Origin of the sequence: Pontibacter korlensis (genome assembly GCF_000973725.1) — a bacterium.
Lineage (GTDB): Bacteria > Bacteroidota > Bacteroidia > Cytophagales > Hymenobacteraceae > Pontibacter > Pontibacter korlensis.
The window spans coordinates 3,580,344-4,041,716 of sequence record NZ_CP009621.1; the positions used below are offsets into that span (position 1 = coordinate 3,580,344).

At 46.9% G+C, this 461,373-nt stretch carries 403 protein-coding genes, 2 tRNA genes, 1 other RNA gene, 6 pseudogenes and 1 riboswitch (2 of these 413 running past the window's edge); of the genes and pseudogenes, 185 read left to right on the forward strand and 227 right to left on the reverse strand.

All coding sequences use genetic code 11. The features are described 5' to 3' along the window. From PKOR_RS15325 to PKOR_RS15340, 4 genes are all read left to right on the forward strand, one after another. Positions 1 to 47, forward strand: the final stretch of a protein-coding gene (locus PKOR_RS15325; RefSeq protein ID WP_046311871.1) for a molybdopterin molybdotransferase MoeA. Its footprint begins 1,159 nt before the window's first position; 47 of the gene's 1,206 nt are visible here — the last part of the coding sequence; its start codon lies off the left edge, out of view; it ends in the stop codon at positions 45 to 47. A gap of 84 nt (positions 48 to 131) precedes the next feature. Next, on the forward strand, positions 132 to 608 hold the full coding sequence (gene moaC, locus PKOR_RS15330; protein ID WP_046311873.1) for a cyclic pyranopterin monophosphate synthase MoaC: 477 nt from the start codon (positions 132 to 134) through the stop codon (positions 606 to 608). Further along, positions 589 to 1,761, forward strand: coding sequence for an NTP transferase domain-containing protein (locus PKOR_RS15335; protein ID WP_200897376.1), 1,173 nt, complete (start codon positions 589 to 591; stop codon positions 1,759 to 1,761). The genes moaC and PKOR_RS15335 overlap by 20 nt, the downstream gene beginning before the upstream one ends. Continuing rightward, complete coding sequence (locus PKOR_RS15340; RefSeq protein ID WP_046311875.1) at positions 1,761 to 2,813, forward strand: HesA/MoeB/ThiF family protein; 1,053 nt, start codon at positions 1,761 to 1,763, stop codon at positions 2,811 to 2,813. Before PKOR_RS15335 ends, PKOR_RS15340 begins: the two co-directional genes overlap by 1 nt. A 5-nt stretch (positions 2,814 to 2,818) precedes the next feature. On the opposite strand, the gene PKOR_RS15345 is transcribed toward PKOR_RS15340, so the two are convergent. The 4 genes from PKOR_RS15345 to PKOR_RS15360 all read right to left on the reverse strand — a co-directional run bounded on the left by PKOR_RS15345 (position 2,819) and on the right by PKOR_RS15360 (position 4,738). Then, entirely contained in the window at positions 2,819 to 3,235 is a 417-nt protein-coding gene (locus tag PKOR_RS15345; protein WP_046311878.1) for a molybdenum cofactor biosynthesis protein MoaE, read from the reverse strand. A gap of 10 nt (positions 3,236 to 3,245) precedes the next feature. Then, positions 3,246 to 3,488 (reverse strand): molybdopterin converting factor subunit 1, encoded by a 243-nt coding sequence (gene moaD, locus PKOR_RS15350; RefSeq protein WP_046311879.1) that lies wholly within the window; start codon positions 3,486 to 3,488, stop codon positions 3,246 to 3,248. Between the two features lie 6 nt (positions 3,489 to 3,494). Further along, positions 3,495 to 4,259, reverse strand: a complete 765-nt coding sequence (locus PKOR_RS15355) for a sulfite exporter TauE/SafE family protein (protein ID WP_046311881.1) — start codon at positions 4,257 to 4,259, stop codon at positions 3,495 to 3,497. 62 nt (positions 4,260 to 4,321) lie between these two features. Then, positions 4,322 to 4,738, reverse strand: a complete 417-nt coding sequence (locus PKOR_RS15360) for a c-type cytochrome (protein ID WP_046311882.1) — start codon at positions 4,736 to 4,738, stop codon at positions 4,322 to 4,324. A gap of 299 nt (positions 4,739 to 5,037) precedes the next feature. Here PKOR_RS15360 and PKOR_RS15365 point away from each other — a divergent pair, with 299 nt between their 5' ends. Beyond that, positions 5,038 to 7,611 (forward strand): phosphoenolpyruvate carboxylase, encoded by a 2,574-nt coding sequence (locus PKOR_RS15365; RefSeq protein WP_046314552.1) that lies wholly within the window; start codon positions 5,038 to 5,040, stop codon positions 7,609 to 7,611. 3 nt (positions 7,612 to 7,614) lie between these two features. Here PKOR_RS15365 and PKOR_RS15370 read toward each other — a convergent pair whose 3' ends face one another. After that, the gene (locus PKOR_RS15370; RefSeq protein WP_046311883.1) at positions 7,615 to 9,018 is read right to left on the reverse strand and encodes a carboxypeptidase-like regulatory domain-containing protein; all 1,404 of its coding nucleotides are present in this window, start codon (positions 9,016 to 9,018) and stop codon (positions 7,615 to 7,617) included. Continuing rightward, the gene (locus PKOR_RS15375; RefSeq protein ID WP_200897377.1) at positions 9,005 to 9,604 is read right to left on the reverse strand and encodes an RNA polymerase sigma factor; all 600 of its coding nucleotides are present in this window, start codon (positions 9,602 to 9,604) and stop codon (positions 9,005 to 9,007) included. Before PKOR_RS15375 ends, PKOR_RS15370 begins: the two co-directional genes overlap by 14 nt. Positions 9,605 to 9,717: 113 nt before the next feature. Here PKOR_RS15375 and PKOR_RS15380 point away from each other — a divergent pair, with 113 nt between their 5' ends. Continuing rightward, positions 9,718 to 11,604: a vWA domain-containing protein gene (locus PKOR_RS15380; RefSeq protein WP_046314554.1), complete on the forward strand. Its 1,887-nt coding sequence runs from the start codon at positions 9,718 to 9,720 to the stop codon at positions 11,602 to 11,604. Between the two features lie 106 nt (positions 11,605 to 11,710). Here PKOR_RS15380 and PKOR_RS15385 read toward each other — a convergent pair whose 3' ends face one another. The 3 genes from PKOR_RS15385 to PKOR_RS15395 form a co-directional block, all read right to left on the reverse strand. Next, positions 11,711 to 13,021: an MFS transporter gene (locus PKOR_RS15385; protein ID WP_235336542.1), complete on the reverse strand. Its 1,311-nt coding sequence runs from the start codon at positions 13,019 to 13,021 to the stop codon at positions 11,711 to 11,713. A gap of 149 nt (positions 13,022 to 13,170) precedes the next feature. After that, entirely contained in the window at positions 13,171 to 13,791 is a 621-nt protein-coding gene (locus PKOR_RS23585) for a phosphatase PAP2 family protein (protein WP_052738886.1), read from the reverse strand. Positions 13,792 to 13,974: 183 nt separating this feature from the next. Further along, positions 13,975 to 14,280, reverse strand: a complete 306-nt coding sequence (locus PKOR_RS15395; RefSeq protein ID WP_052738887.1) for a LytR/AlgR family response regulator transcription factor — start codon at positions 14,278 to 14,280, stop codon at positions 13,975 to 13,977. A gap of 276 nt (positions 14,281 to 14,556) precedes the next feature. On the opposite strand from PKOR_RS15395, the gene PKOR_RS15400 reads away from it, so the two are divergent. Further along, entirely contained in the window at positions 14,557 to 15,000 is a 444-nt protein-coding gene (locus PKOR_RS15400) for a GNAT family N-acetyltransferase (RefSeq protein ID WP_262501873.1), read from the forward strand. A gap of 176 nt (positions 15,001 to 15,176) precedes the next feature. Here the strand turns inward: PKOR_RS15400 and PKOR_RS15405 are convergent, their stop codons facing one another. From PKOR_RS15405 to PKOR_RS15415, 4 genes are all read right to left on the reverse strand, one after another. Beyond that, positions 15,177 to 16,637 carry an aldehyde dehydrogenase family protein gene (locus PKOR_RS15405; protein WP_046311885.1) on the reverse strand — a complete coding sequence of 487 codons (1,461 nt, stop codon included), beginning with the start codon at positions 16,635 to 16,637 and terminating at the stop codon, positions 15,177 to 15,179. A gap of 75 nt (positions 16,638 to 16,712) precedes the next feature. Continuing rightward, entirely contained in the window at positions 16,713 to 17,252 is a 540-nt protein-coding gene (locus PKOR_RS15410) for a serine acetyltransferase (RefSeq protein WP_046311887.1), read from the reverse strand. A gap of 257 nt (positions 17,253 to 17,509) precedes the next feature. After that, positions 17,510 to 17,689, reverse strand: a complete 180-nt coding sequence (locus PKOR_RS24790; RefSeq protein WP_148561706.1) for a hypothetical protein — start codon at positions 17,687 to 17,689, stop codon at positions 17,510 to 17,512. A gap of 397 nt (positions 17,690 to 18,086) precedes the next feature. Further along, the gene (locus PKOR_RS15415; RefSeq protein ID WP_046311890.1) at positions 18,087 to 18,884 is read right to left on the reverse strand and encodes a hypothetical protein; all 798 of its coding nucleotides are present in this window, start codon (positions 18,882 to 18,884) and stop codon (positions 18,087 to 18,089) included. 278 nt (positions 18,885 to 19,162) lie between these two features. Between PKOR_RS15415 and PKOR_RS15420 the strand changes: the two are divergent. Then, positions 19,163 to 20,688: pseudogene (locus tag PKOR_RS15420) on the forward strand (IS1182 family transposase); the annotation flags it as partial. A gap of 231 nt (positions 20,689 to 20,919) precedes the next feature. On the opposite strand, the gene PKOR_RS15425 reads toward PKOR_RS15420, so the two are convergent. From PKOR_RS15425 to PKOR_RS15435, 3 genes are all read right to left on the reverse strand, one after another. Next, positions 20,920 to 21,444, reverse strand: coding sequence for a GAF domain-containing protein (locus PKOR_RS15425; RefSeq protein ID WP_046311892.1), 525 nt, complete (start codon positions 21,442 to 21,444; stop codon positions 20,920 to 20,922). 120 nt (positions 21,445 to 21,564) lie between these two features. Then, positions 21,565 to 24,855 carry a PAS domain-containing sensor histidine kinase gene (locus tag PKOR_RS15430; protein ID WP_046311894.1) on the reverse strand — a complete coding sequence of 1,097 codons (3,291 nt, stop codon included), beginning with the start codon at positions 24,853 to 24,855 and terminating at the stop codon, positions 21,565 to 21,567. 353 nt (positions 24,856 to 25,208) lie between these two features. Further along, on the reverse strand, positions 25,209 to 26,816 hold the full coding sequence (locus PKOR_RS15435) for a mechanosensitive ion channel family protein (protein ID WP_235336544.1): 1,608 nt from the start codon (positions 26,814 to 26,816) through the stop codon (positions 25,209 to 25,211). A gap of 580 nt (positions 26,817 to 27,396) precedes the next feature. Between PKOR_RS15435 and PKOR_RS15440 the strand changes: the two genes are divergently transcribed. The 15 genes from PKOR_RS15440 (at position 27,397) to PKOR_RS15510 (ending at position 41,101) form a co-directional block, all read left to right on the forward strand. Beyond that, on the forward strand, positions 27,397 to 27,987 hold the full coding sequence (locus PKOR_RS15440) for a TetR/AcrR family transcriptional regulator (protein ID WP_046311895.1): 591 nt from the start codon (positions 27,397 to 27,399) through the stop codon (positions 27,985 to 27,987). 296 nt (positions 27,988 to 28,283) lie between these two features. Beyond that, the gene (spt, locus tag PKOR_RS15445; protein ID WP_046311897.1) at positions 28,284 to 29,516 is read left to right on the forward strand and encodes a serine palmitoyltransferase; all 1,233 of its coding nucleotides are present in this window, start codon (positions 28,284 to 28,286) and stop codon (positions 29,514 to 29,516) included. Next, complete coding sequence (locus PKOR_RS15450; RefSeq protein WP_046311899.1) at positions 29,494 to 30,615, forward strand: GNAT family N-acetyltransferase; 1,122 nt, start codon at positions 29,494 to 29,496, stop codon at positions 30,613 to 30,615. Before spt ends, PKOR_RS15450 begins: the two co-directional genes overlap by 23 nt. Then, complete coding sequence (locus tag PKOR_RS15455; RefSeq protein WP_046311900.1) at positions 30,612 to 31,604, forward strand: NAD-dependent epimerase/dehydratase family protein; 993 nt, start codon at positions 30,612 to 30,614, stop codon at positions 31,602 to 31,604. The genes PKOR_RS15450 and PKOR_RS15455 overlap by 4 nt, the downstream gene beginning before the upstream one ends. Before the next feature lie 36 nt (positions 31,605 to 31,640). After that, positions 31,641 to 32,969, forward strand: a complete 1,329-nt coding sequence (locus PKOR_RS15460; RefSeq protein ID WP_200897378.1) for an inositol-3-phosphate synthase — start codon at positions 31,641 to 31,643, stop codon at positions 32,967 to 32,969. An 8-nt stretch (positions 32,970 to 32,977) separates the two neighbouring features. Beyond that, the gene (locus tag PKOR_RS15465) at positions 32,978 to 33,439 is read left to right on the forward strand and encodes a phosphatidylglycerophosphatase A family protein (RefSeq protein ID WP_046311902.1); all 462 of its coding nucleotides are present in this window, start codon (positions 32,978 to 32,980) and stop codon (positions 33,437 to 33,439) included. Then, the gene (locus PKOR_RS15470) at positions 33,439 to 33,810 is read left to right on the forward strand and encodes a GtrA family protein (protein WP_046311903.1); all 372 of its coding nucleotides are present in this window, start codon (positions 33,439 to 33,441) and stop codon (positions 33,808 to 33,810) included. The genes PKOR_RS15465 and PKOR_RS15470 overlap by 1 nt, the downstream gene beginning before the upstream one ends. A gap of 193 nt (positions 33,811 to 34,003) precedes the next feature. Further along, entirely contained in the window at positions 34,004 to 34,723 is a 720-nt protein-coding gene (locus PKOR_RS15475) for a CDP-alcohol phosphatidyltransferase family protein (protein ID WP_046311905.1), read from the forward strand. 16 nt (positions 34,724 to 34,739) lie between these two features. After that, on the forward strand, positions 34,740 to 35,294 hold the full coding sequence (locus tag PKOR_RS15480) for a DUF4833 domain-containing protein (protein WP_052738890.1): 555 nt from the start codon (positions 34,740 to 34,742) through the stop codon (positions 35,292 to 35,294). Between the two features lie 7 nt (positions 35,295 to 35,301). Continuing rightward, the gene (locus PKOR_RS15485; RefSeq protein WP_046311907.1) at positions 35,302 to 35,922 is read left to right on the forward strand and encodes a sterol desaturase family protein; all 621 of its coding nucleotides are present in this window, start codon (positions 35,302 to 35,304) and stop codon (positions 35,920 to 35,922) included. 1 nt (position 35,923) lies between these two features. Beyond that, positions 35,924 to 36,874 carry a phosphatase PAP2 family protein gene (locus PKOR_RS15490; RefSeq protein WP_046311908.1) on the forward strand — a complete coding sequence of 317 codons (951 nt, stop codon included), beginning with the start codon at positions 35,924 to 35,926 and terminating at the stop codon, positions 36,872 to 36,874. A 133-nt stretch (positions 36,875 to 37,007) separates the two neighbouring features. Next, a complete protein-coding gene (locus PKOR_RS15495) occupies positions 37,008 to 37,817 on the forward strand; it encodes a metallophosphoesterase family protein (RefSeq protein ID WP_046311909.1) in 810 nt (269 codons plus the stop codon). A 1-nt stretch (position 37,818) separates the two neighbouring features. Then, entirely contained in the window at positions 37,819 to 38,403 is a 585-nt protein-coding gene (locus PKOR_RS15500) for a hypothetical protein (RefSeq protein ID WP_046311911.1), read from the forward strand. A gap of 14 nt (positions 38,404 to 38,417) precedes the next feature. Then, complete coding sequence (locus tag PKOR_RS15505) at positions 38,418 to 39,050, forward strand: HAD family hydrolase (protein ID WP_046311913.1); 633 nt, start codon at positions 38,418 to 38,420, stop codon at positions 39,048 to 39,050. Positions 39,051 to 39,457: 407 nt separating this feature from the next. Further along, positions 39,458 to 41,101, forward strand: coding sequence for an ABC-F family ATP-binding cassette domain-containing protein (locus tag PKOR_RS15510; RefSeq protein ID WP_046311914.1), 1,644 nt, complete (start codon positions 39,458 to 39,460; stop codon positions 41,099 to 41,101). Between the two features lie 430 nt (positions 41,102 to 41,531). Here the strand turns inward: PKOR_RS15510 and PKOR_RS15515 are convergent, their stop codons facing one another. Further along, positions 41,532 to 41,927 carry a group III truncated hemoglobin gene (locus tag PKOR_RS15515; protein WP_046311916.1) on the reverse strand — a complete coding sequence of 132 codons (396 nt, stop codon included), beginning with the start codon at positions 41,925 to 41,927 and terminating at the stop codon, positions 41,532 to 41,534. A 473-nt stretch (positions 41,928 to 42,400) separates the two neighbouring features. On the opposite strand from PKOR_RS15515, the gene PKOR_RS23595 reads away from it, so the two are divergent. The 7 genes from PKOR_RS23595 (at position 42,401) to PKOR_RS15550 (ending at position 49,377) form a co-directional block, all read left to right on the forward strand. After that, on the forward strand, positions 42,401 to 43,324 hold the full coding sequence (locus PKOR_RS23595; RefSeq protein WP_052738891.1) for a class I SAM-dependent methyltransferase: 924 nt from the start codon (positions 42,401 to 42,403) through the stop codon (positions 43,322 to 43,324). Between the two features lie 40 nt (positions 43,325 to 43,364). After that, complete coding sequence (locus tag PKOR_RS15525; protein ID WP_046311917.1) at positions 43,365 to 44,372, forward strand: alpha/beta hydrolase family protein; 1,008 nt, start codon at positions 43,365 to 43,367, stop codon at positions 44,370 to 44,372. 512 nt (positions 44,373 to 44,884) lie between these two features. Further along, a complete protein-coding gene (locus PKOR_RS15530; protein ID WP_046311919.1) occupies positions 44,885 to 45,457 on the forward strand; it encodes a heme NO-binding domain-containing protein in 573 nt (190 codons plus the stop codon). Between the two features lie 433 nt (positions 45,458 to 45,890). After that, positions 45,891 to 47,018, forward strand: coding sequence for a fatty acid desaturase family protein (locus PKOR_RS15535; RefSeq protein WP_046311921.1), 1,128 nt, complete (start codon positions 45,891 to 45,893; stop codon positions 47,016 to 47,018). 119 nt (positions 47,019 to 47,137) lie between these two features. After that, positions 47,138 to 47,329 carry a cold-shock protein gene (locus PKOR_RS15540; protein WP_046311922.1) on the forward strand — a complete coding sequence of 64 codons (192 nt, stop codon included), beginning with the start codon at positions 47,138 to 47,140 and terminating at the stop codon, positions 47,327 to 47,329. 181 nt (positions 47,330 to 47,510) lie between these two features. Continuing rightward, positions 47,511 to 48,497: an aldo/keto reductase gene (locus tag PKOR_RS15545; RefSeq protein ID WP_046311924.1), complete on the forward strand. Its 987-nt coding sequence runs from the start codon at positions 47,511 to 47,513 to the stop codon at positions 48,495 to 48,497. 679 nt (positions 48,498 to 49,176) lie between these two features. Continuing rightward, a complete protein-coding gene (locus PKOR_RS15550; protein ID WP_046311926.1) occupies positions 49,177 to 49,377 on the forward strand; it encodes a hypothetical protein in 201 nt (66 codons plus the stop codon). A gap of 10 nt (positions 49,378 to 49,387) precedes the next feature. On the opposite strand, the gene PKOR_RS15555 is transcribed toward PKOR_RS15550, so the two are convergent. Together PKOR_RS15555 and PKOR_RS15560 are read right to left on the reverse strand one after the other, a co-directional pair. Further along, positions 49,388 to 49,669: a hypothetical protein gene (locus tag PKOR_RS15555; protein WP_148561707.1), complete on the reverse strand. Its 282-nt coding sequence runs from the start codon at positions 49,667 to 49,669 to the stop codon at positions 49,388 to 49,390. Positions 49,670 to 49,751: 82 nt separating this feature from the next. Then, on the reverse strand, positions 49,752 to 50,243 hold the full coding sequence (locus PKOR_RS15560) for a hypothetical protein (RefSeq protein WP_046311931.1): 492 nt from the start codon (positions 50,241 to 50,243) through the stop codon (positions 49,752 to 49,754). Between the two features lie 260 nt (positions 50,244 to 50,503). Between PKOR_RS15560 and PKOR_RS15565 the strand changes: the two genes are divergently transcribed. The 4 genes from PKOR_RS15565 (at position 50,504) to PKOR_RS15575 (ending at position 53,285) form a co-directional block, all read left to right on the forward strand. Then, a complete protein-coding gene (locus PKOR_RS15565; RefSeq protein ID WP_046311933.1) occupies positions 50,504 to 50,863 on the forward strand; it encodes a hypothetical protein in 360 nt (119 codons plus the stop codon). Between the two features lie 36 nt (positions 50,864 to 50,899). Then, positions 50,900 to 51,058 carry a hypothetical protein gene (locus PKOR_RS25315; RefSeq protein ID WP_200897379.1) on the forward strand — a complete coding sequence of 53 codons (159 nt, stop codon included), beginning with the start codon at positions 50,900 to 50,902 and terminating at the stop codon, positions 51,056 to 51,058. Positions 51,059 to 51,278: 220 nt separating this feature from the next. Beyond that, positions 51,279 to 51,518: a hypothetical protein gene (locus PKOR_RS24795; protein ID WP_148561708.1), complete on the forward strand. Its 240-nt coding sequence runs from the start codon at positions 51,279 to 51,281 to the stop codon at positions 51,516 to 51,518. A gap of 216 nt (positions 51,519 to 51,734) precedes the next feature. Then, complete coding sequence (locus tag PKOR_RS15575) at positions 51,735 to 53,285, forward strand: B12-binding domain-containing radical SAM protein (RefSeq protein WP_046311936.1); 1,551 nt, start codon at positions 51,735 to 51,737, stop codon at positions 53,283 to 53,285. A gap of 30 nt (positions 53,286 to 53,315) precedes the next feature. Here PKOR_RS15575 and PKOR_RS15580 read toward each other — a convergent pair whose 3' ends face one another. From PKOR_RS15580 to thiS, 14 genes are all read right to left on the reverse strand, one after another. Continuing rightward, positions 53,316 to 53,552: a hypothetical protein gene (locus PKOR_RS15580; RefSeq protein WP_046311938.1), complete on the reverse strand. Its 237-nt coding sequence runs from the start codon at positions 53,550 to 53,552 to the stop codon at positions 53,316 to 53,318. A gap of 736 nt (positions 53,553 to 54,288) precedes the next feature. Beyond that, positions 54,289 to 54,480 carry a cold-shock protein gene (locus tag PKOR_RS15585; RefSeq protein WP_046311939.1) on the reverse strand — a complete coding sequence of 64 codons (192 nt, stop codon included), beginning with the start codon at positions 54,478 to 54,480 and terminating at the stop codon, positions 54,289 to 54,291. A gap of 362 nt (positions 54,481 to 54,842) precedes the next feature. Then, on the reverse strand, positions 54,843 to 55,118 hold the full coding sequence (locus PKOR_RS15590) for a circadian clock KaiB family protein (protein WP_046311941.1): 276 nt from the start codon (positions 55,116 to 55,118) through the stop codon (positions 54,843 to 54,845). A gap of 62 nt (positions 55,119 to 55,180) precedes the next feature. Beyond that, positions 55,181 to 56,650, reverse strand: coding sequence for a circadian clock protein KaiC (gene kaiC / locus PKOR_RS15595; protein WP_046311948.1), 1,470 nt, complete (start codon positions 56,648 to 56,650; stop codon positions 55,181 to 55,183). A 291-nt stretch (positions 56,651 to 56,941) separates the two neighbouring features. Next, positions 56,942 to 57,508 (reverse strand): helix-turn-helix domain-containing protein, encoded by a 567-nt coding sequence (locus tag PKOR_RS15600; protein ID WP_046311949.1) that lies wholly within the window; start codon positions 57,506 to 57,508, stop codon positions 56,942 to 56,944. 338 nt (positions 57,509 to 57,846) lie between these two features. Further along, positions 57,847 to 58,407 (reverse strand): helix-turn-helix domain-containing protein, encoded by a 561-nt coding sequence (locus PKOR_RS15605; protein ID WP_046311950.1) that lies wholly within the window; start codon positions 58,405 to 58,407, stop codon positions 57,847 to 57,849. Positions 58,408 to 58,851: 444 nt separating this feature from the next. Further along, entirely contained in the window at positions 58,852 to 59,922 is a 1,071-nt protein-coding gene (gene moeB / locus PKOR_RS15610) for a HesA/MoeB/ThiF family protein (protein ID WP_046311951.1), read from the reverse strand. Between the two features lie 13 nt (positions 59,923 to 59,935). Beyond that, a complete protein-coding gene (gene thiH / locus PKOR_RS15615) occupies positions 59,936 to 61,045 on the reverse strand; it encodes a 2-iminoacetate synthase ThiH (protein WP_046311956.1) in 1,110 nt (369 codons plus the stop codon). Continuing rightward, the gene (locus tag PKOR_RS15620; RefSeq protein ID WP_046311958.1) at positions 61,038 to 61,802 is read right to left on the reverse strand and encodes a thiazole synthase; all 765 of its coding nucleotides are present in this window, start codon (positions 61,800 to 61,802) and stop codon (positions 61,038 to 61,040) included. Before PKOR_RS15620 ends, thiH begins: the two co-directional genes overlap by 8 nt. A gap of 1 nt (position 61,803) precedes the next feature. Then, positions 61,804 to 62,445, reverse strand: coding sequence for a thiamine phosphate synthase (locus PKOR_RS15625; protein ID WP_046311960.1), 642 nt, complete (start codon positions 62,443 to 62,445; stop codon positions 61,804 to 61,806). Next, positions 62,435 to 63,193 carry a hydroxymethylpyrimidine/phosphomethylpyrimidine kinase gene (locus PKOR_RS15630; protein WP_046311961.1) on the reverse strand — a complete coding sequence of 253 codons (759 nt, stop codon included), beginning with the start codon at positions 63,191 to 63,193 and terminating at the stop codon, positions 62,435 to 62,437. The genes PKOR_RS15625 and PKOR_RS15630 overlap by 11 nt, the downstream gene beginning before the upstream one ends. Beyond that, positions 63,166 to 63,783 carry a thiamine phosphate synthase gene (locus PKOR_RS15635; protein ID WP_046311963.1) on the reverse strand — a complete coding sequence of 206 codons (618 nt, stop codon included), beginning with the start codon at positions 63,781 to 63,783 and terminating at the stop codon, positions 63,166 to 63,168. The genes PKOR_RS15630 and PKOR_RS15635 overlap by 28 nt, the downstream gene beginning before the upstream one ends. Continuing rightward, positions 63,784 to 65,655 carry a phosphomethylpyrimidine synthase ThiC gene (gene thiC, locus PKOR_RS15640; protein WP_046311965.1) on the reverse strand — a complete coding sequence of 624 codons (1,872 nt, stop codon included), beginning with the start codon at positions 65,653 to 65,655 and terminating at the stop codon, positions 63,784 to 63,786. Between the two features lie 32 nt (positions 65,656 to 65,687). Further along, complete coding sequence (gene thiS / locus PKOR_RS15645; protein ID WP_046311966.1) at positions 65,688 to 65,891, reverse strand: sulfur carrier protein ThiS; 204 nt, start codon at positions 65,889 to 65,891, stop codon at positions 65,688 to 65,690. Positions 65,892 to 65,951: 60 nt separating this feature from the next. Next, positions 65,952 to 66,052, reverse strand: a riboswitch (TPP riboswitch). 506 nt (positions 66,053 to 66,558) lie between these two features. On the opposite strand from thiS, the gene PKOR_RS15650 reads away from it, so the two are divergent. Next, positions 66,559 to 66,738, forward strand: a complete 180-nt coding sequence (locus PKOR_RS15650; RefSeq protein WP_148561709.1) for a hypothetical protein — start codon at positions 66,559 to 66,561, stop codon at positions 66,736 to 66,738. Positions 66,739 to 67,261: 523 nt separating this feature from the next. On the opposite strand, the gene PKOR_RS15655 is transcribed toward PKOR_RS15650, so the two are convergent. Next, positions 67,262 to 67,852 carry a helix-turn-helix domain-containing protein gene (locus PKOR_RS15655; protein ID WP_200897381.1) on the reverse strand — a complete coding sequence of 197 codons (591 nt, stop codon included), beginning with the start codon at positions 67,850 to 67,852 and terminating at the stop codon, positions 67,262 to 67,264. A 213-nt stretch (positions 67,853 to 68,065) separates the two neighbouring features. On the opposite strand from PKOR_RS15655, the gene PKOR_RS15660 reads away from it, so the two are divergent. From PKOR_RS15660 to PKOR_RS15690, 7 genes are all read left to right on the forward strand, one after another. Beyond that, positions 68,066 to 68,458, forward strand: a complete 393-nt coding sequence (locus tag PKOR_RS15660; protein ID WP_235336546.1) for a cupin domain-containing protein — start codon at positions 68,066 to 68,068, stop codon at positions 68,456 to 68,458. A gap of 74 nt (positions 68,459 to 68,532) precedes the next feature. Beyond that, the gene (locus PKOR_RS15665; protein ID WP_200897382.1) at positions 68,533 to 69,657 is read left to right on the forward strand and encodes an NAD(P)-dependent alcohol dehydrogenase; all 1,125 of its coding nucleotides are present in this window, start codon (positions 68,533 to 68,535) and stop codon (positions 69,655 to 69,657) included. A 27-nt stretch (positions 69,658 to 69,684) separates the two neighbouring features. Further along, on the forward strand, positions 69,685 to 70,419 hold the full coding sequence (locus PKOR_RS15670) for an SDR family NAD(P)-dependent oxidoreductase (protein ID WP_046311972.1): 735 nt from the start codon (positions 69,685 to 69,687) through the stop codon (positions 70,417 to 70,419). Positions 70,420 to 70,492: 73 nt separating this feature from the next. Next, positions 70,493 to 70,681, forward strand: a complete 189-nt coding sequence (locus PKOR_RS24800; protein ID WP_148561710.1) for a cupin domain-containing protein — start codon at positions 70,493 to 70,495, stop codon at positions 70,679 to 70,681. A 318-nt stretch (positions 70,682 to 70,999) separates the two neighbouring features. Beyond that, positions 71,000 to 71,839 carry an SDR family oxidoreductase gene (locus tag PKOR_RS15680; RefSeq protein ID WP_046311974.1) on the forward strand — a complete coding sequence of 280 codons (840 nt, stop codon included), beginning with the start codon at positions 71,000 to 71,002 and terminating at the stop codon, positions 71,837 to 71,839. A gap of 9 nt (positions 71,840 to 71,848) precedes the next feature. Beyond that, positions 71,849 to 72,127, forward strand: a complete 279-nt coding sequence (locus tag PKOR_RS15685) for an Atu4866 domain-containing protein (protein ID WP_046311976.1) — start codon at positions 71,849 to 71,851, stop codon at positions 72,125 to 72,127. Next, positions 72,124 to 73,038 (forward strand): helix-turn-helix domain-containing protein, encoded by a 915-nt coding sequence (locus PKOR_RS15690; RefSeq protein WP_046311977.1) that lies wholly within the window; start codon positions 72,124 to 72,126, stop codon positions 73,036 to 73,038. Before PKOR_RS15685 ends, PKOR_RS15690 begins: the two co-directional genes overlap by 4 nt. Before the next feature lie 95 nt (positions 73,039 to 73,133). Here PKOR_RS15690 and PKOR_RS15695 read toward each other — a convergent pair whose 3' ends face one another. The 3 genes from PKOR_RS15695 to PKOR_RS15705 all read right to left on the reverse strand — a co-directional run bounded on the left by PKOR_RS15695 (position 73,134) and on the right by PKOR_RS15705 (position 75,474). Continuing rightward, positions 73,134 to 73,556 carry a hypothetical protein gene (locus PKOR_RS15695; RefSeq protein ID WP_046311979.1) on the reverse strand — a complete coding sequence of 141 codons (423 nt, stop codon included), beginning with the start codon at positions 73,554 to 73,556 and terminating at the stop codon, positions 73,134 to 73,136. A gap of 562 nt (positions 73,557 to 74,118) precedes the next feature. Next, positions 74,119 to 74,601, reverse strand: coding sequence for a quercetin 2,3-dioxygenase (locus tag PKOR_RS15700; protein ID WP_046311981.1), 483 nt, complete (start codon positions 74,599 to 74,601; stop codon positions 74,119 to 74,121). Between the two features lie 576 nt (positions 74,602 to 75,177). Then, positions 75,178 to 75,474 (reverse strand): hypothetical protein, encoded by a 297-nt coding sequence (locus PKOR_RS15705; RefSeq protein WP_046311983.1) that lies wholly within the window; start codon positions 75,472 to 75,474, stop codon positions 75,178 to 75,180. Between the two features lie 129 nt (positions 75,475 to 75,603). Between PKOR_RS15705 and PKOR_RS15710 the strand changes: the two genes are divergently transcribed. Beyond that, entirely contained in the window at positions 75,604 to 76,617 is a 1,014-nt protein-coding gene (locus tag PKOR_RS15710) for a DUF1259 domain-containing protein (RefSeq protein WP_046311984.1), read from the forward strand. 602 nt (positions 76,618 to 77,219) lie between these two features. Here PKOR_RS15710 and PKOR_RS24495 read toward each other — a convergent pair. Next, positions 77,220 to 77,468, reverse strand: coding sequence for a hypothetical protein (locus PKOR_RS24495; RefSeq protein ID WP_052738894.1), 249 nt, complete (start codon positions 77,466 to 77,468; stop codon positions 77,220 to 77,222). Positions 77,469 to 77,994: 526 nt separating this feature from the next. Here PKOR_RS24495 and PKOR_RS15720 point away from each other — a divergent pair. Next, a complete protein-coding gene (locus PKOR_RS15720; RefSeq protein WP_046311988.1) occupies positions 77,995 to 78,240 on the forward strand; it encodes a hypothetical protein in 246 nt (81 codons plus the stop codon). 391 nt (positions 78,241 to 78,631) lie between these two features. Here PKOR_RS15720 and PKOR_RS15725 read toward each other — a convergent pair whose 3' ends face one another. The 3 genes from PKOR_RS15725 to PKOR_RS26110 all read right to left on the reverse strand — a co-directional run bounded on the left by PKOR_RS15725 (position 78,632) and on the right by PKOR_RS26110 (position 83,811). Then, complete coding sequence (locus PKOR_RS15725; protein WP_052738895.1) at positions 78,632 to 81,835, reverse strand: carboxypeptidase-like regulatory domain-containing protein; 3,204 nt, start codon at positions 81,833 to 81,835, stop codon at positions 78,632 to 78,634. 169 nt (positions 81,836 to 82,004) lie between these two features. After that, on the reverse strand, positions 82,005 to 83,126 hold the full coding sequence (locus PKOR_RS15730; RefSeq protein WP_046311990.1) for a helix-turn-helix domain-containing protein: 1,122 nt from the start codon (positions 83,124 to 83,126) through the stop codon (positions 82,005 to 82,007). A 427-nt stretch (positions 83,127 to 83,553) separates the two neighbouring features. After that, positions 83,554 to 83,811 carry a transposase gene (locus PKOR_RS26110; protein ID WP_071843159.1) on the reverse strand — a complete coding sequence of 86 codons (258 nt, stop codon included), beginning with the start codon at positions 83,809 to 83,811 and terminating at the stop codon, positions 83,554 to 83,556. A gap of 405 nt (positions 83,812 to 84,216) precedes the next feature. Here PKOR_RS26110 and PKOR_RS15740 point away from each other — a divergent pair, with 405 nt between their 5' ends. From PKOR_RS15740 to PKOR_RS15780, 9 genes and pseudogenes are all read left to right on the forward strand, one after another. Continuing rightward, on the forward strand, positions 84,217 to 84,798 hold the full coding sequence (locus PKOR_RS15740; RefSeq protein WP_148561711.1) for a YdeI/OmpD-associated family protein: 582 nt from the start codon (positions 84,217 to 84,219) through the stop codon (positions 84,796 to 84,798). Between the two features lie 193 nt (positions 84,799 to 84,991). Then, a pseudogene (gene map, locus PKOR_RS15745) lies at positions 84,992 to 85,760 on the forward strand (type I methionyl aminopeptidase). Between the two features lie 246 nt (positions 85,761 to 86,006). Further along, on the forward strand, positions 86,007 to 86,372 hold the full coding sequence (locus PKOR_RS15750) for a hypothetical protein (RefSeq protein ID WP_148561712.1): 366 nt from the start codon (positions 86,007 to 86,009) through the stop codon (positions 86,370 to 86,372). 177 nt (positions 86,373 to 86,549) lie between these two features. Then, entirely contained in the window at positions 86,550 to 90,293 is a 3,744-nt protein-coding gene (locus PKOR_RS15755) for an ATP-binding protein (protein ID WP_148561713.1), read from the forward strand. A gap of 11 nt (positions 90,294 to 90,304) precedes the next feature. After that, positions 90,305 to 90,940 (forward strand): response regulator transcription factor, encoded by a 636-nt coding sequence (locus tag PKOR_RS15760; RefSeq protein WP_046311995.1) that lies wholly within the window; start codon positions 90,305 to 90,307, stop codon positions 90,938 to 90,940. A gap of 322 nt (positions 90,941 to 91,262) precedes the next feature. After that, a complete protein-coding gene (locus PKOR_RS15765; RefSeq protein WP_046311997.1) occupies positions 91,263 to 92,654 on the forward strand; it encodes a sensor histidine kinase in 1,392 nt (463 codons plus the stop codon). A gap of 6 nt (positions 92,655 to 92,660) precedes the next feature. After that, entirely contained in the window at positions 92,661 to 93,062 is a 402-nt protein-coding gene (locus PKOR_RS15770; RefSeq protein WP_046311998.1) for a response regulator, read from the forward strand. A 444-nt stretch (positions 93,063 to 93,506) separates the two neighbouring features. Beyond that, a complete protein-coding gene (locus tag PKOR_RS26115) occupies positions 93,507 to 93,608 on the forward strand; it encodes a type II toxin-antitoxin system RelE/ParE family toxin (protein ID WP_235336596.1) in 102 nt (33 codons plus the stop codon). 17 nt (positions 93,609 to 93,625) lie between these two features. Continuing rightward, a complete protein-coding gene (locus tag PKOR_RS15780) occupies positions 93,626 to 93,922 on the forward strand; it encodes a helix-turn-helix domain-containing protein (RefSeq protein WP_046312000.1) in 297 nt (98 codons plus the stop codon). Between the two features lie 333 nt (positions 93,923 to 94,255). On the opposite strand, the gene PKOR_RS15785 is transcribed toward PKOR_RS15780, so the two are convergent. The 5 genes from PKOR_RS15785 to PKOR_RS24805 all read right to left on the reverse strand — a co-directional run bounded on the left by PKOR_RS15785 (position 94,256) and on the right by PKOR_RS24805 (position 98,051). Continuing rightward, positions 94,256 to 95,035, reverse strand: coding sequence for a hypothetical protein (locus tag PKOR_RS15785; RefSeq protein WP_046312002.1), 780 nt, complete (start codon positions 95,033 to 95,035; stop codon positions 94,256 to 94,258). Positions 95,036 to 95,137: 102 nt separating this feature from the next. After that, positions 95,138 to 95,764, reverse strand: a complete 627-nt coding sequence (locus PKOR_RS26120; protein ID WP_071843160.1) for a DUF4138 domain-containing protein — start codon at positions 95,762 to 95,764, stop codon at positions 95,138 to 95,140. A 231-nt stretch (positions 95,765 to 95,995) separates the two neighbouring features. Beyond that, positions 95,996 to 96,496: a hypothetical protein gene (locus tag PKOR_RS15800; RefSeq protein WP_046312007.1), complete on the reverse strand. Its 501-nt coding sequence runs from the start codon at positions 96,494 to 96,496 to the stop codon at positions 95,996 to 95,998. Between the two features lie 226 nt (positions 96,497 to 96,722). Then, positions 96,723 to 97,571, reverse strand: a complete 849-nt coding sequence (locus tag PKOR_RS15805) for an RteC domain-containing protein (protein WP_046312009.1) — start codon at positions 97,569 to 97,571, stop codon at positions 96,723 to 96,725. Positions 97,572 to 97,793: 222 nt separating this feature from the next. Continuing rightward, positions 97,794 to 98,051 (reverse strand): hypothetical protein, encoded by a 258-nt coding sequence (locus PKOR_RS24805; RefSeq protein WP_148561714.1) that lies wholly within the window; start codon positions 98,049 to 98,051, stop codon positions 97,794 to 97,796. A gap of 476 nt (positions 98,052 to 98,527) precedes the next feature. Between PKOR_RS24805 and PKOR_RS15810 the strand changes: the two genes are divergently transcribed. The 9 genes from PKOR_RS15810 to PKOR_RS15850 all read left to right on the forward strand — a co-directional run bounded on the left by PKOR_RS15810 (position 98,528) and on the right by PKOR_RS15850 (position 111,006). Continuing rightward, positions 98,528 to 98,710, forward strand: coding sequence for a hypothetical protein (locus PKOR_RS15810; RefSeq protein WP_046312010.1), 183 nt, complete (start codon positions 98,528 to 98,530; stop codon positions 98,708 to 98,710). 468 nt (positions 98,711 to 99,178) lie between these two features. Then, entirely contained in the window at positions 99,179 to 101,542 is a 2,364-nt protein-coding gene (locus PKOR_RS15815) for an outer membrane beta-barrel family protein (RefSeq protein ID WP_158453783.1), read from the forward strand. A 72-nt stretch (positions 101,543 to 101,614) separates the two neighbouring features. Further along, positions 101,615 to 101,806, forward strand: coding sequence for a hypothetical protein (locus PKOR_RS15820; RefSeq protein ID WP_046312013.1), 192 nt, complete (start codon positions 101,615 to 101,617; stop codon positions 101,804 to 101,806). A 76-nt stretch (positions 101,807 to 101,882) separates the two neighbouring features. Then, on the forward strand, positions 101,883 to 102,074 hold the full coding sequence (locus PKOR_RS15825; protein ID WP_046312015.1) for a hypothetical protein: 192 nt from the start codon (positions 101,883 to 101,885) through the stop codon (positions 102,072 to 102,074). A gap of 168 nt (positions 102,075 to 102,242) precedes the next feature. Then, positions 102,243 to 103,610, forward strand: a complete 1,368-nt coding sequence (locus PKOR_RS15830) for a radical SAM/SPASM domain-containing protein (RefSeq protein WP_046312016.1) — start codon at positions 102,243 to 102,245, stop codon at positions 103,608 to 103,610. Between the two features lie 47 nt (positions 103,611 to 103,657). Then, the gene (locus PKOR_RS15835; RefSeq protein WP_046312018.1) at positions 103,658 to 104,653 is read left to right on the forward strand and encodes a hypothetical protein; all 996 of its coding nucleotides are present in this window, start codon (positions 103,658 to 103,660) and stop codon (positions 104,651 to 104,653) included. Between the two features lie 15 nt (positions 104,654 to 104,668). Beyond that, positions 104,669 to 106,864, forward strand: a complete 2,196-nt coding sequence (locus PKOR_RS15840) for a peptidase domain-containing ABC transporter (protein ID WP_046312020.1) — start codon at positions 104,669 to 104,671, stop codon at positions 106,862 to 106,864. A gap of 17 nt (positions 106,865 to 106,881) precedes the next feature. Next, the gene (locus PKOR_RS15845; RefSeq protein ID WP_046312021.1) at positions 106,882 to 107,286 is read left to right on the forward strand and encodes a hypothetical protein; all 405 of its coding nucleotides are present in this window, start codon (positions 106,882 to 106,884) and stop codon (positions 107,284 to 107,286) included. Positions 107,287 to 107,928: 642 nt separating this feature from the next. After that, the gene (locus tag PKOR_RS15850; RefSeq protein ID WP_158453784.1) at positions 107,929 to 111,006 is read left to right on the forward strand and encodes a lantibiotic dehydratase; all 3,078 of its coding nucleotides are present in this window, start codon (positions 107,929 to 107,931) and stop codon (positions 111,004 to 111,006) included. Between the two features lie 408 nt (positions 111,007 to 111,414). Here PKOR_RS15850 and PKOR_RS25080 read toward each other — a convergent pair whose 3' ends face one another. The 3 genes from PKOR_RS25080 to PKOR_RS15860 all read right to left on the reverse strand — a co-directional run bounded on the left by PKOR_RS25080 (position 111,415) and on the right by PKOR_RS15860 (position 113,583). Next, positions 111,415 to 111,552, reverse strand: a complete 138-nt coding sequence (locus PKOR_RS25080; protein WP_158453785.1) for a hypothetical protein — start codon at positions 111,550 to 111,552, stop codon at positions 111,415 to 111,417. A 244-nt stretch (positions 111,553 to 111,796) separates the two neighbouring features. Continuing rightward, positions 111,797 to 112,522, reverse strand: coding sequence for a LytR/AlgR family response regulator transcription factor (locus tag PKOR_RS15855; RefSeq protein WP_046312024.1), 726 nt, complete (start codon positions 112,520 to 112,522; stop codon positions 111,797 to 111,799). Then, positions 112,519 to 113,583 carry a sensor histidine kinase gene (locus PKOR_RS15860; RefSeq protein ID WP_046312025.1) on the reverse strand — a complete coding sequence of 355 codons (1,065 nt, stop codon included), beginning with the start codon at positions 113,581 to 113,583 and terminating at the stop codon, positions 112,519 to 112,521. Before PKOR_RS15860 ends, PKOR_RS15855 begins: the two co-directional genes overlap by 4 nt. A 144-nt stretch (positions 113,584 to 113,727) precedes the next feature. Here PKOR_RS15860 and PKOR_RS25085 point away from each other — a divergent pair, with 144 nt between their 5' ends. From PKOR_RS25085 to PKOR_RS15875, 4 genes are all read left to right on the forward strand, one after another. Then, a complete protein-coding gene (locus tag PKOR_RS25085; RefSeq protein WP_158453786.1) occupies positions 113,728 to 113,883 on the forward strand; it encodes a hypothetical protein in 156 nt (51 codons plus the stop codon). Positions 113,884 to 113,925: 42 nt separating this feature from the next. Then, positions 113,926 to 114,528, forward strand: coding sequence for a Crp/Fnr family transcriptional regulator (locus tag PKOR_RS15865; RefSeq protein ID WP_148561715.1), 603 nt, complete (start codon positions 113,926 to 113,928; stop codon positions 114,526 to 114,528). Between the two features lie 194 nt (positions 114,529 to 114,722). Then, positions 114,723 to 115,202: a MauE/DoxX family redox-associated membrane protein gene (locus PKOR_RS15870; protein ID WP_052738899.1), complete on the forward strand. Its 480-nt coding sequence runs from the start codon at positions 114,723 to 114,725 to the stop codon at positions 115,200 to 115,202. A 44-nt stretch (positions 115,203 to 115,246) separates the two neighbouring features. Next, positions 115,247 to 115,516 (forward strand): hypothetical protein, encoded by a 270-nt coding sequence (locus PKOR_RS15875; RefSeq protein WP_148561716.1) that lies wholly within the window; start codon positions 115,247 to 115,249, stop codon positions 115,514 to 115,516. Between the two features lie 249 nt (positions 115,517 to 115,765). On the opposite strand, the gene PKOR_RS15885 is transcribed toward PKOR_RS15875, so the two are convergent. From PKOR_RS15885 to PKOR_RS15910, 7 genes and pseudogenes are all read right to left on the reverse strand, one after another. Next, positions 115,766 to 117,817 carry a protein-disulfide reductase DsbD family protein gene (locus tag PKOR_RS15885; RefSeq protein ID WP_052738900.1) on the reverse strand — a complete coding sequence of 684 codons (2,052 nt, stop codon included), beginning with the start codon at positions 117,815 to 117,817 and terminating at the stop codon, positions 115,766 to 115,768. A 4-nt stretch (positions 117,818 to 117,821) separates the two neighbouring features. Beyond that, the gene (locus PKOR_RS15890; RefSeq protein ID WP_046312032.1) at positions 117,822 to 118,283 is read right to left on the reverse strand and encodes a protein-disulfide reductase DsbD domain-containing protein; all 462 of its coding nucleotides are present in this window, start codon (positions 118,281 to 118,283) and stop codon (positions 117,822 to 117,824) included. Between the two features lie 17 nt (positions 118,284 to 118,300). Beyond that, positions 118,301 to 119,680 (reverse strand): RagB/SusD family nutrient uptake outer membrane protein, encoded by a 1,380-nt coding sequence (locus tag PKOR_RS15895; protein ID WP_046312034.1) that lies wholly within the window; start codon positions 119,678 to 119,680, stop codon positions 118,301 to 118,303. 10 nt (positions 119,681 to 119,690) lie between these two features. Next, positions 119,691 to 122,903: a SusC/RagA family TonB-linked outer membrane protein gene (locus tag PKOR_RS15900; RefSeq protein ID WP_046312036.1), complete on the reverse strand. Its 3,213-nt coding sequence runs from the start codon at positions 122,901 to 122,903 to the stop codon at positions 119,691 to 119,693. Between the two features lie 78 nt (positions 122,904 to 122,981). Then, positions 122,982 to 123,896: a DUF3738 domain-containing protein gene (locus PKOR_RS23605; RefSeq protein WP_235336608.1), complete on the reverse strand. Its 915-nt coding sequence runs from the start codon at positions 123,894 to 123,896 to the stop codon at positions 122,982 to 122,984. A 108-nt stretch (positions 123,897 to 124,004) separates the two neighbouring features. After that, positions 124,005 to 124,346: pseudogene (locus tag PKOR_RS26125) on the reverse strand (TlpA family protein disulfide reductase); the annotation flags it as partial. Positions 124,347 to 124,409: 63 nt separating this feature from the next. Next, the gene (locus tag PKOR_RS15910) at positions 124,410 to 124,730 is read right to left on the reverse strand and encodes a hypothetical protein (RefSeq protein ID WP_148561717.1); all 321 of its coding nucleotides are present in this window, start codon (positions 124,728 to 124,730) and stop codon (positions 124,410 to 124,412) included. 774 nt (positions 124,731 to 125,504) lie between these two features. Here PKOR_RS15910 and PKOR_RS15915 point away from each other — a divergent pair. Then, the gene (locus PKOR_RS15915) at positions 125,505 to 125,903 is read left to right on the forward strand and encodes a helix-turn-helix domain-containing protein (RefSeq protein WP_046312039.1); all 399 of its coding nucleotides are present in this window, start codon (positions 125,505 to 125,507) and stop codon (positions 125,901 to 125,903) included. 956 nt (positions 125,904 to 126,859) lie between these two features. Here PKOR_RS15915 and PKOR_RS15925 read toward each other — a convergent pair. Next, positions 126,860 to 128,008: a sensor histidine kinase gene (locus tag PKOR_RS15925; RefSeq protein ID WP_158453787.1), complete on the reverse strand. Its 1,149-nt coding sequence runs from the start codon at positions 128,006 to 128,008 to the stop codon at positions 126,860 to 126,862. Between the two features lie 88 nt (positions 128,009 to 128,096). Between PKOR_RS15925 and PKOR_RS25090 the strand changes: the two genes are divergently transcribed. Beyond that, positions 128,097 to 128,252 (forward strand): hypothetical protein, encoded by a 156-nt coding sequence (locus PKOR_RS25090; RefSeq protein WP_158453788.1) that lies wholly within the window; start codon positions 128,097 to 128,099, stop codon positions 128,250 to 128,252. A gap of 28 nt (positions 128,253 to 128,280) precedes the next feature. Here the strand turns inward: PKOR_RS25090 and PKOR_RS15930 are convergent, their stop codons facing one another. Further along, complete coding sequence (locus PKOR_RS15930) at positions 128,281 to 129,027, reverse strand: LytR/AlgR family response regulator transcription factor (protein WP_046312043.1); 747 nt, start codon at positions 129,025 to 129,027, stop codon at positions 128,281 to 128,283. A 1,283-nt stretch (positions 129,028 to 130,310) separates the two neighbouring features. On the opposite strand from PKOR_RS15930, the gene PKOR_RS15940 reads away from it, so the two are divergent. The 3 genes from PKOR_RS15940 (at position 130,311) to PKOR_RS15950 (ending at position 131,663) form a co-directional block, all read left to right on the forward strand. Beyond that, positions 130,311 to 130,538 carry a hypothetical protein gene (locus PKOR_RS15940; protein ID WP_046312046.1) on the forward strand — a complete coding sequence of 76 codons (228 nt, stop codon included), beginning with the start codon at positions 130,311 to 130,313 and terminating at the stop codon, positions 130,536 to 130,538. Positions 130,539 to 130,605: 67 nt separating this feature from the next. Next, positions 130,606 to 130,821: a hypothetical protein gene (locus PKOR_RS15945; RefSeq protein ID WP_046312047.1), complete on the forward strand. Its 216-nt coding sequence runs from the start codon at positions 130,606 to 130,608 to the stop codon at positions 130,819 to 130,821. Further along, a complete protein-coding gene (locus tag PKOR_RS15950; protein WP_052738902.1) occupies positions 130,818 to 131,663 on the forward strand; it encodes an agmatine deiminase family protein in 846 nt (281 codons plus the stop codon). Before PKOR_RS15945 ends, PKOR_RS15950 begins: the two co-directional genes overlap by 4 nt. Positions 131,664 to 131,725: 62 nt before the next feature. Here PKOR_RS15950 and PKOR_RS23610 read toward each other — a convergent pair whose 3' ends face one another. Further along, positions 131,726 to 133,561 (reverse strand): metallophosphoesterase, encoded by a 1,836-nt coding sequence (locus PKOR_RS23610; protein ID WP_052738903.1) that lies wholly within the window; start codon positions 133,559 to 133,561, stop codon positions 131,726 to 131,728. Positions 133,562 to 133,681: 120 nt separating this feature from the next. Here PKOR_RS23610 and PKOR_RS15975 point away from each other — a divergent pair, with 120 nt between their 5' ends. Next, on the forward strand, positions 133,682 to 133,930 hold the full coding sequence (locus PKOR_RS15975; RefSeq protein WP_148561718.1) for an SOS response-associated peptidase: 249 nt from the start codon (positions 133,682 to 133,684) through the stop codon (positions 133,928 to 133,930). Between the two features lie 15 nt (positions 133,931 to 133,945). Here the strand turns inward: PKOR_RS15975 and PKOR_RS15980 are convergent, their stop codons facing one another. Next, a complete protein-coding gene (locus PKOR_RS15980; protein ID WP_071843161.1) occupies positions 133,946 to 134,653 on the reverse strand; it encodes an outer membrane beta-barrel protein in 708 nt (235 codons plus the stop codon). A gap of 591 nt (positions 134,654 to 135,244) precedes the next feature. On the opposite strand from PKOR_RS15980, the gene PKOR_RS23615 reads away from it, so the two are divergent. From PKOR_RS23615 to PKOR_RS16020, 8 genes are all read left to right on the forward strand, one after another. Beyond that, a complete protein-coding gene (locus PKOR_RS23615) occupies positions 135,245 to 136,270 on the forward strand; it encodes a tyrosine-type recombinase/integrase (RefSeq protein WP_052738905.1) in 1,026 nt (341 codons plus the stop codon). Between the two features lie 41 nt (positions 136,271 to 136,311). Further along, a complete protein-coding gene (locus tag PKOR_RS25095; protein WP_420806315.1) occupies positions 136,312 to 136,569 on the forward strand; it encodes a tyrosine-type recombinase/integrase in 258 nt (85 codons plus the stop codon). Between the two features lie 141 nt (positions 136,570 to 136,710). Then, positions 136,711 to 137,439, forward strand: coding sequence for a hypothetical protein (locus PKOR_RS15995; RefSeq protein WP_046312060.1), 729 nt, complete (start codon positions 136,711 to 136,713; stop codon positions 137,437 to 137,439). Positions 137,440 to 137,537: 98 nt separating this feature from the next. After that, on the forward strand, positions 137,538 to 137,876 hold the full coding sequence (locus PKOR_RS16000; RefSeq protein WP_046312062.1) for a helix-turn-helix domain-containing protein: 339 nt from the start codon (positions 137,538 to 137,540) through the stop codon (positions 137,874 to 137,876). Beyond that, positions 137,846 to 138,346 carry a hypothetical protein gene (locus PKOR_RS16005; RefSeq protein ID WP_046312063.1) on the forward strand — a complete coding sequence of 167 codons (501 nt, stop codon included), beginning with the start codon at positions 137,846 to 137,848 and terminating at the stop codon, positions 138,344 to 138,346. The genes PKOR_RS16000 and PKOR_RS16005 overlap by 31 nt, the downstream gene beginning before the upstream one ends. Continuing rightward, positions 138,343 to 139,404 carry an AAA family ATPase gene (locus PKOR_RS16010; RefSeq protein ID WP_046312064.1) on the forward strand — a complete coding sequence of 354 codons (1,062 nt, stop codon included), beginning with the start codon at positions 138,343 to 138,345 and terminating at the stop codon, positions 139,402 to 139,404. Before PKOR_RS16005 ends, PKOR_RS16010 begins: the two co-directional genes overlap by 4 nt. A gap of 145 nt (positions 139,405 to 139,549) precedes the next feature. Beyond that, positions 139,550 to 139,840 (forward strand): hypothetical protein, encoded by a 291-nt coding sequence (locus tag PKOR_RS16015; RefSeq protein WP_046312066.1) that lies wholly within the window; start codon positions 139,550 to 139,552, stop codon positions 139,838 to 139,840. A 41-nt stretch (positions 139,841 to 139,881) separates the two neighbouring features. Further along, positions 139,882 to 140,226, forward strand: coding sequence for a hypothetical protein (locus PKOR_RS16020; protein ID WP_046312067.1), 345 nt, complete (start codon positions 139,882 to 139,884; stop codon positions 140,224 to 140,226). 290 nt (positions 140,227 to 140,516) lie between these two features. On the opposite strand, the gene PKOR_RS16025 is transcribed toward PKOR_RS16020, so the two are convergent. Continuing rightward, positions 140,517 to 140,903 carry a DUF302 domain-containing protein gene (locus PKOR_RS16025; protein ID WP_046312069.1) on the reverse strand — a complete coding sequence of 129 codons (387 nt, stop codon included), beginning with the start codon at positions 140,901 to 140,903 and terminating at the stop codon, positions 140,517 to 140,519. Positions 140,904 to 141,337: 434 nt separating this feature from the next. Between PKOR_RS16025 and PKOR_RS16030 the strand changes: the two genes are divergently transcribed. The 10 genes from PKOR_RS16030 (at position 141,338) to PKOR_RS16075 (ending at position 151,944) form a co-directional block, all read left to right on the forward strand. Beyond that, positions 141,338 to 141,988: a Crp/Fnr family transcriptional regulator gene (locus PKOR_RS16030; RefSeq protein WP_046312070.1), complete on the forward strand. Its 651-nt coding sequence runs from the start codon at positions 141,338 to 141,340 to the stop codon at positions 141,986 to 141,988. A gap of 228 nt (positions 141,989 to 142,216) precedes the next feature. Next, positions 142,217 to 143,557, forward strand: coding sequence for an MBL fold metallo-hydrolase (locus tag PKOR_RS16035; protein ID WP_046312072.1), 1,341 nt, complete (start codon positions 142,217 to 142,219; stop codon positions 143,555 to 143,557). A 256-nt stretch (positions 143,558 to 143,813) separates the two neighbouring features. Further along, positions 143,814 to 144,389, forward strand: a complete 576-nt coding sequence (locus PKOR_RS16040) for a YeeE/YedE family protein (RefSeq protein ID WP_046312073.1) — start codon at positions 143,814 to 143,816, stop codon at positions 144,387 to 144,389. A gap of 13 nt (positions 144,390 to 144,402) precedes the next feature. Further along, entirely contained in the window at positions 144,403 to 144,816 is a 414-nt protein-coding gene (locus tag PKOR_RS16045) for a YeeE/YedE family protein (RefSeq protein ID WP_046312075.1), read from the forward strand. A 284-nt stretch (positions 144,817 to 145,100) separates the two neighbouring features. Beyond that, the gene (locus PKOR_RS16050) at positions 145,101 to 145,946 is read left to right on the forward strand and encodes a sulfite exporter TauE/SafE family protein (protein WP_046312076.1); all 846 of its coding nucleotides are present in this window, start codon (positions 145,101 to 145,103) and stop codon (positions 145,944 to 145,946) included. Positions 145,947 to 146,021: 75 nt separating this feature from the next. Further along, positions 146,022 to 146,381: a rhodanese-like domain-containing protein gene (locus PKOR_RS16055; RefSeq protein ID WP_338047491.1), complete on the forward strand. Its 360-nt coding sequence runs from the start codon at positions 146,022 to 146,024 to the stop codon at positions 146,379 to 146,381. Positions 146,382 to 146,571: 190 nt separating this feature from the next. Next, the gene (locus tag PKOR_RS16060) at positions 146,572 to 147,819 is read left to right on the forward strand and encodes an MFS transporter (protein ID WP_046312080.1); all 1,248 of its coding nucleotides are present in this window, start codon (positions 146,572 to 146,574) and stop codon (positions 147,817 to 147,819) included. 250 nt (positions 147,820 to 148,069) lie between these two features. Continuing rightward, a complete protein-coding gene (locus PKOR_RS16065; protein ID WP_046312081.1) occupies positions 148,070 to 148,702 on the forward strand; it encodes a DUF2911 domain-containing protein in 633 nt (210 codons plus the stop codon). A gap of 295 nt (positions 148,703 to 148,997) precedes the next feature. Beyond that, positions 148,998 to 150,584 (forward strand): vitamin K epoxide reductase family protein, encoded by a 1,587-nt coding sequence (locus tag PKOR_RS16070; protein ID WP_046312083.1) that lies wholly within the window; start codon positions 148,998 to 149,000, stop codon positions 150,582 to 150,584. Then, a complete protein-coding gene (locus tag PKOR_RS16075) occupies positions 150,568 to 151,944 on the forward strand; it encodes an amylo-alpha-1,6-glucosidase (protein WP_235336622.1) in 1,377 nt (458 codons plus the stop codon). The genes PKOR_RS16070 and PKOR_RS16075 overlap by 17 nt, the downstream gene beginning before the upstream one ends. A gap of 124 nt (positions 151,945 to 152,068) precedes the next feature. Here PKOR_RS16075 and PKOR_RS16080 read toward each other — a convergent pair whose 3' ends face one another. The 4 genes from PKOR_RS16080 to PKOR_RS16095 form a co-directional block, all read right to left on the reverse strand. After that, the gene (locus PKOR_RS16080) at positions 152,069 to 153,445 is read right to left on the reverse strand and encodes a TonB-dependent receptor (protein ID WP_046312084.1); all 1,377 of its coding nucleotides are present in this window, start codon (positions 153,443 to 153,445) and stop codon (positions 152,069 to 152,071) included. A 68-nt stretch (positions 153,446 to 153,513) separates the two neighbouring features. Beyond that, positions 153,514 to 153,969: a hypothetical protein gene (locus PKOR_RS16085; protein WP_046312085.1), complete on the reverse strand. Its 456-nt coding sequence runs from the start codon at positions 153,967 to 153,969 to the stop codon at positions 153,514 to 153,516. A gap of 70 nt (positions 153,970 to 154,039) precedes the next feature. Further along, the gene (locus tag PKOR_RS16090; RefSeq protein WP_235336632.1) at positions 154,040 to 155,773 is read right to left on the reverse strand and encodes a copper-translocating P-type ATPase; all 1,734 of its coding nucleotides are present in this window, start codon (positions 155,771 to 155,773) and stop codon (positions 154,040 to 154,042) included. A 544-nt stretch (positions 155,774 to 156,317) separates the two neighbouring features. Next, positions 156,318 to 157,328, reverse strand: a complete 1,011-nt coding sequence (locus tag PKOR_RS16095; RefSeq protein ID WP_046312089.1) for an ion channel — start codon at positions 157,326 to 157,328, stop codon at positions 156,318 to 156,320. 219 nt (positions 157,329 to 157,547) lie between these two features. Between PKOR_RS16095 and PKOR_RS16100 the strand changes: the two genes are divergently transcribed. The 8 genes from PKOR_RS16100 to PKOR_RS16120 all read left to right on the forward strand — a co-directional run bounded on the left by PKOR_RS16100 (position 157,548) and on the right by PKOR_RS16120 (position 164,206). Further along, the gene (locus tag PKOR_RS16100) at positions 157,548 to 157,868 is read left to right on the forward strand and encodes a four-helix bundle copper-binding protein (RefSeq protein ID WP_046312091.1); all 321 of its coding nucleotides are present in this window, start codon (positions 157,548 to 157,550) and stop codon (positions 157,866 to 157,868) included. 282 nt (positions 157,869 to 158,150) lie between these two features. After that, positions 158,151 to 158,792 carry a DUF2911 domain-containing protein gene (locus tag PKOR_RS16105; protein ID WP_046312092.1) on the forward strand — a complete coding sequence of 214 codons (642 nt, stop codon included), beginning with the start codon at positions 158,151 to 158,153 and terminating at the stop codon, positions 158,790 to 158,792. A 202-nt stretch (positions 158,793 to 158,994) separates the two neighbouring features. After that, a complete protein-coding gene (locus PKOR_RS25660) occupies positions 158,995 to 159,291 on the forward strand; it encodes a transposase (protein WP_235336634.1) in 297 nt (98 codons plus the stop codon). 31 nt (positions 159,292 to 159,322) lie between these two features. After that, positions 159,323 to 159,667, forward strand: coding sequence for a hypothetical protein (locus tag PKOR_RS25665; RefSeq protein ID WP_235336637.1), 345 nt, complete (start codon positions 159,323 to 159,325; stop codon positions 159,665 to 159,667). Then, on the forward strand, positions 159,594 to 160,460 hold the full coding sequence (locus tag PKOR_RS25670) for a transposase (protein ID WP_235336652.1): 867 nt from the start codon (positions 159,594 to 159,596) through the stop codon (positions 160,458 to 160,460). The genes PKOR_RS25665 and PKOR_RS25670 overlap by 74 nt, the downstream gene beginning before the upstream one ends. Before the next feature lie 789 nt (positions 160,461 to 161,249). Further along, positions 161,250 to 162,251 carry an endonuclease/exonuclease/phosphatase family protein gene (locus PKOR_RS16115; protein ID WP_046312094.1) on the forward strand — a complete coding sequence of 334 codons (1,002 nt, stop codon included), beginning with the start codon at positions 161,250 to 161,252 and terminating at the stop codon, positions 162,249 to 162,251. 337 nt (positions 162,252 to 162,588) lie between these two features. Continuing rightward, complete coding sequence (locus tag PKOR_RS25320) at positions 162,589 to 162,765, forward strand: hypothetical protein (protein ID WP_200897383.1); 177 nt, start codon at positions 162,589 to 162,591, stop codon at positions 162,763 to 162,765. Positions 162,766 to 162,922: 157 nt separating this feature from the next. Then, positions 162,923 to 164,206 (forward strand): hemolysin family protein, encoded by a 1,284-nt coding sequence (locus PKOR_RS16120; protein ID WP_046312097.1) that lies wholly within the window; start codon positions 162,923 to 162,925, stop codon positions 164,204 to 164,206. A gap of 211 nt (positions 164,207 to 164,417) precedes the next feature. Here PKOR_RS16120 and PKOR_RS24810 read toward each other — a convergent pair whose 3' ends face one another. The 3 genes from PKOR_RS24810 to PKOR_RS16130 all read right to left on the reverse strand — a co-directional run bounded on the left by PKOR_RS24810 (position 164,418) and on the right by PKOR_RS16130 (position 165,857). Next, positions 164,418 to 164,630 (reverse strand): hypothetical protein, encoded by a 213-nt coding sequence (locus tag PKOR_RS24810; RefSeq protein ID WP_148561720.1) that lies wholly within the window; start codon positions 164,628 to 164,630, stop codon positions 164,418 to 164,420. 65 nt (positions 164,631 to 164,695) lie between these two features. Next, positions 164,696 to 165,115: a hypothetical protein gene (locus PKOR_RS16125; protein WP_046312099.1), complete on the reverse strand. Its 420-nt coding sequence runs from the start codon at positions 165,113 to 165,115 to the stop codon at positions 164,696 to 164,698. Between the two features lie 52 nt (positions 165,116 to 165,167). Beyond that, positions 165,168 to 165,857: a hypothetical protein gene (locus tag PKOR_RS16130; protein ID WP_046312100.1), complete on the reverse strand. Its 690-nt coding sequence runs from the start codon at positions 165,855 to 165,857 to the stop codon at positions 165,168 to 165,170. A 290-nt stretch (positions 165,858 to 166,147) separates the two neighbouring features. On the opposite strand from PKOR_RS16130, the pseudogene PKOR_RS16135 reads away from it, so the two are divergent. Further along, positions 166,148 to 167,671: pseudogene (locus PKOR_RS16135) on the forward strand (IS1182 family transposase); the annotation flags it as partial. Between the two features lie 924 nt (positions 167,672 to 168,595). Here the strand turns inward: PKOR_RS16135 and PKOR_RS16140 are convergent. From PKOR_RS16140 to PKOR_RS16165, 6 genes are all read right to left on the reverse strand, one after another. Beyond that, on the reverse strand, positions 168,596 to 169,009 hold the full coding sequence (locus PKOR_RS16140) for a JAB domain-containing protein (protein WP_046314572.1): 414 nt from the start codon (positions 169,007 to 169,009) through the stop codon (positions 168,596 to 168,598). Positions 169,010 to 169,811: 802 nt separating this feature from the next. After that, positions 169,812 to 170,879: a LacI family DNA-binding transcriptional regulator gene (locus tag PKOR_RS16145; protein WP_046312101.1), complete on the reverse strand. Its 1,068-nt coding sequence runs from the start codon at positions 170,877 to 170,879 to the stop codon at positions 169,812 to 169,814. 301 nt (positions 170,880 to 171,180) lie between these two features. Then, on the reverse strand, positions 171,181 to 172,632 hold the full coding sequence (locus PKOR_RS16150) for a Gfo/Idh/MocA family oxidoreductase (RefSeq protein ID WP_046312103.1): 1,452 nt from the start codon (positions 172,630 to 172,632) through the stop codon (positions 171,181 to 171,183). 19 nt (positions 172,633 to 172,651) lie between these two features. Beyond that, the gene (locus PKOR_RS16155) at positions 172,652 to 173,332 is read right to left on the reverse strand and encodes a carbohydrate-binding family 9-like protein (RefSeq protein WP_052738908.1); all 681 of its coding nucleotides are present in this window, start codon (positions 173,330 to 173,332) and stop codon (positions 172,652 to 172,654) included. Beyond that, positions 173,329 to 175,413, reverse strand: coding sequence for a phosphotransferase (locus tag PKOR_RS25325; protein WP_262501788.1), 2,085 nt, complete (start codon positions 175,411 to 175,413; stop codon positions 173,329 to 173,331). Before PKOR_RS25325 ends, PKOR_RS16155 begins: the two co-directional genes overlap by 4 nt. Before the next feature lie 493 nt (positions 175,414 to 175,906). Next, a complete protein-coding gene (locus tag PKOR_RS16165) occupies positions 175,907 to 176,926 on the reverse strand; it encodes a LacI family DNA-binding transcriptional regulator (protein ID WP_046312105.1) in 1,020 nt (339 codons plus the stop codon). A gap of 893 nt (positions 176,927 to 177,819) precedes the next feature. Between PKOR_RS16165 and PKOR_RS16170 the strand changes: the two genes are divergently transcribed. From PKOR_RS16170 to PKOR_RS23625, 14 genes are all read left to right on the forward strand, one after another. Then, complete coding sequence (locus PKOR_RS16170; RefSeq protein WP_052738909.1) at positions 177,820 to 180,945, forward strand: SusC/RagA family TonB-linked outer membrane protein; 3,126 nt, start codon at positions 177,820 to 177,822, stop codon at positions 180,943 to 180,945. A 17-nt stretch (positions 180,946 to 180,962) separates the two neighbouring features. Further along, positions 180,963 to 182,456, forward strand: a complete 1,494-nt coding sequence (locus tag PKOR_RS16175) for a RagB/SusD family nutrient uptake outer membrane protein (RefSeq protein WP_052738910.1) — start codon at positions 180,963 to 180,965, stop codon at positions 182,454 to 182,456. A 100-nt stretch (positions 182,457 to 182,556) separates the two neighbouring features. Further along, positions 182,557 to 183,906: a DUF3472 domain-containing protein gene (locus tag PKOR_RS16180; RefSeq protein WP_148561721.1), complete on the forward strand. Its 1,350-nt coding sequence runs from the start codon at positions 182,557 to 182,559 to the stop codon at positions 183,904 to 183,906. A 606-nt stretch (positions 183,907 to 184,512) separates the two neighbouring features. After that, a complete protein-coding gene (locus PKOR_RS16185) occupies positions 184,513 to 184,911 on the forward strand; it encodes a nuclease A inhibitor family protein (RefSeq protein WP_046312108.1) in 399 nt (132 codons plus the stop codon). A 163-nt stretch (positions 184,912 to 185,074) separates the two neighbouring features. Beyond that, on the forward strand, positions 185,075 to 186,409 hold the full coding sequence (locus PKOR_RS16190; RefSeq protein ID WP_046312110.1) for a DNA/RNA non-specific endonuclease: 1,335 nt from the start codon (positions 185,075 to 185,077) through the stop codon (positions 186,407 to 186,409). Positions 186,410 to 186,442: 33 nt separating this feature from the next. Continuing rightward, positions 186,443 to 189,319: a T9SS type A sorting domain-containing protein gene (locus tag PKOR_RS16195; protein WP_046312111.1), complete on the forward strand. Its 2,877-nt coding sequence runs from the start codon at positions 186,443 to 186,445 to the stop codon at positions 189,317 to 189,319. Between the two features lie 1,228 nt (positions 189,320 to 190,547). Beyond that, entirely contained in the window at positions 190,548 to 191,900 is a 1,353-nt protein-coding gene (locus PKOR_RS16205; protein ID WP_046312115.1) for a hypothetical protein, read from the forward strand. Between the two features lie 5 nt (positions 191,901 to 191,905). Beyond that, the gene (locus PKOR_RS16210) at positions 191,906 to 192,319 is read left to right on the forward strand and encodes a hypothetical protein (RefSeq protein ID WP_052738911.1); all 414 of its coding nucleotides are present in this window, start codon (positions 191,906 to 191,908) and stop codon (positions 192,317 to 192,319) included. Between the two features lie 2 nt (positions 192,320 to 192,321). After that, on the forward strand, positions 192,322 to 193,773 hold the full coding sequence (locus tag PKOR_RS16215; RefSeq protein WP_046312116.1) for a hypothetical protein: 1,452 nt from the start codon (positions 192,322 to 192,324) through the stop codon (positions 193,771 to 193,773). A gap of 116 nt (positions 193,774 to 193,889) precedes the next feature. After that, the gene (locus tag PKOR_RS16220; RefSeq protein WP_052738912.1) at positions 193,890 to 197,354 is read left to right on the forward strand and encodes an acetate and sugar kinases/Hsc70/actin family protein; all 3,465 of its coding nucleotides are present in this window, start codon (positions 193,890 to 193,892) and stop codon (positions 197,352 to 197,354) included. Between the two features lie 164 nt (positions 197,355 to 197,518). Further along, the gene (locus PKOR_RS16225; RefSeq protein WP_046312118.1) at positions 197,519 to 198,373 is read left to right on the forward strand and encodes a hypothetical protein; all 855 of its coding nucleotides are present in this window, start codon (positions 197,519 to 197,521) and stop codon (positions 198,371 to 198,373) included. Positions 198,374 to 198,381: 8 nt separating this feature from the next. Beyond that, positions 198,382 to 200,142 carry a hypothetical protein gene (locus PKOR_RS16230; protein WP_046312119.1) on the forward strand — a complete coding sequence of 587 codons (1,761 nt, stop codon included), beginning with the start codon at positions 198,382 to 198,384 and terminating at the stop codon, positions 200,140 to 200,142. Positions 200,143 to 200,152: 10 nt separating this feature from the next. Further along, a complete protein-coding gene (locus PKOR_RS16235) occupies positions 200,153 to 200,809 on the forward strand; it encodes an OmpA family protein (protein WP_046312121.1) in 657 nt (218 codons plus the stop codon). A 589-nt stretch (positions 200,810 to 201,398) separates the two neighbouring features. Beyond that, positions 201,399 to 201,629 (forward strand): hypothetical protein, encoded by a 231-nt coding sequence (locus PKOR_RS23625; protein ID WP_052738913.1) that lies wholly within the window; start codon positions 201,399 to 201,401, stop codon positions 201,627 to 201,629. A gap of 942 nt (positions 201,630 to 202,571) precedes the next feature. Here the strand turns inward: PKOR_RS23625 and PKOR_RS16245 are convergent. Continuing rightward, on the reverse strand, positions 202,572 to 203,078 hold the full coding sequence (locus tag PKOR_RS16245; RefSeq protein WP_046314580.1) for a hypothetical protein: 507 nt from the start codon (positions 203,076 to 203,078) through the stop codon (positions 202,572 to 202,574). 144 nt (positions 203,079 to 203,222) lie between these two features. Here PKOR_RS16245 and PKOR_RS24815 point away from each other — a divergent pair, with 144 nt between their 5' ends. Continuing rightward, on the forward strand, positions 203,223 to 203,660 hold the full coding sequence (locus tag PKOR_RS24815; protein WP_148561723.1) for a hypothetical protein: 438 nt from the start codon (positions 203,223 to 203,225) through the stop codon (positions 203,658 to 203,660). A gap of 1,022 nt (positions 203,661 to 204,682) precedes the next feature. Here the strand turns inward: PKOR_RS24815 and PKOR_RS16255 are convergent. The 19 genes from PKOR_RS16255 to PKOR_RS16365 all read right to left on the reverse strand — a co-directional run bounded on the left by PKOR_RS16255 (position 204,683) and on the right by PKOR_RS16365 (position 226,658). Further along, positions 204,683 to 205,303 (reverse strand): flavodoxin family protein, encoded by a 621-nt coding sequence (locus PKOR_RS16255; RefSeq protein ID WP_200897386.1) that lies wholly within the window; start codon positions 205,301 to 205,303, stop codon positions 204,683 to 204,685. A gap of 87 nt (positions 205,304 to 205,390) precedes the next feature. Then, entirely contained in the window at positions 205,391 to 206,971 is a 1,581-nt protein-coding gene (locus PKOR_RS16260; RefSeq protein ID WP_052738914.1) for a PQQ-dependent sugar dehydrogenase, read from the reverse strand. Between the two features lie 162 nt (positions 206,972 to 207,133). Continuing rightward, a complete protein-coding gene (locus PKOR_RS16265; protein WP_046312125.1) occupies positions 207,134 to 207,439 on the reverse strand; it encodes an LmrA/YxaF family transcription factor in 306 nt (101 codons plus the stop codon). A 739-nt stretch (positions 207,440 to 208,178) separates the two neighbouring features. Next, a complete protein-coding gene (locus PKOR_RS16270; protein WP_158453789.1) occupies positions 208,179 to 210,545 on the reverse strand; it encodes a TonB-dependent receptor in 2,367 nt (788 codons plus the stop codon). Positions 210,546 to 210,593: 48 nt separating this feature from the next. Next, positions 210,594 to 211,967, reverse strand: coding sequence for an HTTM domain-containing protein (locus PKOR_RS16275; RefSeq protein ID WP_046312128.1), 1,374 nt, complete (start codon positions 211,965 to 211,967; stop codon positions 210,594 to 210,596). Positions 211,968 to 212,136: 169 nt separating this feature from the next. Continuing rightward, positions 212,137 to 213,252, reverse strand: a complete 1,116-nt coding sequence (locus PKOR_RS16280; protein WP_052738915.1) for an imelysin family protein — start codon at positions 213,250 to 213,252, stop codon at positions 212,137 to 212,139. 93 nt (positions 213,253 to 213,345) lie between these two features. Beyond that, positions 213,346 to 214,455: a DUF4856 domain-containing protein gene (locus PKOR_RS16285; protein ID WP_046312129.1), complete on the reverse strand. Its 1,110-nt coding sequence runs from the start codon at positions 214,453 to 214,455 to the stop codon at positions 213,346 to 213,348. 473 nt (positions 214,456 to 214,928) lie between these two features. Next, positions 214,929 to 215,399, reverse strand: a complete 471-nt coding sequence (locus PKOR_RS16295; RefSeq protein WP_046314583.1) for a JAB domain-containing protein — start codon at positions 215,397 to 215,399, stop codon at positions 214,929 to 214,931. A gap of 544 nt (positions 215,400 to 215,943) precedes the next feature. Then, positions 215,944 to 216,285 (reverse strand): helix-turn-helix domain-containing protein, encoded by a 342-nt coding sequence (locus PKOR_RS16300; RefSeq protein WP_046312132.1) that lies wholly within the window; start codon positions 216,283 to 216,285, stop codon positions 215,944 to 215,946. 82 nt (positions 216,286 to 216,367) lie between these two features. Then, complete coding sequence (locus tag PKOR_RS16305) at positions 216,368 to 217,519, reverse strand: site-specific integrase (RefSeq protein WP_046312134.1); 1,152 nt, start codon at positions 217,517 to 217,519, stop codon at positions 216,368 to 216,370. A gap of 517 nt (positions 217,520 to 218,036) precedes the next feature. Next, on the reverse strand, positions 218,037 to 218,333 hold the full coding sequence (locus PKOR_RS25675) for a helix-turn-helix domain-containing protein (RefSeq protein WP_235336657.1): 297 nt from the start codon (positions 218,331 to 218,333) through the stop codon (positions 218,037 to 218,039). 1,145 nt (positions 218,334 to 219,478) lie between these two features. Beyond that, the gene (locus PKOR_RS16325) at positions 219,479 to 220,357 is read right to left on the reverse strand and encodes a YDG/SRA domain-containing protein (RefSeq protein ID WP_046312140.1); all 879 of its coding nucleotides are present in this window, start codon (positions 220,355 to 220,357) and stop codon (positions 219,479 to 219,481) included. A 62-nt stretch (positions 220,358 to 220,419) separates the two neighbouring features. Then, a complete protein-coding gene (locus PKOR_RS16330) occupies positions 220,420 to 221,124 on the reverse strand; it encodes a hypothetical protein (RefSeq protein WP_046312142.1) in 705 nt (234 codons plus the stop codon). Between the two features lie 191 nt (positions 221,125 to 221,315). Beyond that, complete coding sequence (locus PKOR_RS16335) at positions 221,316 to 221,972, reverse strand: hypothetical protein (RefSeq protein ID WP_046312143.1); 657 nt, start codon at positions 221,970 to 221,972, stop codon at positions 221,316 to 221,318. 9 nt (positions 221,973 to 221,981) lie between these two features. Then, a complete protein-coding gene (locus PKOR_RS16340; protein WP_046312145.1) occupies positions 221,982 to 222,614 on the reverse strand; it encodes a 7-cyano-7-deazaguanine synthase in 633 nt (210 codons plus the stop codon). Then, positions 222,604 to 223,950: a nucleoside 2-deoxyribosyltransferase gene (locus tag PKOR_RS16345; protein WP_046312147.1), complete on the reverse strand. Its 1,347-nt coding sequence runs from the start codon at positions 223,948 to 223,950 to the stop codon at positions 222,604 to 222,606. Before PKOR_RS16345 ends, PKOR_RS16340 begins: the two co-directional genes overlap by 11 nt. Positions 223,951 to 224,456: 506 nt before the next feature. Further along, positions 224,457 to 224,849, reverse strand: coding sequence for a hypothetical protein (locus PKOR_RS16355; protein ID WP_148561724.1), 393 nt, complete (start codon positions 224,847 to 224,849; stop codon positions 224,457 to 224,459). A gap of 49 nt (positions 224,850 to 224,898) precedes the next feature. Then, positions 224,899 to 225,267: an NINE protein gene (locus tag PKOR_RS16360; RefSeq protein ID WP_046312149.1), complete on the reverse strand. Its 369-nt coding sequence runs from the start codon at positions 225,265 to 225,267 to the stop codon at positions 224,899 to 224,901. Positions 225,268 to 225,290: 23 nt separating this feature from the next. Then, positions 225,291 to 226,658 (reverse strand): SNIPE associated domain-containing protein, encoded by a 1,368-nt coding sequence (locus tag PKOR_RS16365; RefSeq protein WP_046312151.1) that lies wholly within the window; start codon positions 226,656 to 226,658, stop codon positions 225,291 to 225,293. A gap of 517 nt (positions 226,659 to 227,175) precedes the next feature. Between PKOR_RS16365 and PKOR_RS16370 the strand changes: the two genes are divergently transcribed. Continuing rightward, a complete protein-coding gene (locus PKOR_RS16370) occupies positions 227,176 to 228,648 on the forward strand; it encodes a competence protein CoiA family protein (RefSeq protein WP_046312153.1) in 1,473 nt (490 codons plus the stop codon). 351 nt (positions 228,649 to 228,999) lie between these two features. Here PKOR_RS16370 and PKOR_RS16375 read toward each other — a convergent pair whose 3' ends face one another. From PKOR_RS16375 to PKOR_RS26130, 3 genes are all read right to left on the reverse strand, one after another. Next, positions 229,000 to 230,223: an IS256 family transposase gene (locus PKOR_RS16375; protein WP_046312155.1), complete on the reverse strand. Its 1,224-nt coding sequence runs from the start codon at positions 230,221 to 230,223 to the stop codon at positions 229,000 to 229,002. A gap of 202 nt (positions 230,224 to 230,425) precedes the next feature. Next, a complete protein-coding gene (locus tag PKOR_RS16380) occupies positions 230,426 to 231,853 on the reverse strand; it encodes a hypothetical protein (protein ID WP_046312156.1) in 1,428 nt (475 codons plus the stop codon). Positions 231,854 to 231,943: 90 nt separating this feature from the next. Further along, on the reverse strand, positions 231,944 to 232,036 hold the full coding sequence (locus tag PKOR_RS26130; protein ID WP_071843225.1) for a helix-turn-helix domain-containing protein: 93 nt from the start codon (positions 232,034 to 232,036) through the stop codon (positions 231,944 to 231,946). A 288-nt stretch (positions 232,037 to 232,324) separates the two neighbouring features. Here PKOR_RS26130 and PKOR_RS16385 point away from each other — a divergent pair, with 288 nt between their 5' ends. After that, positions 232,325 to 235,852 (forward strand): DEAD/DEAH box helicase, encoded by a 3,528-nt coding sequence (locus PKOR_RS16385; protein WP_046312157.1) that lies wholly within the window; start codon positions 232,325 to 232,327, stop codon positions 235,850 to 235,852. Positions 235,853 to 236,393: 541 nt separating this feature from the next. Further along, positions 236,394 to 237,014, forward strand: a complete 621-nt coding sequence (locus tag PKOR_RS16390) for a recombinase family protein (RefSeq protein ID WP_046312159.1) — start codon at positions 236,394 to 236,396, stop codon at positions 237,012 to 237,014. 103 nt (positions 237,015 to 237,117) lie between these two features. Here PKOR_RS16390 and PKOR_RS16395 read toward each other — a convergent pair whose 3' ends face one another. The 15 genes from PKOR_RS16395 to PKOR_RS16465 form a co-directional block, all read right to left on the reverse strand. Next, entirely contained in the window at positions 237,118 to 239,001 is a 1,884-nt protein-coding gene (locus PKOR_RS16395) for a DUF2075 domain-containing protein (RefSeq protein WP_046312161.1), read from the reverse strand. Then, positions 238,998 to 239,327 carry a nucleotide pyrophosphohydrolase gene (locus PKOR_RS16400; protein WP_046312163.1) on the reverse strand — a complete coding sequence of 110 codons (330 nt, stop codon included), beginning with the start codon at positions 239,325 to 239,327 and terminating at the stop codon, positions 238,998 to 239,000. Before PKOR_RS16400 ends, PKOR_RS16395 begins: the two co-directional genes overlap by 4 nt. Before the next feature lies 1 nt (position 239,328). After that, positions 239,329 to 241,302 carry a tetratricopeptide repeat protein gene (locus PKOR_RS24515; protein ID WP_148561725.1) on the reverse strand — a complete coding sequence of 658 codons (1,974 nt, stop codon included), beginning with the start codon at positions 241,300 to 241,302 and terminating at the stop codon, positions 239,329 to 239,331. A gap of 396 nt (positions 241,303 to 241,698) precedes the next feature. Continuing rightward, entirely contained in the window at positions 241,699 to 242,088 is a 390-nt protein-coding gene (locus PKOR_RS23630) for a Rha family transcriptional regulator (protein ID WP_158453790.1), read from the reverse strand. Positions 242,089 to 242,230: 142 nt separating this feature from the next. Then, the gene (locus tag PKOR_RS16415; RefSeq protein WP_148561727.1) at positions 242,231 to 242,956 is read right to left on the reverse strand and encodes a hypothetical protein; all 726 of its coding nucleotides are present in this window, start codon (positions 242,954 to 242,956) and stop codon (positions 242,231 to 242,233) included. Between the two features lie 83 nt (positions 242,957 to 243,039). Next, positions 243,040 to 243,330 (reverse strand): helix-turn-helix domain-containing protein, encoded by a 291-nt coding sequence (locus PKOR_RS16420; protein ID WP_046312166.1) that lies wholly within the window; start codon positions 243,328 to 243,330, stop codon positions 243,040 to 243,042. Positions 243,331 to 243,398: 68 nt separating this feature from the next. Further along, positions 243,399 to 244,361, reverse strand: a complete 963-nt coding sequence (locus PKOR_RS16425) for a hypothetical protein (RefSeq protein ID WP_046312168.1) — start codon at positions 244,359 to 244,361, stop codon at positions 243,399 to 243,401. Beyond that, positions 244,358 to 245,485: a site-specific integrase gene (locus tag PKOR_RS16430; RefSeq protein ID WP_046312170.1), complete on the reverse strand. Its 1,128-nt coding sequence runs from the start codon at positions 245,483 to 245,485 to the stop codon at positions 244,358 to 244,360. The genes PKOR_RS16425 and PKOR_RS16430 overlap by 4 nt, the downstream gene beginning before the upstream one ends. Then, a complete protein-coding gene (locus PKOR_RS16435; protein ID WP_046312171.1) occupies positions 245,485 to 245,835 on the reverse strand; it encodes a helix-turn-helix domain-containing protein in 351 nt (116 codons plus the stop codon). The genes PKOR_RS16430 and PKOR_RS16435 overlap by 1 nt, the downstream gene beginning before the upstream one ends. A 198-nt stretch (positions 245,836 to 246,033) precedes the next feature. Next, positions 246,034 to 247,413, reverse strand: coding sequence for a tRNA uridine-5-carboxymethylaminomethyl(34) synthesis GTPase MnmE (gene mnmE, locus PKOR_RS16440; protein WP_046312172.1), 1,380 nt, complete (start codon positions 247,411 to 247,413; stop codon positions 246,034 to 246,036). A 101-nt stretch (positions 247,414 to 247,514) separates the two neighbouring features. Further along, the gene (locus tag PKOR_RS16445) at positions 247,515 to 248,126 is read right to left on the reverse strand and encodes a thioredoxin family protein (RefSeq protein ID WP_084694822.1); all 612 of its coding nucleotides are present in this window, start codon (positions 248,124 to 248,126) and stop codon (positions 247,515 to 247,517) included. Positions 248,127 to 248,180: 54 nt separating this feature from the next. Then, the gene (locus PKOR_RS16450; RefSeq protein ID WP_046312173.1) at positions 248,181 to 250,064 is read right to left on the reverse strand and encodes an Nramp family divalent metal transporter; all 1,884 of its coding nucleotides are present in this window, start codon (positions 250,062 to 250,064) and stop codon (positions 248,181 to 248,183) included. 41 nt (positions 250,065 to 250,105) lie between these two features. Continuing rightward, positions 250,106 to 250,762: a metal-dependent transcriptional regulator gene (locus PKOR_RS16455; RefSeq protein ID WP_046312175.1), complete on the reverse strand. Its 657-nt coding sequence runs from the start codon at positions 250,760 to 250,762 to the stop codon at positions 250,106 to 250,108. 131 nt (positions 250,763 to 250,893) lie between these two features. Then, a complete protein-coding gene (locus tag PKOR_RS16460; protein ID WP_046312176.1) occupies positions 250,894 to 251,892 on the reverse strand; it encodes a 3-oxoacyl-ACP synthase III family protein in 999 nt (332 codons plus the stop codon). A 77-nt stretch (positions 251,893 to 251,969) separates the two neighbouring features. Next, positions 251,970 to 253,106 carry a glycosyltransferase gene (locus PKOR_RS16465; protein WP_046312177.1) on the reverse strand — a complete coding sequence of 379 codons (1,137 nt, stop codon included), beginning with the start codon at positions 253,104 to 253,106 and terminating at the stop codon, positions 251,970 to 251,972. Positions 253,107 to 253,159: 53 nt separating this feature from the next. Here PKOR_RS16465 and PKOR_RS16470 point away from each other — a divergent pair, with 53 nt between their 5' ends. Further along, complete coding sequence (locus tag PKOR_RS16470) at positions 253,160 to 253,972, forward strand: 2,3,4,5-tetrahydropyridine-2,6-dicarboxylate N-succinyltransferase (protein ID WP_046312179.1); 813 nt, start codon at positions 253,160 to 253,162, stop codon at positions 253,970 to 253,972. Positions 253,973 to 254,054: 82 nt separating this feature from the next. Here the strand turns inward: PKOR_RS16470 and PKOR_RS16475 are convergent, their stop codons facing one another. The 4 genes and pseudogenes from PKOR_RS16475 to PKOR_RS16495 all read right to left on the reverse strand — a co-directional run bounded on the left by PKOR_RS16475 (position 254,055) and on the right by PKOR_RS16495 (position 260,713). Then, entirely contained in the window at positions 254,055 to 255,476 is a 1,422-nt protein-coding gene (locus PKOR_RS16475; RefSeq protein ID WP_046314588.1) for a T9SS type A sorting domain-containing protein, read from the reverse strand. A gap of 673 nt (positions 255,477 to 256,149) precedes the next feature. Further along, positions 256,150 to 256,833, reverse strand: a pseudogene (locus tag PKOR_RS16485) (glycosyltransferase family 2 protein); the annotation flags it as partial. Between the two features lie 343 nt (positions 256,834 to 257,176). Continuing rightward, positions 257,177 to 259,675 carry an InlB B-repeat-containing protein gene (locus PKOR_RS23635; RefSeq protein WP_052738920.1) on the reverse strand — a complete coding sequence of 833 codons (2,499 nt, stop codon included), beginning with the start codon at positions 259,673 to 259,675 and terminating at the stop codon, positions 257,177 to 257,179. 495 nt (positions 259,676 to 260,170) lie between these two features. Then, positions 260,171 to 260,713: a glycosyltransferase family protein gene (locus PKOR_RS16495; protein ID WP_148561728.1), complete on the reverse strand. Its 543-nt coding sequence runs from the start codon at positions 260,711 to 260,713 to the stop codon at positions 260,171 to 260,173. A 1,248-nt stretch (positions 260,714 to 261,961) separates the two neighbouring features. On the opposite strand from PKOR_RS16495, the gene PKOR_RS16505 reads away from it, so the two are divergent. The 7 genes from PKOR_RS16505 to PKOR_RS16535 all read left to right on the forward strand — a co-directional run bounded on the left by PKOR_RS16505 (position 261,962) and on the right by PKOR_RS16535 (position 273,132). Then, positions 261,962 to 263,677, forward strand: coding sequence for a polysaccharide lyase family 20 protein (locus PKOR_RS16505; protein ID WP_046312188.1), 1,716 nt, complete (start codon positions 261,962 to 261,964; stop codon positions 263,675 to 263,677). 345 nt (positions 263,678 to 264,022) lie between these two features. Further along, entirely contained in the window at positions 264,023 to 264,733 is a 711-nt protein-coding gene (locus PKOR_RS16510; RefSeq protein WP_046314591.1) for a polysaccharide lyase family 20 protein, read from the forward strand. A gap of 454 nt (positions 264,734 to 265,187) precedes the next feature. Further along, the gene (locus PKOR_RS16515) at positions 265,188 to 266,156 is read left to right on the forward strand and encodes a polysaccharide deacetylase family protein (protein WP_052738922.1); all 969 of its coding nucleotides are present in this window, start codon (positions 265,188 to 265,190) and stop codon (positions 266,154 to 266,156) included. A 114-nt stretch (positions 266,157 to 266,270) separates the two neighbouring features. Next, positions 266,271 to 267,434, forward strand: a complete 1,164-nt coding sequence (locus PKOR_RS16520) for an aminotransferase class V-fold PLP-dependent enzyme (protein WP_046312189.1) — start codon at positions 266,271 to 266,273, stop codon at positions 267,432 to 267,434. A 51-nt stretch (positions 267,435 to 267,485) separates the two neighbouring features. After that, positions 267,486 to 269,174: a GNAT family N-acetyltransferase gene (locus PKOR_RS16525; RefSeq protein ID WP_046312190.1), complete on the forward strand. Its 1,689-nt coding sequence runs from the start codon at positions 267,486 to 267,488 to the stop codon at positions 269,172 to 269,174. A 43-nt stretch (positions 269,175 to 269,217) separates the two neighbouring features. Next, positions 269,218 to 270,885 (forward strand): GNAT family N-acetyltransferase, encoded by a 1,668-nt coding sequence (locus PKOR_RS16530; RefSeq protein ID WP_046312192.1) that lies wholly within the window; start codon positions 269,218 to 269,220, stop codon positions 270,883 to 270,885. An 867-nt stretch (positions 270,886 to 271,752) separates the two neighbouring features. After that, a complete protein-coding gene (locus tag PKOR_RS16535) occupies positions 271,753 to 273,132 on the forward strand; it encodes an exopolysaccharide biosynthesis polyprenyl glycosylphosphotransferase (protein ID WP_046312194.1) in 1,380 nt (459 codons plus the stop codon). A gap of 323 nt (positions 273,133 to 273,455) precedes the next feature. On the opposite strand, the gene PKOR_RS24820 is transcribed toward PKOR_RS16535, so the two are convergent. The 18 genes from PKOR_RS24820 to PKOR_RS16620 form a co-directional block, all read right to left on the reverse strand. Beyond that, entirely contained in the window at positions 273,456 to 273,635 is a 180-nt protein-coding gene (locus PKOR_RS24820) for a hypothetical protein (RefSeq protein WP_148561729.1), read from the reverse strand. A 291-nt stretch (positions 273,636 to 273,926) separates the two neighbouring features. Continuing rightward, positions 273,927 to 274,784: a ParB N-terminal domain-containing protein gene (locus PKOR_RS16540; RefSeq protein WP_148561730.1), complete on the reverse strand. Its 858-nt coding sequence runs from the start codon at positions 274,782 to 274,784 to the stop codon at positions 273,927 to 273,929. Between the two features lie 78 nt (positions 274,785 to 274,862). After that, the gene (locus PKOR_RS16545; protein WP_046312198.1) at positions 274,863 to 276,170 is read right to left on the reverse strand and encodes a UDP-glucose dehydrogenase family protein; all 1,308 of its coding nucleotides are present in this window, start codon (positions 276,168 to 276,170) and stop codon (positions 274,863 to 274,865) included. A 4-nt stretch (positions 276,171 to 276,174) separates the two neighbouring features. Then, a complete protein-coding gene (locus tag PKOR_RS16550; RefSeq protein ID WP_046312200.1) occupies positions 276,175 to 277,194 on the reverse strand; it encodes a DUF354 domain-containing protein in 1,020 nt (339 codons plus the stop codon). A 40-nt stretch (positions 277,195 to 277,234) separates the two neighbouring features. Next, on the reverse strand, positions 277,235 to 278,170 hold the full coding sequence (locus tag PKOR_RS16555) for a glycosyltransferase family 4 protein (protein ID WP_046312201.1): 936 nt from the start codon (positions 278,168 to 278,170) through the stop codon (positions 277,235 to 277,237). Between the two features lie 18 nt (positions 278,171 to 278,188). Further along, positions 278,189 to 279,367: a glycosyltransferase gene (locus tag PKOR_RS16560; RefSeq protein WP_071843163.1), complete on the reverse strand. Its 1,179-nt coding sequence runs from the start codon at positions 279,365 to 279,367 to the stop codon at positions 278,189 to 278,191. 16 nt (positions 279,368 to 279,383) lie between these two features. Next, positions 279,384 to 280,163, reverse strand: coding sequence for a hypothetical protein (locus PKOR_RS16565; RefSeq protein WP_046312202.1), 780 nt, complete (start codon positions 280,161 to 280,163; stop codon positions 279,384 to 279,386). A gap of 48 nt (positions 280,164 to 280,211) precedes the next feature. Beyond that, positions 280,212 to 281,279: a glycosyltransferase family 4 protein gene (locus PKOR_RS16570; RefSeq protein ID WP_235336660.1), complete on the reverse strand. Its 1,068-nt coding sequence runs from the start codon at positions 281,277 to 281,279 to the stop codon at positions 280,212 to 280,214. Positions 281,280 to 282,208: 929 nt separating this feature from the next. Continuing rightward, positions 282,209 to 282,370 (reverse strand): glycosyltransferase, encoded by a 162-nt coding sequence (locus PKOR_RS26135; RefSeq protein ID WP_084694823.1) that lies wholly within the window; start codon positions 282,368 to 282,370, stop codon positions 282,209 to 282,211. A 22-nt stretch (positions 282,371 to 282,392) separates the two neighbouring features. Further along, positions 282,393 to 283,148 (reverse strand): hypothetical protein, encoded by a 756-nt coding sequence (locus PKOR_RS16580; RefSeq protein WP_046312208.1) that lies wholly within the window; start codon positions 283,146 to 283,148, stop codon positions 282,393 to 282,395. A gap of 95 nt (positions 283,149 to 283,243) precedes the next feature. Then, positions 283,244 to 284,671, reverse strand: coding sequence for a hypothetical protein (locus tag PKOR_RS16585; RefSeq protein WP_046312210.1), 1,428 nt, complete (start codon positions 284,669 to 284,671; stop codon positions 283,244 to 283,246). Positions 284,672 to 284,689: 18 nt separating this feature from the next. Continuing rightward, a complete protein-coding gene (locus PKOR_RS16590) occupies positions 284,690 to 285,607 on the reverse strand; it encodes an O-antigen ligase family protein (RefSeq protein ID WP_148561731.1) in 918 nt (305 codons plus the stop codon). 440 nt (positions 285,608 to 286,047) lie between these two features. Next, positions 286,048 to 287,604 carry a lipopolysaccharide biosynthesis protein gene (locus PKOR_RS16595; RefSeq protein ID WP_046314594.1) on the reverse strand — a complete coding sequence of 519 codons (1,557 nt, stop codon included), beginning with the start codon at positions 287,602 to 287,604 and terminating at the stop codon, positions 286,048 to 286,050. A gap of 86 nt (positions 287,605 to 287,690) precedes the next feature. After that, entirely contained in the window at positions 287,691 to 288,770 is a 1,080-nt protein-coding gene (locus PKOR_RS16600) for an NAD-dependent epimerase (protein ID WP_046312214.1), read from the reverse strand. A 36-nt stretch (positions 288,771 to 288,806) separates the two neighbouring features. Continuing rightward, complete coding sequence (locus PKOR_RS16605) at positions 288,807 to 289,310, reverse strand: UpxY family transcription antiterminator (RefSeq protein WP_046314595.1); 504 nt, start codon at positions 289,308 to 289,310, stop codon at positions 288,807 to 288,809. A 187-nt stretch (positions 289,311 to 289,497) separates the two neighbouring features. Continuing rightward, positions 289,498 to 291,822, reverse strand: coding sequence for a GumC family protein (locus PKOR_RS16610; RefSeq protein ID WP_046312216.1), 2,325 nt, complete (start codon positions 291,820 to 291,822; stop codon positions 289,498 to 289,500). A 13-nt stretch (positions 291,823 to 291,835) separates the two neighbouring features. Then, entirely contained in the window at positions 291,836 to 292,624 is a 789-nt protein-coding gene (locus PKOR_RS16615) for a polysaccharide biosynthesis/export family protein (RefSeq protein WP_046312217.1), read from the reverse strand. 459 nt (positions 292,625 to 293,083) lie between these two features. After that, a complete protein-coding gene (locus PKOR_RS16620) occupies positions 293,084 to 293,974 on the reverse strand; it encodes a 3-hydroxyacyl-CoA dehydrogenase family protein (RefSeq protein ID WP_046312218.1) in 891 nt (296 codons plus the stop codon). 396 nt (positions 293,975 to 294,370) lie between these two features. Here PKOR_RS16620 and PKOR_RS24825 point away from each other — a divergent pair, with 396 nt between their 5' ends. Together PKOR_RS24825 and PKOR_RS24830 are read left to right on the forward strand one after the other, a co-directional pair. Continuing rightward, positions 294,371 to 294,523, forward strand: coding sequence for a lmo0937 family membrane protein (locus PKOR_RS24825; RefSeq protein ID WP_148561732.1), 153 nt, complete (start codon positions 294,371 to 294,373; stop codon positions 294,521 to 294,523). A gap of 64 nt (positions 294,524 to 294,587) precedes the next feature. Next, complete coding sequence (locus PKOR_RS24830) at positions 294,588 to 294,737, forward strand: lmo0937 family membrane protein (RefSeq protein ID WP_115566706.1); 150 nt, start codon at positions 294,588 to 294,590, stop codon at positions 294,735 to 294,737. 74 nt (positions 294,738 to 294,811) lie between these two features. On the opposite strand, the gene PKOR_RS16625 is transcribed toward PKOR_RS24830, so the two are convergent. Beyond that, positions 294,812 to 295,537 carry a hypothetical protein gene (locus PKOR_RS16625; RefSeq protein WP_235336662.1) on the reverse strand — a complete coding sequence of 242 codons (726 nt, stop codon included), beginning with the start codon at positions 295,535 to 295,537 and terminating at the stop codon, positions 294,812 to 294,814. 10 nt (positions 295,538 to 295,547) lie between these two features. Next, on the reverse strand, positions 295,548 to 297,173 hold the full coding sequence (locus tag PKOR_RS16630) for an ABC-F family ATP-binding cassette domain-containing protein (RefSeq protein ID WP_046312220.1): 1,626 nt from the start codon (positions 297,171 to 297,173) through the stop codon (positions 295,548 to 295,550). A gap of 340 nt (positions 297,174 to 297,513) precedes the next feature. Between PKOR_RS16630 and PKOR_RS16635 the strand changes: the two genes are divergently transcribed. Continuing rightward, positions 297,514 to 297,978, forward strand: a complete 465-nt coding sequence (locus tag PKOR_RS16635; protein ID WP_046312221.1) for a DUF4199 family protein — start codon at positions 297,514 to 297,516, stop codon at positions 297,976 to 297,978. Positions 297,979 to 298,037: 59 nt separating this feature from the next. Further along, on the forward strand, positions 298,038 to 298,496 hold the full coding sequence (locus tag PKOR_RS16640; RefSeq protein ID WP_046312223.1) for a DUF4199 domain-containing protein: 459 nt from the start codon (positions 298,038 to 298,040) through the stop codon (positions 298,494 to 298,496). An 85-nt stretch (positions 298,497 to 298,581) separates the two neighbouring features. Here the strand turns inward: PKOR_RS16640 and PKOR_RS16645 are convergent, their stop codons facing one another. After that, positions 298,582 to 298,815, reverse strand: coding sequence for a hypothetical protein (locus PKOR_RS16645; protein WP_046312225.1), 234 nt, complete (start codon positions 298,813 to 298,815; stop codon positions 298,582 to 298,584). 315 nt (positions 298,816 to 299,130) lie between these two features. On the opposite strand from PKOR_RS16645, the gene PKOR_RS16650 reads away from it, so the two are divergent. After that, positions 299,131 to 299,526, forward strand: coding sequence for a hypothetical protein (locus tag PKOR_RS16650; protein WP_046312226.1), 396 nt, complete (start codon positions 299,131 to 299,133; stop codon positions 299,524 to 299,526). Positions 299,527 to 299,559: 33 nt separating this feature from the next. Here PKOR_RS16650 and PKOR_RS16655 read toward each other — a convergent pair whose 3' ends face one another. Beyond that, entirely contained in the window at positions 299,560 to 299,970 is a 411-nt protein-coding gene (locus PKOR_RS16655) for a hypothetical protein (protein ID WP_046312228.1), read from the reverse strand. A gap of 256 nt (positions 299,971 to 300,226) precedes the next feature. Between PKOR_RS16655 and PKOR_RS16660 the strand changes: the two genes are divergently transcribed. Then, complete coding sequence (locus PKOR_RS16660) at positions 300,227 to 301,036, forward strand: murein L,D-transpeptidase catalytic domain family protein (protein WP_046312229.1); 810 nt, start codon at positions 300,227 to 300,229, stop codon at positions 301,034 to 301,036. A gap of 78 nt (positions 301,037 to 301,114) precedes the next feature. Here the strand turns inward: PKOR_RS16660 and PKOR_RS16665 are convergent, their stop codons facing one another. Next, positions 301,115 to 301,312 (reverse strand): hypothetical protein, encoded by a 198-nt coding sequence (locus PKOR_RS16665; protein ID WP_046312231.1) that lies wholly within the window; start codon positions 301,310 to 301,312, stop codon positions 301,115 to 301,117. Positions 301,313 to 301,532: 220 nt separating this feature from the next. Between PKOR_RS16665 and PKOR_RS16670 the strand changes: the two genes are divergently transcribed. Both PKOR_RS16670 and PKOR_RS16675 read left to right on the forward strand, forming a co-directional pair. Then, positions 301,533 to 302,345 (forward strand): M48 family metallopeptidase, encoded by an 813-nt coding sequence (locus tag PKOR_RS16670; protein WP_046312233.1) that lies wholly within the window; start codon positions 301,533 to 301,535, stop codon positions 302,343 to 302,345. Between the two features lie 143 nt (positions 302,346 to 302,488). After that, positions 302,489 to 303,394, forward strand: coding sequence for a diacylglycerol/lipid kinase family protein (locus PKOR_RS16675; RefSeq protein ID WP_046312235.1), 906 nt, complete (start codon positions 302,489 to 302,491; stop codon positions 303,392 to 303,394). 10 nt (positions 303,395 to 303,404) lie between these two features. Here the strand turns inward: PKOR_RS16675 and PKOR_RS16680 are convergent, their stop codons facing one another. Together PKOR_RS16680 and PKOR_RS16685 are read right to left on the reverse strand one after the other, a co-directional pair. Further along, positions 303,405 to 304,634: a metallophosphoesterase gene (locus PKOR_RS16680; protein WP_046312237.1), complete on the reverse strand. Its 1,230-nt coding sequence runs from the start codon at positions 304,632 to 304,634 to the stop codon at positions 303,405 to 303,407. 21 nt (positions 304,635 to 304,655) lie between these two features. Further along, positions 304,656 to 305,291 carry an LON peptidase substrate-binding domain-containing protein gene (locus PKOR_RS16685; protein ID WP_046312240.1) on the reverse strand — a complete coding sequence of 212 codons (636 nt, stop codon included), beginning with the start codon at positions 305,289 to 305,291 and terminating at the stop codon, positions 304,656 to 304,658. A gap of 235 nt (positions 305,292 to 305,526) precedes the next feature. On the opposite strand from PKOR_RS16685, the gene mtgA reads away from it, so the two are divergent. Together mtgA and PKOR_RS16695 are read left to right on the forward strand one after the other, a co-directional pair. Next, on the forward strand, positions 305,527 to 306,261 hold the full coding sequence (gene mtgA / locus PKOR_RS16690; protein WP_046314597.1) for a monofunctional biosynthetic peptidoglycan transglycosylase: 735 nt from the start codon (positions 305,527 to 305,529) through the stop codon (positions 306,259 to 306,261). After that, positions 306,251 to 306,709 carry a YybH family protein gene (locus PKOR_RS16695; protein ID WP_046312241.1) on the forward strand — a complete coding sequence of 153 codons (459 nt, stop codon included), beginning with the start codon at positions 306,251 to 306,253 and terminating at the stop codon, positions 306,707 to 306,709. The genes mtgA and PKOR_RS16695 overlap by 11 nt, the downstream gene beginning before the upstream one ends. A gap of 24 nt (positions 306,710 to 306,733) precedes the next feature. Here PKOR_RS16695 and PKOR_RS16700 read toward each other — a convergent pair whose 3' ends face one another. From PKOR_RS16700 to PKOR_RS16725, 6 genes are all read right to left on the reverse strand, one after another. Then, the gene (locus PKOR_RS16700) at positions 306,734 to 307,258 is read right to left on the reverse strand and encodes a GreA/GreB family elongation factor (protein ID WP_046312244.1); all 525 of its coding nucleotides are present in this window, start codon (positions 307,256 to 307,258) and stop codon (positions 306,734 to 306,736) included. A 46-nt stretch (positions 307,259 to 307,304) separates the two neighbouring features. Continuing rightward, on the reverse strand, positions 307,305 to 308,954 hold the full coding sequence (locus PKOR_RS16705; RefSeq protein ID WP_046312245.1) for an alpha-amylase family protein: 1,650 nt from the start codon (positions 308,952 to 308,954) through the stop codon (positions 307,305 to 307,307). A gap of 206 nt (positions 308,955 to 309,160) precedes the next feature. Next, positions 309,161 to 310,306 carry an App1 family protein gene (locus PKOR_RS16710; RefSeq protein ID WP_046312247.1) on the reverse strand — a complete coding sequence of 382 codons (1,146 nt, stop codon included), beginning with the start codon at positions 310,304 to 310,306 and terminating at the stop codon, positions 309,161 to 309,163. A gap of 54 nt (positions 310,307 to 310,360) precedes the next feature. Beyond that, a complete protein-coding gene (locus PKOR_RS16715) occupies positions 310,361 to 311,194 on the reverse strand; it encodes a M48 family metalloprotease (protein WP_046314598.1) in 834 nt (277 codons plus the stop codon). A 212-nt stretch (positions 311,195 to 311,406) separates the two neighbouring features. Continuing rightward, entirely contained in the window at positions 311,407 to 314,256 is a 2,850-nt protein-coding gene (locus tag PKOR_RS16720) for a M16 family metallopeptidase (RefSeq protein WP_046312249.1), read from the reverse strand. Between the two features lie 82 nt (positions 314,257 to 314,338). Then, a complete protein-coding gene (locus PKOR_RS16725; RefSeq protein ID WP_046312251.1) occupies positions 314,339 to 314,743 on the reverse strand; it encodes a hypothetical protein in 405 nt (134 codons plus the stop codon). Positions 314,744 to 315,015: 272 nt separating this feature from the next. Between PKOR_RS16725 and PKOR_RS16730 the strand changes: the two genes are divergently transcribed. Beyond that, positions 315,016 to 316,104, forward strand: a complete 1,089-nt coding sequence (locus PKOR_RS16730) for a DNA topoisomerase IB (RefSeq protein ID WP_046312253.1) — start codon at positions 315,016 to 315,018, stop codon at positions 316,102 to 316,104. Positions 316,105 to 316,166: 62 nt separating this feature from the next. Here the strand turns inward: PKOR_RS16730 and PKOR_RS16735 are convergent, their stop codons facing one another. Beyond that, positions 316,167 to 316,790, reverse strand: a complete 624-nt coding sequence (locus PKOR_RS16735) for a DNA-3-methyladenine glycosylase family protein (RefSeq protein ID WP_084694824.1) — start codon at positions 316,788 to 316,790, stop codon at positions 316,167 to 316,169. A 122-nt stretch (positions 316,791 to 316,912) separates the two neighbouring features. After that, complete coding sequence (locus PKOR_RS16740; RefSeq protein WP_046312254.1) at positions 316,913 to 317,959, reverse strand: threonine aldolase family protein; 1,047 nt, start codon at positions 317,957 to 317,959, stop codon at positions 316,913 to 316,915. Between the two features lie 76 nt (positions 317,960 to 318,035). On the opposite strand from PKOR_RS16740, the gene PKOR_RS16745 reads away from it, so the two are divergent. Then, entirely contained in the window at positions 318,036 to 318,215 is a 180-nt protein-coding gene (locus tag PKOR_RS16745) for a hypothetical protein (RefSeq protein WP_046312256.1), read from the forward strand. Positions 318,216 to 318,326: 111 nt separating this feature from the next. On the opposite strand, the gene PKOR_RS16750 is transcribed toward PKOR_RS16745, so the two are convergent. Beyond that, on the reverse strand, positions 318,327 to 318,827 hold the full coding sequence (locus PKOR_RS16750) for a metallophosphoesterase family protein (RefSeq protein ID WP_046314600.1): 501 nt from the start codon (positions 318,825 to 318,827) through the stop codon (positions 318,327 to 318,329). Positions 318,828 to 319,028: 201 nt separating this feature from the next. Between PKOR_RS16750 and PKOR_RS16755 the strand changes: the two genes are divergently transcribed. Further along, positions 319,029 to 319,325 carry a hypothetical protein gene (locus PKOR_RS16755; protein ID WP_046312258.1) on the forward strand — a complete coding sequence of 99 codons (297 nt, stop codon included), beginning with the start codon at positions 319,029 to 319,031 and terminating at the stop codon, positions 319,323 to 319,325. 195 nt (positions 319,326 to 319,520) lie between these two features. On the opposite strand, the gene PKOR_RS16760 is transcribed toward PKOR_RS16755, so the two are convergent. Together PKOR_RS16760 and PKOR_RS16765 are read right to left on the reverse strand one after the other, a co-directional pair. Continuing rightward, the gene (locus tag PKOR_RS16760) at positions 319,521 to 319,757 is read right to left on the reverse strand and encodes a hypothetical protein (RefSeq protein WP_046312261.1); all 237 of its coding nucleotides are present in this window, start codon (positions 319,755 to 319,757) and stop codon (positions 319,521 to 319,523) included. A gap of 253 nt (positions 319,758 to 320,010) precedes the next feature. Next, a complete protein-coding gene (locus PKOR_RS16765) occupies positions 320,011 to 320,487 on the reverse strand; it encodes a DinB family protein (RefSeq protein ID WP_046312263.1) in 477 nt (158 codons plus the stop codon). A gap of 143 nt (positions 320,488 to 320,630) precedes the next feature. Here PKOR_RS16765 and PKOR_RS16770 point away from each other — a divergent pair, with 143 nt between their 5' ends. Further along, entirely contained in the window at positions 320,631 to 321,395 is a 765-nt protein-coding gene (locus tag PKOR_RS16770; RefSeq protein ID WP_046312264.1) for a creatininase family protein, read from the forward strand. Between the two features lie 231 nt (positions 321,396 to 321,626). Next, a complete protein-coding gene (dapA, locus tag PKOR_RS16775) occupies positions 321,627 to 322,496 on the forward strand; it encodes a 4-hydroxy-tetrahydrodipicolinate synthase (RefSeq protein ID WP_046312266.1) in 870 nt (289 codons plus the stop codon). A gap of 117 nt (positions 322,497 to 322,613) precedes the next feature. Here dapA and PKOR_RS16780 read toward each other — a convergent pair whose 3' ends face one another. Then, a complete protein-coding gene (locus PKOR_RS16780; protein ID WP_046312268.1) occupies positions 322,614 to 323,438 on the reverse strand; it encodes a hypothetical protein in 825 nt (274 codons plus the stop codon). A 239-nt stretch (positions 323,439 to 323,677) separates the two neighbouring features. Between PKOR_RS16780 and PKOR_RS16785 the strand changes: the two genes are divergently transcribed. After that, entirely contained in the window at positions 323,678 to 323,869 is a 192-nt protein-coding gene (locus PKOR_RS16785) for a cold-shock protein (protein WP_046312270.1), read from the forward strand. Positions 323,870 to 323,959: 90 nt separating this feature from the next. Here PKOR_RS16785 and PKOR_RS16790 read toward each other — a convergent pair whose 3' ends face one another. Together PKOR_RS16790 and PKOR_RS16795 are read right to left on the reverse strand one after the other, a co-directional pair. Further along, a complete protein-coding gene (locus PKOR_RS16790; protein WP_046312272.1) occupies positions 323,960 to 324,694 on the reverse strand; it encodes a LytR/AlgR family response regulator transcription factor in 735 nt (244 codons plus the stop codon). A 4-nt stretch (positions 324,695 to 324,698) separates the two neighbouring features. Continuing rightward, positions 324,699 to 325,718, reverse strand: coding sequence for a sensor histidine kinase (locus PKOR_RS16795; RefSeq protein WP_046312273.1), 1,020 nt, complete (start codon positions 325,716 to 325,718; stop codon positions 324,699 to 324,701). 333 nt (positions 325,719 to 326,051) lie between these two features. Between PKOR_RS16795 and PKOR_RS16800 the strand changes: the two genes are divergently transcribed. After that, positions 326,052 to 326,987 (forward strand): ABC transporter ATP-binding protein, encoded by a 936-nt coding sequence (locus PKOR_RS16800; protein WP_046312275.1) that lies wholly within the window; start codon positions 326,052 to 326,054, stop codon positions 326,985 to 326,987. An 18-nt stretch (positions 326,988 to 327,005) separates the two neighbouring features. Next, complete coding sequence (locus tag PKOR_RS16805) at positions 327,006 to 327,785, forward strand: ABC transporter permease (protein ID WP_158453791.1); 780 nt, start codon at positions 327,006 to 327,008, stop codon at positions 327,783 to 327,785. 435 nt (positions 327,786 to 328,220) lie between these two features. Here the strand turns inward: PKOR_RS16805 and ligA are convergent, their stop codons facing one another. From ligA to PKOR_RS16830, 6 genes are all read right to left on the reverse strand, one after another. Then, positions 328,221 to 330,230 (reverse strand): NAD-dependent DNA ligase LigA, encoded by a 2,010-nt coding sequence (gene ligA, locus PKOR_RS16810; RefSeq protein ID WP_046312280.1) that lies wholly within the window; start codon positions 330,228 to 330,230, stop codon positions 328,221 to 328,223. 282 nt (positions 330,231 to 330,512) lie between these two features. Beyond that, positions 330,513 to 330,903, reverse strand: an RNA gene (gene rnpB / locus PKOR_RS23910) — RNase P RNA component class A. 136 nt (positions 330,904 to 331,039) lie between these two features. Further along, positions 331,040 to 331,990 carry a Smr/MutS family protein gene (locus PKOR_RS16815; RefSeq protein WP_046312284.1) on the reverse strand — a complete coding sequence of 317 codons (951 nt, stop codon included), beginning with the start codon at positions 331,988 to 331,990 and terminating at the stop codon, positions 331,040 to 331,042. A 98-nt stretch (positions 331,991 to 332,088) separates the two neighbouring features. Continuing rightward, positions 332,089 to 332,925, reverse strand: coding sequence for a DUF2279 domain-containing protein (locus PKOR_RS16820; protein WP_052739146.1), 837 nt, complete (start codon positions 332,923 to 332,925; stop codon positions 332,089 to 332,091). A gap of 661 nt (positions 332,926 to 333,586) precedes the next feature. After that, entirely contained in the window at positions 333,587 to 334,570 is a 984-nt protein-coding gene (locus PKOR_RS16825) for a pyruvate dehydrogenase complex E1 component subunit beta (RefSeq protein WP_046312290.1), read from the reverse strand. 86 nt (positions 334,571 to 334,656) lie between these two features. Next, positions 334,657 to 336,438 carry a tetratricopeptide repeat protein gene (locus PKOR_RS16830; RefSeq protein ID WP_046312292.1) on the reverse strand — a complete coding sequence of 594 codons (1,782 nt, stop codon included), beginning with the start codon at positions 336,436 to 336,438 and terminating at the stop codon, positions 334,657 to 334,659. A 142-nt stretch (positions 336,439 to 336,580) separates the two neighbouring features. Between PKOR_RS16830 and PKOR_RS16835 the strand changes: the two genes are divergently transcribed. Next, on the forward strand, positions 336,581 to 336,799 hold the full coding sequence (locus PKOR_RS16835; protein WP_046312294.1) for a PspC domain-containing protein: 219 nt from the start codon (positions 336,581 to 336,583) through the stop codon (positions 336,797 to 336,799). Here PKOR_RS16835 and PKOR_RS16840 read toward each other — a convergent pair. The 19 genes from PKOR_RS16840 to PKOR_RS16930 all read right to left on the reverse strand — a co-directional run bounded on the left by PKOR_RS16840 (position 336,794) and on the right by PKOR_RS16930 (position 358,343). Beyond that, entirely contained in the window at positions 336,794 to 337,816 is a 1,023-nt protein-coding gene (locus PKOR_RS16840; RefSeq protein ID WP_046312296.1) for a glycosyltransferase family 2 protein, read from the reverse strand. The genes PKOR_RS16835 and PKOR_RS16840 overlap by 6 nt on opposite strands. Continuing rightward, positions 337,806 to 338,141, reverse strand: coding sequence for a YbaB/EbfC family nucleoid-associated protein (locus PKOR_RS16845; RefSeq protein ID WP_046312297.1), 336 nt, complete (start codon positions 338,139 to 338,141; stop codon positions 337,806 to 337,808). The genes PKOR_RS16840 and PKOR_RS16845 overlap by 11 nt, the downstream gene beginning before the upstream one ends. A gap of 122 nt (positions 338,142 to 338,263) precedes the next feature. Beyond that, entirely contained in the window at positions 338,264 to 340,213 is a 1,950-nt protein-coding gene (locus PKOR_RS16850; RefSeq protein WP_084694825.1) for a T9SS type B sorting domain-containing protein, read from the reverse strand. Positions 340,214 to 340,332: 119 nt separating this feature from the next. Continuing rightward, positions 340,333 to 341,823: a histidine ammonia-lyase gene (gene hutH / locus PKOR_RS16855; RefSeq protein WP_046312302.1), complete on the reverse strand. Its 1,491-nt coding sequence runs from the start codon at positions 341,821 to 341,823 to the stop codon at positions 340,333 to 340,335. A 6-nt stretch (positions 341,824 to 341,829) separates the two neighbouring features. Further along, the gene (gene hisS, locus PKOR_RS16860) at positions 341,830 to 343,224 is read right to left on the reverse strand and encodes a histidine--tRNA ligase (protein ID WP_046312304.1); all 1,395 of its coding nucleotides are present in this window, start codon (positions 343,222 to 343,224) and stop codon (positions 341,830 to 341,832) included. 101 nt (positions 343,225 to 343,325) lie between these two features. Next, a complete protein-coding gene (locus PKOR_RS16865) occupies positions 343,326 to 344,699 on the reverse strand; it encodes an undecaprenyl-phosphate glucose phosphotransferase (RefSeq protein WP_046312305.1) in 1,374 nt (457 codons plus the stop codon). 36 nt (positions 344,700 to 344,735) lie between these two features. After that, positions 344,736 to 346,031: an O-antigen ligase family protein gene (locus PKOR_RS16870; protein ID WP_046312307.1), complete on the reverse strand. Its 1,296-nt coding sequence runs from the start codon at positions 346,029 to 346,031 to the stop codon at positions 344,736 to 344,738. Next, the gene (locus PKOR_RS16875; protein WP_046312309.1) at positions 346,028 to 346,828 is read right to left on the reverse strand and encodes a glycosyltransferase; all 801 of its coding nucleotides are present in this window, start codon (positions 346,826 to 346,828) and stop codon (positions 346,028 to 346,030) included. The genes PKOR_RS16870 and PKOR_RS16875 overlap by 4 nt, the downstream gene beginning before the upstream one ends. After that, positions 346,818 to 347,918 (reverse strand): O-antigen ligase family protein, encoded by a 1,101-nt coding sequence (locus PKOR_RS16880; protein ID WP_158453792.1) that lies wholly within the window; start codon positions 347,916 to 347,918, stop codon positions 346,818 to 346,820. The genes PKOR_RS16875 and PKOR_RS16880 overlap by 11 nt, the downstream gene beginning before the upstream one ends. Before the next feature lie 161 nt (positions 347,919 to 348,079). Continuing rightward, positions 348,080 to 348,961 carry a glycosyltransferase family 2 protein gene (locus tag PKOR_RS16885; protein ID WP_148561733.1) on the reverse strand — a complete coding sequence of 294 codons (882 nt, stop codon included), beginning with the start codon at positions 348,959 to 348,961 and terminating at the stop codon, positions 348,080 to 348,082. Between the two features lie 23 nt (positions 348,962 to 348,984). Beyond that, positions 348,985 to 350,082: a glycosyltransferase gene (locus PKOR_RS16890; protein ID WP_046312312.1), complete on the reverse strand. Its 1,098-nt coding sequence runs from the start codon at positions 350,080 to 350,082 to the stop codon at positions 348,985 to 348,987. 110 nt (positions 350,083 to 350,192) lie between these two features. Next, positions 350,193 to 351,290, reverse strand: a complete 1,098-nt coding sequence (locus PKOR_RS16895; protein ID WP_046312314.1) for a DegT/DnrJ/EryC1/StrS family aminotransferase — start codon at positions 351,288 to 351,290, stop codon at positions 350,193 to 350,195. Continuing rightward, on the reverse strand, positions 351,291 to 351,653 hold the full coding sequence (locus tag PKOR_RS16900) for a sugar 3,4-ketoisomerase (RefSeq protein WP_046312315.1): 363 nt from the start codon (positions 351,651 to 351,653) through the stop codon (positions 351,291 to 351,293). Then, positions 351,641 to 352,492, reverse strand: coding sequence for a glycosyl transferase (locus tag PKOR_RS16905; RefSeq protein ID WP_148561734.1), 852 nt, complete (start codon positions 352,490 to 352,492; stop codon positions 351,641 to 351,643). The genes PKOR_RS16900 and PKOR_RS16905 overlap by 13 nt, the downstream gene beginning before the upstream one ends. A gap of 140 nt (positions 352,493 to 352,632) precedes the next feature. Continuing rightward, positions 352,633 to 353,451 carry a TIGR04325 family methyltransferase gene (locus PKOR_RS16910; protein ID WP_046312317.1) on the reverse strand — a complete coding sequence of 273 codons (819 nt, stop codon included), beginning with the start codon at positions 353,449 to 353,451 and terminating at the stop codon, positions 352,633 to 352,635. After that, positions 353,448 to 354,344, reverse strand: coding sequence for a glycosyltransferase family protein (locus tag PKOR_RS16915; protein ID WP_046312319.1), 897 nt, complete (start codon positions 354,342 to 354,344; stop codon positions 353,448 to 353,450). The genes PKOR_RS16910 and PKOR_RS16915 overlap by 4 nt, the downstream gene beginning before the upstream one ends. Next, on the reverse strand, positions 354,341 to 355,474 hold the full coding sequence (locus PKOR_RS16920; RefSeq protein ID WP_046312321.1) for a CapA family protein: 1,134 nt from the start codon (positions 355,472 to 355,474) through the stop codon (positions 354,341 to 354,343). The genes PKOR_RS16915 and PKOR_RS16920 overlap by 4 nt, the downstream gene beginning before the upstream one ends. Continuing rightward, the gene (locus tag PKOR_RS16925) at positions 355,467 to 356,816 is read right to left on the reverse strand and encodes an asparagine synthetase B family protein (protein ID WP_046312322.1); all 1,350 of its coding nucleotides are present in this window, start codon (positions 356,814 to 356,816) and stop codon (positions 355,467 to 355,469) included. The genes PKOR_RS16920 and PKOR_RS16925 overlap by 8 nt, the downstream gene beginning before the upstream one ends. A 201-nt stretch (positions 356,817 to 357,017) precedes the next feature. Continuing rightward, entirely contained in the window at positions 357,018 to 358,343 is a 1,326-nt protein-coding gene (locus tag PKOR_RS16930) for a flippase (RefSeq protein WP_046314602.1), read from the reverse strand. Positions 358,344 to 358,943: 600 nt separating this feature from the next. On the opposite strand from PKOR_RS16930, the gene PKOR_RS16935 reads away from it, so the two are divergent. Then, a complete protein-coding gene (locus PKOR_RS16935; protein ID WP_235336664.1) occupies positions 358,944 to 359,609 on the forward strand; it encodes a chain length determinant protein in 666 nt (221 codons plus the stop codon). Between the two features lie 81 nt (positions 359,610 to 359,690). On the opposite strand, the gene PKOR_RS16940 is transcribed toward PKOR_RS16935, so the two are convergent. The 10 genes from PKOR_RS16940 to PKOR_RS16985 form a co-directional block, all read right to left on the reverse strand. Beyond that, complete coding sequence (locus PKOR_RS16940; RefSeq protein WP_046312326.1) at positions 359,691 to 361,241, reverse strand: bifunctional GNAT family N-acetyltransferase/carbon-nitrogen hydrolase family protein; 1,551 nt, start codon at positions 361,239 to 361,241, stop codon at positions 359,691 to 359,693. A gap of 167 nt (positions 361,242 to 361,408) precedes the next feature. Further along, positions 361,409 to 362,065, reverse strand: a complete 657-nt coding sequence (locus PKOR_RS16945) for a 3-oxoacid CoA-transferase subunit B (RefSeq protein ID WP_046312328.1) — start codon at positions 362,063 to 362,065, stop codon at positions 361,409 to 361,411. 11 nt (positions 362,066 to 362,076) lie between these two features. Then, complete coding sequence (locus PKOR_RS16950; protein ID WP_046312329.1) at positions 362,077 to 362,775, reverse strand: CoA transferase subunit A; 699 nt, start codon at positions 362,773 to 362,775, stop codon at positions 362,077 to 362,079. Between the two features lie 126 nt (positions 362,776 to 362,901). Then, entirely contained in the window at positions 362,902 to 364,779 is a 1,878-nt protein-coding gene (locus PKOR_RS16955; RefSeq protein ID WP_046312330.1) for a DUF389 domain-containing protein, read from the reverse strand. Between the two features lie 221 nt (positions 364,780 to 365,000). Next, complete coding sequence (locus tag PKOR_RS16960; RefSeq protein WP_046312331.1) at positions 365,001 to 365,930, reverse strand: bifunctional riboflavin kinase/FAD synthetase; 930 nt, start codon at positions 365,928 to 365,930, stop codon at positions 365,001 to 365,003. Beyond that, a complete protein-coding gene (truB, locus tag PKOR_RS16965) occupies positions 365,914 to 366,612 on the reverse strand; it encodes a tRNA pseudouridine(55) synthase TruB (RefSeq protein WP_046312332.1) in 699 nt (232 codons plus the stop codon). Before truB ends, PKOR_RS16960 begins: the two co-directional genes overlap by 17 nt. A gap of 2 nt (positions 366,613 to 366,614) precedes the next feature. Then, a complete protein-coding gene (locus tag PKOR_RS16970; protein WP_046312333.1) occupies positions 366,615 to 367,448 on the reverse strand; it encodes an undecaprenyl-diphosphate phosphatase in 834 nt (277 codons plus the stop codon). After that, on the reverse strand, positions 367,449 to 367,667 hold the full coding sequence (locus PKOR_RS16975; protein ID WP_046314603.1) for a DUF3098 domain-containing protein: 219 nt from the start codon (positions 367,665 to 367,667) through the stop codon (positions 367,449 to 367,451). It abuts the gene before it with no gap. Between the two features lie 4 nt (positions 367,668 to 367,671). Further along, a complete protein-coding gene (locus tag PKOR_RS16980; protein ID WP_046314604.1) occupies positions 367,672 to 368,568 on the reverse strand; it encodes a cell division protein FtsX in 897 nt (298 codons plus the stop codon). 89 nt (positions 368,569 to 368,657) lie between these two features. Beyond that, a complete protein-coding gene (locus PKOR_RS16985) occupies positions 368,658 to 373,202 on the reverse strand; it encodes a translocation/assembly module TamB domain-containing protein (protein WP_046312334.1) in 4,545 nt (1,514 codons plus the stop codon). 2 nt (positions 373,203 to 373,204) lie between these two features. Between PKOR_RS16985 and tsaD the strand changes: the two genes are divergently transcribed. The 8 genes from tsaD to cphA all read left to right on the forward strand — a co-directional run bounded on the left by tsaD (position 373,205) and on the right by cphA (position 384,819). Further along, on the forward strand, positions 373,205 to 374,212 hold the full coding sequence (gene tsaD / locus PKOR_RS16990) for a tRNA (adenosine(37)-N6)-threonylcarbamoyltransferase complex transferase subunit TsaD (RefSeq protein ID WP_046312335.1): 1,008 nt from the start codon (positions 373,205 to 373,207) through the stop codon (positions 374,210 to 374,212). A gap of 573 nt (positions 374,213 to 374,785) precedes the next feature. Then, positions 374,786 to 375,253 (forward strand): SsrA-binding protein SmpB, encoded by a 468-nt coding sequence (smpB, locus tag PKOR_RS16995; RefSeq protein WP_046312336.1) that lies wholly within the window; start codon positions 374,786 to 374,788, stop codon positions 375,251 to 375,253. A gap of 142 nt (positions 375,254 to 375,395) precedes the next feature. After that, positions 375,396 to 376,172: a C40 family peptidase gene (locus PKOR_RS17000; RefSeq protein ID WP_235336666.1), complete on the forward strand. Its 777-nt coding sequence runs from the start codon at positions 375,396 to 375,398 to the stop codon at positions 376,170 to 376,172. Positions 376,173 to 376,254: 82 nt separating this feature from the next. Next, a complete protein-coding gene (locus PKOR_RS17005) occupies positions 376,255 to 376,758 on the forward strand; it encodes an HNH endonuclease (RefSeq protein WP_046312337.1) in 504 nt (167 codons plus the stop codon). Positions 376,759 to 377,384: 626 nt separating this feature from the next. Then, entirely contained in the window at positions 377,385 to 379,277 is a 1,893-nt protein-coding gene (gene rpsA, locus PKOR_RS17010) for a 30S ribosomal protein S1 (protein WP_046312338.1), read from the forward strand. A gap of 480 nt (positions 379,278 to 379,757) precedes the next feature. Beyond that, positions 379,758 to 381,452 carry an asparagine synthase B gene (gene asnB, locus PKOR_RS17015; protein WP_046312339.1) on the forward strand — a complete coding sequence of 565 codons (1,695 nt, stop codon included), beginning with the start codon at positions 379,758 to 379,760 and terminating at the stop codon, positions 381,450 to 381,452. A 302-nt stretch (positions 381,453 to 381,754) separates the two neighbouring features. Beyond that, positions 381,755 to 381,825 (forward strand) — tRNA-Cys (locus PKOR_RS17020). Between the two features lie 366 nt (positions 381,826 to 382,191). Beyond that, positions 382,192 to 384,819 (forward strand): cyanophycin synthetase, encoded by a 2,628-nt coding sequence (gene cphA / locus PKOR_RS17025; protein ID WP_046312340.1) that lies wholly within the window; start codon positions 382,192 to 382,194, stop codon positions 384,817 to 384,819. Between the two features lie 303 nt (positions 384,820 to 385,122). Here cphA and PKOR_RS17030 read toward each other — a convergent pair whose 3' ends face one another. Further along, entirely contained in the window at positions 385,123 to 386,064 is a 942-nt protein-coding gene (locus PKOR_RS17030; protein ID WP_046312341.1) for a hypothetical protein, read from the reverse strand. 119 nt (positions 386,065 to 386,183) lie between these two features. Between PKOR_RS17030 and PKOR_RS17035 the strand changes: the two genes are divergently transcribed. Both PKOR_RS17035 and kdsA read left to right on the forward strand, forming a co-directional pair. Beyond that, positions 386,184 to 386,795, forward strand: coding sequence for a methyltransferase domain-containing protein (locus PKOR_RS17035; RefSeq protein WP_046312342.1), 612 nt, complete (start codon positions 386,184 to 386,186; stop codon positions 386,793 to 386,795). Positions 386,796 to 386,870: 75 nt separating this feature from the next. Beyond that, on the forward strand, positions 386,871 to 387,680 hold the full coding sequence (kdsA, locus tag PKOR_RS17040; RefSeq protein ID WP_046312343.1) for a 3-deoxy-8-phosphooctulonate synthase: 810 nt from the start codon (positions 386,871 to 386,873) through the stop codon (positions 387,678 to 387,680). An 82-nt stretch (positions 387,681 to 387,762) separates the two neighbouring features. On the opposite strand, the gene PKOR_RS17045 is transcribed toward kdsA, so the two are convergent. After that, positions 387,763 to 388,548 carry an O-methyltransferase gene (locus PKOR_RS17045; RefSeq protein WP_046312344.1) on the reverse strand — a complete coding sequence of 262 codons (786 nt, stop codon included), beginning with the start codon at positions 388,546 to 388,548 and terminating at the stop codon, positions 387,763 to 387,765. Between the two features lie 88 nt (positions 388,549 to 388,636). Further along, positions 388,637 to 389,023, reverse strand: a complete 387-nt coding sequence (apaG, locus tag PKOR_RS17050) for a Co2+/Mg2+ efflux protein ApaG (protein WP_046312345.1) — start codon at positions 389,021 to 389,023, stop codon at positions 388,637 to 388,639. Between the two features lie 100 nt (positions 389,024 to 389,123). On the opposite strand from apaG, the gene ung reads away from it, so the two are divergent. Further along, positions 389,124 to 389,786 (forward strand): uracil-DNA glycosylase, encoded by a 663-nt coding sequence (gene ung / locus PKOR_RS17055; RefSeq protein WP_046312346.1) that lies wholly within the window; start codon positions 389,124 to 389,126, stop codon positions 389,784 to 389,786. Between the two features lie 124 nt (positions 389,787 to 389,910). Here the strand turns inward: ung and PKOR_RS17060 are convergent, their stop codons facing one another. After that, on the reverse strand, positions 389,911 to 391,455 hold the full coding sequence (locus PKOR_RS17060) for a hypothetical protein (RefSeq protein ID WP_046312347.1): 1,545 nt from the start codon (positions 391,453 to 391,455) through the stop codon (positions 389,911 to 389,913). Positions 391,456 to 391,621: 166 nt separating this feature from the next. On the opposite strand from PKOR_RS17060, the gene PKOR_RS17065 reads away from it, so the two are divergent. The 4 genes from PKOR_RS17065 to leuB are packed head-to-tail and all read left to right on the forward strand — an operon-like array spanning position 391,622 to position 395,886. Then, positions 391,622 to 392,788 carry a 2-isopropylmalate synthase gene (locus PKOR_RS17065; protein ID WP_052738927.1) on the forward strand — a complete coding sequence of 389 codons (1,167 nt, stop codon included), beginning with the start codon at positions 391,622 to 391,624 and terminating at the stop codon, positions 392,786 to 392,788. A gap of 1 nt (position 392,789) precedes the next feature. Beyond that, on the forward strand, positions 392,790 to 394,184 hold the full coding sequence (gene leuC, locus PKOR_RS17070) for a 3-isopropylmalate dehydratase large subunit (RefSeq protein ID WP_046312348.1): 1,395 nt from the start codon (positions 392,790 to 392,792) through the stop codon (positions 394,182 to 394,184). After that, the gene (leuD, locus tag PKOR_RS17075; RefSeq protein WP_046312349.1) at positions 394,184 to 394,780 is read left to right on the forward strand and encodes a 3-isopropylmalate dehydratase small subunit; all 597 of its coding nucleotides are present in this window, start codon (positions 394,184 to 394,186) and stop codon (positions 394,778 to 394,780) included. The genes leuC and leuD overlap by 1 nt, the downstream gene beginning before the upstream one ends. Further along, positions 394,768 to 395,886 (forward strand): 3-isopropylmalate dehydrogenase, encoded by a 1,119-nt coding sequence (leuB, locus tag PKOR_RS17080; RefSeq protein WP_046312350.1) that lies wholly within the window; start codon positions 394,768 to 394,770, stop codon positions 395,884 to 395,886. Before leuD ends, leuB begins: the two co-directional genes overlap by 13 nt. 147 nt (positions 395,887 to 396,033) lie before the next feature. Here leuB and PKOR_RS17085 read toward each other — a convergent pair whose 3' ends face one another. Then, a complete protein-coding gene (locus tag PKOR_RS17085; RefSeq protein WP_046312351.1) occupies positions 396,034 to 396,804 on the reverse strand; it encodes a LolA-like protein in 771 nt (256 codons plus the stop codon). A 122-nt stretch (positions 396,805 to 396,926) separates the two neighbouring features. Between PKOR_RS17085 and arsC the strand changes: the two genes are divergently transcribed. Next, the gene (gene arsC, locus PKOR_RS17090; protein WP_046314607.1) at positions 396,927 to 397,268 is read left to right on the forward strand and encodes an arsenate reductase (glutaredoxin); all 342 of its coding nucleotides are present in this window, start codon (positions 396,927 to 396,929) and stop codon (positions 397,266 to 397,268) included. Positions 397,269 to 397,368: 100 nt separating this feature from the next. Here arsC and murA read toward each other — a convergent pair whose 3' ends face one another. The 3 genes from murA to PKOR_RS17105 form a co-directional block, all read right to left on the reverse strand. Beyond that, positions 397,369 to 398,673 carry a UDP-N-acetylglucosamine 1-carboxyvinyltransferase gene (gene murA / locus PKOR_RS17095; RefSeq protein ID WP_046312352.1) on the reverse strand — a complete coding sequence of 435 codons (1,305 nt, stop codon included), beginning with the start codon at positions 398,671 to 398,673 and terminating at the stop codon, positions 397,369 to 397,371. 3 nt (positions 398,674 to 398,676) lie between these two features. Then, entirely contained in the window at positions 398,677 to 399,327 is a 651-nt protein-coding gene (locus PKOR_RS17100; protein ID WP_046312353.1) for a DUF4290 domain-containing protein, read from the reverse strand. Positions 399,328 to 399,522: 195 nt separating this feature from the next. After that, complete coding sequence (locus tag PKOR_RS17105; RefSeq protein WP_046312354.1) at positions 399,523 to 401,775, reverse strand: ATP-dependent helicase; 2,253 nt, start codon at positions 401,773 to 401,775, stop codon at positions 399,523 to 399,525. Positions 401,776 to 402,096: 321 nt separating this feature from the next. Here PKOR_RS17105 and PKOR_RS17110 point away from each other — a divergent pair, with 321 nt between their 5' ends. The 5 genes from PKOR_RS17110 (at position 402,097) to PKOR_RS17135 (ending at position 406,940) form a co-directional block, all read left to right on the forward strand. After that, positions 402,097 to 403,749, forward strand: a complete 1,653-nt coding sequence (locus PKOR_RS17110) for an ankyrin repeat domain-containing protein (RefSeq protein WP_046312355.1) — start codon at positions 402,097 to 402,099, stop codon at positions 403,747 to 403,749. Between the two features lie 201 nt (positions 403,750 to 403,950). Continuing rightward, a complete protein-coding gene (locus PKOR_RS17120) occupies positions 403,951 to 404,535 on the forward strand; it encodes a DUF3109 family protein (protein ID WP_046312357.1) in 585 nt (194 codons plus the stop codon). 75 nt (positions 404,536 to 404,610) lie between these two features. Continuing rightward, a complete protein-coding gene (locus tag PKOR_RS17125; RefSeq protein WP_046312358.1) occupies positions 404,611 to 405,018 on the forward strand; it encodes a hypothetical protein in 408 nt (135 codons plus the stop codon). A 124-nt stretch (positions 405,019 to 405,142) separates the two neighbouring features. Further along, a complete protein-coding gene (locus tag PKOR_RS17130; RefSeq protein WP_046312359.1) occupies positions 405,143 to 405,508 on the forward strand; it encodes a BlaI/MecI/CopY family transcriptional regulator in 366 nt (121 codons plus the stop codon). 1 nt (position 405,509) lies between these two features. Next, on the forward strand, positions 405,510 to 406,940 hold the full coding sequence (locus PKOR_RS17135) for a M56 family metallopeptidase (RefSeq protein ID WP_046312360.1): 1,431 nt from the start codon (positions 405,510 to 405,512) through the stop codon (positions 406,938 to 406,940). A gap of 125 nt (positions 406,941 to 407,065) precedes the next feature. On the opposite strand, the gene PKOR_RS17140 is transcribed toward PKOR_RS17135, so the two are convergent. From PKOR_RS17140 to PKOR_RS17160, 5 genes are all read right to left on the reverse strand, one after another. Further along, entirely contained in the window at positions 407,066 to 407,992 is a 927-nt protein-coding gene (locus tag PKOR_RS17140; protein WP_046312361.1) for a DUF6340 family protein, read from the reverse strand. Between the two features lie 101 nt (positions 407,993 to 408,093). Then, entirely contained in the window at positions 408,094 to 409,440 is a 1,347-nt protein-coding gene (gene accC / locus PKOR_RS17145; protein WP_046312362.1) for an acetyl-CoA carboxylase biotin carboxylase subunit, read from the reverse strand. Between the two features lie 128 nt (positions 409,441 to 409,568). Further along, positions 409,569 to 410,045: an acetyl-CoA carboxylase biotin carboxyl carrier protein gene (gene accB, locus PKOR_RS17150; RefSeq protein ID WP_046312363.1), complete on the reverse strand. Its 477-nt coding sequence runs from the start codon at positions 410,043 to 410,045 to the stop codon at positions 409,569 to 409,571. A 3-nt stretch (positions 410,046 to 410,048) separates the two neighbouring features. Continuing rightward, positions 410,049 to 410,612, reverse strand: coding sequence for an elongation factor P (gene efp / locus PKOR_RS17155; RefSeq protein ID WP_046312364.1), 564 nt, complete (start codon positions 410,610 to 410,612; stop codon positions 410,049 to 410,051). Positions 410,613 to 410,764: 152 nt separating this feature from the next. Further along, positions 410,765 to 412,006, reverse strand: coding sequence for a glycosyltransferase family 87 protein (locus PKOR_RS17160; protein WP_046312365.1), 1,242 nt, complete (start codon positions 412,004 to 412,006; stop codon positions 410,765 to 410,767). Positions 412,007 to 412,263: 257 nt separating this feature from the next. Between PKOR_RS17160 and PKOR_RS17165 the strand changes: the two genes are divergently transcribed. From PKOR_RS17165 to PKOR_RS17180, 4 genes are all read left to right on the forward strand, one after another. After that, entirely contained in the window at positions 412,264 to 413,043 is a 780-nt protein-coding gene (locus PKOR_RS17165; protein ID WP_046312366.1) for a TIGR02757 family protein, read from the forward strand. A 364-nt stretch (positions 413,044 to 413,407) separates the two neighbouring features. Beyond that, entirely contained in the window at positions 413,408 to 414,235 is an 828-nt protein-coding gene (gene proC, locus PKOR_RS17170) for a pyrroline-5-carboxylate reductase (protein ID WP_046312367.1), read from the forward strand. Positions 414,236 to 414,588: 353 nt separating this feature from the next. Then, positions 414,589 to 415,680, forward strand: coding sequence for a glutamate 5-kinase (gene proB, locus PKOR_RS17175; protein WP_046312368.1), 1,092 nt, complete (start codon positions 414,589 to 414,591; stop codon positions 415,678 to 415,680). 3 nt (positions 415,681 to 415,683) lie between these two features. Beyond that, positions 415,684 to 416,931: a glutamate-5-semialdehyde dehydrogenase gene (locus PKOR_RS17180; RefSeq protein ID WP_046312369.1), complete on the forward strand. Its 1,248-nt coding sequence runs from the start codon at positions 415,684 to 415,686 to the stop codon at positions 416,929 to 416,931. Between the two features lie 118 nt (positions 416,932 to 417,049). Here PKOR_RS17180 and PKOR_RS17185 read toward each other — a convergent pair whose 3' ends face one another. From PKOR_RS17185 to PKOR_RS17210, 6 genes are all read right to left on the reverse strand, one after another. Next, on the reverse strand, positions 417,050 to 417,433 hold the full coding sequence (locus PKOR_RS17185; protein WP_046312370.1) for a DUF3037 domain-containing protein: 384 nt from the start codon (positions 417,431 to 417,433) through the stop codon (positions 417,050 to 417,052). Further along, a complete protein-coding gene (locus PKOR_RS17190) occupies positions 417,411 to 418,211 on the reverse strand; it encodes a HipA family kinase (protein WP_046312371.1) in 801 nt (266 codons plus the stop codon). Before PKOR_RS17190 ends, PKOR_RS17185 begins: the two co-directional genes overlap by 23 nt. Before the next feature lie 15 nt (positions 418,212 to 418,226). Then, positions 418,227 to 418,676 carry a GNAT family N-acetyltransferase gene (locus tag PKOR_RS17195; RefSeq protein ID WP_046312372.1) on the reverse strand — a complete coding sequence of 150 codons (450 nt, stop codon included), beginning with the start codon at positions 418,674 to 418,676 and terminating at the stop codon, positions 418,227 to 418,229. Positions 418,677 to 418,784: 108 nt separating this feature from the next. Next, positions 418,785 to 420,179, reverse strand: a complete 1,395-nt coding sequence (locus tag PKOR_RS17200) for an MATE family efflux transporter (protein WP_046312373.1) — start codon at positions 420,177 to 420,179, stop codon at positions 418,785 to 418,787. Between the two features lie 40 nt (positions 420,180 to 420,219). After that, positions 420,220 to 421,260 (reverse strand): hypothetical protein, encoded by a 1,041-nt coding sequence (locus PKOR_RS17205; protein ID WP_046312374.1) that lies wholly within the window; start codon positions 421,258 to 421,260, stop codon positions 420,220 to 420,222. 133 nt (positions 421,261 to 421,393) lie between these two features. Beyond that, positions 421,394 to 421,843 carry a NanQ anomerase/TabA/YiaL family protein gene (locus PKOR_RS17210; RefSeq protein ID WP_046312375.1) on the reverse strand — a complete coding sequence of 150 codons (450 nt, stop codon included), beginning with the start codon at positions 421,841 to 421,843 and terminating at the stop codon, positions 421,394 to 421,396. A gap of 166 nt (positions 421,844 to 422,009) precedes the next feature. On the opposite strand from PKOR_RS17210, the gene PKOR_RS17215 reads away from it, so the two are divergent. Beyond that, positions 422,010 to 424,409, forward strand: a complete 2,400-nt coding sequence (locus PKOR_RS17215; RefSeq protein ID WP_046312376.1) for an endonuclease MutS2 — start codon at positions 422,010 to 422,012, stop codon at positions 424,407 to 424,409. A 57-nt stretch (positions 424,410 to 424,466) separates the two neighbouring features. Here PKOR_RS17215 and PKOR_RS17220 read toward each other — a convergent pair whose 3' ends face one another. The 11 genes from PKOR_RS17220 to PKOR_RS17270 form a co-directional block, all read right to left on the reverse strand. Next, positions 424,467 to 424,883 (reverse strand): hypothetical protein, encoded by a 417-nt coding sequence (locus PKOR_RS17220; RefSeq protein ID WP_148561736.1) that lies wholly within the window; start codon positions 424,881 to 424,883, stop codon positions 424,467 to 424,469. Between the two features lie 177 nt (positions 424,884 to 425,060). Continuing rightward, positions 425,061 to 426,167 carry a signal peptidase I gene (lepB, locus tag PKOR_RS17225; protein WP_046312378.1) on the reverse strand — a complete coding sequence of 369 codons (1,107 nt, stop codon included), beginning with the start codon at positions 426,165 to 426,167 and terminating at the stop codon, positions 425,061 to 425,063. A 14-nt stretch (positions 426,168 to 426,181) separates the two neighbouring features. Next, positions 426,182 to 426,898 carry a 4-hydroxy-tetrahydrodipicolinate reductase gene (dapB, locus tag PKOR_RS17230; RefSeq protein WP_046312379.1) on the reverse strand — a complete coding sequence of 239 codons (717 nt, stop codon included), beginning with the start codon at positions 426,896 to 426,898 and terminating at the stop codon, positions 426,182 to 426,184. Then, entirely contained in the window at positions 426,895 to 427,545 is a 651-nt protein-coding gene (locus PKOR_RS17235; protein WP_046312380.1) for a DUF5683 domain-containing protein, read from the reverse strand. Before PKOR_RS17235 ends, dapB begins: the two co-directional genes overlap by 4 nt. 5 nt (positions 427,546 to 427,550) lie before the next feature. Then, positions 427,551 to 428,465, reverse strand: coding sequence for a ParB/RepB/Spo0J family partition protein (locus PKOR_RS17240; RefSeq protein ID WP_046312381.1), 915 nt, complete (start codon positions 428,463 to 428,465; stop codon positions 427,551 to 427,553). A 12-nt stretch (positions 428,466 to 428,477) separates the two neighbouring features. Further along, positions 428,478 to 429,260 (reverse strand): ParA family protein, encoded by a 783-nt coding sequence (locus PKOR_RS17245; RefSeq protein ID WP_046312382.1) that lies wholly within the window; start codon positions 429,258 to 429,260, stop codon positions 428,478 to 428,480. Positions 429,261 to 429,267: 7 nt separating this feature from the next. Beyond that, a complete protein-coding gene (locus PKOR_RS17250) occupies positions 429,268 to 429,948 on the reverse strand; it encodes a metal-dependent hydrolase (protein WP_046312383.1) in 681 nt (226 codons plus the stop codon). A gap of 686 nt (positions 429,949 to 430,634) precedes the next feature. After that, positions 430,635 to 431,111 carry a DUF6438 domain-containing protein gene (locus PKOR_RS17255; protein WP_046312384.1) on the reverse strand — a complete coding sequence of 159 codons (477 nt, stop codon included), beginning with the start codon at positions 431,109 to 431,111 and terminating at the stop codon, positions 430,635 to 430,637. A gap of 8 nt (positions 431,112 to 431,119) precedes the next feature. Beyond that, on the reverse strand, positions 431,120 to 431,716 hold the full coding sequence (locus PKOR_RS23640; RefSeq protein ID WP_052738928.1) for a hypothetical protein: 597 nt from the start codon (positions 431,714 to 431,716) through the stop codon (positions 431,120 to 431,122). A 91-nt stretch (positions 431,717 to 431,807) separates the two neighbouring features. Further along, the gene (gene yidC / locus PKOR_RS17265) at positions 431,808 to 433,637 is read right to left on the reverse strand and encodes a membrane protein insertase YidC (RefSeq protein ID WP_046312385.1); all 1,830 of its coding nucleotides are present in this window, start codon (positions 433,635 to 433,637) and stop codon (positions 431,808 to 431,810) included. Positions 433,638 to 433,666: 29 nt separating this feature from the next. Then, a complete protein-coding gene (locus tag PKOR_RS17270; protein ID WP_046312386.1) occupies positions 433,667 to 435,280 on the reverse strand; it encodes a CTP synthase in 1,614 nt (537 codons plus the stop codon). A gap of 297 nt (positions 435,281 to 435,577) precedes the next feature. On the opposite strand from PKOR_RS17270, the gene hslV reads away from it, so the two are divergent. Continuing rightward, positions 435,578 to 436,120 (forward strand): ATP-dependent protease subunit HslV, encoded by a 543-nt coding sequence (gene hslV / locus PKOR_RS17275; protein ID WP_046312387.1) that lies wholly within the window; start codon positions 435,578 to 435,580, stop codon positions 436,118 to 436,120. 238 nt (positions 436,121 to 436,358) lie between these two features. After that, positions 436,359 to 437,330 carry a deoxyhypusine synthase family protein gene (locus PKOR_RS17280; protein WP_046312388.1) on the forward strand — a complete coding sequence of 324 codons (972 nt, stop codon included), beginning with the start codon at positions 436,359 to 436,361 and terminating at the stop codon, positions 437,328 to 437,330. A gap of 74 nt (positions 437,331 to 437,404) precedes the next feature. Here the strand turns inward: PKOR_RS17280 and PKOR_RS17285 are convergent, their stop codons facing one another. Next, positions 437,405 to 439,615, reverse strand: a complete 2,211-nt coding sequence (locus PKOR_RS17285; protein ID WP_046312389.1) for a catalase — start codon at positions 439,613 to 439,615, stop codon at positions 437,405 to 437,407. A 448-nt stretch (positions 439,616 to 440,063) separates the two neighbouring features. Then, the gene (locus tag PKOR_RS17290) at positions 440,064 to 440,615 is read right to left on the reverse strand and encodes a 2'-5' RNA ligase family protein (protein ID WP_046312390.1); all 552 of its coding nucleotides are present in this window, start codon (positions 440,613 to 440,615) and stop codon (positions 440,064 to 440,066) included. A 358-nt stretch (positions 440,616 to 440,973) separates the two neighbouring features. Between PKOR_RS17290 and PKOR_RS17295 the strand changes: the two genes are divergently transcribed. Then, positions 440,974 to 442,899, forward strand: coding sequence for an ABC-F family ATP-binding cassette domain-containing protein (locus PKOR_RS17295; protein ID WP_046312391.1), 1,926 nt, complete (start codon positions 440,974 to 440,976; stop codon positions 442,897 to 442,899). Positions 442,900 to 443,065: 166 nt separating this feature from the next. On the opposite strand, the pseudogene PKOR_RS17300 reads toward PKOR_RS17295, so the two are convergent. The 5 genes and pseudogenes from PKOR_RS17300 to PKOR_RS17320 all read right to left on the reverse strand — a co-directional run bounded on the left by PKOR_RS17300 (position 443,066) and on the right by PKOR_RS17320 (position 449,476). Next, positions 443,066 to 444,221: pseudogene (locus tag PKOR_RS17300) on the reverse strand (IS256 family transposase). 192 nt (positions 444,222 to 444,413) lie between these two features. After that, positions 444,414 to 446,246 (reverse strand): malto-oligosyltrehalose trehalohydrolase, encoded by a 1,833-nt coding sequence (gene treZ, locus PKOR_RS17305; protein ID WP_046312392.1) that lies wholly within the window; start codon positions 446,244 to 446,246, stop codon positions 444,414 to 444,416. Between the two features lie 37 nt (positions 446,247 to 446,283). Next, positions 446,284 to 447,885 carry an alpha-amylase family glycosyl hydrolase gene (locus PKOR_RS17310; RefSeq protein WP_046312393.1) on the reverse strand — a complete coding sequence of 534 codons (1,602 nt, stop codon included), beginning with the start codon at positions 447,883 to 447,885 and terminating at the stop codon, positions 446,284 to 446,286. 809 nt (positions 447,886 to 448,694) lie between these two features. After that, on the reverse strand, positions 448,695 to 449,087 hold the full coding sequence (locus PKOR_RS17315) for a hypothetical protein (RefSeq protein ID WP_046312394.1): 393 nt from the start codon (positions 449,085 to 449,087) through the stop codon (positions 448,695 to 448,697). 315 nt (positions 449,088 to 449,402) lie between these two features. Then, positions 449,403 to 449,476: transfer RNA gene (locus tag PKOR_RS17320), tRNA-Met, on the reverse strand. Positions 449,477 to 449,610: 134 nt separating this feature from the next. Between PKOR_RS17320 and PKOR_RS17325 the strand changes: the two genes are divergently transcribed. From PKOR_RS17325 to PKOR_RS17375, 11 genes are all read left to right on the forward strand, one after another. Continuing rightward, positions 449,611 to 450,015: an START-like domain-containing protein gene (locus PKOR_RS17325; RefSeq protein ID WP_046312395.1), complete on the forward strand. Its 405-nt coding sequence runs from the start codon at positions 449,611 to 449,613 to the stop codon at positions 450,013 to 450,015. 100 nt (positions 450,016 to 450,115) lie between these two features. Continuing rightward, positions 450,116 to 451,528 (forward strand): LptF/LptG family permease, encoded by a 1,413-nt coding sequence (locus PKOR_RS17330; protein WP_046312396.1) that lies wholly within the window; start codon positions 450,116 to 450,118, stop codon positions 451,526 to 451,528. A gap of 110 nt (positions 451,529 to 451,638) precedes the next feature. Further along, positions 451,639 to 451,914: a 30S ribosomal protein S15 gene (gene rpsO / locus PKOR_RS17335; RefSeq protein ID WP_046312397.1), complete on the forward strand. Its 276-nt coding sequence runs from the start codon at positions 451,639 to 451,641 to the stop codon at positions 451,912 to 451,914. A 139-nt stretch (positions 451,915 to 452,053) separates the two neighbouring features. Further along, positions 452,054 to 454,192, forward strand: coding sequence for a polyribonucleotide nucleotidyltransferase (pnp, locus tag PKOR_RS17340; protein ID WP_046312398.1), 2,139 nt, complete (start codon positions 452,054 to 452,056; stop codon positions 454,190 to 454,192). 191 nt (positions 454,193 to 454,383) lie between these two features. Next, a complete protein-coding gene (locus PKOR_RS17345; protein ID WP_025605096.1) occupies positions 454,384 to 455,247 on the forward strand; it encodes a sigma-70 family RNA polymerase sigma factor in 864 nt (287 codons plus the stop codon). A gap of 153 nt (positions 455,248 to 455,400) precedes the next feature. Further along, positions 455,401 to 456,339 (forward strand): thioredoxin-disulfide reductase, encoded by a 939-nt coding sequence (gene trxB, locus PKOR_RS17350; RefSeq protein ID WP_046312399.1) that lies wholly within the window; start codon positions 455,401 to 455,403, stop codon positions 456,337 to 456,339. Between the two features lie 143 nt (positions 456,340 to 456,482). Then, the gene (locus PKOR_RS17355) at positions 456,483 to 457,532 is read left to right on the forward strand and encodes a M23 family metallopeptidase (protein WP_071843228.1); all 1,050 of its coding nucleotides are present in this window, start codon (positions 456,483 to 456,485) and stop codon (positions 457,530 to 457,532) included. Positions 457,533 to 457,545: 13 nt separating this feature from the next. Next, positions 457,546 to 458,265, forward strand: a complete 720-nt coding sequence (gene bshB1 / locus PKOR_RS17360; protein WP_046312400.1) for a bacillithiol biosynthesis deacetylase BshB1 — start codon at positions 457,546 to 457,548, stop codon at positions 458,263 to 458,265. 220 nt (positions 458,266 to 458,485) lie between these two features. After that, the gene (locus PKOR_RS17365) at positions 458,486 to 459,499 is read left to right on the forward strand and encodes an NADP-dependent oxidoreductase (RefSeq protein ID WP_046312401.1); all 1,014 of its coding nucleotides are present in this window, start codon (positions 458,486 to 458,488) and stop codon (positions 459,497 to 459,499) included. Between the two features lie 102 nt (positions 459,500 to 459,601). Next, positions 459,602 to 460,759, forward strand: coding sequence for an iron-containing alcohol dehydrogenase (locus PKOR_RS17370; RefSeq protein ID WP_046312402.1), 1,158 nt, complete (start codon positions 459,602 to 459,604; stop codon positions 460,757 to 460,759). Between the two features lie 469 nt (positions 460,760 to 461,228). Further along, on the forward strand, positions 461,229 to 461,373 hold the 5' end (the start) of the coding sequence (locus tag PKOR_RS17375) for a DUF4142 domain-containing protein (RefSeq protein ID WP_046312403.1). Its footprint extends 398 nt past the window's final position; only the first 145 of its 543 coding nucleotides appear in the window; the start codon lies at positions 461,229 to 461,231; the stop codon falls past the right edge of the window.

Consider the following 461,373-nt stretch of genomic DNA (forward strand, 5'->3'; position numbering starts at 1 on the left):
AGGCAGGGGAGGTATACCGTATATGGCCGTTTAAACCACTGTTTTAGTATAAATTATTTTATGGAGGTGCACAAAGCGCCTACATTGATGGAGATGAATAAAGGTACAGCTAGTACCAATTTTTAAAACATATGAGTGATTTTTCACACCTGAACGATAAAGGGCAGGCCACCATGGTAGATGTGGGAGGGAAGCAGGCAACCCACCGTACTGCCACTGCCAGAAGCATTGTGTCCTTGCCATCCGAGGTTTTGGAGAAGCTATCGGAAGGAGACATACAAACCAAGAAAGGATCCGTCTTCCAAACAGCTATTATTGCCGGCATCATGGCGGCTAAAAAGACAGGCGACCTGATCCCTTTATGCCATCCGATCGGTATGGATAACTGCAACATCAACATCCAATTGAATGAGCAACAGGAGGTAGTGATAGACTGCACGGCCAGCATCACAGCCAAAACAGGTATAGAAATGGAGGCACTGGTGGGTGCATCGGTTGCGGCCCTGACGGTATATGATATGTGCAAGGCACTGAGCCATGACATTGTAATTAAGGAAACGAAGCTGATAGAAAAGACAGGAGGAAAGCGTGACTTTAAAAGATCATAAGAAACATAGCATCATTACCCGGCCAGCATACGGTAACTTTGCCAGAAACGAATGGGCCATTGTAGGTACTCCCTGTGGCGCAATCAAATCGTTGGCTGATGCCGTAATTGAGGCTTTATCGCCTGCTTACAAGTGTGCTTATGTTGATGCCTCACATGCTCATTCAGATGCTGCGGAAACATTACCCGGACGCTTAGCAGCTGGTGCTGTGACAGCGTACACCGATCAAATTCAATACCATCAGTTTGACCTTAACAAAGAGCTGAACCACTTCCAGTTCCGCCAGTTTTTCTCTGATATGGACCTGGTGCTGGTAAACGGAAACCATGAGCAGGCCAAGGCGCAGGTGGTGGTGATAGATCCTGCCAAGGAGTCATCCCTGCAGAAAAGGCTCTCGCAGCTCACTAACGTGCAGTTATTCTTACTGGCTGATACGGCCACTGAAGTTTTTGACTTCGTTAAGGAAGCAATTCCTGACTGGCAGCGCATTTCTATACTCGGTCTTAGCGAAACGGATAAGATTATTAACTTCTTTCAAGGGCAGTTATCTCAAGCTAGACCAAAGCTCAATGGCCTTGTTTTAGCAGGCGGGCAGAGCTTACGTATGGGCCAGGACAAGGGCGCCATGCAGTGGCACGGAAAAGAGCAGCGGTATTTTATGGCTGACCTGTTACAGGAGTTTACCGAAGAAGTTTTCATCTCCTGCCGTGCAGAGCAGCAGGCAGAGCTTGATACAAACTATAAAGCTTTGCCTGATACCTTTACTGGTTTAGGGCCATACGGAGCTATACTTTCAGCCTTCCGGGAACAGCCTGATGCTGCCTGGCTGGTAATGGCCTGTGACCTGCCTTTGCTAAATAAGGCTACACTTCAGCAACTGGTAAACCGCAGAGACAGCTCTTCCATTGCCACTACTTTCGAAAGTCCGCACGATGGTTTCCCGGAGCCCCTGATCACCATTTGGGAACCCAAGAGTTATCCCGTGCTGCTGTCGTTCCTGTCGCAAGGCTATACTTGCCCTAGAAAGGTGCTGCGCAACAGCGACATTAGCATGATCAAGGCATTTGAGCCGGAGGCGCTGGCAAACGTGAATACGCCTGAAGAGCTGGAGCGAGTGGAGCAGATTTTACAAGAGAAAAAGACCTTATCCTGATGCAGCCTGACTTGTTACGGTACAGTTGCCAGATGGCTCTGCCTGGCTTTGATGAAGGAACCCAGGATCTGCTTCAAAATGCTCGTGTGCTGATTGTGGGCACAGGAGGCTTGGGATGCCCGGCTGCGCAGTACCTTGCTGCGGCAGGCGTGGGTACCTTGGGTATAGCTGATTTCGATACGGTTTCTGTAGGCAATCTGCACCGCCAGGTACTCTTTACGCCTGAAGAGATAGGGCAGATGAAGGCTTTAGTTGCCTGCGAAAAGCTGCAAAGGCAAAACCCGGGCATAAAGTTGGTGCCACATGTACTTAAAGTAACCTCTGCCAACGTGATGGAGCTTTTGCAGGAGTACGACCTGGTGCTGGATGGCACCGATAATTTTGATGCCAAATACCTGCTGAACGATGCCTGTGTATTGGCAGGCAAGCCTTTGGTGTACGGAGCCATTTACCAGTTTGAGGGGCAGGTAGCAGTGTGGAACGTAAAGCAGCAGGGGAGTTTCTCCCCGAACTACAGGGATGTGTACCCGGAAGTAGATGCCTCACAGGTGCCTAACTGTACGGAGGGTGGCGTGATTCCTACCTTAGCCGGTATGATAGGCTGTATGCAGGCCAACGAGGTGATCAAGTATATTACGAAAACAGGAGACGTGCTGGCTGGCAAAATGCTGTTGGTGGATGCCCAGACCATGCTAAGCCGCATCATCAAAATCGGTGCAGTAACAAAAACAAGTATAACTAGCCTGTCTCAAACAGAGGAAGTACCTACTGTCTCCCCTGAAGAGTTACAGCAGGGGCTGGAGGCGGAGCTTTACGAGTTGGTAGATGTTAGAAGCCTTGCGGAGCGGGAAGCCTTTGATATAGGAGGGGAGCATATTCCTCTTGCTGAGCTTGATGAGGAGTTTCATCTAACTACAGAAAAACCAGTGGTATTTTACTGTGCCTCCGGAAAACGAAGTGCAGAGGCTGTTAAACGCCTGCAGAAGCGCTATCCCAACCGGCAGATGATATCCTTAGACGGTGGCCTGAAAGCCTGGCTGGAGCAGCTGTAGTATACTTAAGGGTGGGCAGCCACCCAAACTTCTCCATCTTCGAAAATCTCTCTCTTCCAGATGGGTACAGTTTGTTTTAAGGTATCGATAATGTAGCGGCAGGCATCAAAAGCCGCATCTCTGTGTGCAGCTGCTACAGCAATTACAACGGGTACTTCACCTACTTCCAGCACGCCTGTCCTGTGATGTAGAAGCACTTTCTGCACCGGCCATTTTTCCATCGCCTGGTCTGTAATTTTCTGCATCTCGTTCAGTGCCATTTGTCTGTAGGCTTCAAACTCCAGGTGCAGCACTCTCTTGCCTTTGGTGGCATTACGTACTGTACCGATAAAAACATCAATGCCGCCACAGTCTGGTGCCATTACCCAGTTGATAGAGGCAGGTATGTCGAGTTGCTCTTCCGTTAATTTGATATCTATCATCGCCAGATACTTAACCGCCGCTTACCGGTGGAATAATAGCCACTTCATCGCGCTGCTGCAGCACGGCATCAGCAGTGGCATATTCGTTGTTAACAGCAACCATATACGAGGCCAGCTGTTTTAGCCGTGGGTATTGCGCCTCAAGCGAAGTGCGTAGTTCGGTAACGGTGGCCTTTTCTGCTAGCTCTACATCTGTTGCAGCCCCACCAAAAATGTCCTTAGCGATACCGAATGCCAATACGTTTATCTTCATGGTAATCTAATTAATCCAGGGCAGGTGTTTGTAAAGCACTTCAACTCCTGCCACAAAAATGAGTGCTGCCGTGATTCGACGGATCAGCAGCGGGTTAAATTTTACAATAGCTACGCGGGAGCCTAACTGCCCTCCGGCCAACACGGCCATGCCCAGTAGCAAAATGCGGGTGTAGTCTATAGCGGGCAGGAGTTGAGAAAGTTGCCCTGCAATGCCAGCCAATGAGTTTACAAGTATAAAAATACTTGCTGTGGCAGCAATCCTTTTAGCTGTGTCCCACTTTGTCAGGTTTAAGATAGGGGAGAGAAAGATGCCGCCCCCAATTCCCAACATGCCAGATAAAAAGCCTATAATCCCACCTAAAAGTCCGTCTCTGGTATAGCTTTTCTGCTCCTCACCAGGTGCTATACTTTCGTAATTGGCCCTCTTCTTTGCCCACATCAATACGGCTGCTGCAATCAGGCTGCACCCTAATAGCACATAGAAAGTATGCTGTTCAATCCTGACCCTCGCACCCAGAAAGGCCATTGGAATACTTACCAGCACCAGGGGAATAACCTTTTTCCAGTTTATATGGTTGTTCCGGATGAAAAGGATAGTTCCTCCGGTTACCACGATGATATTGCAAATCAGCGCAATTAACCTGATCTCCTTAAAGGGCAGCGTGTATAAGGCCAGAATTGCAAGATAGCTGGAGCCACCACCAAAGCCTACAGAAGCATACACAAAAGCTATTACAAAAAAGAAAAACAGTAGCTCCCAGTGCTGCATGATCAAGTGTTTCAGCAGACGCTCACTAACTGTGCACGCCTGCTGTGGTTTGTAGGTCTAAATTATTGCTGTTTGCGTGCTGCTTTTACCTGGGCAGGAGTTACCGCTTTGGCTTTATTGCCCCAGTTATTCTGGATGTAATTTACTACGTCAGCAACTTCCTCATCAGACAGGTGGCTTTGGGCCGGCATATCCATGTTATACTTCTGCCCATTTACTGTAATCTCACCAGATACCCCATGTACCACAGCATTGATGGCCCTCTTTGGGTCTTTCATCAGGTTCTCTGATTTAGCAAGTGGCGGGAATACACCAGGTACACCTTCTCCTGTCTCCATATGGCAACTCTGGCAGTTCGCTGCGTATACTTGCTTGCCCCTTTTCAAGCTTTCAGCCAGGGAGTCAGGTTGTGTAGTAGGAGCAGTGGTGAATAAATAGCCCGTTGTAACGGTTAGAGATATTATTAAGCCTTTTAGCATGTTCAATCGTTTTTAGGCAATAAATATAAGTAAAATATATTTTCCGGGTGAAGTAACAAGCGCTGATAGCCTCCGTGATTGTCTGCATATAGCACTGGAGACGCTACAGCGACCAGGCTTGCGTAAGTGTACACCCCGGAAGTGAGAGTATGATTTAGAGGTGCTTTCAGGGATCAATGTTGCAACGCTCACTGCGAGTTTTAGAGTAAATGTCTGGTAACCTTGCATTGTCTGCAACATTTTGCCTATATTAAAATGAATATATCAATTTACGAGAGCCTATGACCATTCCTACTACTATGCGAACCGATACCACACTGGAAGCATTCCGCAACCTGGTTGGTACGCGGTATGAGATGTACAACAGTTTATTTTCTTCTCTTCCTTTCCACCGGGTGGAGAAAACCGGCGTTATGCTCTCGCTGCTTGTGTTGCATTGTGAAGAAGGATTTCAGCGGCAGTTGAGCCCAAGTGAGATAATACGTAGCTTCTTTGAACAGTATACTAACTATCGTACAGAGCAGGAGCAGCATGACCTGTTATTCCGTTTTGTACAATATGCAGAACGCCAGGTAGTACTGTTTGATGCCTTAGAAGAAGCTGCTTTCCGCGATACCCATGACATGCATGGAGTGGGGACCATAAAGCAGCTGAGCGCTTCGGTTATTCAGGAGAAAGCGCAGGAGCAGTTAGCCGATAAGTTGAAAGACTTTGCCGTACGGATGGTGCTGACAGCGCATCCTACTCAGTTTTATCCGAGCAATGTATTGGGTATCATCAACGATCTTTCTGAAGCTTTGGAGGTAGATAATACCTCTCTGGTACACTCTTACCTGAGGCAGTTAGGTAAAACGCCTTTCTTCAAAAAGGAGAAGCCCACCCCATACGAAGAGGCGGTCAGCCTTATCTGGTTCCTGGAGAATGTCTTTTACCGTGCCGCTGGCAATGTTATTTCTTACCTGGCTGGTCAGTTCCCGGATGCCGTTCGCGTGGCCTCTAAGATGATCAGGATGGGTTTCTGGCCTGGAGGGGACAGAGATGGCAATCCTTTTGTGAAGGCAGACACCACACTACAGGTGGCTGATGCCTTAAGGGGAGCGATTCTGAAAGCCTATTACGAAGATGTGCGCCGGTTAAAGCGCCGTCTTACTTTCAAGGGCGTTGAAGGTATTGTAAGGGATTTGGAAAGCAGACTGTATAACCATTTGTTTGTGCCTGAGCACACCCTGGACCTGAAGCAGGAAGATATTCTTGATGTGCTAAATGAGATCAAGCGCCTCCTGATCGAGGAGCATAATAGCTTATTCCTGGGCCAAGTCGAGGCATTGATTACGAAGGTTGAGCTTTTCGGCTTGTTCTTCGCTTCGCTGGACATACGACAGGACTCTTCGGTGCACATGCATCTTTATGAGGAGCTGGCCCTGTTGACAGACCTGCTGCCGAGTGATTACAGTCAATTATCAGATGGGCAAAAGATAAGCGCTCTGGCAGAAGTACAGCAAAGTATAGAGCCTGAGATATTTGAAAACGATGAGCTGCTGCAGGATACAATGCGCACTGTTGCCGCTATCAAAACCATACAGGAGCTTAACGGTGAAGAAGGTTGCCATCGCTACATCATCAGCCACTGCACAAGTGCCCTGAATGTGCAGGAAGTATACACCCTTTTTAGGCTGGGTGGCTGGCAAGCGGAAGAGGTAAGTGTTGACATCGTACCGCTCTTCGAAACGATTACTGACCTGCGCAATGCAGCAGACGTAATGCGCGAACTGTATGAGAACAAGGCATACAGAGAACACTTAAGCCGCCGTGATAATACGCAGACGATCATGTTAGGCTTCTCTGATGGCACTAAAGATGGTGGGTACCTAATGGCAAACTGGAGTATCTATAAAGCAAAAGAAGCACTAACCCAGGTAAGCCGGGAGTATGGGGTAGAAGTAATTTTCTTTGATGGCAGGGGAGGCCCACCGGCACGCGGAGGAGGTAAAACGCAACAGTTCTATGCCTCTATGGGCAGCAATATTGCGAACAAGGAAATTCAGCTAACGATACAAGGGCAGACGGTAAGCTCTAATTTCGGCTCTGTTGACGCGGCTCAGTTTAACCTGGAGCAGATGATGTTCGCGGGCATCAGTAACACTTTGTTCAACCGTAAAAAGTCAACCATAACCGAAGAAGAAGACCTACTGGTCCAGGAACTGGCAGAGGTAAGCTTTGAGGCTTACACGGAGCTGAAGAACCACCCGGATTTCCTGGAGTATCTTAATTATGTAAGCCCGCTGCGGTACTATGGCGAAGCCAACATTGGTAGCCGTCCGTCTAAACGTAAGGCCGGAAAACTGAACCTGGATGATCTGCGCGCTGTGCCATATGTAGGCTCCTGGAGCCAACTAAAGCAGAACTTGCCAGGCTACTATGGTGTGGGCAAAGCGTTGGAGGCTCTGTATGAAAAAGGTGACTGGCCAAAGCTGCAGCAGCTTTACAAGAGCTCACTTTTCTTCAAAACCCTGCTGGATAATTGCGAGATGGCTATGAAGAAGTGCTTCTTCCCGGTAACTGCCTACCTGGCGGATCACCCGAAGTATGGCCAATTGTGGAAATTGATTTACGAAGAATTTGAGCGCACCAGGAAGTATGTGCTGATGCTGGCCGATGCCGACAGGCTAATGGCAGACAAGCCGCTGGACGAGCTGTCTATCAACATGCGTCAGCGTATTGAATTACCACTGATAACAATACAGCAGTATGCATTAGCCAATATCCGGAACATCGAAGAGCAGGAACAGGATGCGCAGGCCAAGCAGGTGTACGAAAAGCTGGTAGTGCGTTGTTCGTTCGGTATCATCAACGCTGAGCGCAACTCTGCCTAAAGCCTATCTTCGAAACCGCACCGAGACCTTCACCTGCTGCTCTACAGGCAAGCCTCCCTGCGTAGCAGGTGTCCAGGCTGGTCCTTCTGTTACCAATCTTATGGCCTCTGTGTCGCAAGCGGCGCAGAGGCTTTTTAGTACGCGCACCTGGCTAATGCCGCCAGAGGCTTTAACCGTGAAGCCAACCTTTACTGTACCTTTTTTGAATTCACTGTTAGCTGGCACACGTAGGTTTTCTCGCAGATACTTATTGTAAGATTTCCAGCCCATAGCAGGTTTAGCAGATACTACAGTTGGAGCTTTGCCTGATTTTGATACACCATATCCAGTTACTACTACCTCGCTAAGTGCTTTGTTATCGGGAGTCATGGTTACTTCAACAGGGACATTGTATGCGGCAATACCTTTTTCTGCTGTTTCGTATCCGATAAAGCTGAAGAGGAGTGTTGGTTTTCCTCCTGTTAGAGGCAAAGTATAAGTGCCATTCCCGTCAGTTACTGTGCCTGTATTAGTGCCTTTTATCCGCACGGCTACTCCTGGCAGTGGCTGCCCATCTTCTGACAATACCCGGCCTTGTACTACATTGGCATTGGCCCCTTTTTTCAAGGTGCTCATACCCCTGATAGTAATTCCCGCTGCTTTGCCTTGCAGGGCCATGGATACATTCGTGCTCTCCGGCGCTGTTTCAGCAAGGCTATTTAACCTCACAGGAGCTGCCTCTGTCACGAAAGGATCGGATACGGCAGTAGGAGTTGAACGTGATGGAGATGGTGCATCAATACCTGCAAGTATTTCCTGAGTCTGTTTATGAATTTCTTCTTCATCCTCGAAAACCAGGTCTTCTGCCGGTAAATCACATACTATTGCTGTTTCATCCGCTGAATCATGTACAACCACAGGTACAGCGCGCTTCAGCTTCTTTTCGGAAGGCATTGCAATCGCTATACTTAGCGTGTCAGGTAGTTTAACCGAGTCTACTGCTCCTATACTTGGGGCTGAAGGAGGCTGTGGAGACACCATAGCCTTATTTATTTCCTGACCTGTGGAAACTATGTTTTGTTCCTGCTGTAGATTTCTGTAGTTGTAGAAAAGTACGACAGAAGCAGTACAAATCATTAGCAGTACTGCAGCAGCTATTTGCCAAGCTGGAACACCGCTGCGCTTTTTTTCCTGGTTTAGCTTTGCATCCAGGCGAACATGAATATCCGCTACGGCAGCCTTCGTGCTTTCTGCCTCAGACATGGCCATACCCTCTAAGATATCGCTGCACAGGTCGCAGTGCAGCAGGTGCTTCTCGACCTGATGGCTTTGAGAGTGTGCCAATGCATCTTCATGGTACTGCCGCAACAGTTCCAGCGAAGGGTGACCACCTTCCTCAGTCAATATGTTTAGCTTATCTAGCGGCATGGTTTTTCTCCATGTAAATCTTCAGGTTTCTCTTTCCGTTCTGTATATAGCTCTTCACTTTGCTAAGCTCGCAGCCAGTAAGAGTGGCAATTTCTTTATAACTCTTTTCTTGCAGGTAAAATAACTCCAGGCACTGCCGCTGCTCGGGAGGCAAGGTTTTCAAGCCTTCGGTTACAGCTAATTCGTCCTGTTCATGAGTCTCTGCCTCTATAAGATGAAGCAGAGAGGTATTTTCCATAAGAGGCAGGTCTAATTCTTCCAGCTTAACTTTTTCCTGCTCCTTGTTAGCCCGCAGCTGCATCAGACAGTAATTCTTTGCAGTAACGTGTAGCCAGCTTTTAAAATTGGAGATCTCGTGCTTTAGGAGGGTAGTTGCCAGCTGCTCAAACAGCTGCATGGTAGTGTCTTTGCTTTCCTCCTCATCCCTTAGGTATTTCAGGCATACCAGGTACACCATCTCCGTATGCCGCTGAAAGAGCTCTCCTAAGTGTGCCATGTCTCCCGTTTGCCTGTAACGGCGCACCAGCTCCAGGTCATCCGGGGGTGGCTTTGGGTTAGAAAACAGCTTTAGGAAAATGGGGAACATGGTGAAACATCTGTTTCTTAAAGAAAGGAAAAAATAAGCATAAAAAAATCGGATTCTTTTTATGGAATAAGTGGATGCGCTGCATCATAAAGGAAACGGATAAACATAAAGCCATGAAAAGAATAATTTACACATTGCTGTTGGTCCTCCTGTTTGCGGGGCTGCGTGCCGAGGCACAGGAAAGAGTCATTACCGGAACTGTTCGTGATGCAGGCTCGGATAAGGTGCTGCCAGGGGTATCGGTAGTGCTAAAAGGAACAAATAAAGGAGCAGCTACAGATCAGTACGGGAAGTATAGTATAAGCATACCGAATGAAAAGGCTATACTTATCTTCTCGTTTATAGGCTATGAGCGGGAAGAGATTAAAGTAGGGAAACAGCAGGTAATAGATGTGCTTTTAAAGCCAGATACCAAAGCGCTGGAGGAGGTTGTTGTTACAGGCTATGGACAGCAACGGAAAATAAGTATCCGTGGCAACTCCGCTTTGGAAGGAAAGGTGACAGGGGTACAGGTGCAAAAGCATACGGCAGCTGTTTTGTATAACGAGGTAATGTTGCCACATAATACTGAAAACTATAATTACATTCAGGAAAGTACCTTCCAGAGTGCGAAGAAGAACCCGCTTTCTACCTTCTCAATCGACGTTGATAAAGCTTCCTACAGCAACGTGCGTCGCTACCTGAGCAATGGGCAGCTTCCGCCAGTGGATGCAGTCCGCATAGAGGAAATGGTCAACTACTTCAGTTATGATTATCTGCAGCCGACAGGTGATGCGCCTTTTTCTGTTACAACAGAGCTCTCTGTTTGTCCCTGGAACAGGGAAAACCAACTGCTGCACATCGGGTTGCAGGGTAAGGATATTCCTACTGATAATCTGCCGCCCTCTAACCTAGTATTCCTGATTGATGTGTCTGGCTCCATGAGCATGCCTGAAAAGCTTCCCCTTGTGAAGGCTGGCTTCAAACTGCTTGTAGACCAGCTGCGGCCGCAGGATAAAGTAGCCATTGTAGTATATGCAGGCGCAGCAGGACTGGTATTACCACCCACCACAGGAAACAGCAAAGACAAAATAATGGAAGCCATCGAGATGCTGGAGGCTGGTGGCTCTACGGCAGGAGGTGCAGGTATAAACCTGGCCTACAAAGTGGCGCAGGAGCAGTATATGGATGGAGGTAACAACAGGGTTATACTTGCCACAGACGGGGATTTTAATGTGGGTGTAAGCAGCGACAGTGAGTTGGAACGCCTGATCGAGAAAAAACGCGAGACAGGTATTGCCCTGACCGTGCTGGGATTTGGCACTGGCAATCTAAAGGACTCACGCATGGAACAACTAGCGGACAAGGGCAACGGAAATTATGCCTATGTAGATAATATACTGGAGGCAAAGAAAGTGTTTGTAAATGAGTTTGGCGGCACACTTTTTACCATTGCCAAAGACGTAAAACTGCAGCTGGAATTTAATCCAGTACATGTAAAAGCCTATCGCTTGATCGGTTATGAAAACCGCACGCTGCAGGCAGAGGACTTTAACGACGATAAAAAAGATGCTGGTGAGCTGGGCTCGGGGCATACAGTAACCGCACTATACGAGATTGTGCCTGCCAGTGCCAAAGGCACTACAACGGCTGTCGGTACAGTAGATGACTTGAAATACCAGGATGTAGAGCTGAATAAAAACGCCGCTGCCTCTGATGAGCTTCTGACACTAAAGCTGCGCTATAAATCACCAGAAGGAGGGGCCAGTAAACTTATTACTTCTACAGTGTCGAGTAAGCCGATAGTAGAGAGCGCAAGCTCTGATAATTTTAGATTCTCTGCTGCAGTAGCTGCCTTTGGTATGCTGCTTCGAAATTCTGAGTTCAAGGGTATTGCTACCTATGCACAGGTGCTCGAACTAGCTCAAGGAGCACAGGGGGCAGATAAAGAAAGGTATAGAGCAGAATTTATCAGGATGGTGAAGTCCCGCAGCCTTTTGAGCGAGAATAAAAGACATTGAAGTCACCCTGAAAGTATAGGAGTTAAGAATAATTCAGCAGCTACTTGATTTATACTTATGTAGCTGCTGACTAATACGCTTTACAAATTACAGGATCGAATTCCGGCTAAACATCTGCTTCAGCGGCTGCGGCAGTAGCAAGCCTTTCCTTTTGTTTCACAGCTTTGTCTATAATGTACATCATGCCGATGGTGATAACGGTGGCTAGCACAACTACATAACCAAGTATATCATAATGCTCCAGCTTACCGCTGCTGGTTTGTACTACAATCACCCCAGCCAAAGCAGAAGCAAGTCCACCTGAAATTTGTTGTACTGAAGACTGTATGCTCATGTAAGCACCACGGTCTGCTGGCTCCGGTATGGCTGTCATAAGAGCAGAGCCAGCTACCATGCGAGAAGTAACGCCTATAAACATGAAGACATTGATTACTAATACCAGCCAAAGCGGAGTAATACCCAGGTTACAGTATATGGCAATTACTACTATCGACAGCACTGAGCCCCACACAAACAGTTTATACTTCCCAAACTGATCGCTCAGCTTGCCAGCCACAGGACCGGCTACCATGGCGCATACACCGGTTACCATGTAGATCATAGGCAGATCATCCAAGCTTATACCGAGGTTGTAGACGGTAAACGCACTGGCAAAAGGCATCAGCATAAAGCCTCCTGTAGCAAGTAAGGTAATAGCGGCAAAGCCTTTCAGGTAATGAGGTGTAGACACTACACCTGCCAAATGGCTAAAGGCACTACGGTTCGACTGCAGCTGCAGGTGTGCTTTTATAGGCTTCATCACAACAGCTATCGCCACGCCTACTAGTACACTTATACCCACTATCAGTAGAAAAGGGGAGTGCCAGCCCCAGGCGCTGGCAAGGTAAAGGCTCAGCGGAATTCCCAGCACCTGGCTCACAGCAAAAGCCATCTGCACAAAGCCCATCACACGACCGCGCATGTGCATCGGAAAAAGATCTGTGATGATTGCGAAAGAGATGGAGCCAATTACGCCACCGAACAATCCGGTTACAATACGGGCGATCAAAAGGTATTCATAGTCGGGGGCGAGCCCACAGAACAAGGTGCCAAGTGTGAAGCCAGCATAGAAGAAAAGCAGCAACTTCTTTCGGTCAAATTTGTCGGCAAACCCAGCGGCCAACAAGCCTGATGCACCTGCACTGAAAGCATAAGCAGACACCACCCAACCGAACTGTCGTGGGGTAACCGATAGCTCCTGAATCAGCTGCGCCCCGAGCGGGGACAGCACCATAAAGTCCAGGATGATGGTGAACTGGAGGATAGCTAGTACAGCGATAACAAAGGCCTGGTACTTGGTAAATGCCTCCCGCGCTGCAGGCGGCGTAGTATGTTTTTTCTCAGGCTCCATAAGGGTAGCCGAATTCGTATTCTTCATTTTAAGTGATGCTGAAGTGTTGAAGAGCTTTATCCTTAGCCAGCAGGATATTTCTCAAAGCCTGGTAATTACCTTATGTCTTCAGAACATTTGAGTAACATTTGAGTAACATTTGAAAAGGCCTGCTCTGCACAGGTAATGTAAGGATATTATGTGTTTCTTTTTGAGATAAGTAGAGGATATAGTTGATTCTGGTACTGCAGAAAGATATAGTTTGCAGCGGCTGCACTGGTTGTAGCTATTACAACAGAGGCCAATACATCGCTTGGGTAGTGCACTCCCAAAGCTAACCTGGAGTATCCTACCACTAATGCCCAGGTCAAAACAAGCCCTCTCAGCAATGCGTTCTTAAACATAAGTATAATGGCTGTTGCAGTGGCAAAAGTTAGCGCTGTGTGCCCTGAGGGAAAAGATGGACTGCCTGCACTGGCGATCTGCTCTACCATGTCGCTGGAAATGAAAGGCCTGGTACGGTCGATGCTATACTTTAGTGCGGCAACTAATACGGTAGTAAGGCCGAGAGTAAACATGCACTGGCAGGCTTTCAGTTTTAGTCTGATTTCCTTTCTTAGATAGCCAATCAGGTACAGGAAAACGGGAGCCAGGGCACAGATAAAGTAGGCCGTTGCAGTAATGCCATACAGCATTATGTCCAGTGTGGTAAGCCTGTTGTTGTTGATCAGCTGCAGTGTTTCCAAATCTACACTTTCCAGTGTGCCGATGAGGGTGGTATTCAGGAGTAATAGAAGTATAAAAAACGTAGAAAGCATTGTGGGTAAAGAACTTGTTTATTATGGGCTACAAAGTTAGGGCAGTGCTTATCACCCTGAAAGCACTACCAAGCTTGTAGCTTTTGTTATTTGACGTACTGCAGCGTTTTATGGACGAAGTGCAGCAGGTTTTATACCGACTTCAAGGATGAAAGTTGCTACACCACTTCATAATATACTTGCTCAGGAAAGCAGTTTACTGCCGATGTGCTCCATAAGTGCCTGGCGCTGACTGCGGCCAACAGGTAAGTATGTGCCCCCAACAATAACTTTTTTACAACTCAGTGCCTGTACATGGTTCAGGTTGATGATGTAAGATTTGTGGCAGCGGATATATTGCTGTGCCGGCAAACTTTGCTCCAGGCTTTTGAAGGTCAGGTGCACAATTAATTTACGGGTGGTCGTATATAACTGCACGTAGTTCTGCATCCCTTCCATGTACTGAATGTCCGAAAGCTGTACTTTTTCCAGTATCTTATTGTGTCTCACAAATAAGTAAACTTTTATTTACTTCACCATCATCAGGTTTTTTAATTCTTTTTCTTGTAATCAGAGCGGAGCGTTGCCCATGCGGTTTCCGCTTTTTATTTTTGGCCCCTTCTGTTTAGCCTTTGGGCTAAACAGAAGCTTAACGCCGCGCTTACTAAACAAGGCCACACGACCAGTTCTTCTGTGGCCTTTCATATTTAATCAATGGAATTCAATTTTAGGTAAGCCACTCTATCAGAGCAATCACAAATTTGAGAAATTCTGCAGCAAGCCATAATTCGCAGAAAAGAGGATGGCAGTAACCAGTGGCAAGACGGCTATCCTAACCCGGAAGCAGTCAGAAAAGACATTGAAGATGGAGTTGGCTTTGTCTTAACCGAAGGAGACACAATTATTGGCTATAGCGCAGTAATGATAAATGACGAACCTGAGTATGCCAGGATAGAAGGGAAGTGGTTAACGAATGATGACTTTGTAGTAGTTCATCGAGTAGCTATTTCAGAAAAGCACCTGGGGAAAGGTTTGGCCAAAAAAATCTTCGGGTTTATAGAAGACTTTGCCCGCAGCAACAACATCTACAGCATCAAAGCAGATACTAACTTTGATAATATGGCCATGATAAATACTTTTGAAAAGTTGGGCTATGTCTATTGCGGAGAGGTATACTTTAGGGGAAGCCCAAGACGAGCATACGAGAAAGTACTAGCTAAAGCTGATTAGTAAGGTCTGGGCGAAAGCTTTCCCGTTGATGATAAGTTGGAGAGGCTTTATTTTATGTTAGCTGCAACGGTTGCTTCGTAATTTTTCTAAAGAACAAAGTATATTATTATTAACATAATAATGTAACTGAATACAAAAAGACCTGCCTCAAACCGAGGCAGGTCTCTTTGTATGATCTAAGCGGTAGGGTAGTCTCTAGGTTTTGCCTGTACACTAACCCACTGCACAGTTGTCATTTCATCTATTATAAAGTCGTCGCCGAAGCGACCAACACCGGATGATTTTTCGCCACCAAATGGCGTTTGTGGCTCATCGTTCACACTCTGGTCATTAATATGTATCATACCTGTTTCTACATTTCGAGCTACCTGCAGCCCCCTGAGCAGATCCTGAGTATGTAGTGCGCCGCTGAGTCCAAACTCTGTTGCATTAGCCAGCTCAATAGCTTCCTCATCGTTCTTGAAGGTGATGATGCCCACTGCGGGCCCAAATACCTCCTCTTTAAAAATAGGCATGTCTTTGGTCACGCCAGTTAAAACGGTTGGCTCTACTACATTTCCGTCAGCTTTTCCACCAGTTTCAAGTTTGGCTCCGGCATCAATCGTACGCTGTACCAGGTCTACCACGCGCTTCGCTGCTTTATTATCGATTAGAGGACCTACAATAGTATCCTTGTTGCGCGGGTCACCGGTTTTAAGCTGTTTAGCTTTAGCCACAAACTTCTGTGTAAACTCCTCAGCCAGGCTTTCATGTGTCAGAATCCTGTTGGTGGACATACAGATCTGGGCCTGGTGCATAAATCTGCCAAATATGGCAGCATCCACTGCACGGTCTACATCGGCATCGTCGAGTATGATGAAGGCATTATTACCACCCAGCTCCAGCGCCAATTTCTTTAAGCCTTCACCAGCAATGCGGCCTATACCTTTTCCTACAGGAGTAGAACCGGTAAATGATATTAGCTTAGAGGCGGGATGACCTGTAAAATAGTCGCCGATTACGCTGGATTTACCAACCACGACGTTAAACACGCCGGCAGGTAAGCCCGCCTCTTCGAAGAGCTTTGCCAGTAAAGTACCACCTGTTACCGGAGATTGTGAAGCGGGCTTTACAACGATACAGTTACCCAAAGCAATGGCAGGCGCTACAGAGCGCATCGACAAGTATAACGGGAAGTTCCAGGGACTGATTATTCCCACAACCCCAAGGGGCTTTCTGAAAACATAGTTTTCTTTCCCGGGCACTGTAGAAGGTGTAATCATACCTCGCATGCGGGTAGGGAAGGAAGCTGCTTCTACCAGCATATCATAGGTCTGGTCTATTTCAACAGTAGCCTTCAACTGAGTGCTGCCAACTTCTTTTACAAGCCAATCTGTTACTTCCATTTGTCTTTCCCGCAGCAGGTTTGCGGCTTTAAGCAGGATGCCGCGCTTTACGTTTGGGTTTTCGTCGGCCCAGGCTTTGCTTTTATCCTTAGCTACCTGAAATGCCCGGTCCACATCTTGTTGGCTGGCACCCTTAAATTTATTCAGCAGTGATTCATCGTAGGGGTTCAGGTTCTCAATAAAATTGTCCTCGCTACCGTCTATCCATTCGCCGTTGATGTATTGTTTGTTTAGCTCGTTGTATTGTTCCATAGCTTCTGTGATGCAATTGTGGTAAATAATTACTACAGTTGTACCACATTGCTATGGCTTTGGTTGTTCAGCAGCTTAGAGTAGCACCTCCGGCTCAGGTTGCAACACTTGGTCAACAGGTCTTAGGGTTTTGATCACACGGGCAGGGTTTCCCACAGCAATAGAGTCGTCCGGAATATCTTTTACCACAACAGATCCTGCACCGATCCTTACATTGTTTCCAACTCGTACTTCGCCAATGATACACACATTAGAGCCTATCTCTACATTGTCACCGATAATGGGTGAACCTGAATAGCTGCCGTCTTCTTTGCGGATATTGCCAATGGTGGTGGAGTGCCTGATAAAGCAATTGTTTCCTATAACAGAGCAGCCATTTACTACCAAGGCATGGCCATGGCCCAGGTAGAAGTTCTTGCCTACTGTGGTCCAGTGGGGCAGCTCAATGCATAAAAACCATTCTACAAACAGCTTGTAAAAAGCTAGGTACGGAAGCCATATTATCCTAAGTAATTTACTTTTAGAAGCGGGACGGGCAAGGCGAAACAGCACCATCACCAGGCGACCTTTCAAATTACCTTTGTTTGCCTCCCAGTCCTGAAAAACATAATTCATGTTGTTTTATTCTTAAGGGTGTAAGGATATGCTTTCGGGTGTTGCTTTACGATGTTTTTAGCAAAATGATTAGCCTTTCACTCGGAAAGCGCTGCAGATAGTTTTCCGAAGGGGAGGCTGTGTGGAACTTTGGTGCATGTACAGCTAATTGACATTCCCACCGCTAAAGCAGGTTGGATTCTTGGGCTACCTGGCTACTGCGACCGTATATCTCCCAAGCTGAAACGGTCTGCCCGACCGCCTTATTTCTTATATTACTAGCTGCGTTCACATCCCGGTGCAGGGCATGTTTGCTGCAGCAAAGGTAACAGCCGGCAAGTGCAGGCGGTAGAACATAGGGTAAGATCAAACCCAACAAAAGTGAAGGGATGTCGCACCACATCCAGGGCGTCTTTGCCCACATCGGCGCCCAGGTTCTGACAGAGTAAATTCTTCATAGCTGAAAGGGGCTTAAGTGGAAAAAAAACATTCATCTTCCGGGCCTACACTCACTCATGCCTGCGGATGGGGCAGCCGCTAGGTACTGTCCAGGCTTTTAAGATGAAGAGAAAGGGAAGGGCTTTCTCCCTCCCTTTCTGTTAGCTTACGTTTAAGAGCCTGATAAAATTGCACATACGCTTATACTGCCAAAGATATGAGTGCCAGGGCTTTCTTTGGCATTTAATCGTAATTGGCTTTGCTTTATGTCGGTACAATGGTTGTAATCGAAACCAGCAGAAACAACAAAGCCTGCTCACCAAAAGTAAACAGGCTTTGTTTAAGTGATGTATGCTTTGTTATTAAGCCTCTTTTCTATGCCTAAAGCTGATGGGGGAGTGTAGCGATAAACAAATCTTACTGTACTTTAGTCCAAGTGGAAGTAGTTCTGGCTCCTGTCTGAATATTGGCATACTCGGTAATTAGCTTATTTCCGTTATCCGTACAGGTAAAGGTTATGGAGTGCGTGCCTGTTGGAACAGCAGGTTTAGAGGTGCTGCCATAGCAGGTAACATTATCGGTGCTTGTAAAATTGTACGTGATCTTGTTGCCACTTACAGTATACTTAAAACGGAAAATCATAGAGGTACAAATCCCATTGCAATCTGGGTTTTCGGAGTAGCCTTCGCCATTAGCTCCGAAATAGTAAATAAGGCTCTTGTTACCATTACAAGTAGGGGTGGCCCACTTACCAACAGGACATGCGCTTGTTCCTGTGCCTCCCCCAGGAAATCCACCCGGAGTACCGCCACCTGTTGGAGACGTAACTACATTCCAGATTATGTCCCAGCTGTTAGGTGCAGAAACATCAATGCCGCTTTCATCTACCTCAATGTCAGTATCTACATAAGTTATAGATTGGAGTACATTGTTTAGCTCTGAATTGCTCCACCTTGTTGTGCTTTTTACCACTTTGCCCTGGTACTTGTTCTTACCAACTTTAACCAGATCCTTAAAATAAGAGTCGCCCAGTTTAAATACAGAAGGGTTTGTGCCTAGCTCATTTTTGCCAAAGTCCACTACTACTCCCTTGCTACCAGAGATGGTCACGATCATATCGTAGTGGGTTTTAAAGCTACGCTCTATGCTATACTCCGGGTCCTCCTCTTCAGGTGCAGGGGTATCTTCAGCGTCTGAGTCTCCACATCCTGCCATTATAAGGGTTGAACATAAAATTAAGAAGAGGTAAAAAATGTGTTTCATGTATAGTATTTTAAAAATTAACTTCCAAAAGTACCATCTTAACATATGCTGTGCAATATGTGGTATGGATTTGCCCACAACTATTTAGTGAACGGAACAGGAGGTGATAAGCAGTTGTAGTGGAGTGGTGACCAAGGGGCTCATATTGTGCTGAGATGTAAAATAAAAGGGGGCTGTCCAAAAAGGGCGGCCCCTTTTTCATTTTCTCCTCTTTTGCTATTTTAGGGAGTATGAAAAGGCGCAACGTTGTTTTCAAGGAGCAGCCGGGCCACCAGGTGGTCCTCTTCCCCCAGCGCATCGGAGACCGCATCCCGGAAGACCACCCGGTGCGGCTCGTGGACCGGGTGGTGGACGAGCTCAACATCGACCGCATTATGGCCACCTACAAGGGCGGGGGCACCAGCAGCTACCACCCCCGCATGCTGCTCAAGGTGCTCTTCTACGCCTACCTCAATAACATCTACTCCTGCCGCCGCATCGCCCGGGCATTGGAGGAGAACATCCACTTCATATGGCTCTCGGGCGGCAGCACCCCCGACTTCCGCACCATCAACGACTTCCGCTCCCGCCGCCTCAAGAACCAGATCCAGGACTTGTTTGCCGAGCTGGTGCGCCTCTTAAACCGCCTGGGCTACGTGAGCCTGGAGACCCAGTACGTGGACGGCACCAAGCTGGAGGCAGCCGCCAATCGCTATACTTTCGTGTGGCGGGGCTCAGTGGAGAAGAACAAGCAAAAGCTGGAGACAAAGATCAAGGCCGTGCTCTCGGACATCAAGCAGGCCATCAAAGAAGACAGGAAAGCGCCTCAGGAGCAGCCGCCCGAGAAGGTGGACGCCCAGCGCCTGAAAGAGGAGATCCGCCAGCTCAACGAGCGCGTGGCTGAGCTGGACAAGCAGGCCCGCAAGCAGGTGGAGAAACTGGAGAAAGAGCACCTGCCGCGACTACAAAAATACGAGGAGCAGCTAGAGAAGCTCGGTGAGAGGAACAGCTATAGCAAAACAGACGAGGATGCCACTTTCATGCGGATGAAAGAAGACCACATGAAGAACGGGCAGCTGAAGCCCGCCTACAACGTGCAGATCAGCTCCGAGGGCCAGCTGATCACCAATTTCTCTTTGCACCAGCGCCCGGGCGACACGGCCACGCTGATCCCGCACCTGGAGCAGTTCCAGGCCCATTACCAGCGGCAGTCAAAAGAAGTGGTGGCCGACGCCGGCTACGGCTCGGAGCAGAACTACGCCTGGCTCGAAGAGCACCAGGTAGAGGCCTACGTCAAGTACAGCTACTTCCATCAAGAGCAGAAGCGCAAGTTCAAGAACGACATCTTCCATCCGCCCAGCACCTGTACTACAATGAGCAGCAGGACTTCTTTGTCTGCCCCATGGGCCAGCGCCTGGAGCGGGTGGGCCAGTACACCCGTACTTCTGAGTTAGGTCATGTCTCCTCTGTCACCCGCTATGCTGCCCGCCGGTGTGAGGGCTGCCCGCTGCGGGGGCAGTGCTTCAAGGGCAGGGGCAACCGCATGATCGAGGTCAACCACCGCCTGCGCCAGTTAAAGGCCCGGGCACGGGAGCGGCTCTTGAGTGAGGAGGGAATCCGCCACCGCAAGCGAAGGGCCATTGAGCCCGAGGCTGTGTTCGGGCAGGTGAAGAGCAACAACCGCTTCACCCGCTTTAGATTGAGAACACTTGCCAAAGCCGAGGTGGACTTTGGCCTGGCGGCCATGGCCCACAACCTGCGCAAAATAGCCCGCAAGGGAGTGAAAGCCTTCCGGCAGGCCCTGGAGAGGGGCACCTCCGGCCTTTCCCAGCAGCTAAAACAGCCAACTGCGGCTCATACCGGCCTGCTGGACCAGCTGACTACCATTTTCAGCCCGAGAAGAGCCGTTTTCCAGCTGGCCGCCTAAAAAACAAAATCAACCGGATAAACCAAAAGAGGCTGCCCTTTCCGGACAGCCTCCTGCTGATGACAGTTGTTAAGGTACAGTTTAGCCTACCTCAGTTCTGCGCTTGTTCTCTTCGAGTTCATTAACAATGATGGCTGCCAAACCTTCCAGCACATCTTCATCTTCGGTGGTAAAATCTCTTGGCTTGGTATCGCCGATGCCAAGTACACCGATACAGTAACCCTCCAGTGTGCGTATTGGGGCCCCTGCATAAAAGCGCAACCCAAAATCTCCATGAACAAAGGGGTTGTTAGAAAGACAAGGCTCTTCCTTGGCATTTCTAAAAACAGTTACTTCTTCCCGAAGTATAGCCTGAGAGCAAAGCGTTACATCCCGGTCAACAATATCATAACCGTCCAAGCCTATACTCGAATCAATAAGTGCATGTTCCTTATCCTGGAAATTGATCAGGGCTATTGGCACATTAAATATGTGAGCTGCCATACCTACAACATGCTGAAAAGTGCCTGACTTTACATACTCTTTTGTTATGTTATAACCATACAGCTTAGCAATTCTTTCTTCTTCTTTAGCTGAGTCTTGTAGCGAAGTCAGTGTGTTATCCATTAAGGGTTTCATTCTAAAATTAGGCGATAGACTAATTGTTACTGCTGTAGCTGTTTCTTCAGCTTAAGCAGTAAATTAGCTGGTGTCATAGCAAGTCTACTTATTGAATTATACTTAGTACTAAGCCTTTGGTAAGTATATCAAAAATCTGGTTCCTTTGTTAACTTGGCTGGCTACTTCCACATGGCCACCCATTGCTTCCAAGTGTGTTTTAACCAGGTACAGTCCGATGCCTTTGCCCTTCTTATCCGCGTGAAAGCGCTTGTAGAGCTTAAAAACATTGTCATTGGCCTGCTTCAAATCAAATCCTGAGCCGTTATCAGAAACAGAGATAAGTATACCTTTCTCAAAATTTCCGAAGCTTCTGATCTGGACCTCAAGTGGGCGCTGATCAGATCTGTACTTGATGGCGTTAGACAGGAGGTTATAGAAGATGCTGTAAATGTAGGCTTTATTTGCTCTTACATTCAAGCCTTCGCTTATGCTATCAATAACTGTCCCTCCACAGCTTTTAAGAGGCTCTTCCAAAGAAGATAGTGCCTGCTGAATTACAGTTTTTACATCTATCAGCTCTTTTTCTAAAGTGCCTTTGCTGTCTCTGATGCTTAAGATCATACTCACATCGCGCAGAACACCATCTAGCTGTACTACACTTTGATTCAGGTTATCAAGGGCTTTGTCGAAGAGAGGGGAGTCTTTGGGAACCCGAGACAACAGTCCAGTAAGACCCAAAGCATTCGCAACCGGTGAGCGTAAGTTATGGGACACAATGTAGGTGAACTGCAGCAGATCACTGTTTTGCTTATAGAGATCCTGCGTAAGTTTCACTAAGTTGGCCTCAGCCTCTTTCATCATAGTGGCGTCCTGCTGAATGGCAATAAATTGCGTTACCTTTCCATCTTCACCAAATATTGGTGTGATATCCATTGATACCCAGAATTTCTCTCCTGATTTTCTGTAGTTGATGAGCGTAGCATTTGTGTGGAGGCCCTGCTGAATTCTCTCGCTCATCATCTTGACAGTACTCTCCTCCGTTTCCTGGCCTTGTAGTAAGGCTCCAGGTTTCTTGCCCATAATCTCAGGAAGGGTATAGCCTGTTATTTTTGTAAAGCCTTCGTTTACCCATTCTGTTAACCCTTCTGCATCTGTAATGATAACGCCATTATCCGTTTTGCTGGCCACCAGCGAAAGCTTCTCCAGCTCTTTTCTGGCTTTAACCTTATCTGTGATATCTGTCTGCAGGTTAACAAACCTTAAAAGATTGCCGCTTTCATCATAGATTGGATTGACTTGCACCGATACCCAAATGTCTTCTCCTGTCTTCTTTCGGTAGAGGATTTCTACTTCAGCAGGCAAGCCAGTAATCATTTTTTCCCGCAACACCTTATAGGGTTTAACATCGGCATCCTTGCTGTGCAGCAATTCAAATGGCACCTTGCCAATCGCCTCCTCAAAGCAATAACCTGTTAGTCGGCTAAAGCCGTCGTTAACCCATTCTATCTTTAACTCTTTGTCTAAGATAAGAACACTACTGTTTACCTTGCTAGCCACTAACGACAGCTTCTCCAGCTCCTGTTCCGCTTTCTTTTTATCAGAGATATCGGTTTGAATGGTGATGAACTTAGAAAGTTCATTGCTTTCGTTAAACACAGGATTTATCTGAACAGACAGCCAGGTTAACTCCCCATTCTTTTTGACATTCTGTATGTCGAACGAGACAGGCTTGCCGCGGAGCATGTCTTCTTTGACAAGATCAAAACTTTGTGTGTCAATCAGTTCTCTATGTAATAGATCTGACGGCCTTTTGCCTATGGCTTCCTCCAGAGTATAGCCAGTAAGCTTTGTGAAACTTTCATTTACCCATTCAATTCTGCGAGATGAATCAGTGATGATAACACCATTAGTAGTGTTATTGGCTACTAGTGACAGTTTCTGGAGCTCTTTCTGCGCTTTTACTTTCTCTGTAATATCGCTGAAGTAGATGGACAGGCCATCCTCAGACGGATAGGCTTTTACGTTAAGCCACAAACCAAGTTGGTCTGAGTAGGCATCGAAATGAATTGTATTCCCCGTTTCCATGGCATGCCGGTACTTATCGTAGAAAACGGTGTCTGTGCCTTCAGGATATATATCAAAAAAGCTTCTGCCTATAAAGTTTTCTTTCTTAAGCTTTGTCTGCCGTTCGAACTCACTGTTTACATAAGTATATGTCCAGTTTCTGTCGATAGTACAGAAGGCGTCAGTTATACTTTCAAAGATGTTTGTAAGTTTTCTGGCATGTTCCTTTAAAGTATCCTGGTAATTAGTGATGTCCGTGATGTTCTTCAGGATAGAGTGAACGGCTATCACCTTACCATTAACATTTACAGGAATCTTAGTGATATCAAGCACTTTATAGCCATAGCCATCAAAGTCAGCTTTTAAAACAAACTTAACAATCTTGCCACTAAAAGCTTCCTTTAGATGATGCATACATACTTCCACTGCATCAGGTGGGATGAAGTTGGTAATGTGACGATGTATGATTTCTGATTTAGGTAGACCAATATGAGCCTCTGCTGCATGGTTAGCATCTAACACAAAGCCGTCCTTGTCCTCTATAAGAACAGTATCAGGGTTTTCCTCAAACATGGCTTTGAAGCGCTGCTCACTTTCCAGAAGCCGCTGCTCGTTTGCGAATCGCTCAGTTACATCCCGCGAACTTGTAACCAGTGCTCTTACGGCAGAATTATGTAGCTGATTACTGATGGTTGTTTCAAGACGCCTCCACTCTCCACTAGCATGCTTAAACCTGAAGTCCGACATGGTGGTGTGTCCCTCTGTAGCCAGTACCTGCTCTAGCTTCTGCTGTACAAAGTCTAGATCATCGGGGTGAATAAGCTCTAAAGCGCTTACCCCAATCAGCTGCCCATGAGTATAGCCCAAAATGCGTTCTGTGGAACCACTGCTATAGGTAAACACTACATTTTCATCGAACAGGGCCAGCATATCGGAACCATGCTCTACCAATACTCTATGGCGTTCTTCCTTTTCATAAAGCTTTTGCTGGCCTACCTTCTGCTCGGTCACGTCTCGGCCAACAAAGCAAATAAGGTCAACGTCTTCTGACCATGCACCAGCCCACTCAATATGTACAACACGACCGTCTTTATGTATATAGCGGTTGCTTAGTGTAATCTTCGCTTTGCTTTTGAGTAGTTTCTGTGTGGCTTTGCTACTTGCTTGGACATCATCTGGGTGTATAAAGTCGTAAAAATGCCTGCCTAGCATTTCTCTACTTTCATATCCTAAGATTACTTTGAAAGCATTGTTCACATATTGGATGTAGCCGTGCTGATCTGTACTCCCAAAGAGGTCCAGGGAGGTGTTGATCATTTTCTCGAATACACCAAGGCGCTTGTCAGGCTTCATCAATTTTGGCTAAAAGTTGAATTGTACGTTGGGTCTTGGTAAATTTATATTGATAGCTGCAGTACTATAGCTGTTATCAGTAAATTAAGCTGCAAACAAGTTAATAAAATAAAAAATTCCGCTCTAGTGATTGTTCTAGATTTTTTTCGGTGTTAGATAAGTATAATTTTAGGCTCAGAGCGAAAGTTATATTAGCTCCTATAAAGGTGTAATGAGCTGGTGCTTAGATTTCTATAGTTGTAAAAAATACAGGGGGCCATACATTCACAGTATGGCCCCCTGTATACGAAAGAATATCTTGTGTTATATATATCAGGTACGTGTACTTACCTTCTGATAAGTATGTGCTCGTACTAAGAGGTTTTGCTTCGCATAATTGATCCTTCAGGTGGATATGGTATTGTATTGCTGAGCTTGCTGATATGCTCAGGAGTAAAATTAGGAATCTGCATATTGCCTGTTTTCCGCCACTTGCGAACCTGCTCTTCGGCTTCTGTCGTTTTGTCTTTCGACACTCCCTGGTCCTTTGCTATGTACAGTGTCTGCGAAGGGAAGGCGAAACCGGTGCCGCTTTCTTCAATCACATCCATCATGCGCAGGTATAAGTCCTCCTGTATCTCCAGAAACTGGTTAAAGTCGATGGCATTTACATAGGCAAAAATCTCTAAATTCAGGGAGTCAGCTCCAATCTCAGTAAAGCGTATTCTGGCCGGATCAGGGTCCACTTTTGGGTGGGCATACAATATTTTACGAAGCTCTACCAGTAGGTACCGCATCTGATCTGGGCTTGTCTCGAAGCGCAGGCCGAACTTTGGATGAAACCAGAAGCGATCGCGATGCGCATAGTTCTCAATCTTGAGAGATGAAAACTCACCGTTCGGAATGGTAACGATAGTACGCTCGAGTGTACGAATGCGTGTAGAGCGCATACCTATCTGCTCTACTGTGCCTACTGTGTCGCCTACTTTACAGAAATCCCCAACACGTACGGGTTGATCCGCTATAAGTGTAACACTGCCAACAAAGTTCTCTACTGTCTTTTGTGCACCCAAGGCTAGGGCGATACCACCAATACCCAGTGCGGCTATACCTGTTGTAACGTCAAATCCGAAGGAATCCAGCAAGATGATACAACCTATGACCATAAGAGCTAGTTTAAAGGCGCGGCGTACAAAAAGCACAGCAGATACTCCTGCCATGTTGTTCCGGTGTGCAAGCCTTCTCCCCGTAAATTGAGTTGTAGCATCAATTAGGCGCCAAAGAAGCAGTAGCACTGCAGCCATAAACACGATGAAGGTAACTTCGCTGAACCGCTGGCGAACGATAATAGATAAGCCTACCTGCTGGCTGGCTGCAACAAAAACCCAGACGGTAAGGCAAATCCTGAGCGGTAAGGTGAAAGCCTTTACGATGCCGGCTGTGGGCTCAGTCCGTGCTCTATGCCAAAATATAGGTGTGACAACAAGAACTAACCTTGTGATACCCCAGGCTATAAAATAAGCTACTATCAGGAGAATCAGTATAGCCAGCCAATGACTTACTGGCACGCCTCCCCACTTATTTTCTTCTAAGACGTATGGTGAAAGTTTATTTACTAAGGGAGTACTTATCTCTTCTCCGGCCTTAAGCGGTATTCTGCTAACTGTTTGAGAAGAAAACTGCCAGACAGGAGCACCAGTTGAGTCCTCTACTTTTTCCAGCATCAAATCGAAGCTCTCCCCATTAACGGTGGCTGTGCCCACACGCTCCAGGTTTGGCCCTAGGTTGTCTTCTTGATTCCCTTCCGTGTCATTACTTATGAGAGAGTATGGAAATATTGTTCCGCTTTGATCCAGTAAGCGCTGTAAAGCCTGTGCCAGTTTTGTCTCATCCTGGTTTTCTTGTAGCGATGGGTCTACCCTTAAGAAGTTGGCGGCCTTAGCATAGTCTTCTCTTGCTACAGCTTTTATGAATCCTGACACAGTGCCGCGAGGTGTGCGCCTGCCAAGAGAGTCTTCTGGCCATGCGGGTGCTGAAGCCTGCTCTGTACTGTCGGCAGCAGGTGGAGGCAACAACTGGGCATGAGATGGGGTGGTGGCTAAAGCAAGAAACGTTATACTGCAGGCAACTAAAAATCGTAAAAAATTATGGGTGGTAGTTTGTCTTGTTGAATTGGGCATTGATTTTAAATACTGTTTTCTGAGCGTATGTATACGGATGATGCGCTTATCGTTACTGAAGAAGAACATCAGTTGCCATAACTCACCAGCAGCATCAGCTGCATCTTAATTAATGGAGATAAGCCTCGATAGGCATGGCACTCAAGGTGGAGTAGGAGCCACAGGTCTTGTTAGACTAGTTGTTTTTTTATGGATAACAGGTTCGTCCAAAGTATGTTGAAGTATGTTAGGTGTGGGTTCCTGTGTCGGTATTTTATCTGCGAACCAGGGAAGGGGTGTCTTATGAGCAGTGTCTCGTAAATTTTAGGAAGTAGAAAGTTTTTGTGGATTAGACAATCCTTATTGTACCTTTGGACCGAAAAACGGTTTTAGTCTATAAGATATGAGTGATAAAGACGAAAGTATAAAGGCAGAGATTCTGGAACAGGCTCAGAAGCTTTTCAGGCACTATGGCTTGGCTAAAACCACTATGGAGGATATTGCCAAAGCGGCAGGAAAGGGAAAAAGTACGCTATACTATTACTATAAAAGCAAAGATGAAATCTTTGACGAAGTAGTAACAAAAGAGATGAACGAGGTTTTCCGTATCCTGCAAGAGGAAGTAGGAAAGGTGCAGACCGCTGAAGAGAAGTTGTTTACTTTTAGCCTTACCAAGTTTAAGATATTAAAAGAAAGAGCTAATCTGTTTAAGGTGATTCGAGGTGATATCGAGGCTAATATGCAGCGGTTGCTAGAACTTAACAGAAGGTTTGAGGCAAGGGAGATTAGTTTAGTACGGGGAGTATTAAGGTATGGGCTGGAGAGTGGAGAGTTTGCGCAATATGCTGCTGAGGATATCGATACCTTGGCATTTGCTATGGTGTGCTCGTTTAGAGGTATCGAGGTAGGCTTGTTGGTAGAGGATAAGTTTGCAGACTTTGAGGGTAGAATGGAGGTTCTTCATAATATCACAATGCGAGGTTTAAAAGCCTAAAATTTTTTTGCCATACTTTAGACCGAAATACGAATTTGGTCTAACAGGTTTGACTTTTTTTCCTTGATGCTTTTGTTAGATATCACACGATTAGGGACAATCACAATAAAGGCTATTACTATAATGTGGTGTAGGACAAGCAGTGTTGGAACAAACATTATAGGAGGCTGGAAATAACAAAGTTAGCTTCTGTTACGTCATTGCTTTATAATAATTTAATAATTATTAATATTCTGCTATTTTATGGAATAATAAATTATTAATTTAGGTATAAAATCAATTTATTTATAAGACAGATGGGCAAAATACTACAATATAAAATTCTGGCCCGCGAAAAAAGTGCTGCATATCACGCAGCCGAAAGAGCACAGGCACAGGGAGCGTACCCTTACTTCAGGTCTATCGAGTCTGCGCAGGACACGGAAGTAATTATCGGGGGAAAGAAGGTGCTGATGTTCGGGTCGAATGCCTATCTGGGACTTACGAATCATCCCAAAGTCAAGGAGGCTGCCATGAAGGCCATCGAGCTGTACGGTACGGGCTGCGCCGGATCCCGCTTTCTGAACGGCACCCTGGACATACACCTGGAGCTGGAAAGCAGGCTCGCTGAGTTTGTGGGCAAGGACGCGGCCATCGTGTTCAGCACTGGCTATCAGGTAAATCTGGGGGTTATCTCAAGCCTCACGGGCCGTAACGATTATATTATCCTGGACGAGTACAACCATGCCTCTATCATAGACGGGAGCCGCCTTTCCTTCTCCAAGGTGCTTAAGTACCGGCACAACGACATGCAGGACCTGGAGCAGAAGCTCAGCAAACTTCCTGCAGATGCCATCAAGCTGATCGTGGTGGATGGCGTGTTCAGCATGGAGGGGGATATTGTGAGGCTGCCCGAGTTGGTAGCGCTGGCAGAGCGCTATGGTGGCAGCATCATGGTGGATGACGCACACGGGCTTGGGGTAATAGGAGACAGGGGAGCGGGTACCGCCTCCCACTTCGGCCTTACCGACCAGGTGGACCTGATCATGGGCACGTTCAGCAAGTCATTGGCCTCGTTGGGAGGTTTTATCGCCAGTGACCATGACACCATTCAGTACCTGAAGCACCACGCCCGGTCGCTGATCTTTAGCGCCAGTATGTCGCCTGCATCTGTCGCCAGCACCCTGGCTGCCCTTGAGGTGATTCAGAGCGAACCGGAGCGGATAGCGCAGCTTTGGGCAAACACGAATTATGCGCTGGAGCTCCTGGAGGCAGCTGGTCTGGAGCTGGGGCCGACCGAGACTCCGATCATACCTATCTACGTGCGAGACAATGACCGTACCTTCCAGGTGACAAAGGTGCTGCAGGACAGGGGAATTTTTGTAAACCCGGTTGTGGCTCCTGCCGTGCCTGCAGACTCCACCCTTATCAGGCTCTCTATCATGGCCACCCATACTTTCAGCCAGATAGAGGAGGCAGTTGGCAAAATATCGGATGCATTCAGATTGATCGGAGTTAACCCTAGCTATGAAGCAAGTCCTGCCAGTTAATACTAAGCAGCGGCTAAAAGCCTTCATTGACTTTCCGCATGAGCTGTATAGGAATGATCCATACTATGTGCCGGAGCTTTACATAGCCCAGGAAGACCTGTTAACCCCAGGCAAGCACCCTTTCCACGAGCATTCTGAGCTGCAGCTGTTTCTGGCGTACCAGGATCAAAGAGTAGTGGGCAGAATTGCCGCTATCCTCAACAACAACCACAATGCCTTTAACAATTGCCAGGATGGCTTCTTTGGTTTTTTTGACTGCGTAGAAGATGGTGAGGTGGCGGGGATGCTGTTCAAGGAGGTGCAGCAGTGGTTGCTGACCAAGGGTGCCAAGAGTATCATAGGGCCTGCGAATTTCTCTACCAACGAGACCTGCGGCTTGTTGGTGGAAGGCTTCGACAGCTCACCGATGGCCATGATGCCCTACAACTTTGCCTATTACATACAGCTGCTTGAGGCGCTCGGCTTCCGGAAAAAAGTGGATCTGCTGGCCTACCAGTTTTTGGGTAAAAACTACAACGAAAGGCCTTACAGGCTGTCTGAGGTAATCAGAAAGAGGCTTGAGAAGAAAGATATCGTCATACGCCCGATCAACCTGAAAAAGTATAAGGAAGAGGCAGAAAAGCTTCGGGAGGTATACAATGCGGCTTGGGACAAGAACTCAGGCTTCGTACCCATGACCCCGAAAGAGTTTGAGCACATGGCTAAAGACCTGAAGCTGATCCTGGACCCTGACTTTTGCCTGGTGGCCGAGCATAGAGGAAAGATAGTTGGTTTCTCGCTGGCCATACCGGACGTTAACCAGATTCTGAAAAAAATTAAAAGGGGCCGCCTATTGCCGACAGGCATATTCAAGTTACTGCTGCAGCGCAAGAAGATCAACGCTGTCAGGATTATTGCCCTGGGCGTGATAGAAGGCTACCGGAAATTGGGCATAGAAGCGGTTTTCTACGGCGCGGCAATGCAAAAGCACCAGGAGAAGAACATGCAGATGGCCGAGGCCTCTTGGGTGCTTGAAAGTAACGTGCTGATGAACCAGGGGCTGCTGAACATGGAGGCAAAACCTTACAAGAGGTACAGAATTTACGAAAAGGCACTATGAAAGAACGAGTACTGATTACCGGGGCAAGTGGCTTTGTAGGCTACCATCTGATTGAGGCGGCGCTTCAGTCTGGCCTGGAGGTACATGCTGCCGTGCGGCCATCCAGTGAGGTGGCACACCTAAAGCCTTTTGATATTCAGTACACCTCGCTCGATTATACAGATGCCGAGGCTTTGGTAGAGGAACTGGAGGAGAAGCAGTATCACTACATCATCCATGCGGCAGGTACTACCAAGGCAAAAAATGCATTGGCTTACACAAGAATAAATGCTGGCTACACTAAGGCCCTGGGCCAAGCGGCAGCCGGAGCAAAAATCCCGCTCAAAAAATTTGTCTTCCTCAGCAGCCTGGCAGCGCTTGGGCCGATTACCTACCAGGACATGAAGCCTATCGATGAGCAAAGTATGGCTAAGCCTGTGACAGACTACGGCAGGAGCAAGCTTCTGGCAGAGAAACATCTTTCAGAGATAGAACGCCTGCCCCTGGTGGTATTAAGACCTACGGCAGTATACGGGCCTCGTGAGAAAGACATTTTCATACTCTTCAAAACGCTCAACAGTGGCCTAGACCCCTACATCAGCAAGCAGGCGCAGCGGCTTAGCTTTATCTATGTAAAGGACCTGGCAAAGGCAGTTATACAGGCTTTGGGGTTGAAGGAACACCATGTAACCTACAACCTGTCTGATGGGAATTGCTACGACCGCTATGCGCTGGCTAATATTACGAAGCGGGTGCTGGGTAAGAAGGCTGTCCGCTTTCATTTGCCGATGATAGTGGTGAGGGTAGTTGCCCAGGTGCTGGAAGCAGCATTTGCGAGTCGAAGTAAAGTACCTGCCCTAAACAAGGAAAAGCTAAACGAGCTTACCGCCGAGAACTGGAACTGCAGCATCGAAAAGATCAGCAAAGAGATGGGCTATGTGCCAGAGTATGACTTAGAAAAAGGGCTGGTACAGACGCTGCAGTGGTATAAGGAAAACAGTTGGTTATAAAGTATAGAAACAAAGTAGTTTTTGATATAAGTAAATATGATGGAATATCAAATTAAGAAACCCGAGGGGCGCCTGGGTATCCTGATTCCTGGACTAGGAGCAGTGGCCACCACTTTTATAGCCGGTGTAGAGGCTATTCGTAAAGGTATCTCACAGCCAATAGGCTCCCTTACCCAGATGGGGCACATACGCCTGGGCAAGCGGACAGAGAATCGCAATCCGCTGATTAAGGACTTTGTGCCACTAGCTAACCTGAACGAGATCGTGTTCGGAGGCTGGGATGTGTACGAGGACAACGTGTATGAGGCGGCCGTAAACGCGAAAGTGCTGGAGCCAGGGCTGCTGCATGCGCTGAAGCCAGAGCTGGAGGCAATCCAGCCGATGAAGGCTGTGTTCGATAAAGCCTACGCCAGGAACCTGGACGGCACTAACGTTAAAGAGGCCGCCACCAAGTATGAGTTGGCCGAGGCGCTGATGGAGGACATGCTGAATTTCAAAGAAGCGAACGAGTGCGACCGCCTGGTAATTGTGTGGTGCGGTTCTACGGAAGTATACACAGAAGTAAGTGATGTACATCAAACAGTGGAGGCTTTCGAGGAAGGTCTGCGCAACAACGATCCACGCATCTCGCCAAGTATGATCTACGCCTATGCCGCCGTGAAAATAGGCGTTCCTTTTGCTAACGGGGCTCCTAACCTTACAGTAGATATTCCTGCCCTTGTGGGGCTATCTAAAGAGAACGGAGTGGCCATCTCTGGTAAGGATTTTAAGACAGGACAAACGCTGATGAAAACTATACTCGCGCCAGGCCTGCAGGCAAGAGCACTGGGCATCAGAGGCTGGTTCTCTTCCAATATTCTGGGTAACCGCGATGGCCTTGTACTGGATGACCCGGAAAACTTCAAGACAAAAGAAGTATCGAAGCTAGGTGTGCTGGAGGATATCCTGCGCCCTGACGACAACCCGGAACTGTACGGGGACATCTACCACAAAGTACGCATCAACTACTATCCTCCTCATGGTGATAACAAGGAGAGTTGGGACAACATCGACATCTTCGGCTGGCTGGGTTACCAGATGCAGATCAAGATCAACTTCCTGTGCCGCGACTCTATCCTGGCAGCGCCTATCGTGCTGGACCTGGCCCTGTTCACAGACCTGGCGCAGCGCGCGGGCATGAGCGGTATCCAGGAGTGGATGTCTTTCTATTACAAGTCGCCTCAGACAGCTGAAGGCCTGCGCCCGGAGCACGACATCTTTAAGCAGCTGACAAAACTGCAGAACACACTGCGCCACATGATGGGCGAGGACCTGATCACGCACCTGGGCCTGGATTATTATCAGGATCTGGTAGAGTCGCTTTAGAAAGTAAGATGATAACAGTACACAAACTTGTTTCCACCAGCCTGGGCATTGGTTATATAGGCAGAGGAGGAGGTACAGTAGCCGCTGTGATGGCCTGCCTTTGCCTGTACCTAATGCATATGGCTGGTGGGAGCCAGCTTGTTTGGTGGCTGCCTGCAGTTACTGTATTACTAACAGCCTTGGGTGTATGGTCTGCAGATGAGGTGGAGCCGCACTGGGGCAAAGACGATAAAAAAGTGGTGATAGACGAGGTGGCGGGCATGTACATCAGCTTATTGCTTATACCTGTCACACCCGGCTCTCTCATTGCTGGTTTAGTTTTATTTCGGTTTTTCGATATCGTAAAGCCGCTTTACATCAGAAGACTGGAGAAAGTAGGTGGAGGCTTAGGCGTAATGCTGGACGACGTAGTAGCGGGCGTTTACGCAAACATTGTTTTACAAACACTTCTTTATTTCAAGATACTCTAATGCTCACCTTCGTCAAGGCGCAGGCTGCTTCTATAGCTGCTTCTGCTGTCGATTTTCTGGTGACGATCATCGCTGTGGAGCTGTTCGGCCTCTGGTATGTAGCCGGTACAGTCATGGGCACAGTTTCAGGTGGAATAACGCATTTTATGTTGGGTAGGACCTGGGTGTTTAGAGCCGCAGACAAAAGCATTCCGAGGCAGGCAATAAAGTATTTTTTGGTTTGGAAAGGAAGCTTACTGCTCAATGCCACAGGCGTTTACCTGATTACCCACTATGGAGGGATAAACTACATATACTCTAAGATCTTTATGTCTCTGCTAGTCGGGTTTTTCTATAACTACATCATACAAAAGAAGTATGTTTTCCGATAAACACATACATAATCAGTATTTTAGGTGGTTTATGTGCTTTTTGGTTGTCTACCTTACGCGGACAAGGCTAAACATCTTCAACTTCTTCAGGATAGATGTAGTGAGACGCCTCACATACCTGAATCATCCGAATGTTTCGGATATAGGTATAAGGGGTAGGTTTAAGTTTGACTTCTAAACTAAGGACAGGTATATGAACAAGCAGGCACTACGCAACTCGCTGCAGCAGGGGATATACACCGTTATCAACCCTTTCGTAAGGCTTTTGATTAAGATCGGGTTCACCCCGAACGCTGTTACCACCACAGGCCTGATCCTGAACATCGGAGTGGCGGCTGTCTTTATCTGGGGGGGCGAAACAAGCAACAGGGGAGAGCTGGAGTATGTCGGCTGGGCGGGTGCCTTGGTGCTTTTCGCCGGTGTGTTCGACATGCTGGACGGGCAGGTGGCCAGGCTGGGCAACATGAAGTCAACCTTCGGGGCCATGTACGACTCGGTGTTGGACCGCTACAGCGAGATGATCATGTTCATGGGCATCTGCTATTACCTGATCGCGCACCATTACCTACTCAGCTCCCTGTTTGCCTTTATTGCCTTGATAGGCTCCATGATGGTGAGCTACACCAGGGCGCGTGGCGAAGGGCTGGGCGTCGAGTGCAAGGGCGGCCTGATGCAGCGTCCGGAGCGGGTGGTGCTGATCGGAGTGTCTGCCATTGCCTGCGGTGTTACTTACTCTTTTGTGGGCCACGATTACAAGGTTTATGTGCCAGGCATTCCGTTCCACATTTTTGAGACCATGTCGGTTTTTACGCTGCCTCTTACGCTGATGGCGGTGCTGACCAATATCACTGCAGTGAACAGGCTGATGGATGCGAAAAGAGCCATGCAGCAGAAAGAGATGGTGACCTTATGATTTTACTAATTACCAAGTGAGAAAAATATATTGTTTGGTGCTGCTGCTGCTCATGTGCGGCAGCCTGTACAGCACAAACGCCTTTGCCAAAGTCAGCAAAACCGAAGCAAAGCAAGACTCCTTGCCTGTACCCAAAGGCATGATGTTTTACGTTCAGCGCGACCCGAATGCAAACACCGTAATTTATGAACTGAACAAGACAGCCCAGGGCTCGCTCGATGAAAATGAGCCCATCCATCCGTTCTGGATCAGGTATGCCGAAGGAGGAGAGCATAAAGAGCTGAACTACATACAGCGTAAGTTTGCCTATGGCCTGAATACAAAGAAGCTGGGGAAAGACAGCTATGAGCTGAAGTTTGTGTGCTACTCCAAACTGGCCCTGTACCTGCGCAAAGGTAATGACGGTGCCTACCATGTGCTTTGTAAGATCAATAATCGGGAGGCTGTGCTGGACCGCATCTTTGTGCGCATTGAGGGCGGTACCTTCTGGGTGCCCAATGTGCTGTATGTGGAGCTGAAAGGCAGGGATGCCGCTACCGGCAAAATGGTGACAGAACGCTTTAAACCCTGATTGTAGCATGAAGAAGAACTTTGTTTCTAACTCGCAGGAGTCGGTGCGGATGTTTAAGTCTGACTGGATGGAAGCACTCTCCAAGGTGCACTACACGGTGCCGCTTTACATCTATGTGCCGGTCATACTGCTGTTGGGCTGGAGCGCCCTGTTTGTGGAGTGCTTATCCATCCCCGCGTTTTTTGGCTATGCTGCACTGGGGCTGTTTGTCTGGACCCTCACAGAGTATGTGCTGCACCGCTTCGTGTTTCACTTTGTGCCAAAGGCCAAGTGGGCACTGCGCCTGCACTTCATCTTCCACGGGGTGCACCACGACTACCCGAACGATGCGAAGCGGCTCGTGATGCCCCCTTCGGCCAGTATACCGATGGCCTTGACTTTATACCTGCTCTTCTCGCTGTTGCTCTCAGGAGGGGCGCTGCATGCCTTCTTTGCGGCTTTCCTGGTGGGATACCTGTTCTACGACATTTCCCACTATGCGCTGCACCACTTCAACTTTAAGAGCGAGTTCTGGAAAAAATTGAAAAAGCACCACATGCTGCACCACTACTCCGACCACACAAAAGGATACGGTGTCAGTTCTGCCCTATGGGACAAGATATTTGGATCTGATTTTGACAAAAGATAGGATGCGTGTTACTACTGCGCCGGCAGGGGAGAGGAAAGGTGTATCGCGCAGAAGCGTGCTGGCTCTGGCGGCACTGTCGGTTGGCTACCTGCTGCTCTCATACGTGCTGGTGGGGTTCAAAACCGACCAACTGGTGCTGGTGGGGCTGGCCAACCTTTTATACTTTCTCTCGCCCGTCACCCGAAAATTCATCACGGGCTTCTCCACTTTCATCTTTTTTTGGATCCTGTATGATTACATGAAGGCTTTCCCGAACTACTGGTTCAATCCGGTACATATCCAGGACCTGTACAATGCGGAAAAAGCAGTTTTCGGCATTCAAAAAGGAGATGATGTGCTTACGCCAAATGAGTTCTGGCTGCAGCACGGCCACCCTTTCCTGGACGTGATGAGCGGTGCCTTCTACCTGACATGGATCCCGGTGCCCCTTGCGTTTGCTGCCTTCCTTTTCTTCTGGGACAGGAGGCAGTTTGTATACTTCTCGCTTACCTTTTTGCTCGTGAACCTGCTGGGCTTTGTCGTGTACTACCTTTACCCTGCGGCTCCGCCCTGGTATGTGCAGCTGCACGGTTTCGACTTTATCGCAGGTACACCCGGGAACACGGCAGGCTTGGTACGCTTCGACGAGTTCTTCGATATAACCGTCTTCAGCTCGCTGTATGCCAAGGGGTCTAATGTGTTTGCTGCCATGCCCTCGCTGCACTCAGCCTACCCGCTCATCGTTTTCTACTACGCGCTCAGAAACAACTTAGGAGCAGTGTCGAAGGTCCTGTTCGGCATCATCACAGCAGGTGTCTGGTTTGCTGCAGTTTATACCTCCCATCACTATGTGCTGGATGTGCTGGCAGGTATCGCGTGCGCCTCTTGCGGCATCCTGCTCTTCAATTGGCCTCTTGCCAGAAAAGGAGGATTCAGTAAGGCTGTAGACAAACTGGTTTTAGCGATCAAGTAGTTGATTATTTTATACTTAATAGTGCCCGTAGCTTTGAAGGGGCTGCGGGTTTTATTGGTATGAACTTAGACTTGAAAACAATTCTGGTCTAGAAGTATTATTTAAACCTGACATACACTTATATACTGGAGAAATGAAAAAGCATTCCTTTCTTTTACTAGTCCTCACTCTATTCCTGACAGCTTGTGAGGAAGTTTTTGAGTACCACCCTAATCAAATCAGGCTTAACGACAGTGAGCTTGGTTTAACGGCACGCAACGTGGAGAAGATTCGGCAGCAGAACCCGGATGATACCGTTCGGATAGTTGTGATGGGGGATACGCAGCGTTTTTATGACAGTGCAGAGAAGTTCGTGAAAGCAGCCAACAAACTCAAGAACATAGACTTTGTGATGCACCAGGGGGATATCTCGGACTTCGGAATGACGCAGGAGTTCAGGTGGGTGCATGACATCATGAAGAACCTGCGGTTCCCCTACCTGACGGTTATAGGCAACCATGATCTGCTGGCAAATGGCAAGAAAGTATACCAGCAGATGTACGGCGACCTGAATTATAGTTTCGTTTATGGGCAAGTCAAATTCATTTTCCTGGATACCAATGGCAGGGAATACGACTTCAACGGGATAGTGCCCGACATTACGTGGCTACAGGCTCAGCTTGCCCATACTCCGGAGTCGGACTGGCAGCAGGCCGTCATTGTTTCCCACATGTCCCCATTCGGCGGTGACTATGACAGCAGGCTGAGCATACCCTTTCAGCAGACGCTGGAGCAGAGTGGCCGTGTTCATCTTAGCCTGCATGGCCACGAGCATAACTGGCAGACTATAGAGCAAGAGGCAAGCGACATCACTTATCACATTACAACTTCCACCAACAACAGGGGCTTTTCTTATGTAGAGATCTGGAATGGTGGGTTCCGCATCAAAAGAATTCATTACTAATATGAGAACTTGGAAGTATAAATTTCTCCTGGCTGCGCTGCTCTCCTTCCTGACCGAAAGTGTGTACAGCCAACACACCGACTCCTCTGCCTTCCACATCAAAGCACAGTTTGCCGGTGAGCTTGGTTTGGTGTCGCTGGGGGTGGGGAAGGAGTTTCTGCAGGATAAACTAGATGCGGATGTTTTTGTGGGTTACCTGCCGGAAGGTTTTGGCGGCGAGCAGCTGGTAACTGCGGCTTTGAAACTGGCTTATGTGTCTTTCGAGGCTGTGCAACTCGAGGCTTTAGATTGGCACCCGCTCAGAACAGGCCTGCAGTTAGGCTATACCTTCGGAGATGATTACTTTGCCTTCGAGCCTCGTGATAAGTACCCGAAAGGCTACTACGGCTTTTCCACTGCTTTTCATCTCTACTACTTCCTGGGAGGTGAGGTCGAGTTTGCAAGGGTAAAGCACCTGGAAAAGTTCGGGCTGTACTATGAAACAGGTGCTCTGGGGAAATACCTTGTCTCGTACATAAAAAACCCAAAGTACTTAAGCCCGGGAAAGGTGTTCCACCTGGCATTGGGCATCAAATTATCTTTATAACAGAATTCGCTAACATGAACAAAAAGATAGATACATCTGCATTGAATGCAAGAGCTCTGCACAAACTTACGCAGCTCAGTCAGGACGACTACCAGGCATTCCTGTACGACTGCGATGGCACTTTAGCCGACAACATGCAGGCGCATAAAGACACCTATGTAAAGGTAGCTGCCGACAAGGGAGTGAAAATTGATCCTGCCATTGTAGATGAGTTTGCCGGCCTGCCCATCCCAGCCGTTGTAGAACAGATAAATAAAAGGTATGGCAGCGAGTTTGACCCGATAGCGTTCGAGAAGCTAAAGTCAGACCTCTTCTATAATGAGTTTATAGCGCATACAATACCGGTTCAGTTTGTTGTGGACCACTTGGTGGCGCATGCCGGTAGTATGAAAATAGGTGTGGTATCTGGAGGTTCCAGAAAGATGATTCAGAAGACACTGGAAGTTTTGGGCATTTCAAACTTAGTGGAGGTGCTGGTTTGTGCTGGCGATACGCCTCATGGTAAACCTCACCCCGATCCCTTCCTGGCAGCGGCAGAGCAACTTGGCGTTGCCCCGGAAAAATGCCTTGTCTTTGAGGACGGTGAGCCAGGCGTACAGGCAGCCGAGGCAGCAGGAATGAAATGGATCAGGGTAGATAAAATATAGTAAGCTCTTGCAAGGTTTTGTGATGGCGATAAACTAGTGCTGATAACAGAATAAAGATGGTCTGAATAATATATGGGTTTACTAAAAAAGAAGACTATCTACAAGGGAAGTGATTTGGTGGTTGAGTATACAAACTGGATGTAAATTCTTACAGGCTTATGCCCAGTCCCTGTTTAAGATAAAACTCAAGCAAAAGTCCCATCAAGGTGATGTTATTTAAGTATAAATGTGCAGCAGCCTGTCAGGTCAGATCCAGAAATGGCTAGCTTCATGCATAGGATTTATCGGGATAAAGTAGATCCCCCAACTTCAGAAAAATTTTAGTAACGTTCAAAACTACAACCTGCCAAAACTTCTCAAGATTTCACCGAAATATCCCATATCTTTGCGGCTTTAATTTAAAGCATATGATTTCAGTAGACGCAGTTGCGGTAGAATTTAATGGAGCAGCGCTCTTTAGCAATGTTACCTTCAACATTAACGAAAATGACCGGATTGCCTTGATGGGTAAGAATGGAGCGGGAAAGTCTACCTTGTTAAAAGTTATTGCCGGTGTAAATAAGCCTACCAGAGGGAAAGTTTCAGCTCCAAAAGAAGCCGTTATTGCTTATCTGCCGCAGCACCTGCTTACTGACGACGACTGTACTGTGTTTGAGGAGGCTTCCAAAGCTTTTTCCAAGATTTTGGATATGAAAAAGCAAATGGACTACCTCAATAGTGAGCTGGAGACACGCACAGATTATGAGTCTGACGAGTACTATGCCATTATAGAGCAGGTATCAGAACTGAGCGAGAAATATTATTCCGTAGAGGAAATAAACTATGATGCTGAGGTTGAAAAGACATTAAAAGGCCTCGGTTTCTCCAGAGAGGATTTCCACCGTCCAACAACAGAGTTTAGCGGTGGCTGGCGCATGCGCATTGAACTCGCCAAAATACTGTTGCAACAGCCTGACCTGATTCTTCTGGATGAGCCTACCAATCACCTGGACATCGAATCGATTCAGTGGCTGGAGGACTTCCTTGTGAACAATGCGAAGGCGGTTATGGTGATCTCGCACGACAAAGCTTTTGTCGATAACATTACCAACCGTACCATTGAGGTTACCATGGGTCGTATTTACGATTACAAGGTGAACTATAGCCAATACCTGCAGCTGCGCCAGGAGCGTCGTGAGCAACAGCAAAAGCAGTATGAAGACCAGCAAAAAGAGATAGCAGAAATCACTGCCTTTATAGAGCGGTTCAAGGGTACCTACTCGAAAACGCTGCAGGTTCAGTCACGGGTGAAAATGCTGGAGAAAATGGAAATCATTGAGGTGGATGAGGTGGATACCTCTGCGCTTAACCTTAAGTTTCCACCGGCTCCTCGCTCGGGTAATTATCCTGTAATTGTGGAGAGACTTACCAAGAAGTATGGAGACCATACAGTATTTCAGGACGTTTCATTAACTATCAACCGTGGTGAGAAGGTAGCTTTTGTAGGTAAAAACGGGGAGGGTAAGTCTACGCTGATCAAGGCCATTATGGGGGAGATTGACTATGGCGGAAATCTTCAGCTGGGACACAACAGCATGATTGGGTACTTTGCTCAGAACCAAGCCTCTCTACTTGATGAGAGCCTGACGGTGTTCCAGACGATCGACGAGATAGCAGTTGGTGACGTTCGCACAAAGGTTAAGGACCTGTTAGGTGCTTTCATGTTCAGTGGCGAAACGGTTGAGAAGAAAGTGAAGGTGCTTTCTGGTGGTGAGAAAACTCGCCTGGCCATGATTAAACTTCTGCTGCAGCCTGTTAATCTCTTGATTCTGGATGAGCCTACAAACCACCTGGACATTAAAACAAAGGGAATTCTGAAAGATGCCCTGAAGGCTTTTGATGGAACAATCATTCTTGTGTCTCACGACAGGGACTTCCTGGATGGCTTAGCTTCCAAAGTGTTCGAGTTTGGTAACAAGCGTATTCGGGAGCACTTTGAGGATATTAACGGCTTCCTGCGCAACAAGAAGCTGGAGAACCTGCGCGAAATAGAGCGAACTGCTGTAAAGTAGTCAACAAAGGGAAGGGGATTGTCATGTTGGACTGGCTCTTAAGGCCACAAAACCTAATTAATCTTATTCCTTCCTTTCTTCTCTTTTAACTCAAGTTAGAATATAAACTCAAACATAGGATAACCTAAGGTCTTGTACCATGGCACGTCCTTCCAGAAAAGGAAGGGAGGACGTGCATACAGTTGATGTTATCTAGTACTTATATGCCGCCGCCACAAACCACACTAGCGAGGGTTGCCCTAAGAGGGGGTAGATGGTCTGGTGCAGTCCTTGCCGTAGCTGTACATCCTTTTTTCTTCCAGTAAGCTACATTTTTATATACCCCGAGTATACTTTGCTGCGCAGCTGAGGCATAAACTTTATGATATTAGGAAGCCTTCAGCAGTTATTTAATTAGACACTGAGGGAGCGGTATATCCCCCCTAAGTCTTTATAGAATACCCCTGCCATTGTTTTTCTGGTAAAAAGCTATCTTTGAGACGAACATATCGGCCATTTTCTCTGCCCGCCACTTTGCCTCTGTCGCTTTCTCTCCGGAAAAAAGCTCATCTATAGTGGTAAAGAAGAGCACGAGCCACCGCTCAAAGTGCTCAACGCCCACTGGTAAGGTAATGTGCTTAGCACCGGGTCTGCCTTGGTAAGTATACTGCTCCAACAGCACAGTTTGCCAAAAGCGGTACATTGTATCCAGGTGCTTTGGCCACCTGTCTTCAATTCTTTCTTCAAAAACAGGCCCGAGCATTTTATCAGCTCTTACACGGGTGTAGAAAGTATCTACCAGTAGCTTGATGTCATCGAGGGTGAGAATGTCCTGTGTTTGTGCCATGTTTTAAAGTATAAATCTTGTCTGAATCAGGATTTACAGGATGTGTTAGAGTGACAAGGCTTGCTGGATGATCTCTTTATCAGCACAGGCCTTTTCGACTAGTTTCTTGTAAACCTTAAGTGGCTGCGTCGGTACATTTATATAAACAGGCAAAACCCATTTCTGTTCATTCCCTTCACCATTGAAATCATGATCTAAATAGGCAAGCTACTGAATTTAAAAGACCCGCAAGTTAAAACTGCCGGTATGGGCATCAAGTTAATAGTGCTATAAGCGGGATAGTAATCTCCCATATACCCTTGATAATTCCTCCAATTCAATGGCTGCAACTCTTTCATTTACAAGTTTCTGCAGATGTGTATTGTTGGCCTAACGGAAACCTCTCAAATGCTAAAGTCTGAAGACACTGCTTGTTAAAATTTACTATTTACAAAAGCCATTTGTATCTTAGTATAAGTATAAGCTATGAAACTATGGAAGAGTTAAAGAGACACCTTAATCAGCAGTTTCTTTACAATAAATTGAAGAACGTCTTCTGCAATGAAAGCCTCAGCGACTTTGGCTTTTCTCCGGCTATCAAAGACTACTTGAAGAGCAACCTGCAGTCACTGAAGCAAATGAGCGTAAAGGATGAGGAGACGTTAGGTGATTATTTGGCTGATAAAGCAATTGCCTCATTCAGTCAGGCCAACCAGTTCTACCACTTTGATAGCTTTGACAGGGAAAGGTTGAGACGATTGTACAAAGGCTTACTTAGCAGGCTCAGAGGGATACCTGTACCTGTTGAGGATGAAGCGCTAGAGGCAATAGCAAAACAGCACTACCGTAGCTTGCAGAGCTGGCTTAAACAATCAAACCCTTTCGCTAAGCTATTGTATAAAAATTCTGAACCATATCTGGACCAGGAGGTGGTTTGTGCAGAATATACGGCACAAGCTCAACTGGAGCTCCTGAACATTAATCTTGCTGTGTTGCAAGAGCCTGTTCTCGATTTAGGCTGTGGTTCTCAGGCTTTCCTGGTAAAACTGTTGAGATCTATGGGCGTGGAGGCATATGGCATTGATCGCAATGTTACGCCCACTGAATATCTTCTTCAGTCTGACTGGTTTGAGTTTGATCTGGTACCGGAGAGGTGGGGGACCATTATTAGCAACCTGGGTTTCTCGAACCACTTCCAGCACCATCACCTCAGAGCAGGTGGGGATTACACACGCTATGCACGGCGCTTCATGGAAATACTGCAGAGTATGAAAGTAGGAGGGACATTTTATTATGCGCCTGACCTTCCTTTCATCGAGCAATACCTGGATGCGTCTACCTTTGATGTGCAAAAAATAGCTGTGCAGGATACGCCTTACTTTGCTTCTAAAATATTGAAGCTTCAGAAGACCTTTTGAAGATAACTATATGCAATCTGTTCAAGGAAGTATAACCTTTATGATCAAGTACAAATTCTTTTTCCTGATTTGCCTGGCGTTTGTTCAGGCTAGCCTCCAAAATGTTGTTGCCTCAACGGCTTGTATAAGTAATGTGGAGCAGTTCACGGACAGCTCAGTGCTTTACAGCCGCAGGCCTGTTTCTTTCAAAAGCGGTGGGCACACCTTGAAGGGGCAACTTGTAGTGCCCAAGCAGGTGAAATCCAAAGTGCCGGCTATTGTTTTCTGCGTAGGCTCCAGCAGTTCCTCTACAATGGCTCATTATGCGTCCTTTACGGCGGCGCTGCTGGAGCAAAGTCTTCCTATGGACAGCATCGCAATTTTATACTTTGACAAAAGGGGGGTAGGGGAGTCAGAGGGGAGATGGTATACCACAGATTTTGAGGGCAGGGCAGCAGATGCCAAGGCTGCAGCCGATTATTTACTGACTTTACCTTTTATAGACAGCGATAGGATTGCCATAGTTGGTCATAGCCAGGGAGGCTGGATTACACAGGTTTGCCTTTCCAATTATCCAGACACTTTTGTAGGAGGGATTTCGCTGGCAGGACCTACCTTCAATGTGCGGGAGCAGGTACAAAATGACTATGCCAGCATGCTTATGTGCCAGGAGCAACTTGCGGAGGATGCAGCGCGACAAAAAGCGCTGAAGATGGTAAACCGTGATTTTTTCCTGGCCTCACTATTGCCTGTTAAGGAAAACTGGAAGCAGCTAAAAGTTATAAAGGACTTTACGCCAACCTCATATTTGAGGTCTGTAAACCGCCCGCTTTTACTGGTTTTCGGTGAGCATGATGCATTAGTATCTCCCAAACATGCAGTAGCGGCCTTACATGATCTTTTCCCGCAGGGGGTTCCGTCCAACATTCAGCATGTAACCATACAAGGAGCCAACCATTCCTTTAAAATGTCTGATTTCTGCCATAAGGGAACGACAAAAACACTGCCCTATGCAGAGGCTTGCAGAAGCGCCATCCGACATTGGATTCGCTTGCACCTATTTAACTAGGATTGTGACCTTTTATACTAGTGTTAGGTATGAATGTATCGTTCCTTAGAGGTTGGCTTCCGCTTAGCTTATTCTTTGCAAATCTAAATTTGAGTCATGCTGCCTTTGACATAAAAATATAGCCAGCCTATGACTGATAAGCAGGCTGATTGTTTTCAGATGGTTCCAGAATGCTCAGTTCTGTCACCTGTGTAGGAAACTGGTGATTATATGCTTTTATTCAATTTAGCTCCTCTAGCAGTATTTAAATAATCCAACATCTGCCAGCGGTAAAGTTGTAAGGTAAATGCGCAGTCAATATCTTTGCCTCCTTCCAGTATAGGCAGCCACCGCGAAGACCGATGCACACAAAAAAGTAAAAGGAATTAGCCACAAACCCATCCCCATTGAAGGCATAGGTGTTATTCTTTTGTCAGAAGTGGCCTTTGGGTAACAAAGCCTGCAAACAAAGGTCCCGCAATGCAGGTTTGGGAACTAATAGCTGGAGAGATTGAGTCTTTTTGATATTTCTGATGAAGGGAACATACCCCAATGAAGATCGCATGCACGGATCTATCTTCGTGCTGCTTAAACGTTTTGTGGAAAGCACATACGGCCACAGCACTTGGGTAGAGTTGCTGCAGGAGTCTAATGTGGAGCATACAGCATACTTGGTACAGGAGATGTACCCAACGCATGAGATTTTTGCGATCATCAGCAAATTGGGGGAAAAGACGGAACAATCAGTTTTCGAGTTGCTGGAAGGGTATGGGGAGTTTATTGTACCTGACCTGATGATGCTTTACAATAAATATTTGCAACCTGAGTGGCGCACCTACGACATGTTACTAAACACAGAAGAAGCTATGCATGGCGCAGTAAGGCGGGAAGACAGCAGGGCTAATCCTCCTAAACTGCTGGTCATCAAAAAGGGCAGCAGGCAACTTATCATAGAATATTACTCTAAGCGTAGAATGGCTGGAGTAGCCATTGGTATTATAAAAGGAATAGCTAAATATTTCAACGAAAGTGACGTTGTGGATGTGATGCAGCTTACTCCTTCAGATAATGAAAGAGTACAGATAAAAGTAGATTTCCTCGAGTAGGGTAGCTGTTTGTGGCATCCCTGACATCTGCTGATATTTTGACCTGCTTTAACACGATGTTCCCGCGTTTAGCTGCTTCTCATTGGCCTTGGGACACGACCTAATGCAATCTTGGTACTCATGAGTAGCATTAACGGCGGCGCCTGTTTGTAAAGGTTAAGCGGATGGGTGATCAAGAAATAATTGGGGCTGAATTTAGATAATGTTCTGGCACGCTTTTAGCATCTCTAGGGGGGAATATTATAGTTATTAATTTTCTCTAGCTTTGCATGTGCATAGCTTGTATAAAGCAGCTGTTTCTGTAGCAGCGTGACAGCCCCGCAGGGCCAGGTCATCTTCATTTCTGATTCGTGTTGTTGCAGTTGCTGGGGCTCTGGAATTTCAAATCATAAATTTCAGTCCTTTTTGTTTTTTCCCAGCCTTTAAAATTTACATGTCTCAAAAGATAAAATTCATCAACACAAATAAGTCGGAGTTCTTTGCCACTGTACGTAAGCGGGTGGATGCCTACTTCAAGGAAAGTGGGATTTCCAAAAACGGTAACCTACTGATGTGGACCAAGGCTATTTTCTTCTTGGTTGGCTTTTTCAGCCTTTATGCTTTGATCCTTACAGGATGGCTTAACTCTTATGCTATGGTTATTGCGGCTGCAGCTTTAGGTGCTTTCGCTGCGTTTATAGGTTTCAACATTTGCCATGATGCCATACATGGCTCCTTTTCTGGCAGTAGTAAAGCAAACAAGGGGCTTAGCTACTTCTTCTACCTTATTGGTGCAAATCCATACCTGTGGAATATATCACATAATGTTGTACATCATACCTATACCAACATACCGGGACATGATGAGGACATTGAGGTGGCTCCCGGGCTTATCCGCCTGGATGAAAGCGAAAAAGTGAACAGAATCCAACGCTATCAGCACTTGTACGCGTTCTGGCTTTATGGTCTTGCCTCCCTTTCATGGGTGCTACGCAAAGACTATGTTAAGTTCTTCCAGAAGAAGATAGGTCAGCACAGTGCAAAACATCCAAGGAGGGAGTATTTCAACCTTTTCTTCTACAAGATTCTGCATTACTTCGTGTTCATTGGGGTTCCCATGCTGGTCCTAAACCTGGCCTGGTGGCAGGCAGCCATAGGCTTTCTGGTGATGCACCTGGCAGAGGGCATCGTAATGGGTCTAGTGTTTCAACTGGCCCATGTAGTGGAGGGTACCGATTTTCCAGTGCCAACTGAAAAAGGCAACGTGGAAGAGGCCTGGGCTGTCCACCAAATGCGTACAACTGCCAATTTTGCCCCTAAAAGTGCTCTTGCAAGCTTTTTTCTAGGCGGGTTGAACAGGCAGATCGAACACCACCTTTTTCCCAAGGTTTGCCACATTCATTATCCGGCTATTTCTTCTATTGTAAGGCAGACGGCCCTTGAATTTGGTTTGCCGTATCTGGAAAACCCCACTTTCAATTCTGCCCTTAAGTCTCATTACCGGATGCTCCGGACATTAGGAAAAGAGGCATATGCAGTGCAGGAGAGTTCAAGGGGTAAGGTATACCCGGTAGCTGCCTAACGAGAAAGGCTAATGATGCCGTGATCAATAGAGGTTTTGTAACTAGTTTATTGGAAATCGTAAATAATAATGAACGTATATACCTGCAGATATGTAGTAGGTATATAATAACAAACAACATGAATAACGGAACAGTAAAATTCTTTAATGACCTGAAAGGGTTCGGGTTTATCAAAGAAACAAATTCAGATCAGGAGTACTTTGTACACGTATCTGGCCTGGTGCATGAGATACAGGAAAATGACACGGTAACTTTTGACCTGCAAGAAGGAAGAAAAGGACTAAACGCAGTTAACGTAAAACGCGTTTAGTTTTAACATATAAGTCATTAATTGAAAGCCTTACACTATGTAAGGCTTTTTTGTTTTCTACTTAGGCTGACTGCCTCGCATATTGTATCCCTGGGATTGTTTAACAAACTCAATAGATTTGATGTAAACAGTTTATTTGTTTACTGATTTATATATTAGTGATCGCACAATTAAAAATAATATGAACTACAGAAAACTAGGAAAGACAGGATTCAATATTTCAGAAATTTCATTGGGCACCTGGCAGGTAGGAGGCCGCTGGGGGGAACCTTTTGATGAGGCAAACGCAGAGCGTATCATCAATAAAGCCATAGACCAAGGCGTCAATTTTATTGATACAGCTGATGTTTACAGCGATGGAGAAAGCGAGGCAGCTGTAGCGAAAGTGGTAAAAAGCCGAAGCGAAGAAATTTACATCGCTACCAAGTGCGGCAGGCAAATTCAGCCGCATACAAGTGAGGGTTATACACCAGAAAAGCTGATAAGCTATGTAGAAGCCAGTCTTAAAAACATGAAGCTGGAAACGCTGGACCTGGTTCAACTACATTGCCCGCCGACGGAAGTATACAAAAGACCTGAAATCTTTGAAGCCTTTGATAGGCTGAAGGAGCAAGGTAAGATACGTCATCTTGGCGTAAGCGTGGAAATGGTGAACGAAGCGCTGATGGCCATGCAGTATCCGAACGTGACAACGGTGCAGATCATTTACAACATGTTCCGCCTGAAACCAAGCGAGAAGTTTTTTGCCGCTGCGAAAGAAAATGACTGCGGTATTATTGTGCGTGTGCCATTAGCCAGCGGTTTACTCACAGGCAAAATGAGTAAAAGCACCCAGTTTGGTGTAGACGATCACCGCCACTTTAACCGCAACGGCGAAGCCTTTGATAAAGGAGAGACTTTCTCTGGAGTGGATTTTGATTTAGGACTGGAAGCGGTAGAGGAACTGAAGCAGCTGTTTCCTGGCCAAGAGCCTTTGGCGGCATGGGCGCTACGCTGGGTGCTGATGTTCCCAGAAGTAAGTACTGTTATTCCTGGTGCCTCTAGGCCTGAACAGGTTGACTCTAACATCAAAGCTTCGGGGCTGCCTGCACTCTCAGAGGAGCAGATGCAGGGTGTGCAGCAAGTGTATGATAAATACATCAAACCATCGGTGCACCAGCTTTGGTAGAAACAGTTAATTTATTATTTGTCAAAGCCGAATAACTGTGATGATAGAACAGTTGTTCGGCTTTTTCTTCTATCCCACTTGAAGGTATTAGCGGGCCTTATCTGAGAGATAAGCGTGTCGTACAGGCACGAACATTACCCATACAACAATCCATCAACTACGGGTTTTCTTCGCTACTGGATAGGACGGCATTCATTTATAAAGTCCACTGGCAGTGAAATCCAAAGCAGCACAAGATCTAAACTCTACAGTGTTCTCTTCAGAAAGCTGCTAAACATGAAAAAAAGCCCTTGTTACATTTGTATAGAAGCACTCATCAATTATTTTGTATGTAATACTTTGAGTGCCTTACTTTCAGGTGCAACGAAGTTATCAGGTGCTGGTGTTGTTGCCCTACTAAGATGTGTCCCGGTAGGCTAAGGGTTGAGCTTTATGGACCCGAAGAACTTTTCCATGTCCGACACACTTTCCTGGACACTCCCTTCTCGGTACCAGCAATGGAAGGAGTAGAGACTTCTGCCAATTACCAGCATTCTGACGTGGTTTACCGTGGCCTACGACGGAAAGCACTTTGAGTTGTTTCACTTCCGAATTAGCCACATTGTCTGATAATACCTGAAACAGTTACATAATTAACTCAGGGAAACGTACATTCTATTTTATACAAACATACAAGGCAATGAGCGAGGACAAACTACAAGAGCTGGAGCGCAAGGCTTTAGCAGCCGCTCACGAATACTGGGAAGAGTACAAGCACCAAAACGGAAAGCAAGACAACATGCTCAGGTGGGTACGGAACGACGACTCCGGGGAAATGCTGTGCCTCACCAGGGGAGGCTACACCAGCCAGCTTTCATACTTTATCAACAAGCTTGGTTGAGCACTAGCACCTAAGAGCCTTTATTTATGTATATTCGATCGGTCTCCACTAGCACGTAGAGCGGGGGGTGACCTGGCAGTGTTGCCTCAATACGGGTGCCATATGCGGACACGGGAACAAAAGCCCTTAGTTTCGCCTCCTGGGCAGCCAGCTCTTTTAGCAGTGCGTGCGAGGAGGCAGTGTTCCTGTCTGCCTGCTCCTTGTTGTCTGCAAAGCGCCTTAGTGAGTCGAAGTCCAGCTGCTTCTCCTCAGCCAGGGCGGACTCTGTTACTTGAGCTCTTCGACGTACCATGCATGTCTCTTCAATTTCCTCCCTAAGCCCCAATATCCTTTCCAGGCAATAGTAAAACTGGTCCTGTGTCATTATTCATCAGTTAAGTAAGGTTATACATGATGGGGCTGTGTTGTAGCACCAGGTCCTCGATGGTGATCAACCGCACCATCTGCACCAGCGTGGTTCTTACCCCACCCACCACAGCGGACTCCACGGAGGCGTCCAGCATCAGGTAGTGTTCCTCCACTGTGCCCTGTCCCTCAAGCATAATATTGTAGAGCCTGGGCGCTTCCTCCTGGCTGTGCAGCTGTATCGAGCCGCCCAGAAGCATGCCGTCAGTCAACAGCTGCACCGAGGTGTCGTTTACGAAGTAAACACAGTACGCATCGTTCGCGGGCGACCGCCTGTTTATCAGCAGCAGGTCCTGGTTTCCTTTAAAGTTGATCAGTTCAGCCCGACTTGCCTTCCTTCCCAAGGTTCGGGCAAGGTACAGTGCATGGTTACGATAGTTCCTGTCTTTTCTCATGGTCGGAGTTTGAGCAGCGGGACGAATAAAAGCAGGGCAGCCAACCGGCTGATCGGTTCTGGCCATCTGGCCGGTGAGTAGTTCACCTGTATATCAGGTACGTGGTCGGTAATAGTTGGGTAATCAGTTGCTTTGTTTTTTTTCCAAATCAGTAACTGCCCTCTCCTCATCCTTGAGAATAATCAATTAAGCCCCTAAATGTGCCAGGAGAACGCCTGGTATACCTTTACTGAATATAAATGCTTTATTATCAGCTAATTCCAGTTAAGCAGATCGTCTATCCGTATAACTAAGTAGGATAATAGAACATACCTTTTCCTGCCAATATGAAAAACAAGCCCCTATTACTTGTGCTGTTTACCGGAGTGCTGACTTTAGCCTCCACCTATACTTTCGCTCAAACTTCGCAAGAAAGCATGGAGAAAAAGAGCGAGCGGCAGGAAGCACAAGCTGACAAGCAACGCTTGGAAGATGCCTCTGACCTGAGAAAGGACACAAAAGCTGATGCACGGAAAGCCAAGGCGGACGCAAAGGAGGCTAAACGCATCGACAAGGAGGCTGCCTATGCGGCCAAGCATGCCAAGCGCGCTGCCCGCATGGAGGCAAAGGCGCAACGGAACCGAACCGACGCTGATAAGCAAGCCAAAAAGGCTGCGAAGGCATCAGCGAAGTCAAACAGCAATTAATTTCCTTACATACTCTGCCCCCTAACACACTCAGCCATGGAAAATAAATATCCGGAAGGATCTATTGTGTACGCCAAAGTAAACCCCAGCCTGAAGCTGAAGGTAAGGCGATACGTGAAGCGCATCTACTACTGCACCAACCAAGAGCATCCTCAAGAAAAAGAACTTGTATACTTTGAACGGGAGCTCATGTGAAATGAGAAGCTGGTAGTCTGATAGGCTGCAGCAGAGCCAGGTGCATGTAATTCAAAGTGCCATTAGCCTGGCTCTTTTCTATTTGTCTCTCCATGACGAGCCGGTGTGTAACCGATCTGAGCAGGAAGCTGTGCCGCTCAACACCGGGTGCGTCCTTCTGAAAGAGGTCTCACTTCATCAATGCCTTTTAGAATTCATTTACCATTTAAGCATATACGCCATGAATACACTAAACAGAACCATCGTTTTGAACGCATTGATCAAGCATGAGACACTCACCATGAACGACTTTGCCAAGGAAAGCAACCTCGGTGCATCGCCCGGCGGCAAGCACTTGCAACTTCTGGTGGATGAACAGGTCCAAAGCGGACACATTCAGATTCTAAATGGGGTCTCTCCCTGTACCTACTCCATTACGGATGAGGGAATAAAAGAGGGAGCCCGGCTGGCAAAAGCATAGTACAAGAACCTGTTTCCTCAGAGCAGAGTGCTGTAGAGCAAGGCTGTTTGATCCGATATAATACGGGCGCACCCTTTCTCAGAGGAGTCGCAGCCACTGATTCTATCAATGCAACCATTTGCTTCTAAATTAAGTAATTGCAATATAATCATATGTGTAGTACGAATGCTAGCTAATGGCGTGCATGCGCTTGGCCTGCAACCTATTTCCTAATACATGGCAAGATTAAGAATTGGGGTAGTTGACCTGGTGAGCAAAGGTCCGGCCGATACCCTTTGGGCCAGGGCAATGCATGCAAACCTTGCCAGCATCATGCCACAGGTGGTAGCAACTTGGTGTGAGCAGGAAGGACATGAGGTGGTACTGGTCTGTTATACCGGCCAGGAAAACCTGCAAAGGGAGCTGCCGAGGGGACTTGACGTGGTCTTTATCTGCTCCTTTACCCAGGCGGCTTTACTGGCATACGCCCTCAGCAATTACTTTCGCAGCCAAGGCGCCGTGACGGTGCTGGGTGGCCCCCATGCCCGCTGCTACCCGGATGACGCGGTTAAGTACTTCGACTACGTGCTCGGATTCACTCATAAGTCTACCATCGAAGAGGTTCTCCGGGACCGCAGTCCGCAGAAGCCTGTAGGAAAACACCTTTCCGCTGCCCGGCAGCCCGCGCATCTGCCTGGGGTAAAGGAGCGGTGGAAGTTTATTGAGCCAACGCTGAAGAAAGCCCCTTTCCTTAAGTTGGTGCCTATGATCGGGAGCGTTGGCTGCCCTTATACCTGCTCTTTCTGCATTGACGCGACGGTGGACTATCAGCCCATGAACTTTGATGTGGTAAGGGAAGACCTGCAGTTCCTGCTGACCAAGTTCAGGAAGCCTACCGTTGGCTGGCATGATCCAAATTTTGGCGTACGCTTTGATGCCAACATGGAGGCCATCGCCTCTGCGGCCCCCGCAGGGAGCTTTCGCTTCTTTGCCGAGAGCAGCCTTTCCATCCTGACCGAGGAGCACCTGAGGGTGTTGCAGCGTAACGGGTTTGATGCCTTGCTGCCTGGGATAGAATCGTGGTACGAGTTGGGAAACAAATCAAGAACTTCCCGCAAAGTAGGGGAAGAGAAGGTCGCCCGCATCTCTGAGCATGTGAACATGATGTTCCGCTATGTGCCTTATGTACAGACAAACTTTGTGCTGGGGTTGGACAGTGACGAGGGAGACGCGCCCTTCGAACTAACCAAGCGCTTTGTAGACCTGTCTCCTGCGGCTTTCCCAGGCTATTCCCTGCTGAGCGCCTTTGGCGAGGCTGCCCCGCTTAACCTGGAGTACCAGCGCGCGGGCAGGGTGCTGCCTTTCCCTTTTCACTTCCTCAACAACCACCTGGCCATGAATGTAAAACCGAAGAACTACGGCTGGGTGGAGTTCTATGACAGGGTAATAGACCTTACAGCCTACACCTTCTCCAAGAAAGCGATTTACCGCCGTTTCATGGCCACGCCCAGCCGCCCTGCCAAGTGGATGAACCTTATGCGGGCCGTTTCTTCGGAAGGGTATGGCAGACTGCGTTTTTACCGGCAGGTGCGCAAGAACCTAGTAGAGGATACTGCTTTTAGAAAATACTTCGAGGGAGAATCACAGCAACTGCCCCCATTCTACAGGAACATCATTCAGAAGGATTTAGGAGACTGGTGGCAGTGGCTTCCCGAAGGGGCCATAGAGCATGATCCCAATGCGTACCTGCGTAAGCACCACTTCATACAGCTCAACACAAAGGCATAAGGATGACCGGCATGCTGGGGCAGCAAACCCTTACTGCTCCAAAGTATGTACAAACTGTGCCAGGGCACCAGCATGCTTGCCTTTCATGATGCTTAGAACAGAGCCCATCAGCACTTCATCTTTGAGCATACTTGAGTTCAGGTCCATGAGAACACCAAAGCTCCTGGCGTCCTCTTCCCGGATATATGCCCTGAGCTGGTAGTAAAAAGCTAGTGCCTCCTTCTTGTCCACTCTTATGTTCAAATTGCTGTATACTGCTGCTTCCATCTCTTCCTTCCTTTTCACTATCCCTAACCTGTGGCAGTCGCTCTATGACCCGTACCTATACGACAAAGCCACTAAACAATAAGTTCTTGTGTTAAAGTAATCCACTGAATAGTTATACTAAAGGTCTGCCACTGGCATCAGACACTTACATGGATGCACGTTGTTCACCTGTACGGTGGCTGAGCGTTCCGGAGAATCATATTAGTGGAATGCTTCATTGTTTGTAGAATAAATGTGTGGCAGGTAATTTCCGGCTTGTATTCGTGCCCCTGGTATACATCTTTTGCACCTTGTTTCCTGCGTCATCAATAGGTGCTACAAGACCCATGGACCTTTCTTGAGCCTTACCTATAGCACTTGCCTAATGGCACTGTGCCAGTGCGCTTGATGAGTTTCAAAATTATTGAAGAGCAGTTGTATGCAAATTGCATGTACATAAAAAAGCCACTTAGCGATTTTGTTTGTAAGACGCTGATATTAACTATATTGCAAAGAGTCCGGCTTGCGCATCTGCGAAGTCTCCTGTTTATGTAATCTCCATTTGGAAACGGTCCTGTCCCTTTTTGAGAGCAATGCATAAGTACTCATGGGTTATGGTATAAACTAAACGTTTTCTACTCATCTTTAGAATCAAGGCCTATAGTAATCAATGTGCTGCTAAGGCATAAATAGCAGTGGCTGCAATAAAAAAAGCCTTACCGGGGGGTAAGGCTTTTTTGTAATTTATAGCTTGAGACTAAGCGCGTTTTACGTTAACTGCGTTTAGCCCTTTTCGTCCATCCTGCAGGTCAAAAGTTACCGTGTCATTTTCCTGTATCTCATGCACCAGGCCAGATACGTGTACAAAGTACTCCTGATCTGAATTTGTTTCTTTGATAAACCCGAACCCTTTCAGGTCATTAAAGAATTTTACTGTTCCGTTATTCATATTGTGTTTGTTATTATATACCTACTACATATCTGCAGGTATATACGTTCATTATTTTGTTCAATATACGGTAAATTAATTACAAATCACAAATTAAAAGCTTTTCTGACTATAATTCTTAAACTTAGTATTATCTGCCCCTGCCTTAAAGCTGTCTTATCATAAGAGTGTACGGTCATTCTTATCTGGCTTCAAAAGAAAAAGCTACCCAAAAACAGGCAGCTTTTAACTCATGAAGAAACAGGTTGTTCTATTTTTCAGGGATTGCAATCATTTATAACGGTTCTGTTGTAAATGCGCTTTTCCCTGAATTTGTTGTTGGATGGTTTCAGGTTCTTAGCTTCGCTTCAGAGACCGATACTTTATTTGTGCATACTGGGAATTCCCAACCCGGCTAACACGCGGCTTCGTACATTTAAAGCTCCTATAATTCGGTTAACTGGTGTGGGTGCAATTCTGATCAGGGTTGGTATAGCTATTATGCCAGCTTCTTCTGCTTTATCAGGTTCTTTCTGTATATCAATGATGTCAAGCTGATAATTACCGTTTAAATTTTCCCTGCAGATTTTGAGAAGGGTGTCCACAGCCTCAATTGAATTAGGGCTGTGTCCGTTAATATAGAGCTGAAATACATGCATGCTCGTTTTTCTTAATTTTGCTAAAAAGTGCCGGAAATTACTGTGCAGTGGTATACTGGGAACTAATCTCTTCCCGAACTTATGATCATAGGATTACCTGTCAGTATCCCGCTGATGCCATCGAAGTGTCGTCCGATTTTGGCACCATCATCAGTGATAGAAAACCTGCGGATAGATGAATCATGCTTGGAACCACGCATTTTAAGTACAGCTATACTTCGTTGCATTTCACCAGACATTTCTACATAGCGTAGCAGAATAATAGAATCTGTGATGGGAGAAATGTTGCCTTCTGTATCGGATGTGCCGCCTGCCAGCAGAGGAGTATTAGACGTAAACATGCCTGTTATTTCCTGGTGCTTCAGGTAAGATGTAAAGGCGATGATAAACTCCCGGAAGCCTTTGTCAGAGGATGTTCGTGATAAAGCAGACAAGCTGTCAATGGCAATCCTGTCTGGCTTAAAGGCTTTTACAGCTTCCTGTATATTGATAAAATGGTCTTCCAGGGAAGATATCTCCGGGTACAGGCAAATGACTTTTAAAAGTCCTTCTTCTTCCAGTTGCTTAAAATCAATCCCCCAGCTGGCTGCATTACGGTATAGTTGAACACTGCTTTCTTCAAAAGCCATGAGCAGGCAGCGCTCTTTTTTCTCCCGAATGCCATTGATAAAATTGGCCACCAGCAATGTTTTGCCGGCACCAATTGCGCCTGAGATCAGGTTGATAGACCCTTTATAGAATCCGCCGTCTAACATATCATCCAGTTCAGGTATACCCGATGTTACCCGCTCACTAGAAGAGATATGCTTCAGGTTCATGGCCGACAACGGTATGATGACAATGGCATTCTCCTGGTTTATAGTAAACGGATTTTCACCTTTCTCATGATCGCTTCCCCTGAATTTCAGAATCTCGATAGTTCTTCGGCGCTTCTCGTTATATAGCACATTCCGAAGTATGATCACATTATCTGTCAGGAATTCTTCTACCCCAAAGCGCGTGATTTTACCGTATTCTTCTAAACGTTCAGCCGTGATAATAGACGTTGCCCCTAAACGGGACAGCGTAAGGGCAACCTGTATCAATTCCCGACGAATGGTATGCGTTTCTTCGTGAAACTGGGTGAAAATGCTGCCTATAGAATCAATTACTACCCGTTGTGCTTTACATTTCTTTACAGCTCTCTCTAGCCTGATCCTGAAGGCGCTCAAGTCAAAATCGCCGACGGCTACTATAACTTCTTCTTTAGGGGCAGCATCCACAAATATCCACTTCCCTTCTTTTTCCCAGCTATCAATATCCCAGTTAAAGCTCTTCAGGTTTTTGCGGATGTCATCTATTTGCTCTTCAAAGGTGACAAAAACGCCGGGCTGATCGAACAACTGTATACCTAATGCCAGAAATTGCGCGGCAAAAAGTGTTTTTGCGCTTCCAGAGCTGCCTGCTACAAGGGTAGTTCGTCCGAGCGGCAATCCGCCATGAGATATATGATCGAAGGAAGCGTTTCCGGTTTCTAATTTTTCAAGCTGCATAGGTAAACGTAAATGGTTTTGGAAATAGAGATATTGTTCTGGACTTTCAGGTCGAGGAGTCACCATGACAGGAAGTTTAAAATGAGCTTTATGATACATTCAAGAAGACCCAAGGGATTGTATTCAATCCCGTAAATCAAATCACCCAAATCAGGATGATAGTTGTTGGCCTGAAAAAGTCTATCCTAGGTATAGAATCCACTGTCTGAAGTATACTAACCAAGGGACGTACAAAGGTGGGAGCATTGAGGAAAAAAAGCTTTACAAATTTCCTCAAGTCTGTTTCAAATTTTACAGGTTTCCGAGCACATCCTCCCGTTTCTCCTTTATTTGCTTGTATAAAGAAGGAGAGAGGCCTGTTATTTTTTTAAACTGGCTGGATAAATGGGCTGCACTGCTGTAATGTAGGCGGTGTGCAATTTCTGTTAATGTGAGTTCATCATAAAACAGCAGTTCTTTTGCTTTCTCTATTTTATGAATGATGATAAATTGCTGTATGGTGATGCCTTTAACTTCGGAGAATATGTTTGCCAGGTAGTTATAGTTATAACCAAGTTTCTCACTGATGTAAATAGAGTAATTAACTTTCGGCTGTTCTTCCGAAGAGTTGATCATGTCTGTTATCAGCTTCTTTATCTTTTCTATCAGTTTGTTTTTACTGTCATCAAGCAATTCCAGGCCTGCAATATCAAGTTTCACTTTTAGCTCTTCTACTTGAATGTCAGTAATATCTTTGTGCAGATCCACCGTGCCCAGATCAATTACTACATACTCTGATTGTAAGCCAAGACTCGTGAGTTCTTCCTGCACCATTGTTTTGCAACGGTTACTAACCATGTATTTGATAAGTAATTTCATTTGTTTTCGTAAAGTGCATACTCAAATCCGGGAGTATGGTACGGCGCTGCTGCTGGTAAAGTGATTAGAACCTGGTGCGAAGTGATGAGCAATGAGATCAGGGTTTTACAAGGAAATGTAAAACAGGTTCTATGGTATATACTTAAGACATTTGCTCTCTATTTTTAATTCATTAACCTGTAAGTATAAAAATTATAATAGGAGCCATAAAGTGATGGGTGTCGTATCCGTTACTGGCGGAAGCTGGGCTGTTTGTAGTTCAGCTGTTTTTGATGGTACAAAGGTGGTGTTATTCCCACTGCCTTATGTTACACAGTAAAAAAAGAATGTTATATAAATCACATGTTCTCAAGGTTGGCCCTGCGCTTATGCTTCAGCTGCTTGTAAAACGAAGGGGAGAGGCCGGTAACTTTCTTAAACTGGTTTGATAAGTGGGCCACACTGCTGTAATGTAACCGATGAGCGATCTCAGTCAGGTTAAGCTCTCCATACAGGAGTAACTCTTTTACCCTTTCAATTTTATGGAAGATGATGAATTGCTGTATCGTAATACCTTTTACTTCAGAGAAGATATTAGCCAAATACGTATAATCGTGGTTAAGTTTCTCACTGATAAAGTCCGAGTAATTTGCCTTGGGAAACTCATCTGAATGATGGATCATCTCAACGATAACATTTTTTATTTTTTCGATCAGGATGCTTTTCTTATCATCAAGCAGCTCTAATCCCGATAGCAGAAGGTTGTCTTTGAGTTGCGTAAGCTGTTCCTGAGAAATGGCCTCCTGTATCTCCACAGTGCCCAGGTCAACTACCACAAACTGTAGCCCCAACTTGTTCAGTTCTTCCTTTACCATCATTTTGCAGCGCAGGCTGACCATATATTTAATATACAATTTCATAGTGATCTTATAAATGGTCTTTGATCCGGACTCAGTAGCCAGTCCCTATGCCTTCCAAACTACATTTGATAACCATCATGTAAATGTACATAATCCCTGGTGGGCAAAGTACAAGATTAGCAAGTAGAAAATGAATTGTTAAAGTAAACGATGATTGTTTTAGAATTTACAATAGGAAGAGGCGTGCTATCAATGCACTAAACTCTAGCGCCTAAACCTTGGTTTCTCTAAAAAGAGGATGGCTATAAAAAGGATGTTGGAGTTGTTTTACAAAAGGAACCGTTTTACTGAAGGGGATAGGGCATTGAAAAACAAAAGCCGCTCCAGTTTTACTTGAAGAGGCTTTTATTGTAGACCAAGGAAAGGAATTATCGACTCTCTTCCACAAGGATTGAGCGGCTATATAGGAATATCTGCAGCGATGAGAGAAGTGGTAGATGATCTTTAATCAGATGATTTAACACCACCTTTTAGATTGTAAATTCTTCCCTTGAATGGAGAATTTGCCAAAAGCCTAGCCGCATACTGGCTTCTTTTCCCTGACAGGCAGCAAAAAATGATGCTTTCGCTTTCTGGTAAAGTATGCAACTGCTCCGGTAAAGAACTTAGAGGAATGTTAACTCCGCCTATATTAAACATGTCATACTCGTGCTTTTCCCGCACGTCTACCAGGCACACAGTATCTTTTGCTGCTAACCACTGTCTTAGCTCTGCCAGAGAGACTTCCTCAACTGCGGATGCTGATGCGCAAGAGAAGGAGGGGGTGGGTTCTTCCTTAGGCGCCGCAAAATCTGCAGCCCGGTTAAAAGAATAGAAGTCTATAGAGTTCTCCAGCGTGTTCAGTACCAAGAGTTTCCCAGATAGCACGCTTCCAATCCTGCAGATGACTTTGATGGCTTCGCTTGCCATATAGGAACCAATCAGGCTGGGCAACACTCCCAGCACACCGATCTCTGAACAGCTGGGCACCTCTTCTGGTGCAGGTGGCGTAGGGTAGATGCAGCGGTAGGTAGGACCGCCATTGTAGTTGAAGACCGACACTTGCCCTTCAAACTTAAAGATAGAGCCGAATACCAGCGGTTTGTTTAAAGTCACGCATATATCATTCACCAGGTAACGGGTCTGGAAATTGTCAGAACCATCTACTACCAAATCATAGGTGGCGATTATCTCTTCTGCATTTTCGGCAGTAAGGCGTTCTGTGTAAATGCGAAAATTGACAAAAGGATTCTGTTTGCCCAGTTTCTCGGCCGCCACTGTGGCTTTTTTGCGTCCTACATCCTCCACCCAGTAAAGTATCTGGCGCTGCAGGTTACTCTCGTCCACCACGTCATTATCTACAATCCCGATGGTGCCCACGCCGGCGGCGGTAAGGTACTGCAGCACGGGGCACCCCAAGCCACCTGCACCTAGCATCAGCACCTTGGCCTGTTTCAGGCGTGCCTGTCCTTCGTGACCTATCTCAGGTAAGATTATCTGGCGGCTGTAGCGTTTTATTTCTTCTGCTTGTAGCATGGCTATACATTAATTAAAAAGCTCTGTCCCAATCCTTCCACACCGCTTCGTAGCCCTGCGACTTTAGCATAGCGGCTATCTCTTCCGGGCTCCGCTCATCTGATATTTCGAACTGTTCCAGCGAAGCCGGCTCTACGACATATCCCCCCGGGTTTGTTTTGGAGCCTGCGCTCATGGATGTCACGCCGAGCCTGATCACGTTATTGCGGAACTTCTCCGATTCGCGGGTGGAAAGGGAAAGCTCCACTTCTTCGTTGCAGATGCGGTAGGCGCAGATCAGCTGCACCAGTTCCCGGTCCGTCATCTCGACCTTGGGAGCGAGGCCTCCGCAAAACGGGCGCAGCCTCGGGAAAGAGAGGCTGTACCTGGTTTGCCAGTAGGTTTTCTCCAGGTAGTTCAGGTGCAGTGCGGTAAAGAAAGAATCCGTGCGCCAGTCTTCCAGGCCAATCAGCACTCCCAGTCCTATTTTGTGAATGCCTGCTTTTCCCAGGCGATCGGGGGTATCTAGGCGGTAATAGAAGTTGGATTTCTTGCCCTTCAGGTGATGCTTTCTGTAATCGTCCTTGTGGTAGGTTTCCTGGTATACCAGCACGGTGTTCAGGCCATAGGGTATAAGCTCCTCATACTCGTCCTGGTCTAGGGGCTGCACCTCCATGGAAATGTGTGAGAAGTGCGGCCGTATAACCTCCAGCGCCCGCTTAAAGTAATCTATGTGCACTGTATTATTCGCTTCACCGGTGACAAGCAGCACATGGTCGTAGCCCAGTTTTTTGATGGCCTCTACCTCCTTCAGGATCTCCTCCTCTGTAAGCGTTTTGCGGCGCATTTTGTTATCATAGCTGAAACCGCAGTAGGTACAGATGTTCTGGCACTCGTTGGACAGGTAGAGCGGCACATACATCTGTATCGTATGGCCGAAGCGCTTGCGGGTAATCTGCTGGCTTAGCTGCGCCATCTGCTCCAGGTATGTGGCGGCAGCAGGGGAGATAAGGGCCTTGAAGTCTTCCAGCGTTCTCTTCTGGCTACTTAAGGCACTCTCTATATCAGCAGCGGTTTTTGCGTAGATGCTTTCCTTTACCTGCTCCCAGTCATGGCTGTCAAAAGCTTCTCTGAAGTTACTCATCTAAAAAGGATGTTAAAGGGCTGCTTGCTGCCGCATGTTGCACGGGTTTGGCCAGTTTGGCTTCGTAGGCCATTCGTCCGGCTTCCACGGCCAGTTTAAAGGCTTTGGCCATCTGCACCGGGTTTTCTGATACGGCAATTGCCGTGTTTACCAGCACCGCATCAGCGCCAAGTTCCATTGCTTTTGCGGCATCCGATGGACTCCCGATGCCTGCATCGATTACCACCGGTACTTTGCTCTGCTCTATGATGATCTCCAGAAAATCGATTGTTTTCAGGCCCTTGTTGCTGCCGATAGGAGAGCCCAAAGGCATAAGGGCAGCTGTTCCCGCCTCTTCCAGGCGCTTGCACAGCACCGGATCTGCATGGAGGTAGGGTAGCACCGCGAAACCCAGCTTTACCAACTCTTGCGTTGCCTTCAGAGTCTCTATTGGGTCAGGCAACAAGTACTTCGGGTCCGGGTGGATTTCCAGTTTTACCCAGTTCGTTTCTAGTGCTTCCCGTGCCAGCTGGGCGGCAAAAACAGCTTCCTTTGCGTTGCGCACACCGGAAGTATTGGGCAGCAGGTTAATGTGCGGGTGCTTCAGGTGATACAGGATGTCATCTTCTTCGGCATGTATGTCCACGCGTTTTAAAGCAACGGTGACTAGCTCAGAACCCGATGCCAGTAAGGCCTCTTCCATTAAGCCGGAGGAGCTGAACTTACCTGTGCCGGTAAACAGGCGTGACTGAAATGTTTTATCTGCTATCTGTAACATATTACACTGCTAAAGTTGAACTTGCTATGAATTGTTGAACGGAGCGTATAACGTCTGCTGGATCAGCAGCATGAGTGATCGCACCTGACATGGCAATGCCATGTACTCCTGCATGCAGTAGTGCAGCCACATCGTCTGCCACTAATCCACCTATGGCGATGATGGGAATGGTGACACCTTCTTCAGCTAGTTTACTTAGAATGTTCACGTATCCCTTCAATCCAAGCACAGGGCTTAGTTTCTCCTTAGTCGTGGTAAAACGGAAAGGCCCCAGGCCCACGTAGCCGGCACCTTCTGCCACGCGTAGCTTGATGTGCTCCAGGGTATTGGCAGTGCCACCAATGATCATTTTTTCACCTACTATGCTTCTGGCTTCCCGGATAGGCATGTCCTGCAGGCCCAAGTGCAAGCCATCTGCTTCTACGGCTTTGGCTATGTGCGGGTAATCGTTGATGATCAGCTTGGCCCTATACGCTGAGCAAAGCTTTTTAGCCTCTTCGGCATGACGGGCCACAACAGTTTCAGGAGAGTTCTTAACCCGCAGCTGCACCCAATCGCAGCCGGCATCCAAGGCTTTATGTATGGCCGCAACATGCGTTAGTGCCTCTGTCTGTTGCGATATATACTGTAGTTTAGCTATCATAATTGTGGTAACCGAATAAAGTATTGTTACTGCTTAGAAATAATTCGGTGTAGCGCTTGCCACGGCGGCAGGCTTCCGGTAAAGTATGGCCCAATGCCAGGTTGGCCGCAACGGATGCCGACAACACACAACCCGAACCATGCTTGGGAGAAACGTTAGATAAAGTTGGCTTTAAGGTGATACAGGAGTCTGAGGCAAAGAAATAGTCTGTTCCCGGTGCTTCCGGATTATGGCCACCTTTCAGAAGTACAGCGCAATGCTTTGCCAGTGCTTTGGCTGCTTCCTTTGGAGACAGGTCACCGTTTAGCTGCTGTATCTCATTGTAGTTAGGCGTTAGCAGGGTTATCTCCCGTAGCACTGCCGTCAGCTTTTCATCCTCCAGTATTCCGTGAAATGCAAAGCCCGCACTGGCTTTTAGTACAGGGTCCAGTATGATCTGAAGATGTGGCTGCCGGCTCTTTAGGTATAGCATCACGTCAAGCAGCACATCCAGCTCCTGCACAATCCCGATCTTACAGGAGCTGATCTTGAATTTAGTTACCAACGGCTCCAGTTGCTTTATGATCTCACGAGCACCTAACCATTGTACCTGCAGGAAGTCCGTATCATTTTGCACCGTTAAGGCAGAACATACACCAAAACCATAGACCCTATGCTGTTCAAATGTTTTGATGTCGGCAAATATGCCAGCTCCGCCACTAGGGTCGATTCCGGCGATGCTTAGTACGTATGGGCGAGTATCTGGCATTTCTCCTTGGTTCTGATGAAGTTACTAACTGCCTGTTCCGGCTGATTCCAGATGCTGCCAAGCACGGCTGCTCCGTCAAAGTGCATTTTCGGGACCAGTGAAATGTTTCCGGCATCAATTCCACCCAGGGCAATAACAGGCACCGCTTTCTCTGCAGCTGTTAAACAAAAATTAGCTGGAATGTCTGCTGTATAACCAGGCTTAGAGATACTGTTAAACACGGGGCCGAAGAAGGTATAGCTGAAGCAGGAGGGAAGCTGCTGCAGTGCTTCAGTGGAGTGCACAGAGGTACTTAACTGGTACCCATCTGATTTTAATGTTGTGAACTTTGCTAATGGTGTTATACTTCTGCTTTGCTCCGTGAAGTGCAGCCTGTTTAACCCAAACTCACCTGCCAGCACGTGGTGCTGGTGCAAAGCTATTTTAGGAGAATGCACAGCATCTATCTGTGAAAGCAGCTTCCTGAGTTGTTCCTTCGGGTAGTCTGGTTTACGCACATGAAAGTGTTCCAGCCCTGCCTCAAATAACTGGTTGATGCGCTGCGGCTCCCCGGCTACCGGAGCAGGACTGGAAATAACGATCAGTTTCATTTACAGGTATAGCTCACTGCCTTTCTGAGTGAACTCTTTTGATTTCTCCTCCATACCTTTTCGTAAAGCTTCCGCTTCTTGCACGCCCTGCTGATCAGCATACTCCCGCACTTCCTGCGTGATTTTCATAGAGCAAAAGTTTGGTCCGCACATGGAGCAGAAGTGGGCAATTTTGGCGCCCTCTGCCGGCAGTGTTTCATCGTGGAATTCACGCGCTGTATCCGGGTCAAGTGACAGGTTGAACTGGTCTTGCCAGCGGAACTCAAAGCGGGCCTTGCTCAACGCGTTATCGCGGTACTGTGCGCCCGGGTGTCCCTTTGCCAAATCGGCCGCATGCGCTGCAATCTTGTAGGTGATCACCCCATCCTTAACATCCTTTTTGTTTGGAAGCCCCAGGTGCTCTTTCGGGGTTACGTAGCAAAGCATGGCCGTTCCAAACCAACCGATCATCGCCGCTCCGATAGCTGAAGTGATATGGTCATAGCCCGGTGCGATATCGGTTGTGAGTGGTCCAAGGGTATAGAAGGGCGCTTCGTGACACTCCTTTAGCTGCTTGTCCATATTCTCCTTGATCAGGTGCATCGGCACGTGGCCCGGACCTTCAATGATCGTCTGCACATCATGCTTCCAGGCAATTTTGGTCAGTTCTCCCAATGTCTCCAGCTCTGCAAACTGAGCCGCATCGTTGGCATCAGCCAAGCAGCCGGGGCGCAGTCCGTCACCCAGAGAGAAGGACACGTCATAGGCTTTCATGATCTGGCAAATCTCTTCGAAGTGCGTGTACAGGAAGTTCTCCTTATGATGCGCCAGGCACCACTTCGCCATAATAGAACCACCTCGGGAAACAATACCGGTTAGGCGTTTAGCCGTCAACGGCACGTAACGCAGTAATACGCCGGCATGTATCGTGAAGTAATCCACTCCCTGCTCTGCCTGCTCAATCAGCGTATCGCGGAAGATCTCCCAGGTCAGGGCTTCTGCCTTGCCACCGACTTTCTCCAGCGCCTGGTAGATTGGCACCGTACCAATTGGAACAGGGGAGTTGCGGATAACCCATTCACGGGTTTCATGTATGTTCTTGCCCGTAGAGAGGTCCATGATGGTGTCGGCTCCCCAACGGCAGGCCCATACGGCTTTCTCTACTTCTTCCTCGATGCTCGACGTAACAGCAGAGTTACCGATATTGGCGTTGATTTTCACCAGGAAATTACGCCCGATGATCATCGGCTCAGTCTCGGGGTGGTTGATGTTGGCCGGAATAACAGCGCGGCCTGCAGCTACCTCCTGCCTTACAAACTCCGGCGTGATGTGGCTTTTAGGGGTATTGGCACCAAAACTGTGGCCGGCATGCTGATGTGCAAGGGTTGGGTTCTGCTCGTTCAGCACATCAATGCGCTGGTTCTCACGGATGGCGATGTACTCCATCTCCGGCGTAATAATGCCCTTCTTGGCATAATGCAGCTGCGTTACATTCAGGCTGTCTTTAGCACGAAGAGGTTTGCTGATGTACTGGAAGCGAAGATGATCAAGGCTACTGTTGGCAAGGCGCTGTTTGCCATACCGGGAAGTTGCGCCCTCCAGCTGCTCCACGTCGCCTCTCTTCAGGATCCAGTCCCTACGCAGGGCAGGCAGGCCTTTCTTTACATCAACCTCCACTTCAGGATCTGTGTAAGGACCACTGGTATCGTATACGGTAACCGAGGCGTTCTTCTCAACCTGTCCTTCAGAGCCAAATATTTTGGTATTGGTCAGGCTAATTTCGCGCATGGCTACGGAAATGTCGTGCAATTGCCCCTTTACATACACCTTCTTTGATGCCGGGAAAGGTGTGCGGGTAATGGTCTGTTGCTGTGGTATTTTTTCTTTTTTCATAAAGCTATGGTTACAGATGAAAAGGCGAAAGCTTAACCGCCCTGCGTTGCTCTGATGATGGTGACAGAATCGTTGGGATGTAAAAGGTGCTCTGCCCAGCTGGGCTTTGGGACGATAGCGTTGTTGACCGCAATAGCAATACCGTTCTGATTTTGTGGCAAAAGGATTTGGAGCAATTGCTGTAAAGAGCAATTGTCGGCCACTGTTTGAGCTTGTTGATTGACAGATATATCCATTCCTGTAGAGTTTGGTGCAATAGACCTTAGGAATGGACCTGGGAAGAATAGAAAATACCCCGGCTTATCTTCACTTTTCCCTACGGCAGTATGAACTGCATCAGGTTCAAAGGGTAAATCTCAGCCCTATAAAGTTTTACAGGACACCCCTAAAGTCTGCTCAAAGCTAACAGCAAAAAGATGGAAACCAAAAGAGAAAGGAGAATTCTTTTTTCTACTTTCTTTTTAAGAGATGACTTCAGGGCAGTAGCGCAGAGATCGTAGAGGCAGGCTGCGCCAGGTTGTAAAATGTAGACAATGAATGCTTAGACTCTTTCTGACAGACACATCATAAGCAAAAAGTTGAGGATAAAGCGCAACGGAATCGGCTTTAGCGTCCGAAGTGCATAAAAAGCCTTTATCATAAACTAAAGGGCTTTGGAGTAGGCTAATGGATCAAGTTATCGAACCATATCTACAAAGATTTAGTGTCTGTGAGTAAACACCTAGGAAGAGGAGCGGTAAAGCCCTACTCAACGGTACTGTTGAGTAGGGCTTTATCATAACATTGGTGAGGCGAACACCACCTCAGGGGCAGGATACAAGGGTGCCCGTCTTGGGTGCTTTACCAGGGTAAAGAATCAGTTCTTCCCCCCAGGTGCTTTGCATTCCTTGAGATAGGCTTTTGGTGAAGTACTTCGGAGGTTTAACGGAAGCCAACCTTATGCAGACGCCGCAGGAGTATGATGGGGTAGCTTCCCGGATAGAAGACTTGCTGGATGCCTTGCCAGGGTCAGCGAAGGCAATGGAGCTAAGACGGCTGACGAAACTAGTAGTAGAGTTCGCATCCACAGGCCTGCCTCTTTAGGCGCGATCAAAACTGTCAGTGTCGGGGCAACTGTTTATACTAGAGGATAGGCAAGTCTGGTCCCTACTTATCATAAAGGAGCACATGGGCTATAAAAAAGAAAAGGCCCTCGGGATGAGGAGCCTTTCTTTTATGATCAGTTTTTAAGAAAACTTTTCAACTTTTAGCCGTGCTTTTATACGCAGGCACCTACAGTTGGGTTATGATAAGCCGGATAGATAGTGTAGTTTTTTTGAAGTCCCGATAACGGCAGGTTTGTTCAACAGGATCCGTCTGTGCCTGCACGTTGCGAATCGTTACTCTGGCATTATTAGCGTTCGCTGCCGGTATCAAAGGTGCGGTTGATGCACTTATCACTGCGCTTTCCCATTTCCGGAGTTGGAGAAGTAACCTGTTCCCTGTTTCTGCAGATTTACCTTGATTTCTTTACCGGGTTTTCTGCCTCCAACAGGGGCAGTTTTAGGAGTCTCTGCGCCTAATCAGGTGGAGGGAAGATGCATATTGCTTTTTTATAGTTTCTCATCTAGCCCAATCTGCTCCGGTACTCACTTGGTGTAACACCCAATATCTTTTTCACATAGCGGGAAAAAAACGAACGGCTGCTAAATTCCATCTCATCGGCAATCTCGGAAATAGTGAGGTTTCTGTTTTGCAGATGGATGATGATGCGCTCCTTGGCGAAACGCTGAACCCATCCGGAAGCTGTGATACCGGATGTCTTTTTACAAATATGGTTAAGGTATTTTGGAGTGATGTTCAATTGGTTGCTGTAAAACTGTACCTCACGCTCCGTCAAGCAATGCTCCTGTGCCAGTTGCATGAACCGCTCGTACAAGGTTCCGGTTTGCAGGGTGTGTTTCCGCCTTTCATACTCGTTGGCAAAGAGGTGCCACATGTCGAGAATAAACAGTTTCATCTGCAAGCTGAGGGCCTCGTTGTAAAAGCGATGGTCGGTTTCCAAAGCGCGATCACTCAGCCACTTAAAGTTCGAAAGGATTCTTTGCCTGTCATTTTTTCCATGCAGCTTTTTGACCGGATAAGCCCTGGAATGCAGCAGGGCATTGATACTCCAGCCCTGGTCAGGCAAGTTGTTGTTCAAAAAATCTTTTTCCACCAGCAATGCTGTTGCTTTGAAGCCTTTTCAAAGCTGCAAACCTGAAAGCCTGCTCTCGGCAAACCAAAATAGAAACTGCCCTCTTTTGCATTCCATCTGCTGGTCATTGAACATAAACCTGATGCTTCCACGATGACAGCCCTTGTTCTCTGCAGCCTGCTAATCACAGGTTGTCAAGAACAAGCGGACCGGCAGGCAACTGCAGCAGCAGATATGCAAACCATCTTTCCAAAAGGGGAAAAAGGATCCTCGGAGTATTTCACGGGCAATGCTTATAACCACGGCCTGGTTCCTGCGGACTCCACCTATGCTACGCTGGTAGGAAACGTATACTTCGAGCCCGGCGCCAGTAGCAACTGGCACAGGCATCCGGCCGGACAGATCCTCATCATCACAGACGGCATGGGGTACCACCAGATAAAAGGGCAGGCCCGGCAAACGATGAGAAAGGGAGATGTCATTCAGTGCCCGCCCAACACGGTTCATTGGCACGGGGCAAGCCCGGACACAGGCTTACAGCAGCTGTACATCATTCCCAATACAGAGAAGGGTATTGTAGAATGGATGGAGCCTGTAGCAGATGAAGCATACCATGGTGCGGGATAACTTGCTGGCGGGATAACAGTATTGTATACAAAGCAGATGGCTATCTCTTTTAAAACTAAAACACAGAATTAATTATGGAAAAGGTAAAAGCAACAGCAGAGGGAGCAGTTCCTGTGAAAGCGAAAGAAGTGAAAGCGTTCGGTACGGAAGCAGCCGATGCAGCCCTAGAGCAACTGAACATCCAGAGAAGAAACCCCACGCCACACGATGTAGAGATCGAGATATTGTATTGCGGCGTTTGCCACTCCGACCTCCACACAGCCAGAAACGAGTGGCACAGCACGGTCTATCCATGCGTACCCGGTCACGAGATTGTGGGCAGGGTGACAAGGGTCGGCAGCCATGTCACTAAATTCAAGGAAGGAGATTTGGCAGCGGTAGGCTGTATGGTGGATAGTTGCCATGAATGTGACTATTGCAACGAGGGCCTGGAGCAGTATTGTGCAGAAGGCAATACCGGCACCTATAACTCGCCTGATACACACCTGGGCACGCACACCTTTGGCGGCTACTCCGAGAGCATTGTGGTGAATGAAGGCTTTGTGCTGCGGGTACCCGACAACCTGGACCTGGCAGCTACTGCGCCGCTCCTATGTGCCGGCATCACCACGTATTCGCCGCTGAAGAAATGGAACGTTGGCCCCGGCCAGAAAGTAGGGGTTGTTGGTTTGGGTGGTTTGGGGCACATGGCGGTGAAGATTGCCAAGGCCATGGGAGCAGATGTGATCGTGTTTACCACCTCCCCGTCCAAGGTGGAGGATGCCAAGCGCCTCGGTGCCGATGATGTGGTGCTGTCGAAAGACGCAGACCAAATGGCAAGGTATGCCGGCAAGCTGCACTTTGTGCTGGACGCTGTTTCGGCTCAGCACGACATCAATGCCTACCTGAACCTGCTGCGGGTAGACGGATCCTTGGTGCTGGTAGGCGCTCCGGAGCAACCGCTTCCGGTGGCGGCATTTAGCCTCATTCCTTTCCGTAGAAGCTTTGCCGGTTCCATGATCGGCGGCATAGCCGAAACCCAGGAGATGCTTGACTTCTGCGGCAAGCACAACATCGTATCAGACATCGAGATGATCGACATGCAGCAGATCAACGAAGCCTACGAGCGTTTACTGAAAGGGGATGTCAAGTACAGGTTTGTGATTGACATGGCCTCGCTGAAAAATAAAGACGCCAGACCGTCACATCAGGAAAGCTGATTGAGAAACGCTAACAGGTAAGGTGAAATGGCAAGGATATTTATCACAGGATCGGCCGATGGCTTGGGGCAGCTGGCTGCGAAAGAGCTGCTTGTGCAGGGGCACAGGGTGGTGTTGCATGCACGCAATGCCGCGCGCGGGCGTGATGCGATAAACCAGAATCCGGGAGCGGAAGCCGTTGTAACAGGCGATTTGTCAGGCATGGAAGAAACCAAGCATTTAGCTTCTGAGGTGAATGGCTTGGGTGCCTTTGATGCCGTGGTGCATAACGCAGGCGTTTACCAGGCCCCGGCAAAGCGAATCTTAGCGGTCAACACCTTAGCACCCTATATCCTTACCTGCCTAATTCAAAAGCCAAAGCGTCTGATCTACCTGAGCTCGGACATGCATTTAAACGGGCAGTTGAAGCTTGAAAACTTTACAGGTGATCGTAGTCGCATTACCTACTCCGATTCGAAGCTGCATCTGCAGGCCCTTTGCATGGCCGTAGCACGGAAATGGCCGGAGGTGTATGCGAATGCGGTTGATCCGGGCTGGGTTCCTACAAAGATGGGCGGGAGCGGAGCGCCGGGCGATCTGCAAAAAGGGTATGAAACGCAGGTGTGGCTTGCTGCCAGCAACGACGAAAAGGCAAATGTAAGCGGGCGTTACTTCTTTCACCAGAAAGAGGGACACCATAGCCCTGATGCAGATGATGTGGGCCTGCAGGAGCGATTATTGAATATGTGCAAAGAACTGACGGGTGTTTCTTTTCCTCAATAGCCCCTACCTTTGAGCCGGGAGCATGAGGCATCCAATCTGGCAGAACCTAGTCATCACAAGCGGTTGTGGCAAGGTGCAGAGAAAGGGCGAGCCTATTGAGGAAGTCTACCCGGATGACGTAGTCTGTTTGAAACCGATTGAAAAACACCGGCACGGTGCTGTCCCGACAGACGGTATGACGCATATCGCCATACAGGAAAACCTGAACTGCAAAGTAGTGGATTGGAGGGAGAAAGTAACGGGTGATCGATATCAGGAGTAGCCCATCCTAGTTTGAGTCTATACTTTTGAGTGGATGGACGAGGAGAGTTATGCTGCAAGAAATCAACCTAAGCGATAAATTGTCGAACCCCAAAAGCCGCTCCATTTGATGTGGAGCGGCTTTTTTGCTGTAGTAGACCGAAGGCTTGAATTATCGAACCATATCCACAAAGACGTAATGGCTGTGAACAAGTATCTGCAGGTGGGAGAGGCAATAAACACCCCTTAAATTAGATTTGGCAATGAGTTCCGAAGATTTGGAAAAAGATATGAAAATGCAGCGGCCCATCTTTGCAGTGCAAACTTTAATATCAGAAACATGGAAACTAAAAAAGTCTGGTTGGTAACCGGAGCATCAAAAGGTTTAGGCCTGACGCTTGTTCTAAAATTACTCGCAAACAATTATCAGGTAGCCGCCACTTCCAGAACAGTGAATGCCTTAAAAGAGAAAGTCCCAGACCATCTGGAAAACTTTTTTCCGCTGGAAATGGATGTCACCAACAGCGACAATGTGAAAAATGCCATTGACTCCGTCATAGCCCGCTTCGGTAAGATAGATATAGTGGTAAATAATGCCGGGTTCAGCCAGATTGGAACACTGGAGGAACTGACAGACGAAGAAGTAAAGAACAACTTCAGTGTGAATGTGTTCGGCACCTTGAATGTTATTAGAAATGTGGCAAAGTACCTTCGCCAACAAAGGTCCGGTCACATCTTCAATATTGCCTCGATCGGGGGGTACATCGGCAGTTTTCCGGGATTCGGTGTTTATTGTTCTACCAAATTTGCCGTTGCGGGCTTCACCGAAGCCTTGTCCGAAGAAATGAGGGCATTCAACGTCAATACCACTTTGGTATACCCCGGCTATTTTAGAACTGGTTTTTTATCTCAGGGCTCTGTGAAAACCCCTGCTACACCTATTGCCGATTATGTAGCCGCAAGGCAAATGGAAAAGGCCCATCTAAATGAGATTAACGGAAATCAACCCAATGATCCAGAGAAAGCAGCAGAAGTTTTGATTACTTTGAGCAAACATGATAATCCGCCGGTGCACTTCTTCATGGGGGAGGATGCCTACCAGTATGCAAACCTGAAGATTGCAGCTATCCAGGAAAACATGGAGAAGGACAAGGCATTGGCGACTTCAACAGGATTCTAGAGCAAAGCCATGAAAGCTACAATAACGGCCGAAACAGAAAAATACATCGGCATGTGGGTAACCGAAGACGGCTACATCCGCCACGAGCTTTTACCTGACAACCGCTATGACGAAGCCAGAGGCAGCCGGCAAAGCGCTTACCAGGGCAGTTACAAAGTTACAGGGAACCGTATCGACTATAAGGACGATACTGGCTTTACGGCCGACGGGGAGTTTAGGGAAGGGGTACTGTACCACGCCGGAATGGTTCTGCACAAAGAGGCCCAGCCAAAAAATGCACAGGAATGAGAGATGTTTTTAGATTTGGCACCATCAGTGAGTTCCATAGGTTTGCCAACCTGCCCAAGCCGGAGCACCCGCTTGTGAGTATGATTGATTATAACCTGGTGCGTTATCCGGCAGACTGCAAGGAAATCCGGTGGGTACAGAGTTTTTACTCCATTGGGCTGAAGCGTAACGTAAGCCAAAGGTTTAACTACGGACAGCAGGAATATGATTTTGATGAAGGTGTTCTGGCTTTTGTGTCACCACAGCAAATACTTAGCATAGAGATAAACCAACAGGCAGTTGCTGATCCCTCGGGTTGGCTACTGCTTGTTCACCCTGATTTTCTGTGGAAAACGTCCCTTGCAAAAACTATCAGGAAATATGAGTTCTTCGGCTATTCAGTCAACGAGGCGCTTTTCCTTTCGGAAAAGGAGCAGGAGGTGATGGTTGAGATTCTAACGAATATACAGCGGGAATACCTGTCTAAGATAGATAAGTTTAGCCAAAGCATCATTGTCACTCAAATCGAGTTATTGCTCAATTACGCGGAACGCTACTACGAACGCCAGTTTATCACCAGAAGAAAGCCAAACCACCAACTCCTAAACCGGTTGGAAGCCGTTCTTGACAGCTATTTTGATGATGAGGTTATAGTTGAAAAAGGATTACCCTCAGTGGAATACATTGCCGGCAGCTTAAACCTTTCAGCAAATTACCTAAGCAGTATGCTCAAAGTGCTGACCGGGCAAAGCACGCAGCAGCATGTCCAGAATAAACTAATAGAGAAAGCTAAGGAGAGACTGTCTGCATCGGAACTTTCAATAAGCGAAATCGCCTTTGGGCTGGGTTTTGAGCATTCGTCTTCCTTCAGTAAACTGTTCAAGAGTAAGACCAGCCTTTCTCCTTTGGAATTCAGAAAGTCATTTAATTGATGATACGCTGACTCCAGGCTGCACACCTGCGCTTCGTCCTATGCCGTGGTCGGGTCGGTCATCCACCAGCGTCGGGTCTGTGGCGCAGGTGGTCATCATCGCCCCCCGCCGGGCTTGCCCAATGCACGGGCGTAGACTGAGTAGGAGGTGATGCCGTCGTTGACCAGGTCTGGGCTCGGCAGCTGGAACAAAGCTCCGTTGCCGTCCGTGCCATTGGCGTCCAACACCCGGAAGGTGCCGTCGGTCAGGTCGGCGTTCTGCAGGTTGAGCTTGGTGTTGCCCTCTAGGGTGACTAAGATGCGGTGGCCGCTGTTGCCGTCCATAGGCGCGGTCTTTCCTTTTGGCACACCAATGATGTTGAGGGTGTAGTGGGCGCCGCTAGGGGCACCGTTGCCGGTGGCCAAGGCCTTGGAAGAGGTTTTCATCGAGGCGGTCGGGGCTAGGTCCTGATCCTCCGAACAGCTCATGGCAAACAAAGCTGGAATGGCCAGCAGGCTGAACAGTGTTACTTTTTTCATCTCTGATTAGATGTTTAAGGTTTTACAATGTCACCTTCTACTTTGATGGTATTCAAAAATATTAATAGGATATTTAAATACTATAAATTAATTGTGCCGTATATAGCTCACTTAAATTGTATGCTAAACGGCTAGAAGCCAAATAGAAAGGTTGCTGTGCTGCGTCTGTCATCGTTTGAGCGCAAGGGAGGGAACAAAGAGGTAGCCTGCAGCCAATGCCTTGGAATTGGACTGGAATTCCTGTGAAAAAAATAGTATTCTACTACTCCCCAAGCCTTGTGCGGCTGTGGACATCAGCCTGCTTACGTATTGGTTTATCTCCTGATACGAGTGAAAAGGTATAGGTAGAGGTAAGCCTGCCTCTAAGCCTTATAAGGATTGGCCAATCATGATCAAGGGAGAGAAAACGAGAGGAGAGTAAAGGCAGAGTTCGGCAGAGAGTAAAACAAAGAGAGCGGATACTTTCCGTTTCAGCTAAGAACGCATCTAAAGCTACCGTCGAGTTCTAAGCGTGCATCACACCGGGCGCTGGCACTCCTTTTTCCCTGACCTGCTCACACCTCTACTCCCTTTTATAGGATATCACATCGAACTGATATTGTTCGGCTAACTGCATGATTCTGTCCATCACTGTGAGGTCATGGGCAGGCGGGTTAGACAAGTCTACAGCGGGTGTGCCTATGGTATAAAAAAACTCCTCCAGCCCTGCTGGCGTGATGGTAACGAGCAGCTTTCCTGGCTGCTCGTCTATATTCTTGAAAGTATGGGCAGTACCCTTTGGTACATAGACAAAAGAACCCGTTTGGCACAGACGCTCCTCATCACCGCATACGAAAGAGAACCTCCCCTCCAGTACATAAAAGGCTTCATCTTCCCGATGATGGACATGAATGGGTGGTCCATTCTGGGGCTGAATGGTTTCCTCAACCACAGTGTAGGCGCCGTTCGTTTGTTTTCCTGTTGCCTTGAAGGTGTACAAATCGCCCAGCACCCAGTAAGATTCACCTTCTCCTTTATGGCAAATGATTCCTTTGTTTCCGCTCATATAGTGGTATTAAAAACAGACTGAGACCAAACCTTCATTCAAAATCAAGAAAAGGAAATGCCCCTGTTCTTGCACCTTACGCCTCCCTTTACTTCGCCTATTTTCAAGCTTGCACTGCGAGAACCCATCCCGTTCTGGTTTTGGAGGTGCTCGCAGATGTCCAGTACAGTATCCACTGCTTTAACTGTCATTTGAGAGTCTTCTAGTTCTTGGCAGTGACAAAAGACATGAGCAACGCAGGACCTCTGTGTCCGTAGCCTTTAGCGCTTTCCGTGGCCATCGTTATAAAAAGAGGCGTAGAGTTTTACAATAAGCCATTCTTATACCACGTAATTGTGCGTTTTTTGTTTATGTGTCCGCCGTTTAAAAACAGCAGGTAAACTTTCACTAGACAGGAGTAAGGTGTGCCAGGTAACAGCAGGAGAACAAGGCACAGGAGGTGTTGCGTCGCTTAGGTTCGGGCGTGTTTAAATGTAGAAAGGCCAAACCACACTAACTAATTATCTTATTGTCAAATAGGACCCTTACTTTGATATGCCCCCGGTTGCTCTGTTCCCAGTTTTGTGGCTACAGGAGCTATCCTAAGTCAAAAGTGGCTGTTGCATGCTTTCCGTTGCCTGAGACGAAGAAAAGCGGTAGGCGGTTTAACTTTTGTTTGCCCATCGGGCAGTAGCAAGCAACTAAGGCTGTTGCTTTAATAATGTACTCCGCTTTGAACCCACTCTGCTCAATATAAAAGCAGTTATGGGAGCAATAGCCCTCAGCCGCTCCAATTGAGGCGTTGACTTTTGGCGCGCTGCGGAGAGAGAGGAAGATAATTCCATCTGTTACGGCGCTATCCTTCTTATTACTGCCATCAAGAACAACATCCAACCTTATTGCCTCACTTACGCTTAACTACTAGAGAAGCTTCTGGTAGCAAAACTTTGATAAATATGCTTTGTTACTTCTTGGCTTCTTACCTTAGAATAATATTTGTTCAACCTTATAAAATAATCTGATATGAACCGGCGAAAGGCACTGCACGCGACGGCATTGATCGGAGCGGCATCAGTTCTGGGTGTTCCAAAGTTGAAAGCGGCACCGATAAAGGGCAGTACGCCCCCTCTGACCACCGAGGAGATCGCTGCCATTGAGGCTGCCATGGGAAAGAAAGGCACATACAAGGAAGCAGAGGCGCTTCACACGACGTCCCTGCCCAGAAATGACCTGAAGATTAAGGTCAAGGGCGAGGCAGTGCCTGTTCCCTTTGGCTTTGGGGGGTGGGCCTCCATCAAGAAGACTGTAGACGGAAAGTCTGCCATGCTGATGAGCGACACTGTTTTGCTTCAGGAGGAGGTGAACCCTTTGATATCTGCGGCTCATGCCAACGGGCTGGAGGTGAGCGCCATCCACAATCACTTCTTTTACGAGGAGCCGCGAATTTTCTACATGCACCTGCATGGGATGGGCGCTCCGGCCGAATTGGCCAAGAAGTTTGCTGCTACCATACGCCAAAGTAAACTATCGCCGGCAAATCAGCCTAAGGCTGCTGCCACTGCCCCCTCGGCCCAGAGCGGTAATACTGCCGCTGCGTCCGCTTCTCCCCCCACCGCCAAGAAGGCCTTTGATATACCGGCCCTGGATGCCATTATAAAGCACACTGGCACGGAGAACGGGCCTACCTACAAGTACACCGTGGGACGTGAGGACCTGACTGTGATGGCGATGGGGGTCGAGCTGACACAGTCCATCGGGCTGAATTCCTGGGCCTCGTTTGCCGGCACCAAGGAAAAGGCCCACATAGCGGGTGATGTCGCCATGCTGGAACCTGAGGTAAACCCTGTCATAGCGGCCCTCCGCCGCCACAGCCTGGAAGTCGTGGCGCTGCATAACCACATGCTCGGAGATGATCCCCGGATGGTATTCCTGCATTACTACGGCCAGGGTGAAGCCTCTGCGCTGGCCCGCGGTTTTCGGGCGGCACTTGATGAGCTGGGCAAGCACGGGAAAGCTCTGAACCACTCCAAGCATTGATAACTGAAGACCCGCAGGGGGCTGGCCGCTGTGAATGACAATCGATCCTGTTGCTGCAGCAGCCAGCTCTCGTGATGAAAGGCACCCCTGTTTAATACCAAGCAGCTTCCAAGCTGCAAGGATAGTTGAATGAGCAGATGCCCGAGGTATGGTATTGTTTTTCTGCGCTCGGCAGACATGGCGTTATCTAACAGCTGCTCAAGCAGGGGAGGAGCGCAAACAGGTAGTGATATAAACTCTTGCTGAAATCCCTTCTGCAGACACATAGGAAGGGGTTGTAAGTGCAGGAACTGTAGTGTTTGAACTTCATTAAAAAGCCTATAAACGTTTGTTTAAGGGTTTTTTAATGAAGTTTAATACAAAATGGTTTGAGGGGATTACTTCCGATGCAGAAAGCACCCTTTTTATATAACTTATTTATAAACAGATAGATAGTTGTAGCCTGTGCCTGGTTAGGTACAAATGGGGACAGTAAAAGTTTGCTCTTAACTAACCTGTATCAAGTCAAAAAACAAAGCTAATAGTCTTTCTCTTTTTATTATCTAGCTCCAACAAGCCGTCAAATAGGCCTGTGTAATTCAAGTATGAGATAAAACTTTTCCTTACTTCTCCATGTAGGGCTGCCAGTTGACGATGAGTACCTTTTCGTCTGGCAGCAGGAAGTAGCCATAGTCGTAGCAAAAGTAACAGGTGTTGCCCTGGCCCTGTCGAGTGCGATATAGGTGGGTGAAGTGGCGGAAGTCGAAGCCGGAAAGCTGGAGCACCTCGCGCCTGAGTGTGGTTTTGCCCTCGGGACTGAAGCGCTGCAGCAGGAAGCGGTTGTGGCGCAGCTTGTTATTGATCTCCTTCATCAGGCGTTCGCCCGCGTCTTCGCCTCGCCTTTGATTACTGGCGGCGGCGCGACACTGATTAGAGCAGTACTTTATGCCTGCCCTTCCAACTAAAGTTTGACTGCAATTAGCGCATGTTCTCTTCCCGCTATCCATTGGCTTGTTTATTTCCGCTTATAAGTTAATTTTAAGTGTACTTGCCGCTGTAATCATGAACAGCGCTATGAATCAGGCCATTTCACACCATGAAGTCTTTCTCAACTCTCTTGAGCACGAGGGTACAAAGTTTATCCGGCTTTGGTATAAGCCAAACCCTTTTATTACAAAGATGCTGCGTGAGGCTGCCTGAATTAAGTACAGCAAGACCTATAAGTGCTTCGTTATGCGACACAGTCCGCAGGACATTGATCTCACTTATGCAAATTTTCAGGGCTTAGCTAAGGTTAACACCTGTTACCTGTACCGCCCCAAAAGACTGAAACACAGTAAGCTATAACCGGTATTGGCTGGAGGGAAGTAAGGAGAACCGCTTCAAAAACTGCCTGATATGCCGGTGGTGAAGCTGCAGCCGATGCTGGTGGAGGAAAACAAAATGGTGATAAGCGTTACATTCCGCTATAGCCAGCAGGTATGCGAGATCCTGCGGCACAGCAGGCTGACCACCTGGCAGCGGGAACAGAAGTGCTTTGCCATACCCGAGGGCGGGCATCACATACAACAGCTGGCTGAGGAGCTGGAGGGCGTGGGCTGGCTTTGGCTGAGCCGGGAGCTATGCACAAGACCGTTGACCTGAAACTAAATTACCCTCCGCTATTTCGTCTCCTAACACAAGTAGATCCTTGTAAGCAAACAACTTACAAGGATCTACTTGTTTCTGTACCTTGGACTGAGCTTAATTAGATCTTAAACAACTGTTTATGATTTTAAACTTATGAATACTGTCTTTAAATGCACAGTTAATAATTTGCTAACTAGTTTTTATTTAGAAAACGTTCTTTTCTATTATTTAGAGATCCAATTTTTAAACCCTATTCCTCATATTTAAGCTATAATCTAAAAATTTATTTCTTGTTTCTATGCATCAGTTTTGTTTCTTTTCTCATAGGGGAACAAGTATTGAGATAGTGTAAGGGGTCTAACCTTTGAAACTAAATAAAGATGCTCTTTAGTAAAATCATACGTTTTTAAAATTCAATTTTATAGCTGATGTTAGGAATGAGCAACCTGTTAAATTTTGCCTCAACCGTATTTGTTTTTAGGTTATAAAAATCTCCTGAATATTCTTTGGTACCTGTAACATTTAGTACTTGCAGCGACCATAAAGATGAGAATTTAGCCCTGTTCACCCTATATGAAAGTGTCAGCGAAAGTACCGGTAAATCTTCATGTTTTTTCTCAAAGGCCACATTTTCTTCGGTTTCGCCATATATTACCTCTTGTCGGTGCATGGAAGCATCCAAGTCAATAGGTTCTACACGATTACCTCCTAAATAATTTAACCGGATGTTGGTACTGAAAATATTATTTTTGCGAACCTGCCATTCATTCCCGGCCAAAAGGTTAAAAATATAATTTTTGTTAAATAGTGTATTTCTTGTAAGACCATCAGCCCCTGTATATTTGGAATCGAAAACAGCTGCTGTTAACATATAATAGTAGCCTTCGCTCAGGTATTTTTCCAGCGTAAGATCAATACCAATATTTCTTCCCCTGCCTTTGCTTACAAGCGCTTTATTGAAAAAAATGTTATTTCTATTATTCAACGTTGAGATATACCCACTTGAAGCTACCGGCACATGATGTAGGTGCTGATAATAGGGCTCGATGCTCAGGTGCAGGTCATCGGTAATTTTTGCTTGATATGAAAACACATGATGCGATGATTTGGCTAAGTCAAGCCCGGTGTTGGGTGTTCCTCCATTCACAGTTGCATAATACACAGATAATTGTTCCATTCTGCTGTGCATGCCATATGCATAACCAAGGCTCTGTTTATCATTGAGGAGGTACTTTATTCCTGCCCGAGGCTCAATAGAAAGGGCTTTGTTTAGCATGAGGTATTGCGCATTAATTCCTGCATTGAGTTCCAGGCGTGGTGTTAAATTGATTTTCGATTGCGAAAATATTTGCATAAACCCAGTATTTCCTGTTTGATTGGTGACTTGAATAGGGCTTGTACCATTTGCAGGTGACTGCTCCACGTCCAGGGCAAAAAAATTGTGGGTATATCGAATCCCTGTTTTATTCGTGTGTTTATCGTTAAAACTGGTGCTAACTTCACTTTGAAAAGTAACACTACTGGTATTGTTTACTGCTTTCGATTGCGGATGTGCTTTCAAGGTGTAGTCCAGTCGCTCTTCAGAAAAATTCAATCCGCTACCGGTAAGAGACAAGCTGGTTTTCAGGAATGCATCGCCAGGCAAGAGGATTCCATGGGACAGTGCCGTGGCATACATGTACATGGCCGTTTTTGAATTGTCCCGCTGGAAATCCGATTCCCAGTTAGTACTGTCTTCCGCATAATTATCCACACCATCGATAGTGCCAATCCCCCAAAGGGTAAACTTTCCGTACTTCTTTGTAGGGAAAGTAGATTTGAAAGTTATATCCTGATATTTTAAAATACCCGCATCTTTAGGCAGGATTGGGGCGAGTACTGCCATTGTTGAATTCCGGTAATTTACAATGTAAGTGGCAGCTGTGTTTTTGTGAAGTGGTCCCTGGGCCAATGCTTCAATGCCTAATACACCGGCTTTAAATGAGTATTGGCGTTTGTAGCGATTCCCCTCGCGCAAATTTATATCAAACACGCCTGAAAAAGCATTGCCATATTCGGCAGGAAATGCTCCCGTATAAAAATCGCTATTGCTCATCACCTGGCTGCTGATGGCCGACAACAGGCCCCCTCCGGCAACGGAAAGGTTGGCAAAGTGGTTGGGGCTTGGCACCTCTACACCTTCAATCCGCCATAAGAGCCCGTCAGGATTATTGCCGCGAACTGAAATACCATTGTTACTAAAGGACGGATTAGCCACACCTGCAAAAGATGTTGCCAATCGTGCCGGGTCGTCCATCCCCCCTGCATACCGCTGTGTTTCTTCTACAGTAAACTGACGGCTGCTTAAAGTTGCCATGCTGTTCAAAGGAGTGGACTTACTTACGCGGACCACTACTTCATCAAGTTCTTTATTGCTTGGTTGTAGCCCTACATTCAAAGATAGAACCGAACCTGAACTTACCAGAAACTCTTTGATCTCATAGGTGTCGTACCCAATCATTGAGGTTGAAATGGTGTGACGTCCAACTTTTACATCTTCCAGGACAAAATGACCATTTACATCTGATGTCGTTACGGTAGGCGGATCAGTACTTTTTAAAACAATGGTGGCAAATGGCAAGGGCTCTTGGCTTATCTCATCATACACTTTTCCAGTGATATTTCGCTTGATGTCCTGAGCTAGCAATTTCGTTGTAGCTCCCAGCGAAAGCATGCTAAAAACAAAAAAAGCAACACAAACCCGAATATTTATAAGTCTAGGAAAAGCACTGTTTTTTTGCCTAAACACTTTTGGCTCTTTAGCAAAAAAGAAATCTTTATCATTAATGACTATATAGCAGGTATAAAGTACAAGGAGACAGGTTTGAGTGACTTTGCTCATTGGGTGCGTGTCAAATATTTCATTGAAAAATCTGGCAGCTATATGAAATACAATAGGAAGGATAATATTGCTGTTGGTCTTATAATAGATCCAGTTCATGATCATTATAAAAGGGAAAAGGCTCACCCAGAAATTAAGAGAATATATCCATCCCTCTTCAGCCAGATTACTGTTGTAGTAATCATTGATGTATAAATATGGGATGTGCCATATCCCCCAAAATAGCGCAAACAATAGGGAGGTTGTAAAAAGATTGTACCGTCTACGGAGGGAATCTGTACCGTATGTATGCCAGGCCAGTTCTTCCAGGATTGGTGCTATAATAAACATAAACCAAACCGGGAAAACTCCCGAGCTAAAAGAAAAAGACCCTGCCAGCTGAAACTGCCCGATACTATAGCCAAATAAGAGTGAAACGGCCTGCGCCAACAAAATGCTGAGCGGCATTAGGAGAAAGGCCAGTATAATATGAGAATACGACGCACCCTTAAAATTAAAAAAGCGGCCTTTTATATCCCGAACTGCTTCTTTATCGCCTCTTGTGAGAAAAAGAGTAGTAAGCGCGGGTGATAATAAACCCATAAAAGCAATAATACTAATCCAGTAGGTGGATACTGTACCGGCAGGCAGCACCCAACTGGTGTAGCTTGCTATAATCCAAAAAACCCATGAAATAAGAGTTGATAGTCCAAAGAATAGACCGGTTCGCCTATAACTGTTGATGTTCATGATTTCTGTTTTAAATTGTTTAGGATGCAAATATTTCACAGAAATCAATGCACTTCGCCCTTGCGTGAAGGACGAAGCCTTTTAGGAGTGTAGTCCTATAGGATAGGATGTGTTAGTGGTTGATTATCAGTAAATAGCAGATGTGTGTTGGGCAACAGATTTTTATCCGTTAACTATTCAGTTTAGCCAGGTATTGGGAAGGGGTTTCTGATTTAAGCTTCTTAAAAACGGAATTAAAGGCAGATTTTGAGTTGAAACCAGCGTCAAAGGCATGGGCAAGAAGGCTGAAGTTAGTATTGGACTGCGCTCTTCGTATAAACTCTTCCACCCGATAGCTATTAATAAAGTCATAAAAATTAACCTGCTCGTATTGATTGATTAATTGTGACATATTATTTGGCGACATCTCCAGGCGGAGCGAAAGTTCACTTAAAGTAAGCTTCGGGTTCAGATAAGGCTTTTCATTCTCCATTACCCACAGCAGTTCCTGATGCTTGAGCACGGCAGTATCTTCTTTTAGCCCTGATTTTTTATACCCACTTTCAGCATCCACCAGTACTTCTACACTTTTAGGAGCATTAGAAAACAAATCTTGCTGGCGGATGCCTGAGTACCCAATATAAACCACAAACCCAACAATGATGGAATAAAACAAAATGTCAGCATTAAATGGAAAAGCAAACCCAAAGCCTTCACGAAGAATAGAAACAAATGCTACGGTAACAAAGACAAAGCCTGTTGCTAAAATAGAATACTGGAGCCAGCTGAGGCTAATGCGCTTTTCATATGAAAAATTATCCAGCACCAGATTCTTCCGCTTAAGCAGTTTACTGTAAGAGGTAACAGCGTATGTTAAGCCGGAAACAATAAAGCCAATAAGCAAAATAGTCGAAAAAACACTATAATCTTCAACAAGCCCTTTGTCCACCGCTGCCTTTTCTTCGGCTGAATAGGAAAAATAAAACGGCATCATATACAAATAAGATAGGGCTGCGGGCGCAAAATGCAGGTAATCGAGTGGTTTTAAATGGTTGCCGTTCCGGATGGAATAAACAAGATATAGGTATAAAAATGGGCCATGCAGGAAGGGCAGTGGAGTTGTAATACCAATCAGATGGGGATAGTGTTCCCAATAGCCCTTGTAATACAAAAAGTATCCCGTCAGATGAATACCGATAGTAAATAACCAAATTGATAAGATATTGTCGGAAAGTGCTTTATTCTTTTTGGAGAACAAAAGGATACTTAGAAAAAAAGATAATACAATCCCAATATTAAGAATGGTTGTCATTGCTACTTATGGATATAATAGTAGGTCTCTATTGGCTCCTGCTTTAATAATTTAGTCACTAAGTTATAGTGCAATTAAAACCATTTTATCATTGAAGCAAATGTATCAAACGAAACAAAGTGAAAAAAACATGACAACATCATAAACCCGCAGGAAAGCAAGCCTTTGTTCCATTCCATTTTGTTTCACCTGACCGTTGTGTACTGTACGCCTGCAGTGCCTTCCCAAGAAAATAGAGACACCATGTAATAAAGTGTAGCAGTAGGGCTTGCTCACGCTAGGACATTCTGCTACACCAGTACGAAATCCATGATAATAACTAGCGCTAAGCTCTAAGTAATGTTCAATCTCACCTCATAGGGAGTCCCTCTCTTTAAGGCGGTCACCGCCTGGTGTAGCAACTTATTTCTTACGGCATTCAGGATGCTCATATTGCTCTTGCCTTCACTGACCTTGCGCTCGAAGTAGGTCTCATCTCCCTGTTGTTGCGGGTACTGCTCAGTGCCGCCATGCACAGCACCTGCTTTGATTCTTTGTTGGCAAACCAGGACACGCCCGTCCTACCCATTACCCTTCGTGCCGCTTCGGTACTCGAAGGGTGCCACCCGCAGTAGCAGGCCAGCTTGCGCCCGTCCTCCATTCGGGCAAAGCCTTGGGTGTAAACCAAGAGCGAGATGGCCAGCACCTTGCCCCCCTCTTATTGTTAATATTCTGGTGAAGCATTCTCCCATTGCTGCACTTTAGTAGGCACACATCAAGGCTGTCTTTCGAAACATCCACACCCAGAATGAAGGCAGGGGCTTGTGGTTGCATAGTCTATTTCATATCTTTTGACTGGATTATGCAAGCGGCGGGTCGAAAACTTATACTGAGCCCTTCAAGTCCCGAAAATCTATATGTCCCTTGCCTGCGGGTTTAACTTAATAGCAGCCAGACTGAATCGTCTCTTAGACCCTGTCCGCTTTGCTAGCGGGTAGTATGAAGGTAAAAATAGGAGCAATACTGCTCTGCCTGCTAAAAGTATACTATGCGTATTGGAAAAATATCATTGACCTAATTTAAAAGATGGTAGTACTATAAAATAGTAAACATGAATCCTAAAACAGATTGGTTCTTCGACAAAGAAACAAAGTGGCAACAAGAATATGGAAAGCTGAGAAAGCTTGTTCTTGATTGCGGATTGATAGAAGAGTTAAAATGGGGCGTTCCTTGTTATACTTTTCAAGAGAGTAACATAGTTTTAATTCACGGGTTTAAGGACTATTGTGCTCTCTTATTTCATAAAGGCTCTTTATTGAATGATACCAATGGTATTCTAATCCAACAGACTGAAAATGTGCAGGCGGCACGACAAATTCGTTTTACAAATGTTAAGGAAATTGAGGAATTAGGACCCATCATCAAAGCTTACATTTATGAAGCCATTAAAGTAGAAGAACTAGGTTTGAAAGTAGATTTTAAAAAGGCCAAAGAATTCAATGTTCCTGAAGAATTTCAAAATAAATTAAAGGAAAGACCTGATTTGAAGGCTGCTTTTGAGAATTTGACACCTGGGCGACAAAAAGGATACCTGCTGTATTTTTCACAAGCCAAACAATCCAAGACCCTTGAATCAAGAATAGAGAGGTGTATTCCGAAAATCCTTGAGGGAAAGGGCCTGAATGACAGGTAAATGAACAAAAGTTAAAAGTACTACCGCTAAGAATGTATTCAGCTTTTGGCAGGTAAACCAGTAAATCAAAGGTGTTTGACGCTTGGTTAAGTCTGTTTTGTGCAAACTGGAAGGGAGGGCTTCGAAATATGCCACAAGCCTCATGCGAGTCCATTAGCGAAGGCTAATAAAGACCAATGAAAACCAAGGTGATTTGTCAATAACAAAAGAAACTGAGTTAGTAGGGATGCAAAGGGTAAGCGAAACTGTTTCACATGCCCTAAACAAAATGATGCAATACGCTCAACCCGGAATGAGTACAAAGGAACTGGATGAGTATGGCGCATAGATTCTTTCCGAATTTGGCGCACAGTCAGCACCCCATCTTACTTATGGCTTCCCGGGCTGGACTTGTATAAGTGTTGATGAAGAGTTTTGCCACGGCGTTCCGTCAAATAAGCAGATATTGAGAGAAGGTGATTTAATGAATGTTGATGTTTCTGCCGAGCTTGACGGTTTTTGGGCCGACAATGGAAGTTCTTTTGTTATTGGTAATGATATTCACCATCATCAAAAATTGGTTGACGCATCAAAAGAAGTATTACCATAAGCCATCAGTAATATCAAAGGAGGTGTGAGAATATCAGAAATTGGTTATTTGACAGAAACAGAAGCCAAGAAGAGGGGGTACAGGGTCATCAAGAATCTTGGCGGTCACGGAGTAGGCAGAAGACTTCACAAACAACCTGATGAACTGCTCAACTTCAGGAACAGGTTTGACCAAAGAAGATTCAAGAAAAACTCAGTAGTCGCTATCGAAACGTTTATTTCAACCACATCAACTTATACTAAAGAACTAAGCGATGGATGGACACTGGTTGGAAATAAAGGAGGATAGATATATGGCTCAATATGAACATAGGATTGTAGTAACCGACGGTGAGCCGCCTGTATTGACAGAAAGTAACAGAATTTTTGAATAAGCACAAAATTGAGGAAGTAGGCTTGGACCGCTGACATCATGTAAAAGGCATCTTCGGCCGACTGCCTCCGCCGCCGCTTACACGCGAACGCTGGCAGTACTATACTCCAGTTGAGATTTTGAAACACCGATTTTACCAGAAGTCTATAAAAGAGCAGAACCGTGTTCAGATCATTATCGGTCTTGGCGCATTAGCTTTCAACCTGTGCATGTTGCTTCTCTCAGTTTCAACCGGGATTTACATGCTGTGCATACTTTCAGTCAGTATCACACTATCAGTTATTGCTCCTTTTTTGACACTCCCTCGCTCAAAGAAAATAATAAGCTTACCTACTACTCTCCGCTTTTCCTGGCAGATAAGGAGAAAAACGGAGTTATCACCATCCAGGGAGGCACCTTGTTTAATTACCTCTATGTGCTTGATATGCAGCGCGAACAGCAGAGAACAAGCTACATCATCCAAAGTTATCTGGAGGGGATACTTGCGCTAATCGAAGAGTGTGGGGCCTTAGATACTTGCTCCAGCAAAGTGAAAGCAACCAGTTATATCCTGAACAAGAGAACGGCTGAGAGGTTAGGATTTACTGAGGTTAAGACAGAATTTAGTAATTAAGTAGTATAGGTTAAACAATAAACTCTCAGTGACCTCTATTCGTGCTAAACCTTATTTATTAAGCATACTTATAAAAGTCTTGCAATAAAGAAGGATAAAACAAATGAGGTGTTTTTTAAGGATACACAAAGGTTTAAGCTTCCGAATAACATAAGTGCAGAAGAAACAGTAGTTGAAATGAATAATACAGACTTAAAAGAGTTAGAAAGAGTGTTTAGTGGGTCCAGTAATATGGCCAAGGTAATGCGGGAGTTTGATTGGAATAGCCCCTGTTTAGGCCCTGTTGAGGATTGGTCTGCTTCACTTAAAACGTCCCTTAGTATTATTTTGACTGCTGCTTATCCGATGGCACTCTTATGGGGAGAAGAAATGATCACATTTTATAATGATGGTTACATACCCGTATTAGGTGCAAAACATCCTAAATCATTAGGCAAGCCCGCTAAAGTAAACTGGTCAGATATATGGGATGTAGTAGGGGCTCCGCTTGAAAATGTAATTCAAAAGGGAGAAACGGCTTTTGAAGAAAAGAACCTGCTTTACATGGAGCGGAAAGAGTTTAAGGAAGAGACTTATTATACTTACTCCTATAGTCCGGTATTTGAAAGCAATGGCACAGTTGGTGGAGTTCTCTGTGTCTGCTTTGAGGAAACATCGCAGGTTCTGAATGAACGTAGACTTAAAACTATAAGTAAAATATCCAGCATTCGTACAGATACCTCAATAAGCGTAGCCCGAAATGAGGTAATGGGAGTGCTTGCTGAAAATACAAACGATCTACCATTCGCTATACTTTATGATGTAGATAATGGCAACCCTACTCTTTATGACTATACAAAACCTGCCTTCACGGAAAATTTAGAAGATCTGCCAGATTTACAGAGCCTTACGCAGCTGCTTACAAAGGGGGATCATGCATCAGGTATAAGAACTGTAACCATTCCTGCAGCACTTAAAAACGTCTTAAAAGCACCTTGTAATGGGAAGTTGCCTGATCAGGCAGCTATTGTGCCTGTTAAAGAAATAAGTGAGAACATCACCAGGGGATACCTTGTGATGGGCATCAGTGCAGTCCTGTCTTTTGATGAGGCTTATTCTAAATTTCTGAACCTGCTGTCATCACAAATAAATACCCTCGTAACAACTGTAAGATCATTTGAGCAGGAACGTCTTCTATCAGAAAAGCTAATAGAGCTCGACAAGGCAAAAACGAACTTCTTCCACAACGTTAGTCATGAGTTCCGTACGCCCTTAACACTTATTCTGGGGCCGCTTGAGTTGCTTCTGAGTAAATCTGAAAGTCTTTCAAATGAAGATCGGGAAAGTCTGCAGCTTATGCAGCGCAATGCAATGAGACTGCTGAAACAGGTAAATAATCTGCTCAACTTTTCTTACGTTGAGTCTGGCCGTTATAATGTTAGCTATGTGCCTGCAGATCTTTCTAAGTTAACGCGAGAACTTGGCAGCACTTTTAACACATTGATGGAGCAGGTTGGTATAAGTTACACGATAAAGGTTGATGCCGTTACGAAGCCTGTTTTTGTTGATACAACGATGTGGGAAATGATCGTGCTGAACCTGTTGTCGAATGCCTACAAATTTACGGCTGCTGGTACTGTTGAATTAGCTTTAAAAGATAAAGAAAAGGCGATTGAGCTACATGTGAAAGACACAGGTATAGGCATAGCTCAACAGGAAATTCCTAGGATATTTGAAAAGTTTCATCGGGTAGAACAACAGGGCGGGCGCTCGATTGAAGGATCTGGCATTGGTCTGGCCTTGGTGGCTGAGCTGGTAAAACTGCATGGTGGCAGCATTGATGTAGTAAGTGAAGCAGGTCGAGGAAGTGAGTTCATAGTTCGTATACCTAAAGGTTCCACTCATCTTCCGGAAGACAAAATACAGGTTGATGCGAGCATCAGAAGTGAGATTTCGATAGAAAAGGTCCAGTCTCAACTGGAGGCAGAAGCTTGGTTAGACAACAGGTTGGAACTTTTCCATGCCGAAGAAGAAACAGCGTCAGAGATAAGCTTACAGCATCAGGATCGCCCGCTTGTGCTGCTGGTTGATGACAATGCAGATATGCTGGATTATGTTAAAAGGATTTTGAAGCAAGACTATGCATTGCTTACAGCCAGTAACGGCCAGAAAGCGCTTGAAATCTTAGAGCACCAAAGGCCTGATCTTATACTTTCTGATGTTATGATGCCTGTAATGGATGGTGTCGAACTGCTTAAAATGCTCAGAACTGTACCTGCCTATATCACAATACCTGTTATACTGTTATCAGCAAGAGCTGGAGAAGAAGATAAAATGTATGGCTTAGGCACAGGAGCAGATGATTATTTGATAAAGCCTTTTAGTGCAAAGGAGCTGCTTACGCGGGTTAAAGCCAATATTAGAAATTCCAGGCTACGCAATGAACTGAAAGAAAGAGAGCACCTGCTGCTTAAAGAATCGGAGGAACGGAAAGAGCTGCTTGAATCTATACTTAGCAGTATAAGCGATGGATTTTATCACGTATCCCATGATCTGGAATTTATCTATGTGAACAACCGTGCTCTCGAATTATCGAATAGAACGAAAGATGGTCATATCGGTAAAAAAATACTGGATGTTTATCCTTACCTGAAGGATACTGCCCTGTATCAAACGGTGCTTCATGTTAGGGAGACTTTGCAACCGGCAGGCATCGTATACTATGATACTGAATTAAATAAGTGGTTTGATGCCAGGCTTTACCCGTCGGAAAAAGGTATCACAGGCTATTTTGCTGATGTAACAGATAAGAAAGTAGATGAGCAGGCCCGTTTAGAGACAGAAAAGCGGTTTATTGAAATGGCCAATGCGGCACCTGTTCTGATTTGGATGTCTGGCACTGATATGCTCTGCGACTTCTTTAATGACAAATGGCTCGAGTTTAGGGGACGTACGCAGGAAGAAGAGTATGGCTATGGCTGGGCCGAAGGCGTACATCCAGATGATCTGGACGCCTGTATCAAGACCTATACAAATGCCTTTAAAGCGGGGGAGGAGTTCAGCATGGAATACCGCCTGCTAAACAAGCATGGGCAGTATCGCTGGTTGTTGGATAATGGCGTTCCAAGAGTTACCGATGAAGGAGAAATGCTTGGTTACATTGGTGCCTGCACTGATATTACGGAGCTAAAATGGGCCGAAGAGTTAATGAGTAAGTATAACGTTGCGTTGGAAGAACGGGTGGTAGAACGCACTGCCGAACTGCGGAAAGTTAACGAGCAGTTGCATTTGCTTACGTCACATTTGCAGGACCTGCGTGAAAACGAACGCAAGCTGATAGCAAGTGAAATACATGATGAACTTGGACAGGCTCTCACTGCGCTTAAGATCGAAATATCCCTGCTATACGACCGTATGAATGGAAGCAGAAGCAAATTAAAGGGTGAAATGGTAGAGAGCCTTGGCAGCATGGAGAAGGCGCTGGATGCTTCCTTATTAGCTTTACGCAAAATTATTTCTCACCTGAGGCCTTCCCTTTCCGATGACCTGGAGCTGGTTTACGAGATACAGCGGCTTGTTGCCGACTTGGGTAAACGCATAGGTACACAAATAGTGGTGAAGTCTAATGTAGAACATGTTGAGTTACCACCGACCATAGCCATAGAAGTTTACCGGGTGGTACAGGAGTCTGTAACAAACATTATGAAACATGCACAGGCTGCAACTGCTTTTATTGAAATCATAAAAGAAGATGATAAATTTAAATTTAGGATTGTAGATGATGGTGTTGGCTTCGATGACCAGGTATTGTTAGGTAAACAGTCTTTTGGGTTACTTGGTATCAAGGAGCGTGCGCAGCGTATAGGGGCAGACTTAATACTGGACTCCTGCAGGGGAAGGGGAACCACAGTGGAGTTAACACTTGATGCAGCTCTTAATTAAAAGATTAAAGCATGATTAATATACTTATTGCTGACGATTATGTCCTGATACGGGAAGGGTTGAAAAAAGTAATAATGCGCGACCCGGACATGCAGGTGATAGCAGAAGCTACAAACGGAGCTGAGGTGCTACGACTACTTCAGAAGCACGAAGTTGATGTTGTTGTGCTTGATATAACAATGCCTGTCAGAGATGGTATTGATGTGCTAAAGGACATAAGTAAATATTATCCCAACATATCAGTGCTTATTCTTACGATGCACTCTGAAAAGAAATATGCTGTGCGTGCACTTATGGCCGGCGCTGCCGGATACATGACGAAGGAAAGCGCTGCCCGTGAACTGATAAATGCTATACGTAAGGTATATGAAGGAGGAAAGTATGTTTCTCCTGAACTAGCCGAACATCTAGTGGAAACCTTAAGAGCTGGAGGTAAGCAGGTACAGCAACACAGTCTGCTCTCTGATAAAGAGTTCCAGATAATGTGTAAACTGGCAACAGGTGATAGTGTTAAAAGTATAGCAGCATCCCTTCATATTACCACTAGCACGGTGCATACTTACAAAAACAGGGTCTATAAGAAGATGGGACTCAGTACAATCCCAGAACTGACCAAGTATTGTCTTAACAATAATCTATTAGATTAACCATAATTGTTTCTTCGTGCTCTTGTGTTACAAAGTATAGCCATTCACCTCTTTTGATACTTTGTTTATTGTAAGTCTTATGTAGCTAAAGTTATATGTTGTCATATAAAGTGCTACAGTTTTTTGTAGCATATGCTACATTATTTGCCCATTGGTTTGATAGCTGTAACCCTTCGGAGAAGCGTACTTTGTATAGTAAATCAAGTATGTAAAGCACGCAGTTTTATTTCGTGTACAACGAGTAAAAGCGGTAAAGTATTATTCTACTAGCGACTAGCCTGCACACACTTTGCACAACAGCGATCCGAAATAATTACAATAAATGGTTGAAGGGACAAAAAGGATCATAACAGATCTTGTGCTGGTCGTTTCTGGCACAGGGCATTATCAGGAGTTTGAGACAGGTTCGATTTCTGATCTTTATATGCAACATGATAGCCTGCCGCATTTAAGCCTTATTCTTCCAGAGAGTATTGTTGCTGAGCTATTAGATGCCGTCAGAGCTGCGACTGAGAAAGGTGCTATACATATGGTGCGTTACTCGTTAGGCCTTGGATCGAACGAAGAGTACTTTGAGGCCAAAGCTATACCCTTAAATGCTAGCTATGTTCTCCTGCTGATACAAAATGTCACAACGCATGAAATGAATAAAAAGGCACTGTATCAGCGAAACGCCCTGTTGCAGGTTGTAATAGATACGGTTCCTCCGGAGATCACTGCTTTTGATAACCAGGGGAATATCATGATCATCAACAGAGCTGCTCTGAAAAATGGAATTGCTGAGGGCATAGATCTTGAAAATGAAACTCTTAACCTTAAACCTGACGGCAAAACAGCATATGCCGAAGATGAGCTGCCACTGGTAAGAGCCTTCAAAGGAGAGGTGGTTCATGACCAATTAGTTATTAAAAAAAGGGAAAACTATTACCCCAGAACATATTTGGTTAATGCTGTGCCACTTAAAGATGATGCAGGGCATAGCAATGGCGTTTTGCTGGCAGAGCGGGACGTTACTGATATTCAAAATGTACAGCACCAGCTAAAATCTAAAATCAAGGACTTCGATATGTTCATGTACAGAGCATCGCATGACCTGAAGTCGCCGCTTTCTGCCATGCAGGGTGTAATAGACTTTGCTATAGATAAAACCACTGATAAAGAGTTCTTAGACTACCTGCGGCTGATAAAGAAATCTCATGCGATGCTTTCAACAACTGTTAACGATCTAATCGGTCTCACACGCATTTCGCAGAAGGAAATAGTACTGAACAAAATCATCTTGAAAGAATTTGTAAGTGATATAGTAGATATACTGCGGCAAGTGCCTCAGGCAAAGAGCCTGAATATAAAGGCCCTGGTGCAGGACGGTGCTGAATTAACTGCTGATGAAGGATTGCTTAGAGCTGTTTTACAAAATCTTATTTGTAATGCCATCATACACCACCGCCCTGAAGGTGAGGACCGCTTTGTGCTGGTAACAGTTATCAGTCAACCCAAAAGTGTATTTATAGAAGTAATTGATAATGGGCTAGGGATGCCTAAGCCTGTTCAGGAAAAAGTTTACGATATTTTTTACAGGGCAAATCTCAGTGTGGCAGGTTCTGGTCTTGGCCTTTTTATAGTTAAACAGGCCATAGAAAAGATGGGAGCCTCCATCAAACTTTTAAGTGAGGTAGGTGTAGGTACAACATTTAGTATTACGATTCCAAGATAATTTTACATGAAATATTTAAATAAAGTGTTGATCATAGATGATGATGAAGTAAATAATGTCTTCTGTAAGATTGTGATCGAACATTTAGGTATAACAGAAAACGTAGACTATTTTATGAGCGGACCTGAGGCACTTGATTACCTGTCATCGTGCTTCAGCAATGGAGAGGCTGTTCCAGATCTGATTTTTCTGGATATCAATATGCCTTTGATGAATGGTTTTGATTTTCTGAATGCCTATCATGAAATGGGCCTTCAAAAGCGCCTTCCGACTAAAATATCCATGTTATCATCATCAGATATAGAAGCTGACATAAAAGCTTCTTTGAAATACGAGTGTGTTATAGACTATGTAACTAAACCACTCTCGGAATCAGCGCTGCACAGAATTCTGTCTAAGTTAAATTAATTAAATTTAGATGAAAAAGTGTGGTGCTCGAGGCAAAATCAAAAAGCTCTTCAGAATTAACTGAAGCGCCTTTTAGTAGCCCGTAGGGGTGAAAATTACCTACACTGATTGGAGAGTATCTGCAGACGGAAAGTACGTAAACAGGACCCGGTTCTGTCCCTTTTTAAGAGCAATGCATAAGTACTCATGGGTTATGGTGCCTACTCTCCGAAAATGACGCTGTCTCCTAAAGAGACATACCAGAGAAAGAGTGGGAAAAGGGATCGTCAACTTGCGCTATGATTTTTCCTGTGATTCAGCCCATGCCGATATTAAGTGAAGTTACACCACTTGACGATTCTACTTTCGGGACTATAAGTTAAGCAGCGAAATCTGGAAGTTCAGGGCTCTTTATCATGGGCTCCAGTACAAGCTCTTGTCTTCTGGGACAAAACAGAAACACTTGTGCTCGCCACCCATGGTTTCGTCAAGAAAACCAGCAAAGTAGATAAAAAGGAAATTGGTAAGGCCGAGCGTATTCAGGAAATCTATTTTAAAGAGACATAAACATGTAAAGATATTCCTTGAGCGAAGCCGAAGACAGGCTTATAGGAGTGAAAGGAACGCCGGAGCGTGATAAATACGAGTTCGAACTTAAGCTAGAACTGATTGGAGACATGATTCGGGCAGCAAGAAAAGAAAGAAACCTTACGCAGGAGCAACTTGGGCAGCTTATGGGTGTGAAAAAGGCTCAAATATCTCGCCTTGAAAATAATGCTACTAACGTGACGATAGACACCATTCTAAAAGTCTTTAATGCTCTGGAGGCAAAGGTTAACTTTAAAGTAGAATTGCTCAATAGACAAGTGAAAGTTGCCTAAAAGAACTACAGTGGGTAACCCTGCACAGCCCTAACCCTTGCTCCGCTACGGGCTACGGTTGCACCAACACGATAGGGTGTATTCCCCCATATTAGCTATTGACTTCTTCCGCTAACGTTGCTGCGTATTTCTATTGTATCCCTTGCACGACCGGATTTCAATTGACGCTCTAAAGCGCGTGGGGCATTCTGGTTGGAATGCAGAGCCCTTCTACAACTCTAGAAGAGCTCTGCAGAGATCATGCAAAGAAGGAGGCGGATATTGAGCACCGATACGCTGCAAAAAAGCGTCCTTTCCGCAGCGTATCGGTGCTCGTCCACGACATGAAAGCTATCAAACAGAGAGCCCCTTCCGGCGGGACTGCCGTTTTTCTGCCTCCTCTTTCAGAGTGTTCTCAGCCTTATTAACCTGCTGCTGTTTTTCCGGCTCCTGCTTTTGCTCTTGCCGCTGTATCGTCTCCCGCATCACCTGGCGGCGCTGCTCACTGTAGACGTTGAGGGTTTTGAACTGGGGGTTTGCCTCAATAAATCGCTTCACTTCAGACCCTTCCTCCATCGCTGTGACCAGGTACTGGTTGCCTTTCCTTAGGGAGTAGAGCAGCAGCTCCTTTTGCTGCGGGTCCTGCAGATCCTTGATATGAAAACGCTGCAGGGCCTTCTCCAGGTCGTAGCCGTAGTTGTCGTGGTACTGCTTGACTTTGTAATTGCCAGAAGGTTCCCGCGTCTTCAGATCCAGCTGTACCCAGGCTTTATAGAGCTGCTCCTCCGCCTTGAGCAGTTCCTTGTACACGGAGCGCCCTTGCAGGAGGTTGTAGGCCTCTTTGGTGGTGATGCTGCCGTTGCGGTTGATGTAGAAGGTATGGCTTCTTTCCTGCTCCAGGTCAGGGGACCGCAGGGTTGCTTCATACTTGTTGAAAAAATACCTGTCGGTCTGGTCTGAGCGCCGAAAGTGCAGGGTGTGGTCCACCGTGCTGTTGTGGTAGGAGAGCTGCAGGTGGAGCTGAAACTGAGGGGCCTGCAGCTTGAGCTGCTGCTCCAGGTCGCTGTGAAGTTTCTCACCAAAGCCGGTGTACTTGAGCTCTTCTTTCAGGTAATCGAGGTTTTTGGTGTTCATGGATGTATCAGGTTAGCATTTAAGGAATAGTTTAAAGTCACATCAGTTATTCAAACAGCAGGGGGCAAGCCTGGGCCAGGTGTCTGTCACGAGACCGCAGGGTCAGGTGCCTGACCCCGTAGCGCTCGAGGAGCTCGATGACTCGCTCTCTCCCCGGTCCAAGGGGAAGCGCTCCAGGGCAAATAGCAAAACCTTCGCTTCCCCCGGTGCCACCACGGCGTCCCGCGTGCCCCAGGCATAGCAGGGATGCAGCTGGACTTCCTGCGTGGCTGTACGCCTGGCCTGCTGCCTGTCGCGTGTGGCAAAGCGCACCGCCTCCAGTTCAAAAGGCAGGGTGGAGGCATTACGGAGCACCAGCCGGTAGAAGAGGGTGTTTCCTTTTGTATAGAGACCTTCCAGCGCCACCTTGATGCCGCCGCTCTTGTCTTGAATGCCGCGGTAAAACCGCACTTCATGAATGAGTTGGCGGGTGATGCTTTCCAACTGGCCCGCATGCAACCGATTTTCCGGCAGCAGTACGGAAGCTGTGACCGCAGGAAGCGTCTCGAGGGTGAGCAGGGGCTCAGACTGAGCGGAGGCATAGCGTGCGGGGAAGCTGTAGAGCTTGCCATCTGTGGTGATCACTGTCAGGTTCGTGCCGGGGAAGTTCTCCCGCGCTCCCTTGACCTGGAGCACGTTGGCTGTCTGCTCGGGAACCTGTGCCTGGACATCGCCACTCCCCCTGTCCACACTCAGAATGGGGTAGGGGAAGATGAGGCTGGTGGTCTGGCGGGTGCTCAGCTCCAGCAGGGGCAGTGCAGTAGGTTGGGCATAGGCCTGAAACTGTAGCAGGAGCAGGCACAGGAAGATAAGAAAGCTGATTTTTTTTCATGGTATGGTCTGTTTGTAGGTGGAAAAAAGACGTGTAGGGTGATTAGCGGTTTTGCAGGAGCAGGCAGTGACCGGCCTTCACCGTCACTTTCACCTGCCGTGTCTGGCGGTTGAGCATGTCCCTGCGGCGGTGAGGGGAAAGGAGAGCTTGGAGGGGCTGTGTTCGAGCAGGTAACGCTGCACCGCCTGCCTTTCCTCAGAAGTAGGCATGTGGCGCTCGTCTAGCAGGTGCAGGAGCGAGAGGAACTCTTTTTTGCCCATGCGTGCCTCGACGGCACTCTCCAGCAGGGCACCTACCGCTTCCAGGATGGCCGCGGCCTCCGAAGGGAAGGGCTGTTCTGGCCGGGCAGGTGCTACCTGCAGGTCGTTAGCCGCAGAGAGGGGAGGTGCCGCCTCCGGTAAGGCGGCACCCAGGATGGACTCCTGCGAGGGGGATGGCCGATGGGCCGGCAGGCCTGCCCGAACAAAGAGGCGCCCGAGTTGGCGCTTGATGTCGTGTCTGTAAAAGAGCAGCAGTGTGGCCAGGTAGTAGAGTGCCAGGGCCGCGCCGGTAGCCTGGAAGAAGTGGGACCAGGAAATGTTGTCAAGCATGGCTTTTTAGGTTTTAGCCCAACGCCCCGTGCGGCGGGCTTGGTGAGACAAAAGTGGACAGCGCCGCAGCCCCTTCTTCACAAGGCCTCCCTGACTTGGGAAATTTTTTTAGAAAATAAATGCCAAACCCTCCTTCCATATAACCACCACTACCAAGGGGTGGGTAAGAGGGAAAGTCCACCGGACCTTTTCCATATATGCACGCCCTTTGCCGCGGGTGGTGGCCTCAGGCCCCGTCCAGCGTATCCATGCGGTGCAGCAGGCGCTCGCGCATCAGGTCCAGGAACTTGGTGCGGCTGTCTTTCTTGCGCTGGCGCACCTCCTGGAAGGTGCGGTAGACATTGCCCAGCTTCACACCGAAGAACTTCTCCAGTTGCTCGGTGATCTGGCACAGGTCTGCCGTGCCGTTGTTGATTTGGCCTGACTCATAGAGGCCGTAGGCCAACTCAATGAGGTACACCTTCGAGCCGGTCCAGGTCATAGCTGGCTCGCTTTGCGGGACGTTCAGGTCAAGCTGCCCCTGCTCCAGCCGTTGCAGGGCCTGGATCAGGTATTCTCCCAGGCGGCGGTTGGCTTCCAGGCGGGCCACAATGTAATCGTAGTGGGTGCTGAAGCGGGTGTCGGTATCCACGGCGGAGGTGCAGTACTGGTAGGGCAGGTCTGTTTTGCCCCGCACAAAAAGGCGGCTGTCCAGGTAGGAGGCCCCGGAGAGCAGGTACTGGTAGAGCTGCACATGGTGGTCGTAGAAGATGCGGATGAGCAGCAACTCGTTCTCATAATGCCGGCGCAGGTCCTGCAGGCTGCCCAGGGGTTTCTTCAGCTCGATCAGGGCCAGGCGGGCATGGAAGATGAGCAGACTGGTGAACTTGGGCTTGACTTCCTTGAAGAACAGGATCTCCTCGGCCTCCTCGGCGAAGGTATGGGCGATCACCTGCCGCTTGAGTACATCGATGGCCTTACGGATGTGCTGCAGGAGACGCTCCTGGCGCAGGGCCGGAGAGGGGAAACGAAGCACCTCTGTTTCCCGGAGCTGCTGCGTGAGCTCGGCATAGAGTTGGTTGGCTTGCTGTATCATATAATTTTACTGTGTTGGTGTAGCATGGACAGGTGGCTCCAGCCGCAAATACGCAGGCACTGGCAAACCCGGGATCCTGCCGCCAGGCTGCCCGGAGCCGTTTAAAAAGAGGTAAGGAAGCCGCGCCGGGATGTTGGCATATTTTGATGAACCAAGCCAGTAGAGAGGGTGTAGTAGATCATAAGTTATTGGTATGCAATAATTTATGGTTATTAGTAAAGGTTAAGGATGTGATGAACCTTGGGTAAGGATGGAGGCGATGAGGTGCTGTACCTCCTGCTTTACCTGCCGGTACTGCCGCTGCACGGTTTCCGGATCCACCTGCCGGATACCGGGGATGGGGCGGTAGGCCTTTTCCTCACGGACATGGGCCTGGTGGTCGTTTAGGATAGAGGCGTGAAAAGCCTTGAGGCTGATGGGGCACGATGTCTCATCGGCCACGGTGCCGACAAACTCGTCCGAGGAAAGGGAGGAGCTCACCTAACTCGAGATTTTAGTTGACAATAGTCCTAGAAGGGGGAAAGTCTTATTAGCTTCTTTTGCTTTTTGAGTAAAGGTCCAATTCTGGAGTGTTACAGCCGTAGCCTCCCGAAAGTAGCTTTATGAAAGAAAGTATCTTTATGATAGTCTTGATGCAAGGTATGCCTCATGGAAAAATATGATGCAAGCAGACTATAGCAAGACTAACCTGCCTTATAAGCAAATTAAATGGGGAAGTGACTAAGCCCCATAAGTCAGGTCAGCGGCCTTTGGCCTAAACGATATAATTTAAACTGAGCTAAAGCAAGTGGCCTCCCGTCCAGGTGGCAGTGTGGTGACAAAACATAGTAGAACGTCAGGAGGTGTAGGACCTATCTAATTTCTCGATCTTAACAGATAAGCTCGATTTACTTTGCTACAACTTCAGTCACAGCTCTTTTTGCAAAAGGCATCTTATCCCTCCTGCTACATAGCAGATGCGGCCTCTTTATAGTAACAGGTATAACGTGCTTGGTGAAATCCTGCTCAGCCGCTACGACCTGTTCGCCTCCTCCGGCCTGAAATCATATTTAGCCACCAAACTGACCAGCATGGAGATAGAGCACGTGTATAGCTTGCGAGGGCGATCACGCAGGCGGGAGATGTTCTTAACCTGGTAATTTTTCCAAGTCTTGCGGAAGACTTACTAAGGTAAGCCTGTGAGCCTCTTATCCTATATTACCCTTCTAAAGAAAATAAAGAACAGGTAGGCTCGGCTACAGGTCCTGCTCCCTAGCAAGTAAAGTGTATTGCTATTGACTGACTATGACTTCTTGTCTGGCAGCAGGACTCTGCTACCCGCAAGGGTGCATGAGAACTGGTACTGCTGACGCTGGTTACTTTTTGTCTAGGAGAAGGAGGCGTTGGTGTAACAGTTTTGATTACAAAGGCACATATAAGATATATTTAGATATATCAAAAATGGTAGAGTCATATAAACCGATAACAGATTCGGCGTGAACGCTGACCCGGTAGTGTGGGGGCTCTTGTCTGAAGCGGGAGGTAGCTCTCAGAAACATGCCATAGGAAGGGGTTATGGATAAATCAAATATAGAGGCCAAATGGGAAGAGTTCTGCTTATAGTTTTTATGTTTTTGATAATGCGGGTTGCTGCTGCCCAAGTAGTAGTAAGTGGTAAGGTCGTGACTGAGAGTCAGGAACCGGCTGTCGCCACAATGGTGCATCTATTCTCAGCACCGCAAGATTCCCTGGTTCGGTACGCGATGGTAGATGAGGCTGGAAAATATGCGTTCATCGCCGTCCCAGTAGGAGAATATCTCATCCGGCTGCAGCGCATCGGCATGCAGCCAGAAGAAAGGAGGTTTGCTGTCGGGCCCGGAAGCAATGAGGTGGTATTAGCGGACTTTATATTAAAGTACACGAGCAATAGCTTGACAGAAGTTGCGGTAACAGTAGATAAACGGGTGCTGGAGTATAGGAGTGACAAGACAGTCGTGCATGTAGAGGGAACTCCCTTAAGCCAGGAAGAGAACGTGGTCAAGGCATTAGAGGGCCTTCCGGGAATGGAAGTAGCATCGGGAACCAACCATATTTCAGTGCTAGGGAAGAGCAATGTGGCTATTTACGTAAATGGGCGCCCCTCAAAGATGTCCTTGGCAAGCCTGCCGGCTAGCGCGGTTTCTACAATAGAGATAATCACGAATGCTGATGCCCGGTTTGACGCCAAAAGCGATGCCATCATCAATGTAAACTTGAACAAGTGGGACCAACAGGGAGTCTCCGGAGAGGTGAAGACCACCTACACAAAAGGCCGGTATGATTACAAGTATGTCAGTAGCTCACTGGCATACAACAAAGGGTGTTTTAGCTCGAACAGTCAGTTTTACATTGCCAATAACAAGTTTTTCTTGGACCGTGATACTCGGGATACATTTTTTGGCTGGGATCCCGTGCTAATTAAGCAATCTCAGGAGCGCCGGGTGATTAGGCAAAAATACTACTACCTCTACAGTGATATTAACTACACAATAGACAGCTTATCGCTGGTGGGCCTGAATGTAGAATACGGAAAATCATGGGACCCTTACCGAAATGTCTTTCAAGACGATTATTTTTCAGTTGCCAGTGAACGTCCCGTGCCTGCTGATTCCGTGTATGAGAACACGGCCCAATTAGTTCATGGTTTACAGGAACTAACCCTTGGGTCTTTCTACACGCATGACCTGAAAGAGAAAAAAGGCAGTTTTAGGTTAGAATCCAATTATTATTACAACGCGCTCACATCCACCTATGACTACAGCTTCAGCGCCGGAAAAACCAAGGGACAACCAAGTGACATCTTCCTGTTGAACAAAGCGGATGAAAACAATGCCGTCATCTGGTCTTCCCTTTTAGATTTCAACTACGCATTACCTGGGAGGCAGACGCTGCAAGCAGGGTTTAAGCACAGTTATCTGTTGACTAACTTTTCTTCGGATTTCGCGGGTGCTGAACGTTTTGTTGACTTACATACCATTGACTACCGGTCTCGAGAAAATATATACGCTGGCTATGCGCAGTACAAGAAAACAGGGGAGAGGCTCTCTTTTGACGCTGGCCTCCGGTATGAATACACCAGCGGAGGGGGGAGGTACCTGGCCGAAGAAAAGAGGACAGCTGCGACCTATCGGTATGGGGACTTTTTCCCTTCCGCCAGCGTAAATTATCGGCATGGAGAGGATCACTTTCTAAAGCTTTCCTACTCGAGGAGAATCAACAGGCCTACCTTTTATGACAGAAGCCCTTTTAGCTATTACATTAGTCCCTTCACAAGGTACGAAGGTAATGTGGCCCTGAGGCGGCAGTACAGCCATGCCCACAATCTAGAATATATTTTAAAGGAAAAGTATGCTTTAGTGCTGTTCGCTAACAAGGTGCAAGACAACATCGCTACCCTTACTTTTCTGGAGGGACCCGTCTCTGTCATACGTCCGGTTAACTATGATATGCGCTCCTATGGTGGTTCCACTAGTGTGCCCGTTCGGTTCAACTCTTGGTGGAGAGGTCGCCACAAAGTCACCTTGAGCAGCTACAAGACGAGCGGCACTTTTCAGGGGCAGGCATTCTCCACTGATATTCTGCGGTTTCAGGCTTATGCCAAGCATTACATGAACATAAAAAACCTGTTTGAGCTTAGTCTCACAGGGTGGTATTCCACTCCCTATAATATCGGTGTAGCTAAAGTAGAAATGGCTCCATCAATGGATGCCGCTTTGAGCAAGTCCTTGTGGAATGATAAGATCGACCTGAGTCTAATTTTTACAGATGTCTTCAATTCGGAGCAGAAAACAGTGACAACTAACTTCCATGAGCAGACATCTTTGTCTGTCCGTAACGATGATACGCACCGACTAGCGGTCAGCATCACCTACAACTTTATCCGGGGCAGGAAGAACGAAAACAAAACCTCCAACATCATCAACCAGGAAAAAAGCCGCATAGGAGGCGAATAAGATACTGTACAGTAAGGAGTATGTCGAAAATCCTTTAAAGAGTAGGCACATGACATTCTTATTATCCCAAGTATGAAAAACCACAATCTTAAACTCGCCCTGGCGCGCTTCAACGCGCTTAACGACGTGGAGCCGCTGGAAGGCACCGTGATCCGCGCCGTGCGCGGCGGCCTTGCCGCCCCCTGTACCACCAAGTGCGGCACCAATACCTCCTGCAACTCCAAAGCAAAAGAGGAAGAGGAACTGGAGCAGCAAATAGGGTAGTCTCCTGATTTAACAACCTGCAGCACCCGTCATGCCAAGTAAATGGTGAAGCGGGTGTTGCTAAATCAAAACCTTTATGAAAAACCAGAACCTTAAGCTTGCCCTAGCGCGCTTCAACGCGCTTAACGACGTGGAGCCGCTGGAAGGCACCGTGATCCGCGCCGTGCGCGGCGGCCTTGCCGCCCCCTGTACCACCAAGTGCGGCACCAACAGTGCCTGTAACTCAAATGAAAAAGAGGTTGAGGAAGAACTAAAGCCGGTAGGCTAGTCCTTCATCAGGGTTAAACAGCAGTGCCCAGCTATTTGCGCCGGGCACTGCGCAACCTTCTCTAGAAAGGCGGGTCACAACATACCGAACGGGGCACCGGGTGTGTGTGGAGTGGACTAGCAAGCATTATTTAATGATTAATCACAGATACCAGAACAGCAGGAAACAATGCGCTATAAACTTTCCTATTACACCATCATCACTGAGCCGATAAACCAGGACGCGGAGCAGTTAAAAAGGATTATCTATTCCTCCCGAACAGGCACCGCCACCGTAATTGAGCAACAGACGCTGGAATACATCCAGCAGGGAGCTTTTGACGCTGTCAATCCGGAATTCCTGCTCAAGCTGCTGGAGGCGGAGATCGTGGTGCCAGCGTTTGAGGACGAGGTAAACCAGGTGCTAAGTGAATTCCAGATTGCTCAGAAGACAAACAAAACACTCGACTATGTTATTACACCTACTGCCAATTGCCAGCTGGGTTGTAACTATTGTGGTCAGTCCCACACGAATGTCACCCTTAGCCAGAGCCTTTCTGATAACATATACAAGCACATCCAAAAAAAGCTGGGAGACCGGGACTACGAGGGACTCAATGTGACTTGGTATGGCGCTGAGCCCCTGATGGGTTACACAGCGATACAGGTATTGAGCGCAAAATTGATTGAATTGACCCGAGAGGGGAAGATGGCCTATGGCGCATCGATGATTACCAACGGGCTGAGCCTAAAGGAAAAAATATTTACTGACCTTGTAACCAAGGCGCATGTCACCGATTACCAGATAACACTGGATGGGGTGGCTGCCACGCACGACAAGAGCAGGATGACTAAGTCGGGGGAACCGACGTTCGACATCATTTTACGGAACATTGTAACGGCCGTTAACCATCCCTTATACGTGGAACGGAATTGTGCCATTACCATCAGAGTAAACGTTCACAAGAACAATTTCCAGGAGGTGGATGCGCTGATAGATATCGTACATGAACACGGCATCCATAACAAAGTGTACATGGATTTCGCCCCGATACATGATTGGGGCAATAATGATGCAGATGATACCATTGGAATAGCCATGGAAGACTTCGTATCCCTTGAGATAGACTGGATCATGAAAATGAGACGGCTGGGGTTTAGAAAGTCTGGAATTATTCCTTCCCGCAAGTACAGCACCTGCATGACGACCACTGCTGATTCAGAGCTGATTGATGCAAAGGGGGAGATTTCCTACTGCTGGGAGGTGCCTTACACGGATGGGCTTGGACAGGACAAGGGCCTAGTCATTGGCAATGTAAATAATACCGAGAGTGTTTACTGGGACAAGGTCGACATGGCACCACTCAGGGACTGGTACAATGACATAAGGCAAGAGAAGAATAACAGTGCCAACTGTAAGGCTTGCAAGCTGTTGCCAGTCTGTGGTGGTTCCTGTCCCATCTCCTGGTACAAGGGGAAGCCTGCATGCCCCTCTTTTAAATTCAACATTGAAGACAGGCTCGTTCTCCAGTACCTCAACGAAAGCCTGTCTGTTTAGCGCCGACTTTCCCGGAAATAAAATTTATTCACTTGTATCTCATTTATATGCGAAACATCCTTTCAGGTATAGGGGATTCTATTGCACGAGAAATAGAGTCTCCGACTAAAAAAGCTAAGTATAACAGGAACCACATTTTTGAGGATATCAAAGGTGTCATCAGAGGTCAGTTGTCAACAACGGAGTTGATGGACATCAACTACCATTTTAATGTCTATGAAAAATGCCTGGCCTTATCACGGGAAGGGGCCCTGGAGCTCGCCGCCTATTGGATTAACCTTGTTGATACGATGAATGCTGAACTGAGCGAAGCCATCCGGCAGCCGTTGCAAGTTCTATACCACCCGATGGTCGCCTACTTCCATTATGCTCGAAAGGACTATAAAAAGGCTTTGGCTTCCTTAGGAGAAGAAAAGCGGGTTGCCGAATCTTTCTTCAGAGAGCATGAGGACCTGAAGATGGAGTATGCCATGGAACAAACCGTCAACTTCTACCGTGTGTTTTTTGCTATGCAGGAGCCACAGGAACTGATACGGTATGGCAGGGCTATCCTGCTTTTTGCAACCAATGGGGTAGAGACTCACGGTATTCTGGAAGGGAACTTTCAGTTTCTGAAGGATCAGCACCTGCAGAATGCCATTAACTGGGTGAACTATACATCGGATGCAGTCTTCTCTAAGCTATGGACAGGCGTAGACAATCTTGTTCCGAGGAGCGGGAGCGACTTGCTTCGAGAGATAGTCCAACCGCTTTCTCAACGGCATGACTGGTCTGCTTGCCCCATACAAGAATACCCGCACGCGATACGAGCTTTGACTGCCTTTGATGAAGGTGATGTGACAAGGCAACTTCAGGAGGTACATGCCTTGAAGGATGGCCTGGCAAATGTCCCCCGGTTTTTACAGGCCTTTCTGCTGGACCAGTTGCTGCAGACGTTGGAGGCTCAGCAGGAGGGAAAGGAGCTTATCCCCCTTATTGACAGCTACTGTCAAAAGAACCTTAAGATTGAACCAAGCCGCATCAGCACAGTTCTTACCTATTAATAAGCCACGGCCACTATGTTTAAGTTTTTCCCGCAGTATGACCAGATGGACTGTGGCCCGGCATGCCTGCAGATGATCGCCTACCATCATGGGAAGAAATATACAATCAGCAGCCTGCGAGAGAAGGCATTCTTGACAAAAGATGGCGTGAGCCTGCTGGGTATCAGTGAAGCTGCTCAGAGCATAGGGTATGATGTGTCCAGCTACAAACTTAGTTTAGAGCGTCTTGTGGCAGATGCCCCCTTGCCCTGCATCCTACATTGGAATCAGAATCATTTTGTGGTGCTGTATGAGATTAGGAAAAAACGCATGGGGAGGGGGCTTACTTTTAAGGTGGCAGACCCTGGTCACGGAAGAGTCAGCTTATCGGAAGAAGCATTTAACAAAAGCTGGCGCGGCAAAGAGGCTAAGGGCATAGCCCTGCTGCTGACACCCAACCAGGACTTTGAGACTATCCCGGCAGAGGAAGAGGAGGATAGGGGCTTAGCCTTTTTAATGCACTATGTGAAGCCTTATAGGAAGGACCTTCTGCTACTAATCCTGTGCCTGGTTGGGGGGAGCTTGGTGACACTGCTCTTCCCCTTTTTGACACAGAGCCTCATTGACAGGGGCATTGCCGCCAGGAGCATGAACATCATTGTCGTCCTGCTGCTGGCACAATTATTTCTGTTTGTTGGTTCTGCTGTCATAGACATCGTGCGCAACTGGATCATCCTGCATGTAGGCACCAAGATCAACTTAACCATCATTTCTGATTTTCTGATCAAGCTGATGAGGCTGCCGATCCGGTTTTTTGACACTAAAATGATGGGTGACTTTACCCAGCGGATTCATGATCATGAGCGAATCGAACACTTCTTGACATCCCAAAGTCTTTTTGCTGTTTTTTCCTTGGTCAACCTATCGGTGTTCTTTGTGGTATTAGGCATCTACAACATGAAGATCCTGCTTGCTTACGCACTGCTGACCTTCGTTTCGGTAGTCTGGATGTTTTTGTTCCTGAGGAAGCGGCAGGTGCTGGATTATTTGCTTTTCCAGCGGAAAGCGGAAAATCAGGAGTCCATATACGAGCTTATCCATGGCATGGAGGAAATAAAGCTCAACAGCTACGACCGTTACGTTCGACGCCAGTGGGAAATGGTGCAGTTAAAATTGTATCGGGTTAAGGCCCGGATTCTTTCTGTTGATCAGCTTCAGGTGACCGGGTTTTCCCTGATTAACCAGTTGAAGAACATAGTGGTGACCTTTCTGGCAGCACGGGAGGTAATCCTGGGGCATATTACTTTGGGAGCGATGATGAGTGTGATGTATATTATTGGGCAGATGAACTCACCCCTTAGCCAATTAATCTCTTTTTTCAGATCCCTGCAGGATGCCCGCATAAGCATTGCTCGGTTTGGGGAGATTCATCAGCAGGAAGACGAGGTAAAGCCAGGGCAGCTAACTTCCATCCCGCTACCCGACCATGGTGGTACGGCCCTTGAAGTGCGACACCTTAGTTTTCAGTATGAAGGGCCTTCTTCTCCTTTTGTACTGAGAGATGTCAGCTTCTGTGTTCCTAGAGGCAAAGTGACGGCGGTGGTGGGTGCCAGTGGCAGTGGGAAAACATCGCTGATGAAACTGTTGCTGAAGTTCTATTTGCCGAGTGAAGGCAGCATCGAAGTCGAGGGTCTGGACCTGCGTAGCTTTTCAAGTAACAGTTGGAGAAGTCAATGCGGTGTGGTAATGCAGGACGGCTATATTTTTTCAGAGTCCATTGCCCGTAACATTGCTACAGGGAGTGATGAAATTGATGAGGAAAAGTTGCGGTACGCCGCCAAGATAGCCAATATGCAGGCTTTCATAGAGGGCTTGCCTCAGCAGTACAAAACAAAGATTGGGGCAGGGGGAAATGGTCTGAGTGGGGGACAGAAACAACGTATTTTGATTGCGAGGGCCGTTTACAAAGACCCGCAGTTTTTGTTTTTTGATGAAGCCACCAGTGCCCTGGACGCTGACAACGAAAAGACGATCATTCAGAATCTGAATCACTTTTTTAAAGGAAGGACTGTTTTTATTATTGCCCACCGGCTTAGTACAGTGAAGAACGCAGACCAAATTATCGTGTTGAACAACGGTCAGATAGAAGAAATTGGAAACCACAGCTCCCTGGTGAAAGATAGACATCACTACTTTCACTTGGTGAGAAACCAACTTGAACTTGGAGTTTGAATTTTAGACGCAGCAATATGGAGTTTCAAAGGGCGATTTACAACGAAAGGGGCTGGGTTGTAAAATATGGAGCTTATACTGTGCTTCTTATCATTCTGTTAATCCTGTTGGGATTGAATGAGTTGCAGCTCCCTGTGTACCAGGATGTCCTGCTGTCAATAAAGGAGGGCGACACCACAGGCAGCATCTATACAGCGCCTGTAAATGGGGAAAGTTTTACGGTGGGAGACAGTGTACTAGTCTTATTTCCAAATGGAGATTCAAGGAGGTACCGCATTTCATCTACTAATATCCTTCAGGGAAGGCGCCAGGTGCAGGTAAGGTTAGGGCAAGCAGGGGAGAAAGATGAATTACTTGAAGGAAAAATATTCTTAAGGGAGGAGCACTTTTTAAAAGGCGTGTTAGCCAATTACAGTAGATAAGCGGCACCTTTGTTGGCTATTGCGGCAGTACTGATTGGGTTATTTTAAGTATAATCCAAGATGACGTTGACAGTGTCTGGTTTTGCTTTTTTCAAAACCACACCATTTAATTGAATATTAATTAGAAACAATATATACTGTGAGCGACTCAGTGTAAAGTTGTTAATATTTATCCATCAGTAGAGATGTGACCAGCTTCTTCCGGAGCGTCTCCCAAGACGAGGGACTCAACCCAGGCACATCAATCAGCCTTTATTTTGGCCTGTTCCAGCAGTGGATCCTGCTCTGCTTACGCAACCCGATCTCTATTGCCTGCGACAAGGTGATGGTCACCTGAGGTGCATGCCTGGGCCTTCTATTCCCTGATCCATATTGTTAGCCTACATATAAGCGTCAACTTGACCAACACGGAGATAGAGTACCTGTACAGCCTGCGGGGCGGTCACGCATGCGGGAGATGTTAAACTTGGTGTATTTTCCTGGTTATGCGGAACACAAACCAAGGTAAGCTTGTGAACTAGTGATCTAGCATGTCCTTTGTGGAGGATATAATGGATAGGCTTTATCTACAAGATAAACGTTAGGCCAAATATTCCAAATTGGCTATATTGGAGCAGTTCTATTGCACCTTACTATATGGCTATGATCAAACTTTATCCCGGGCTACTCCTGCGTACGCCTGCCTACCCCTATACTGCCTACGCGACGGCAGATTTAAGCTCGCTGGTTCAAGACCCTTATTTTCAGGCGGCCCTTCAGCTGGCCAGCCGCTCCCTTTTCCAGGTATTAGAGAGTACATCGTTCCACTATGAGGCCCTGCCCCCGAAAGCAAAAGCAAGCCTGCAGAAATACCTGAACAGGATGTGCTTCCGTCCCACGCCATTCGGTCTTTTCTCCGGTTTCTCCGTCGCCTCCTGGGGAGCTGCCACAGGGCAGCCCCTCCAGCTGGAAGAGGAGGCATCTCAGGTGCACCTCAGCCTGGCATTTGCCGATACCTTGCGCTTGGCGGAGAAGCTATTAACAGAGGAGTTGGCTCCCTACCTGCGCTACAGACTGAACCCATCGCTTTATAAGGTGCAGGGTGGTTATCGGTACCTACGGTTTGCTGAAGATGCGCAACAGCAGAGAAGGAAATTTTCCCTTGATAGCTTGGAAAGTGACCGATTGCTTCAGGAGGTGCTTCGGTTTTGCCTGAAGGGCTCTTCTAAGCAGGCCTTAGTGGACTTTGTCTCGTTTAGGGCGGCTGTGGAGGAAGAGGAGAGTAAGGCGTATGTGGGGCAGCTGCTAGAAGAACAGGTGTTGGTCTCTGAGCTAGAAGTGAATATTACCGGGCAGGACTACCTGGAGCGCCTGCTCCATGTTTGCGCCGAGCATGGAATAGACACGCCAAGAAAGCGGCACTTGCAGGAATTACTGGAAGAGATTCGGGTGGCAGGAGAAACGAGCGCAGGTTTGCAGCAAGCCCTTGTACGCTTACAAGCAGATGGAGGATACTCCAAGGGAACAGTCTATGCAAACCTGGAAAAAGGCTTAGCAGCAAACAGGCTGTGTGCCTCCTACCATAAGAAAATCCTGGAGGCCTTGCGCTGCCTGCAGCGGCTGGTCCCGCAGGCAGCGCCTTCGGGGCTAAAAGAATTTGTCAGGGCTTTTGAGAAAAAATTTGAGGGACGCGCCGTTCCCCTGCTTGTGGCGCTTGACCCAGAACTTGGGATAGGGTATGAGGAACTCGCTGTCAGTTATCAGGTGCCGAAGCTGTTAGAAGGCCTTTCGTTAGATAATCCTGGAACGGAAAAACAGGTGGTGGAGTGGTCTGCAGCGCATGCGCTGCTACTGGATAAATGGCAGGCAGCCGGCACTTATCCTGCAGCTATTCGTTTGACAGAGGAGGATATCGAAAAGCTTCCTGCCGGAGAAGGCAAAGGAGTATTGCCTCCAAGCACAGCGGTGCTGTTTCGGGTTTTGGGGGAGCAGGTTTACATCGAACAGGCAGGTGGCGTGAGTGCGACAGCATTGCTGGGTAGGTTTACGCCCCTGAGTGCGTCTGTGCAGGTTATGGCGCGGGAGATCGCGCAGGCTGAGGAGCAGGCTAACCCTGAGGTCGTTTTTGCTGAGATTGCCCATGTCTGTGATGCCCACACAGCCAACATTGACCGGCGTGCTGCCATAAGGTCTTATGAAATCCCGGTACTCGTGCAGTCCACGCTTCCCGAGGAGCGACAAATCCATCTGTCTGAGCTTTGGGTGCACGTGGAAAGGGGAGAGGTAGTATTATGGTCCGTGCGCCTGCAAAAGGTGGTCGTGCCGCGCCTGGGGTCTGCCTTTAACTATGTCCGGGATGATCTGGCCGTGTTCCGCTTTCTGTGCGACCTGCAGTACCAGGGGCTGCACTGCAATTTCAGCCTGGATATGAGCCGCCTATTCCCTGGACTTGGTTATTATCCACGGGTGGAGTTCAAAGAGGCTATCCTGCAGCTGGCAAGCTGGCATCTTGGGAAGGAGCAGCTGGAGCGGATCTTTCAGGTGCCGACCGCTCTGCAACAAGAGCAGCTGATGCGTTTGGCCAAAGAGCTGCACTGGCCACCTTACCTGGCGCTGACGCAGCATGACCATCAACTGGTTTTTGATTTGGCGCAGGAGAAGGATCGCGTGCTGCTGCTCGACAACATCAAGGGCAAGGCAGAGGTGGCGCTTCGGGAGTTTCCCTTCGTTGGTGAAAAAGCGCCAGCGGTGAGAGATGGTGCCCATCAGCCCTACGTCCATCAGTTCCTGGCTGCCGCATATCATGACCAGCCGGTGTATAAGCACAGACCACATTCTTCTTCCAAGAGGAGACCCCTGATGAAGAGGCGGAAGCTTGTGCCGGGCGATGGTTGGCTGTACTTTAAAGTTTATTGTCATCCTTCCCGTGCTAACAGCATCCTGGCTGAGACACTAAACCCCCTGCTCAAGGGACTCGAAAAAGAAGGGGAGATCACCCAATGGTTCTTTGTGCGCTACCGGGATCCTGCCTATCATTTGCGGGTACGGCTGTGCTTGGCAGCGGGAAAGGATGGAGCAGGAGACGTGCTGGGCAAGATGAGTCGTAAGCTGGGTATGCTCTTGCAGCAAGGTGCTGTCCGGGACTTTCAGTTGGCAGTGTACGAGCGGGAGCTGGAAAGGTACCATCCAGCCCTTATCGAGGCAGTGGAGCAGGTGTTCTGTGCCAGTAGTACCCTGGTGACAGCTTATATTAAAAGTACGCGTTTCTCAGAGTTTGATTACTCGTATTATCGCTTAGCTTTTGAAGGCATGGATACTATCCTAGACGCCTTCGGTCTGGATGTAGCCGGGAAGGTGGAGTTGCTGGGCCAGCTATATGCCTCCTTTTACAGAGAATTTGGTGAGACGAAAGAGCTTAAAATACAGTTAGCCTCCAAATACAGGGAAATCAGTAAGCTGCCGGGAGTTCTTCCAGGAGTTGGCAGTAAGGTTTTGTTACCCAAAGTAAAGTCAAGAAGCCTGCAGGCTCGCTTTAAAGAGACCTTAGTCTATGCGGCCCAACAGGCAAGGTTTCTCCCGCCAGGAAGAAAAAAGCACTTAATCTCTGACTTGATGCACATGCATTTGAACCGCCTGCTGATAGATCAGCCAAGGCAGCAGGAGCTGGTGCTGTACTATTGCCTTTGGAAGCATTACCAGTCGGTTGCCGCTCGTCAGAAGCAATCAAAAGTCTCCTGCTAACCATAGCAAAGTGTACTGTTATATTATAGGTTTACCCTTAACCGGTTTAGCCTCACGTGAGATGCACTTGAGCTATTCTGGTACATATGCCTTCTATGTATTGTATCGCCCTCTTACTTATATCATTAGAAAAGCTCAGTATGCATGTTTAATCTTTTCTTGCCTAATTCAGACTTAGCTTTCACCATCCTTTTCAAGGATAGAGACATTCTAAAAGTAAAAATTGTATTATAGGCTATGCTAGAGCCAAGGGTATATAATATTTCAGCAATTAGCTTACTTTTATTGTGAGGTATTAAGCTTTACGAGAAATTATGGGAGTACTTTTAGAACAGTTGGAGCTTCACGACCTAATTTTCTGAAATCCTGAAGAGTCAGGTAAGGAATAGAGTATGTATCCCTGTTGAGCTATACTTCCGTGAAAGGCTTTAATGCATCTCCTCGGGTGTCCGCCAGTGGCAAGATAGGTTTTCCTTGACCTAATGCTATGACACCTGCTGTGTAGGTGCCTCCCACGCCTTCTATAAGTATGATCGCGTCTGCCATTTTTATGCTTTCAGTCCATTCTTTTTCACCTGGGGCCACGACTACCAGTTTACCAGCAGGGAAGGCTGCTAACTTGTTCTCTACAACAACCTGGATTAAACAGACTTCTAAAGGTATATCCTGCTCATCTAACGCAAAAGCGAAGGCTCTGGAGGAAATCTCATCTACACCCTTCCATCCGCAGGTTAGGGGGCATGTCTACTCCACTACAAGTGATATTAGACTTTTACCTTGAAAAATTACATCAAGGTAAGCGTTTACTTTTCCACAGCCGGGAATGCACCTCCGCCAGAAATTCGGCTCTGTAAATAGCGCCCAGGGGGATGGTATCTTTATTGTCCACGATAATCTGGTTGCCTTCCACCGCCCTGACATAAGGCGTATGCACAATATAGGACTTGTGCACCCGCAGGAAGTGCTCTTTGGGCAGGTATGCCTCCATCTCCTTCATGGTCAGGTAGGTGACATGCTTGCCCTGCACGGTATGGATGCGGATGTAATTCTCCAGTGCCTCTACATACAGCACATCCTTTAAATCGATGCGCGTGACCCTTCCCTTTACTTCGCTTTTGATAAAGAAGTATTCCTGCTCCCGCTGGCTGGAGGCGGGGGTAGGTGTGTGCTGTATCCGCTGCACAGTCTTCAGGAAGCGCTCATAGGTGAAGGGCTTGAGCAGGTAATCCACTGCGTTCTTGTCAAAGGCCTGCAGGGCGTATGCCTCGTAGGCGGTGGTAAATACAATTCTGGAGTAGGGGCTGAGGAACTCTGCCAGTTCTACCCCGGAAAGCTGGGGCATGTCCACGTCAACAAACACCACTTGCGGGCTAATCTGGCCGGTACTGATAGCCTGTAGGGCTTGCAAAGGGTTGTCTGCAGAGCCCACCACGGCAAGCCCTGGGGTTTGTTCCACATAGCGCGCCAGGATCTGGATGGCATGGGCTTCGTCGTCTACAATATAACAGGTGATCATATAGGTTTGATTTGAAGGTGTACCGTGTAGTAATGCTCGTCTTCCTGAATAACCAGGGACTGTTGTTCGGGGCCGTAGGCGTTCAACAGCCTGGTACGGGTGTTCTGCAGGCCCAGGTGATGCCCTCCTTTGACATAGGAGGTTCTTTTCTTATTCCGGGTTTGGAAAGAAAGGGTGTTGTGCGCTACCTGAAGGCAGATACTGGCCGGGTAGGCCGGATCAGACAGGTCCCCGTGGCGGAATATGTTCTCTACCAGCGTGAGTAGGACCAGGGGCGGCAGCCGGAGCCCCTGCAGCTGCCCCTCTGCCTGGAGCTGGAGTTGCAGCGGGTGCTGGAAGCGGAGCTGGTTCAGGGCGATGTACTTGCGGATATGCTCCAACTCATGGGCTACGTCTGACTTGCCATCCTCGTGCAGCTGCGCCAGGGAGTGGCGCATGACCTCTGAAAGTAGGAGCACCCCTTCCGTTGCCTTGGGAGACACATCGATTACTTGGTTGTAGAGGAAGTTGAGTGTGTTGAAAAGAAAGTGCGGATTGATCTGCGCCTGCAGGTAGGCGTTTTGGGATTTAACTAGATCCTTTTCCAGCTCGGCCTTCTCTTTCTGAGCAGTGAGTTTTTCCACCTGCAGCTTGTTGATCGTCTTCATATTGTCGATCGTGCGTCCGACGAGCCAGTAGGTAGCACTCAGACCAAAAAAATAGAGGCCGCGCCAGAGATAGCTTAGGATGAACTTCTGCTCAAAAAGCAGGGGCTTGGGCAGGGGACGAAACAGGTTGTAAAGCCAATCAACCCCATATTGGAGGAGAATGTAAAGGCCCAGCTCCAATGGCAGGAGCAGTAAAAGCAGCCAGGGTGTTCTGCGAGGGTGGAAAGCGTAGGAAAGCACCACATGGGCATTCACATAGAACAGCAGGATGTTGAGCAGGTAGAAGCCCAGGTATTCCCACCAGTATACCCGCTGCGGAGTGGAGGTAAAGAAGATTATGGAGACCTCATAGGCAATAAATATGGCCCAGGCCAGAACATGTGTTCCTGCCCGGTGGAAGGGGAAGTGTGCCATAGAAAAGTTTGTTATCGTGGGTTAGGGTCTACTCGCATACTCTTTTCAATATAGTGATATTTTTATGTAAAGAGGGGCTCCGTTTATCTAAATTTTTTCCGTTAAAGCACAGCCTGCTGTAAGTTTGTTTTAAAAGATTAAGTCATGAAGAAAAAAGACAACAAACTCACACTCAATACCAAGACCCTGTTTGCTTTTAGATGGCAGGGCCTGATGGGAGATTTTACATCTACCGATCCCACCACGACGACGGTCACTATTACCACTTCCGCCACCACGCTCACCGGTATTGCCCGTTAAGCTACCTTCTTTCATCATTCACAAAGGAGGTGTCAGATGCAGATGAATCAACTGATACAGGCTCTCATTGTAGGGCCCGTACCCAGGGAGCTGAAAGCCATAGGCGTGTTGGAGAAGCTTGATACCTACCTTTCAGATACGCTGGCGGAGAGCCAGTTTGCTCAGCGGCAGCTGTTGCTGAGCGCAGGGCAGGTTCCGGAGCATCTTTATTACGTTCGTCAAGGAATAGTGCGGGGGTATTATTATGATGATGCCTCTGGTCGGGCTATTACTTTGTTTTTATGGAATGAAGCTTCCTGGGCTGTGCCGTTACAACCTTTTTTTGACCGCAGGCCTTCGGACCTATACTTGGAGGTGATGCCCGAGAGCATACTCCTGTCCCTGTCTTATAATCAAGTCATCAAATTGGTGGAGCTACTGCCTGCCACTGAAATCCTACTACGAGGACTGATTTTGAATTATTGCGCCTTTCATAAAAAGCGCACGAAGGACCTGCTGACGCGCTCTGCCTGGGAACGCTACATCGACCTGCTGCAGACCCACCCCCGGATTGAGCAGAAAGTCTCTAAAGAGGTGATTTCCTCTTACCTAGGCGTGACACCTCAGTCGCTGAGCCGGCTGATACGCGAGAACGGCCATCCTTAGCAGCTTCAGCCTTATCCTTTGTTTCCTCATTTCGAAACATATAATACTGCCTTTCATAACATTGGGTAAACAGTTTTGGAAATCCGTGTAACTACCTTTACATCAGGCTCTCAACGGACGGTGTGATGGTGACAGGCAAGTCATGCACGACAGCAAGTGCCGTGGGCCTATGAAAGCTAAACGCACACAGCAGCATGAAAAAAGTGAAGAACCGCTTAACCTGGATAAAGCTATTCCTGATCACGCTTTGGGTGTATGCGGCAGTGAGCAAGTTGCTCGAGGTGGAGGTTTTTGCTGCGCAGCTTGAACGGCAGCCTTTGCCCTTCTGGCTAGCCTCCCATCTGGTTTGGGCACTGCCTGTCGCTGAGCTGTTGGTAGCAGGGCTGCTAGTTTTTCGGCGCTTTGAACTGGCGGGGCTTTGGTTCTCTTTAGGGCTGATGCTGCTTTTTACCGGTTATGTGGCCTTGGCTGTATGGGGTGTTTGGCAGGACTTGCCCTGTGCCTGTGGTGGGGTACTCAGCCAACTGGGCTGGCAGGAGCACCTAGTGTTTAACCTGCTGTTCACCGTGCTGGCGGGCTATGGACTTTCCCTATGTATGAAGCGAAAAGGAAGAGGTGAGGTCGGGAGAGCTTCCTCTTCAGGTGCGGCGGCCTACCGAAGTGGCGGCAGATAATCATTTTCACAAATCTAAAATATTCAACCATGAAAAAACTTAAAGTGAATTTCCTCGCGCTGGCTGCTGTGTTGGTAGCAGGCGGCACCATGGCCTTCAGCGCGCCAGCCACTCTTCAGTCAGGTTGGTACCTGGTAGAAGGAGACGCCATCGGCAATCCGACGGCTGGACCGAGCGGTGATTGCGAAACCACCAATATCAAAGAGCTTTGCATGGTGCAGCTAAGGCTGAATGCAAACGAACCGATCCCAGAGACGGTGCCTGAGGCTGAAGCCAACGGTCAGGTAATCGATAAAGCTTATCGCCAATTCTAAGGGCTAGCTTTAGTCAACCAAGCAGGTACGCTGGGCTGTATGCATGACGGCCTGGGGTACCTGTTTTGCTTTGGGGACATAGACTGCCGGGGGAGCAGGAAAAAGTACATGGAAAAGGCGCCCCGGCAAAACCTGGACGCCTTTTATACAACCAAAACTCACCTTAAACTATCTTTTCGGGCTGCTAAGGGAAGGAGGGAGGCCGGTACAATGACCTGCCCCCACAACCAACACAAACACTAGCTCTCATTATTGCTTCATAAGCCTGGAAGGCAGGAGACTCTCTGCTGTAAGGGGATAGTGTAGGGCAGCACTCCCGTATCCTTGCCCGGACCAGTTGGATAAGCCGCAGCGAAGCCAGGCTTCGTATTGCCTGTCATCCGGGGTATAACCTACCGGCTGGTTGAGCAGTTGCTCTTCCGGGCTCAGTAGCACGTAGAGGGGCTGGGTCACCTGGCCGAAGTGCTGGGCCTGGAAGGTAGACCACTTTTCTCCCACCGAGCGAATTTCCTTGGTTTGCCCCTCAGGGCTCGTGTAGACAAAGCGCTCAGCAGGAGGAAGCAGGCGCCGGTCATCTACATAGAGGGACACCAGGATCACTTCTTCCCGGAGAATCTGGGCCACATGAGGCGCTGTCCACACCTGCTCTTCCATCTTGCGGCAGTTCACGCAGGCGTAGCCGGTGAAATCCAGTAAGAGCGGCTTGCGCTGCTCCCTGGCTAGTTGTAGGGCCACCTCCAGGTTATTTTCTACATGTTGGTTGAAGCCACTTTGTCCAGCCTTCTCCCCACGATTGTATATACTGTAGCTCCAAGGAGGCGGAAAACCGCTCAGCAGGCGCAGGTTGCCCTGTGTGGTATTGCTCAGTCCCGGTGCCAGGTAAAGCGCAAAGATCAGTGTCAGCAGGCCAGCTATTCGGCGGACCCGCGCAATGGCCTGTTCGGCAGGCTCATCAGAAAAGCGCAGGATACCCAAAAGGTACAGCCCCAGGCAAATAGCCAGTAGCAACCACAAGCCGATGAAGATCTCCCGCTTGAGCAGCCCCCACTGGGCGACCAGGTCTGCATTGCTCAGGAACTTGAGCGCCAGGGCCAGCTCCACGAAGGCCAGCGAGCGTTTGACAGTGCGAAGCCAGCCTCCGCTGCGGGGCAGGCGCTGCAGCCAATGGGGGAAGAATGCCAGCAAGGCAAAGGGCAGGGCCAGGGCTAGACCGAAGCCAGCCATGCCTGCCGTTAGCTGCCAGGCCCCGCCATCAGCGGTGAGGGAGCCCACGAGCAGGGTGCCCAGGATGGGCCCGGTGCAGGAAAAAGACACTAGCACCAACGTCAGCGCCAGGAAAAAGACGCCGCCCAAACTACTAAGGCCTGCCTGGGCGTCTGCCTTGTTGGTGAGCCTGCCGGGCAAAGCCAACTCGAATATCCCAAAGAAAGATAGGGCAAAGCCAACAAAGACAACAAAGAAAAGCAGGTTCACCCACACGTTGGTCGAAAGGCTGTTCAGGATGCCCGGTTCTACGCCGTCCAACACGTGGAAAGGCAGGCTACAGGCCAGGTAGATGGCAAGAATGCTTAACCCAAAGAGTGCGCCATGCCGCAGAGCCTGCCGCCTGCCATTAGCCCGGCTGGTAAAGAAGGTGACGGTGAGCGGCACCATGGGAAAGACGCAAGGGGTGAGCAGGGCCAGCAGCCCTCCCAGGAATCCCAGCAGGAAAATCGTAGGGATAGACCCGTCATGGCTTGCCTGCTCCCCACAGGCCGAGGCCCGGGCCAGGTCCAGCGATGCCAGTTGCAGGCTGCCTGACAGGGCCGCACTGTGCTCCTGTCCTCCGGACAAGGTGACGCGCAGCTCCTCCCGCAGGGGCAGGAAAGTATCCTTTGTGGCGGCAAAGCCGGTGAGCGTGAGGGAGAGGGAAGCCGGCACGGGACCCTGCAGGCAGAGGCGCTGCTCCAGTGCCAGGGTGTCGCGGTACACAGCGACCTCCTGGTTATCTAAGAGCGGGTCCTGCAGGCGCTGGAGCGATACCAGCGGCTTGGGTGCTTCCAGGTTAAGCTGTGGTGCATCTGCTGTTAGCCGCAGTTCCTCCAGGCCCAAGGCCTCATCCCGCTGGGCATACACGTGCCAGCCTGGCTTGATAATACCCTGGAGCGTCAGGGTGTACCTGTTATCAGCTTCCTTTTCTGCTGAAACTTGCCACTTTACCGGGCTTTGAGCCGAGGCGGTTGCCAGGCTCAAGACAAACAGCAGGGGCAATATTTCCCACGGGCGGAAGAGGGGGAGCCAAGGTTTAGTAATCCAGGTCATCAGTTTAGTCCAAGGGTATGGTGAAGGCTACGGTTTGGGGCGGGAGGCAGCGCGTGGCATCACAGGCCATGTATTCCACGGTGCCCGACAGGGCCGTGGTGACAGGACTGCGCAACTTTACCTGCTGCACAAAGGTGACCGTGTCGCGGTAGTAACGCACTTTCACGCCAAAGGTCCTGTCCTGCTTTTGCTGACGCATCCCTTTTTCCATGGTGCTACCCAGGGGCAGCACCATGGGGTTGGGCTCAAAGGTGATGGTGGTAGGAAGCGGGCCTCCCTCCGGGGTGTGCTGCGAGTAGATCACCCAGGGAGTATCCATTGTGGCAGTCAGCAGTACCTGGTAGGTTTGGGGCCCTAGGCGCTCTGCCTGGAAGGTCCACTGCACGGGCTGCAGGCCCTGCGCCAGGCTGCTTCCTGAAAGAAGCAGCCAGCACAGAAAGGGGAAAACAATTTTTAAAGTAGGCATAGGCTAAAAGTTGAAAATTAACGGGGGTTCTGTGGCAGACCGCTTGCCTGCACGACATTATCAGGGATGGGCCATACGTAGCGCGGATCATTGGGCGGCAGTTCATAACGCTTGCCGTCGATATGACGCACTAGGGTTTTGGCAAAACGGGGCTCCTTGTTGAGGCGGCGCAGGTCCTGCCAGCGCAGGCCGCGGAATAGCAGCTCCTTGCGGCGTTCCTCCAGGATGCGGCCCAGTACATCCGGTGTGTTAACCGTGGTGAGGGGTTCGAACGACCCCGCTCGATAGCGCCGCTCCAGCAGCTGGTTTAGTGTATGCAGGGCCTCGTCGGGCTGGCCGAGCCGGGCCAGGCACTCGGCTTTGGTCAGGTACAGTTCCCCGGTGGTCAAGGCTGTGGACAAATTATAGGCTCCCTCGTAGGATCCCTTGAAGGTGAGTTTATCCCCTTCGTAGTAGAAGAAGGCCTGCCGGCGCAGGTCCAGCGTGTCATAAGATTGGTACAGCAACGAGTCTACCTGCACGCGCCCGGGATACAGGATCTCCAGCGCATACTGGTTGCTGTAAAAGACTATCTCCGGGTTCCCGACTCCCTGTGTGGGGAAGGGAAAGGCAGCGTTTGTGTCCAGGGTGTTATAATCGAGCAGGGCACTGCTTAGCTGGAGGGCATTTTCCGTGGCGGTCAGCGCTTGGGGATATTCCCCGAGCTGCAGGTAGGTGCGGGCCAGCACTTGGCGGGCAGCTGCCTTGCCCGGGCGCTGCGGCACGATGGGGTGGTCCGGCAGCAGGGCCTCGGCTGTCTGCAGGTCCTCCAGGATCTGACGGTAGGTTTCGGCCACGGACTGGCGCGTCGGTACGGCTCCTACGTCGGCAGAGAGGCGCAGCGGGATGCCCGGGTCCTGCGCTGCGGTGGCCGCATCATAAGGCTTGGCGAAGAGCTGCGCCAGCTGAAAGAATGCCCAGCCACGATGAAAGAGGGCCATTCCCTTCGCCTGGTTCCAAGCCTCCTGCTGCGCGGGAGCGGGCGTGAGCTTTGTAAGCCCCTCCAGCACGGTGTTGGCATAGAGGATACGGCGATAGGCGTAGTCCCAGTCGTTCACCGGCTGGCCCTCATACACTTCCCTGGCCCAGATATAGCCGTTCTTTTCCTCCGGTCGGGGCAGCAGCTGCCAGGTAGCCGTGGAGACATAGTAGTCATCGGAGCCGAACGCGGCAAGTGCATGGGAAGTGCCCCTGTTCATCACGGCGCCGTGGTCCAGCAGTGCCTGCAGGTCTTCCAGGGTGGAAGGCACCACGAGGGTTTTGTCAGGCTTGAGCTCGAGGAAATCCTTTTCGCAGGAAGGCAGTGCTGCCAGGGATAGCAGGCACAGGGTCCAAGTACATAGATTTCTATTTTTCATCGTTGATGGCTTAAAAGGTTAACTGCAGGCCGGCAGACAGGCTGCGTGCCGGCGGATAGGTCGTATTTACATAATCCGGGTCCAGGTCATAGGCGTTGGCCCGCCAGAGGATGCCCAGGTCACGGGCATAGAGAAACAGTTTCAGTTCGCGGAAGGGAAGGCGCTCCCCGATAAAGTCATAGCCCAGGCGTACGTCCTGCAGCCGCACATGGTCTCCCTTCTCCACAAGCAACTCGCTGTAGGTATGGTAGCTCTCCCGGCTATAGTTGAGGGAGGCAGGCAGTGAGGGTACCTGGGTGCGAGCCTCGTCCCCGGGCTGCTGCCAGCGGTCCTGGTAGTCCACATGGGCTACTCCACTATTGATGAGAAGGCTGTAGTCGATGCTGTTCCGCCGGAAGAAATAACCTGCCTTCCAGGTGAGGTTGGCGCTCAGGGAAAAGCCTTTCCACGTAAAGGTATTGCGCAGGCTGCCAAACCACCGGGGCACGGCGCTGCCATGGTAGACAAGGTCCTCCTGCGTCAGGCTCTGCTGATAGGCGCTGTAGTTGGTGCCTAGCTGCCCGTCAACAGGTACAAGCGGATCGCCTGACTCGGGTGAGAGGCCATGCCAAGGATAGCTGTATAAGGCTGCAATAGGTTTGCCTACGACAGGGGGCGGGCTGGCAAAGAAATAGGTGTTGGTGCTGACGGCAGGGCGCTGCCTTTCCTCATAGCCGGTGACCTCGCTCTGTACCTGGCTTGTCAGCAGGTGCGTTTGCCAGCCGAAGGCACCGGTGAGGTTGTCGGTGCGGAGCGCCAGGTCCCAGCCGGTGGTTAGCACGTCGGCATAATTGATCCGGTTCCGCACAAAACCGTTAGGCCCGGAGATGATGCCGGAGGTCGGGTCGATGAACACGTCGCCTAGCAGGTCCGTGCCCTGCTTGCGGTAGTACTCCAAGCTGCCTGTAAGACGGTTGCGGAAGAAACCAAAGTCCAGGCCAGTATTGAGCGTGGCGGTCTTCTCCCAGCGCAGCTGCGGGTTGCCCGCGCTGCGCAGAATGGCAAAAGGAAGGGGGGTCAGGGCATCCGCCGATACATAGGAAACCGTAGGATAGGCTGTCACGCCCTTATCCGTGTTGCCGGCCAGGCCGTAAGTGGCGCGTAGCTTGAGTTGGGAAAGCCAGTCCTGCTGCAGGAAGGGCTCCTCGCTCACGAGCCAGCTCAGGCCCGCTGACCAGAGCGGCACACCCTTCTGGTTGGTCTTCACCCCGTAGAGGTTGGAGGCGTCCCAGCGGCTGCTGGCTGAAAGGGTATAGCGGTCGCGGAAGACATAAGAGGCATTGGCATAGTAGGAGAGGAAACGGTCAGTAAGTTCCTGGCGCTGGGTGCTGGGAGCGGGAATGCGGGCTCCGGAGGTGGGTAGGGTTTTGTGAAAGGAGAGGAAATCCAGTGCCGTCTGTCCCTGCGCCACCTCCGGGTTATAGCCATAGAGAATAGAACCCGGGTAGCTGATCTGGCGTGTCTGCCGTATTTCGGCGCCACCCAGGGCGCTCAGGAAGCCCTGCCTGCCCACCGCATGCACATAATCGAGCTGCAGGCGCCCGGAATGAGCTGCCTGGCTGCCGGACCACTCGGACAGGATGCCGCCTTGGGGAATGATGCGGGTACCATCGGCTTGGGTGTAGCGGTTGATCAGGTTGCGGGCATAATAGGTCTTGACAGAGTTCAGATCGGTGGTGCGGTTGCCCTGCTGCTGGTATTGGTAGAGGGCACGGGCTTTCAGGCCCGGAAACAGCTCATAGGCAAGGCTTCCGTTCAGCCGCGTCTCTGTAGCCGTACTGGTCTTGTCGCGGAGCCGGATCTCATCCAGGGGACGGAACTGCCAGTCCAACAGGCCCATTTCTGCTGCCCTGTTTGTGTAAGCGCTGCGATAGTCCCGCACGATGGGCAGGGCATTGCCTGCGTCATCGGCCAGCCGGGCATACGGGTAAATGTTGGTCCAGCCGGCGGTGCTCAGCCCGCTGATGCCCAACCCGTTCTCTTCAGCCTCACGACCGGTGTAGCTTAGACCAGCTGAGAGCTCCAGTCCGGGCAGAGGCTGAAAGGTGTTCTGGCTATTTAGCGTCACACGGCGGTCCTCATTACCAATCAGGCTGGAGAGCCCGCGGTCATAGCCGGCCGAGAGGTAATAGCGGTAGGTGGCGCTCCCGCCGTTTAGGTTCAGGGCGAACTGCTGCTGTAGGGCCGGTCGGTAGAGGTGCTCCAGTGCCTGATCCCGGACGTCTACCTGGCGCATGGCACTGATACGGGCGCTGGCTTCCGCTGCTGAGAGCTGGCCATCACGCTCCTGTATCCAGGTCTCCACGGCTGGGGAGAGCGTCCTGCGATCATTCTCCGGGTAGAAACCCCGCTCAAAGAGGAGGCGCTCGATGTCAATGAAGTCGGAGGCGGGCAGGAAGCTGCGGCTGTAGTGCAGATCGGGCTTCTCGGCCAGTTGCACGTTGGTCTGGAAGGACACCTGTGGGGCCTGGCGGTAGCTGCCTCGTTTGGTGGTGATGACGATTACCCCGTTCCCGGCACGCGCGCCCCAAATGGAGGCGGCTGCCGCATCTTTGAGGATGGTCACGCTTTCCACATCGTTGGGATTGATGTTGGCGATATCCCCTTCGTAGGGGAAGTTATCCACCACAAGGAGCGGCGCAGAACTGGCGTAGAGGGTACTCAGGCCCCGCACACGCAGTTCGGGCTTGCTGTCGGTGCGCTCATTGTACATGCCGCGGCGGTCAAAGGCCAGGCTGTTGGTAACGCCTTCGAGGCGGCTGATCAGATCGGGGCTGGTGCTGCGCGTGAGCAGCTCCCGGTCCACCTGGGTAAAGGAGCCGGTGGCCCTTTCCTGCGGGATGTCCTGGTAGCCGGTGGAGACGACAGCTACTTCCTGCAGGCTGGTGCTGCGTTCAGCAAGCGTGAGCTGCAAGGGGGAAACGGGAAGGGACGGCAGGGGAAGTTCGCGGGATTCGAATCCTAGGAGCGTCACCAGCAGCGTGTCGGGCAGGCTGGTGACGGGCAGTGAGAAACTGCCGCCCATATCAGTGGTAGTGCCGGCACGCCCGCTTTTGAGAAGGACGGAGACTCCTTCGAGGGGGATGGCACCTTTGTCGGCGCGCACCGTGCCCTCCAGGCGCTGCTGCGCATACAGGCAGGCAGGCGCCATGAGCAGCAGCAACAATGGTAAACTTCTTTTCATCAGGTTTTATGGTTTATAAAGGTTAGAAATGGTATTGCTTCATGTAGGCATCGATCATAGCTTGGCCTCAGAGCAGGATTATTCAAAGCGAAGCTTCCGTTCCACCTCCGAGATCACCAGCATGTCGAGCTTGCGACGCGCCGGGCGCAGGTCCAGGCCGTATGCTTTCAGCGCCACCCGCAGCTGGTCTAGATCATGCAGGGGCTGGGGCAGGCGAATGTCTATGTTACCCGTGTAGCCGGTCTCGTCCACGATGGGCAGGGGCTGCAGCTTGTACTTGTACTGCAGGGCACTCACCAGCTGGCGGAAGGGCTTGTTCTGCAGCTGGAAAGTCTGCTCGTCGGAAATTCGTTGTTCGGGAGCACCCTTGCTGGCCAGGAGGTCCTTGCGTGAAGTGCGCACGAGCACAAGGCAATCCACCTTGCGGCGCTGCAGGGAGCCCTTGATTCCCAGGTACTGGTTGAACAGGCGGTTGAGGTCCTCGCGCATGATAGCGTTAAGTACTTCCCGGGGCTGTTCCTGCGGAAGTACAAGGCTGTAACAGTATTGGTTCTGGTCCATCCAGTTGAGGTAAGGGGCATCTGTGGCAAAGTTCCCAGTTAAGTGAGGGGAGCCCTCCCACAGGATGCGCTGACGTAAGGAGTCCGATACCTCCAGCAGCAGGCGGTTATGGTGGTCGTGAAAGCGGAAGATCTCGCTGTAGGCTACAAAGTAGAGGTCTGGGAGCGGCATGTTATAGGCCAGGATTCGGTCCTTCCGGCGGGAGTCACCACCGATATCAGCTGGCAGGCGTGTGGAGAGGACCGATTGGTAGAGCAGCTGCTCACCGGAGCCGCCGTTGCCGTTGATAAAAAGCGGCTTGTCCTTTTCCAATCGGACTTCCTGTTTGGCCTTGAACTGGAAGCCTGTGCCGGAGAGGGCAGCGCGGATGTTCTCTGCTGTGGCGTACTCGCCTCCTGTGATGGCCAGTACCCGTCCGTCCTGGATCCACACCTGGTGAGGGATGGCCTGATGGGGAAAGAGGCGGCGCAGCAGGGTATCTGAGGTGATGGTGGGCAAGCGCCAGCCGCGCTTTTGCCAGAAGGGAGCGACTTTACTCAAAGGCTCGTCCGTGACGGGCAGCACGACCAGGGCCTCTCCGAACTGCTGCTGCAGGGAGTCGAGCTTGTGGAGGGATTTGATGCAGGGGGTGCACCAGGTGGCCCAGAAGTCGAGCAGCAACAGCTTTCCTTTGAAGTCTGAAAGGTTTGCTTCTGAAACGGAGGCGTTGTGGATTCTGGTCAGGCGCAGGTCCGGTAACGGATCGCCCACGGCAAGTACGGCGGGGGTGGGAGGCGCCTGGGCAATAGCCTTGCCCGGGTTGAAGAACGACTGTAGAAGCCAGAGCAGCGAGAGACAGAGCAGGGGCTTGGGAATAGTAACTAAGCTATTTTGGTTATACATGGGGAACAGGTTGTAAGTGTGTGACGATGTATCTGGTTGAATTTTTTTAGAAGAAAGGAGACGTTAATCAGCCGGATCGACGAGCAGGGTCCAGTTGGGGGTTAGCTGTTGGCTCAGGTTCTCGAGGGCCAGCGCCAGCGGGGCAATGGTATCGGGATTATCCTGGAGCCTGTACAGGGCTGAGAGCACTTGCCTGAGCTGCTCGAAAAAGGTGATCAGGTGCCGGGTACGGCCCGAGCAGAGACCATCGTAGTCGTCTTTCAGGGCCAGAATAAACCAGCGCCTGATTTCCAGTTGCACTGCTTCCTCAGGGTAGCGGGCGCAGAAATGTTGCAGGATGTCCATTGGAGTCGGTGTGGTTTTGTTTTCACAAGCGTTTGCCATAGGTTCTATTTGTTTTGGGTCAGAGAATAGAAGGTGTCACTGCTCCTGTAAGGGCAGCTTGGAGCATGTGCGCGCAAAGGGGACAGCCGCCCTGAAAGCCAGCATATAGCCGGTGTTAGGATGACAGAACGGAGAGAAGGTGAAGCTATTCCGGGGGTGAAATGAGGAGTATCCAGGACTGGCTACTTAATGGAATACACTCCACCTTCAGCGGCGGCGATAGTAAGACCGGCGGCTTTTGACGGGATAGGTCAGGTAACGGGTATAGAGTTGAATGAGTAGTCTGAGCGTTTTCATAGGCCATAGAAAGTATGATGGTACGGGTATAAAAGTGGAAGCTAAAAGCGATGGGAGGGGAAGAAGCAGTCCTGCCTCTGAACGAAGTGAGAAGCAGGCACTGCACACAAGTCACGCAAGTGTGCTGCAGCATGAGGCGCCATGTTGCAAGTCTTGTCCAGGATGAGTGATAGGTGCTTGTGTTCATGTTTAACAATTTACCTCCTATAGAGGAGCAGCATTCAGGCCTGGCTGTAGGGGTCCTCTGGTAGTCGTTGTGCCGCTTTGCGGCCGGGAGGTAACCAACAGGCTTAAATATTCAGAAAGTATTATGTCTGAAAGCTGTATATTAGCATCGGTACAGCCTAGCTATAGCACGAAGATGCAGGAAAGGGTACTTGTATGAAATGTGGTATGCTTGTATTAAACAATTATAAGTGAGTGAAATACAAGTGAAATAATATTGGATTTATTGAATAATTTTCGTAAATTATTTCTATGGAAACAGCAGCCAAAAGACGACCGATTCACCTGGGCGACCACGTGAGAAGAATGCGGACCGCTTTGGGAGTGAAGCAATCCGCCTTAGCCAGCGAACTGGGCATGACCCAGCAGAACATCTCCCGCATTGAGCAGGAAGAGGAGGTGGATGATATGACGTTGGAGAAAATAGGGCAGGCCCTTGGTGTTTCTACAGAGGCTATTAGGAATTTTGATGAAGAGGCTGCAATAACTATAATTTCTAGCACGCTGCATGATAATGCCGGCTCTATTAATAATACTTGCTCAATAACTTTCAACCCTATTGAGAAAATAGTGGAGCTTTACGATGCTTTGCTAAAGAGTGAACGGGAGAAGGTGGAGTTACTGGAGCGAATGCTGAAGGAGCAGAAGTGAATTTTTAATACCCCTTTTGAAATGTAACTACTTATAAAGGGATGACAGGAGAAGGCTGTTTGTGCACTTATATGCGTGTGAGGTTTCTAGGCGTTAGAGGTTGCTCTAATCTAATGGCAAAGCTCCGATACATATTTAGCACTCAAGGATCGTTCTTATACAGAAGGGATAGCTGCTTAGAAAAGATCAGGAATGAGTTGTAAGCTCGTGCCATCGCGTGGTTAAGGTCTGGTTAGTTTGTCTGTTTTGCTGTGTCATACCCATGCACCTTCTAGGTTTGAGTTGGCTAACTTTGGGGCTGTATAATTGGCGCTGAACATCACCGGTTTGTTTAGTGCGGTATTGCTGAGGGATATGTCATCTTCGCATTCAACAGGTAAATTTGCCCATTGCAGATTAATTCCCTCAAAGAAACCATACTCCCCGTTCAAACCTGCAGATCAACGCCATCTTAGTGCAGGAACAGCAAAGACTCCATGCGGGTGCTTCCATAAACCAGCCAATGATAGTGTCATGTATGGCCAGTTTGCTCACTTACTTCAGCAGCGTAACACCACCCAAGTGGCTCAGCCAGTAAGAGAGTCAATTCATTTCCTACTCCATCCATAGAAACTGAGTATTCAACCTAGAACCAGGAGCTGGTTTGGCAGGGAAGGTTGGGGCAGCGTCTGCTCTCCTTACCTCCAGCGTTACGCTCTCTTTTCCTTTGAAGGACGCGGGGACTGGAGGCAATGGTACAGGCTTGCTACGCTTGGTCTTGAGCCAGTAACCTGGCTTCTGCAAGGGAATGTTCCTTTTGAGGCAGGCTTTCCGTAAGCCGACATCTGAAATATGGTACCTCTGAGAAAGAGTGCGCATGGGGAATGCCCATACCATTTCATATAGCGCTTGTCGTGTCAGGGTAACGCTCTCCATAACTCAATGTTTACAGGCTTAAGCGATTTGGATGATCTGTTTTATGTTGGGTGCTGCCTAAAGTTTTGCTCCGTCACCATAGTCTTCTCCCTTGCAAGAAACGCACCCTTATTGTTGGGGTGGGTGACCTCTATTTCAGTAATGAAGTGACCCATCTCGGTGGAGGAGACTGTAAAAGCGGCCCGCTCCCCATAGGAGAGCAGAAGGCGCCTCTGAATATTTTCAAGTCCTATTCTGTGTCCTTCAGGCTTTATCGAGCTTTTGAGATTGGAGGTGAAGATGCGTAAGGTATTCGCTTCTAACGTGATTTTGATTTGTGCCGGATGCTCTTGCTGTGTTAGGTCTCCGTGTTTGAAGATGTTCTCCACCAACGTCATCAGTATTAGAGGGACAAACTTAATTCCTGCCAAACTATCGTTATAAGAGAGTTGCACCTGTAATTTATGCTTGTTCCGGATTTGATGAATGCGGATAAGGCTTTCCACATGTTCTATCTCTTCTAGTAATAGTGTCTCATGCTGATCATCTTCGTCTTGTAAGGCGTAGCGCATCATCTGGGAAAGCGACATAATTGCCTCGGCAGCCTCAGTAGATGTTTTACGAACACTGTTGTACACAAAATTCAGGGTGTTAAAAAGAAAATGAGGGTTAATCTGTGTCTTTAAATAGGCATTCTGCGACTTGATCAGTTCATTCTGCAAGTTTTGTTTTTCTATGATCTTTAGGAGTTGCTCTCTTTCTGCGCGCTTCGCACGCTTTTGCTCCCGAAGATAGTTTCTCAAGAAAAAATAGCCTGTTGCAAATCCCATGAAATAGATTGCTCTCCATAAGGCTCTGAGCCAGTAGTAGTGGTCAAAAGTAAGGGGGCGCATCAATTCTACCTGTAGGTAATTTGTAAGAATGAACTCAAGGGTATAGGTTAAAGCAATATAGGCTGTGACTTCACCTATTACCAGTAACGGTAGCAGCCAAACGAACAGTCTCTTTCGCTGCACTACTAGGGGGAGCACCACTCTGGCATGGAAATAAAACAAGCCAACATGCAGGGCATAATGCCCCAAATAGTCCCAGAATGAGCTAAAGCTGCCATTAAAAACGGCAACTATTACTATCTCATAAAAGATGAAAAGGCTCCAGGCAACGAAATGCCCTTTATGCTCGATGAGGGTAGATTTTATAAGTTTTTTCAAAGCTGAGCTGTTCGTCCAAGAATAAACCGTGTTGGTGTAATATTTCATATGGTGAAAAGCGAGTCTCCTAACTTAAAAAGAAAAAGCTATGGCGACGCATCACAACACACGACTTTCACTGAAAAAGAAGACCCTGTTTAGATTTGCAGGCAGAGAGGGAGATAAGCGAGGAGTTAGTACGGATCCGACTACCCTAACGCTAACGCTCACCTCAAACGTTACCATTTTCTTGTCTAAGAAGTAATGAAGTAAACCCTTCGAGCCGGGAGTTCTTACCGGCCGGTTCGGAGGGTTTTCCCAGCAATATAGTCATGGAAGTTTTGTTTATAGGTTTCCCCGATCGGAACCTCTAAGTTATTTTTTAACTGAATTATGCGCCCTTCCACCCGTTCTATATACTGATTCGCAATGATGAAGGACTTATGGACACGTACAAACCCCTTTGTCGGGCCTAAAGCATCCTCTACTTCCTTCATCGTCAAGTATGCTATGTGCTTTTGGGTCAGCGTATGGATGAGCACGTAATTCTTTAGCCCCTCAATGGAAATAATCTCATGGGGCTGAATCCTAATTAATTTATTTTTCTGATCGCCTTTGATAAAGAATGAATTGTCAATTGGAGAAACTGGATCAGAGCTGCTTTCCTTGGTGCTTTTTAGAAGTAAGTTAACTGTCACGGCAAACTTATTCATACTGATAGGCTTAAGTAAAAAGTGATCAGCTCGTACATCAAAAGCCTCCAGCGCATATCTCTGATGGGCGGTAGTGAAAACTAAAAACCTTGTTCTGCTCCTCAGGGATTTGGCTAACTCTAATCCGGTTAGGCGCGGCATATCTATGTCCAAGAATATAAAATCATAAGGAATCTCTGGAGCATCGTCCATAAGGGCAGCGATAGGGTCCTGAAAGCTTTTTTCCAGGTGTAGACTGGGAGTTGCCTTAATATAATCAGTCAGTAATTCAATGGCATGATCTTCGTCATCAATAACCACGCACCGGTAAAATTTTGTTGCATCCATAAGCGCTAGTTTGTTTTCGTAAAGCCAAGTTTTAATATGATGTCCTTCCTTCTCCTACTCAAAGCTAATCAGTTCAAAACTGAACTCAGAATGTCTGATGCGCATCATATAGTTTATAACTATTAGGTGGTTTGAGACACATCAGCTAGCTGAACAGCCTTGATTGAAAAATAACCACTTTTAGTGGAAGTATGGCTTGCTGAGGAAGTTGAGAGTATGTAATGCTAATATAGAATAATATTATAATATTTTGTAGCCTCATGTTTTCTGGTAGCTCTCACCAGGTAGAATGTGACGCAACAGGGGTAATCTTGATGCGACTTTGTTTTCATATCGTTTAGCCACTTGTTCGTGTAATAGATTTTAACTTCCATACCTCATCCAGTGTTTTCAAAAGAGCTATAAGTACTGCTTTAAAGAGACAAAAACAAGTCAGCTTTAACCCAATTTCCTTATAGCCCAGGTGTGAAAGCAAACCTAGTTTAGATCCTTGGAAATGAAGATACTGCTAGCCTTGAAAAATACGGAGTTATTAGAGGAAATCCGAGTGCTAGCTTCGTATGTGGTTATGCTGATCTTTTTACCTGTGTTTCTGGTAACAAAAAATGTTGCCAATGAAAAAGCATAAAGCAATTAGAACAGGAACCATTACTCAAAGATTGTTTCATTCTAGTATGCTTACAGGCATCCACTGGATTACATGCTGCTCAGAGGCTGAATTTCTAACTTGATTTGTGTATTAACTAAATATTTAGTCACTTTATAATGCGTTCAGAAATAAGGTCTAACGATGTGTTCTTATCACCATAAGACTGCACTTGTTATCACTTGAGAATGCTAATATTATAAATGTAAAGCAATGTTTTACCCCTTTGCTGCTGTTTGTGCAGTTTATGTACAGTTGCCAAAATAAATATCATACCTTGCTGCTGAACCCAGATTTTATTGCGCTGCAAGGAGAGGAGGGGTAACTGTCTTTCGCAATTCTTCGCAGGATACACTTCACCTGACAGGTTCCTTCTACACCTACTTCCCGCTAAAGGAAGTTATTTTGAACTTGCCAACTACGGCCTGCTAGGGCTGGACATGGCCATCGGCCTCGGGGTCGGCACCAGCCTGGACAAAAAGGCAGCGGCAAGCAGTAAACAGCTGGCTGTGGAATAGAGGCAAAGCATGGGAGTACAAAGCGGTCTGTAGCGTGTCATGTTTTCTGCTCCCTTGCTTGTACCAAATATCTTTTACCAAAAGCGATCAAACCGTTTCATTATACAAGCATCACAGCTATGACCCAGGAGGAATTTCTCATCCAGCACCTGACCGAAGATAAAAGCTACCAGAGCATCTTAAATGAAAATAAAGGACTGGAGCTGCCTAAGATTCAGGAGTGGTGGGCTACCGGAACAGAACTGAGAAACAAGATCAAAAGGTCCAATGCCCTCTTTTCAAGCAGGAAGGGCAAACCAGCCTTCACCGCTTTCGAGCAGGCGGGCTTTCTTCGAGTGGTTCCGTAAACAACCAAGGATCTGTGCCTACTGCGGCATAGAGGAGCACAAGCTAGAGGAACTGTTTGGCGCCGGCGTGCTTTCCACCAAACGGGGACGGGGAAAGTCACTGGAGCTGGAGCGGAAAGACGCTGCCTCCAACCTGTACACAGCGGAGAACTGCGTGCTGGCCTGTTACTTTTGCAACAACCACAAAAGCGACATCATCTCAGAGGAGGACCATTGCCAGTACTTTGCGCCACAGATTAGGGTGTACCTGGAAGCGAAGTACCGAGAACTACTGGACAAATGATACTTGATAAAGAGACAAACGTAGTTTTCTTTTCCGACCTACTGGTAGCGCAAAAGCAGTATCTACCAGCATATCAAAGGATCATAAGCCTCCTGGACAAGCATAGCATCCGGCACAGCTTACTGAAAGGAACAAGAGATATCTGGTGCAGAGACTATATGCCCGTACAGCAGGCGGAGGGAAAATACATGCAGTTCCGGTATGAGCCGTCTTACCTGGAGGAGGACCGGCACCTGCAGTCAGACCCTGCGCATGTTTTGGCGATGAACCAGGTGAAAGCCGTCTTCTCGGACATCAACCTGGACGGGGGAAATGTGCTGCGCTGGTCTGACCGGGTCATTGTCTCGGATAGGGTTTTTGAGGAGAGCCCAGCATATACTGACCGGTCCAGACTTCTTACCAAGCTGGAGGGGCTCTTGAATGCCGAAGTGATAGTGATCCCGGCAATCAGGTCGGATATGACAGGACATGCCGATGGAATGGTGCGCTTCTACGATCGAAATACCTTGATTGGCAACAGGCTGGAGGGAGAGTATCGATACTGGCAAAAGGGCATGGAGAATGCACTGACAGTGCATAAACTGGACTATGTAGCTTTACCCTCCTTTGAGTATAAGGAGAAAAGCTTCCCGGATTCAGCTGTTGGATGCTATGTCAACTACCTGGAGATAGGCGACCTGATTTTAGCACCAGTGTTCCAGGTGCCTGGGAACAAGGATGAGGAAGCAGCAGCCACCTTGTGCAGGGTTTTTGCTGACCGGCAAGTCGAGTTTGTGAACATCAATGAGATTGCCCGGCAGGGCGGGCTGCTGAACTGCATTACCTGGAGCATTAAGGCGTAACCTTCTCCAGCTCTTCCTAACCTGTAAGCCTGCCTACGGACGTACCTCCTTCAAGGAGGAATCTATCGAGACCGCAGCGATATGCTTATGGGCTCCTCCAGGAGGAAAGCTTTGTGGGCATCTGTTATAGCAGCTGGCTCAAAATAAGGGGCACCCGGATGTCTGTTATTGGATCTTTTCCACCTGCGCGGTACCTTCCTGATGCCGATGGGGTAGAGGGTGATTTCCTCTTCAGTGATGCGCAGGCGCAGGAAATTTTTGTGGTCCTGGTGGCGGAGGGCGGAAAAGGCCTCGTTGTCGTGCAACTTGAAGAACAGGTTCATCAAAATGAGGTAGAGGCCAGTCAACAGCCCGCCTAGTAGCCAACCTGTCAAGAGGAGCAGCAACACAAGGCCTGCCTTGCCCAACACATACGCCAGGAAGGGAAGGGCAGTGGGTTCCGTGAGCGAGACAGCGGCCAGCAGGTAACCTCCCGGCCAGATGATGGCCAGGGCCAGCAGGGCATGGCAAAGGCCATGCATGCCGCCCAACAAAGCGACCGCAGCCGGATGGTCGGAGGCCTTCCGGTCAGCAAACAAGCCAAACCCTGCGATGAGAAGCGTGAGGAGAAAGAAAGTGGAAGGACTGCCGGCAAGCGCCTGTAGGAGGAGAAGGGGCGATGGCCACAAGCCCTCCAGCCCCGGCCATTCCGGTTCCCAAAGCCAAGCATGGTCACTGTAGAGCTGCCAGCCCATGAGCAGGTAAAACAGTCCAAGCAAGAGGCTGAAGAAAGGATTCTTGAGCGGAAACAGCAGGTTGCGAAAGGTAAGCTTCCGGGATACTTGCTTTGGCGGAAAGCAGTTCTTCAGTTCAAACTCCTCTCCTTTGCCGCTGTGCCTGTTAGGCCACACAACCATGTCCCTCAGGTTGTGGGTGGGATGCAGGAAAGTGCCGCCGCCCCCGGCTGTTATATAGGGAATGTCCGGTTTTTCCGCACGTTGGTGTCTGTAGTGGGCATAATGGTGCAGGTCCCCTGACAGTACGAGCACCAACTGAAGTATACGCTTTCTTGCCTCCTGACAACCTCTTTCACCTTTGCCTGTGTAGGAAATCTCCTCAATGCACGCCTTTATGAAAAAGGCCAGTTTCTCATATCGCTCCCGGCCAAATGCTTTTTCGCAGTTGACCCAAGCAGGCTCCGCTGTGCACAGGATGACTTGGTCATTCTCCTGCATGCGCTGGGTGGCGACCTCCTTAAAATAATCCAGCTGCGGCTTGTCGATGTCTGCGTTCAAAGAGATGTCAATCCCCCACAACCAGCACGTGGAGGTCAGTTGCAAGGCAAAGTAGCTGCGCTCCTGCCGGGTTGTCCATGCTCCGAGGCTACGCTCCTGGCAGAACTGCTTGAGAAAGTTGCTGAGCCCGTCATACCAGTCATGGTTGCCGGGTATGGCATACAAGTGCGGCTCCGGAGGGGGCGGGAGGATGGCGGGTGCAGCCTGTTTTGGAAAAGCGCACTCGTAAGGCCCCCACAACCGGTCATGATACTCTTTGCGGGCAGGGGTGGGGTATACCTGATCGCCCCCCATCAGCAGCAGGTTCCCACGCCGGATACGGGTGTTACCAAGCATGAGCTCCCTTTGCGCCAGCAGGTAAGCCGTATAGTAAGTGGGGTTCCAGCCGTCCCCGATATCGGCAATATAATCCAACCACAGCTCCTTTCGACCGCTGTAGTCATAGGAGCACGCCTCTCGGGTGGTAGCAAAGGATTCCCGCTTGTCGGCATAGGTGCTAAGCACAGAGGAGACCATCACCCTGGCGGCCGTATCCAGCAACTGGATCGGGTTGAACCAGCGCACCATGTGCTTTCTTCTGAAAGCCACTTTCCCTATGTCCACTTTTGACTTATCGTGCTGCATGCTAAGGCGGTGAAAGGGTGGGGTATTAGTTTTGAAGTACCAGCTGAACAGTATCCTAAAATAGAAGATCTATGGTCGTGTTCCAAGTCCCTGCAGGACCTTTCTGCTTCACATGAGCCAGTGCATGTTTTAAAAGGGCTGCCGTGGCTCTCTGGTGATAAGGCAGACGAGCACCTGCTGTCCCTGCTCAGGCCCTACCCGAGCGAGGAGCTCAGGCTTTACCCTGTGTCCACGCTGGTGAACTCCCCGGTGCATGGCACTCCCGACCTGCTGGCGCCGCGCCGTGGTGCTTGTTTGGCTAGCATATTGGAAATGAAGCCATGTGGGGAGACATGGTTCTGGATCCACAGGCTAATACAGGAGGCGTGACCCTGTGCCCTTAACTTAGCGTAGATTTTTATTCCAATTTAAATTATAGCCTAGTCCAAACCGAATGGTATTGTTTCTTGATTGAAAATCAAACTGCTTTCCCCAGACTTTATAGGAATTTGTGGTGGAGGAAAAATCGTACTGCCACCTGGCCTCTACCCTCAGCCTCCATACATTGGCACCAATTCCCAAGGAATATTTCCAAACCACTGGTTTTGAGACCGCTTTAAAGTTGTAGAGCACCTCAGCCATAGCAGGGCTGATAAACTTATTGGAAAAATAGTCCTGACCGTCCCGTGTAAGGCGAATGTTAGGGCTGACACCAGCCATCACAAACAAGCTCCTGCGCCTAACTGGCAGTTGGTATTCGACAAGAACAGGAAGCTCTAACGACCTGTTCCCGCCACTGGTTGTATGGATCAAGCGCTCAAACCCATCTTTTGATGTATTGTATACACGTGCTCCTTTATAGGAATTGTAATAATTTATACCTGAGGAAACCGTAAAACTTGGGGATAACTCATAAGACAAATAACCGCCCAAATAGGGTTGTCGATCATTATCTCCACGCAATGTTACCTGAATAGAGTCTAACAAGACAGAACCAGTAGGGTTATCAAACAGCAAACCTACAGAGGGGCCAAAAGAAACTTTTTGGGCAAACACCTTGCTGGTGGTCAAAATGCCGCATACAAGCAAACAAAACAGAAAAAGACGCTTCATGGCAAGACAAAATGTAAAGCCAAGAGCTTCTGCTCTTGGCTTTAAGATGGAAGTTCTACTGAATAACGTTGAAGTAAAGGAAGCCAGTGCTGTACTCGTAACCCGGAGAATCCGTGTTATCACAGTACTCTACATAGGACTCACCTAGATTTTTGTCCTCACCTTTCAATGTTACCTTGGTCTGTCCGTTGACAGTGGTGGTAGCACCTGTGGTTTCATCTTTGAAAGCTGTCGATATAACACATCTACACTTAAGTAAACTTTGAAAGAACCTGGCAAGGCTTCTCTATGGTAAGAAGTGAATTTTAATCATATGCTATGAAAGTATTACACCAACTGCTGTGCTGGGAGTATAAATTAAATTGCTGAGGAGAAGGAACAACAGTTACTGCAGGCCACAAATAGGTAGTTCAGCCCGTGCTAAAACTGAGAGGCTTTCGAGTAGCCCGTAGGGGACTAAAACCATTTGACATCAACTATATTTATGTTTATCTAATTATGCCTTAAAAAGGCTGTATATAGGCTTTGTAGGCCCCTGTTTGTAAAGGCAGGTCAGATAAAAATAGATGGAATTAAATATTAGTGTCCGAAATGTGTCCGCAGTTTCAGACAATCCCGTATATTTGTCCAGACCTATATCTGAACTCTCTATACATCGCCTTTAAGACGCTCAATTATTACCTGGACAAGCCGGGCCTGGACGCCGAGACTTCCATCTACCTCTTTGCCCGCCTGGGTAAGCAGACCATCAAAGTCAAAACAGGCCGCCAGATCCACCCCACCTACTGGAACACCAAGCCCAACATCAGGGGCAACCACGTGAAGGGCAACTTCCGGGGAGCCCCGGAGCTGAACGACAGCCTGGACGAGGTGAAAAGCAAGGTGCGCAGGGCCTACAACAAAAAGATGGAGGAGAATCCATCGTTCCGCTTTATGGATTTCAAGGAGGACATCGTGGCTGTGCTTTTCCCCACTGAACCGGAGGCGGAGAAGAGCTTTATGGAGTGCTTCGATGAGTACATCCGGATCCATGCCGCCCACCGCAGCCAATCCACTTTGCTCAAGTACCGCGGCATCTACAACCACCTCAAGAGCTTCAGCGAAAAGACCAAGTACGTGCTATCCTTCCAAGGCATGGACATGCGCTTCTTCGACGATCTGCGGGGTTACCTGGTGACGGATCTACGGCACAAAGACAACACCGTATGGAAAACGTTCGCCACCTTGAAGGCATTCCTTGGCTGGGCGCTCGACAGGGGCTACCACCAGAACCAGGCGTTCAAGAAGTTCAAGGCACCGCAGAAGGACGTGGACATTATCTACCTGACCAAGGCAGAGCTGGATAAACTATTTGATTTTGACCTGTCGAAGAACCCGCGTCTGGACAGGGTGCGCGACGTGTTCTGCTTCGCCTGCGCCACCGGCCAGCGCTACTCCGACGTGGCCGCTCTGCGCCACTCCGACATCAAGGGAAACAAGTGGGTGCTGCGCCAGGTGAAGACCGACAGCGCCAACAACGTGCCGCTATCGCCCAGGCTAGGGCCATACTGGATAAGTACAGGGAGGAGGCGCTGCCGCTGCCGGTGCTGTCAAACCAGAAGACGAACGACTACCTGAAAGAGCTGGGTCAACTGGTGGGCATCGACGAGCCGACGAGCATGACCACCCGCAGGGGAGGGGAAAGACTCGTGGACACTCGGCCCAAGCACGAGTTCATTACCATGCACACGGCCCGCAGGACGTTCATCACGCTCTATCTGGAGAAAGGCATGCGCGCCGAGGTGGTGATGAAGGTGTCTGGCCACACCAACTACCAGACTTTTAAGAAGTACATCAAGATCACCGACAACATCAAGGAGCTGGAGATGGAGCGTGTGTGGGGCAGAGTAGAGGAGGAAGCAGAGCTGCTGCCTTAAGTAGAAACATTGGGTAGCCACTTAATTCCTGTGCCATGCATATCATCCGATTTATTTTAGCCTTACTGTAGGCACAGGGTAAAGCACAAGCAGTAATACAGCCTAATTATTTTTTAGGACTTTAAGTAAAACATCGATACCATGTTAGTCAAAGAATACATCTCACACGTTTTTCAAGGGCAAGAGCGGGAGAGCGAACACCAGTATCAGGCAAAGCACGCAGAGAGCCCCTACGCAGGCCATGTTGGGGATCTTGAGCAGGAGCTGCGAAACTTCTACAGCGACAAGGTCTATTACGGCAACCTAAAGAAATCTCAGCTTTACGCCTTTCTGGACTTCCATAAAGACAAATATGAAGGGGAGCAAATAGACTTCCTAGATTTTGTAAAGCAAAGCCCGGCACGTGTTGCCCATGAGGACGCTGACGAGTTTAACCACCTGTATTTCGTTCCGAATTACACGGAGCGGCTGGGAGAGTGGATAGGACTAAGGGAGAAAGAGCAGAAGGAGAAACCGTTCGACAACCGAATCACAGGGTATATGTCCAATGAATACATCAAAAGCTATTTCATCGACAAGTTCTGCCATGAGAAAGACAGTAATGGAACCCCGTACTTCAGCGCGGAAGAAGTGAAAGACTTCCTTCACGCCAACTTCAAAGACTTCAATCCGAGAGCGAAGGTTGTCAAGCGGAAGTCGGAGGCGCTTAAAGCGCAGGCACACATCAGGAGGACCGTCTACCAGTTCTATCAGAAGCACTCCAGGAGCAACAAGGAAAAGAGAAGGTACTGCGAGATGCTCAGGGACAACTTCCATGAGTTTGACGAAAGCGACTTTGAGGAAACCATTGTAAAGGGATTTTCAAAGTAATAACCCAAAATCGTACGAGATTCAGTACGCGGAGCGCGCGCTTTCTCTCGCCTTTACTCTATTTAACACCTTGCATAGACTTAGAAAAAAAGAAGTTTATGCAACAATTCTCATTCAACCTCACGCAGGAGGCGATAGAAGCTATCGCCCAGCGCACGGCGCAGATCCTAAGGGATGACAAGCTGAAAAATTCACAACCCACCCCAGAGGCAGAGGAGCCCATCTCCATCAAGGAGGTGTGCTCGCTGCTGAAAGTCTCCCGCCCCACGCTCCACAGCTGGATGGCGCAGGGCACCATCCCCTTTCACAGGAAAGGCCGCCGCGTTTACCTGTTCAAGTCAGAGGTGCTGGCCTCGCTCGAGGAACCGAGAAGGCTCGTCAACAGCAGAGGCCGCGGCAACAACGGATGTACCACACCGGCAAACAAGGCGGCATGATCGCGCAGGCAATGTTCACTGAGGAGCGGCGCATCAGGGATGTGCTCTCCAGGCTGCGCACGGCGGTGCTCTACGAACGGGAGCGCTACGGCCCCTATGTGCGCAAGAACCCGAACGGCATAGCCGCCGAGGCATGGAAGGAAAGGATCACGGTCTACACCGAGACATTCAACCTGCTGTCCGACTACCTGACCGACTATACCGTAAACCAGCACGGCGTGCTGAAACACGTGCGCCAGGCCGAGGCTGAGCGAGACTTGGCAAACACAACGCTGCTCTACGTGCACCAGCTCTACAATGCCAGGGCCAGGCTCCTGGCGGCCACGGAGGCAAGGCAGATCGCCTACCGGCTGGTGGGCGATGAGGTGGAGCGTCTGGAACCGGAAATCGGCAGGATGTGGAACCAGGCGCTCCAAGGCGAAATGGCTGTGCACGGGCAAATAGCGAAGGAAGGGAGGGAAGCCGCATGATAAACATTGACCAATCTCTTCCTGACCTGAAACCCGTGCCGGAGGCGGCAGTGCAGCCAACACCTTTAGAATCCACCGTCGGTCTGTTCCTGACAAAGTCTGCTAGCCAGTGGAGCGAAGAGGCGAAGTCGAAGCCGATCCCGCAGATGCTGTTCTGCGTGTTCTGGTGTTTGGGCGAGCTGTGCATCCTCTTTGCCGACACCAACCTGGGCAAGTCCATCCTTGCCGTGCAGATCGGCGTCAGCATCGCCCGGAGCAGTCGTATCCCCGGCTTCGCGTTGGAGGCCCCGGCCGAGAAGGTGCTCTACTTTGACTTTGAGCTAACGGACAAGCAGTTTGAGGCGCGCTACTCCGACAATTTCCGGGACCACTTCTTCACGCCAGGCGTGTGCGACAACCTGCTGCGGGCCGAGATAAACCCGGAGGCGGAGTTGCCAAGGGAGTTTCCCGACTTCGAGAGCTACCTGTGCCACGCCCTGGAGCAGGAGCTGGTCAGGACCGGTGCTAGGGTGCTTATCATCGACAACATCACCTACCTGGGCACCGACACGGAGAAGGCCAAGGGTGCGCTGCCGCTGATGAAGCACCTCCAGAAACTCAAGAAGAAGCACGGCCTCTCTTTCCTGGTGCTGGCCCACACCCCGAAGCGAGACATGGCAAAGCCAATCACCAAGAACGACATCCAGGGCTCCAAGATGCTGGTGAACTTCTGCGACAGCAGCTTCGCCATCGGCGCCAGCTCCCAGGACCCGCACACCCGCTACCTCAAGCAGGTAAAGCAGCGCCAGACCGAGGAGCGCTACGGCGCTGAGAACGTGGTGCTGTGCCAGATCGCAAAGCCCCACAACTTCCTGCAGTTTGAGTTCATAGGCCTGGGGAGCGAGCGTGACCACCTTAGGCAGCTGGCCGAAGGAGAGCGGGAGCAGCAAACGAAGGAGGCACTGCAGATGCGCCAGCAGGGTAAGTCGAACGTGGCTATCGCCGCGCATTTCGGAGTCTCTGAGGGCGCCGTTCGCAAGTGGATCAAAAAAGCGGAGGAAAGCGGCGCACCATTTTAGGATCGTACTGGGGCGTACGTATCGTACCTGGTACGTGGTGTACGACCCATTACGAATTCAAGCATAGCCACACGTGGCATGCTGGCAGTGCCTACTGCCCAGCAAATCCCCATTCAAATTTATAAACCCTTAAAATTCAAAAAACATGATTAACGACACGCTTAAAGAGCGGGTGCAAAGCCTGCGCGGTCAAGGCTTTTCCATCCGCGAAACAGCAAAAGAACTCGGCGTCACCAAGTACACGGTAGAAAAAGCTGTCAAGGAACTGGAGTCGGACAGCCTTCAGACGCTGTCTGCAGCCGAGAGCACAGAGCTCCAGACACGCCACAGACAGTGCAGTCAAATAGCAAGCGAGAGCAAGCAACAGGGATTGAGACACTATCAGAACAGCTTTTTGAGGCGGAATCACAGCAGAAAACAACTGAAATCACCATAAAAGCGCCTAATAGAGGGTATTTCTACGGTGTGTACACCTTTATGGATCAGTACAAGAGTCTTGTGAAGGAGTTGCATCGCGGCGTGCAGCAGCAACGCATGGTTTGGCAACACAAGATAGGGGGCAGGTACCTTAAACAGGTGGAAAACCTACGGGCGCAGGCCCAAAGGCACTGCCAGGAGCAGGGGGTAAGCTATGACTCGCTGCTGCTGTCCGAGGTGCTGCAAGCATGTGAAGTCTACCTGAGGGAAAAGGCCCTGAAGGCACCGGCATCTCCTACTGTTATCGGGCTGTACTGGATAAAGTTTCCACCGGATGTGGAGCTGGCAGGGTTGCTAGGCATGGCGCAGCGTGTGGACTTCTTTTGTGATCAACGGGGTTGTTAGAGTTTTTGTGTAAAAAAATAAGAGACCAAGGCAGCATTATCTGAATCTTCTTTCAAAGAATGCAGTCTTGGTCTTAAGTTGCAATTGATATCGTAGTAGACTACTTGGGCTTGCTAAACCTCGAAGTCGATTTTCTATACCACCAAGGTGCGATTGAAATTAAAATGCCGCTCCCTCTACACCAGGGAAAAGCCGCTTTCTATACCTCTAAGGTGCTATTGAAATATTCTCTTGAGGCCAATGCGCTTAACTGGGGTGCTACTTTCTGGTATCTACGAATGGTTTTGAGCCTATATGCTTTCAATGACAGTTTTGAGTTTCTGGCTCACTTCTTTGGCTATGGCTTCTAAGTCAGCATTGCCTATGGCTGACATGGATTCCATTGGGTTGATAGCGGTTACCTCCACCTCTCCGTTCTCATGTTCCTGCACCAGCACGTTGCAGGGCAGCATCACGCCGATTTTGTCTTCCTGCCCGATTGCCTGATATGCAAGCTTCGGGTTACAGGCACCCAGTATTTTATACTCCCTAAAATCCACATCGAGCTTTTCCATAAACTTCTCTTTGAGGTCAATCTCAGATATCACGCCGAAGCCCTCGCTCCCAAGGGCGGCTCTGGTCTTCTCTAATGCATCCTGGTAGCTGTAGTTTACTTTTTTGGTGATATGGTAGTTCATAGCGAAAAGATTTGACGGTGTTTCCTTTACTACGAGAAGATGATGCGCGTGTTTGCGCACCAGTAGATACACTCATAAGCTGCAGGAACAGCATGGGCCCTTGCTCCTGCAGGGTTATAAAAGCATGCAGTCTACCTGTGTGATAAAAGTCACGGACAGGTTCTGGTTAAAGCGTGAACTTTGTTGGCTATGCCGATCCCGTGATATGGCCTAAAAACTAGTCTCTGCCTGCTTTTTATCGTTAGAAGAATAGAAGTGCCGCTTTCTGGCGCTGTTGCAAATTGTTAACCAGGCACACATGCCTTTATCAGCTGTTTTGGAAGGCTGATAACTTCCAAATACATTAGGCTAGTGCTTTATAAACGTCACATTATAACGGGTTAAGAGAACCGGGGGAGTAGTAAATAAAATATCTGACCAAGCTTCATTCATATATGCCTATTGAACTTCCACTTATCACAGATCCTGTTTTGCTTGAAGAGATAGAAAAGAACGGCAAAATTCAGGAGTTTGAGCCTGGGCAGGCCATCATTGAGCCGGGGCAGTATGTCAAGATGGTGCCCATCATCCTGGAGGGGTCTGTTAAAGTGATGCGGACCGATGAGGAAGGGCATGAGTTGCTGCTCTACTACATTGAAGGCGGGGACACCTGTGCCGTTTCCCTGACCTGTTGCAGTACGTCAAGCCCCAGCGATATCAAGGCAGTGGCGGAGGAAAGAACAAGGGTGTTGGGAGTTCCTGTCCGGAAGCATGAGGAGTGGACGAATGAGTTTCGCCAGTGGAAGGACTTTGTCGCCATGACCTACCAGAAGCGCTTCCAGGAGATGCTCAGGGCCATTGATGACGTGGCCTTCAGGAAAATGGACGAGCGCCTGCTGCGGTACCTGGTGGTTAAGTCAAAGCAGCTGAAGACGCTGGAACTGACGGTGACACACCAAGAAATCGCTAGTGAGCTGGGCACCTCCCGGGAGGTTGTCTCCAGGCTGCTCAAGCAACTGGAGAACCGCAAGCTGGTGGAGCTGGAAAGAAACAAAATCTTTGTGCGCGATGATCTGGAACAATTCCTCGAAAACCTTTCCCGCTAAGTCGGTCTCTGATTGTAATGGGATGTAATACAGGTACAGGTATTATGTTCATCATGAAAAGGTCTACGAAGATACTCTTCCAGTAACCTTCCTAAGGATTCCCTGCTTCCCCAAATGCTACAAAATAGAGCGTAAGCCCCTATGTGACAAGAGTCACAGACATTGCCTTCCGAGGTATCTACCTTTGTATTATAATATAAATTCAAGCAAAAGGAAAACGACACAATCATGAAAATAAAGCAATTTGAAGACAAGGGACTGGCGCATTACTCCTATGCTGTGCTTAGTGAATGCGAACGGGAAATTGTACTCATAGACCCTGCCCGCGACCCGCAGCCCTACTATGACTATGCAGCGGCAAGCAACGCAAAAATCGTGGGGGTGATAGAGACGCACCCACACGCTGACTTTGTGAGTTCGCACCTGGAAATACACCAGCAAACCGGCGCCACGATTTACGCCCACAGCCTGGTAGGGGCAGACTACCCGCACCAGGCCTTTGATGAGGGCGCCGTGCTGGAACTGGGTAAAATAAGGCTCAGGTCCCTGCACACGCCCGGCCACTCCCCGGACGGCATCAGCATTGTGCTGGAGCACGAGGGAAAAGACAAGGCGGTATTCACGGGGGATACCCTTTTCATCGGTGACGTAGGGCGCCCGGACTTGCGAGAGAGTGCGGGCAACACCACAGCGAAGAGGGAAGAGCTGGCCCGGCAGATGTACCACAGCACCCGTGAAAAACTGATGAAGCTGGACGATCATGTGGAGGTGCTCCCAGCCCACGGCGCAGGCACCCTCTGCGGAAAGGGGCTTAGTGAGGCTAACAGCAGCACCATTGGCGCGGAGAAGTTCGGGAACCCTGCCCTGCAGGAGATGAGCGAGGAGGCTTTTGTGAAAATGATTACCGAGGACCAGCCTTTCATCCCGAAGTACTTTGGCTATGATGTGGACCTGAACAAAAAAGGAGCTCCGGCTTACCAGGAGTCCCTGCAAGGGGTAAGGATGCTGGAGAAGAATGCGGTGCCTGAGGCGGGAGTTCTGGTAGTGGACGGACGACCACAGGAGCAGTATAAAAAAGGCCATATAGCAGGTGCCATCAACATCCAGAACGGAGATAAATTTGAGACCTGGCTGGGCAGCATCGTGGGGCCGGACGAAAAGTACTACTTAGTCGCAGCGTCAGAAGAAGCCTTGAACCAGCTAATGGAGAAAGCAGCTAAGATTGGCTATGAACAGCTAGTGGAAGGGGCCTTTGTGTACGACAAGGAAGGCGGTAAAGCAAGCGAGGCTTTCAATAAAGAGGCTTTCAAGGCTGAAGAGAAAAACTTTACTGTGGTTGACATCCGCAACAGCAGTGAGACAAAGGCCGGCAAGTTCTTTCAGCAAGCCATCAGCATTCCTTTGCCTGAACTGCGGGAACGAGCCAGGGAGATTCCGACAGACAAGCCCGTGGTGGTGCACTGTGCCGGAGGATACCGCTCTGCAGCCGGAAGCAGTATTCTGGAAAGCCTGCTCCCGGTGGAAGTACTGGATATGAGTGAGGCGGTGACAGAGTTGAAGAACAAATAGAGCTTTCAAAGGAGGCGCTTCCAAAAGGCGCCTCCTTCTTTTACAGGTCTCCCTCTTTCCCTTCAGCTGGCATGAGGGTAGAATGTCTATCCAGGAGGCTGATACACCTGCCAGACATGAAGCTGCAGGCTATTGAGTGTGATAAATGTCACTGTGCCGCAGCAGGGCATGCGCTACCTTTGTATCAATATTTACAGGTATCTGAATTAAGAGCAGACATGAATCATAATAAGCACATAAAAACAAATACCAAAGAATGGAAAGTTTAATTGAATGGATGAGCCAACCGTGGCCCTGGTATGTGGCGGGCCCACTGATTGCCTTCACAATGGTGCTGCTGCTGTTTGTCGGCAAAAGCTTTGGTGTGTCGGACACCCTGAGGACAACCTGCGCCATTGGGGGAGGGGGTAGGGTGAGTGACTTCTTTGACTTTGACTGGAGAAAACAGGTCTGGAACCTCATTTTCGTGCTGGGCGCTGTCATCGGCGGGTTTATCGCCTCTACCTGGCTGCAGCAGCCTGAGCCGATTCCGCTTGCGCAGGACACGGTGATGAAGCTGCAGGAGCTGGGCATCAGCAACCCGGGGGCTGACTACCTGCCGGAGGAAATCTTCAGCTGGGAGAGCCTCTTTACGCTGCGGGGCTTCGTGATGCTGGTCATCGGTGGGTTCCTCATTGGTTTCGGGGCACGCTATGCGGGGGGATGTACCTCCGGGCATGCCATCAGCGGCCTGAGCAACCTGCAGGTCCCTTCGCTGATTGCCGTGGTAGGCTTCTTTATCGGGGGCCTTATCATGACCTACCTGCTGCTCCCGGTTATACTTACACTTTAAAGCGAAAGACAATATGAAGTTTTTAACCTATCTGTCAATCGGTACCTTGTTTGGTATCATCATGACAAAGTCGCAGGCCATCTCCTGGTACAGAATCTATGAGATGTTCCGCTTCGACGCCTTCCACATGTACGGCATCATCGGGTCAGCCGTCATTTTGGGCATCATCAGCGTGGCGCTTATCAAGAAATACAAATTCAAGTCAACAGAGGGTACGCCAATTACTTTCTCGCCGAAGAACATGAGCATTCCCCGCTACCTCTTTGGCGGCACCATCTTCGGACTGGGATGGGCCATGACGGGTGCCTGCCCTGGCCCGATTTACACGCTGATTGGGAATGGGTACAGTGTGATACTGGTGGTGCTGTTTAGCGCCATCCTGGGCACGATGGCCTATGGTATTCTTAGAAAAAGGCTTCCTCATTAGGGGAAGCTTTTTCTTTGTTGTGGTTTCAAGTTCGTCTCATGAGGCAGCCAGCACCAGTCGTGTTATTTGGGCCTCCCGTGAAGCGGGAGGCCTTTATTTTGTCATAAGTCACTAGTGGGACAACCTCACCCTTCTTCCTGAATGTTGACAGCACCCACTGGCTTTACCCTGCAGGTATGCTTTTAATGCCGCTTCCATCCCTCCGCTTTCCTGTGTGATATAAGTCACTGTACCCGCCTGCAGGCTTCTCTATCTTTGTAGTACAAAATAAGACAACACAGAGAATGGAAATTTTAGGATACATCGCGGCCCTTGTTATCGGGCTTTCATTGGGGCTCATTGGCGGGGGAGGCTCTATCTTGACGGTACCGGCCCTGGTTTACCTGCTGGGTCTGAGCCCCGTCATCTCAACAGCCTATTCGCTCTTTATCGTGGGGCTCACCAGCTTAGTAGGGAGCTATAAATTCTACAAAAGAGGACTGGTCAGCCTCAAGACAGCGCTGGTTTTCGGGCTTCCATCCATTGTGGCGGTATATGCCACGCGCCGCTACATTGTGCCGGCCATCCCGGAGAGCATCTTCACGATTGGCGGTTTTGAAGTGACAAAGGGTATTATGCTCATGCTGCTGTTTGCCGGTCTCATGGTCTTTGCCTCCATCAGCATGATCAGGCAAGACAAGAAGCCAAGCGGCACTGCCGACGAGAACATAGACCACGACATTTTAGATGAAAACGGCAAGCCATCCAAGGCCACAGAACCGAAGTTCAACTATGGCGGCATTCTGGCCGAAGGGGCCGTGGTGGGCACGCTGACAGGCCTGGTGGGGGCAGGGGGCGGCTTCCTGATCATTCCGGCGCTGGTGCTCTTCAGCAAGCTGGACATGAAGCTGGCAGTGGGTACTTCCCTGCTTATCATCGCGGCAAAGTCACTGTTCGGGTTTATCGGCGACATCTACAACTATGAGATTGACTGGGCCTTCCTGGTTGTATTCTCAGCGCTCTCCATTGTCGGCATCTTCTTGGGGTCTTTCCTGTCCACGAAGGTGCAGGCAGACAGGCTCAAGACGGCCTTCGGCTGGTTTGTGCTGGTGATGGGCGTTTACATCATCGGAAAAGAGTTGTTCTTTTAATGGCGGAGCATGCGTCCCTGCTGTGTAACTAATGTCACTGAACGGGGGCCTGACAGCGCGTACCTTTGTAGAGTATTGAGTTTTAAACCAAATAATGAGATAAAAGCCATGTTCAATATTTTTAAATCCGCTCCCAAGAACTACGAAGACCTGGACGGGAGCACATTCAAATCAAAGTTTCAAGCTTCACCGAAGGCCGAGCTGCTGGACGTGCGAACTTCTGGGGAATACAGCGCGGGAACCATTAAAGGAGCCACGAACCTTGACGTGACCTCCCCACAGTTCCAGCCGGCACTAAAGACGCTGGACAAGGACAAGGAGTACTATGTGTTCTGCCGCAGTGGCAACCGGAGCGGCTCGGCTTGCCAGATGCTCTCAGACCAGGGGTTCAAGGCCTATAACCTGGCCGGTGGCGTGGGGGCCTGGCCACACTAGATAAAGCGAGAGCGTATAACAGGTAACGCGGAGAGCCTTCGGTTGAACTCAGAAGGCTCTCCGCGTTACCTGTTAAGCAAAAGATACGCAGGAGGTTTGGCAAACGAGCCATTTTTAGCGGCTACCGGTATCAAAGGGCCGCTCTCCTGAGCTACCGGTATTTACCTGGGATTTTTAAATAATGGGAAGAATGGAAGAAGCGAAATTGGGCTTAAAGGAGAACGCAGCGCAGTTCTGGCTGCTGGTGCTCATCAATGGCTTTGTGGGTGCGATGGTAGGGTTGGAGCGTTCCGTTATTCCGGAGTTTGCCGAATCCGCTTTCGGCATCAGCGGGCATACGGCGCTTCTTTCCTTTATCGTAGCCTTCGGTCTTGCCAAGTCTCTGGCCAATCTCATGATGGGCCGTCTGGCGACAAGGTATACCCGAAAGCAGTTGCTGCTCACAGGCTGGTTGTTTGCACTGCCGGTACCGTGGCTGTTGCTGTATGCGGACAGCTGGGGGTGGGTTATCTTTGCTAACCTGCTGCTGGGGCTAAACCAGGGATTTGCCTGGTCGGCTACGGTGGTGATGAAAATAGACCTGGTCGGGGAGAGGAACCGCGGACTGGCGATGGGCATCAATGAGTTCGCCGGTTACCTGGCCGTGGGGCTGGTGGCGTTTCTGGCGGGGTACATTGCCTCCGCCACGGGAGAGGTCACGTACGCGTTCGTGCCGGGCATCGGTTTCTCCATAGCGGGCTTGCTGCTGACTGTCTTCTTCCTCCGTGACACGCACGGACACGTAAAAATGGAGGCAGCGCAAACCACTATTCCCTTACTCGGCAGCATCTGGAAAGACACAACCTGGCGCCATGCCAACCTGGGCTCTGTCACGCTCAATGGTTTTGTGAACAACCTGAACGACGGGATGCTGTGGGGCCTGCTGCCGGTCTTGCTGGTCACAAAGGGCTACTCACTGGCAGAGATAGGTTTACTGGCGGGTATTTACCCTGTGGTGTGGGGGCTGGGGCAGCTAGTGACGGGCAGGCTCGGGGACATATACTGCAAAAAGCAGCTGCTTACTTTGGGCATGCTGCTACAGGGAATGGCTGTTGCGCTTTTGCTTTTCTCCGGTTCCTACGCTGTATTGGTAACAGCACTTGTTGTGCTCGGTGCCGGTACGGCCCTGGTGTACCCGAACTTCCTGTCGGTGGTGGCCGAAAACACGCACCCAAACCAGCGTCCGCAGAGCCTGGGTATTTTCCGGTTCTGGCGCGACTTCGGCTATGTGGCAGGGGCCGTGGCAGCGGGGTTGTTCAGTGACCTGTTTGGTTTGGAGGCAGTACTGCTGGGCACTGCCCTGCTTACAATTGGCGCAGGCGTTCTATCCGAAGTGCGAATGTGCTGCACCAAGAAGATGCTTTGGCAAAGCAAAGCGTGTGCTCCTAACCTATGCTGAGAGGTGTAAAAGTATAAGATTTGCAGGAACAAACTGGACTTCTGTCAGGCAATTACCAGTAATTGTTACATATCTAACTGCTTACTACTGTGCATCAGGCTGTAGTGGCGGGAGGATGGAGGGTAGCGGCATCAGTTTTGAAGAAAAAGCAGCCGCCGCCAGATTATGACTGTTGGCGCTTTCAATACTGCCGGTTTAGATGTTATTTCGCTCACACAAAACACGCTTTACACGTTTAGGAAAACCTCATATGACAACAGAACTACGTAGCGCCATCCTGGCTGTTGCCCTTGGTCTTGCACTTGCTTCCTGCAACGGGCAGGTGGCAGAGCAGAAAGCTCCGGAACAGGAAAGCCATCATGCCACCGCGCATGAGGCAAACGCGCAGGATGGGGCGCTGGCCATACAGGCACAGGCTGAACCTGATACCCTGAAGGGCAGCCTGAAAGCCGAGGCGCACGGACAAATAGGGCCTGCCCATCTAACGGTTGCCTACCATTCTCCTGCCGTGCGCGGCAGAGTGATATGGGGCGGCCTGGTGGCCCATAACCAGGTGTGGGTAACGGGGGCACATTCGGCTACTAGCCTGCAGACGGACCAGCCGGTCACGATAGGAGGGCAGCCGTTGCCGGCAGGGAAGTACGCGCTCTTCACCATTCCGGGGGAGAAGGAGTGGACGGTGATCATCAACAAAAACTGGGAGCAGCACCTGGCAGACGATTACTCGGAAGCAGAAGACGTGGTACGTTTCACTGTGACACCTGAGAGATTGGAGCAGCACCAGGAGCGGTTGCGCTATCAAATCGTACCCCAGCGTGATGCGCAGGGAGCGGTTGTCATGACATGGGACAAGCTAAAACTGTCGCTTCCGGTGGGCGTATAGCGCAAACTTTGTACTCAATCCCAAGCTAAGGAGTATGCGTTGCAACATTTTAATTATAAGGACTTAACTAATCATGCTTTCTGTGAAAACAGCCACTGGAAGCGTATAAGCACTGGTTAGTGCTCTTTAAGAATAGTTTTCCTCTTCCTGCAAAGGAACTTGCCCAAGCTCTCCGGTTATGAAGACTGCGGTGCTTTTTCATAAGCCTGCTTTATCCTATTACCGGCTGAAAATATCCTGTCTGCTGCCACTCCGTATAGCAGAACCTGACTGTCATTCACTAAACATCAGGATAATGGAAGAGAACAAGCACAAGGATAACAAAGGGCAGCACAGCGGCGGCATGGGCATGCGCGGCGTTACGCGCCCGATGGCCGAAAAGGAAATCCGCCAGCACAACCAGAACATGCATGGCGACAGCGAAAACCATGCGAGTGGTGGTCATGATCAGAAGCAGGACAAGAAAAAGGGCATGATGATGTCGGAGGACATGCGCAAGCAGATGCTGCACATGCACCACATGCAGACGCTGTGGGTCTACTGGATGATCATTATACTTGGGGCCTGGGTGCTGCTCTCGCCGCTCACCTTCGACTACGGTATCGGCACGGTGGAGCCTTCGGGCGGCAGGAGCGTGTGGCTCACCATGGAGCAGCGCATCCAGTTTATGAAGTGGAGCGATATTATCAGCGGAGTCTTGCTGATGTTCTTCGGCTGGCGCGGGCTCACGCCCAACCGCCCCGTCAGCCTCTGGATCTGCTGCTTTATCGGTATCTGGCTTACCATGGCACCGCTGCTGTTCTGGGCACCAACGGCGGTGGCCTACCTGAACGACACCATGGTGGGCGCGCTCATCATTGCCCTGACCATACTCATACCCGGCATGCCCAACATGATTATGTACATGAAAATGGGCCCCGACACGCCCCCCGGCTGGAGCTACAACCCCTCCAGCTGGCCTCAGCGCTGGATCATGATGGTGCTGGGCCTCGTTGGGTGGGTGGTGTCGCGCTACCTGGCCGCTTTCCAGCTGGGCTACATCGACTCTGTTTGGGACCCCTTTTTCGGGCAGCAGAGCGAGCAGGTGCTAAACTCGGCCATGTCGCACAGTATGCCTGTTTCCGATGCGGGCCTGGGTGCTATTGCTTATACTTTCGAGTTCCTGATGGGCTGGATGGGAGCCCCGAGCCGCTGGCGTACGATGCCTTGGATGGTGGCCATTTTTGGTATACTAGTTATTCCGTTGGGCATGGTGCACATCTTCCTAGTAATAAGCCAGCCTATTATTGTGGGTGCTTGGTGCACGTTCTGCCTGCTGGCCGCCGCTATCATGATTCCGATGATCCCGCTGGAAGTGGACGAGGTAATTGCCATGGGGCAGTTCATGAAAAAGAAGGTAAACCAGGGTGAAAGCTTCTGGAAAGTGTTCTGGAAAGGCGACACCATAGAGAGCGATGCAAAGGACGAGGCACCGGAGATGATGGCGTTCCCGCAGAAGCCGGGACCGGTATACAGCGCCTCCATCTGGGGCATCAGCTTCCCGTGGACGTTGACCGTAGCCATGCTGCTTGGCATCGCCATGGTGTTTGCGCCAGCCGTTTTCGGAGTGCAGATACAGGAAACCGTGGCCGATATTTTCCATTTGGCAGGCTCGCTGGTGGTGGTTACTTCTATTTTCTGCATGGGGGAGCCTTTGCGCAGGGGGCGCTACTTCAACATATTGCTGGGGCTTACAGTGGCCGTGGCGCCGTGGTTTTTGAACAACAGTCCTGTCGGCTTAAGTATAACAGGCGTTGTATTAGGATTGGCAGTAGCGGCACTATCACTTCCGCTGGGGCCTAAAACACAAAATTATGCAGGCTGGGATGCGTACATCAAGTAGAGAGAAAGAGCTTAATGAGCAGGGCTTACTGCCGGACGAGGAGATAGCGGCACAGGTGCGCGACCTGTTGTACCGGAACATGATCAGCGGGCAGCGGGAAGGTTTTGATTACCATTATACCAAACCGTCCCCGGGCACTTATCCTTACCAGTACTTCTGGGACACCTGTTTTCATGTGTTCATACTTCTGGCGATGGACGAAGTGGACATGGCCAAAAAACACATGCGCAGCCTGTTCCAGATGCAGACCCCCGATGGCTTCGTCGGGCACATGAGCTACTGGAAACGCCTTTGGCCCGCCCGCATCACCGATATTTTTCAGCTCCGGCCCAAGGATGCGCTGCGGGTATACAAACCCCACATGTCGGCACTGGTGCAGCCGCCACTAGCCGCTCAGGCCGTGTTGCGCATTTACCAATACGCTCCAGATCAGCACTTCTTAAATGAGATGCTGCCCAGGTTAAAGTCTTACTATAACTGGCTGCGGCGCAACCGCGACTTTGAGGGAGAAGGACTGCTTTCCATTATCTCTCCCTACGAGTCGGGCCTGGACTGGAAGGCAAGCTTTGACTCTGTGCTAAAGTATGATAAGGGGTTGGCGGGGCCGCAGTTGTTTTGGAAGGTACTGCAGGTGGATGCGCATAACTTCTTTTACAACTATAACCTGCCGGCTATTTACCGCAGCAACAGGTTTATTGTGAAAGACGCCGCTTTTAACACCATCTATGTCCAAAACTTGGAAGCATTGGCCCAACTCTGTGTCCTGGCTGGCGATCAAGATACAGCCGCATATTATCAATCACAGGCTGAAAAAACGGGCAGGAGCATACTCAAGTACATGTACGATGATGCCGATGCTGCTTTCTACGACCTAACCGGGCACAACTACCGAAAGCTGAAGGTTAAAACAGGCACAATCTTTTTCCCGGTGGTACTGCGCCAGGTGCCCGGTGAAGTTGGCAAACGCGTACTGCAGCGGCACCTGCAACAGCGGGATGGCTTTCATGTGCCCTACCCCATCCCGTCGCTGGCTGTGGATGAACCCGCTTTCAATCCTGATGAATCGCTCTACATCTGGCGCGGGCCCACCTGGGTGATGTTCAACTGGTTTATGCACGGGCACCTGCTCGACGTAGGCTACACCCGAGAGGCAGAGGAACTGCTGTTGAGTATAAAGCGGCTCATCACCAAAAGCGGCTTCCGGGAGTACTATAATCCGTTCACCGGCGAGGGCCACGGAGCACATAACTTCACATGGTCTGGCTTGGTGCTGGACATGATCCGGAGGCAACAGAAGGAGGAAAGCGGTGGCCATGGTAAGACAGACATCCCTATTTATAGCGTCCATGACCCTCTTTAGCCCGGTGGCTAATTTCATTCAAGGTTAAAGAATATGCAATAAATGTTGTCGTATTAAAGCAGTGAAATGCTGTTTGTTTCCAGGTTAGCCTGCCGCTTCACAGCTCACCGCCCCGCGATGCGCTCTACCGGGGCACCATAATACGCGGGAACACGCGCAGGTACACCTGCAGGCTTACAGGCAGCTCACCGTAGTATGGGTGCAACTGACTGTCGCCCCTGAACACGCTAGCCTGCGCTCCCAGGTTAAAGTTGACGGTTCCTAGCTCAAACAGTTGCCTGTTAGCTCCCACGGTGAGGGCGTGGATGCCCAGCCGCTCGTCATGCCCGAAAGCCTCATCCTCAAACCCCAGTTCCTCCCCGGACTTCTGTACAAACTCATAACGCCCGTACACCGCGTACCTGTCGCTTTGCAGGTTCGACTCCAGCAGGAAGGAGTGCTCCTTGTGGTGGGCATCTACATAGTTATATCCCCAGTTAAGGGTGGTGGTGAAGAAGCGGTTGTCACCCGGCAGCATGTTCCCGTACAGCACAGAGGCAGTCGTGCGGTAGACATCCTCATCTGGCTCGCCCACCTCCGGGCTCTTGACGTAAGCAGTTGACGCCTGCAGGCTCCAGCTTGGACCCGGGTTATACGTCAGGCGTATTGCGCGGGAGTCGAAGCGGGGTTTGTCGAAGTCGTACCGTTCCTCATCCGGCTCACGGCCTGTGAAGGAGGAGCCTTCCAGCTTAAAATTGCGATAACGGACACCCAGCGTGGCCACTCCAAAGGTGATATGGGTGGCATCCTGCCAGTGGTGGCCCAGCGGCGAGTCGGGATTGTTCAGCGCCGACGGGCGGTGCATGAAAGCCACGTTGCTTAAGGCTGGCTCACCGGGGTAGCCCAGGTAAACAAATACATCCGCCTCCTCCGAAATCATGTGCGTGTACCCTATCGATAGTTCGCTGAAGAGGTCGTGCGGGTGCTGGCGGTCTATTAGCGGAGAGCCCTCGAAGGTTTCGCCGGTCTGAAAGAGCAATGGATAGCCGTTGCCGCCTACCGTCAGCGGGTCCAGGGATATCATGCCACTGACGCGGAAAAGTCCCCTGTCGCCGACAAACCGCTGCCCCATCAGCATGAGCCAGTTGGGCGCGTCAAACTGGCTGTCGCCCCGGGTGCCGGCTTCAAACACGTCCTGCTTGTTATAGCGCAGAAACAGGTTGTAGTGCAGCATCAGCATCCAGTCGCCCCGGTGATACATGTTGCCGTACATCGGTGACTCATCCGGAAGCCAGCCTGTGCCGGAGGCATTACGGTTCATAGGCAGGTTTCGGGAGAAGGCATGCGACATCGGCATCTGCGTCTCTCCGTGCTGCATGCCTGAATGCAGCATATGCACCTGATGTTCCATTTGATGCGTTGTATCCTGGGCCTGGTGCTGGTGGCCCTGGTGCTGTGCTGTGGCTGGCAGAGCCAAAGCGGTGATGACCAGGCAGTATAGTAGACTTTTCAATGTTTTCATAGCGTATTAAAACGGTGGCTGTACGTGTGAGAATGTCTGTTCTATAGTTTAGGAGGGTAAGCAGAACGCTATCTCCTGTTTGTGTTCATGTTGCGCATCATCTGCTGCATACAAGCTTCGTCCATCATGCCGTTCTCATGCATCCGCTGCATCATGTTCTGCATCATGCCGCTGTTGCGCATCATCATGCGTGACATTATGTTGCAGGCAGCCGTGTCTGTTTCGCACCGGGCCATCATCTGCTGCATCATATCTTCCATTGCTTCCGGGTTCTGGTTCATCATCATGCCGTCAGAGCCCATCATTCCTTCCATGTGTTCCCCGTTACCCATCATGCCACCAGCCGGAGCGTCCCGCATCATGGCCGTCATTTCAGTACGGTATGCTTCATTGTTCAGGATGGTGGAATACAGCTCCCTGCGTTGCGATTCGTCTTCCAGCACCTCCTCTACATTCGCAGAGGACTGGCAGCCTGTGAGCCAAACGGCTGCTGCCAAAAACATTGTTAACATCGTTCCTTTCATAGTTTCTAGTCTTAGTAAAGGTTTGCCACCCGTTAAGATACTGTACGTAGGTACGGGTTCAACAGCTGGCTTACTTCAGCTGCCTTCTGAGCAGCTGCGCATTGACGGCCACAATCACAGTGCTCAGGCTCATGAGGGCGGCACCCACGGCAGGAGATATCATGATGCCCTGCTGGTAGAGCACCCCGGCGGCAAGCGGCAGGGCAACAATGTTGTAACCTGTGGCCCAGATAAGGTTCTGAATCATCTTGCGGTAAGTGGCTTTGCCGAAGAGAATGAGCGAGGCGATATCCTGCGGGTTGCTGTTGACCAAGATAATGTCGGCTGTCTCTGCCGCCACGTCCGTTCCGGAGCCTACGGCGATGCCCACATCAGCCTGGGCAAGGGCAGGGGCGTCGTTCACGCCGTCGCCTGTCATGGCCACGAACTCTCCCTGCTGCTGCAGCTCCTTCACCTTCTCCTGCTTCTGGTGCGGCAGCACGTTGGCCAGGTAGCCGTCCATGCCCAACTTATCGCTCACGCTTTTGGCCACCCGCTCATTATCGCCGGTGAGCAGCAGGTTCTTGATGCCGTTCTCCTTCAGCACCCGGATGGCTTCGGCGGACTCAGGGCGTATCTGGTCCCGCAGCGTGATGTAGCCTGCCACCTGCCCGTCTACCAGCACATACACCACCGTCTCCACGCCTTCCTCCGCCTGGCTCTGAGGCACCTGCACGTTAAATTCCTTGATGTAGTTCGGACCTACCACCTTCACTTCATGCCCCTCCACTGTGCCCTCCAATCCTTTGCCAGGTAAGTAGTGAAAGTTGTCTGATGCTGGCACAGTAATACCTTCAGCCTTCGCCTTTTTGAGGATACCCTGCGAGATATAGTGCTCTGAGTGCTGCTCCACGCCGGCTGCCAACCTGAGCAGCTCCCGCTCACCGTACACCTGCTGAAAGGTCACTACCTGGGCCACCTCATGTGCCCCCAAGGTCAGGGTGCCGGTTTTGTCGAAGATGATGGTGGTGATGTTGCGGGAGTCCTCAAAAGCGGTGCGGTTGCGGATGAGCAGGCCATTGTTGGCGGACACAGCAGTTGATATGGCTACCACCAGCGGAATAGCCAGCCCAAGGGCGTGCGGGCAGGAGATGACCATCACCGTCACCATCCGCTCCAGGGCGAAGTCCAGTTCTGCACCGGCAACCAGCCAGGCGGCCAGCGTGCCGAATCCGGCGGTAAGGGCCAGGTAGGCCAGCCATTTGGCGGCTTTGTCGGCCAGGCGCTGCGTCTCTGACTTTGTCTTCTGGGCGTCCTGCACCAGGGTTATCACCTTGTTGAGGTAGCTGTCCTTGCCGGTGCTCTCCACGCGCACCTGCAGCGAGCCGTTGCCGTTGATGGAGCCGCCGATCACCTGGTCGTCCTTTGCCTTCTGCACCGGCTTGCTCTCGCCAGTCAGCATACTCTCATTCAGGTAGCTCTCGCCCTGCACGACCACGCCGTCAGCAGGCACTTTCTCTCCCGGTTTCACAAGGATGATGTCCCCCTGCCGCAGTTCCTCCACCTTTATAGTATAGGTTTGCCCGTCCCGGATCACCTGCGCCTCGGCGGGCATCATGCTCACCAGTAGCTCCAGCGCCTTGGAAGCACCTAGCACCGAGCGCATCTCGATCCAGTGGCCCAGCAGCATCACCACGATCAGCGTGGCCAGCTCCCAAAAGAAGTCCATGCCCTCCAGGCCGAAGGTGACGGCCGTGCTGTAGATATAGGCCACGGAAATGGCCACGCCGATCAGCGTCATCATGCCTGGTGATCCCTTCTTCACCTCCTCCACAAGCCCCGTGTGGAAGGGCCAGCCGCCGTAGAAGTAGATGACGCTGGAGAGCACGAAGGCGATGTACATGCTGTAGGGCACGTCGAGCGTGTAGCCCAGGATGTGCTGCACCATGGGGCTTAGCACAATCACCGGCACTGACAGCGCGAGCGATACCCAGAAGCGCTTTTTGAAGTCCTCGATCATCATCCGGTGGTGGTCGTGCCCGTGCCCGCCGTGCCCCATGTGCTCCTCATGCGGCGGGCGCGTCCCTTCCCCGTGCGGCATGGCGTGGGAGTGGCCGTGGAGGGTTTTCTCCTCCAGCCGCTCCGCTGCTTTACCTGCTATGTCTTCAATCTTCCTGCTTGGACTTTTGTGGTTATGGCCATGGAGCTTGTGGTCGTGATGATCGTCTTGCATAGCTTTTAAACAGTTAAAGGTATGGTTTACAAATACTCGTACAGGAGCAGATTGGTTAGTTACCTAACAGCAAATATCGGAAAGAGGCAAAGTTGGGCAGGTACGCAAATGGGTAGATACACAAAACACATTTATATTATGAGCTATATACTTCCTGCCAGGACCAGCCGTCCATCTCCAGCAGGGAGGAAAGCATCATCTGCCGGTGCCTTTTGTCCGGGGACTGGCTCTGGCTTGTTTCCTCAGCGTTGCGCAGCGGTACTCCCTTCTCCTGCAGTTGCCTCACATCTGTTGTTGGGGCCTGCTGCTTGGGTAAGTGGCCTTTTACAGTTCCCTTCAGCACGTCCAGGTAGGTGTCAAGCGCGGTTTGAAGCATCTCTATGCCCGTGTCATCCTTCACTGCTCCCTGGGGCACCCGGTACCTGAGGAGCCGGTGCGCCTCGTACAGCTGCACGATAGCCGGTATGGCGGCGCGGCCCGGCTTGCTGTTGTGGAAGTAGTGGATAACCGGGTAAGAGTGGTGGTTCATGGTGTGCTGCATCAGCATCTGGCACAGGTTTGAGGTCTTGCCGAAAAAGGAGGAGAAGTCCTTCCCGTTCCAGCCGTTGGCCAGCATCTGCTGGGGTGTTTTGCCCATGCCGCTGATGTAGAGGCTGAGCGTGCTCTGCAGCCCCACGGCAGAGAGCACGGGCACAAAGTAGGTGATGGAGAGCGTAAGGGAGGCGAAGCCGCAGAACGCCGCAGCGCTGGTGACAAGGCGCCACACATCGCTGGATGCCTTGTAGTCCCCCATGCCCAGGGTGGAGAGGGTAAAGCCGGCGTAGTAGAGCTTCTCCAGGGGCCCGGCACTCACCAGGGTCTTGCTGTTAACGACGGAGCCTGGATCGGACAGCAGCACCAGGAACAGCCCCGACCAAAGGCCGAGGACCCAGGTCAGCAGGATGGACACCAGGATGGCAGGGCCGGAGTAGCTTAGCAGCTTCGATGTGCCGCGCTTCCCCGCCATAAGGAAGAAAGCCTTCCATACCCCATTTGTCACGGCGTTTGTCACCCTACCTCCGCCGCTGGAGGAGAGCGCCGTCTTGATGATGTCCAGTATGATTAAGGTAAATACAAGTATGCCAAGGCACAGGTACAGGATGTTCATGATTCGTGTAGCAACAATGGTTTGTTCTAATCAACGAGGCTGCTGCTGCTGGGGTTAGGAAGCTCAACGGACAAGAGGCGAAGAGAGCAGTCAGAGTGGGTTTTAGTGGGGCCTTGGCGGAAATTATGTAACGAATATCTAAAATTGTATAAAACCCCAGGCGCCTGTTCGGGTATAATACAGCATACATGAACATTTAAACATATAAACATCAGAACTATGAACAAGGACTTGATAAGAACACTGGCCGAGTGCGCCGCCGCCTGTAACAACTGTGCCATCTCCTGCCTGGGTGAGGACGATATCAAAATGATGGTGCCCTGCATCAGGCTGGACTTGGACTGCGCCGCCATCTGCAAGGAGGCCATAGACTACGTGTCGCGCGACTCCCGCTACGCAGGGGAGATCCTGCAGCAGTGCGCCAAAATTTGCAGGGACTGCGGCCAGGAATGCCAGCAGCATGAGGCACAGCACTGCAAGGAGTGCGCCGAGGCATGCTTTAAATGCGCCGAGGCTTGCGAGCAGTACCAAACAGCTTAAGCTGTAAGAATACAGTCATAGGTAAAAGAAGAGCGCCTGCGATCATCGCAGGCGCTCTTGCTTTCGGGGCTATTCCTTTTCCTGATGAGGAAGGTGTTATAGGCCCACATTTTCTTATAGTTTCCGCAGACTTTCTTTGCTTTCCGACCCGGTTGCTGCTCTGGTATCACTACAAGAAGAAGAGATGCGCGATAGCCTCTTATTGAGGTATGCTTTTTAAACTACCGGTTAATGTGTTATTTCGTAGCTCAAAAAACAATATACTTTAAGTTAAACCCACACATGACCAAAGGACTCCATCACTGCCTGCTCGCGCTAGCCGTTTGCTTTTCATTCTATTCCTGTAGCCAGCAAGAAGCAAGTCGGGAAGCGCCCGAACAAGGAAACCAGCATGCCACTGCTCATGAAGCCAAAGCATCGGAGGGCGCATTGGCTATACAGGCACAGTCTGAGCCTGACACATTGAAAGGGAGCCTGAAGGCAGAGGCGCACGGCATGATAGGCCCTGCGCATCTGACCATTGCCTATCATTCACCTGCTGCGCGGGGCCGGGTGATTTGGGGCGGCTTGGTGGCAAACAACCAGGTGTGGGTAACTGGTGCCCATTCAGCCACCAGCTTGCAGACAGACCACCCGATCATGATCGGCGGCGAGCAAGTAGCAGCAGGCAAGTATGCTCTGTTTACCATTCCGGGAGAAGAGGAGTGGACAGTGATTATCAACAGGAACTGGAACCAACACTTGGCAGACGATTATTCTGAAGCAGAAGATGTGGTGCGGTTCAAGGTAAATCCGGAAACTCTACAGCAGCATCAGGAGCGGCTTCGGTACGAAATCCTATCTCAAGGAGAAGAGCAAGGTGCAATTGTGATAACTTGGGACAAGCTAAAACTGGCGGTTCCGGTGAGCGCGCCTTCCATATAGCCGAGTGCGTGCTGGAGAGGACTAACCCTCTCTGCTGTTTATTACTCTCTTCTACGCCTTGTGGTGTCCCAGAAAAAGACGGTGGCTGTTGCACAACCGTCTGAATCCAGCCGTAAGCATATAAGTTAAACCTTTGGTGCTATGCAGGGCAGGAAGACTTTCAAGGATGAGAAGGAGCTGCACTTCTCGCTTTCGGCTCTAGGTGCCGGAGCATAACTTTTACCGACGGCTTAAGCAGCAACTGGATCTGGACTTTCTCTACGAGCTGACGGGGGAACTATACGGGCGTTGCGGCCAGCAGTCTATCGATCCAGTGGTGTTCTTCAAGCTCTGCCTAGTGGGTTACCTGGAGAACATCGTCTCGGACAGAAAACTCATCGAGCACTGCAGCCTGCGGCTGGACCTGCTCTACTTTCTGGACTACCAGCTCGACGAGCCGTTGCCCTGGCACTCCACCCTTTCTGAGCACCCGCCAGCTCTACCCGGAGGCCCTGTTTGAGGCCTTATTCAATAAAGTCTTCAGCCTGTGTGTGGAAAAAGACATGGTAGCGGGCAGTACGCAGGCGGTCGATTCAGCCCCCATCAAGGCCAATGCCTCCATGGAGAGCCTGGTTCTCAAGCAAGGTGCCGCATCCGCAGAATACCGCTTACAAAAAGCAGGAACAGAGCATCAGGATGTGAATAAAGAAGCGAATCCGTCTTCCGGGCAATATATCACTGCTCCTGACCACCAGCTGAAGCGGCTAGAGAGGCGCCAGCAGCGGCTGAATGAGCGCCCCACAGGGGCTATCGGATCAACCAATGAAAAGGCGCAGTTGCTTAGTAACTCTGGCGCACTACTCCCCGCACGATCCCGATGCCCGCATTTCTGTTAAGCCCGGCAAGGCCAGGAAGCTCAATTACCACTGCAGCCTGGCCGTAGATGCGGCCCAAGGTGTTATCTCTCATGTACGGGCAGACTTTGCCGACGGCAGGGACAGCCAGCACCTGCCTTCCCTGGTGATGCAGGTGCAAGGTAGGCTAAAGGAGAATGCGCTGCTCATGCAGGAGCTGCTGGCCGATGCCGGCTACTCCAACGGCTCCAACTACCACATGCGTGAGCAGCAGGGCATCACGGGCTGGATACCCGTGTTCGGCAAGTATAAGCCCGAAATAGAGGGCTTTCCCTATGACAATCGGAGGGACCGCTACATGTGCCCGATGGGAAAGCCGCTTCCTTTCATGGGCTTTGACCGCACTGCGGACGGCAGGCTGCTGAAGAACTACTGGGCGGCCCCGGCGGACTGCAGGCAGTGCGCGTGCAAACCCACCTGCGCCCCCAAAGCCCGGTGCCGGAAGATCACCCGCACGGCCTATGACGAGCAGTACCAGCGGGCATACGCCAGGCAGAACAGCAGGCGCGGCAAGCGCATGAAGAAACTGCGTCAGAGCACGGTGGAGCCTGTGTTCGGGAGCCTGGTGCAGCACTATGGCCTGCGCAAGATCAATGTCCTGGGAAAATCAGGGGCGCATAAAGTCATGCTCATGGCTGCCATTGCCTTCAATTTAAAGAAGTACATGAAGTTCAAGCCAACCAAATCAGTGATCATGGTCACGGCGCTGGAAAAAGAGCGCCAACAGGAGTTTAGACGCGGTCCCTTTGTATTTTCACTGCTCTTCTTCAGCTAAAACTGATAAAGATTGAACTGAAGACCTTTTGGGAAAGCTGAAAAAGAGAAAAGACAGGACTTGAAAATAGTTGTGCAACAGCCACGGCCGTTTTAGCGATACTTACAAGCAGTATGCAAAATTTATGTGTAGTAAGTCCCGAATTGCCGTCTCACAAATCAAACCAGTATTTTGATTTATGAGATGAGTTGGTGATACAGTAGAGCGACTTTACTTCTAGAGCATATCTACGAACATTTAATAGAGAGGGGAGGCCAAGAGAATAGGAGCAGGTAGCGCAGGAAGGTGGAAGGAAAAGTAAAGAAACATTAGCTCCCGTTAATGGTCAATTCAGCCTACTTATGGGGAGCGTATGACAGAGATGCGCAGCTTTAGTGTCCGAATAGTGTCCGAAGTACATGAAAAAAGGCCTTCAGTGTTAACTGAAGGCCTTTTTTCATGTAGACCGAAGGAGTGAATTATCGAACTTTATCCACAAAGATTTGGCTGCTTTAGACTCGTATCTTCAAATAGGAGAGGAGGTTTGATATCCATTCGACTGCTGAACATAACATATGTTCTAAGAAAATACAAATGCAGGCAGTGATAAAGTCATGTCTTTTACTGCTAGTCCGCTGACACAAATACTTCTATAGGAAGGGTATGCGGCATTGCTGTAAGCTAAACTGCTGTTCCCGGCTAGTCAGCAGAGAGAGGGTTCATTCTGAATAAACTCCGGCACACAAGTCTTCCAAGCGCCATAACCCCTCCGTTAGGATAAGCGTTTTTAAGATAAACCTCCTTTCATGCATGAATACAATCCGACTCACCCTCTTCTACCTCGTGCTGGTAACCGGCACACTGCTTATTATCGCCACGCTGCTATCCCTTATCTACGATGTGCGGTTCTGGTACATCAAGGCGCTGGACTTTCCGCGGTTACAGGTGCTGATAGGCTTGCTTGTGTGCCTGATTGTCTTTGCTTCTTTCAGCAAGCACTGGAAGCTTCCATCCGTGCTCTTCCTGCTGGGGCTGCTGGCTTCCATTGTGCTACAGGCTAGCTTTATCCTGCCCTACACGCCGTTGGCAGACAAAGCGGTAGAGACCGCTGCCCCTCATACTGTGGAAGAGGGCAGTAGCTTTAGCCTGCTGGTGGCCAATATGTGGATGGAGAACAGGCAGGCAGCCGCATTCTTGAAGATGGTGCATAATGCGAATCCGGATGTGGTGCTGGCCATGGAGACAGACAAATGGTGGACATCACGACTAAACCCCCTCCGCCAGCGTTACCCTTACCAGGTGCTGCACCCGCTGGACAACACCTACGGCATGGCCCTCTACTCCAGGTTCCCCCTGGAAGGCGCAGAGGTAAAGTTCCTCAGCCACGAGAAGGTTCCCTCCATTCACACAAAGGTCCGGCTCCCGGATGGCTCCCTCTTTGTGCTGTACGCCATGCACCCGGTGCCGCCAAAGCCCAGTGAGCACCCGGATAACGTGGGGGAGGAAGAGGTGGCCCTGCTGAAAGTGGGGGAGACAGTGGCGCAAAGGCAGCTGCCGACGGTGGTGGCCGGCGACTTCAACGATGTGGCCTGGTCCAGAACATCGCGCCTGTTTGGCACAGGCAGCGGACTGGCGGACGTGCGGGTGGGGAGAGGCTTGTATAATTCTTTTGACGCCACCTCCAGTCTCCTAAGGTGGCCCCTGGACCACGTTTATGTCTCGGGTGAGTTCAGGGTGCTGGAGCTGGAGAGACTGCCCAAATTTGGCTCAGACCACTTCCCAATCCTTGTTAAACTGGCGCTGGAGGAATAAGGGAAAATGAAGCAAGGCAAAGCATGAAATTAAGGAGTGGATTGACAGCCTGTAACGCGTGATTGCCCTCTGATCACCCCCTTTGTCATAAGGCATAGCTTGAATACAGTCTTCCGGGATCACATGGCAAGCGTGACCTTAAGGCAAACAGAAAAGCTGCTGATGTTTAATCAACGGCTTTTCTGTTTGCAAGCAGTAGTTTTCTCTGCTGGTTAACCACCACCCGGAGGTTAAATTCTACGCAAAGACCGGCTAATGTAACCCAGCCTGCTTTGAAAGGGTACAAAATGAGAAGAGAGGCAAGTGCTTCTCCATTAGAACCACTACGTATACAACTATGAGAAAATTAAACTTCAACTGGCTTTTTAGCCTACTCTTCCTGACCCTCTCCCTGACACTTACTGGCTGTGACTTTGTGGGCGACGTGCTGGAATTCGGATTCTGGACGGCCCTCATCCTCATCGCCGTAGTCGTTGCCATCGGGTACTTCATCCTTAGGATGTTCAGAAAGTAGGCCACCCTTAACCCCTGGTTTTGAGCGCGGGAGGCTGTGTAGTTAGTGTTGACATAAGGTATAGCCAAGTAGGGATAACCCATTCCACATACGTAGCGAAAGCGATCTTTTTGGCGGCGGTGGAGGTATATACTTGAGTTGCACCAACTCTACTGACATGGAAATACTCATTCTCATCCTCCTGACCCTGCTCAACGGATTTTTTGCCCTCTCGGAGCTGTCCATCATCTCTGTCAACAAGAACCGCATGGCCCAGCGGGCGAAGCAGGGAAGCAAGGGAGCGCAGGCTGTTGTTCAGCTTCTCCAGACACCCGAGAACTTTCTCTCGGCCATTCAGGTCGGCATCACACTGATCGCCATCGTGTCCGGTGCCTACGGCGGCGCGGCGCTTTCGGGTGACGTGGAGGCGTGGCTGCTGGGTGTTCCCTTCCTGGCCCCTTATGCCGACACCCTCTCCATCGTGCTGGTGGTCGGTCTGATTACGTACTTCTCCATCGTGATAGGGGAACTCATACCCAAGTCCCTCGCGCTGGGCAACGCCGACAATATCGCCGTTGCCGTGGCGCCCGTCATTCGGGGCTTCACCAAAGCCACCATGCCCCTGGTGAAAGTACTGTCCGGCTCCACCAACCTGGCCATCCGGGTGATGGGCATCAAGGAGCCAACCGAGGAAAAGATGTCGGAGGAGGAGCTGCGACAGGTCATCCGGACGGCAGGCAAGCAGGGAATCCTGGCCAAGGAGGAAATCCAGTTGCACCAGAACATCTTCTCCTACTCTGAGCAGCGGGCAAAGAACCTGCGCACGCATCGCAAGGAGGTGGAGTACTTGGACATCAACCAGCCGCTTGAAAACATCAAGGCAGCCATAGAGCACAGTGTGCACTCCAGGTTCCCTGCTACCGAGGGCGGATTTGATAACGTTGTCGGCATACTCACCGCCAAGCGCTTCTATGAGTATTGGGCTGACCGCAGGGGGGAGCCGCTTAGGAGCGTGCTGCAGAAGCCGCTCTTTGTGCCGGAGACCATGCTGGCGAATACGGTGCTGAACGTCTTTAAGAAGGAGAAGCAGTATATCGGTATCGTGGTGGACGAGTACGGAACGACCGAAGGCATCATTACGGTGCACGACATATTGGAGGCCATCGTGGGGGACATGCCTGACTTAGACGAACTGAATGAGCCGGAGGTGGTCAGAAGGGAGGATGGCTCCCTGCTGGTCAGCGGCTCAATGGAGGTGCACGAGCTGAACCGGGAGCTCAGGCGGGAGGCCATCACCAGGGACAACGACAACTACGCCACGGTGGCCGGGTTCATCTCCTATCGGCTGGGTAGGCTGCCTGCCACGGGCGACAGGGTGCAGGCCAACGGGTGCGAGCTGGAGGTAGTGGACATGGACGCCTACCGGGTGGACAAGGTCATCCTGAAGAACACCGATGCTTAGTCTGAGGTGTAGCCTGTAGGCAACAAGGATAGCCAGGGGTTGGGAAACAAGTGCTGCTGTCGTCAAGGTCAAAATCAGTCTAGTCATGGGGAGTGTGCGACAAAGACATACGGCTTTAGTGTCCGAAGCTAAAGAAAACAGGCCTCCAGCGTTAACTGAAGGCCTTTCGTGTAGACCGAAGGATGGAACATAGAACCTTATCCATAAGGATTTAGCGGCTGTGGAAAAGTACCTGCTGCAGGTGGGAGAGGAGCGGTTGAGCTTTTTCATCAGCTACATTGGGGATCATTAACATAACTAGTTTTATCCGCGAATCCCGCTCCAGTCTTCTGGAGGAGGTGCCGGTATTGGTACTTTGGCGGGAGATGCCGCTCAGACAATGGACAATGCGTCCTTTCCCCAGGTGCCAAAACAAGAAAGCCACCTCTTAAAGAGATGGCTTTCCATAAGTAGTAAATAGGTATAATTCTTTATTTATACAAGACAGACCTAGTCGCCCTTGCTCAGGGAGAAGCTGCCGTCACCGTTGAAGTCTGTCAAGACAATGGTCACGGTCCACGCTCCGGGCGTACCGGAAGAGGAGGTCACTCCTGACTTTGAGTCTTCCCCGTCCCCGGCAGTCAGCTTATTGTCAAGAACGTTTTTCCCTTCAGCGTCCTTTATCAGGAGCTGAAAGCTTCCTCCCTTGGAGGCGGTGATGTCCATGTTGTAATCGGCAGTGGGCATGGGGTTCTGCCAGGTGTAGGTCTTTGTGAAAGACCCTCCGTTGCCTGTCACATCCCCGTCAATGTCACCGCTTGCGATGGTGGTAAAGGTGGCGCTGGCTGTCGGGCCTTCCTCTTTCTCGCAGCTGCTAAAAAGTCCTACGGCAGCTAAAAGCATCACCATGAGTATCTTTGCTTGCTTCATTGTCTTTTTTCTTTTGTTGTTAATAATCTGTTTGAGAAACCGCTGCTTATTCCTATTCCTTTATTTCCACCTCCGTTGCCAGGTCCAATCCATCGGCCACCTCTTCAAAGATATCGGTGTTCTGGGTCGAGCTGATGACGATAACGCCCTGCGCGTTCTTTGTTGCCGTCAGGAACTCTTCTGCGGAGACACCGGCAAACCAGGCAACAGGGTTGAATGTCACCTGGGCCACCACGCTCTGCCCCTCGTCAAAGGTGACAGTGCCCTCTCTCTCCACCTCGAAGGTCTCAGATGAGTTGAACTCGAAGCGAACCGGGTGGGCCTGCCCCAGCGCATCGGTAAATGTTCCGTTCAGCACAATGGCGGGCTGGCTGCCACTATCCTGAAGCTCCATCTCCACCTCTATCTCCTCATAGGTCCCGGGGCGGATAGCAACGGCACTGATGTCAGGGGAGGTGGCGCCGGTGGCGAAGTCAATCTGCACGTCCTGCTCCAGCTCGAACTCCACCTCCAGGGAATCCACATCGCTCTCTGCCTCGAATTGAACCTCACTCAGTGTGATGGTGCCGGAGGTGAAGGAGAGGCTGTTGGCGGAGGCCGTCCTGCCGTTCACTGGTGCTGCTGCTGTAACGGTGTCAAAGCTGAGGCCCACCTGTGGCTGTGGCGCTGCGGTCTCCTCCTCCCCGCAGGCAAGCATGCCAAGTGACAGGGAAGCGATCAGTAATAAGGAAGAAGCTTTCATAAGAATAAAAATTTAATGTTTGTCTGTCTGCCAAATATCGGACAGGAACATGAAGGTAGGATGAAGAAACAGATATTCAATAAATATTATTTTATAATCTTTATTCTTCCCTGTGGAAGCTATCAAGAAATAGGGCAGGTGTGGCTAGATGCACGTAAACGGTGCTTCTGCTAAATAGTTTTATACTATATTCTTTATAAGACAAGTGCAATTATTTGCAATACAGAAAGGGGCTGTCCAAAAAGGGCGGCCCCTTTTTCATTTTCTCCTCTTTTGCTATTTTAGGGAGTATGAAAAGGCGCAACGTTGTTTTCAAGGAGCAGCCGGGCCACCAGGTGGTCCTCTTCCCCCAAAGCATCGGAGACCGCATCCCGGAAGACCACCCGGTGCGGCTCGTGGACCGGGTGGTCGATGAGCTCAACATCGACCGCATCATAGCCACCTACAAGGGCGGGGGCACGAGCAGCTACCACCCACGGATGCTCTTGAAAGTGCTCTTCTACGCTTACCTGAACAACATCTACTCCTGCCGCCGCATCGCCCGGGCATTGGAGGAGAACATCCACTTCATATGGCTCTCGGGCGGCAGCACCCCCGACTTCCGCACCATCAACGACTTCCGCTCCCGCCGCCTCAAGAACCAGATCCAGGACTTGTTTGCCGAGCTGGTGCGCCTCTTAAACCGCCTGGGCTACGTGAGCCTGGAGACCCAGTACGTGGACGGCACCAGGCTGGAGGCAGCCGCCAATCGCTACACCTTCGTGTGGCGGGGCTCAGTGGAGAAGAACAAGCAAAAGCTGGAGACAAAGATCAAGGCCGTGCTCTCGGACATCAAGCAGGCCATCAAAGAAGACAGGAAAGCGCCTCAGGAGCAGCCGCCCGAGAAGGTGGACGCCCAGCGCCTGAAAGAGGAGATCCGCCAGCTCAACGAGCGCGTGGCTGAGCTGGACAAGCAGGCCCGCAAGCAGGTGGCCAAACTGGAGAAAGAGCACCTGCCGCGACTACAAAAATACGAGGAGCAGCTAGAGAAGCTCGGTGAGAGGAACAGCTATAGCAAAACAGACGAGGATGCCACTTTCATGCGGATGAAAGAAGACCACATGAAGAACGGGCAATTGAAGCCCGCCTACAACGTGCAGATCAGCTCCGAGGGCCAGCTGATCACCAATTTCTCTTTGCACCAGCGCCCGGGCGACACGGCCACGCTGATCCCGCACCTGGAGCAGTTCCAGGCCCATTACCAGCGGCAGTCAAAAGAAGTGGTGGCCGACGCCGGCTACGGCTCGGAGCAGAACTACGCCTGGCTCGAAGAGCACCAGGTAGAGGCCTACGTCAAGTACAGCTACTTCCATCAAGAGCAGAAGCGCAAGTTCAAGAACGACATCTTCCACGCCCAGCACCTGTACTACAATGAGCAGCAGGACTTCTTTGTCTGCCCCATGGGCCAGCGCCTGGAGCGGGTGGGCCAGTACACCCGTACTTCTGAGTTAGGTCATGTCTCCTCTGTCACCCGCTATGCTGCCCGCCGGTGTGAGGGCTGCCCGCTGCGGGGGCAGTGCTTCAAGGGCAGGGGCAACCGCATGATCGAGGTCAACCACCGCCTGCGCCAGTTAAAGGCCCGGGCACGGGAGCGGCTCTTGAGTGAGGAGGGAATCCGCCACCGCAAGCGAAGGGCCATTGAGCCCGAGGCTGTGTTCGGGCAGGTGAAGAGCAACAACCGCTTCACCCGCTTTAGATTGAGAACACTTGCCAAAGCCGAGGTGGACTTTGGCCTGGCGGCCATGGCCCACAACCTGCGCAAAATAGCCCGCAAGGGAGTGAAAGCCTTCCGGCAGGCCCTGGAGAGGGGCGCCTCCGGCCTTTCCCAGCAGCTAAAACAGCCAACTGCGGCTCATACCGGCCTGCTGGACCAGCTGACTACCATTTTCAGCCCGAGAAGAGCCGTTTTCCAGCTGGCCGCCTAAAAAACAAAATCAACCGGATAAACCAAAAGAGGCTGCCCTTTCCGGACAGCCTCTTTCTGTATTGCAAAGCTAAAGTCCGCAGGGACTATTTATGACAAAAAGAGCAGGAGGCCCTTGAGGGGCGCAAATTAATAGGTATTCCCAAACAGAAACAGAACGGAAAAATGACTGACGATACCACTCAAGCATCTTATCCACAACTCCCAGCATGAAAGAAGAGGCGTGCAAAGCACAATGATCAACAGCAGGCTTTCAGCCGGTGGGAAGGCTAGTTCAACGAAGCCATGCCTTGTACTCGTCACGAAAAACGTGGGAATAAATGTATCGTGGAACATGCAGCGGTACCTGCCCCTGCAGCCTATTTGTAGTCTCATTTTGTCGTCTCACAAATCAAAATAACATTCGTTTTAAGATATGAGCAGCTGAGACCGTTCATGATATCATGAACGGTGTGTAAAAGGCTAATCGATAGATGTACCTAAAGTCAAATAATAATAGGGGAGGCCACAAAAAGAATAAGGCAAACAACCCAAGCTTTACCCCCTCCATAAAAACAAAAATTTGGCCTAATCGAGAGGTGGTAAATTTACAGGTGGCGGTATTAGTGTCCGAATAGTGTCCGAAGCAAATGAAAAAAGGCCTTCAGCATTAGCTGAAGGCCTTTCGTGTAGCCCGTAGGGGAATCGAACGTTGATTCTTTGAGGCTATTAATTCCTATACTTTTAATATTAGCCGCTGTGTAGCAGTTCGGAGGCTATGAATAAAAACGAGGGGCTACAAGAGCCCCTCGTCTGCCAGGGAGCAGTAGGTCTCGCTGGTGAGGATGAGGTGGTCCAGGACGGAGATGTCGAGCAGCTCGCCGCCCTGCTTGATCTTTTTGGTGAGTTGCAGGTCAGCCTGGCTGGGTTTGGGGTTGCCCGAGGGGTGGTTGTGGCAGAGGACGATGCCCGAGGCGCAGGCCTTGAGGGCGGCCACGAAAACACCCAGCACCTGGTTGGCCCGGTTCAACAGCAGCACCTTGAACTGCTCGACGAACTCGAGCTTGCTTGAGTCCCGGCTGTCTTTCAGAACCTGGTAGGAGTCCGCAGAGCAGGTGACCTGCGGCCTTTCGCTGGGCTTGACGCGGTTGCGGTAGGAGAGCTTGACTTCGGCCACTCTGTGGAAGGCGGATTTCAGTGTCTTTTCCATAATCAGCTTGTTTTTTGAGTGTGCGGAATTGATCATGGTGCCTTCGGCGCCGGAGGGAGGGCAAGGTGGAGGCGGTGAAAATGCGGAGGGTCCGCCCTCGGTGGATACCCATTTTGTCTGCACGACCTTGCTCCCGTATCCGGCCGGGAAGGCTACCTTTGCCCCAGAATGAATGACGGTTGGATCTTTGCTTTGGGGTGGTTTGGTACACTACTTTCAAAGCCTGTCCGATCTGCTTTTATGTTGTTACTGCATTGCAGTTGAGATGTGGGACTGTGAGACTATACACCTTATGGAGCTGAGGTTTCCTTACTGGGACGACAGGGATTTTGCAAGCTTATAGCTATTGAGGCGGATCTTCATTTTAATCAGAAGATTTCACCTATAGGGGTTGCTTGCTGAGGTGAAAAAGCAGGGCCCATTTTAGTAAAAGCATATTAAACACTTCTACCGAAGTGTTGTATGATGGAGCTTGCGTTCGCTAAAAAGTATTTTTCTTTTTTTGCGAACATAAAAGACGAAAGATTGCTTCCTACAGTCAGGAAACTGGAGGAAATACCAGGTATTGAGGGTTAAGCATGGCCCGAGCCATGATCTGTTAACAGTTGGTTTGCTGTAAATCAAGAGGGGAAGCTACCGGCGGAACTGGCATGTGGAATTGAGAGCTTATACCATCCATTCTGCCGCGGCTGCTTCAGCAGTTTCGAAATCTTAAGCTACTGCTGCTGGTGTTTGCCTACCTCACATCAAGTGCTAGGGAGCAGGTGCAGCAGGAAAACATGGCCTATGCAGATGCAGCCCTTTATTGTAAGTCAGCCTCAATATAGTAGTGGAGGTTTTCCTTTGTGATGATGTCCAGCGGCAAGTACTTAATGGCGTTGTGTTTCTTTTTGAAGATCAGGTAATCGGCCAGCCCCTGAATGCCCCAGTACCCCTGGCCTTTCGGGTTTTGGTTGATAAGGAAATTGATTTGGTTAGTGTTCAGGTGAGCTAGGTTCTCTTCAATTAAATCGTAGCCTATCAGGTGCACGTGATGCAGCTTCTTCTGTGCAAGGTAATCGGCCATAACATACGCCTTGGAGTTCGTGACAAACACGCCCCTGATGTCGCGGTTGTTCTTGAAGAGCTTGTCCAGCTGCTGTGTTACGCTCTGTTTGCCACCGCTCTGCAGGTCTACCTGCACAACATTATAGGCAACCTCTAGTTCCTGCGTCATGAAGTAATCCACAAAGCCCTGCTCCTTACTGATTAGGTGAGAGGAGTTGGCCACATCTTCCTCGATGTGCGCCACCACGAAAGTACACTTTTCCTTATTGCCAAAGTGTAGCAGTTTAGCGGCAAGGGAGCCACTCTGGTAAGAGTCCTGGCCAATATACATGAGCGGCTCGTAGTTAGGAATGTGCGTGTTAAAGAGCACAAACGGAATGCCCTGTTGTCTCCACTTACTAAAGTAGGAGAGCGACTGGCGGTAAAAAACAGGGGCCACCAGTATGCCGTCAAAAGGTTTGGAGGCTATTTTGTCGGCCTCTACCACAAAGGACTCTGCGTTGAATGGATCAAAGCAGAATTGCGTTACCCGTATGCCGTACTGCTGCAACTCCTCTTCGGCTTTTTCAATCCCGTCCTTGGGGGCTTGCCAGTACCTGTCGTATGCAGGATCAGGGATCAGCGCAGCTAGCTGATACGTTTTGTTTTTAACCAGGGCACGGGCCAGGAAATTGGGCTTGTAGTTAAGCTCCTCTGCAATTTTAAGTACCCGCTGGCGTACGTCTTCCGCCACCCTTCCGCGGTTATGCAGCACGCGGTCCACTGTACCCGTTGATACCTTCGCTTTCTCAGCTATATCCTTTATTCTAATAACCTTGTTCAAGTTCTGCCTAGCGTTTAACGTGTGAAAGAATTGCAAGCTACAGTCCGACCAGCTGTAGGGTGCAACGTGTGCCTGACTTGGGAGGTCCCTCCGCATGCTGCAGGCATGAAACCCTTCCTTGGCATATAAAGATACATGAATGTTCGGCTTACCTGGGAATTAGCGTGAAAAACGTATAGTGCAATGACAAGAAGGGTTGCTATCTGATTGGTTTTCAAAAGGAAGCCCCGGCGCACAAGACCGGGGCTTTGTTAAAGTGGAAAGCTACTAATGTATAAAGCCATATAGAACTTCAGTGATGCTAGGATTTGACGATCACGTTGGTAGTGCCGCCTCCTGCCAGCGATAGGTTAACAGGAGCGTTTTTCTGCCAGGCACCCGCAGTGAAGTCGGGCACGTCTATGGAGTTGGAGCGGTTGGCCACAGACCACTCGCTCAACAGGCCGACAGCCGTCCAGGAGGCCGCGTCGTACACGTCCTGGTCCAGTGGCAAGCCGTTGCGCAGGCAGTCGATCAGGCGCCAGTCCATCATAAAATCCATGCCGCCATGGCCTCCGATCTTTTTGGCCATCTCCCCGATTTTCTTCACAATGTCAGGGGTGTACTGCTCCTCCAGCGCCTTCACCTCTTCTGGCTTGAGCCAGCCGTGGCCCGTGGCAATCTTCTGCTCCGGCCACTTGCGGGCAATGCCTTTGGTGCCGCTCACCAGGTGAATTCGGGAGTAGGGACGAGGGGAAGTGACATCGTGCTGAATCATGATGGTGCGGCCCATTTTGGTGCGGATGGTGGTGGTGTTCATGTTGCCCCGGTAGGTGTCCTGCACAAAGCCTTTATAGAAATTATCGCCTTGGGCCCGTTTCTGTGCCTCCTCATACATCATAAAGTCATCGCTGGAAACGGAGGTCAGGTAATCCATCACATCGCCGCGGTTAACGTTCATGACCTGGCAGATAGGGCCTAGGCCGTGGGTCGGGTAGAGGCTGCCGTTACGGGTCATGTTCTGCTTGAGGCGCCACATGTCCTGGTAGCCCTCTTTATCAAAGTTCAGGTCCACCAGTTGGTGGATATAGGCACCCTCGCCGTGAATAATTTCCCCGAAGTAGCCTTGGCGTGCCATGTTCAGCGTCAGGATCTCGAAGAAATCGTAGCAGCAGTTCTCCAGCATCATGCAGTGCTTCTTGGTGCGCTCTGATGTCTCCACCAGCTGCCAGCATTCCTCAATGGTGGTGGCGGCAGGAACCTCCACGGCGGCGTGCTTGCCATGCTCCATGGCGTAGACGGCTTGCGGCGTGTGCAGGTGCCAGGGCGTGGTGATGTAAATCAGGTCAATATCATCTCTATCAACCATTTCTTTCCAGGAGTCCTCTTTCCCGGAGTATAATGTAGGGTTGTGTGCTGAACCAGTCCTCTCCTGCAGCTGCTTTTTTACTTTTTCGGCCCGCTCGGGAATCAGGTCGCAGAGCGCTTTGATTTCTACGCCTTCTATGTTGCTCATGCGGTATACGGCGCCTGGGCCTCTCATGCCTAAGCCCACGAAACCGACACGCACCTTGTCGAGCTTAGGAGCGCTGTAGCCGCTCATGTTAAACTGCTGCGTATACTTGCGTTTAGCCTGTTGCGCAATCTGTGCTAGGTTAGACTGTGCTTGCTCTTCTACGGCGCCGGTGGCACAGCCTCCCAGCAAGCCCGTGCCGGCGATGCTTATCCCAGCCAAGCCTGAAAGCTTTAAGAAATCTCTGCGGTTGCTACTCATGGTGATAAAGGTTAGATGTTTAGCTGATATGCTTATTGATTGAGTCAAAGGATGCTGAAGCGAATGAGATGCGGCCAAACTGCTCTGGCCTATGAAAATCTGGCTCAGGCGCTTCGATCGGTTGCCAGGCCAGGTAATGGGGTGCGGGCAGGTCTTCTCCGCACTTGTAAAAATTGCCCCGTGCCTGCAAGCCGGAAAAACGCTCCAGCTGGTGCTCGGAAAATACCCATGCCGGTATCCGCAAGGTCAGTTCCCAGGCTTTACCGGTGCAGCCATGGTTGCATACTTTCAGGTGTGCCAGGTGCTCAATTGCTGAAACGATACTGGCGGGCAGGAGCTTTCGGTTGTCTCTGCCCCGGCCATAAGCTAGTAAGCATGTACCCAAACAGTTTACCTCTAAGTTGTAGTAGGTGCCATCGTCGCCAAACGAGAGAAAGAACTCTACGCAACTGTCTTTGTATACCGGTTCATTTATGCTTCTGTACCTGGCCAGCACAGTTTCTTCCTCTACCTTATACTTAAGGTAGAGGCAATCTTGCCCATGGGCCATAACAAAAGCCACCTTAGGCAGTGGCTCTCCATTTGTCCACAGCGCCACTTCCAGGTACTGTGCCGGGAGCTGGTCGAGCCTGTCGGACACGAGAGCAAGCGGGCTTTCATGCGGCAGGTCAGGTATGAACGGAACTGTCAGGTGCTTCATCTTTCTTGTTGCTGCGCAGCGGCGGCTGTTTTAAAAGCATGCGCTGTTTGTTGTATCGTATGTAGCAGGAGTTCGCTGTTCTCTTCAAGTACCTCTACCAGCCTGAACTGCGCCCGGGCCCGCTGCAGGTTGTGTTCCGGAAAATGAATTTTGTAGTAATGGTCCCCCTCAATGTAATCTGTTAGGAAACGAACTCCCATGATGTAAGGCAAGAGCCTTACCCCAGGCTCCAGGGAGTTTACTTCCTCCTCGGTAAGAAAGGCACTGGTTTCCTGTAAAAAACCTTCCGTGAAGGCTCTAAACAACTCGTAGTCCACTTTGATTTTGCTCAAGTCCTCTTCGTCTTCGGCAGCTTTGTTGACTGTGGTTCGGATAGCGTCGCCATAGTCATAAGCCAGGAAACCAGGCATGACGGTATCCAGGTCAATAACACAGAGCGCTTTGTCATGCCTGTCGAGCAGCACATTATTGAACTTGGTATCGTTGTGCGTGGTGCGGAGCGGCAGTTTCCCCGCACGCCCAAGCCTGCAGATGGAGCTCATCTCCTCACCACGCTGCCATACAAAGCGCAGCTCCTTGTCTACCTGTGCTACCCTTCCTGCAGCATTCAGCCTGGTGGCTTGTGTTAGCAGGCGCAGGCGGTTCTCGATGTTGTGGAAGTCTGGAATGGACTCGTGCAGCTGGCTGGCATCCAGGTCTGCTAAAAGTGCCAGGAACTTACCGAAAGCCTTACCTCCTTCGTAAGCCTGTTGCGGTGTTTCAACAATATCATAACTGCGGGTGCCTTCCAGCAGCAGGTAAACGCGCCAGAAGTTACCATCCGGATCCCGATAGTAGCCTAAATTGTCCTGCGTTGGCACCAAAGTCAGCACCTCCTCGTCTGGGCGAGCACCGGGTATATGCTGTAGCTTTTGACGAAGGTGTAGGGTCACTAGCCCGATGTTCTCCATCAGCAGAGGCACGTTTCTGAAAACGTGGTGATTGATGCGTTGCAGCAGGTAGTTAGGGCACGTTGGCTGATCATTCGCTACAGCATAAGTGTCATGGATATGGCCTGACCCATAGGGGATTATGCTAGCTACACTTCCCTCTAGCTGAAAGTGAGCCAGAACGTCCCGAAGCTTTGCCTCCGCCTGTAGGGCGATTGCTTTACCGGGATGTAGGGTAAAATCGTCCCACAGAGGACGGGGGTACACATTTGCCTCCGTGAGTAACCTTATTTGCTCGGTCGTGTGGGCCTTGTCCTGAGGATAAGTTACGCCAAACCATTTTTCAGGGGTAGGTATTACCTGGACGCGTGCAAGGCCGGCTGACAGCACCTGGTTTACCACCGACGGCAGGTAAAACTCAGCCTTCAGTTCCTGTCCCTTTTCATCCAGGAACTCCTGCAGGTACTGCTCAAAGTATGGAAGCACAGATGGCTTAAAGGCCATCAGGTTCATGGATACCAGCTCTTCCCCATCCAACTCCCAGTGCTGTGCGTGCTCGTCCTGCACTGTGATACTCCCGTCAGTGGAGCGGGTGATCTGTGTAAGCTCTGTCAGGGAGGCCAAGGTATGGTCAGGGCCGAGAGAGCAGATGCCGCGCGACACACTGCCATGCTCGGAGAGCGTATTGCGTAGTCTATAGCCAATCAGGCCATATTCCTTCAGGTCCGTGCTCTCCTGTAAAAAATCGGATGCTAGCTTAAATGATTCATAGCCGTAAAAGTCATCTGCGTTTATGACGGCGAAAGGGCCCTGTATCTTGGCAGAGGCTACCCAGACGGCATGCGCTGTTCCCCAGGGTTTAACGCGCCCCTCAGGCACATGGTATCCCGCTGGCAGCATGTCAAGTTCCTGGGCGACGTAAGCTACCGGAATGTGTGCCGGCAGTCTCTGCTGCATCACTTCCTTGAACTCCTGCTCAATTGATTCCCTGATAACGAACACGACATTGCCGAATCCTGCCTTCAGGGCGTCATGTATGGAGTACTCTATAATGGTTTCGCCATGGGGGCCAAAGGCATCGAGCTGCTTAAGGCTGCCGTATCGCGTTGCCATGCCTGCTGCCAATATAAGTAAAGTAGGGCCTGTATGCATGTGATAAAAAGTTATATAGGAACGATGGATTTCCCCATCTATAGGTATTCTGCAAGCAAGGAAATCCCCAAGAGCTGACACGCTTCATGGCCATAGCACCCCTGATCTGTATGGGAACTGCAACGGTGCCTGGGCGTTCATAGGGCCAGGCACCGTTGCAGGGAAATACTGCGGTACCAGAACGTCCCTGACTGCTTGCCGTTTGGAACCCTGTTTTAAAAGTAAACAGCCGGATTCTACAAAACAAGAAAAAACTATATTATGTTTACGAACACGCAAGCGATAAATCCAATATTAGCTTGGTTGTGGGCCCAAAAAACATAGGCATTACCGGTCAGGGCACTTGCAAAAGGCGGAGGCATGGAAAGGGTAGGGCAGCAGGCGATGCTTATTTTGTTCACAGAAGCTCATGCCGCACCTCCTTTGCCGCGCCGGGCAAGGCCCGATGGGTACAAGCGGTATGGCGTGAAGGGTAGTTTAGGACCTGTCTTACCTATGTATGTTTCTGGGTCTCCACGAGTTGCGACTCCACGGTGACTTTATAGTAAGCCTGCCGCGGCTGTTCTGCCTTGGTACACAGGAGGTCGAGTAGGATCTCAGTGGCCTTTAGACCCTGTTTGTAAGGATACTGCTCCACCGACGCGAGCGGAGCGTGATCCATGTAGGCAATCATAGGAAGGTTTGCATAGCTGACGAACTCCAGATGTAGCTGAATGCCTAATTCCTTGGCGTGCTTGCAGGCATGAAGCCACACATAATCATTGAAGGTAACGATGGCGCTCACCTTCCGCTTACTGGCCATCAGGCTATCAAAAGCCGCCTTGGTTCCGGTTTCTGTCAAATCGCACTCAACAATAAGCGATGGGTCATACTTTAGCCTGTTGTTGAGCATGGCTTTGACATACCCTTCTCGTCTTTCTGTGCTAGCAAAAAGGGTGTGGGGGCCGTTGATCAAGCCAATGGCACGGTGCCCCTTTTTTAAGAGATAGGTTACAGCCTCCGCTGTGCCCGTAACCAGATTGCAGCTAACCGAGTGTACGTCCTGAACGGGTGGAATGCGGTCAAAAAACACGACAGGAATGTTACACTGGCTGAGGCGGCTGAAGTGTTCGAAGGAAGAGGTTGTTTTTGCCACAGAAACCAGTAAGCCATCCACCCGGTGACTTTTCATCTTCTCCACCAGTTGTTTCTCCTTTTGTGTATCATCGTGGGACTGTGCCAGCAATACCGTGTAGTTTCTCTTGTAGGCAGTGTCTTCTATGGCGGTGATGGCCGAGGAGAAAAAAGCTTCTGAGAGTTCCGGTAAGATAACGCCAATGGTGTAGGTTTTGCCCTTTTGGAAATGCACAGCCGCATGGTTGCGCTCATAGTTAAGCTCCCTGGCTAATTGCTTCACCCGCTGGCTTGTTTCCATGCCTATGCTCGGATGGTCATGCAGCGCCCTGGAAACAGTTGATGTGGACACACTCAAGATTTTAGCGATTTCTTTGATAGTGACGGGTTTACCTGGCATCTTGCAAACGTCTAGTGGTTTCTAAATATAAAATTTTAATAGCTTAATAGAAAGCGAATTCTTGTCGAGAACCGGAATAGGAGATGATTACAAGGAATATAACTTTTTTATTGTGTGTTCGCGCACAAGTTTTATATTTGTTGAACCTCATTATATTTTATTTCTCAATAGGTTGGTGATTAAGGTGCAAGAATGCCCCTGCGACCGCAGGGGCATTCTTTTTTATGTCTTACAGGTACTTACTAACCCAAGTGCCTGTAAGACAGTAGCCTGCCTTCGTGAATAAGGCCCTGTATGCTGCCGTAACTGCATCGCCGTTCTTGAGGTAGCAAACCGGCTGCGCGATCAGATACCGTAAAGCTGCTGCTGCATGCAGGCGTGTTGTCCAGTGGTGGCAGGGGGGCTTTAAAGCTAGTACAGGCTATGGCTCCAAGCTCTTCGCAAACGTTTGCGGAGAATTTTCCATGCGCGTACACACACCTTCACCCGGTTGCTACACATGGTTGTTGAGCTAGCTGCCTGAAGAGTGATTTCTGCGTTGCTAAAAAAGGCAGCGGGTTTAAATTGCTGTATAACAGATATTTATAGTGTACAACCGTGTTGGCGCACTTCTGCTGGACTGCCTCTCGATCGCCCTTGTTGTGGGAGATCGCACCGCTTCGGGCTCTAGTTCACAGGCAAATCTGTTGAGCTGGCCTACTGTGTTCAAACAACGTTGTAGTCATGCCCTTTCCTAACATGCTAAGCAAACGTTTGTGTTTTCTTTTCCTGGCTTTGCAGCTTGCTTTAGCGGCTAATATATGTAACTTAAAATGTGCGTTAACGAGCACAGGCTTTAACCTACACCTAAACCTATACCTAAATTAATCTAATGTAACCAATCCCCAAGAAGCATGAAACAGCATTACAGAAAAGATGGAGTCATTCGGAACAGGGTGTCCCATCTGTTTGAGCACTGCTCCCCGCTACTCGCCAGAACCTTACCTTTATGGGTAGGATTTTTTCTCCTGCTCTTTAATGTTAGTGTCGGCCATGCCCAGGGGCGGCAAGAAGTAAAGGGTAAGGTCGTAGATGAGCAGAACCAACCCCTGGTGGGGGTTACAGTGGTTGTAAAGAACAGTACCATCGGAACCGCCACGAGCATGGATGGCAGTTTTAGTATTGCCGCGGCACCTACAGAGGTGTTGTTGTTTTCCTACATCGGCTATCAGACACAGGAAGTAGCAGTGGGAAGTCAGTCTACTATCAACATAACCCTGAAGGCAGACGCCAAGAGCCTGGAAGAGGTGGTCGTGGTGGGGTACTCCAGCAAATCTCAGTCGGAGCTGGTGAGTTCTGTTTCAGTCGTGAGCGGCAACGAGCTGCGCGACGTGACCACTAACAACACAGCTACTATGCTTCAAGGGAAGGCCTCTGGTGTCACCGTGTCGAGTACCAGCGGCCAGCCCGGGGAAGCGCCTAAGGTGCGCATCCGGGGTACAGGTTCAATCTCAGCCGCCGCTGACCCTTTATATGTAGTGGATGGTGTGATTGGGGGGACTGCTAACCCAACTGACATTGAAAGTATAACAGTACTGAAAGATGCCGCTGCAACAGGCTTGTACGGCTCCAGGGCAGCCAACGGTGTGATCGTGATTACTACCAAACGCGGCAAGGCCGGAAAAACCCGCGTGTCCTATAACGGCACGACAGGGGTGAGCCGACGCACCACCGGAAACTTTGAGGTAATGAACGGGCAGCAGCTCTTCGACTACGCCAACAACCTGTACCAGAACGATTACGCCGGCAAACGCAATAGCCATATTGCAGCCTTATACCAGACAAACCCTAATCCGTCTGAAGCCGAGATCAACGCATACCTGGCGTCGAAGAACTTCCCGCTGACCTATGGAGCCTATGTTAATGGTGTGCTGCCAGGTGAACCAGGTAACACGAACTGGCTGGATGAAGCCTTCCGCACCGGCATCACCAACAACCACCAGCTTTCTGTATCCGGCGGTTCTGAGAAAACAAGGTTCTACATCAGCGGAAACTACTTTCAGGAGGAAGGTACGGTCGTAAACACCAGCTATGAGCAGACCAACTTCAGGGCCAACATCGACCACGACATCCATGACAAGCTCACAATTGCAACCCGTGTGAACGCACAGTTTAACAACCGTGATAACGACCCTTCGGGTGCCATTTACCAGTCTTTCATCAACATGCCCTGGGACAAACCCTACGATGAGGATGGAACAGTAAGGTATGTGGATGCCAACACGGCAGGATGGTTTGGCCGGGACAAGAGCAATTTCCTGTATACCAGCCAGTATAATTACAACCGCAGCAGGGGGCAGATGCTAGATGGCGACCTGAAGCTAGAATACAGAATGACCGATTGGCTTGCCTTCTCCACCACCAACCGCTACAGCACGAGCAACTCCCGCTCCGAGTCAAACAGCGACTCGCGTACACCCGGCGGAAAGGCGTCGAACGGCTCCCTGAGCAATTCTTACGGCTATAGCAACAGCTTTCTGACATCAAACCTGTTAACAGCTAATAGGCACTTTGGCTCCCATAACCTGCGGGGTATTTTAGGTGCTGAGTACCAGAAGAACTTCACCGATGGTATGAACGCCTCGGGGCAAGGAATCTTTCCGGGCCTAGAGGTGCTTGATGCGGTGGCTACGCCCGTGAACATTGGCGGGTACAAAACGGAGAGCAAGTTTATGTCGGGCTTCCTGAACATGGATTATGATTTTGACAGCCGCTACTTTGCCACTGTTTCCTACAGACGCGACGGCTCCTCCCGCTTTGGGCGCGACAAGCGGTTCGGGGACTTCTACTCCGTGGGGGCTGCCTGGGCTATCTCCGGTGAAGACTTCTTCCAGGGACTTGCCTCTACGGTTAACCTGCTCAAGCTCAGAAGCAGCTATGGTACCACCGGTAACGCCAACATTGGTGATTTTGAGGCGTTGGATCTTTATCAGTTTAACGTGCAGTATGCTGACCTTCCAGGTGGTTTCCCGCGTCGACTCGTAAATCCGGACCTGACCTGGGAGAAAGCCCATACCTTGGATTTTGGGGTGGAAGTTGGTTTGTTCAACAGGATTGACCTTGCGCTTGATTTCTACAACAGAACAAACAAAGGAATACTGCAGCAGGTGCCGCTTTCCTCGGCCACGGGCTTTTACTGGCAGACGCAGAACATCGGCTCTGTTAGAAACCGTGGGCTTGACATAGAGGTGAGCACGAAGAACCTGCAGGGTGCGCTGGCCTGGGAAACAGACTTTAATATCTCCTTTAACCGCAACGAGGTACTCGAGCTGTATGATGGGCAGCCGATTGATCAGGGCAGCCAGCGTATTGAGGAGGGGAGACCGATTGGCTCCTGGTTTATGAGAGATTGGAAGGGAGTGGACCCGGCCACGGGAGATCCGCTCTGGTTGCTTAAAAAGTATGATGCCAGTGGCAACTTTGTGGGAGACACGGTAACCAACTCCTATAATAGTGCCACCAGGGTTTATACCGGCACCACCACGCCTAAGTTCGCAGGTGGTATACGCAACACCTTTGCCTACAAAAGCTTTACGCTGTCGGCCTTCATGAACTTTGTGTATGGCAACAAAGTGTATAATTATAACCGGGAGCTTTTCGATGCCGATGGTGCCTACCCTACCTACAACAGCATGGTGCTGCAGGATGGCTGGAGCCGCTGGGAGAAAGAAGGCGATATCGCCACACACCCCAGGCCTGTGTTGAACGGCAACAGAGCTTCTAACAAAGTCTCATCACGCTATCTGGAAGATGGCAGTTACCTGCGCCTGCGCAACATCACCTTGTCCTACGGCATGCCTGAGTCCGTTACCAGTCGTCTAGGGGCAGAGGGCCTTCGCCTGTTTGTAAGCGGCGACAACCTGTGGACCCTGACAGACTTCTCCGGTATGGACCCTGAGGTGGACCTGACCTCAGGTTACTCTACAACCCGCTACCCGGGCAGCAAGAAACTTATGTTCGGCGTTAACATCGACTTTTAACCCAAAACCACAGAGCCATGAATTTTGAATTCAGAAACTATCTATACCCGGCCATTCTTAGTGCTGCATTGCTTACGGGTTGTTCCGATGACCTGGACATAAAGCCGTACGATGGCCTTACCATAGACCAGACGACCAGTACGCCGGAGGGGCTGAAGGCCGCCACCATTGGTAATTACAACTACCTTAAAGACCCCTACTACACCCGTAACTTCCACATGCTGGTGGAGTATCCCAGCGATAACGTGGCGCTGAGCGGCACCACCACCGACCCGTTGTTCTACGCCTACAATTATCAGCACCTTACCTCCATGGGGATTACGGATAACTTCTTCCGGAAGGCCTACCAGGCGATCTACGGCACCAACGTGGTGATCGAGAAGCTGCAGGAGGGGCAGTCAGCGGAGTTGGACCAGGTGCTGGGGGAGAACTATTTTTTGCGGGCCATGGTGCACTTTGACTTGGTCAACATCTTTGGCCGGCCTTACGCGCAGGATGGCGGGGCTTCGCTGGGGGTGATGATCCGCAACAACACGGATATCACCGACCTGCCGCCGCGCAGCACTGTGAAAGAGGTATATGAGTTCATCGTCAGGGACCTGGAGAAGGCCGCCGGTCTGATGGGTAGTACCAAGAGCAGCAGCTTTGCCTCCAAGGAGGTGGCGCTCGCACTTCTCTCCAGGGTGCACCTGTATATGGAGCAAAACGAAAAGGCCATTGAGTATGCCGATCTGGTGATTAACTCCGGCCGCTATACCTTGCTGCCCACCGCTGACCTGCCCAATTACTTCACCTACGCCAATGAGAATAACAAAGAAACTATTTTTGCCATCAAACACACGCTGCAGGATGATCAGACGTGGGGTTCGCTGGGTTCCATGTACCTGAACGACGGGATGGGCTATGGGGAGATGTATGCCTCTGAGAGCTACCGTAACCTGATCGGCAAGTTTGAGGAGGACAGGCGCCGGGAGTTTATTGTGCCGGTTTATGAGCGCAATGCCGACGGCTCCATTAAAACGGGCGCAGACGGTAAGCCGGTATTGTCGACCAGAAACGGGTATCCGAAGTACTACATCACCAAGTATTCTTACCAGGAGGGTATTGTTACGCTGAGTTCTCCGGTGTACCTTCGCCTGGCAGAAATGTACCTGAACCGTGCTGAAGCCAAGGCCAAACTGGGCAACGACGAGGACGCGCTGGAGGATGTAAACCTGATCCGCAGAAGAGCGGGCTTGTCGGGTGATGCGCTATTCTCGGCCTCTAACATGATGGGCTATACAGATGTGCTAAATGTGGTGCTGGACGAGCGCCGCCTGGAGCTGGCTTGGGAGGCGCAGCGCAAATATGATGTGTTCCGAAACAAACGCACCATGGAGCGTAATTATCCAGGTACGCATCTCCCTTCTGGCTCGAATACACAGGAAATCCCTTACACGCATCCGCGTGTGGTGTACTTCATTCCGGAGCAGGAAATTGTGCTAAACCCAAAACTAGAGCAGAATCCTTAATTTCCTGAAGAATAAAGAGGAAGCAGGTGGACAGGATCCCCCAAGTGGGGGTACTTGTCCACCTGCTTTGTAATGATCCTGCTCTTAAGCATACAGCATAATGCATAGCAAGACCACCGTTATTATCAGCTTGGCATGTGCCATGTGGATGCTGATAGGCTGCAAGGCTAATGAAGCTCCAGTTAGTAGGAGTGAGCTGTCAGCGGCAGCCACGACACCCCAAGCAGCCTTTGTGCCCATCGGGGGTAACACCTGGAAGTCCAATAGACAGGCAGCGGGTGGAAGGGTAGACGTGCAGGGTATTACCAACTGGTCCAATGAACAAGTGTACTTTACCACTTACGTCAGGGTAGCCAAACAAGGGCCAGTGAAGGTGTGGCTAAACCTGCGGGTACCGCAGGGCAAAACCAGGCTCCAGCTGGAGGCGTTGGAAAAGGCCGAAACGGTAACAGTGCAGGGCACTGCCTTGCAGGATCATTATGTGGGGGAGTGGCAGGTAGTCGACACTGGTTATGTGGCGTTCACCATAAGAGGCATTGACAGGAAAGGAAGCATCTTTGCCGACGTGGCAGCTATAAAGCTGGAAGGAGAGGCGGTTGATGCGCAAACAAAGTACGTGAAGAACAATGAAGGTAACTTCTATTATTGGGGCCGTCGAGGGCCTTCGGTGCACCTGAACTACCCCTTGCCGGATGAAACAGACATAGAGTGGTTTTACAATGAGGTAACCGTGCCGGAGGGTAGCGATATGATCGGCTCCTACTTTATGGCAAATGGCTTTGCAGAAGGGTATTTCGGTATTCAGGTGAACTCGGAAACAGAGCGGCGTGTGCTGTTCTCGGTTTGGAGCCCTTTCAACACCGATGATCCTGAGAGCATACCCGATGACCAGAAGATTCAGCTCCTGAAGAAAGGCGATGGGGTCTTCACCGGCGAGTTCGGCAATGAGGGCTCGGGCGGGCAAAGTTACCTGAAGTATAACTGGAAGGCCGGTACGACGTATAGGTTCCTGCTACAGGGGAAGCCTGATGGCGTTGGTTATACTTCTTTTACAGCCTATTTTTACGCCCCGGAGCGTGACCAATGGATGCTGATTGCCAGCTTTAGGCGGCCGCAAACAAACACCTACCTGAAACGCATCCACTCGTTTCTAGAGAACTTTATGCCCGAGTATGGTGATGCGGAGCGAAAAGTACTGTTTTCAAACCAGTGGGCCCGCGACGTGAACGGCAACTGGGTTGAGCTGACAAAGTCCCAATTCACAGCAGATAACACCGCCAGCGTCGGCTATAGAATGGACTATGCCGGAGGCCGGGCAGGTGCTGATTATTACCTCCGAAACTGCGGTTTCTTCAGCGACTATACACCTATAGGAAGCTGGTACGAAAGACCTGCGACAGGCAGCGTGCCACAGATCAGCTTAGAGAGTTTAGTCTATATGGCTAAGTAGCCTGACGAGCCTTATTTGCGCTTAGGACATGGCATGCCGGGTGCACTGGGACAGAGCTTAGCTGCAAAAATGGTGAGGAGTGCCCTGTCGCCCAACGACTGCATAAATCTAATCTTTAGAGTTCGATTGCAATAAGAGTAGTTAATAGCTATATATTGTGAGCTCCCTGGCCCATGACATGCTCGAGGTGCTTCAGCCGGTAGGGGAGCAAGAGGATTTGTTTAGCCAAAGATAACCCCACTAGCAGCATTAGATGCGACTGGATCGTTGCAGGTCCTTACAAACAGAGCGCAGGAAGTAACCGGGGAATCATCTCCTGCATCTGAAGCCCTGGAGTTGGCGCGGTACCGCCTTTGCGGCAGTTGATTCAATCGGCTGGTATATACTTTCAGCCTACCCCTCAGGCAGCATGAGGTCTTGCGAAAGAAATGTGTATGATAAGCAGTTTGTAGTAATTACATTTGCTCCTATAATCAATGAAAGTTGATTTGGATTTGATGAGAAGAACGTCGGCACTTGCCGGCGTTCTTCTCGTTTATAGCCCTGGCACATGACAGGCCATCTATATGGTACTTGGCATGAGCATGCAAAGACAAAAGCACTGATATGGATCCTATCCTCAACGAACTGCAGCAGGCGACAGAAGGCCTGTTTTTCCGGAGCGAATCCGACTACCCTTTCGAGATCGTGGACATGGGACGGGCCGAGCACCTGGACCCGACGCCCGGGCAGCTGCTCACCATGCTCGACAGGCCCCAGGACACGGCGTCCGAGGTAGTGGACCTGCCTTACTTTTTGCGCAACATGACGCGGGTGCGCCCCGAGCACAGCGAGGCTATGCGGCAGGAGGCCGAACGCTTCCAGGCATTGGAACAGCTGCTGACCGCAAAGCTCCGGCACGTGAAGGTCATCCGGCTGGGGAGCGTAAAGGTGGAGGCCTTTATCCTGGGCAGCACGGAGAAAGGGCGCCTGGTGGGCCTGAAGACCCACCTGATCGAGACCTGAGCCTTTATGTGGTGCAATTCAATAGACATAACCGTAGGGTAACAGGAAGGTAACATAAGGGAAACAGGGGCGATTAACTTGGCAGATCGGGCCGCGGCTAGGAAATTTATTCCTAACTTCGTCGCTCAATCAATCCAAATTTATCACCCTTACAATCTGTTACATGTTACAACTCTACATGCGCGGCAGACGGGCATTTGCGCTGCTGCTGTTTTTGATTTGGAGTGCGTCGGCTACCCTGCTAGCAGGCGCCGCCGCCGCCCAGACCTTTCCCGAGACCTTTGAGTCCGGCTCCAAGGGAGGCTACGCCACCGGCTCAGTGGAGCTGGGAAGCGGCACCTGGACACTGGACGATGCACTGATCGGTAGCACCGACTCAGACAAGAAGGAGGGCGAGAAGTCCGCGCGCATCCGCAACACCGGCAAGCTTACCATGAACACCTTCCTGGAAGGGGGCGCCGGCACGGTGACTGTCCGCCACGCCATCTACGGCAACGACGCGGGTAGCGGCTGGGAGCTCTGGGCCATGGCCAACAATAGTGCCTGCGGCTGCGAGAAGTGGACTAAGGTAGGCGCTACCGTCATCTCCTCTTCCTCTACCCTGGAGACCGCTACCTTCACGGTGAACACCACGGCGCCAGTGCGCTTTGAGCTGCGCAAGGTGTCGGGCGGCACAGCCCGCATCAACATCGACGACTTTGCCGTGAGCGGCTACGACCCGACCGTGCCACAGCACCCGGACAACGACCACCTGGCCCTGGGCAATCCGAGCAACGCCGTTACTGACGTCAACTCTCCCAATAACTACCTGATGCGCAAGCCGCAGTACGCGCTCTCCTACAGCCGTGAGCGTGCCACCCCGAACTGGGTGAGCTGGCACCTGGACGCCGGTGACCGTGGCAGCGCTTCACGCCAGGACGACTTCCGCGAGGACCCGACGCTTCCGGCTGGCTGGTACCGCGTGAACGAGAACAGCTACCGTGGCAGCGGCTTTGACCGTGGCCACAACACGCCTTCTGCTGACAGGACCGCCACCGTGGCTGACAACTCGGCCACCTTCCTGATGACCAACATGATCCCGCAGGCCCCGCAGAACAACCAGCAGACCTGGAACAACTTTGAGCAGTACACCCGCTCGTTCATTAACTCGGGCTATGAGGTGTACCTGATCATGGGCAACTACGGCGTGGGCGGCACCGGCTCGAACGGCGGCACCACCTCTACCATTGACCAGGGCCGCGTGACGGTGCCGAACCGCGTGTGGAAAGTGGCTGTGATCCTGCCGGTTGGGGACAACGACGTTTCCCGCATTTCAGCCGAGACGCGCATCATCGCCATCGATACCCCGAACTCGAACAGCATCAACTCAGGCTGGGGCGCCTACCGCGTCTCTGTCGATGAGATCGAGGAGGCGACAGGCCTGGACCTCTTGTCTAACCTGCCCGAGAGCGTGCAGGCTGTTGTGGAGGCCAAGGTGGACAACGGTCCGACGAACTAACCTAACATCCAGGGAATATAAACCAGACATCAGATGAGACATTTCTATAGATCACATGCTTACCGCCATGGCCTGCTTGCCCTGGCACTGGCCCTGCTGCTGCCGCTTCTGGCCGTGGCCCAGACAAAGGAGCCTTACCGCCTGAGCGGCGGCAACTACACCGAGCGCTATGACGCCATAGCAGCATGGGCGGCCGACTTCGCCTCCGGCCAGGGGGCTGCGCCTTACCAGGCCGCCACACCGAGCCCGGTGCTGCCCTCGCAAAATAAGGTGTTCTCCTCCGGCACAGGTAGTGGGGTGCAGAAGGGCTCGGAGAGCATTGTGCTGCTGGCCACCGGCTCCACAGACGGGCAGAACGCGGCAGCCTTCGACCTGCTGCTCGACTTCTCCGGCACCAGAGCAGGCATCCTGAGCCTGGACTGGGCCTCGGTGAGCAACTCCACGGGCAACCGTAAGGCTACCTTCAGCATCCAGGCCAACACGGGTGCGGACGGCACCTTTGAGGAGCTTGCCGGCACCACGGTGGAGATCACCAACAATGACCCCACGAACGGCGCCCTGACCAGCATCGCGCTGCCGAGCGCCTTTGATGGCAAGGCAGACGCCAGGCTACGCTTCTTTTTGATCACCTCCTCCGGGGGTACGACAGGCAGCCGTCCGAAGATGAGCCTGGACAACCTGGTGATCACTTCCACGCCCACCGAAGGGGAGCCGGGCACGACAGATCCGGGTACCACAGCTCCGGCCGTAGCGCTCTCTAAGACCTCCCTGCCGGACTTTGGCCAGGTGGAGGTGGGCGCTGTCTCCGCCGGGCAAAGCTTCACGGTGAGCGGGGAGAACCTGAGTGGGGACATCACCATCACGCCTGCCGCAGGCTTTGAGATCCGCGTGGGAGACAACGCCTTCGCCTGCTGCGCCATCACGCTCGGCCCTGAAGAGGGAAGCCTTGCCAGCACCACCGTGGAGGTACGCTTTGCGCCGGGTGCAGCCGAAGCCTTCACGGGCAGCATCGAGGTGTCCGGCGGTGGGGATGAGGCACAGGCAGTAGCCGTAACAGGCACCGGCATAGCGGCCCTGTACCCGGCCACGCTGACCAGCGCGACTGTCACCGAGATCACGACCAGCTCAGCCGTGGCAGGCGGCACGATCGCCTCAGATGGCGGTAGTGAAGTTACTGCCCGTGGCGTGGTGTGGTCCACGGAGGTGAACCCGACCACAGCCGATTCCAAGACAGCCGACGGTACCGGCTCAGGCGCTTTCACCAGCACAATCTCCGGCCTGATGCACAGCACAGTGTATTATGTGCGCGCCTACGCGACTAACGCCGTGGGCACTGTTTATGGGCAGGAGCGCACCTTTACCACGGCCGCCGTACAACTTGCCGCAGAGCCTACCACGGCACCGGAGATCGCCATCAGCGAGGTGACAGGTGCTTCTTTGCTGCTGACCCTTTCCGGCGGTGACGGCGCCAAGCGCCTTGTGCTGGCGCGCCAGGGCGCGGCGGTGGACGCCAGCCCAGCGGATGGCACGGCCTATGCCGCAAACGCTACCTTCCGCCAGGGCCAGGAAGTTGGCACCGGCAACTTTGTGGTCTACAACGGTACTGGCACCGAGGTGGAGGTGACAGGCCTGAGAGGGGCCAGCGAGTACCACTTTGCCGTGTTTGCCTATAACGACAATGACACTGAATTTGCCCAGAACTACCTGACCACCGCTGTGGGCAGGGCCAGCGCCACCACACCGGAGGCGGCAGGCTTCGTGGCCTTTGAGGAGAACTTCAACTATGCGGCAGGGGAGCTGCTGACAGACAACGGCTGGGCGGCCCACAGCGGCGGCTCCACCAACGCCATAGCGGTGGCCTCTGAGGGCCTTTCTTACGAGGGTTATCCTTCCAGCGGCATTGGCAACAGCGCCTCTTTTACAGCCAGCGGACAGGACGTGAACCGCTCGTTTGAGGCGATTGGCCCGGGCACGCCTGTCTATGCTTCCTTCCTGGTGAACGTGGCCACAGCCAGCTCGGGAGGGGACTACTTCCTGCACCTGGGCCCGTCCAGCCTGGGCACCACCTTCCGCAACCGCGTGTACGTGCGCGCCAGCTCAGAAGGCAAGGTGCAGTTTGGCATCAGCGGCAGCGGCTCTGAGCAGGCCTACACCACCACCGAGTACAATGTGAATACTACTTACCTGCTCGTGACCAAGTACGTATTTGACGAGACGGGTACCACAGCCACCCTCTACGTGAATCCGGCTGGCACGGAGCCGGCAGCAGGCCAGGCTGAGCTGGCAGAGGGAGCCGACAAATCACCGTCCGACATCGGCACGATCGCCCTGCGCCAGGGCTCCGGCTCACCGGTGCTGACGATTGACGGCATCCGCGTGGCCACAGACTACAGCCTGTTGCTGGGCGTGGAGGCATGCCAGGCGCCGGCGACGCCGACTGTTGCTGCACAGGGCATGGAGCTGACGGTGACCAACCCGGCAGAGGGCACTGTATCTTACCAGTGGTACCTGAACGGCACGGCCATCGAAGGCGCCACGGGCATAAGCTACACGGCCACCGAGGCTGGCAGCTACTCAGTGATTGCCCTGGCCGGCGAGTGCAGCTCTGAGGCCTCTGCCGCGCAGGAGGTCACGGTGACGGGTATTCAGGACAAGCTGCTCAAGAAAGGCGTGGCGGTCTACCCGGTTCCGGCCACGGACAGGCTACGCATCCAGGCAGGCGAGACAGGCCAGGGCACAGCCACCATCAGGCTGTACGACCTGCTGGGCCGCCAAGTACTTACCCGCCAGGCACGCACCAGCGGTGAGCTGGATATCGTGCTGGAGGTAAGGAGTCTGCGCCGCGGCACCTATGTGCTGGTGGTGGAGACACCGCAAGGCTTCATCACCCGGAAAGTGATGCTGCAGTAAAAGTGCTGCTGCAATAAGCAAGTGAGGAACAGGGCGGGGTTGCGTGAGGCAGCTCCGCCCTGCTTGTTTAGGTAGCGAGTATGTAGAAGCATTATCGACACGCCATGATCCCGGGAGCAGGGGGTACTGCCGCAATAGGAAGGCAACGTGTGTACCTGTACCCAAGTTTTGATGTGGGGTGGGCATAGCTTGTTGGGCGTTCTTTCAACCTGTGCTAGTAGTGGGCTTTTGCTCGTTGTAAGTGCTTTTCCGCATCATGGCAGACGGGAAGAATTGAAACAGATAAGGCAAACAGTTTTCTGCGGCCTTTCGCTGAGCTTGATGCGGTTGCGGTAGGAGAGCTTGACTTTGGCCACTCTGTGGAAGGCGGATTTCAGTGTCTTTTCCATAATCATCTTTTTTTTGAGTGTGCGGAATTGATCATGGTGCCCCCGCCGCCTTCGGCGCCGGAGGAAGGGCAAGGTGGAGGCGGAGAAAATGCGGAGGGTCCGCCCTCGGTGGATACCCATTTTGTCTGCACGACCTTGCTCCCGTGTCCGGCCCTGAAGGCTACCTTTGCCCCAGAATGAATGTCGGTTGGATTTTTGCTTTGAAGTGGCCCGTATGGGGAAGGATCAAGGAAGTGCGCCTCACTTCCAGGCGGTGCAGGCAGTCCTCACTAAGGGAGAAAGCCCTCTTCTTCTTAGCAGGGCTCAGTGATAAATGGGCGGACCGGGAGACAGAGGAGGTGGTGAGCGAGGATCCATATTCAAGGGCTCGCGGATTGAGACGCGTAATGACAAAGCTTTCATAAAACGTACTGGGTGGTTTTTTCATGAGAGTAGGGTAGTAAACGGAGCAATGCCTGAAGTGCTGCATGTACGAGCGCTTGTTTGGCAACCCAACGCCAATTTCTATACCTTAAGGAGGGCTTCATGCGTTTTAGGATTAAGGGAAGGAAAATGAAAATAAGGATGGTTTGAAGCGGTTGTGACAGAATGGGAAAGGACGCAAGCTAAAGGCTGTTGGGGAGGCCTGTAAGGTGTAAGGCCAGTTCCATAGCAGTAGCATGGAGACATGAGGCGTTTCGTTGACAGAACAATTTCATTTCCTCTGTATCTATACCTTCTTCTATATCGTTGAATGCCCATGCTAGTTAAATGATCCAAATTTTTATTGGGCACCTTGCGTTGTCCTGCTAACTAAATACACTTTAACCTAGTAAAGCCCAATTGTTAAAACTCAAGGCATGCTGTTAAAAAAAACCGAAAGAAACCTCCTCTTGCTGCTGCTTTGCTTTGGTCTGCTTTTAAGCGGATGTTTTAAAAAGCATAACGGGGCAGAGGAAGATGAGCCAGGCACCACGGACCTACAGAGAAAGACAGCAGAATCCAACGCACCTTCCTCTACTACTGCTACCGCCTCTGCCGAGCAAGTAGACGTAAATGTGTATCTGGAAATCTCGAATGGGATGAAAGGATTCATGCCAACGGCCTCAGCCGGAAAAGAGGCTACCGCTTTCCAGAATACCCTCCTCAACATGCTCTCCGAAGTACAGGATGGGCGTTATGTGGTGCAAAAAGGCTTTTATCTGGCCAAGGAAGACGCGCAGAGTCGGCCGGTGCTGGACAGTGTGTCGTACAATACGATGAAAAGCTACATCGTTAGTGGTATCAGGGATGATGTGCGCGGTACGCCACTTCCAGGGATGCTAAAGGCGGCACTGCAAAAGTCTATCGACCAGGGGGCGGTAAGTATAATCATCTCCGATTTTATACATGGTCCGAGCGATCAGGGCCAGTTTATCTCGCTAGATGCCGATATCAGGAGCAGCCTGAGAGAAGTCGAGCATCAGGGCTTGGCCATCGCCATGTTTGCCAACGCATCCGAGTTTTTTGGCACATACCACCCGGCCGTAAAAAAGCCGGATGTAAGAAGAGCGCTGAACGGGGAGGAAATCCCCTACTATATCTGGGTAATCGGGCCGCAGCAGGAAGTGCAGGTGGTCACAAGCAGGGTACTACGGAACCTGCCGCCGCAGCAGGCGTACTTCGGTTTTGCGTATGAGGCTGTGCCATTTTCGGCCCTACTGAAGGAGAGGGAATTCAAGCCAGCGGGTGTGGTATACTGCAGCAGTCGCAACGCTGATCCCTGCACCTCTGTTCACCTGCAGCCGGAGAAAGAGGAGCCCGTGGAGTTTACAGTTGGCCTGGACCTAAGCGGGCTGCCAATGTCCATGCAGCAGGTTGATTACCTAAAAAAGCACCTGACGATTAGCAGCAATGGCAGCAGGGCAAGTATCGTCTCGGTTACAGCGGCCGATGAAGGGGTGAAAGCCACGCCCGATTTGGCAAAGTATACACATTTTCTGCGGTTGAGCGTGCCGCAGCTAACGGCTCGTTCCGGTTCTATTTCCATCCAACTGCCGCAGGTAAAGCCGAATTGGATTGATGCCTGGACAACGGATAATGACAATAACCCAGCGGCGGACCCGAAAAAGACTTATAAGTTAAATGAAATAGTAGATGGCGTTCAGGCACTGTACCGTGACCAGCGCGACTTCGTTTTTAGTGCAACCATACAGTTTAACAAAGCAGATTAACACGCATGATACAACAGTTCTTTTCCGGGCTCTACGAAATAGTTTTGGGCCGGCCTATTCCTGCCAACTTTACCAACGATTACCGCGAAGTCGTGTTCCCGAACACAGGGCTGATGCTGTTTATCATTTCGCTGGCAATGGTAGTGGTGTACTACTATGTGCTGAATCGCATGATGAGTACGGGTCTGTACAAAACCCAGCACTGGGTGATGTTCCTGATCCTGAACGCAATCATTGCCTTCATTATACCAATCACACAGGTGACGGGCAATGAGATCGAGACGCACGCTTATACCTACATGTTCGCTTTTGTGAATGTGGTATACAGCCTCATACTTTTCTTCGTTTTCTCTATACTTCTTAAAAGGGGCTCCGTGCAGGCATGGACAACCCCTATGAAATGGCCTAACAAAAGATAACTATGGCAAAACTTTTTGTATTTGGAATTGGAGGCACTGGCTCCCGTGTGATCCGCTCGCTAATCATGCTCATGGCGGCAGGTGTCAAGGTGCAGAACTGTGATAAAATAGTACCGATTATCATTGATCCTGATACCCAGAACGGCGACATGAACCGTACTGTGGAGCTGCTGAAAACTTATAAGCACATACACAACGCGCTGGGCCAGCGCGAGGAAGGGTTTTTTCATACCGACATCAGCACGCTCTCCAGTATTGCCGGCGATGGCACGGCCAAGATCCGCGACAGCTTTGTGTATGATTTCGGGGGGATCAACAAACCTTTCAAAGACCATGTGGGCTACAACCAGCTGGATGTGGAGAGCCAGGCGCTGATCGACCTGCTGTTTACGCCCGAGAACCTGAACAACAGCCTGGATGTGGGCTTCAGGGGCAGCCCGAACGTAGGCAGTGTGGTCTTGAATGAAATCATTGACTCGCCTGAGATGCGTTTTTTTGCGTCCAACTTCCAAGCCGGAGACCGTATCTTCTTTGTAAGCTCCATCTTTGGGGGAACAGGCGCAGCCGGTTTCCCGCTGTTGCTCAAGAACTTCAAGGACCCGCGTACCGGCTTGCCGAACGCAGCGAGTCTGAATACAGCGCTGACGGGGGCGATGGTGGTGCTGCCCTATTTCTCGTTAGAGCAGCCTGCAGCTAGCGTGGACGCGGATTATATTGATTCCAACACCTTCACCACGAAGGCTAAGGATGCGCTTTCCTACTACCAACATCACCTGAACGGCGTGAATGCAGTGTACTATATGGGCGATACGCCGGACAAACCAATGGAGAACAACCCGGGCCGGGCGAGCCAGAAAAACGATGCGCACCTGGTGGAGTTGCTCAGCGCCCTGGCGATTGTAGATTTTATGGATTACTCCGACGATGAACTCTATGGCAATGAGACCTATCATGAGTATGGGTTGCGGGAGGATGTGAGCCGTGTACAGTTCCAGCACCTGGATAGCGAGACCAGGGATAAAATTGCCAAGCAGCTGATCCGTTTCCATTACTTCGAGCGCTACTATACCATGTTCTTGCCCGGTGATGCGCAGGCGGCCTACGCGAAAGGGGTGGACCTGACGAGCGCGATCCGCAACGAGCCGGCGTTCAAGGAGCTGAACAAATTCCTGACGAGCCCGGAGTTCGGCTACCAGGCGTGGCTACGGGAGCTGAGCCGCAAGGAGCGAACATTTGCCGCCCTAAACCTGGACGAAACCGACTTTAACCGGATGGTTTCGGACAAGCAGGTAGAGACGGGCTTCCTCAACAAAGGCATCTACCAGGGGGCCTTTGTAAAAGAGCTGAACCGTGCCGCTGAATCCGTTTCCGAGCGTGATGCTTTCAAAGCTACGATCAAAGCGTTCGAAACCGCCACAGAAAGGCTGGTGGAGGAGAAGCTGAAGTATAGTTAAGAGAAACTAACCTTTTCCATGCAAGACCTAGAGCTGGACGTATAACTGCTGCTCCAGCCAGTATAAACAATGCAGGGCGAGCGCGCTCACCTTATTCTTTACCTAAACAAACGAACATGCCGAAAGTACTTCGTCTTCATAAAACCGGATCAAATGTGGAAGGCTGGGCCAAAACAAGCCAGATTACCAGCACCGAAATAAAGGACATCAACGATGGCGCCGGTGGCAGAGCTCTCAAGATCAATGCCTCTATTCCTACGCCCTTTGCCCGCATGCACCTGTTTGAAACCGCCTTCGACTTTGTAAGGCGTGGGGTGGCCGGCAATAACACCAACACGATCTACCATAAGTTCGTGACGCACTTCTGGGATTTGTGGGAGTTGCTCTACAACCACCAAAGCTATGCACAGGCAGGCAACAAGATCATTATCCGCCGCTGGAATAAGCACCAGCAGCTCCATGCCATGCAGGCAAACCCCAACACGAGTCTGCTGGGCCGGACGCTGGAGCTGTTCATGAACGACAGCCGCTTTCAGGGCGTGGAGGATATTTTCCTGATTTTCTTCGAATCAACCAACGGCCGCGGCGACCGCCATATGCAACTGATCGGTGGTACCTCGCCGCTGACCTTCCTGTTTGTGGCCCCGAACGTGCAACCGCTAAGTATCAACCGGGCCCAGAACATCGGCACCTACTTCGACCATCACTATGTGTCGCTCGAGCACCGGGAGCCGGATTTCAGAGAGTATGTGCACAAGCTTTTTGTATCGAACCCTGCCATGGTTCAGGCCTTCCCGGCGGTTTATAACGCACTGGACGAAAACCTGCTGCGCAGCATCAACATGGCAGGGGCGGTAGGCCAGGGTGCCATCGCCTCTGAGTACCTGCAGCTCGTGGATTTCCAGCAGAACCCGGTGCATGTGGGGCCTATTAATTTTTTGGTAAAAAAGGACCAGACTGCCGTGACCAGCAGCGATTTGTTCATACGCCCAACGCATACTGGCTTTGCAGGCGAACGGCCGATTGTGCTCAAGCCAGAGCTGCGCCTGGCCCCGGACGTGAAGTATGTCAACAACCTGGCCTGGCCGGTCAATACCCAGGTGGCCTATGCCGATGAGAAACCACTGGAGAACCGCTCGCTGCCGGGCGTGGGCTTCAACTACCCTTACTTAACGATCAATGACCTGCTGCAGGAAACGCTGGTGCAGGTGCCCTACGAGGTGAACACGGAGCGTTTCTACAGTGGCACGGTGGCCTATCAGCCGGGGGTAACGGAGAAATCCTTCAACTACCTGCTGCCCATCACGCCGTTGTACTTTGACTTCTTCACCCCCGAGGATCTGGCCAATCATTTGACCTTCCACATCGACGTAAACCATGTGCGCGTGACGCTGCGGGTGCCTACTGAGAAGGGAAGCGTGGTGTATGAGCGCAGCTTCTATGATAATCCGCTCAACTCCAAAGACGCCAGCGGCCAGGTGATTCCAGAGAAGGGCCGCATCGTTAAATCCAGAATCGGCATGGGTGTTTTCCCGTTCTATAAATTCACCGACGCGGTGCAGTACAACGATTTCTATAAGGTGATGCTGGTCGATGAGGACCTTGATCCCTTGCTAGTGAACAGGAACCACTCGCTTAGCTTCTTTGCCGGGGGCAAGAGAGTGGAAGCGGGCGGCGGCGTTGTCTCTGTCACGGCGCACCGCAGAACCAAAAAGAGTAACAGCAGTGCAGGCAGCACATACTACGAGCTGCGCGGTACTCATTTTGATTTTGCCGAGTTCACGCATGCAGGGGTGGACATGGAGGGGAAGGCCCTTGTTGTGCCAAGGTTTCAGGAAATGCAGCAGGGGATTCATAACTTCACTTTCGCTATCGATTTCGGGACTTCCAACACCCACATCGCCTATACTTCCGGTGCGAACCAGCCGCCGCGCGAGTTCTCCATCACGGCCAATGATCAGCAGTTAGTGATGCTCAACAAGCCTTCAGACGATCCAGCCTTAACGGACTACCAGCGGTTTCACAAAAGGGGCTTTGGGCGTCTTTTTGCTGTGGAGACCTTACTCAAGCGCGAGTTTATACCGTTGATCATTGGCTCAGGCGGGTCGCTTTATAACTTTCCGACCCGGACCGCCACCTGTGAGGCGCTGGATTTTGAGAACCAGATCACCAATTTATTTGGCAATATCAATGTTGGGTTCTCGATCAATACTGAAGGCACGCACCAGGACCAGTACAAGCAAACCTACCACACCGACCTGAAGTGGAGTGAAACGCTAACCAATGCTGGCAAGCGCCGCATTGAAGCCTTCTTCACTGAGATCATGCTCCTGATCAAAAACAAAGTGGTGCTGAACCACGGCAATGTGGCCAGCACGAAGATAATATGGTTTGCGCCGTTGAGCTTTGATGAGTACTCCCGCAATATGTTCCAGAACGTGTGGGATACGGTGTACGACAACGTGTTTAAAAATGGCCGGACCACGGTTTGCATCACCGAGTCGGTGGCGCCCTTTTACTTCCTCTCCAGAACCGGAGCGGTGGTGCCGAGCCAGGACGAGAACCTGATCAACGTAGACATTGGCGGCGGCACCACCGATGTGCTGCTGTTTACTAACCGCAGGCCTTCCCATAGTTCATCTTTCAGGTTTGCCGGAAATGACCTTTGGGGCGACGGCTTTGCTACGGTGAAGACCAAAAAGGATAATGGCCTGCTGCAGTATGGAGTGGACCACGTGCTGCGCATTCCGTTAACGGAAGAAGGACGCGAGTACCGCAAATTCCTGGAGACTGCACTGGACAACCCGGACTTTACTTCTGCTGACATCAGCTCCCTGTTGTTCAGTTATGATAAGGAGCTAAACTATAGCTCGCAACTGCTACAGGCGCGGCAGCTGCGGCTCATGTTCTACCTGCATTTCGGGGCACTGATGTACCACCTAGCGCAGCTGGTGCAGCAACTCGATGTGAAAGTACCGCGCTACATCTCGTTCAGCGGTCGCGGTAGCTTATACATCAAGCTGCTGAGCGCAGGTAACAACCTGTCGAATGTGGAGCGTTTCGCCAAGGCTATATTTCAGAAGGTAACAGGGCAGGAGCCACCGGCTAACTTCAAGCTGGTACTGGTAGATAACCCCAAGCAGGTAACGGCCAATGGCGGCGCGATGGCCCTGGAAGGCACTGACCTGAACGACCTGACCAACATTCCAATCATGAAGCCTACTGGCTCGGCCAATCTGCAGGATGCCCTGACACCGGTAACCAAAAACCAGGTATCTGGGGAACTGCGCCAGGAAGTGATGGATAATGTGATGAACTGCCTGACCATGCTGCTTGACGATCCGGACATATCGCCGCTGATGCGCTCGATGGGGGTGGAAGTAGAGCCGCTGCGTGTGCTGGAGTTTATGCGCGCCAACCTACAAGACAGCTATACCATGATTCTGGAAGACACTGTACGTGGCCTGACAGACCGTGAGCCGCTGCACGAGACCATGTTCTTTATGCCCCTCAAGCAGTCGCTGTACTTGCTGTCGAAGGAACTCTACAGGCAGCAGGCGCAGGTGAGCGCTGTTTCTTAAAGATCAGAACTTACCCTTCGTCAGCGGATATGTTATCGGGGCCTTTGCAAAAGGCCCCGATAAATGGTTCAACAATAAACCAGATCAGTTTTTCACCAAGGCCGTGGAGCCAGAAGTGGTAAAATCATCAACATCAACACTTGTTTAGAACATAACACCGGCTCATGAATACACTTGCCATCATTATCAGTATAATTGCGCTGCTAGGGGCAGGGTTTGCCTTTTTAAGAGCCGCAAGCGCCTATAACATGCTCACCAAGCGGATCAACAAGCTTCAAGATCATACTACTGATCTAGAGCGCCGCCTCAGAAGATTGGAAGGAAATGCCAGCCGGGGCAACAGGCAGGGCAGCGAGCAGAGCGAGGGCGTCAGGCAAAAGAAGCAGCGACAGGAACAGCAGGGCGAGCAACGCCAGCAACAAAGGCAAGCTCAACAGACACCGCAGGCTGGGGAGGCAGCTGAGCAGCAGAAACGCAGGAAAAACAAACGCAGAAAAAACGAAACAATAGAGCGGCTTACCCCCGAAGTAGGAGCAAAAGCGGCGCCAGCCTCAGCATCAAGTGCCGTGCGGATGGAGTTTAAGGGAGGTGATTTGCTGGATGAGCTGGAGAAGGAAGCAGGCAAGGCCACGCCGCCACCTGTGCAACCGGAAGAGATGCCGGATGCGGAGCCAGAGGCTATGCCGGGACTTACGGCAGACACTAGAACCCGCTTTGCCATTATCCCGGAGGATGGCATGATACGGCAGCACCAGCTGCAGCAAAACCCCGACTCTGACAGTTACATTGAAATGGATTTACCGGCCGATGGCAGCAATACCACCCGCTACCGCTTTAACCTGTCGGGCAACCACGCCTTTGTCATTGCGCAAGGCATGGATCGGCTGGAGAACGCCTTTTCTTTTGAAAAACCATCGAACCGCATGGTGAGCCGGGTGGTGCTGCAAGGCGACGGCATTTTGACAAAAGTGAACAACGACTGGAAAATCCAGGAGAAAGCACGCATAGATTTCAGATAAGCCTGTAGATGGAAGGTATCTTTATACTTGAGGCTGTACTTATATTAATCATACTTGGCTACCAATTGTACGTGTACAAGGGGAACAAGCAAAAAATCAAAAGTATAGCCGAACTTTATCCTTCCGAAGAAAGACTCAGCATACGGGAGCAGCTGCTGGAGGCCGGAAATATTAGAAAGCCTGCCGATGCCAAAGCAGACAGCACCGTATGGGAAGCCGTGCTTGCCGGTAAACCTTTCAGGGAGTACACGCTATCCAACCCAGTGGTGAAGAGAGTGGTGGCTGCAGCAGACAATATGCTGCAGATAGAGGTGAAGGGAGGCCCTGTCGCCAGCTACCGTATAGAGCGCCACAAGCTGGAGAAACTGTTTGCAGGAGGTAACCTCCATTTGGTGCAGGGGGACCCGGATGCGCTGATAACCCCGGCAGCCTCAGGCGGAAAGAGTGCCGCTACCATCGACCTGATAGAGGTGCAGAACCCTTCCGAAACATTTGGCAGCATCATTAAGAGCACCAATCAGTACCTGAGGCGTAACAAAGGGGCCGCCGCAGATTTCAATATCCTGAAAGATGTGTCGGAGCGGTATTCAGAAGCTATGGATGCAGAGGTGCAGTCTACCATTGCTGCCCCGCTCTATGTTGGCCTGCTGGGTACTTTTTCAGGGGTGATCATCGGCTTGTCGAGTCTGATCTGGTCAGGCCTGGGAGGTGCTGAATCGGGTGCAGCCACCGGGTCTTTTATCACAGATCAGAACATCCCCTCGTTTCTGTTTGGGGTGCTGATCGCTATGTCGGGTAGTTTCCTGGGCCTGCTGCTCACGCTGATGGGAAACAACGCCCTGAAGAATGCCCGCAGCCTCCGCGATCGGAACAAGAACAGCTACTATACTTTCCTGCAGACCAACCTGCTGCCCAAACTTAACTCTGATATGGCTGCCAGCCTAGGCAGCCTGAAATCGGTGCTGGATTCCTTTAACAAAGATTTCCTGGACAAGGTGCTCGGTTTCAGGCCTATTGTGGATACGCTTACGGAGAACATCAGCACGCAAAAAGAATTTATAGAGAGGCTTGATAAGATAGGTTTTACCCAGATGGCCAACGCCAACCTCCAGGTGTTTGATAAGATGAAGGAGAGCGAGCAGCTGTTCAAAAACTTTATGCACTACCAGGTAGCCTTAAACGAGTCGGTGCAGAAAGGGGCGGAGCTAACGCAAACTATAAGTGATGTGTTGAGCCGCCTGAACAGCCTGCAGGAGGGATTTGACAAGGTGCCGGGTTACCTGCAGCAGCACGACGAATCGATACAGCGGCAGGTGAATTTCTTCGGACAGCACGAGCGGGAGTTAAACGATATTAGCTCTCGCATAGAGCAGTACTTTGATAAGGCCGCACTCCGGTTAACGGACCTGATGGAGGCAAGGCTGCAACACCAGGAGCGGGATGCGCAGCATGCTTACCAAAAGTGGCAGGAGCATTTCCGCAGGCTGAACGAGGATAACGTGTACCAGCGTATCCTTGACTACATGCGCCCTTTCGAGAACCTGAGCCAGCAGCAGGAAAAGCTGGGAGACACGCAGCAGCATTTATCCGCAGAGATACGCCAGACAAACGAGCGCCTGCTGCAGAAGCTGGAGGCCGACACTGCCATTCAGCAGCAACTGCTGCAGCAACTGCAACTACTGAACATGCACATGGCCAAAAGCATGGAGCCGGGACCGCTGAAGTCTGTACTGGATAAGCTCTTTGGCGGCGGCCAGGGGAGAAGGTAACCGATAAAGTATGAGCAAGGAGAACAGGGATTTTTTCTGGCCCAGCTACGTCGACCTGATGACGGTCCTCTTTTTGGTGATGCTGGTGCTTTTTGTGCTGAGCTTTAAACTGTTTCAGGACAAGGACCAGGAGAACCGGCAGAACATTGCCCGGCTGCAGGTGGAGGTACAGGAAAAGCGGAAGCTGGATGAGATCAAAGCCGCGCTTGCCCGGCTGGATGATGAATATTTTCAGTACAACAAACAGTACAAACGCCACGAGCTGTTGGTGGACGTGCTCTTTGAGCAGAGTAGTGCAGTCATTCCCTTCCGTGCGCGGGCACCGCTACGTAAGGCGGGTGAGAACCTTAGCCAGGTCATCAACTCCATCGAGGATGAGGATGTTAAGTACCTGATCGTGATCGACGGGCGCGCGGCCAGCTTTCCAGAGGGGGATCCGCGTAACATCACACAGCGGGAGTATGCCCTGCAGCTGAGCTACCAGCGGGCATTGGCACTGCTTGATTTCTGGCAGCGCCAGGGGATAAACTTTCCCAAAGATAAGATAGAGCTGGTCGCCGCTGGAAGCGGTTTTGAAGGGGCAGGTCGTAAGGGAGATATCCGCGACCGTCGTTTCGTTATTCAGATTCTGCCAAAGGTGGGTACCTTAGAGGAGAACGGCAGGTAGTGTACTAGCAGTGCCTGTAGCGCTTTCACGCCGCGAGTGTTATGGGGCTTTTCAGCACGCCTCTTGAAAGGATTGTCCCGCTGCAGTCAGAAGATAAGCCCTGAGCTGGATTCGCTAGCTTGTCTAGGCTGGCTTTGCTACCTGGGGCAGGTAGCGACCCGGATGCAAAGGGCTTTATGCTAGTAAGTGCTTTAGAATTTTACTGCGGCACTGCTGCCATTTTCACTCCTGCTGAGCAGGGAAATGACGCTTTCTGCACCTGCTGCTGGCCCAGCAGGTGCAGGCTCCTTGATAAACGCCTTTGGCAAAGTGTTTCTCAAGGTAGTTATAGCTTCACATGTTCTTCTACATCCTGTATGCTTACCTTCTTTAGTTGATCCTCCGGACTTCGGGGAAACAGTATTCAGGTTGAATCCACCATCGGGCAGGTCATTGAGAGCGTACTGATCTATCTAGGTACTCTGTTAATTTACTGGTATTGTGAGCCGGTAGGTGTTAATTAGCGGGATGGGGCGGGGTTAGTTCCATCAATCAGATTTCAATCATAAAGCCCGTTACGCTCCTTACGCTATTGTTTACCATCGTGCCAATGTTCGGCCTGAAGGAAGGCGCCATTGTGAGCATACCATCCGGTGTGTTGCAGGTAATCGTTCTGCTTAAGTTGTCCTTTTTCTTCATGTTCTTTTTTCAGCTTCCTTATCGCCAAAAACTGGGAGCTGATTTTTCCAGGGATACCTTCAACTCTGTCACCGCCACGGAAGACAACTTTGCGCAGGCCATAGCCCTTGCATTCTTCGGCATCAACTCTGGTCAGGCGTGAGCTGGAGGCATTGGACGACTAATGGAAGTGCCGGGGGCTGTATTTAGCAAGCCGTAATGGAATGGCAACAATGACCCTTTAAGCATCAACTTGTGATGGGTCCAGGAACGAGGCGGTAAGCCCTGCTAATACCATGCAAGTCAAGTATAAGTATCGCGCTTTTCTTGCCTTGTGCATAGCCATGAGCGCTTTGATAGAAAGTGGCACTTACACGGATAAGTGACAATGGGTGATTCCTCCTTTAAGAGATATCAGCAGGCAACGATAAACTATCGTGCCTTTTCCTAGCATAATATAGCAGCACTTCTGCATGGCTCCCCCCCAGTGCTTGTGGCTTTTAACAGGGAGCCAAGTAAAGGGTTGAGTGTAGGAAGAGCACGAGCTGTACTGCTTGCTCGTCAGAATAGCAGGGCTTGAGAGTACCAGGAGCAGTGGTGTAGTTAACTGCCTCAATTTTAGAATGCCTTCGAGTATCTTCGACTCTGAGGCGCCTCATACAGGGTGAGCTCCTGATGAAGAATGGAGCCTGAAGTAAGGATGAGCGCTTGAGTAGTGTTTGCAGCGCAAAAGGAGGCCTGCCCGTGCTAGGCCAGAGGCACTTTGTAGAAACTGGAGGAGTGTGGTTAGCTCTACACATCTTGCCTGCCAAACATTGAAGGGTTTTGAAAGCGTCGCCCTTACGCAGGAAATTAGCCGGTTGTGTTTTTTTGGGCCTATGGCTAGTTATTTCCCATAGCGAAAGGAGGTCGACCAGTATGCCCAGTGGTTCCCATGTACGTACTGGAAATTTCCCTAGAATTTAGTTATTGCAAGCTAGCCGAGAATGTCTGCCTGTGGGAGGTGAGGGGTTGTATAAGAGCACGGCCCTCTGTTTACCAGGGACCGTGCCTTAAACTATGGTACTGCAGTTAGTATACGTAGAGAAAGGCCAGCAGTGCAAGCCTACAGGTTGCTTAAGAGGAAGCGCAGGTTGAAGGCCACGTCATCGTACCACAGGCCGTGGTGGCCCACCAGGTTCAGGGCCGGCTTCCAGTCCACGCCCACGGCAAAGGGGATGTCGCGGAAGGTGTACTCCAGCCCCAGCACCAGGTCGGCCCCTATCACCCGGTGGTGGTCATGGTCGTCGTGGTCGTGGTCGAACCAGGGGTGGTGACGGTGGTCGTGGTCATGGTAGTCCCAGAAGCCCACATGCGCCCCAATGCCGCCGTAGAACTGCAGCTGCTCGACCTGGAAGGCGGTCGTGTGCTTCTCATACAGCCCTGTGATAAGCACCCCGTCCCAGCGGGGGGAGATAATGCCCTCCACGGCGCTTTTGCTGTCAACAAAGTGTTTGACGGTAAGGCCGTACACGTAGCCTCCCCTGAAGCCGACGCCGGTCTTGTAGTTTTGCGCCAGCAGCGGAGCGGCCGGCAGCAGTACCAGTAAAAGCAATAGTCTTAGTATCTTCATCGTTTTATTTTGCTTGTTCAGTGCAATTCTATACGGATAGTTTGGCCCAAAGGTCAAGGGCAATCAGAGCGAGTGGCGCTGTCTTTGCTGCAGCTTCCCAAACTAATACAGTAATTGCCTAGGTTTGCACCAAACGTTTTCCATATGAGACAGATGAAACACACTTTCCTGACTGCCCTCGTGCTGGCCTTGCTCGCCTCCGGCTGCTCCCCGAGGTACTACCCGAGCCCGTGGCCGGACAGGGACGAAGAGTGGGAGAAGCGGGACAAAGACAGGGATGAAAGAGACAAGGATTGGGAAAAGAGAGGCGAAGGCCGGGGCGACCGTGACGGGCGCGTCTTCCCCTTCAGTTCGCTTAACATTCCCAAAGGCCACCTGCCGCCCCCGGGCGAGTGCAAGGTGTGGTTCCCAAGCAAGCCGCCGGGGCACCAGCCGCCGCCGCAGTCCTGCGCCTCTGCCTTGCGTAGCGCCCCATTGGGGGCTTGGGTCATCACCCACGAGGGCAGCCGCTACAAGGTCAATATCTTTGACCGCGTCAGGCGCGGCGTGATTGACGAGGTGCGCTATTACCAGGCGCAGTAGCCTTTCCTGCATCCCTCTCTACCGTTCAGTATAGCCCTCACAGGCTGACGGCAGGGGGGGATTTGCCGTTGCTAAGGGTGTGCTGTATCTTGTCCGCTGAAATTGCTTAAGCTCCAGGTATGTCACCTCTTGTACGGTAGAGGGTGCTGCGCAGGCAGGTGAAGGAACAGGGTTAGTAGTTGGTAAAGTAGCTGTGCGCTCAAAAGAAAATAATTGTGTTGTATTCTCCAGTGTGTTCACTACCAGCAGCTTTCCGGATAATACCTATCAGGAATAAAACACTTGAACATAGAAAGGAGCTGTAGTTTAATTCACTGTAGCTCCTTTCTATGTCATGGGAGGTGGTTATTAGTTGAAGCGTCATTCACCTACATTCTACAACTATGGAAGGAAATAAAGAATTAGGCTCTGTTGATCATAATACCTGTTATTACGCAAGTTATGCTTAGTTAATCCCGTTTCGATAATGCCGAACCTGGTTTACTACACAAGTGACGGGTATGAGAGTTGCTTATTGCTTAAGGTCTGAAAAGAAGAGGTTATCTTAAGACTGAAGCTGCGTTACTATTTTGTCTATACACGAAACAGCCATCTGAAGATTCACTGGTATAATGAGATAAGTAAATTAGCTTAGTACCCAAGGTGAACAAGGCATAGCCGTAGTTTAGAGGTTGTGCCTAATTAAAGGGCCCTTCTCGCATCCTGTTTACAACCACAGGCGTCAGCACAGATAGTAGCACAGTCTGTGCTGCGGTTGTAGGTGAGGAAAAAGCTTAGTTGTACATGATTTAGAGGCAATATGTATGTTTTTTGGCCTCTTTTACTGCTGCCCATGCATCGCCTGCACGAGGGAGAGCACAGGCTGGGACACCATCTTTTGTTTCATGAAGCGTAGGGTGAATATAGCAGTGCCTACTGGTGAAAACTTCAATAAGAGTCTGCATTCACCAAGCCAAAGGCAGTCTCGCATTGATTGCAAAGTAGCATCATATACTTGGCAGGATAGGCTATACCATTAACCCTCAACTACTGCTTTCTTTTTTCGCTTCCTCTGTAAGCTTATGAATATTTGTAGGGATAGGCCTCTCTTTAAGAAGTCGCGCGAAGTAAACCGTGTTGTTTACTAAAAACCTCAAGTTCTTATTCGTAAACAAGTGCTTACCTCCATCTGCGTCTATGTAACTTGGCCCTGGCCCTGCTTCACCTACCCAGTATGCCATAGAATTCGGAGGAATGGTGCATCCAGAGTGGTTAAGCGAGAAGAGCACCTCTGAAGAAACTTTTTTTGCTCCGTCTTCATTTCCTGTCACCAGAACACCCCCTATCTTGTTGTACAGAGGGTACTGCCCGGTTTCCTCATCCTGCTCAGAGGTACTGCCATCTATCCGCTCTATTATCATTTTACAGATTGAGGATTTATCACCCAGCCATATAGGCGAGCCTATGATCAGAATATCAGAACCTTTGATCTCTGCCAAGATCTCAGGCCATTCATCCCCGTGTCCTTCGTCCGAGGTAACTCCAAACGCGACTTTATAATCAGCGACCCTGATCACCTTGCTTTCTACATCGTGCTCTTTGAAGAGCGAAACAGCTTTATTTATCAATGCTTCTGTATTGGATGCCTCTGGAGATTTCTTCAAAGTGCAGTTCAAAAATATCGCTCTCAGACTCATTTGCTTTGATATGGTTTCTATTTGATTGTTAATTAAGCTCGCCTATAGCATAACTTACTTGGTTTTGACTACTCTCCACACCATACCTGTTTCTCTGTCAAACTCAATTGGGAAATGTCCGTCGGCTATACGCTTCAGGCTTGTTCTGTGCGAGCCGAAGTCAACGATGTACATCGCGCCGTCCGGTCCGAATTTCACATCATACGGTCGCTCGATTCCCTCGCCAAGTTTACCCTGCTGGGAACCTGGACCCACTTTTTCATTTTGGATGAAAGGATGCAGGGTGTTCTCGCCGCTGCCACTTGTTTCTACTCTGGCAATACGACTTCCTGCAAACTTATCCCGCATGGGGTTCGTGATCCACTGAAAATCACCGTACTCCGGTATAAAAAGCTGGTCAGCAAACTCACCCCATGACGCAGGCGCTACATCAGGCTTGGAAGGGGAGGAGTTCACTTCATGCAACGCCAGGATAAGCGATTTGTCCGGCTTCTCCAGCCCGCTTGCCTCATGGTCGATTAAGAGGTGTAGCTCCTGTGCCACTTTTTCGGTACCCCTATAGGTAGGAGGAATAGCTCCACTGCTGGGCTTGAATTTAGCATCTGTTACAGGTTCGAAATTGGCTGCGAAATCAGGCCAGCCATACCAGGCACCCTCTTTCACCCTGTAAGAGCCATCATGGTAGTCATTTATTGGCCTGCCAGCAGCATTGTCGTAGCCATTCACGGCAACAAATAGTTCTCCTGCCTTATTCCAGGCTATACCTATGGTGTTGCGAAAACCCCAAGCATAAGGCCTTACGGTAGCTTCAGCGTTTTCGGGGTCGAACACCAGGATAGAACCGCCGCACTTGTTATTGCCTTTTACAACCTGACCAGGCTTAGTGGCTGTACCAAATGGCATAAAAGCACCGGTTAATACCGTTCCCTTACCGCCTGGGCGGAAATCAGGAAGCTCTATGTTGTAACCAGTTAACACAATGTCTTTGGCAGGGGTAGGATGTCCACCTGGTGCCTTTAGCACAAACGGAATCATGTTCTCGTCCATATACCCGGAGTTACCTCCGATACCCACGCAGACATACATTCTGCCGTCTTTTCCCACGCGCACGTCGTTCGGCTGGTGGTCTGACTGACTGTCTATTATTCCGCCAAGTATCTTGGTTACTTCTCCGTCCGGTGTTACTCTGGATACAGCTCCAAAAAGTTCTTTATCCCGGTGCGTAATATAGAAAGCGCCTTGGTACCAGGTCATGCCAGAAATGGCCGGATATATTTTACCATCTAAATTCACCACTTCAGTAGTCCTGCCATTGCTTTCTACACGCAGTATTCTTGCGGAGGCATCTTCCTCATCCAGAAAGGTGCCCCCGGCTTCAGCCACGTATAAGTTGCCTTGGTCGTCCCAAGTAACAGATGTTGGGTAGGTAAGGCCTTCCGCTATCTTTTCAATTTCATAGCCTTCCGGAAGCCGGATCATGGGGAAGTTAGCCGAAGCTTTTAGCTTTTTGCTGGCAGCATCATGGCTAAGCTCGGAGAACTTTTCTTTCATCATGTTTACCCCAACGCTAACTGCGCCGGCAGCCGCTGACACCAATGGTCCGCGTCTGGCTTCTTTTTCTTCGTTTTCTTCCATAGCTTGTGTGTAGTTTAGTAGTTGCTTTTAATGGAAGCAGACTCTGCCCCCAACCTGGCTGCTGAAACCAATAAATCGGGATCCTCCCAGCTTGAGCGAAGGAAACTTACCCCTATTCTTATTTCTAAACATCGATGAGTAGCAAACACTTAGCTTTGTTTGTCAAACGGTCGTTTGAGTTTTAAGTTTAGATAAGAGCTTCCCCCAAAGCGACTCCCTAAGGTAGGAGCGTATTCTTTCACAGGTGGCGAGAAAGTGCTTTTCATTGCCAGATATGACGGAGAGCATGACAGCGCCCTCAATTTCCTGCACTGCCTGCTCATCCACCATCCGTGCCTCTGGCTGTTGATTCTGTGATTGGAAGGTATAGGAGAAAGCGGTAATCCAGTCCTCGAAAAACTTCCTGATGATCTCTGTGAATTCAGGGTTTACTTGGGCTGACTCCAAGCCGATGTTAGCCGTCAGCATCCTTCCGATTCGTTCCTAGTCCTGGAAAACGGTGGAATACTGAGATGAAAATTACCGGTGAGTGGTCAGGCAACTAGCGTAACGATTTTCCCTTGGTTTGCACCTGGTTAGCTTCTGGATGAAAGGGCACAGCCAGCTTCATTGCTGTGTCACTAAAATAGCACCTTTCCCTATCAGATCTACTTATAGCAGCTTAAGAGTGGACCCGCCGTTATTCTCGCTTTGTTCTGCCATGGTAGCAGCCGCTTTACAAACCAGGTGCAACCGGGGGGCGTATCAAGAAACCCTGGAATAATGAAATTGATAAAGTCGAATGATCAAGCTTATTACCTAAGGCTTTCCTTGCACAGACTGTACTACAGGCAGCAACACAGTCTGTGCTCAACAGTTGTAGATGCGGAAAGAACTTTGCTGTACATCATTTGGAGGCAATATGTATGTTTTTTCAGCCTCCTTCACCCCAGCTATGTGTCGCCAGCACGAGGGGAGCAAAGTTGGGACACGATTTGTGGTTTGATGAGCCGGCGAACACAGGAGCGCTGATGTTGAAGGACAGGGTATGGTTGTAAGCCCTACTTCTCTTGCGACCGAGCTGTTTTACCCTTGGAGAAGGCAAGGTGAGGGCATGCTCTCTGGCAAACTGTACATCAGAAACATTAGCGCCCCTTTCTACTTAAGAAAGAGGTGCTTTGCAGTTTATGTTAGGACCAGCTAGTTTACCACCACCTCCTCCAAAGCATCAAAGCTTAAGCTGCAGCGTTACGTACCAATTCCGCGCATCGGATGGGATAATGCCTGGGCCTGGATAACCTGTGGCACGGCGCGTGAAGTAACGGTTATCAGTTAGGTTATTTATACCTGTTTCTAAGGTGAAGCGCTTATAGGTATAACTGCCGGATAGGTCCACTACCCAGTAGGCAGGCACCACACCCACAACAGCTGTTGGTTCTAGCACTGAGTTCGGCGCATCGGTGTATTGCTCAGCGGTATAAGCGTATTGGTACGCCAGCTTCAGGTTATTGTGCTTAAACGACAGGCCCAGCTTAGCTATAACGGGTGGCGCCAACTCTACTTCTTTGCCATTGATGTCTGTTTGCGGACTACTGTACCTCGTGTTTACGAGCGTCACGTTTGAAAAGGCAGAAAGGCTTGTTTTGTGGTCTTTGCCATAGTAAAGCTTCAGCAGGTCTGCCTCCACGAAGGTCTCCAGCCCCACATTGCGCGAGTCCCCCACATTGGTGCGTATGCGGTTGGTGGTGCCTTCAACATTCTTAAAGTTGATGCGGTCTTTATACGCTAAGTAAAAGACACTGGCATCGTAGTTCAATGTACCGCTTACGTTCCCCCTGAAACCTAAATCAGCACTGTAGCCCGATTCATCCTTCAGGTTCTGATCCACGAACTGGTTTGGGTTGATAACGCGCATGTCGTTGAAGTTGATGGCACGGTAGTTCTGGGAGAAGTTAGCATACACCTCCATCTGCTCAGTAGGCTTGTAGCTCAGGCCTAAACCCAGCAACAGCACGTTGCGGGAGTTGCTGCGGTCTTCGGCTATCACCTCATCTTTGATGGTGTTACCTGCCTGATCGGCCATCACATCCCGGTAGCTGCCATCAGCATTGGTGTTGATCCACTCGTAGCGCACTCCCGGCGTCAGGCTCAGCTTTGGCGTAAGGTTGAAAATATTCTCGGCAAACATAGCCACATTGCGGCTCAGGTAGTCATAGCTCGACGCATTAGGTGCACCCGATTTGGAGTAAAAACGGAAATCAGCGTTAGAACCGGCAGAACCATCGCCCTGCTTCTGATCTGTAAAGCCACGGTAATAGCGGGCGCCTACCAGCAGCGTAGAGAAAGAGCTGCCCAGGTCATAACGATGGATGAGACGTGTCTCGTTACCGAAGTTATTGAACTGGTCTTTCAGCAGCAAACGCTTCTCCATCGGGTCCGGTCGGTTAATCTTCTCCAGGTAACCCAAGGCATCGCGCTCAGCCAGGAGGCCGAAGTTGCGGATGTTGAGCTTCGTGCGCTCGCTCAGGCGGTAATCCAGCGTCAGGGCCATCAGGTTCCAGTTTACGTTAAACCAGTTGCGGTCACGCTTCGACTGCTGCGGATTATGGTCGAACTCCGCATCTGTTAAACCGCCCGGCTGCTGCGCCAGGTAATCCATGTACGTGTAGTTAAACCCTATCTCAAGTTTATCATTCGCATTGTAGTGTACCGAGCTAAACACAGTGTGGGCATCGAACTCTGAATTATTGCGCCAGCCATCGCCGCTTTTGTACTGGTAGAAACCATAGTAACGGAACTTGCCCTCGCTACCCCCGATGCTGTTGAAGGTGTTCAGAAAGCCCCAGGAGCCAAGTGTCTGGCGGCTTGTCAGCTCAAAAGGCTTATCTTCCGGCCCTTCCTTCATCACAAAGTTCACCATGCCTCCAAACTGGGTTCCGTACTGCAGCGACGCTGCGCCACGTACTATCTCAATTCTATCCACGACCTCAGTAGGCGGAGTATAGTAGCTCTCCGGATAACCAAGGGCATCGGCAGATATATCGTAGCCGTTCTGGCGGGTATTGAAGTTTGAAGTACGGTTAGGGCTAAGGCCACGTCCCCCAATGCCTAACTGTAAACCGGCACCATCGCTCTCCCAAATGTTGAGCCCGGCTACTTTCGCAAATACCTGCCGCGTGTTGTTTGTGGCTTTGCTGGCCGTGATGTCGCTGAGTACCACCACTTCGCTTTTCTTACCCTCGTAAATGGCAGCACCCTCCACAGAGTTCAGGCGGGTGATACCGAAGGTTTTCTCCCGCTCCCCTTTTACATTCACTTCGCTCAGTTTCCCCTCCAGCGGTTGGAGCGAGAAGGAAAGGAACACGTTGCTGTTGCTGATCGTTACTTGCTCTGTAGCTGCCCCCCAGCCCACACTATAGGCAGTTAAAGTGTAGGTGCCCGGAGCCAGGTTGGGAATGGTGTAATTCCCTTTTGCATCGGCTTTATATAAAGAGCCGGTATTGGTCAGCAGCACCTCTGCCCGTGGCACTGGTTGCTGTGCGGATGCACTGGTTATTTTACCAGTGACGGAAAAGGTTTGTGCCAGTGTAGCCATGCAACTGCAAAGCACCAGAGCGATTGTTAGCGTAACGTGCATTTGATTTTATCTCTGCCCTACCGCCTCAAGCGGAGGAATTGCTTCTTCTAAAGGTAGAATCCAGGGCTTTGGTAGGAAGCTTTCTTTTTCGGCCGCCAAATTAACGTTGGGGTTAATCAAGAGCCGGCTGCCACGGCCATTCATACTTACATATACTTCGGCACGCACCTGCGCACCGGGTACACCACGGGCAGCAAAATCCTGCTGCAGCATGTGGGCGTACTGCAGGATCATGTCAGGCTGCGTCGCCATCTGCTTCTCCTGGTTAATGGTCAAGTAATCCCGGTTGTTGATCTCCACTTCGTGTCCTGATTTTGGGTCAAACACATAAAAGAAAGCGGTCCCGGTTTTCTCCATAAGCATCACACGCCACGAGAAACGGTAGCCTTGCTCGGTCCAGAAAAGCTCGCCAGGGTACAGCACAAAACGCCACGGTACCAGCACCTGCAGCACAAAGTGTACTACCAGCAGGCTTAAGAGCAGCGGCTGTGCCTCTACCCTTGCTGCAACAGGTGCAGCAGGCACACACACGCGGAATAAACTGCGGCACCGGCCTAGTAGACGCTCATGAAAGTTTGCTGAGAAGAAGATCAGGGTGCTCACCATCATGATGTAGGGGAACATGCCAATTTGAAACAGCACTGCTGTGAGCACATGGAACACGATCACCGTAAGGTAGGCCAAAGGCCTGCTTTTGCGCCAGCTCAGGAAAAACGGAATAGTCAGGTCGTAGAAGGCGCCGAACCAGCAAAACACGTAAGCTACCCATTTTTCGTCGAGCAGCTGCCCGATGAGTGGTAGGTGCGTATGAGCAGGTAGCCAGTAACGAAGCGGCATGGCCTCCAGTAGCCAGTCAGAATTTAGCTTGGCAACACCCGCGTAAAAGTAAACCAGCCCCAGCTGCAACTGAAAGACAAGCACTACCCAGCACGGCACCTGGCTTACCCAGCTTTGCGTCCTGCGCAGTACATCCAGCGAAAAGTGCCGGTGCGCAGGCACTAACACCAGAAGCAATGCCACTATACTTACAAAGTAGTAGTGGTTGAGGTAGTTGCTTTTGTCGATGAGCTCTACGTACGAAAAGCTCAGGAAGAACAGCAGCGCCGACAGGCGGTAAAACAGACCAACCATCACCCCTAATGCGGCTACCGCCATCACGGAAAAAAGCGCGTACATACCTGCCTCGCCCAATGGTTGCACCCACTCAAAACCATAATAGGTAAAGTAAACCTTCGGCTTTACGTACAGCTCCGTTACCCAGCCTTTGCCCATAGAGCGCAGGATGCTGGCCAGCATCATACCACCGAATATCACACGGAACACTGCCAACGGTGCGGCGGAGACAGGTGCGGTCAGGTATGGTTTCAGCTTCTGGAGCATATAAAGCTTGTTTTTGGAGTTTCCGCCCTACTTAAATGGCAATCCGGCAATTGTCATTTCGAATAATAGTGAGAAATCTGTAAAATAACATAAAGTGACTCAAATCTCTCACTGCTTCGCAGGCCCCTTTCGACTCACGTCTCAGGTATGTTCGAGATGACAAAAAATATTAATCTCCGTCGTTATCGGTGTAGGTAATGGTAACTCCCAGTGCGGCTGGCATATCGGTTTTTGTGAGCACAATAAGTTTCTGCAGCTCGTTGTACACTTTCGTCACGGCCTGTGGTTGGCTAGTCACAGCTTCTGACAGCGGTCCCTGCACAGCATTGGCAGCGGTCAAGGCAGCATCAAACTGCGCCTCAATGGCATCAGAAAGTAAGCCTCCGTTGTACTTTGCATCCACATGGTCGAGGTAATCATCCAGTCCCGGACCGTTGGCGCTATTTGCCGCAAGCCCCAAGAATGTAGCTTTCTCTGCACGGATAGCCTGCTTCAGCAGCTCAAGTGAAGTTTGGCTATAGTAAGCTTCTACTTTCTCTGGTAAGGCACTGCCGGCAGTAAACCTGCCGCTAGGTATACCTACCTTGGCACGCTTGGTCACGTCGATGTCATAATTCAGCTGGTTTACAAGGTTGCCCACAGCGCTACCCACTGCCGTACCCGGAGAGTTCTTGAAAGTAGCTGCATAACCGCCACTCGTCCAGCCAGTGTGTGCTGCATTGGCTCGCTGGCTTATCAGGGCGCTCACGACTTGCAGGTACTTTTTACGGTTGGCGGCGTTGGCGCCAGAAGTGTACTGCTCCACTACTGCGGCCTCGGTACCGGCACCGTACAGCAGGTAGTCTACAGCCGGGAAGCCTTTGGCATCAAGATTAGCTGAGCTTTGCAGGTCGTAAGTGCCGGAAGCGATGTTATTTTCTATCTCGGCGGTAGCTGTTGGGTAAATGTTGAGGTTTGTGCGCAGCAGCTGCTCGTCGGCTGGTCCGAATTCATACACACTCACCTCCTGCCATGCTAAGTAAGCTTTCTGGTAAGCAGTGCGGGCTACCGCCAATGTGGCAGCTGTTGGGGTGGCCACAAAAGCATCTATGGCGGTGGCCATGGCTTCTGTTTTGTTCTTGAACGCCGTGTAAGCCGGCACAATCAGATTATCGGCGTAGTTGGTCACCATGCCCTGGCGGTCGTAGTCTGTTCTCGGATCATTACCCTCATTGTCTGAGCTACAACTGCTCAAAGCGGCAAGGCCTGCCAGTGCCACAGCAGCATATTCTCTGAATATTTTCATGCGGTATATTTTTAAATGCGAAAGGCAGCAGCTGGGGATTGGCGTTCCCGTAGCTGCTGCACTTATCTAAAGCTAGCAGTAACGGGTAAGGTATTATAGCTGACCTTTGATGGCATCCATTTCATAAGCCGTGCTCAGGATATTGATGGCTGTGTTGATGTCTTCGGCAGTTGTGTCGTACAGATTATCACCAATTGCGGCCATCACTTCCTGATACTTGGCTGCAGATAACTTGCTTCCTGTTTTGTACTGCAAGCCCATCGCAAAACCGATCGCCTCAGACAGGTAGTGGCTCTTTTTTGCCTGCTCAGCGATGTTTGTTCTGGCGGCATTCAGCTCGTGGATGGCAGCGGCTGCAACAAGGCGCTCCCACTCGGCGCGAACGGTGGCGGCTGCTTCGTCTTTGCTCTCCATGTCTTTTGCAGAAATGGCGGCGCGCCCTTCGATGAAGGCATCCATCAAGGCTTTGTTGCTGCCTAGTGCGGCATCTACCTTATTGCTGTAGTTCGCCCAAAATTTAGTACCTGTGGTATTTGCAGGGAAATCAACGGGCGCACCAAAATAGCCGAAAGCCTCATCCCAATGGTGCTCCATTTTAGTACCTTCGCCCGGCGTTACCGTTGTGTTATCTACAGCAGCGCCAATCTTTTCCTCGGTCAGATATCCGTCCACTGCCTGGTAATAAAGTACAGCACCCATCAGGCCTTTTGTAATCACCTGCGCATACTCTACGCCGTTCTCATCTACCAGGTAGCTTTTGCTACCATCTGCAGTAGTCAACAAGCCGGGTAAGCCTTCCACAGCAGAAACACCTGAAGAAAGACTTGCTGCGGCTACTTTATCGAACAAAGCTTCGAATTCATCCTGCGCTGTAGCGATAGTTTTATTTTTCAGCTGCTTGTCTGTCGCTGCGTTCAGCTTGGGGTCGTTGAACGGTGCGTTAGCATTCGCATACATGTTTCTCATCTTCTGGGCATCCAGCCTTGCACCGGTGTTACCTGTTTTGATATAGGCATCCAGTTCGCTCAGCATCCCGAGGCGCGTTGTCTGGCCAGCGTAGCTTACATTCTCGAAATTGTAAGTTTCCGGAATATTATAAGAAGGATCTTCTTCTTTTTCGTCAGAGCATGAAGAGAAAGCCATACATGCTGCAACTGCAAGTGTAAAGGTTCGGATTTTTGTAGGGTCAAATATCTTGGCCATTAGAAATTATTTTTATTTAGACTAATTATAGTTAACTGCGGCAAAACTAAGCTACGATACCTTAAGAGACAAGGCTTATTTATAAAAATTTTCATAAAAGGGAACTAAAACAAAAGGCGTTATAACAGCAAATTGAAGCAGCAACAAGGCTATATAGGAGAAGCTGTACACAGAATATTTAAGCTACTGGATTATATGTACAACCGCAGCTTATTTACATACATCTTAGATATTAGCCTCAAAAGCTTATATTCTATGGAACACGAGCACCAAATGACAACTGGAGAAAAGTTTCCTTCTACTTTACATAACGGTACTTATCAGTCAGGATATAATTGGAGGGCTTAAATGGCATTTACTTTTCAAAAAGGAGATGCCATTGCTTTTGTGTTGCACAAGCTTTTTTACCTAGTTTAGAGTCTCATCAAGCAAGGCAGAAGTTGTCCTAAGTATGAAATGAGCAAAAGGAGGGGCTACAGGAGCCCCTCGTCTGCTAGTGAGTAATAGCCCTCGCTGGTGAGGATGATGTGGTCCAGCACGGCGATGTCCAATAGCTCGCCCCCTTGCTTGATCTTTTTGGTGAGCTGCAGGTCCGCTACACTGGGCTTGAGGTTGCCCGAGGGGTGGTTGTGGCAGAGTATGACGCCGGAGGCGCAGGCTTTGAGCGCGGCCACGAAGACGAGCTTGGGGTCGGCGACGGTGCCGGCCACCCCGCCGGTGGAGAGCTCGTAGGCGCCCAGCACCCGGTTGGCCCGGTTGAGAAGGAGCACCTTGAACTGCTCGACGAACTCCAGCTTACTCTTGTCCCAGCTCTCCTTGAGCACCATGTAAGAGTCGGCAGAACAGGTGACCTGCGGGCGCTCGCTGGGCTTGACGCGGTTGCGGTAGGAGAGCTTGACTTCGGCTACTCTGTGGAAGGCGGATGTGTTGACGGCCTTTTCCATAATCATCTTGTTTTTAGAGTGAGGAATTGATTATGGTGTCCCACCTGCCTTCGGGACGGACTAAGGGCAAGGTGGAGGGTTCCCTCTGGGATACCCATCTTTCCAGGACTACCTTGTCCCGTGTCCGGCACGCAAGGCTAACTTTGCACTGGAATGAATGCCATGGACTTTTGCTTTGAAGTGTCTGTTGAAATACAGCTATGGATAGTCTGTCACTCATCTGGTAGTATACTTTTTCTGTCACTACTGCTGCGTTGCTGGGATAAAGGGGCTCTTGTTAGCTGTTTCTTTTTCTTAACAGGTCATCAATGGTAGGTTCCTTATGATGGGATTATGTGCCAAAGGCAACAATCTTCTGGGTATCGCACACGTGTTCAGCCGGTATTAAGCGGTTAGACAGCTACAGCGAAATGAGCTTACTATTGAGAAGGAGCAGATCTAGTAGGCCTGTTAACATTGCTCATCCTCCTTAATGAGGATGAGCAATGCTTAAAAGGGAAGCATCTTACACTTCATCACAATAGTTGCCGTTATGCTGATAAAGCTAAAAGTGCTTATGTTTTGGCTTCTTTCTCGTGTACTCCTGTGCCTCCAGCTGCAGTTCTGCCAAAGTCTTCTTCCTTCCTCCTTTGATCCAGGCCTCTAATTCAGATTTGTAGAAGTAAAGGCGATTTCCGCTCTTGTTGGAAGGTATCTGTCTGCTACTGACCTTCCTGTGCAACGTGGTAATAGTCAGGTTTAGAAATGCAGCCGCCTGTTCAACAGTGAACATCTCTTCAACATGTTGAGGGTTCTGTCTTTCCTGCAAGAGCTGCTCAAGCTTGCTTATCTTCTCATGCAGCTGGCAGATAGCTTGTGGGAGCTGCTCAAAAGTAAGTGTTTCCATGGTGATTGTTTTTTAGTAGTTTCATTCATATGGTGCTTTTGGCTCTAGCAGGGGGAGCTGCCTGGTCTCTTGCTGCTGCAGGTCAGGATAGGTCTATCTTGATCCTGTCCGCTGCTTCCCGTTTTGAGCGGTCTACCACTTTTGCATATATTTGGGTGGTTTTCAGTTTGCGGTGGCCCAGCAGTTTTGAAACCGTATAGATGTCGGTGCCGTGCGCCAGCTGCAGCGTAGCATTAATGTGCCTGAAGCAATGAAAGGTGATGTATTTGGTGATACCGGCTGCTTTCACCCAGGACCTCAGGATACGGTTATTATAGGCCGAGTATGCCAAGCCATGAAAAACCACTGCCGCTGGATCTCCCCGTTCACCCAGCAGCTGGACAACCTGGCGTGAGACTGGTAGTTTTTCGGCTCCTTGTGTTTTTTGCTGGCGGAAGTGGAGGTAGTGCCCTTCTGCCTGGCTGTGCTGTAGTTGGCTCCAAGTAAGCTGCTTTATGTCTGAGAAACGCAAGCCGGTCAGTGCTGAGAAAATAGCTGCCCGTTTCAGGACAGGCAACGGGCACTCCGTTTTGTAGAGTGCCTGCAGCTCTTCCATGGTCAGATACTCACGCTTGGTTTCCGCAGGCTTGATGGAGGATATTTTAGCACTCAGGTCTGTGGCTATGAGGTCCTCTTTATAGGCCTGTTTGAGGGTAGCCTTTAGCTTGTTAAAGTAGGAGTGGGCAGTATTAGAAGAAATCAACTTAGCTGCTTTCTTGCTAGACTGGCTGTTGTTGACTGTTTTCATGCTACGTTGGCTGTTGGCAAGTAGCAGGTAGTTTTTGTAATCGTTACAGGCAGCCACTGTGAGCTCTGTAAGCCTTAGGCCCTCAGGAAAGAACCTCTGGAGGTAATACAGCGTGCTTTGCCAGTTCCCGCTGTTGGATCCGCTTCTCTTGGCAACCTGCTCTTTATAGTAAGCCAAGAGGGACGTGTTTCGTCTGGCAGAGGAAAGGAGACCATACTTCATGCTTTGCACATCCAGCTGGCGACTAGCCCTTATATGTTCGGCTAAGGGCTCTCTGTTGTGCTGCTTGTCAAGTTGGCTCCTCGGGGTATCAAAGACATACAGGCCTAGAAACTCCCGTCGTGTCAATTTGCCTGTGTCCGGATGTGGAATGGGCGGATAATAATCCAGGTAGAGTGTGTGACGTGCCTTTGACATTGGCTTGCGGTGTAGCGTTACTTTCGTCATCAGAGTAGTAAATTTGTTTTCAGATCATCTCTATATAGTTTAAAATCCTCTAGCCTTTAGCCCTTCCATATACCTGGTCTTTACCTGACGAGAGGCTGATTGCTGGCTGCTGCTTTTGCAGCTTTCAGTCGGGCCTTAACAGTACCTGGCAAAAGTCTCTTCTCAAAGATTATTCACGGCAGGTTTGGTTATAAATTCCTTCCCACATGCTGAAAATTAACTTGTATGCTGATGCTAAATCTCATGGCCATTCGGTACTGCTAGTATAAACCAAGTAGAATTAGCGTTAAATAAATCAAACAACTCCACCTGATTTCAGTACTGCGGTACAACTACTGATTTTTTCCATGCTGCTTTTGATAATCGTCATTATGTGGCGGGTAAAAATCATACCTTTTCTAAATGTGAACTCTTGGCAATCGCCGGCGAGATGTTTACCGGTTTTAGAATAAGTTATAGCTGGATTGAAGCCTAAGTGCAGCATCTGCCTTGTCATAGACACATGCATGCTTCTTGTTTAGGCTTTGTCACCTGATAACCCCGTTGAAGGATTAAGTATGCGATCAATCGCTGCTATTGGTACATAAGCATGTTTTCCTTTTTTGTACTTAGGAATGTTGTTGGGAAGAACCACCTCATAAAGGGCCTTCTCTGAGATGCCAAAAACCTTCTGAGCTTCGGTCATTGTATAGCAGTCCTCTATGGGGACTTGTTTTTCGGATGAATCTTTTTGCTTTGCGACCGAAGGTCGGCTTTGCTCGAAGAGTTGATCAAGATCGACGCGCTTGATAATAGTTCGCCGTCCTACTTTCACAGCTACTAACTCTCCTGCCTTGATGTCTCTTCAAACAGTCCACCGGCTAAGCCCTAGTAGTCGGCAAGTTTCCGAGATATTAAGAAACTCTTTAGCCTTCAACTCTTCTATGGGCTTTAGCCTTATAGCTTTAGTTTCTTTATTGCTAATCTGAATCTTTGCTTTCTTTTGCCTCGCTTTATAGGCGTGCTTCGCACAATTGTCGCTGTAGTACTGTGTAACTGTCGTCTTAGCGATAAACTCACTTCCGCAGTGCTGAGAAATCCTCTTAATTCTAATGTTGGAACTCATGTTGCTAAAGGAAGCTGCATGTTGCAAGATTTCTCCCGAAAAAAATTTAAGGGCAAAAAAAGAAGATGAGGTACAAGCGAGGCACAGAAACAATAACAATACTGAATTAGTAAAGTTCTATCAAGAGCAGGTGGTAGACGTAAAAAAGCCCATAAATATTTATTTTATGGGCTTTTAGTGCAATTTTATATAAGGTAACTTGAGGAGCTTATTTGCCGATGCAAAATATGTTAAATATATTATAATCATTTAGATATAGGTTTGGGGTAACGAATTGGCTGCATTTATAGCGTAAAAAAAAGCAACCTAAAGCAAACACATCTAAAATCTTAGTCTCATCAGACTATAACTCTAACTTTGTTTATCCGAAAAAGAAAGGGCTTTTAATATTTCAAGAGCTATCATGCGCATGTAACATGTTATAGATTATGCCTTAGCTAGAATGAGCTTCATTTATTTATTATCCTAAGCTCAATGACAATTATCAATTTGTTTTGATTAAATCATTGGCTATAGGAATATCAGCTGGAGTTAGGTTTCAATCATAACTTGAACGGTTCTATCCTTTCAACCTATTGTAATCAATCATCTTGAAACTGGAGTTTTTATACTGGCAAATATAGGAGGCTAGGTCAATCGAGAAAGTATCATATGCATGGATGGAAGAGCTGAAGTAGCGACTAATGACATTTCATATCTAGCTCCTCCTTCAGTTCCCCGAGGAGGGAGCCATTGTTTCTTTCATTTTGCTCAACCTTACCGCTGGGAAATTCCCAAAAGCCACCTAGGAATCTTTCAATTTTCCCCTGTATATAAAAATCTTATCCTCTCAATAGATGATACCACAAACAATTTTAATTATAGCCATGGATCTCTCTATGATATGTAAGGTGCTGTGGGGCTATCTGGTGCTTGGGATGTACAAATAGTTCCCCTTCCACTTCCCCTAAGATCTGAAAACTGTCTGAGATTGTAAAAGTACCTTTATCGAACATTACATGATGATTCGGACAGAGGCAGAGGAGGTTTGCCAGGCTATCGTCCCCATCATGAGGCATACCTAGCGGGCGGATGTGTGCTCCCTCAGCATAGTACCCGCTTTTTGTCTTGATGGCTGTCTTGCAGACTTGACACTCGTACTTATACAGCTTCTTCACTTCCAGGGCAATCTTTGTGTCGCGGACCACCCTCATAACAGTCCCTTGCTTTCGTTTCTTATCCTTGGTACTATGGTCTAGTTCTACTTCTTCTGGGGATTTCCTCTCTTCGTTGCCACCTGAGTAGACTAATCGGAAGCGGCAGATTTTAAAGCCACTTTTCCCTACTTCCTCCCAGGCATCAACAACGCTGAACAAACCAGCATAGGTATAGCCGCTCTTTGGGGAGAGAGCTGATTTGTGGGTGTAACCCCTGATCACCCTTACTGGTAGCCCCTCATTCATACTTTTCAAAAGGGCTGAATTCCCCCTGTTTTCCCAAGATTGATCTATGATCTGTTTCCCTGTATTCGGATCATTGCCTCCAGCCCCAGTGTAGATGATCTCATCCCCTAGATCCTTATCATCCTCATATCCTCCTGAAAGCACAATAGCGGCAGCGCCTTCTAGGGCATTACCATCTATCCCAGCGCCCCAATTTCGGTGGAAGCTAGAAGGCATCATCTCTCTTCGACCTTCAAACCAATGTTCTTCCTCAATACCAGGAATTTCTCCGAATATGATGGGTCTTGGCATACTATCTTTGCTTTTTTTCTTAAGTGACCTGTGAGGCTACTTAAAGACTCATTAATCAAAAATTATTTTCTGTTTGGTTCTGTCTTAGTCAGAACTAATCTTGCTGCAGGCTGGTAGCCCTTTTCCCTCAAAGTACTATTTATTTTTGTCACGTCTGTTGATGGTGGCAACTGCTGATAAGATAAAGTGCTAGCCTTTTCTTTTTCGAAGTTCAGAGGCCTAAAAGAAGGATCAGAATTTATTTCAGCAAAGCTGTAGATTCTCAGACCTTTGCTGTCTTTTTTTTTCATGAGACAGCAAGGGATTTCTCTCCATGGCCGCCCTTTTAGATCAGCTTTGTTGTACAAAATTTCGTGTTTAATTTTATCACCATAGACCTTGTTAAGGGATTTAACTTCTGAAGTTTCTACAATGGTACAACCTAATTGCTTTTCAGTGTAATCCCCCTGACAGTCTTTATGATTAAATTTAAAGCCAGCAATACCGTTATAAAATATGTAGAAGGTCTGGCAGCCTGCGATACTCTCAAACTTCTCTAGCAGATCTATCTGCTTTCCGTTAGAATTCTTCTGGTTCAATCCAGAAAAATACCCGCTTTTTTTTATCACTTTGGCTTGAAAGAATAACCTTAAATATTGATCGTGGTCGAGCTCGTAATATATTTCCAGATCTCCTCCATTCAACTTTTCATGTTTAACAGGTTGAGCATATATAAATGAGCTCTTCTTATTCTTAATATATTTAAGAACTTCGTCAAGAACAATCATTATTGTTATCCCAGTTTCAGGAATGACCAAAGGTCCCTCTTGATTAGTTGCTAATTTATTCCAAACAGTTTCAGAAATATTACTAAATAGCTGACACAGTTCGTTATAGCCTTCAGTTCTATTTATAAATATAATTATTTAGGGATAAGTTTTCTTGGCGTAGTTAGTGACTTCGGGCACGCAGGCTGCGTTCAAAGGTTTAAGGCTAGCTGTTCAGAGTTAATATTGCGGCTTTGCTTATTAGACATGAATTTCCAAATACTATAATCGATGGAAGACCTTGATACTTCTAATAGATCAGCTGCAAACTCGACTACTTTTTTTGTTGCGTGATAGTCTGTTGCTGAGATTTCAGCGAGTTCGACAAAAGAGTAGATGTGTCTATCTACTGCCACACTGTCAAAATTCAATAGCTTAAGTAGATAGTCTAGGGATTTTGGGCCGAATCCGTTAAGCTCTAGAAGGCTCTGACGGCAGTATGTATTCTGGAGAAACCCCTTTAAATCCTCGCTAGTGTTAATGCCTTTTATGTCGGAGAATTCAAGAAGACGCAGCATTCTCTCCTGTTTAATAGGATGCTTCCATTTGATCACCTTCTCAAACCCTTCTTCCTGCAACACAATACTAAATGATTCAACAGTGTTTGCTTCAGGATAGTGGGTGAGGACTCTCTGTACTCTTGGCTTTACAACAGATTTATAATTAAGCCCAGCTTGTAGTATCACATCAGTATAAAGAGCGCCTATATGGTTGTAGCAAATTCTATCGGGAACATAATGGGTAAAGAAGGGCTCCTCTAAACCTATAATAAAATTTGCCAGTTTCCTTGCCTCTTTTGCAAAGTTCATAAATACAAATTAAGCTTCTGTCTCTATTTTTCTTAACGCTTCAAGTCTATCCACACAATTTGGGCATGCGCCACAAGGTATTTCTGGGGAGGCCTGACAGGAGAATGTGTAACCGATTTGGGCTCCCAAATTAATACCTATTTTGGCAACTTCATATTTTGAAAAGTACCTAAAAGGCATATGGATCTTTACTGAACCATAATCAACAAGCATATCCTCCATCTTCTGGAAGAACTCATTGGAGCAGTCAATCTCTTTCGCATGATTGCTGTTGATAAATGCAGAGTATACGTTAGAATAGCCTAAAGTTTGCGCGAAAGTGGCGCCAATAGTTAGTAGCAACACATTACGATAAGGTATGTAGAGGTCATCAGCATTTACCTCTTCCTCCCAAAGGTTTGCAGGCTTTATAAAACGAGACGTAGACTTTTGATATACCGATTGGATGTCAATAATCTCAATTTTATTAGCATGACTAACTGGAAGGACCTTCTTTAACGTTTCTAACTCTGTTTTAGCGCAGTGCTGGCCGTATTTGATAAATAAGGGGACAAAGTCAATGCCCTCGTTAAGCAGCCAATAGGCTAGGGTGGTAGAGTCAAGGCCTCCGGAGGCCAGAAGAACACCGTCTTTATTGCTCATTTGTTTTCAGTTTGCTGCTTTGTATAAATACTTCGGAAATCACTTCGTCTAAATCACTGGATACAAGCGTGGGCAGCTGCGTAAGCATACAGTTCTCGGCAATCTGGTAAGGGTCGTAGACGATGGTTGGCTTACCTTGAGCGGCAGCTAATCCTATCTCAATCAAAGTGCCTGGGTCATTATATAGTAGAACCGCAACCAGTATTAAGCACTCATCCAAGAGAACCATATCCTTACAATAAAGCTCTTGCTTCCTTGTTGTTAAGGCATTCTTCTCCATTTGGCCATTTTCTTGGACAGGCCTTCTAGGATTAAAATTATGGTATCTAAGGCTGTGAAAAAGCTTATCAATAGGCTCAACGTTTACAAAGTCAAAGTCAGGGGCTGCGATATATATATTAATACTTTTCCTTGCCTCCCATGGCAGAGATACTCCACCGAGACTGATCAGATCTTCTGCTTTGGTAGCAAGAGTTCTTAAAGCTGACTTAGCGAAGTCATCTGGGAAGGTGGTTAAAGCATATTCTGTTGCAATCCATGAAGCATATGTCATTGCTTCTTTGAGCGTGCCCGAACTATGTTGGAAAACAAAAGTAGAGTTATAGACATCGCCAACCCCTACTGAATGCATAATGGGTTGCGTCTGTGCTGGAACTGAAACAACTTCATCACTCAAGAAATCTATGCCTCTGCTGCCTCCACGGTTTTCCTTAAGGATTAGTTGTTTGGCATACCGTTCAAAGGGTTTAGCAAAAGATCTGAAGCTTTCTACAAAGTTGGTCTGGAAAAGGGTAGATGAGGTGGAAAGAAAAATAGTTGAGAGCCTACGGTTCATGATTTCGAACATATGTAAGTCCTCCACGTTATTAGCCAAGTCAATGTGTATTTTTGCCTCTTCACTAAGCCAACTGATAGCAGCTGCTATATCGTAGTTACCAGAGACAAAAATGTAGTCGGTAAAGTCTCCGCCAACTATATTCTCATTCCAAGTAGTCTCATCGAAGTGAACCTTAATTTGATCACGAAGTAAAAACTGGTAGCCCTGATGGCCGGCCTCTTTCACCTCTTCGATTAAGAAGACATAGGGAGCCCCTGTGACACTACCGATCTTATAGACTGCTGAGCAGCCGTGGCGGCTTAGGTAGTTATGTATTTCCTTATCAAGGTAATCGGGGGCAAAATAGGCAACTGTGTAAGGAACTCCAATAGCCCACAATCCACGAGCCGCATGTACAATGCCTCCTAACCTGACTTTATACTCCTCTGAAGATGCTCCCTTTAATGTTACGTCTGTTACTATGTCGCCAATAAGACAGATTTTTGCATTTGCATCCATTATTGAGCAGCGATGTCAACTGTAATAGATGCTACTGGAGTGTTAGTAGATGAAGTTACTACACCTTCATAATTGTACCCATCATCCATACATGGTTTTAGAAAATTGTACTTGGTTGGCAGGTATCCAAGAACCTCTCCCTGTAAAGTTTGAACAGTAAGGCGTTGACTAAATTCGACTGTTAACTCGGTTCCAGCGGGTGGTACGCTCCCGTTATTTTTAAAGTAGCTGCACCTGGTAACCTCTTCTAGTTGAGTGTTAAAGGCTTTTGCACATCTGTCTTCGCCGCTAGTTCCTCCGTTAGCCATTCCTGATGCACTTGGTCTCTGTGAATAGTCACTGAACGTTCCTGATCCTGTACTTCCCATAATTAACATTTGTTATTCGTTAGCTTGTATAATAGTTGCTGCAATATATATAATAATATTAATAGTAGTTGGGATGATTAGCAAATTTATTGCACTGTCTTTTTAGGCTTTTAGGAGTAGTAACAGCGAAGCTACACGCTATAGGTGGTTCTGCTTCAATATTTCCACCCTCGGCGGCTGCTTACTTGGTAGGGGCTTTGCCGGACTGGTTACCACGTCCTCGGCATACACCTGAACCTCGAACACCTGGCTCTGCGTGGTGAGGCTGTCACTTTTAAGAAATCGGTAGCGGTGAGTGATCTCTCCGATGATGCCCGTTTCCTCTCCGCGCTGGTTGCGGTGCACAGCGATGGTGTCGATCCCTCTGTTGGAGATGGGGCTGTATCCCTCCAACTGCAGCGAGTTGTAGTGGACTCTGATCTGCTCCCGGATCTGCTGCTGCGCCTGCGGTACCAAGAGCGTCTCAGAGGTGCAACTGGTTATGAGGAGGAATATGAGGAAAGGTAAAACCTGTTTCATCGGTAAGATCAATATGAAAATGAAAGCCACCCGTTGTAGGTGGCTTTATACTTCGATTGGTTTAGTAGCTCTGGAGCATCTTCTCCTTTCTCTTTGTAAACTCTCCCTCGGTCAAGATACCTTTCTCCTTCAATTCATAAAGCTTTTCCAGCTCATCCATTGCTTCCATACTCGTTTTAGGAATTCTGTTTAGCACCACAGGAGAGGGGGACGGAACGGCAGCGACAACTATATTATATTTACGGTCAAACTCTGCGTTTGACATGAGCAGAAATCGGATGATGTCAATTATGGCAATAAAAGCCGGGATAAGTGTCCAGAAAAATAGGATACTGAGTACTCCCTGTACGGTTTTACCCAAGTAGAAGTGCTGGATGCCGATGCCCCCGAGCAAGAAGGCCAGAAGGGCTGCTGTAGTCTTGTTTCTCATAAATAAGTTTGTGGCTTTCGGTGCTAGAAAATAGCGTCTGGGTATGCAGCTACCTGGGGTGCCTTAGTTTCTGCTTGGATGGGGGCTGTCAGGATTGATAGGGTCTCCCTGTATTCTTTTGCCTCCGCGGCCTTAGTGATGTGGAACTCAGCATCGGTATTTTCTTTGATGGCTTCCTCAATCTCCTGAAGACTCACGTTAAAGAACTCCTTGCGGTAGTTAACCATATTGACCCGCTTCTCATTGAAGATCTTGTGTAAGGTATTTTCAAGGCCTGGTGCGTCTTCAGAATAGATCATGGCATGCACGTCGAACTCAAAAGGAACAGATGCATCACCTAGTTCTTTCACCCTGTCCATAGGCTCCAAGCGGCGGGTCATACCGATCTTGTACCTGTTCTCTCCAAAAGAGCCAATGTTTGAGATGATGTAGACGTGACCTGAACGGGTCATCTGAGCCCTGGAGATAGCCCGCTCTTTAGCCTCATGGGCCTGCTCTAATTGGCGCTGTAGTTCAAGGATTTGATTGCTAAGCTGGTCAAGCTCCTTCCCCTGGGCTTTCTCTAACTTCTTCTGGGCCTGCTCCAGTGCTTTCTCGAATCGCTTTTCTTCATCCTCAGCTTCTCTTTGTGCTCTCTCCAGTTCGCGCTGGGCCTTTTCCTCCTCGCGCATCTGCTCCCGGATCTGGCGCTGCTCTTCTTTCTCTTCGTACTTCTTAACCTCCAGCTCATGGACGAGATGCAGCTCATCCAGTTTCAGTTGTAAGTAATCGTCTGTGATATGAACATGGTTTGACTTTCCAAGCTTGTTGATGGCCTCATGTGCGCGTTTGAGTCTCTCCTCGAAACGTGCGATGTTGTTCCATTTCACCTTGGCGATTAAAGAGTCCGCTTCGCCATTGAAGGCTCGCAGCGTGAGCTTGATGTACTGGCGTATCATAGCGCGCCCCTTTGCCTCACTCCCCTCCACTGTCCAAGTGGTGGTGCAAATGGCTGCCCTTTCCCGCTGAATGAAATCTTTCTGCCTGTTGACAATTTCAGTTAACATCAACTTGTAGGCTTCAGAATCATCGAGGTTGAAGATTGGCTTATAGATACCAAAGTCTATGGTGTCCAGGTCCGACTCAAAGAGGTTGATATCACGCTCCAGCTTTGTCAGAAGTTCCTTGCCGTTGTGGTACTTCTCCCTTAGCTCTTCTGCGGCCTTTTGTATAACCTCCAGTTCCTTATTCTTGACGGACAGGGCACTTTCGATGTCTATGATGGGGCGGTAAGCCTCTAGGGAGGCGTTTAGTTGTTTATTGTCTTCCTGAGACTTCTTCAGCTTTTTGAATAGAAAGAAGGCAGCTGCTCCGAGCGCCAGGATTAACAGAATAGCAATTGTTAATTCCATACAGTTTGTTTTAAAGTTGTGATAGCTTTTGAATACAAAATACAAAAACAATATATACTATATTAGTAATATTAAGAAATTATATTGTACTTAGTTGGTAAAAGGTGGTAAACAAAGGTCAATTCTATAGATGTCTCTGTTGCTATAGTCCAATCATCAAAAGTTACTCTCTTAAAAGGGGCTTTGCTGATTTCAATATCACCTCAACCTCATGCACCTGCATACTAAAAGTCTATTTAGATAAGCTGTTAAGAGAATATTTCTTCATCAATGAGCTGTATATTTACTTTCTTGCCTTAAAAGCATCTCTCATTTAGTTTTCTGTGGAGTAGATACTTAGATATTTGGATTACTTGCTCAATATTGCCACTCTCTTTTGGAGATTTTTTCATATAGTCCCAAATCTGCTCAATCATCAAGTCAGAGACTTTATAAGTATATAATTTGAGACTACAGGCGTCTATAAACTTGGCACGGTTTTTATAGTAAATTAACTATATATAAATTGTAGATATCAATGGGAAGAGCCACATTCCAGCACGCAGAGCTTAATGGTGAAGAGATCTCCATCCGGAGCGCCGTCAGCGGGGGCAAGGGCTACCGCTGCCTGGGCTGCGGGTCACCTATGATGGCCTGCATTGGGAATGTTCAGATCCCGCACTTTAGGCACCAAGCGGACGTGGGGGCCGCCAAGGAGTGCGTGTGGTCCGACGAGACTTACCGTCACATGGTCGCAAAGCGTATCCTGCAGATGAAAAGGTCCATTGAGGTGCCTCCTGTCAAAATTACCGTTCCGCCCGAATACGGTGATGAGGAGGAGGTGGTAATTCGTGGCGCGCGGACGGTGCAGGCGCATAAAGTCCTGATCGAGCGGTACGTGTACCTAGATGAACTTGGTAATGTTCGCCTCACAAGGGATGAGGTACCGTCAAAGAACTTAATTGCCATTAAGCCCGATGTGCTGTTCCTCGACCACCAAGATAAGATCATCCTGATGATAGAGATTTGCGCCACCCACAAGGTAGACGCCGAGAAGCTGGCTAAGTTGATTACCATCGGGATCGATACCGTGGAGGTAAGGATTCCGCCAGTACCCGAAATGGAAGACATTGAGAAGATTCTAAAGAGACACCATAACACACAATGGCTGTATAACTATGAGAGAGCCCATACCAACTTTGACCCCAGTGCCCACCTCCCTAAGCGAAAAGGTCCAGGAGCTGTTTTCGGACGAGGACGTCTTCCTTCAGGGGAGGATGTCAGGTGCCGTGCGTTCCGACTTAGAAATATTATACGACAGCTTGAGGCGTATATGGGCTCAGGCGACTTTGGAAGAAGAAAAAGCGAAGCTGCAGACGCAATCAGACAAGTTAAAGGAGCTGGAGTCGAGGCTGGAAAGAGATTTCTCCGAATGGACGACGCAGCTCGAGCAGCAGCTGAGAAGAATATCCGGAAAAGAGACGGATTGGACGAGGAAGTTAAACAAAGACACAGAGGCTTGGAGCAACGATATCAACTCACGTCGGGACAGGTTAAAGGTGAGGAGGAAGAGCTTAGACGAGAGGAAGAAGAAGTTGGAAGAGAGGAAAGAGAGCTATCCTTCGCTCTTGCAGCAGAGGCTATCAGAGCTTCAGAAGAATACGCAAGAGAAGAGGCAGAGCTTGGAGCAAGCCTCGAGAGAGAGGAAAGCAGAGTTAGAGAAAGAGTTGACACGCTCAAAGCGCGAGTTAGCAAACTTAGAGAAGAACGCGGGGCTGGTGAAGATGAGGAGGCAGAGCTTTGGGAGCAGGAAAAGCGCCTTAGAGCAGCTAACTACTACGTTGAATGCCAGGTTGAATCAGAGAGACACATTGATAGTTGGATGCGAGAGACGCTCGATGGAGTTAATAGAGAGGCAAATGGAATTGGAGACGATGTACGCAGAATTACAGGAATTAAAGAAAAATACCTTAGACTTGAGGGCAAGGCTGATACAGGCAGGCAAGATTAAGGAGGAAGAACATCCTGAGTCACTTATTTTTTAGAAGTGCCTAGGTTGCAGATTTATAAATAAGGTGAAGGTTAAGTTTTTGGGAAATTTAAGACGTTTTATAGATATACTACAATTTTATTATGTTGATCACTGCGTTGTGTCAATTGTGCCTAGCCAGTCGGTGAGCTCTTATGGAACGGCAAGCATGCCCTCCTCAAACAAGCGGCTGACACTACCTCTAAGTGGAGCTGGCTATGCTGTGGGAGTGTAATCTAAACTGTGTCATTTCCTTATCATATCGTTTACTGGCCCTGTTGGTGTACTGGTGTGAATCCTTACAGCAACAGGGCCAAACTTTTGAAGTGCGTCTCACTTCAAGTCCAGCTGCATCCTGTCCCCAAACCAGATTGACAACTGCTGGGCTGTCTGGCTCCAGTTGGCAAGGGGCATGACCCACTTTCGGCTGATGTTCTGGTGCGAGAGGTAAATCAGCTTCAACAGGGCCATGTCGGAGGGGAAAGCTCCCTTCGTTTTGGTCACCTTGCGCACCTGGCGGTGAAAGCCCTCGATGGTGTTGGTGGTGTAGATCAGGTGGCGAATCGGCTCGGTGTACTTAAAGTACGTGGAGAGCTTGTCCCAGTTCCGCTGCCAGCTCTCGAGCACCTTGGGGTATTTCTTGCCCCACTTCTCCTCCAGCTCCAGCAGCCGCAGCTCGGCCAGTTCCTTTGACTCTGCCCGGTAGACGGGCTTGAGGTCCCGCATGAACTCCTTCTGGTCCTTGGAGGCCACATACTTGAGGCTGTTTCTGATCTGATGCACGATGCAGCTCTGCACTTCAGTTTTTGGAAAGACACTGGTAATGGCCTCGGCAAAGCCCTTGAGATTATCAATGCAGGCGATGAGCATATCGGCGACGCCCCGCTGCTGCAGGTCCGTAAGCACACTGAGCCAGAAGGTAGCCCCCTCGCTTTCCGAGACGTACACGCCCAGCAGCTCCTTGTGGCCGTGGCGGTCAATGCCTAAAATATTGTAGACGGCCTTGGAGACGGTCCGCCCTTCCTGCCGCACCTTATAGTGCATGGCGTCCAGCCAGACGATGCAGTAGAGCCTGTCCAGCGGCCTTGCCTGCCACTCCTTGACCTGGGGCACGATCTTCTCGGTGAGGGCGGCCAGGGTGTCGTGGGAGATGTCCATGTCGTACATCTCCTTGAGATGAGCAGAGATGTCCCGCAAGCTCATCCCCAGACCGTACATGCTCAGGATGCGGGGCTCGAGGTTCTCGGCCAGCACCGTTTCCCGTTTCTTGATGATCTGCGGCTCGAAGCTTGCCGAGCGGTCGCGGGATGATTCCACCTCGATCACGCCGTCTGAGGTGCGGACCTGCTTGCTCACCTTTCCGTTGCGGCGGTTGCCTTGCTGGCGCTGCTCAGCATTCAGGTGCAGGTCCATCTCCGCATCCAGGGCGGCCTCTAAGAAGTGTTTCAGCAGAGGGCCCAGGGCGCCGTCTTTGCCGAAGGTGGGTTTGCCGCTCCGGAACTCCTCCAGGAACTGGCGCTTGATCCTCTCCAGATCCAGCTCGTTTTTCTCTTCCATGTTGACTGTGTTAAAGGTAATACTGCTAATCCTTTGACACAGTTTATTTTACAGCCTCATATGCTGTTACGACAAACAGCCATGATTATGTAGTCTAACCGCAGACCTGTGCGCAGCATCCAGTAAAGTAGTGATTTTGAGTCTTATAAAGGACATAAAATTACTACAAGTACACTTGTTAATTAACCTCTTACAAATAAGTTTAGTTGATAGTAACCTCTCTAATCCGATCTGATAGGAACTGCTCCGTATACTCGTTTTCTCCATCATTGACGTTTTGGAGGAGTTTAACTAAGTCTTGGTCAACTAAAGGTATAATAAGCCCTCTGCCATCAGAGAAAGTATCTCGGCACCTAGAGAGAAAAACATCCATGTTGTCAATATTTCTGCATACTAGGAAGCCAACCTTTCCCCTATTTGTAGAGAATCTTCCAGATAGTTGATCAAGCTCAGGATTAGCTACATCGCGGGTGTAATTTTTACATTCAATAAAGATATAAGGACATGGGATGTTCATGTTGTGAGATAATCTCTGAAAGATTCCCCTTTTGGATGCATTATCGAACGTCAGATCAATTCTTTTTCTGCCATCATGTATTTCTCTTTCTTTAACTGGATTTATGAGCTGAGGGTAAAACAGGATTTCTAAAATACCAATTATAATATTGTGGAAATCTGATGCTGATTCAGAACCACTAGGTATAGACTGAAGACGAGCAATTAGCGAGCTGCTAATTGACCGTAAACTCACCCCTGTGAGATCACTATCAGGAATTGAATTTACATCCGTTTCTTCTTTAAATTGCTGAAGTACCTCGGGATGATCTTGTGTGAACTTCCGAAGGAACGTTTTTGAAAAAGGGTTTTCTTCTTCTACACTCTTCTTCGTAACATAAGGGGTGCCATCTTTTCTCTTCTGCACTAGTGCACTTCCTAGTGTCAGATGCTCATTCTGTAGATAATCTAGAACAAACTGCTCATAATATTTTGTAGGAGTGTATGATTTAGAAAACGATACAATTCCTTTGGGTACTAGTAATATCTTCTTGTTGTTTATCACGAGCATTTCTGTATACTCGGATATCCAAGCATTATCAGCCCTACTCCAGAAATATCCGCTTGTAACACCTTTCCTCAAAGGAATATTGTGAAGGTTGCACTGGTTTTGGGTGTACTGTATTAGATGTTTGGTAATAATATTAGTGGTCATATCTGACAACTTGTCCTTGCCAAAGTTGTCTACGAAAAGAATATTATCTTCAATATCTCGAATTAAGCCTGTTTGTATGGCACGGCTCTTAAGAAGGCTCTCATAAATTTTTACTGCATCCGTATCACCCACACCTCTTCCACGAGGGTCTCCCATGGACATTCCTAAACATGTGGAGTTTGGCTCACTAAGATGAGCAAACAGGGCCTTAGCTTCAGGTTCATTATTATTCCTAATCAGATTAACTAATCTGTCGAAAAAGCTTTTTATAGTTAAAGTCGCTTCTACAGACCAGTTATCTCTCTTTATGCTAAGAAAAAAAGGATCGATAAACAATGGGAGGTCTTGGCCGATATCGATATCAACAAAATCTAATTCGGCCTGAGACTTATTCAATCCTAGAATTTGGTTAATCTTCATAATGTGCTAAGTAACTATTTCTTTAATTAGTTAATTTAAATATAGTGATATATTTTTTACCTTGCCAAAGAATAAAGAAACGGAGCACTCTTATAAGGTTAGCAGCTTACAGAAATTAATATTTAAGGCCTTGCTTAATGCATGAAGTGTACTGAGTGTAGGATTTATTTCTCCTCGCTCTATTCTCCCAACTTGATAGGAATATCCGCTTCATTCGCGAGCTACTCCTGAGTAAATCCAGCAGCTGTTCTCAGTTCCCTGAGATGGGTACCAAACTCCTGTATTAGCTTTTTGTCGCGAACTCTAATCACGCGTCCAAGAAGGCACGTTTGCAGTGGTTTTATAAACACATATATGTGTTATTCGCGTGTTTATTTTATTTTGCTTGTAGTAATTACCGTTCCACCTAAGCTTTTTCAGGTGGAACTATAAGTTATAATTCTTAACCACTGAGTCAGCCAATCAGGCTTGATGAAACAACGGAAGTGCCTGCAGATGAACAACCATGAGAAATTATTGTCTAATGTAGTTGAGGGAAAGAGGTCTTGGGCCGAAGTCAAGTCTGTCCTTTCCGAATATAATGTGCACGATTCCCAAGCGGGTAAAAAGGACACAAGGGGAGGAAAGCTGTTTGAAGTATTCACCAAGTACTACTTCCTTGCCTCACCCACAGAATCATGTAACTTCAGAAACGTATGGCTGTTTGAGGAGACTCCTATCCTTGTCCGAAAGAAGCTAAACTTGGGTAGCGTTGATTACGGTGTAGACCTGGTGCTTGAAGATGCCCACTCAAACTATTGGGTAGTACAGTGCAAGTTCAGGAATGATGAGACATCCTCCCTGAACTGGTCTTCAGACAAAATAGCCAACCTGTTTGCCTATTGTCCAGATGCATATGGCTACATCGTTTTCTCGAATGCGGCAAACCTAGATGCTGTATCTAGGACACGGTACAGCAACAGATTCTCCTTCTACTCTGCAGCCGACTTATACGCCCTTGAGAAGCACACCATACTTGAAATTTGCAGGCGACTAACTGGTCAGCCACCTAAAGCAAGGAAGCACCTTGAGCCTCTCCCGCACCAGTTGGAGGCCATCAATAGCTGTGTGAAGCGATTTGAGCATGAAGAGCGTGGGCAGCTGATCCTACCATGCGGGGCCGGTAAAACACTGACAGCCCTGTGGATTAAGGAGAAGCTAAACAGTCATAACACATTGGTACTGGTACCGTCCCTTGCCCTGTTGCGACAGCTGAAGAATGATTGGGCTAAGGAGAGAATAACAAGCTACCAGTACTTATGTGTATGCTCTGAGGACACCATTAATCAGGATGTTGATGGTGATGACACAACTGTAACAAACACTTACGAACTCGGGATAAACGTAACAACTGATCCTGCTGAGATTAAGCAGTTTCTCTTGATAGGTGAAGAAGAGAGAGTTATTTTCTCAACCTATCACTCTCTTTCCTCCATCTCAGAGGCTATATGCGGAACTAGCTTCCAGTTTGATCTCATCTTCTGCGATGAGGCGCACAAGACGGCTGGTGTGGGAATGAACAAGTTTAGCCTAGTTCATGATAATACAAAAGTGCCTTCCCAGAGAAGGCTCTATGCGACAGCGACACCCAGAATAGTAAAGGAGTCCCTGAAAAAGAAGCTTGGGGAGGACTTGAAGTATGCTTATGACATGAACGACCCAGAAACATTCGGAGAGGAGTTTTATAGAATGACGTTCAAGGAGGCCATTGAAAGTGATATTCTAGTGGACTACAAGATAATAGCTATCGGGGTAAAAGATGCAGAGCTAAAAAAGTACATTGACGAGAGGCGGTTTGTAGATACGAAAGTGACCGTAGATGAGATGGCCAACAACTATGCTTTGGAGCACATCATGTCCAGGTATGGTGCGAGCCATGCTCTGACATTTCACTCAAGAGTAGCCTTGGCTGAGAATTTCTCCACACGCCATAGAAACCTGTTTCCCGACACGATTGCATATTCTGTTAATGGGAAGCAAACGACAAGTCACAGAAACCTAGTGCTGGAGGAGTTCAAGCGTTCAGAGAAAGCGGTAGTGTCCAATGCCCGTTGCTTGACTGAAGGTGTGGATGTGCCTACCATAGACTTGGTATATTTTTGTGATCCCAAAAGCTCAAAGGTTGACATTGTGCAGGCTGTTGGCAGGGCATTGAGAAAGAACAGGATAAATCCGGACAGTAAAAAAGAGGGGCTTGTCGTGGTGCCAGTGTTTCACTCTGACAGAGACAGCGTCGGAGAATCCATAAGTAACAGCTCATTCAAGAACTTGCTGCAGGTCATCAGGTCGCTCTGCGATCAGGATGAAAGGCTACAGGATGAGATAAATCGGTTGGCCCTTGGCAAGGGCAGGCGCAATTCTGGGAAGATTAGCATAGAGGATGCTTTCTTCTCCGAGGAGCAGGGGGTGATACTTTTAGAGGGGTTCGAGCAGAAACTGAAAGACTCTTTATTCGGGCAGATTGTGGAGCGAGCCTCCAATAACTGGGACCTGTTCTTTCTGCAGCTACAGGAATACATCAGCGAACACAACGAGTATCCAAATGAGAAGGAGAGCCCTGAGCTTTACAGGTGGGTAGCCCAGCAGAGAGTTAGGAGGAAAAGCGGAGCTCTGAAAAACGAGGAAATAAGAAAGCTTGACTCCATCGATTTCATTTGGGACCAGCAGGAGTGGAAATGGAACAGGATGTATGAAGAACTGGTGAACTATGCTGTCTCAAATGAGTTTGAGCCGTCAAAGGAGGAAGAGCCTGAGCTGTACAAATGGTATAAAGTAGTTAAGGCACAAGTTGCCAAAGGAAAGCTAAGAAAGGACAGGCTTGAGAGGTTCAACCGAATTGCCTTCTCAGGGTCTTCCATTGATAGAAAATGGGCCTCCCAGTACGAGAGGTTGGTGCAGTTCAGGAAGCAAAATCCAGAGCGGTGGCCGAGATACGACAGAAATCATACGGGTTCAGAGGAAAGCAAACTAGGGGTATTCTGCCAGATGGTAAGAAAGGGCTTCAAGAACAATGACCTGAGCACCTATTGGTTTGACATGCTGGCCAAGATTGACTTCAGCTTTGAAGGAGGGGCCGATACATGGAACAGGTACTACAACGAGGTTAAGGAGCAAATTGCCTCGAAGGATAAACTATCAGTGGATGATATTGGTGTCAATGCTTACACCTGGCTAACGAGGAATCACAAAAAGCTGCAGGAGGGTTCTCTTTCGGACGGTAGGGCAAAGAAAATACAGGAGCTTGGCCTTGACAGGTTCTTCATAACTTGGGATGAAGTGTTCGATAGGGTGCGGCTCTTTGTGGAGGTAAACGGGAGAACCCCAACGTATAAGGCAGACAAGCAGCTATACTCTTGGCTACAATCACAGCGGACTCGATACCAAAACGGGAACCTGCATCCAGAACAGATTGAAAAACTAGGCTCTGTAAAGTTCGATTTAGAGGGACAGGGAAAAGAGGCCAATGAGCAGAAGTGGCTCTATAAACTCGATAGTTACCAGAGTTTCCTCGAGCAGAATGGCCGGGAGCCAAGCTACTTCAACGGTGAAGGGGAAAAGCAGCTGTACAATTGGGCCGCTGCGCAGAGAGCAGCAATGGCAGGTAACCTAAGAAACCGTAAGCCACTGTCAGAGTTCAGGGTGGAGAGGCTTAATGCAATAAACTTTAACTGGGTAGGTGAGGGAAGGAAAGGGGCTAATTGGAATGATAAATTTAAAGAGTTCAGGGACTTTGTCAGCAGAGAAGGCCTGCAGAATCTGCCATCTATAGTTGATGGTAAGCCTTTCGGAATCTATAGATGGTGGTATCGGCAGATAACAGCCTATAAACAGGGGAACCTTGACCAAGGACAGGTGGAGTGTTTCTTGGAATTAGGTATCAATCTTGCCAAAGTAGTTGGTGTTGAGGAAACGGATGATAAGGCAAGGCGCTACGAGGGTAGAGTGGTAGAAGTAACCTAGTACGCGCTTTAGTTGCCTTTACCTTAAAAGCTATCGAGTCTATGAAGCTTGAAGTAGAGTGGGTCTAGACATATATTTTCATCTGTGTTTAGCATAGACAGGTTCTGTTGAGTCCAATCACCTTATTAAAGCAGTACTAATGTAAATAGATGCCACTCTAATGTGATGCTAATCAATACTTGAGCAGATATATTGTTTTTTAGGTCCCTATTAATGAGTTAATCGCCAATATTCTGCTTTAGTATTAGTCCTCATTAATAAAATCTATCATGAATGAGGAGAAACATGAAAAACACCGATGTCAGATGTATATGATATAAGTCTTAAACTTTTTGTGATATGGTGCCTATTCTCCTCTGTAACTACTCGGTCATAAATTTCCCCAGAGGTAGCTATCAGGTAAGTGAAACAGTGGAGCTACTATCATTATTATTACTTCATTTTAATCCTTACTTCAATTATTGCATATATAGCTTGTATGGCGTATGCAGATAAGTTATATTCACTTCATGTTTACCACTAGTTAAAAATGAAGTAAATTATGAAGAGCGTAATCTACACCCGCGTATCCAAAGAAGAACAGACCACGCAGCGTCAGGTTAACGACCTCAAGAAAGTAGAGGGATTCGAGGTTGTGAAAGTATTCTCAGAAAATATCAGCGGCTTTACGAAATCAGTAGGGGAGAGGAAAGTACTACAGGATATGCTGAAGTTTGTTCATAATCATGAGATAGAGTGCATCCTCATCTCCGAAATCTCACGTCTAGGTAGAAACACACAAGAAACGCTAACCCTCATGAAGGAGTTGGAGGAGAAAGGTATTTGCCTGCATATACAAAACTTGGGAATTACGCTTGGTGCTGACACTGAGAAGGACAGGATATTCAACAAGCTCATCATCACCATACTCTCCGATATATCTAGGCTGGAGAGTGAAAACCTTTCTTATCGTATAAAGTCAGGACTGAGAAACCGTAAAGCACAGGGGCTGCATGTGGGGCGTAAAGTAAATAGCTCCGAGTCAAGAGATAGGTTCCTTGCCAAACATAAGCAGGTTATTAAGTACCTTAACTTGGGCAGGAGCTATAAAGAGATTCAGGCTATCACTGGAACAGCTCCCGCCACTATCAGTAAGGTAAAGAAGGCCATGGCAGAGGGGTAGCCCCCCTCTGCGGAAAAAAAGAACCCCCACCCCCTTGTTTGGCCCTATACGCAAATATATTATCGGGCCACTTTTCAAGTTTTCGATTTTTAGGGTTTACCCTTTAGTTGGCCACCTCTTGCACAGGTAGCGCAACTCTCGACTTGAAATATTCCTCCGTCTCCTTGTCTGTGAAGTACACATAGCAGCCTTTCATGCCTCTGGACATCAAGGTTCTGTAGGTGTTCTTGATGATGGCCTTAACGAGCTTCTTAGTATCATCTGGGTTTTCCTTCATCCTCTTCTTATAGCCGTGGATGGACTTGTCCATGCTGGAGCGTTTAGTAGGGTCTACCAGTACCTGTCCGTCACGGTATATAAGGTCTGAGCCCACAATTACCCCCACGTAATCCACTTCCAAACCCTGACAGGTGTGAATGCAGCCCACCTCACTCACTGACTCAGGCTTGACAATCCAAAGCATACCGTCACTACCTAAATTCCACTGCATGGCAAAATCATGCTCAGGGATGACAATGTCCATGTCAGCAGGGTTCTTCTTGCTGTTCCAGTTCCAGCAGTAACCAGCTACCAGCCGTGCCTTGTTTGCCTCCCTGTTCTTTTTGAAGATGGCATCTCTCAGCTCGTTAGGGTCGCTGTAAATTCGGAAGTCATACCCATCTTTGGAGTCAAGCATGTTATTGGCAGTCTCCCGTATCTGCAGCACATCGTCCAGCCATGCCAGATAGCCATCAGAGCCACCGCACCTGAACTGGGAGGTCAGCTCCAGCTTATGGACTGTGGCATTATGGAAAACAGCCCACTTCTCAATCTCCTCTTCCTCTCCGATATCGCTTAGGGTAACCTTTTGGTCCTCGTCTATAAAGAAAACCGAGAACTGGGAGGAGTTGATAATCTCCTTGATCTGGTTTTCCCCCATATTCTGGAACATACCGGACTTCTCATTCAGCCTGTGTGCCTCATCCACTATCAGGGCGTTGTACATGTTGGGGCGGGTGCTGGTAAAGGCTCCTGAGCCTGAGAAGAAATTTGATATTTCCGTTTTCTTTAAGGTACCTGTCAGCTTGGTCTCATACACTGTCCTTGGTGCTGAGTTCTTCGTGACATACTGCGCCAGCAATCCTTTTTTTGTCAGGGCTACAAGCAGGTTTATGGCAACCACGGACTTACCAGTTCCAGGACCACCGCGTACAATCATAACATTCTTATCGGAGGGAGTAGACTTCCGAGCAAGTGCCAGCGCGTTCTCATACACGATCTTCTGAGCGTCAATCATAACGAACTCCTGATTGCCCCTGATCATGGAGGCCATGCTGTCAGCTAGACTCTTGGAGGGCTTAATCTTGCCGTTTTCGATACGGAGGATGACGTTTCTTTTATCTCCGTGCTTTACGAATCCACTGATAAACTCCCTCAGCTTAAGTTTGTCCTCCTTACAGAACACAGGAGCCTTGGCAATGTAGTCTGCATAGAAGCTGTTCGTGATGAGACCATCATTCGTGTAGTTGTGCAGATAGGCGCATGGCTTGAGCTGTATGTTTTCCTCATAAACTGTCTCATTGAACCCGTTAAGCAGGGCAGAGTAGGACCACGCTTGATAGCTTGGATGCAGTTCCTCACTCATACCGTGCTTGAAGCGGGTACGCACCATGGCATCCTTACCTGTTAGCTCAATCTTATCCCATTGCTTCAGCTCTACAAGTATCGCGTGTTCTTCCTCGTTCTCGTTCTGGCCGGACACAATGAAGTCGATACGGTTGCTGGTTCTGGGGATGTTATACTCTATGGCAACGCCAGCATCGGTTGGGATACTGTCGGTTCTTAGTACGGATGCCATGAACTGCAGGGAGTTCTGCCACGACCTGTACTCGCTGTCACCGACCCTGCGGCTGAGCTTCTCCTCAACGGACTTGTGAATGATGTCTTCTATGATGAAGTCATCTATATCGGTCAAAAACTCTCCCTTTGATTTTCTGTAAACGATCATAGCTCGGTGTATTTGGTGGCGTTGCCTTTGGACTTGGATACTGGGTACTTTGTGTTATTCTTCTGGATCTTGTTTCTGATAATATCAGCGACATCCAAACCGTGCTTCTCAGCCAGCAGAAGACAGAAGGAGAGCACATCTGCTAACTCCTCTTCCAGCTTAGCCTTGTCAGCGTCCTCATTGCCTTTCCAGAGGAACAGCTCCAGCAGCTCGTTTGCCTCTATGGAGATGGCCAAGGCTAGGTCTTTGGAGTTGTGAAACTGCTTCCAATCCCGCTCATCCCTAAACTGGAGCAAGGCGGCTGTCACTTCTTTAATGTCGCTCATGTTATTTTCCCTCTTGTAGTTGTTTGGCCACAGAATACTCCTTGTCAAAGGGCAACTGTAGCTCAGGTAGGAACTGTGGTTCTGCGATGGCCCAGCTAACGTAGTAGTAGGCCAGAAGATGGTAGCCTGTAAACGTCTTGGATGGGATGCTAGGCAGCGTGTAATCTTTCCTGTCTGGATGGATGCCGTACATACCTTTCATGGCTATTTCATGAGCTATGGCTTTCACCTTATCTTGAGGGAGTTTGCTGAAGTACTTGAGGGCATCGACCATGTACATCGCCACGGCCATGTTCAGGTCTTTGTCCTTGTGCTCCTCCTGAAAAGTACGCATCTGCTGCTCCTCGTAGGGGTCGGAATAAACGGCATCCATAGCGTTTTCTTCCATCTCTGAGACTACATCTTCAGGTGATTTGCCCGTTCTGTGGGAAGCCTCCTCCACTAGCTCAAAGTAGCTGCTTAGTTCTAGGTCATCAGCCCAGTTCTGCACAAGCTCGTACTCCTCGGCAGGCTCACGGTCATAGCGGTACTCCTCAAATTCCTCCATGAACTCCTCTGCCTGCTTTACCTCTTTAGGAGTGGCCTTGAAGTCTGCTACCAAGTTTACTCCGTACAGGTCTCTCAGGTGCATGGCGTTCACGAGGTTATATACTTTGGATGCCGACACTACAGCCTTGGGAGCATGTGCTACGATTGTCTTGTCTGTGGTGGCCTTTATCCCCTCCTGCGCCATTCGCATCAGGGATAGGAACTGATAAGGGCGCAGTTCCTTATAGGTGCTGTATAGGAAGTCCTCGATAAATAGGTCAATTGGGGTATTGTACACCTGAAGGTTCAACCCGTTAAAAATAGAGGAGAGGAACCCCTTTACGGAATCCTCTGGCAGACCCTGCTTGCGTAGTCGCTTCGCATCCTTCTCCATATCCCTGTCAAAGGTTTTGCTGTGGGCAAGGCTGGTAGTGAACAGTTGGTTCTTCTGTTCCTGCCTTGCCTCTGTCACAAGGTCCAAGTGCACCAACTCGTGCATCACGAGGTGCTCCACGGCAGGGTAGGAGGGCTTGTAGCGTATGATGTGCCTGTCGCGGCTGTAGTTCTCCGCAAACTCTATTTTAGCGGCTGTGGAGATAGAGTCATCCTCCACGGTGTCAATACGTTTGCCTGTTCGCTCTTCCAGCTCTCTGGTGTACTTGTTCATGAGGCTGCGCCCTTTGCCTTCCTCCATTAGCTTTTGGGCAAGGTGCATGGCGTAACGCAGGCTCTCGGTATAGAGGTTATCCCTATTTGGGTTCTTCTTGATGGCGCTGATGGCGTAGTTGAATGCCCCTAGCAGGTTTCCCTCGCTCTCCTCTGCCATGGCCAGTGCATGGTAGGTGTTAGGGTAGTCAGGGTTAATGTCTTTGGCCTGTAGCAAGAAATCAATGGCTTCCTTATTTCTGCCAGCCTGCAGCATGATTGCCCCGATGTTGTTGAGCGTGATGTTGTCCTCTGGATTGGCCTTGGCAGCTTCCTTGTAGTACTTCAGGGCCGTACCGATATCCCTGTGGTGGCGAGCGAAGATGTTACCCATCATGAGCAGTGCCCAGCCGTTTTTCCTATCCCACTTAAGCGCGTCAATAAGCGAATTTATGGCCTCATCCTGGTCACCTATTTCAGAGTAAATTTGACCAAGCACTCGGTGGTACTCTGACACGTGGGGGGCCTTCTGGATCAATGGTAGGAGCTTATCCTTGGCAAGATCATACTTCCCCTGCTCACTGAGCGAAATTACCTCCTGATATGCTTTCTGCTGCTCCTCAATTAGGGTAGCATCTATTTCTACCTCTATTTGCTTTTCCTTTACTGTTATCTTCGGCTTGTATGGGCCAACAGAGTAGAAGTCAGTCATCTTTTGCTTCAGCTGCTCAATGTCTCTCTCTTTACCTGTAAGGAAGAGGTCATAGGTGAAGTCATCAAGAGGGTGGAATATGTGCATCATCAAGTTGGTCAGGTTTAAAATGTAGTTGCCTCCTGTATAAAGCAACTACCGTAAATTTAATGAATAATATGTTTAATCTCATTGTAAGGCAGGTATTGTAGAGGAATGCCCTCTCCGCTTACTTAGGCATAAATTTAAAACAGCCCCCCTATATATAATAGACGGGCTGTAAAAGAGGGTAGTTATAACCCAAGTAAAAACTCAGAAGTGGGCTATGGTCAACTGGCTCTCTTATAAATTATCATGTTTTGTTACTATAGGAGAAAACGTTAAGATTTCTTTCTTGCGGTTACCTTAGTCCATTAAGCTTTACTACTGAATATGTAGCTTTATTATATGTAGCGTACTCTCATAAAAGATGATGCAAGCAGTACCTACTGGTTTTTGGACTAAATTTTAACAAAAGAATTCTGACTCTAAAGCAATATATATTTGTTTTTTTGCTACTTCTAACTTGTCATCAATATCAATACATAATTGTTTATACCTAAAAGCGGTAAAAAGCTCGTTTAACCTCTCTGAGTAGATTTTGCGTTTATGACTACTCATGCCAAGTTTAATGAATCCATCTAATGTAATTAGATACTTTCGTACCAACTGATCATTTTCTTTATCAATACCGGGTACCTCCCCAAAATTTTGCTGCTTAAATTCTGCATTGCAGTTTAGGTTCCTAATTTTCCTCTTCAAATAGCTGTGGTCGTAACCAAATGCTTTGGCTATTATCAATGATGTGGTGGCAGCCTTATTTTCAATTCTCCCAGTTACCAGTTCCGTGCTTTCCATACTGTTTACATTCTCCATCTTTACCTCCTTTTTATTATGAATTAATTTTACTGTGTTTTTGTCACTGTTTTTACACTGTGTTTTCACTGTGGTAAACTCCCTCTATAACTCCCAATACTATGTTCCGGTAGATTGAACATTTTTACCTTTTCCTCTTCCTGTACCTAATAAGAGGTATGATTTCATCTGGCATTTGCTCCAGTATTCTTACCATCCCTGCATGCTTACCTCGCTTTATGATCTTGGTACTGAACCTACCATAACAGTCAGGGTATTCATCCCGCAGCCACTCTTTGATATAAGGATTCTTGGGTACTACATCAACTGTTATGAGCCTCTCCTTGGTCTGAAGTAGTCCAGCCTCCTCTGCAAGGTTTTTCAAGTCAGAGCACCAACTCCTGGCCTTGCCTGTCAGTTCCATCATAGCGCTGACAGGCAAACCAGTGTAGTTAGGAAAGGGGAGAGGCAGGCTTGGGTTGGTGCGCTCCCAATATTTAGGCACGAGCCTGTGCTCTCCCTTCCTTTTTCTTCTTGCGTACTCTATTGACTTGATCTTTTTGCCGACAATGGCAGCAAAGACAAACATCCTGAAATTAGTGAGATGCCTTATGTTAAACTCTGCACAGGTACTTGAGCGTAACCCTAGGTCAGAACCTACCCTTTCATAGCTTCTGATGAAGTAGTAGCCTGATGCGTTGTTGTAGCCTATCCAATTAAGCTGTTTTAGCTTCTCTAGGCGCTTGTTGAACGTGTTGCGACTCTTTGCACCGTGGAGGTCTTTCATAGGCTCAAACATGCTCTTTTTGCCTCTAATCTTGCCAGAGAATGAGAGCTTGAGAGCCACATAAAGCCTTAGTTCATCTATCAAGCTGTTATGCTGAGCGTAGTGTAGCAGGCTTACAGGTATCCATGAACATTGTTGGATATCTCTCATTATATAGTACTTACCGGCTACTTGTTCACAACCATGTAAGTACTGGCTGAGCTTTCTACTTCTTCATAAGTAGAGATTCGAACCGAAAGCATCCACGAATTAAGCTCTGTACTCTTAAAGTATAATTTTTTTCCTTGTGGTTTGTAGTGAGGTATTTCTCTTGCACTAGTTAATTTGTAGAGATGACTTTCACTAAGGTTTAGGTATAGGCATGCCTCCTCAAATGTTAGAACTTCTTTTTGCAATAGGTTCTGTGCTTTAAGCAGCTGCTCTATTTGGTAAAGTGTAGATAAAATTTGCTCTCCCATCTTGCCTCCATTTTTTTGTTGTTGAAAAACTATGGTGCAAAGGTGGGGGTATTGTAGGAGTTATTTTGTTAGATGATGTTAGAAGAAAAGTGAGAAATTATGCTCTCAAACTTCTCATTCAGATGGATAAGTTGTGGTGAGTTTCCATATAGTCTTGATGTAGCCTGTGACAGGTAATTTTCGCTAATGCTATTTCCTTGTTTGTTAACAAAATGCTGGCTGAGCAAAGAATCTAGATTGGTGCGTGGTTCCTTAAGTAATTTATTATGAATCAAGAGTAAGAAAACATGCTTTAGCAATGGAATACCTTTTTTCCAAATTAACTGGCTAAACCCTTCTTTTGTATTTATAAAATGTCTCTCAAACAAGGGGTAACTACTATTGATAAACCCTGACTCTGTGAAGAAGCTATAAAGCTTCATGATAAATTCATGCTCCCTGCTATCTAAGTTTGGCAGAAATAATTCTGTGGAGTTAACCCTCCTATTACTTATAAAAATATTAAGCTTATTATTTGCCTCAATCAATTTTATTCGTTTGGGTACATGATAAGCTAAGGAATATTCCTCAGGGGCTACATCTGCATAAAAGTTAAGCAGTTCTTCTACTACTATATCAAAATACCTGTGTATACTTCCTGATGCATAGGCATTGTCATTAATGTAAACCTCATCAAAATTTTCGAAACTTTCGCGTCTGTATGTCTCTGCATCCTCTAATAGCTTTAGAGCATATCTTATTTGATTTTTTACTAAGAATTGAAGATCCTCTACACCAGAGACCCTGATTGAAAACCTCTGTATATCGTTTCTAATAATTTCTGATTCAGACTTAATCAACTCATAGTAAGCCCGAGTTTTTAAATTATAAGGCGATGGATATTCTATATCTATTAAATTATTTAATGAACATTTAACTTTGTTTAATTTAATACGATTAAGAATCTCATCCATTTTTGCGCTATTTTCTTCAACTAAATGAGGTCGCAAATCTCCTATTATAACTCTCTCTATGAAGCTCCACTCTATCATAGTTCTATTCCTAAATCTGGTACTTTATCGATGGCCTCTCTTTTTTTCTTATCAATAAGTTTAGCGTAAATCTGCGTAATCTTTACATCACTATGACCTAAGAGTTTTGATACTGTGTACAAATCAACATCTAATGTAATTAGTAATGTAGCAAAGGTATGTCTTGCACTGTGAAATGTTATATGCTTGCTAATGCCAGCAGAATGCACCCATTTGCGAAGTAGTTTATTATTATGAGCTGAATAGTATAAGCCTTTGAATATTTTCTCTTCTGGTTCTCCTGTTGGGCCTAAAAGCTTTACTGCTTGAGGTTGAATATACTGTTTGGTTACACCTTTCGTTTTTTGTTGTGTAAACCTAAGGTAATAACCTTCTTCTGAAGAACTCTCTAATTGTTTCCATGTAAGGGAACTAACATCAGAAAATCTCAAACCTGTAAGACACGAGAATAGAAAAGACTTTTTCAAAATAGGTAACTCACATTCGGCACTTGCAATCTTTTTTAGTTCATCAAGCGTTAGATATTCTCTATGAGAATCAGGCTCCTTGAAGCCTTTGATGTTAACAGCTGGGTTCTTGCTAATAATGCCATCATTTACTGCTTGATTTAGTGCAGCTTTTAGTTTGTTGAAATAGGATAACTTAGTGTTTGCAGAAAGGGGCTCCTTACTCTTTTTAAAAGCATCTGTATCTAAATAATTTTTAAAACCTGATACCCAAGCTGGGGATATATCTGTGAATTTTATTTTACTACCACCATTGTACTTTATAAGGTGCTTTAAAGCGCTGTCCCAGTTGCCGTAGTTACCAGCACTTTTCTTCTTTTTCCCTGTTGTTAGGGCCTCAAAGTATTCTATAAAATTGGCGCTCCCCTTATTTTTCTCTACAAAACCATATTCGCCAAATACTAAATCGGATTCGTATTTGGTCCTTATCGCTTCAGCTTTAGCAAGTTTCTCTCTGTTATCAGCTTTTAGTTTTGGCGACAGCCTACCCGAGGTTGGTTCAGGATGTAAATAGATTTTTAAAAATTTAGTCCACCGCTTTCCATTATGAGAAATGTCTAAGAATAGACTTATTTTTCCTCTATCCGTTTTCTGTCTTTGTCTAAGTATAACACCCATTATTCAAACATTTTATTTAAATCACTTCTTCTAATAACAAACCTGTTACCGAGTTTAAGAGCGTTCAACCTCTTATCTTTAATTAATCTGTAAACAGTTCTCCTACTTAGGCCTATAAGAAGAGTCAAATCATTAACATTTAAAAACTCTTTAGCCTGAGCTTCTATTAGTGGTTGACGCATTTCATCCACTGTTTCATCAATAGATTTTGTGATACTTTCCTCTCTTTTCCTCTCCTTATAAGCACGCTTGGCACAGTTGTCACCACAAAACTTAGTTACTGTAGTTTTGGCTATAAAAAGCTCACCACAGTGCTGACACTTTCTCTGAACTCGGATATTGCTACTCATAGTGATTTATTATGTGGTTTTAGAGTAGATAATGTGTATTTATATGCCATAGTCTCTCCTTATAAGAGTTGGAATGCCAAATAAATAAAAAGGTAACGAAAAGGCAACGTTTACACTGTAAAACAACAGCTAACAAAGGAAGAAAAAAGGGGCTATAAAGCCCCTTAGTGTGGTTTTTGTTATGGAAATATTGTGGTGTTACTTGCCGATGCAGAACTTGGTAAATATATTATCCAGTAGGTCATCTGTTGTGATTTCACCAGTGATTTCACCCAAGCTATAAAGAGCTCTTCTAATATCGGCTGCTACTAGGTCTCCGCTCATACCAAGGCCTAATCCATTAAGCACATCATCCAGGGCTGCATAGGTTTTATTCAGACTGTCTACATGGCGCAGGTTGGTTACAATAGTCTGGCTTTGCGTGTTCAGCTTACCAAGGTTAACCTTCTCCACTAAAGCCTGCTTTAGTTCATCCAGGTTGGCGCCTTCGGCCGCTGATATGGTAACTAGACCTTCTATACTTTCAAACGCTTTAACCTTGTCATCGGAAGCACGGTCAATTTTATTAGCTACAGCTACCAATGGTAGCTTTTGAGGGTTCAGTCTGTCTAATTCGGCCTGTACTTCTGTAGCGGTAACTTCAGTAATATCGAACAGGTAGATGATGAGCGATGACTGGCTCAACTTCTGCATAGTGCGCTCCACACCAATGGCTTCTACTTTATCCGTTGTCTCGCGCAGTCCGGCTGTATCAATAAAACGGAATGTTATGCCCTCAATGTTTATCTCATCCTCTATAAAATCGCGCGTTGTACCTGGTACGTCCGATACGATGGCTTTCTCTTCATTCAGCAGCTTGTTCAGCAGGGTAGATTTGCCAGCGTTGGGTTTGCCAACAATTACCGTAGGTACGCCATTCTTGATTACGTTGCCAAGTTCAAATGACTTCAGCAGCTCCCTTATGATCTTCTGGATGTTTAAAATAAGCGAGCGCAACTGATCACGGTCGGCAAACTCAACATCTTCCTCTCCAAAGTCTAGCTCCAGTTCTATCATAGAGGCAAAATGAACTAGCTCCGCACGCAGGCGCTTGATCTCCTGCGAGAATCCGCCGCGCATCTGTTTCATGGCTACCTCATGTGAGAGGGCGGAGTCAGAGGAGATAAGGTCAGCCACAGCTTCGGCCTGGGCAAGGTCAAACTGGCCGTTCAGGAAGGCACGCTTAGTGAACTCTCCGGCGTTAGCCAGGCGAGCACCTTTCTTCAGTAGCAGCTTTACGATCTGCTGCACGATGAAATCGGAACCATGGCAGGAGATCTCCACTACATTTTCTTTGGTATAGGAATGTGGTGCCACAAACAACGACACAAGCACCTCGTCCAGCACTTTATCTTCATCTCTGATGGTACCGAAGTGAATGGAGTGGCTAGTTTGCTTTGCCAGGTCTTTGCCTTTGAAAACACTATTGGTAATGTTTATTGCTTCAGGACCAGAAAGCCTGATTACGGCAATGGCTCCTACGCCCGGGGCAGTAGCTACGGCTACTATAGTATCAGTATTATATAATTGATTTATCAAGGTAATGGACTTGTTGCTTCCGCAAATTTACGGATTAATTGTAAGAATGCAGGATATGGTCTGCGGCTGCAGTCAGTGACGCTAGAGTCTACTGCTCAAATTTATTTTGCCTGCGTTTCGTACTCCTGAAAGTTCATTGACTGATGATGGTTTTCACCAAAGTACCGGAGTATTTTGGAAAAATTATCAGCATCCAGATATCCTGGTACGGGGGCCAGCATATTCATTTTTTCATCCAGGTAAACAGTGGTCGGAAAACTCATCTGGCCCTGCAGTAATGCTACAGCTAACTCATGCGCTTTGTACTCTGTCTTAAAGTTAAACGTCTGCCCCTTTAAGGTTATAGGCTCTTTGCCCTCGGCATTAAGCTTTACGGCGTAATAATGTTTGTTTACCAGCTCGGCTACCTCTGAATCTGTGAAGGTCTCCTTGTCCATTTTTTTGCACCAGCCGCACCAGTCAGTATACACATCGATAACCATCTTGCGAGGCTCTTTTTCCATGCGGGCTGCAGCCTGCTCTATAGTTAACCACTGTATCTTGGCACTAGCTTCCTTGGCTTTGGGAGTAGGAGTTTTTGCTGTGGCTGCTTCTACTGCAACTGATGTGTTGTCGGCAACGGCAGTTGCAGTAGGGGTTTTGTTACTGGTGCAGGCTGTATAAAATAGTGGCAGTGCCAGTAGGGAAAGGTATATGCTTATGCTTTTCTTCATTTTTATCCGCTTTGTATAAGGCAGAACATGCCTGGTTGCACTTAAGGTTCAGGGCTAAACAATCAGCATCGGTACCTTAACAGCATGTCGTACTGCATTGATGGTAGTGCCCAGCACCAGGTCCTTCATTATCTTATGCCCATGCGACCCCATTACCAGTAGGTCTGCCTCAAACTGATGAACAATGTTCGGAATGTGCTGCTTAGGATTACCAAAGCCTAGCTTAACCTTAACGTTATAGCCCCTGCTACGAAGGTCTTCCGCATAACGCTGCAGGTTGTCCCAATCCGAGGTTGTTTCCAAGTCTTTGATATCCTGACCAAGAATCAATGCTCCAGCTGTTTCTACAATGTGTATGAGCAGGTATTCAGCAGAAGGTGTGCCAATGGCTAAGGCGTTATCAAGTACACGCTTATCTGTGTCAGTAAAATCCAGCGTAATGGCAATACGTTTGTAGGCGGGCTTATGCTCGGGCTCGTATCTTACCGCCTGGTGGTGCTTTGCAGGACGAGCGTACTTAGCGGCACCATTCACAAAAGGCTGCAGTGTAATGTACAAAAGGAGCACACCACAAGCTACAGCTATTGGTACAACCAACAGCCAGATGAGGGCTGGGTTCTCAACTAACTGCAGCCACTCTATGATCTGGTCTACCACCAGCTTTGCGTTCAACAGAACGATAGTTGTTGCGATAAGCCATGCGCCGGTTTTCATCCAGGGGCCAATTGCAAACTCACCCATGCGCTCTTTGTTACTTACAAAGTGTATGAGCGGGATAACAGCAAAGCCCAGTTGAAGACTCAGTATTACCTGGCTTAGCACTAAAAGTTCACCTGTCTGGTCTTCTCCAAAGTACAAAATCACGAATAGGGCAGGGCCAACTGCCAGTAAACGTGTGATCATGCGGCGCAGCCAGGGCTGTATGCGCAGGTTTAGGTAACCTTCCATCACGATCTGGCCAGCCAAGGTGCCGGTAAGGGTAGAGCTTTGTCCGGCGGCAATAAGAGCTACTGCAAAAAGTATAGGAGCCCATTTTGTACCCAGTAGCGGTGCCAGAAACTCATGCGCATCCTGTATCTCTGTTACATTATGGATTCCGTTCTCATAGAAAGCAGCGGCAGCAAGTATAAGTATGGCTGCATTAACAAATAGGGCCAAGTTCAGGGCCACAGCCGAATCTACAAAATTATACTTGATGGCACGCCAAATCCCTTGGGGAGTGCGGTCTATTTTGCGCGACTGTACGAGCGAGGAGTGCAGGTACAGGTTATGTGGCATCACAGTAGCTCCAATTATACCAATAGCAATATAGAGCGCATCGTGGTTCGGTATGGAGGGTATAAATCCGGTTACTAGTTCACCTACATCAGGTTTTGCGAAGAACATCTCCATTACAAAAGCCCCGCCTATAATAGTTACCAGCGCCAGCACAAAGGCTTCCATCTTACGCATTCCTTTATTTATCAGGAACAGCAGCAGGAAAGTATCTAATACTGTTAAGGAAACTCCCCAAAGCAGCGGCATACCGAATAGCAATTGCAGCCCAATGGCCATACCCAACACCTCAGCCAGGTCGCAGGCGGCAATAGCAATTTCGGCTAACACGTATAGCGGAATATTAATGAAGGAAGGATAGCTTTCACGGGAAGCCTGAGCCAAGTCTTTGCCACGTACTACTCCCAGGCGGGCGCTCAGGCTTTGCAGCAAAATAGCCATCAGGTTCGACATCAGCAGCACCCACACCAGCTTATAGCCAAACTGGCTGCCCCCGGCAATATCGGTTGCCCAGTTGCCTGGGTCCATATAGCCCACGCTAACCAGATAGGCAGGACCTAAGAAAGCCAGCAAACGCCTCCAGAAGCCAGTTGGCTTTGTGGTGTCGATGGAGGAGTGTACTTCTTCAAGCGATCTGCCGGTGTGGGTTTCCTGCTGTAACATACGTGATCTGAGCTTTAAGTTAGGGGCTATTTTACTGTATATTAGGCAGATAAGTAGATATTCCTGCATACTTCGTTTGAAAGGAGAAGCTGCTTTTTACCGTTTAGCTCTACCTCCAGCGAATTGTCGTACAGAATTTTATCAGTAACTTTTATATGCGAACCGAGACCTATACCTAGCTTGTCAAGGTACTGCAGGAAGAGGGGTTGCGAGTCGTTTACGCCTACTACTTTACCTTCGTCGCCTGTGTTCATCTCGCCCAAAAGTTGTTGCTTTTTCAACTTCATTTCCCCGTTTTCTGTAGGGATTGGGTCGCCATGAGGGTCGAACTTTGGGTAACCTAAAAACTCGTCCAGCCTGTTGGTTAGTAGGGTAGAGGAGATGTGCTCCAGTTCTTCGGCTACTTCATGCACTTCATCCCAGTTAAACTTTAGCTTTTCTACCAGAAACGTTTCCCACAGTCTATGTTTTCTGATGATCTGCAGGGCTACCCGCTCTCCCTGTGGAGTAAGCGACACACCCTTATACTTTACATAGTTAACAATATCCTTGGCGCTCAACTTTCGGAGCATATCAGTAACAGAGGCAGCTTTAGTTTCCAGCACCTCTGCAATTGCGTTGGTGTTGACCTCCTGCTGGCCATTGTCTGATAGCTTGTAAATGGCTTTAATGTAGTTCTCTTCTGTATAACTATGCACTTCCGTATCTAATTGATGTAGTTAGAAAGTGGAAATCTGAAAATGCCCAAAGCGAAGTTAGGATAAGCTGTCAAAGCATAGAAAAAGCCTAGCAATCTTAAGCCACTTTCACATTTCCACAACAGATATTCTTACCAGCGGATTAATGCTGAGGCCCATGTAAAGCCACTGCCAAAAGCTGCGAGGCATACCAGGTCTCCTTCCTTGATGCGGCCTTCCTCATAAGCTTCACTAAGAGCAATAGGCACAGAAGCTGCTGTTGTGTTGCCATACTTTTGGATGTTGCTCATTACCTTCTCGGTTGGTAGTCCCATTTTCTGCTGGATAAAGGAGGTGATGCGCAGGTTTGCCTGATGAGGAACCAGCAAATCAATATCTTCCGGCTTATATCCGTTCTTGTTCAGAGCCTCTTCGATTACCTCTGGAAAGCGTGTAACAGCGTGCTTGAACACCATATTGCCGTTCATGTAAGGGTAAACACTTCCATCGTCGATCATCTCGTGCGTGAGTCGCTCTTTCTTGTTGCTGTTAGGAGCGGTAACAGCAAGTTCTTCTGCAAACTCACCATCAGCGTGCAGGTGCGTAGACAGTATTCCTTTGTCGTTGCTGTCGGATGGGCTAAGCACTACGGCACCAGCACCGTCTCCAAAAATAACAGACACACCACGTCCGCGTGTAGAGAAGTCCAAACCAGTAGAATGAATTTCTGAACCTACCACCAGTATATTGTTGTACATTCCGGTCTTGATGAACTGATCACCAACCGAGAGGGCATACACAAAACCAGAGCATTGGTTACGAACATCCAGTGCAGGTATATTTTTTAAACCAAGTTCGCGCTGCATCAATACACCGGAGCCTGGGAAAACATAGTCTGGGCTAAGGGTGGCAAACACAATCATGTCGATGTCCTTTGGCTCCAGCCCAGCCATTTGAATGGCTTTTCTGGCAGCTGCGGCACCCATATTGGCAGTTGTGTCTACACCTTCCTGAAAATAGCGGCGCTCCACGATACCTGTGCGCTCACGAATCCACTCATCCGAAGTGTCCATCAGCTTCTCCAGGTCTTTGTTAGTTACCACATTTTCAGGTACGTAGTGGCCAACGCCTGCAATTCTAGAATTACGCATATTTATAGGATGTATTTAGTGACAAATATACTAGTTTTTGATACTTTAGGCTAGTCTAAAAATAAAATTTAAAACTATTAATCAATCCTTAAGATTGGCTTAATTAATTCAAGCAGTTTTATCTCTTCCTGATCCCAGAAAATATCTTTAGGTATACCAAAAGAATAAAACTGCTGTTGCCGTATACGGTGCAGTAAATCCTCTGGGCTGATCTGCTTGAAATCTATCGATATGCCTGCGCGATTAGCCTCCGTTATACTTTGCCAAAGCGGGTTTTGCTGTACCAGCATAGGTAAGGCATACGCCATATACTCATACAATTTTGTAGGGATACAACGCTCCGTACTTGGGTTAGGCTGATAAGGAAGCAGGCCAATGTTGCTTTCTTGTATACTTTGCAAAATCTGTTGGTGTGGCACTAGTTTATCTCCCCCTATCAGCTGCACATAGGGCAAATTTGAAATTAGCTGTTGTAGCTGCTGTAGTGTTTGCTGGCGCGAGCTGTACCCTATGATAGTAAGAGCAGTGGAAGCATCCAGCCGGTGCAAAGACGTTGCTAACTCAACTGCCTCAAATATGCCATAAAGCTCTGATATGGTGCCGGAGTACAAAAGTTTGAGAGGCTGTTCTCTTAGTCGTACTGGAGTTACCGGCACATGGTAAGTAGGAGCCTGCTTGTACTTGTTCCCAATTACGGTATAATCACCTTGTGGCAGGAAACGCAGTTCATCGGCATAGCTTTGCTCCGCCAACAGAAAATGCTCTATGGCAGGGGCCGTTTTAGACTCTACCTTACCTACTCGGTAAGCTAATATCTGGCGGAGGATAGGAGGGTAGTTCTGTTGGGATGTCAGGTTGAGCGTATAGTTTTCCTGCACATCATAAATTAGTTTTGCGCCATGCTTCTGACAGTACCGTTGGCTAGGCAGCAGTAGTTCGTGGGTGCAGGCAATGATAAGATCTGGCTTAAGCTCGTGAAGTAGTTGCTCGTACTTGCCCTGTACCAAAAAGCGACTTAGACTGAGGCGCTTGAAATTGAAAAGAGGATGGAAGTATAGATTTTGTGGTGTACCATAGGGCTGAGGTGCTTGGAAACCTACAATATGAATTTGGGTTTCTGAAAGCTTGCTTAGCGACAGTCCCAGTTTTTCGTACATCCGGGTGTCGTTTATGGGCTTTAGCAGCGAAGCAATCAGGATTCTCTTTTCGGACATCCATCAAAAATACTTACTTTTACGCAATATTGAGTAACTAGCATATTTTGAAAATGGAGCTAAGACAAATCATAGAGCAGGCATGGGAAAACCGTGAGCTGCTAAAAGAATCAAATACCGTTGAAGCGATTCGCTCAGTTGTTGAAGAGCTGGATAAAGGTAACATACGTGTTGCTGAGCCTAACGGTGATGAGTGGACAGTGAATGAGTGGGTAAAAAAAGCTGTGCTTTTATACTTCCCGATCCAACAAATGAAAACCATAGAGGTTGGTCCTTTTGAGTTTCATGATAAAATTACTTTGAAGCGCAATTATGAGCAACTGGGAGTACGTGTAGTGCCTCATGCAGTAGCTCGTTATGGCTCTTTTCTGGCTAAAGGCGTAGTAATGATGCCATCTTATGTGAATATTGGTGCTTATGTAGATTCTGGCACCATGGTAGACACATGGGCTACAGTAGGAAGCTGCGCACAGGTTGGTAAGAACGTGCACTTAAGTGGCGGTGTAGGCCTGGGTGGTGTATTGGAACCAGTACAGGCAGCTCCGGTTATTATTGAAGACGGTGCCTTTATCGGGTCAAGAAGCATCTTGGTAGAAGGTTGCCGCGTTGGTAGAGAAGCCGTAATTGGCGCTGGTGTAACGATCACGGGAAGCTCTAAGATCATTGACGTTACGGGCAGTGAGCCGAAAGAGTATAAAGGTTATGTACCTCCTCGTTCCGTTGTTATCCCTGGCTCTTACACCAAGAAATTCCCTGCAGGTGAGTTTCAGGTGCCATGTGCGCTAATTATTGGGCAGCGTAAAGAAAGCACAGACCTGAAGACGTCTCTGAACGATGTTCTGCGCGACCATGCGGTAGCTGTTTAGTAGCTATTAATTTTCTTTTAAAACAAAGCCCCCTGGAGCTACAGCTGCAGGGGGCTTTGTTTTGTTCTACAAAAGGTTTGCTCTATTTGCTTAATACTAACTTCATAGTCTGAGATCTTTCCTGAGATTTTACCCTAACAAAGTATAACCCTCTTGGCAGGTTTTCTCCGTCAAACTCTATTTTGTTGATCTCGCCAGCTACGGCATCGCCTTGCTTCAAGTCCAGCTGTGCACCTTTGCTGTCGTAAAGTACCATTGTGTACTGGCCTCCCTCCAGCAGAGAGAAATAGACTGCAGTTTTTGAGGAGAAAGGATTAGGGTATGCGGTCCAGTCCATGTAAACAGGGCATACTTCAGGTGGAATGCCATCAGAAATCTGTACACCCACTGCATGCGTCTCATTGGAGGCAAGCACTACAGCGTCTGATTTATAATTAGCCTTACTGCTTGTTACGTTGTTGTAGCTACCATCTATTAAGGTTCTGACCGGTCCAAATGCTATACTGGGTGCAGCCGACTCCTTGTAAACAATGTTGCCTCCATGCTCCTGCGAGTTGGTGTAAATGACTTTAAGCTTACCAATCTCTTCATTCAGAATAACAATTGGCCTTGTTCCGGACTGTGATACCTCATAAAGGTCGTCCCACGTGCCGGAAGGCCGGCGTACCAGGAGAGCTATTCTTGGATATCCTTCTTTGTTATACTCTGTTTTCACGGCACAGTATAAAGTGCCATCGTCAGCAATAGCTAGGTTTAAGTGATCATCTGCCATACCCAAACCTACATTTAAGGCAGATTGTGAAGCTGGTACTTCATCCTCAGACCAAGCAGTAGGGTCTGCTCCATCTGTATGTGTTCTAAAGCCGAATCTCTGTTTGTTTAGGTTTGACCACATAACACCAACTTTACCAGGCATAGCTACTACAGCCGCAATGTCATCTTCGGTTACCTCGGTAGCCAAGGTGATGGGATCACTCCAGGTAGTGTACGGTGAATCACTCCAACGCACTTCAACGCTTGAGGTAGCATCAGATGCTAACCACATTCTTCCCTTGCTGTCTATGTCAATAGTTGCCGTTTCTGCTCCTCTGTCCAGCCTCAGGCTCGATGGTTCTGGTCTTTTAGACCAGAACCTGTAGGTGTTTTGTGCAGGAACATGTTCTAGTGATGTGAGGTATATTAGGTCCTTTCCTCGGTACAGAAGTACGTGGGCCACATTGCCTACTACCTTACAGTCGGCGTTGTAGGTAATACTGGAGAGGGTAAGCACCCGTGTCCATTTCGTGTCATCAAGTCGCCATAAGTGTGTGCCCTCTGCGTCTGCTAACACTGTCCAGGTCTTACAGGCGTGAGTCCATACCTTAGATTGCGGTTTCTCACCTGTGTTCTTTGCAACTGGTAACGGAACTAATTCTGTTACAATATCCGGCCCAGGAGGTTCCTGAGAGAAAGCATGAAGAGAGAAAAGAAAAGCACAAAAAAGAAGAGTAAATCTTTTTACCATAGCAGGGCGATTTGTAGTTAAGCGATAATCTGTTGCGTCATTACTGGTTTCCAACATCTACTAGGGTCTGGGCAAAATTTTGCCAAAGACCCTGTTATGCCTATAGGGATATAGTTTAGTAAAATAATAATTGGAGTTTGGTTGCTAAAAGTAACTATGAGCATGTGTGCTTGCTTATATAGTATATGTGTTTTCTCTTATTTAGTTGTGATAATTCCTTTTAATTTTTGTGATTTTACAAAAATTAACGTTAAGCTATAATTAGTTTTACTTTTGAAGCAATTAGGCTGAGATGTCTCTACTGTGGATAGGTAGCAAAGAAGAGAGTGGTACTAGAAATTTACACAGTGATAGAGGGAGGATAACTATCATTTATAATAAGTTTCAGGATGAGGCAATTGACACAACTTGTTCTGAGTTACTCTTTTGCAGTGAGCGGCTTTTAGGTGTTTTAAAGTTCATAATTTTCCTGAAGTTGTGATCCATGATAGGGTACTGCTTAAAGCGCAGGAGTTTGTAGTTAAGTGCCTGAAGCTTAAGTTGGTTTTGTATGGCCTCCTCGGAATTAGTTCGTAAAAAAAATACGTTTGAAGAGCAATGGTAACAGCTTTTTCCCAAAGTAGAAGATACTCATTAAAACGTTGACCCTGAATGAGGCTAGACTAGTGCTGTTTTAGTTAACAATGCAATGATAAGGCACAAAAATCTCTAAGTGCTCTCCTGTTATAAATTTGTTACTGGTAATAGAATTAGAGTGTTTTCTGTATGCAGCTAGTGTCTCTGGTGTACATGCAATGGGATAGCTGCGCGCAATCCTGACCCACATTTCCCAGTCTTTGCCATAGGTAATGCTATAAAAGCCGCCTAATTTTTCGTTCACTTCTCTACGTACAGTTATGGCAGCATACAGTATCTGTTGTCGTTTGTCAATTCTTAACAGCCAGTTTGGAATTAGTCCGGCTTTGGGCAGTTCTTTACTCTTTTCAGATACTCTCTCGTCAATACCGCAATACCTGCTGAAGGCTGCTCTTGCTTCGGGAAATTGTTCGAAAAGGGCTGTAATAGCACTGTAATAACCCTTTGATACCAGATCATCACCATGCAGAAGATGAACAAGCTGCCCTTTGGAGCGGTTAAGGCATGTCTCGGAGTTGTGTAGGCTACCTACCTTTTTTTCTTGCCTGAAATAGTTTACTCTTCCCTTTCCTATTTGCTTAACAATGGTCTCTACGTCTGCATCTGTACTGGCATCATCTACCACCTCAATTTGCCTTAGTTCTTCAGGATGGCACTGGCTTAGCACGCTCTTTGATGTCCCTGGCAGGTATTTGGAGCAATTGTATGCCGGAATCATAACAGACCATCGAGGTACTTTCCCTCCAGGAGCCTGGGTAGAATGGTAGGAGGTGAAGAAGTATAAAAGCCATGTAAACTTTAACTTTTGATGGAGCCTTAAAGCACTTCAAGCTTTAAATGTAGGTAATATGTATAATTAAATTAATACTAGCTGAAGTACAGGCTTATAAGGGCTTCTGGTGAATTCTGGCTTAAATAAACACAGTATTATCTTAGATAAAACATGATGTAGAAATAAAATGCTCAGGGAGCGAGCATGAAGTGCTGTCCCTGTGCATTTTATTGTAAAACATACAATACCCTAATTTGCTAGTTGCGGATTGTATGCATTGTAAAGTATAAGCCTATTTGTTTAGCATCAGCCTTACTGTTTTAGTTTTGTAAGGAGTTATAAGTCTTACCAAATACAGTCCTTTCGGAAGTGCTGAACCATCAATTTCCACTTTATTTACCCCCCCAGCTACCCCTATACCTTGCTTCTCAGCACTCACTTGATTGCCCTCTACATCGTACAGGACGAGAGCGTATTCATCGCCCTCATCAAGAGTAAAGTTTATAGTTGCCTTATACTGGAATGGGTTGGGGTAGGCTATGAGTTCTTCTTCTGCTGCTTTGGTCGCTGCAACTATATTGCTTGTTGAGGTCGCAGAAATCTCATCAGATGCCAGTACAGAGTATGCCTGATTACTTGACGAAGCAAAGATGACAATATCAGAGCTGTAGTTGTCCTTCATACTTGTGGCGTAATCACAGGTTTCGTTTATCAAAGGTAGTTCTGCTCCGAAAGAAATGTTGGATGTATGTGACTCTTTATAAAAGATACCCGCAGCTCCACGTGCGGCATACACAATCTTCACTTTGCCTAATGCCTCATTCAAGATTACTATTGGCCTGTTTCCATCGTCAGAAACTCCGTACAAACTGTCCCAGCTACCTGAAGGGCGGCGTACCAGCATGGCTATCTCAGGGTTTTCGTCTCTGTAGCCTGTTTTTACAGCACAGTATAACGTGCCATCGCTGGCGATAGCCATATTCAGGTGGTCGTCTGCCATTCCATCACCACTTTCAATAGCAGAATGACCGGCAGGTACCTCATCCGCAGACCATGATGCGGGGTCTGTGGTATCGTTGTGTGTTTTAAAACCAAACCTCTTCGTATTCTGGTTAGACCAAAGTATACCTGTCTTCTTTAGAGCTGGCATATAGATTACTGCACTTATGTCATCGCTCGTGATGCCAGAGAAGATAGTAACAGGGGCGCTCCAGCTAGTATATGGTGCATCACTCCATCTGGCATACACGTTATTGTTACCGTTGGACACCAGCCACATTCTTCCGTTTCCATCTACATCAATGGTGGCTGTTTTTACCCCCAGGTCGAGCTGCACTGTTGTTTTAGCGCTTCTTTGTGACCAGGTTTTATAAGATGCTGAGGCGGCGTCATACTCAACCGATACAAGCTCTGATGCGAGGGACTCACCTCTGTATAGGAAGATATGGACCACGTTATCGACCACTTTACAGTCAGCTTTTGTGTACGCGCTTGTCGTAATTGTGGAGACTTTGGTCCATGTGGTACCATCAAGACGCCAGATGTGTGTACCTGTACCGGTTTCAGGTAAAACAGCCCACCATTTCCCTTGATAAGTCCAAACTTTAGACTGTGGCTGATCACCTAAATTGATATGTACAGGTACAGTGCCAAGCTTAGTTACAGAAACAAAACCTTCGGTTCCGCTGCTTGGCTGTATCGTATAAGTCTCACCTGAAGTATAACCTGATGCTACGGCATTGCCTGCTGCATCCTGAATGCCTGTTCCGCTATTTTTTAAATCTAGGCGTAGTGTCCCGTTGCCCTCAATGCTGTTTACAGTAACATCGAAGGTAGTGCCACCTGTACCCGAAGCAGCTACAGATGCTATGGTGGCTGAGAGGGTGCCTGATGTAACTGTAGTCATGAAGTCATCTTTGTCTACACCACTAACACTTTCAGAGAATGTAGCTCTATAAACTACCGAAGTAGCACTTGTTGTGCTGGTTGTAGGAGACTGACGCTTTATACTTACTACAGTAGGGGGCGTCTGGTCTGTCGGATTTTGAGTGAAGTTAGCGGTGATGCTCTTGTCGGCGTTCATGGTCACCGAGAGCGGGTTTGTGCTGCCCGAGGCGTCTCCGGACCAGCCGGAGAACTGGTAGCCCGACTGCGGGGTGGCCGTGAGGGTGACGGTGCTGCCGCTGGCGTAGGAGGCCTGGTCGGGGCTCTTGGCCACCGATCCGCCCGAGGTGGCGCTTACGGCCAGGGTGAAGCTCTGCTCAGGGGGCGTGGTGCCCTGCTCGGTGACGGTGAAGGTGACGGTCAGGGGCGTGCCGGCCGTGCCGCTGCCCTTGGCCCCGGAGTACGGGGTGGCCTTGAGCGTGTAGGTGCCTGTTGCCGGCGGGTTCCAGTTGCCGTAGTAGTAGTTGCCGCTGCCGTTGTCGCCGTGCAGGGCGTAGGGGGCCGCGTTGTCGGTGTAGGTCTTGCTCTGCGTCCCGCTCAGCTCGAACTTCACGCTGCCCACCGTGGCCGGCGAGGTATTGGCTCGGACGTTGAGCTTGGTGTGGGGCAGGTCCGCCAAACTTATGACTTCCCCGTCTGCGATCGTACGGATGTCCAGTTCGGTGTGGGAGTCAACTAGGGTAAAGCTAGTGACTTGTTGACCCTCTGTCTGGGTGGAGAAAAGACCACTAGTATTTGAATTTTCCCAAGCATTCTCAAAGGGTGCATAAATCTCTCTTGCTACTACATCAGCAAAGGAGATTATACATACAATGAGGGTCAGCATAATTGTAAACTTGTTTTTCATGAATAACAGTTTTCTTGAGTTAAAACATTCTTTTATTGTACTATGATTGTTATGATTAATAGCAGTGCAAGTAGACTTTAGGTAGGTAAAATAGCTTTGGAATAGCTATACGTAAAACTTAACATAAGTATAACATTATGTGATCGTTTTGTATTAAATATATTCGAGATTAAATGCTTTACTTAAAAAGTACTATCAAAATGAATCATATGACTTCTTATTGTTAGTGAAGTGATGATGGTGATTTATGATTCTAAAAGCTTGATAAATAATATTTTGCATAATTTTAGGGTCTTTGCTGAGAATAAGAGCTGTAGTAGCATCAACCTTTTTTATGAGAGGAGAGGTGTAGAGCAAAATAACTGATAATGTATTCTATATTATACTTTGCTGCTGTCTGTATAGCTTGATGGTTGTGATTATTATTTAGTATTCTTAAGAATACATTCTAAAATAAAGTCCAAAGCGCTGGTGCATAAAACTATACTGCTTACTTTACCTTCTGCCATCCATGGTACGAAATTGTGGCGGAAGCATTCTAGTAAAGCTAATAGGAACTGTACAGTCGTTCCCGGTATAGTACCGGATATTACGTAGAACCTGTTCCTGCTGGGCAAATTCGTACTCACTCTTCTTCAAGACCTGGCGTAGACTTTGGTTAGTAACGCGATGGTCCAGTAGCACTTCATTCCTATTATGAAGAAGGTATTTTCGGGTGAGTTGCCAGAACAGTTCCATATCTTCGGAGTAAAGAGCGGTATACATGCCAACATCTTCCACTGCTTGCTTCCTGTACATTACGGTGGGGTGGTATACCCAATAGGTAAATATTAGGTTGTAGTATAAATGTTCGCTCTGGAACTTGTCTATTCTTATTTCTTGGCCATCCTCTGTAATTACCCTTACAAGTGATGATACCATCATGCACTGCGGGTGCTCAAGAAGATAGTTGATTTGCGCTTCCAGCCGGTAAGTCTTTGGATAGCGGTAAGGTACAAGAGCTAATTTTAGGAGTTGGCAGGTTATATCATTCTCCATGTTCTCTCGCTCCAAGTATGTCTCTAGCCTTTCCAGGAAAAACTTTCTTACTAGGTGGTAATGGCCATCAACTCGCACTTGTACAACTATCGATCCCGTCCGCAGTCTGTACTTGTCCTGATGTAGAAAGGAGATGGTAAACTTGCTCTTTTAAATACATCTTATGTAGTAGAGCCTGATCTTTATAAAGCTGTAGTTCTTTTCTAAAGCTTTCCTCAAAGCCGCCCACTTTCACTAACACTTTCTTTGTGAACTTTAGTCCGGAGGGGCATGGCGCAGCACCTGATCCCAGCGGGTAGAGGTGGGGCAGTAACTCTGTCGGCAGGTAGAGCCTGTCTTGCGGTGCTCCTATAGGCATAAGTTTATCTTGCTTCTGTGTGTCGCTCCTCCAGCGGTACCCATATAATGAGGCTTCAGCATCCACAGCTATAGCTGGATGCTGCTGGAATATATATAGTGCTTAAAACTGATGCTAAAGATTTGTTATAAAGTTGTAAGTAGATCGAATTTGCAAAGTAAATACTTGCAGTTTGCTTCCGCTAGCCTTGCATTAGGTTTTAAGTTGTTGATTTACAGATATTAGAATATTTGTGATATTTCTGGCCACTCAAATTTGTGATTTGAGCTGCCCCTAAATTGTAATTCTTTATATTCCTAGCTGTCAATTTAATATAGGACAATTGTTGCCCATTATTAAAAAGTACAGTTACGGCTTTACTTCTTTTCATGAATATAGGAGAGGTGTCTTAATCTTAATAAATTGTGTTTGATTCCAAGCTCCAGTCAATTGCCATGTAGGCTGGGTCCTTGGAGTAGCTTCAAAATGTTCTAATAATAAAACAAGATTTAATTTAGTGAATATATGACTTTTTTGGTTCCACAACTTGTGGAATATGTTGTATTTATAAGAAGATGTGGCTATTTATAAAGATTCTTAGGGGGAAATTGGTAAATGGTTTTCAAATCTGAAATAGGCTCCTTTATCTTTGTCACAGTCAAATGAACGAAATATGCAAATAGTCTCTAGGTTTAAGACTTTGCTTTTTAGTTATGGATCATGTTGAATTTTAGAATATTGTATTGCTTATGAAGAAAATTTTAGGCCAATCTTAATATAGTAAAAAGCATATTTTAAAATCGTTTTAATCATAATAGAAAAACAGTTATATAAGCTGCTATAACAAATTATCAACTTTATTAAATTTTATAACAGCTCAAATATCATTTTCACCTTTTAGCCAAAGAAAAATGAATTCAAGATTGAAGTATTTCCTTATGCCCCTACTTGTAGGTGCAGTGACCTACTCTTGCGAACAAAAAGACCTAGAAGAAGCAAATCCTAACGGCGAGCTAAGCGCAGAGAATACAAGTAACGCCACATCTGCGAACCTGATGTTCAACGAGACATTCGAGGGCAGCTCGGTCTTTGACGGCGCCAGGCTGCAGTCGGGCGCCAGCCACGCCTTCCAGGTGGTGGGCACGCCAGTGTTCTCGGGCTCCAAGTCGGGACGCTTCGAGCTGCGCGACTCCGACCCGGAGGCCAGCAACGGCACCCGCGCCGAGTACTTGTTCCCTGAGAACTCGGTGGGCAAGGAGCGCTGGTACTCCTTCCGGGCCTACTACCCGTCGAGCGGCTACAAGACCGACAGCAACAACGACATCCTCAACCAGTGGCACCAGGGCTCGGGCACGGGCAGCCCGTCCTCAACCTTCCGCGTGCGCAACGACCGCTTCCTGATGCGCATCGGCAACACGACCGAGAGCCGCAAGGAGTACGACCTGGGCGTGCAGGCCAAGGACACCTGGCACGAGTTTGTTTTCCATTTCGTCCACTCTAATGGCTCGGACGGCCTGGTGGAGGTGTGGCACAACGGTGAGAAGGTGCTCACGGTGAAGGGCGGCAACATGTACGACGCGCCGCTTCCGCGCTGGAAGGTGGGCATCTACAAGGACGACTGGAACGGCAGCGAGACCACCGACTCCAAGCAGCGTGTCTTCTTCCTGGACGACGTGCGCATGGGCAACGAGAAGGCAACCTTGGCCGACATGTCCTCTGCACCGGTGTCAGCTCCACAGCCATCTGAACCAGCAGCACCATCAGAGCCAGCTCCGTCTGAGCCTACTGCACCAGAGGCTGACCTTACATTGCCTGCACCTGGAACAGATCTGCTTTCTGGCGATATCACAGGCTTCACGCTGATTGATTCAGAGAGAGAGAAGGGCGTGCTGTCGCTGACAAACGGCACTACTCTTAGCCTGAGCTCTCTGGAGAACACTAAGCTGAACATCCAGGCTAATACTGCCTCGTCATTTTCGGGCAGCGTGAAGTTTGAGTTGAGTGGCGCGCAGAGCAAGTCTTACACTGACAACGCGGCTCCTTACGCCCTGCACGGCGACAACGGCAGCGGCAACTTCTACTACGGCAACTGGAACCCGCCGGCAACAGGCACCTACACGCTCAAGGCCACGCCATACTCGGCAGACGGAAAGGCCGGAACGCCTGTAAGCATTACCTTTAACATTACTGCGTCTGGTAACTCAGAGGTGAGTAGCTCAACAGAGCCTGTAACTTCTGAGCCAGTGGCCTCAGCTCCTAGTGCAAGTGCTGGCGATATCACAGGCTTCACGCTGATTGATTCAGAGAGAGAGAAGGGCGTGCTGTCGCTGACAAACGGCACTACTCTTAGCCTGAGCTCTCTGGAGTACACTAAGCTGAACATCCAGGCTAATACTGCCTCGTCATTTTCGGGCAGCGTGAAGTTTGAGTTGAGTGGCGCGCAGAGCAAGTCTTACACTGACAACGCGGCTCCTTACGCCCTGCACGGCGACAACGGCAGCGGCAACTTCTACTACGGCAACTGGAACCCGCCGGCAACAGGCACCTACACGCTCAAGGCCACGCCATACTCGGCAGACGGAAAGGCCGGAACGCCTGTAAGCATTACTTTTAATATTACTAAGTAATAGTTTGAATCTTAAAGAAGTGTAGTGACATTTGTTTTAATATAATATCCATATTTTTGAAAAAAGCAGCTAATCTTTAGCTGCTTTTTTTGTGCCTTATAAGTAGGTGGCTTCCTTTAAATAAAATGTTGGAATAATTAAACTTTGTTATGGGAGCACCGTAGTTGTTCTAGTGTTAGGATTTTAAGTTATTAGATATAAGACTATAAAGCTTTGTCAAACCTAGGTAAGGGAGTACTGCTGACAGCATTGCCTATCTTATTCACTCAAGTAGAAACAAAAAAGTTAGGCTATCATGATAGGTCTAGTGTGGCAGTAGAAGACTCAGCCACATTTGCGAACCTGATGTTCAACGAGACGTTCGAGGGCAGCTCGGTCTTTGACGGCGCCAGGCTGCAGTCGGGCGCTAGCCACGCCTTCCAGGTGGTGGGCACGCCAGTGTTCTCGGGCTCCAAGTCGGGACGCTTCGAGCTGCGCGACTCCGACCCGGAGGCCAGCAACGGCACCCGCGCCGAGTACTTGTTCCCTGAGAACTCGGTGGGCAAGGAGCGCTGGTACTCCTTCCGGGCCTACTACCCGTCGAGCGGCTACAAGACCGACAGCAACAACGACATCCTCAACCAGTGGCACCAGGGCTCGGGCACGGGCAGCCCGTCCTCAACCTTCCGCGTGCGCAACGACCGCTTCCTGATGCGCATCGGCAACACGACCGAGAGCCGCAAGGAGTACGACCTGGGCGTGCAGGCCAAGGACACCTGGCACGAGTTTGTTTTCCATTTCGTCCACTCCAACGGCTCGGACGGCCTGGTGGAGGTGTGGCACAACGGTGAGAAGGTGCTCACGGTGAAGGGCGGCAACATGTACGACGCGCCGCTTCCGCGCTGGAAGGTGGGCATCTACAAGGACGACTGGAACGGCAGCGAGACCACTGACTCCAAGCAGCGTGTCTTCTTCCTGGACGACGTGCGCATGGGCAACGAGAAGGCAACCTTGGCCGACATGTCCTCTGCACTGGTGAAGAGCGAAGAGTTAGTTGAAGATAAAGAAATCAAGTAGGCTTATTCCACTCAACCTGTTGTAGGTTCCATCATCAAAGTAATCCTGCAATTGCTCTATTTAATTTTTTTTTCCTTTCTACATACTGATGCAGTTCCTTATAGGAACATCCTTTGCTGTAATTAGCGGCATCAAAAGAGCTTCTTTCTAATAGAAGCAATCACAATTCCTATGCATGATACTAAAGAATGTATACTTGAGGAATTTTATTGGTATACCTTTTATAGGTTATAATATTCAAATAAATAATAAAAAAATATTTAGTAAGAAGGGTAACTTGTAGACTTAATTAAAGTAATATATAAGACTCAAATATTGTTATGAGGTCATTTCTCTAAGTTCAGGTGGCTCGCATTTACCGAATAGTTTTTTAGTTGTGTACTATTTTGCAGTTTAATTAAAAATATCCAAGTGTAGTATTGGTTACATGTAGTAGATTATAGGAAATTGACTGATGAAGCTTACTATTAGAAATATGCTTGGGTTGTTGTTCGCTTATATATTGATATGGAGCGGATTTGTGAGACGTGCACTGAATAAAGCCTTACAAGGTGACTACGTCCTGTCAATTTACTTCCATAAACCTACTAGAAGGGAGTTCGAAGCTAGTATCCGATGGCTCCAAAAAAACAACTTCAACTTTTTAAGCACTGCAGATCTTGAGAAGATTGTGCTACAGGAGTCACCTTTTCCCAAAGGTGCTGTAGTAATTACTGTGGATGATGGTTGGCAAAGTAATGAAGATTGTATAGCAGAGGTAGCTAAGAAGTATAAAGTACCTGTTACTATATTTGTTTCTACAGGCCCTGTGGAGGAGGGGGTATACTGGTGGTCTTATGCGCAGGAAGCAAGGAGAAGAAATATTAAATGTCTTTCCCTAAAGGCTTTGAAAAAGTTGCCTAATAAGTCACGTCTCGAGGAAATAGCTGAAATCAAAAACCTAATTTATTTAGACAGGGAAGCGATGACTATAGATCAAGTAAAAACGGTTGCAGATTCTGATTATGTATCTATTGGTGGACATAGCCACAGCCATCCTATACTTGTGAATTGTAGTGCTGAGCAGGTGCACAGCGAGATGAGTGTATCTAAAATAAAGCTCGAGTCTTGGCTTGAAAAAGATATTTCTTGTTTTGCATATCCAAATGGGGACTATGGTGAGCGGGAGATAAGGACTTTGCAAAGACTAGGATACAGGTTAGCATTCTGTAGTGAGCCAAGGCACTTAACACCGGATGTGCTAGACAAATGTTATCAACTTCCAAGATTTGGGTTTCTAGAGGGTGCCTCCTTTGCTGAAAATACCTGCCGGATGGTTGGGGTTTGGCAGCATACAGTACAAAGGTTTAAAAAACCTTCTCTAAAAGGATTGAAAGCAGAATTTGCCCCTGTACCTCATACAGAAGCCAGTGCAATAATGTAGAAGCTTGTGAAAGAATATCCTTATTGTCGCTTATCTGTGACTAGGTAGAATTTGAGCAGTTTTGATAGGAGATAAATTAAAGTATCACCCTTAGTAAACATTACTTTGCGTAGCATGAGAATACACTTCACTTCTTTCTCCCGTCGCCTTGCTATTTGGCCAACACTTCCACTTGGTGTTCATTTAAGAAGAGATGCTGATAAGCGCCCTTTTCCGCTTAATCAGGAAGGGTGTAGGATATATTCTCTTGCACGGCATGCCATCTGGAATGCTTGTCGCGCTTTTGGACTTGGGGCTGGAGATGTTATACTTGTGCCAGCCTATCATCACGGTTCCGAAGTAGAAGCTCTCTTACAGGCAGGTGTTCAAGTAAGGTATTATGAAGTTAACGATGCCTTGGAGCCAGACCCAGAAGAGCTGAAGGAGCAAATGGATCACAAAGTGCGAGCTTTATATATCATCCATTACCTGGGATTCCCACAGAATGCTGCGTATTGGCGTGAATGGTGTGATGTGCAGGGGATACTATTAATTGAGGATGCTGCTCAGGCCTTTCTAGCAACTGTTAATGGGCAGCCTGTTGGTTCGTTTGGGCATGTGGCAGTGTTTTGCCTTTATAAAACATATGGTATTCCTGATGGGGGTGCTTTATTTAGTATCGCCCCGCCTGAGCCACCTTCAAGTGTTCCTAAGTCAGGTTATTGGAGGATGCTAAAGAGGCATATAAATTGGGTAGCTGCACGCAGAGGCGAAGTAGGTTTTGTTCATATGCTGATAAAGCCTGTTTTTGCTTGGTGGAAGAGGATAAATGAGCATGCACATGCAGAGTTCGATTTAGGAAGTCCTGTGTTGCCACTTTCCAAAATGAGTAGCTATTTGATTCCTAAAATTGTTGATGAGAAATCTGCTGTTCAACGCAGAGAGAACTATAAATTTTTACTTAAGCACCTTGGGAATATGGTTCCCAGCCAGTTTGCTACGCTTCCAGAGGGAGCCTGCCCATTTGCTTTTCCGGTGCAAGTGCAAGATGCGAAGACTTTTTTAGAAAAGTTGAAGCGGAAAGGTGTAATGGGACTTTTGTTTTGGCTTAACCCTCATCCAACTTTACCGGTGGAGCAATTTCTTAGAAGCAAATCTTTACGTGAGCGAGTACTAGCGCTGCCAGTGCATCAAGAGCTTACCAGGAGTGATCTTGAAAGAATTGTTAAGGTAGTAAAAGCCTGTAGTGCTATCTCTGAAGTAGCCTCGGAACCTGTTGTTTCAGTTAATTACAGTTAGCTCACTTTCCAAATAATTACAGTATTCATCTTTCACAGTTATTGATAATATATGCAGGATAACACCACATATGAGGTTGTGAAGGTTTCTTATAGAGCAGTAGGTGTTGAAGTAGTTATTGGGGAGGGTGTTTATGACTTGCTCAATAATATTACTTTTCAGTCTGCTTGGGACAATCTCCTCGAGTCTTGTGCCTGGAGTACTGTATTCCAGAGTCGCAGCTTTGTTTCTACTTGGTATAATGTTTATCAAAATGAATATTTACCCATTCTTGTCAAAAATGAGAATGAGGGTGAATTGATAGGGCTTTTAGCCATGGCTCTGCCGTTGTCAGCCCTCAGAGAGTGTGATACCAAGACGGCTAAAGGCAGAATAGTTGGTGCAGGGCAATATGAGGCAGAGTACCAAACTTGGCTAGCACTAGAATCAAATGGGGAGTCATTCATTCAGGATGCTCTTTCAGCTATGAGAAAGCAGTTTCCTTTATGTGAAATTCAACTTCGCTATCTTCCTCCGAATACTCCTATAGGTTGGGCTATGGGCGAGTCAAAGTGGGTTAAGCGAGTAGTGTTACAGCCTAGCAGGCGTCCTCTCATGGATATGGGTATGCCTGATTTCAGCAAGCTGTTCAAGAAAAGTGAGTATAGAAATAAACTGAACCGATTAAAAAAGCTGGGCCTACTGCATTTTGAACGCATAACTGATTTTGAAACCTTCTCAGCAATTCTTCCTGAGCTGACTGTTCAGTACGATTTCAGGCAAGGGGCCATGTTTAATAAGAATCAGTTTAGGGAGAATTCTTCAAAACAAAAATTTCTTTTAGAGTTATTTGAGCAGGATCTGCTACATGTTTCTGTGCTAAGAGCAGGCAATGAGCTTTTAGCTTCTATAGTTGCTATAGCAGGCAAAAAGTGGGTGCATTTAGGTGGCATCAACATACATAGTCCATTCAATGCACATTATTATTCACCTGGGTTTGTGAATTTTCTGATGTTAGGGCAGCAGTTGGCACAGGAGGGGTATGCCGTTTTTGACTTGACACCAGGAGGTGATGCCTACAAAGAGCGAATGGCTACTAGACATGACCACGTGTATGAACTTGTGGTAACTAGTAGTTTTACATCCCATTTCAAAAGGCGCCTAAAGAAGCATATACATGATAGAATGGTGAAGACTGGGGTTAGGCCTATGAGTGTGGAGCTCTCATTAAGGAAGAAAAAGTATTTATTAAAGGAAAGGTTGAAAGCCTTAAAGCAGCCGAGAGATTTCCTCAGGTTTATTAACCAATTGGCTGGTAGTTCTAAAAAGACACCTGAAAAGCTTCTTAAGATCAGTTTAAATCCCGCTACAGCCACTTCTACCCTTGAAGTTAATGCTAATAACCTGAGTGATTTGCTGAACTATGAACCTGCTATAGGGTGCTTAACCCGCTGGGAGTTTTTGGAGGATGCAATGCGAAGGTTTGAGGTGGGGGAGACCTCGTATACCTGGAGCTTGGAAGGAAAATTAATGGCCTGTGTGTGGCATAGTGGAGGCAACGATAAAACGAATAATGAGCAGGCTGCAACTGTACTCCATAGTATTTACTTACATCCTTTTGCACAAGACAGATTAGGAGAATTTCTTTTAGCAGTAGGTAGAAAAGCATCTGAAGATAAACAAAATATTGACCTGTACCTTCTAAGCAGTCCAAGTTTGATCAACATGAACAATACACTTGAGGAATGGAAGGATTCATAAGAATCTTCTAAATAAATCCTAAACCTGTTCCAATACTACTACTATGAATAACTTACTTATCCATAAAGCACATATTAAAGAAGAAAAGGCTGTAGGTGAAGATGGTGTATTCATGTCTGAGGGATATGCTGTTTTTGACCTGCTTTATGATAAGGAGTTTCAGGACGCGTGGGATAAGTTATACGAGAACTGTGCCTGGGCTACAGTGTTTCAGAAAAGAACTTTTGTAACATCATGGTATCAAATCTACAGTAAGATTTACCTGCCTTTAATTATTTATAGAGTCGGGGGAGGCAGGCTTACAGGAATATTAACTTTAACGAAAAGTACGCGAGGGTTAATTACAGGAGCGGGCGCCGCTCAAGCAGAGTATCAAGTCTGGCTCACTTCTTCAGATGATGGAGGTGGATTCATCAAACAGGCCTTATCATTAATTAGGAAAAGGTATCCTAAAGATCGAGTACAGCTGAAGTACATTCCTGGTAAAGCTTATGTTGCTTGGGCAAAAACAGATTCTTATTGGAGTAAACGATGTTTTTTACGTGCGTTCAGACAGCCATTAATATTGGCTGATGAAGAGAAGCTTCTGGCTGAACTAAGAAAAAAGAATAGGAGAGAAAAAATTAACCGTTTAAAAAGACTAGGAGAGCTAGAGTTTAAGCGCATAAAAGACTGCAGCGAATTTACCTCCATTTTTGATGAACTGGCGCTGCAATTCGATTTCAGAAAAGAAGCTATGTTCAATAGGAGTTTCTTTCGAGATGACTCTTACCGAAAGGATTTTTTAGTTTCTCTGTTCAAAAATAACCTACTACATGTTACAGTACTAAAAGTTAATGGAGAGGTGATAGCTTCTAACGTGGGGGCTGTAGGAAAGGGGAGTGTGCACCTGCAGGGTATAAATTCGCATGCACCTTCTTATGCTAGATATTCCCCAGGCATTCTCCACTTCCTGATGTTGGGTAGATTGTTATCTGAAGAAGGGATCTTGGTTTTTGATTTGACTCCTGGTGCCGATGCTTATAAAGATGCCTTAGCAACTGATTATGCTGAGGCTTATCAAATTGATGTGGTTAGCAGAGCAGAAAAGTTAGAGATGATCTCTGCGCTAACACTAGTAGGCAAAGCCAAGGCTACTGCCTTAAGACTGGGGGTAAAGCCAGAGAAAATAAAAGGCTTGAAGTATGACTATTTACTTTTTAAAGAAAGGCTTGAAGGCTTTAAAAAGTTGGGGTTAGGAACAGTGTTATCTAACGGTTACCGGTTATTTAAGGGCGGGTTAAAAGAGCAGGTTTACCTTTTAGATGAGACTATGTGTGCAAACTCCGCAGGTAGTGCTGAGGTGATTAAGTGTTGCAGCCTGAACGACCTTCTAGCCTATGCTCCTGCTAGCCAAGATACCACAAGATGGGATTTTCTGAAAGAGGCGATGCGGAAACTAGAAAATGGGGAGCAATCATATACATGGTGCAGAGAAGGGAGGCTAATTGCGTGTGCCTGGTATAATGTTTCCAAAGAAGCTAATATGAATACACCGTTACTAAAGATGACACACTGGCAATCGGAAAGTAAAGATGACTTTATGATTTTCGGAAGTAGTATGTTGGCTACTCTTAAATGTAACCAGCTGTACATAAGCATTGATAAAAATAATATCCTGCGTAAAGTTGAAAATTTTCCTTTATTAAGAAGCAAAGGGATTTATCAGTAACTGCTTCCCTGTAACAAGTTTCTATTAGTATATATAACATATGATGTATTAAGTTCGGAAACTTATTCAACACTTCCGGGATATTAGTAAATCATTTTTTAGAACTTCATATATACTAAAATAAACTCTATTAGCTACAATGCCACGTAGCTAATTTGAAAATGCCTGCACCTTTACACTTTAAAATGTTATGTTTACTAGAAAAAAAGTATAATTGGCTTATTTGTATATAAATGTTATTAAATTATTAAATAATAAAGAATCAAAATACTCTAAACAGAGTATACTAATCATATTATTTATTGTACTTGATTAAGCGGAATGAAGTGTTGATTTATGTAAAGGTGGAGTCCAGAATCAAAGTCAAGGTATGTAGAAAGCAGTAACTTAATCTAATTTTTGCCTATGAAAGTGTCTCCAATAGCTGCGGTAGGTCAGCCTAAAAAATTACAATGGTTAGTCCGGCTTATGTGTTAAACACTAAATAGTACGATTATATGGTATTTAGTAAAGCTATATTACATGTTAGCTTTGCCTCAGAGAAGCTTTTGTAACTTCTGTGCCTCTACAGGTGTGACAATTTTGGGTTAAGTAAATTTCTTCTGCTTCTTCTTATAATTGATTACACAATCTATATATGTTCTGGAAGGCGAACTCTTACGTCTAAACTGTGAGAAATACTTGAGTATGTGTAGGTAATAGGTAAGATAGTTGACTAAATAATCCAAAATCAGCTAACGGTAGAATTTATTATTATAACATAATACTATTGAAGTTTATTGCCTCTCAGCTTTTATGCCTGTGTGTCTATGTAGTTTCATTCAAGGCACTCTTCAATTAATTAGCATAATATTAAAGTACACTGTTATGATTAATTCTAAACCTAAAATTTCTAAAGCTCATTTAGAAAGAGATGTAGTGACGCTTGTGCTTACTATTTTCATGTCTATCTACATCATTGAAAACGTTGTTTATATAGGTGCTGACTGGCTTATTCTGTTAAATGTGGTTGTTCTTGGCGCAATGATGATCTATATCAAGTCTCAGGCGCCAATCAAACTGTCAGAAAAGCGGAACCTACAGTTAACCAGGTTTATCAAGGCCTATGCTGTTCTTCTTTCTTTGGCAGCACTTCTGTACTTATTTAAGCCTTTGTTGTTTCTGACTTTGTTCCCTGACACGAATATGTTCTTAGCCTTTGTTTTAGGTTTTCCAACATTAGGGGTTCCGTTGAATTTAATTGTTGGTGCTGTCTTGAATAAAGTTAAATTGAATACAGAGAGAAGGAAAACTACATTAGTAGCTGGTGTAGGAAACCTTGCCCGCAATGTAGAGCATGAGCTTTATGGTCATGATATAAAAGGATACATTAAGGTTAAGAAAGAAGAGTGCCTTGTTAAGCCGGAGAAGGTAGTCGGAGAGCTCGAGCAGATTCATGAATACTTAAAGGATAACCCCGTTGATGAAATAGTTATTGCCATACCGGTTAAACCTTCCAAAAAAATACGTAACATCTTGATGGCTGCAGATCATTATGGGGTTAGAGTAAAGTACATTCCAGATTATCAAAACTTGTTCGGCGAACACTATAGAACTAGGCGCTATGGGCACTTAGAAGCTGTTCACGTAAGGCAGTTACCTTTGGACGGTACTGTAGCGTCGTTGTTGAAGACTAGCTTTGATAAAGTGTTCTCCTTTTTAGTGCTTCTGGCACTCTCACCCATATTCCTTGTTTTGGCCATTCTAATAAAGTTTGACTCACCAGGTCCTGTATTTTATTGTCCTATACGAATAGGGCGTGGAGGTAAGCCATTTAAGTGCTTTAAGTTTAGAAGTATGAGAGAAAGTGACAGCTGTATAGGAGGGATTCTGTCTACTCAGCAAAACGACCCAAGAATAACAAAATTAGGTAGGATCATGCGCAAGTATAGCATTGACGAATTACCTCAATTTTATAATGTTCTTTTAGGAGACATGAGCGTGGTAGGGCCAAGACCTCATAGAAGTCATCTAAATAGGCAGCTGCAGGAAAGTGAAGATAAGTATATGATAAGACACTACTATAAACCAGGTATTACTGGATGGGCTCAGGTAAATGGCTGGAGAGGCCCCACTGAGACGAAAGAGCAAAAAAGCCAGCGTACTCTTCACGATCTCTGGTATATGGAAAACTGGTCAATGAAACTCGATTTTAAGATTATTTACATGACAATTTTTAGCCGTAAGGTACATAGTAGTGCATTTTAGAGTAAAAACAGGCTTATGAACTAGATCTACATATTAATGTTAAAGTCAAAGGCTGGGCCACCTCACAAGTAGAGGTGGCCCAGCCTTTGACTTTAACATCTGGTAAAGATTTATCATTAAAGCTATAGGTGGCATGTTTAAAATAACACTTTGAAGTGTTGGTAAACTGCAACGCTATCTTGGGTCTAGTGGATCAGACCGAAGTGATTTCACATTGACATTCCCACCGCTAAAGCAGGTGGGATTCTTGGGCTACCTCGCTACTGCGACTGTATATCTCCCAAGCTGAAACGGTCTGCCCGACCGCCTTATTTCTTATATTACTAGCTGCGTTCACATCCCGGTGCAGGGCATGTTTGCTGCAGCAAAGGTAACAGCCGGCAAGTGCAGGCGGTAGAACATAGGGTAAGATCTAACCCAACAAAAGTGAAGGGATGTCGCACCACATCCAGAGCGTCTTTGCCCACATCGACGCCAAGGTTCTGACAGAGTAAATTCTTCATAGCTGAAAGGGGTTTAAGTGGACAAAAAACATTCATCTTCCGGGCCTACACTCACTCATGCCTGCGGATGGGGCAGCCGCTAGGTACTGTCCAGGCTTTTAAGATAAAGAGAAAGGGAAGGGCTTTCTCCTTCCCTTTCTGTTGGCTTACGTTTAAGAGCCTGATAAAATTGAACTTACGCTTATACTGCCAAAGATATGAGTGCGAGGGCTTTCTTTGGCATTTACTCGTAAATATAAAAAAACCGCACCAGTTGATGGAGCGGTTTGACACTGTTTGGTGTAGAATATTTTAATTCTGTTCCCATTGCCAATTAGAGGGGTGTATATCCTGAAACTTCTTGTCAAAAAGCCTTAAGGCTTCTTCTTTTGTATAATGACCTAACCGTACATTAGGCCAGCTGTCTACCTCATCCCTTCTAATCATTACTGGAAACTTAGGTGGGCCAAATTGTATCGGCACCTTTTCGTAACCTAAAGCCTGTAGAGCTGTAACTCTATGTTTACCGCTACTTACTGAAACTCGGTAATCTCTACCATCTACAAAAAAAGAGGCTTGGATATGTCCAGCGCTCATCTCATCTGGTCTGTAACCGTTCCTTTTGATCGAGTTGTAAATCTGTACCAGTCTATTGAAGGTTATTTCCCCGAATCCCTCAGAAACTGGGCCTCTGCTAATATGGCCAAACAAGTTTTTCTCTGTAATATGAAGTTCTTTTTTGACTTTCAGAAAACCCTTTCTGTTCAATCTGGCTTCTGGTAAGTTGCTGCTTTTCTTCGGACCGTAGTCCCATGGAGGAGCTAACTCTCTGCCATGTTTGTCTAAAGCTACAGCATTGGCCGGTTGCCATTTGTTATAATAATCTTCTAAAGGCGATCCTTTGTAGCTGGTGCAATTACCCTGATCGTATGCAATAAGGGTTTGTACAAATGGATTGTTAGGGTTACTTCCCGAGAAATCTATAGAAAAGCATTTACTGATAGGAATATCCATAACAAAGGGTCTTCCTTTTGAGCGGTAAAGTGCTTCTACGGGATCAATACTAGTACCGCTTAAATCAAAAAGCACATTGGATAATGTACTGCGATTTAGTTCCAGCCCAAAGCTATTCAGAAACATATTAGCATAATAACTTGAAGTTTTGAGCATGTTCATATTAACTCGAAGTAAGGTTAGTTCAAAGATTGAAAAGGTTAAACAGTGAAGTCATAAAAATGAATCAATCAACTACCAGCATATGCCCTCGTAATTTGGGAGGCATTCTATAGCCGAAACTCTAACTAAATCAATCACAGCATCCTTTTCTTTCAGAAGGTCATAATAGGGGGCTATTTCAAGGTTTTTATGGGTTATGATCACTACATCATTGTTTAGTAGTGCCTCTTCCAAATTCTGAGTAATTAGCTCTGAGAGGTGGGGCAAGCGTTCATTTATGAACGCTTTGTTAGCACCTATAAGCTTAGATAACCGCACATTTTCATCATAGATGGTGATCTGGTATCCTTTACCAATCAAGGTTTCAGCTAAATCAACTGCAGGGCTATATCTTAGATCATCTGTGCCTGCCTTAAAGCTGAGCCCTATGAAGCACACCTTCTTTTTACCTGTTTTGGCCACCATTTCATAAGCCATTTTCTTTTGATGCTCGTTCGACGCATCAATGCAGCCAAGTATAGGGGTGTTAACATAGTGATCATGGCCTAGTGTCACAAGCCCCTTTAAATCCTTAGGTAGGCAAGATCCACCATAAGCGAAACCAGGTTTAAAATATGCGGTTGAAATATTGAGTCTGGTGTCTTTACAGAAAAGCTCCATTACTTTATGAGAGTCTATAGACAGCGCCTTGCATACATTTCCAACTTCGTTGGCAAAGGCAATCTTTAAGGCATGGTAAGAGTTATTTACATACTTTATTAGCTCAGCGATTTTAATGTCTGTTATCTCAACCGGTGCGTTGAGACAGCTATAAAGTGAGGCAACCTTTTCTACGGCTTCTTCATTGTCACCACCAATCACCGTTACCGAAGGGTGGTAGTAATCCTTTACCGCCGAGCCCTCTCTCAAAAATTCCGGGTTAGACACAATAGAGAAGCTTTCCCCTCTATTTTTGCCTGAATACTCTTCTACTATTTCACCAAAGCGCTGATTGGTACCTGGTAAAACTGTACTTCTGATAACGATTGTATGAAAGTCATCTTTCTCTTTTAGAGCTTGACCAATCTGCTCAGCAGTTTTATAGATGTAAGATAAATTTAAGTGCCCGTGAGGGGAGGAGGGGGTTCCTACACAGATTATACTGATGTCTGTATTGATTACAGCTTCATCAGCACACATGGTGGCTGAAATTCTACCTTGTTCGAATCCTTCCTTAATGATAATATCAATATCCTTCTCCAGGATAGTTGGCACACCCCTGTTTATAAGGTCTACCTTAAAATTGCTAACATCAACGCCAACTACGTTATGACCGTTTCTAGCTAAACACCCTAAGCTTACACAGCCTACGTATCCAAGTCCAAATACTGAAATGTTCATGTTCTTAATTTTTATAGATGTTGATCTGTTCCTTCATAAAAACTATCATGTCATCCCAGCTTTCGAGTAACATATCTCTTGTGCTTAGCTGAGCTTCCTGATCAAAGTCCTTGGTAATGGTTTCGTTGATAAACGGTACTGCTGATTTTGCTGGTAAATGTTTTAGCACCTGTAGGCCCATCAATATTTCATTAGCCTTCATCTTCCTGATACCACAGTACACGCTAGGTACACCAAGCATGGCACCCTCTCTTGCCATACTGTCACCAGAGGAGATAACCAGTTTAGAGTAGTAAATAAGGGAGTGAATGTCTCCGACAGGCTCCTGCAGAATAATCCAGTTCTCAGGGAATTTGTGTGCAATGGTTTTATCTTCTAATGATAAAACAACTTTGGCACCAGAGTCTATTTCATTCGAGAAGCTGCAAACAATAGCGTCCTCCTGATCATAGTAGTTGAAGGACTTATTGCTTACTTCTCTTACAAATACATACTCGTGAGGCTTAAGATCATACTTATGAAGTATGTCAGTACTTGGTTTAAATCTTGCCGGGCTTAAGTAACTCCATTCTTTTAAACAATTGAAAATAGATGTTTTCTTGTCTTTCTCTACTATAGGAGGGAAGAACAACTGATTTGAAAACTGAGCATTCAATTTATTGACTTTGCCTCTCTCCGGGTCATCGTAAAACTGTATAATCGGCACACCTGCTATTTTACAGGCAAGTGCTAAAGGTATACTGCTTGCTGCAACACAAATATTATACTTGTTCTTTCGGATAAGTTCGAGGAATGTTAGCGTACGTTTGATGTTACCATCCCATATGATTGACCATTTTGTACCTCTACTGCTGCCCACTGGTATAGTTCTGAACCCTTCGTATTCGCTCTCTATTATTTTAGGTAGTTTCCCCCTCTGAAGATAACAAACGGTGATATCCCACTCATCTGCTTGCAGTTCTTTTGATAAGCCTTTAAATAGGTTGAGCTGGGCAGGGTGTTTGATGTCAAATAGTATTTTCATAGTGCATGTAGTAGCAGTTTAACAAGCTTTCGCAATTAAGCTAGGATAGGGTTTGACTGTAAATGTTAAACAGTTTGGTCGATATAAGTCGATTGCTGAAGGCTTCAATCACTGGCAACCTGTTCTTGATCCTTGGGTTAGTCTGAGAAAGGAAGTGCAGGCACTTAACATACTCATCTACTTTTTTAGGAATGATAAAGCAGTTGTCAGCAGTTGAGCAGATTGCTTTCACATCACCTACATCATTTGAAATGACCGGGAGTGAATTAAGGATTGCTTCTTTAACTACTTGAGGGCTTCCTTCTGTCTTACTGCACATAATAAGGGCATCTGCAGCCTGCATCAGTTTTGTAAGCTCCTCCCTTGTATATCCCTTCAACTCAATAAACTTAATTGATTTATCTGAAACCCTCTTTAAATCATCAACCACTTTAAAGGCAAAATCTGGGTCCTTCTCTTCACGAGTGAAGCTTGATGAGAAAAGTATAACGAAATCATTATTTCCCCAGCCATAATGCTTTCTTGTGCATTCTCGGTAATTAAGCTCTATATCGGTGTCTACGCCACAGGGAATAACAGTGCAGTTATGACGGAAATATTTGAGCATCTTCTCTGACACAACTATATTGTGAGAGGAGAAACGGGCAGCAAATAATGAAATACGTCGTTCTGATGCTTTGTTTATGTCGCTGCCGTGATATGTTACTATAATCTTGATACTTTTAAAAAGTATCAATCTACTGATTACTGCAACCAGCGCTGACAGACCATAGTGCACATGGATGATGTCTGTCTTATTCTCTTTAATATAATCTGCTAATTGATTTACAGCTTTCAAGTACCCCAATACTCCACCACTTCTTATCAAGAAATGTTCTATCTTGACACCGTGGTTTTTGGTAAGGGCTGCTGCCTGTTCTTCTACAAATGGATGTGGTTTGTCTGAGTTAGACCTACTTATGTATAATACCTCCATACGTTCAAATCTTATATCTTATTGGTGAACAGTAGGTGCATAGCTTGTTACTACACTCTTTGCTTGGCTGCTGTGCCCATAAGCAAGTGCTTCTCGATAGACAGATTCGAAGGATCTGCCCATTTGTTCCAGTGAGAATTTCTGGTAAATTATTTCCTGGCTCCTTTTGCCAAAGGATGCATATTTTGCTGAGTTGCTGAGTAGGTCCATCACCATGTCTGCAACCTCTTGTGCAGAGTGGTTTGATATTAAGTATCCGTTCTCGTTATGGTAAACAAGCTCTTTCGTTCCACCTTCCTCATTAGCTATTACAGGTTTTCCGAGGGCCATATATTCCATTATAGAGTTAGAGATACCTTCTCCGTTCATTGAGAATAATACACCTATGTCACATGCATTTACTAGAGCTTCCACATCATTTATCCTTCCAGGCAGTAGTATTCTGGAATTACCTTTGACTCTCTCCAAAAGCTCTTTATACTTAGCATCATCATGACTTTGACCAACTCCTATAAAAGTTACATCAGTTCTTCTCTTGGCAACTATCTCTGCGACCTCACAGAACAGGTCGTAGTTTTTGTTCGGTGAAACGGAGGCAGACATAACAACAGCATGCCGGGTAAGAATATTATACTTTAGCTTGATACGCTCCGGGTCTGGTAAGTCAACGAAGCGAGATAGGTTGATGCCATTATAAATAACGCGGCTTTTTTCTAATGGCGGTTTAAAAGAATCTAAGCCGGCTTTAGAATTAGAAAGTATAATTTTTGAACCGAAAAAATTGAGTTGGTCAATCAACCTGTCAGTAGACCACTTGTTAATACGTGGTGGAGCTGAGGTTATTTGACTGTTTATTATTGGAATTCCGTATCTTAAGACAGTTGGAAGTGTATAAAAAGTCTGCATGCGCCCCCAGGTATGAATGAGATGTGGGGAATACTCTTTACATATTTTATAGAACTGGTAAAAGACTGTAAAGTCATTTTTCTTCCACAGTTTTGGTAAAACCACATAAGGTACACCCAAGTCATAGAAGGAAGGATAATGTATTTCATCCTCTGTTAGTACAATTAAAAAATCATAGGCATCGTCCTCCTTTAGAAATGTTAGAAGCTCAATCAGCCGCCTCTCTTTACCTCCAGATCTCATGCTACCAATAAAGATAAGTACTCGCGTCTTCTGTACATTTAAAGTCATATAGTAAGCTCTGTTTTTAAGGTCTTGTACTATGGAATTCTGTTCTCAACCATGCTGAAAGTGCTGTGTGAGGAGGTAATGACGATGTCCTGCAAAGTTGCTTCACCCAAAGTGGGTGCACTCCGCGAAGTAGAAACGGCACCCACTTTACACCTAACAACTCTGCTAATCGCACTCTATGGTTCCCACCAGTACCGAGGCACAACTTGCCTTCTCGGGTAACATGTAGCCTCATTTCGCTTATGCTAGATTTACCTTGTTCTTTTTGTGTGAGATAGCCTTTTCTGTGCATCGACTTATAGGCAGCAATGAGCCTCTCGAAATACTTTTCTACTTCCTCAATGCTTCTACAGCCTTGAGGTGGGGGAGATACTCTTTGTTTTATAGCTGATATCATCAGTTCGTACTGTGGGGTTTCACTGTAATGCTGACCCTCAAGAAACATGGCTCGAACTGTTTCATGTATATCCCACTTTTTCGTGCCTTTGGGGACAGACTCGAAAATGGATGGGAGGGGATAAACCTGCGTCAAGTCCCAGTCGCCTCCCATACACAAGCGCCCATGTGGCGGGTATGCAAGACTACCGTGCAGCTTAATGTTCTCAAGTTTAGTCCAGAAAATTAATGGCTGTTTTGGTGCTGGCAGCAGCTCTATCTGTATTTCTACTGGGGCTTCTTGTAAAAGTGATACTTGGTATTGCAATGCATAAGGAAGTCTGCTAAGAAACCACTTGCCTGTTATGAGCTTGTTACGGACAGGCCTAGGAATAGCTGATTTCAGTAATGATGTATCCATGCAAGAAGCGTTGATCTTAAACTTGTTCTACATTCAGTTATGTATAAATTAATTTAGCTCCAAGAAGCTCAGTAGTTTATTTGCCAGCGTTTTATACTCATGGTTTTCCTTTACATAAGCCAGCACATTACTTGACATTTCTTTGTAGGTATCTGGTGTTATTTTGGAAAGCTGGTTCTGTAAACTTTCAGCATCCTCGTAGACCAAGCCTAGCTTATACTTAGAAATGATCGAATCCGGATTTACTTTGTGACTCGACAGGATTGGTGTTCCGGTAGACATTGCCTCTAAGAAGGTGTTGCTGAACCCCTCGTAGTGCGATGTGTTTAGCAGGAATTTTGCCTTCGATAAAAATGGCAACACCTGCTCTCTGCTCAGGAAGCCTACAAACTTTACATTTTGTAACTTCTCTAGCTTCCTTAAGTACAGTTTGGTCTCGTCGTCACATTTAGATGATTCTTTACCTGCCACAAAAAACTGTTCATTAGGTAAGCTTGTAGCGATTTCATAAAGAAGTTTCAGGTTCTTCTGATACTGGTACAGGCCGAGCCAGGCGATGTAGTTTCTTTTTTCTGGTTCAACAGGTGCCTCAGTAGCTTTCAGAAAAATAGGGTTTGCCAGCTTGATAGTCTTTTTATGAGGCAATTCCTTCTGAATGACTCCCAACTGGTATTCATTCTGGCAAAGTATACAGTAGGAAAGTTTTAGCCCTAGCTTTTGAAAAAAACGATGTGCCTTTGAATAATTAAGTAATATTCTGTCATCCAGAAGAAAGTCATTTGAGATCCTAAGCACATATTTAATATTTAGCTGATGGCAGATCATGCCAATGAAAAACGATGTCCAGCCAGGGATTCCCTGATACAGATAGTCTGGTTTTGTTAGCTTAATCTTATTGTAGATGTATGGCAGGCGGTAGTATACCCACCTTATCCAACGAATGCCTTTCTGTTTATCATAGAGTGGAACAATCTTTAGCTCTTTGCACTCCTCTTTTAAAATACCGTTCGGGTTAGGTGTTGTGATAATATGTACATCCTGGCCTGCTTCAGACAAACCTCTTATCCAACCATACGCTTGCACAGCAGCTCCACCTGATGGTTTTTCTTCATGCATTAAAATGTTTATAAGCTTATCATCATAAAACATGAATTTGGCCATACAACAACACAATTAAAGGGTGATAAAATGAGCGCTAGAAATGATACTACTGCATATAATATTTATATATACGCGTAATTATATCACATCGGTTGCCTAAATGTGTGATATTTTGATAATAAATTTATTTATATATAGTCTAGGTGTATTTTGTAGACAAAAAGTAGAGTAGATCGAAACTATCTTCTTGCTTGCGCCGAATGTAAGTATCATCAAGTTTTTTCTCTTGCTAGCCAGAATTTTGCCTCTTTATACATTGGTCTAGATGTTATTAACAGCATGATGGTTGAAAGGGGCATCCGGTTCAGAAAAACAAATACCTCCATTTGGCCATTGACAGTATGGTGTATTTAGTAGCATTTTCAATTTCCCTGCTTTTCTTTTGAGGAGCACCGTAGGCATACCGTATAGCAGCTGTAATGGCCTTGCCTGCAATGAACTCATTTCTGTGGAAATCTCCTTCTGCATATAAGCCCAACCACAACTTGTGGGATGAATCTATCTGCCCCCTGCGTTGATCAAAGGTACTCTCCCTGCTGTCGTAGGCGGCCAATACTGTTGGGTGAATGCTATTTTATAGTTTAAGGCTATTTTACCCAAGTTAAGTTGTCTTCTCCTATCATTCCTTCTGGAAATCCACCGATGGTTTCTACTACATGACGTCTTACTGGAGTGGCCGATGTGCGCATGATGTGATGCTTGACCCTTGCTTCAAAAACTTATCAATAGCTCCTTCTGCCAATGCTTCACATTTGAAAGATACTTTGTTAGGACTAAGTACTTTATATGCAGTTGTGAAAGACACCTTGTCGAACTTTGAATTTCTTATTGCCAAATTTCTGGCCTTAGAAACACCCTTGTTTTCTTATACATACACTTTTATTCTAGGGTCGCGGAATGACTCTACAATTTGAAGGCTTTTTATTTGTAGTGCCATCATTCACAACGAGTACCTCATACTCCTTCCGTGTCTGGTTGAGAACAGACTCCATGGCAGAAGCGATGGTTTGCTCTTTATTGTATAGCGGAATTATAAAACTAAACAAAGGAGATGATTACATTTCATTTTCAAAGCTTGGCGAGCATACTATTAATGTAGCTGACATTATCGCCTATGGGCTTTTCTCCATCCACATTTAGAACCTTAACATTAGCCTCCCGTGCTTTCTCAATTATGAGATTTAGCGTTTGCTGCCACCTATCTATGTCTTCCATAAGTCCAGCATCTTCTTTTCCTACATGAGATGCATGTATTTTCTTTCTGCCTCTCAGCCTCTCAAAAATTACTTTTTTGTTAGGTGTATTAATGAAAATGATAGCATGCGGTAAGGGTAACAACGATAGGTAGGTACTAAGTAAAACGTTCAGATACTCCTCATTGTCATGGACAAAGAAGGACTTTTGTAATAAGCCTTCATTAACGATACAAAGTTTAGAGCTTTCTTTCTCCAGTATTGCCTGGTACCTGCAAAAGTCGCAAAACAAGAAGTAAGCCGACCGAAAGCGCTTGTTTATTTCTTCATCTTTGAAAATACGGGTGTCAGAAAGCTGATCCCAATAAAAGTGTGCTAGGTTAGGGTTATTGCTAACAAAACGTAAGCCATACTCTGCTTTTATACTTCTTGTAATTTTCTTCCCCAAGAGCTTTTTAGCATAGTACTCAAACCACCTTCTAAAATCCTGTATGTTTGGTTTTTCAGGCAACAAGAGCGTGTCTTGGTAGACCCAGTTGGCACTTGGGGTCCAGGTTTTGCATAATGACTTATATACTGTAGATTTGCCTACCCCTGGAGGGCCAATAATCTCAATTATCTTCTGGTTCATTTTGCTATAAGCGGTTCAGGGTTATGTAGCCTTAACTGCATTTAAACATGTATGAAATTTGTTTATACTAAACTTATAGCTTAGTTTATCCAGTATCAAAGGTGCTTCCAAATCTGCCTCTTTACCTCCAGCAGCACCTGGTCATACGGCTTGCTCGCATCCAGGTCAATTACTTTTGAGTTTCTGAATGTGATCTTGTTTATGTTATTACATTTTTGTTGAATCATGGCAAAGTTGTGTTCCGGCTTTCGTTTAAAGGCTACCTCAGGTGCTACGAGCAGCCTGAACACTAAATCCACACCTTCCTCGGTTACCTTATTGTAGAGTCTCATCTCAACCTGGGAAGACCAATTCAGTTTCTTCCTTTGAAGCCTTGGGCCGTCATTGATTCCTAGTATATCTTTCTGAGGAAATCTGTCGCAAATAATGATGCTGCCCTCTCTACTCAATTCTCTAGCTGTATGCAGCATGTCAGCCTTTTGCTTTATCATCATAACATGGTAAAAATCACCAGCCAGCTTTTTAAGTAGACGGGAGAGTTTGTTCTTGCTTGCTATCACATCAGCCTTTGAAAAGTGAAGTTGATCATAGCTTCTAATAAAAGGCTTCTTACCCATATAGAAGTAGTGGGTATCAATCTTGAAGGTGAGCCACTTGGTTATGTCGTTACTAAGTGTACTCTTACCAGAGCCATCACTACCAATTAGGGCTATCACTTTACCACCATTATGCATCGTTTTCTTGAGCTTTAATGGCTTAGAGAATTTTGAGTAAGATTTGGCAGATTTTAAATAATACTTATATAAGAGGAATCTAAATGATGAATAGACCTGGCTTCTCTCTTGTGTGGCTGCTATTTGCTGGTAGAAATACCGGGAGAGGTACTTAACTTCAGTCAGGTCTCCTTGTCGCACTATTCTTTCTAATCTATCATCAAGGTTGTCCGGTAGCTTGAGTTTTAGCTTTTCGCACACATACTCAAAATCCTGGGGCTGAGCTTTGTTTAGCAGATCAACTACCTCATTATGTTTTTCATGGAGTAAATCAGCTTCGGCCTGAGGCTTATTTTTTACTTTTGTCCAGATTCTGATGAAAAGTATCGTTGCCTCTAAGGCTGGTACCGGGATAGGCCAACCTGTTAGTTCATCAGTTTTAAGAAGGGTGAAAAACTCCTTTATCCAGGGTAAGGAAAGGTATAGGCCATAACGGATCGCAACCACAAGAGCATAGTGTGTGTGTAGATGCAGTAGCGTACCGGTTTCATAGTCAAACCCTATCCAGTCTTCTACCATTGGGTACACATTCCATGGTTGGCTTTTCAGTTTTTTAAAACCGAGTTTTGCCATAGCAGACTCAAAGGTGTGCTGGTCATCGGGAAATATGAGTAGTTCAATATCGGTCTTCCCCACCAATGCCTCCAGTAAATGGTTGTTCCCTTTCCAATGAGCAAATCTGATATTGCTGTTCTTTAACTCAGTTAGAAGCCTGAGAGACTCTTTTGTTATGTTAGCTTGAGCGATCATAAACTGCTATCAGTATGGTTAACTGTGAATTGCTTGTGTATCTATCTTGGTAGTAGCAAGTGATTTTTGTCGTACATTTGGTTCCATAACCTCGCTTTCTGTTTGAGCCTCCTCAGCCTCTGCTTCTTTCTTAGCCAGCGGTAGCATGAGTACAAGGTAAAGCATCATGGTTGCCCCAATCTCAGTGTAGCGTCCGGTTATAGTATAGATCATGAATGACAAAGCGCAGAAGATAATAGTCAGCATGTCGGTTCTTGATTCTGCTGACCTAAAAGATCTTTTGAATGCCGAGAATACCATTAGCAGGTATAGAAAAAGACCGATAAAGCCAGTTGAGTGGGTGATGCTAGTCAGGTCCCCATGAAGACTTCTCTCTTCCAACACACCTCTACCATAGTTGCCCCAGCTGTTAAACAGCTCATACCCGATCAAAGGACTATAGTCGCGGTAAACGAACATATCTTTGTAAAGAAGCTCATACTCAAAGAACCTTTTCTCTTCCTCAAGCTCCCTTTCGTCAAGCTTTCGAAGCTCGTATCTTTCTTTGAAGTGGTCAGCTAGGTCTGTGGTAGTAACAATGGCAAGCCCCAGCATCAGGGCAAGGCACCCAAAGGCAAAAAAGGTCTTAGCCTTCTCTTTTGTAAGAATAGTAAGGTAAGCTATGCCTATACCCATGGCACTTATACCCATCACAGAACGCCTGAGGCTTAACATGATAAATGAGAAGGTAACGGCTAAGATTATCAGGTTTAACACTTTCTTGTGCTCAATAAAACCTAAGGTGACTACGAATATGGAGAGCGCAATAACGTTGAAGCCTTCTGCGATTATGTTGCCGTACAGAATACCACTCGTGATACCATACATTTCTTTTGGAGAATAGCCTTTAACTGTAGAGACCAAAGCGTTCACTATAAATAAAGCTAGTATGATCATGGCAGAGGTGTTTAGCTCTTTAAATATGACATCCCTGCTATACTTTCTATAAATAGCACTGATTGCAGGAATGACAGTTAAAAGCCAAAGTATTGAAAACACATAGGGGCGTATTAGTACCAAGTCACTTGACCGTGGGAGTAAGATCAATATGTATAAGAGTAGAATGATGGCAGGTATATTATTCCTGTAATAGGAGGGGTTTCTATAAATGATAGAGAATACTAGTACAGTAACAGCTAGGTAATAAACAGATGCTGGTATTATGGGTACGATCATATTATTGGCAAATACAACTGCTGGTAAGTAAGCAATAGCCAGTTCCTTCTTCTTAAGCAGAAGGAACATTATAAAGACATAAGATAGTAGCTCTACTACTAGAAAAAATGCGCTCATGATCTACCTGTTTAATCCTTTAAACTAGTTGTATTATAAATAAATCAGTCATACTTGAATAGCTTGATGGAAGAGACTATTCTGATCAGCTCGGATCTGTTGTTTTTGTTTAGCCCTAGAAAATAGTATACTAGAAACGCCACTAGAAAAATGAGGGGCGTAAGGCCTGCCATTTCCAGTATACTAAGTGGTTTCATTGTTGTGGTGATGTACCCAGCTCCTGCGAGCATAGCTAAAGACACTAGCAATGGCCTGATTCTGGCTAGTATGGAGCTGGCAGAGGTATATTGAATCTTGCTGTGTATGAGATGTCTTTGCCCTATAAACAAAATTAATTTTCCTGCCAACAAGCTTATACAAAGGCCGGTTATCTGCAACTTGCCCACCAGGAAGAATCCAATCAGTATAAACAGAACACCGGCTGCAAGGGTTAATAAGACTTTATCTTTAAGATCAAGAGTTGCGCTAAGTATGTAAGCATCGTTCCTGATGAAGGTGTCTTGGATGACCATAACCATAATCAGTGTATTGGCAATGTTGCCTGCATACAGCTCTCCCCCAACCCATGCATTTAAAAAGGAGCTGTTTATTATAGTTATAGTAACGGCTGAAGCTGTGATGAGAAGAAACGTAATGCTGTTAATGTTTTCTAACACGTTTTTTAACTTGTCATACTCTTGTAGTCCTAACAGCTTTCCTATTCCGGGCAGTACTCCCATTACAATTCGGTTGATAATACCTTGAAATGCAGTCGGTAGAAACAAGGTGAGTGTGTAGTAGGTAACTGCTATTGGCCCAGCTATAAAGCCAAGTAATATTTTATCACTGTTGCCTAATAGAAGGCTGGCACCGGTATCGGCCAAATACCAGCCGCTCACCTTGCTGAAAATCTTGATCTTAGCAAAATTGGTGCGGCCAAACCCGAACCAGCTTACTGTTTTTTTAACTACTATATAATAGGTTATACCTATTATCAGTGTTATAACTAACTGCACAATAGCGAGGGCTATCAAACCATATCCCTGCGTTAGTACTAGCACTTTTAAACCGCCTCCGAAAGCTACAATTGCAGCACGCAATCCCATTCGTTTAAAAGCGAGATTCATCCCCCTTAAAACAGACTCGTACAGGTCGAATAGCTTTGACACAACAAGCGACAGGATCATTAGGGAACACGTAATTCTAACTAACGTGTAATATTCCTGTTCTACCTTTGTGATGATAGGGGCATACCATGAAACCACACTTCCGGCTATCAGGACCAGGGGCACAATAAGGCCTGTTATAGCAAGGGCGCTAGTTACATCGCTTCTTAGTTCCTCTTCATCTACAATGTCTTTTTTCTTGGCAATAGTCCATTTAAGCACTTGTGTTGCCCTTGTATCTGCAACTTTCGCATAGCCGCTCATCTGGCTTAGCATTTGCCAGACACCATACATGGAGTTGCCCAAGCCACTAACAATAAAAGGACTAACTAGAAAGCCAGTAAATTGGGTAACCACATAATCAATAATGTTTGTTAAAGAGTTGAGGTAAGCTCTCTGCTTTAAGTTCTCTTTTTTCTTAAGTGTTGGGGCGGCGGATACTACTTCCTGGTTCAAGGTATTTATAGAATTACTGGAGTGAAAACTTAACCTTTTCTGTACTATGTGTAGGGACATAGGTAGTCGGAGTAATACCACTATGCCTATGCATTAGCAGCAAGCGGTAACTGTTCTAATGTATAGTAGCTCGTGTACCAATCAGTAAACCTTTTAAGCCCAGCTTTCAAGTTAGTGTCGGGCTTATAGTTGAAGTTTTGAATAAGGTCATCTACGTTTGCCCAGGTAGCTGTAACGTCTCCATCCTGAATGCCTTTCATTTCTAGTACAGCTTCTTTCCCTAAACATTCTTCTATAGTTTTAATGAAGCTCATAAGCGCTACTGGCTTATTGTTTCCGATATTGTATATACAATATGGAGCAGTGGACCTTGACGGATCAGGTCTTTTCGCATTCCAGTTCTTGCAAGGCTCAGCAGGTTTATCCAACACATTTACTATACCCGTTACAATGTCGTCGATATAAGTAAAATCTCTTTTCATTTTACCATGGTTGAACACCTGTATAGGCTCACCATTACAAATGGCTTTTGTAAAAAGAAAGTAAGCCATGTCTGGCCTGCCCCAAGGACCATATACTGTAAAAAAGCGCAGGCCGGAAGTCGGAATTCTGTATAGATGACTGTAGGTATGAGCCATCAGCTCGTTAGCCTTTTTGCTGGCAGCATAGAGTGAAACAGGGTGGTCAACACAGTGCTTTACAGAGAAAGGCATCGTTTCATTCAGCCCATACACACTGGATGAGCTGGCATATACCAGGTGCTTTATTTTAAAATGCCTGCTAGCTTCAAGCACGTTCAGAAAGCTGACTAAGTTTGATTGTGCGTAGGCATCAGGGTTTGAGATGGAATACCGTACACCTGCCTGTGCCGCTAAATGCACAATAACATCAAACTGCTCTCGGTCACAAAGAGACATCAGGTCCTCCTTATCTTCTAAGTTCATTCTGATGAACTTATAGTTGGGGTGCTTCAAACTGGCTACTTCTTTGTTCCACTCCACCAATTCCTCACTTATGCCACTTTCAGCAAGCCTGGCAAACTTCAGGCTAGTATCATAGTAGTCATTAATGTTATCTAAGCCTATTACCTCATCTCCTCTGCTGAGTAGATGCTCCGCTAAATGGAAACCAACAAAGCCTGCGGTACCAGTGACTAATACTTTCATCCCTTTATTCTTTTGTTGAACAGTAAAACCTTTAGCTTAATCAACCTTTACAGCGCTTGATTTGGCAATCTCAGCATACAAAACATAGTTGAGAGAAGGAAGGGCAACCCGCACAGTGTTGTTTTTTACTGCGACTATAGTACCTTCTTTATCTAAAAAGGAACCTGCAGTCACCTTGATCTTATCTTCTACACTGAATTGAATTTTCTCTAGCTGTACATTCTGGTGCTCTTTCAGAAACCGCTTGATCGTCTCTATCTCCTCATCCTTGATTACAGCCGGCTTCCCAAGCCAGTTTACCATGCTGATAACCCCACTAGCTTTTTTTATTTCACTGATCTGCTTTTCAGCAATGCGCACAAAAACATAAGAAGTAAACAAAGGCGCATGCACCAACTTTTTCCTGTCGCTCCACTGTCGTGTTACTTTATTAAGAGGGCAGTAAGCGGTAAGGTTTTTTTGTGCCAGCGTGTCTGCTACTTTTTTCTCCCAGCGGGGTTTTGTGTAAACTGCGTACCACTTCTCATTTAATTCACTCATTGGAGTAGATCTGTAAAGTATGTAAGAATGCATGGCTTCGCCTACCTCAGTCACATGGTGCAACCGGGAAAAGCAGGTTTTGAAGGAGGGCAACTAGCAGAAATTATTCAGTAGCTGCCATTACAGTCAGGTATGTATGATAAGAGAGGTGCGGTGATTTTAGAGCCTGTATTTCAGGCTCTAAAGATTATGATTTTGTTGCGAGTTTTCTTGCCCTGTAGGTTTTATCACCATACTTGTTTTCGTAGCCATAGCCATAGCCGTAGCCGTACTGGCCCTTCACAAATCCTCTTGGTTTTACGCCATTGAAAACAATAGCTACATTACCCATAGATCGAAGTTTGTTGTTTTGTGATAAGCGCTGAATAAAGCTTTTTGGGGTATAGGCGTGCCTGATCACGAGTAGTGATATATCACAGTACTCCGACAGCAAATAAGCATCTGAAACAAGATCAACAGGAGGTGTGTCTATAATCACATAGTCATAAGACTCCTCCAGGTAGCTGAATAGCTCCTCCATCTTGCTGTTTAGCAAGAGTTCAGTGTGATCACCTATATCAATACCGGCGGGTATCATACTGAGATTGTCGAAGGAAGTGCTTCTTATAATATCCCTTGGATCCAGGTTGTCTTTAAGATACTCTATAATGCCTGTCTGATTAGCATTTTCGAACAGCACAGAAGTATTAGGGTTTCTTAAGTCAAAATCAAGTATAACTACCTTTTTGCCAGAAGAAGACAGGCTGATGGCCAAGTTTGTGCTCACAAAGCTTTTGCCTTCTCCTGGAATACTGGAGGTTACCATAATTTTGCGTCTGGTAAATGTTCGCCCATAAAGGCCCATGGTTACCCTTAGCTGCCTGAACTGTTCTACCTGGGCTACTTCTGCTGGTTGTAGCGGTAAGTTCTTGTCATGATTTTTTACAGTAGACAATTCAGCAACAATTGGGGCATTAAGATAGGCTTCAATTTCTGATCTGAAGAGAACTTTGCTGTGAAGCATCTCTTTGCCCGTAACCAGGGCAACTCCTCCTGCCAAAGCAAGTACAACTGCAGATAGGTATACATATAGTGCATTAGGGCTCACTGGTGTCTTTGAAGACTCAGCCATGTCTACTACCCTGATATCTTCAGCTGTAGGGGCATACGACAGCATGGTTTCTTCGCGCTTCTGCAGAAGGAAGCTATAAGCATTGTTTTTTATGGCCTGCTGCCGGCTAATTTCCAGTAGCTCCCTTTCTTTTCTAGGGATACTTTGTAGTACAGAGCTATATGAACTATTTGTTGAGGAAAGCTTGGAGCGGCTTGAGACTAAGTTGTCACGCTGGTTGCGGATGTTTTCTAATATACCTGGCCTTATACTTTCTATCTCTTCTCTTAAAGAAACGAGCAATGGGTTGTTTTCAGCGGTAGTTTTGCTGAGTTGCTGGTACTGTATTTCAGAATTATAAAGCTTCTGTAAAAGCTGTGACAGTACTGGGTCGCTTACACCCAAAGTTGAAGGAACAATACCCAAATCTTTATTTTTTCTTACAACGTACCTTTCTACATTATCTAGAACCGCTAGCTGCAGGTTTATTTCATTCAGACGACGGTCATTGTTATCTACGCTTTGGAGAAAAAGCTTCCCCTGTTCATTCAGGTTGACTGCGCCTTGTGTAGACTTGTATTTTACTATTTTGTCTTCCAGATTCTGTAGCTCTTTTTCTATCAGTTGAATACGCTCTTCTACAAAAGCTAAAGTCTGCGAAACAAGGGAGTTCTTTTCAGTTACCGCCGCTTTTTGGTACGCATGGATAAGAGCATTCAGAATGTCCTCACCTCTCTCCGGTACTTTGTCTTCCAGGTATAAATTTACAACGCTAGAAAGTTTGCCCGCCGACTCAATAAATATACTGCCGCTAAGCTGGTTAGCTGCCCTTGTAGGGCTTATGATGGAAAAATATAAGGGGTTGGTTGTGGTCGACGTCTGTTTTTCGTTTTCTGAGAAGAGCATAACGCCATAAGGTGTTTTCTCCCAGGTGCCGATAGAGTATTTCTTGCTGTCTATTATTACTTCTTTAGATGACTCATCATAAGTAAAAAAGATCATTGGGTTTTCAGTGGCTTTCTCCGGATCCTTTAGTGTAATAGTAATAGGGGAGGAGGTATAAGCAGGAACAGACCTCAGCTTTGTTTCCTCATAAACAGGAGCATACAGCTTAAGTTCGTTTACCACCTGGTTCATCAGTGCATTGGATCGTAACACATTCAACTCGTTCTCTACAATCTTGTTAGAGCTAAACGCATCAATAGATTCAGTAATTTTCGAGGCATTTACACCCTTCTCTTCATCCCTTATAATCAAAGAGGCGGTTATGGCATAGGTAGGAGTTGCGTAAAACTTAAGGTAGGCCCAAGCACCTGCAACTGATAAAATAAACAATACCACAAAGAGAGGCCAGAAAGGCAAAAACTTATATACCAGCGATGCTACCAAGTTATCCTCGGCATTAACCTTATTTTTATCCATAAACTGCTTGCTTTTATCTCGTTAAACGATCTATGCTAACTACTACTAATGTCAGAGAGCTAATTACAAGTGGAAGCCACTGCCTTGCAGCACCCGCGGAGGCTATTTTAGTCTTATTCGGCTCAACATAAACGATGTCATTAGACTTCAAGTAGTAATAGGGCGATTTAAATAATTCATCTGTTGTTAAGTCAATCCTAATCAGCTTTTTCTTTCCTTCTTCCTCTCTGATAAGGAGTACATTGTTACGACTGGCAAATATGGTTAGATCACCAGCTAAGCCTAGAGCCTCGAGCAGGGTTATCTTTTCATTAGGTACCGTCAGTACAGATGGGTTTGCTACTTCACCTAAAACCGATACTTTGTAATTTAGATAGCGCACATCCACAATAGGATCTAATAGCAGCTTTCTCCTGAGGAGCTCGTTTTCTATCCCATCTTTCAGTGCCTTTTTGGTTAAACCCGCTGCTTTGACTTTTCCTAACACCGGAAACTGAATAAATCCATCTTGGTCAACCAGATAGCCTGTGGCTGGTGCTACTGAGCTAGATGCACTTATACTTCGGATGTCACCTGTGCTGTTAACATTGAAAATTTGGGACGCATTTGGGTTGAGACTGCTGACAGAAATATTAAGGAGGTCATTTCTTTGGATAACCGGCTCAAGCTTCTCAGTTGCGCTACTAAACTCAGTGTTGCCTAAGTCACTAAAGTAGATGGCATTTTTTGTATTTGTGCAGGAGAACTGCAGGAGAATGACAAAAGGAACGAGGACTAATCCAAAAAATTTATGAACTCTCATACAAATATTATTAGGGTGGAAACTCTCAAATATTGTTTATTGTGTTAATTTTCTGGCATAAAATTAAATAGTGTTACGGTACTGTTAAATTGTAGTGTGGATAATCACAATACGGTTACATAGTAAATTAGTTGTTTTATATTTGTTCTAAATTTTACGCATATTGTCCTTGAATTATTTATAGAAGTAGCTGTTGGTGATGTTTCTGCTAAGTTTCGGAAGGAGTAGGGAGTGTTGGGTTTCTCTTCTTTAAGATAACTGTTGTAACTTATATTGAAAGATTACAGATAGTTAAGCTAACTATCTTGTCCTTTAGTTAGATGGAATATTGAATAACAAATAGTAACTTATACTGTGATAGAAGTTGTACTAGTATGAGAATAAAGAAGCCTCAGCCATTTTAGGCTGAGGCTTCTTTATTTTAGTAAAAAGGCTGAGGATTTCTGCGCTAGTGACAATTTACTTCTTAAAGCGATCAGCAACAACCAGCTCCTTAGTGCCGTGTGTCCAGGAGTAGAAACCTTGGCCTGACTTCACGCCTTTGTGGCCTGCCTGCACCATATTTACCAGTAGCGGACAAGGAGCGTACTTTGGATTGCCAAAGCCATCATGAAGTACATTCAGGATGGAAAGACAAACATCCAGCCCAATAAAGTCTGCAAGTTGCAGTGGCCCCATGGGATGAGCCATACCCAACTTCATGATGGTGTCTATTTCTTCAACACCGGCTACACCTTCATATAGAGAGTAAATGGCTTCATTTATCATGGGCATCAGGATGCGGTTTGCAACGAAGCCTGGATAGTCATTTGCTTCAGCCGGTATTTTACCTAGTTGTTTCGACAGCTCCATTACCTGTTGCGTAACTTCGTCAGTAGTTGAGTAACCACGAATTACCTCTACCAGCTTCATAACCGGTACAGGGTTCATAAAGTGCATGCCAATCACTTTTCCCGGGCGGCTAGTTGCCGAAGCGATTTTAGTTATAGAAATGGAAGAGGTATTAGAGGCAAGTATGGCTTCTGGCTTCGTAAAACTGTCAAGGTCGCGGAAGATCTTAAGCTTAAGGTCTACATTTTCTGTAGCAGCCTCTACTACTAAATCTGCATCTTTTACACCATCTTGTATAGTTGTGTGGGTGGTGATGTTGTTCAGCGTCTGCTGCTTTTGCTCCTCGCTCAGGTTGCCCTTAGTAATTATACGGTCTAAGTTTTTGGAGATAGTGGTAAGTGCTTTCTGCAGGGCTTCTTCGGAAATATCTACAAGTGAAACAGGGAATCCGTTCTGGGCAAATACGTGGGCAATTCCGTTACCCATTGTGCCAGAACCTATTACTGCAACTTTTTTCATAGGTTGATAAAGTATCTGTCTGTTTTATAAGTATACAAAGCTAGTAAGATTATACTTAAGCTACGGAAAAGGTGTGGTTTATCTTTAAAATATTATAAATGTGAATCAAGAACATTCACCCTTCTATAAGCTTGAAAAGTAGGAAAATGACAGAAACAGTGAAATGGCATGGGGGTAGAGTTTTGGTGTTTTATCGACGTAAACATTTGACCATTAAGCTTTTGGTTTAGTGGTGTTAAAGTGGGTAATATAAAAACATTACTATTGAAATAGAAAATAATTGTTAAATATAAATCCTTTGCTATAGAGCTTCGTAAAAGCTAAAAATTGAAAATGCAAAAAGGGTGGGTGGGCTTATAAACTACCTGCTCATTAAACTGAACACAAACAAAAACTATGGGAAATTTACTTTATATCATCGCCGTAGTGCTGGTGATTTTTTGGTTAATCGGGTTTATTGGGTTCCCGGATGCCGTTGGCGGAATAATTCATGTGCTGCTTGTATTAGCAGTAATTGCGGTGCTTTTGCGCCTCATTAGAAGTGCTTAACCCGCAGCAAATATTTACGTTATAAATAGAAAAATCAACTCAAACACTATAAATAGACAAAACTATGGGAAATTTATTGTATATTATAGCTGTAGTACTCGTGATCATCTGGCTCATTGGTTTCTTAGGATTCCCTGATGCTGTAGGTGGTCTGATACACATCCTACTTGTAATCGCAATTATTGTGGTACTTCTTCGCCTGATACGGGGCTGACAGTAATACTACTATAAAATAAAAGGGGCTGCCAAAATGAATGGCAGCCCCTTTTTTATACTTATACCTTTCTCTTACCTGTTTGTGAAGGGTATGTTGAAACCTATCCTAATTACAGGGTTACTGTATGGGTTGATAGGATCGTCATTACCGTTGTACAAGACAAGCAAGTCAAAAAAGCCTTTGGAGGAAATCCTCTGTCGATAGCCTAAGCCGACTAAGGGCATCGACAAACCAGTCCGGTCGGTCCGGCGCCTGCCAGTTACATCAAAGTATGGCACGGCTATACTTAAGCTTTCTATCTCGGCGTGTGCCAATACAGCTCCATCACCGATGTTAAACATCTCTAGCTGGCCAAATACACGGCCACCGTAGTGATGTAGGTTAAACCCGTCGCCACTTTCGTAGTGGTACACGCCGCCCACACCTGCATATAGCTTTGGAGTGATAGCATAGCTAATAGTCGGAAGCAACGAGATGGTAGTAAATGTACCGAACTGTAAACCAAAACTACCTCCAAAGTATAGCTTATCGATAAAGCGTAGCTGCTCTTCAGGCTGCTCCTCTTCTTTTTCATTGCGTTGAACCACTTCCGGCTGAGACTGTTCCTTTACCTTCGGCTGCTGCTGTGGCCTTTGTTGCTCTACAGGAGCCGGAGGCCCGGTAGGCAGTTCAGGTTTGCGGTACACCGTATCAGGTACCTGTGCAGCAGTGTCTGTGCTAGATAGCAGCAAGAACAACAACAGTGGCAATAAAACAAGTGTGAGGAGGCGCGCGTGCGTCAGCATGGTTCTGTCCAAATGGTTTAGCTTATACTACGGCTGTGGCATACATTTTTTTACGCAATTCTTTTATCGCCTCATCCGACAAGTACTCCTCATAAGTCATGCGCTTATCTATAATGCCATTAGGTGTTAACTCTATAATACGGTTAGCAATGGTATCCACAAACTGTAAGTCGTGCGACGAGAACAAGATAGTTCCATCAAAATCACGTAGCGAGTTGTTCAGTGCCTGAATAGACTCCAGGTCCAAGTGGTTGGTTGGCTCGTCAAATACCAGCACGTTACCGGACTGTAGCATCATACGTGAGAACATACAACGAACCTTTTCACCTCCTGACAGTACGTTTGCCTTCTTCAGAGACTCCTCTCCGGAGAACAGCATGCGGCCTAAGAAACCACGGATAAAGCTTTCATCTTTTTCCACTGAGTACTGACGCAGCCAGTCTACCAGGTTCAGGTCAGTATCAAAAAACTCCTGGTTATCCTTAGGGAAGAAAGAAGCGGTGATGGTTGTACCCCATTTAAACTCGCCACCATCTGCCTGCTCTTCTTCGAACAAAATCTTGAAGAACGATGAGGCGGCTAGGTCATTACGTCCAATCACAGCTATTTTATCACCTTTATCAACCATAAAGCTGATATCAGTGAAGATAGGCTGTCTGTCTACATACTTGCTCAGGTTCTCTACGTTCAGGATCTGGTTACCAGCTTCACGCTCAGGTTTGAAGGCGATGTACGGGTACTTACGAGAAGAAGGTTTGATATCCTCAACTGTTAGCTTCTCTAGTAATTTAGCACGCGAAGTAGCCTGCTTCGATTTAGAGGCGTTGGCGCTAAAACGGCGGATGAACTCCTCCAGCTCCTTACGCTTGTCTTCCACTTTTTTATTGGCATCAGAGCGCTGCTTTGATGCAAGTTGGCTAGACTCATACCAGAAGGAGTAGTTACCGGCGTACATCTGGATTTTACCAAAGTCAATATCGGCTACGTGTGTACACACGGCATCCAGGAAGTGGCGGTCGTGCGATACCACAATTACGGTATTAACGAAGTTGTCCAGGAAGTTCTCTAACCACATGATAGATTCAGCATCTAAGTGGTTAGTAGGCTCATCAAGCAATAGAATGTCTGGGTTACCGAACAGAGCCTGCGCCAGGAGAACACGTACTTTCTCGCTACCGCTTAGGTCCTTCATCAGGGAGTGGTGGAGGTCTTCGCTAATGCCCAGGCCACTCAAGAGTTCGGCTGCCTCGTACTCGGCATTCCAGCCTTCCAAATCAGCGAATTCGCCTTCCAGTTCAGCGGCACGAATACCGTCTTCCTCGTTAAAATCAGGCTTGGCATAAATAGCATCCTTTTCTTCCATAATGCCCCAAAGGCGCTTGTGGCCCATGATAACAGTTTGAAGGGCAGGGTACTCGTCATATTCAAAGTGGTTCTGCTTCAATACTGCAAGGCGAGCGTTGGCAGGAATTTCCACTGTACCGGTGTTAGGATCTATATCACCGGATAATATTTTCAGGAATGTTGATTTACCAGCACCGTTGGCTCCAATAAGGCCATAACAGTTGCCGGGTGTGAATTTGATGGTTACATCTTCAAATAATGTGCGCTTGCCATAAGACAGGCTGACATTGTTCGTACTAATCATAAAGGCTTAGGTATAAGTATGATGTTAGATTTGGCTGTAAAGCTACAAAATAAATATGTTGTTTGGCGTCCTCTATGCTTTTCGTGCCTATAAAGAATAGGTTAAGCTTTTTCGCATCTAATTAAGACACAGCCATTTTTGATCACTAATCTTAAAAAAACATGGCCAAACCACAACGCCACTGCACTAACTTAGGTATATAGTTTTAATAATATTCGACACCACATCATTGTTAATTGTGCGTAAGTCGGTGCAGGACACTTAGATATTTAACCATCAATAGTGCCAAACTGTTCATTTTAAGGTAATTGATTGATAAATCTTTAAACTAAAGTATAATATGGCATCTCCTAAGGTAACTTATCAGAAGGTCTCTATTAAGTATGGGATACTGGTAGGCATTGCCCACATAGCTTTCTTTCTGTTAATGTGGGCGCTTGGGCTTACAGACATTGTTGAGCTATCCTTTATTAGCGGAATATTCTTAGTTATCGGCATTTGTGTGGCAATCTCCAATTTCAAACGCGCTAAGAATGGTTTGATTGAGTATTTTCAGGGCCTGGCGATAGGGGCTACAGTGGGTGCGGTGTCTTCGGCATTACTGGCGCTGTTTCTAATGCTGTTTCTGAGCATAGCTGATCAGGAGTACTTAAGTACGCTACAGGCAAGTTCTTTATTCCCAGAGAGTCTCAGCCGATTAGTGCTGTTTGTCCTAACCATTGTGTATGGCACGGTACCTGGCTTATGGGTTGCATTTATTGCAATGCAATGGTTCAAACGGCCTGAGCATACTATGGCAGACTAAACCTTAAGAATACGAGTGTCGGTAGAAAAAATTGCATTCCTTAAACTACGCTAGCAACTATGGAAAAGATTGGCCTGAAGTACGGGCTATTGACAGCTGCAGGGCTTATGGCATACTTTTTACTGATGAAGCTGCTCGGACTAGTGCATATTGTAGAGCTACGCTTTTTGAATGGTGTAATTATGGCGGTGGGTATAGTGTTCGCCCTGAAGGCATATAAAAAGTTTGCACAGGGCCAGGTGGCATACTTCAAAGGCTTAGGTACAGGCCTTATAACAGCGGTAGTCGCAACTGTGTTGTTTGCCTCTTTCATGGTGATTTATGTTAAAACGGCAGGTGAGGCTATGATTGAAATGCTCTCAGCTGAACGTTACTTTGGAGAGCGGGTAGAGTCAACTCCTGGAGTCGTTATTTTCTCAGTGCTGATGCTGGAAGGCATTATTTCCGGGTTTATGATCTGTTTTATCGCCATGCAGTGGTTTAAGCAGCGACAGCACAAATTTCCAGGTGCACCCTAATCTGAATTACATATAGAAAGTAATCCTAAACAGAAGAGCCAGCTATCAAAATAGCTGGCTCTTCTGTTTAGGGGCTGATGTATCTTTACTTAACGATGCTGTCCGGGCGTTGAATAACTTGTACCACTACCTCATGGAGATCTCCTTCCTTGTCTTCAAGCTTAAAAATAACCATAGGGTTGTCTGCATCATGAATTGATTTCGTGTCTATAACCCGCTCACCCTCATCTAGCTTCGTTTCTACTTGTTCTGTTAGCTCTCTTATGGCTTTTGCGAAATTCACTTCCAGTTTACTGGGGTTGTAAAATCTTGTCCTCATGTTATAAAAGTTATAAAGGGGCCTTTAAAATTGAAAAGTGCCGCAGTTGTACGTGCAAAAAAGTCCTATTAAGGATTCTATATATTAGGTATACCTCATAAAGAAGGTATTGTTGCGAAAGAAAGCGGGTATTTAGTTAAAGAATGCTCCTTGAAGACTTGTAGAGCAGATGCTTCTTATTGTTAAAAAAAAATTCCAAATAAATAACAATATAATATAATAAATACTGAATCTTCTTAAACTTCTGTAGAAGTTGTACGTTAAACAGGCTAAAGAATAAACCTAACTTAAGATTTACGTGCAACACATTTTACAATGAAAAAATCTTTACTATTACTTGTAATGCTGTTGATAGGCTCAGCGAGCTATGCCCAGCGTCTGCATGTTACAGACGATGCCCTGGATATAGCGGTGCTGTCGATGGAGGTGGATGGACCGGCAATGGCAAGTATGGAAATGAGGCAGGAGCTTAACCTGACAGAGGAGCAGTATACACAAGTGGCTCAGCTGAATCAAAGCCGCTACCAGCAACTGCAGCAGGCGGAAGTTACTTTTGCCCATGACCCATCTATGAGAAACAGAGAGTTCATAAACATACACTCCAAAAATGACAAAGAGCTGAAGGCAGTATTAACGCCACAACAGCTTAGGGAGTACCAGGAACTGGAAGGTAGGATGCACCTGCAAATGATATCTGAAAAAGAGGAGTAATAACCTTTGATAAGCAAAACACAAAAGCCCGAACTATTCGGGCTTTTGTGTTTCTACAGGTTTATAATAAGTGATTTCTGATACCTTACCTAAAGAGTTTATCCTTACCTGCACCCGGTTTGCCTCCGACAGCTCGTTACGGCTATCACATTGGGTGCCCGGCTCTATGTAGTAAAAATAGATGCGCTGGCTTCTCTCCATTAGTTCCTCACTGTCTGGCTTGCCCAGTACATTTCGGACTACGTATTCTTTCTTGCCATACAGTTCCTTCCTGATCTGCTCGAAATCATCTACCAAGGCTGCTCGCTGATTTTGGCAGGCATCACGGTCATCTTTCCAGGTTTTGCTGTCAAAGCCTTTCATGCTATCCGGGGTGGAGCAGGCGCTCAGTAGCAGTAAACCTAGCAGCTGTGTTTTTATTTTTGGTGACACTATCTTCTTCATTTGTTGACATAAAGTTGCAGCAAGAACTTTTGCCACACAAGGTAATGCATAAAAAACATATGGTGGATTGATTATAAGATCAGCTTATTGGCATACGTTTATGTAGGTGTAAGTGGCTGAGGGTCTTTGTTTTTACCCGCAAACAACCCTGCAATAGACAGGTACAGGAGGAGGGAAAAAGCCTCTGGTGGAACAATTTCCACGGAAATGCATGTTGCTAAAACGAACTCATATACAGAAAGCTTAATCTAAACTTATGATAAGAGTGTTCTTAACTGCTATCACCCTTGGTCTACTTTCTTTTACTTCACCTGCTTCAGAGCAAACTTCAGATGCCCCTGCTATTCTCGTTGCAGGGGCTGAGAGTGTTGCATTTAATGGTGCAAGTGCAGCAGAAGCTAAAGTAGCAGCATTTAATAATCACGTACAGGAGCTGTATCAGGCAGCAGGCTTAAAGCAAAAAGGATTGTCTTATGAAGTCTTCGAGAAGGCTATGGTAGGCTTTCAGAATTTTAAGCGTCTGCGAATGGTCTCCTCAGAAAGATCAGTGCTTTCTGTGGTTGATTTTACCAAGTCTAGTGCGCAAAAGCGGCTATGGGTAATTGATTTAGAATCAAAGAAAGTACTTTATAATACTTTGGTTGCGCATGGCCGTAACACAGGAAACGATAAAGCTACTAAGTTTTCTAATGTTCCGAATTCTAACATGAGCAGCCTGGGTTTCTACTTGACTGATGCCACTTATTATGGCAAGCATGGACTTTCGCTTCGGTTAGATGGTATGGATCAAGGGTATAATTCTAATGCCCGTGAAAGAGCTATTGTGGTGCATGGTGCAGATTATGTAAGTGAGAGTTTTGTGAAGCAGTATGGTCGTTTGGGCCGCAGCCTTGGATGCCCCTCAGTGCCTAGTGAGGTTTCTAAAGACGTTATAGAGACTATCAAGGACAAAACAGTTCTTTACATCCACGGAAATGATACAAAGTACGCTTCCCGTTACCTGGATAACGGCCAGGCTGTAGAGTTTTATGCCTCTGAGGCAGGAGCTGACGTTATTAATATCTGAGTAAGAACATTCAATATAGAAAAAGCCATCTGCTAGACTAATAGCAGATGGCTTTTTTGCTTATACAGGTTATCAATTTTAAGCCTCGTCTTTGGTTGTTTTGATCAGGTTAATTCCAGAGAAAAAGAAGATCAAACCAACCAAGAACGGAACGACAGAGGTGTATTTACCTATCACACCGCCATCACCTCCCATAAGGAAGGCATAGGCACCCCAAATGATACCTACAATACCTAGTAGGGTAAGTATGGTGCCAAATGTTCTCTTCTGGTTCATAGTTATATTAATTAGTTATACTCTTTGCGGCTCATAGCCCCGAGTATGTGATAGTACGGGATTTGCCGCATAAAGTATAAACATTGTCGTATATATTACTTCCTGCCCAGGTCTTAGTCTTCTTCGTATCGCTATACAACCAGCTACTCTGCTTGCACGTTTTCCATGTACACAGCACCTTAGTTTGTGCTATGTAAGCTATATACAACACCATTTATAGATGAGAGCAATTATAAAATTTATTATAGCCATACTGGTGGCTGCCGTCTCGCTTGTTACCTACTGGTGCAGTTCTGAAACAAACGAGTTCACAGGGGAAGAGCAGCGGGTAGACATGACGGTAGAACAAGAGATTGCGCTTGGCTTGCAGGCAGCGCCACAGATGGCGGAGCAGTACGGAGGGCTGCACCCTGACCAGGAGGCTGCCCAAGAAATCAAAGCAATTGGTCAGCGACTGGTGGATATTACCAGAGTTAAGGATACACCGTACCAGTTTGATTTTCACTTGCTGGCAGACGAGCAAACTGTGAATGCTTTTGCACTGCCAGGAGGGCAGATATTTATCACTGCTGGTCTGCTAAAGCGGCTTGAGTCAGAAGGGCAGCTGGCAGGGGTGCTGGGGCATGAAATCGGGCATGTGGTAGCACGGCATTCGGCACAGCAGTTAGCAAAAGCCAAGCTTACACAAGACCTGACTGGTGCTGCTGCTATTGCCACCTACGATCCAGAAAACCCTGCCAGCCGTTCGGGTGCTGCCGTGGCGGCCATGATAGGGCAGTTAGTGAACATGAGTTACGGTAGGGATGATGAATTGGAGTCAGATAAACTGGCTGTACAAATTACAGGGGCAGCAGGCTACGATCCTCGCGCAATGATTGAGGTGATGCGCATTCTGGAGGAAGCAAGTGGTGGATCTCGTGGTGGTCCAGAATTTTTACAGACTCACCCAAATCCTGGGAATCGGGTGGCGCGGATAGAGTCTGCCATTCAGGAGGAGTATCCGGAGGGGCTGCCAGAAGGCTTAATTCAGTAGCTAGAAAACAGAAAAGCCCTGCCAGTTAAATTCCTAGGCTTAACTGGCAGGGCTTTTCGATTTACTGCTTTCACTTACCTAGGTCTTACCCTTACTTTCTGCCATTTTTTGCGTAACACAACCATCAGCACATAAACAATAGAATGAACTTGAACAGGCACAAGAACCTGCTTTTCGTGTTAAATCCCATTGCCGGCGATATAGACAAAGAGGACCTGAAAGAGGATATTGCCGCCATATGTAAAGAGCATGAGATTGAGCAGGAAATTTATCCCACTACTGGAGATAATGATAAGAAAGCACTTAAAAAGAAGCTACAAGAAAACTTATACGATGGTGTATATGCCATAGGAGGGGACGGTACCGTAAACTTGGTAGCCTCGCTATTGATTGGTACCACCATACCACTCGGTATTGTGCCCATGGGCTCTGGCAATGGCCTCTCGAAAGATCTTGACATACCGCAGGATACAGAGGAGGCGCTACAGCTGATTCATACAAATGTTATTCGCAACATCGATACCATCACACTTAATGGCAAGCCATCCATACATCTGAGTGACCTTGGCTTTAATGCCTGGGTGGTAAAGCAGTTTTGCGAGGGCGACACACGTGGGCCAGGAGCCTATGCCTGGATTGCGCTACAGGAGTACCTTGGGTATGAGCCAAAGAACTATCGCATCGTGACAGATGCAGATACCTTTGAGGGCAAGGCATTCATGGTTACTGTTGCCAACGCAAATGCCTGGGGTTCTAACGCCAGCATCAACCCAGATGGTATCTTAAACGATGGAAAGTTTGAAATCTGCCTGATAGAACCTTTCCCCAGAACAGCCAGCATAGGCATACTATACAAGCTGTACACCGACAGCATAGATACCAGCGTTTATACCCGCATTCTTAAGTGTAAGCGTGCCACCATATACAACTTCAATAGGGAGGTAATGCATATTGATGGAGAGCCTGTTGAGACTGCTGAGGTAATAGAGGTGGAAATGCATCCCAAGAGCCTCAAGGTGATACTACCTGTGCCGGAACAAGATGTTTAGCTTCCTGCAGCTATGCGGGTTGAGGAAAATCCTGCTTAGCGAAGTTCTGAACTGTTGTACTTACTTTTTTACGGAAAGCAACCTGACCGCCTTCATCTGTGTCGGAAACAACACGGCACTCAATCCATACTTCTCCGTTTTGGTAGTAGTTTAATACAAAGAAACCCAGTTCTTCGAGAGTGAAGGTGGCTCTACCTCCTTTTTTTACAAAGGCAGTTTTACTGCCAGAGCCGCTCACAATGTAGTGGTTGCCCTGCACCTCAAAGTGCTGCAGGTTATGGTCGTGCCCTCCCGCATATATGATGTTGTTGTAGCGATGAAAGATGCGGAGAAGGCGCTTGCGCATACGTTTATACTTGCGGTGCGACATATCTTCGTAGGCCCCAAACATCTTTCTATAAAAAGGGTAAAGTGATCCAAATAAAGGCAAAGGTATAAGGAAACGCTTATGCAGCGCTGTTAGTGGAAAGACATGCTGTTTTATAGTAAACTTGCCTCCATGCATGGCATTACTGTACAAAGGATGATGCGCTGCTATAAGTACATGCTGATGGGTATTGCGCTTTAGTAGCTTATTGAGGCGCACAAAAAACTCTTCTATATCAGTATAAGGACAATCATACTTGCTGCCTAGTGGTTTAAACCCCCTTTGAACAAACCATTGTGTATTGATGACCACCAGTAGCAGGCCTGCTGCAAGCTGTAAACTGGTAGGGCCGGGGCAGCCTTTTGGTGGTAGGTAACTGTGAGTTTGGGGCAGGTGCTCCTGCACGTACTGCTCCTGCCTGAGCATTTGTTCGTAGCCACCTTCACGACCTTTAAACCAGTCATGGTTGCCGCTGATAAATATGCCTTGCCCGGAGTAACATTTTACACTTTCAATTAGCGTATCTAATCGTGCCTCAGCCAGTGCACGGTGCCGGTTGCCTGTCTCTGGAAGTCCAATAGGATAGAGGTTGTCTCCCAGGAAGATCATAGAGCCTTTGTCTTGCGCCTCCAACTGCCATTGCCTTACAAGCTGCAGAACAGGATCAGTGCCATCGGTTGCTACAGCGCCTATATCTCCGATTAGCGCAACCGAGTGCACCACCTCCTCCTGTGCGGGAGGGTTTTGTCTTTGCCATCCTACATCAGAAAGTTTATAGAAAGGTTTGCGCCTGTACCTGCGCTCTTGCCAATAGTTAAAGGCAAGGAAAGAGAGTGTGAGTACCGGGATTATTATCAGAAAGTATACCAGCATAAACTATAAACAGCCGGGCGCTTAAAAGTTTGGGGGTGTCAGGTTCTTAAAATGGCCATTCAGGCGCACGCGCTCTTTCAGCTTCTCAGTTTCCAGCACAACAGGCAACACCTGCTGCAGGTGCAGCAAAATTGCTTCCTGCCGGTCCTGCTCGCTTAGTAGCTGCAGTAGCGTATATTCCTGCTCTGTGTTCAGGCCTAGCTGGTGCGCTATGTCATAGCTCTTAAAGTCTTCAGGAAGCTCCATGTACAGATTGCCTAAGCCAAGTACATCATAAAGCTTCTCCAGGTTTTCCCTGATTTTTAGCTTAGTGATGACGTCTTCGTCGTACTTATTTTCTACTATCTCTACGTCACCACCGGCATATAGCCGGCCAGGTGCCATCTTATCAAACTTTAAAATCTTAAAAATGTGTAATCCTTTGGTGCGGATATCCATCTCGCCGTTATCATACTTTTTTTCTATGTTCAGGATCTCCACTTCGGTGCCATAGAGGCCCACGCCATTCTGTATGTAGGTTGGTATACCAAATGTTTTGCCTTCTTCCACACAATCCATTACAAGCTGCTTGTAGCGGGGCTCAAAAACATGCAGGTTCAGCTTCTCATCCGGAAAAACCACAATGCTTAACGGAAATAGCGGCAGATACTTTTTCATAGGTATATAAGGGTTGTAGGGGTACGTGCTATAGCCTAAGTTGCAAAGCTCTTTTACATAATAGCCCTTAATTTTGAAGTTTTAAGTGTGGGCATCCTGATACAAGCTACCGTTTAGCTAAGGCTTGTTGTTTACCCTACGCTTACAAAGGCTGTTGCGTTGGGCACACAAGCTGTTGAGGCTAGGAAAATATCCTAAACTGCTTACCTTTGCGCCCAAAAGAAAAAGCACAGGAATGGCTAAAAAGCGATTGGGGTTGAGGCAGGTGAAGCTGATTGTAATAAAGCTAATGCTCAGCCTTTTTCTAATAAGCGTGGCATGGGTACTGGTATACCGCTGGATAGCACCACCGGTAACACTGCACATGATCCAGCGTAGGGCCGAAGCTGGTGCTGCCGGTAAAGAAAACCCCGGGATAAAGTATAAGTTCGTCTCTCTTGAGGAGATGTCGGAGCAGCTGCCTTTGGCTGTGATTGCCTCTGAAGACCAAAAATTTCTGCAGCACAGTGGCTTTGATTTTGATGCCATATCGGATGCTTTTAAGCGCAACCGCAAAGGAGGTAAAATCAGGGGCGGTAGTACTATCAGCCAACAAGTGGCAAAAAACGTTTTCTTATGGCATGGACGAAGCTACCTTCGAAAAGCTGTAGAAGCTTATTTTACGGTGCTGATAGAAGTACTCTGGGGTAAGCAGCGCATTCTGGAAGTATACCTAAACATTGCGGAAATGGGCGACGGCGTTTTTGGTGTGGAGGCTGCCTCACAGGAATACTTTAAGAAGCCTGCCAAAGAGGTGGGACGGCAGCAGTCGGCGCTGTTGGCGGCAGTATTACCCAATCCAATCAGGTTTTCAGCAAAGAATCCTTCTGGCTACGTTTATACCCGCCGTGTGCGGATTGCCCGTGCCATGGGGCGTTTGGGTGGATCCAACTATATAAAAGAAATTTTACCTCAGACTGATGAAGAATAAGTTGCTATACTTTTTGCTGACACTCTCCCTATCAGGCTTTTCAGCTTGCAAGAGTAGCCAAAGCTCCAGTACAGTTGCTCAGGCTAATTCTGAAGTAAGACAGGTGCTGGAGGAGCAGGCAGCTTGCTGGAGCCGTGGCGACCTAGCGTGTTATATGCAGGGGTACTGGCAGTCTGATTCCCTCTTGTTCATTGGCTCGCGTGGCCTTACCTATGGTTGGCAGCAGACGCTGGACAACTATAAGCGTAGCTATCCTGATGTATCTGCCATGGGCAAGCTTAACTTTGACCTGAAAGAGTTTAGACAACTGTCACCAGAAACTATGCTGGTAGTAGGAAAATGGCACTTACAGCGTGAAGCAGCTAAAGGAGATCTGGAGGGCCACTTCTCTGTAATCTTCAGAAAGTTTCCTGAAGGCTGGAAGATAATTGCCGACCACTCGAGTTGAGGTATAGTTAGCTAAAGTAGGCCATTAATCCGAGCTATAGCTGATATCGGTTACCTGAACAGTTTCTTCGTGACGGCCAAACTTAAGCGTAACAGTTTGCCCCACATTGGCGCCGATTACAGCACGGGCAATGGGGGCCACAAAAGCTACTTTACCATCAGCTACCGAGGCTTCATCTACACCAACAATTGTGAAGGTGCGTTCAAATCCAGGCTTGCCGCCTTTGATGGTTTTTAACGTTACGGTGGCACCAAACCTTATCTCGTCTGCTGGTTGAGATGCTGGATCGATGACTCTGGCACTAGCTATCCGCTCGTTCAGGGCATTTAGCTGTGCATTCAGGATGGTAAGCTGGCGGGTCCTGTTTGCTTCGTCTTCATGGTTTGCTTCTGCTCTGGAACGCTCCGTTTCCAGGTCTGTTAACTCAGCACGAAGCATTGCCAGCCCCTTAGGAGTAACATAATTCGTAGCTCCCGGTGGAAGTGCAGCTCTGGGTGGTATGATAGGTGGCTGCCCTGCATCGTCTTCTTTTACAAACGCTCTACTCATTGTCAAATTCAAATAAGTGGAAGTATAAGATATAACTTATACTTGTTTAACCCTTCTGCATGAGGTGGGTTATACCTTCAGCTCGGAACCAGCGGTAGCCGTATGCATCTAGTGTAATGTGGTGCCTTCCTTTACCGTTAGCCACACTTTCCTCTTGACGCATCAGGTCTATCAGTTTATTTATCTGCTTGTCCTTCAGGTCTAGAATAACCTCACTGGCTTTCTCTGCGAAGTTATGAAAGATGAGAAGCGAACTACCCTGCCAGCTGTAGTACATGCACAATATTTGTGCGTTATTGGTTTCTAAAATCTCCCAATCTCCCCATCCGATCTCGGTGCATTCGTGGCGCAAGCGCACCAGTGTTGTCATCCAGTTTAGCAGGGAGTCGGGGGTACGGCGTTGGCTGTCCACGTTTACATGCTGATAGGAGTAAGGGCCTTCGTCGATTACAGGATGTATTAGCTTGTCTGCCGCTGAAAAACCGGCATGCTTTTCAGCAGTCCACTGCATTGGTGTTCTTACAGCATCACGCTCCTTCAGGCTCAAGTCATCTCCCATGCCTATTTCGTCTCCATAACGGATAACAGGTGCTCCAGGGAGGGAGAACATAAGGCTGTAGGCCAGCTCACTCTGCTGCCTGTTACCCAGCATGGTAGACAAGCGGCGCCGGATACCCCTGCCGTAGAGCTGCATGTTTTCATCTGGCCCAAAGCGGGCAAATACTTTCTGCCGCTGCTCATCTGTTAGGCGCCCCAAGTCCAGCTCGTCGTGGTTGCGCAGGAAATTAGCCCAGTGGGAGGTAGGGAAATTAATACGTGTTGCTTCTAAAGCCTCCTTCAAAGGCTCTATGTCTCCTGTGGCCAGTGCATAAAACATGTACTGGTTTACATAGAAGTTAAACATCAGGTGTATGCCTTCGCCCTCTTCTCCAAAGTACTTTTTAGTGTCTTTAGGCAATACGTTAGCTTCCCCTAAGAAAATAGCATCTCCCCGGCGCCACTGCAAAAAGCGTCGAAGTTCACGTAGGTATTTAAAGTTGAGTTTGTCTTCCTTAGGACCGGTAGTTGTTACCTCCAGTAAAAAAGGAACCGCATCTACCCGGAAACCTGCCACACCTAACTCTAACCAGAACCCCATGATCCGGCAAATTTCTTCTCGAACTTCAGGGTTAGCCATATTCAGGTCGGGCTGAAAATTGTAGAACCGGTGGTAATAGTAGGCCTTGGCTTTTTTGTCGTAGGTCCAGGTAGATTTCTGCACTCCCGGAAACACCATGCCTTCATCCCAGTCTTCAGGTCTTTCTTCAGACCAGATATACCAATCGTGGTACTTTGCGTCTTTACCAGTTCTAGCGTTCTGAAACCAGGGGTGATCTACAGAAGTATGGTTTACTACCAAATCGATGATCACTTTGATGCCGCGTTTGTTAGCCTGGTGCATAAACTCCACAAAATTTCCGCTGGAGCCGTGGCGTGGATCCACACCGTAATAATCTTTGATGTCGTAGCCATTATCCTTGTTCGGCGTTGGTTGGAAGGGGGCAAGCCAAACCGTGTCTACACCCATGGCATGCAGGTAATCAAGGCGGCGGGTAAGGCCTTCAAAATCGCCGACTCCGTCTCCGTTGTAATCCATAAAGGTTTCCAGATCAAGACTATAAATTACTGCATTTTTATACCAAAGCTCTTCTATCATGGTTAATGGGTGTTTTACTGCTGTAAGTGCTATATAGCATAAGCCTTGTACGGGAGAGGGTACAAGTACGGTTTATTTGCTTAAGGCGGACTAAGGGATTATATGTTGCAGAAACCATCATAAGACTACACCTAAAAAAGAAAACCACAGTAAGCATGCGGTCTTACTGTGGCAGAATTTGGTTGAAATAAATTGGGTATAGGTGTTCAGGCAGTATCTCCTTCTTCGTCCACTATCACCTCTTTTTCTACTTCCTTAACTTCTTCTGTAAGTATAAAGCCATTCTCGGCGGCATGAGCAGCTGCGGCGGCAGTGTTCTTTACAAGCAGCATTTCTACCTCGCCACTTTGTTTGAGTTCATCAGCAATTTTGGTCACAGCCTGTGTGCGTTTTTCAATGTTCACGTCCCGGATGTAAATGGCCATGATACGGCCTGGATGATTTTTCACCACCTCCTGGTATATAGGAGCATCTTGCTGTCCACTGTCACCTATAAGTATAAAGTTAAGGTGCGGGTAGGTCATCAGGATGTTCTGGATCTCTTTATACTTGTGGCTCATGTGGTCGCTGTGTCCCAGCTTGTTCTCGTCTATGCCAAAGTCCCGGAGCAGGAGAGGCCCCTGTGGAATCTCGTTCAGTTCCAGGAAGTGGTATAGGAGATCATAGTTGTTCCAGGGGCTGGAGCTTACGTAGAAGAATGGGTTGTTATGTTTTCCGTTTCGGCCTAACTGCAGGGAGCGGTAGAACTGAGACACTCCATGAAAAGGAATGCGACTATGCGCGTTGTTCAACAACACGTTTCTGCCTGTCTGTAGTAAGCTGGTCGCTCCGGTTCTAACAATGGTGTCGTCAATATCAGAGATGATGCCGTACTCAGCATCAGGTGGCGGTACTAACACGTGGGCCGTTTCCTTTATACCCGGCTGGAAATTATGTACAGGAGCATCCACTAGTTCTATTTCAATCGGGTGCCAGCTATCAGCTAATTCTAAGGGCTTCTCCGGGCGTAGGTTCATCACAAAGTAGCCTTCTACATCAGTGGTTATCTCGTACAGTTGCTCTTGCAGGCAGAGCTGCACACGAGCGTTAGGTATCTCGTCGCTCTCGAACCTTCGGTACATGTTCAACAGGTTTTCCCAGGTGGTGTCGGTTTCTTCAGATTGACGTATGCCCTTATCCACTAACACACGACCTTTAACATAGAGGCGATCAGGCGTGCCGTAGCTACGGTAGGTAACAATCTGCAGGGGACGGTTTAGCCGCAGCTTGTTCTTTAGCTGAAATGTAAGCAGGTCTAACTTTTCTTCTCCTTTAAGTATAGCCTGGGTAAGGTGCTTGTTAACGTTCTTCATAGTTTTTATTTAAAAGAAACTGCCTGCTGGTTAAGGGCAGGCAGTTCTATCTCATTATAAACCTAGTGCAGTTTTAAGTTGCTGTAAATCACTGTCAGGTGCGGTGGAGGTGCTGCAGCCGCGCTCCCGTGCCTCCTGCTGTATGTTCTGGATACGGTTATCTGGGCTTGGGTGTGTGCTCAGGAATTCTGGTGGTGTACCCTGCTGCGACTCCTGCTCCAATTGTATAAAGAAACCGGCAGCTCCATCGCAAGCGTAGTGGCTCGTGCCGCCTAAGTATGCTACAGATGTTTCGTCTGCCTCTGTTTCGGCATCGCGGCTAAACTTTAGACCTGCCAATGAGCCGCTTAATTGAGCCGCAATCTGGCGGAGTGTGCCAGGGTTGTTACCAAGTGCCACCTGCAGCAAAAGCGCAATGCCATAGTCGCGTTGGAGTTGTTTTACACTATGGCGCTTATCGGCATGGGCTATCTCATGAGCCAGTACTCCGGCTAAATGGTCCTCATCGTTCAGGTATTTTATAAGACCGGTAAAAACATAAATCTGTCCACCTGGAGAGGCGAAAGCATTTAAGGTTTCGTCGTCACGGATGATCTTTACTGTCCAAGGAAACTCCTGCTGGTATTTGACTTCACCAGATGTTAGGATACGGTTCACGATGCGGTCTAGGCTCTGATAAGCTTTCTGGGTGTTAGCATTCGTACTGTTGCGCTCCAGTAATTTACCTTGTGCGCGGTACGTAGAGTCTACCTCATGGGCAACTTGCTGGCCCAGGTTGATGTCGTCCTGAATTGAGAAAATCACACCATCATTGCTATCGCAGCTGCCAAGTGCCAGTAGGCTTACCAGCATCAGCATCCACAGTGGAGTGTAAATAAGCTTTTTCATATTAAAGTAAATGTTCATGTAGGTGCAACGCTTTGCTGCATACTTTGTGTATAGGCATCTGCAAATATATAGCCAGAATAGCGCCAAAGCGTACTGCACCATGCTTTACGTTTGCCGCCGCGGCAAGGGTTGCAGGAGTAAGGCTGGCAAAACAGTGCAAAAACAAAAAGCCCTCGGATAACCAAGGGCTTTTCGTTCGTGTAGTATGTGCTTTATTTTACGGAAGAGGTGCCGATTGGGTTTCCATCTGTATCAAGCTCCACAATTTCGTAATTCAGAGCCTGCAGTTTTGGAAGAACCGTCTTCTTATCGCCTACCACCACAATATGCATATTGTTTACCGGCAGGTTCTTGGCTGCCAGTGCATCAATTTCCTGTTCGGTGATGTTGTTCAGAATTTCGGTCTGCTCCTTCACATAATCCTTGCTCAGGTCATACTCTAGTATACGACCCAAAAAACCTGCTTTTTGGTATGGCGTTTCATACTGGCGGGCGTCGGCCTGTCCGATAGAGCTCTTCATAAACTTCAGTTCCTCAGTAGTTACGCCGTTCTTTTGGAAGTTTGTTAGCTCTTTCATGAACTCCGTTACTGACTCAGCAGTAGCATCGGCACGCACACCAGCCGAAGCTGTGAACGGACCAGCATATTCGCTGCCGCTGAAGTATGAGCGGGCGCCGTAGGTATAACCTTTGTCTTCGCGCAGGTTCAGGTTGATGCGGCTGTTAAAGGCACCACCCAAGTTGTAGTTCATCAGGTTGGCCTTATAATAATCACCGGTGGCATCGAATGGCATGGCTACATAACCAATTCTGATCTCTGACTGCGCTGCATCAGGCTTGTCTACCAAGTAGATGCGCGTTTTGTCAATGGCAGGAGCCTTCATGTCTGCTGGCAGCTTCACATTTTTCTTCTTCCACTTCTTCAGGAAGCTAAGTTTGCCCATCAGCTCTTTCTCAGAGATGTCGCCAACTACAACCATTTGCGCTACAGAAGGAGAGTAGTAGTCGTTGTAAAACTTCTTCACATCCTCCAGAGTAATGTTCTCTACTGTTTCAGTAGTACCTGAAGAAGGTACTGCCATAATATGACCGTCGCCGTAAAGCAGCTTGCTGTATACATTGTTAGCAATAGCTGTAGGTTGTGTAGCCTGGTTAGCGATAGCTTCCAGTTGCTGTTTCTTCAGGCGCTCAAAATCTTCTGACGCAAACTTGGGACGGAACAAGCGCTCCTCCAGCAGCGCTAGTGTTTTGTCCAGGTTCTTCTTCAGCGACTGTACAATAACATATGTCTCGCTGTTGCCTGAACCGATGCGGATAGAGCTACCTAATTTATCTAACTCATTACTGAACTGCTCTGAAGTATAGTTTTGTGTGTCCTCGTTTAGCATACCAGCGGTAAGCGAGGCAACACCGGCTTTGGCTGGGGTGTTTGCCTCTAAACGATGACCACCCTTGATTGAAAGCTGTAAGGTAACAGTTGGGATTTCATTCGTGTTCGTGCCAATCAGCTTCAGCCCGTTTTTAAACTTGCCGGTATAGTAATCTGGCACATGCACGATAGGGTTTTCGCCTGCACCTGGGCGCTTGCTGCGGTCAAACGTATCAACAGCCTTGGTATACTTCAGGCCGCTATACGCATCTGCTTCGGCTGTGTAGCCATCTTTAGAGACAGTATAGTTATCAGCCTTAGCCAATAGCTCGGACTTACCCTTTGGCACTACGCTTAGTATGACAGCTGGCTTACCCTTGATGTACTGGGTATAAACACGCTGCACATCCTCTTTTGTAACCGACTGAATGCGCTTCAGCTCTTCCTGGATATAGTTTGCATTGTTGCGGAAGGTCTCATAGTAAGCTAGCTGCGAAACTTTGCCGCTTACGCTTGCCATGCGGTTTATCAGGCTGGACTCTGCTTGTGCCTTAAAGCGCTGCAGGTCTTCGTCGTTGATACCGCGTTTTTCGAACTCGGCGATAGACTGGCGTGCCAGCTCCTCGCTCTGGGCAAGAGGCGTGTTAGGATAAGCCATTACAGTGATGCTGAACTCACCTGCCAACTCAGAAGTAGAATTGTACACCGAAGCCTGCATCGCTTTCTGCTCTTTAACAAAGTTCTTGTAGAAGATAGAGGTTTTACCCTGACCAAGGATTTCAGCCAGTACGTCCAGCGCTGGTTCATCTTTATGGCCTGACTCCGGCACAGGGTAGGTCATGCGCAGCATCGGGAAGCGGATGTTATCCTCGTAGCTTACGTAGCGGTCTTTGTCCAGCTGAGCTACCTGAGGCGTCATGTCCTGTACAGCAGGCCCTGCAGGAATAGAGCCGAAATACTTCTCTACCAACTTCACTACTTCCGCTGGCTTCACATCGCCGCCCACGGTTAGCGTAGCATTGTTTGGTCCATACCAGCGCAGGAAGAAGTTTTTAAGATCGTTTACATTGACACGGTTTAGGTCTTCGATGTATCCGATCGTAGTCCAGGAGTATGGGTGGCCGTAAGGGTAGAGGTTTTTAGAGGTCATCTCATACACCAGGCCGTAGGGGCGGTTATCGTAATTCTGACCACGCTCGTTCTTTACCGTTTCGCGCTGTACTTCAAACTTCGGCTGCGTTACGGCGTCAAGTAAGAAGCCCATACGGTCGGCCTCCAGCCAAAGCGCGGTTTCCAACTGGTTGCTTGGCAGCGTCTCAAAGTAGTTGGTGCGGTCGCGGTTGGTAGTACCATTTAAAGTACCGCCAGATTCTGATACGATCTTGAAGTGTTCCTCATCGGCCACGTTATCGGAGCCTTGGAACATCATGTGCTCAAAAAAGTGCGCGAAACCTGATTTGCCCACTTCCTCACGAGCAGAGCCAACGTGGTAGGTTACATCTACGTGCACCACGGGGTCGGAGTGGTCTTCGTGCACAATCAGCGTAAGGCCGTTGGGAAGCTTGTATTTTGTGTAAGGAATTACCAGCTCGTCGCCTTGCTTGGTAACTTTCTCCACGAGTTTTGTCTGAGCCTCAGCAACGCCCACCACACTTGCAGTAAGTATGATGCTGAGCACGGTTTTATTCATCATTTGCTATAATGTTAAAGTGAATGTTATCACATTACAATATAGCAAATAGGAAGAGTAGTATAAAAATATTGTAGACGAATCTCTATTTTGTCTCGCTCAACACCTGCTTTGCAAACATAACAGAGACTGTTAAAGTAAGCAGCGAGATTACCAACATAGCAGTCGTCAGCAGGAATGCCATACCTGCAGTTTCAGTTGTTTCCGCTCCCTGTTGTTGTTGCACCTCACTGAGCAGTCTGATAAAATAGGTGCCTGCGCGCCAGCCCAGGAGTAGAGTAAGTAAGCCTGCTTCCACTGTGCCCAACATAAAACCCCAGCGCTTGCCTCTGTTCAGGAAGTGACCCGCTGTAAGTCCCATCAAACCTCCTGCAGCACCAGTTATCAGTGCTGTGTTGGCTTGTTCGCCAGCCAGGTCTACGGCCACAACGCCACAACCGAGCAAGAAGAATCCAAAAAAGGCATAGAGGTATGATATGTTCTTGTGCATGATGCGCCGGTGTAAATGGTATAGGTGGTAAATATACAGTAGAAACGGCAAAGTATGAAAGGAGACAGATCAGGTAACAGACAGCAATCAAAGCGCGAGTTAGCAGCTCAGGCTAAATCATTGCTTCTCAAGCACTGCAGTAAGAGTAATTATTTAGTGGTATGCGGTATCAGATCTTGAGATCATCCTTCCGGTTATAGATAAAAACTGTACAACTTTTGCTACAAACTTAAGTATGAAGTGCAGGAAGCAGGAACAAGAAGCTTCAGAAGATGGCAAAGAAGAAGGAAATACACGAGCTGTACGCTGACCCCAGCAGATCTGCCGCCTGGGCAGGCCTGCGTTACACCTCTGATGAGGGGCCGGGCTACACGCGCAAAAAAGCAGGAAAAGGGTTTTATTACCTTGATAATAAAGGGGAGCGCGTTACAGATGAGAAAACACTGGAGCGTCTAAACGCTTTAGTTATACCCCCAGCCTGGACAGCTGTATGGATCTGCAAGTCTCCGAAAGGTCATCTACAGGCAACCGGGCGCGATACCAAAGGCAGAAAACAATACATATACCACCCGCAGTGGCAGCAGGCCCGCAGCCTTACCAAATTTGGTCGCATGATAGAATTTGGCTATTCCCTTCCTAAGCTCCGCGAGCGTCTGCAGCAGGATATTGCTTCCCGTAACCTGGACCGCCGCAAGGTGACAGCCCTCGTGTTAACACTTCTGGACAATGCCTTGATCCGAATAGGTAACCGCAGTTATGCAAAATCGAATAAATCGTACGGGCTTACCACGCTGCGCGACAAGCATGTAAGGATTGATGGCAGTAACATCAAGTTCTCTTTTGTAGGAAAAAAAGGAGTAGCGCAAGAAATAGACCTGAAGGACCGCCGCCTAGCCCGCCTCGTAAAAAAATGTAAAGACATACCAGGATACGACCTGTTTCAGTATTTTGATGAAAACGGGGAGCGGCAAACACTTGAATCAGGTGATGTGAATGAGTATTTGCGGGAAGCTACTGAGCACGACTTTTCGGCAAAGGATTTCCGCACCTGGGGAGGTACCGTACGCATGGTGGAGTGCCTGGAAAACGTGCTGGAAGCGGAGCCGGACCTGGACAAGGAAAAGGCTATAAAGGCAGCCGTTAAAGAGGTAGCAAAAGGCTTGGGTAATACACCAACTGTTTGCAGTAAATACTATATACATCCGGAGGTGGTAAACTTGTTCCGGGAAGACAGGCTGATGAATTACCTGAAACGACATGATGCCACAAAACCCAAAATAGAGCACTTATCTGGTACAGAAGAACTAGTGCTAAAAATGCTGGAACGTGTGGCAAAAGAGAAAAAGGCGTCAGCAGCCTAACCTATACTTTATACTTGTATGTGTTGGGGTGCTAGGCTGCAATACCGCTAAACTGGTTATTCTTATCCTGGGATGTTGTCTAAAGATTGCCAGAGGTACTTACTGGCAATGGTGCGGTAGGGGCGCCACTTTTCAGCTATTTCCTGCATTTGCACACGAAGAGCTTTGCCGCTTGTTTCTAAACCATAGTGCCGCTTCATCGCATTTTGGATACCAAGGTCATCCACCGGGAATACGTCTGGGCGCTCCAGGGCAAACATCAGCAGCATTTCTACTGTCCAGCGGCCCACACCTTTTATTTGGGTAAGGTGCCTGATCAGGTCTTCGTCTTCCATCGCATCGATAGTGGCATGCTTTAAATTGCCGTCTGCAGCAAAAGCAGCTACATTGCGTACGTAGCCAATCTTCTGAAACGATAAGCCAGCACCTCTTAAAACATCATCTGGTGCCTCTAGGACTAGTTGCGGGTGCGGGTACTCCTCCGGGAAAAGCTCTCTGAACCTCCTGAAAATTACCGCCGCTACCTTGGTGCTTAGTTGCTGCGATATAATGGCACTCAGCAGTTTTAAGTATAAATCTTCGGAGCGGGAGGACTTCAGTGGCTGCCCTTGCTCTATAATCTCACAAATGATGGGATCGTTTGCAAAGGCTGACATCATTTCTAAAGTAGGGTAAGAGGTATTCATAGTTTCAGGACATTTGATAAAGAGTGAAGGACGCAAGAAGCAAATTATCTTTTTGAGGGGACTACGGGTGTTTTTACAAAACTCAAAACTCTTGTAGTCCCCTCTCTAGGCTAGCATAAACATTACGCTTCTACTTTCTCAAAGCTAAGGGTTTGCAAAACCTGTAGCAGACGCTGGTGCATCTCCTCAGTAATATCGAGGTGGGTCACAAAACGGATCATTTGTGGGCCGAAGCTTGCTGCAAGTATGTGCTGCTCTGCCAGAGCCTGTACAAAAGCTACATCGCTCACCTTTTCATTTAGCTTAAAGATGATAATGTTTGTTTCTACCGGAAGCACGCTTTCCACATAGTCTGTCTGCAGTAAAGCTTGCTCCAGTTCTTTGGCGCGGCGGTGGTCTTCCTGTAGTCGCTCTACATGGTTATCCAGGGCATACATGCCAGCCGCAGCCAGGTAACCAGCTTGGCGCATGCCACCACCCATTACCTTGCGTACTCTTGTTGCTTTCTTGATGAACTCTTTAGAGCCGAGTAGAACAGAGCCTACCGGAGCACCTAATCCTTTAGAAAGGCAAATAGAGATGGTATCAAAGTATAAACCATAGTCTTTGGCAGAGTCGCCGGAAGCTACCAGGGCGTTGAACACGCGGGCACCATCCAGGTGCAGGGCCAGGTTGTGGCGCTTGCAAACTTCAGAAATGGCCGCAATCTCCTTTATCGTATAGTAAGAGCCGCCGCCTTTATTACAGCTGTTCTCCAGGGCCACCAGGCGCGTTTCCGGGAAGTGGATGTTATCTAGCGGACGGATATTGGCTTCAACTTGCTGCGGTGTCATCTTACCCCGCTCGCCATGGACCAGCGCTGTAGAGGCTGCCGAGTTAAAAGCAATGCCACCACCCTCGTACTGGTGAATGTGTGCTGTTATATCGCATATAACCTCTGTTAGAGGTGCGGTGTGTACTTTTATGGCAATCTGGTTGGTCATGGTGCCGGAAGGGCAGAAGAGGCCAGCCTTTAAACCAAACATGGCGGCAGTCTTCTCCTCAAGAGCTTTTATTGTTGGGTCCTCTCCGTATACATCATCGCCAACGGGGGCTTCAAACATGGCCTGAAGCATTTCAGGGGTTGGCTTTGTTACTGTATCGGAGCGGAGGTCTATCTTTTGTATCATGAATTTGATTTGGGAAAACTTTACTTTGTAAAAATAATAACTTACTTTTGCCCTTCAAATTAAAAACATTGCAACGATGGGAGTTACTAGACTAAAAAGAAAAGATCGCAAAAATAAGGCAAGAGCCAACAACAAACAGGCTAAAATCAAGCAGCTTCTGCTTACGCCAGTTATCAAGAACGTTGACATGGACGAGCTGAGAGCTCAATTTGGTGAGACTCCAAAAAACCAGACTGCAGAAACTGCTGCTGAGTAATTCTTATTTTAGCGAAAGTAAGTCCATCTGCTGCCGCTGCTAGTGAAAGCGAATGGCGGCGGCTTACTAAACTAGACATCAAGTGTGTTTGCACCTGCAGGCACACTTTTTTTATGCTCTCTTGCCAAGCTCCAGTACCTGCAGGTCCTGTACTTTCCCCTCAAGTATGTTGAAGCGAACCATCGTGCGCACTTTATGAAAACCATGTCGGCCTGCCGCGCCCGGGTTTATGTGCAGTAGGTTGTTCAGGTTTTTATCTGTCATGACCCTGAGAATATGAGAGTGCCCAGTGATAAAGAGCTGTGGCGGGTTCTGCATTATGGCTTGGCGCACGTCTGGGTGGTACTTGCCAGGATAACCACCAATATGTGTCATCATTACATCTAGCCCCTCCAACTCGAAACGGTTCACCCTGGGGTGTACCTGTCTGATAGCGGCATCATCAATATTGCCATACACCCCCCGGAGCGGTGCCAGCTCCTGCAGCCTGTCCGACACTTCTATATTTCCAAAGTCACCGGCATGCCAGATCTCGTCACGGTCTGAGAGCAGTCGTAGTACCTGGTCGTCGAGGTAGGAGTGAGTGTCGGAGAGGAGGCCAATCTTAAGCATAGGGATACTAGTTGTTTCAGATGTGAAGTTAGCGAAATCCTGCAGGAAAAGTTTTGTTCCCACAAGCTCAAGCTTGCAATTGCGAGAACTCTGTGGAAACAGCACGGTAGCCAGGGAGGTATGGCTGGAGCGCATGTCAATGAAATAGAACCACCTCTAATACAGTGACGTAGGTATAAACAGAACTAATTTAACTTTAACATGAAAACAAGTACACAAAAAACATATAAAACATTGATTTCCGCTTTGGTCATTCTGCTTTTTCCTCTAATAGTAGGCTGCTCTGTTTTTTCTGGAAGTGGAAACGTATCAAACGATCCAGAGGTGGCACATCAGCAACAGGAGGTAGAGCGTCTGAGGCGGGAGGTTCAGGAAGCTGAGCGTTATGCTGAAGAGGCTGAACAGCGGGAGAAGGCCGCTAAGAATAGGTTAAAAGCTGCCGAGCACGAACTAAAGGCCCTGGAGGAACAGGCGAAAAGAAGAAACGAATACCAGTAGCCTTCAATGTAAATTAAGTACTGGGGTGGATACCTTTAATGCCCCGGACATGCCAGCCTGTTTGGGGCGTTCTGCTTTTAGTGAGACTTAGGCTGCAGTTAGTACATTACACAAAAAGCACCTGTCTCAGAAAGGAGACAGGTGCTTTTTGTGTAATCAGCAAGATCTTATCTAAGCAGGCTTGGAAGCAAAGCCTTAATTATCCTTTTTCTTTTCTTGGTCTGCCTCAGCGTCCACTGTTTTAGTTCTGGTGGTGGTATCGTACTGAACCACTGTTTCGGTTACCTCATACTCTGTTGCCACAGAGTCACGGTCTACTACCACCTGGTTATCTTCTTCAGTTTCTAGGCTGGTGGTGTTACTTGTTCTTTCACAGGCTGTAAAACCTAAAGTACTGAACACCACAACACCTGTAAAAAATATATTTTTCATAGTTTTAAGAGTAGATTATACATGAAATAGTACAAGGTGTCACCAAATTTTGCCTGTACTATATACTAGCTTTTACGATAAACCAAAGCTAAAAGGTGTGATTTATACCATTTTATATACATAACGATATTACAAAAAGAGCTAAAGACAGAATTTTGATCATTTCTCTAAGTGGTTTAATCTGTACAACTTAAAGGTCACAATTTCGTGCACTACCTGTGTGAAACAAATGGCCTACCAGAAACGGCGCCTCTTACTTCAGCTTACCAAGCAGCCGTCTGATGAGTACAATCTGCCCCAGGTGATAAGCATTATGTTCGGCAACCAGCATCGCCTCGCGTAGTAGTGTTTGTCCCTGGCTATGAGCGAAGGGTTTAAACAAATCATTGTCTGTGTTCTGAACCAGCTGCACCATCTGCTCAAGGTCGTCAGTGATCGTTTTTATCGTATTGTTGATTGCTTTTTGGTCCGGTGGGGCTGCTTGAGAGGGCCAGTAGTCATCGGGCCAGTTCGGTTCCTGGTAGTCAGGGTTGTTACTGAAGTTAAGTATATCCCGCTGCGTAAAGCGTAAGTGTTCCAGTTGTTGCCATATAGTATAAGGCAGTTGCTCCACCTGTTCACCAGCCTCCCTTACCGTAATACCTTCCAGCAGTTCCTGCTGTGTTCTAAAAGCCTGCCCTTGCCGCAGTAGCTTTACTAAATGATCGCGTAGTTGTTGGTCGTGTGTCATAGCCCTTTTTTAAAGAACATACTATAATGTAATTGGTAGAGTTAAGATTTGCTTGGGAAAGGATTATGTATAACATCTAACCAGCACGTGCTACGTTTAAGCTAAAATCTTATCTTTACTATCTATCAAAACCCATATACCGCATGAGACCATACATACTTGCCGAAACTAACTGGAAGGCGCTAAAGGACCAGGATGTAGACGTAGTGGTGCTACCTTGGGGAGCCACAGAGGCCCATAATTACCACATGCCTTACGCAACAGATGTTATAGAGGCTGATGCCATAGCTGCTGCCTCTGCTAAAATTGCCTGGGAAAATGGCACCAAAGTGATGGTGCTTCCTACAATTCCTTTTGGCGTTAATACTGGCCAGGCAGACATCAAGTTGGATATTAACCTGAACCCTAGCACGCAGTTGGCTATACTTGATGATATTGTGGCTGTGCTGAACAGGCAGGGTATTAAGAAACTGCTGGTGTTGAACAGCCATGGCGGGAACGATTTTAAGCCGATGTTGCGTGAGCTAGGGCTGCGCTACCCAGAGATGTTCCTGGTGAGTTGCTTCTGGATTCAGGCTGCAGACCGCAAACAGTTCTTTGATGCGCCCGGCGATCATGCCGATGAGATGGAGACAAGTCTTTTGCTGCACCTTCGCCCTGACCTTGTGCTGCCATTGGAAGAGGCAGGAGAGGGTAAAGAGCGTAAGTCGAAGATCAAAGGCATACGCGAAGGCTGGGCATGGTCGGAGCGGCAATGGTCTATGGTAACAGCCGACACAGGTGTTGGTAACCCAAAGGCCGCGACCAAAGAGAAGGGAGCTGCTTTTCTAAAAGCTGCAGCCCAGAACATTGCCGGACTGCTTTCCGAAATTGCCAATGTAGCTATTAATGACCGATACGGCGATTAAATTACTTCTTGCCTCTGTTCTATAAAAGGCAATGGATAGGGCAGTGCGTTGGGATTAGCAGATTAAGTTATAACATCGGCTGTCCTTCCTTTTCCTTTTACAACTAAATACACTCCTCAGGTTTGCGTTATAACAGTTGGGGCTACAAATGGCGCGGTTTACTAGTTTACGGCTGCGTTATTTGCAGTTCCCAATTCATAGTTCGAACTTCGTACTTCATAAGTCAAAAGAATGATCCAAGAAAAACTAAGAGGAACAGGCGTAGCTCTGGTAACGCCTTTCACAAAAGAACTAGCCGTAGACTATGAGGCACTTCGCAAACTGTTGGACTTCGTGCTGGATGGCGGCGTAGAATACCTGGTGGTAAACGGCACCACTGCAGAATCTGTAACCACAACAACCCAAGAGAAAGCTGAAATACTGCAGGTAATAAGAAAGCATGTGAATGGGCGTGCGCCGCTGGTGTACGGGCTGGGTGGTAACAGTACACAGCACGTGCTTGACACAATTGCCTCTACCGATTTGGAAGGTGTTTCAGCTATACTATCGGTAAGTCCATACTATAACAAGCCGTCGCAGCAGGGTATCTACCAGCACTATGTGCAGGTTGCCAATGCTTCTCCCGTGCCTGTTATACTGTACAACGTGCCAGGCCGTACCGCTAGCAATGTGGCTGCCGAAACAACAATAAAGCTGGCGAGCCACGAAAACATAATTGGTACAAAAGAGGCCTCAGGTAACCTGGAGCAGTGCATGTACATTGCCAAACACAGGCCGGAAGGCTTTATGTTGATCAGCGGCGACGATATGCAAACAGTGCCAATGGCTACTTTTGGAGCTGAAGGAGCTATCTCGGTGCTGGCTAATGCTTTCCCAGGAAAGTTCTCCAATATGGTGCGCCTGGCCCTGGATGGCAATTTCAAAGAGGCTTCTAACTTGCTGCTAAGCTTTGTAGACATTAACCCGCTGATGTATGAAGAGGCAAACCCTGTAGGGGTAAAAGCTGTATTGGAGCGCTTTGGTGTCTGCTCCTCGCAGGTAAGGCTTCCACTTGTTGAAGCTTCTTCTGGCCTGAAAGACAGACTGTACAAGCTGCTGTAATCTAAAGGCTTTATTCACCCAAAGCAGCAAAGCCCTGCATCTTTAGATAGATGCAGGGCTTTGCTGCTTTGGGTATCATTGTGTGAAGCGATGTTCAAGTATCCAGCTCAATAGTGTTTAGTCAGGACAGTTGTATGTATAGGTGATGCGCTCTTCACGCTTATCGTTAAATTTTATCGTTTCTGCTATAGGGTAACCCTGCTCATTCTTTTCAAGGCTGCTTGTATAGCTTAGGCTACTAATCTCTTCTTTGTCTCCGTTGGTAGCGGTAAGACTGGTGAAGTTATGAAGGTTAGGGTAACCAATGCCTGGCCTGCGTTGCTGGAAAATGGGTGTTGCAGATAAGGGTGCAAAGCTAAGGGTATCCTGTGCATAGCTGACGCTGTACGTCTCTCCCTGTGCACTCCTTACAGTAGTAGCAATTGGCCTGTTAACCGGATATGATATAGAAACTGACCCATTGTTACTCTCAGCATTGTTAAGGTAAAGGTAGTCTGTAGCTGAAGTCAAGCGGCCTTGTGTATCATAAACAGCCTTGAAAGAAGCTACTCTACGAATTATCTCTAGCTCCGGCACCCGTTGCTTTACATCATACCTCGATAAGCGCCCGCCCGGGTTATAGCTATAGGTGGTAAAGTTAATCTCACTTTCGCCATCTGGCTGGAATAGTCTCTCCTCAGTTAGTTGGCCAGCGTTGTTGTAGCTGTAGGTGCGGATAGCTAATAGCTCTTCCTGCTTGTAATGCTCCGTTCTGACTACCTGGTTCAGCTCATCGTAAGTGTACTTAATAGTACTGTCACTGTCTGCAGAACTGATGGTTTGTTCTAACAGATAACACGGGCTCTGCGGCTCTGGCCTAGGCTGAGCCACTTGATCATCGTCTTCGCTGCAGCTAAAGAATAACAGGAGACTGAGTAGCGGTGCAAGCAGTTTCTTTTTCATACACATCAACTAATAAGACTACGAAGATACAGCTAAATAGCCTGTTATACTATTGAAACCTGCAGGCTAGTTTTCATGCGAAGCTCGTATCTACATGTGCTTTACAAGCATAAGTGTTTGCTATATTCTTCTTTAAAAAGTTGCTGTACAGGTGGTAAACATAAAAAACTTATTTTTTTTCTAAAATATTTGAACACTTTTACCTCTTTAAACGTCTTAGGTGTACAATTGAAAAAATTATGAATAGAGGAAAAGTAAAATTCTTTAATGGAGAGAAGGGATTTGGCTTCATTAAAGACGAAAGTTCAGAGCAGGAGTACTTTGTGCACGTTACTGGATTAGTAGATGAGATCAAAGAAAATGACGAAGTAACTTTTGAGCTGAAGGAAGGAAGAAAGGGACTGAACGCCGTTAACGTAAAACGTGCTTAGTATAAAGATACTAGTTATTGACAACAAAAAGCCTTACACACGTGTGTAAGGCTTTTTGCTTTTTAGCTGCTGCCCAATTCAGGTTTATACTTACTGGATATTGTTCTCTTCTACCCATTTAAGGAACTGCTCTTTGTATACTTCGCCTATCGGAATTTCTTTGGTGCCAATACGGATACGGCTCTTCTCAATGCTGTCGATCTTTTGCAGCGAGACAATAAAGGAACGGTGAACACGCAAAAACTTGGTGTCCGGAAGCTTCTCCATCATCTTGTTCATTGAAAGCAGCGTGATAATCTTTTGCTCTTTTGTCTGGATAATGATGTAATCCTTTAACCCCTCTATCCAAAGGATGTCTCTGAAGTCAACACGGATCGTTTTATAATCAGCCTTTACAAACATGAAGTCATGTTCGGCGACAGGTGCTGGCTGTGGGGCAGGAGCCTCTGTCGCCTTGCCGTTTGGCCGCTGTAGCCTTTCCTGCGCCTTCGTAACAGCCTTTAGGAAGCGGTCGAAGGGGATAGGCTTGAGCAGGTAATCGACTGCATCCTGATTAAAGCCTTCCAAGGCATAATCAGGGTATGCCGTTGTAAAGATGATGAGTGGCTGGTGCTTGAGTATATTCAGAAACTGTATACCTGTCAGCTCCGGCATCTCAATATCCAGAAACATCAGGTCAATCTGCTCTTCCTGCAGGACCTGCATCGCTTCTGTGGCGCTGGAGCAGGTCTTTACTAGTTTCAGAAACGGCAGTTTACTCACGTAGCTCTCAATAATATCGAGGGCTAGCGGCTCATCATCAACGGCAAGGCAGCGAATAGTCATAGTTTTATCTTGTTTTAGGCTTAAAGTATAGTTTCAGCGTGGCATAAAAGGTGCCTTCTTTTTCCTCAAAAGTTAGCTCATGGCGTTTGTCGTAGAGCAGGTTCAGGCGGCGCTTCAGGTTCTCTAGCCCGATACCCCCAAACTCGCGCTTCTTATGCTGGCTGGTGTTGTTAATCGTGCTGAAGAGCAGGGCATCATCCTGAACAACGAGGTTAAGAATAATTCCTACCTCATTCTTGCTAACCAAGCCATGCTTAAACGCATTCTCTACCAGCGTCATTAGTAGCATTGGAGCAATCTGCTTTCCCTCCAGCTTCCCCTGTATATTAAACTTTATACTAGTCTGTTCACGAAGGCGAAGCTTCTGCAAATCTATAAAATTATGGATATGATCCACTTCTTTTTCAAGGCTTACCAAAGCATCATTGCTTTCATACAGCATATACCGCATCAGAAGCGATAGCTTCATGATGGCATCTGGTGTCTCGGGGTGCTGCTTATAGGCTAGCGAGTAAATGTTGTTGAGCGTGTTAAACAGAAAGTGTGGGTTCACCTGAGACTTCAAGAAGGCAAGTTCAGCAGTAAGCTTCTGTGTTTCCAGCTCCTTGTTGCGGCGCTCGTTGCGAATATAGTTGCCTGTAACTTTTAGTGCCGATGAGATAAATATCAGCACCAGTCCTCCCATGATATATTGAATAATACGCTCTGAACTGTAGAGCGAAATCATCTCACGGTTAAACTCTCGGAACAGGTAAAAGTCCAGCGGAGCCCTTAAAACAGCAATGGCCACGAGGGTGGTAAGTACAGCTGCTATATATAATAAGATGTGGTTACGAGCTAGATATCTGGGAATTAAGACATACCAGTTAAAGTAAAAGATGAAGATGTTGATCGTCATTCCTATCAGTACGTCCATTACCTTGCCGAAGGAAAGGGCGCTGTTTCCATACAGAAAATAAAATACCCAGGCACCAAACAGTGCCCATACAGCTACATGTATGGTAACAGTGTAACGTTTTCTCATTGTACCCTTAGGCAAAACCAAGCTAGCTCTTGACAAGTTTTTCTGAATAGGTAATAGTGGCAAAGGCAGCTGTGGCAGAAGCTAATTACTGTTTCTGTTTAAGTCCCTTTTGATAGTATAAAGATAAACAAAGTATGGAATTCAGCCCTTTGTCCCTATCAACTCTATACAAAAATGCTTTATCTGGCTACCAATGGTTTGTTTTACAAGATAAAGTCTAGCTATAGCCCATAGTAGCCTTAGTCTATGGTTTCTGTGGATTGGTATATTCTATTTTTTTGATACTAAAATAAGTTTCTCTTTTGTGTAGAGAGCCTGTTTGACCCACTAACTATGAAACCGCATATAATTGAGACCCATGGCCTGAGCTATAGCTTTGGCAAGCGACAGGTGCTGCACAACCTGGAGCTGCGAGTGCCACAGGGAACCATCTTTGGCTTCCTGGGACCTAATGGTGCAGGTAAGTCTACTACGATTCGTATTCTGCTTGGTCTTTTACCAGTTCCTAAAGGGCAGGTAATGGTGCATGGGCAGGATTTGAAAGATCATCGTATTGATGTGCTGCGCCGAACCGGTACACTAATCGAAATGCCTACGCTTTACCGGCATCTGTCAGGTTACGATAACCTGGAGATGAACAGGCGCATGGTGCAGGCACCAAAAAGCCGAGTTGAAGAGGTACTGCAAATTGTGGGACTTACGCAGGATGCACACCGGAAAACAAAAGAGTACTCACTGGGAATGAGCCAGCGTTTGGGGATAGCACTAGCCTTGCTATCAGATCCTGAACTTCTTATTTTAGATGAGCCAACTAACGGGTTGGACCCTAGTGGAATAAGAGAGGTTCGTGAGTTGATCATTCGCCTGAATAATGAGCATGGGAAGACGATTTTTCTCTCTAGTCATTTGCTCTCCGAAATAGAGAAGTGTGCCACTGAGTTAGCTATAATTGATAGAGGAAGAACGCTCTATCAGGGAAGTTTGCAGCACCTTTACCAGGGTGCTTTCACAAGTAATGTACTGCAACTGGAGACCAGCAATAACTCCATAGCATACAAGCTTCTGGCCGACCACCAGTATGAATTGCTGCCACAGGAGGCCGATGCTTTAGCAGTTCAGGTACATGATAAGGAGCAGGTGGCTTTACTAAACAGGCTATTAGTTGATAATGGGATAGGAGTGTACCGCCTGAGTATGAACACACACAACTTGGAAGAACTGTTTTTGAACATGACCAAAGGAGAGGCAACGCCCTCTGCTGTACTTTAAACTGAAGCAAGCATGGTTATGAACGCGTTGACCTACTACCGCAGCAGCTTAAGTGCTGAGTCGCTCAAGCTTAAGAATACCTTTTCGCTTTGGCTGGCTATACTTGCGCCTTGTGCGCTCCTGAGCATGAACGTGTTAGTCTTCTGGTCCAAAGGGGAGTACTTTATTAAGGATGGGGTAAACCCCTGGCACCGGTTTGCTATACAGAATTTCGGACTTTATACTTTGCTGCTCATGCCTATTTTCATTGCGCTGCTGACAAGCCTGACTAATGGTATAGAGCACAAATCGAACGGCTGGAAGCACCTGTACAGCCTGCCGCTACCTAAGAGTACGATTTATACAGCCAAGGCTACTACGGTGCTGGGGCTGGTGCTGCTGAGTAACCTGGTTTTTGTAGTAGGATATCTGGCGGCTGGCCTGTTTCTCTCGCTCATGCGTCCCGACTTAGGCTTCGACAGTATGGTGGGGCTACAGGTGGTGTTCATTGCCGTACTGAAGCTGTTCCTGGCAACCTTTGTTATCATAGCTCTACAGTTTTGGTTGAGCATGCGCTGGAGCAGTTTTGCCTTAAGTATGGGCGTGGGCATCGTGGCTATTATCACCGTTATGGTGGCCATGCGGTGGGAATACATTCCTTATTACCCATTCGCTTACCCGTTTATGGCCATCAAGAGTTTTCCTTCTGATGGAGGTATCACAAACCTGTTTAGCCAGGAGGTGATGTTGAGCATAAGTACTGGTATTCTGATATTTGTACTTGGGTACTTCGATGTTTCCCGCAAGTGTATTTCATAAGGTTTTGTTTGTTGTTTGTTTGGGTTTTGGGCGGCACTGCCTAGCATTGCTGCCCTTTACTTTTGTGGAGAAGCTATTTCAAACATTCATAAAGGCATTGCTCGAAAGTATATGGTTCGGTAAAAATTACGGGTGAAAGGAAACGCATACCGCCTACTTATAAAGTGGTGGCACCTATTATAAGCATAAGTAAATGTTTATATGAAGTGATCAGTCTTTCCTAATCTAATGCCTAAAGATCAAGCATGATTATAAATTGGCAAGAGGAATAGGTTAACCTGAATCAGATTTGGGTTAACCTATTCCTTCTATTCCTGTGCGTTAGTAGGGCTTTGCAGGTTACTGTGCCGCTTGGACTGAGTCAGGTAAAAAAACACCCGAAGAGCTACATCAAAAGTATAGCTCTTCGGGTGAAAAAGAATGTATATGTTCAGGTTAGCTGATCATAGCCATAAATTCATCTTCAGACAACAGTTTTACGCCCAATTTCTCGGCCTTTTCCAGCTTGGAAGGTCCCATCTTATCACCGGCTACCAGATAAGACAGCTTTTTGGAGATAGAAGAAACAACCTTGCCACCGTGGCTGATGATAAGCTGCTGTAGCTCTTCTCGGCTCACGCTCTGGAATACACCGGAGATCACGAAAGTTTGCCCTTCCAATTTGTCGCTCTGTATGTCCGGAGCCGTATTTTCAGATTTAAATTTAAGGCCTGCTGCCTTTAACCGTTCTACCAGCTGTACATGGTCCGGGTCCTGGAAGTACTCAAGTATGGAATTAGCTATACGCCCACCAATCTCGTTGATAGCGGTTAGTTCTTCGTAAGTTGCGCCACGCAATGCTTCCAGGTCAGGAAGTTGTTCTGCCAGCTTTTTAGCTACCGTGCTGCCCACAAATCTGATCCCCAAGGCAAAAAGTACTCTGTCATAAGGCGTCTCTTTCGATTTCTCCAGGCTTCTGAGTATGTTGTTGGCGGATTTCTCGCCCATGCGCTCCAACTGCACCAGTTGCTCAAAAGTCAGGTCGTACAGGTCAGCTGCATTACGTACAAAGCCGACACGGTATAGCTGCTCCAGCGTTTTCGGACCCAGTTCATCCACGTTCATGGCTTTGCGAGTAATAAAGTGCTCCAGTTTTGACAGAATTTGAGGTTCGCATCCTTTCTCGTTAGGGCAGTAGAAGTTTACCTCGCCTTCAGGGCGTATCAGCTCAGTTCTGCAGGCAGGGCAGTGCGAAGGGTAGAGAATAGGCAGGCTATCAGCAGGACGTTTTGCAAAATCTACTCCCGTAATCTTAGGGATGATTTCACCGCCTTTTTCTACAAATACAGTATCACCCAGGCGCAGGTCCAGTCGCTGTATCTCATTAGCGTTATGTACGGAGGCTCGTTTTACTACTGTGCCAGCCAGCAGCACAGGTTCCAGTAAAGCAACCGGTGTAACAGCTCCGGTACGGCCTACCTGGTACTGTATGCCCTGCAGTTGGGTAGCAGCACTCATGGCAGCATATTTATAGGCTATTGCCCAGCGAGGACTTTTGGCAGTAAAGCCAAGTTCCTCCTGTAAGGCATAGCTATTTACCTTCACTACCACACCGTCCGTAGCAATAGGCAGTTCAAAGCGTTTCGATTCCCACTCGTTAATATAGGCCATCACCTCTTCAATGCTGTTGCACTTGCGCCAGGTATCAGATACCTTGAAGCCCCATTTCTGGATGGCTTGCAGGCTTTCAGAGTGTGTATCGAATGGGCTGTTGTCTGTATGGAAACTGTAGGAGAAGCAGCCTAGCTTACGGCTTGCCACTACTGAAGAGTCCTGTTGTTTTAAAGTACCAGAGGTAGCGTTGCGAGGGTTTGCCAGCAGCTGTTCGCCAGCTTCCTCGCGATCTGCGTTTAGCTGCTCAAATACCTGCAGTGGCATAAACACTTCACCGCGTACCTCGAAAAGGTCTGGGTAATCCTTTCCATGTGCTTGCAGTGGCACGTCGTGAATGGTGCGAACATTGGCTGTAATGTTGTCGCCGCGTGTACCGTCTCCTCTTGTAGCGCCCTGTACAAACTTTCCGTTTTCGTAGGTCAAGCTGATGGCCACTCCATCAAACTTCTGCTCGCACACATACTCCACCTCATCACCCACCACCTTGCGCACACGCTTATCAAATTCGCGCAGCTCTTCTTCAGAGTAGGTGTTGCTAAGTGAGAGCATCGGCCACTTGTGGTAAACTGTGTCAAAGTTTTTAGTGATAGTACCACCCACGCGCTGCGTTGGAGAGTGGGGAAGACGTAGCTCAGGGTATTGGGCTTCCAGAGCCTCCAATCGTTTCAGCATCTGGTCGAACTCATAGTCTGAAACTTCCGAAATGCTGTTCTGGTAATATTGGTAATTCAGGTGATTTATTCTCTGCGTCAGTTCCTGTATCTCCAGGGCTGGGTCTTGTGCTGCTGCCATTCTTCGTCGTTTATACTTCCTGTAAAAATAGGAAAGAGATTCTAAAGAGTACAGGAAAGTATGCCTACAGGTTTGCTTAAATAAGCTTAATACTTTGTAGAAAGTATATACAATACGCCTTCGATATGTTGCTTAGTAATTTACCTGAGGAGGGCTTTCAGGTTGGTAGTGCAGCCTGATGCTGTTCTAGCTACTTCAAAGTGCCGGTACAGCTTCAGCCAGAATTGTGGTTACACTTTAGCTATGGAGAAAATTCGTTATAGCTGGAAGGAAAAACAAAACATCAACGGCAAGCCTGTAAGCCGGGTTCTGTCGCCACGCCCGAAGGCGTGCGTCTTATCATTTATCTAGGCCTGCACTCACGCACAGGCTCCATCGACCTACCCACTGACATCGGACGAGCAGCCCTTAGCCTCACCGAAGCGAGGCACTGTCAGCCTATTTGGTCTTTCAACTCCTAAGGTTTACCCAGCCGGACTGGTCACCCAGCCGCTGGTGCGCTCTTACCGCACCTTTTCACCCTTACCAGCACAAGGCTGGCGGTACTTTTCTGTGGCACTGGCTGTATCTGTTTCGTCTCCAAAACAGACCCTTCCTGTTAGGAAGTAGGATGCTCTGCGTTGCCCGGACTTTCCTCTCCCCCCAAAGGGGCAGCGATAAGACGGCTTACCGTTGATACTTTGTTCTTTGCAAAGATAACATAAAACCTGAACCGGAGGTTCGGTTTAGTTAGAGAGTTTAGGAGTTAAAGCGTTTGGGAGTGGCAATACTCAGGACTCTCTAACTCCTAAACTCTCTAACTACTAAACTTATTTCAGTCTCACCAGTGTAGCACCGTAGCCGAATTTTTCTTTGCGGGCATCTTCGAAGTACTTGATGCCTGGTGTGCGGCTTAGAATTTTTTGAAGCTCTTTGCGCAGCACACCGTTGCCGGCTCCGTGTATGAATACGATTTCGTGCATGTTGGTAGCCATGGCCCTATCTAGTGCATCCTGGAAACGCTCCAGCTGAATTTTGATAATGGCGCTGTTGCTCATACCGGTATGGTCATCCACCAGTTTCTCAATATGAAGGTCTACCTCATGCTCCGGAGCAGTCAGCTTAAAGTTCTCGCTCTTTTCCACGGCCTCAGTCAACTGCTCTTTGATTCTGTCTGGATTCACAGACGCTGGCTTTTGATCGAGTTGGAACAAGTATGCCTCTTTATTAAGTACAGGTGCCGTTCGCTTACTTTTGTAGAAGGAGCTGGCTTTAAACTGTACTCGCTTTACTACTGGCTCAAAAATGGTAGGGCTACCGTTACGGTGCTGAATGAACTGGATAAGCAGGTTTGGCCATTTCTCAAATTCCTTCAGGTGGTAGTGCGTGATAACGCGGGTACCTTTAGGAGCCAGTTTATCATTCTGCAGGCCACGGTAATTCTTCTCGCGCTCCTCGCCGCTGGTAAATAGTACGTCATAGTCAGAATTGTTTACCACAGTAACCGCGAGCAGCTCTTCCGACTGATGCACTAATGCCAGGTAAATACCTTGTGCAGCAAGAACAGGTGCAACAGGCTCCTTTCTTTTTGCAGGCTGCAGCGTGTCCTCCTGGCGCATGTACTTTTGCTCTTCGGCAGCAATCACCACCACTTCGCGTCTGGCTACAGGAATGGTGAAATCGTTGTCAATGGCTACTTCTATAAGGTTATTTTCCAGGATGCGCGTAATAATGCCTTCCTCACGGCCAGACATCAGGCGCACACGGTCTCCTACGTTCATATAGTTGTTCTTTAAGTATGATTTATGATTGCTGAGCTATAAAAAGGCTTTGCAATCTTCTATAGCAAAGATACGAATCTTTAGGCAGGGGAGGCGCTTTAGAAGTATAGCGGGTGCAGTTTAACTCCATCCTTTCGGTTATACTCTAAAGCTGGAGCAGGTATTTTTATGATGCTGAGCACATAGAGGGCTGTGTTCCATACTTTGCTCTTGCCTTTGAAGTGCATCAGGTTCAGGTCGGGACTGAGGTAATACTGGCGATATGCCTCCAAGCCTGCTGCTGCATTAGCCTCAGGGTCGTTATACACCATCTCTTGAGCTCCATAGCCAGCAGCAATATTCAGCCACTTTGGGTATTTACTTTCTTCCTTTAAGAAAGAACTTACATTAACAGATAGCCAATACGTTTGACCATTGTAGTCCTTCAAAGCCCGCTCTCCAAGATTGCTCCCTAATACATTTGGCCGCATACGGGCATAGTTGGTGGTCTGGAAGGAAAATTTAGGCATAATGCGCACTTCCTGCCAGGCCAGCTCCTGAGCAGTTACTGCTGCAGCACCTACAGTGTTAGCCACTAAATCGCCAACTGAGGCGCCATAGTCAGCCTGGTACCCGTCAAATATTTCGATTGGTGTTTGTAGTAGTATGCCAGTAAGGCCTCCATACAGCACAGCCTTTTTCTCAGGTAGGCCTGCCCAGCGCAACATATCAATGCCCGCCCGGCTTTGATGGAAGGCGCTCCAGAAATGCCCTGCTTTATCCATCTGCTTCCACTCATGGTTATCGTTGAACCAATGAAAGTTTGTGCGCTCATCAGTATACCAAGCTTTGTTTAGCGTTACAAGCATGGTAGCATATCCTGCGGTAAAAGTAGAGCCTAATACCAGCAACCGCTTCTTATTTACAGAGGAAGTGTCAACCGGAGCTTGTGCCATACTTAGCTGGGGCAAGCACAGCAGCAAGGGCAGGAGGTAAAAAATAATTCGGTGGCGCATGTAGAGCAAAGATAGGAGATTTTATTTTTCTGCCTTGTGCTGTTGAACCTGCCCTTTTCTAGACATCACAGCTTGATGCTATATGCTCTGAAATTACCTTTTCCTACCTTGCCGTAGCCACGTACATTAGTGGTTGTAGTTTTATACCTATTTTCTTCGACCTGACACAAGCTATACTTGTTAACCACTGCTGATCGATGGCATTACTACCAGTTCGTTCCACCTCAGCTTGTGGTGCGCTCAGCCCAAGGACTGGGATCTGGTTCGGATAGCTAAGGCTGACGGAGCTTAAACAAAACTCCCCTCCTCGGAGGAGTTAGGGATGGGTACACCTGAAGAGCTCATGCTAGAGCGCAAAAACTTCATGCATAAGTACCCGCTGCTATGAAATTTATACTTTAGAGGTCGCAGTTATAGTTTCCCCTCCTTAACTATCAAGAACGAGGGGTAAAAGGTAATGAGTGAAGCTCTGAGGAGTAAGCGTTGTGGATGCTCGCGGGGATGTAGAAAATCCTGCGTATGCTGATTCTCATTAGGGGAGAAACAAAAGCGGCGAAGCTTGATAGCTCCGCCGCTTGAGTATATTCTGAAGCAAATTTACCTATGCTTTCTTGTACATAACGGCTTTAACAGCCTCAACTGTACGCTCAACGTTTGGCAGTGAAGCCTCGATAAGCGTTGGAGCATAAGGAAGAGGAACGTCGCGGCAGGTAACACGCTTAACTGGTGCATCCATGTAATCAAAGGCGTTGCTCTGAATGTGGTAAGCGATCTCTGCAGAGATAGAAGCAAGTGGCCAAGCCTCCTCAACTACTACCATACGATTCGTTTTTCTAACTGAGTTAACCAACGTCTTATAGTCGATAGGGCGAACAGTGCGCAGGTCGATTACTTCAGCGCTGATACCATCTTTAGCCAGTTCTTCGGCAGCAGCAAGTGCTACTTTCATCATCTTGCCAAAAGAAACGATAGTTACATCAGAACCTTCGCGCTTGATGTCGGCTACGCCAATCGGAATGGTGTACTCTTCCTCTGGCACTTCACCTTTGTCGCCATACATCTGCTCAGACTCCATGAAGATAACCGGATCGTTATCGCGGATGGCAGTCTTAAGAAGACCTTTGGCATCGTAAGGGTTTGATGGAACGACTACTTTAAGACCTGGAGTATTTGCATACCAGTTCTCAAAGTTCTGTGAGTGCTGCGAAGACAGCATACCAGCGCTACCAGTTGGTCCACGGAAAACCATTGGGGCACCGTACTGGCCACCTGACATAGACATCACCTTGGCAGCAGAGTTGATTACCTGGTCGATGGCCACCAACGAGAAGTTGAAGGTCATAAACTCAATGATAGGGCGCAGGCCATTCATGGCGGCACCAACACCGATACCGGCAAAGCCAAGCTCGGCAATAGGAGTATCAATAACACGCTCCGGACCAAACTCATCCAGCATGCCTTGGCTCACTTTGTAAGCTCCGTTGTACTCGGCTACTTCTTCGCCCATAAGAAACACGCTCTTATCGCGGCGCATTTCCTCCGATATAGCTTCGCGGAGGGCTTCTCTAAACTGTATACTTCGCATTTCAGATCTTATATTCTCGGTTCAGTCGGTAAAATTAAGATAACTCTATGAATTTACAAGGTGCCGGAGCGTTTTTGCCGATTATACTATCGTATAAGGGCATCTTTATAAGCCGCTTTGTTTCGATAGGCCTCAAATTCAATATCGTTAATGGCCTTTTGTGTGAAGCGCTTATCGGCACGTACAGCACGTCGCAGGTTTTCTTCCAACATCTGCTCGTTTTGTGTGCGTGCTCCAACCAGAGCCAGGCTATACCACGCCAACGGGTCATTCTGCTTTAGTTCCAGTGCTTTTTGGTAAAACTCCTGAGCTCCCTCATAGTTTTCCTTCAGCAAATAGCTTAGGCCGAGGTTCATATTTGTCTGATAGCTATCACCTGCGTAGCGCAGGCTGGCAATGGCTTCGTCATAGCTACCCGTTTCTATCTCCAATGCTGCCTTGTCTGCAAAAATAGCCTTAAGCATTTCTTCTTCGCCACCCAAGGTAAGGGCGTATTCATAATACTCAAGGGCTTCGTTGTACTTGCCCAGTTGGTGGTAGGCGCTGGCAAGGCTGTAGTATACTTCGGCTGTTGGGTTTCGGTAGCCGGCATAGGTTAGGTTATGTACAGCTTTTTCGAGCAGGGCCTTTTTGGCGGCAGGGCGATAGTCTTTCTCAGCCATCTGTTTGTAAACCACGCCCAAGTTGTAGTAAGCAGGCCATTTGTCTGTAGTTTTTACAGCTGCCTCATACAGTTTGCGCTTTTCGGCCAGAAGCGGAGTGAGGGTGGCAGCATGCTGCAGCTCTTCCTCTGTAAGGGCATCAGCATCTACCTGTTCGTTGGCTACACGCTGAGCAAGCAGGTATAACTCATAATCAGCCTTGCGGCTACGGTTATAGTTAAACTCCACCTGCGCTGCACGGAGGCCAGGGAATACGTACTTTTGAAGGTATTCGTAAGCTTCTGTTTGCTGCAATGCCTGAAGCTTCTCCTGCTCCTTTTGATCGCTCTGAAGTATAGCCAGTACCTCCTGCTTCTGTGCCTTCGCAAGAGCTGTACTTTCTACTTTCTGCTGCAGGGCCTCCAGCGTGTTTTCCTGTGCCTCTGTGGTGATTGTTACTTTTTTATTAGCGTAATCCAGCGTTTTCAGCTTCTTACGATAGTACTGTTCCAGCGTCTGAGCCCGTTTTTTTGCCAAACCAGTACCAGATTCTCCAGGTGCGCGCATGCCAACGATTTTTATCTCCTGTGACGGCACATTATCTAGGACGTACTGGTCTAGTACCTGCAGTTTTGGCTCCGCAAGGTCATCCAGTGCGGTTTGCCCAAGCTCAAAATAGAAAACCAGCTTTCCTATACTGTCAGCGTTTGTGCTATACTTGTCCTGCACAAACGTAAACTCATTGCTTCGCACTAGCAGCAGGGGAGTAGTGTTGAGACCAGTAGCTACCTGCTTTGGATCTGTATAGGCAACGTCTCTGTCTTCCTTATCTATAGCTCGGCCTTGCACCATCAGGCGACCGATGGATTTCTCTGGCTGATAAGGAAAAGATAGTTGCTTGATAATGGTTGGCTTTTTGTCTTCGTACAGAAATTCTCCAAACTCAAAGTTGTAGGTGCCGATATTTTCGCGCTTCTCATTGCCGTACTCGTAGTATACATCCAGTTTGTACACTTCTTTGTCACGAATCAGTTTCTCGGGTACCTGTGCTTTCAACTCAAAGTCTACACGTTCGCCATTAGTTACCAGCGGAGAAGGCTCAACAGTAACCTGCTGATACTTTTCTGCCGTATTTACCATACGCTGTAAGGTACAGCCGGAGCTGGCAATGCCTAGGCCAAGACTAAGGAGAAGGATTAGATTTCTGTTTTTTTTGTACTGTTGCATGTCCTGTTTTTTTCGCTCGCCGTAAATGTATGGTACACCACATTGAATAACTTTGCGTTTATAGGTATACTCGTTCGGGCGTCAGATTTATTTTTTGATGTTTATTGAACAAAGTATAATTTAGAATTTAAATCAGATGATAATGAAACGGCTTCAGTACTTTATCGAATCGCAGGCCTTTGGTGTGTGCGCGATGCTTGGCGAGAAGCTGGGCTTTGCATCCAGTAGCATCCGGCTTACTTTTATCTACGTTTCATTCCTAACCATGGGCTCACCTGTGCTCCTCTACCTGATGCTTGCCTTTTGGATGAACGTTAGCAAGCATTTACGCCGCGAGCGCAGTACGGTTTGGGACCTATAAATCCTGCACCGTACGCTTTTGCCTAATAAAATACTGCCAAACGATACTGCCTTTGTAAACGCCTGCTAAGTAAGGGAAATTGCCTTTTGGCTGTTGTTCCTTTCTGCGGCGTAGCCAGTACTTCCTGTTGCGCAGCAGATCCATGTGTGCATCCAGCACAGCCTTAGCGTCTTTCTTTTGCCCTGCAAGAAGCATTCGGAAGGCAGCTACCCAGTCTAGAAGTACACGTATCAGCAGCGCTGCACCTAACTCCTGAGAAGGAATATTCTTGTAGAGCAGCGCCAGACCGTTTCTAAAGTTAAGATAAGTTTTTCGGGGGTTGGACTTGTGTAGCGTGCCACCGCCAACATGGTATACACGGCTGTGCCCGTTGTACATCACTTTATAACCCGCATTTTTAGCGCGCCAGCAGAAGTCAATCTCTTCCATGTGCGCAAAGAAGGCTGGTTCGAGTCCTCCTAGCATGTGGTAGACATCTGCTCTTACAAACATACAGGCACCTGTAGCCCAGAAAATCTCCTGCACGTCATCATACTGCCCTTTATCCTCCTCCAGTGTCTCAAAAAGGCGGCCACGGCAGTAGGGGTAGGCCAATGCATCTAATAAGCCTCCTCCTGCACCTGCATACTCAAAAAAGCTTGGGTGTTGCTGTGCCAGGATTTTAGGTTGGCAAACGGCAATATTAGGGTCCTGCTCCATTAGCTGCACTACAGGCTCCGTCCAACCTAGTGGTACCTCTACGTCTGAATTAAGCAAGACATAGTATTTAGCTTTTACCTGCTGTAAGGCTTTGTTGTATCCTTCGCAAAAGCCAAAGTTTTCAGATAGCAGAATGAGGCGCACCTGTGGGTAGTGCTCCTGTAAAAAAGCGATAGAGCCATCGGTGGAGGCGTTATCAGCCACAATAATCTCTGCATTGCCGCTGTTTGCCACCACCGATGGCAGGAACTGTTGTAAGTGAGGTAAGCCGTTCCAGTTAAGTATAACGACTGCCGTGTGAGCTGAATTAAAGTCCAAAGCTGCCGAGGTCTAAGCCTGGTATGTTTGGTATAAGGCCTTCGGTGTGTTTGCGCAATTCTTCTTGAGCGCGCTCTCCGGCGGTTAACATGGCGTTATTTACAGCAGCTACAACTAAGTCGTTTACCATTTCACGGTCACTCACATTCATGATGGACTCATCGATCTCAATCTTCAGGAGCTGACGCTGACCATTTACAGTAGCTTTAACAAGTCCTGCACCTGATTCGGCCGTAACAGTTATATCTTTCAGTTTCTCCTGTGCTTCCTTCATTTTGGCCTGGGCTTCTTTTATTTTGCCCATCATGCCGAACATATCAAACATAGTTTTCTTCTTTTTAGGTGTATGTACGAGTGCAGGGCTGTGCTAGCCCTTGCTATATGCAAATATAAGCACTCTTTTTGAAGGCTGTTTATACTTTGGATGATTGGACTAAATGCGTGCACTTACCGCAACAAGGTGATAGTGCCGGTTCTGCGCTTGGTGGTGCCAAAACTTGTCTGCAGCACTATTTCATAGGCATAAGCGCCTGCTGGTATCTCGCGTCCGTTTTGGGTGCCGTCCCAAGCGGCGTCAGCTTCGGTTCCTCTGTAGATAACGTTTCCTAGTCGGTTGTATACCAGTAGCGTATATCCACTGTAAAACTTCCCTTTTATTTCAAACACGTCATTCAGGCCGTCTCCGTTTGGTGTAAAGGCACTGGGTATATAAACAAGTGCATTTTGTTCGATCTCTTCCAGGTTTGAATAAGTTACCTCTGTTCCTGATTGGGAAGTAGCCCTGATACGATAGCGTAAAACAGGCAACTCATTACTCAGGGTATTGTCGGTAAATGTTCTGCCTGTAGTCGGATAGCTAGCTACTACATTGCCATCTTGGTCAAGTAATTCTACCGTATACTGCCCAACCCCATTTGGAAAGCCGGAGTAAGCAGACCAGCTTAAGTTTATACTTCCGTCAGTTTGTTGTTCAGCCTCCAGAATTATTGGGCAGCTAACATTGCTGAGAGGAGAGGTGTTCTCGCACAGATTTGTAAAAGTAGCACGGTAGCATACTGCTTGTAGCGTAGTGGTAGTAACATCTACATATGTTGTCTGCTGCGTTTGCGTCAGGCGTTGGTAAGTGGAGCCATTTATACTTCGCTCCAGAGCTATAACATTCACTTGTTCTCCCTCAGGCAGCTGTAAAGTTAGCTCTACTTGATTGTTAAGATCAAAGCTAGAGAGCAGGTAAGGTGCTGCAGGTATAGCCGTGGAGCTTACCACAGCATTCATCGTAGCTGATACTGATGTGTAACGGTCCCCTTGGGGATCTGTACCTGTGCCTACAATATAGTAGCTGTACACTTGCCCGCAGGTTACTTCATTATCGGTGTAGGAAGAAGCAGACCCAGGAAGTGTCTCAACCAAAGTACCATTTCGATAAACCTCAAATGCGCTGAAGTCAGGAGAGTATTCCCAGTTAAGCTGTACCTGTTCCTCTTTAGTTTGTAGGTTTAAGGATATGCCGCTTACGATGTTTGAGTTGATGAAAACCCTGCCGCAGGCGTCGACCGGGCGTACCAGGTACCAGGTGCCAGCGTTTGTATTCACATTCTCGACAGTATACGTAATGGTGCTACTGCTTAAGTTCTGAATTGTTCCAATCTCAATGTAGGGGTTCCTGAAGTCACCTGTGTACTGCTCAATGGTGTAGCTGTATCCGGGCACTAAACCTGACAGTTCTAGCTGAACACTTCCGCTAGCGTCCTGCTCCAGCACCGTTAGTTTTTCGAGTTGAGTCGGGTTCTCTTCGTCTAGAAGTGGAAGAGCAGATACTGATTGGCTGTAAGTGTTTTGGCAATTGCCTCCGTTATAGCTGCCTGTTAGTGTTACAGTATAAGAGCCTTGGGTGGTATAAGTATGAGTGATAGTTGTGCTGCCATCGGTCTCCCGGGTTGTGCCATCTCCAAAATCGAAAGTATAGTTGTCATACTCTGTGTTGATGACTGTAAACGAGACGGCTCCACTGGCACAACTCTGTGAGGTAAATTCAGGTGCTGCTGCGGCTTTAACCTCAAAATCCTGTGCAAAAGTTCTTGTGCCACCACCATCTTCTCTGTTAATAACCTGGGTAATGGTGTAGGTGCCCGGCTGCGAGAAAGTTGTCTGCTCTTCTGCCTGCAAAAGATCATCAGGATTATAGTTCTGTGGGTCGAAAGCGCCTGGGCCGGGGGAATAAAATATTACGGCATTAGGATCGGGGTTAGCAGTGCAGTCACGGAAAAAAACGGGTTTACCAGCACAGATTACCTGCACTTCCTGCCCGTCCTGTACAGGGCGAAAACAGCCATTCTGTGCCCAAGAGGCTGCTGCCAAAAGTATAAACCATATGGTAAACAGATACTTCAAAATCATCCTTTCTAATGGCTTTACGATCAATTTAAGGAAAGTACAGCATAAAACTATGCTGCAAGGGCAAAGAAAAGCCTCTGACGCAACTGCACCAGAGGCTTTATAAATTTTATCTGCTTGGTTTACAGACTATATGTCCGCAGAAAAGAAATGCTTTGTTGAATATCGTGGTGCAGCACCCTGTCAGTCGAAACAAAAGGTACGAGGTTACGATACTCCTTGATCAGCCGCTCTAATGGCTCCGATGTTTTGAGTGGGCGACGGAAGTCAATTGCCTGTGCAGCGTTCATCAACTCTATGGCAAACACGCGCTCGGTGTTGTGCACCACCTGAAACATTTTGGTAGCGGCATTGGCCCCCATACTCACATGGTCCTCCTGGTTGTGGGAAGAAGGAATAGTATCAACAGAAGCTGGAGTACATAGTTGCTTGTTCTGGCTCACTATAGAGGCTGCTGAGTACTGGGTGATCATGAAACCTGAATTTAGGCCTGGTTCTGCCACCAGAAATGCGGGCAGTCCTCTTTGCCCTGAAATGAGCTGGTATGTACGTCGCTCAGATATGCTGCCTAATTCAGCTACAGCAATAGCCATAAAATCCAGTGCCAATGCCAAAGGTTGCCCATGGAAGTTGCCTCCCGAGATAATCTCATCTTCGTCCGGGAAAATGTTAGGGTTGTCTGTTACAGCATTGATTTCAGTAAGGAAGACCTGCTCAGCATACGCAATGGCATCTTTTGAGGCACCATGTACCTGTGGGATGCAACGGAAAGAGTAGGGGTCCTGTACATGCTGCTTTTCCTGCTCCATCAGCTGGCTGCCTGTAAGCAGCTCGCGCATAACCTGTGCTGTCTCCAGTTGCCCTTTGTGAGGGCGCACCTGGTGGATGAGTTGGTTGAACGGCTCAATACGTCCGTCATATGCATCTAATGATAGGGCTCCAAGCACATCTGCCTGACGTGACAAGCGCTTTGCCATCAATAAAGTATAAGCGCCGTAAGCGCTCATGAATTGAGTGCCGTTTAGTAGCGCAAGCCCTTCTTTTGCTTTCAAGGCGATTGGCTCCCAGCTAAACATGTTCAAAACATGGCGGCTCTCCAGCTTCATTCCCTGGAAATAGACATCGCCAAGCCCTAGCAATGGCAAGCACAGATGTGCCAAAGGAGCCAGGTCTCCGCTAGCACCCAATGAACCCTGCTGGTAGACTACCGGGTACACGTCACGGTTAAAAAAGTCGATCAGGCGCTTTACAGTTTGCAGCTGCACACCACTGTGCCCATAAGCTAGCGACTGTATTTTTAGCAACAGCATTAGCTTTACTACCTCCTGTGGCACTTCATCTCCTATACCACAGGCATGCGACATCATCAGGTTACGTTGTAACTGCTCCAAATCTGAGGATGAAATCTTTTTATCATATAAAGAGCCAAATCCTGTATTGATGCCGTAAATGCTGCGGTCTGTTGCTGCTATTTTCTGCTGCAGGTACTCATGGCAGCGTATAATGCGCTGCTCCGCCTCCTCCGACAACGCCAACGTGTAGTTCTGCTTCAGGATTGTTTCTATCGTCTCCAGTGTCAGGAACTGGCTGGAAATATGGTGTACCTGGCTCATGCGGGTTTATTTCAGTTTTGCTATGATTTCATCTACAGTCAGGTCCTGCTGTTCTCCTTGCTTCATGTCGCGCAGTTTCAGCTTGCCTGAAGCCATTTCTTCAGAGCCTATCAGGATCACGTAAGGGATGCTTTTTTGATCGGCATATCCCATTTGCTTCTTAAGTTTGGCTGCTTCCGGGTAAATTTCTGAGCTAATGCCTGCATCGCGGAGTTGCTGTAAAACAGGTAGTGCATACTTTTCTGCTTCCTTATCAAACTGCACGATCAATGCTCTTGTGCTTTGCTGGCTGCTGTCGGGGAACAGTTGTAGTTCTTCCAGTACATCATATATGCGATCTACACCAAAGGAAAAACCTACACCTGATACGCCCGGAAGCCCGAACATTCCTGTAAGGTTGTCATATCGTCCACCACCGCTGATGCTGCCCATGCTCACGTTGTTTACCTTTACTTCAAAGATGCAGCCGGTGTAGTAGGAGAGGCCACGAGCCAGCGTTACATCCAGCATCAGGCGTTCTTCTCCGGATTCATTTTGCGCGGTGAGCGCTTTGCTTTGTAGACCCTCCAGGTATGTCCAAACATCTCGCAGGTCATTCAGGCCGCGTTGGCCTTCTGGTGTTTCGCCGAGTATACTTTGAAGCTGCTCTAGTTTATTTTCGCTGCTGCCGTTCAAGTCGTAAAGCGGCTCCAGTTTACCAACTGCTTCCTCTGAAATACCCCGTTCCAGTAGCTCTTTGCGCACGCCTTCACGTCCGATCTTATCCAGTTTATCAATGGCTACACAAATCTCGCCTTCGCGTCCTTTCTCACCTATGGCTTCGGCTATACCTGCCAGCACCCCACGGTGGTTTATTTTTATGGTGAAGTCAGTGAGCCCAAGGTGGGTAAGCACCTCATTGATCATCTGCACGATCTCCGCTTCACATAGAAGTGAGTTTGTACCTACCACGTCGGCATCGCACTGGTAAAACTCGCGGTAGCGCCCCTTCTGTGGGCGGTCAGCACGCCATACAGGTTGAATCTGATAACGCTTGAATGGGAAAGTGATTTCGTTGCGATTCATTACCACAAAGCGGGCGAAAGGTACTGTTAAGTCGTATCGCAGGGCCTTCTCTGAAATTTTACGGGTCAGGTGCTTATACCCTTGTTCGATGTCTTCCTGTTTCGTTTTAGAGAGGAAATCACCAGAATTCAGTACTTTAAAAATCAGCTGGTCGCCTTCGTCGCCATACTTGCCTGTAAGCACAGACAGTTGCTCCATGGCAGGCGTCTCGAGCGGCAGATAGCCAAATTTCTCGAAAGTGCGTCTGATAACGCCAAAAATATAGTTACGCTTGGCCACTACAGCCGGGCCAAAGTCTCTTGTTCCTTTAGGTATAGATGGTTTCTCTTTGCTCATGCTTTTGCAGGTTTGCCGGCGAAGTTACTAAATGTGGAGCAAAGGTGGGAGGGAATGGTTATTGAAAGGAAGGAGGGGGCATAAAAATAAAGCTGCCCTTGTTAAAAGGCAGCTTTATCACCTCTGATGACATTATAAACTGTGTAGAAGATTATTTTAAGGTCAAGCCAGAATGACCAGTTTTCAAGATAAAAAATGTCAAGTTTCACACGGCCCCTGATTTGGTAAGAGTGGGTGGTATCACCACGGTAGCCGCGCACCTGTGACAATCCTGTGATGCCTGGTTTGATGAAGTGGCGGACCATGTACTTTTCTGCAACCTGGGCATATTCTTCTCCAAGTTTGAGCATGTGTGGGCGTGGACCAACAATGGACATATGCCCAAGCAGCACATTAAAGAATTGTGGAAGCTCGTCGATACTGGTTTTACGGATAAAAGCCCCCACTCGCGTAATTCGCGCGTCACCTCTTTGCGCCAAAAGTTTATGAGCATCTTTATTGATATACATGCTTCTGAGCTTATAGCACTGGAAGCTTTTATTGTCGATGCCCGACCTTGTTTGCTTAAAGAAGATTGGACCTCTTGAATCTATTTTAATGGCTATTGCTATGATAGGCAGCAGCCAAGACAGAATGAAGACGATGATCAGTAGCGAAAATACAATATCGAACGCTCTCTTGATGAATTTATTCATAACATCATCCAATGGTATTGCCCGAACCATCATAACAGGCAGAATGTCGTAGAAGTCGATCTTTAGTCTTTGGTGGTTTTGTCCGTTAAACTCTGGCAGGAACTTTATGCGTATCAAGTTGTCGTCTGCAAAGTCCAGAAGCTGGGCAACTTCTCTTTTGTCGAGTTCATAGGGGCAGCAGTATATTTCGTCTACTTCGTTCGTGGCAACAAAATGCTTTATATCAGAAACTCTTCCTATAACATTTTCACCCGTACTTTCCTTATTACTGAAGAATCCCAGAAATTTGTAGCCATACTCCGGGTGACCCTCAAGGAAATGTTTAAGCTCTATTGCTAGTTCATTATGACCTGCAATAACAACCTTGCGCAAATTGTATCCTTTTGTTCTATAAATCCTCAATGCTGTAGTTACTGCCACACGCCATGATATAACGAGGAGAGTAAGACCTGCATAATGGTATAAAAGAGCTTTTCTCGAGTAATCATCAAAGCCTGTTATGTTTAAGCCGGCTTCCATCAGGAGAATGTAAAGTAGCACCGCTTTGAGCGCTGCAAGCACAACCTTTAACCTTCTGGCAACTCGATAAATTTTATAGGTACTAAGCAAACTAGTGCAAACAAACCATGCTGCTAAAGAGCAAAGAAATAAATAGAATGGCTCTGTAAATCTATTTACCGACTGATCAAGTACCACCATCGCAAGTACTGATATCGCAATTGCTGCTAAGTCACCAAAGAGGTAAACTAACCTAATGTATTTAGAGTAGAGACCAGTCATGCAAGGTATAAGCAATTTTATGAGCAGTAGTTAAAGCTACTGCTTGTAAGGTTTGTTAGCAATTATATACTGTAGAAGTAAAAATAAGAAGAAGCAGCTAAATGTGGCTCCTTGCGATCTACTTAAAATTGACTCAGTGAGGGAGCTGGAGATAATAAGTAGTAGGAACGTTATTAAAAGCCAACTACGGTAACGGATTGCATTGAAGAGAGGGAGAAAATAACATATCAGAAGAACTACAAGTCCTGCTATACCTATACTGACTGCAGTCTCCAAGTATTGATTGTGCGGGTCAAATCTATTTTGAGCTGCAAATACAAATTTCCTATTCTTATAAGATTGAACCATAGCTTCTTTCACGTCACCCGTACCCACACCTGCAATAGGATGCTCCTTGATCACATCCACAGCACATACCCATTTAGCTAATCTTAGATTAAGTCCATTCCACTGATTATCATCATAGCTTCCAGAAAAATGGTAAATATCAGATGTGTTGGAGAATTCGTAGCTAATATTTGTAAGGCTCTTAAAACGTGCCAAAGTTTGAGGAAAAAGTAAGGAGAGACCAATCACGAATGCTATTAGTGCAGCTACAAGTAATGATGAATGCAGAATTCTGCCTTTTTTGACGCCAATAACTATAACACTGGTTACCAAGATAGTAAATAGAACAATTTGAGTAGCTCTTGACGCTAGCAGGAACAGTATGAGCAGTAAGAACAAGATAGAGACTACTATTATTAGCCTCTGCTTAGCACTAGTTTCTGAAGGCAGAAAGTATAGATGATGGCAAAGGAGTAAAATAGAAGTAGCTACATAAAGAGCAAAATATACAGCCTGCTTTGCATAAATAGAGACTAAACCATCGCTAAAGAAATAATTAAAATCGTCTTTCTCAATCACTACAAATGTCTGGTAGATAAGAGCTATCATGCTCAGAACCACACATGCAAAAGCAAAAATGAGCACTGTCTTGTAAAGGTGTTCACGCTTAATTGTAGAAGAGCCTAATATTAGAGGGAAAACCAGCAAGGAAGCTTTTGTCTCTAAGCTCTTTATTCCTTCCTGTATGTTTTCGGTATAAAGGACACCAATGCAGTATAGTACAAACAGTACAAAGAATGAGATAGCTGATGGGTTCCTACTTAATAGTCTATACTTCTCCTTTACATTTCCATTCAGCATCCAAAACAAGGCTAGCATTAGAACTGCTATATTAGTTATAATCTGCTTCGGGGAAAATAGGGAAACAGCAAGCAGTATCAAGCTGTAGTAATAACCTTGTTGGATAAGGTATACTCCGTTAAGCTTTTTAATAAAGTTTCTCATTTTAGAAATATGGCTTTTGCTTTTGCCACAAAACTGTAGGGCAGAACACTTAAAACAATGTTTCTAGCCAAGCCTAATACAAAATAAGGAGAAGCTATTTTGTTGTGCAGTAGTATCTTGATTTTGCTCTTTAGTTGTATGTTTCGTTTAGTGAGCGATATGCCTCTACGGTTAATTTCACAGTAAGTAAGAACCTCAGGTATAATGTGTGTTTTATACTTTCTAATAAATCTGAAAAAAAATGCATAATCCTCAGCAGCCTTATAAGTAGTAGGATATAGCCCTATTTCCTTTAAGGCTGCAGTACGAAACATAACCGATGGGTGAATGAAGCTGCACTTTAAGTACATATTATGTACAATGTCGTTATGCTCTGCCGGAGCTTTGTAAGTGTATTCTTTTCTTCCCCGATCATCAACAAATTCTACCCATGAGCCTATGAGGTAGATGTCAGGATGAGTATCTAGGTAATGTTTCTGTTTAGTAAATCTGGATGGAGCACAGGTGTCGCCACAATCTAACCGAGCGATATATTTATTATGCATGTGCTCCTGAACATGCCTCAGTCCATTGTTTAGTGTATTTTCTATTCCCAGATTTACTTTATTATATATGAACTGCAAACGTAGTTTCCCCTCAAACAACTGACGAAGCTTCTGCTCATCTGGCTTTAGGTTACTTCCGTCGTCTACAACCAGCACATCAATTGGATGTGAAAATTGAATCGAATCTAAAGAAGCTTCCAGGCCACTAGGATTATTGTAATGGGGGATCAATACTACGATATCACTGAACATGCACCAAGATCCTTTCTTTGTTAGACTCAATTTTTAAAAATAATCCAATGAATAGCCAGATCATAGCATCGGTACCTCTGAACTGAATTAGTGATGCAATGAAATATACTAATATGAGAATTGCCAGTGGATTGCTCAAACGAGACTTCAACGCCTTTATACTTATGTTATATACAACAATCATGTATAAAATAAAACCTAACACACCAAATTCAATGAGCACCTGCATGTACAGGTTGTGCAGGTTGTCTTCAGGATAATCAGTCCCTGACACCGTTTCAACGGCATATATGCCGTTTCCTGCGCCGTAGCCTAAAAACTTACTTTTCCAGAGAGCAGTGCCATAGTACTGCCACATAGCAAACCTTCCGGCCATACCCTTATCTGAGCTATCCCCAAATTCAGCAAAACGCTTTAGAGTGTATATTTTGCTGGCAAGGTTTTCTAAATCAATAAATATAAAGAAAGAAATTACGGCTAACATAGCCATAAAAATAATGGTGCGCCTTTCCTTTCTGGAAGTATTGGCTGAAACAAACTTAAATCCTGCTACAAGAAAGGCTATTACAACTCCAACCCTAGAGGCATAAATAACACTGATAACTAAAGTTACAGCGAGCAGTGTATAGAATAATTTCTTCCTGTTAATGAATAAGGCGGTGTTCAGGCCAATCCAAGTTGCTTCTAGGTTTGTGCCTCCTCCATATATGGTATAAATATCTGGGTGGCCATCTGGTGCCTTAAGAAATCTCTTAATCTCGGGAATATGGAAGAACAGCTTACCAACTATAACTATAAAAACAATAAGAGCAGCTTTCTGCAGCAGGTTGAATATTTGCTCCTGAGGAAGTATACCAGCAATATAGTAACCTATGAAAAAGGCATAAAAAACAAAAAGATGATTTATAAGAAGCCTGTTAAAGGGATAAACCAAAAACAATAGCAACGAAATAAGTGTGATGCCAACAAAGTATTCGAATATGAATAACGGTACTCTAGCTGTAGTGTCTTTCGGCTTGAGGAACAAGCAAGGTAGGAAAAGGAGAGAAAAGAAGTGGTAAAGCTTTACTGATGACTCCTCCACCACCATCCAGCCTGTTAGGGAAAGTGTCTGCAGGTTGAGGAGCAGAAAGAATGAAAATAAGAATACGCCGAAGCAGTTTACTGATAGTCGCATTTTAAACAATAGGAGTCAGCTTAGGTATAGGCTGCTTACAGAACGCAAAATTATAAAAATAATGCTCTCTATAGTTAATACTGCTTTTTTATAGGGGACATCCGGGTTCTATATAATCTGTTTATGAATGCAAGTGGAGTGTTTTCAAGGCCTTGTGAAACTTTATAACGCATGATTGTCCAGTAGTAATAAAGCTTATGAGATATTCTGAAGCCAAGTACCTCATTTTTGGCTTTAAAAACTTCTAGGTAACAGCCTTCTATGTTAGCCGATACGCCACCAAGCCTCATATTGGTAACAATGTCATCTATATGTATAAACTTTACTCCGGCTGCATAAAAGCGCAGCAATAGCTGGTAATCCATGGCAAGTTTATAGTTCAAGTCAAAGACGCCGTACCTTTTATAAAGATTTTTGCTAACAAATACAGTAGGATGGTTCAAGCTCATTTCTAGAGGCAAAATGTCGAGGTTAGGCTTCGCCTGATGAGCTCTGCTGCCATTTTCATTCCAGTACTGTGTGTTCCCGTGCAGAACACTGTCGGGTTTAAAGTGAGCCACCATTTTAGAAACAGCCTCTGGCTCATACCAGTCATCAGCATTGAGAATACCAATCAGATCACCTGTAGCCAGAGCTATACCTTTGTTAAAGGCATCACTAATTCCTCTGTCAGGTTCGCTTATCCAGATGGCTATCTGGCTCTCATATTTTCTAATAATTTCTATTGAACCGTCCGTAGAGCCACCATCTATAATGATATACTGTATATTTTTATAGCTTTGCCCGAGCACACTCCGGATTGTCTGTTCTAAATATTTCTCGCCGTTATATACGATTGTAATAATAGAAACAAGAATGCCTTCTTTGGCATTCTTATCAATCCGAGTCAAGCTACTACTTTCCTCCAAAATTGGAACCATCATTGTTTCCTCTATAAGTTTAATTGAAGTTAACAAGGGGGCTTTTAGGTTGAAATACCTTAGTCTTTTCTTCTTTTGGCAAAACTTGCATATAAATTTTGGTACTGTTTCGACACAAGTTCGATATCAAACTCTTTCTCGCTCCATTCTCTAGAGTTCCTTCCCATTTGCTTTACAGATTCCTGATTACGCATTAGCCATTGAATTCTAGAAATAGCTTCATCTGCTGTAAGAAAACTATACCCATTGTAGCCATTCTTTACTAGGTCCCTGTTGCCGACACAATCCGATAACAGAAGGCATTTGCCAAGACTTAATGCTTCAAGCACCGAAAAGGGCAGACCTTCCCATAAAGAAGTAGAAAGGTATAAATCTGCTCTGGTCAATATGTCCTCTACCTCTCTTTTTGGAAGCCATCCGGTAACTTTAATATTACCGGAATTCAAAACAGCTCTTTGCTCCATTGCTCCTTCACCAATCCAAGTGAATGTAATATCCTGCTGCTGTTTAAAAAATGAGGCAATCTGATTGAAAAGTTTAGGATTCTTTTGTTCTGTAATCCTGCCACAAGTTACAATTCTAAATGGAGCACCTTTGCAGGGTTGAGGAGTTTCTGGGTCTAAAGTAGGAATAGAGGTTCCATTATTTATGAATGATGTATTTATGCCTATTTTCTCATAGCTCTGGGCTTCGGAAGGGGAGCAGCAGACAACTTCGCCAGCAAGCTTGTCTGCAACCTTTTCAAGTAGTATGTAGAGTGATTTATTTTTAGTTGAAACATCTGCACGAGCAAATGAGGCACCATTAGGAGTATAAATTACATTCTTTAACCCAAGAATGAAGCAGGCAGCTCTGCCTAAAAAACCTGCTTTTGAAGAATGTAAATGTATAACATCGATATCTTTAAGATTTTTAAGTATCGTTGTCAATTCTCTTAAAGCCATGAGGTCCTTACCTGGCCTTATCTCCCTCTGTGCATTTTTCCATTGAATAAAAGTAACCCCTTGTGGAAACTTTGCCTTTACCGCTTCTGCGCTGATCTCATCGCGTCGTTCTCCATGAATGACAATATGCTCACAGGAAGTATACTGCGTAAGTAAATTTATAAAATGTGCTGTGCCTGCAGCAAAGCACTCTACTACATGTACTATTTTCATTTAAAGCTTAGCAATAATCTCAGGTTAAGAGGTTTTACAATTGTATTACCACCTTTTACCTCAACCAGAATCCTTTGACATGGATTTAATTACATTCTATAAGTAATTGGTCAAAGGTGTAGATCGGCAAATTTATTGATTGCTTCCGACACCTTTGCAACATCATCTTCGGTATGAATGAACGAAATGGGAAGGCTAAGAGTGGTAGCATGTATTTCTTCTGAAATCGGATAGTTATTCTCAAAAACGCCTGCCAATCCTTTCTGTTGGTGTGGCGGTATTGGGTAATGAATCTCAGTTTTTATACCCTGCTCCAAGAGGAACTCCTTTAACTCATTCCTTTTCGAAGTTCTGATATTAAAGATATGGTAAACGTCATAGAAGCCATTTTCCACAACAGGCTTTATTACTTTGTCTGTCAAGAGACTGAAGTAAGTATTAGCTAGTTTTCTTTTATGTGCATTTATCTCATCTAACCTTTTTAGCTTCTGCCTAAGAAACGCTGCCTGTAATTCATCTAGTCTTGAATTGTAACCTATATAGTCGTTAACATATTTAATGCGTGACCCATAGTTTCTGAGCGCTTTGAGTTTTTCTGCTAACTCATCGGATCTGCAAGTAATGGCGCCTGCATCCCCTAGTGCTCCAAGGTTTTTAGTAGGGTAGAAGCTGAAAGCTCCGAAATCTCCAAAACCACCCACTATGTTGCCGTTGTGTGTAGCACCATGAGCCTGTGCACAGTCCTCCACTACTTTCAGGTTATAGGTTCTGGCCAGCTCCATAATTGTGTCCATCTGGCAGCACTTTCCATACAGGTGCACAACCATGATAGCAACTGTATCTTTTGTGATTTTTTCTTCGATCTTCTTAGGATCAATATTGTATGTTCTGATGTCCGGCTCAACGAGTACGGGCTTAAGACCAGCATGCAGGATAGAAAGAATTGTAGCTATGTAGGTATTAGAAGGCACCAGTACTTCCTTGTTTTTTGGAAAATTGAAAGCTTTCAATGAAAGAATAAGCGCATCTAGACCATTGGCAACGCCAACACAATGTTTTACATGGCAGTAGGAGGCGAACTCTTCCTCAAAAGTATCAACGCCTTTTCCAAGTATATACCAGCCAGAGTTAAGGGTTTCCCCAAAGCTGATTTGATAATCCTCAAAAAATGGCTTGTTTAGCCAGTATAGGTTCTCGTAGTCAATCATTTAATACCTGTTGAAAATGTAGTCCTTCTCATCATAATATTCCGAGGCTAATACCATTAGTATGGCGTCTTTTGTAAAATTGTACATTTCGTGCCAATCCGCGGGTTCTAGTATTAAGCACTTTTCTGGTTTATCAAGCACAAACTCCTGTTGCTCAGTGCCATTGTCGTTGTAGATTTGACAGGATCCTTGAATACATATTGCAGCCTGTACTGTTTTATGATGTCTATGACCGCCCCTTCTAGATTCATCTACACCATAGATGTAAAAAATTCGTTTTATATCAAAAGGAATAGATTTCTCAATAACCGTTAAGTTGCCTCTTTTATCTGTAAAGGTTTTTAAATCAATTATTTTGGCCATGCTTTGACAAATTTATTAATGCGGTAAATGTTATACTTTCCTTTAAGAAAGTTTAAGGTGTTCTTTTTGAATGTTTCCAGGTTATTTGCTGCTGGCAGCCACACATCAAGATTGTTATCAAGCTGTTTTAGTTTTGCATAATTCTGCAGGTATAGCTCAATGTATGGGACATACAACAACTCTACAGCCCTAGCAGGAAGGCTGTACTCGCAAAGGCTCAGCTTGTTGTCAGATAAAAACCTAAGCCCGTGAAAGTGGTAAAAGTTTAATCTATGTTTCTTCTCCTCCAAGGTAACAAATGCTTCCTCACCTTTTGTCTCTACACCATACTGCTGTACGTTCCATGGTGCCACGCCTCCGGCTGGGTTTTGTAGTACATGCACATTGTTGAACCTAGTTTCCCAGTCATCGAGATATTTCTGGTCACCAAATTTACCGTCCTCTACTCTGTTGTAACACCAATCAATGCAAGCGTTTCGCCACCAGTTTAGTGCTGCCAAGCTTTCAGGCTTGTTTTTAAAAGTCATGAATTGAACGCAAAACTTTCCACTTATGTGTGTCTCATCATATCTTGGTGTATACCTGTGTAGCGTAAGAAGTATTTCCTTGTCACCCATCTCCCTGATCAAGTGGCCTGGATCATCATAAAAGTATATGTCAGAATCAATATAGGTGCAGTTATCTAGTCCAAACTTCTTGATGCAGTAAAGTATAGTTGATGGAGTACAGGTCCAGCAGTACTCACCTCTTGTTCTGGTTGGCTTTATTGCCAGCAACTCTTCGTCTTCGAAGTCAGATAAAGCAATAACAGTGGTGTGTGGTAAATTTACTTTTGACAAAAGTTCTTGACACTTGTCATCAAAAGCAAAAATATATAAATGAAAGCTCCCGCAGTTCTTCATCAGTGAAGTGTGCAAATTAAGCCCATAAGGCAAGAACTTTGAATCGAACAGGGTACAAAAATTTAACATATCTTAGGTTATTGAGCGGTTTTTCTCCTGAATATAAAACCTTCATAATTCAAAACCTCACCCTTGTATGTGAGGGTAATATCTGATTTAAAGCTTTCTATCAACTCATATGAACTAGTAGAAAATATGGATAAAAACTCCTCTTTATTAAAAATCCAGGAGGGATAGCTAGCGTTGTATATATTGGGATTAACCCGCTGAACTGTTATTTTGCTTGGCTGATTGCCTGAGGTAAAACCGGTAAGATCTACAATGATGTATTCAATCTGTCTTTTGAAAAATTCAGCAAGAATCTCATAAGGTCTCTCCAGGTATTGAAGTACAGAAGAAAATAAAACCCCTTGAGGACTGGTTTTAGAATAGCAAGTTTCAATATCCTCATAAAATTTCAATTCATGGTCTTGAAACTCTTCTTTACCTATAGAAACAAAATGTTGCTGCTCAATAATATTCCACTCAACTTTGTTCAGTTTATCAAGGAATTTTCTGTTCTGGTAATAAGAGCTGCCAAGGGAGCCTCCAAAGTCAACAATACTTAAAGACCCGGAATTCTGAGCAGCTATCCAGTTAAGTGCAGCTAATGTCGGCCAAGAGTATTCAATCGTATCAAAAATAACAGAATCTCTTTCGAAAACAGCTTCTCCATTTTTTACTTTAAGAACGGCCTCTTTCACTTTCGATACGATCTCCACATCGTCGTATCCAGTACAATTATTTTTTGCCTCCTGCCAACTATTGTAGTCACCAAACCAGCCATACTTAGGTGGAAACAACTTCTGCTTTAAATCAAGTAGGATAGGAGGTATAAGCACCTTTAGCTTGTTCATCTGCTAATAAAATTAATGATTCTCTGCTTCAGCCCAATTTTGGTATTCTTTCTGAAGAACATTTCAAATAATTTCCTTGCTTCCTGATTCTCCTCGACTTTTATTTTTTCCAACTGGTTGAACTGCTCGTCAGACAGCGAATCATCATTATAGTTACCCGTGGTATCTGAGTGGGTGCCGCTTAGGTCAAGCCCTATATTCTGAATAAGAGACTTAGCTGGATACAACGTATATTTGTTATGTAGGAATGCTGAAGCATACCAACGAATTGCCCAAGAGTCGTTTTTACCGCTAATCTGCTTCTGCAACATTTGTGTGTAAGGATAGGAGCCGTTAAAATCAAAAGCTTTACTTAAGTTGTTTCTTTTAATTTGATTCAACAGTTTCTGCCCATCTTTGTCGAACAAAGACCAGCCCCGCTTCCAGGTTGCCCACCCCCAGCAATCAGCACCTTTGAGAAAAAAAGTCTTTACTCCCTTCATTTTGATAGGATAAGTATATGCATGTATTGATATTACCTCATCATCACTTTGGTACAGGTCAAGACCTTTATTCATGTAAGTAAGGAAGTAAGGAGAGGTAACTAAATCGTCCTCCACCACAATAACTTTCCCATACTGATTAACAACATCCGTAACCCCTAATATCACAGATTCTGCCAAACCAAGGTTTGTATCCCTTTCAACAATGTGCAATGACCTGAATCCTTTTATATTCTTGATATAGTCCCTTACTTGCAGAACTTTGGAAACAGATTCTTCACTCTTGGCTGCATCCGCATAAATATATAAGTCACTTTCGGCTGCTAAGGCATTTTTTAGCAAGGCTTCTACTGTTCTCTGCGTGTGTAGGGGACGGTTGTAAACAAATAACACAATAGGTGCTAATTTCATGCTTTATTGGTCATTAGTGTTAAGGCCCTTTCAACTGCATACCTATGGCTCTCAATTTTAAGGTTATGCAGCAGGAATAAGTGTTGCTGTGTATGATCCTTTTTGAAGAGCCACCTATAAATTACCTTTAGCAAAGCGTAGGCAGAATCGGACCGATTTATTCCATTGGAGGCAAAACTGTAATAGGGGGAATAAACTGTCTCCCATAGCCTCAGAGCTTCTTTATCTGCTATTTCGAGGTAGTCGTCTGAACTAAGAATACCTGTAATTTTGGACAAGTGGTCACAGAACTCCTGATCACGGTTAAGGAGAACCTGATTTTCCCTCTTGATGATAGGTATTACCTCGTATTCTGGCTTCCGATTCTTATTTAGTGCCAGCGAAACTGCATAACCTACATTCCATAATGGGTGATTTGATTGCGCATCAAAATAAAAGTTGCCCAGGCTATAAAAAATTAAGCCATTCCGGTAGCTCTCCCAACCTTGTGGTACATGTGGATGATGGCCTATAATCACATCTACGCCTAAGTCAATCAGTTCTCTGAACCGGGTTCTCCATTCTGGTAGAGGGAAGTCTAATTCTTCTACGCCTGCATGTATCTGTACTATTAGAAAATCACAGCTCTCACGCGTTTTCCTAATTCTGGAATTTACAGACTCATGATTTAGCCAGGCATAGCCACTCTTGGTGAAGTGATTATCTGTCAAGGCGCCAAATCCCCATTCGGCAAAGGATAGCATACCAACAGTTAAGCCATTCTGGGTAACATACTTAGCTCTATAAGCCTCTTCGAATTCTAAACCGGCACCAATTGTGTCATTATCATTCAGTACTGCTAAAGTATGTTTAAGAGCCTCATAACCGTAATCATAAATGTGGTTATTTGCTAACGAATAAAGGTTAAAGCCAGATTCGTTAAGCGCTTTGATGGCATTATCGTGTTGGAAAACATGAGGTCCGGCCTTTCTGATAGGTGTAGCATCCGGAGTTATGATAGGAGCCTCAAAATTACAAGACACTACATCATGAGTATTGATTATAGCAACAAGATCAGGATGGATGAAGTTGCTGCTAATATTCTTCTTTATTACAACATCACCTGCAAAAAAAAGCTTCATATTATCCATAGATACTAGAGTTTCTTCTCCTAATCAAATTCTCTATCGGTTTCAATGTAACATAGCCATAATATGCAGCCATGATATCATTTGAAAAGCCAAAGGTCTTGATTTTAGGTATAGAGTAGAAAATGTTCTTCAAACGGTTGAAGGCATTATTGCTTATCCTCTTGTTTATCCAAGATACATAGTCAGGCTTCACTACCTCTTTCAGAAGTTCTTCACTTAAAGGTTTAAACCGTACTTTTTGCATGCCCTGATAATCTAGCGTATTCTTCTTAGAGAACGAGAGGTTCAACTCCTCAAGGTTAAGACTGTGCTTTTTGAAAAAATCTCGTTGCCATATTCTGTCCTGCTTTCTATGGGCAGGCAGGTTGAGCATTTGTGTGGCGATAGAAATATCAAGAAAAGGTGACCAAGCCTTAAATCCGAGGCTGTTTGGCACCCTAATCAGGTATGAAAGAAGCACCATCTTAAAACGCATTGCCTCTACAATCCTAAAATTACTGTCTGTTAAATTTTGTCTCTTTTCCTCAAAGTATGCCTCTTTTAATTTGGCTGTAGTCCTAAAAATACTGGCCTTAGACGTGGCACTGACGCCATGAGAATACCCCAGCCACTTTAAGTCATCTGGACTGTTGATAGATGGAATTTTAACATTTCCAGACCATGCATCGCCAATAATGCCGCTTAGAAGTGGCATTCCTAATTTTGTCCGCTGTAAAATTTTGCTGTAGAACTCAACATGATACATACCATGCGCATGTGTCGATATACCATAAAGCTCATCCCAGTAATCCAGATACTTATGAAATTCCCCCAGCTCGATTTGCTCCCAATGTGTACCCAGAATGTCGGAAATACATTTTGCCTTAACCACTTCCTCAGAGTCGCTCTGTCTGCTAGATATGCCATATGTATAAGACCTTATGCGGCTTTTATCCTTCACTAACAGGTTAAGAAGCCTGGAGTCAAAGCCGCCACTGGTGGGAATTATGATATTACCTTGCATGGACGAACTCCATAGTTCAACGCTATCATAAAGGTTTCCTATCAGATCTTCCTCCAGACTTTGCATGCCTAAGAGATCTAGGGAAGGATCTTGTTGCTGCTCTATCACTAGCTTCCCATCCAGGTTTTGAATAGAGGAGTTAGGTAACAAGTATCTCACATGCTTTAAAGGCGTCTGCCCAAAAACAGAGTAGCCATAATCCAAGTAGTTATTGAGGCCTTCCGGATCGAACTCTAAGTTTTGGATATCGACTACTTCATTAATATTATGGTTTATTTTACCCGTAGAAGTATTGTAAAATACAGGATCAGAGCCTAGCCAGTCCGTCTGAAATTTCATTGTTTTATTTAGTGTTAGTCTCTTTGCAATTGGAGAAGGAGCTTAATATTATGCCGTATCCTTAAAACTATTATGACCTTCTAATTGGAAAGGTATGGATTACTTTTGGGAAAAAACAAGGCGTTTAGGTGCTTTTTATAGCCTTGTCCAGACCTTACATAGAAGAGCTATTTATACAAAGCATTTTACCTCGTAACAAGATTAACTTCTTGCCCATATAAATGACTTTAGGAGTTGCAGAGAACTAAACCTAGTAGATCGGAAAAACAGGGGAAAAACTATAGAAGAGCAACCATAGGAGATAACTGTTGCCCAAGCAGCACCCAAACCGCCATATTTAGGTATAAGCAGGTAATTAAGAGTAATATTGAGTAAAGTGGCCATGGATGTATAAATCAGACCGAATCGTTGTAAGTTCTCAGACACAAGCCAGTAACCACGTGCAGTTCCTTGAAAGACAAATACTCCAGCCCATACATAAATCATGAGCACATTACCTGCTTGTGCATAGTCATTTCCATACAATAAAATTACAACCCAATCACTCAGGAAAGTCATAGGTATGGCGATGGCCAGTGCTATCCAAGTAAGTATGGTATAGAGCCTCTGGAGCCTCATTTGGTAAAGTGATTCATCAACTTTTTTTGCATTTATGATAGCAGGAAATAAAGAAGAACAAATAATGGTAGGGATGAAGTACCAAATTTCGCTTAACCTAACACCCGCTGAATATAAACCTACTTCATGTGTGCCAACCATATTCTTAAGCATGACCTGATCAATGCGCATGTAAATCATGATGGCCAAGCTGCTCAAAATGATGGGCCAGCTATCCTGAAGAAGTCTGCGAGCTATTGTGCTGTCAAAATGCCGGAGAAACATAGATGCAGCTTTGATCTTTTGCTTCTTTTTGTTCCAAAAGGCTACATAAAGCGAAAGGGCTAGAGCAATCTGGTCAATTAGCATGATCAACACAAACCAAAAAAGCTCTGCCTCCATTAGAACAAAATATATCTTGAGTAGAGAAGAAACAAATAGTTGAGACAGTTTACTGATAGATACGTACTTATTTTGAACCCTCGAACGAAAATAAAAGTCAAGCACCTCAAAGCTTTGGAATATGATGCCGCCGGTAACAATCAGTATAAAAAAGTTTGTGAGTGTCTCACTTGAAGTTGCAAAAGTTATAAAGGCAACAATTACAAGTGTAACTAAAGCCCCAAACATTTTAAGCCAAAAGGCTGTGCCTAAGTATACATCTTCCTTTTCTGAATTGTTGACAAGCTCCCTGACAAGGATTTCGTCCATACCTATCTTTGCCAATCCCGCAAAGATGGATGTGAAAGCTATTACATAACTGTAAATGCCGAAATGATTGGGTCCAAGGTAACGAGCTACCCAAAGCCCAACAAAAAAACCCGCCGCCATTCTAAGCATCTGCTCAGCAAACAGCCATGCAGTATTATGAGCATACTTCTTTATACCTGCACTAATGAGAGGCTTCTTTATTTGGTCTACTATTCTCAACTTCAAATATGTTTAATCTATTGCGCTCGCTGCACCAGACTATGGATCAATAAGTTTAAAATAGAGGCTGGGCTTAACGATTGTCTATTTAGATGGATAGGAGAAGGACGTAATTTTTAACAGATGCAGTATTGGCATTCTGTTATGATGCACTACGATATAATGTATCCATTTCTAGTCATAAAACTATTAATATAAGGCGTATTTTCATGCCAATATTTCGCGTTAAGTAGGAGCTGCTTCTATACTTTGTCTGTTTAAGTATGGATCTTCATGAAGAGGTAAAATTAGTGATTTTTGCGATACTTGATTACTTGATCTCCCTCGTGTGGAAATAACCTTTTATATTTGCCCAAATTATATTTTATGCCGCACCTTACAGAACAAGAGAAAAAATCTATGCGCAATGCTCCTGATGAAGTTGACTTGATGGTTATTTTTGGATATTTCAGGTCTTTGGTCAGAGGTCTACAAAATAGGATAGTTTATATAGGTCAAGCTGTCCGCGTTCACTTTTTAAAGGTGTTGTTTTTTACCCTTATTGGATTAGGTGTTGGATATGGTATCTTTTATACTACCAAGCCATTTTACACCTCCTCCATGACTCTCATGCTAGCAGACATACGCAATGAGTTTGTTGAAGAGCAACTTAGTAAATTAGGGCAAATGGTTAGTGATGGCAACTTTGAAGCGGTTGCTGATAGACTAGATATTAGCACTGAGGCAGCCAAGCAAATAAAGGATATGCAGTTCTCTAACCTAGACCAGGACAGGATAAGTGAAGACAGCATTCTTACTGGTTCCCCTTTCAGGATAGAGTTGTCACTTTATAATAGCTCCGTTTTTAACTCAATGGAACCAGCCATAGTTAGTTATTTGGAGAACAACAGGTACTTTCTCAAGCAGAAAAGTATTCGCCAGCGGAAGGTGCAGGACCTGATAGCTAAACTTAATGAGGAAATAAGCTCTATTGACAGCGTGAAGTCAGCGGCGGTAACACCACGTGGTCCAGTTAACGGGTTTGTGTATGGTGCGCCCTTGGACCCTACTACGTTATATCGTGAAAGCATCAAGATGTTTGAAGAGCGCGTGAAGTTAGAGGCTGAACTTGAACAACTGGATAATATTCAGGTTGTAAGTGGGTTTCTGCCACGATCAAAACCGTCTGGGCCAGACCTGCTAAAGCATCTACTAATTGGGGGTGGTGTGTCTCTGCTGATTGGTGTTGTGGCAGCTGTATGGTTGGATAATAAGAAACAAAAATAGATTTACCTCAAGTTTCAATTACGTAAAGCAAAAAAGCCACCGCTAAAATCATTAACGGTGGCTTTTTTATTTGTTAGTTATCTACTCATCCTTCCTAGTCACCCAACTCAAGTTATAAAGATCCTTTCTTCGGTCCTTGAGGTTTCTCACACTACCGGCTGTGTTCAGGTCCTTAAGCAGGTCTAGGTCCAGGTCGGCTATGAGTGTCATCTCCGTGTTAGGGGTAGCTTCGGCAATCACAGCGTCATGCGGGAAAGCGAAGTCAGAAGGGGAGAAGACAGCAGACTGAGAGTACTGGATGTCCATGTTCTCTACCTTTGGCAGGTTACCCACACTTCCAGTAATAGCTACATAGCACTCATTCTCGATAGCTCGTGCCTGAGAGCACAGACGAACACGCAGGTAAGCATTCTTCGTATCTGTCCAGAACGGCACGAAGAGAATCTTCATATCCATATCTGAGAGCATACGGGCTAGCTCCGGGAACTCCACGTCGTAGCAGATCAGGATGCCGATCTTGCCAATATCTGTATCGAAAATCTTGAGTTTGTGGCCTCCACGCATACCCCAGTAATGTGATTCATCTGGTGTCACGTGCAGCTTATACTGCGCATCGTAAGTACCATCACGACGACACAAGTAACTTACGTTGTATAGTTTGTTGTCGTAGTACTCTGGCATACTACCGGCAATGATGTTGATGTTGTATGAGAGGGCCAGGTGAATCATGCGCTCACGAATCTCCTCAGAATACTCAGCCATAGTTCTAATAGCCTCAGAAGGGGTATCTTGGCTAGAAAGTGCCATCAGGGGAGCATTAAAGAACTCTGGGAACATCACTATATCCGACTTATAGGAGCTCACCGTGTCTACAAAGAACTCAACCTGCTGCATAAAATCATCCAGGTCTTTCACGGCACGCATCTGCCACTGCACAATACCAATACGTACTACCGTTTTCTTACCACCTATCAGCTTTTCCTTCTCCTCATAATAGACGTTAATCCACTCCAAGAGAGTCGCATAGGCTCTGGAGTCTTTATCATCGGGCAGGTAGCCCTTAAGGATACGACGGACGTGGAAGCCGTTACTCAGCTGGAAGGAGAGTACCGGGTCAGACAGCTCCTTGTTACGCACCATTTCTATGTACTTGGCAGGAGTTAGCTTATTAGCGTAATCCTTGTATCCTGGTATGCGACCACCAGCTATAATGCCACGCAGGTTCAGTTTTTCACAAATCTCCTTCCTGGCATCGTAAAGGCGACGTCCTAATCGTAGATTGCGGTATTCAGGGTGCACGAAAACGTCAATGCCGTAAAGGGTATCTCCTTCAGGATCATGTGTTTTGAAGGAGCCTTTGTCTATTATCTGATCATAAGTATGCTTGTCGCCATACTCATCATAATCTACGATAAGGCTTAGTGCAGCAGCAACTACTTTGCCATTATCTTCAATACAAATCTGCCCGTCAGGAAATTTTTTTAGCAGGTTAGAAAACTCCTTGCGAGTCCAGGCGCCGTCTATGCTAGAGTACACCATTTCCATGATGGCTTTTACCTCTTTATAGTCTTTCAGCTCTAGCTGGCGCAGCAATAATCTATGTTCAAAACTAGTTTCTTCTCTTTCACTCATTATGTGTAGGTAATATGTATGCTTTTAGAAGTATACGTAGGTATAGTGCTGTTTTGATATAGTATACCCACAGCACAAGATAATGCAATTTAGTCTGCTGCAAAATTAATGAAAAAAAGCGCAGCCATAAAGCGCGCTTCTAAGATCTACAGGTTATCCAGAACTCTTTATACTTGTATTTCTGGTACGTCTCCTTCTACAATCAGCTTGCCTGCAGTGGCAGCTTTTATGTCCTCTACACTCACACCTGGTGCACGCTCCAATAACTTGAAGCCACCTTCCACGATTTCCAATACTGCGAGATCAGTAACAATTTTCTTTACACACTTTACACCTGTAATAGGAAGAGTACACTCTGGTAGTAGCTTGGATGAGCCGTCACGGGCTGTGTGCTGCATGGCTACTATGATATTTTTGGCTGAGGCCACAAGGTCCATAGCCCCGCCCATACCTTTTACCATCTTGCCAGGTATTTTCCAGTTGGCGATGTCACCATTTTCAGAGACTTCCATTGCACCTAGTATGGTCAGGTCTACGTGCTCACCCCTAATCATGGCAAAGCTTTCGGCGGAGCTGAAAATAGAAGAACCAGGAAGTGTGGTAATTGTTTGCTTGCCTGCATTTATCAAGTCAGCATCTACCAGATCCTCAGTAGGGAAGGGGCCCATGCCCAACAAACCATTTTCTGACTGAAGGACAACCTCTATACCAGCCGGGATATAGTTTGACACCAGCGTAGGAATACCAATGCCCAAATTAACGTACATGCCGTTTTTAACTTCTTTTGCGATACGTTTCGCTATTCCGTGTTTATCTAAAGCCATATTGGATAAAGTTAAGCTGTTCTAACTGTACGCTGTTCAATACGTTTCTCATAATTCTCGCCCTGGAAGATGCGCTGCACATAAATACCTGGCGTATGGATCATGTTTGGATCCAGCTCTCCTGCAGGAACAAGTTCTTCCACTTCTGCCACTGTTATCTTCCCTGCCGCTGCCATCATCGGGTTAAAGTTGCGTGCTGTGCCTTTGTAGATGAGATTGCCGGCAGTGTCTCCTTTCCATGCCTTCACAAATGAAAAATCTGCCTTCAGCCATGTCTCCATCAGGTACATTTTACCGTTGAACTCACGACTTTCTTTGCCTTCACCCACTTCGGTACCATATCCGGCAGGTGTAAAGAAGGCGGGGATACCTGCTCCACCGGCGCGTATTCTTTCAGCCAATGTGCCCTGAGGAATCAACTCAACTTCCAGTTCACCACTTAATAGTTGACGTTCAAATTCAGCATTCTCACCTACATAGCTGGAGATCATTTTCTTTACCTGGTGCTTCTGTAGCAGCAGGCCTATTCCAAAATCGTCCACACCGGCGTTGTTAGAAATACAAGTCAGGTCTTTTACACCAAGACGGAGAAGCTCCGAAATTGCGTTCTCCGGAATGCCGCACAATCCAAAACCACCAAGCATCAGGGTCATACCATCCTGCACGCCATGGAGTGCTTCTTGTGCGTTTTTAACAGCTTTATTTATCATAGTTTTTAACCAGTAGTTGTCAAAAGTAATTTATATAGAAAAAGAGGCATATCTAAATATACCTTTTCGTTTTTTGAGCCTATATGGTTTTACTTCTGTTAAGGTTTATGCTGTCGTTCAGTCTTTTTACCTTTCCATACTTACCGTAATTTCTAACTGCACCTCTCTGCCAACTTTAGAGGAAATAGACTCCTTCACCTTCTCCAGGTCTGCCTCGTTGATAGCATTAGGGGATACCAGCCGTACGTTTAGTAACATGGGATTGCCTCCACGGACTACAGACACCTCCCGAACCGTAATGTCTTCTACTTTATGGTTATTCAAAGAACGCATCACGTTGTTTTCGCGCACCATTTTAAAGAAGCCAAAGCCAAGCGGAAAACTTATCATGATTACTACAAACAGTGAGATGATGAGTCCTTTTCGGGCCAGATGAAAGGGGCTGAAGCCAAGAATCATAAAGGTGCAGGAGCCAGCAAGTATAATGCCTGTAAGGTTGGTCGTAAAGAGTAAAAGTGCGCCTGAGAAGACCTCCCACTCTCCCCAGCCAATACCAATACCGGAAACCGATAAAGGAGGCACAAGAGCCACGGCTATAGCCACACCTGCTAAGGTTTTAGCCACTTCTTTACGGGCATGTGCATAGGCACCTGCAACCCCGGAGAAGATTGCAACACCCAGGTCAAGTAAGTTTGGCCTGATTCGGGAGATGATTTCCGAATTCATAGTTTGCAGCGGCATTATCAATGTAAGAAATATGGCCGCCAGGTAGCTGAGTAAAAGGCCCAAGCCTATGGTTTTAGCACTTCCATAGATTAGCTTTCGCTCTTGCCGCAGTACACCCATAGACATGGATATGATAGGAGCCATCAGTGGGGCTAAAATCATTGCACCTATGATAACAGGGGAAGAGTTTGAAAACAAGCCTAATGTTGCCAGCATTGTTGACAATACCATCAGGGTAAGGAAGGGGCTGGTTGCTCTGGCGTTTTCTCTTAGAGTAATGAACAGGTCCCTAAATTCATCGGTGGAGGCGTGATAAACCCATGGGAGAGGTTTTGCCACTAACTCCTGAAGGTAAGCTTCTCCTTTTGGTAGTCTGTTTACTCGGAACACTTCTGTAGGCTCACCTGCCTGCGCTTCAACCAGCAAGTGTCGACCCGGAATGATGTTAAAGGCATCCTCTAGTACAAGTAACTCTATTCCTTTCGCACACATCAAATAGTTGTCCTGTGCATAGTCAATAGGCGCTGCACTTTCAATAGTCATGGCCTTGGCTTTTATGTGACCAATGAAGGAGGGCAGCTTTGAAGCTTTATCATTATCGAAAACTGACTTTATGTAGAACCTGACTAGTTGGGGCATACTTTTGGGTGCCAAAATCAAGCTATGCATGCGGCCATCATTGATATAGGAATCTTTAAGCAGTTGCCTCGATAACAAGTTGCTCTTACCATGTAGTACAGCAATAATGCCTAATGCTGCCGTCTTTAGTTGGGGTTTATTATCAGCAGTTATGCTGAAGGCCTGAGGTATATACTTTTGCTGCTTTTTAAACAGTCTGCTAATTTTCTCCAGAGCCGATACCAAAGAATTCTGTGCCACACTTCCTGAAATCAGGCTCAGGCTATCACCAATAACAACTTTATTGAAAACAGGTCTGCCATTACAAATGAGCAAGTCGGCTTTTATACTTTTTTCAGCGTTTTCAATATCTTCTATTGCCTGCACAAGGTTTGCAGCAATGCCGAATCCCTGTCTAGCCTCTTTCATCAAAGGGTGAGGGAGCAGGCTTATAGTACAGTTCTTATCAGCAGCCAACATCACTATTTCGGATAGCATTTCGTCACTCAGATAAGTGATAAAGCTGCAGTCCGGAACTATAGTTTTCTTGCTAAGTGAGTAAGCTACTGGCTCAATTGTAAGGTGTCTGAAAGCTGGAAGTATCTTCTCATGCACCGTTTGCTCTTCCAACGGGTCATAGATAAGTGTAAGTGTATTCATGCAATACTAGCAGAAGTAATGGTCTTTTTTGTTTGCTGCTGGTGTAGAAGCTGTGCCGCTTCTAAATGCCTGTTATGACTAACGGCTTAAGCTCAACAAAACATACTATACGTTAGGTTGTGCTTCAGTAGCCACATTGTAGAACCTTTTATTCTGCCAGAAACAAAAAAAGCGGCTATACCTATAGCCGCTTTTTTATCTATAAAACTTTGTCTTGGTTGCTATGCCCGAAGTACTAGCTCTGTTGCATGTTTGTCGCTTAGTAACTGAGCCTGCAGTGCTTCAAGGCTATCAAACTTACGTTCCTTTCGTAACTGCTCTACAAACTCCACTGTGATTGTTCTACCATAAAGGTCTCCGCTGAAGTTTAGCAGGTGAACTTCCAGCCTTAGCTGCTTTCCATCCACAGTAGGGCGGAGGCCGATGTTCATCATTGCTGCATGCCGCTCGCCATTGAAGGTTGCCCAAACGGCATACACGCCATTGGAAGGTATTAGTTTATGGGCAGGAGGCAGGGCAAGATTTGCGGTTGGAAAGCTGATAGTGCGCCCAATTTTGTCTCCTTCCTCCACTTTAGAGGTTAAACTATAGTGCCGGCCAAGGTAGCGGTTGGCAGTTTCAATATCTCCTACCTCAAGTGCACGTCTGATTTTAGTTGAGCTTACCCCCACATCATCTACATCCTGACGAGGAATTTCTTCCACCTCAAAGCCATATTGTGCGGAGCGTGCTCTTAGGTGCTCAAAGCTACCTTCTCTATTTTTTCCAAAACGGTGATCGTAGCCTATAATTAATACTTTCGTATTGATGGCGCGCACCAGAATATCTGTAATAAAGGTGCGGGAAGATGTTCTGGAAAACTCTTTTGTGAAAGGTATAATGAGCAGGTAATCTATCCCGTAGCTACGTAACTGCTCTATGCGCTCCTCAATAGTAGAAAGCAGCTTAAGGTCATTATCTTCTGGAAACAGCACCAGGCGCGGATGAGGCCAATAAGTTATCACCACACTTTGGCCATTGCTCTGCCTTGCCCGCTCAATAACCCGGCGCAGAATCTTCTGGTGACCTATATGCACCCCATCAAAAGTGCCGCTGGTTACTACTGCATGGCTTAACTGCGGAAAATCAGCTACATCACGAATTACTTTCATCCGCTTCCTCCAGCTGTTTTTTTCTGATAGCTACAATATCCTCAATAGTAAGCGCATCCTCTAGCTTATATTCTCCGATGCGCGTGCGCTCCAGCTTTGTTAAGTGTGCTCCTACGCCTAATTTTTGACCCAAGTCATGTGCAAGGCTACGAATATAGGTGCCTTTGCTGCAAACTACTCTGAACTCAACATCAGCTCCCTGAATAGTTGTTATGTCGAAGGCGCTTATTGTAACGGTGCGGGCTTTCAGTTCAACCTCTTTGCCTTTACGGGCAAGGTCGTAGGCGCGCTTGCCATCTATCTGCACTGCAGAATAGATAGGAGGTACCTGTTCTATTGTACCTACAAAGCCTTGTGCAGCATTGCTTATAGCTGCTTCAGATAGATGGCTGATATCGTGACGTTCCGTTACTTCTGTTTCCCGGTCGTAGGAGGGGGTAATCTCGCCCAAGCGGATGATGCCGGTGTATTCTTTCTCTTGTCCCTGAATTTCATCAATACGCTTGGTAAACTTTCCTGTACAAAGGATTAATAAACCAGTTGCCAAGGGGTCTAGCGTACCGGCATGACCCACTTTCTTGATGCGGATTGTATTACGGACTTTCTTTACCACATCGAAGGATGTCCAGTCGAGTGGCTTGTTTATAAGAAGTATTTCGCCAGCGGCAAAATCGTATTGCATAATTATACTTTTAAATCAACACCCATAGCCAACAGTGCTAACAGCACTACACCAAGGGCAATTCTATAATAGCCAAAAAGCTTAAAGCCATACTTTGTCAGAAAGCTGATAAAGAAGCTTATGGCTGCCATGGCTACAAAAAAGGCCACCACATTTCCTACAAGCAAGAGCTGCAGGTCCTCAGGCTGAATTACCTCAAAGCTGTTCTGAATTTTTACGATATCAAACTTTATAAGGTCGGATAGCTCTAGTTGTAGCAGGTCAGTTATAAGCTTATAAGTAGCTGCAGCAAGCATAGTAGGCACAGCCAGGAAGAAAGAGAATTCTGCGGCAGCCTTGCGGTTGACTCCCTGGGACATACCACCTATGATAGAGGCTGCTGAGCGGGAGACACCCGGAATCATGGCAATACACTGGAAAACACCTATAGCCAATGCATTTTTATAGCTTACCTCATCCTTCTCAGCGTTGCGGAACCACTTATCTACAAATAGCAGCACCACACCTCCCAGCACCAGCATGATAGCGGTGATAACCACACTCTCCAGCATGGCATCAATAACATCATTCAGGGCAAAGCCAATAACGGCTGCAGGTATAAAGGCCAGCAGGAGCTTCTTGTAAAAGTCGAAGCTTTGCAGGAAGCGGCGCCAGTATAGCACCACAACAGAAAGTATGGCACCAAACTGAATGTTAACCTCGAAAATCTTTGTAATCGGGAGTTCATTGATGCCCATAAGGCTGGAGGCGATAATCATATGCCCCGTAGAGGAAACAGGCAAGAACTCGGTCAATCCTTCAACAATGGCCAAAATAATAGCCTGCCAAGTACTCATTTATTCTTTTGTTTTGTCCTTTGCCATGATGGCGAAAAATTCGATTGCGAAGCCAGCCAGAACTACTAGAGGTCCTAGCGTGATACCCATGAAGCCAAGGCCGTATGGCTGATTGTCCAGCGTCATGATAAAGAAGCCAGTGGCCAGTACGGCAATGCCTACCAGCATCAGGACATAATTTTTCTTGCCAAAAGCAAGGTTAGGTTTCTTTTCCTCCATGTTGTTAGTATAGTTCATCTAAAGACATACGCAGGTATTTGCGTACGGCACGGTAAGAGCTCATAAAGCCAATAATCAAGCCCAGCACCACTAACGCAGCCATCAAAATATAGGTTTGCTCATCGTTGCGCAGCAGCTGAAGCTCTGTAATCTCGCTGTAGGCATAATGCATCAGGCCAAACAGTAGGGCAGAGGCCAACACGCCACTCATAATCCCTTGCCAGGCAGCACGATTCAGGAATGGTCGCTGGATAAAGATTGAAGTGGCACCTACCAATTGCATGCTTCGGATCAGGAAACGCTGTGAGTACAGGGCAAGTTTGATGGTGTTATTGATAAGAATGATTACAACCAGAACTAGTATGGCTGCAAAACCAATCAGGATAAAGCTGATCTTTTGGATGTTTTGGTTGATGGATTCGATCAGGCTCTCTACGTACTGTACTTCGTAAACACCGTCAATCTCCTCTAAATCTACTTTTATGCTTTTCAGCATGGCTGAGCTGGAGTGGTCAGCATCTATCCGAAGCACATATGCGTCTCTAAGTGGATTTTCTCCTAAAAACGTCATAAAGTCTTCACCTGTCTCATCTAAGAATGCCTTGGCACCTTCCTCTTTAGAAACATAGCGCACTTGTGCGGTATCGCTTTTGAAGGCGATATACTCTTTGGCAGCGAAAGTTTTCTTAAGGCGAACCAGTTGTACCTCCGTCAGATTACGATCCAGGTACACTTGCATTTCAATGCTCTCCTTTACCTTTTCTGATAGCTTTTCAGCGTGAATTAGCAGTAAACCAAACACCCCGATTACAAAAAGGGCCAATGTAATGCTAAAAACCACCATCAGGTGCGGGTAATTTCCTAATTTCTTCTTCTTAACGTGTTTTAATTTCGTTGCCATACCTGTTGCCTTCCTCACAAAATTAGAAATATATTTTACAAATGCGCAGGCATAGGAGTTAAAGCCTTAAAAAAGCCTGGGGGCATACTTTAAAGCTCAAGCCTTGGGTCAGAATCAAGAATAATGCGGTCTCGTTCCATCTCCAGCCGTTGCTGCCGCCTTGCTCGCTTCTCACTGCCAAAGAGCTCCCGCAGGTTGTCAAATCGCTTGGTGTGGAGCAAGCTTATACTTTGGCTCTGGATAATGCGCCTGGTATAGATATTAGGTGTTGAGTTATACTCCAGTCGTGCACGTAATTCTCCAGATTGAGCTATATAGTAGTCCAAAATCCAGTCGCCGACATAGGAGTTGCCACGGGCGGCATCACGAGTGCCTCCAAAGCCGGTTTCGTTTGTCACACGCAGTCGCCCTTGAAAGAAGGTATAACTCAGACGCACCTGTAGTGCGGCAAGGGCATCCTGGCCAATACTGCCCAAGCCAATATCAACCTCCAGGTTGCTATCAATGTTGTTGAAGAAGCTGTTTAGCTGGCTGGAGAGCAAGCTTCCTAAGCTGCCGCCAACCGCACTTGCTCCCGCACCGCTATCAAAGGCAAGTGTGCCTTGCGGAGAGAGGCGCTGCAACACCAGCAAACTGAATACTTGGCGGTTTAGCTCGCCCTCATCATTCTTGATCGAGTTGATAACCGAATAGATAGCTGTCTGTACTTCCTGCGGCAGTTGGTCGAAGCTAAGGCCCAGCTGAATCAGCGGGGTAAGCAGCGGGCCATTTAATTCAATTACCGCTACCACCGGGTAACGACCAGTGATTTCGGTAGTCCCACTAAGCTCGCTAAAGGATGCCATTTGGGTATAGTTCGCGGTAATATCCATGACACCGGCTGTTGGGTCGCCGTTCCAGGTGATGGTGCCACCGGGTACTACCCTGAACTCGCGTGTTACCAGTCCCTCCAGCAGATTTAGGTTGTAAGCACCCTCCAAAATTTCAAAGGTACCATACATGTTAAAGTCACCGCGGGTATCTATGGTCATCTGTATGTCACCATTACCAGAGCCACGAATTACGTCGCCTGTGGTGCGGTCAATGATGATCTCAAAATAAGCATCATCTGTCACATCCAGGTTAAAGTCGAGGTTGATGCCTGACAGGTCCACCGTTCTGTCTTCCGCTTTCACCTCTATATTAGGAGCTTTATCAGGATTACTGTTTACGAATCTGATAAAATCCTTGCGCGACACATCAGTCCTATAATCCAGTGGTAGAACAATGCGGGTATTTTCATCGCTGCGTGCATCTACCTTTACCTGAAGGTTCTGCACAGGACCCAGGACACTAGCTGTTCCTGTGGCGAAGGCTGTTCCATAGAATAGCTCATTCTGCCTCTCAGTAGTGTTCAATACCATAAAGTTGCGGTAGCGCGCCTCCATGTCTATCACCATGTTCTGGAATCCATCGTGCGCGATACCACCTGATACAGTGGCTCTGTTACCAAACAGGTCCTGCAGTTGCGCATTGCGGAAACTAATGTTGTTTGGACCGAAATAAATGCGGTCAGAAAAGCGGTATGTGGTATTAAGGTAATCAAACGTAAACTGCCCGTTGCTAACCATTACAGATCCTTTGAGCACCGGATAGTCGAGATTACCCAATACTCGGATACGCCCTTCCATAGCACCGTCTAGGTTTGAGAACAGCCCGCTGAGTATAGGCTCAGCCAGTTTTAGATTTGCCTGATCCAGAACAGCAAGCATATCCAGCTGGTCCTCCTGCGCCTTGGGGTTGTAAAAGCCGGTAAGCGATAGCACTTTTTTAGTATCTCGTTCTATGCCAACATCCACAGTTGCTCTTTCTTTTGCTCTCTCCCAGTTTGTGCTGCCGACAATATTACCGATATACACCTGGTCGAGGTAAAAAGAATCTACCTGCATGCTGCCATTAATTTGGGACTGGTTGTAAAGATCTTGCGCTGTCAGCTGGGCAGTGAGCTCTCCTGCAATTGACATGGAGATGAGCGGGTTCAGGTTGCTGAGTTTGAAATTCTCGACATTCAATAACAGGCGACTGTCTGGGTCATTGGATACAGTGCCGTCGGCTCTTATAACTTGATCTTTGTTGGTAAGTGCAAAATTTTCAAATACAATGCGTTTGCCCCCTTCACTTATATAAATAGTGTTGCCAGGAATAAAGGCCCAAGGGTTTTGTTGTAAGGTGATATTCGATTGGTCGAAAACAATCTGTATTTGGTTTTGCAGAAAGTTCAGATCTCCTGTGATAAGGGCACGGTTGTTTTGCTCTGGCTGCCGTAAACTGCTAGCAAACTGTATGGTGCGTCCGCTCCAGATGCCCTCTACAAAGAAGTTCTGTGTGTTGCCGGCACCAGCTAATTCCTGCCTCTCAGAAGTAAAGAGCACAGCTGCCAAAACATCCGGGTTGTTTAGCAGTTTTGAAGAGTTGACCTCTATGTTATTGCCATAAAGGTTGTAGCCATCATAATGAATAGTGTCTATGGAGGCATATAATTCCAGTATGGCAGTTGAATTGTGCCGGAAAGAACCTTCTACTTGGGAACCATCAGAGATAGTTAGCTCCGGCATAAACAAGTCTATTATAGGGTTTGCTTGTTTTAGGTTGATGTTATAGTTAACGGCATATTCTCCGGAGTTACTCCTAGTCTTCTTGTTATAGTAAGCAGTAGTAGCAGCCGGGTCGCTTTCAAAATTAAGTTTATACTCCTGGGCCAATGCCTGTAGGTCAGAGATAAGAGTAGTGTAGTTGAAATTACCGTTAACAGAGAGGTCTAAAAGGTCTGACCCTAAGTATAAGCTACGTTGCCCACCATTTATTTCTGAACGTACCAACACAGAATCTACAGGCAGACGATTGCCATTATAGTTGACATAGGCACTATCAAAACTGGCAGTACCCTCAAAGTCGTCTAACTGCAGCCCCCTGAAGTTGAACGTTGCCTCAGCACTAATTATTAGTGGGTCCTGAGTTAGATTTAGCGCCTGAAAATCTATTCTATCCAGGTCAGCTATCATATTGAAAGCTTTTCGCTCTTCAGCAAGGCTAACTTCCCCGTTCGCAGTGAATACCAGATTGGGGTCATTGATAGAGACCTCTCCAGTAAATACTTGTCGTTTCAGAACACCATCAGCCTTTATGTTCTGGTAATTGTACCCTAATAGTTGTAACTGGTTTATATCCACGTTTGCTTTAACAGAGGCAGTAGGTAGTGTAAAGCCTGAACCTTCTAATCTTCCGCTCATAGATATGCGCTGAATTCTGTCTTCGGCATTGAGCAGGCGGCCAAGATTAAAACTATTAGTAGTTACAAAACCGCTGTAGGAGGAGGTACGCGTATCATCATCTATTTTCAGGTTGATGTCTGAGCGCAGATTGCCCAATGCCGTTCCGAACTCGCCGTTCGCAACAAAGTCGTTGTAGAAGCCCAAAAAGCGGCCCTCAAGTTTTACGGTGCCTAGCCTTGCTGCCATTTGGTAGGCATCCTGTGGCAGGAATTGCTTCAGGTCTTCAGCGTTTATTGTGGAAGGCTGCAGGCGAATATTGGCAAATGTCTCTTCAAAGTTTGGTAGCCCATCAGCATTTATTCTCCCTACAATATGTGTGTTGCGGCCATACTCTAAATCTACATCAGTTGCAGAGAAGTTGTTAACCAGTCCTTTCAGCTTTAAAGAATTAACTTGCAGGTTCTCGTTATACTCCCGTAGTTGTGGTGCAAAAACAGCAATATCTTGCGAGTATACTTTGCTGTTCTGCAGGTCAGCTGTCATGGTAACACTATCAATAAATTCAGAGAAGTTGCCGAAGGTGCTGTAATCGAAGCGGACGTAGCTTTGCAGGTTGCTGTTGTTTATTTGCAGATCCAACGCATCCCACTCCCAGAAGGTAGAGGCATAGGCCATGTGGGTATCCAGGTTGTAAAGCCTTGTATTAGACCGTGTTTCCACAGCCTTGAGGTCTGTAACGTTTACTCGTATGGTGTCTTCTAACTGTATCCCATCGAAGCGGCCATTGAGGTTTATAAAGCTCATGTGCCGATAGTCCATACCATAATCTGTGCGGGGATGAGTAAAATCGTCGTAAGTGAAGCTACCGTCTTTAAGGATTAGCTCCCCAAGCGTAAAGTTGAATGGTGTTGAAGACTTTTTTGTGGTATCCTTTACAAAAAGATCACTTATAGCCCGCAGAAAGGAACTTAGGTTTAGGGAGTCGCTGTCAGCATATTTTACCAGGTTCGCCCGTGGCTCCTGTAGCTCTAGCGTGGTGATGGTAAGATTGTTCGGGCTGAAGATGGAAAAGGCATCAATATCTGCTTCTGCACGTCCTATGTAAAACAACTCATTGTTTCGGTTATCCTGAACCTGCAACTGCTCCAGCACCACATTGTTGAAAAAGGTAATGTCTACGCGCCCCACGCTTACCTCATGTCGTGTAGCTTCGGATAAGTAAGCTGCTACACGCTGTGCTACTTTTGTTTGCACCCCCGGGAAGCGAATAGCAACAAATACTGCCGCAAAAAGCAGTAAAAGGAATAGGAACAGCCCCAAAACTATTTTTAGAATAGCTTTTCCTATAACTTTGAAGTAATTTATTGACTGTTCTTTTTCCAAAGATGACTGAACCTACAATCTTAGCAATAGAATCCTCTTGCGACGAGACCTCCGCCGCGGTAATCCGTGGGGGTAAGGTGCTGTCGAATATCGTAAACACACAAGCCGTGCACGAGCAGTATGGCGGTGTGGTTCCGGAGCTAGCTTCACGAGCTCACCAGCAAAACATAATTCCGGTGGTTACGCAGGCCTTGCTTACGGCAAATGTAGCAAAAAGTGAGCTAAATGCAGTTGCCTTTACCCGCGGCCCTGGCCTTTTAGGAGCCCTACTGGTAGGCTGCTCTTTCGCCAAGTCGTTTGCACTGGGGCTAGGCATTCCGCTCATAGAAGTAAACCACATGCAGGCTCACATCCTGGCGCACTTTATTGATGATCCAAAGCCACAGTTTCCTTTCCTGTGCCTCACTGTTAGCGGCGGCCATACACAGATCGTTCTTGTAAAAGACCACCTTGACATGGAAATCATTGGGCAAACGACCGATGATGCTGTAGGCGAGGCCTTCGATAAAACAGCAAAGATGCTAGGTTTGCCCTACCCAGGCGGACCAATGCTCGATAAAATGGCAGCACAAGGTGATCCTGATGCTTTTGAGTTTCCTGTTGGCAATATGCCGGAGTATAACTACTCCTTCAGCGGCCTCAAGACATCAGTATTATACTTCCTACGGGATAAAACGAAAGAGAATCCTAACTTCGTGCAGGATAACCTGACAGATATTTGCGCTAGTGTACAGAAGACGCTGATTAAAACCCTTCTTAAGAAACTGAAGAAGGCCTCTAAGGACCTTGGGATTAGAGAAATTGCCATAGCAGGAGGAGTTTCGGCAAATTCAGGTCTGCGTAATACCCTGCAGGAGTATGCGGTAAAGCACAACTGGAATGTGTATATCCCTGCCTTTCAGTATTGTACTGATAATGCAGGTATGATAGCCATTGCTGCTCATTACCAGTACCTTAAAGGTGAGTTTGCAACACAATACGTTAGTCCTGAACCTAGGCTTAAATTTTAGCAGGTAACCAGATGGCTATTGCAGGGTAGTTTAGACAGGGGTTAAATTCAAGCCCTGAGCTTCTTCTATAATAGTTATATCTAGACTTTGCTCCAACCAAGTGTTATTCGGATTTAGGTCAAGCACGTAACGGCAGCAGGTTTTGCTCGTTTTGATGATGTACTGGTGCATCCCGTTGGATCTACATTTTCGCTAAAATATGCCGCTGAGTGGGCAGGAGGTTGTCTGTTTTGAGCATCAAAGCAGGGGTTGAGTAGGAAATAGACGCCTTTTTACGAGAAAATGCCAGAGAAAGCCCTAACACTTGGGAGATATACAAGGACAATGGTTCGGTAGCCCAAGAATCCTACTGCCTTTAGGCGTGGGAGTGTCAATATCAATCATAGTTAAGCACCTGCTTTTGAAGGTGAAGATGTCGAAGTGTAACCAAGTTAAAAATAGCTGGATGGCTGTAAAGTAATTCTGCAGCTATACTGCTACAGTAGGTGAGTAGTTGGTAGCATAGGGAGAAACAGGATTGAAAATTTTAAAAATAGAAATACTGGCGAAGTTTTAGCGCCTAGGAAAGTATAAATGGCGAAAGATAAAGACAGAATACAGAAACACGTTAACATCGTTAACCGGAAGGCTTCATTCGAGTTCCAGTTTATCGACAAGTATACGGCTGGAGTTATGCTGAAAGGCACTGAGATAAAGTCGATCCGGGAGGGTAAGGTGAATATGCAGGATGGCTATTGCGTGTTCACGCGTGGTGAGCTATGGTTGCACAATATGCACATCTCTACTTATACCGAGGGAACTCATTATAACCATGAGCCAATGCGAGCACGAAAACTGCTCCTTAATAAGAATGAATTGCGAAAGTTAGAGGCAGGAGCGCAGGAGCAGGGTGTTACTATCATTCCAACCCGCCTGTTTGTTAATGACCGTGGCTTTGCTAAAGTAGAGATTGCCCTGGCACGGGGTAAAAAGCTGTACGACAAGCGAGAAGACATCAAGGCTAAGGATGTGAAGCGCGAAATGGAGCGTAGTGGTTATTAACATACTTCTCTAGGTAAAGAGTAACATTCCGGCACTCTGGCGCCATTCTTACTCAAACCTTAAGTCCTTTTGTTTTGCAGGAGTTAAAGGCAACTTATATCTTCAGCATTTAAAACACAAACGCAATAATAGATCAAGATCAGTGGAATACGGAATAGGTATGCTGAGCGTGGTTCCAATGCGCGCCGAAACATCTGACAGAGCTGAAATTGTAACGCAGCTAACCTTTGGTGAATGCTATGAGGTAGTAGGGCGTGATAACAATTGGCTGCAATTACAGTTAGCCGCTGATGGCTACCGCGGGTGGATAGATTTTAAGCAGCATACGCCTGTTTCAGCTGAGTATTACAAAGAGTGGTGTGGTACGCGTCATGCTCGTGTCCTGGATCTGTTGCAAACGGTAAAGGTTGGAGAGTACAATGTTCCGGTAGGCATCGGGTGCTATCTTCCGTTTTATGATGGATCAAGTATACGCATTAATGAGGAACGCATGGAGTTCAAAGGTAGCGCCTCTGATTCGCATGCTATGAGTACTCAAGCTGATCTGCTGCGGGTAGCTCATTATTTTATGAAAGCTCCTTACCTGTGGGGGGGGAAATCGATCTTTGGCATTGATTGCTCCGGCTTTACGCAGTTGGTTTTTGGTATTTGTGGATACCAATTGCCTCGTGACGCTTATCAGCAGGTTACGTATGGCGAAGAGGTGCATTTTGTAGCTCAGGCAAAGCCTGGCGACTTGGCTTATTTTTCGAACGCTGAGGGTAAAATTACCCATGTGGGGCTGGTGCTGGAAGGGCAGAAGATTATGCATGCCCATGGCGAGGTTCGTATTGATACCCTAGATCATAATGGAATATATAACGCTGACCGCAAACGTTATTCCCATAACCTTCGCATAATCAAGAGAATATATCTATAATTTCTTGCTGATTTCTTGCGTCTGGCGCTATAGCTTTTGGCGAAAGCTCGTAAAAGAGTAGGCGTTAGTCAAGAAATTGGCCATGAAAGATAAAGTCCTCATCCTCAATCAAGATTTCAGTGCCATTGCCGTTTGCTCGGTACAGAGAGCTTTTCTGCTGGTGTACCTCGATAAAGCAGAAATGGTCTCCAAGTCTGACGGCGAATTTTTGCACACTGTCAGCACCGTTTATCCTGTACCTTCAGTGATACGTTTGCAGCGTTACGTTCGTGTTCCATACTACGGCATTGCTTTGAGCCGCCATAATGTGATGCGACGGGATAACTATAGTTGTCAGTACTGCGGCTCTGTAAAGCATCTTACCCTCGATCATCTTTTGCCACGGTGCAGGGGAGGAGAAACCAAGTGGCAAAACCTGGTAACAGCATGCTTTAGGTGCAATGCCCGCAAAGGTGATCGTACACCTGAGGAGGCTGGATTAAAGCTGCTCCGTAAACCTACGCGACCTTCCCTTCAATCCTTTTTGCAACTGCACTTAAATCCTAGTAACAAAGACTGGAGAGTATACCTTGATATGGAGAATTAATGGTATTTTAATGCTACTAATATAATTAGCGGAAAGTTAATAAGTTGTTGTTAAACAAGGTTTTAGTTGTGCCTTGTTTAATGGTTGAATAACAGGCTTCTATAGAATTTATATGGTTTACGGGTAAATGCCAAAGAAAGCCCTCGCACTTGGGAGATATACGGTCGCAGTAGCCAGGTAGCCCAAGAATCCAACCTGCTTTAGCGGGGGGAATGTCAACTCATTTAACCAAGTTTAGTTGGCCCAGCTTTGAAAACAGCATTCCTAATTGAGCATAACTTCTTAAGATTTTGCCTGAGAGAATTTAGCTGGTCGTACTTTCCAACGTCTATTTAAATAGAGTATATGGTTTTCCTTTATAGCTTCTTACTATAAGTACAATATAAGTACAATACTTAATCTCGTCGCTCCACTACTAAATTCTATTAGGGCTAAACTTCTTTTCTTAAAACACTCACTAAAAGCAGGTTGTAATATCTGGGTAAACTAGTATTTCTTGAATTAATTACTTAATTTTGCGGTTCATCCGAATGGATGGGCTTGGGCAGGAGCTCAAGTATGTATAACTAAACCAAACCGGCTACATTGCTCTAAGCCGGTGGCTTCTCAAGAGCAGTTAAAACAATATGAGTAATTCTCCAGAAAATTTCGACTGGGACAAGTTTGAGTCTCAGGGTTTCGGCGGCGGCTACAGCAAAGAAGAGAAAGCCGAAATGGAAAAAATGTATGACGACACCCTGACTACCGTACAGGAGCAGGAGGTTGTTACTGGAACCGTGGTAGGTATCACTGATCGTGACGTGATCCTGAACATTGGTTTCAAATCTGACGGCCTGGTACCAGTTTCTGAATTCAGAGACATGCCTGACCTGAAGCCTGGTGACCAGGTAGAAGTATTTATCGAAGACCAGGAAGATCCAAACGGTCAGCTTATCTTGTCTCGCAAGAAAGCGAAAATCGTTAGCGCTTGGGCTAAGATCTACGATGCACTTGAGAACGACAATGTTCTGGAGGGTGTTGTTAAGAGAAGAACTAAAGGTGGTCTTATCATGGATATCCATGGTGTTGAGGCCTTCTTGCCAGGTTCACAGATTGACGTGAAGCCAATTCGCGACTTCGATGTGTTCGTAGGTAAGAAAATGGAAGTGAAAGTTGTGAAAATCAACGCCGCTTTCGACAACGTAGTTGTTTCTCACAAAGTACTTATCGAGAAAGACCTGGAGCAGCAGCGTGCCGCTATCCTGAACAACCTGGAGCGCGGTCAGGTACTGGAAGGCGTTATCAAGAACATGACAAACTTCGGTGTGTTCATCGACCTTGGTGGCGTAGACGGTCTGCTTCACATCACAGATATTTCTTGGGGCCGTATCAACCACCCAGAGGAAGTATTGCAGCTTGACCAGAAGGTTAACGTAGTAGTGCTTGACTTCGATGATGACAAGAAGCGTATCTCTCTTGGCATGAAGCAGCTTACTCCGCACCCATGGGATGCACTTCCAGCTGAGATTGAGGTTGGCTCTAGAGTTAAAGGTAAAATCGTTAACGTGGCTGACTACGGCGCATTCCTTGAGCTGATGCCAGGCGTTGAAGGTCTAATCCACGTTTCTGAAATGTCATGGTCACAGCACCTGCGCAACCCACAAGACTTCATCAAGCAAGGCGACGAGGTTGAGGCAGTTGTATTGACACTTGACCGCGAAGAGCGTAAAATGTCTCTTGGTATCAAGCAGCTTACGGAAGATCCATGGACTAAAGAAGATGTGTTGACGAAATACGCTATCGGTACGAAGCACACTGGTATCGTTCGCAACCTGACAAACTTCGGTCTGTTCCTGGAGCTAGAAGAAGGTGTTGATGGTCTGGTACACGTATCTGACCTGTCTTGGACTAAGAAAATCAAGCACCCATCTGAGTTTGTTAAAGTTGGTGAGAACCTTGACGTAGTTGTTCTGGAACTTGATGTTCCTAACAGAAGACTGGCGCTGGGTCACAAGCAACTTGAGGAGAACCCATGGGATACTTTCGAATCTGTATTCAACATCGGCTCTACTCACAAAGCAACTGTTCTAGAGAAGTCTGACAGAGGCGCTACACTTGAGCTGCCATACGGCATTGAAGGTTTCGCGTTCCCTAAAGGTCTTGCAAAAGAGGATGGTTCTCAGGTTGAAGCTGGTGAGAGCCTTGACTTCAAAGTAACTGAGTTCTCTAAAGATGATCGTAAGATCATCCTTTCTCATACTGCTACACACTCTGAAGTAGATTCTGCAAGAACTGCAAGAGCTACTAAGAAAGCTGCCCCTGCAGCAGCTGGTGAGAAGAAAGATAAAGCTCCTAAAGTTCAGAAAGATGCTGAAAACAAGTCTACCCTAGGTGACCTGGATGCACTTTCTGCCCTGAAAGAGCAGATGCTTGAGAATGAAAAAGAAGCTGGCGTTAAGAAGTTAGAAGCTGCTGCTGCTAAAAAAGCAAAAGATTCTGATAACAACGAAGATTCTTCTGAGGACGAAAGCAACGCTTAATTAATCTTTAAGCTTGTTATACAACAAAAAAGCCCCGGAGCAATCCGGGGCTTTTTTGTTTCCTTAAATACCTGAAGCTTCCACAACAAAACTACAGCTAGTGATTATAACAGGCTTATAGCATAAGCTTGATAATATAAAGGAAGGCTCATAAACCTATTATAAGCTGGCAGCGCGGTAAATTAAGTGTATTGTTTAGCGATAGGAAAATCTCTTCAATAAGAGATCACTTTGTCTATGGACAGTTGATTTGAATATACATTCAAGTAAAGATGTATTATGTGGAGTTATCTATTTCTTTCTTTCTTGATAACTTCTAACGTGAACACGTAATCCTCGTCTTTCATGTTGTAAAGTCAAAAATATTTCACTTGTCTTGATAAATTGTTAATGATAAACATAAATTAATATGAAATTATACTTGATAGTGTCAAAAAATTATCAATCTTTGCTTATCGTTAATTTAAAAGCTCAAGAATCGTGTGTGGAATTGTATGTGCCTTCGAACTGAAGGAGGCTTCTGATGCCCTACGGCCTCAGATCTTAGAAATGGCGAAATGCATTCGCCACCGTGGACCAGATTGGAGCGGTATATTTAGTAATGACAAAGCTATTCTGGCGCATGAGCGTCTTGCCATAGTAGATCCTACTTCGGGTAAGCAGCCTCTATTCAGCCAGGATGGAAAGCTTGTGCTTGCAGCCAATGGCGAAATTTATAATCACCTGGATCTAAAAGAAAGGCTTAATATAGACTACAATTTCCAGACTAAGTCAGACTGTGAGGTTATTCTTGCGCTTTACAAAGAGAAAGGCATTAAGTTTCTGGACGACCTCAATGGCATATTTGGGTTCGCCATCTACGATATAGAGAACGACGAGTACCTGATTGCCCGCGACCACATGGGTATCATTCCGCTGTACATTGGCTGGGATTTTAACGGTACGTTCTATGTGGCTTCTGAACTCAAAGCTTTGGAAGGGAAGTGCGGAAAAATAGAGTTGTTTCCTCCTGGCCACTACTTGTCCAGTAAAGAAGAAGGTTTCCAGAAATGGTATGACCGTGATTGGATGGAGTATAAGAATGTAGCAGAGAATGAGACAAACATACAAGAGCTACGGGAAGCATTAGAGGCTGCAGTTCATCGCCAACTGATGAGCGACGTGCCTTACGGTGTATTACTTTCAGGTGGATTAGATTCCTCTATTACTTCTGCAATAGCAAAAAAGTATGCAGAGAAGCGGATAGAAAGTAAAGATGTTGACCCTGCCTGGTGGCCACGCCTGCACTCTTTTGCTATTGGCTTGGAAGGTTCGCCCGACTTGGCTGCAGCTCAGAAAGTGGCTGACCATATCGGGACGGTTCATCACGAAATAAAATTCACGATACAGGAGGGGATAGATGCATTGCGTGATGTTATCTATCACCTCGAGACGTATGATGTGACTACAGTTAGGGCTTCAACGCCTATGTACCTGATGGCTCGTGCCATTAAAGCTATGGGTATCAAAATGGTGCTTTCTGGCGAAGGGGCTGATGAGATCTTTGGAGGCTACTTATACTTCCACAAAGCTCCAAATGCCAAAGAGTTTCATGAGGAAACTGTTCGTAAGCTGGATAAGCTACACATGTACGACTGCCTGCGCGCTAATAAATCTTTGTGTGCCTGGGGGATTGAGGGACGTGTACCATTTCTGGACAAAGAGTTCATGGATGTTGCCATGCGTCTAAACCCACACGATAAGTTGATAAACGGAGAGCGAATGGAGAAGTGGGTGCTTCGAAAAGCATTTGAAGATTACCTTCCTGCTAGTGTGGCTTGGCGACAAAAGGAACAGTTCTCTGATGGGGTGGGGTACAGTTGGATTGATACATTGAAAGAAATGGTAAATGAAAAAGTTAGCGATGAGCAGCTGGCAAATGCGCGCTTTAGATTTCCAATACAGACACCCTCTACTAAGGAAGAGTATTATTACCGCTCTATTTTCTCTGAGCACTTTCCTAGTGATGCGGCGGCATTGTCCGTGCCATCCGTTCCTTCAGTTGCCTGCAGTACTCCGGTGGCATTGGAGTGGGATGAAGCATTCAAGAACTTAAACGATCCTTCGGGCAGGGCAGTAGCAAACGTTCATGCCGATGCCTATAAAAAAGATCTGCTTAGTGAGGTGAGTAACTAGGCAGTATTGTGAGAGTAAGAAACCCCCACACGTAGGTATGTGGGGGTTTCTTTTTTTATAATCCTTGTACTGAACCCTATTCAGGTGCAACTGGCGTCGAGTCGGTATACTAAACATCGGCTTTCCAAATTTGAAGGTAGCTCTTGTGGCTTTGCCTGAATATATCGCTAAAAAATATTTTACTGCAAAATATTGGGGCTCAGGCTTCAGGCTTTGAAAGAAGCACTTCTGGTAAAAAATAAGTGCGTAAAGTTTGACAAGTATATTTCTGTACGTATATTTGCACTCCAATCAAACAACACGGTAACGTGGCCGAGTGGCTAGGCTCAGCTCTGCAAAAGCTGCTACAGCGGTTCGAATCCGCTCGTTACCTCTAATCCCCGCTAAGAATACTTGGCGGGGATTTTTGTTTTATACCCATCTCTGTTTACTCTTTTTCAGGTGATTTTCTGAGACAGATCACACGCGCTTATTTTTCTCTGATTACATCAATCTTTTGGCATTTAAATCCGTAATGACCTTATCCTAATACGAAGGTTTTGACTACTAAAAGATGTAAAAATGCCTGTAAATAATTCAGAAAGCAGGTAAATGCTTGATAACATGATGTATAATAAATTGTACAGGATGATAATCCTGCTTCTGTCATCTCAGGAATTGCTACCTAATACATGGCATTCTTTCCCATGGGCATTAAGCACAAATACTATCAAGGCATAGCTCACACAGCAAGGAACCAATGAAGATCATAGATTTGCGCATTATGCGCGGACCAAATTACTGGTCGGTGAAGCACCCGAAGCTAATTGTTGTAAAACTAGACTTGGAAGACCTTAAACAGAAAACTACACAAGACATACCTCAATTCTCATCCCGCTTAAAGAAGTTATTTCCCGAGATGCAGCAACACCGTGCTTCAGAAGGAGTGGAGGGCGGTTTCTTTAAGTCTTTAGACGAGGGGACTACCTTTGGGCATATTGTGCAGCATGTGGCGCTTGAACTACAGACTATGACTGGTATGGACAGCGGCTATGGGCGATGCTATCCGGCACATGAGGAAGGCCAGATGATGGTGGTTTTCTCTTACCAGGAGGAGAGGGCAGGAGAATTTGCAGCCTATGCTGCAGTTCGCATCACTGACGCTTTGGTAAAAGGGGAAAGGTACAGGCTGAGCGAAGATATTACGCGACTCCACGACATCCGTGAAGATGAATATTTCGGGCCAAGTACTTATTCTATAGTGTCGGAGGCTGTGAGCAGAGGAATACCCTATATCCGTCTTAATCGCCACTCCCTAATCCAGCTAGGTTATGGGGTAAATCAGAAGCGCATCCAGGCAACCATGACCTGTAGAACAGCGTGCTTTGCTGTAGAAATAGCGGGTGATAAAAAAGCGACTAAGGATATTTTGCATGATGCTGGCATACCTGTGCCAAAGGGGCGCACCATTTATTCTCCCAATGATTTGAAAAAAGCAGTGGAATGGCTAGGATTTCCATTGGTGATAAAGCCGCTGGATGGTAATCATGGGAAAGGCGCTACTATCAACATAAAGAACCTTAAAGATGCTCAAAAAGGATTCGTAGAAGCCAGGAAGTACTCTTCAGGCGTAATTGTGGAGCAGTTTATCGAAGGCTTTGATTTTAGGTTACTGGTTATCAACGGAAAGTTTGTAGCTGCAGCCAAGCGAACGCCAGCTATGGTAACAGGAGATGGTGTTTCTACTATAAAGCAATTAATCGATAGAGAAAATAATGATCCTCGCCGTGGCATTGGTCACGAAAAGGTGCTCACTAAAATAAAGGTCGATCAGCAAACGCGCAGCATCCTCAAAAATCTGAACCTGACTACACAATCCGTGTTGCCAGCAGGTGAGGTGCTATACCTTAAGAGTACAGCTAACATCAGCACGGGTGGTACAGCCACAGATGTTACGGACTTGGTGGACCCATATAACATCCTGATGGCAGAGCGTATTGCTGGTTTAATCGGGTTGGATATATGCGGCATAGATGTAATGACCACTGATATCGCCATTCCGCTTAATGAAGGTAGAGGCGCGGTGTTAGAAGTTAATGCCGCGCCAGGGTTCAGAATGCATATATCGCCTACTTATGGCTTGCCACGTAATGTAGCAGAGCCGGTTGTAGATATGTTGTTCCCACATAACAAGCCAGCACGTATTCCAATTATTGCTGTTACGGGTACTAATGGTAAAACCACCACCACCCGCCTTATTGCGCACATGGTGAAGCATAAGGGGTACCAAGTTGGCTATACGACTACCGAGGGGATATATATCCAGGACAAGCTGTTAGAGAAGGGCGATACGACAGGCTCCTACAGTGCGCAGTTTGTGCTGAAGGACCCAACTGTAAACTTTGCCGTACTGGAATGTGCCAGAGGAGGCTTACTCCGCTCCGGCTTAGGCTTTGAGCAGTGCGACATTGGTATTGTAACCAATGTTAGCTCGGATCACCTGGGCTTGGGTGGCATCAATACACTAGAGGAGCTGGCACGTTTGAAAGCCGTTATACCTAAGAGCGTGAGCAAAGACGGTTATGCTGTACTGAATGCCGATGATGACCTGGTTTATGCTATGGCTGAGGAAGTAGAGTGCAAAGTAGCTCTCTTTAGTATGGATGAGCAGAACCCGCGTATTCTGAAGCACATTGCTAAAGGCGGCCTGGCAGCTGTTTTCGAGAATGGCTACATCTCCATCTTTAAAAACAGCTATAAGATCAGGATAGATCGTGTTGCCGATGTGCCGCTTACATTTGGTGGTAAGGCAAAGTTTAATATCGAGAACATTCTTGCTGCAACCTTGGCAGGTTATATCTCACACTTTGATGTGCAGGATATCAAAACTTCGCTTCGAACATTTATTCCATCGCCTAATAAAACCCCGGGCCGTATGAACCTGTTCAAGTTTCCGAACTTTGACGTGCTGGTAGATTATGCCCATAACGTTGGTGGTTTGCGGGCTGTGGGAGAATATATAAACGCACTGGAGGTATCTAAAAAAGTTGGTATAGTGGCAGCAGTTGGAGACCGTAGGCCACAAGACTTTTATGAAATCGGTTGTGTATCAGGGGAGATTTTTGATGAGGTGATTGTGCGCCTGGATTCTGACTTGCGCGGCAAATCAGCGGAAGAAATTTTAGGACCGGTGCTGCAAGGGTTAGAAGATACTGCACCACATAAGGAAGTACGGCAGATTCCGGAGGAAATGCGTGCCATTGCGTATGCGCTGGAGCATGCAGAACCTGGTTCTATAATTGCCATTTTCACAGAAGATGTGCACGAATCTGTGAAAATGGTAGAGAGTTTCAAGGTAATTCAGGACCGAAAGGTTTTTGTAGAATAAAGTCTAAACACCAATGTTAGAAAATTATAAAAGGAAAATATTACATGTGAACGATGGACTAAAGCCCCTGCCCTAGGTAAGGGCTTTTTTTATGGCTTAAGTATAGGTGAAAACTCTATTTAGTTTAGGTCAGTAGCTAGCTATGTAATCTATCATACTAACTCTAGCTATTAGCTGCCGCTTTTGCACCAAGAAGTAGTACTGTTACTGCTCTATACTTGTTTGAATTGAACATAGCTGACACAAAAAAGCCCCTGCAGAGATGGCAGGGGCTTGAATGCTTTGGCTAAAGAGAAAAAATGTCTATTTCAGAACGAAAGTTGCTTTGCCAATCAGGAAGCCATCTGCATAAAGCTCTACAGTGTGCTGTCCTTTTTTATACTCAGCATTTTTATCGTAAGTAAAGCTTAACGCCTGCTGTGTGTTGTCAAAAACAAAGTCACGCTTGGCAGTATAATACATGTCTTCTCCGTCAACCTGGAAAGTGCCTGAGCCTGTAGAGAGGTTGTACAGTGCAGCACCATCCGGCTCGATCATACGCATGTAAACTGTCTTAGGCTCCTTCTTTGCTACATCGTTTTTAGCCAACGTAAAATCGATGCGAAGTTTGTCGACACGTTTTGCTCTAAACTCATTGTCATCGTCTTCCTTCTCTTTACCACGCTGGTTAATGATGTTTACATTAAGTCCATGCGCCTCGAGCTTGGAAGCTACACGAACTTGCTGGCTAAGTTCCTCATTGGTGGAGCGCATGGTGGTTAAGCTATCAGATAGGCGCGTTTGCGTGGTTTTCAGGTCTGTATTCTCAGTAAACAACACTTCGTTGTCCTGCTTCAGGCGAGCAATTTCTTGGTCTTTCTCCTGCAGCTGTTTTTCGAAGGCACTTGCTCTGTCACGGAAGCGACGCTGATCAGCCAGACTATAGCTTCTTTTTCTAAAACCGCGAAGTTCTTCCAGGTCAGCAGTAATAGTGGCAATTTGTGACTCCAGAGAGTCATTCTCCAGGCCCATAGCAGAAAGCTCTTGGCTCTGACGCTCAAAATCTGCTTTTAAAGCCTCATAGACTTTAATCTGGTTTTCCAGCTCGCTGTTTTTTACGTTGATGATTTCAGCCTGCTCTTCTGTTTTCTCCTTCTTCTGATAGTTCATGTAGATCAGAATGCCATTGATGCTGATAAGCACCACCAAAAGGCCTCCTATCAATAATTTGCGGTTACTTCGTGTTTCAGGAGTGTTTGCTGACATGTTCTTATAATGTTTGATGTTTGATTACCCGATGTTATACATTAGTTTTAGTGCTGGCATAAAAATCCAGAACAGTGCAAGAGTCAAATATATAAATTTGATTTTGTAATATTAGAAAGATGAACCGAGATTTTACCGCAGCATATTGGCAGCAGCGCTACCAGCAAAACCAGACTGGCTGGGATGTTGGAGGTATAACGCAGCCGCTCCGAGATTATTTTGATCAGTTGGACAACAAAGCTGCGCGCATTTTGATTCCGGGCAGTGGCAATGCTTATGAGGCAGAATATTTGTTCTATAACGGGTTTAATAATGTTTACGTAGCTGACGTGGCAGAAGCACCTTTAACGAATTTTGCTTCGCGTGTACCAGCTTTTCCCAAAAGTCACCTCCTGCACCAGAACTTTTTTGAACTACAGGAGCAGTATGACCTGATCATAGAGCAGACGTTCTTCTGCGCCCTCGATCCACAGCTAAGGCCGCAGTATGCAGAAAAAAGTGCCCAGCTTTTAAAACCTGGTGGCAAATTGATGGGCCTGCTCTTTGATACCACATTTTCTAATCCTGGGCCTCCTTTTGGCGGTGATCGTAATGAGTACCGGAAATACTTTGAGCCATACTTCAACTTCCTGCATTTCGAAAAAGCATACAACTCTATTCCACCCAGAGAGGGCCGGGAGCTATTTATTCTTCTGCAGGTAAAGGAGGAGTCTAAAACTATATTAAAGTAATAGAGGAGCCTCAGAATTCGCGTTTGATTTCTACCTTTGCAACACCTTTAAGGCAACCTAAAGTATAAGAGAGATATGTTTGAGATACCAAAGTTAAAGAATACTGATAGCGGCAACTTCTTCCTGATGGCTGGCCCTTGTGCTATAGAGGGGGAGGAGATGGCGCTGCAAATTGCAGAACGTGTAAAAACAATAACAGACAAACTGCAGGTGCCGTGGATTTTTAAAGGCTCTTATCGTAAGGCCAATCGCTCACGCCTGGACTCTTTTGCAGGCATTGGTGATGAAAAGGCATTGAGAATTTTGCAAAAGATTGGCCGAGAGTTTGACGTTCCTGTGGTTACTGATATACATGAAAGCGCTGAGGCTGCCATGGCTGCAGAGTATGTGGATGTGTTACAGATACCTGCTTTTTTATGCCGCCAGACTGACCTTTTGGTAGCTGCTGCCAATACTGGTAAGGTTGTGAATATCAAGAAAGGTCAGTTTTTGTCTGGAGATGCCATGCGATTTGCTGTTGACAAAGTACGCGAATCAGGAAATGACAAGGTAATTCTAACAGACCGTGGGAACAGCTTTGGCTATTCAGATCTGGTGGTTGACTTCAGAAATATACCTGCAATGCGTGCTACTGGTGCACCTGTGGTGATGGACATTACACACTCGTTGCAGCAGCCAAACCAAAGCTCAGGTGTAACAGGAGGTAAGCCAGCGCTGATAGAGACTATCGCAAAGGCTGCAATAGCTGTAGGAGCAGATGGCTTGTTCATTGAGACTCACCCAGAGCCAAGTATTGCTAAGTCTGACGGAGCTAATATGCTTCCATTAGACCAACTGGAAGTACTCCTGCAAAAGCTTGTGCGTATTCGCCAGGCCATTAGCTAGTTTCTTAGATTATTTAACAAAAAGGCCAGAAGAACTTTATATTTAAGCTCTTCTGGCCTTTTTGTTTCAAGCTCCACTTAATTTAGTAAAACAGCGTAAAGTTCTCTTTGGGTTGTTGCTTTCGGAAGAACACCAGGCCTACAAAGTATAAGTCCACGGTTTGGCAAACTTTGGGGTGGCGCTTGATTTCTTTCCAGGCGCGCTTCATTTCTCCAGACCAGTATATATCATCCAGCACGAGCACCGTTCCCTCATGGCTTTTCGCCAGACAACTTTCAAAATACTGCAGTGTTGGCTCGTACCGATGGTTCCCATCCAGAAAAGCTAAGTCAAGCTGCTCAACCTTTTGTAGCTGGCGCTCCAGCGTCTCATCAAGGTTACCCTCTATTAGTTCTATATTTTGGTAGCCGAGCTTAGAAAAGTTCTTCTTTGCAGTTTGGGCAATGTTTGGGCAGCCTTCAAAAGTATAGATGTGAGCTGTTTTTCTGGCTTCTGCCAAGTATGAGGTTGTTATACCGAGTGAGGTACCCAGTTCAAAGATAGTTTGTGGCTGAAAATGATTTGCCAAGCGAAACAGCAGCTGTCCATACTTAGCTGGCTTAGCCGAAGTTCTGGCAATATCCTTTACCTGCCTTGTTTTTTGGTTTATACTTCTGGAGCCAGCACCAAAATCGGTTACCTGTAGTTGGCTACTATCCTGCAGTAAATCATCACGCAGCGTTTCAACTTGGTCGTAGGCCAGAAAGTGACCGGAGTGATGGATTACGTTGTGGTACAGGTCGAACACAAAAGGGGAGTGGACACCGTGCAGCTTATAAGCGCGCAGGCGGTAGTGCAGGTAATCAGCGGCTAAACGGAAGTATGACACAGGGTGTGTTGTGCTATAGCTACAAAGCTAAGTTAAAACTTTTAGCTGAACGCTTTACTGGCTTGTGCTAAAGGTGATTATGTGCTGGTTAATTAAGTTTATAAGGTACAACTAGTGTAAACTCTGGTATGGTTACGTCGAATTTTCGACCATCCACAAGACGCTCCATTAGGTAGGTGCCTCGCATTTTACCAATGCCGGTTTTTAAGTTGCAGCCGGATACATACTCATGCATCTCGCCAGGTTCCAAAGTTGGTTGCTGTCCTACAACTCCTTCACCCTCCACTTCGCGCATTTGGCCTGTAGCATCGTGTATGTACCAATGGCGACGCAGCAGCTTCACAGTAAATTCACTGTTGTTCTCTATCTTTATCCTGTAGGCAAAAACAAAGTGCTGCTGTACCGGACTAGAATAGTCAGGTAAGTAGTTGGTGGTAACACTTACTTTTACACCTTCCGTTGTTTTTGTATCCATGTTCCAGAGTTTTTTGTATACTTAGAAACCATTGCGGCTGCTGCGCATGCGGTAGCGGTTATGGCTTCTTTAAATCTAACCCAACAAGCCAAACTAACCCATGCATGTAAAGATAGAAGAAAGCTGGCAAAATATCTTACAAGATGAATTTGAAAAACCATACTTTAAGGAACTGGTTTCTTTTGTAAGAGACGAATACGCGACACAAAAAGTTTATCCGTCAGGCAACCAGATTTTCAATGCTTTTGAGATGTGCCCTTTCGATAAGGTAAAGGTTGTAATTCTGGGGCAAGACCCATACCATGGACCGAACCAAGCCAACGGCCTGGCTTTTTCGGTAAGTGACAAGGTGCGCACACCGCCATCTCTCCTTAATATTTTTAAAGAGATAAAAAGCGACCTTGGTAAGGATATACCTGCCACAGGAAACCTGGAGCGATGGGCCACTCAAGGTGTACTTCTATTAAATGCCACTCTAACGGTTAGGGCAGGCAATGCAGGCTCTCACCAGCGAAAAGGTTGGGAGGAGTTTACAGATGCAGTGGTGCAAAAGGTAAATGAGCTAAAGGAGAATGTTGTGTTCATGCTCTGGGGGGCTTATGCTCAAAAGAAAGGAGGCTTTATTGATGAGCGAAAACACCTGGTGCTAAAGGCGGCCCATCCCTCGCCGTTTGCAGCGGACAGAGGGTTCTTCGGTAGCCGCCATTTTAGTAAAGCAAATACCTACCTGCAGCAGCATGGCAAGGAACCTGTAGACTGGTAGGGTAGGAGACTCTTCTATATCTTTGAAAAGTGTCATTTCAGATAACTGCTTAAGTAACAGGTAAGCAGCTGTTCTAAATGACACTTTTTAGTTTAATGCTTTACACATCGGCGTGATAGCAGCTTTATTTCATGTTTCTGAATTTTTGCTGCATTACCTGCTGCACCGGCACGTTTTTAATCTTACTGTCGAGCCATGAAATTATATCCAGGTAAAGGAACGGACGTCTGTATAGCGGATTATCAGCAATCTTTAAGAGCGTTTCCTTTAAATCTATGAAGGCGGACTTCAACTCCAGCGGGTTTATATCCGGCAGGTTGCGCAGGAACTTACATATAGCTACCTGCATTGGCTGTTGGTCATTCATTCTGCCTAAGAAACGATAAACCGATTTTACCTGGTAATCCAGTAGCTCATCTTTGCCAGCCTCATAATGGGCAATCAGGTTCAGAATGCGGGCAAAGCATTGTATATCTTCTCTTAAGTTTACGTCCTTATAATGGATAATCTTCTCCAGGTAAATGATTGTGCCATTATAATCGCCGCTGCCAAAGTATAAGCAGGCAATCTTATAAAAGAATATAAGCTGGCGGTGCGGATCTAACTGTTGCTTAAAAACATTGAGGTTGCGTTTAATCTCCGGCACAATCTTTAGACCTTCCGTAAACTGCCCTTCCATATAAAAGGCGTTGATGCGATTCGTATAGATGTACAGGAACAATAACATCTCGATGTTAGGGTTGCTTCTACGGTCGGCGTCAGCTGCAAAATCCTCCAGTTTCTTGAGTGCCTCTTTAAATTTACTATAATAGAGCATGTTGTACAGCGCTAGTAGCAGGTTGTGGAGGCCTTTGATGTAGTCAGTGGTTTGTTGCTGCTTCATAGGAGGCTCCTCCTCAAACAGATCTACCCACTTTTGTGCATAGCGATAGCAGGACTTAAAGTCTTGCAATATATAGTTGTACCACACATGAGACTGGTAAAAAGAGAGCTTCTCAGAGAAGCAGGCTTTCTTGGGATCAAGTGTAGGCACATTGGCCTTGAAGAACTCGGTTAGTTTGTCTCGCTCTTCTTGTGTCCGGGCATGCCCCAGTTTTATATATAGACCATATAGGCGTAAAGCTAAACTGGAGTTATGGTGTATCCGAGATAAGTGGCCTAATAAGTCATTTGCTTCTTCGGTTAAAGCTTCTGCTCTGCCCTCTAAGCTGCGTGTAATATACTGCTGCTCTATCTGCTTCTCAAAGGTTAGTGCGGTTAAAGCTGTATGTTGGTACGAAGCCTGCTGAGCAGCTACTTTGACCTTCTCCAGCATTTTCAGGCTCTGCTGATACAAGCCCTTATTGTATAGAACACGCGCATGGTCTAACTGCTCGTGTAGCTGTATATCCAGGTTCTGGTTAGCATGGTACAGGCGCAGGCTAGCCAACATCTGTTTATAGAGGTTAGCCTTCTGGTTAGCTAGCTGTGCCTTCTTGATTCCGGGAACCTGCTTCAGCACCTGTTCCTCATCATAATGAGACATTCCGTCTAAAGCGTCAAAAAGCTGCAGGAATTTTATATCGCTACTAGAGCCTTGCCTTGTTGCAAATAGCCTGAAATGTCGCTTCTCTGAGCGAGCCAAAGTTTTTATTAATTGAAAAACAGCGTCCTGCGAAACGTTAGACATTGTATATAGTTTCTGTTTATGTTGTTGTATGTCAGTGTATTACAATTGGTGTTGTGCCTCTTAGAAATAGTAGCAACACTTGTAAATAGTTTTTGGTGCCGATGTAAAACCCTGTATTTAGAGGCAAGTTCAGTTGTAAATGTAGTCCGAAAAGAATTAAAAAGAGATGTCGGCACAGAAAATTCAGATATTCGATACCACCCTGCGCGATGGCGAGCAGGTGCCAGGTTGCAAACTAAATAAGGAAGAGAAGCTGGTAATTGCCCGACAACTGGAGGAGCTGGGTGTAGACGTGATTGAAGCTGGGTTTCCGGTTTCAAGCCCTGGTGATTTTGAGGCTGTGCGTGCTATTGCCCGCCAGACAAAACAAGCCACCATATGCGGCCTTTCACGTGCAGTTGAGGAAGATATAAGAGTGGCCGCTGATGCCTTAAAAGAGGCTAAATATGGACGGATACATACTGGTATCGGTACTTCTGAGTCGCATATCAAGTATAAACTACGCTCTACACAAGAGCAAGTTCTGGAGCGTGCAGTACAAGCTGTAAAATTAGCTAAGTCCTTTGTCGAGGATGTAGAATTTTACGCCGAGGATGCCGGCAGAACTGAAAATGAATTCTTAGCCAGAGTATGCTCAGCGGCGGTAAAGGCAGGTGCCACAGTATTAAACATACCTGATACTACTGGTTACTGTCTGCCGCAAGAGTATGGCGCCAAGATAAAGTATCTCTACGAACATGTAGAGGGCATTGAAAACGTAATTCTTTCTACCCACTGTCATAATGACCTGGGTTTGGCAACGGCCAACTCCATAGCTGGAGCTATCAACGGTGCCCGCCAAATAGAGTGTACCATCAACGGAGTAGGGGAGCGAGCTGGCAACACAGCCCTGGAGGAAGTGGTGATGATCATGCGTCAGCATCCGTACCTCAACCTGTATACTTCCGTCAATAGCAAACTTCTCACCGAAACATCTACGCTGGTGTCACATATGATGCGCATGCCAGTACAACCTAACAAAGCTATTGTCGGCGCTAATGCTTTCTCCCACTCCAGTGGTATTCACCAGGATGGCGTGATAAAAAACCGCAGCACCTACGAGATTATTGACCCTAAAGAGGTAGGGGTAGATAGTTCATCAATTGTACTTACTGCCCGCTCAGGAAGAGCTGCTCTTGCCTACAGGCTACAGAAGCTAGGATACAACCTAGAAAAGGAGATGCTGGATATTGCCTACACTTCTTTTCTGGCTGTAGCTGATGTGAAGAAAGAGGTGCTTGATAATGATCTGCACCAGTTGGTAGAGGAGAATAAACTAACACTGGTAAGCTAATATGGCAAAGACGCTTTTTGATAAGATCTGGGATAATCATGTGGTGCGATCTCTGCCAGGAGGTCAGGATGTGTTTTACATTGACCGTCACCTGATACATGAAGTAACAAGCCCGCAGGCATTTGATGAACTGGGGAGGAGAGAACTACCACTTTTCCGTAAAAACCAGATTGTTGCTACTGCTGACCATAACGTTCCTACGCGTAATCAACACCTGCCAATCGAGGAGCCTCTTTCACGCTCTCAGGTAGATAAGCTGACAGAAAACTGCTCTAAATATGGTGTAGAGTTGTTTGGCCTTGGACATGAGCATCAGGGTATTGTGCACGTAATCGGACCTGAGCTAGGTATAACACAGCCAGGTATGACTATGGTGTGCGGTGATAGCCATACTTCTACCCACGGAGCTTTTGGCACCATAGCCTTTGGTATTGGTACCAGCCAGGTAGCGCAGGTAATGGCTTCTCAGTGCTTGCTGCTGAGCCGCCCAAAAAGAATGCGCATAAATGTTACTGGCTCGCTGAGAAAAGGTGTCTCTGCCAAAGACATGATCCTTTATATCATTGCACAACTAGGCACAGGGGGTGCTACTGGCTACTTTGTAGAGTATGCAGGGCAGGCTGTAAGTGAGCTAAGTATGGAGGGGCGCATGACAGTCTGCAACATGAGCATAGAGATGGGTGCGCGTGGTGGTTTGGTAGCACCAGACCAAACAACGCTAAATTATTTAAAAGGCAGAAAGTATGCACCGAAGGGTGAACAGTGGGAGAAAGCTGTAGCATACTGGAGCACACTATACTCCGACAAAAATGCCACGTTCGACGTGGAGTATACTTTCAAGGCTGAAGACATGACCCCGATGATCACTTACGGCACCAATCCAGCTATGGGCATGGCGGTGCAAGAAGCGATACCTGTTTCTACAGCTGAAGTTGATGAGCAGGGGATGCTGAAATCCTTGACTTATATGGGCTTTGCGCCTGGCGAGACTCTCTTAGGCCGTGAGATTACACACGTGTTTATTGGTAGCTGCACAAATTCCCGCATTGAGGATTTACGTGTAGTGGCAGAGTATGTAAAAGGCAAGCGCAAGGCAAATCATGTGGAGGCAATTATAGTCCCTGGTTCCAAGCTAGTGGAGCAGCAGGCAAAAGCTGAAGGGCTTGATACCATACTGGCCGAAGCCGGTTTTGAGCTACGCGAACCAGGCTGTAGTGCCTGCCTTGCCATGAATGAAGATAAAATTCCCGCTGGCGCTTACTGCGTGTCTACTTCAAACAGAAATTTTGAGGGGCGTCAAGGACCAGGGGCGAGAACCTTACTTGCCAGCCCACTAGTTGCGGCTATCACGGCAGTGGAAGGCAAAATTGTAAACATCATGGATTACGTGAACTGATGGAGAAGTTTAAAGTATTACGCTCGCGAGCAGTTCCTCTGCCCGTTGAGAATATAGATACAGATCAAATCATACCAGCCCGTTTCCTGAAGGCAACTACACGCGAAGGATTTGGGGAAAATTTATTCCGGGATTGGCGCTACCACAATGATGGAAGCCCTAAAGCAGACTTTCCATTAAACAATAGCCGCTTCAGTGGTCAGGTTTTGGTAGCCGGAAAGAACTTTGGTTGTGGCTCCAGCCGTGAGCACGCAGCCTGGGCTATATATGATGCTGGTTTTCGTGCTGTTATCAGCAGTTACTTTGCGGATATCTTCAAGGGAAATGCTCTGAACAATGGCTTGTTACCGCTGCAGGTTCCTGAAAACGTGTTGCAACAGTTGCTGAAGCAGATTCAAGAGATTCCAGAGACAGAGTTCATCATAAACCTTGAGCAACAAGAGCTACAGGTACCTGTCATGGAGCTGGTAGTGCCTTTCGAAATTGATGCCTATAAGAAAGAGTGTCTTTTGAATGGCTACGATGATATTGATTTTCTGGTAAGCCAGAAGAGTGAAATTGAAAACTATGAAGCAAACAGACCATGGGTGTATTAGATAAGAAAATAGTGGTTCTTCCGGGAGACGGTATTGGACCGGAAGTGTGCCAGGAGGCTGTAAAAGTACTACAGGCTGTTGCAGAAAAATTTAATCACACGTTTACTTTCCGCTATGAGCTAATGGGAGCTTGTGCTATTGATGCAACAGGTACTCCTTTACCAGCAGAAACTCTTGAAGCCTGTGAATGGGCAGATGCCGTTTTGCTTGGAGCTATAGGGGATCCAAAGTATGATAAAGATCCTAGTGCAAAGGTAAGACCAGAGCAAGGACTTCTTGGGCTGCGCAAAGCACTAGGGCTTTATGCCAACTTGCGCCCAGTTGTTGCATATGAGCAACTTCTTGAGTACTCTCCGCTTAAGCCTGAGCGCATTGCTGGTACAGACATTCTGATTTACCGTGAACTTACTGGCGGAACATATTTTGGAGAAAAAGGCCGCGACGAAAATAGTGCATATGACACCTGTACATATACCAGAGAAGAGGTAGAACGCATTGCCCATCAAGCTTTTAAAGCTGCTGCTTCACGTCATGGTATCCTAACCCTGGTAGATAAGGCAAATGTGCTGGAGACATCAAGATTATGGAGAGAGGTGGTGCAGGAGGTCTCTCAATTGTATAAAGATGTACAGGTCGATTACTTATTTGTGGACAATGCTGCCATGCAGCTTATCCTGAATCCCAGACAGTTTGATGTGATACTGACAGAAAACATGTTTGGTGACATACTATCTGATGAAGCCTCAGTTATTGGTGGTTCTATCGGGTTGTTACCTTCAGCATCTATTGGTGATGGCGTAGGAGTGTTTGAGCCGATACATGGTTCTTTCCCTCAAGGTAAGGGCAAAGGTATTGCCAACCCTATAGCTGCCATACTTTCTGCTGCCATGCTTCTAGACTACCTGGAGCTTCCAACCGAGGCTGCTTGTGTAAGAGAAGGTGTGCAGAAGGCAATCAACAGCAATATCCTGACACAGGAACTTAACAAGGAGTCGCCTTATACAACAGAGCAGATAGGTAATTTCATAGCCTATACGGTGTTAGAAGGCGATGAAGTGGAGCCTCATAAAAGCAACATAGAGATTGGTCTGAGTACCATCATCTAAAATGATAAAGAAAATAGTTTTGATTAGTTTTTAATTCCAGATTGATTAAGCTGCTTTCTTCTGGATTGCAGTTTTTTAAAGCATGTGCTTCTCAGGTTTGAGCGCACTAAAAAGCCGCTGATTTGGGTTTCAGCGGCTTTCTTTTTTCTATTGCCAGCGGGTGTTGCTGAAATTGTCTGGATCAAACCAACCGTCGTTGGTGCTTTTCGGAAAGCTCATGTTGTAGTATACTTCACGTAGGGTTGTTTCCCCATTCGTTTTGAAAACTATTTCAGTTGCAACCCATTTCTTTTCTATCAATTGGTAGTTGTTCATTTCAACATCCCTGACAGTTCCTTTGTTATTCGTTAGCACCCTTAGTACATACAGTCGCTCTTTGTCTACCCAGAACTGATTGCTAGCATCATCTTTTGGGTCAGTGGTGCCAATTACATAAGCCTTGCGGCCCTGCCAGTTCGCTTCGTATACTTTGTTCATGTCAAACTTAAGCTGCTCCAGCTTTGCATGTGTTTCCTCTGGCTTATAGAAGTATACATCGAAAGACAACAGCAAGAGTGGGTGAATCTGGGGCATTTTTCCTGCCAATTTGTGCTCTTTAAAGCGGTAAACAGAATCTTGAGCAAACACTGCACCGTTACCAGTCTCAAAACCATCGAAACGAATATGTAGTCGTCCGGGCTGGCTATATATCTCCTGCCATACTTCCTGTTTAGTCACTTGTCCTTTCTCGTAGAAAATAGCACGTTGCTCAAACTGAAAGTTTGGGTACCATTTGCCTTGCCAGCGCTTATACATTGCATTTACTACTTCTGCACCAGTTTTAAACTTAGGTCTGGCTGCCTCGGCAAAGCTATAGCAGGATAGAAAAGAGAGGCAAAGCAGTACTAAGCTACGCCGTCTAAAAAAATGTTTTTTCATAGTGGTTGATTTGGTTAACTGGGGCTTCAAATTACTAAAATACTCTGATGCTGTATCCTTATTTGATTTATGGTAGGCACGCCTTTTTTTCCTACCTTCATGGTTTATCAAAACGGAGAGCTATGCTTAAAATATACCATAACAATCGTTGCAGCAAGAGTCGCCAAACTCTTGCGCTGCTCAATGAAGCAGGGCAGGAGGTAGAAGTAATAGAGTATCTTAAAACCCCTCCAACCGCTGAGGAGCTGCGCGATATACTAAAGAAGTTAAACATGAAACCGGTGCAGCTGCTTCGTAAAGGGGAAGCTGTTTACAAAGAGCAGTTTAACGGCAAGCAGCTAAGCGATGACGAGTGGATACAGGTGATGGTGGAGAATCCGGTTCTGATAGAGCGGCCTATCGTAGTGAAAGATAATAAAGCTGTACTTGGGCGTCCGCCTGAAAACGTGCAAGTGTTATTGTAACAGCTCTAATCAAGGCCGAATTTCTATTGAGGAGGCATTAAAAACAGAAAGAGCACCGTATCCGGTGCTCTTTCTGTTTTTAATGCTGTTGCACTGCAACTTAAATTCTTCTGATCTGCGCTCCAATTGCATTTAAACGACCATCGATATTTTGATAGCCACGGTCAATCTGCTCTACGTTATCGATGATACTTGTTCCTTCTGCAGAGAGTGCTGCTATAAGAAGTGCTACACCTGCACGAATGTCAGGAGAGGCCATGCGTATGCCACGTAAAGGAATCTGCTTGTTCAGGCCAATGATCGTAGCACGGTGCGGGTCGCAAAGTATGATCTGGGCACCCATATCTATAAGTTTGTCTACAAAGAAAAGACGGCTCTCAAACATCTTCTGGTGAATCAGCACTGTACCTTTTGCCTGCGTGGCTGTTACCAACGCTACACTCAATAGATCAGGGGTTAGTCCTGGCCAGGTATGGTCAGAGATGTTCAGGATGCTACCATCAATATAGGTATCTACCACATAATTATCCTGCTCCGGAATAAAGATGTCATCTCCACGGAACTCCATCTTAATACCCAAGCGCTGGAAAGTGTCTGGTATTAGGCCAAGTTCCGGAATCTGGCAATCTTTTATAGTGATTTCAGAACCTGTCATAGCAGCCATTCCGATAAAAGAGCCGATCTCGATCATATCAGGGAGCATGCGGTGTTCTGTGCCACCTAATTTCTCCACGCCCTCTATCACTAGTAGGTTAGAGCCTATACCACTTACCTTGGCTCCCATACGGTTAAGCATGCGGCTCAACTGCTGTATGTAAGGCTCGCAGGCTGCATTGTATATAGTGGTAGTACCCTCTGCCAGAGCAGCGGCCATCAGGATGTTGGCTGTTCCTGTTACAGAAGCCTCGTCTAACAGCATGTAAGTACCGTGTAGCTTTTCTGCAGTGGCGCTATAAAAAGCATCAGGAGTGTCGTAATTAAATTTTGCTCCTAACTTTTCTAAGCCAATAAAGTGCGTGTCCAGGCGGCGGCGACCTATCTTGTCTCCACCTGGTTTCGGCATTTTAGCTTTTCCAAAACGAGCCAACAGAGGTCCAACTATCATTACGGAGCCTCGGATAGCACGTCCCTGCTCTACAAACTGATCTGAGTTAAGGTACTCAAGGTTTATATCGTCTGCCTGGAAAGTATAGGTGTCAGGAGCGTTGCGCTCTACTTTCACTCCCATATCTTGCAGGAGTTCGATAAGCTTATTTACGTCCCTGATGTCAGGTACATTGGAGATTACAACTGGTTCAGAGGTTAGCAGCACAGCGCACAGTATCTGTAGTGCCTCGTTTTTGGCACCCTGCGGGTATATATCGCCTTTTAGTTTATTACCACCAATTACTTCAAAAGAAGCCATGTATTATTTATTTCTTTGATTAGAGGAACGGTTGCTTTTCTTGTTTCGATTGTTCTGGTTGGTAGAACGCTGCTGGTAACTATTATCCTGTTGCTTAGGATTTGATTCAAACAAGTTATTGCTTTCAATGTACTGCAGGTCCATATCCAGCTGTCCATTTGAGATCTGGCGAATATCGTCCAGAATTACATCATCTGTGATGTTTTCCTTATTGTAAGACTTGTAAAGCGTTTTCATCAGCTTACCAATGGAGATGATAGCAGCATCACGCTCTTTAGGGTCTTCCAGTTCAGTGGCCTTCTGCACGAGCAGTTCTACATTCTGGCCGTAGTGCTTATACTTAGGCGTATCCAGCGGGTACTCCATTTTCTGAGGCTTGTCGTTCAGGTACTCCATGGCGCTCAGTGGGTAGGGCGCATCCACATCCAGGGAAGAGCCTGACATCACGAACAGGTGGTTCCAGAGTTTCTGCTGGTAATCCTGTGTGTCACGCAGCTGAGGGTTCAGCTTGGCCATCAGGTTAATGAGCAGTTGCGACAGGCGTGTGCGCTCTTTACGGTCCTCAACTTTAGATATATAGTTTACAAGGTCCTGTACATTGCGGCCGTACTCTCGCAGCAAAAGCTCTTGTTTAAAAGTGGTACTCGCTTCCATTATGTCAGATTAAGAAATTCAAAAATAGGAATTATGAATTATATATTACGCCATACTCACTAATTTGCATGAGTAAGTTTTCTTTGAGCCTTTTTCGCTCAAGAACGAAAGTAGTAAGTATACTCCCGGTATGGTAGCTACTTACTACAGCTGTAGAGATCTTATAACGCCAAGTTGTATCTAAATTAGCTAGTCTTACTCATGTATGCGTAGTTTGGCAAAGCTCAGGAGCAGCGTTTTCTCGCCTACCTCGTCGAAGTTGATGATGGCTTTGGTACTATTACCCTGCGTATCCATTTTGGTTACTACGCCGAACCCAAATTTAGGATGTTCTACCTTCATGCCTGCAGCCAACTTGGATGTGTCGCTTGGCTTAAAGTCAGCTGGCGGAGTATAAGCTGTTGCAGCTTGCTTGCGGGGTGGTGGCGATACTAAGCTGCTAATGCTGCTTTTACGCTGAAGTACCCTGTCAAATACGTTGCCTCCACCTACAGAGTGGCTCTCACCATACTTAAAATTAAGGAACTTTGGATCAATCTCATCCAGGAAGCGGCTCTTCTCACAGGCACGCAGGTTACCCCACTGGTAACGGCTGGTAGCATAAGTTAGATATAGCTTTTTCTCAGCACGGGTAATAGCTACATAGAATAAACGGCGTTCCTCTTCCAGGTCAGCGCGGGAGTTTAGCATCATCTGGCTTGGGAAGAGGTTTTCTTCCATACCCACAATAAACACGTTCTTAAACTCAAGGCCCTTGGCAGAGTGGATGGTCATGAGCGTGACAAACTCTCCATCGTCATCTGCCTTGGTATCCGCATCCGTAACCAGCGCAATATCCTGCAGGAAAGCGGATAGGCTTTTATCTTCCTTCTCAGGATCATCCACATACTCTTTTATACCATTGAGCAACTCTTGTATGTTCTCATAACGTGCCAGGCCCTCTACGGTTTTATCCTGGTACAATTCATCCACAATACCAGAGTGCTTGGCTATATGCTTGGCAACTTCAAAAGCATCGCTATTTTCAGCAATGCGGGCAAAGTCGCGGATCATGATGGAGAAGTTCTCTATAGCTGTGCCCACGCGGTTACCTAAGAATTCAGTGGCATTCTGCACAACTTCCCAAACGCTATGGTTGGTTTCGTTAGCCGTTACGAACAGCTTTTGCTCTGTAGTCTCACCGATTCCACGCTTAGGGTAGTTGATAACGCGTCGCAGTGCCTGCTCATCATTAGGGTTCACCGTCAGACGCAGGTAAGCGATCAGGTCCTTTATTTCCTTGCGTTGGTAGAAGGAGAGGCCACCTATTATTTTATACTTGATGTTCATGCGGCGCAGGGCTTCTTCCATGGCCCTTGACTGCGCATTGGTACGATATAATATAGCGAAGTCGTCGTAGGAGAGGTGGTTATTCATCTTCTCCTCAAAAATGGTAGTAGCTACTAGTTTACCTTCTTCGTTATCTGAATTCGCTTTAATTACCTCAATTAGCGGTCCCTGCTCATTATCTGTATATACATCTTTTTTGAGCTGGGCAGTGTTGTTGCGGATTACAGAGTTAGCAGCATGCACAATGTTTTTGGTGGAGCGGTAGTTTTGCTCCAGTTTGAATACCTGTAGCTCAGGGTAGTCTCGTTCAAAATTCAGGATGTTCTGTATGTCAGCACCCCGGAAAGCATAGATGGACTGTGCATCGTCACCTACCACCACGATGTTTCGATTCTGAGCAGCCAACTTACGCGTAATCAGGTACTGCGAGTAGTTTGTGTCCTGATACTCATCTACCATCACAAATTTAAAAATGTTCTGGTACTTGTTTAGCGCGTCTGGGTGATCTTTAAAAAGCACGTTGGTATTGAACAGCAAATCATCAAAGTCCATGGCACCCGCACGGAAGCAGCGGCTTTGGTACATCTCATAGATCTTCCCGATCTTCGGGCGCATGGCAGCCTCGTCATCAGCCTGTATCACAGCGTCGTTGATGTACTGCTTAACCGAGATCAGCTTGTTTTTGGCTGCAGAGATGCGACTCAGCACTACGTTAGGCTTGTAGAGCTTATCATCCAGATTCATCTCCTTCACAATATTGCGGATTAGTGTTTTGGAGTCGTCCGTATCGTAGATGGTGAAGCTCTTAGGGTAACCGATTTTCTCAGCCTCAGCACGTAGAATGCGGGAGAAGACGGAGTGGAAGGTACCCATCCAAATGTTTTTTGCCTCATTTCCTATCACCTTCTCGATACGGTGGCGCATCTCCTTTGCCGCTTTGTTGGTAAAGGTGAGGGCAAGTATGTTGAAAGGGTCTACACCCTGGCTGATCAAGTGTGCAATCCGGTATGTAAGTACTCTTGTTTTACCAGAGCCGGCACCTGCAATAATCATGGCTGGACCATCAGTATGCAATACTGCCGCGCGCTGCGACTCGTTTAATAAGCTTATATAATCCATTTCTTCTCTTCCGCGTGCTTAAAATCCATGCAATTTACGAATTGATATCCTTTTTTTAGAACCTTGTTTTCTCTTTCCTTAACAGGATTAGAATGATTGTTCAAATGTTGATTAGAGATGCCACAAGTATAAACCTGCTATAAGATGAACACCTTCCGGGCGCAAAGCGTTTAGCCATAGGGGAGAAGGTTCTATAATTGCTGATGCCCTACATTTGCCAGCTGTTTTGGTCGCATTTTTGTTAAAAAGCCTTTAGCGCTTACTTTTGCAGATTGCCAGAACATAACATATAACATATTGAGATATCATCACCATACCCTTATGCACCGTCTTCCAAAGTTAAAGACACTCTTACTGCTTTGCTTGCTTAGCGGCATGAGCCATGTTGGGGTAGCGCAACAAAAGTCTACAGGTACAGCAAAACCTACTACTACGGCAGCTAGAAAAGCAGCCCCTGCAACAGGTAAAAGTACTGCTACTGTCAGTACTAAACCAGCCGCAGCAGCGCCTGCTCCGGTTATCAGGCGTATATGGCGCACTCCTGTTATGGATGAGGCGATGTACTACTATACCTCCCTAGATTTTCAAAAAGCGCAAGAGAAATTTAAGGCCGCTGCTGCGCAGGGTGAGCATGATGCTTATTACTTTCTGGGACGCATGCATCAGTACCGCGAACTAAAGTATGATTCGGTGCAGATAGATACCATACAGCAGGTCCAGAATGCTGAAAAGTACTTCTCCGCCAACCGCGACTCTGCCCGCTATTATTATACAATGGCTTTGGATAGCGGAAGTGTTTTAGCCAATCTTGGTATGGCGGAACTAATGACGTTGCGTAGCGAAGAAGATACACAGCGCTTTTTGCAGCGTATGCGCACAGCTGCTATCACCATAAGAGAGAAAGCAGTAGAGGGTGATGCTTTCTGCAACCGCATATTGGGTGGCATGTATTATACCGGGTATGGTGAGATGAAGAACCATTCCCTTGCTTATAACTACATCCGTCGTGCAGCCGATGCAAATGACGTGGCAGCCTATGCTTCATTAGCAAATTTATACCTTAATGGTGAAGGTGTTGCCAAAGACACTGATAAAGCTGTATACTGGCTCCAGAAGGGTGTTGCAGCAGGCGAACGTGAGTCTATTTATACTCTGGCGCTTTTATATGAAGAGGGAACACTGGGTGAGGTTAAAATAGATGCTGCTCGCGACTTATATAGGAAAGCTGTATCCAAGGGCAGTGTAAACGCTTTTGAACAGTTGATCTACATCAACCAGACGCCCAACCAAAAAGTTGTAATAGCAGCCATCAACCGTGATCCGGAAATGCTGCAGCGCGCATTAGCTGCCGGAGGAGATGCCAATACACAGGAAGAGCCGGAAGACTATGAGGCTAACCTATATAAGCGCACACCGTTGATGCACGCCCTGTATGTGCCCATGCTGTTAGAGGATTATGGCGTAGAGTATCAGCCGGGAGCTCGTTTGAAAGCAGCCAGCCTTCTACTTAACAATGGTGCTGATGTAAATGCCCAGGATATAAACGGTAAAACTGCCCTGCATTATGTTGTGAGTAGTTCACGTATCAGAACTGAGTTTTATGAACTAGAGCAGGTACAACTACTGGATACTTTGCTGGCTCATGGCGCTAACCCTAACATAAAAGATAAAGAAGGGAACACAGTACTGGCACAGGCGCTTCATGCTACCATTGGGCAGCATATCGGTATAATGGAGCTGGAGAGGCTCCTGCAGTCTGGCGCTAACCCGAATGTGGTAAACAACGAAGGTAAAACACCTCTCATGCTGGCCTGTGAAATTGATGCTAACTTTGAGATTATATTAGCCCTGCTACAAGCCGATGCCGATGTTACTATAACTGACAATACGGGTAGAGCTGCTATTGATTATACTAAACACGAGAACGTTCAGAATATACTTTTGGCGGCAGGCTCACCTCAAAAGCAGAATTAGACTTTAATTTATTAAGATCTAGAAAAGAGGCGCCTATAGTTGTGCCTCTTTTTTTTGTCCTGTTTACACTGGAAACCTGCACTGCCAACTGAGTTTTTGAGGTAATGCGTTTTAAACTTATTTATGGCTACCTTTGTCTCTTTAATATTCAGGTAAAAGGCTTGATGCTTTTTCCTTTTGTTTTTAGCCATTGTAATTGACATGATAGTTCTTCAGAATACCGTTATAAGCGACGATGTTCGCGACCAGTTTTTCGTATGTAACCTTGAGAAATGTAAAGGGGCCTGCTGCGTTGAAGGTGATCTGGGAGCACCGCTGGAGGAGGAGGAACTGCAAATTCTTACAGATCATTACGATCAGATAAAGCCGTACATGTCTGAGGCCGGTTTAAAGGCGGTGGATGATCAAGGCTTATATATCAAGGATTGGGAAGGCGATTACTCGACACCAACCATTGGTAACCGTGAGTGTGCCTACGCTATTTACGATACCGACAATACCCTTAAGTGCGCAATTGAGCAGGCTTATTACGATGGTAAAATTGATTGGAAAAAGCCGATCTCCTGCCATCTTTACCCAATCCGAATTACAAAATATGATGGCTTCGAAGCCCTTAACTACGACCGTTGGGGCATCTGCAGTTCAGCCTGTAGCTTTGGTCAGGATCTGGGAGTACGCGTTTATCAGTTTCTAAAAGAACCTCTTATCCGTAAGTATGGCGAGAGCTGGTATAGTGAGCTGGAGCAACTGATGGAAAACGAAGAAGCTGCTGCTTCATCTAAATAAATTCACTCTGGATTAGCTTATCTAAAACAGGAGTGCTTCTGTAATAAGTTTCTTACCTTCTCTTATCACCTCACTATGAATACATCAACAATTATTGATCTTGGCTTCTACAAAATAGAGGTGGAGGAGAGTAGTAATCTTGTAAAGGCAGATTGGACCAGATCTGTTAACAAAGACGAAATGGTAGCAGGTGGTACAAAGCTGTATGAGGTTTTGCGAGATACAAAGCTTGAAAATGCCATAGCTGATGCCAGAAAGCTTACCGCTTTATCTTCTGAGACGAAGGAATGGATGGCTAGCAAGTTTTATGAATTGCTATCACAGACAAACGTTAAAAAGGTAGCTCGGGTAGTACCGAATGATGTGTTCTCCAGAATTGCGTTAGAATCTGTAGTTACCAGGGCAGAAGCACTCGGTGTTACCAAATTTGAGGTCAAAAGCTTTACAAGTCCAACCATAGCTCTAGCTTGGCTTAATAGCTAAACAACATCTTTCCCTAATTACCATATGAACTGCCATCGCCCTGATGGCAGTTTTTTATTTTTATTTTCAGTAGACTGTATCTTTTTACGAAATTATCGTATAATTACGAAAAGTTCGTAGATAGATGGAGAGATTAACACAGTCAGAAGAAGAAGCCATGCAGGTGCTATGGCAGCTGAACGGAGGATTTATAAAAGAGGTCCTGGAGAATTTACACGAGCCTAAACCTCCTTATACTACTTTGGCCTCCACTGTAAAGAATTTGGAGCGCAAGGGATATGTGCAAGGGCAAAAGTACGGTAACTCTTACCGCTATGTACCAATGGTAAGAGCAGAGGATTACCGCAAAGAGTTTATGCGCAGCTTTGTTGGTAGCTACTTTCGGAATTCCTACAAAGAGGTAGTTTCCTTTTTTGCCAAGGAGCAGGAGATAAGTGCTGAGGAGTTAAAGGAAATTATCCAGATGATCGAAAAAGAGAAAGGAGAGTGATATGCCAGCTGCCATCCTGTACTTGCTGAAAGTTAACCTCTTGGTGTTGTTGTTTTACATAGCCTATTGGGTGCTGCTCCGAAAGCTTACCTTCTATACTTACAACCGTTACTTCCTTCTGGGATCTCTGCTTCTTTCGGCTGTTTTCCCTTTGCTCGACCTGTCATATTTCTATGCACAGCCGTCACAGTTAGGTGCTGAGATTATCATCCTAATGCCTGATTGGGCAGGTAATACTTACCCTGTGCAGCAGGAGCCAAGAGAATACTGGGGTTGGCTTATGCTGGTTTGTGCACTTGGGTCTGCTGTGGTAGCAGTAAGGTTTATACTTCAGTTTGTTTCATTCTGGCAGCTACATAAAAACTCTGAGCCAGCTTCATGGGAGGGGCAGTGTTTCAGAAAGCTGCAAGGTGAGGTGGGGCCTTTCTCCTTTTGGCGCACCATTTATCTTAACCCAAAGCAGCATACCATTCAAGAGTTACAAGCCCTTCTCCTACACGAGAAAGCGCACGCAGATCAGCTCCACAGCCTGGATATTATATTATCGCAGCTGCTGATGATTGGGTGCTGGTTCAATCCAGCTGTATGGTTGCTGCAGCGGGATGTACGGCAGAACCTAGAGTTTATAGCAGATCAGCAAGTGCTACAGCAGGGGCTGGAGCGAAAAGCCTATCAATACAGCCTCGTGCGTGTAAGCACACAGCTGCTGGATAATAACCTGGTTATGAGTTTTAATTTCAATCATATTAAAAACAGAATTGCCATGATGAATAAAACAAAATCAAATTCGCTGCACAAGTTGAAGTACTTGTTTCTGCCTCCTTCCGTGCTGGTGCTAGCTTTAGTTGTTACAACATCTAAAGCAGAAGTAGACCTGATGACGCAAGGGCTTAATCAAAGTATAAATGAGGAGCTGCAAGACACAACCTCAAAGAAATCCTCTGTTACAATTGTAGGTGGAGAGCAGGATGGTGTGGTCTATTATCTGGACGGTAAACGAACAGATGCGGACAAAATCAAGAGTATAAATCCTGACCAGATTGAAAAAGTAGATGTGCTGAAAGGTGAAAGAGCACAGTCACTAATAGGAGCTGAAGAAGTAAAAGGCTTGGTTGTGATCACAACAAAAGCAGGAAAGAATTCTTCAGAAGCGCAGTCACTACAAAAGAAGTTAGACGCTTTGCAAGGCGGTACGGGTAAATCATCAAGTTTCAACTTCTCTTACGAAAACACCTCTGACTCTGGGACTGCTATACAAGTAGGCCGTGATGTACTGTATCTGCTGGATGATAAGGAGATCAGCTATGAGGAAATGAAAGCTATTGACCCTAATAACATAGCTTCTGTTGATGTGGTGAAGAATAAAGAGGCAGTAGAAAAGTATGGCGAAAAGGGTAAAAATGGTGTAGTACACATCAAAACAAAAAACTAACCTTTTTTTGAATGCATGGATGGGGAAAAGATCACCCTGCTTCTCAACGATGTTTCTGAGGGGCAGGGTGATCTTTTATCCCAGGCAAAAGAAGCGTAAGCCAGCAAGCTGATTCTCTTTACAATCTAATATCGCTCCAACTCTGGAAGGAGTAGTGCTGCAAGTTTTTCTTTACGTTTGATAGCCTCTCTTGCCCAAAACTTAGCTTGCTCAATATCACCCATGGCTTCATATACAACCGCCAGGTTATAAGCAGCCCTGGCAGCATCTTTCTTGTGGCTTCCATCTGCCAGGGGCTCTAGCAATGCAATGGCATTAGACCAATCGTTTGCCGCCATTTTGTGAGCTGCCGGTAAAAGGTTTTTTGTTGAGTAGTAGGAGCGTGAAAACCTTACTGGCTTAGGAGAAAGCCTGCTCCAGTAACCGGCACCAGTATACCATGCTAGGTCATTTATCATTGCTCCGGCGTTTCCCAGGGAAGGACCAACAGCCAGCAGGCCACTGATAACAGGCCTGGTGTTGTACAAGTCTTTTTCAGTAAGAACCATCATGTCTAATAAGTTGCCTGTGCTGTCGTACAACGCCCAGGTTGAGGCAGTTACTAACGTGAAATAGGCCATTTTCGAATTGTCCTGCTCCCTGACCGTTTCCTGTTCCAGAAAGGCATCGAAATGCTCTAAGGAAAGCAGTAGGTGGTGGGGGTGCTGCCTATCAATAGCTTGTACTTCTTCCCGCTCAAGTCCCTCCTTATATGTTGTTGCTCTATAGCTGGCTGTGTCGGTATATACTATATCGTAGGTTTCGTCCTGTAATATGCCCTCAATAGCACCTGCAAAAGCATGTCTTGCTCCATCTTCTAAAACAGCGAGCTTCTTTTCCTTTTTAATGTCCAGCAGGGAGGAGTTGAACCTGTTGATTACCGCTACTTTCCATTGTTCATTTGCTACGGCTACTTCGGCTGGTTGTGTTTTGTCAACATATAGCACCGAGGTACAGCTAAACTGCAAAGTTGCCAATGTACAGCAGAAGGCAAGGGTAATAATCTTTCGCATTGGGTATGTTTACATAGTGGCTTAGTGATATTAAGTTATAAAAAAAAGCCTCAGCAATACAGCTGAGGCCTAATTTATACTTTATCTATGCGATGTTGATGTTAGTCAATAGAGTTGAAGTCAAAGTCATCCAGATATTTGGTGGTGAAGTCCCCCTCCTTAAAGCCTTTGTCATCCATCAACTTAAGGTGGAAAGGAACGGTGGTCTTGATGCCTTCGATTACGAACTCACTCAGAGCACGCTTCATCTTCACAAGGGCTTCCTCACGTGTCTGCGCACTCACGATCAGCTTCGCGATCATAGAGTCGTAGTTTGGTGGGATTACATAGCCAGAGTATACGTGTGAGTCTACACGTACGCCATGGCCACCTGGCAGGTGCAGGGTAGTGATTTTCCCTGGGCTTGGACGGAAGCCGTTCTTCGGGTCCTCAGCGTTGATGCGGCACTCAATAGCGTGCATCTTAGGGTAGTAGTTCTTACCAGTGATTTTCTCACCAGCAGCTACCTTAATTTGCTCCTTGATCAGGTCGTAGTCGATTACCTCCTCTGTAATTGGGTGCTCTACCTGGATACGAGTATTCATCTCCATGAAGTAGAAGTCACGGTTCTTGTCTACCAGGAACTCGATAGTACCAACACCTTCGTAGTTGATGGCTTTGGCACCGGCAATAGCAGCCTGTCCCATTGCATCACGAAGCTCATCTGTTATGAACGGGGAAGGAGTTTCCTCTACCAGTTTTTGGTGGCGGCGCTGGATAGAGCAGTCACGCTCTGATAAGTGAGCAACCTGGCCATGCTGGTCACCGATAAGCTGGATCTCGATGTGGCGTGGCTCCTCTACAAATTTCTCAAGGTAGATACCATCGTTACCGAAAGCAGCTTTAGCCTCAGTACGCGCATCGTTCCAAGCCTTCTCGAATTCGGCTTCGCTCTTGATAATTCGCATACCACGACCACCACCACCAGCAGTTGCCTTGATGATAACCGGGTATTTGATTTTTTTAGCAAGCTTGATACCTTCTTCCATGTTCTTGAGCAAACCTTCAGAACCAGGAATGGTAGGTACACCTGCTTTTTTCATGGTGTCTTTGGCTGAAGCCTTATCGCCCATGGCATTGATCATCTCCGGAGTTGCGCCAATAAACTTAATGCCGTTCTCTGCACAGATGCGTGAAAAATCAGCGTTCTCAGAAAGGAAGCCGTAGCCAGGGTGAATGGCATCAGCATTGGTAATTTCTGCTGCCGCAATAATGTTAGGAATGTTCAGGTATGACTGAGCACTCGGAGGAGGCCCAATGCAGACAGCTTCATCGGCAAAACGCACGTGTAAGCTTTCTTTATCGGCTGTAGAGTATACTGCAACCGTCTTAACGCCCATCTCCTTACAAGTGCGGATAATGCGCAGGGCGATTTCGCCACGGTTAGCAATGAGTATTTTTTTAAACATAATTTCTTATTTGATGATCTGTAGCTTTGGAAATGTAGAGACTAAAAGTGAGATGACATAAAAATGGAGACGATCATTACCATCTCCATTTTAGAATCTTCACATTTTCAAACTTTCAAATCAATGAATTAGCTTGGGTCTACCAGGAACAGAGGCTGATCGTACTCTACTGGAGAAGCATTGTCTACCAACACTTTAACAATCTTGCCTGATACTTCTGATTCGATCTCGTTGAAAAGCTTCATGGCTTCGATGATGCAGATCACCTGGCCTTTTTTCACTTCGTCGCCAACGTTTACAAACATTGGAGTATCCGGGCTTGATGCGCGGTAGAAAGTACCGATCATTGGAGCCTTGATAGCCACATATTTGCTCTCGTCAGAAGCTGGCGCTGGCGCAGCAGGAGCAGGAGCCGGTGCAGCTTGTGGAGCAGCGACAGGAGCAGGGGCTGCCTGATGAGCTGGCTCAGCACCTTTCACATAAGTTACCTTCTGGTCCGGATCACGCTTTACTGAGATCTTAAATTCTTCTGTTTCGATGTTTACTTTATTCAGGCCAGATTTGGCGATAAAGTCGATTAGTTCCTGGATTTCTTTCGCTTTCATGTTTTATTTAACTCTTTCTGCGTATGAATACGTACGAGTATCTACTTTAATTTTTTCGTCCTGACCAATAAACAGTGGCACCTGGATGGTAGCACCTGTCTCCACAATAGCTGGCTTAGAAGCGTTAGTAGCTGTATCTCCTTTTATACCTGGCTCAGTGTACGTAATGGTCAATTCCACAAAAGGAGGGATCTCGCATGTAAGCGGCGTCTCTGTCTCTGCGTGGAAAAGGATAGTTACCTCCTGACCTTCTTTCATCAGGTCAGCAAATGGCACCATGGCATCTTCCAGCGAAACTTGCTCAAAAGAGTTCATGTCCATGAAGTGGTAACCTAGGTCATCTTTGTAGATGAACTGATGCGGACGCTGCTCTACACGGGCAGTTGTGATTTTATGACCAGCCGAGAATGTGTTGTCAATCACTTTGCCGGATCTTACGTTTCTCAGCTTTGTTCTTACGAAAGCAGGACCTTTGCCTGGCTTTACGTGCTGGAAGTCAATTACCTGGTACAGGTCGTTGTTAAACTCAATCACAACGCCGTTCTTAATATCAGCTGTGGTTGCCATACTTTAATACTTAAATATATCCTTATTTAAGGCAGTAAAACTATGCTTGTTTTTGCTGTCATGCAAAACAAAGTTAGTTATTCTGCTGAAAAACACACTCAGGTTTCCCCTGCAAATTGCAGTTATCCGCTCAGTTATACCTGTTTAACCTGTTATTTTTGGGCAAGGTTGCGCTGGTATATTTTACCTGTGTTATGACGCTGCTTTTTTATGTTTAAACGTAGAAGGGTCATCGCTATCAACAAGGCCACCGTACCGAAAGTATAAACAGACTCTCTCTCTAAGAAACGATATAAATCGCCCCCCATCAAATCTCGGATATTAATACCTATAAGTACACAGCCTGCAACAGTTAAAATCTTTGCCACTGTACTAAGGGATGGAAAGTAGTACAGCAGAATTACAATGCAAGGTAGTGTAAACAGAAAAGCATTTAGGCTTGTAAAGGCAAATAAAGGAATAAGAGCCGTCAGTACAGCTACATCAATGAGTATATTTTGCTTCAGGCTTTCACCCTGGCGAACAATGTAGAGCACAAAGCCAGCTATGCATGCCAGTAGCGTTAGCTGATAAACTTTAATGGCCGTCTCGTTGAAGAGTAAGAATTTTATCGGAGTATAACGAGCCAGTACAGAAAAGATGGTGTGGTTGCCGCTTGCGAAGAGCTCCTGTTTGGCACTCATTTCTATCAGCAGTTCCTGAATCCATCCTTGGTAAAGACCTGTAAAAGCTTCGGCAGATGGGTAAAGTATAAATGGTAGAAGCCCAAGTACTACAACCGCCAAAGCAGCAGAAAGGAGTATGCTCAACTTCTTTTTTAGTATAAGGTATGGTATGAAGATTAATCCAAAAGGCTTGATGAACAGCGTTGCAGCTAAAACCACACCCGCAGCTACAGGTTTTTTGCTCAGCCACAAAACGGCCATGCATACATAAAGTGCCAGTAGCACAAAGTTTACCTGTCCCAAGTGCCACTCCCGGTGTATGTGTGCTCCTACAGCAAGAAAGGAGAGTAGCAGGATTATGTTTTTTCGCTTTGCTGTAACAGCTGTCTCACCGTCTGACACATATCTGTACAAGGTTTGCAAAACAACTATGGCTAACAAAACCAGCAGTAACCAGAAAACAATTTTAGCAGCAGCAAAAGGCAGTATGATGAAAGGAATAAAGTACATGCCAGCTGTAGGGGAGTACTTGTAGACATAGTGTCCGTCTGATTCGATTCGGTAAATTTCACTGCCGTTCAGCATTCGTTCTGCGGTTCTGTAGTACACTTCCAGGTCGTGCATCCAGAACCTACCGTTTATGATTTCGCCAACTAGCAGCAAAATTCCTGCAAAGAGAATGGCGTAGGACCAGGCAAACCTGGAGGAGAAAAATTTACTTGTAGACATGGTATGTTTGTTTCATAACTGCTCCATTAAGTAATCAGCTCTCATCACTATGTAGAGGGAGAGTACCTAAGGGAAAGGTGGCATATAAACTACCTACAATTTTAAAGCTAAATAAGCTAAAATTCTAATATTTGTCGACCAAAGCTGCCACACTACATTCCACTTGTTGTGCATCATCAATGCTGTTTAGTAGTAGCTTTTACTATAAGCTTGAAGAGACTTGATCAAATTTTGCTGCACAGCAGTATACTTGAAGCATGATACAACCTGACTTAGCCTCTGTAAAAGCTCTGCTCGATGATCGGGTAGAGAAGTATAACCAACCTAATTTTATACCTCATGACCCGGTGTCAATACCACACCGTTTCTCAAAGAAGCAGGATATTGAGATTAGTGGCTTTTTTGCGGCAATACTTGCCTGGGGGCAGCGAAAAACTATCATTAACAACTGCATCAAGCTGATGAACCTGATGGATAATGCACCCCATGATTTTATCCTTAACCATCAGGAGCAGGACCTGCAGCGGCTATTAGGCTTTAAGCACCGCACCTTTAACGATACAGATCTGCTCTACCTGATTCACTTTTTCCGATGGTACTACAGCCAGCATGACAGCCTTGAGACAGCTTTTACAGGTGAACATAATGAAATCGCAACTCAAAAAGAGCGGCTGGAGTATTTTCATAACCTTGTGTTTGGCCTTGAGGATGCGCCGCAAAGAACCCGTAAGCATATTGCCACTCCTGCCCGAAAGTCGGCCTGTAAACGCCTGAACATGTACCTGCGCTGGATGGTCCGGAAGGACAACGGGGGAGTTGACTTTGGTATTTGGCAAACCATGCCAATGAGCGACTTGGTCTGTCCCTGCGATGTGCACGTGGAGCGGGTAGCACGCCGCCTTGGTCTTATCACCCGGCAAGGGATGGATTGGTTAACTGCTGAGGAGTTAACAGCGCACCTAAGAACCTTCGATCCGGAAGACCCGGTAAAGTATGACTATGCCCTTTTTGGGCTAGGCGTGGAAGAAAAATTCTGAAAAATTTGCTAAAACTTATTCTGTAGATATCCCAAGTTCCCAACACTTGACTAAGGCCCATTAAACTGCCGCCGCTCCACGAAAATACAGGGGCGGCATTTTTGTGCCCCAGGAGCTGTGAGGGTACAAAACCGCCTTGCCTTACAAATAGATAAAGTACGTTTAAATAATTTATTATTTGTGATTTTTCCGCGAGGATGAATGTGCAGATAATACTATTTTGTGCCTTTTTCATATTTGTTAACGGATTGTTATGCCTTTTATTGTTAGCTTGATTTTTGTACTTTTGCATTCAAGGTATTTAAATTACACTTCACTGTGTAAGACTATTGTCTCAGTAAAAACACAACACAAACCATAAAGAATGCACACAGATAACGTAGCCATCCTGGGAACGGGAAACCTCGGTAAATCAATTGCAGAAGGACTCTTAAACAACGGGCAATACCAGCCTGAAAACATCTACGTAACCAGGAGAAACACGAAATCATTACAATATTTAAAAGACAAAGGAGTACAGGTAACCAGCGACAATGCCTTTGCTGTAAAGAACAGCCGCTTTGTGATGCTGTGCGTACAGCCAGCGCACCTGCAGAGCGTTCTGGATGAGATAAAGCCTTATCTAGATCCGGAAAAGCATGTGTTGCTAAGTGTTATTGCAGGTGTTACTATTGATTACATCAGAGATATAGTAGGTGACTTTGCTATCGTGCGCAGCATGCCTAATACGGCCATTGCAGTACAGCAGTCAATGACTTGCCTTGCCTTCAATGAGAAGGCTGCACTGGTAGAAGAGCAGGTAAAAGGAATTTTCAACTGTGTAGGCGAGACGCTTGTGATTGAGGAAGAGCTGATGGCAGGTGCCACTGTACTTTGCTCAAGTGGTATTGCCTTTAACATGCGCTTTATTAGAGCCGTTACGCAAGGTGGTATACAGTTGGGCCTTGATGCTGAGGATGCGCAGAAAATTGCTGTGCAGGTAAGTAAAGGGGCATCTACTTTGTTGACCATCAATAAGTCTCACCCAGAGCAGGAAATTGATAAAGTAACTACACCAGAAGGCTGCACCATAACTGGCCTTAACGAAATGGAACACCAGGGCCTAAGTTCTGCAGTTATAAAAGGCTTAGTAGGGTCACACAGGAGAATCCTGGATTTGAAAGAGCAGCGCGAGAAAGAAGCTGCTTTGTAATCTATTCTGAAAAATAGTATACTGTTTTGTAGTAAACATGTAGCTGGAGCCGCCAGCCTGTTTGCTACAAAACAGCTTTATTTACCCTATATAGCACCCCAAGTACAGGTTCAGTCCTCTTTAACTTCTTTAAGGCACTGCCTGTACTATACTTCTTTTGTGGCATTAGGCCAACTTTCTTACACCTATACTTACCGGCCGTGAAACCATTCACAACTGTTTTGCCGGAAATAAGCTTAAATGCTCTGGTGCTATTATTTTAAAGTCTAATATACAGTTTAACGTTCCAGCTATAACACGATGGGCCTAACTCTCGTGACCGCTAAACTATTGTTTAACCAATCAGATACAGCATGAATCATCAGCCACAGCTAGTTGTCGTGAAAATCGGATCTAACGTGCTAACCCAGAAGGATGGCTCGCCAGATAGGCAACGCATGGCTTCTCTTGTAAAACAAATTGCTTACCTGAAAGAACAGGGCCTGCAGGTGGTGCTGGTCTCTTCGGGGGCAGTTGCCTTTGCAAGAAACAACATCAAAATTGAAGACAAAACTGAGTCTGTTGTAAGGAAACAGATATTAGCCTCCGTAGGCCAGATTGATATTGTGCAGTCCTACAAATCTCTCTTTCAGGAGGCCGGGCACCAGATTGCCCAGATCGTGGTTACCCCGCAGGACTTCCTGTCGCGACGCCACTACCTTAACATAAAAAACTGCCTGCTTGGCCTGCTTAACCACAACATCATCCCAATCATTAATGAGAACGATGCAGTGGCCGTAACAGAGCTGATGTTTACCGATAACGATGAGCTGGCAAGTATGACGGCCGCCATGATTGATGCAGATACGCTTATTCTGCTTACTAACGTTGACGGCATCTACAAAGGCCATCCAGATAATCCGGACTCAATATTAATTGAGCGGGTAAGCCGCAAGACCTCCGGTATAAGTCGCTATATTACTACATCCAAATCGAGCTTTGGGCGTGGCGGAATGAGCAGCAAAATGAAAATGGCTCGTAAAGCAGCCTATTTGGGTATACATGTATTTATAGCCAATGGCAACCGCGACAATGTGTTGCTGGATTTCCACAACGGTAATCTGAAAGCTACTTACTTCGAGCCAGACTCATCTAAGCCTAACCTTAAAAAATGGGTAGCGCATAGCGATAACTACACAAAAGGGGAAGTGATAGTGAATGAAGGAGCTAAAGAGGCATTACACGCTGAGGATGCAGCTAGTCTGCTACCGGTAGGCATAGTTGGCATAAGCGGTAATTTCTCTAAAGGTGATATAATCAGGATTAAGGATGAAAACGGTGAAAATCTTGGTCTTGGTAAAGCTGAGTATGGTTCTAAAAAAGCATCCATGACTTTAGGACTGAGCAACCAGAAGCCCATCATCCACTACAATTATTTATACTTATTCAAGTACCACAGCCTATAAACTATGGAATTGCAACAGGTTTTTAAGAACGTAAAACAAGCAAGCAGGAAGTTAAGCCTGCTTGCAGATGATAAAATAAAAAAGGTACTACAGGATTTAGCTGCAAAGGCCATAGAGGAAACAGGTTCTGTGCTTGCTGCCAACCAGCTGGACCTTGAACGGATGGATACCAGCGATCCTAAGTACGACCGGTTAAAGCTGACAGAGGAGCGTATTGAGAGTATCGCAGCCGATATTCAAAATGTAGCCAATCTTCCGTCACCTTTGGGTAAAGTGCTCTCTGAACGCAGCCTTGATAATGGACTGGAGCTCAAGAAAGTATCAGTGCCACTTGGAGTGATTGGCATCATATACGAAGCGCGGCCAAACGTAACTTTCGATGTTTTTAGTCTATGCCTGCGCTCTGGTAATGCCCTACTGCTAAAGGGAGGAAGCGATGCGAAAGACTCTAACGCAGCTATTGTAAAGCTAATACATGAGGTGCTGGAGCAGAATGGCGTAGACAAGAATATTGTACAGCTGTTGCCACCTGATCGTCAGGCTACGCACGAGATGCTGCATGCCGTAGATTACGTGGATATCATTATACCGCGCGGTAGCCAGGGACTCATCAATTATGTGCGTGAGAATTCTAAAGTGCCAGTGATAGAAACGGGTGCCGGGATTGTTCATACTTATTTTGATGAGTTCGCAGACCTTGCCTCAGGAAAGGAGATTGTGGTGAATGCCAAGACCCGTCGCGTGAGTGTATGTAACGCACTTGACTGCCTTGTGATACATGAAGACCGGCTTGCGGACCTTGCCGAGATAGGGCAGGGCTTGGCTGCCAAAGGAGTGGAAGTGTTTGCCGATGTACCCGCTTTTGCTGCTTTGAAAGGCACATACCCTGCTGAGAAGCTTCACCAGGCTACCGAAGAGCACTTTGGTACAGAGTTCCTGTCGCTAAAGATGTCAGTTAAAACAGTATCGGGTCTTGATGAGGCCATAGAGCACATAAATACTTATACTTCGCAGCATAGTGAGGCAATCATTTCTGACAATGAGGAGCATGTGGAGCATTTCCTAAAAGCTGTGGATGCAGCTGCAGTATATGCTAACACTTCCACTGCCTTCACTGATGGCGCGCAGTTTGGCTTAGGGGCTGAGATTGGCATTAGTACACAGAAGCTACACGCCAGAGGTCCTATGGCACTTGATGAGCTGACCAGCTACAAATGGGTTGTGAAAGGCAAAGGGCAGGTAAGAGCCTAGAATCAAGCTAACATTTTTTAAACAGGAAGAGCCGCTATACCAGTAGCGGCTCTTCCTGCTTATGCAGGTAAACTTGTTATGTTTATACTAAAATGCTGTAGTGCTATAAAACAGGCTATCAGAGAACAAGCTGCTCAAAAAGTTTTTCCAGCTTCTCCTGTGCGTTGCCACACAAACCAGGGTGAACTTGTGATGTCTGTACTATAGTGCTGCGGTTAGCAGTAAGCCAGCGGAAACGCGAGGCTGTGCCTAATTGACCGATCGGGCCTCCCTGTTTACGTCCTGCACAAACTTTCTCGAAGGCGCCTAATCTGTCTTTCAGCTCTTGCATATCTATACAGGTAGAGAAGGCTTTAAGCCGGTCTTCGTTCAAGTGATACTTTGTTTGCAAAAAGCCTTGTGAAGAACAGAACAATATAACACCAACATTCAGAAACTCCTCTCGTTCTACCCGTGGCACCACACGGATTACGGCATACTCAAATAAGTGCTTTTCTTGCATGTTCTGCTCCTTTTACAAAGGTTTCGGAATGGGCGAGACGTGTCTCTAAAAACTGTGCGTAAGCTTGTCTGTGCTCTTCTGCCGACTCAAAAGGTGACTCTACACCTGTAAGCCAATCGTCTGGTATAGCCGAAAGTATAGCTCTCAATAGTTCTGGCGAAAGTATAGCCTTGAAAGCCGTATCAACAGCCTCAAGCTCTGTAGCTAAAGGCAGCATCACGTGGTCCTTAATCTGGGGGAAAGGGCGCTTAGCCTGTTCTTCCCAGTTGTTCCAGGAGTGATGAAAGTATAAAGAAGCGCCATGGTCAATTAGCCACAACTCTTTCTTCCACATAAGCATGTTGGTGTTGCGAGCAGTACGATCAACATTATAAACCAGGCAATCGAGCCATACTATTTGGGAGGCAAGCTTTGTGTCCAGGGTGGTTACCACCGGATCGAAAGTTATAGCACCAGTTAAGTAGTGCAGGGCTAGGTTAAGTCCTTCGCTAGCGCGTAGCAAATCCTGTATCTCCTCGTCCGGCTCAGTGCGTCCGAAAGCTTCGTCAAGCGTAGCAAATACAATCTCGGGCACCTTAAACCCTAAGGCACGTGCCATTTCTCCAACTATCAGTTCGGCTATCAGCACCTTTATACCTTGTCCGGCACCACGGAACTTCAGCACGTATAAAAATTCATCATCTGCCTCCACAATGGCAGGAAGCGATCCGCCCTCGCGAAGCGGCGTAATATACCGCGTCACGTCAACGGTTCTTATTTCAGGAGGGCTATTTCTCATTTTGTGTTTTGTCTGTTAAAGGGCCTTCTGCATGCAAACACTGTTTTCAACGCCGATATACTGGCCATAGTTTGGTATCAAGGCATAACCACTCTTTTGGTAGAGCCTTATGGCCTCAGGTTGTTTTTTACCTGTCTCCAGAACGCATGAAGTGTATCCTAACTCTTTTGCCCAGCGTTCCAGTTCTTGCAGTACCTGCTGTGCAATTCCATGGCCTCTGCATTCCTCCAGCACAAACATCCGCTTTACTTCAGCTGCTTCAGTAGTAAATGCTTTGATGGCTCCACAGCCTACAGCCACGCCATCTTTAGAAGCAGTCACAACATGCTGGATTTTGTCAATCTTGTTGTACTGGGCGTAGAAGGAATGCTCTTCACCGTCTCTTCGCTGTAGGTCCTGGTCAAGCAGTTGTACCAATGCGCGGAAATCAGAATTGTCGGAGTTGGTTCGGTGTATGTTGATCATGTGCAGGGCGTAAGTACACAACAGCTGTTTTACTTGGCAAGTATAAGCATGAAATGGCTAATTGCCGCATGCTGCCTCTTTTTCGTAGCTGTTGAAGAGCTAGTCAGCTTAGATCTTCACGCGCTTCCAGGTACCCTTTCTGAACAGCCACCAGCTTACCAGTGCATGAAATGAATGGCAAAATGCAATAGCGATAAACACCCCAGTATAGGCAAAGCCAAAGTACATGGCCAGCAAATAGGCTATCGGAATCTCTATCAGCCAAAGAACAACTATATTGATAAGGGCAGGAGTACGGGTGTCGCCGGCTCCATTAAAAGCCTGTACCATAACCATGCCCAAGCCAAAAAAGATGTAGCCCAGTGTGATGATCTTCAGAGCTTCGGCCGTGATGGCTATCACTTCCGGATCATCTGTAAATAAGCGAGACAGCTGTTCCCCGAATATCAGGTACACTACCGTAACAGCCGCCATAAATACCATATTATAGCGAGCTGTTAGCCACACTGCCAACTCTGCTCGTTTAGCCTTGCGTGCTCCTAAGTTTTGCCCGACAAGGGTAGCTGCTGCTGAAGAAAGCCCCCAGGCTGGCAAAAGCGTGAAGATGATAATACGAAACGCTATGGTATAGGCTGCCAAGGCGTTACTGCCAAACTCGGCAATGATCCTGGTCAGGAATATCCAGCTGGCAGAATCAATCAGGTACTGACCCATACCTCCGGATGATAGCTTTAGGATGCGGTATACTACAGCAAAGCTAATCGTGAGGTTTTCTTTCAGGATCTTGAGCAGGTGGCGGCCATTAAATAGATGGTACAACTGATAGACAACCCCCAGGCTTCTTCCTATTGTTGTGGCCCATGCGGCACCTTCCAGCCCTAAACCTTCTATGTTACCTATTCCAAAGATCAGGAGTGGGTCTAGTATAATGTTGGCTCCATTAGCAAGCCAAAGCGCGCGCATGGCCAGGTGCGGCTGACCTGCGCCTCTGAATGCTCCATTAATCAGGAAAAGCAGAATGATGGCCAGATTTCCTGCATAGATGATCTGGGCATAGCTTGTTCCTACAGCTACTACTTCTGGCGCAGCTCCCATCAGTGCCAGCGTCTCAGCGGCGAAAAATGTAGCTACTCCACCCATCACCAGGGCTAAGCCTGTACCCGTTACGATCAGCTGGAACGTTATACTTCCAGCCTCCTTATAGTTCTTCTCCCCAACCCGCCGCGACACCATGGCAGTTGCAGCTATACTGATACCCATGCCCACGGCATAGATAATCATCAGGATAGATTCTGTTAAGCCTACAGTAGCCAGTGCGTTAGCTCCTAACCGGCCGACAAAGAAGATATCTACAACAGCAAAGAGCGATTCCATCAGCATCTCCAGGATCATGGGGATGGCCAGTAGCACAATGCTTCGCTTTATGCCAAGGGTAGTATAGTCCTGTTCATTGCCCCGTACGGCAGACCACACAAGCTGCAGAAAACTTTTAAAGTTGGACATGAACAGGAATGACGTTTATACTTATCTATAGGTCGATATTTTACTGCTTCAAACGGTATTCATCAATCAAATGGCTGCCCAGTCTGTACGAAATACCTAATTCCAACATTACTCCACAGGCTTCTTTTAAGTTGAAGATAACAGGGCGAACAGCTGCATGTACGTTCAGGTAGTGATTCGTTATAGAGGGCATTCCATAGAAAAAGCCTGGTTTGTCTTTACTTAATTTGATAAGATAATTAATCACAAAGCCTGGGCTAAACCCCTTCAGCTGTACCCAATCATCATCTTCATGCTCAAGTTTAGGTGTGACTTTTTGTACAGCATAAGCTAACTCAACCTGAGCGTTAAACTCTGTTCTTTCTTTAGCAGCAAAAGCTTTGTTAGCAGCAAGGCCTACAATTAGAGTAGGAGGTGTGTGGGTTTGTTCCCTACCGGAATTAATAGGGTAGTCCTTTTTCTGTTCATTGCCGTAGAAGCTCATCACCAAACCTCCGCCAACTCCTTTTTTACCGGTGTACATCAAGTCTACTTTCATACCTCCACCAGGGTGAAGGTACTCTCCTGCTTTTCCTAAGAAAGCGTTGGCTGCAATACCGAAAGCCACATCAAGCCTCTGGCCAGACTTATGAATGTATTCAAAGTCGTCGTAGGCTGGTTGCTTATACTCAAGTTTAAAGATACTTTGCCGCTGCATACTTGCCTGCTCGGTTTCATACTTAGGCAACTGGAACTGCAGAAAGTATAAAGAGCTTTCCTTTAAACTATTTACAGTACGAGGGTAGAACATAGTTACTTTGGTAGCAGCATGCTGCAGACTATCCTGTATAGCAGCATCATCTATACCATTTACATCCTCTAGTGTTGGAGTGCCATCTACATCTATGAAGAATATCAGCTCAATTTCCTTCTGCTGAAGCAGCTCCTTTTGCTCTTTAGAAAAGTTGATTTTGTAGAATGGTAAAGCAACCTTACCTATACCTTCTATCGGCTCAGGACCATGAACTATACTTTCGGTTTGGCCATAACCTTGCAGTGCAGCTAAGCGAAGCACTAGCGCAACGATTGCAGACTTAAACATCTAGAAAATAGTCTACTTAACTTAGAATTGGAGCGCGAAGCTAAGCAGTATTTTTAGAATTTCAGGTGCAGTTACTGTTTATAATTCTTTATAACTGTACTTAGCTTTGATGAGTCTGCCAGCGCCACTAAGTCTATTTCACGGCAATTTTCAGTACAACCTTCCGCACAACCTCTTCTGTTATCATAGCTGCGTGGGCATCATCGGGGTAGAATATCGTGAATGAACCCGCCGGCACATTAAACCAGTTATCTGTTTTGTCAGGGAAGAAGGCAGCGTCGCGCTCTTCTGTGTATGGGTCGTTAGGCACGCTGCACATAGCCAGGTCCTTCCAGCCCATATGGTCAGTACCGGAGATGACGAATTGAATATCGATGTACTTGCGGTGCACTTCCAGCTTAGCCTCCTGCTTACTTACTCCTTTGCCCTCTGAAACGATCGCAAACAGCTGCTTTCCGTTTATTTCATGCACACCATTAGGTTCTGTTGCTAAGTCTGTTTCCTGCAGGTACTGGAAAGCTTGCTCGAAGAGTGGGTGCAAACAAGTATAGCGATGGGCGTTGGCTAGTTTATCTAAAATCATTTTGAGTAAGGAAGTTAGAGGGTTATAAATTTAGAAAGTAGAGGCGCAATATCTTGCGTTTTTGGGCTTGTATATTATTAGGCGAAATAGGCATCAAAACGAACAAAACTGCCCTGTATACTTGTTATAGATATTGCTAATTTTGCAGTAAATTAAAAGATAAGCATTGATCTACCCAGAAAACTTTGAAATAAAAATCGGCTTTGCACAAGTGCGCGAGATGCTCTTAGACTTTTGTCTAAGTCCGCTGGGCCGCAACTTTGTAAACCGCATGCAATTCCTGAACCGCCACGACCTGGTTGAAAGGCTTTTGCAACAAACTGAAGAATTTAAACAACTGCTCGAATCGGACGCTGAGATTCCGCTTCAGCACTATTATGACCCTACCACATATCTTGATCGTGCGGCTATTGAAGGGACTTACCTGGACGTATCGCAGTTTTTCGAGATCAAGATGTCGCTCCGTACTATCCGTGACTCACTTCGCTTTATTTCTGATGCTGAAGAAGGAAAGTATGATGCTCTGAAAGCTCTAGGTGCCAATGTAAGTGTAGAACGCTCCCTTTTGGCTGCTTTGGATAAAGTAGTGGACGATGCCGGAGCAGTACGCGATGATGCCACCCCTGAGTTGCAGCGACTGAAGCGTGATTTAATTGCTCAGCAGGCTGTGCTTCGTAAAACAATAAGCTCTATTCTGCGCCATGCCAAAAACGAAGGCTGGACGCCATCTGACGTGGAGCCTACCATACGTGGTGGCCGATTGGTTATACCTGTTATTGCCGAGCATAAGCGTCGCATCAAAGGTCTTATCCATGACGAGTCGAATACAGGACAGACGGTTTATATTGAGCCGGAGTCAATCTTTGAGCTTAACAACGATATTAAGGATTTGGAGAACGCTTACCACCGTGAGCTGATCCGTATCCTGATGGGGCTGACCAATACGTTGCGCCACCACATACCGGAGCTTCGCAAAGCGTACCAGTACCTGGGGCTGCTGGATTTTATCCGGGCTAAGGCGGCCTTCGCCCGACGCATTGAGGCTAGCAAGCCAAAGCTGCATAAGTATCCACTAATCGACTGGAAGCAGGCCTTTCATCCGCTGCTGTACCTGGCGCACAAGCAGGTAGACAAACCTACTGTGCCTATGGACTTGGAGCTGAACGGCGATCAGCGTATTCTGCTTATCTCAGGTCCTAACGCCGGCGGTAAGTCTGTAAGCTTGAAAACAGTAGGCTTGGTGCAGTACATGCTGCAGTGTGGCATGCTCATTCCGGCGGCAGATGGCTCAGAGGCGGGTATCTTCCATGATATTTTTATTGATATTGGAGATGAGCAGTCGATAGAGAACGACCTGAGTACGTATAGCTCGCACCTCACCAACATGAAGAAATTTGTGACGGTGGCTGATAAGCGAAGCCTTGTTCTGATAGATGAGTTTGGTACTGGTACAGAGCCTATACTTGGTGGTGCCATAGCTGAGGCAGTGCTACAGAACCTGAATGATAGCCATGTGTATGGTGTCATCACCACGCACTACACAAACCTGAAAAACTATGCCGAGCGCACACCAGGTATTGTGAACGGTGCCATGCGCTATGACCATAAGCACCTGCAGCCGCTCTACCAGCTGGAGATCGGCAAGCCTGGCTCATCCTTTGCTATAGAGATCGCACAGAAGATAGGTCTGCCTAAGCACATTATCGACAGAGCAAGTAAGTTAGTAGGTAAAGACAAGATCCGCTACGACCGCCTGCTGGAAGAACTGGAGACAGAGAAGCAGGAGCTGGAGAAGAAGGTGCGCGAGGCAGCTAAACTGGAAGAGAAGCTAAAGCGCCAGGTGAAGGACTATCATGACCTGAAGAACTTCCTGGAGGACAGCAAGCAGGACATTATGCGTGAAGCCAAGGGCAAGGCTAAACTACTTCTGAAGGATGCGAATCAGAAAATCGAGTCAACTATTCAGCAGATAAAGCAGAGCCAGGCCGAAAAGGAGAAAACCAAAGAAGCCCGCCGTGAACTGGAGGAGTTTGCACAGGAGGTGCGTAAAGAGGAGCCAAGACCTGCTCACAAACGTGTTGTGAAAGGCAGTATAAAAGAAGGCGACAACGTGGCACTGGTAGGGCAGGATTCTGTAGGACAGGTAGTAGGCATAAAAGGTAAAACTGCAGAGGTTTTATTTGGAGGCCTTAAAACCATAGTTAAGCTGGATAACCTGGAGCGTGTAGAGGGGCAGGTGTCTCAGAAGCCGAAGAAAGCCAAAATGGAGGCAGTGGATGGAAGCTTTAGCCGTGGCATGAACATGACGCGGCGCATGGCCGACTTTACCAACACTCTCGACATACGTGGCGAGTATGCTGAAGATGCCCTAACCAGGATCATGAACTTTACAGATGAAGCTATCATGTTGGGTATCCCGGAAATCAAGATCATTCACGGCAGGGGCAATGGAGTTCTTCGCCAGGTGGTACGGGATTACCTGTACTCAGTACCTGAGGTTGCCAGCCTAGGCAACGAGGTTGAGGAGCGAGGCGGTGATGGCGCTACATTGGCAGTACTGAAGTAATGCTTTATAATTTTTTACAGCGAAGGCTCCCTAAACTGGGAGCCTTCGCTGTTTTTATCACCTGGTAAATCTAAACTCAAGTCCTCCTTGCAAGTAAAAAAGCTCATCTTCATCTAGTTTTGATATCACGACAGTATATTCATCCTGCGTACCTTTATCAAAAATGATGATCCTTTCATTGTTACCATACTCCCAGGTTCCATCGACAAGTACATTTCCGTTATAACGGTCGGTGTAGGTTCCATCCCTTTCAAACTGAGAGGTGTATTGGGTAATATCTATCTCATATTCCTGTTCGAATTCCTCTGTTCGATCTTCGCCATTGATAAATACTGCACTACCAGTCCAGCGCTCGCCTGTCAGAAGCGATACATTAGGAGATACATCATCTTCGTCATCATCATTACATGCTGAGAATGTGAAGAGGCATACTACAGTCATGAGCATGCACCAAAGCCTGAATTGTGTATTCATGATGGTTAAGTTATAAGGTAAGCTATTAGCTATATAGTACTATCTGCACAGAAAGGTTTTATAATTAACTCTTAAAAGCTTGATAGTACAGGTTTTACTTTTCTTTCATAACCTGTACTATCAAAACAAAAGCCAACCTGATCAGGTTGGCTTTTGTTAAAAGTAGGATAAGGTGCTTTACTCGATGATGTTAAAAATACGATTCCAGCGAATTTTGCTGAACATGCTGCCTTCCGGGTTAGTAGACATCCAGATCATCACAGCTTTACCCACTACATGGTCTTCCGGCACATAGCCCCAGTAACGGGAGTCTAAAGAGTTGTGGCGGTTATCACCCATCATGAAGTAGTAGTTCTGCTTAAAGGTATACTGCGTTACTTCTTTACCATCTATGTAGAGTTTATTGTCCCGTACCTCAGCGCTTTCGTTGTGCTCATACTCCAGAATAACACGCTCATAGAAAGGTAATGATTCTGGTGTGATAGCAACTGTGGCTCCTTCTTTTGGGATATAAATAGGGCCGTAGTTATCACGGTTCCATTCTAGCTTGCTAGGTATGTGCGGGAATATACCAGCCTCTGCCTCACCAGGTACACCTTTGTACAGGATGACATCTTTAATGAAATCAAGCTTAGACATTTCTTCAGCAAGCTCTGGAGAAGCGTCAATAATGTAGCCGTTTTCGAAAAGCTGGATATCGTTCAGGTTAATGTTGCGGTCCTGGAAGAACTTCTCCGAAAGCTGCATAGTTGGTATGATCACATACTTATACTGCATCTTCTCCGGGTTCTCAATAGCCTCACCATTAATAAAAACCTGCATGTCTTTAATTTGCAGTGAATCGCCTGGCAGTCCTATTGCACGCTTAATGTAGTTCGTGCGCAGGTCAGCCGGATGCTGATCCTCAGGAGGGTAATTGAAAACCACTACATCATTACGTTGTACCTCTGTAAAACCAGGCAGGCGATAAGACTTGAGCTGGATAGCATCGGAGTAGGAGGGAATGTTGGTACCCCAGATAGTCTGATGCGTTAACGGAACCTGCAGCGGTGTCATGGGCGTGCGAGGGCCGTAGTGTAGTTTGCTTACAAACAGGAAATCCCCTACCAGTAAGGATTTCTCCATAGATGGGGTGGGGATAGTATAAGCTTCAAACGTGGCCCAGCGAATTAAGCTGGCTGCAATAACGGCAAAAAGTATCGCGTCGCCCCATTCACGGGCAAAGCTTTTCTTTTTCTTAGGTTCCTTGGTTTCGGGCTTCTTCTCCCAAAATTTTACGTTCATCTGCTAAGCTATAATTACAGGTTCAGCATGTCTTTCATGCCGTAAACGCCTTGGCGGCCCTGCAACCAGGCTGCTGCCATTACAGCACCCTCGGCAAAGCCAGCGCGGCTGTGTGCAATGTGTCCCAGTTCTATCTGGTCTACTTCGGAGCTGTAGGTAACAATATGTGTGCCTACTACATCTGGCTCACGCTCTGAAGCAATGTTTAATTTAGTTTTTTCTTCCGGATTATCGCTAACCCAACCTTCTAAATCTTTATAGCTGGCAAGTATACCTTCGGCCGTAGTAATGCCTGTTCCGCTAGGCTTGTCTACCTTCTGCAGGTGGTGCACTTCACGGATTGCTACCTGGTACTCCTGGTAGTCCTTCATTTTACTGGCTATGTACTCGTTAAAATGGAAGAACAGATTAACTCCTACACTATAGTTAGAGGCATAAAAGAAAGATCCTCCATACTGTGCACAAAGCTTTGTAGCTTCTTCAAACTTATCCAACCAACCTGTAGAGCCAGAAACAACTGGTATGCCGTGTGTCAGGCAGTAGCTAATATTGCCGAAAGCAGACTCTGGGTGAGTGAATTCGATAGCTACATCAGTATTTTCAGAGGTATAATTTTGGAGCTCCTCTGCATTGGTATGGTCTATTTTGCCAATAATCTCGTGGCCTTTGGCCAAAGCTGTCTGCTCAATGGTTTTACCCATTTTGCCGTAGCCAATCAAAAGGATTTTCATTTAGTTCGAGTGTAAAGTGTAAGGGATAGTCCGGGAGTAAAGGAGTTAGGCTGCGCATGGATTGGCACGAGGTTTGGCTGCACACGCAAAGCCAAATCTTCACCTACTTCAAAATCCTTCAGGTGTGCATGCACATACGCTTCGGCAATCTGGAGCGAATAAGCAGCCACTGAAAGTATAATAGTAAGATCGCGGTTGCGGCGCCAGAAGTCGCGGCGGTACTTCAGGTTATTAATAGCACGCTGACCTTCGGCCTCACCTAAATAAGGAAGATCTGCAAACTGATCCTTTGTGTCAGGGTTGTTATCCTGACGTATCAGCAGGGCCTCCCGGTAATCCTGATAATTGTTGTTGTTGTCGATGTAAAAGTAAGTTAATACAGCGCCAGTAGCGTAAACAATAGGTATTTTCCAGTAGGCTTTGTTGTAAAATTGCCCGGCCCCCGGAATTACAGCTGAGAAGAAGGCAGCTTTGGCAGGCTTATCCCAACGGCTCAGGAAGAAACGTTTCTCAGTGGTTGTATCAGTCGGAAGCGGCACACGCACAGAATCAGGGCCAACAGTCATTACCTGTCCCTGACTTTGCGCTGGTGCAAAGTATAAAACCAAGCCCAGCAACCATGCCATAGCGCCAAACTTCAGCCTCATTCGCCTTAGTAGTTTAGAATTTCTAAAATACGGTTAAGCTCATCTACCGATACAAAAGGTATCTTGATTTCACCTTTTCCATCATTATTAGCTTTTACCTGTATTTTGGTGCCAAACTGTGACGTGAGCTTGCTCTCTACTGTTTTCAGCTCTTCATCATATTTGCCAAACTGTAGCTTTTGCTGTGGGTCTGGCTTCTTTTTAGCATTCTGAAGGTTGCGCACCAACTCCTCTACTTTACGCACAGAAAGTTCTTTGGCTACTACCTCTTTGAATACATCCAGCTGCTGCTCTATAGTATCAATATTGATGAGCGCACGGGCATGGCCCATAGAAATCACATTATCACGAAGTGCAATCTGAATATCTGGCGGAAGTTTAAGCAAACGTAGGTAGTTTGTAACAGTGGTACGTTTCTTACCTACACGATCACCCAATTCTTCCTGCTTCAGGCTACATTCTGTAAGGAGTCGCTGATAGGAGAGGGCAATCTCTATAGCATTCAGGTTTTCACGCTGAATGTTCTCGATCAAAGCCATCTCCAGCATCTGCTGGTCATCTGCCTTTCGGATAAAGGCTGGTATAACTTTTAGGCCAGCAATCTTAGAGGCCTGGTAACGACGTTCACCAGAAATCAACTGGTAGCTGTTCGGGCCTAATTGGCGAACAGTGATAGGCTGAATGATGCCTTGTACTTTGATAGACTCTGCTAACTCTTCCAGTGCCGACTGATCAAAATGCGTACGCGGCTGGTAAGGGTTAGTCTGTATTTGGTCAATGGCTATGTCTGCGATGGTATTTACTTCGTTTAAAGTGGAAGATTCAGTTTTACCTGTGTACTTGTTGCCCTCTAAAAGAGAGCCAAGACCTCTACCGAGGCCACCTTTACGTTTCGCTGCAGAATTCTTATTATCAGACATGTACTCGTATTGTTATTTCGCCAGCACTACGCTGTTCTTCTCTGCTATCTCACGCGCCAGGTTCAGGTAGCTTAGGGCACCCTTACTCTCGGCATCATGCAGTAGGGCAGGTATACCAAAGCTTGGCGACTCGCTCAGTTTCACGTTTCTTGGTATAATGGTATCAAAAACCATCTGCTGGAAATGGGTTTTCACCTCTTCCACCACCTGATTACTTAAACGAAGACGCACATCATACATTGTAAGCAATATGCCTTCAATGGCCAATTCGGTGTTCAAGCGCGACTGTATGATCTTGATCGTGTTCAAGAGTTTCCCTAATCCTTCCAGCGCGAAGTACTCACACTGAACCGGTATCACCACTGAGTCAGCAGCAGTAAGGGAATTAACCGTTATAAGACCTAGTGAAGGGGAGCAGTCGATAATGATGTAATCATACTTCTGTTTTAAGCTGCTCAGCGCCTCACGCATTTTCTCCTCGCGGTTCGGCATGTTGATCATCTCCACCTCTGCACCCACCAGGTCGATGTGTGACGGGATGAGATCAAGAAATTCAATGCTAGGTGATTGCAGTACAATATCCTCGGCCTTCACGTCTTCTACCATGCACTCATAAATGCTGCTGGTAATGGTAGCCGGGTCAAAACCCAGACCTGAGGTAGCGTTGGCCTGCGGGTCAGCATCCACCAAAAGCGTTTTATATTCAAGGGCTGCCAGGCTAGCTGCAAGGTTAATGGCTGTAGTGGTTTTACCTACACCACCTTTCTGATTGGCAACCGCAATAATTTTTCCCATGTTATACCTATAGTTCAATAGTTTGACCTATCTCCATCAAAATAAGTTCCTTATCTGCCATTTGCGCCACTTCCTTTACTTCTTCCTTGTCTATCTGTATGTAAGGGAATGTATCAAAGTGCATTCCAATAACTGTATCTACCTGTACAAAGTCTGCCGCTATCATCGCGTCATGAATGTCCATAGTGAAATTATCACCGATAGGCAGTAGGGCGAAGTCTACATCAAACTGCTCTGGTATAAGCTTCATATCGTAAGTAAGTGCGGTATCGCCAGCGAAGTAGAATGTTTTCTCTTCGGCTTCTACCACAAAGCCTGCCGCACTACCAGCGTAAGTACCATCTGGCAAAGAGCTCGAGTGGATAGCATTTACCATCTTTACTGTTCCAAAAGGAAGCGTAACTTTCCCACCTGTGTTCATTGGGTGTAGTTTTTCGATTCCTTTCGCGCCATACCAGTTAACAATTTCGAAAGTGGCAATAATGGTGCTGTTGTTGTTCTTAGCTATCTGTTCTGCATCGTGTACATGGTCCTGATGGCCATGCGACAGCAGGATATAGTCAGCTTTGATATCGTCTACGTTGATGCTGGATGCTAACTCGTTAGGGGAGATGAAGGGATCGAACAACACACGATTTTCTCCGATTTCGAATAAAAAGCAAGACTGGCCGTAGTACGTTATTTTCATAATTTTATCGAATTTAGCTTGTATATGCCTACGCAAGATAGTTTAAACTTCTACAAAGATACATTTTTTTGGCCAATTTGTCTGTGGCTTCTATACCAGTTATCCTTTATTTATCCACATTCTAAAGGCTTTTTGGCATCTTGCTTAGCCACTTTTGGGTCTGGTCAAAGTGTGCTGGAATGATGAGCCTATTCACTATAAGCGGCAGGTGTAAGCTTCATCTCTAGAGGCAGTACTTACTTGAGTCAGGCTAAACAAGTATAAGGCGGCAGTTGTGAGATGTATATTTGTTTTTATTCTGCAATTAATCTAAAGTATAAATTTAAAGAAAGGGAGCTAACTGCTAATCATTCACAGCTCTTATAATCTTAATTATAAATCCTATAGTAAGAATTAGTCAGTACTTTTATGTAGTTGGGGAGAGTTTGGCCGCTGGTTACGCGGGTAAAGGTTGTCTACTTTTACATGCTCCTTAGGCACCTTACTCTGTTGCTCGATGAGATCTTTGTTTGACCTTTCCTCTTCCACTACACGTGCTTCTTTATTTACCTTCGGGATTTCAGCACTCGGTCATAGTTTGTTTGTTCCAAGGTACAGTAGCGTGAACAACGGTTGACTAGAAGTAAGACTCAATTTATTTCTTGAAATGTTGTTTAAAAGGAGCCAGCATGGTTTTTCTGCTTTGCTTATTCTTGCCGCTCATTCAGTAGCTGCATTACAAGCTCGTGCAACTGCTTAATTACTTGCTGCAGTTTCTCCGGGCCTTCCTGCTGATGCTTTATTCGTTTAACCTCTTTGTTGTCTTTGTAGAAAGTTAGGTAGGAGGAAGGTATATCTGTAAAAGTGGATAAGTAATTGTTTTCTAGTGATGTATGGTTTAGATCCTTAAGTGTTGCTTGTACTTCTTGTAATTGGTTCTTGGTGAGGCGAAGGCTTAGTGTGTCCTGCACGGGGACGTAGCGAAGGCCTTCATACAACACAGTACCGTCGCTGTAAAAGGTGGCGTTATAAGCTGGGCATGTGCCGTAGCATGGTGTTTTCTGAAACAGTAACAGCTCCTGTGGTGTATTGCTTCGGGCGGTGCTATTGGTGCAGCTGCTCACAAGAAATATCCATAGTAGAGGAATAGTAAGTTGTAAGAATAAGTGCAAAGGCTGATGCATGCTATACTTTATTTTTGCTGCTGTTCAAGTTTTCGAAACTTACCATTTTCAAACACATAGGCCTCTGGAGTACAGTAGTTGCATTCGTTGTAATTTACAGCCGAGTCTGGGGGATTTACGATTAGTACGCGACTGTTGGTGCTGTATTTTGCGCCCATGCTGCTCTGCACCTTATCCAGCACCTTACCGCTTTCGCGGTCTACCACAAAATGCTGCTGGCAACTGGTGCCACATCCTATACTTACCACCGTATACTTTCCGGCAAAGTTTACTCCTTCCTCAAGTCCTTGCCGAAGCATAGATCTATAAGTGCGGGCATCTTCATGGCTTTTTTCATCTAGGGGAGCTAGATTGCCTCTGTACATGTTTCCTACGCCATAATCGCCGCTATTCATGTATTGTTCTGTTGATATACGATACCGGTTATACAAGTCACTGGAATCATTATAAGGCACTGTCATTGAGTCCTCAGCAAGATCTTCGGCTAACTCGGGGTGTGTGCCGGCCAGGCCGTTATCTTTCTGAGTGTCCTGTTGGCAGCTTATTATGCTTAGCGGTACGAGTAGTAGTAAGGGTGATAGTTTGTATTTAATTCTGTCCTTCATATATAGTGTGTATACGGAAAATCTACTGCTTTAGACATAAAAAAAGCCTTTCCTAAGCAGGAAAGGCTTTTTATTAAATATGATTAGAAGATTACTTCTTTGCTTTGTTGCGCTTTTGCTGCTCCAGTTCTTGTGCCTGGCGCATTGCTTCCTGCATACGCTCTGTGAAAGAAGGACCGCCTTTTTTCTTTTTCTCTTTAATCTTGTGCTTGTTCTCTTCCAGTCTGGTTCTGATTTTAGAATCATCTACAAACTTGCGAATAGCAGCCTGCTGACCAAATGTTACAATGTTGGAAACAAAGTAGTAGAAAGAAAGACCGGCAGGGAAGGAGTTAAGTACAAACATGAAGATCACAGGCATTAAGTAGCTGTAAAACTTCATTGGCCCCTGCATCTGAGAGTTAATCTGGTTGTTTGACCAAGTATAAAGTATGGTAGATGCTGTCATCAGCAACGTAAACATACTTACGTGGCTACCATAGAAAGGAATTGTGAATGGCAATTTGGCAAACACATCATAGGTAGACAAGTCATTAGCCCATAGGAAAGCCTCCTGACGCAATTCTATCGAGTTCGGGAAGAAGTTGAACATCGCGAACAGGATAGGAATCTGCAGCAGCATTGGAATACAGCCACTCAGCGGATTCACGCCCATCTCCTGGTAAAGCTTCATGGTTTCCATCTGCGTCTTCTGCATGTCACCATCGTTACGCTCCTTGATGGCGTCAATCTCAGGCTTCAGCACTTTCATCTTCGCCATCGACAAGTATGACTTGTATGTCAGAGGGAAGAGAATGGTTTTGATGTAGAGAACCAGCAGCATGATTATGATACCGTAATTGCCGATATAGTTCTCCAGGAAGTCAAACGCAGGAATGATAAGCCATTTGTTCACGTATGAGAAGATACCCCAACCTAAATCAAGGTTCTTGTCGAAATCGTTTCCGATGTTCTTCAGGATCTTGTAATCATTCGGACCAAAGTAGTACATGAACTCACCTTTGCCAGAAAGCACATCCTGTGTCGGGATCAGTATTTGAGATGATAAGGCTTTTACAATCGTAGTGTCAGCAGGGTCAACAGAGGCTTCCATTTTTGCTCCAGCAAACTGATTTCCTGCTATGATACCTGCTGTAAAGAAGTTCTGCTTATTAGCTACCCACTTAAGAGGCTCTTGAACAGTTACTGTTTCTGTCTCTTCAGAAATAGAAAGGTAATCGTAACCATCTTCTACTGTAGCAAAGTTAATAGTGGATTTAGCGCGGTTCTGCTTCAGGTCGCGCTCCAGCTGCTTTAACTTATCATTCCATGTGAAGGTAAGAGTGTTGCCAGATACCAGCTGCTCCAAGCCTTTAAAGTCAAGCTTATAGCCCATCAGGAAGTTTTCGTTGTAGAGCGTGTACACCTGGTCGATGTACTGGCCGTTGCCTAAGCTTGCACGGAAAGTAATGGTCTTGCCTGACTTGTCTTCTGTTTTAACTTCTTTTACCTCAGAAGCAGTGAAGTAAAGGTCAGATAGCTGCACTCTCTTGCCATCGTTTGTAGCAAAAGCTACATCAGTGGTGCTGCTCTCGCTGTCGAACAACACAAGCGGCTCACCTTGGTAAGTTTTGTAATTCTTTAGCAGTACCTCTTCTACTTGTCCGCCTTTGGTATTAAAGGTAACGCGGATGTTCTCGTTCTCGAGTGTAGCAGTACTGGCCTCGCCGGTTGCGGCAGCGCCAAAAGCACCCAGAGCTGTCGCTCTGCGAGCCTGTGCCAGCGAGTCATTCTCAGCAGTTGCTGGTGCACTTTGCAGCTGCTCTACCTTGGCTGTTTCTTGTACTGCCTGCTGCTGCGGCTCTGTACTCCCGAAGAAGAACGAGTAAGCTAAAAGCAGCACAGCAATCAATCCGAAGCCAATTGCTTGATTTCTATCCATTTACTTTTTTTGAATTGTGTGTATTGCGCTTATTTAGATTTAGCAAAATTAATAGCCGCCTTCACAAACTTCACGAAGAGCGGGTGAGGGTTCAGAACGGTACTCTTTAACTCCGGATGATACTGTGCAGCCACAAACCATGGATGGTTTTGCAACTCAATCACCTCTACCAAGCCTGTGTCCGGGTTAATGCCTGTAGCATGCATACCAGCTTCCTCAAAAGCCTGTAAATACTTGTTATTGAACTCGTAACGGTGGCGGTGACGCTCCGAAATCTTTGACTTCCCGTAAATAGAATAAGCCTTAGAACCTCTTTTTAGTTCACAAGTATAAGCACCAAGACGCATTGTGCCACCCATTTGCGTGATTTGTTTTTGATCTTCCATCATATCAATCACAGGGTGTGGAGTTTCCGGATTCATCTCTGTAGAGGCAGCTCCTTCAAGGCCCAGTACGTTACGGGCAAACTCTACGGCCGCGCATTGCATACCAAGGCATATCCCCATAAAAGGAATGTTATTCTCACGAACAAAACGGATAGCCTCCAGCTTGCCTTTGAAGCCACGCTCTCCGAAGCCAGGAGCAACAAGTACTCCGTCCATGTTCTGGAGCAGGGTTGCTACGTTCTCATCGTTAACATTCTCAGACTGAAACCACTTGATGTTCACCTTGCACTCGTTGGCAGAACCAGCATGCACGAAAGACTCGATAATAGACTTATAGGCATCTGGTAACTCCACATACTTACCTACAAGAGCTATGTTTACTTCAGAAGTAGGGTTCTTTAGTTTACCCAGGAATTCCTTCCAGGTGTCAAGATTAGGATCAGCCTTATGTGTTAGTTTCAGCTTGGCAATCACGCGCTCATCCAGCTTCTCCTTGCGCATCAGCAGGGGCACGTCATAAATAGTCTCAGCGTCTATAGATTCTATAACAGAGTTTTGCTTGACATTACAGAACAGTGCAATTTTCTTGCGAAGATCTGATGGTATAGGATGCTCTGAGCGGCAAACCAAGATATCAGGTTGCACGCCGGCCTCAGAAAGGTCGCGTACAGAGTGCTGCGTAGGTTTTGTTTTTAGCTCACCGGCAGCTTTCAGGTAGGGCAGGAGCGTCAGGTGAATAACACATGTCTCATTCACGCCTAAATCCCAGCGCAGCTGACGAACAGCTTCAATAAATGGCAACGATTCAATATCGCCCACACAGCCACCTATTTCAGTAATCACGATATCGTACTCACCGGATTCACCAAGCAGCAACATACGGCGCTTAATCTCATCAGTGATATGCGGTACTACCTGCACGGTTTTGCCCAAGTAGGCGCCTTCGCGCTCCTGCGTAATTACATGGTGGTAGATTCGGCCCGTTGTAACATTGTTAGCCTGAGAGGTTGCAACATTCAGGAAGCGCTCGTAATGGCCCAGGTCGAGGTCTGTCTCAGCACCGTCCTCAGTTACGAAGCATTCGCCATGCTCATAGGGGTTTAGCGTGCCTGGGTCGATGTTGATGTAAGGGTCAAATTTTTGGATAGTTACAGAGTAGCCTCTTGCCTGAAGCAGTTTTGCAAGAGATGCGGAAATGATTCCTTTTCCCAATGAAGATGTTACGCCACCTGTAACAAAAATATATTTCGTAGCCATAAGTTAGGTTAAGTCTTATGGACTGCAAAGGTACTGGATTTATTTGATTAACCTGACATTTATGGAACAGATATGCATCATGCGTAGGAATATCTTTCTTAATATTCAAGTATGTTTTGCTGTAAAATGAGGCGTTCAACTATATTATTTGGCCTGCGCTATATTTTAGGAACCGCCAATCTGGCACACCTTTGTGCTTTGGCTTTTTGTTTGCTTTTACCGTAGCTTTATTGGCAACAGCGCTATACTCAAAGCAGTTGTTGCTCATGTATAACCTTACAAAGGATACCTTTAAAAATGACTAAAATAAGATCAACCACTGTTTGTGGTATATTCCACAATGGAGAAGTAGCACTGGGCGCAGACGGGCAGGCAACTATGGACAAGCACATCGCTAAGAGCAATGTTAAGAAGATCCGTAAGTTGCTGGATGGTAAAATTGTAACTGGCTTTGCTGGCTCTACTGCCGATGCTTTCACTTTGCTGGAAAGATTTGAGGAGAAGCTGAATGCCTACCAGAGCAATATGAAGCGTGCGGCCATAGAATTGGCGAAAGACTGGCGCAAAGATCAGTACCTGCGCAAGCTGGAAGCTATGATGGTGGTAGCTAACAAAGAAGAGTTGTTGATCATTTCAGGTACAGGAGATGTACTGGAGCCGGACAACCAGATTGCTGCCATAGGTTCCGGAAGTATGTATGCTCATGCTGCCGCTTTGGCATTAAAGAAGCACGCGCCACACTTATCGGCAGAAGAAATGGTGCGCGAAGCACTCAATATAGCTGCTGATATTTGTATCTATACTAACCACAACCTCATCATCGAAAAACCAGCTAAATAGCGCTGTACAGTAGGGTGAAGAATTGCAGGAAATTTAGCTTCTGTTATTTGAATTTTTCTTCCTGCTTTGTGTTTAGCTTCTGAACTGAAGGTTATATACCGGCTATCATTCCACCTGCATTTGTCTGGTGTTCGAACAGCTGCTGTTTATATGCCGTAAGGTATAAATCAGTAATTATTTAATAACTTGCCGAGCCGAGCTGCCAGGTTGGGCAGCTTTTAGGACAAATTGATCAACTATGCAGGTAACAGATTTTTTAAAGAAACACTACAAACATTTTAATGCGGCTTCGTTGATAGACGCTGCCGAAGGGTATAAGGCACACCTTGAGAATGGTGGTAAAATGCTGATTACGCTGGCTGGTGCTATGTCTACAGCTGAGCTTGGTATCATTCTGGCTGAGATGATCCGCCAGGACAAGGTACATGCTATATCTTGTACAGGTGCCAACCTGGAGGAGGATATCTTTAACCTGGTAGCGCACGATTTCTATGAGCGCGTGCCGCATTACCGCGAACTTTCAGCTGCCGATGAGGAGGCTCTTCTGGAGCGTCACCTGAACCGTGTAACAGATACTTGTATACCGGAAGAGGAAGCAATGCGTCGTCTGGAGCACGTAGTGCTAAAGTATTGGCAAAAAGCTGATCAGGCAGGGGAGTCTTATTTCCCGCATGAGTTCTTCTACCAAATGCTGTTAAGCGGCGACTTAGAGCAGTATTACCAGATCGACCCTAAGAACAGCTGGATGCTGGAGGCTGCCAAGAAAAATCTGCCAATCATATGCCCAGGTTGGGAAGACTCAACACTAGGTAACATCTATGCAGGTCACGTAATCAGCGGCGATATTAAGAATGTGCATACCATGAAGTCAGGCATTGAGTATATGATGTTCCTTGCTGACTATTATACTCAAACTGCCAGTGAAGAATCTACAATTGGTTTCTTCCAGATTGGTGGAGGTATAGCCGGTGACTTTCCTATATGCGTTGTGCCAATGCTGCACCAGGACCTACAGCGTACAGGTGTTCCGCTTTGGGGATATTTCGCGCAGATTTCAGATTCAACTACCAGCTATGGTTCTTATTCTGGTGCTGTGCCTAACGAGAAAATCACATGGGGTAAGCTAGGTAAGGATACTCCTAAATTTGTGATCGAATCGGATGCTACGATCGTGGCACCATTGATCTTTGCGATTGTACTTGATATGTAAGGAATCTTTCTTCCTTGATAATTGAAGCGGCTGCAGTTTATTACTGCAGCCGCTTTTACTTTATGGTTGTTTCATTAGGCTGGTACCATCATTCTTTCCTCTCGGTTCCAGTGGCGATGTTTCTTGATGGCTGCCATAAACATTTCGGCAAACTCATCGGCATCAGCATCATTACCAGCAGTTATTACACCTGTATCATCCTTAACAGATTGCGATGTTTTGTCGGCATAACGCACTCCGACAATGCCAGATTTTTCTAGCAGCCTAATTCCATCACCTGAAGTGGCTATAGTTTTGCAGTGCTTAAAGGCTTCATTTATGAAATGCAGCGCATCGCCTTCTTTCATAAGAATTTCTATACTTGCTTTGCCATCCGGTATGTAGAGTGCGTCATACATGATAGAGGCTGTTGTGATATGGCTTTTATCTACTTTTACCTCTTCACCATTGCTGGCCTTGCGCATCCCCAGAAACTTTGAAACAATTTTAACTTGTGCCCCCGCATCCATTAGCGCCTGCCTTACCTGAACCAACTCGTTACAGTCAAACCCATCCTCTAGCAGTATAGCAACTTGTCTCGTCTTAACGGTTTCGATCTTGTTGCGTTCCATACTAACTGACGGGGATTCTTTAACCGATTTCCCTTTTTTCATCATTTTAGAAGCCTCATTGTCTTTGTAGTTCCCGGTCAACTCTTGTTCAAAGTTTGTCGGCACTTCTACGCCTACTCCCTCGGCTACGCTTTTACCGAACTCTGGTGCTATCTTATGGAATTGGCCTACCATACACTCCCGCACTTCTTTAGACTGTACTTTGCCTAATTCAAAATGAGCGGCGGCTATGATATGCTTTTTCTCTGGTTCCGTCATGGAGTTCCAAAACATCGTGGCCTGGCTATAATGATCATTGAAGCTTGCACTTCGGGCGCGAACTTTATGGCCCTCTACCATCTCCATATGATGTACATACCCATTCATGTTTTCTGGTGCCATCATAGGGCAGCCACCTCCGAGGGAGTTAGGCCAGTAATTTACTTTGCCTTTGTTGATGGTTTGCCGCATAAAACCTGCTCCCTGTTGGTTGTGTACCGGACATACTGGCCTGTTTATTGGCAGTTCACCAAAATTAGAGCTATGGAAACGGTTTAGCTGGGTGTCGATATAGGAGAAGAGGCGACCCTGCAGCAGAGGGTCGTTTGTTACATCTATGCCTGGCACCAGGTTTCCGGGGTGGAAGGCTACTTGTTCTGTTTCTGCAAAGAAATTATCAGGGTTGCGGTTCAGCACCATCTTGCCAATTGGCTGCAGTGGCACCAGCTCTTCCGGAATAATCTTGGTAGGGTCCAGTAAGTCAAAATCAAACTTAAACTCGTCTTCTTCTTCCACAATCTGAACACTTAACTCAAACTCTGGATAATCACCTTTCTCAATGGCATCCCATAGATCTCGTCTTAACCAATCGGAGTCTTTGCCACCTAGCTTCTGTGCCTCATCCCACATCAAGGAATGTGCTCCCAGCAGCGAGCGCCAGTGGAGTTTTACAAAACGTGACTTGCCGGCTTCATTTATAAAACGGAAGGTGTGTACTCCAAAACCATCCATCATCCGGAAGCTTCGTGGTATAGCTCTGTCAGATAACACCCACATCAGCATGTGGTTTGTCTCTGGCATCAGCGAAGCAAAGTCCCAGAAAGTGTCATGTGCGGCTGAGGCTTGTGGTATTTCGTTGTCAGGATCTGGCTTGATGGCATGTACTAAGTCGGGAAATTTGATGGCATCCTGGATAAAGAATACCGGAATATTATTGCCTACTAAGTCGTAGTTGCCCTCTTCAGTATAGAACTTTGTAGCAAATCCTCGTACATCTCGCACTGTGTCCGCAGAACCCCTGGAGCCCACAACAGTAGAAAATCTTACAAACACAGGGGTTTTAGAATTAGGGTCTGTCAGAAATTTTGCCTTGGTATACTCTTTCATGGAGTCATTGTATGGCTGAAAGTAGCCATGTGCCCCTGAGCCTCTGGCATGAACCACACGTTCCGGAATAGACTCATGGTCCAGGTGTGTCATTTTTTCCCTGAAGTGAAAGTCTTCCATAATAGTTGGCCCACGTGAGCCTGCTTTGAGGGAGTCATCGGTGTGGTTAACCCTTACACCTTGATCAGTGGTCATGTACTGGTCCTTCGGGTCTTCCCTAAAAGATGCTAGCTGGTGGTTCTTCGTGTTCTGGTCAACTTTGCGTGAAGGATCGAACTGCTTTTCGTCCTTGTTTTCGTTTTCTTTCATAGTGGGTACTAATTAATAATGTATTACGGTGGTTTAGAGTGGGGAACAGAGACTTGATAGTAATGCACCTGTACCAACACTGTAAGTTTAGAGTAGAATGTGTGTCCTTTTGTGGTTACGTTAGTGACTTGCAAGGAGTTGAAGATTACCTTCTTTACTTTGTATTAAAACAGTATTAAAATAGAAGTATAAGAGGATAAGTCAAAAAATGAAGCTTTGCTGCAGGAGCAGTTTATTAGCTTGTACTTAAGAAAAAGCCAGATAGAAGACCTCAAACTGTTACTATATAATGCATTGCTTAGAATAAGCTACAGCTTTTATTTAGTTGATGAAAGTTGTTTTTGGCAGGTGTACTTTGGATTATAGGCATAATCCTTCAGTCGCTTTTTTTTGAGGTAAATTCCGTTAAAGTCAGAGGGGCTACAGTAAGAGTGCGTCTATAGACAAGCTAGTAGATTAACTCACGCCTCCCAAAGCGAAATTCTTCGTCTTTTAAGTAGTATTCGCCACACTTTTGAAGTATGGTTAGATTATCAAGAGTGATTTCCCAGTTAAAGTTGAACTGGCAAAGGAAGGAGAGGACAGGTCCGAGTATTGGAGGTGTTGTATCGCCGAGAGCAAGAGTAATATGGGGCAGCCACAGGTTTGTATTATAGTATACGCCCATTTCAGTGCTCATTTCAGAAACATCGCTGTGCAGCCGACCATGAAACTGGTTTAGAGGAGGCGTGCGCAATACTGGGATGTAGATGACGGGGTGCTCACCTGGAAAAATGCCTAGTCCTGTGGTGCGTATCTTGAAGTTCTGCGCTTCATAGCAGGTTAACTCCAGGTACTGCTTTAACTCTTCCATGTCAGGAATTTCAGCGGTAAGAAGTGTCAGGTGCGGGTATGGAGTGATTTTAACACCGTTCAATCCGAATTTATCTTCTAAGAGCTGAGTTAGCTCTGACACACGTTCGGAAGTCTGCTTGTCTAAAAGCGAGGTAATCGCGATCATATAGTAAAGCTTTCGGTACCAGTTTCTGCCGATGCAACTTATGCCCCGGCAATTGCATAAATTATCTAAACGGTATATTTGTCAATATTGTTTTACTCAATCAATAGCCAGTTGTTTCTACTGATTGAGTAAGGGTAGAATCTTCTGGAGAAACATTCTGCTGTATATTTGGCTATTCCATCTGGCTTATTGCATGACTATTGCCAAAAGCCTGTGTCTTATTATAGCTCATGTTAATTCTGGTGCTCAATTTAAGAAGATTTATACTTGTATTAAGGTGCACCATTTAAGGATAGCTGTTGTTTTTATCTCACAGGTAAAATTAAGTACCTTTGCCTCTTAAAGTATACCGAGTCGCATGATTTCTATCAACAACCTGAACTTTCATTTTGGCAGCCGTAGCATGTATGATGATGCTAACCTGCACATCAAACCTAAAGATAAAATTGGTCTTATAGGCCTTAATGGTACAGGTAAGTCTACACTGCTGCGCTTGATTGTGGGTGAGTATACACCAGACAGTGGAAGTATACAGATGAGTAAGGAGACAACTATTGGTTTCCTAAATCAGGATCTACTAAGCTACCAGACCCACGAAAGCATACTTTCTGTTGCCATGCAGGCCTTTAGCGAAGCTATAAGCTTGCAGGCTGAGATTGATAAGGTGCTGGTGGAGTTTGAAAATAACTTTCATGATGACCTAGTAGATAAGCTGGCGGCCTTGCAAGAGCGTTTTGAAGCATTGGGTGGCTATACAATGCAAGCCGAAGCAGAGGCGATTCTGGAAGGCTTGGGATTTACTACAGAGGAGCTTCAACAGCCGTTAGCTTCCTTCTCTGGTGGGTGGCGCATGCGTGTGATGCTCGCTAAGATTCTCTTACAGAAACCTTCGCTGCTTCTGCTCGACGAGCCTACCAACCACCTGGACTTACCTTCCATCAAATGGCTGGAGTCCTACCTGGAGCGCTATGAAGGTGCTGTAGTTATTGTATCGCACGACAGGGAGTTTTTAGATCGCACCACTAACATGACAGTGGAAGTGTCTGGTGCTAAACTGAATGTATATGCTGGTAATTATAGCTTCTATTTAGAGGAGAAGGCTATGCGTAACGAGATACAGAAAGGTGCTTATGAAAACCAGCAGGCGCAGATCCGACAGGCTGAGCGTTTTATTGAGCGCTTCAAAGCTAAGGCCACTAAAGCCAAGCAGGCACAAAGCCGCCAGAAGATGCTCGACCGCATGGAACGCATTGATGAAGTGGCACCAGAAGCCGCTAAGGTGAACTTTAGCTTTAAGTTTAATACACAGCCGGGTCGCCATATCTTACGACTTGAGCATATGAGCAAGGCCTATGGCGATAAGGTTATCTTTCGGGATACAAACGTGCATATTGAGCGTGGCGATAAGATTGCTCTGATTGGTGCAAATGGTAAGGGTAAGTCTACCTTACTGCGCATTATTGCCGGTTCAGAGCCTGTTAAGGGTAAGCGGGAGCTTGGGCATAACGTTATACTCTCATTCTATGCGCAGCACCAGCTTGAGTCGTTGAACGTGGAGAACGACATGCTGACAGAACTACAGCAGGCAGGATCCGGTAAGTCGGAAGTAGAGTTACGTTCATTACTAGGCTCTTTTCTCTTCACAGGCGATGAAGTATTCAAGAAGATTAAAGTGCTGTCTGGTGGGGAGAAGAGTCGTGTTGCCTTGGCTAAGACACTTATCTCAGAAGCAAACTTCCTGATGCTCGACGAGCCTACCAACCACCTGGATATGCAATCGGTGAATATCCTTATTCAGGCGCTTGAGCAGTATGAAGGTACTTTTGTAGTTATTTCTCACGACCGATACTTTGTGGAGAATGTAGCTACCAAGATTTGGTACATCGAAGACTATCAGTTGAAGGAGTACCCTGGTACCTATCATGAGTATGAAGCTTGGCAGGAGAAACGAGAGAAGGAAACAAAAAAAGAAATAGCTAATGCTCCTGCGGCTAAGGTAGAGAAGCAGTCTCGGGATAAAAGCGAATTTTCCCAGTTGACAAACCAGCTTAAACAAGTAAATAGGCAGGTGAATGAGGTGGAGAAAGAAGTACAGGTTCTGGAACAAAAGCTTGCGGCCCAGGAGAAGCACCTAGCAGACCCACAGGTATTCGGTGATATAGACAAGTTGCAGAAAGCAACCAAAGAGTTTGAAAGTATAAAAAATCAGCTGGATAAGAAGCAGGAAGAGTGGGAGAGCCTGATGATAGAAGCTGAAGAGCTTGAAACGAAGCTCGCTGATTAAGTAGCAATATCATTTTTAGTGTACAAAGGCAATGGTACCTGATAATAGCAGGTGCCGTTGCGGGAGTGTAATTTAAACTGTGTCATTTCCTTCTTTTCATTTACTGGCCCTGTTGGTGTACTGGTGTGAATCCCTACAGCAACAGGGCCATCTTTTGAAGTGCGTCTCACTTCAAGTCCAGCGGCATCCTGTCGCCGAACCAGGTCGAGAGCTGCTGGGCTGTCTGGCTCCAGTTGGCTAGCGGCATCACCCACTTTTTGCTGATGTTCTGATGGGATAAGTAAATCAGCTTCAGCAGGGCCATATCCGAGGGGAAGGCCCCCTTTGTCTTGGTCACCTTCCGCACCTGGCGGTGGAAGCCCTCAATGGTGTTGGTGCTATAGATCAGACGCCGGATCGGCTCGGTGTACTTAAAGTACGTGCTCAGCTTGTCCCAGTTCCGCTGCCAGCTCTCAATGACCCTCGGGTACTTCTTGCCCCACTTCTCCTCCAGCTCCAATAGTCGCAGTTCGGCCAGTTCTTTAGTCTCTGCCCGGTATACGGGCTTCAGGTCGCGCATGAACTCCTTCTGATCCTTAGAGCCCGCGTACTTGCTGCTGCTGCGGATTTGGCGGGCAATGCAACTCTGTACTTCAGCCTGAGGATAAACACTGCTGATGGCCTCGGCAAAGCCCTTGAGGTTGTCAATGCAGGCAATGAGCATGTCGGCTGCGCCTCGCTGCTGCAGGTCGGTGAGCACCGAGAGCCAGAAGGTGGCTCCCTTGCTTTCCGGTACGTACACGCCCAGCAGCTCTTTGTGACCTGGCGGTCAATGCGAGAGGATGTTGTGGACGGCTTTCGAGACGGTGCGCCCTTCCTGCCGCACCTTGTCGTGCATGGCATCCAGCCAGACAATGCAGTAGAGCGGGTCCAGCGCTCTGGCCTGCCACTCTTTTACCTGGGGCACGATCTTCTCCGTGAGGGCCGCCAGGGTGTCATGGGAGATGTCCATGTCATACATCTGCTTCAGGTGCGAAGAGATGTCCCGCAGGCTCATCCCCAGGCCGTACATGCTTGAGTATGCGGGGCTCCAGGTTCTCGGCCAGCACGGTTTCCCGCTTCTTGATGATCTGCGGCTCGAAGCTTGCCGTTGCGCCGGTTGCCCTTCGCTCGCTGCTCTTCCGACAGGTGCAGGGCCATCTCCGCATCCAGGGCGGCTTCTAAGAAGTGTTTTAATAGGGGCCAAGCGCGCCGTCTTTACCGAAGGTGGGTTTGCCGCTCCGGAACTCCTCCAGGAACTGGCGCTTGATCTTCTCCAGATCCAGCTCGTTTTTCTCTTCCATATTGACTGTGTTAAAGGTAATACTGCTAATCCTTTGACACAGTTTGTTTTACAGACTCGCCGTTGCTTTTTTGCTTTTCTTAAAGCTTATTTACTTTATTGCATCAATAGTTTCTCTGCTCTAAGATTTACAGTTTTTAACAATCAATGTGTTGATTGTTAAATTTTTTTCTGCAATTGCTTAATCTATGACTTAAGGTTTGTTCTTGTAGATGCATATACTTAGAGGGGGCAAAGTAATGGATGTGCCTCTTTCAGGTTCTTCAGGCAAAGTGACAGCCTCTGCTTTCTCCTCGATCCACTGTTCATCCTTGGAACTAAGTATAAGCTTATAGCTGCTATCAATATCTGGAAATTGGTACTGTAGTGTATGTTCGCTAAGGTTAAACAGGCAAAAGAGCTTTTGATTCTGCTGCTCACTCTGTCGCTTAAGTATGAAAGATTCTTTCCCCAGCGGTTCTGCCTGAATATTATCTTTATCAAAGTTCTGCAGTGCCGGTTCTGATTTGCGCAGGCTGATTAGTTTCTGATACCATCTTAGCAGTACCTGATGCTTTCCGCTGCTACGTTTCTGCCATTGGAGCTTAGATTTCTCAAAAGTTTTCTCATCCTGTGGGTTTGGTGGCTCGCCTTCCCACTTGTACCCTGAAAATTCCTCTTTACGACCTTTTTGTACGGCTTCGATTAATTCCTTGTCAGTATGGCTAACGAAGTATAAAAAAGGATTTTCTTCACCATACTCTTCGCCCATAAACAGCATCGGTATGTAAGGCGATAGCAGGAGTGCAGCAGCAGAAAGCTTCAAGCGCTCAAAGTCTACCAAAGTACTCATCCTTTCGCCATTGATGCGGTTGCCAATCTGATCGTGGTTTTGGGTGAAAGCCACAAAGCAATCACCCTTTACATGGCGCGAAGATGTACCAAAGGTCTTTTTCCTGAATTCAACATGCTCTCCAGTATGTACAAAGCCCTCTTTATAAGCTTTGGTTAGCTGCTCAATTTTGCCGAAATCCACGTAAAATTTCTGTCCTTTCCTGTCTAGCAGCACATAGAGGGCATGGTGGAAGTCGTCCAGCCACTGTGCATCAAATCCAAAGCCGCCGCTTTCTGCCTGTTGCACTACCCTGGGACTGTTCAGGTCACTTTCAGCAATCAGGTAAAAAGGTTTATCCATGCTTCCCACCTCCTGCCTGAATAGCTCCCATATGGATATTGCGCTCTGATCGAAGATGGTGTGAATAGCATCCAGGCGAAGTCCATCAACATGGTAGTGCTCCTGCCAAAACCTTGGGTTCTGAGAAATATAGTCTCGCACGCCGTCGCTATACTCGCCATCATAGTTAACGGCCTTTCCCCAGGGAGTTTTATACTTATCTGTAAAGTATGGCCCGTACTTTTCGAGATAATTGCCTTCTGGCCCCAAGTGATTGTACACTACGTCTAACAGTACGGCTATACCTGTGCTATGACAGGCATTGACTAGCTTCTTTAGTGCTGTAGGACCACCATAGGTATTTTGCACTGCATAAGGATATACACCATCATAGCCCCAGTTCCTGTTGCCGGGGAACTGCGCTACCGGCAATAACTCTATAGCGTTTACTCCGGTCTCTTTCAGCTCCTCCAAGCGCGGAATTATTGCTTCAAAGGTGCCTTCTGGTGTAAAGGTGCCGACATGCAGTTCATAAATTACCATTTCCGACAAGGGAATATTCTGCCAATTCCCGTCGGTCCATTCAAAACTTGAGTGGTCTACAACTTCTGATGGACCGTGTACACCCTCTGGTTGGTAACAGGATGCAGGATCGGGAAAGCCTTCTTTGCCAGTACCTGGGACAAAACGGTATCTGGCTCCTGGTTTTATGTCGGTAACTTCAACTGTAAAATACCACCAATCTTCCTGATGCATCTCTACTTCCTGCTCTTCGGGGTGCAGTAGGAGTAAAGAGACCTTTTCTTTCAGTGGAGCCCACACAGTAAAGCGGCAGCGTCCCGAACCTAAGTAGGCTGCTCCAATTGTCTTCATTGGGAGGTATATTTAAAGTATAACCTTTACAGAAAGCTTAGTCCAGTTCGATCAAAATACCCTCATCACCATAAAGGCTAATATTTGCTTCTATAGTTTTACCTTCGCGCTCAGGTGAGGTGGCCAGTACAATTGTCCCTTTGTACTCTTGCGTGTTAAGTCTGAAAATACATGGCTTATGGCTCAGGTTTAGCACCACCAAGTATTTTTTGCTTTCGGTTTTACGGATAAATGCTAAAAGTGACCCGTTGGTTACAACTGGCTCATAATCTCCTATGTGAAGCGCAGGTTCCTGCTTGCGAAGCTGTAATATTCGCCTGTAAAAGGAGAGCATAGAGTATGTGTCCTCTCTTTGCGCCTCCACATTTATCCGCTGGAAATTGTATGGCAGTGGAAGCCAGGGCTCGCCGGTTGTAAAGCCCGCATTGTTGCTGCTGTCCCACTGCATAGGCGTGCGCGCAGGATCACGGCTTAGGTCTTTGTCGGGCATATTCAGGCCTTGTGGGTCCTGTACTTTATCCGGTGGAATAGGCACATCTCGCATTCCAATTTCATCGCCATAGTATAAGGTAGGTGTGCCACGTAGGGTAAGGAGTAACATACCAGCCACCTTTGCTTGAGCTTGCCCTACACGGCTGGTAATACGTGGCTGGTCATGGTTTCCTATTACCCAGTTTGGCCATCCTCCCTCTGGCAGAGCACCTTCGTACTCGCTGATATGCGAACTTAGTTTGTGCGCGTCCCAGTCAAGTGTTATCAACGAGAAGTTAAAAGGCAAGTGTGCTCCTTTGTTGTTCGTGCCATAATAGATTATTAGGCGGTGCACAGGCAGATATATTTCACCGATCAAAACACGCGCTTTGTAGGCATCAGTCACTTTTCGCATCTTGGATACGATATCATGTATCTCTGGCTGGTCGGTAGAGTATGCAGGTATCAATTGTTCATAGGTAGCCTGGTGTGGCTTGTAATCGGGGTTAGAAGGGTTGTCTCGCAGCTTTTCATCCTTAATCATGTGCCACATTACGTCTACTCTAAAGCCGTCTACACCCTTGTCGAGCCAGAAGCGCATTACATCAAACATGGCTTGCTGTACCTCTGGGTTGCGCCAGTTCAGGTCGGGTTGCTCCTTTAAAAAGGCGTGGTAATAGTACTGCTGAGTTTTTTCATCCCATTCCCATCCGCTGCCGCCAAATACGCTCAGCCAATTAGTAGGCTCAGAGCCATCTTCCTTAGCATCATGCCAAATGTACCAGTCGCGCTTTGGGTTGTTTTTTGAAGAGCGGGACTCCAGGAACCACGGGTGCTGATCTGAGGTATGATTAGGAACCAGGTCTAGTATTAGCTTCATGTCACGCTTATGCACTTCCTGTATTAGTTGGTCAAAGTCATCAAGCGTTCCGAAGAGGGGATGGATATCACAGTAATCAGATATGTCGTAGCCGAAGTCTGCCATGGGAGAGGGATATATTGGGGATATCCATACAGCAGTGACACCAAGCCACTCCAGGTAGTCTAACCGGCTGATGATACCCTGCAAATCTCCAATGCCGTCTCCATTAGAATCCTGAAAGGAGCGGGGGTATATCTGATAAATTGTGCCTGACTGCCACCAAAGGTACTGCTGTTCTTGCTTCATAGTTCAAAGGTATATAGCTCGCATTTGTTTAGTTAGCTATCTACGCAAGCAGGCTTATGGAGATATCATTCTAGGAAATAAGCACACCGCTCAGGTTTCTGATGCTGCTTTATCTGATACAGTCAATTTTCTTCAAGTAGTAAGTTAACATAGGGTGCATCCGGATTGAGATGCAGTACCAACCTAAGAGAAGGTTTTAGTAAAGGTGGCAGTGCCGCCTGTAGTAGTAAGTAACACAGGTGAGTAGGATGGTTTTTGTGTGCAAGTGAAGAAATAACCAAAAATATTTTTATTGCAATTCTAAGGCTAATACTTCAGGCAAGCTCAAAAAAACAAGCATTTATTGTACTTTGTATTTTGTTGTTGTAATGTAGAAAAATACTTATTTGCATTGATTTATATCTTCATATATTTGCATTTACAAATAAGGCCCTCATTTATACCAAGGGCTCTTTTTTACTTCTTTTAAGTCAGAAATAACAGCTAAACACATAAACAACAAATTATTATTTTATGAAAACACTTTTACCAAAGCTTCTTCTTTTTGTACTGGCAGTAGTTGTTTTTTCATCTTGCCGGCAGACTTACTGTGCAGCATATGCCAGCCACAAAGATAAGCCATTGCATAAGGCAACTTTTCTGAAAGACCACGCTCGCAGATAGTAGCCAAAGCGAATAGGGTAGACGCGTTTTCCCTTGGGGGAGGGACTAACACACATAAAGAAGGAGCCGAACACTAGTGTTCGGCTCCTTCTTTATGCCCTTTGAAGAGAGTAAAGCTGCTAACTTACACGGGTGTTTGGAAGAACTTAGCTAAAGTCTTCTTTTGTAATATTAAGATTACTTTTGGGGGTGCCGCTTATACTTTTGTTTAACCTTGTTTCCTCAACCTGCTCTAAATGCCTTACAAGCTTCATTGTAAGGTTGATGATGTCTTTGTCTGGTTGGTAAACTTGTTCATCTGGTTCTTTGGAGCCTGTTGGTCTAATCTTATTGTGCAGCACCTTTAGGTAAGTAATATAGTTGTCTACTTTACTGCCTAGTAACTTGTAGAAGTCAGGGCTTTCTACGGCCTGGTCTAAGAACCCAACTTTTTGATTTTCTGCCATCCTGATTTCGTGGTATATCATTTGGGCAGCCTCTTCTTTAGATTGTGCTGTATGGTGTAGTCTTTCTAAAAACTGGTTGATTTCAAACTGCATATAGTATGGCTAAAGCTTCTGTCTGGAAGACACTATATACTACAAAAGAAATAATCCCTTTGTTCAACCAGCCTGTAAAAAGCTCGTTCGTGCTTGGTGGGACAGTATGACCAGCTGAACTTTCTAAGGCTATGAATGAAGAGGGTTGTTTGGTGTAACGTGGCTATAGAACTACTTTCTATCACAAATAGATAAGCATACATCGAGGGGCGAAATCAGAGGCTGGTGAGCTGTTCAAGAAACTGCTTTGCTATTAGGTGCAGCTTAGAAAGCAAAAAGGCTTGCAGATTTACATCTACAAGCCTTTTTCGTTAGTAGCGGGGAGCAGAATCGAACTGCCGACCTCAGGGTTATGAATCCTGCGCTCTAACCATCTGAGCTACCCCGCCGAATTGTGGTGCAAATATAGCTGAAAGGTTTTTGAATATGCAAGCATCTTGTCTAAAAAAAAATATTTTGTTTTTCAGATATACATACTTTGAAGAATTAATACTATACTTACTCAGACACTTACAATATCCCTATGACGAGAGAGACGAAGCTGAAATTTGTGCGCGAGTATCCAATAAACGCCTCCGCTAAGCTGCTTTACCCTTACCTGAGCACACCAGGTGGCCTTGCGCAATGGTTCTGCGACGATGCAAGAGTGGATGAGAGCAATATCTTCAACTTCATCTGGGATGGTCGTAACCACTACGCCGAGATGACAGGGCATCGCACCAACAGGTCTGTTCGCTTTCTTTTCCTGAACGAGAACAAAAAGCATACGCCTGACGGACCTTACATCGACTTCATAATCGAGTCCAGCGAGCTAACGCAGGAGCAGTTTCTGAAAGTGGTTGACTATTCTAACGAAGATGATGAGGAGGAATTGGAAGAACTGTGGGATAATTTGCTGCAAAATCTGCGGGAATTAGTAGGAGGGTAGCTAGTTTGCAGGAGTAAAGCGTATCTTTGCACGGTAATTGCTGACAATAGTCAGAGAAAGGCAGCAAATTATTTAGAGTAGCTGCCCACAGTTTTTGCGCATGAAGAAACTTGATAAGCTTATACTCCGGGCTTTTTTTGGTCCTTTCCTATTAACCTTTGCTGTGGTGGAGTTTATTCTGCTCACCCAGTATATGCTAAAGTACCTCGACGAACTGGTTGGTAAAGACCTGGGCGCAGAGGTGTTTGGCGAGTTGCTCTTCTATTTCAGTGTAAACATGGCACCGGTGGCCTTGCCATTGGCAGTGCTTTTGTCCTCCCTCATGACATTCGGTACGATGGGGGAGCACCACGAGCTGACGGCAATCAAAACTTCTGGTGTGGCTCTTACCCGCGTGCTGCGCCCCGTACTGATTGTGGTAACCTTTATTACGGTAGGTGCCTTCTTCTTCAACAACAAGGTGGTTCCAAAGGCTAATCTCAAGGCTTATAGCTTGCTGTGGGATATTCGTCAGAAAAAGCCTGCTATGAACTTTAAGGAAGGGGCGTTCTATAACGGCATCCCAGGCTATAGCATCAAAGTGAATAAAAAGATGAACGATGGGCAGACACTGCGTGAGGTGATGATCTATGACCACACGAAGGGCGGTAATAATACCACGGTTATCTTGGCCGATTCAGGTGAGATGTACATGGATTATAACGACAGCTATCTGGTCTTGGAGCTGTTTCGGGGTAATACTTATGTAGATCAGAATAACTCATCCTTCCGCAATTCCAATGAGCAGTTTGTTCGTCAGGAGTTTGACAAGAGTAAGCTGATGCTGAGCATGGCTTCTTTTAACTTCGACCGTACCCGTGAGGAACTCTTCTCCGACAACAAAATGATGAAGAATATCAAAGAGTTGAACGTAGTAACGGACTCTTTGCGTAGGCACAGCGAACGGGAGAAGAAGCTATATGCCCCTAATGTAGATCCTTTTTACATGTACTTTAAGGCCGATACCGGGCAGGTAAAGAACGGTATCCGTATGCATGAGAAAAAGGTGCAGCGCGAATTGCCTGAACTAACTTCAGAAACACTTGTGCTGGCTACAAATAAGGCCAGAAACATTAAAAGCTTTACTTCCAGTTATGTGGAGCGTGTACGCAATACTCTCCGTGAAGCGAATAACTATGAGGTGGAAATCTGGCGCAAGTATACACAGTCTGTTTCTATCATCATCATGTTCTTGATTGGCGCGCCGCTTGGAGCTATCATTAAAAAGGGTGGTCTTGGTGTGCCAGTGGTAATTTCCATTGTGTTTTTCATTACCATGTATGTGATGACCATACTTGGTGAGAAGTGGGCTCGTGAAGGGCTGGTGTCAGTCGGGGCAGGTATGTGGGCAGCTAACCTGATACTCTTGCCGATAGGTTTGTTCTTCCTGTACCAGGCAAGAAACGACTCTAGCCTGCTGGAGATGGACTTCTGGCGTAAGCTTATGGCACGCCTACGACGCAATAAACTGTGAAAACACTATATAAAGAATTACTAAAAGTTTTTTTTGTAAAAGTAAATTTTATAACTTTGTGGCTTGTATAGCAAGCTTTGCAAGATAAAACAGATTGATATTTTTACGCAATGAGATTAACCACTGAAGCGAAACAAGAGATTTTCGAAAAGCACGGTTTCAACAAGTCTAAGTCTGATACAGGTTCTCCTGAGGCTCAGATCGCTCTGTTCACGACACGTATCGCGGACCTGACCGAGCACCTGAAGATCCACAAGAAAGACTTTAGCACACGTCTTGGTCTTTTGAAACTTGTAGGTAAGAGAAGAAGACTTCTTAACTACCTCCTGAAGAACGATATTGAAAGATACAGAGCTATCATTAGCGAGCTGGGTATCCGTAAATAAGCTTATTGTGTTAGGGAATTCATTATAGGAATTCCCTAATCTTTTTTTTAAGCACCCCCTTTCCCTTCCTCTGAATTGCCAGTACCGACAGTGTTGCAATGGGTGATGCTGTCTTTTTTGATGATAATGATAATTGAAGATGTCCTACAACGCGATTAGTAAAACTATTTTTCTTCCGGACGGCCGGGAGATAACAATTGAAACTGGTAAATTAGCCAAGCAGGCAGACGGATCTGTAGTAGTGAAAATGGGTAACACCATGCTGCTTGCGGCTGTTGTTTCAAACAAAGAAGCCCGTGAAGGGGTTGACTTTTTGCCACTCTCAGTAGACTACCAGGAGAAGTTTGCTTCTTCAGGTAAGATCCCGGGAGGTTTCCTTAGAAGAGAAGCAAGACTTTCTGACTATGAAGTATTGGTTTCGCGCCTGGTAGACCGTGTACTGCGCCCGCTGTTCCCGGATGATTACCACGCAGAAACTCAAATGACAATACATCTGATCTCTGCTGATACAGAGATCATGCCGGACGCACTGGCTGCTTTAGCTGCTTCTGCTGCACTGGCTGTTTCTGATATTCCTTTTAACGGTCCTATCTCTGAGGTTCGTGTAGCTCGCATTGATGGCCAGTTGGTAATCAACCCAAGCGTAACGGACCTGCAGCGCGCTGACATCGACCTAATGGTTGGTGCCTCTATTGATAGCGTGGTGATGGTTGAAGGTGAAATGAATGAGGTTTCTGAAGCAGAAATGCTGGAAGCTATTCAGTTCGCTCATGATGCTATTAAGTCACATTGCCAGGCGCAGCTGGATCTTGCCGAAATGGTAGGTTCTACTGTTAAGCGTGAGTATGTGCACGAAACACATGATGAGGAACTGCGCAAGCGCGTTTATGATGCTACTTATGAGAAAGCTTATGCTGTAGCTAGACGTGGAAGCGCGAACAAAGCTGAGCGTAAAGAAGGCTTTGCATCAGTTCTTGAGGAGTTCATTGCATCTCTGGGAGAGGAGCATGGCTACGATGAGTCACTGATCAAAACTTACTACCACGATGTAGAGAAAGAGGCCGTGCGTAACATGATTCTTGATGAGCGTGTGCGCCTGGATGGCCGTAAGCTGGATGAGATCCGCCCAATCTGGTCTGAAATCAACTACCTGCCAGCAACACACGGATCAGCTATCTTTACCCGTGGTGAAACACAGTCTTTGACAACTGTAACCTTAGGTACTAAGCTTGACGAGCAAATGATCGACAGCGCGATGGTATCTGGTACAAATAAATTCCTGCTGCACTACAACTTCCCGGCTTTCTCAACTGGCGAGGTAAGACCAAACAGAGGTCCAGGCCGTCGTGAGATTGGTCATGGTAACCTGGCACTGCGTGCCCTGAAAAAAGTGCTTCCACCAGAGTCTGAGAATCCGTACACTATCCGAATTGTTTCTGACATTCTGGAGTCTAACGGTTCTTCTTCTATGGCTACAGTATGTGCTGGTAGCTTGGCCCTGATGGATGCCGGTGTTCCTGTTAAAGGTGCTGTTTCTGGTATTGCAATGGGTCTTATCACAAACAAAGAGACTGGTAAGTTTGCTGTTCTATCTGACATCTTGGGTGATGAAGACCACCTAGGAGATATGGACTTCAAAGTTGCAGGAACAAAAGAGGGTATCACTGCTTGCCAGATGGATATCAAAATTCAAGGCTTATCACATGAGGTAATGACACAGGCGCTGCAGCAGGCAAATGCTGGTCGTCTGCACATTCTCAACGAGATGGCTAAAACAATTGAATCTCCTAACCCTGATTACAAGCCACATACTCCGCGTTCATTCAACATGGTGATTGATAAAGAGTTTATCGGTGCTGTGATTGGACCAGGTGGTAAAGTGATCCAGCAGATCCAGAAAGATACTGGTGCTACGATCATCATCGAAGAGAAGAACGAGAAAGGTCACGTGAACATTTTTGCCAGCAACCAAGAGTCTATGGACACTGCTGTTGCCAAAATACGTGGTATCGCAGCTCAGCCTGAAGTTGGCGAAACATACATCGGTAAAGTTAAGTCTATCCAGCCTTACGGTGCCTTTGTAGAGTTCATGCCTGGTAAAGATGGTTTGCTACATATCTCTGAGATCAAGCACGAGCGCCTTGAAACCATGGACGGCGTGCTGGAAATAGGCGAGGAGGTAAAAGTGAAACTTATCGATGTTGACAAGAAGACTGGTAAGTTCAAGCTCTCTCGTAAGGCTATCCTTCCGAAGCCAGGTGCTGAGGAGAACAAATAACACCTGACATAGTATAACTCTTGGTGCCTGGCTGCAGTGGCTCGATAGGCACCAAGAGTTTTTATTCTCAATCGCCGAAGACTGCATCTTGATTTTATTCTTAAGATGTAAGAACTTTGCGCGATTTTCTGATGTTAAGTCACCGAGCCAAAACCTAAGTTTTTACATTTTTTTGAATAACACATACTCTGATGAGACAACTCAAGATAAGCAAACAGATAACGAACCGCGAAAGCCAGTCACTGGACAAATACTTGCAGGAGATTGGTAAAGTTGATTTGCTTACTCCGGACGAAGAGGTGTCGCTGGCACAGAGAATTAAAGAAGGAGATCAGTTTGCGCTTGAGAAGTTAACTAAAGCCAACTTGCGATTTGTGGTATCGGTGGCAAAGCAGTATCAGAACCAGGGCCTTTCACTAGGCGACCTTATCAACGAAGGTAACCTCGGTCTGATTAAAGCCGCTAAGCGATTCGACGAAACAAGAGGTTTCAAATTCATTTCTTACGCTGTATGGTGGATCCGTCAGTCAATTCTTCAGGCACTTGCCGAGCAGTCTCGTATTGTTCGTCTGCCCCTGAACCGTGTCGGGTCACTTAACAAAATCTCTAAATCATTCTCAGAGCTTGAGCAAAAGTTTGAGCGTGAGCCATCGCCTGAAGAAATAGCCGAAGTGTTGGAACTGACTACTGCAGAGGTAGTAGACACTTTGAAAATTTCTGGCCGCCACGTGTCTGTGGATGCACCTTTTGTACAGGGTGAAGAAAACCGTTTGCTGGACGTGTTAGAGAATGAAGACGAGGAGTCTCCAGACATGGGCCTGATGAACGACTCACTTCGTAAAGAGGTACAGCGTGCCCTTTCTACTCTGACTAAACGCGAGGCTGACGTTATTACTTTGTACTTCGGGCTTAACGGTGAACACTCTCTTACACTAGAGGAGATTGGTGAGAAGTTTAACCTGACACGCGAGCGTGTGCGTCAGATTAAGGAGAAAGCTATCCGTAGACTTCGCCATACTTCCAGAAGCAAAGCATTGAAGCCGTACCTAGGCTAATTGCATTAAAAAATCTTGAAAAGCCCTGGCCAAAAGCCAGGGCTTTTTGTTTTATACATAACAGAATATAGGCTTTTTGCCTGACCGGATGCAGGCTAAGGCACAGAAATTTTGTATACTTGCAACCTAATTTCTTTTAGACCAAAGACAGTAATGGAAATAGAAAAAGTAAAATGCCTTATCATTGGCTCAGGGCCTGCTGGTTATACTGCAGCAATCTATGCCTCTAGAGCAGGACTTAACCCAGTTCTTTACCAAGGGTTACAACCAGGAGGCCAGCTTACCATCACCAACGACGTAGAGAACTACCCAGGTTACCCTGAGGGAGTTATGGGACCGCAGATGATGGAAGACTTCAAGAAACAAGCTGAGCGTTTTGGTACGGACGTACGCTATGGTATAGCTACTACCGTGGATTTTTCCTCTCAACCACATAAGGTTGTTATCGACGACCAAAAAACAATAGAAGCTGACGCCGTAATCATATCTACAGGAGCATCAGCTAAATGGCTAGGCCTGGAATCAGAAGCTCGTTTGAATGGTAATGGGGTTTCTGCCTGTGCCGTGTGCGATGGCTTCTTTTACCGTGGACAGGATGTAGTGATAGTTGGCGCTGGTGATACTGCTGCTGAGGAAGCAACTTACCTTTCTAACCTCTGCAAGAAAGTATATATGCTGGTACGCCGCGAAGAAATGCGTGCTTCTACAATCATGCAGGAGCGTGTAAAGAAAACTCCTAATATTGAGATTCTGTGGAACACAGTTACAGATGAGATTTTAGGTAAAGACGCTGTTGAAGCTGTGCGTGTGAAGAATGTGGTGACTAATGAAACGCGCGAGCTACCAGTGCAGGGATTCTTCGTTGCTATCGGTCACGAGCCTAACTCAGGGATTTTCAAAGATTATTTGAACCTGGATGAAAATGGCTACATAAGAACCATTCCGGGTACTGCCAAAACGAACATCGATGGCGTATTTGCTTGTGGTGATGTGCAGGACTTCACTTACCGCCAAGCTGTTACGGCTGCTGGTTCCGGATGTATGGCTGCGCTTGACGCAGAGCGCTATTTGGCCGCAAAGGGTTTGCACTAAAATATGATACCTGAACTGCACTAGCGTTCATCTTTTCTTGTGTTAAGTGGCCCTAGGTGTACCACAATAAAATGGCTGAGCTGCAGTTTTATTTAGCGAAAGATGTGTTGCGGAGTGGCAGCACAGCCAACCTTTTGATGCAAATGCTGAAAATAAAAGCACCCTTAATTTTTGTACTGTTTGCAATAAGTATGCTGTGCAGTACCGGGAGCGCCCGAGCGCAGGGTAAAGTTAAAGATCTGTTCAAGGTAAAGACTCCGAAGATAGATTATGTACGTCCTGATACTACCATCCTTATCAAATATGAGGACTTTCCTGATGAGGACTCTGATGCAGATCAGTCGATCTATTTCAATCCGAAGAAGGAGCTCTCTATAGTTAGTGAGGATACTACTGAACTAGATCTGGGCGAGCAGCATATCGTGGAGATGTCGGAGGAGGTATTGGTTGATTCTACCTGGATCAGGATTGCCGGATACTATGCTATCTGGGACACCAGAAATATCAACCCATATCGTATGGATGCCCGGCAGTTGAAGGATACTGTAGACATCAAGCTGTATGATCCTGCTAACAACAGGGAGTATAAGATGCCACTTGATAAAACACCTATCACAAGTCATTTTGGTGCACGTGGAGGCCGCTGGCACTATGGTACTGATATAGATCTTGATACAGGGGATTCTATTTATGCTGCTTTTGATGGAGTGGTAAGAATCAATAAGTGGGATGGTGGCGGCTACGGCAATTATATTGTGGTGCGCCACTATAACGGTCTTGAGACACTTTACGGGCACATGAGTAAAGCCATCTCACAACCAGGAGACTTTGTAAAGGCTGGTGAAGTGATAGGCTTGGGTGGAAGTACCGGGCGTAGCTCCGGACCACACCTACACTATGAGGTGCGTTATCAGGGAAATCCTATGGACCCGGAAAATATATATGACTTCCCGGATTACCTGCTTAAAGGAGAAAGCTATCAAATCACTTCCGCAGTATTTAACTATGCTAACAGAGCGAGAAGTGGAACCAGCAGTGCAGGTCGCAGGGCAGCATATCATAAGGTACGTAGTGGCGATACGCTTTCAGGCATCGCTAAAAGGTATGGGGTGTCTGTAAGCCAGCTCACAAAGCTGAACGGCATCACTACCCGTACTACGCTTCGTGTTGGGCGATCGCTGCGTATTAGATAACAACTAAAGAAGAATGAAATTAGATATACTTGCTTTTGCCTCACACCCCGATGATATAGAACTTGGCTGTGCGGGAACATTAATTTCTCATGTTGATGCCGGATATAAAGTCGGTATTGTAGACCTGACAGTTGGGGAGCTTGGAACGCGTGGTACTCCTGAGGTACGGTTACAGGAAGCAGCCGATGCTGCTAAAGTAATGGGCATCAGTGTACGGGATAACTTAGGAATGGCTGACGGTTTCTTCCAGAATGACCGCGAGCACCAACTTAAAGTTATAGAGGTACTGCGGAAGTATAGACCAGAAATTGTAATTGCCAATGCTATACATGATCGTCACCCTGATCATGGCAGAGGTTCTGCTTTGCTAACTGAGTCTTGTTTCAAGTCAGGTTTGAAGATGATCAAAACACAGAACGAGGCAGGAGAGGAGCAGGAAGCATGGCGACCAAAGGTGGTTTATCATTACATTCAGGATCGCCTTATTACGCCAGACTTTGTTGTGGATGTAACGCCATACTGGGAAAAGAAGATGGATGCTATTCGTGCCTTCAAGTCCCAGTTCTTCAACCCTGATGACACTTCTCCTAACACCTATATCTCGTCTCCAGAGTTTTTAGACTTTGTGGAGTCAAGAGCAAAGGAGCTAGGCCATGCAATTGGAGTAACCTACGGGGAAGGCTTTACGAAAGAACGCTTCATTGGCGTAAAGAACATGTTTGACCTAATTTAAGAGACAATATGCTCAAGCGTTTCATCACTTTAATGTGAAACGTACATAAACAAAAATCCCTGTGCTATCTCTTATAGCACAGGGATTTTTGTTTCAGCAGCAAAGGCTTGTCTTACAGTTTTATACTCCGATCATATAGAGTCAACATGCCAGGTACTTTAAACAAAATAACAAGTAGGCTGGTTGTGGTGTACTTAAGAGTTAATTAAAGTGTGCCTTTATGAATAATAAAACTATTTTGCTGGCTAGCCGACCCATGGGTATGCCTACTAGTGAGAACTTCAAGTTCGAAGAGCGTGATGTGCCAACATTGCAGGAGGGGAAAGTACTGCTGAAAGCCCTGTTTGTTTCCGTTGATCCCTATATGCGTGGACGTATGAGTGATGCGGAATCTTATGTAGCCCCTTATACAGTAGGAGAGCCTATAGTGGGTGGCGTGGTAGCAGAAGTAATTGAAAGTAAGATTCCGGAGCTGCCAAAAGGAACAGTGGTGCAAGGAGCCTTGCCATGGCAACAGTTTTCTGTACATGCTGGTGAGGGACTAATCCCAATAGATCCTAATCTGGCACCCCTCAGCTATCATTTGGGCATTTTAGGTATGCCTGGTCTAACAGCATATTTTGGTCTGCTCTACATTGGTGATCCAAAGCCGGGTGAGACAGTAGTAGTTTCAGGGGCAGCAGGTGCTGTTGGTACAGTAGTAGGTCAAATTGCAAAGCTGAAAGGTTGCCGCGTAGTTGGGGTAGCAGGTTCAGAAGATAAAATCGCTTATCTAAAGGATGAGTTAGGTTTTGATGAAGCGATCAACTACAAAACAACCGGTAGTATAAAAGAGGCCATCAGCAATGCTTGTCCTGATGGGATAGATGTTTACTTCGACAACGTTGGCGGAGAGATATCAGACGCTGTTTACCTCCGTTTAAACAACTTTGCCCGTATTGCTGTCTGCGGTCAGATTGCGTATTATAACAGCACTACTGTGCCCACTGGCATGCGTGTAGAACCAATCTTGCTTAAAAAGAGCGCCTTAATGAAAGGGTTCATAGTCAGAGATTATGCAAAGGACTTTGCTGTAGCAGCAAAAGACTTGTCTGCGTGGGTTAAAGAAGGGAAGCTAAAGTACCAGGAAACTATAACAGAAGGCTTCGAAAATATACCGGAGGCATTTCTGGGCCTTTTCAGTGGGCAGAACACAGGCAAACAGTTAGTAAAAGTAGCAGAGCGGGAGGTTTAATATAAGCGGTTTTGCAAGATGCTTATACCTCAGGTAATACCTCTTGTGAAAGACTATAAGCTGACTTCTACCGAATTTTAAGAATATAATAGATTAACCTATATGAACAATTTCACCTTTTATAACCCAGTAAAGATACTTTTCGGCAAAGGGCAGATCAGTGCCATAGCACAGGAAATACCTGCTGGATCACGTGTCATGATAACCTATGGTGGTGGCAGCATCAAGAAGAACGGAGTCTATGACCAGGTAATGGAGGCTTTAAGGGATTATGAGGTACTTGAATTTCAAGGTATTGAACCTAATCCTCATTACGAAACATTAATGCAAGCCGTAGATATAGCAAAAAGAAAGCAGGTTGATTTCTTTTTGGCAGTTGGTGGAGGCTCTGTTATTGATGGTACTAAGTTCATTGTTGCTGCTGTAGAGTATGAGGGGGCAGATCCGTGGAATATTCTGGCAAAGCGTGAGCGTGTAACAAAGGCAGCTCCTTTTGGTGCAGTACTTACCCTGCCTGCCACAGGATCTGAGATGAATTCAGGAGCCGTCGTGACACGTGTATCCACAAAAGAGAAGTTATCATTCGGAAGCCCTTTTACATTTCCGAAGTTCTCTGTGCTGGATCCTGAGACCACTTTTACACTCCCAAAGCGACAGATCAGCAATGGCGTTGTAGATGCTTTTTCGCATGTGCTGGAGCAGTATCTGACTTATCCTGTTAACTCACCTCTTCAGGACCGTATGGCCGAAGCTGTTCTCTTAACACTGAAAGAGGAGGGGCCAAAGGCTGTGCAGAATCCTCAAGACTATAATACTATGGCCAACTTTATGTGGGCCGCTACTATGGCGCTAAACGGTGTTATACGTGTAGGTGTGCCTACTGACTGGGCGACACATTATATTGCTCATGAACTTACTGCTCTGCATGGTATTGATCATGCAAGAACATTGGCTGTTGTTTTCCCAGCTCTGTTACGCTACAAGAGTGAGGACAAAAAAGAGAAGCTACTGCAGTATGGAGAAAGAGTATGGGGCGTTGATAGGGGTACAGAAGATGAGCGCATTGAGGCAACTATACAAGCTACAATTGCCTTCTTTGAATCGCTGGAGGTACAGACAAAACTACGTAATTATGAAGTTGGCCAAGATACAATTGACACCATCATCCGTCGCTTCGAAGAGCGCGGAGTGAAGGATCTAGGTGAGCGCGCTGACATACAAATTGAAGATGTAAAGCAGATCTTGATGTTGAGCCTATAGTTCCTCAACTATCTATTCATCATAAAAGAACAGCCGGGGCTAAAACTCCGGCTGCTTTTTGCTTATAATCTGTTTATCAATAAAGCATACTCTTTAGAAGGTAATTGTACTACTTTTGACTGTTGTCAAGCAATATTCGGAACAGTATCGAAAAAGTGCATCTTCAATTATATTAAATTATGAAGATACACTCTTCTGTGTGGTTTATAAGAGAAGCAATACAAGCAACAGTTTAAATCAAGTCTTCTTATGGCTTTTGAACACTAGAAGCAAGTAGCAATCTTAGCTCATTATAAGTCTTTTATCACTTGATAATTGTCTTTTGCTATCCTTTTATAATCAAATATCGGTATTTATTATCTTTGATATAATTGTACTAAATAATCAACACATATTTGTTATAGTCGTTAAAGAAATTGGCTGCTTTTAAGCAGTTATAGCTTATTGTTTAACTAACTTCTTTTTTGCTATGAACAAACTGATGATGAAAGGAAAGATGTTGCTACTTATTATGATGTCATTGATAGTAGCGACATCGTGTGATGATGACGATGATGACATTGATCTAGATCAACTAACAGAGGAGAGCTTTGTGCAACAAGCAGGTATCAACA

What these genes read in the sequence shown, in the direction of transcription:
- moaC (WP_046311873.1), top strand. Translation starts at nt 132, where the DNA reads ATGAGTGATTTTTCACACCTGAACGATAAAGGGCAGGCCACCATGGTA.
- PKOR_RS15340 (WP_046311875.1), top strand. Translation starts at nt 1,761, where the DNA reads ATGCAGCCTGACTTGTTACGGTACAGTTGCCAGATGGCTCTGCCTGGC.
- PKOR_RS15345 (WP_046311878.1), bottom strand. Translation starts at nt 3,235, where the DNA reads ATGATAGATATCAAATTAACGGAAGAGCAACTCGACATACCTGCCTCT.
- moaD (WP_046311879.1), bottom strand. Translation starts at nt 3,488, where the DNA reads ATGAAGATAAACGTATTGGCATTCGGTATCGCTAAGGACATTTTTGGT.
- PKOR_RS15355 (WP_046311881.1), bottom strand. Translation starts at nt 4,259, where the DNA reads ATGCAGCACTGGGAGCTACTGTTTTTCTTTTTTGTAATAGCTTTTGTG.
- PKOR_RS15360 (WP_046311882.1), bottom strand. Translation starts at nt 4,738, where the DNA reads ATGCTAAAAGGCTTAATAATATCTCTAACCGTTACAACGGGCTATTTA.
- PKOR_RS15365 (WP_046314552.1), top strand. Translation starts at nt 5,038, where the DNA reads ATGCGAACCGATACCACACTGGAAGCATTCCGCAACCTGGTTGGTACG.
- PKOR_RS15370 (WP_046311883.1), bottom strand. Translation starts at nt 9,018, where the DNA reads ATGCCGCTAGATAAGCTAAACATATTGACTGAGGAAGGTGGTCACCCT.
- PKOR_RS15375 (WP_200897377.1), bottom strand. Translation starts at nt 9,604, where the DNA reads ATGTTCCCCATTTTCCTAAAGCTGTTTTCTAACCCAAAGCCACCCCCG.
- PKOR_RS15380 (WP_046314554.1), top strand. Translation starts at nt 9,718, where the DNA reads ATGAAAAGAATAATTTACACATTGCTGTTGGTCCTCCTGTTTGCGGGG.
- PKOR_RS15385 (WP_235336542.1), bottom strand. Translation starts at nt 13,021, where the DNA reads ATGAAGAATACGAATTCGGCTACCCTTATGGAGCCTGAGAAAAAACAT.
- PKOR_RS23585 (WP_052738886.1), bottom strand. Translation starts at nt 13,791, where the DNA reads ATGCTTTCTACGTTTTTTATACTTCTATTACTCCTGAATACCACCCTC.
- PKOR_RS15405 (WP_046311885.1), bottom strand. Translation starts at nt 16,637, where the DNA reads ATGGAACAATACAACGAGCTAAACAAACAATACATCAACGGCGAATGG.
- PKOR_RS15410 (WP_046311887.1), bottom strand. Translation starts at nt 17,252, where the DNA reads ATGAATTATGTTTTTCAGGACTGGGAGGCAAACAAAGGTAATTTGAAA.
- PKOR_RS24790 (WP_148561706.1), bottom strand. Translation starts at nt 17,689, where the DNA reads ATGAAGAATTTACTCTGTCAGAACCTGGGCGCCGATGTGGGCAAAGAC.
- PKOR_RS15415 (WP_046311890.1), bottom strand. Translation starts at nt 18,884, where the DNA reads ATGGCAGGATGTGGAGACTCAGACGCTGAAGATACCCCTGCACCTGAA.
- PKOR_RS15425 (WP_046311892.1), bottom strand. Translation starts at nt 21,444, where the DNA reads ATGGATAACACACTGACTTCGCTACAAGACTCAGCTAAAGAAGAAGAA.
- PKOR_RS15430 (WP_046311894.1), bottom strand. Translation starts at nt 24,855, where the DNA reads ATGAAGCCTGACAAGCGCCTTGGTGTATTCGAGAAAATGATCAACACC.
- PKOR_RS15440 (WP_046311895.1), top strand. Translation starts at nt 27,397, where the DNA reads ATGAGTGATAAAGACGAAAGTATAAAGGCAGAGATTCTGGAACAGGCT.
- spt (WP_046311897.1), top strand. Translation starts at nt 28,284, where the DNA reads ATGGGCAAAATACTACAATATAAAATTCTGGCCCGCGAAAAAAGTGCT.
- PKOR_RS15450 (WP_046311899.1), top strand. Translation starts at nt 29,494, where the DNA reads ATGAAGCAAGTCCTGCCAGTTAATACTAAGCAGCGGCTAAAAGCCTTC.
- PKOR_RS15455 (WP_046311900.1), top strand. Translation starts at nt 30,612, where the DNA reads ATGAAAGAACGAGTACTGATTACCGGGGCAAGTGGCTTTGTAGGCTAC.
- PKOR_RS15460 (WP_200897378.1), top strand. Translation starts at nt 31,641, where the DNA reads ATGATGGAATATCAAATTAAGAAACCCGAGGGGCGCCTGGGTATCCTG.
- PKOR_RS15465 (WP_046311902.1), top strand. Translation starts at nt 32,978, where the DNA reads ATGATAACAGTACACAAACTTGTTTCCACCAGCCTGGGCATTGGTTAT.
- PKOR_RS15470 (WP_046311903.1), top strand. Translation starts at nt 33,439, where the DNA reads ATGCTCACCTTCGTCAAGGCGCAGGCTGCTTCTATAGCTGCTTCTGCT.
- PKOR_RS15475 (WP_046311905.1), top strand. Translation starts at nt 34,004, where the DNA reads ATGAACAAGCAGGCACTACGCAACTCGCTGCAGCAGGGGATATACACC.
- PKOR_RS15485 (WP_046311907.1), top strand. Translation starts at nt 35,302, where the DNA reads ATGAAGAAGAACTTTGTTTCTAACTCGCAGGAGTCGGTGCGGATGTTT.
- PKOR_RS15490 (WP_046311908.1), top strand. Translation starts at nt 35,924, where the DNA reads ATGCGTGTTACTACTGCGCCGGCAGGGGAGAGGAAAGGTGTATCGCGC.
- PKOR_RS15495 (WP_046311909.1), top strand. Translation starts at nt 37,008, where the DNA reads ATGAAAAAGCATTCCTTTCTTTTACTAGTCCTCACTCTATTCCTGACA.
- PKOR_RS15500 (WP_046311911.1), top strand. Translation starts at nt 37,819, where the DNA reads ATGAGAACTTGGAAGTATAAATTTCTCCTGGCTGCGCTGCTCTCCTTC.
- PKOR_RS15505 (WP_046311913.1), top strand. Translation starts at nt 38,418, where the DNA reads ATGAACAAAAAGATAGATACATCTGCATTGAATGCAAGAGCTCTGCAC.
- PKOR_RS15510 (WP_046311914.1), top strand. Translation starts at nt 39,458, where the DNA reads ATGATTTCAGTAGACGCAGTTGCGGTAGAATTTAATGGAGCAGCGCTC.
- PKOR_RS15515 (WP_046311916.1), bottom strand. Translation starts at nt 41,927, where the DNA reads ATGGCACAAACACAGGACATTCTCACCCTCGATGACATCAAGCTACTG.
- PKOR_RS23595 (WP_052738891.1), top strand. Translation starts at nt 42,401, where the DNA reads ATGGAAGAGTTAAAGAGACACCTTAATCAGCAGTTTCTTTACAATAAA.
- PKOR_RS15525 (WP_046311917.1), top strand. Translation starts at nt 43,365, where the DNA reads ATGATCAAGTACAAATTCTTTTTCCTGATTTGCCTGGCGTTTGTTCAG.
- PKOR_RS15530 (WP_046311919.1), top strand. Translation starts at nt 44,885, where the DNA reads ATGAAGGGAACATACCCCAATGAAGATCGCATGCACGGATCTATCTTC.
- PKOR_RS15535 (WP_046311921.1), top strand. Translation starts at nt 45,891, where the DNA reads ATGTCTCAAAAGATAAAATTCATCAACACAAATAAGTCGGAGTTCTTT.
- PKOR_RS15540 (WP_046311922.1), top strand. Translation starts at nt 47,138, where the DNA reads ATGAATAACGGAACAGTAAAATTCTTTAATGACCTGAAAGGGTTCGGG.
- PKOR_RS15545 (WP_046311924.1), top strand. Translation starts at nt 47,511, where the DNA reads ATGAACTACAGAAAACTAGGAAAGACAGGATTCAATATTTCAGAAATT.
- PKOR_RS15550 (WP_046311926.1), top strand. Translation starts at nt 49,177, where the DNA reads ATGAGCGAGGACAAACTACAAGAGCTGGAGCGCAAGGCTTTAGCAGCC.
- PKOR_RS15555 (WP_148561707.1), bottom strand. Translation starts at nt 49,669, where the DNA reads ATGGTACGTCGAAGAGCTCAAGTAACAGAGTCCGCCCTGGCTGAGGAG.
- PKOR_RS15560 (WP_046311931.1), bottom strand. Translation starts at nt 50,243, where the DNA reads ATGGCCAGAACCGATCAGCCGGTTGGCTGCCCTGCTTTTATTCGTCCC.
- PKOR_RS15565 (WP_046311933.1), top strand. Translation starts at nt 50,504, where the DNA reads ATGAAAAACAAGCCCCTATTACTTGTGCTGTTTACCGGAGTGCTGACT.
- PKOR_RS25315 (WP_200897379.1), top strand. Translation starts at nt 50,900, where the DNA reads ATGGAAAATAAATATCCGGAAGGATCTATTGTGTACGCCAAAGTAAAC.
- PKOR_RS24795 (WP_148561708.1), top strand. Translation starts at nt 51,279, where the DNA reads ATGAATACACTAAACAGAACCATCGTTTTGAACGCATTGATCAAGCAT.
- PKOR_RS15575 (WP_046311936.1), top strand. Translation starts at nt 51,735, where the DNA reads ATGGCAAGATTAAGAATTGGGGTAGTTGACCTGGTGAGCAAAGGTCCG.
- PKOR_RS15580 (WP_046311938.1), bottom strand. Translation starts at nt 53,552, where the DNA reads ATGGAAGCAGCAGTATACAGCAATTTGAACATAAGAGTGGACAAGAAG.
- PKOR_RS15585 (WP_046311939.1), bottom strand. Translation starts at nt 54,480, where the DNA reads ATGAATAACGGAACAGTAAAATTCTTTAATGACCTGAAAGGGTTCGGG.
- PKOR_RS15590 (WP_046311941.1), bottom strand. Translation starts at nt 55,118, where the DNA reads ATGCATGTATTTCAGCTCTATATTAACGGACACAGCCCTAATTCAATT.
- kaiC (WP_046311948.1), bottom strand. Translation starts at nt 56,650, where the DNA reads ATGCAGCTTGAAAAATTAGAAACCGGAAACGCTTCCTTCGATCATATA.
- PKOR_RS15600 (WP_046311949.1), bottom strand. Translation starts at nt 57,508, where the DNA reads ATGAAATTACTTATCAAATACATGGTTAGTAACCGTTGCAAAACAATG.
- PKOR_RS15605 (WP_046311950.1), bottom strand. Translation starts at nt 58,407, where the DNA reads ATGAAATTGTATATTAAATATATGGTCAGCCTGCGCTGCAAAATGATG.
- moeB (WP_046311951.1), bottom strand. Translation starts at nt 59,922, where the DNA reads ATGCTACAAGCAGAAGAAATAAAACGCTACAGCCGCCAGATAATCTTA.
- thiH (WP_046311956.1), bottom strand. Translation starts at nt 61,045, where the DNA reads ATGAGTAACTTCAGAGAAGCTTTTGACAGCCATGACTGGGAGCAGGTA.
- PKOR_RS15620 (WP_046311958.1), bottom strand. Translation starts at nt 61,802, where the DNA reads ATGTTACAGATAGCAGATAAAACATTTCAGTCACGCCTGTTTACCGGC.
- PKOR_RS15625 (WP_046311960.1), bottom strand. Translation starts at nt 62,445, where the DNA reads ATGATAGCTAAACTACAGTATATATCGCAACAGACAGAGGCACTAACG.
- PKOR_RS15630 (WP_046311961.1), bottom strand. Translation starts at nt 63,193, where the DNA reads ATGCCAGATACTCGCCCATACGTACTAAGCATCGCCGGAATCGACCCT.
- PKOR_RS15635 (WP_046311963.1), bottom strand. Translation starts at nt 63,783, where the DNA reads ATGAAACTGATCGTTATTTCCAGTCCTGCTCCGGTAGCCGGGGAGCCG.
- thiC (WP_046311965.1), bottom strand. Translation starts at nt 65,655, where the DNA reads ATGAAAAAAGAAAAAATACCACAGCAACAGACCATTACCCGCACACCT.
- thiS (WP_046311966.1), bottom strand. Translation starts at nt 65,891, where the DNA reads ATGGATATATCTGTCAATCAACAAGCTCAAACAGTGGCCGACAATTGC.
- PKOR_RS15660 (WP_235336546.1), top strand. Translation starts at nt 68,066, where the DNA reads ATGCAAACCATCTTTCCAAAAGGGGAAAAAGGATCCTCGGAGTATTTC.
- PKOR_RS15665 (WP_200897382.1), top strand. Translation starts at nt 68,533, where the DNA reads ATGGAAAAGGTAAAAGCAACAGCAGAGGGAGCAGTTCCTGTGAAAGCG.
- PKOR_RS15670 (WP_046311972.1), top strand. Translation starts at nt 69,685, where the DNA reads ATGGCAAGGATATTTATCACAGGATCGGCCGATGGCTTGGGGCAGCTG.
- PKOR_RS15680 (WP_046311974.1), top strand. Translation starts at nt 71,000, where the DNA reads ATGGAAACTAAAAAAGTCTGGTTGGTAACCGGAGCATCAAAAGGTTTA.
- PKOR_RS15685 (WP_046311976.1), top strand. Translation starts at nt 71,849, where the DNA reads ATGAAAGCTACAATAACGGCCGAAACAGAAAAATACATCGGCATGTGG.
- PKOR_RS15690 (WP_046311977.1), top strand. Translation starts at nt 72,124, where the DNA reads ATGAGAGATGTTTTTAGATTTGGCACCATCAGTGAGTTCCATAGGTTT.
- PKOR_RS15695 (WP_046311979.1), bottom strand. Translation starts at nt 73,556, where the DNA reads ATGAAAAAAGTAACACTGTTCAGCCTGCTGGCCATTCCAGCTTTGTTT.
- PKOR_RS15700 (WP_046311981.1), bottom strand. Translation starts at nt 74,601, where the DNA reads ATGAGCGGAAACAAAGGAATCATTTGCCATAAAGGAGAAGGTGAATCT.
- PKOR_RS15710 (WP_046311984.1), top strand. Translation starts at nt 75,604, where the DNA reads ATGAACCGGCGAAAGGCACTGCACGCGACGGCATTGATCGGAGCGGCA.
- PKOR_RS24495 (WP_052738894.1), bottom strand. Translation starts at nt 77,468, where the DNA reads ATGAAGGAGATCAATAACAAGCTGCGCCACAACCGCTTCCTGCTGCAG.
- PKOR_RS15720 (WP_046311988.1), top strand. Translation starts at nt 77,995, where the DNA reads ATGCCGGTGGTGAAGCTGCAGCCGATGCTGGTGGAGGAAAACAAAATG.
- PKOR_RS15725 (WP_052738895.1), bottom strand. Translation starts at nt 81,835, where the DNA reads ATGAACATCAACAGTTATAGGCGAACCGGTCTATTCTTTGGACTATCA.
- PKOR_RS15730 (WP_046311990.1), bottom strand. Translation starts at nt 83,126, where the DNA reads ATGACAACCATTCTTAATATTGGGATTGTATTATCTTTTTTTCTAAGT.
- PKOR_RS15740 (WP_148561711.1), top strand. Translation starts at nt 84,217, where the DNA reads ATGAATCCTAAAACAGATTGGTTCTTCGACAAAGAAACAAAGTGGCAA.
- PKOR_RS15755 (WP_148561713.1), top strand. Translation starts at nt 86,550, where the DNA reads ATGAATAATACAGACTTAAAAGAGTTAGAAAGAGTGTTTAGTGGGTCC.
- PKOR_RS15760 (WP_046311995.1), top strand. Translation starts at nt 90,305, where the DNA reads ATGATTAATATACTTATTGCTGACGATTATGTCCTGATACGGGAAGGG.
- PKOR_RS15765 (WP_046311997.1), top strand. Translation starts at nt 91,263, where the DNA reads ATGGTTGAAGGGACAAAAAGGATCATAACAGATCTTGTGCTGGTCGTT.
- PKOR_RS15770 (WP_046311998.1), top strand. Translation starts at nt 92,661, where the DNA reads ATGAAATATTTAAATAAAGTGTTGATCATAGATGATGATGAAGTAAAT.
- PKOR_RS15785 (WP_046312002.1), bottom strand. Translation starts at nt 95,035, where the DNA reads ATGAACACCAAAAACCTCGATTACCTGAAAGAAGAGCTCAAGTACACC.
- PKOR_RS15800 (WP_046312007.1), bottom strand. Translation starts at nt 96,496, where the DNA reads ATGCTTGACAACATTTCCTGGTCCCACTTCTTCCAGGCTACCGGCGCG.
- PKOR_RS15805 (WP_046312009.1), bottom strand. Translation starts at nt 97,571, where the DNA reads ATGATACAGCAAGCCAACCAACTCTATGCCGAGCTCACGCAGCAGCTC.
- PKOR_RS15810 (WP_046312010.1), top strand. Translation starts at nt 98,528, where the DNA reads ATGCGGCCTCTTTATAGTAACAGGTATAACGTGCTTGGTGAAATCCTG.
- PKOR_RS15815 (WP_158453783.1), top strand. Translation starts at nt 99,179, where the DNA reads ATGTTTTTGATAATGCGGGTTGCTGCTGCCCAAGTAGTAGTAAGTGGT.
- PKOR_RS15820 (WP_046312013.1), top strand. Translation starts at nt 101,615, where the DNA reads ATGAAAAACCACAATCTTAAACTCGCCCTGGCGCGCTTCAACGCGCTT.
- PKOR_RS15825 (WP_046312015.1), top strand. Translation starts at nt 101,883, where the DNA reads ATGAAAAACCAGAACCTTAAGCTTGCCCTAGCGCGCTTCAACGCGCTT.
- PKOR_RS15830 (WP_046312016.1), top strand. Translation starts at nt 102,243, where the DNA reads ATGCGCTATAAACTTTCCTATTACACCATCATCACTGAGCCGATAAAC.
- PKOR_RS15835 (WP_046312018.1), top strand. Translation starts at nt 103,658, where the DNA reads ATGCGAAACATCCTTTCAGGTATAGGGGATTCTATTGCACGAGAAATA.
- PKOR_RS15840 (WP_046312020.1), top strand. Translation starts at nt 104,669, where the DNA reads ATGTTTAAGTTTTTCCCGCAGTATGACCAGATGGACTGTGGCCCGGCA.
- PKOR_RS15845 (WP_046312021.1), top strand. Translation starts at nt 106,882, where the DNA reads ATGGAGTTTCAAAGGGCGATTTACAACGAAAGGGGCTGGGTTGTAAAA.
- PKOR_RS15850 (WP_158453784.1), top strand. Translation starts at nt 107,929, where the DNA reads ATGATCAAACTTTATCCCGGGCTACTCCTGCGTACGCCTGCCTACCCC.
- PKOR_RS25080 (WP_158453785.1), bottom strand. Translation starts at nt 111,552, where the DNA reads ATGGCAGACGCGATCATACTTATAGAAGGCGTGGGAGGCACCTACACA.
- PKOR_RS15855 (WP_046312024.1), bottom strand. Translation starts at nt 112,522, where the DNA reads ATGATCACCTGTTATATTGTAGACGACGAAGCCCATGCCATCCAGATC.
- PKOR_RS15860 (WP_046312025.1), bottom strand. Translation starts at nt 113,583, where the DNA reads ATGGCACACTTCCCCTTCCACCGGGCAGGAACACATGTTCTGGCCTGG.
- PKOR_RS25085 (WP_158453786.1), top strand. Translation starts at nt 113,728, where the DNA reads ATGAAGAAAAAAGACAACAAACTCACACTCAATACCAAGACCCTGTTT.
- PKOR_RS15865 (WP_148561715.1), top strand. Translation starts at nt 113,926, where the DNA reads ATGAATCAACTGATACAGGCTCTCATTGTAGGGCCCGTACCCAGGGAG.
- PKOR_RS15870 (WP_052738899.1), top strand. Translation starts at nt 114,723, where the DNA reads ATGAAAAAAGTGAAGAACCGCTTAACCTGGATAAAGCTATTCCTGATC.
- PKOR_RS15885 (WP_052738900.1), bottom strand. Translation starts at nt 117,817, where the DNA reads ATGACCTGGATTACTAAACCTTGGCTCCCCCTCTTCCGCCCGTGGGAA.
- PKOR_RS15890 (WP_046312032.1), bottom strand. Translation starts at nt 118,283, where the DNA reads ATGCCTACTTTAAAAATTGTTTTCCCCTTTCTGTGCTGGCTGCTTCTT.
- PKOR_RS15895 (WP_046312034.1), bottom strand. Translation starts at nt 119,680, where the DNA reads ATGAAAAATAGAAATCTATGTACTTGGACCCTGTGCCTGCTATCCCTG.
- PKOR_RS15900 (WP_046312036.1), bottom strand. Translation starts at nt 122,903, where the DNA reads ATGAAAAGAAGTTTACCATTGTTGCTGCTGCTCATGGCGCCTGCCTGC.
- PKOR_RS15910 (WP_148561717.1), bottom strand. Translation starts at nt 124,730, where the DNA reads ATGGCAAACGCTTGTGAAAACAAAACCACACCGACTCCAATGGACATC.
- PKOR_RS15915 (WP_046312039.1), top strand. Translation starts at nt 125,505, where the DNA reads ATGGAAACAGCAGCCAAAAGACGACCGATTCACCTGGGCGACCACGTG.
- PKOR_RS25090 (WP_158453788.1), top strand. Translation starts at nt 128,097, where the DNA reads ATGGCGACGCATCACAACACACGACTTTCACTGAAAAAGAAGACCCTG.
- PKOR_RS15930 (WP_046312043.1), bottom strand. Translation starts at nt 129,027, where the DNA reads ATGGATGCAACAAAATTTTACCGGTGCGTGGTTATTGATGACGAAGAT.
- PKOR_RS15940 (WP_046312046.1), top strand. Translation starts at nt 130,311, where the DNA reads ATGACCCAGGAGGAATTTCTCATCCAGCACCTGACCGAAGATAAAAGC.
- PKOR_RS15950 (WP_052738902.1), top strand. Translation starts at nt 130,818, where the DNA reads ATGATACTTGATAAAGAGACAAACGTAGTTTTCTTTTCCGACCTACTG.
- PKOR_RS23610 (WP_052738903.1), bottom strand. Translation starts at nt 133,561, where the DNA reads ATGCAGCACGATAAGTCAAAAGTGGACATAGGGAAAGTGGCTTTCAGA.
- PKOR_RS15980 (WP_071843161.1), bottom strand. Translation starts at nt 134,653, where the DNA reads ATGAAGCGTCTTTTTCTGTTTTGTTTGCTTGTATGCGGCATTTTGACC.
- PKOR_RS23615 (WP_052738905.1), top strand. Translation starts at nt 135,245, where the DNA reads ATGTGTCCGCAGTTTCAGACAATCCCGTATATTTGTCCAGACCTATAT.
- PKOR_RS25095 (WP_420806315.1), top strand. Translation starts at nt 136,312, where the DNA reads ATGACCACCCGCAGGGGAGGGGAAAGACTCGTGGACACTCGGCCCAAG.
- PKOR_RS15995 (WP_046312060.1), top strand. Translation starts at nt 136,711, where the DNA reads ATGTTAGTCAAAGAATACATCTCACACGTTTTTCAAGGGCAAGAGCGG.
- PKOR_RS16000 (WP_046312062.1), top strand. Translation starts at nt 137,538, where the DNA reads ATGCAACAATTCTCATTCAACCTCACGCAGGAGGCGATAGAAGCTATC.
- PKOR_RS16005 (WP_046312063.1), top strand. Translation starts at nt 137,846, where the DNA reads ATGTACCACACCGGCAAACAAGGCGGCATGATCGCGCAGGCAATGTTC.
- PKOR_RS16010 (WP_046312064.1), top strand. Translation starts at nt 138,343, where the DNA reads ATGATAAACATTGACCAATCTCTTCCTGACCTGAAACCCGTGCCGGAG.
- PKOR_RS16015 (WP_046312066.1), top strand. Translation starts at nt 139,550, where the DNA reads ATGATTAACGACACGCTTAAAGAGCGGGTGCAAAGCCTGCGCGGTCAA.
- PKOR_RS16020 (WP_046312067.1), top strand. Translation starts at nt 139,882, where the DNA reads ATGGATCAGTACAAGAGTCTTGTGAAGGAGTTGCATCGCGGCGTGCAG.
- PKOR_RS16025 (WP_046312069.1), bottom strand. Translation starts at nt 140,903, where the DNA reads ATGAACTACCATATCACCAAAAAAGTAAACTACAGCTACCAGGATGCA.
- PKOR_RS16030 (WP_046312070.1), top strand. Translation starts at nt 141,338, where the DNA reads ATGCCTATTGAACTTCCACTTATCACAGATCCTGTTTTGCTTGAAGAG.
- PKOR_RS16035 (WP_046312072.1), top strand. Translation starts at nt 142,217, where the DNA reads ATGAAAATAAAGCAATTTGAAGACAAGGGACTGGCGCATTACTCCTAT.
- PKOR_RS16040 (WP_046312073.1), top strand. Translation starts at nt 143,814, where the DNA reads ATGGAAAGTTTAATTGAATGGATGAGCCAACCGTGGCCCTGGTATGTG.
- PKOR_RS16045 (WP_046312075.1), top strand. Translation starts at nt 144,403, where the DNA reads ATGAAGTTTTTAACCTATCTGTCAATCGGTACCTTGTTTGGTATCATC.
- PKOR_RS16050 (WP_046312076.1), top strand. Translation starts at nt 145,101, where the DNA reads ATGGAAATTTTAGGATACATCGCGGCCCTTGTTATCGGGCTTTCATTG.
- PKOR_RS16060 (WP_046312080.1), top strand. Translation starts at nt 146,572, where the DNA reads ATGGAAGAAGCGAAATTGGGCTTAAAGGAGAACGCAGCGCAGTTCTGG.
- PKOR_RS16065 (WP_046312081.1), top strand. Translation starts at nt 148,070, where the DNA reads ATGACAACAGAACTACGTAGCGCCATCCTGGCTGTTGCCCTTGGTCTT.
- PKOR_RS16070 (WP_046312083.1), top strand. Translation starts at nt 148,998, where the DNA reads ATGGAAGAGAACAAGCACAAGGATAACAAAGGGCAGCACAGCGGCGGC.
- PKOR_RS16075 (WP_235336622.1), top strand. Translation starts at nt 150,568, where the DNA reads ATGCGTACATCAAGTAGAGAGAAAGAGCTTAATGAGCAGGGCTTACTG.
- PKOR_RS16080 (WP_046312084.1), bottom strand. Translation starts at nt 153,445, where the DNA reads ATGAAAACATTGAAAAGTCTACTATACTGCCTGGTCATCACCGCTTTG.
- PKOR_RS16085 (WP_046312085.1), bottom strand. Translation starts at nt 153,969, where the DNA reads ATGAAAGGAACGATGTTAACAATGTTTTTGGCAGCAGCCGTTTGGCTC.
- PKOR_RS16095 (WP_046312089.1), bottom strand. Translation starts at nt 157,328, where the DNA reads ATGAACATCCTGTACCTGTGCCTTGGCATACTTGTATTTACCTTAATC.
- PKOR_RS16100 (WP_046312091.1), top strand. Translation starts at nt 157,548, where the DNA reads ATGAACAAGGACTTGATAAGAACACTGGCCGAGTGCGCCGCCGCCTGT.
- PKOR_RS16105 (WP_046312092.1), top strand. Translation starts at nt 158,151, where the DNA reads ATGACCAAAGGACTCCATCACTGCCTGCTCGCGCTAGCCGTTTGCTTT.
- PKOR_RS25670 (WP_235336652.1), top strand. Translation starts at nt 159,594, where the DNA reads ATGAAAAGGCGCAGTTGCTTAGTAACTCTGGCGCACTACTCCCCGCAC.
- PKOR_RS16115 (WP_046312094.1), top strand. Translation starts at nt 161,250, where the DNA reads ATGAATACAATCCGACTCACCCTCTTCTACCTCGTGCTGGTAACCGGC.
- PKOR_RS25320 (WP_200897383.1), top strand. Translation starts at nt 162,589, where the DNA reads ATGAGAAAATTAAACTTCAACTGGCTTTTTAGCCTACTCTTCCTGACC.
- PKOR_RS16120 (WP_046312097.1), top strand. Translation starts at nt 162,923, where the DNA reads ATGGAAATACTCATTCTCATCCTCCTGACCCTGCTCAACGGATTTTTT.
- PKOR_RS16125 (WP_046312099.1), bottom strand. Translation starts at nt 165,115, where the DNA reads ATGAAGCAAGCAAAGATACTCATGGTGATGCTTTTAGCTGCCGTAGGA.
- PKOR_RS16130 (WP_046312100.1), bottom strand. Translation starts at nt 165,857, where the DNA reads ATGAAAGCTTCTTCCTTATTACTGATCGCTTCCCTGTCACTTGGCATG.
- PKOR_RS16140 (WP_046314572.1), bottom strand. Translation starts at nt 169,009, where the DNA reads ATGGAAAAGACACTGAAATCCGCCTTCCACAGAGTGGCCGAAGTCAAG.
- PKOR_RS16150 (WP_046312103.1), bottom strand. Translation starts at nt 172,632, where the DNA reads ATGAGTAGCAACCGCAGAGATTTCTTAAAGCTTTCAGGCTTGGCTGGG.
- PKOR_RS16155 (WP_052738908.1), bottom strand. Translation starts at nt 173,332, where the DNA reads ATGAAGCACCTGACAGTTCCGTTCATACCTGACCTGCCGCATGAAAGC.
- PKOR_RS25325 (WP_262501788.1), bottom strand. Translation starts at nt 175,413, where the DNA reads ATGCATACAGGCCCTACTTTACTTATATTGGCAGCAGGCATGGCAACG.
- PKOR_RS16165 (WP_046312105.1), bottom strand. Translation starts at nt 176,926, where the DNA reads ATGCCAGGTAAACCCGTCACTATCAAAGAAATCGCTAAAATCTTGAGT.
- PKOR_RS16170 (WP_052738909.1), top strand. Translation starts at nt 177,820, where the DNA reads ATGAAACAGCATTACAGAAAAGATGGAGTCATTCGGAACAGGGTGTCC.
- PKOR_RS16175 (WP_052738910.1), top strand. Translation starts at nt 180,963, where the DNA reads ATGAATTTTGAATTCAGAAACTATCTATACCCGGCCATTCTTAGTGCT.
- PKOR_RS16180 (WP_148561721.1), top strand. Translation starts at nt 182,557, where the DNA reads ATGCATAGCAAGACCACCGTTATTATCAGCTTGGCATGTGCCATGTGG.
- PKOR_RS16185 (WP_046312108.1), top strand. Translation starts at nt 184,513, where the DNA reads ATGGATCCTATCCTCAACGAACTGCAGCAGGCGACAGAAGGCCTGTTT.
- PKOR_RS16190 (WP_046312110.1), top strand. Translation starts at nt 185,075, where the DNA reads ATGTTACAACTCTACATGCGCGGCAGACGGGCATTTGCGCTGCTGCTG.
- PKOR_RS16195 (WP_046312111.1), top strand. Translation starts at nt 186,443, where the DNA reads ATGAGACATTTCTATAGATCACATGCTTACCGCCATGGCCTGCTTGCC.
- PKOR_RS16205 (WP_046312115.1), top strand. Translation starts at nt 190,548, where the DNA reads ATGCTGTTAAAAAAAACCGAAAGAAACCTCCTCTTGCTGCTGCTTTGC.
- PKOR_RS16210 (WP_052738911.1), top strand. Translation starts at nt 191,906, where the DNA reads ATGATACAACAGTTCTTTTCCGGGCTCTACGAAATAGTTTTGGGCCGG.
- PKOR_RS16215 (WP_046312116.1), top strand. Translation starts at nt 192,322, where the DNA reads ATGGCAAAACTTTTTGTATTTGGAATTGGAGGCACTGGCTCCCGTGTG.
- PKOR_RS16220 (WP_052738912.1), top strand. Translation starts at nt 193,890, where the DNA reads ATGCCGAAAGTACTTCGTCTTCATAAAACCGGATCAAATGTGGAAGGC.
- PKOR_RS16225 (WP_046312118.1), top strand. Translation starts at nt 197,519, where the DNA reads ATGAATACACTTGCCATCATTATCAGTATAATTGCGCTGCTAGGGGCA.
- PKOR_RS16230 (WP_046312119.1), top strand. Translation starts at nt 198,382, where the DNA reads ATGGAAGGTATCTTTATACTTGAGGCTGTACTTATATTAATCATACTT.
- PKOR_RS16235 (WP_046312121.1), top strand. Translation starts at nt 200,153, where the DNA reads ATGAGCAAGGAGAACAGGGATTTTTTCTGGCCCAGCTACGTCGACCTG.
- PKOR_RS23625 (WP_052738913.1), top strand. Translation starts at nt 201,399, where the DNA reads ATGTTCGGCCTGAAGGAAGGCGCCATTGTGAGCATACCATCCGGTGTG.
- PKOR_RS16245 (WP_046314580.1), bottom strand. Translation starts at nt 203,078, where the DNA reads ATGAAGATACTAAGACTATTGCTTTTACTGGTACTGCTGCCGGCCGCT.
- PKOR_RS24815 (WP_148561723.1), top strand. Translation starts at nt 203,223, where the DNA reads ATGAGACAGATGAAACACACTTTCCTGACTGCCCTCGTGCTGGCCTTG.
- PKOR_RS16260 (WP_052738914.1), bottom strand. Translation starts at nt 206,971, where the DNA reads ATGGAAGAAAACGAAGAAAAAGAAGCCAGACGCGGACCATTGGTGTCA.
- PKOR_RS16265 (WP_046312125.1), bottom strand. Translation starts at nt 207,439, where the DNA reads ATGCTGACGGCTAACATCGGCTTGGAGTCAGCCCAAGTAAACCCTGAA.
- PKOR_RS16270 (WP_158453789.1), bottom strand. Translation starts at nt 210,545, where the DNA reads ATGGCTACACTGGCACAAACCTTTTCCGTCACTGGTAAAATAACCAGT.
- PKOR_RS16275 (WP_046312128.1), bottom strand. Translation starts at nt 211,967, where the DNA reads ATGCTCCAGAAGCTGAAACCATACCTGACCGCACCTGTCTCCGCCGCA.
- PKOR_RS16280 (WP_052738915.1), bottom strand. Translation starts at nt 213,252, where the DNA reads ATGAAAATATTCAGAGAATATGCTGCTGTGGCACTGGCAGGCCTTGCC.
- PKOR_RS16285 (WP_046312129.1), bottom strand. Translation starts at nt 214,455, where the DNA reads ATGGCCAAGATATTTGACCCTACAAAAATCCGAACCTTTACACTTGCA.
- PKOR_RS16295 (WP_046314583.1), bottom strand. Translation starts at nt 215,399, where the DNA reads ATGGAAAAGGCCGTCAACACATCCGCCTTCCACAGAGTAGCCGAAGTC.
- PKOR_RS16300 (WP_046312132.1), bottom strand. Translation starts at nt 216,285, where the DNA reads ATGGAAACACTTACTTTTGAGCAGCTCCCACAAGCTATCTGCCAGCTG.
- PKOR_RS16305 (WP_046312134.1), bottom strand. Translation starts at nt 217,519, where the DNA reads ATGACGAAAGTAACGCTACACCGCAAGCCAATGTCAAAGGCACGTCAC.
- PKOR_RS16325 (WP_046312140.1), bottom strand. Translation starts at nt 220,357, where the DNA reads ATGCCAAGACCCATCATATTCGGAGAAATTCCTGGTATTGAGGAAGAA.
- PKOR_RS16330 (WP_046312142.1), bottom strand. Translation starts at nt 221,124, where the DNA reads ATGATTGTTCTTGACGAAGTTCTTAAATATATTAAGAATAAGAAGAGC.
- PKOR_RS16335 (WP_046312143.1), bottom strand. Translation starts at nt 221,972, where the DNA reads ATGAACTTTGCAAAAGAGGCAAGGAAACTGGCAAATTTTATTATAGGT.
- PKOR_RS16340 (WP_046312145.1), bottom strand. Translation starts at nt 222,614, where the DNA reads ATGAGCAATAAAGACGGTGTTCTTCTGGCCTCCGGAGGCCTTGACTCT.
- PKOR_RS16345 (WP_046312147.1), bottom strand. Translation starts at nt 223,950, where the DNA reads ATGGATGCAAATGCAAAAATCTGTCTTATTGGCGACATAGTAACAGAC.
- PKOR_RS16360 (WP_046312149.1), bottom strand. Translation starts at nt 225,267, where the DNA reads ATGAGAAACAAGACTACAGCAGCCCTTCTGGCCTTCTTGCTCGGGGGC.
- PKOR_RS16365 (WP_046312151.1), bottom strand. Translation starts at nt 226,658, where the DNA reads ATGGAATTAACAATTGCTATTCTGTTAATCCTGGCGCTCGGAGCAGCT.
- PKOR_RS16370 (WP_046312153.1), top strand. Translation starts at nt 227,176, where the DNA reads ATGGGAAGAGCCACATTCCAGCACGCAGAGCTTAATGGTGAAGAGATC.
- PKOR_RS16375 (WP_046312155.1), bottom strand. Translation starts at nt 230,223, where the DNA reads ATGGAAGAGAAAAACGAGCTGGATCTGGAGAGGATCAAGCGCCAGTTC.
- PKOR_RS16380 (WP_046312156.1), bottom strand. Translation starts at nt 231,853, where the DNA reads ATGAAGATTAACCAAATTCTAGGATTGAATAAGTCTCAGGCCGAATTA.
- PKOR_RS16385 (WP_046312157.1), top strand. Translation starts at nt 232,325, where the DNA reads ATGAAACAACGGAAGTGCCTGCAGATGAACAACCATGAGAAATTATTG.
- PKOR_RS16390 (WP_046312159.1), top strand. Translation starts at nt 236,394, where the DNA reads ATGAAGAGCGTAATCTACACCCGCGTATCCAAAGAAGAACAGACCACG.
- PKOR_RS16395 (WP_046312161.1), bottom strand. Translation starts at nt 239,001, where the DNA reads ATGATCGTTTACAGAAAATCAAAGGGAGAGTTTTTGACCGATATAGAT.
- PKOR_RS16400 (WP_046312163.1), bottom strand. Translation starts at nt 239,327, where the DNA reads ATGAGCGACATTAAAGAAGTGACAGCCGCCTTGCTCCAGTTTAGGGAT.
- PKOR_RS24515 (WP_148561725.1), bottom strand. Translation starts at nt 241,302, where the DNA reads ATGATGCACATATTCCACCCTCTTGATGACTTCACCTATGACCTCTTC.
- PKOR_RS23630 (WP_158453790.1), bottom strand. Translation starts at nt 242,088, where the DNA reads ATGGAAAGCACGGAACTGGTAACTGGGAGAATTGAAAATAAGGCTGCC.
- PKOR_RS16420 (WP_046312166.1), bottom strand. Translation starts at nt 243,330, where the DNA reads ATGGGAGAGCAAATTTTATCTACACTTTACCAAATAGAGCAGCTGCTT.
- PKOR_RS16425 (WP_046312168.1), bottom strand. Translation starts at nt 244,361, where the DNA reads ATGATAGAGTGGAGCTTCATAGAGAGAGTTATAATAGGAGATTTGCGA.
- PKOR_RS16430 (WP_046312170.1), bottom strand. Translation starts at nt 245,485, where the DNA reads ATGGGTGTTATACTTAGACAAAGACAGAAAACGGATAGAGGAAAAATA.
- PKOR_RS16435 (WP_046312171.1), bottom strand. Translation starts at nt 245,835, where the DNA reads ATGAGTAGCAATATCCGAGTTCAGAGAAAGTGTCAGCACTGTGGTGAG.
- PKOR_RS16445 (WP_084694822.1), bottom strand. Translation starts at nt 248,126, where the DNA reads ATGAAGAAAAGCATAAGCATATACCTTTCCCTACTGGCACTGCCACTA.
- PKOR_RS16450 (WP_046312173.1), bottom strand. Translation starts at nt 250,064, where the DNA reads ATGTTACAGCAGGAAACCCACACCGGCAGATCGCTTGAAGAAGTACAC.
- PKOR_RS16460 (WP_046312176.1), bottom strand. Translation starts at nt 251,892, where the DNA reads ATGCGTAATTCTAGAATTGCAGGCGTTGGCCACTACGTACCTGAAAAT.
- PKOR_RS16465 (WP_046312177.1), bottom strand. Translation starts at nt 253,106, where the DNA reads ATGTCCGAAAAGAGAATCCTGATTGCTTCGCTGCTAAAGCCCATAAAC.
- PKOR_RS16470 (WP_046312179.1), top strand. Translation starts at nt 253,160, where the DNA reads ATGGAGCTAAGACAAATCATAGAGCAGGCATGGGAAAACCGTGAGCTG.
- PKOR_RS16475 (WP_046314588.1), bottom strand. Translation starts at nt 255,476, where the DNA reads ATGGTAAAAAGATTTACTCTTCTTTTTTGTGCTTTTCTTTTCTCTCTT.
- PKOR_RS23635 (WP_052738920.1), bottom strand. Translation starts at nt 259,675, where the DNA reads ATGAAAAACAAGTTTACAATTATGCTGACCCTCATTGTATGTATAATC.
- PKOR_RS16495 (WP_148561728.1), bottom strand. Translation starts at nt 260,713, where the DNA reads ATGGAGAATGATATAACCTGCCAACTCCTAAAATTAGCTCTTGTACCT.
- PKOR_RS16505 (WP_046312188.1), top strand. Translation starts at nt 261,962, where the DNA reads ATGAATTCAAGATTGAAGTATTTCCTTATGCCCCTACTTGTAGGTGCA.
- PKOR_RS16510 (WP_046314591.1), top strand. Translation starts at nt 264,023, where the DNA reads ATGTTCAACGAGACGTTCGAGGGCAGCTCGGTCTTTGACGGCGCCAGG.
- PKOR_RS16515 (WP_052738922.1), top strand. Translation starts at nt 265,188, where the DNA reads ATGAAGCTTACTATTAGAAATATGCTTGGGTTGTTGTTCGCTTATATA.
- PKOR_RS16520 (WP_046312189.1), top strand. Translation starts at nt 266,271, where the DNA reads ATGAGAATACACTTCACTTCTTTCTCCCGTCGCCTTGCTATTTGGCCA.
- PKOR_RS16525 (WP_046312190.1), top strand. Translation starts at nt 267,486, where the DNA reads ATGCAGGATAACACCACATATGAGGTTGTGAAGGTTTCTTATAGAGCA.
- PKOR_RS16530 (WP_046312192.1), top strand. Translation starts at nt 269,218, where the DNA reads ATGAATAACTTACTTATCCATAAAGCACATATTAAAGAAGAAAAGGCT.
- PKOR_RS16535 (WP_046312194.1), top strand. Translation starts at nt 271,753, where the DNA reads ATGATTAATTCTAAACCTAAAATTTCTAAAGCTCATTTAGAAAGAGAT.
- PKOR_RS24820 (WP_148561729.1), bottom strand. Translation starts at nt 273,635, where the DNA reads ATGAAGAATTTACTCTGTCAGAACCTTGGCGTCGATGTGGGCAAAGAC.
- PKOR_RS16540 (WP_148561730.1), bottom strand. Translation starts at nt 274,784, where the DNA reads ATGCTCAAAACTTCAAGTTATTATGCTAATATGTTTCTGAATAGCTTT.
- PKOR_RS16545 (WP_046312198.1), bottom strand. Translation starts at nt 276,170, where the DNA reads ATGAACATTTCAGTATTTGGACTTGGATACGTAGGCTGTGTAAGCTTA.
- PKOR_RS16550 (WP_046312200.1), bottom strand. Translation starts at nt 277,194, where the DNA reads ATGAAAATACTATTTGACATCAAACACCCTGCCCAGCTCAACCTATTT.
- PKOR_RS16555 (WP_046312201.1), bottom strand. Translation starts at nt 278,170, where the DNA reads ATGGAGGTATTATACATAAGTAGGTCTAACTCAGACAAACCACATCCA.
- PKOR_RS16560 (WP_071843163.1), bottom strand. Translation starts at nt 279,367, where the DNA reads ATGACTTTAAATGTACAGAAGACGCGAGTACTTATCTTTATTGGTAGC.
- PKOR_RS16565 (WP_046312202.1), bottom strand. Translation starts at nt 280,163, where the DNA reads ATGGATACATCATTACTGAAATCAGCTATTCCTAGGCCTGTCCGTAAC.
- PKOR_RS16570 (WP_235336660.1), bottom strand. Translation starts at nt 281,279, where the DNA reads ATGCATGAAGAAAAACCATCAGGTGGAGCTGCTGTGCAAGCGTATGGT.
- PKOR_RS16580 (WP_046312208.1), bottom strand. Translation starts at nt 283,148, where the DNA reads ATGAACCAGAAGATAATTGAGATTATTGGCCCTCCAGGGGTAGGCAAA.
- PKOR_RS16585 (WP_046312210.1), bottom strand. Translation starts at nt 284,671, where the DNA reads ATGATCGCTCAAGCTAACATAACAAAAGAGTCTCTCAGGCTTCTAACT.
- PKOR_RS16590 (WP_148561731.1), bottom strand. Translation starts at nt 285,607, where the DNA reads ATGATCATACTAGCTTTATTTATAGTGAACGCTTTGGTCTCTACAGTT.
- PKOR_RS16600 (WP_046312214.1), bottom strand. Translation starts at nt 288,770, where the DNA reads ATGAAAGTATTAGTCACTGGTACCGCAGGCTTTGTTGGTTTCCATTTA.
- PKOR_RS16605 (WP_046314595.1), bottom strand. Translation starts at nt 289,310, where the DNA reads ATGAGTGAATTAAATGAGAAGTGGTACGCAGTTTACACAAAACCCCGC.
- PKOR_RS16610 (WP_046312216.1), bottom strand. Translation starts at nt 291,822, where the DNA reads ATGGATAAAAATAAGGTTAATGCCGAGGATAACTTGGTAGCATCGCTG.
- PKOR_RS16615 (WP_046312217.1), bottom strand. Translation starts at nt 292,624, where the DNA reads ATGAGAGTTCATAAATTTTTTGGATTAGTCCTCGTTCCTTTTGTCATT.
- PKOR_RS16620 (WP_046312218.1), bottom strand. Translation starts at nt 293,974, where the DNA reads ATGAAAAAAGTTGCAGTAATAGGTTCTGGCACAATGGGTAACGGAATT.
- PKOR_RS24825 (WP_148561732.1), top strand. Translation starts at nt 294,371, where the DNA reads ATGGGAAATTTACTTTATATCATCGCCGTAGTGCTGGTGATTTTTTGG.
- PKOR_RS24830 (WP_115566706.1), top strand. Translation starts at nt 294,588, where the DNA reads ATGGGAAATTTATTGTATATTATAGCTGTAGTACTCGTGATCATCTGG.
- PKOR_RS16630 (WP_046312220.1), bottom strand. Translation starts at nt 297,173, where the DNA reads ATGATTAGTACGAACAATGTCAGCCTGTCTTATGGCAAGCGCACATTA.
- PKOR_RS16635 (WP_046312221.1), top strand. Translation starts at nt 297,514, where the DNA reads ATGGCATCTCCTAAGGTAACTTATCAGAAGGTCTCTATTAAGTATGGG.
- PKOR_RS16640 (WP_046312223.1), top strand. Translation starts at nt 298,038, where the DNA reads ATGGAAAAGATTGGCCTGAAGTACGGGCTATTGACAGCTGCAGGGCTT.
- PKOR_RS16645 (WP_046312225.1), bottom strand. Translation starts at nt 298,815, where the DNA reads ATGAGGACAAGATTTTACAACCCCAGTAAACTGGAAGTGAATTTCGCA.
- PKOR_RS16650 (WP_046312226.1), top strand. Translation starts at nt 299,131, where the DNA reads ATGAAAAAATCTTTACTATTACTTGTAATGCTGTTGATAGGCTCAGCG.
- PKOR_RS16655 (WP_046312228.1), bottom strand. Translation starts at nt 299,970, where the DNA reads ATGAAGAAGATAGTGTCACCAAAAATAAAAACACAGCTGCTAGGTTTA.
- PKOR_RS16660 (WP_046312229.1), top strand. Translation starts at nt 300,227, where the DNA reads ATGATAAGAGTGTTCTTAACTGCTATCACCCTTGGTCTACTTTCTTTT.
- PKOR_RS16665 (WP_046312231.1), bottom strand. Translation starts at nt 301,312, where the DNA reads ATGAACCAGAAGAGAACATTTGGCACCATACTTACCCTACTAGGTATT.
- PKOR_RS16670 (WP_046312233.1), top strand. Translation starts at nt 301,533, where the DNA reads ATGAGAGCAATTATAAAATTTATTATAGCCATACTGGTGGCTGCCGTC.
- PKOR_RS16675 (WP_046312235.1), top strand. Translation starts at nt 302,489, where the DNA reads ATGAACTTGAACAGGCACAAGAACCTGCTTTTCGTGTTAAATCCCATT.
- PKOR_RS16680 (WP_046312237.1), bottom strand. Translation starts at nt 304,634, where the DNA reads ATGCTGGTATACTTTCTGATAATAATCCCGGTACTCACACTCTCTTTC.
- PKOR_RS16685 (WP_046312240.1), bottom strand. Translation starts at nt 305,291, where the DNA reads ATGAAAAAGTATCTGCCGCTATTTCCGTTAAGCATTGTGGTTTTTCCG.
- mtgA (WP_046314597.1), top strand. Translation starts at nt 305,527, where the DNA reads ATGGCTAAAAAGCGATTGGGGTTGAGGCAGGTGAAGCTGATTGTAATA.
- PKOR_RS16695 (WP_046312241.1), top strand. Translation starts at nt 306,251, where the DNA reads ATGAAGAATAAGTTGCTATACTTTTTGCTGACACTCTCCCTATCAGGC.
- PKOR_RS16700 (WP_046312244.1), bottom strand. Translation starts at nt 307,258, where the DNA reads ATGAGTAGAGCGTTTGTAAAAGAAGACGATGCAGGGCAGCCACCTATC.
- PKOR_RS16705 (WP_046312245.1), bottom strand. Translation starts at nt 308,954, where the DNA reads ATGATAGAAGAGCTTTGGTATAAAAATGCAGTAATTTATAGTCTTGAT.
- PKOR_RS16710 (WP_046312247.1), bottom strand. Translation starts at nt 310,306, where the DNA reads ATGAAGAACGTTAACAAGCACCTTACCCAGGCTATACTTAAAGGAGAA.
- PKOR_RS16715 (WP_046314598.1), bottom strand. Translation starts at nt 311,194, where the DNA reads ATGAAAAAGCTTATTTACACTCCACTGTGGATGCTGATGCTGGTAAGC.
- PKOR_RS16720 (WP_046312249.1), bottom strand. Translation starts at nt 314,256, where the DNA reads ATGATGAATAAAACCGTGCTCAGCATCATACTTACTGCAAGTGTGGTG.
- PKOR_RS16725 (WP_046312251.1), bottom strand. Translation starts at nt 314,743, where the DNA reads ATGCACAAGAACATATCATACCTCTATGCCTTTTTTGGATTCTTCTTG.
- PKOR_RS16730 (WP_046312253.1), top strand. Translation starts at nt 315,016, where the DNA reads ATGGCAAAGAAGAAGGAAATACACGAGCTGTACGCTGACCCCAGCAGA.
- PKOR_RS16735 (WP_084694824.1), bottom strand. Translation starts at nt 316,790, where the DNA reads ATGAATACCTCTTACCCTACTTTAGAAATGATGTCAGCCTTTGCAAAC.
- PKOR_RS16740 (WP_046312254.1), bottom strand. Translation starts at nt 317,959, where the DNA reads ATGATACAAAAGATAGACCTCCGCTCCGATACAGTAACAAAGCCAACC.
- PKOR_RS16745 (WP_046312256.1), top strand. Translation starts at nt 318,036, where the DNA reads ATGGGAGTTACTAGACTAAAAAGAAAAGATCGCAAAAATAAGGCAAGA.
- PKOR_RS16750 (WP_046314600.1), bottom strand. Translation starts at nt 318,827, where the DNA reads ATGCTTAAGATTGGCCTCCTCTCCGACACTCACTCCTACCTCGACGAC.
- PKOR_RS16755 (WP_046312258.1), top strand. Translation starts at nt 319,029, where the DNA reads ATGAAAACAAGTACACAAAAAACATATAAAACATTGATTTCCGCTTTG.
- PKOR_RS16760 (WP_046312261.1), bottom strand. Translation starts at nt 319,757, where the DNA reads ATGAAAAATATATTTTTTACAGGTGTTGTGGTGTTCAGTACTTTAGGT.
- PKOR_RS16765 (WP_046312263.1), bottom strand. Translation starts at nt 320,487, where the DNA reads ATGACACACGACCAACAACTACGCGATCATTTAGTAAAGCTACTGCGG.
- PKOR_RS16770 (WP_046312264.1), top strand. Translation starts at nt 320,631, where the DNA reads ATGAGACCATACATACTTGCCGAAACTAACTGGAAGGCGCTAAAGGAC.
- dapA (WP_046312266.1), top strand. Translation starts at nt 321,627, where the DNA reads ATGATCCAAGAAAAACTAAGAGGAACAGGCGTAGCTCTGGTAACGCCT.
- PKOR_RS16780 (WP_046312268.1), bottom strand. Translation starts at nt 323,438, where the DNA reads ATGAAAAAGAAACTGCTTGCACCGCTACTCAGTCTCCTGTTATTCTTT.
- PKOR_RS16785 (WP_046312270.1), top strand. Translation starts at nt 323,678, where the DNA reads ATGAATAGAGGAAAAGTAAAATTCTTTAATGGAGAGAAGGGATTTGGC.
- PKOR_RS16790 (WP_046312272.1), bottom strand. Translation starts at nt 324,694, where the DNA reads ATGACTATTCGCTGCCTTGCCGTTGATGATGAGCCGCTAGCCCTCGAT.
- PKOR_RS16795 (WP_046312273.1), bottom strand. Translation starts at nt 325,718, where the DNA reads ATGAGAAAACGTTACACTGTTACCATACATGTAGCTGTATGGGCACTG.
- PKOR_RS16800 (WP_046312275.1), top strand. Translation starts at nt 326,052, where the DNA reads ATGAAACCGCATATAATTGAGACCCATGGCCTGAGCTATAGCTTTGGC.
- PKOR_RS16805 (WP_158453791.1), top strand. Translation starts at nt 327,006, where the DNA reads ATGAACGCGTTGACCTACTACCGCAGCAGCTTAAGTGCTGAGTCGCTC.
- ligA (WP_046312280.1), bottom strand. Translation starts at nt 330,230, where the DNA reads ATGGCAGCAGCACAAGACCCAGCCCTGGAGATACAGGAACTGACGCAG.
- PKOR_RS16815 (WP_046312284.1), bottom strand. Translation starts at nt 331,990, where the DNA reads ATGAACGTAGGAGACCGTGTGCGCCTGATGTCTGGCCGTGAGGAAGGC.
- PKOR_RS16820 (WP_052739146.1), bottom strand. Translation starts at nt 332,925, where the DNA reads ATGGCACAAGCTCCGGTTGACACTTCCTCTGTAAATAAGAAGCGGTTG.
- PKOR_RS16825 (WP_046312290.1), bottom strand. Translation starts at nt 334,570, where the DNA reads ATGCGAAGTATACAGTTTAGAGAAGCCCTCCGCGAAGCTATATCGGAG.
- PKOR_RS16830 (WP_046312292.1), bottom strand. Translation starts at nt 336,438, where the DNA reads ATGCAACAGTACAAAAAAAACAGAAATCTAATCCTTCTCCTTAGTCTT.
- PKOR_RS16835 (WP_046312294.1), top strand. Translation starts at nt 336,581, where the DNA reads ATGAAACGGCTTCAGTACTTTATCGAATCGCAGGCCTTTGGTGTGTGC.
- PKOR_RS16845 (WP_046312297.1), bottom strand. Translation starts at nt 338,141, where the DNA reads ATGTTTGATATGTTCGGCATGATGGGCAAAATAAAAGAAGCCCAGGCC.
- PKOR_RS16850 (WP_084694825.1), bottom strand. Translation starts at nt 340,213, where the DNA reads ATGATTTTGAAGTATCTGTTTACCATATGGTTTATACTTTTGGCAGCA.
- hutH (WP_046312302.1), bottom strand. Translation starts at nt 341,823, where the DNA reads ATGAGCCAGGTACACCATATTTCCAGCCAGTTCCTGACACTGGAGACG.
- hisS (WP_046312304.1), bottom strand. Translation starts at nt 343,224, where the DNA reads ATGAGCAAAGAGAAACCATCTATACCTAAAGGAACAAGAGACTTTGGC.
- PKOR_RS16865 (WP_046312305.1), bottom strand. Translation starts at nt 344,699, where the DNA reads ATGACTGGTCTCTACTCTAAATACATTAGGTTAGTTTACCTCTTTGGT.
- PKOR_RS16870 (WP_046312307.1), bottom strand. Translation starts at nt 346,031, where the DNA reads ATGAGAAACTTTATTAAAAAGCTTAACGGAGTATACCTTATCCAACAA.
- PKOR_RS16875 (WP_046312309.1), bottom strand. Translation starts at nt 346,828, where the DNA reads ATGTTCAGTGATATCGTAGTATTGATCCCCCATTACAATAATCCTAGT.
- PKOR_RS16880 (WP_158453792.1), bottom strand. Translation starts at nt 347,918, where the DNA reads ATGGTGGTGGAGGAGTCATCAGTAAAGCTTTACCACTTCTTTTCTCTC.
- PKOR_RS16890 (WP_046312312.1), bottom strand. Translation starts at nt 350,082, where the DNA reads ATGAAAATAGTACATGTAGTAGAGTGCTTTGCTGCAGGCACAGCACAT.
- PKOR_RS16895 (WP_046312314.1), bottom strand. Translation starts at nt 351,290, where the DNA reads ATGATTGACTACGAGAACCTATACTGGCTAAACAAGCCATTTTTTGAG.
- PKOR_RS16900 (WP_046312315.1), bottom strand. Translation starts at nt 351,653, where the DNA reads ATGGCCAAAATAATTGATTTAAAAACCTTTACAGATAAAAGAGGCAAC.
- PKOR_RS16910 (WP_046312317.1), bottom strand. Translation starts at nt 353,451, where the DNA reads ATGAACAAGCTAAAGGTGCTTATACCTCCTATCCTACTTGATTTAAAG.
- PKOR_RS16915 (WP_046312319.1), bottom strand. Translation starts at nt 354,344, where the DNA reads ATGAAATTAGCACCTATTGTGTTATTTGTTTACAACCGTCCCCTACAC.
- PKOR_RS16920 (WP_046312321.1), bottom strand. Translation starts at nt 355,474, where the DNA reads ATGGATAATATGAAGCTTTTTTTTGCAGGTGATGTTGTAATAAAGAAG.
- PKOR_RS16925 (WP_046312322.1), bottom strand. Translation starts at nt 356,816, where the DNA reads ATGAAATTTCAGACGGACTGGCTAGGCTCTGATCCTGTATTTTACAAT.
- PKOR_RS16935 (WP_235336664.1), top strand. Translation starts at nt 358,944, where the DNA reads ATGACTCTCATGCTAGCAGACATACGCAATGAGTTTGTTGAAGAGCAA.
- PKOR_RS16940 (WP_046312326.1), bottom strand. Translation starts at nt 361,241, where the DNA reads ATGAGTGAAAGAGAAGAAACTAGTTTTGAACATAGATTATTGCTGCGC.
- PKOR_RS16945 (WP_046312328.1), bottom strand. Translation starts at nt 362,065, where the DNA reads ATGGCTTTAGATAAACACGGAATAGCGAAACGTATCGCAAAAGAAGTT.
- PKOR_RS16950 (WP_046312329.1), bottom strand. Translation starts at nt 362,775, where the DNA reads ATGATAAATAAAGCTGTTAAAAACGCACAAGAAGCACTCCATGGCGTG.
- PKOR_RS16955 (WP_046312330.1), bottom strand. Translation starts at nt 364,779, where the DNA reads ATGAATACACTTACACTTATCTATGACCCGTTGGAAGAGCAAACGGTG.
- PKOR_RS16960 (WP_046312331.1), bottom strand. Translation starts at nt 365,930, where the DNA reads ATGAAAGTAATTCGTGATGTAGCTGATTTTCCGCAGTTAAGCCATGCA.
- truB (WP_046312332.1), bottom strand. Translation starts at nt 366,612, where the DNA reads ATGCAATACGATTTTGCCGCTGGCGAAATACTTCTTATAAACAAGCCA.
- PKOR_RS16970 (WP_046312333.1), bottom strand. Translation starts at nt 367,448, where the DNA reads ATGAGTACTTGGCAGGCTATTATTTTGGCCATTGTTGAAGGATTGACC.
- PKOR_RS16975 (WP_046314603.1), bottom strand. Translation starts at nt 367,667, where the DNA reads ATGGAGGAAAAGAAACCTAACCTTGCTTTTGGCAAGAAAAATTATGTC.
- PKOR_RS16980 (WP_046314604.1), bottom strand. Translation starts at nt 368,568, where the DNA reads ATGGCAACGAAATTAAAACACGTTAAGAAGAAGAAATTAGGAAATTAC.
- tsaD (WP_046312335.1), top strand. Translation starts at nt 373,205, where the DNA reads ATGACTGAACCTACAATCTTAGCAATAGAATCCTCTTGCGACGAGACC.
- smpB (WP_046312336.1), top strand. Translation starts at nt 374,786, where the DNA reads ATGGCGAAAGATAAAGACAGAATACAGAAACACGTTAACATCGTTAAC.
- PKOR_RS17005 (WP_046312337.1), top strand. Translation starts at nt 376,255, where the DNA reads ATGAAAGATAAAGTCCTCATCCTCAATCAAGATTTCAGTGCCATTGCC.
- rpsA (WP_046312338.1), top strand. Translation starts at nt 377,385, where the DNA reads ATGAGTAATTCTCCAGAAAATTTCGACTGGGACAAGTTTGAGTCTCAG.
- cphA (WP_046312340.1), top strand. Translation starts at nt 382,192, where the DNA reads ATGAAGATCATAGATTTGCGCATTATGCGCGGACCAAATTACTGGTCG.
- PKOR_RS17030 (WP_046312341.1), bottom strand. Translation starts at nt 386,064, where the DNA reads ATGTCAGCAAACACTCCTGAAACACGAAGTAACCGCAAATTATTGATA.
- PKOR_RS17035 (WP_046312342.1), top strand. Translation starts at nt 386,184, where the DNA reads ATGAACCGAGATTTTACCGCAGCATATTGGCAGCAGCGCTACCAGCAA.
- kdsA (WP_046312343.1), top strand. Translation starts at nt 386,871, where the DNA reads ATGTTTGAGATACCAAAGTTAAAGAATACTGATAGCGGCAACTTCTTC.
- apaG (WP_046312345.1), bottom strand. Translation starts at nt 389,023, where the DNA reads ATGGATACAAAAACAACGGAAGGTGTAAAAGTAAGTGTTACCACCAAC.
- ung (WP_046312346.1), top strand. Translation starts at nt 389,124, where the DNA reads ATGCATGTAAAGATAGAAGAAAGCTGGCAAAATATCTTACAAGATGAA.
- PKOR_RS17060 (WP_046312347.1), bottom strand. Translation starts at nt 391,455, where the DNA reads ATGTCTAACGTTTCGCAGGACGCTGTTTTTCAATTAATAAAAACTTTG.
- PKOR_RS17065 (WP_052738927.1), top strand. Translation starts at nt 391,622, where the DNA reads ATGTCGGCACAGAAAATTCAGATATTCGATACCACCCTGCGCGATGGC.
- leuC (WP_046312348.1), top strand. Translation starts at nt 392,790, where the DNA reads ATGGCAAAGACGCTTTTTGATAAGATCTGGGATAATCATGTGGTGCGA.
- leuD (WP_046312349.1), top strand. Translation starts at nt 394,184, where the DNA reads ATGGAGAAGTTTAAAGTATTACGCTCGCGAGCAGTTCCTCTGCCCGTT.
- leuB (WP_046312350.1), top strand. Translation starts at nt 394,768, where the DNA reads ATGGGTGTATTAGATAAGAAAATAGTGGTTCTTCCGGGAGACGGTATT.
- PKOR_RS17085 (WP_046312351.1), bottom strand. Translation starts at nt 396,804, where the DNA reads ATGAAAAAACATTTTTTTAGACGGCGTAGCTTAGTACTGCTTTGCCTC.
- arsC (WP_046314607.1), top strand. Translation starts at nt 396,927, where the DNA reads ATGCTTAAAATATACCATAACAATCGTTGCAGCAAGAGTCGCCAAACT.
- murA (WP_046312352.1), bottom strand. Translation starts at nt 398,673, where the DNA reads ATGGCTTCTTTTGAAGTAATTGGTGGTAATAAACTAAAAGGCGATATA.
- PKOR_RS17100 (WP_046312353.1), bottom strand. Translation starts at nt 399,327, where the DNA reads ATGGAAGCGAGTACCACTTTTAAACAAGAGCTTTTGCTGCGAGAGTAC.
- PKOR_RS17105 (WP_046312354.1), bottom strand. Translation starts at nt 401,775, where the DNA reads ATGGATTATATAAGCTTATTAAACGAGTCGCAGCGCGCGGCAGTATTG.
- PKOR_RS17110 (WP_046312355.1), top strand. Translation starts at nt 402,097, where the DNA reads ATGCACCGTCTTCCAAAGTTAAAGACACTCTTACTGCTTTGCTTGCTT.
- PKOR_RS17120 (WP_046312357.1), top strand. Translation starts at nt 403,951, where the DNA reads ATGATAGTTCTTCAGAATACCGTTATAAGCGACGATGTTCGCGACCAG.
- PKOR_RS17125 (WP_046312358.1), top strand. Translation starts at nt 404,611, where the DNA reads ATGAATACATCAACAATTATTGATCTTGGCTTCTACAAAATAGAGGTG.
- PKOR_RS17130 (WP_046312359.1), top strand. Translation starts at nt 405,143, where the DNA reads ATGGAGAGATTAACACAGTCAGAAGAAGAAGCCATGCAGGTGCTATGG.
- PKOR_RS17135 (WP_046312360.1), top strand. Translation starts at nt 405,510, where the DNA reads ATGCCAGCTGCCATCCTGTACTTGCTGAAAGTTAACCTCTTGGTGTTG.
- PKOR_RS17140 (WP_046312361.1), bottom strand. Translation starts at nt 407,992, where the DNA reads ATGCGAAAGATTATTACCCTTGCCTTCTGCTGTACATTGGCAACTTTG.
- accC (WP_046312362.1), bottom strand. Translation starts at nt 409,440, where the DNA reads ATGTTTAAAAAAATACTCATTGCTAACCGTGGCGAAATCGCCCTGCGC.
- accB (WP_046312363.1), bottom strand. Translation starts at nt 410,045, where the DNA reads ATGAAAGCGAAAGAAATCCAGGAACTAATCGACTTTATCGCCAAATCT.
- efp (WP_046312364.1), bottom strand. Translation starts at nt 410,612, where the DNA reads ATGGCAACCACAGCTGATATTAAGAACGGCGTTGTGATTGAGTTTAAC.
- PKOR_RS17160 (WP_046312365.1), bottom strand. Translation starts at nt 412,006, where the DNA reads ATGTCTACAAGTAAATTTTTCTCCTCCAGGTTTGCCTGGTCCTACGCC.
- PKOR_RS17165 (WP_046312366.1), top strand. Translation starts at nt 412,264, where the DNA reads ATGATACAACCTGACTTAGCCTCTGTAAAAGCTCTGCTCGATGATCGG.
- proC (WP_046312367.1), top strand. Translation starts at nt 413,408, where the DNA reads ATGCACACAGATAACGTAGCCATCCTGGGAACGGGAAACCTCGGTAAA.
- proB (WP_046312368.1), top strand. Translation starts at nt 414,589, where the DNA reads ATGAATCATCAGCCACAGCTAGTTGTCGTGAAAATCGGATCTAACGTG.
- PKOR_RS17180 (WP_046312369.1), top strand. Translation starts at nt 415,684, where the DNA reads ATGGAATTGCAACAGGTTTTTAAGAACGTAAAACAAGCAAGCAGGAAG.
- PKOR_RS17185 (WP_046312370.1), bottom strand. Translation starts at nt 417,433, where the DNA reads ATGCAAGAAAAGCACTTATTTGAGTATGCCGTAATCCGTGTGGTGCCA.
- PKOR_RS17190 (WP_046312371.1), bottom strand. Translation starts at nt 418,211, where the DNA reads ATGAGAAATAGCCCTCCTGAAATAAGAACCGTTGACGTGACGCGGTAT.
- PKOR_RS17195 (WP_046312372.1), bottom strand. Translation starts at nt 418,676, where the DNA reads ATGATCAACATACACCGAACCAACTCCGACAATTCTGATTTCCGCGCA.
- PKOR_RS17200 (WP_046312373.1), bottom strand. Translation starts at nt 420,179, where the DNA reads ATGTCCAACTTTAAAAGTTTTCTGCAGCTTGTGTGGTCTGCCGTACGG.
- PKOR_RS17205 (WP_046312374.1), bottom strand. Translation starts at nt 421,260, where the DNA reads ATGTTTAAGTCTGCAATCGTTGCGCTAGTGCTTCGCTTAGCTGCACTG.
- PKOR_RS17210 (WP_046312375.1), bottom strand. Translation starts at nt 421,843, where the DNA reads ATGATTTTAGATAAACTAGCCAACGCCCATCGCTATACTTGTTTGCAC.
- PKOR_RS17220 (WP_148561736.1), bottom strand. Translation starts at nt 424,883, where the DNA reads ATGAATACACAATTCAGGCTTTGGTGCATGCTCATGACTGTAGTATGC.
- lepB (WP_046312378.1), bottom strand. Translation starts at nt 426,167, where the DNA reads ATGAACGTAAAATTTTGGGAGAAGAAGCCCGAAACCAAGGAACCTAAG.
- dapB (WP_046312379.1), bottom strand. Translation starts at nt 426,898, where the DNA reads ATGAAAATCCTTTTGATTGGCTACGGCAAAATGGGTAAAACCATTGAG.
- PKOR_RS17235 (WP_046312380.1), bottom strand. Translation starts at nt 427,545, where the DNA reads ATGAGGCTGAAGTTTGGCGCTATGGCATGGTTGCTGGGCTTGGTTTTA.
- PKOR_RS17240 (WP_046312381.1), bottom strand. Translation starts at nt 428,465, where the DNA reads ATGTCTGATAATAAGAATTCTGCAGCGAAACGTAAAGGTGGCCTCGGT.
- PKOR_RS17245 (WP_046312382.1), bottom strand. Translation starts at nt 429,260, where the DNA reads ATGGGAAAAATTATTGCGGTTGCCAATCAGAAAGGTGGTGTAGGTAAA.
- PKOR_RS17250 (WP_046312383.1), bottom strand. Translation starts at nt 429,948, where the DNA reads ATGAAAATAACGTACTACGGCCAGTCTTGCTTTTTATTCGAAATCGGA.
- PKOR_RS17255 (WP_046312384.1), bottom strand. Translation starts at nt 431,111, where the DNA reads ATGCATCAGCCTTTGCACTTATTCTTACAACTTACTATTCCTCTACTA.
- PKOR_RS23640 (WP_052738928.1), bottom strand. Translation starts at nt 431,716, where the DNA reads ATGAAGGACAGAATTAAATACAAACTATCACCCTTACTACTACTCGTA.
- yidC (WP_046312385.1), bottom strand. Translation starts at nt 433,637, where the DNA reads ATGGATAGAAATCAAGCAATTGGCTTCGGATTGATTGCTGTGCTGCTT.
- PKOR_RS17270 (WP_046312386.1), bottom strand. Translation starts at nt 435,280, where the DNA reads ATGGCTACGAAATATATTTTTGTTACAGGTGGCGTAACATCTTCATTG.
- hslV (WP_046312387.1), top strand. Translation starts at nt 435,578, where the DNA reads ATGACTAAAATAAGATCAACCACTGTTTGTGGTATATTCCACAATGGA.
- PKOR_RS17280 (WP_046312388.1), top strand. Translation starts at nt 436,359, where the DNA reads ATGCAGGTAACAGATTTTTTAAAGAAACACTACAAACATTTTAATGCG.
- PKOR_RS17285 (WP_046312389.1), bottom strand. Translation starts at nt 439,615, where the DNA reads ATGAAAGAAAACGAAAACAAGGACGAAAAGCAGTTCGATCCTTCACGC.
- PKOR_RS17290 (WP_046312390.1), bottom strand. Translation starts at nt 440,615, where the DNA reads ATGATCGCGATTACCTCGCTTTTAGACAAGCAGACTTCCGAACGTGTG.
- PKOR_RS17295 (WP_046312391.1), top strand. Translation starts at nt 440,974, where the DNA reads ATGATTTCTATCAACAACCTGAACTTTCATTTTGGCAGCCGTAGCATG.
- treZ (WP_046312392.1), bottom strand. Translation starts at nt 446,246, where the DNA reads ATGAAGACAATTGGAGCAGCCTACTTAGGTTCGGGACGCTGCCGCTTT.
- PKOR_RS17310 (WP_046312393.1), bottom strand. Translation starts at nt 447,885, where the DNA reads ATGAAGCAAGAACAGCAGTACCTTTGGTGGCAGTCAGGCACAATTTAT.
- PKOR_RS17315 (WP_046312394.1), bottom strand. Translation starts at nt 449,087, where the DNA reads ATGCAGTTTGAAATCAACCAGTTTTTAGAAAGACTACACCATACAGCA.
- PKOR_RS17325 (WP_046312395.1), top strand. Translation starts at nt 449,611, where the DNA reads ATGACGAGAGAGACGAAGCTGAAATTTGTGCGCGAGTATCCAATAAAC.
- PKOR_RS17330 (WP_046312396.1), top strand. Translation starts at nt 450,116, where the DNA reads ATGAAGAAACTTGATAAGCTTATACTCCGGGCTTTTTTTGGTCCTTTC.
- rpsO (WP_046312397.1), top strand. Translation starts at nt 451,639, where the DNA reads ATGAGATTAACCACTGAAGCGAAACAAGAGATTTTCGAAAAGCACGGT.
- pnp (WP_046312398.1), top strand. Translation starts at nt 452,054, where the DNA reads ATGTCCTACAACGCGATTAGTAAAACTATTTTTCTTCCGGACGGCCGG.
- PKOR_RS17345 (WP_025605096.1), top strand. Translation starts at nt 454,384, where the DNA reads ATGAGACAACTCAAGATAAGCAAACAGATAACGAACCGCGAAAGCCAG.
- trxB (WP_046312399.1), top strand. Translation starts at nt 455,401, where the DNA reads ATGGAAATAGAAAAAGTAAAATGCCTTATCATTGGCTCAGGGCCTGCT.
- PKOR_RS17355 (WP_071843228.1), top strand. Translation starts at nt 456,483, where the DNA reads ATGCTGAAAATAAAAGCACCCTTAATTTTTGTACTGTTTGCAATAAGT.
- bshB1 (WP_046312400.1), top strand. Translation starts at nt 457,546, where the DNA reads ATGAAATTAGATATACTTGCTTTTGCCTCACACCCCGATGATATAGAA.
- PKOR_RS17365 (WP_046312401.1), top strand. Translation starts at nt 458,486, where the DNA reads ATGAATAATAAAACTATTTTGCTGGCTAGCCGACCCATGGGTATGCCT.
- PKOR_RS17370 (WP_046312402.1), top strand. Translation starts at nt 459,602, where the DNA reads ATGAACAATTTCACCTTTTATAACCCAGTAAAGATACTTTTCGGCAAA.